Origin of the sequence: Micromonospora sp. WMMD961 (genome assembly GCF_029626145.1) — a bacterium.
Taxonomy (GTDB): Bacteria; Actinomycetota; Actinomycetes; order Mycobacteriales; family Micromonosporaceae; genus Micromonospora.
Map to the genome: position 1 here is coordinate 5,066,751 of NZ_JARUBJ010000002.1, position 461,373 is coordinate 5,528,123.

409 protein-coding genes, 1 tRNA gene and 4 pseudogenes (2 of these 414 running past the window's edge) are annotated in these 461,373 nt (G+C 71.7%); 159 read left to right on the plus strand and 255 right to left on the minus strand.

Features of this window, described 5'->3' with window-relative positions; translation table 11 throughout:
* On the minus strand, positions 1 to 743 hold the 5' end (the start) of the coding sequence (locus O7614_RS22840; RefSeq protein WP_278140521.1) for a nitrate- and nitrite sensing domain-containing protein. The gene continues 1,801 nt to the left of window position 1, outside the view; 743 of the gene's 2,544 nt are visible here — the first part of the coding sequence; its start codon is at positions 741 to 743; its stop codon lies off the left edge, out of view.
* A 99-nt stretch (positions 744 to 842) separates the two neighbouring features.
* Positions 843 to 2,255, minus strand: coding sequence for an FGGY family carbohydrate kinase (locus O7614_RS22845; RefSeq protein ID WP_278140522.1), 1,413 nt, complete (start codon positions 2,253 to 2,255; stop codon positions 843 to 845).
* Between the two features lie 205 nt (positions 2,256 to 2,460).
* On the opposite strand from O7614_RS22845, the gene O7614_RS22850 reads away from it, so the two are divergent.
* Entirely contained in the window at positions 2,461 to 4,383 is a 1,923-nt protein-coding gene (locus O7614_RS22850) for an anthranilate synthase family protein (protein ID WP_278140523.1), read from the plus strand.
* A gap of 85 nt (positions 4,384 to 4,468) precedes the next feature.
* On the opposite strand, the gene wrbA is transcribed toward O7614_RS22850, so the two are convergent.
* From wrbA to O7614_RS22875, 5 genes are all read right to left on the minus strand, one after another.
* Positions 4,469 to 5,086, minus strand: coding sequence for an NAD(P)H:quinone oxidoreductase (wrbA, locus tag O7614_RS22855; protein WP_278140524.1), 618 nt, complete (start codon positions 5,084 to 5,086; stop codon positions 4,469 to 4,471).
* Between the two features lie 288 nt (positions 5,087 to 5,374).
* Positions 5,375 to 5,743 carry a DUF3037 domain-containing protein gene (locus O7614_RS22860; protein WP_278140525.1) on the minus strand — a complete coding sequence of 123 codons (369 nt, stop codon included), beginning with the start codon at positions 5,741 to 5,743 and terminating at the stop codon, positions 5,375 to 5,377.
* The gene (locus tag O7614_RS22865) at positions 5,740 to 6,501 is read right to left on the minus strand and encodes a HipA family kinase (RefSeq protein ID WP_278140526.1); all 762 of its coding nucleotides are present in this window, start codon (positions 6,499 to 6,501) and stop codon (positions 5,740 to 5,742) included. Before O7614_RS22865 ends, O7614_RS22860 begins: the two co-directional genes overlap by 4 nt.
* 111 nt (positions 6,502 to 6,612) lie before the next feature.
* The gene (locus O7614_RS22870; RefSeq protein WP_278140527.1) at positions 6,613 to 6,984 is read right to left on the minus strand and encodes a DUF4190 domain-containing protein; all 372 of its coding nucleotides are present in this window, start codon (positions 6,982 to 6,984) and stop codon (positions 6,613 to 6,615) included.
* 158 nt (positions 6,985 to 7,142) lie between these two features.
* Positions 7,143 to 7,667, minus strand: coding sequence for a hypothetical protein (locus tag O7614_RS22875; protein ID WP_278140528.1), 525 nt, complete (start codon positions 7,665 to 7,667; stop codon positions 7,143 to 7,145).
* 189 nt (positions 7,668 to 7,856) lie between these two features.
* On the opposite strand from O7614_RS22875, the gene O7614_RS22880 reads away from it, so the two are divergent.
* Positions 7,857 to 8,966, plus strand: coding sequence for a winged helix DNA-binding domain-containing protein (locus tag O7614_RS22880; protein ID WP_278140529.1), 1,110 nt, complete (start codon positions 7,857 to 7,859; stop codon positions 8,964 to 8,966).
* Positions 8,967 to 8,976: 10 nt separating this feature from the next.
* Here the strand turns inward: O7614_RS22880 and malQ are convergent, their stop codons facing one another.
* From malQ to O7614_RS22905, 5 genes are all read right to left on the minus strand, one after another.
* Entirely contained in the window at positions 8,977 to 10,968 is a 1,992-nt protein-coding gene (gene malQ, locus O7614_RS22885) for a 4-alpha-glucanotransferase (protein WP_278140530.1), read from the minus strand.
* Positions 10,969 to 11,227: 259 nt separating this feature from the next.
* The gene (gene ugpC / locus O7614_RS22890; protein WP_278140531.1) at positions 11,228 to 12,436 is read right to left on the minus strand and encodes a sn-glycerol-3-phosphate ABC transporter ATP-binding protein UgpC; all 1,209 of its coding nucleotides are present in this window, start codon (positions 12,434 to 12,436) and stop codon (positions 11,228 to 11,230) included.
* Positions 12,437 to 12,446: 10 nt separating this feature from the next.
* On the minus strand, positions 12,447 to 13,283 hold the full coding sequence (locus O7614_RS22895; protein WP_278140532.1) for a carbohydrate ABC transporter permease: 837 nt from the start codon (positions 13,281 to 13,283) through the stop codon (positions 12,447 to 12,449).
* 1 nt (position 13,284) lies between these two features.
* Positions 13,285 to 14,202, minus strand: coding sequence for a sugar ABC transporter permease (locus tag O7614_RS22900; RefSeq protein WP_347404405.1), 918 nt, complete (start codon positions 14,200 to 14,202; stop codon positions 13,285 to 13,287).
* 53 nt (positions 14,203 to 14,255) lie between these two features.
* On the minus strand, positions 14,256 to 15,545 hold the full coding sequence (locus O7614_RS22905; protein ID WP_278140534.1) for an ABC transporter substrate-binding protein: 1,290 nt from the start codon (positions 15,543 to 15,545) through the stop codon (positions 14,256 to 14,258).
* Between the two features lie 519 nt (positions 15,546 to 16,064).
* On the opposite strand from O7614_RS22905, the gene O7614_RS22910 reads away from it, so the two are divergent.
* The 5 genes from O7614_RS22910 to O7614_RS22930 all read left to right on the plus strand — a co-directional run bounded on the left by O7614_RS22910 (position 16,065) and on the right by O7614_RS22930 (position 18,935).
* Positions 16,065 to 16,457: a hypothetical protein gene (locus O7614_RS22910; protein WP_278140535.1), complete on the plus strand. Its 393-nt coding sequence runs from the start codon at positions 16,065 to 16,067 to the stop codon at positions 16,455 to 16,457.
* 287 nt (positions 16,458 to 16,744) lie between these two features.
* Positions 16,745 to 17,140, plus strand: a complete 396-nt coding sequence (locus O7614_RS22915) for a hypothetical protein (protein ID WP_278140536.1) — start codon at positions 16,745 to 16,747, stop codon at positions 17,138 to 17,140.
* Positions 17,141 to 17,294: 154 nt separating this feature from the next.
* Positions 17,295 to 17,996 carry a VOC family protein gene (locus O7614_RS22920; protein WP_278140537.1) on the plus strand — a complete coding sequence of 234 codons (702 nt, stop codon included), beginning with the start codon at positions 17,295 to 17,297 and terminating at the stop codon, positions 17,994 to 17,996.
* A gap of 184 nt (positions 17,997 to 18,180) precedes the next feature.
* The gene (locus O7614_RS22925; RefSeq protein ID WP_278140538.1) at positions 18,181 to 18,612 is read left to right on the plus strand and encodes a hypothetical protein; all 432 of its coding nucleotides are present in this window, start codon (positions 18,181 to 18,183) and stop codon (positions 18,610 to 18,612) included.
* Between the two features lie 47 nt (positions 18,613 to 18,659).
* Complete coding sequence (locus O7614_RS22930) at positions 18,660 to 18,935, plus strand: hypothetical protein (protein ID WP_269683309.1); 276 nt, start codon at positions 18,660 to 18,662, stop codon at positions 18,933 to 18,935.
* Between the two features lie 292 nt (positions 18,936 to 19,227).
* On the opposite strand, the gene O7614_RS22935 is transcribed toward O7614_RS22930, so the two are convergent.
* Both O7614_RS22935 and O7614_RS22940 read right to left on the minus strand, forming a co-directional pair.
* On the minus strand, positions 19,228 to 19,938 hold the full coding sequence (locus O7614_RS22935; protein WP_278140539.1) for an HAD family hydrolase: 711 nt from the start codon (positions 19,936 to 19,938) through the stop codon (positions 19,228 to 19,230).
* Positions 19,939 to 20,048: 110 nt separating this feature from the next.
* Positions 20,049 to 20,627 carry a TetR/AcrR family transcriptional regulator gene (locus O7614_RS22940; protein WP_278140540.1) on the minus strand — a complete coding sequence of 193 codons (579 nt, stop codon included), beginning with the start codon at positions 20,625 to 20,627 and terminating at the stop codon, positions 20,049 to 20,051.
* A gap of 179 nt (positions 20,628 to 20,806) precedes the next feature.
* Here O7614_RS22940 and O7614_RS22945 point away from each other — a divergent pair, with 179 nt between their 5' ends.
* Positions 20,807 to 22,009 (plus strand): low temperature requirement protein A, encoded by a 1,203-nt coding sequence (locus O7614_RS22945; protein ID WP_278140541.1) that lies wholly within the window; start codon positions 20,807 to 20,809, stop codon positions 22,007 to 22,009.
* A gap of 143 nt (positions 22,010 to 22,152) precedes the next feature.
* Here the strand turns inward: O7614_RS22945 and O7614_RS22950 are convergent, their stop codons facing one another.
* Positions 22,153 to 23,046 (minus strand): RNA polymerase sigma-70 factor, encoded by an 894-nt coding sequence (locus tag O7614_RS22950; RefSeq protein ID WP_278140542.1) that lies wholly within the window; start codon positions 23,044 to 23,046, stop codon positions 22,153 to 22,155.
* A gap of 179 nt (positions 23,047 to 23,225) precedes the next feature.
* On the opposite strand from O7614_RS22950, the gene O7614_RS22955 reads away from it, so the two are divergent.
* The 4 genes from O7614_RS22955 to O7614_RS22970 all read left to right on the plus strand — a co-directional run bounded on the left by O7614_RS22955 (position 23,226) and on the right by O7614_RS22970 (position 25,727).
* Entirely contained in the window at positions 23,226 to 23,609 is a 384-nt protein-coding gene (locus O7614_RS22955; RefSeq protein WP_278140543.1) for a DoxX family protein, read from the plus strand.
* 54 nt (positions 23,610 to 23,663) lie between these two features.
* The gene (locus O7614_RS22960; protein ID WP_278140544.1) at positions 23,664 to 24,053 is read left to right on the plus strand and encodes a hypothetical protein; all 390 of its coding nucleotides are present in this window, start codon (positions 23,664 to 23,666) and stop codon (positions 24,051 to 24,053) included.
* Positions 24,054 to 24,251: 198 nt separating this feature from the next.
* Positions 24,252 to 24,656 (plus strand): MerR family transcriptional regulator, encoded by a 405-nt coding sequence (locus tag O7614_RS22965; RefSeq protein WP_278140545.1) that lies wholly within the window; start codon positions 24,252 to 24,254, stop codon positions 24,654 to 24,656.
* Positions 24,657 to 24,686: 30 nt separating this feature from the next.
* Positions 24,687 to 25,727: an NAD-dependent epimerase/dehydratase family protein gene (locus tag O7614_RS22970; RefSeq protein ID WP_278140546.1), complete on the plus strand. Its 1,041-nt coding sequence runs from the start codon at positions 24,687 to 24,689 to the stop codon at positions 25,725 to 25,727.
* Positions 25,728 to 25,960: 233 nt separating this feature from the next.
* Here O7614_RS22970 and O7614_RS22975 read toward each other — a convergent pair whose 3' ends face one another.
* The gene (locus tag O7614_RS22975; protein ID WP_278140547.1) at positions 25,961 to 28,669 is read right to left on the minus strand and encodes a glucosidase; all 2,709 of its coding nucleotides are present in this window, start codon (positions 28,667 to 28,669) and stop codon (positions 25,961 to 25,963) included.
* Positions 28,670 to 28,711: 42 nt separating this feature from the next.
* On the opposite strand from O7614_RS22975, the gene O7614_RS22980 reads away from it, so the two are divergent.
* The 14 genes from O7614_RS22980 to O7614_RS23045 all read left to right on the plus strand — a co-directional run bounded on the left by O7614_RS22980 (position 28,712) and on the right by O7614_RS23045 (position 47,552).
* Positions 28,712 to 30,655: an amylo-alpha-1,6-glucosidase gene (locus O7614_RS22980; protein WP_278140548.1), complete on the plus strand. Its 1,944-nt coding sequence runs from the start codon at positions 28,712 to 28,714 to the stop codon at positions 30,653 to 30,655.
* A 137-nt stretch (positions 30,656 to 30,792) separates the two neighbouring features.
* A complete protein-coding gene (locus O7614_RS22985) occupies positions 30,793 to 32,127 on the plus strand; it encodes a glycosyltransferase family 4 protein (RefSeq protein ID WP_278140549.1) in 1,335 nt (444 codons plus the stop codon).
* 83 nt (positions 32,128 to 32,210) lie between these two features.
* Positions 32,211 to 33,956 (plus strand): serine/threonine-protein kinase, encoded by a 1,746-nt coding sequence (locus O7614_RS22990; RefSeq protein ID WP_278140550.1) that lies wholly within the window; start codon positions 32,211 to 32,213, stop codon positions 33,954 to 33,956.
* A gap of 119 nt (positions 33,957 to 34,075) precedes the next feature.
* The gene (locus O7614_RS22995; RefSeq protein ID WP_278140551.1) at positions 34,076 to 35,716 is read left to right on the plus strand and encodes a serine/threonine-protein kinase; all 1,641 of its coding nucleotides are present in this window, start codon (positions 34,076 to 34,078) and stop codon (positions 35,714 to 35,716) included.
* Between the two features lie 103 nt (positions 35,717 to 35,819).
* Positions 35,820 to 36,629 (plus strand): metal-dependent hydrolase, encoded by an 810-nt coding sequence (locus O7614_RS23000; RefSeq protein ID WP_278140552.1) that lies wholly within the window; start codon positions 35,820 to 35,822, stop codon positions 36,627 to 36,629.
* A 536-nt stretch (positions 36,630 to 37,165) separates the two neighbouring features.
* Positions 37,166 to 38,224 carry a LacI family DNA-binding transcriptional regulator gene (locus O7614_RS23005; RefSeq protein ID WP_278142340.1) on the plus strand — a complete coding sequence of 353 codons (1,059 nt, stop codon included), beginning with the start codon at positions 37,166 to 37,168 and terminating at the stop codon, positions 38,222 to 38,224.
* Between the two features lie 76 nt (positions 38,225 to 38,300).
* Complete coding sequence (locus O7614_RS23010) at positions 38,301 to 39,605, plus strand: extracellular solute-binding protein (protein ID WP_278140553.1); 1,305 nt, start codon at positions 38,301 to 38,303, stop codon at positions 39,603 to 39,605.
* Positions 39,606 to 39,671: 66 nt separating this feature from the next.
* Positions 39,672 to 40,640 (plus strand): sugar ABC transporter permease, encoded by a 969-nt coding sequence (locus O7614_RS23015; protein WP_278140554.1) that lies wholly within the window; start codon positions 39,672 to 39,674, stop codon positions 40,638 to 40,640.
* A gap of 1 nt (position 40,641) precedes the next feature.
* Entirely contained in the window at positions 40,642 to 41,529 is an 888-nt protein-coding gene (locus O7614_RS23020) for a carbohydrate ABC transporter permease (protein ID WP_278140555.1), read from the plus strand.
* Positions 41,526 to 43,757 (plus strand): alpha-xylosidase, encoded by a 2,232-nt coding sequence (yicI, locus tag O7614_RS23025; protein WP_278140556.1) that lies wholly within the window; start codon positions 41,526 to 41,528, stop codon positions 43,755 to 43,757. Before O7614_RS23020 ends, yicI begins: the two co-directional genes overlap by 4 nt.
* A complete protein-coding gene (locus tag O7614_RS23030; RefSeq protein ID WP_278140557.1) occupies positions 43,754 to 45,163 on the plus strand; it encodes a GH1 family beta-glucosidase in 1,410 nt (469 codons plus the stop codon). Before yicI ends, O7614_RS23030 begins: the two co-directional genes overlap by 4 nt.
* 264 nt (positions 45,164 to 45,427) lie before the next feature.
* Entirely contained in the window at positions 45,428 to 46,384 is a 957-nt protein-coding gene (locus O7614_RS23035; protein WP_278140558.1) for a helix-turn-helix domain-containing protein, read from the plus strand.
* A 42-nt stretch (positions 46,385 to 46,426) separates the two neighbouring features.
* Positions 46,427 to 47,074, plus strand: coding sequence for a DJ-1/PfpI family protein (locus O7614_RS23040; protein WP_278140559.1), 648 nt, complete (start codon positions 46,427 to 46,429; stop codon positions 47,072 to 47,074).
* Positions 47,075 to 47,219: 145 nt separating this feature from the next.
* Entirely contained in the window at positions 47,220 to 47,552 is a 333-nt protein-coding gene (locus tag O7614_RS23045; RefSeq protein WP_278140560.1) for a helix-turn-helix domain-containing protein, read from the plus strand.
* Here the strand turns inward: O7614_RS23045 and O7614_RS23050 are convergent.
* Both O7614_RS23050 and O7614_RS23055 read right to left on the minus strand, forming a co-directional pair.
* Entirely contained in the window at positions 47,521 to 48,114 is a 594-nt protein-coding gene (locus O7614_RS23050; protein WP_145779949.1) for an NTP transferase domain-containing protein, read from the minus strand. The two genes, O7614_RS23045 and O7614_RS23050, sit on opposite strands and share 32 nt — an antisense overlap.
* A 170-nt stretch (positions 48,115 to 48,284) precedes the next feature.
* A complete protein-coding gene (locus O7614_RS23055) occupies positions 48,285 to 49,994 on the minus strand; it encodes a bifunctional 3'-5' exonuclease/DNA polymerase (protein WP_278142341.1) in 1,710 nt (569 codons plus the stop codon).
* 120 nt (positions 49,995 to 50,114) lie between these two features.
* Here O7614_RS23055 and O7614_RS23060 point away from each other — a divergent pair, with 120 nt between their 5' ends.
* Together O7614_RS23060 and O7614_RS23065 are read left to right on the plus strand one after the other, a co-directional pair.
* On the plus strand, positions 50,115 to 51,851 hold the full coding sequence (locus tag O7614_RS23060) for an ABC transporter ATP-binding protein (protein ID WP_278142342.1): 1,737 nt from the start codon (positions 50,115 to 50,117) through the stop codon (positions 51,849 to 51,851).
* 50 nt (positions 51,852 to 51,901) lie between these two features.
* Positions 51,902 to 53,599 (plus strand): ABC transporter ATP-binding protein, encoded by a 1,698-nt coding sequence (locus tag O7614_RS23065; RefSeq protein ID WP_278142343.1) that lies wholly within the window; start codon positions 51,902 to 51,904, stop codon positions 53,597 to 53,599.
* 45 nt (positions 53,600 to 53,644) lie between these two features.
* On the opposite strand, the gene O7614_RS23070 is transcribed toward O7614_RS23065, so the two are convergent.
* The 5 genes from O7614_RS23070 to O7614_RS23090 form a co-directional block, all read right to left on the minus strand.
* On the minus strand, positions 53,645 to 54,448 hold the full coding sequence (locus O7614_RS23070; protein WP_347404406.1) for a carbohydrate ABC transporter permease: 804 nt from the start codon (positions 54,446 to 54,448) through the stop codon (positions 53,645 to 53,647).
* Between the two features lie 165 nt (positions 54,449 to 54,613).
* Positions 54,614 to 55,555, minus strand: a complete 942-nt coding sequence (locus tag O7614_RS23075) for a sugar ABC transporter permease (protein ID WP_278140561.1) — start codon at positions 55,553 to 55,555, stop codon at positions 54,614 to 54,616.
* A 32-nt stretch (positions 55,556 to 55,587) separates the two neighbouring features.
* A complete protein-coding gene (gene ngcE / locus O7614_RS23080; protein ID WP_278140562.1) occupies positions 55,588 to 57,000 on the minus strand; it encodes an N-acetylglucosamine/diacetylchitobiose ABC transporter substrate-binding protein in 1,413 nt (470 codons plus the stop codon).
* A gap of 25 nt (positions 57,001 to 57,025) precedes the next feature.
* Entirely contained in the window at positions 57,026 to 57,775 is a 750-nt protein-coding gene (locus tag O7614_RS23085) for an SIS domain-containing protein (RefSeq protein ID WP_091403970.1), read from the minus strand.
* On the minus strand, positions 57,772 to 58,725 hold the full coding sequence (locus O7614_RS23090; RefSeq protein WP_278140563.1) for a MurR/RpiR family transcriptional regulator: 954 nt from the start codon (positions 58,723 to 58,725) through the stop codon (positions 57,772 to 57,774). Before O7614_RS23090 ends, O7614_RS23085 begins: the two co-directional genes overlap by 4 nt.
* Positions 58,726 to 58,931: 206 nt before the next feature.
* Here O7614_RS23090 and O7614_RS23095 point away from each other — a divergent pair, with 206 nt between their 5' ends.
* Positions 58,932 to 59,918 (plus strand): BadF/BadG/BcrA/BcrD ATPase family protein, encoded by a 987-nt coding sequence (locus O7614_RS23095; RefSeq protein ID WP_278140564.1) that lies wholly within the window; start codon positions 58,932 to 58,934, stop codon positions 59,916 to 59,918.
* A 134-nt stretch (positions 59,919 to 60,052) separates the two neighbouring features.
* Here the strand turns inward: O7614_RS23095 and O7614_RS23100 are convergent, their stop codons facing one another.
* The 3 genes from O7614_RS23100 to ngcE (O7614_RS23110) all read right to left on the minus strand — a co-directional run bounded on the left by O7614_RS23100 (position 60,053) and on the right by ngcE (O7614_RS23110) (position 63,347).
* Positions 60,053 to 60,958 (minus strand): carbohydrate ABC transporter permease, encoded by a 906-nt coding sequence (locus O7614_RS23100; protein ID WP_278140565.1) that lies wholly within the window; start codon positions 60,956 to 60,958, stop codon positions 60,053 to 60,055.
* Complete coding sequence (locus O7614_RS23105) at positions 60,955 to 61,863, minus strand: sugar ABC transporter permease (RefSeq protein WP_278140566.1); 909 nt, start codon at positions 61,861 to 61,863, stop codon at positions 60,955 to 60,957. Before O7614_RS23105 ends, O7614_RS23100 begins: the two co-directional genes overlap by 4 nt.
* Positions 61,864 to 61,931: 68 nt before the next feature.
* On the minus strand, positions 61,932 to 63,347 hold the full coding sequence (gene ngcE, locus O7614_RS23110) for an N-acetylglucosamine/diacetylchitobiose ABC transporter substrate-binding protein (RefSeq protein WP_278140567.1): 1,416 nt from the start codon (positions 63,345 to 63,347) through the stop codon (positions 61,932 to 61,934).
* Between the two features lie 193 nt (positions 63,348 to 63,540).
* On the opposite strand from ngcE (O7614_RS23110), the gene O7614_RS23115 reads away from it, so the two are divergent.
* The gene (locus O7614_RS23115) at positions 63,541 to 65,046 is read left to right on the plus strand and encodes an acyltransferase (RefSeq protein ID WP_278140568.1); all 1,506 of its coding nucleotides are present in this window, start codon (positions 63,541 to 63,543) and stop codon (positions 65,044 to 65,046) included.
* On the opposite strand, the gene O7614_RS23120 is transcribed toward O7614_RS23115, so the two are convergent.
* Together O7614_RS23120 and O7614_RS23125 are read right to left on the minus strand one after the other, a co-directional pair.
* The gene (locus tag O7614_RS23120; protein WP_278140569.1) at positions 64,972 to 65,814 is read right to left on the minus strand and encodes a hypothetical protein; all 843 of its coding nucleotides are present in this window, start codon (positions 65,812 to 65,814) and stop codon (positions 64,972 to 64,974) included. The genes O7614_RS23115 and O7614_RS23120 overlap by 75 nt on opposite strands.
* Positions 65,815 to 65,844: 30 nt before the next feature.
* Positions 65,845 to 66,714, minus strand: a complete 870-nt coding sequence (locus O7614_RS23125) for a hypothetical protein (protein WP_278140570.1) — start codon at positions 66,712 to 66,714, stop codon at positions 65,845 to 65,847.
* Between the two features lie 82 nt (positions 66,715 to 66,796).
* Here O7614_RS23125 and O7614_RS23130 point away from each other — a divergent pair, with 82 nt between their 5' ends.
* Entirely contained in the window at positions 66,797 to 67,765 is a 969-nt protein-coding gene (locus tag O7614_RS23130; RefSeq protein WP_278140571.1) for a hypothetical protein, read from the plus strand.
* Between the two features lie 36 nt (positions 67,766 to 67,801).
* Here O7614_RS23130 and murD read toward each other — a convergent pair whose 3' ends face one another.
* Positions 67,802 to 69,160: a UDP-N-acetylmuramoyl-L-alanine--D-glutamate ligase gene (murD, locus tag O7614_RS23135; RefSeq protein ID WP_278140572.1), complete on the minus strand. Its 1,359-nt coding sequence runs from the start codon at positions 69,158 to 69,160 to the stop codon at positions 67,802 to 67,804.
* Between the two features lie 82 nt (positions 69,161 to 69,242).
* On the opposite strand from murD, the gene O7614_RS23140 reads away from it, so the two are divergent.
* A complete protein-coding gene (locus O7614_RS23140; protein ID WP_278140573.1) occupies positions 69,243 to 70,592 on the plus strand; it encodes a hypothetical protein in 1,350 nt (449 codons plus the stop codon).
* Between the two features lie 525 nt (positions 70,593 to 71,117).
* On the opposite strand, the gene O7614_RS23145 is transcribed toward O7614_RS23140, so the two are convergent.
* Genes O7614_RS23145 through O7614_RS23155 form a run of 3 tightly spaced genes read right to left on the minus strand, consistent with a single transcriptional unit; the run spans position 71,118 to position 75,335 of the window.
* On the minus strand, positions 71,118 to 72,956 hold the full coding sequence (locus O7614_RS23145; protein WP_278140574.1) for a PucR family transcriptional regulator ligand-binding domain-containing protein: 1,839 nt from the start codon (positions 72,954 to 72,956) through the stop codon (positions 71,118 to 71,120).
* A gap of 56 nt (positions 72,957 to 73,012) precedes the next feature.
* Complete coding sequence (gene argG / locus O7614_RS23150; RefSeq protein WP_278140575.1) at positions 73,013 to 74,467, minus strand: argininosuccinate synthase; 1,455 nt, start codon at positions 74,465 to 74,467, stop codon at positions 73,013 to 73,015.
* 46 nt (positions 74,468 to 74,513) lie between these two features.
* Positions 74,514 to 75,335 carry an RNA methyltransferase gene (locus O7614_RS23155; protein ID WP_278140576.1) on the minus strand — a complete coding sequence of 274 codons (822 nt, stop codon included), beginning with the start codon at positions 75,333 to 75,335 and terminating at the stop codon, positions 74,514 to 74,516.
* Between the two features lie 118 nt (positions 75,336 to 75,453).
* Between O7614_RS23155 and O7614_RS23160 the strand changes: the two genes are divergently transcribed.
* Together O7614_RS23160 and O7614_RS23165 are read left to right on the plus strand one after the other, a co-directional pair.
* Entirely contained in the window at positions 75,454 to 77,301 is a 1,848-nt protein-coding gene (locus O7614_RS23160; RefSeq protein WP_278140577.1) for a thiamine pyrophosphate-requiring protein, read from the plus strand.
* A gap of 112 nt (positions 77,302 to 77,413) precedes the next feature.
* Positions 77,414 to 78,142, plus strand: a complete 729-nt coding sequence (locus O7614_RS23165) for a hypothetical protein (protein ID WP_278140578.1) — start codon at positions 77,414 to 77,416, stop codon at positions 78,140 to 78,142.
* Positions 78,143 to 78,207: 65 nt separating this feature from the next.
* Here O7614_RS23165 and O7614_RS23170 read toward each other — a convergent pair whose 3' ends face one another.
* The 9 genes from O7614_RS23170 to O7614_RS23210 form a co-directional block, all read right to left on the minus strand.
* Positions 78,208 to 80,406 (minus strand): transglycosylase domain-containing protein, encoded by a 2,199-nt coding sequence (locus tag O7614_RS23170; protein WP_278140579.1) that lies wholly within the window; start codon positions 80,404 to 80,406, stop codon positions 78,208 to 78,210.
* 93 nt (positions 80,407 to 80,499) lie between these two features.
* Positions 80,500 to 80,889 (minus strand): hypothetical protein, encoded by a 390-nt coding sequence (locus O7614_RS23175; protein ID WP_278140580.1) that lies wholly within the window; start codon positions 80,887 to 80,889, stop codon positions 80,500 to 80,502.
* Positions 80,886 to 83,615 carry a hypothetical protein gene (locus O7614_RS23180; RefSeq protein WP_278140581.1) on the minus strand — a complete coding sequence of 910 codons (2,730 nt, stop codon included), beginning with the start codon at positions 83,613 to 83,615 and terminating at the stop codon, positions 80,886 to 80,888. The genes O7614_RS23175 and O7614_RS23180 overlap by 4 nt, the downstream gene beginning before the upstream one ends.
* Before the next feature lie 56 nt (positions 83,616 to 83,671).
* The gene (locus tag O7614_RS23185; protein WP_278140582.1) at positions 83,672 to 85,174 is read right to left on the minus strand and encodes a class I SAM-dependent methyltransferase; all 1,503 of its coding nucleotides are present in this window, start codon (positions 85,172 to 85,174) and stop codon (positions 83,672 to 83,674) included.
* Positions 85,175 to 85,187: 13 nt separating this feature from the next.
* On the minus strand, positions 85,188 to 86,189 hold the full coding sequence (locus O7614_RS23190) for an L-histidine N(alpha)-methyltransferase (RefSeq protein WP_278140583.1): 1,002 nt from the start codon (positions 86,187 to 86,189) through the stop codon (positions 85,188 to 85,190).
* A gap of 223 nt (positions 86,190 to 86,412) precedes the next feature.
* Complete coding sequence (locus tag O7614_RS23195; RefSeq protein ID WP_278140584.1) at positions 86,413 to 87,408, minus strand: hypothetical protein; 996 nt, start codon at positions 87,406 to 87,408, stop codon at positions 86,413 to 86,415.
* Between the two features lie 504 nt (positions 87,409 to 87,912).
* A complete protein-coding gene (locus tag O7614_RS23200) occupies positions 87,913 to 88,710 on the minus strand; it encodes a hypothetical protein (RefSeq protein WP_278140585.1) in 798 nt (265 codons plus the stop codon).
* A 153-nt stretch (positions 88,711 to 88,863) separates the two neighbouring features.
* Positions 88,864 to 89,970, minus strand: coding sequence for an SPFH domain-containing protein (locus O7614_RS23205; protein ID WP_278140586.1), 1,107 nt, complete (start codon positions 89,968 to 89,970; stop codon positions 88,864 to 88,866).
* Positions 89,971 to 89,975: 5 nt separating this feature from the next.
* Positions 89,976 to 90,449 (minus strand): NfeD family protein, encoded by a 474-nt coding sequence (locus tag O7614_RS23210; RefSeq protein WP_278140587.1) that lies wholly within the window; start codon positions 90,447 to 90,449, stop codon positions 89,976 to 89,978.
* 120 nt (positions 90,450 to 90,569) lie between these two features.
* Here O7614_RS23210 and O7614_RS23215 point away from each other — a divergent pair, with 120 nt between their 5' ends.
* On the plus strand, positions 90,570 to 91,871 hold the full coding sequence (locus O7614_RS23215; RefSeq protein WP_278142344.1) for a serine hydrolase domain-containing protein: 1,302 nt from the start codon (positions 90,570 to 90,572) through the stop codon (positions 91,869 to 91,871).
* A 43-nt stretch (positions 91,872 to 91,914) separates the two neighbouring features.
* Here the strand turns inward: O7614_RS23215 and O7614_RS23220 are convergent, their stop codons facing one another.
* Positions 91,915 to 92,727: a DUF3097 domain-containing protein gene (locus O7614_RS23220; protein WP_278140588.1), complete on the minus strand. Its 813-nt coding sequence runs from the start codon at positions 92,725 to 92,727 to the stop codon at positions 91,915 to 91,917.
* A gap of 310 nt (positions 92,728 to 93,037) precedes the next feature.
* On the opposite strand from O7614_RS23220, the gene O7614_RS23225 reads away from it, so the two are divergent.
* Positions 93,038 to 93,832, plus strand: a complete 795-nt coding sequence (locus tag O7614_RS23225) for a hypothetical protein (protein ID WP_278140589.1) — start codon at positions 93,038 to 93,040, stop codon at positions 93,830 to 93,832.
* Between the two features lie 225 nt (positions 93,833 to 94,057).
* On the opposite strand, the gene O7614_RS23230 is transcribed toward O7614_RS23225, so the two are convergent.
* From O7614_RS23230 to fabG, 4 genes are all read right to left on the minus strand, one after another.
* Complete coding sequence (locus O7614_RS23230; RefSeq protein ID WP_238657188.1) at positions 94,058 to 94,837, minus strand: HAD-IIA family hydrolase; 780 nt, start codon at positions 94,835 to 94,837, stop codon at positions 94,058 to 94,060.
* Positions 94,830 to 95,882 carry a ferrochelatase gene (locus O7614_RS23235; protein WP_278140590.1) on the minus strand — a complete coding sequence of 351 codons (1,053 nt, stop codon included), beginning with the start codon at positions 95,880 to 95,882 and terminating at the stop codon, positions 94,830 to 94,832. The genes O7614_RS23230 and O7614_RS23235 overlap by 8 nt, the downstream gene beginning before the upstream one ends.
* 124 nt (positions 95,883 to 96,006) lie before the next feature.
* Positions 96,007 to 96,774, minus strand: a complete 768-nt coding sequence (gene fabI / locus O7614_RS23240) for an enoyl-ACP reductase FabI (RefSeq protein WP_278140591.1) — start codon at positions 96,772 to 96,774, stop codon at positions 96,007 to 96,009.
* Between the two features lie 30 nt (positions 96,775 to 96,804).
* Complete coding sequence (gene fabG, locus O7614_RS23245; RefSeq protein ID WP_278140592.1) at positions 96,805 to 97,509, minus strand: 3-oxoacyl-ACP reductase FabG; 705 nt, start codon at positions 97,507 to 97,509, stop codon at positions 96,805 to 96,807.
* 154 nt (positions 97,510 to 97,663) lie between these two features.
* Between fabG and O7614_RS23250 the strand changes: the two genes are divergently transcribed.
* From O7614_RS23250 to O7614_RS23270, 5 genes are all read left to right on the plus strand, one after another.
* Positions 97,664 to 98,893, plus strand: a complete 1,230-nt coding sequence (locus O7614_RS23250) for a histidine kinase (RefSeq protein WP_278140593.1) — start codon at positions 97,664 to 97,666, stop codon at positions 98,891 to 98,893.
* The gene (locus O7614_RS23255; protein WP_278140594.1) at positions 98,890 to 99,552 is read left to right on the plus strand and encodes a response regulator transcription factor; all 663 of its coding nucleotides are present in this window, start codon (positions 98,890 to 98,892) and stop codon (positions 99,550 to 99,552) included. The genes O7614_RS23250 and O7614_RS23255 overlap by 4 nt, the downstream gene beginning before the upstream one ends.
* 99 nt (positions 99,553 to 99,651) lie before the next feature.
* The gene (locus tag O7614_RS23260) at positions 99,652 to 100,605 is read left to right on the plus strand and encodes an alpha/beta hydrolase (protein ID WP_278140595.1); all 954 of its coding nucleotides are present in this window, start codon (positions 99,652 to 99,654) and stop codon (positions 100,603 to 100,605) included.
* On the plus strand, positions 100,602 to 101,834 hold the full coding sequence (locus O7614_RS23265) for an acyltransferase (RefSeq protein ID WP_278140596.1): 1,233 nt from the start codon (positions 100,602 to 100,604) through the stop codon (positions 101,832 to 101,834). Before O7614_RS23260 ends, O7614_RS23265 begins: the two co-directional genes overlap by 4 nt.
* 124 nt (positions 101,835 to 101,958) lie before the next feature.
* Positions 101,959 to 102,114 (plus strand): hypothetical protein, encoded by a 156-nt coding sequence (locus O7614_RS23270; protein WP_167524799.1) that lies wholly within the window; start codon positions 101,959 to 101,961, stop codon positions 102,112 to 102,114.
* 70 nt (positions 102,115 to 102,184) lie between these two features.
* On the opposite strand, the gene O7614_RS23275 is transcribed toward O7614_RS23270, so the two are convergent.
* From O7614_RS23275 to O7614_RS23285, 3 genes are read right to left on the minus strand one after another with little or no spacing between them, the layout of a single operon-like run.
* Positions 102,185 to 103,135 carry a VWA domain-containing protein gene (locus O7614_RS23275; RefSeq protein ID WP_278140597.1) on the minus strand — a complete coding sequence of 317 codons (951 nt, stop codon included), beginning with the start codon at positions 103,133 to 103,135 and terminating at the stop codon, positions 102,185 to 102,187.
* A complete protein-coding gene (locus tag O7614_RS23280; RefSeq protein ID WP_278142345.1) occupies positions 103,132 to 104,133 on the minus strand; it encodes a DUF58 domain-containing protein in 1,002 nt (333 codons plus the stop codon). The genes O7614_RS23275 and O7614_RS23280 overlap by 4 nt, the downstream gene beginning before the upstream one ends.
* Complete coding sequence (locus O7614_RS23285; protein WP_278140598.1) at positions 104,112 to 105,218, minus strand: MoxR family ATPase; 1,107 nt, start codon at positions 105,216 to 105,218, stop codon at positions 104,112 to 104,114. Before O7614_RS23285 ends, O7614_RS23280 begins: the two co-directional genes overlap by 22 nt.
* 242 nt (positions 105,219 to 105,460) lie before the next feature.
* Between O7614_RS23285 and O7614_RS23290 the strand changes: the two genes are divergently transcribed.
* The 3 genes from O7614_RS23290 (at position 105,461) to O7614_RS23300 (ending at position 107,836) form a co-directional block, all read left to right on the plus strand.
* Positions 105,461 to 105,694, plus strand: coding sequence for a hypothetical protein (locus O7614_RS23290; RefSeq protein ID WP_278140599.1), 234 nt, complete (start codon positions 105,461 to 105,463; stop codon positions 105,692 to 105,694).
* 95 nt (positions 105,695 to 105,789) lie between these two features.
* Positions 105,790 to 106,323 carry a PH domain-containing protein gene (locus O7614_RS23295; RefSeq protein ID WP_278142346.1) on the plus strand — a complete coding sequence of 178 codons (534 nt, stop codon included), beginning with the start codon at positions 105,790 to 105,792 and terminating at the stop codon, positions 106,321 to 106,323.
* 31 nt (positions 106,324 to 106,354) lie between these two features.
* Complete coding sequence (locus O7614_RS23300; protein ID WP_278140600.1) at positions 106,355 to 107,836, plus strand: PH domain-containing protein; 1,482 nt, start codon at positions 106,355 to 106,357, stop codon at positions 107,834 to 107,836.
* Positions 107,837 to 107,938: 102 nt separating this feature from the next.
* Here O7614_RS23300 and O7614_RS23305 read toward each other — a convergent pair whose 3' ends face one another.
* Positions 107,939 to 109,057 carry a phosphatase PAP2 family protein gene (locus O7614_RS23305; protein ID WP_278140601.1) on the minus strand — a complete coding sequence of 373 codons (1,119 nt, stop codon included), beginning with the start codon at positions 109,055 to 109,057 and terminating at the stop codon, positions 107,939 to 107,941.
* A 137-nt stretch (positions 109,058 to 109,194) separates the two neighbouring features.
* On the opposite strand from O7614_RS23305, the gene O7614_RS23310 reads away from it, so the two are divergent.
* On the plus strand, positions 109,195 to 109,599 hold the full coding sequence (locus O7614_RS23310; protein WP_278140602.1) for a hotdog domain-containing protein: 405 nt from the start codon (positions 109,195 to 109,197) through the stop codon (positions 109,597 to 109,599).
* On the plus strand, positions 109,596 to 110,426 hold the full coding sequence (locus O7614_RS23315) for an MBL fold metallo-hydrolase (protein WP_278140603.1): 831 nt from the start codon (positions 109,596 to 109,598) through the stop codon (positions 110,424 to 110,426). Before O7614_RS23310 ends, O7614_RS23315 begins: the two co-directional genes overlap by 4 nt.
* Here the strand turns inward: O7614_RS23315 and O7614_RS23320 are convergent.
* The gene (locus O7614_RS23320; protein ID WP_278140604.1) at positions 110,423 to 111,358 is read right to left on the minus strand and encodes a carbohydrate kinase; all 936 of its coding nucleotides are present in this window, start codon (positions 111,356 to 111,358) and stop codon (positions 110,423 to 110,425) included. The two genes, O7614_RS23315 and O7614_RS23320, sit on opposite strands and share 4 nt — an antisense overlap.
* A gap of 113 nt (positions 111,359 to 111,471) precedes the next feature.
* Entirely contained in the window at positions 111,472 to 112,623 is a 1,152-nt protein-coding gene (locus tag O7614_RS23325) for an XdhC/CoxI family protein (RefSeq protein WP_278140605.1), read from the minus strand.
* A 350-nt stretch (positions 112,624 to 112,973) separates the two neighbouring features.
* On the opposite strand from O7614_RS23325, the gene O7614_RS23330 reads away from it, so the two are divergent.
* Positions 112,974 to 114,092: a lytic polysaccharide monooxygenase gene (locus tag O7614_RS23330; protein WP_278140606.1), complete on the plus strand. Its 1,119-nt coding sequence runs from the start codon at positions 112,974 to 112,976 to the stop codon at positions 114,090 to 114,092.
* Positions 114,093 to 114,185: 93 nt separating this feature from the next.
* Here O7614_RS23330 and asnB read toward each other — a convergent pair whose 3' ends face one another.
* Complete coding sequence (asnB, locus tag O7614_RS23335) at positions 114,186 to 116,147, minus strand: asparagine synthase (glutamine-hydrolyzing) (RefSeq protein WP_278140607.1); 1,962 nt, start codon at positions 116,145 to 116,147, stop codon at positions 114,186 to 114,188.
* A gap of 132 nt (positions 116,148 to 116,279) precedes the next feature.
* On the opposite strand from asnB, the gene O7614_RS23340 reads away from it, so the two are divergent.
* From O7614_RS23340 to O7614_RS23350, 3 genes are all read left to right on the plus strand, one after another.
* Positions 116,280 to 117,761, plus strand: a complete 1,482-nt coding sequence (locus O7614_RS23340; protein ID WP_278140608.1) for an aminopeptidase P family protein — start codon at positions 116,280 to 116,282, stop codon at positions 117,759 to 117,761.
* A gap of 390 nt (positions 117,762 to 118,151) precedes the next feature.
* Positions 118,152 to 119,996, plus strand: coding sequence for a hypothetical protein (locus tag O7614_RS23345; RefSeq protein ID WP_278140609.1), 1,845 nt, complete (start codon positions 118,152 to 118,154; stop codon positions 119,994 to 119,996).
* A 290-nt stretch (positions 119,997 to 120,286) separates the two neighbouring features.
* Positions 120,287 to 121,945, plus strand: a complete 1,659-nt coding sequence (locus O7614_RS23350) for a hypothetical protein (RefSeq protein WP_278140610.1) — start codon at positions 120,287 to 120,289, stop codon at positions 121,943 to 121,945.
* A 104-nt stretch (positions 121,946 to 122,049) separates the two neighbouring features.
* On the opposite strand, the gene pulA is transcribed toward O7614_RS23350, so the two are convergent.
* The 5 genes from pulA to O7614_RS23380 form a co-directional block, all read right to left on the minus strand.
* Positions 122,050 to 127,545 carry a pullulanase-type alpha-1,6-glucosidase gene (gene pulA / locus O7614_RS23355; protein WP_278140611.1) on the minus strand — a complete coding sequence of 1,832 codons (5,496 nt, stop codon included), beginning with the start codon at positions 127,543 to 127,545 and terminating at the stop codon, positions 122,050 to 122,052.
* Between the two features lie 107 nt (positions 127,546 to 127,652).
* Positions 127,653 to 128,348, minus strand: a complete 696-nt coding sequence (locus O7614_RS32260) for a cellulose binding domain-containing protein (RefSeq protein WP_347404371.1) — start codon at positions 128,346 to 128,348, stop codon at positions 127,653 to 127,655.
* A gap of 80 nt (positions 128,349 to 128,428) precedes the next feature.
* Positions 128,429 to 129,109: a hypothetical protein gene (locus O7614_RS23370; RefSeq protein ID WP_278140613.1), complete on the minus strand. Its 681-nt coding sequence runs from the start codon at positions 129,107 to 129,109 to the stop codon at positions 128,429 to 128,431.
* A 135-nt stretch (positions 129,110 to 129,244) separates the two neighbouring features.
* Positions 129,245 to 129,634: a hypothetical protein gene (locus tag O7614_RS23375; protein ID WP_278140614.1), complete on the minus strand. Its 390-nt coding sequence runs from the start codon at positions 129,632 to 129,634 to the stop codon at positions 129,245 to 129,247.
* Positions 129,635 to 129,671: 37 nt separating this feature from the next.
* On the minus strand, positions 129,672 to 130,457 hold the full coding sequence (locus O7614_RS23380) for a hypothetical protein (RefSeq protein ID WP_278140615.1): 786 nt from the start codon (positions 130,455 to 130,457) through the stop codon (positions 129,672 to 129,674).
* A gap of 19 nt (positions 130,458 to 130,476) precedes the next feature.
* On the opposite strand from O7614_RS23380, the gene O7614_RS23385 reads away from it, so the two are divergent.
* The gene (locus O7614_RS23385; protein ID WP_278142458.1) at positions 130,477 to 130,665 is read left to right on the plus strand and encodes a hypothetical protein; all 189 of its coding nucleotides are present in this window, start codon (positions 130,477 to 130,479) and stop codon (positions 130,663 to 130,665) included.
* A 182-nt stretch (positions 130,666 to 130,847) separates the two neighbouring features.
* On the opposite strand, the pseudogene O7614_RS23390 reads toward O7614_RS23385, so the two are convergent.
* Both O7614_RS23390 and O7614_RS23395 read right to left on the minus strand, forming a co-directional pair.
* Positions 130,848 to 131,267, minus strand: a pseudogene (locus O7614_RS23390) (DedA family protein); the annotation flags it as partial.
* A 15-nt stretch (positions 131,268 to 131,282) separates the two neighbouring features.
* Entirely contained in the window at positions 131,283 to 131,498 is a 216-nt protein-coding gene (locus tag O7614_RS23395) for a hypothetical protein (protein ID WP_278140616.1), read from the minus strand.
* Positions 131,499 to 131,772: 274 nt separating this feature from the next.
* Between O7614_RS23395 and O7614_RS23400 the strand changes: the two genes are divergently transcribed.
* On the plus strand, positions 131,773 to 134,625 hold the full coding sequence (locus O7614_RS23400) for an aconitate hydratase (protein ID WP_278140617.1): 2,853 nt from the start codon (positions 131,773 to 131,775) through the stop codon (positions 134,623 to 134,625).
* Positions 134,626 to 134,702: 77 nt separating this feature from the next.
* Here O7614_RS23400 and O7614_RS23405 read toward each other — a convergent pair whose 3' ends face one another.
* The gene (locus tag O7614_RS23405) at positions 134,703 to 135,176 is read right to left on the minus strand and encodes a hypothetical protein (protein WP_278140618.1); all 474 of its coding nucleotides are present in this window, start codon (positions 135,174 to 135,176) and stop codon (positions 134,703 to 134,705) included.
* 132 nt (positions 135,177 to 135,308) lie between these two features.
* On the opposite strand from O7614_RS23405, the gene O7614_RS23410 reads away from it, so the two are divergent.
* Positions 135,309 to 135,563 (plus strand): type II toxin-antitoxin system prevent-host-death family antitoxin, encoded by a 255-nt coding sequence (locus O7614_RS23410; RefSeq protein ID WP_278140619.1) that lies wholly within the window; start codon positions 135,309 to 135,311, stop codon positions 135,561 to 135,563.
* Positions 135,560 to 135,934 carry a type II toxin-antitoxin system VapC family toxin gene (locus O7614_RS23415; protein ID WP_278140620.1) on the plus strand — a complete coding sequence of 125 codons (375 nt, stop codon included), beginning with the start codon at positions 135,560 to 135,562 and terminating at the stop codon, positions 135,932 to 135,934. Before O7614_RS23410 ends, O7614_RS23415 begins: the two co-directional genes overlap by 4 nt.
* A gap of 52 nt (positions 135,935 to 135,986) precedes the next feature.
* Here O7614_RS23415 and O7614_RS23420 read toward each other — a convergent pair whose 3' ends face one another.
* Positions 135,987 to 136,181, minus strand: a complete 195-nt coding sequence (locus O7614_RS23420) for a hypothetical protein (protein ID WP_278140621.1) — start codon at positions 136,179 to 136,181, stop codon at positions 135,987 to 135,989.
* 363 nt (positions 136,182 to 136,544) lie between these two features.
* Here O7614_RS23420 and O7614_RS23425 point away from each other — a divergent pair, with 363 nt between their 5' ends.
* Both O7614_RS23425 and O7614_RS23430 read left to right on the plus strand, forming a co-directional pair.
* Positions 136,545 to 137,312, plus strand: a complete 768-nt coding sequence (locus O7614_RS23425) for a DUF5753 domain-containing protein (protein WP_278140622.1) — start codon at positions 136,545 to 136,547, stop codon at positions 137,310 to 137,312.
* Entirely contained in the window at positions 137,303 to 137,491 is a 189-nt protein-coding gene (locus O7614_RS23430; protein WP_278140623.1) for a DUF397 domain-containing protein, read from the plus strand. Before O7614_RS23425 ends, O7614_RS23430 begins: the two co-directional genes overlap by 10 nt.
* Before the next feature lie 197 nt (positions 137,492 to 137,688).
* Here O7614_RS23430 and O7614_RS23435 read toward each other — a convergent pair whose 3' ends face one another.
* The 9 genes from O7614_RS23435 to O7614_RS23475 all read right to left on the minus strand — a co-directional run bounded on the left by O7614_RS23435 (position 137,689) and on the right by O7614_RS23475 (position 147,359).
* Entirely contained in the window at positions 137,689 to 138,942 is a 1,254-nt protein-coding gene (locus O7614_RS23435; RefSeq protein WP_278140624.1) for a sigma-70 family RNA polymerase sigma factor, read from the minus strand.
* Between the two features lie 9 nt (positions 138,943 to 138,951).
* Positions 138,952 to 139,287: a YciI family protein gene (locus O7614_RS23440; RefSeq protein ID WP_278140625.1), complete on the minus strand. Its 336-nt coding sequence runs from the start codon at positions 139,285 to 139,287 to the stop codon at positions 138,952 to 138,954.
* A gap of 85 nt (positions 139,288 to 139,372) precedes the next feature.
* The gene (locus O7614_RS23445) at positions 139,373 to 139,984 is read right to left on the minus strand and encodes an ATP/GTP-binding protein (protein WP_278140626.1); all 612 of its coding nucleotides are present in this window, start codon (positions 139,982 to 139,984) and stop codon (positions 139,373 to 139,375) included.
* Entirely contained in the window at positions 139,965 to 140,351 is a 387-nt protein-coding gene (locus O7614_RS23450; protein WP_145779890.1) for a DUF742 domain-containing protein, read from the minus strand. The genes O7614_RS23445 and O7614_RS23450 overlap by 20 nt, the downstream gene beginning before the upstream one ends.
* Before the next feature lie 5 nt (positions 140,352 to 140,356).
* Positions 140,357 to 140,779 (minus strand): roadblock/LC7 domain-containing protein, encoded by a 423-nt coding sequence (locus O7614_RS23455; protein ID WP_278140627.1) that lies wholly within the window; start codon positions 140,777 to 140,779, stop codon positions 140,357 to 140,359.
* 90 nt (positions 140,780 to 140,869) lie between these two features.
* Positions 140,870 to 143,449 carry a nitrate- and nitrite sensing domain-containing protein gene (locus O7614_RS23460; protein ID WP_278140628.1) on the minus strand — a complete coding sequence of 860 codons (2,580 nt, stop codon included), beginning with the start codon at positions 143,447 to 143,449 and terminating at the stop codon, positions 140,870 to 140,872.
* A 111-nt stretch (positions 143,450 to 143,560) separates the two neighbouring features.
* Positions 143,561 to 145,177 (minus strand): prenyltransferase/squalene oxidase repeat-containing protein, encoded by a 1,617-nt coding sequence (locus O7614_RS23465; protein ID WP_278140629.1) that lies wholly within the window; start codon positions 145,175 to 145,177, stop codon positions 143,561 to 143,563.
* The gene (locus O7614_RS23470) at positions 145,174 to 146,085 is read right to left on the minus strand and encodes a terpene synthase (RefSeq protein ID WP_278140630.1); all 912 of its coding nucleotides are present in this window, start codon (positions 146,083 to 146,085) and stop codon (positions 145,174 to 145,176) included. Before O7614_RS23470 ends, O7614_RS23465 begins: the two co-directional genes overlap by 4 nt.
* Positions 146,082 to 147,359, minus strand: coding sequence for a cytochrome P450 (locus tag O7614_RS23475; protein WP_278142349.1), 1,278 nt, complete (start codon positions 147,357 to 147,359; stop codon positions 146,082 to 146,084). The genes O7614_RS23470 and O7614_RS23475 overlap by 4 nt, the downstream gene beginning before the upstream one ends.
* Positions 147,360 to 147,852: 493 nt before the next feature.
* On the opposite strand from O7614_RS23475, the gene O7614_RS23480 reads away from it, so the two are divergent.
* Entirely contained in the window at positions 147,853 to 148,101 is a 249-nt protein-coding gene (locus O7614_RS23480; protein ID WP_278140631.1) for a DUF2630 family protein, read from the plus strand.
* A gap of 43 nt (positions 148,102 to 148,144) precedes the next feature.
* Here the strand turns inward: O7614_RS23480 and O7614_RS23485 are convergent, their stop codons facing one another.
* The 3 genes from O7614_RS23485 to O7614_RS23495 all read right to left on the minus strand — a co-directional run bounded on the left by O7614_RS23485 (position 148,145) and on the right by O7614_RS23495 (position 150,830).
* A complete protein-coding gene (locus O7614_RS23485) occupies positions 148,145 to 149,077 on the minus strand; it encodes an RIO1 family regulatory kinase/ATPase (protein WP_278140632.1) in 933 nt (310 codons plus the stop codon).
* A gap of 182 nt (positions 149,078 to 149,259) precedes the next feature.
* Complete coding sequence (locus O7614_RS23490; protein ID WP_278140633.1) at positions 149,260 to 149,904, minus strand: HAD family hydrolase; 645 nt, start codon at positions 149,902 to 149,904, stop codon at positions 149,260 to 149,262.
* A gap of 65 nt (positions 149,905 to 149,969) precedes the next feature.
* Positions 149,970 to 150,830, minus strand: a complete 861-nt coding sequence (locus O7614_RS23495; RefSeq protein ID WP_278140634.1) for a carbon-nitrogen hydrolase family protein — start codon at positions 150,828 to 150,830, stop codon at positions 149,970 to 149,972.
* A 77-nt stretch (positions 150,831 to 150,907) separates the two neighbouring features.
* Here O7614_RS23495 and O7614_RS23500 point away from each other — a divergent pair, with 77 nt between their 5' ends.
* The 8 genes from O7614_RS23500 (at position 150,908) to O7614_RS23535 (ending at position 156,325) form a co-directional block, all read left to right on the plus strand.
* Entirely contained in the window at positions 150,908 to 151,480 is a 573-nt protein-coding gene (locus tag O7614_RS23500; RefSeq protein WP_030337284.1) for a TetR/AcrR family transcriptional regulator, read from the plus strand.
* Between the two features lie 81 nt (positions 151,481 to 151,561).
* On the plus strand, positions 151,562 to 152,488 hold the full coding sequence (locus O7614_RS23505) for a TIGR04222 domain-containing membrane protein (protein ID WP_278140635.1): 927 nt from the start codon (positions 151,562 to 151,564) through the stop codon (positions 152,486 to 152,488).
* Complete coding sequence (locus O7614_RS23510; protein ID WP_278140636.1) at positions 152,485 to 153,303, plus strand: DUF692 domain-containing protein; 819 nt, start codon at positions 152,485 to 152,487, stop codon at positions 153,301 to 153,303. The genes O7614_RS23505 and O7614_RS23510 overlap by 4 nt, the downstream gene beginning before the upstream one ends.
* The gene (locus tag O7614_RS23515) at positions 153,300 to 153,824 is read left to right on the plus strand and encodes a hypothetical protein (RefSeq protein ID WP_278140637.1); all 525 of its coding nucleotides are present in this window, start codon (positions 153,300 to 153,302) and stop codon (positions 153,822 to 153,824) included. Before O7614_RS23510 ends, O7614_RS23515 begins: the two co-directional genes overlap by 4 nt.
* A complete protein-coding gene (locus tag O7614_RS23520; RefSeq protein WP_278140638.1) occupies positions 153,809 to 154,570 on the plus strand; it encodes an SDR family oxidoreductase in 762 nt (253 codons plus the stop codon). The genes O7614_RS23515 and O7614_RS23520 overlap by 16 nt, the downstream gene beginning before the upstream one ends.
* Positions 154,567 to 155,151, plus strand: coding sequence for a G/U mismatch-specific DNA glycosylase (gene mug / locus O7614_RS23525; protein ID WP_278140639.1), 585 nt, complete (start codon positions 154,567 to 154,569; stop codon positions 155,149 to 155,151). Before O7614_RS23520 ends, mug begins: the two co-directional genes overlap by 4 nt.
* Positions 155,152 to 155,221: 70 nt before the next feature.
* Complete coding sequence (locus tag O7614_RS23530) at positions 155,222 to 155,860, plus strand: SAM-dependent methyltransferase (protein ID WP_278140640.1); 639 nt, start codon at positions 155,222 to 155,224, stop codon at positions 155,858 to 155,860.
* A gap of 171 nt (positions 155,861 to 156,031) precedes the next feature.
* Positions 156,032 to 156,325 (plus strand): hypothetical protein, encoded by a 294-nt coding sequence (locus O7614_RS23535; RefSeq protein WP_278140641.1) that lies wholly within the window; start codon positions 156,032 to 156,034, stop codon positions 156,323 to 156,325.
* A 4-nt stretch (positions 156,326 to 156,329) separates the two neighbouring features.
* Here O7614_RS23535 and O7614_RS23540 read toward each other — a convergent pair whose 3' ends face one another.
* The 3 genes from O7614_RS23540 to O7614_RS23550 all read right to left on the minus strand — a co-directional run bounded on the left by O7614_RS23540 (position 156,330) and on the right by O7614_RS23550 (position 159,462).
* Entirely contained in the window at positions 156,330 to 158,306 is a 1,977-nt protein-coding gene (locus tag O7614_RS23540; RefSeq protein WP_278142350.1) for an ABC transporter ATP-binding protein, read from the minus strand.
* Positions 158,307 to 158,420: 114 nt separating this feature from the next.
* Complete coding sequence (locus tag O7614_RS23545; protein ID WP_278140642.1) at positions 158,421 to 159,188, minus strand: enoyl-CoA hydratase/isomerase family protein; 768 nt, start codon at positions 159,186 to 159,188, stop codon at positions 158,421 to 158,423.
* 46 nt (positions 159,189 to 159,234) lie between these two features.
* Positions 159,235 to 159,462 (minus strand): helix-turn-helix domain-containing protein, encoded by a 228-nt coding sequence (locus O7614_RS23550; protein ID WP_007462679.1) that lies wholly within the window; start codon positions 159,460 to 159,462, stop codon positions 159,235 to 159,237.
* A gap of 214 nt (positions 159,463 to 159,676) precedes the next feature.
* Here O7614_RS23550 and O7614_RS23555 point away from each other — a divergent pair, with 214 nt between their 5' ends.
* On the plus strand, positions 159,677 to 159,805 hold the full coding sequence (locus O7614_RS23555; RefSeq protein WP_278140643.1) for a hypothetical protein: 129 nt from the start codon (positions 159,677 to 159,679) through the stop codon (positions 159,803 to 159,805).
* An 84-nt stretch (positions 159,806 to 159,889) separates the two neighbouring features.
* On the opposite strand, the gene O7614_RS23560 is transcribed toward O7614_RS23555, so the two are convergent.
* Positions 159,890 to 161,494 (minus strand): ABC-F family ATP-binding cassette domain-containing protein, encoded by a 1,605-nt coding sequence (locus tag O7614_RS23560; protein WP_278140644.1) that lies wholly within the window; start codon positions 161,492 to 161,494, stop codon positions 159,890 to 159,892.
* A gap of 262 nt (positions 161,495 to 161,756) precedes the next feature.
* Here O7614_RS23560 and O7614_RS23565 point away from each other — a divergent pair, with 262 nt between their 5' ends.
* Together O7614_RS23565 and O7614_RS23570 are read left to right on the plus strand one after the other, a co-directional pair.
* On the plus strand, positions 161,757 to 162,680 hold the full coding sequence (locus O7614_RS23565; RefSeq protein ID WP_278140645.1) for a neutral zinc metallopeptidase: 924 nt from the start codon (positions 161,757 to 161,759) through the stop codon (positions 162,678 to 162,680).
* Positions 162,681 to 162,818: 138 nt separating this feature from the next.
* On the plus strand, positions 162,819 to 163,811 hold the full coding sequence (locus O7614_RS23570) for a DUF6454 family protein (RefSeq protein WP_278140646.1): 993 nt from the start codon (positions 162,819 to 162,821) through the stop codon (positions 163,809 to 163,811).
* A gap of 107 nt (positions 163,812 to 163,918) precedes the next feature.
* On the opposite strand, the gene O7614_RS23575 is transcribed toward O7614_RS23570, so the two are convergent.
* From O7614_RS23575 to O7614_RS23620, 10 genes are all read right to left on the minus strand, one after another.
* Entirely contained in the window at positions 163,919 to 164,566 is a 648-nt protein-coding gene (locus tag O7614_RS23575; RefSeq protein WP_278140647.1) for an acVLRF1 family peptidyl-tRNA hydrolase, read from the minus strand.
* A gap of 51 nt (positions 164,567 to 164,617) precedes the next feature.
* On the minus strand, positions 164,618 to 165,250 hold the full coding sequence (locus tag O7614_RS23580) for a LysE family transporter (protein WP_278140648.1): 633 nt from the start codon (positions 165,248 to 165,250) through the stop codon (positions 164,618 to 164,620).
* Positions 165,251 to 165,770: 520 nt separating this feature from the next.
* The gene (locus O7614_RS23585) at positions 165,771 to 166,238 is read right to left on the minus strand and encodes a metal-sulfur cluster assembly factor (RefSeq protein ID WP_278140649.1); all 468 of its coding nucleotides are present in this window, start codon (positions 166,236 to 166,238) and stop codon (positions 165,771 to 165,773) included.
* Positions 166,235 to 166,708 (minus strand): Fe-S cluster assembly sulfur transfer protein SufU, encoded by a 474-nt coding sequence (gene sufU / locus O7614_RS23590; protein WP_278142351.1) that lies wholly within the window; start codon positions 166,706 to 166,708, stop codon positions 166,235 to 166,237. Before sufU ends, O7614_RS23585 begins: the two co-directional genes overlap by 4 nt.
* 2 nt (positions 166,709 to 166,710) lie before the next feature.
* Complete coding sequence (locus O7614_RS23595) at positions 166,711 to 168,015, minus strand: cysteine desulfurase (RefSeq protein WP_278140650.1); 1,305 nt, start codon at positions 168,013 to 168,015, stop codon at positions 166,711 to 166,713.
* Positions 168,016 to 168,035: 20 nt separating this feature from the next.
* Positions 168,036 to 168,809 carry a Fe-S cluster assembly ATPase SufC gene (gene sufC / locus O7614_RS23600; protein WP_278140651.1) on the minus strand — a complete coding sequence of 258 codons (774 nt, stop codon included), beginning with the start codon at positions 168,807 to 168,809 and terminating at the stop codon, positions 168,036 to 168,038.
* Positions 168,809 to 169,135: a non-heme iron oxygenase ferredoxin subunit gene (locus O7614_RS23605; RefSeq protein WP_278140652.1), complete on the minus strand. Its 327-nt coding sequence runs from the start codon at positions 169,133 to 169,135 to the stop codon at positions 168,809 to 168,811. Before O7614_RS23605 ends, sufC begins: the two co-directional genes overlap by 1 nt.
* Complete coding sequence (sufD, locus tag O7614_RS23610) at positions 169,135 to 170,280, minus strand: Fe-S cluster assembly protein SufD (protein ID WP_278140653.1); 1,146 nt, start codon at positions 170,278 to 170,280, stop codon at positions 169,135 to 169,137. The genes O7614_RS23605 and sufD overlap by 1 nt, the downstream gene beginning before the upstream one ends.
* 97 nt (positions 170,281 to 170,377) lie before the next feature.
* Positions 170,378 to 171,808, minus strand: a complete 1,431-nt coding sequence (sufB, locus tag O7614_RS23615; RefSeq protein ID WP_278140654.1) for a Fe-S cluster assembly protein SufB — start codon at positions 171,806 to 171,808, stop codon at positions 170,378 to 170,380.
* Positions 171,805 to 172,515, minus strand: a complete 711-nt coding sequence (locus O7614_RS23620; RefSeq protein WP_278142352.1) for a transcriptional regulator — start codon at positions 172,513 to 172,515, stop codon at positions 171,805 to 171,807. The genes sufB and O7614_RS23620 overlap by 4 nt, the downstream gene beginning before the upstream one ends.
* Before the next feature lie 176 nt (positions 172,516 to 172,691).
* On the opposite strand from O7614_RS23620, the gene O7614_RS23625 reads away from it, so the two are divergent.
* Positions 172,692 to 173,657, plus strand: a complete 966-nt coding sequence (locus O7614_RS23625) for a COX15/CtaA family protein (RefSeq protein ID WP_278140655.1) — start codon at positions 172,692 to 172,694, stop codon at positions 173,655 to 173,657.
* Between the two features lie 237 nt (positions 173,658 to 173,894).
* Here O7614_RS23625 and O7614_RS23630 read toward each other — a convergent pair whose 3' ends face one another.
* The 3 genes from O7614_RS23630 to O7614_RS23640 all read right to left on the minus strand — a co-directional run bounded on the left by O7614_RS23630 (position 173,895) and on the right by O7614_RS23640 (position 176,446).
* Positions 173,895 to 174,815 carry a hypothetical protein gene (locus tag O7614_RS23630; RefSeq protein ID WP_278140656.1) on the minus strand — a complete coding sequence of 307 codons (921 nt, stop codon included), beginning with the start codon at positions 174,813 to 174,815 and terminating at the stop codon, positions 173,895 to 173,897.
* A 13-nt stretch (positions 174,816 to 174,828) separates the two neighbouring features.
* The gene (locus O7614_RS23635; RefSeq protein WP_088988554.1) at positions 174,829 to 175,164 is read right to left on the minus strand and encodes a hypothetical protein; all 336 of its coding nucleotides are present in this window, start codon (positions 175,162 to 175,164) and stop codon (positions 174,829 to 174,831) included.
* 328 nt (positions 175,165 to 175,492) lie between these two features.
* Positions 175,493 to 176,446, minus strand: a complete 954-nt coding sequence (locus tag O7614_RS23640; RefSeq protein ID WP_278140657.1) for a heme o synthase — start codon at positions 176,444 to 176,446, stop codon at positions 175,493 to 175,495.
* 179 nt (positions 176,447 to 176,625) lie between these two features.
* Here O7614_RS23640 and tkt point away from each other — a divergent pair, with 179 nt between their 5' ends.
* The 6 genes from tkt to pgl all read left to right on the plus strand — a co-directional run bounded on the left by tkt (position 176,626) and on the right by pgl (position 185,181).
* Complete coding sequence (gene tkt / locus O7614_RS23645; protein WP_278140658.1) at positions 176,626 to 178,851, plus strand: transketolase; 2,226 nt, start codon at positions 176,626 to 176,628, stop codon at positions 178,849 to 178,851.
* 15 nt (positions 178,852 to 178,866) lie between these two features.
* Positions 178,867 to 180,045 (plus strand): transaldolase, encoded by a 1,179-nt coding sequence (gene tal / locus O7614_RS23650; RefSeq protein ID WP_278140659.1) that lies wholly within the window; start codon positions 178,867 to 178,869, stop codon positions 180,043 to 180,045.
* The gene (locus tag O7614_RS23655; RefSeq protein WP_278140660.1) at positions 180,042 to 181,691 is read left to right on the plus strand and encodes a glucose-6-phosphate isomerase; all 1,650 of its coding nucleotides are present in this window, start codon (positions 180,042 to 180,044) and stop codon (positions 181,689 to 181,691) included. The genes tal and O7614_RS23655 overlap by 4 nt, the downstream gene beginning before the upstream one ends.
* Positions 181,692 to 181,693: 2 nt before the next feature.
* Positions 181,694 to 183,247 carry a glucose-6-phosphate dehydrogenase gene (gene zwf, locus O7614_RS23660; protein WP_278140661.1) on the plus strand — a complete coding sequence of 518 codons (1,554 nt, stop codon included), beginning with the start codon at positions 181,694 to 181,696 and terminating at the stop codon, positions 183,245 to 183,247.
* On the plus strand, positions 183,244 to 184,260 hold the full coding sequence (locus O7614_RS23665; RefSeq protein ID WP_278140662.1) for a glucose-6-phosphate dehydrogenase assembly protein OpcA: 1,017 nt from the start codon (positions 183,244 to 183,246) through the stop codon (positions 184,258 to 184,260). Before zwf ends, O7614_RS23665 begins: the two co-directional genes overlap by 4 nt.
* Before the next feature lie 150 nt (positions 184,261 to 184,410).
* On the plus strand, positions 184,411 to 185,181 hold the full coding sequence (pgl, locus tag O7614_RS23670; protein WP_278140663.1) for a 6-phosphogluconolactonase: 771 nt from the start codon (positions 184,411 to 184,413) through the stop codon (positions 185,179 to 185,181).
* A gap of 118 nt (positions 185,182 to 185,299) precedes the next feature.
* Here the strand turns inward: pgl and O7614_RS23675 are convergent, their stop codons facing one another.
* The 8 genes from O7614_RS23675 to rapZ all read right to left on the minus strand — a co-directional run bounded on the left by O7614_RS23675 (position 185,300) and on the right by rapZ (position 192,434).
* Entirely contained in the window at positions 185,300 to 185,641 is a 342-nt protein-coding gene (locus O7614_RS23675; RefSeq protein ID WP_088949250.1) for an RNA polymerase-binding protein RbpA, read from the minus strand.
* A gap of 140 nt (positions 185,642 to 185,781) precedes the next feature.
* Entirely contained in the window at positions 185,782 to 186,042 is a 261-nt protein-coding gene (gene secG, locus O7614_RS23680; protein ID WP_124816438.1) for a preprotein translocase subunit SecG, read from the minus strand.
* 96 nt (positions 186,043 to 186,138) lie between these two features.
* Positions 186,139 to 186,930 (minus strand): triose-phosphate isomerase, encoded by a 792-nt coding sequence (gene tpiA / locus O7614_RS23685; RefSeq protein WP_278140665.1) that lies wholly within the window; start codon positions 186,928 to 186,930, stop codon positions 186,139 to 186,141.
* A 2-nt stretch (positions 186,931 to 186,932) separates the two neighbouring features.
* The gene (locus tag O7614_RS23690; protein ID WP_278140666.1) at positions 186,933 to 188,132 is read right to left on the minus strand and encodes a phosphoglycerate kinase; all 1,200 of its coding nucleotides are present in this window, start codon (positions 188,130 to 188,132) and stop codon (positions 186,933 to 186,935) included.
* Positions 188,129 to 189,133, minus strand: coding sequence for a type I glyceraldehyde-3-phosphate dehydrogenase (gene gap / locus O7614_RS23695; protein ID WP_278140667.1), 1,005 nt, complete (start codon positions 189,131 to 189,133; stop codon positions 188,129 to 188,131). Before gap ends, O7614_RS23690 begins: the two co-directional genes overlap by 4 nt.
* A 263-nt stretch (positions 189,134 to 189,396) precedes the next feature.
* A complete protein-coding gene (whiA, locus tag O7614_RS23700) occupies positions 189,397 to 190,377 on the minus strand; it encodes a DNA-binding protein WhiA (protein ID WP_030337350.1) in 981 nt (326 codons plus the stop codon).
* Positions 190,378 to 190,431: 54 nt separating this feature from the next.
* The gene (locus O7614_RS23705; protein ID WP_278140668.1) at positions 190,432 to 191,535 is read right to left on the minus strand and encodes a 2-phospho-L-lactate transferase CofD family protein; all 1,104 of its coding nucleotides are present in this window, start codon (positions 191,533 to 191,535) and stop codon (positions 190,432 to 190,434) included.
* The gene (gene rapZ, locus O7614_RS23710; protein WP_278142353.1) at positions 191,532 to 192,434 is read right to left on the minus strand and encodes an RNase adapter RapZ; all 903 of its coding nucleotides are present in this window, start codon (positions 192,432 to 192,434) and stop codon (positions 191,532 to 191,534) included. Before rapZ ends, O7614_RS23705 begins: the two co-directional genes overlap by 4 nt.
* A 278-nt stretch (positions 192,435 to 192,712) precedes the next feature.
* Between rapZ and recQ the strand changes: the two genes are divergently transcribed.
* Entirely contained in the window at positions 192,713 to 194,554 is a 1,842-nt protein-coding gene (recQ, locus tag O7614_RS23715) for a DNA helicase RecQ (protein ID WP_278140669.1), read from the plus strand.
* A gap of 70 nt (positions 194,555 to 194,624) precedes the next feature.
* On the opposite strand, the gene O7614_RS23720 is transcribed toward recQ, so the two are convergent.
* From O7614_RS23720 to rsgA, 5 genes are all read right to left on the minus strand, one after another.
* A complete protein-coding gene (locus O7614_RS23720) occupies positions 194,625 to 195,281 on the minus strand; it encodes a C39 family peptidase (protein ID WP_278140670.1) in 657 nt (218 codons plus the stop codon).
* A gap of 758 nt (positions 195,282 to 196,039) precedes the next feature.
* Positions 196,040 to 198,028, minus strand: coding sequence for an excinuclease ABC subunit UvrC (gene uvrC / locus O7614_RS23725; protein ID WP_278140671.1), 1,989 nt, complete (start codon positions 198,026 to 198,028; stop codon positions 196,040 to 196,042).
* Positions 198,029 to 198,193: 165 nt separating this feature from the next.
* Entirely contained in the window at positions 198,194 to 198,676 is a 483-nt protein-coding gene (locus O7614_RS23730; protein WP_278140672.1) for a Rieske (2Fe-2S) protein, read from the minus strand.
* Positions 198,677 to 198,922: 246 nt separating this feature from the next.
* Positions 198,923 to 201,868 (minus strand): excinuclease ABC subunit UvrA, encoded by a 2,946-nt coding sequence (gene uvrA / locus O7614_RS23735; protein ID WP_278140673.1) that lies wholly within the window; start codon positions 201,866 to 201,868, stop codon positions 198,923 to 198,925.
* A 330-nt stretch (positions 201,869 to 202,198) separates the two neighbouring features.
* Entirely contained in the window at positions 202,199 to 203,269 is a 1,071-nt protein-coding gene (gene rsgA / locus O7614_RS23740) for a ribosome small subunit-dependent GTPase A (RefSeq protein ID WP_278140674.1), read from the minus strand.
* Between the two features lie 178 nt (positions 203,270 to 203,447).
* On the opposite strand from rsgA, the gene O7614_RS23745 reads away from it, so the two are divergent.
* Positions 203,448 to 204,164, plus strand: a complete 717-nt coding sequence (locus O7614_RS23745; protein WP_278140675.1) for a maleylpyruvate isomerase family mycothiol-dependent enzyme — start codon at positions 203,448 to 203,450, stop codon at positions 204,162 to 204,164.
* A 7-nt stretch (positions 204,165 to 204,171) separates the two neighbouring features.
* On the plus strand, positions 204,172 to 204,825 hold the full coding sequence (locus tag O7614_RS23750; RefSeq protein ID WP_278140676.1) for an MBL fold metallo-hydrolase: 654 nt from the start codon (positions 204,172 to 204,174) through the stop codon (positions 204,823 to 204,825).
* Positions 204,826 to 205,028: 203 nt separating this feature from the next.
* Here O7614_RS23750 and O7614_RS23755 read toward each other — a convergent pair whose 3' ends face one another.
* A complete protein-coding gene (locus O7614_RS23755) occupies positions 205,029 to 205,634 on the minus strand; it encodes a VTT domain-containing protein (RefSeq protein WP_278140677.1) in 606 nt (201 codons plus the stop codon).
* A 102-nt stretch (positions 205,635 to 205,736) separates the two neighbouring features.
* Positions 205,737 to 206,420, minus strand: a complete 684-nt coding sequence (locus O7614_RS23760; protein WP_347404372.1) for a 50S ribosomal protein L11 methyltransferase — start codon at positions 206,418 to 206,420, stop codon at positions 205,737 to 205,739.
* A gap of 183 nt (positions 206,421 to 206,603) precedes the next feature.
* Between O7614_RS23760 and O7614_RS23765 the strand changes: the two genes are divergently transcribed.
* Positions 206,604 to 206,807, plus strand: a complete 204-nt coding sequence (locus O7614_RS23765) for a cold-shock protein (protein ID WP_007072071.1) — start codon at positions 206,604 to 206,606, stop codon at positions 206,805 to 206,807.
* Positions 206,808 to 206,855: 48 nt separating this feature from the next.
* On the opposite strand, the gene O7614_RS23770 is transcribed toward O7614_RS23765, so the two are convergent.
* The 5 genes from O7614_RS23770 to O7614_RS23790 all read right to left on the minus strand — a co-directional run bounded on the left by O7614_RS23770 (position 206,856) and on the right by O7614_RS23790 (position 212,050).
* Positions 206,856 to 208,136 carry an MFS transporter gene (locus tag O7614_RS23770; RefSeq protein WP_278140678.1) on the minus strand — a complete coding sequence of 427 codons (1,281 nt, stop codon included), beginning with the start codon at positions 208,134 to 208,136 and terminating at the stop codon, positions 206,856 to 206,858.
* Positions 208,133 to 208,708, minus strand: coding sequence for a metalloregulator ArsR/SmtB family transcription factor (locus O7614_RS23775; protein WP_278140679.1), 576 nt, complete (start codon positions 208,706 to 208,708; stop codon positions 208,133 to 208,135). Before O7614_RS23775 ends, O7614_RS23770 begins: the two co-directional genes overlap by 4 nt.
* A 108-nt stretch (positions 208,709 to 208,816) precedes the next feature.
* Positions 208,817 to 209,689 carry a hypothetical protein gene (locus O7614_RS23780; RefSeq protein ID WP_278140680.1) on the minus strand — a complete coding sequence of 291 codons (873 nt, stop codon included), beginning with the start codon at positions 209,687 to 209,689 and terminating at the stop codon, positions 208,817 to 208,819.
* 159 nt (positions 209,690 to 209,848) lie between these two features.
* Positions 209,849 to 211,531, minus strand: coding sequence for a CocE/NonD family hydrolase (locus O7614_RS23785; RefSeq protein ID WP_278140681.1), 1,683 nt, complete (start codon positions 211,529 to 211,531; stop codon positions 209,849 to 209,851).
* Positions 211,532 to 211,534: 3 nt separating this feature from the next.
* On the minus strand, positions 211,535 to 212,050 hold the full coding sequence (locus O7614_RS23790; protein WP_278142355.1) for a MarR family transcriptional regulator: 516 nt from the start codon (positions 212,048 to 212,050) through the stop codon (positions 211,535 to 211,537).
* Positions 212,051 to 212,173: 123 nt separating this feature from the next.
* Between O7614_RS23790 and O7614_RS23795 the strand changes: the two genes are divergently transcribed.
* A complete protein-coding gene (locus tag O7614_RS23795; protein ID WP_278140682.1) occupies positions 212,174 to 214,300 on the plus strand; it encodes an efflux RND transporter permease subunit in 2,127 nt (708 codons plus the stop codon).
* Between the two features lie 51 nt (positions 214,301 to 214,351).
* Here O7614_RS23795 and O7614_RS23800 read toward each other — a convergent pair whose 3' ends face one another.
* A complete protein-coding gene (locus O7614_RS23800; protein WP_278140683.1) occupies positions 214,352 to 215,233 on the minus strand; it encodes a lytic transglycosylase domain-containing protein in 882 nt (293 codons plus the stop codon).
* Between the two features lie 34 nt (positions 215,234 to 215,267).
* Positions 215,268 to 216,674, minus strand: coding sequence for a DedA family protein (locus tag O7614_RS23805; protein ID WP_278140684.1), 1,407 nt, complete (start codon positions 216,672 to 216,674; stop codon positions 215,268 to 215,270).
* 133 nt (positions 216,675 to 216,807) lie between these two features.
* Between O7614_RS23805 and typA the strand changes: the two genes are divergently transcribed.
* Both typA and O7614_RS23815 read left to right on the plus strand, forming a co-directional pair.
* Complete coding sequence (gene typA / locus O7614_RS23810; protein WP_269683185.1) at positions 216,808 to 218,676, plus strand: translational GTPase TypA; 1,869 nt, start codon at positions 216,808 to 216,810, stop codon at positions 218,674 to 218,676.
* Positions 218,677 to 218,796: 120 nt separating this feature from the next.
* Positions 218,797 to 219,639 (plus strand): serine hydrolase, encoded by an 843-nt coding sequence (locus O7614_RS23815; protein WP_278140685.1) that lies wholly within the window; start codon positions 218,797 to 218,799, stop codon positions 219,637 to 219,639.
* A gap of 21 nt (positions 219,640 to 219,660) precedes the next feature.
* Here the strand turns inward: O7614_RS23815 and O7614_RS23820 are convergent, their stop codons facing one another.
* Entirely contained in the window at positions 219,661 to 220,458 is a 798-nt protein-coding gene (locus O7614_RS23820) for a tyrosine-protein phosphatase (protein WP_278140686.1), read from the minus strand.
* 44 nt (positions 220,459 to 220,502) lie between these two features.
* Between O7614_RS23820 and O7614_RS23825 the strand changes: the two genes are divergently transcribed.
* Entirely contained in the window at positions 220,503 to 221,600 is a 1,098-nt protein-coding gene (locus O7614_RS23825) for a dipeptide epimerase (protein WP_278140687.1), read from the plus strand.
* Positions 221,601 to 221,660: 60 nt separating this feature from the next.
* Positions 221,661 to 222,584 (plus strand): NlpC/P60 family protein, encoded by a 924-nt coding sequence (locus O7614_RS23830; RefSeq protein ID WP_278140688.1) that lies wholly within the window; start codon positions 221,661 to 221,663, stop codon positions 222,582 to 222,584.
* A gap of 58 nt (positions 222,585 to 222,642) precedes the next feature.
* On the opposite strand, the gene O7614_RS23835 is transcribed toward O7614_RS23830, so the two are convergent.
* On the minus strand, positions 222,643 to 223,641 hold the full coding sequence (locus O7614_RS23835) for a TerC family protein (protein WP_278140689.1): 999 nt from the start codon (positions 223,639 to 223,641) through the stop codon (positions 222,643 to 222,645).
* Positions 223,642 to 224,008: 367 nt separating this feature from the next.
* Here O7614_RS23835 and O7614_RS23840 point away from each other — a divergent pair, with 367 nt between their 5' ends.
* Positions 224,009 to 224,302, plus strand: coding sequence for an antibiotic biosynthesis monooxygenase family protein (locus O7614_RS23840; RefSeq protein WP_269683177.1), 294 nt, complete (start codon positions 224,009 to 224,011; stop codon positions 224,300 to 224,302).
* Between the two features lie 121 nt (positions 224,303 to 224,423).
* Here O7614_RS23840 and O7614_RS23845 read toward each other — a convergent pair whose 3' ends face one another.
* The 4 genes from O7614_RS23845 to uvrB form a co-directional block, all read right to left on the minus strand.
* Positions 224,424 to 225,281, minus strand: coding sequence for a helix-turn-helix transcriptional regulator (locus tag O7614_RS23845; protein WP_278140690.1), 858 nt, complete (start codon positions 225,279 to 225,281; stop codon positions 224,424 to 224,426).
* A gap of 750 nt (positions 225,282 to 226,031) precedes the next feature.
* Entirely contained in the window at positions 226,032 to 226,400 is a 369-nt protein-coding gene (locus O7614_RS23850) for a VOC family protein (protein WP_278140691.1), read from the minus strand.
* A gap of 73 nt (positions 226,401 to 226,473) precedes the next feature.
* Complete coding sequence (locus O7614_RS23855) at positions 226,474 to 227,382, minus strand: AraC family transcriptional regulator (RefSeq protein ID WP_278142356.1); 909 nt, start codon at positions 227,380 to 227,382, stop codon at positions 226,474 to 226,476.
* 120 nt (positions 227,383 to 227,502) lie between these two features.
* Entirely contained in the window at positions 227,503 to 229,611 is a 2,109-nt protein-coding gene (gene uvrB, locus O7614_RS23860; RefSeq protein WP_278140692.1) for an excinuclease ABC subunit UvrB, read from the minus strand.
* A gap of 206 nt (positions 229,612 to 229,817) precedes the next feature.
* On the opposite strand from uvrB, the gene O7614_RS23865 reads away from it, so the two are divergent.
* Entirely contained in the window at positions 229,818 to 231,506 is a 1,689-nt protein-coding gene (locus O7614_RS23865; protein WP_278140693.1) for a hypothetical protein, read from the plus strand.
* A gap of 10 nt (positions 231,507 to 231,516) precedes the next feature.
* Here the strand turns inward: O7614_RS23865 and coaE are convergent, their stop codons facing one another.
* Positions 231,517 to 232,698, minus strand: coding sequence for a dephospho-CoA kinase (gene coaE / locus O7614_RS23870; protein WP_278142357.1), 1,182 nt, complete (start codon positions 232,696 to 232,698; stop codon positions 231,517 to 231,519).
* A gap of 193 nt (positions 232,699 to 232,891) precedes the next feature.
* Complete coding sequence (rpsA, locus tag O7614_RS23875; protein WP_278140694.1) at positions 232,892 to 234,514, minus strand: 30S ribosomal protein S1; 1,623 nt, start codon at positions 234,512 to 234,514, stop codon at positions 232,892 to 232,894.
* A 363-nt stretch (positions 234,515 to 234,877) separates the two neighbouring features.
* On the opposite strand from rpsA, the gene O7614_RS23880 reads away from it, so the two are divergent.
* The 4 genes and pseudogenes from O7614_RS23880 to O7614_RS23895 all read left to right on the plus strand — a co-directional run.
* Positions 234,878 to 235,684 (plus strand): class I SAM-dependent methyltransferase, encoded by an 807-nt coding sequence (locus tag O7614_RS23880; RefSeq protein ID WP_278140695.1) that lies wholly within the window; start codon positions 234,878 to 234,880, stop codon positions 235,682 to 235,684.
* Between the two features lie 57 nt (positions 235,685 to 235,741).
* Positions 235,742 to 236,344, plus strand: coding sequence for a Uma2 family endonuclease (locus O7614_RS23885; protein WP_278140696.1), 603 nt, complete (start codon positions 235,742 to 235,744; stop codon positions 236,342 to 236,344).
* Between the two features lie 52 nt (positions 236,345 to 236,396).
* On the plus strand, positions 236,397 to 236,615 hold the full coding sequence (locus O7614_RS23890; RefSeq protein WP_278140697.1) for a DUF2945 domain-containing protein: 219 nt from the start codon (positions 236,397 to 236,399) through the stop codon (positions 236,613 to 236,615).
* Positions 236,602 to 236,949, plus strand: a pseudogene (locus tag O7614_RS23895) (DUF3140 domain-containing protein); the annotation flags it as partial. The gene O7614_RS23890 and the pseudogene O7614_RS23895, both read left to right, overlap by 14 nt.
* A gap of 314 nt (positions 236,950 to 237,263) precedes the next feature.
* Here O7614_RS23895 and polA read toward each other — a convergent pair.
* From polA to O7614_RS23935, 8 genes are all read right to left on the minus strand, one after another.
* The gene (polA, locus tag O7614_RS23900) at positions 237,264 to 239,963 is read right to left on the minus strand and encodes a DNA polymerase I (protein WP_278140698.1); all 2,700 of its coding nucleotides are present in this window, start codon (positions 239,961 to 239,963) and stop codon (positions 237,264 to 237,266) included.
* A gap of 132 nt (positions 239,964 to 240,095) precedes the next feature.
* Complete coding sequence (locus O7614_RS23905; protein ID WP_278140699.1) at positions 240,096 to 240,809, minus strand: ABC transporter ATP-binding protein; 714 nt, start codon at positions 240,807 to 240,809, stop codon at positions 240,096 to 240,098.
* Positions 240,796 to 241,737, minus strand: a complete 942-nt coding sequence (locus tag O7614_RS23910) for an ABC transporter ATP-binding protein (RefSeq protein WP_278140700.1) — start codon at positions 241,735 to 241,737, stop codon at positions 240,796 to 240,798. The genes O7614_RS23905 and O7614_RS23910 overlap by 14 nt, the downstream gene beginning before the upstream one ends.
* A complete protein-coding gene (locus tag O7614_RS23915; RefSeq protein ID WP_278140701.1) occupies positions 241,730 to 242,908 on the minus strand; it encodes a branched-chain amino acid ABC transporter permease in 1,179 nt (392 codons plus the stop codon). The genes O7614_RS23910 and O7614_RS23915 overlap by 8 nt, the downstream gene beginning before the upstream one ends.
* On the minus strand, positions 242,905 to 243,888 hold the full coding sequence (locus O7614_RS23920) for a branched-chain amino acid ABC transporter permease (protein ID WP_278140702.1): 984 nt from the start codon (positions 243,886 to 243,888) through the stop codon (positions 242,905 to 242,907). Before O7614_RS23920 ends, O7614_RS23915 begins: the two co-directional genes overlap by 4 nt.
* A 67-nt stretch (positions 243,889 to 243,955) precedes the next feature.
* Positions 243,956 to 245,107: a branched-chain amino acid ABC transporter substrate-binding protein gene (locus O7614_RS23925; protein WP_278140703.1), complete on the minus strand. Its 1,152-nt coding sequence runs from the start codon at positions 245,105 to 245,107 to the stop codon at positions 243,956 to 243,958.
* A 352-nt stretch (positions 245,108 to 245,459) separates the two neighbouring features.
* Positions 245,460 to 246,638 carry a hypothetical protein gene (locus tag O7614_RS23930; RefSeq protein WP_278140704.1) on the minus strand — a complete coding sequence of 393 codons (1,179 nt, stop codon included), beginning with the start codon at positions 246,636 to 246,638 and terminating at the stop codon, positions 245,460 to 245,462.
* A 60-nt stretch (positions 246,639 to 246,698) separates the two neighbouring features.
* Positions 246,699 to 247,322 carry a response regulator gene (locus tag O7614_RS23935; protein WP_088991522.1) on the minus strand — a complete coding sequence of 208 codons (624 nt, stop codon included), beginning with the start codon at positions 247,320 to 247,322 and terminating at the stop codon, positions 246,699 to 246,701.
* Positions 247,323 to 247,406: 84 nt separating this feature from the next.
* Here O7614_RS23935 and O7614_RS23940 point away from each other — a divergent pair.
* The 3 genes from O7614_RS23940 (at position 247,407) to O7614_RS23950 (ending at position 249,011) form a co-directional block, all read left to right on the plus strand.
* Positions 247,407 to 247,489: transfer RNA gene (locus tag O7614_RS23940), tRNA-Leu, on the plus strand.
* A 358-nt stretch (positions 247,490 to 247,847) separates the two neighbouring features.
* Complete coding sequence (locus tag O7614_RS23945) at positions 247,848 to 248,270, plus strand: hypothetical protein (RefSeq protein WP_278140705.1); 423 nt, start codon at positions 247,848 to 247,850, stop codon at positions 248,268 to 248,270.
* Positions 248,271 to 248,360: 90 nt separating this feature from the next.
* Entirely contained in the window at positions 248,361 to 249,011 is a 651-nt protein-coding gene (locus O7614_RS23950) for an epimerase (protein WP_278140706.1), read from the plus strand.
* Here the strand turns inward: O7614_RS23950 and O7614_RS23955 are convergent, their stop codons facing one another.
* Positions 249,012 to 250,190: an aminotransferase class I/II-fold pyridoxal phosphate-dependent enzyme gene (locus O7614_RS23955; protein ID WP_278140707.1), complete on the minus strand. Its 1,179-nt coding sequence runs from the start codon at positions 250,188 to 250,190 to the stop codon at positions 249,012 to 249,014.
* Between the two features lie 83 nt (positions 250,191 to 250,273).
* Here O7614_RS23955 and O7614_RS23960 point away from each other — a divergent pair, with 83 nt between their 5' ends.
* Both O7614_RS23960 and O7614_RS23965 read left to right on the plus strand, forming a co-directional pair.
* Positions 250,274 to 250,753 carry an Lrp/AsnC family transcriptional regulator gene (locus O7614_RS23960; RefSeq protein WP_278140708.1) on the plus strand — a complete coding sequence of 160 codons (480 nt, stop codon included), beginning with the start codon at positions 250,274 to 250,276 and terminating at the stop codon, positions 250,751 to 250,753.
* Between the two features lie 12 nt (positions 250,754 to 250,765).
* Positions 250,766 to 251,809 carry an LLM class flavin-dependent oxidoreductase gene (locus O7614_RS23965; protein ID WP_278140709.1) on the plus strand — a complete coding sequence of 348 codons (1,044 nt, stop codon included), beginning with the start codon at positions 250,766 to 250,768 and terminating at the stop codon, positions 251,807 to 251,809.
* Between the two features lie 200 nt (positions 251,810 to 252,009).
* Here the strand turns inward: O7614_RS23965 and O7614_RS23970 are convergent, their stop codons facing one another.
* Complete coding sequence (locus O7614_RS23970) at positions 252,010 to 254,271, minus strand: cellulose binding domain-containing protein (RefSeq protein ID WP_278140710.1); 2,262 nt, start codon at positions 254,269 to 254,271, stop codon at positions 252,010 to 252,012.
* A 242-nt stretch (positions 254,272 to 254,513) separates the two neighbouring features.
* Between O7614_RS23970 and O7614_RS23975 the strand changes: the two genes are divergently transcribed.
* A complete protein-coding gene (locus O7614_RS23975; protein WP_278140711.1) occupies positions 254,514 to 255,953 on the plus strand; it encodes a pyridoxal-dependent decarboxylase in 1,440 nt (479 codons plus the stop codon).
* Between the two features lie 228 nt (positions 255,954 to 256,181).
* Here O7614_RS23975 and O7614_RS23980 read toward each other — a convergent pair whose 3' ends face one another.
* Together O7614_RS23980 and O7614_RS23985 are read right to left on the minus strand one after the other, a co-directional pair.
* Positions 256,182 to 257,168 carry a sulfite exporter TauE/SafE family protein gene (locus O7614_RS23980; RefSeq protein WP_278140712.1) on the minus strand — a complete coding sequence of 329 codons (987 nt, stop codon included), beginning with the start codon at positions 257,166 to 257,168 and terminating at the stop codon, positions 256,182 to 256,184.
* A gap of 462 nt (positions 257,169 to 257,630) precedes the next feature.
* Positions 257,631 to 258,095: an Rrf2 family transcriptional regulator gene (locus O7614_RS23985; RefSeq protein ID WP_278140713.1), complete on the minus strand. Its 465-nt coding sequence runs from the start codon at positions 258,093 to 258,095 to the stop codon at positions 257,631 to 257,633.
* A gap of 256 nt (positions 258,096 to 258,351) precedes the next feature.
* Here O7614_RS23985 and O7614_RS23990 point away from each other — a divergent pair, with 256 nt between their 5' ends.
* Complete coding sequence (locus O7614_RS23990; protein ID WP_278140714.1) at positions 258,352 to 259,020, plus strand: YceI family protein; 669 nt, start codon at positions 258,352 to 258,354, stop codon at positions 259,018 to 259,020.
* 45 nt (positions 259,021 to 259,065) lie between these two features.
* On the opposite strand, the gene O7614_RS23995 is transcribed toward O7614_RS23990, so the two are convergent.
* From O7614_RS23995 to O7614_RS24010, 4 genes are all read right to left on the minus strand, one after another.
* Positions 259,066 to 259,950, minus strand: coding sequence for an acyl-CoA thioesterase II (locus tag O7614_RS23995; RefSeq protein WP_278140715.1), 885 nt, complete (start codon positions 259,948 to 259,950; stop codon positions 259,066 to 259,068).
* Positions 259,947 to 261,395, minus strand: a complete 1,449-nt coding sequence (pyk, locus tag O7614_RS24000; protein ID WP_278140716.1) for a pyruvate kinase — start codon at positions 261,393 to 261,395, stop codon at positions 259,947 to 259,949. Before pyk ends, O7614_RS23995 begins: the two co-directional genes overlap by 4 nt.
* Positions 261,396 to 261,600: 205 nt before the next feature.
* Positions 261,601 to 262,977 (minus strand): FAD-binding oxidoreductase, encoded by a 1,377-nt coding sequence (locus tag O7614_RS24005; protein WP_278140717.1) that lies wholly within the window; start codon positions 262,975 to 262,977, stop codon positions 261,601 to 261,603.
* 132 nt (positions 262,978 to 263,109) lie between these two features.
* The gene (locus tag O7614_RS24010) at positions 263,110 to 263,475 is read right to left on the minus strand and encodes a YciI family protein (RefSeq protein ID WP_278140718.1); all 366 of its coding nucleotides are present in this window, start codon (positions 263,473 to 263,475) and stop codon (positions 263,110 to 263,112) included.
* A gap of 171 nt (positions 263,476 to 263,646) precedes the next feature.
* On the opposite strand from O7614_RS24010, the gene O7614_RS24015 reads away from it, so the two are divergent.
* Positions 263,647 to 264,519, plus strand: coding sequence for an aldo/keto reductase (locus O7614_RS24015; protein WP_278140719.1), 873 nt, complete (start codon positions 263,647 to 263,649; stop codon positions 264,517 to 264,519).
* A gap of 96 nt (positions 264,520 to 264,615) precedes the next feature.
* On the opposite strand, the gene O7614_RS24020 is transcribed toward O7614_RS24015, so the two are convergent.
* Positions 264,616 to 265,407 carry an alpha/beta fold hydrolase gene (locus tag O7614_RS24020; RefSeq protein ID WP_278140720.1) on the minus strand — a complete coding sequence of 264 codons (792 nt, stop codon included), beginning with the start codon at positions 265,405 to 265,407 and terminating at the stop codon, positions 264,616 to 264,618.
* Positions 265,408 to 265,655: 248 nt separating this feature from the next.
* On the opposite strand from O7614_RS24020, the gene O7614_RS24025 reads away from it, so the two are divergent.
* A complete protein-coding gene (locus O7614_RS24025; protein WP_278140721.1) occupies positions 265,656 to 266,015 on the plus strand; it encodes a pentapeptide repeat-containing protein in 360 nt (119 codons plus the stop codon).
* Positions 266,016 to 266,027: 12 nt separating this feature from the next.
* On the opposite strand, the gene O7614_RS24030 is transcribed toward O7614_RS24025, so the two are convergent.
* Positions 266,028 to 266,609 (minus strand): TetR/AcrR family transcriptional regulator, encoded by a 582-nt coding sequence (locus tag O7614_RS24030; protein ID WP_278140722.1) that lies wholly within the window; start codon positions 266,607 to 266,609, stop codon positions 266,028 to 266,030.
* A 219-nt stretch (positions 266,610 to 266,828) separates the two neighbouring features.
* Between O7614_RS24030 and O7614_RS24035 the strand changes: the two genes are divergently transcribed.
* The 3 genes from O7614_RS24035 (at position 266,829) to O7614_RS24045 (ending at position 270,029) form a co-directional block, all read left to right on the plus strand.
* Entirely contained in the window at positions 266,829 to 268,295 is a 1,467-nt protein-coding gene (locus O7614_RS24035) for an MFS transporter (protein ID WP_278140723.1), read from the plus strand.
* Positions 268,296 to 268,399: 104 nt separating this feature from the next.
* Positions 268,400 to 269,377 carry an SEC-C domain-containing protein gene (locus O7614_RS24040; protein WP_278140724.1) on the plus strand — a complete coding sequence of 326 codons (978 nt, stop codon included), beginning with the start codon at positions 268,400 to 268,402 and terminating at the stop codon, positions 269,375 to 269,377.
* 247 nt (positions 269,378 to 269,624) lie between these two features.
* Complete coding sequence (locus tag O7614_RS24045) at positions 269,625 to 270,029, plus strand: hypothetical protein (protein WP_278140725.1); 405 nt, start codon at positions 269,625 to 269,627, stop codon at positions 270,027 to 270,029.
* A 34-nt stretch (positions 270,030 to 270,063) separates the two neighbouring features.
* Here O7614_RS24045 and O7614_RS24050 read toward each other — a convergent pair whose 3' ends face one another.
* From O7614_RS24050 to gltB, 11 genes are all read right to left on the minus strand, one after another.
* Positions 270,064 to 270,327, minus strand: coding sequence for a DUF6244 family protein (locus tag O7614_RS24050; RefSeq protein WP_088949318.1), 264 nt, complete (start codon positions 270,325 to 270,327; stop codon positions 270,064 to 270,066).
* A 508-nt stretch (positions 270,328 to 270,835) separates the two neighbouring features.
* A complete protein-coding gene (locus tag O7614_RS24055) occupies positions 270,836 to 271,750 on the minus strand; it encodes a hypothetical protein (RefSeq protein ID WP_278140726.1) in 915 nt (304 codons plus the stop codon).
* A complete protein-coding gene (locus O7614_RS24060) occupies positions 271,747 to 274,275 on the minus strand; it encodes an FtsK/SpoIIIE domain-containing protein (protein WP_278140727.1) in 2,529 nt (842 codons plus the stop codon). Before O7614_RS24060 ends, O7614_RS24055 begins: the two co-directional genes overlap by 4 nt.
* Positions 274,276 to 274,373: 98 nt before the next feature.
* Positions 274,374 to 277,070 (minus strand): hypothetical protein, encoded by a 2,697-nt coding sequence (locus tag O7614_RS24065; protein ID WP_278140728.1) that lies wholly within the window; start codon positions 277,068 to 277,070, stop codon positions 274,374 to 274,376.
* 162 nt (positions 277,071 to 277,232) lie between these two features.
* Complete coding sequence (locus tag O7614_RS24070; protein WP_278140729.1) at positions 277,233 to 278,510, minus strand: FAD-binding oxidoreductase; 1,278 nt, start codon at positions 278,508 to 278,510, stop codon at positions 277,233 to 277,235.
* Positions 278,511 to 278,520: 10 nt separating this feature from the next.
* On the minus strand, positions 278,521 to 279,279 hold the full coding sequence (locus O7614_RS24075) for an SDR family oxidoreductase (protein WP_278140730.1): 759 nt from the start codon (positions 279,277 to 279,279) through the stop codon (positions 278,521 to 278,523).
* A 4-nt stretch (positions 279,280 to 279,283) separates the two neighbouring features.
* Positions 279,284 to 279,766 (minus strand): MarR family transcriptional regulator, encoded by a 483-nt coding sequence (locus tag O7614_RS24080; protein ID WP_278140731.1) that lies wholly within the window; start codon positions 279,764 to 279,766, stop codon positions 279,284 to 279,286.
* 176 nt (positions 279,767 to 279,942) lie between these two features.
* Positions 279,943 to 280,458: a hypothetical protein gene (locus O7614_RS24085; RefSeq protein ID WP_278140732.1), complete on the minus strand. Its 516-nt coding sequence runs from the start codon at positions 280,456 to 280,458 to the stop codon at positions 279,943 to 279,945.
* Positions 280,459 to 280,527: 69 nt separating this feature from the next.
* Positions 280,528 to 281,919 (minus strand): MFS transporter, encoded by a 1,392-nt coding sequence (locus tag O7614_RS24090; protein ID WP_278140733.1) that lies wholly within the window; start codon positions 281,917 to 281,919, stop codon positions 280,528 to 280,530.
* A 197-nt stretch (positions 281,920 to 282,116) separates the two neighbouring features.
* Positions 282,117 to 283,652 (minus strand): glutamate synthase subunit beta, encoded by a 1,536-nt coding sequence (locus tag O7614_RS24095; protein ID WP_278140734.1) that lies wholly within the window; start codon positions 283,650 to 283,652, stop codon positions 282,117 to 282,119.
* A complete protein-coding gene (gene gltB, locus O7614_RS24100; RefSeq protein ID WP_278140735.1) occupies positions 283,645 to 288,357 on the minus strand; it encodes a glutamate synthase large subunit in 4,713 nt (1,570 codons plus the stop codon). The genes O7614_RS24095 and gltB overlap by 8 nt, the downstream gene beginning before the upstream one ends.
* A 144-nt stretch (positions 288,358 to 288,501) precedes the next feature.
* Here gltB and O7614_RS24105 point away from each other — a divergent pair, with 144 nt between their 5' ends.
* Positions 288,502 to 289,347 carry a GNAT family N-acetyltransferase gene (locus O7614_RS24105; protein WP_278140736.1) on the plus strand — a complete coding sequence of 282 codons (846 nt, stop codon included), beginning with the start codon at positions 288,502 to 288,504 and terminating at the stop codon, positions 289,345 to 289,347.
* Positions 289,348 to 289,509: 162 nt separating this feature from the next.
* Here O7614_RS24105 and O7614_RS24110 read toward each other — a convergent pair whose 3' ends face one another.
* Together O7614_RS24110 and lgt are read right to left on the minus strand one after the other, a co-directional pair.
* Positions 289,510 to 290,697, minus strand: coding sequence for an NAD(P)/FAD-dependent oxidoreductase (locus O7614_RS24110; RefSeq protein WP_278140737.1), 1,188 nt, complete (start codon positions 290,695 to 290,697; stop codon positions 289,510 to 289,512).
* A 15-nt stretch (positions 290,698 to 290,712) separates the two neighbouring features.
* Positions 290,713 to 291,924, minus strand: coding sequence for a prolipoprotein diacylglyceryl transferase (lgt, locus tag O7614_RS24115; RefSeq protein ID WP_278140738.1), 1,212 nt, complete (start codon positions 291,922 to 291,924; stop codon positions 290,713 to 290,715).
* 102 nt (positions 291,925 to 292,026) lie between these two features.
* Here lgt and O7614_RS24120 point away from each other — a divergent pair, with 102 nt between their 5' ends.
* Positions 292,027 to 292,566 (plus strand): NUDIX hydrolase, encoded by a 540-nt coding sequence (locus O7614_RS24120; protein ID WP_278140739.1) that lies wholly within the window; start codon positions 292,027 to 292,029, stop codon positions 292,564 to 292,566.
* A 154-nt stretch (positions 292,567 to 292,720) separates the two neighbouring features.
* Here the strand turns inward: O7614_RS24120 and trpA are convergent, their stop codons facing one another.
* The 3 genes from trpA to trpC are packed head-to-tail and all read right to left on the minus strand — an operon-like array spanning position 292,721 to position 295,606.
* Complete coding sequence (gene trpA / locus O7614_RS24125; protein ID WP_278140740.1) at positions 292,721 to 293,524, minus strand: tryptophan synthase subunit alpha; 804 nt, start codon at positions 293,522 to 293,524, stop codon at positions 292,721 to 292,723.
* A 1-nt stretch (position 293,525) separates the two neighbouring features.
* Positions 293,526 to 294,764, minus strand: a complete 1,239-nt coding sequence (gene trpB / locus O7614_RS24130; RefSeq protein WP_278140741.1) for a tryptophan synthase subunit beta — start codon at positions 294,762 to 294,764, stop codon at positions 293,526 to 293,528.
* Positions 294,765 to 294,802: 38 nt separating this feature from the next.
* Positions 294,803 to 295,606: an indole-3-glycerol phosphate synthase TrpC gene (trpC, locus tag O7614_RS24135; protein ID WP_172862221.1), complete on the minus strand. Its 804-nt coding sequence runs from the start codon at positions 295,604 to 295,606 to the stop codon at positions 294,803 to 294,805.
* A gap of 486 nt (positions 295,607 to 296,092) precedes the next feature.
* On the opposite strand from trpC, the gene O7614_RS24140 reads away from it, so the two are divergent.
* The gene (locus tag O7614_RS24140; RefSeq protein ID WP_278140742.1) at positions 296,093 to 296,362 is read left to right on the plus strand and encodes a hypothetical protein; all 270 of its coding nucleotides are present in this window, start codon (positions 296,093 to 296,095) and stop codon (positions 296,360 to 296,362) included.
* 28 nt (positions 296,363 to 296,390) lie between these two features.
* Here the strand turns inward: O7614_RS24140 and O7614_RS24145 are convergent, their stop codons facing one another.
* The 4 genes and pseudogenes from O7614_RS24145 to O7614_RS32265 form a co-directional block, all read right to left on the minus strand.
* Positions 296,391 to 296,981, minus strand: coding sequence for a Trp biosynthesis-associated membrane protein (locus tag O7614_RS24145; RefSeq protein WP_278140743.1), 591 nt, complete (start codon positions 296,979 to 296,981; stop codon positions 296,391 to 296,393).
* Positions 296,982 to 297,156: 175 nt separating this feature from the next.
* Positions 297,157 to 298,710, minus strand: a complete 1,554-nt coding sequence (locus O7614_RS24150) for an anthranilate synthase component I (protein WP_278140745.1) — start codon at positions 298,708 to 298,710, stop codon at positions 297,157 to 297,159.
* Entirely contained in the window at positions 298,707 to 299,138 is a 432-nt protein-coding gene (hisI, locus tag O7614_RS24155; protein WP_278142358.1) for a phosphoribosyl-AMP cyclohydrolase, read from the minus strand. The genes O7614_RS24150 and hisI overlap by 4 nt, the downstream gene beginning before the upstream one ends.
* Positions 299,139 to 299,318: 180 nt before the next feature.
* Positions 299,319 to 300,005: pseudogene (locus O7614_RS32265) on the minus strand (phosphoribosyl-AMP cyclohydrolase); the annotation flags it as partial.
* 186 nt (positions 300,006 to 300,191) lie between these two features.
* On the opposite strand from O7614_RS32265, the gene O7614_RS24165 reads away from it, so the two are divergent.
* The 3 genes from O7614_RS24165 to O7614_RS24175 all read left to right on the plus strand — a co-directional run bounded on the left by O7614_RS24165 (position 300,192) and on the right by O7614_RS24175 (position 302,385).
* Positions 300,192 to 300,947, plus strand: coding sequence for an ABC transporter ATP-binding protein (locus O7614_RS24165; protein WP_278140746.1), 756 nt, complete (start codon positions 300,192 to 300,194; stop codon positions 300,945 to 300,947).
* The gene (locus O7614_RS24170; RefSeq protein ID WP_278140747.1) at positions 300,944 to 301,699 is read left to right on the plus strand and encodes an ABC transporter permease; all 756 of its coding nucleotides are present in this window, start codon (positions 300,944 to 300,946) and stop codon (positions 301,697 to 301,699) included. The genes O7614_RS24165 and O7614_RS24170 overlap by 4 nt, the downstream gene beginning before the upstream one ends.
* Positions 301,700 to 301,761: 62 nt before the next feature.
* The gene (locus O7614_RS24175) at positions 301,762 to 302,385 is read left to right on the plus strand and encodes a TetR family transcriptional regulator (RefSeq protein ID WP_278140748.1); all 624 of its coding nucleotides are present in this window, start codon (positions 301,762 to 301,764) and stop codon (positions 302,383 to 302,385) included.
* Between the two features lie 126 nt (positions 302,386 to 302,511).
* On the opposite strand, the gene O7614_RS24180 is transcribed toward O7614_RS24175, so the two are convergent.
* The 3 genes from O7614_RS24180 to O7614_RS24190 form a co-directional block, all read right to left on the minus strand.
* Positions 302,512 to 303,261 carry a DUF2470 domain-containing protein gene (locus O7614_RS24180; RefSeq protein WP_278140749.1) on the minus strand — a complete coding sequence of 250 codons (750 nt, stop codon included), beginning with the start codon at positions 303,259 to 303,261 and terminating at the stop codon, positions 302,512 to 302,514.
* Between the two features lie 87 nt (positions 303,262 to 303,348).
* Positions 303,349 to 305,130 (minus strand): ABC transporter ATP-binding protein, encoded by a 1,782-nt coding sequence (locus O7614_RS24185; protein WP_278140750.1) that lies wholly within the window; start codon positions 305,128 to 305,130, stop codon positions 303,349 to 303,351.
* Between the two features lie 55 nt (positions 305,131 to 305,185).
* Positions 305,186 to 307,069: an ABC transporter ATP-binding protein gene (locus O7614_RS24190; RefSeq protein WP_278140751.1), complete on the minus strand. Its 1,884-nt coding sequence runs from the start codon at positions 307,067 to 307,069 to the stop codon at positions 305,186 to 305,188.
* A 172-nt stretch (positions 307,070 to 307,241) separates the two neighbouring features.
* On the opposite strand from O7614_RS24190, the gene O7614_RS24195 reads away from it, so the two are divergent.
* The 3 genes from O7614_RS24195 (at position 307,242) to O7614_RS24205 (ending at position 310,910) form a co-directional block, all read left to right on the plus strand.
* Entirely contained in the window at positions 307,242 to 307,871 is a 630-nt protein-coding gene (locus O7614_RS24195; RefSeq protein ID WP_278140752.1) for a TIGR03085 family metal-binding protein, read from the plus strand.
* Positions 307,872 to 308,070: 199 nt separating this feature from the next.
* Positions 308,071 to 308,946: a terpene synthase gene (locus tag O7614_RS24200; RefSeq protein WP_278140753.1), complete on the plus strand. Its 876-nt coding sequence runs from the start codon at positions 308,071 to 308,073 to the stop codon at positions 308,944 to 308,946.
* Positions 308,947 to 309,083: 137 nt separating this feature from the next.
* Complete coding sequence (locus O7614_RS24205) at positions 309,084 to 310,910, plus strand: long-chain fatty acid--CoA ligase (protein WP_278140754.1); 1,827 nt, start codon at positions 309,084 to 309,086, stop codon at positions 310,908 to 310,910.
* 124 nt (positions 310,911 to 311,034) lie between these two features.
* Here O7614_RS24205 and O7614_RS24210 read toward each other — a convergent pair whose 3' ends face one another.
* The gene (locus O7614_RS24210; protein WP_278140755.1) at positions 311,035 to 312,492 is read right to left on the minus strand and encodes a PLP-dependent aminotransferase family protein; all 1,458 of its coding nucleotides are present in this window, start codon (positions 312,490 to 312,492) and stop codon (positions 311,035 to 311,037) included.
* Between the two features lie 59 nt (positions 312,493 to 312,551).
* Between O7614_RS24210 and O7614_RS24215 the strand changes: the two genes are divergently transcribed.
* Both O7614_RS24215 and O7614_RS24220 read left to right on the plus strand, forming a co-directional pair.
* Entirely contained in the window at positions 312,552 to 313,223 is a 672-nt protein-coding gene (locus tag O7614_RS24215) for a hypothetical protein (protein WP_278140756.1), read from the plus strand.
* Between the two features lie 101 nt (positions 313,224 to 313,324).
* Positions 313,325 to 313,786 carry a hypothetical protein gene (locus O7614_RS24220; RefSeq protein ID WP_278140757.1) on the plus strand — a complete coding sequence of 154 codons (462 nt, stop codon included), beginning with the start codon at positions 313,325 to 313,327 and terminating at the stop codon, positions 313,784 to 313,786.
* Between the two features lie 5 nt (positions 313,787 to 313,791).
* Here O7614_RS24220 and hisF read toward each other — a convergent pair whose 3' ends face one another.
* The 12 genes from hisF to hisD form a co-directional block, all read right to left on the minus strand.
* A complete protein-coding gene (hisF, locus tag O7614_RS24225; protein ID WP_278140758.1) occupies positions 313,792 to 314,559 on the minus strand; it encodes an imidazole glycerol phosphate synthase subunit HisF in 768 nt (255 codons plus the stop codon).
* Positions 314,560 to 314,632: 73 nt separating this feature from the next.
* Entirely contained in the window at positions 314,633 to 315,631 is a 999-nt protein-coding gene (locus tag O7614_RS24230) for an NADP-dependent oxidoreductase (RefSeq protein WP_278140759.1), read from the minus strand.
* A gap of 41 nt (positions 315,632 to 315,672) precedes the next feature.
* On the minus strand, positions 315,673 to 316,104 hold the full coding sequence (locus tag O7614_RS24235; RefSeq protein WP_278142359.1) for an organic hydroperoxide resistance protein: 432 nt from the start codon (positions 316,102 to 316,104) through the stop codon (positions 315,673 to 315,675).
* Positions 316,105 to 316,106: 2 nt separating this feature from the next.
* Entirely contained in the window at positions 316,107 to 316,553 is a 447-nt protein-coding gene (locus tag O7614_RS24240) for a MarR family transcriptional regulator (RefSeq protein ID WP_278140760.1), read from the minus strand.
* Between the two features lie 92 nt (positions 316,554 to 316,645).
* Positions 316,646 to 317,035 (minus strand): RidA family protein, encoded by a 390-nt coding sequence (locus tag O7614_RS24245; RefSeq protein ID WP_278140761.1) that lies wholly within the window; start codon positions 317,033 to 317,035, stop codon positions 316,646 to 316,648.
* Positions 317,032 to 317,757, minus strand: a complete 726-nt coding sequence (gene priA / locus O7614_RS24250; protein WP_278140763.1) for a bifunctional 1-(5-phosphoribosyl)-5-((5-phosphoribosylamino)methylideneamino)imidazole-4-carboxamide isomerase/phosphoribosylanthranilate isomerase PriA — start codon at positions 317,755 to 317,757, stop codon at positions 317,032 to 317,034. Before priA ends, O7614_RS24245 begins: the two co-directional genes overlap by 4 nt.
* 14 nt (positions 317,758 to 317,771) lie before the next feature.
* On the minus strand, positions 317,772 to 318,095 hold the full coding sequence (locus O7614_RS24255) for a hypothetical protein (protein WP_278140764.1): 324 nt from the start codon (positions 318,093 to 318,095) through the stop codon (positions 317,772 to 317,774).
* A 36-nt stretch (positions 318,096 to 318,131) separates the two neighbouring features.
* Entirely contained in the window at positions 318,132 to 318,764 is a 633-nt protein-coding gene (gene hisH / locus O7614_RS24260; RefSeq protein WP_278140765.1) for an imidazole glycerol phosphate synthase subunit HisH, read from the minus strand.
* Entirely contained in the window at positions 318,761 to 318,934 is a 174-nt protein-coding gene (locus O7614_RS24265) for a hypothetical protein (RefSeq protein ID WP_278140766.1), read from the minus strand. Before O7614_RS24265 ends, hisH begins: the two co-directional genes overlap by 4 nt.
* Positions 318,934 to 319,545 carry an imidazoleglycerol-phosphate dehydratase HisB gene (gene hisB / locus O7614_RS24270; RefSeq protein ID WP_278140767.1) on the minus strand — a complete coding sequence of 204 codons (612 nt, stop codon included), beginning with the start codon at positions 319,543 to 319,545 and terminating at the stop codon, positions 318,934 to 318,936. Before hisB ends, O7614_RS24265 begins: the two co-directional genes overlap by 1 nt.
* On the minus strand, positions 319,542 to 320,615 hold the full coding sequence (locus O7614_RS24275; protein WP_278140768.1) for a histidinol-phosphate transaminase: 1,074 nt from the start codon (positions 320,613 to 320,615) through the stop codon (positions 319,542 to 319,544). Before O7614_RS24275 ends, hisB begins: the two co-directional genes overlap by 4 nt.
* Positions 320,616 to 320,691: 76 nt before the next feature.
* The gene (hisD, locus tag O7614_RS24280) at positions 320,692 to 322,014 is read right to left on the minus strand and encodes a histidinol dehydrogenase (RefSeq protein ID WP_278140769.1); all 1,323 of its coding nucleotides are present in this window, start codon (positions 322,012 to 322,014) and stop codon (positions 320,692 to 320,694) included.
* A gap of 106 nt (positions 322,015 to 322,120) precedes the next feature.
* Between hisD and O7614_RS24285 the strand changes: the two genes are divergently transcribed.
* Positions 322,121 to 322,825 (plus strand): LON peptidase substrate-binding domain-containing protein, encoded by a 705-nt coding sequence (locus tag O7614_RS24285; RefSeq protein ID WP_278140770.1) that lies wholly within the window; start codon positions 322,121 to 322,123, stop codon positions 322,823 to 322,825.
* Here O7614_RS24285 and O7614_RS24290 read toward each other — a convergent pair.
* From O7614_RS24290 to mraZ, 25 genes and pseudogenes are all read right to left on the minus strand, one after another.
* Positions 322,740 to 323,396: a DUF2567 domain-containing protein gene (locus tag O7614_RS24290; protein ID WP_278142360.1), complete on the minus strand. Its 657-nt coding sequence runs from the start codon at positions 323,394 to 323,396 to the stop codon at positions 322,740 to 322,742. The genes O7614_RS24285 and O7614_RS24290 overlap by 86 nt on opposite strands.
* Before the next feature lie 419 nt (positions 323,397 to 323,815).
* Entirely contained in the window at positions 323,816 to 325,540 is a 1,725-nt protein-coding gene (locus O7614_RS24295; RefSeq protein ID WP_278140771.1) for an ATPase, read from the minus strand.
* A gap of 74 nt (positions 325,541 to 325,614) precedes the next feature.
* Positions 325,615 to 326,643, minus strand: a complete 1,029-nt coding sequence (locus O7614_RS24300; protein WP_278140772.1) for a hypothetical protein — start codon at positions 326,641 to 326,643, stop codon at positions 325,615 to 325,617.
* A gap of 42 nt (positions 326,644 to 326,685) precedes the next feature.
* Positions 326,686 to 327,630, minus strand: a complete 945-nt coding sequence (locus tag O7614_RS24305) for an RluA family pseudouridine synthase (RefSeq protein ID WP_091407730.1) — start codon at positions 327,628 to 327,630, stop codon at positions 326,686 to 326,688.
* A complete protein-coding gene (lspA, locus tag O7614_RS24310; RefSeq protein WP_278140773.1) occupies positions 327,627 to 328,241 on the minus strand; it encodes a signal peptidase II in 615 nt (204 codons plus the stop codon). Before lspA ends, O7614_RS24305 begins: the two co-directional genes overlap by 4 nt.
* A gap of 64 nt (positions 328,242 to 328,305) precedes the next feature.
* A complete protein-coding gene (locus O7614_RS24315) occupies positions 328,306 to 328,725 on the minus strand; it encodes a TraR/DksA C4-type zinc finger protein (protein ID WP_278140774.1) in 420 nt (139 codons plus the stop codon).
* A gap of 227 nt (positions 328,726 to 328,952) precedes the next feature.
* A complete protein-coding gene (locus O7614_RS24320; RefSeq protein WP_278140775.1) occupies positions 328,953 to 330,452 on the minus strand; it encodes a potassium/proton antiporter in 1,500 nt (499 codons plus the stop codon).
* Positions 330,453 to 330,497: 45 nt separating this feature from the next.
* Positions 330,498 to 330,803 (minus strand): DUF167 domain-containing protein, encoded by a 306-nt coding sequence (locus O7614_RS24325; protein ID WP_278140776.1) that lies wholly within the window; start codon positions 330,801 to 330,803, stop codon positions 330,498 to 330,500.
* Between the two features lie 10 nt (positions 330,804 to 330,813).
* Entirely contained in the window at positions 330,814 to 331,575 is a 762-nt protein-coding gene (locus O7614_RS24330) for a hypothetical protein (RefSeq protein ID WP_278140777.1), read from the minus strand.
* An 80-nt stretch (positions 331,576 to 331,655) separates the two neighbouring features.
* Positions 331,656 to 332,462, minus strand: coding sequence for a DivIVA domain-containing protein (locus O7614_RS24335; RefSeq protein ID WP_088988417.1), 807 nt, complete (start codon positions 332,460 to 332,462; stop codon positions 331,656 to 331,658).
* A gap of 44 nt (positions 332,463 to 332,506) precedes the next feature.
* Complete coding sequence (locus O7614_RS24340) at positions 332,507 to 332,812, minus strand: YggT family protein (protein WP_278140778.1); 306 nt, start codon at positions 332,810 to 332,812, stop codon at positions 332,507 to 332,509.
* Between the two features lie 30 nt (positions 332,813 to 332,842).
* Entirely contained in the window at positions 332,843 to 333,535 is a 693-nt protein-coding gene (sepF, locus tag O7614_RS24345) for a cell division protein SepF (protein WP_278140779.1), read from the minus strand.
* Positions 333,536 to 333,725: 190 nt separating this feature from the next.
* Positions 333,726 to 334,469 (minus strand): YggS family pyridoxal phosphate-dependent enzyme, encoded by a 744-nt coding sequence (locus O7614_RS24350; RefSeq protein ID WP_278140780.1) that lies wholly within the window; start codon positions 334,467 to 334,469, stop codon positions 333,726 to 333,728.
* A gap of 9 nt (positions 334,470 to 334,478) precedes the next feature.
* Positions 334,479 to 335,594, minus strand: a complete 1,116-nt coding sequence (gene ftsZ, locus O7614_RS24355) for a cell division protein FtsZ (RefSeq protein ID WP_088988414.1) — start codon at positions 335,592 to 335,594, stop codon at positions 334,479 to 334,481.
* A 246-nt stretch (positions 335,595 to 335,840) separates the two neighbouring features.
* Positions 335,841 to 336,659: an FtsQ-type POTRA domain-containing protein gene (locus O7614_RS24360; RefSeq protein WP_278140781.1), complete on the minus strand. Its 819-nt coding sequence runs from the start codon at positions 336,657 to 336,659 to the stop codon at positions 335,841 to 335,843.
* Entirely contained in the window at positions 336,656 to 338,221 is a 1,566-nt protein-coding gene (murC, locus tag O7614_RS24365) for a UDP-N-acetylmuramate--L-alanine ligase (protein WP_278140782.1), read from the minus strand. Before murC ends, O7614_RS24360 begins: the two co-directional genes overlap by 4 nt.
* The gene (murG, locus tag O7614_RS24370) at positions 338,218 to 339,324 is read right to left on the minus strand and encodes an undecaprenyldiphospho-muramoylpentapeptide beta-N-acetylglucosaminyltransferase (RefSeq protein ID WP_278140783.1); all 1,107 of its coding nucleotides are present in this window, start codon (positions 339,322 to 339,324) and stop codon (positions 338,218 to 338,220) included. Before murG ends, murC begins: the two co-directional genes overlap by 4 nt.
* Positions 339,324 to 340,754: a putative peptidoglycan glycosyltransferase FtsW gene (locus O7614_RS24375; RefSeq protein WP_278142361.1), complete on the minus strand. Its 1,431-nt coding sequence runs from the start codon at positions 340,752 to 340,754 to the stop codon at positions 339,324 to 339,326. The genes murG and O7614_RS24375 overlap by 1 nt, the downstream gene beginning before the upstream one ends.
* 346 nt (positions 340,755 to 341,100) lie before the next feature.
* Positions 341,101 to 342,225: a phospho-N-acetylmuramoyl-pentapeptide-transferase gene (mraY, locus tag O7614_RS24380; protein ID WP_278140784.1), complete on the minus strand. Its 1,125-nt coding sequence runs from the start codon at positions 342,223 to 342,225 to the stop codon at positions 341,101 to 341,103.
* Complete coding sequence (gene murF, locus O7614_RS24385) at positions 342,222 to 343,619, minus strand: UDP-N-acetylmuramoyl-tripeptide--D-alanyl-D-alanine ligase (protein ID WP_278140785.1); 1,398 nt, start codon at positions 343,617 to 343,619, stop codon at positions 342,222 to 342,224. The genes mraY and murF overlap by 4 nt, the downstream gene beginning before the upstream one ends.
* Positions 343,616 to 345,178 carry a UDP-N-acetylmuramoyl-L-alanyl-D-glutamate--2,6-diaminopimelate ligase gene (locus O7614_RS24390; protein WP_278140786.1) on the minus strand — a complete coding sequence of 521 codons (1,563 nt, stop codon included), beginning with the start codon at positions 345,176 to 345,178 and terminating at the stop codon, positions 343,616 to 343,618. The genes murF and O7614_RS24390 overlap by 4 nt, the downstream gene beginning before the upstream one ends.
* A gap of 52 nt (positions 345,179 to 345,230) precedes the next feature.
* A complete protein-coding gene (locus O7614_RS24395) occupies positions 345,231 to 347,438 on the minus strand; it encodes a penicillin-binding transpeptidase domain-containing protein (protein WP_278140787.1) in 2,208 nt (735 codons plus the stop codon).
* 3 nt (positions 347,439 to 347,441) lie between these two features.
* A complete protein-coding gene (locus tag O7614_RS24400) occupies positions 347,442 to 348,047 on the minus strand; it encodes a hypothetical protein (protein WP_278140788.1) in 606 nt (201 codons plus the stop codon).
* A pseudogene (rsmH, locus tag O7614_RS24405) lies at positions 348,037 to 349,146 on the minus strand (16S rRNA (cytosine(1402)-N(4))-methyltransferase RsmH). The gene O7614_RS24400 and the pseudogene rsmH overlap by 11 nt, the downstream one beginning before the upstream one ends.
* A gap of 204 nt (positions 349,147 to 349,350) precedes the next feature.
* A complete protein-coding gene (mraZ, locus tag O7614_RS24410; RefSeq protein WP_030488958.1) occupies positions 349,351 to 349,782 on the minus strand; it encodes a division/cell wall cluster transcriptional repressor MraZ in 432 nt (143 codons plus the stop codon).
* A gap of 355 nt (positions 349,783 to 350,137) precedes the next feature.
* On the opposite strand from mraZ, the gene O7614_RS24415 reads away from it, so the two are divergent.
* From O7614_RS24415 to O7614_RS24425, 3 genes are read left to right on the plus strand one after another with little or no spacing between them, the layout of a single operon-like run.
* Entirely contained in the window at positions 350,138 to 351,385 is a 1,248-nt protein-coding gene (locus tag O7614_RS24415; protein ID WP_278142362.1) for a MurT ligase domain-containing protein, read from the plus strand.
* On the plus strand, positions 351,375 to 352,094 hold the full coding sequence (locus tag O7614_RS24420) for a glutamine amidotransferase (RefSeq protein WP_278140789.1): 720 nt from the start codon (positions 351,375 to 351,377) through the stop codon (positions 352,092 to 352,094). The genes O7614_RS24415 and O7614_RS24420 overlap by 11 nt, the downstream gene beginning before the upstream one ends.
* Positions 352,091 to 352,774, plus strand: coding sequence for a VTT domain-containing protein (locus O7614_RS24425; RefSeq protein ID WP_278140790.1), 684 nt, complete (start codon positions 352,091 to 352,093; stop codon positions 352,772 to 352,774). The genes O7614_RS24420 and O7614_RS24425 overlap by 4 nt, the downstream gene beginning before the upstream one ends.
* A 141-nt stretch (positions 352,775 to 352,915) precedes the next feature.
* On the opposite strand, the gene leuS is transcribed toward O7614_RS24425, so the two are convergent.
* Complete coding sequence (gene leuS / locus O7614_RS24430) at positions 352,916 to 355,756, minus strand: leucine--tRNA ligase (protein ID WP_278140791.1); 2,841 nt, start codon at positions 355,754 to 355,756, stop codon at positions 352,916 to 352,918.
* Between the two features lie 443 nt (positions 355,757 to 356,199).
* Here leuS and O7614_RS24435 point away from each other — a divergent pair, with 443 nt between their 5' ends.
* From O7614_RS24435 to O7614_RS24445, 3 genes are read left to right on the plus strand one after another with little or no spacing between them, the layout of a single operon-like run.
* The gene (locus O7614_RS24435) at positions 356,200 to 357,252 is read left to right on the plus strand and encodes a MoxR family ATPase (RefSeq protein WP_088988401.1); all 1,053 of its coding nucleotides are present in this window, start codon (positions 356,200 to 356,202) and stop codon (positions 357,250 to 357,252) included.
* 1 nt (position 357,253) lies between these two features.
* Positions 357,254 to 358,552 (plus strand): DUF58 domain-containing protein, encoded by a 1,299-nt coding sequence (locus O7614_RS24440; protein WP_278140792.1) that lies wholly within the window; start codon positions 357,254 to 357,256, stop codon positions 358,550 to 358,552.
* A 16-nt stretch (positions 358,553 to 358,568) separates the two neighbouring features.
* Entirely contained in the window at positions 358,569 to 361,040 is a 2,472-nt protein-coding gene (locus O7614_RS24445; protein ID WP_278140793.1) for a DUF3488 and transglutaminase-like domain-containing protein, read from the plus strand.
* A gap of 376 nt (positions 361,041 to 361,416) precedes the next feature.
* On the opposite strand, the gene O7614_RS24450 is transcribed toward O7614_RS24445, so the two are convergent.
* From O7614_RS24450 to O7614_RS24490, 9 genes are all read right to left on the minus strand, one after another.
* On the minus strand, positions 361,417 to 361,815 hold the full coding sequence (locus O7614_RS24450; protein WP_278140794.1) for a DUF3040 domain-containing protein: 399 nt from the start codon (positions 361,813 to 361,815) through the stop codon (positions 361,417 to 361,419).
* Between the two features lie 116 nt (positions 361,816 to 361,931).
* On the minus strand, positions 361,932 to 363,191 hold the full coding sequence (locus tag O7614_RS24455; RefSeq protein WP_278140795.1) for a DNA polymerase IV: 1,260 nt from the start codon (positions 363,189 to 363,191) through the stop codon (positions 361,932 to 361,934).
* Positions 363,192 to 363,253: 62 nt separating this feature from the next.
* Positions 363,254 to 364,420: a nucleotide pyrophosphatase/phosphodiesterase family protein gene (locus tag O7614_RS24460; RefSeq protein WP_278140796.1), complete on the minus strand. Its 1,167-nt coding sequence runs from the start codon at positions 364,418 to 364,420 to the stop codon at positions 363,254 to 363,256.
* Positions 364,417 to 365,193, minus strand: a complete 777-nt coding sequence (locus O7614_RS24465) for a methyltransferase domain-containing protein (protein ID WP_278140797.1) — start codon at positions 365,191 to 365,193, stop codon at positions 364,417 to 364,419. Before O7614_RS24465 ends, O7614_RS24460 begins: the two co-directional genes overlap by 4 nt.
* Positions 365,194 to 365,259: 66 nt before the next feature.
* Positions 365,260 to 365,433, minus strand: coding sequence for a hypothetical protein (locus O7614_RS24470; protein WP_167393588.1), 174 nt, complete (start codon positions 365,431 to 365,433; stop codon positions 365,260 to 365,262).
* Positions 365,434 to 365,530: 97 nt separating this feature from the next.
* Positions 365,531 to 368,917 (minus strand): error-prone DNA polymerase, encoded by a 3,387-nt coding sequence (locus O7614_RS24475; protein ID WP_278140798.1) that lies wholly within the window; start codon positions 368,915 to 368,917, stop codon positions 365,531 to 365,533.
* A gap of 108 nt (positions 368,918 to 369,025) precedes the next feature.
* The gene (locus tag O7614_RS24480) at positions 369,026 to 370,675 is read right to left on the minus strand and encodes a DNA polymerase Y family protein (RefSeq protein WP_278140799.1); all 1,650 of its coding nucleotides are present in this window, start codon (positions 370,673 to 370,675) and stop codon (positions 369,026 to 369,028) included.
* Entirely contained in the window at positions 370,672 to 371,397 is a 726-nt protein-coding gene (locus O7614_RS24485; RefSeq protein ID WP_278140800.1) for a hypothetical protein, read from the minus strand. Before O7614_RS24485 ends, O7614_RS24480 begins: the two co-directional genes overlap by 4 nt.
* 102 nt (positions 371,398 to 371,499) lie before the next feature.
* The gene (locus O7614_RS24490) at positions 371,500 to 371,949 is read right to left on the minus strand and encodes an SAV_6107 family HEPN domain-containing protein (RefSeq protein WP_007463070.1); all 450 of its coding nucleotides are present in this window, start codon (positions 371,947 to 371,949) and stop codon (positions 371,500 to 371,502) included.
* 521 nt (positions 371,950 to 372,470) lie between these two features.
* Between O7614_RS24490 and O7614_RS24495 the strand changes: the two genes are divergently transcribed.
* From O7614_RS24495 to crtI, 5 genes are read left to right on the plus strand one after another with little or no spacing between them, the layout of a single operon-like run.
* Entirely contained in the window at positions 372,471 to 373,208 is a 738-nt protein-coding gene (locus O7614_RS24495) for a monooxygenase (RefSeq protein WP_278140801.1), read from the plus strand.
* Complete coding sequence (locus O7614_RS24500; protein ID WP_145779709.1) at positions 373,205 to 373,756, plus strand: GNAT family N-acetyltransferase; 552 nt, start codon at positions 373,205 to 373,207, stop codon at positions 373,754 to 373,756. Before O7614_RS24495 ends, O7614_RS24500 begins: the two co-directional genes overlap by 4 nt.
* Complete coding sequence (locus O7614_RS24505; protein WP_278140802.1) at positions 373,753 to 374,628, plus strand: carotenoid biosynthesis protein; 876 nt, start codon at positions 373,753 to 373,755, stop codon at positions 374,626 to 374,628. Before O7614_RS24500 ends, O7614_RS24505 begins: the two co-directional genes overlap by 4 nt.
* Entirely contained in the window at positions 374,625 to 375,752 is a 1,128-nt protein-coding gene (locus tag O7614_RS24510) for a glycosyltransferase family 2 protein (RefSeq protein WP_278140803.1), read from the plus strand. Before O7614_RS24505 ends, O7614_RS24510 begins: the two co-directional genes overlap by 4 nt.
* Before the next feature lie 11 nt (positions 375,753 to 375,763).
* Entirely contained in the window at positions 375,764 to 377,251 is a 1,488-nt protein-coding gene (crtI, locus tag O7614_RS24515; protein WP_278140804.1) for a phytoene desaturase family protein, read from the plus strand.
* A 6-nt stretch (positions 377,252 to 377,257) separates the two neighbouring features.
* Here crtI and O7614_RS24520 read toward each other — a convergent pair whose 3' ends face one another.
* Both O7614_RS24520 and metF read right to left on the minus strand, forming a co-directional pair.
* Positions 377,258 to 377,947 (minus strand): CDP-alcohol phosphatidyltransferase family protein, encoded by a 690-nt coding sequence (locus tag O7614_RS24520; protein ID WP_278140805.1) that lies wholly within the window; start codon positions 377,945 to 377,947, stop codon positions 377,258 to 377,260.
* 44 nt (positions 377,948 to 377,991) lie between these two features.
* Complete coding sequence (gene metF, locus O7614_RS24525; RefSeq protein ID WP_145779705.1) at positions 377,992 to 378,909, minus strand: methylenetetrahydrofolate reductase [NAD(P)H]; 918 nt, start codon at positions 378,907 to 378,909, stop codon at positions 377,992 to 377,994.
* A 257-nt stretch (positions 378,910 to 379,166) separates the two neighbouring features.
* On the opposite strand from metF, the gene O7614_RS24530 reads away from it, so the two are divergent.
* Both O7614_RS24530 and O7614_RS24535 read left to right on the plus strand, forming a co-directional pair.
* Entirely contained in the window at positions 379,167 to 379,568 is a 402-nt protein-coding gene (locus tag O7614_RS24530; protein ID WP_278140806.1) for a helix-turn-helix transcriptional regulator, read from the plus strand.
* Between the two features lie 9 nt (positions 379,569 to 379,577).
* Positions 379,578 to 380,660, plus strand: a complete 1,083-nt coding sequence (locus O7614_RS24535; RefSeq protein ID WP_278140807.1) for a polyprenyl synthetase family protein — start codon at positions 379,578 to 379,580, stop codon at positions 380,658 to 380,660.
* A gap of 109 nt (positions 380,661 to 380,769) precedes the next feature.
* Here the strand turns inward: O7614_RS24535 and O7614_RS24540 are convergent, their stop codons facing one another.
* The gene (locus O7614_RS24540) at positions 380,770 to 381,159 is read right to left on the minus strand and encodes an Rv2175c family DNA-binding protein (protein ID WP_278142364.1); all 390 of its coding nucleotides are present in this window, start codon (positions 381,157 to 381,159) and stop codon (positions 380,770 to 380,772) included.
* Positions 381,160 to 381,346: 187 nt separating this feature from the next.
* Here O7614_RS24540 and pknB point away from each other — a divergent pair, with 187 nt between their 5' ends.
* Both pknB and O7614_RS24550 read left to right on the plus strand, forming a co-directional pair.
* Positions 381,347 to 383,332, plus strand: a complete 1,986-nt coding sequence (gene pknB / locus O7614_RS24545) for a Stk1 family PASTA domain-containing Ser/Thr kinase (RefSeq protein ID WP_278140808.1) — start codon at positions 381,347 to 381,349, stop codon at positions 383,330 to 383,332.
* A complete protein-coding gene (locus tag O7614_RS24550; RefSeq protein ID WP_278140809.1) occupies positions 383,332 to 384,198 on the plus strand; it encodes a deoxyribonuclease IV in 867 nt (288 codons plus the stop codon). The genes pknB and O7614_RS24550 overlap by 1 nt, the downstream gene beginning before the upstream one ends.
* A 112-nt stretch (positions 384,199 to 384,310) precedes the next feature.
* On the opposite strand, the gene O7614_RS24555 is transcribed toward O7614_RS24550, so the two are convergent.
* The 4 genes from O7614_RS24555 to O7614_RS24570 all read right to left on the minus strand — a co-directional run bounded on the left by O7614_RS24555 (position 384,311) and on the right by O7614_RS24570 (position 389,275).
* A complete protein-coding gene (locus O7614_RS24555) occupies positions 384,311 to 385,345 on the minus strand; it encodes a GntG family PLP-dependent aldolase (protein WP_278140810.1) in 1,035 nt (344 codons plus the stop codon).
* Between the two features lie 116 nt (positions 385,346 to 385,461).
* A complete protein-coding gene (locus O7614_RS24560) occupies positions 385,462 to 386,868 on the minus strand; it encodes a 3-deoxy-7-phosphoheptulonate synthase class II (RefSeq protein ID WP_278140811.1) in 1,407 nt (468 codons plus the stop codon).
* Positions 386,869 to 386,955: 87 nt separating this feature from the next.
* Positions 386,956 to 387,468: a hypothetical protein gene (locus O7614_RS24565; RefSeq protein ID WP_278140812.1), complete on the minus strand. Its 513-nt coding sequence runs from the start codon at positions 387,466 to 387,468 to the stop codon at positions 386,956 to 386,958.
* 181 nt (positions 387,469 to 387,649) lie between these two features.
* Positions 387,650 to 389,275 (minus strand): glycosyl hydrolase family 18 protein, encoded by a 1,626-nt coding sequence (locus O7614_RS24570; protein ID WP_278140813.1) that lies wholly within the window; start codon positions 389,273 to 389,275, stop codon positions 387,650 to 387,652.
* A gap of 170 nt (positions 389,276 to 389,445) precedes the next feature.
* On the opposite strand from O7614_RS24570, the gene O7614_RS24575 reads away from it, so the two are divergent.
* Complete coding sequence (locus O7614_RS24575; protein ID WP_278140814.1) at positions 389,446 to 389,937, plus strand: glutathione peroxidase; 492 nt, start codon at positions 389,446 to 389,448, stop codon at positions 389,935 to 389,937.
* A gap of 120 nt (positions 389,938 to 390,057) precedes the next feature.
* Here O7614_RS24575 and O7614_RS24580 read toward each other — a convergent pair whose 3' ends face one another.
* Positions 390,058 to 390,315, minus strand: a complete 258-nt coding sequence (locus tag O7614_RS24580) for a hypothetical protein (protein WP_278140815.1) — start codon at positions 390,313 to 390,315, stop codon at positions 390,058 to 390,060.
* 59 nt (positions 390,316 to 390,374) lie between these two features.
* Between O7614_RS24580 and O7614_RS24585 the strand changes: the two genes are divergently transcribed.
* A complete protein-coding gene (locus tag O7614_RS24585) occupies positions 390,375 to 391,049 on the plus strand; it encodes an NADPH-dependent F420 reductase (protein WP_278140816.1) in 675 nt (224 codons plus the stop codon).
* A 29-nt stretch (positions 391,050 to 391,078) separates the two neighbouring features.
* On the opposite strand, the gene O7614_RS24590 is transcribed toward O7614_RS24585, so the two are convergent.
* On the minus strand, positions 391,079 to 392,680 hold the full coding sequence (locus O7614_RS24590) for a glycosyltransferase 87 family protein (RefSeq protein ID WP_278140817.1): 1,602 nt from the start codon (positions 392,678 to 392,680) through the stop codon (positions 391,079 to 391,081).
* Between the two features lie 266 nt (positions 392,681 to 392,946).
* Here O7614_RS24590 and O7614_RS24595 point away from each other — a divergent pair, with 266 nt between their 5' ends.
* The 3 genes from O7614_RS24595 to O7614_RS24605 all read left to right on the plus strand — a co-directional run bounded on the left by O7614_RS24595 (position 392,947) and on the right by O7614_RS24605 (position 395,312).
* Entirely contained in the window at positions 392,947 to 393,612 is a 666-nt protein-coding gene (locus O7614_RS24595; RefSeq protein ID WP_278140818.1) for a methyltransferase domain-containing protein, read from the plus strand.
* Positions 393,613 to 393,795: 183 nt separating this feature from the next.
* Positions 393,796 to 394,671: a DUF4397 domain-containing protein gene (locus tag O7614_RS24600; RefSeq protein WP_278140819.1), complete on the plus strand. Its 876-nt coding sequence runs from the start codon at positions 393,796 to 393,798 to the stop codon at positions 394,669 to 394,671.
* On the plus strand, positions 394,668 to 395,312 hold the full coding sequence (locus O7614_RS24605; protein ID WP_278140820.1) for a class F sortase: 645 nt from the start codon (positions 394,668 to 394,670) through the stop codon (positions 395,310 to 395,312). Before O7614_RS24600 ends, O7614_RS24605 begins: the two co-directional genes overlap by 4 nt.
* Before the next feature lie 9 nt (positions 395,313 to 395,321).
* On the opposite strand, the gene O7614_RS24610 is transcribed toward O7614_RS24605, so the two are convergent.
* From O7614_RS24610 to O7614_RS24630, 5 genes are all read right to left on the minus strand, one after another.
* Positions 395,322 to 395,672 carry a DUF2203 domain-containing protein gene (locus O7614_RS24610; RefSeq protein ID WP_278140821.1) on the minus strand — a complete coding sequence of 117 codons (351 nt, stop codon included), beginning with the start codon at positions 395,670 to 395,672 and terminating at the stop codon, positions 395,322 to 395,324.
* A 56-nt stretch (positions 395,673 to 395,728) separates the two neighbouring features.
* On the minus strand, positions 395,729 to 396,547 hold the full coding sequence (proC, locus tag O7614_RS24615) for a pyrroline-5-carboxylate reductase (RefSeq protein ID WP_278140822.1): 819 nt from the start codon (positions 396,545 to 396,547) through the stop codon (positions 395,729 to 395,731).
* Positions 396,548 to 396,618: 71 nt separating this feature from the next.
* Positions 396,619 to 397,647 (minus strand): 6-phosphofructokinase, encoded by a 1,029-nt coding sequence (locus O7614_RS24620; protein WP_203151341.1) that lies wholly within the window; start codon positions 397,645 to 397,647, stop codon positions 396,619 to 396,621.
* Positions 397,648 to 397,805: 158 nt separating this feature from the next.
* On the minus strand, positions 397,806 to 398,309 hold the full coding sequence (locus O7614_RS24625; protein WP_278140823.1) for a pyridoxamine 5'-phosphate oxidase family protein: 504 nt from the start codon (positions 398,307 to 398,309) through the stop codon (positions 397,806 to 397,808).
* Between the two features lie 78 nt (positions 398,310 to 398,387).
* Positions 398,388 to 398,885 (minus strand): polyadenylate-specific 3'-exoribonuclease AS, encoded by a 498-nt coding sequence (locus O7614_RS24630; protein WP_278142366.1) that lies wholly within the window; start codon positions 398,883 to 398,885, stop codon positions 398,388 to 398,390.
* Between the two features lie 220 nt (positions 398,886 to 399,105).
* Here O7614_RS24630 and O7614_RS24635 point away from each other — a divergent pair, with 220 nt between their 5' ends.
* Positions 399,106 to 399,798: a Crp/Fnr family transcriptional regulator gene (locus tag O7614_RS24635; protein WP_007463121.1), complete on the plus strand. Its 693-nt coding sequence runs from the start codon at positions 399,106 to 399,108 to the stop codon at positions 399,796 to 399,798.
* A 76-nt stretch (positions 399,799 to 399,874) separates the two neighbouring features.
* On the opposite strand, the gene O7614_RS24640 is transcribed toward O7614_RS24635, so the two are convergent.
* Positions 399,875 to 400,072, minus strand: a complete 198-nt coding sequence (locus O7614_RS24640) for a hypothetical protein (protein ID WP_278140824.1) — start codon at positions 400,070 to 400,072, stop codon at positions 399,875 to 399,877.
* A gap of 176 nt (positions 400,073 to 400,248) precedes the next feature.
* Between O7614_RS24640 and O7614_RS24645 the strand changes: the two genes are divergently transcribed.
* Positions 400,249 to 403,761: an adenylate/guanylate cyclase domain-containing protein gene (locus O7614_RS24645; protein WP_347404407.1), complete on the plus strand. Its 3,513-nt coding sequence runs from the start codon at positions 400,249 to 400,251 to the stop codon at positions 403,759 to 403,761.
* A 32-nt stretch (positions 403,762 to 403,793) separates the two neighbouring features.
* On the opposite strand, the gene O7614_RS24650 is transcribed toward O7614_RS24645, so the two are convergent.
* The 9 genes from O7614_RS24650 to O7614_RS24690 form a co-directional block, all read right to left on the minus strand.
* Entirely contained in the window at positions 403,794 to 404,474 is a 681-nt protein-coding gene (locus tag O7614_RS24650; protein ID WP_278140825.1) for a lysophospholipid acyltransferase family protein, read from the minus strand.
* Positions 404,475 to 404,596: 122 nt separating this feature from the next.
* Entirely contained in the window at positions 404,597 to 404,875 is a 279-nt protein-coding gene (locus O7614_RS24655) for a hypothetical protein (RefSeq protein WP_278140826.1), read from the minus strand.
* A gap of 87 nt (positions 404,876 to 404,962) precedes the next feature.
* On the minus strand, positions 404,963 to 405,529 hold the full coding sequence (locus O7614_RS24660) for a hypothetical protein (RefSeq protein WP_278140827.1): 567 nt from the start codon (positions 405,527 to 405,529) through the stop codon (positions 404,963 to 404,965).
* Between the two features lie 275 nt (positions 405,530 to 405,804).
* On the minus strand, positions 405,805 to 406,215 hold the full coding sequence (locus O7614_RS24665; RefSeq protein WP_278140828.1) for a hypothetical protein: 411 nt from the start codon (positions 406,213 to 406,215) through the stop codon (positions 405,805 to 405,807).
* 6 nt (positions 406,216 to 406,221) lie between these two features.
* Entirely contained in the window at positions 406,222 to 406,380 is a 159-nt protein-coding gene (locus tag O7614_RS24670; RefSeq protein ID WP_278140829.1) for a hypothetical protein, read from the minus strand.
* 52 nt (positions 406,381 to 406,432) lie between these two features.
* A complete protein-coding gene (locus tag O7614_RS24675; protein ID WP_278140830.1) occupies positions 406,433 to 406,894 on the minus strand; it encodes a hypothetical protein in 462 nt (153 codons plus the stop codon).
* A gap of 44 nt (positions 406,895 to 406,938) precedes the next feature.
* Positions 406,939 to 414,495, minus strand: a complete 7,557-nt coding sequence (locus O7614_RS24680) for a LamG-like jellyroll fold domain-containing protein (RefSeq protein WP_278140831.1) — start codon at positions 414,493 to 414,495, stop codon at positions 406,939 to 406,941.
* Between the two features lie 384 nt (positions 414,496 to 414,879).
* Positions 414,880 to 415,266, minus strand: coding sequence for a hypothetical protein (locus O7614_RS24685; RefSeq protein WP_278140832.1), 387 nt, complete (start codon positions 415,264 to 415,266; stop codon positions 414,880 to 414,882).
* Positions 415,242 to 415,550, minus strand: coding sequence for a hypothetical protein (locus tag O7614_RS24690; protein WP_278140833.1), 309 nt, complete (start codon positions 415,548 to 415,550; stop codon positions 415,242 to 415,244). Before O7614_RS24690 ends, O7614_RS24685 begins: the two co-directional genes overlap by 25 nt.
* A 280-nt stretch (positions 415,551 to 415,830) precedes the next feature.
* Between O7614_RS24690 and O7614_RS24695 the strand changes: the two genes are divergently transcribed.
* The gene (locus O7614_RS24695; protein ID WP_278140834.1) at positions 415,831 to 416,673 is read left to right on the plus strand and encodes a DUF308 domain-containing protein; all 843 of its coding nucleotides are present in this window, start codon (positions 415,831 to 415,833) and stop codon (positions 416,671 to 416,673) included.
* Positions 416,674 to 416,831: 158 nt separating this feature from the next.
* Positions 416,832 to 418,328, plus strand: a complete 1,497-nt coding sequence (locus tag O7614_RS24700; protein ID WP_278140835.1) for a trehalose-6-phosphate synthase — start codon at positions 416,832 to 416,834, stop codon at positions 418,326 to 418,328.
* Positions 418,329 to 418,345: 17 nt separating this feature from the next.
* On the opposite strand, the gene O7614_RS24705 is transcribed toward O7614_RS24700, so the two are convergent.
* From O7614_RS24705 to O7614_RS24730, 6 genes are all read right to left on the minus strand, one after another.
* On the minus strand, positions 418,346 to 419,140 hold the full coding sequence (locus O7614_RS24705; RefSeq protein ID WP_278142368.1) for an alpha/beta fold hydrolase: 795 nt from the start codon (positions 419,138 to 419,140) through the stop codon (positions 418,346 to 418,348).
* Between the two features lie 55 nt (positions 419,141 to 419,195).
* Positions 419,196 to 420,602 (minus strand): NAD(P)-binding domain-containing protein, encoded by a 1,407-nt coding sequence (locus O7614_RS24710; protein ID WP_278140836.1) that lies wholly within the window; start codon positions 420,600 to 420,602, stop codon positions 419,196 to 419,198.
* A gap of 115 nt (positions 420,603 to 420,717) precedes the next feature.
* A complete protein-coding gene (locus O7614_RS24715) occupies positions 420,718 to 421,410 on the minus strand; it encodes an endonuclease/exonuclease/phosphatase family protein (protein ID WP_278140837.1) in 693 nt (230 codons plus the stop codon).
* A 12-nt stretch (positions 421,411 to 421,422) separates the two neighbouring features.
* Complete coding sequence (locus O7614_RS24720) at positions 421,423 to 422,370, minus strand: ROK family glucokinase (RefSeq protein WP_278140838.1); 948 nt, start codon at positions 422,368 to 422,370, stop codon at positions 421,423 to 421,425.
* 75 nt (positions 422,371 to 422,445) lie between these two features.
* A complete protein-coding gene (locus O7614_RS24725; RefSeq protein WP_278140839.1) occupies positions 422,446 to 423,150 on the minus strand; it encodes a hypothetical protein in 705 nt (234 codons plus the stop codon).
* Positions 423,151 to 423,181: 31 nt separating this feature from the next.
* The gene (locus O7614_RS24730; protein WP_088988357.1) at positions 423,182 to 423,637 is read right to left on the minus strand and encodes an SRPBCC family protein; all 456 of its coding nucleotides are present in this window, start codon (positions 423,635 to 423,637) and stop codon (positions 423,182 to 423,184) included.
* 172 nt (positions 423,638 to 423,809) lie between these two features.
* Here O7614_RS24730 and O7614_RS24735 point away from each other — a divergent pair, with 172 nt between their 5' ends.
* The 8 genes from O7614_RS24735 to O7614_RS24770 all read left to right on the plus strand — a co-directional run bounded on the left by O7614_RS24735 (position 423,810) and on the right by O7614_RS24770 (position 433,201).
* Positions 423,810 to 425,624 (plus strand): AMP-dependent synthetase/ligase, encoded by a 1,815-nt coding sequence (locus tag O7614_RS24735; protein ID WP_278140840.1) that lies wholly within the window; start codon positions 423,810 to 423,812, stop codon positions 425,622 to 425,624.
* A gap of 14 nt (positions 425,625 to 425,638) precedes the next feature.
* A complete protein-coding gene (locus tag O7614_RS24740) occupies positions 425,639 to 427,330 on the plus strand; it encodes a GAF domain-containing sensor histidine kinase (protein WP_278140841.1) in 1,692 nt (563 codons plus the stop codon).
* Between the two features lie 7 nt (positions 427,331 to 427,337).
* Positions 427,338 to 428,006 carry a response regulator transcription factor gene (locus O7614_RS24745; protein ID WP_007072219.1) on the plus strand — a complete coding sequence of 223 codons (669 nt, stop codon included), beginning with the start codon at positions 427,338 to 427,340 and terminating at the stop codon, positions 428,004 to 428,006.
* Positions 428,007 to 428,194: 188 nt separating this feature from the next.
* Positions 428,195 to 429,004: an SAM-dependent methyltransferase gene (locus O7614_RS24750; RefSeq protein WP_278140842.1), complete on the plus strand. Its 810-nt coding sequence runs from the start codon at positions 428,195 to 428,197 to the stop codon at positions 429,002 to 429,004.
* A 79-nt stretch (positions 429,005 to 429,083) separates the two neighbouring features.
* On the plus strand, positions 429,084 to 430,742 hold the full coding sequence (locus O7614_RS24755; protein WP_278142369.1) for a bifunctional diguanylate cyclase/phosphodiesterase: 1,659 nt from the start codon (positions 429,084 to 429,086) through the stop codon (positions 430,740 to 430,742).
* A 110-nt stretch (positions 430,743 to 430,852) separates the two neighbouring features.
* Positions 430,853 to 431,437 (plus strand): TetR/AcrR family transcriptional regulator, encoded by a 585-nt coding sequence (locus tag O7614_RS24760; RefSeq protein WP_278140843.1) that lies wholly within the window; start codon positions 430,853 to 430,855, stop codon positions 431,435 to 431,437.
* A gap of 19 nt (positions 431,438 to 431,456) precedes the next feature.
* Positions 431,457 to 432,128 (plus strand): lysophospholipid acyltransferase family protein, encoded by a 672-nt coding sequence (locus O7614_RS24765; RefSeq protein ID WP_278140844.1) that lies wholly within the window; start codon positions 431,457 to 431,459, stop codon positions 432,126 to 432,128.
* A 197-nt stretch (positions 432,129 to 432,325) separates the two neighbouring features.
* On the plus strand, positions 432,326 to 433,201 hold the full coding sequence (locus O7614_RS24770) for an endonuclease/exonuclease/phosphatase family protein (RefSeq protein ID WP_278142370.1): 876 nt from the start codon (positions 432,326 to 432,328) through the stop codon (positions 433,199 to 433,201).
* A gap of 98 nt (positions 433,202 to 433,299) precedes the next feature.
* Here the strand turns inward: O7614_RS24770 and O7614_RS24775 are convergent, their stop codons facing one another.
* From O7614_RS24775 to O7614_RS24795, 5 genes are all read right to left on the minus strand, one after another.
* A complete protein-coding gene (locus O7614_RS24775; RefSeq protein ID WP_278140845.1) occupies positions 433,300 to 434,424 on the minus strand; it encodes a glycosyltransferase family 4 protein in 1,125 nt (374 codons plus the stop codon).
* Positions 434,421 to 435,680 carry a M48 family metallopeptidase gene (locus tag O7614_RS24780; RefSeq protein ID WP_278140846.1) on the minus strand — a complete coding sequence of 420 codons (1,260 nt, stop codon included), beginning with the start codon at positions 435,678 to 435,680 and terminating at the stop codon, positions 434,421 to 434,423. The genes O7614_RS24775 and O7614_RS24780 overlap by 4 nt, the downstream gene beginning before the upstream one ends.
* Positions 435,681 to 435,782: 102 nt before the next feature.
* On the minus strand, positions 435,783 to 436,001 hold the full coding sequence (locus O7614_RS24785) for a hypothetical protein (protein WP_278140847.1): 219 nt from the start codon (positions 435,999 to 436,001) through the stop codon (positions 435,783 to 435,785).
* 456 nt (positions 436,002 to 436,457) lie between these two features.
* Entirely contained in the window at positions 436,458 to 437,174 is a 717-nt protein-coding gene (locus O7614_RS24790) for a DinB family protein (RefSeq protein ID WP_278140848.1), read from the minus strand.
* Positions 437,175 to 437,246: 72 nt separating this feature from the next.
* Positions 437,247 to 438,701 carry an NYN domain-containing protein gene (locus tag O7614_RS24795; protein ID WP_278140849.1) on the minus strand — a complete coding sequence of 485 codons (1,455 nt, stop codon included), beginning with the start codon at positions 438,699 to 438,701 and terminating at the stop codon, positions 437,247 to 437,249.
* Between the two features lie 127 nt (positions 438,702 to 438,828).
* Between O7614_RS24795 and O7614_RS24800 the strand changes: the two genes are divergently transcribed.
* The 5 genes from O7614_RS24800 to O7614_RS24820 all read left to right on the plus strand — a co-directional run bounded on the left by O7614_RS24800 (position 438,829) and on the right by O7614_RS24820 (position 444,369).
* A complete protein-coding gene (locus tag O7614_RS24800) occupies positions 438,829 to 440,583 on the plus strand; it encodes a DEDD exonuclease domain-containing protein (RefSeq protein WP_278140850.1) in 1,755 nt (584 codons plus the stop codon).
* Between the two features lie 127 nt (positions 440,584 to 440,710).
* Complete coding sequence (locus O7614_RS24805; protein ID WP_278142371.1) at positions 440,711 to 442,504, plus strand: HD domain-containing protein; 1,794 nt, start codon at positions 440,711 to 440,713, stop codon at positions 442,502 to 442,504.
* A 53-nt stretch (positions 442,505 to 442,557) separates the two neighbouring features.
* On the plus strand, positions 442,558 to 443,100 hold the full coding sequence (locus tag O7614_RS24810) for an NUDIX domain-containing protein (protein ID WP_278140852.1): 543 nt from the start codon (positions 442,558 to 442,560) through the stop codon (positions 443,098 to 443,100).
* Positions 443,097 to 443,966, plus strand: a complete 870-nt coding sequence (locus O7614_RS24815) for a sugar phosphate nucleotidyltransferase (protein ID WP_278140853.1) — start codon at positions 443,097 to 443,099, stop codon at positions 443,964 to 443,966. Before O7614_RS24810 ends, O7614_RS24815 begins: the two co-directional genes overlap by 4 nt.
* Positions 443,967 to 444,081: 115 nt before the next feature.
* The gene (locus O7614_RS24820; RefSeq protein ID WP_088988344.1) at positions 444,082 to 444,369 is read left to right on the plus strand and encodes an Lrp/AsnC ligand binding domain-containing protein; all 288 of its coding nucleotides are present in this window, start codon (positions 444,082 to 444,084) and stop codon (positions 444,367 to 444,369) included.
* 88 nt (positions 444,370 to 444,457) lie between these two features.
* Here the strand turns inward: O7614_RS24820 and O7614_RS24825 are convergent, their stop codons facing one another.
* The 5 genes from O7614_RS24825 to O7614_RS24845 all read right to left on the minus strand — a co-directional run bounded on the left by O7614_RS24825 (position 444,458) and on the right by O7614_RS24845 (position 449,629).
* Positions 444,458 to 445,147, minus strand: a complete 690-nt coding sequence (locus O7614_RS24825; RefSeq protein ID WP_278140854.1) for a DUF4142 domain-containing protein — start codon at positions 445,145 to 445,147, stop codon at positions 444,458 to 444,460.
* A gap of 194 nt (positions 445,148 to 445,341) precedes the next feature.
* Positions 445,342 to 446,973: a ubiquinol-cytochrome c reductase cytochrome b subunit gene (locus O7614_RS24830; RefSeq protein ID WP_278140855.1), complete on the minus strand. Its 1,632-nt coding sequence runs from the start codon at positions 446,971 to 446,973 to the stop codon at positions 445,342 to 445,344.
* Complete coding sequence (locus O7614_RS24835) at positions 446,970 to 448,058, minus strand: Rieske 2Fe-2S domain-containing protein (protein ID WP_278140856.1); 1,089 nt, start codon at positions 448,056 to 448,058, stop codon at positions 446,970 to 446,972. Before O7614_RS24835 ends, O7614_RS24830 begins: the two co-directional genes overlap by 4 nt.
* Before the next feature lie 64 nt (positions 448,059 to 448,122).
* The gene (locus tag O7614_RS24840) at positions 448,123 to 448,959 is read right to left on the minus strand and encodes a cytochrome c (protein ID WP_145779658.1); all 837 of its coding nucleotides are present in this window, start codon (positions 448,957 to 448,959) and stop codon (positions 448,123 to 448,125) included.
* 70 nt (positions 448,960 to 449,029) lie between these two features.
* A complete protein-coding gene (locus tag O7614_RS24845; RefSeq protein ID WP_238642380.1) occupies positions 449,030 to 449,629 on the minus strand; it encodes a heme-copper oxidase subunit III in 600 nt (199 codons plus the stop codon).
* Between the two features lie 99 nt (positions 449,630 to 449,728).
* On the opposite strand from O7614_RS24845, the gene O7614_RS24850 reads away from it, so the two are divergent.
* The 4 genes from O7614_RS24850 (at position 449,729) to O7614_RS24865 (ending at position 452,779) form a co-directional block, all read left to right on the plus strand.
* A complete protein-coding gene (locus O7614_RS24850; protein WP_278142372.1) occupies positions 449,729 to 450,658 on the plus strand; it encodes a cytochrome c oxidase assembly protein in 930 nt (309 codons plus the stop codon).
* Between the two features lie 108 nt (positions 450,659 to 450,766).
* Positions 450,767 to 451,162 carry a hypothetical protein gene (locus O7614_RS24855; protein WP_278140857.1) on the plus strand — a complete coding sequence of 132 codons (396 nt, stop codon included), beginning with the start codon at positions 450,767 to 450,769 and terminating at the stop codon, positions 451,160 to 451,162.
* Between the two features lie 90 nt (positions 451,163 to 451,252).
* Positions 451,253 to 452,299, plus strand: coding sequence for an anthranilate phosphoribosyltransferase (gene trpD, locus O7614_RS24860; protein ID WP_278140858.1), 1,047 nt, complete (start codon positions 451,253 to 451,255; stop codon positions 452,297 to 452,299).
* A 276-nt stretch (positions 452,300 to 452,575) separates the two neighbouring features.
* Positions 452,576 to 452,779, plus strand: coding sequence for a hypothetical protein (locus O7614_RS24865; RefSeq protein ID WP_278140859.1), 204 nt, complete (start codon positions 452,576 to 452,578; stop codon positions 452,777 to 452,779).
* Positions 452,780 to 452,985: 206 nt separating this feature from the next.
* Here O7614_RS24865 and O7614_RS24870 read toward each other — a convergent pair whose 3' ends face one another.
* Positions 452,986 to 453,411 (minus strand): cytochrome c oxidase subunit 4, encoded by a 426-nt coding sequence (locus O7614_RS24870; RefSeq protein WP_278140860.1) that lies wholly within the window; start codon positions 453,409 to 453,411, stop codon positions 452,986 to 452,988.
* A gap of 9 nt (positions 453,412 to 453,420) precedes the next feature.
* Positions 453,421 to 454,392 carry a cytochrome c oxidase subunit II gene (gene coxB, locus O7614_RS24875; protein ID WP_278140861.1) on the minus strand — a complete coding sequence of 324 codons (972 nt, stop codon included), beginning with the start codon at positions 454,390 to 454,392 and terminating at the stop codon, positions 453,421 to 453,423.
* Positions 454,393 to 454,622: 230 nt separating this feature from the next.
* Between coxB and O7614_RS24880 the strand changes: the two genes are divergently transcribed.
* Together O7614_RS24880 and O7614_RS24885 are read left to right on the plus strand one after the other, a co-directional pair.
* Positions 454,623 to 455,774: an aminotransferase class V-fold PLP-dependent enzyme gene (locus O7614_RS24880; protein ID WP_278140862.1), complete on the plus strand. Its 1,152-nt coding sequence runs from the start codon at positions 454,623 to 454,625 to the stop codon at positions 455,772 to 455,774.
* On the plus strand, positions 455,771 to 456,004 hold the full coding sequence (locus O7614_RS24885) for a sulfurtransferase TusA family protein (RefSeq protein WP_278140863.1): 234 nt from the start codon (positions 455,771 to 455,773) through the stop codon (positions 456,002 to 456,004). The genes O7614_RS24880 and O7614_RS24885 overlap by 4 nt, the downstream gene beginning before the upstream one ends.
* Positions 456,005 to 456,137: 133 nt before the next feature.
* Here the strand turns inward: O7614_RS24885 and O7614_RS24890 are convergent, their stop codons facing one another.
* From O7614_RS24890 to O7614_RS24900, 3 genes are all read right to left on the minus strand, one after another.
* Positions 456,138 to 457,118, minus strand: a complete 981-nt coding sequence (locus O7614_RS24890) for a carbohydrate kinase family protein (RefSeq protein ID WP_278140864.1) — start codon at positions 457,116 to 457,118, stop codon at positions 456,138 to 456,140.
* Between the two features lie 172 nt (positions 457,119 to 457,290).
* Complete coding sequence (gene erpA / locus O7614_RS24895) at positions 457,291 to 457,659, minus strand: iron-sulfur cluster insertion protein ErpA (protein WP_007463211.1); 369 nt, start codon at positions 457,657 to 457,659, stop codon at positions 457,291 to 457,293.
* A gap of 181 nt (positions 457,660 to 457,840) precedes the next feature.
* Positions 457,841 to 458,980: a glycerate kinase gene (locus O7614_RS24900; protein WP_278142373.1), complete on the minus strand. Its 1,140-nt coding sequence runs from the start codon at positions 458,978 to 458,980 to the stop codon at positions 457,841 to 457,843.
* A gap of 68 nt (positions 458,981 to 459,048) precedes the next feature.
* Between O7614_RS24900 and nadA the strand changes: the two genes are divergently transcribed.
* Complete coding sequence (gene nadA / locus O7614_RS24905) at positions 459,049 to 460,248, plus strand: quinolinate synthase NadA (protein ID WP_278140865.1); 1,200 nt, start codon at positions 459,049 to 459,051, stop codon at positions 460,246 to 460,248.
* A 212-nt stretch (positions 460,249 to 460,460) separates the two neighbouring features.
* Positions 460,461 to 461,373, plus strand: the 5' portion of a protein-coding gene (gene murA, locus O7614_RS24910) for a UDP-N-acetylglucosamine 1-carboxyvinyltransferase (RefSeq protein ID WP_145779648.1). It continues 443 nt past the right edge of the window; the window shows 913 of its 1,356 coding nt (coding positions 1-913); it begins with the start codon at positions 460,461 to 460,463; its stop codon lies off the right edge, out of view.

Below are 461,373 nucleotides of genomic sequence, written 5' to 3' on the forward strand. Positions count from 1 at the left end.
CTGAGGATCACCCGGTCCTCGGTGCCGTACCCACCGGCCCGGCCGGCGGCGTAGAGCTGGGCCCGCACCCGGGAGGAGAGTTCCTTGACCCGGGCCAGTTGAACGTAGCGCAGCACCGCGTCGTTCAACGCCGACTGGCCCTGACCAGGGCTCGGCTCGGCAAGCAGGTCGAGCAGCGCGCTGACGGCCCGGTGGTAGTTGCTCAGGATGGTCTCGCTGCCGAGCACCGCCGGCGGGATCGCCGGCCGGATGTCGATCACCTGGTCGTACGCCTCCAGTGCCTCGGAGAACGCGACCCGCCAGGACGCGTCGGCGTCGGCCAGCGGCTCGGCCGCCCGACTCAGGTCCGCGATGGCCCGGTCGGTGGCCGTCTGCAACGGCTTCAGGTTGGACGCCGCGGCCGCCCGATCGCCGCCCCTACGCAGCTCGCCCAACTCGCCCGCCGAGCGGTCGCGCTCCTGCTGGAGCTGGTGCACCGCCGCGGTGATCTGCCGGCCGATGCCGACCTGTCTGGAGAAGTCGTTGAGCGCGGTCGTCCGCCCCACCAGGGCGCTGGTCTGCACGCCGGCGAGCAGCAGGAACGCCATCGACGGCACCACCAGCACGGTGGCGAGCTTCGTGCTCATCCGCCAGTCGCGCAGCCGGAACGGAGACCGCCGCCGATGCGGCACCACTCGGACGTCGAAGCGGCGCCGGCGATGGTTCGACACCGCGCCGTTCGCCGGCTCGGGACCTGCCGCCACCCTGCCTCCTCCGTGCTACCGCGTCCGCCGCGGTCCGGGGAGCGCAGTCCATCCAACCAGGCTTGGTTGGACTGTCAACGGTTTGGGCTGAGCGGTGGTTCAGGAAGGATACTGCGGGTGGGATCGTCCTGCCGTGGTCGGTAGGACCAGCTCGTCCGTCCGGCCGATGTCGGCGAGGCCGATCGCGTCCCCGAACCGGCCGAGTGCCACCAGTGCCGCGCCGGTGGCGCCGATCTCCGGGTTGCGTTGGTGCGACACCGGTCGCGGTGCGAGCGCGGCGGCGAAGGCCTGCCGCCACCACACGGACGCCGCCACCGCACCCCCACCCAGCACCACACCGACCGGTTTGTCGATGGTGGACTCCAGCACCGCGAGATCCTCGGCGACCAGTTCGCACAGCCCCTGCATCAGCCCGGCCAGAATGTCCACCGAGGTGGTGCTGAAGCTGAGGCCGCGCAGCTCACCGGTGCCCGCCGGCGCCAGGCCGGGCGCCCGGTCTCCGCCGAAGCGGGGGTCGGCCGGTCGACCACCGCCGATCGGCACCAGCGCCAGCGCCGCGTCCAGCTCCGCGCCCCGGGGCAACCGCAGCTCCCGGCCCGCCCAGGCGAACAGGTTCCCGCCGCAGGCGTACGCCGCCCCGGTCACCACGTGGTCATGGTCGACCCGGTAACGCCAGAGCCGTTCGGGGAGCCGGGGCATCGGTTCGCCGGCCGGGATCCGCTGCATCAGCCGGACGGCCGCGGAGGTGCCCACGGTGACGGCGACCCGGCTCGGGTCGACGCAGCCCGAACCGACGTTCGACGCACCGCCGTCGCCGACCGGGGGTGACCAGCGGGCCTGGGCCAGCTGCGGCCACCGGGCGGCCAGGTCGGCCCGGAGCTGGCCGTGCCAGTCCAGCGCGCCGAGGGGCGGCAGATCCTGCGGTCGCGCCCCGGCCAGCGTCAGCGCCTCCTCGTCCCACCGCAGGGTGCGCAGGTCCAGCAGACCGGTCCCGGAGGCCTGGGAGATCGACATGGGCGCCGTGTCGAGCAGCTCGCCCAGCAGGTACTCCGGCAGACCGACGAACCGGGCGATCGGGCTGCCCGACTGCTCCCGCAACCAGGGCAGCCGCATCGACCAGTAGGAACGGTGCCACCAGCAGCCGGTGCGCTGGTGGAAGCCGTCCGGGTCGGCCGGGCCGGCCGTACCACCGACCGGCGCGGGTCGGGTGTCCAGCCAGGTGATCACCGGCCCCATCGGCGCGCCGTCGCGGTCCAGCGGGAGCACCGAGTGCCACTGCGCGGAGACCGCCACCAGGTCGACGTCGTGCAGGTGGCCCGCGTCGGCCAACTCGTCCACGCATTCGACGAGCGAGGCGAGATAGTCGGCAGCGGAGAGCGTGCCGGTCCCGTCGTCGCCGATGGCGAGTTCGACCTTGCGCCGGGCCAGCGCGCCGGGCCGCGGTCGGGTGTCCGCGTCCAGCACCAGCCCTCGTACCGAGGAGGTGCCCAGATCGAGCGCGAGAATGTTCATCGCCGGTCAAGTTACCCGGTGCGAACCGGGCAACGGGCGGGTAAGGTGGATCACATGCTCGCGCATCTGACTTGTTGGTGGCCCGCCGACCCGGCGGCCACCTCCCGCGCGTAGCTTCATCCACGCGGCCGCCCTCCAGGCGGCTGCCGGATCTCCCGGCCGGATGACCGCCACAACGGCGGCGCCGAGCCCGACGGAGACCCCGATGACCCACCTGACCGATCTGCTCACCGCCATCGTCAGCGGTGTCGACCCTGGCCCCTTCGCCCTGCTCCGCCGTGACGGCGCGGACGAGCTGGAGCTGTTCACCGGCACTGTCGACACTGTCGAACGGCTCGCGGACATCCCGCTGACGCCGGGTGTGTCCGGGGCGCAGACGCTGGCACTGGTGCCGTACCGGCAGATCTCCGAGCGCGGCTTCGCCTGCGTCGACGACGGTGCCCCACTGGAGTGCCTGCGGATCCGCGACCATCGACGGATCGCCCTGGCCGACGCCCTGGCCATGCTGCCCGACGAGCAGGTCCGCACCACCGACGCGGCGTTCGACATCACCGACGAGGACTACTCACGGACCGTGCACCGGGTGCTGGCCGAGGAGATCGGCCGTGGTGAGGGCGCGAACTTCGTCATCCACCGCACCATGCACGCCACCGTGCAGGGTCCACCGCTGGTGGCGGCGCTGGCCGCGCTGCGCCGGCTGCTGGTCGCCGAGCGCGGCGCGTACTGGACGTTCGTGGTGCACACCGGCACCCGGACGTTGGTCGGCGCGAGCCCGGAGCGGCACGTCAGCGTCGACGACGGGCTGGTGATGATGAACCCGATCAGCGGCACCTTCCGGCGCGCCGGTGACACCCCGGACCGGAAGGCGCTGCTGCGTTTCCTCGCCGACCCGAAGGAGGTCGAGGAGCTGTACATGGTGCTCGACGAGGAGCTGAAGATGATGGCCACGGTCGCCGAGCACGGCGGCCAGGTGATCGGCCCGTACCTGAAGGAGATGTCGCACCTGGCGCACACCGAGTACCTGCTCGCCGGGCAGAGCACCCGTGACGTGCGGGAGGTGCTACGCGAGACGATGTTCGCGCCGACCGTGACGGGCAGCCCGATGGAGAACGCCTGCCGGGTGATCGCCCGCCACGAGCGCCGCGGCCGGGGCTACTACTCCGGCGTGCTGGCGCTGGTCGGCCACGACGACGCCGGCCGGCAGACGCTCGACGCCCCGATCCTGATCCGTACCGCCGAGATCTCCCCCGCCGGCCGGCTGCGGGTGCCGGTGGGCGCCACCCTGGTCCGGCATTCGACGGCGGCCGGCGAGGTGGCCGAGACGCACGCCAAGGCGGCCGGTGTGTTGGCCGCGCTCGGCCTCGGGCCGGCGGCGCCCGACCGCGGGGGCGAGCCGGTCGCGCGGCTGGCCGACGACCCGGAGGTACGCGACGCGCTGGCCAAGCGCAACGCGCCGCTGGCCCGGTTCTGGCTGGACCAGCGGTCACCGGACGCGCCCAAGCTGCCCGGGTTGGTCGGTCGTCGCGCGTTGATCGTGGACGCCGAGGACACCTTCACCGGAATGCTGGCCCACCAGTTGGGCGCGTTGGGTCTTGAGGTGACCACCCGACCGTGGCACGCCGGCGGCTCTGTCGACGGGTACGACCTGGTGGTGGCCGGCCCCGGGCCCGGTGACCCGGGCAGCCCGGACGAGCCGAAGATGGTGGCGATGCGGAAGCTGCTGGGCGGGCTGTTGGCGACCGGCCGCCCCACCCTCGCGGTGTGCCTCGGCCACCAGGTGCTGGCCGGGCTGCTCGGGCTGCCGCCGCACCGCCGGGACGCGCCTTATCAGGGGTTGCAGCGGGAGGTGTCGCTGTTCGGCAGGACCCGGCGGGTCGGGTTCTACTCGACGTTCACCGCCCGTTCGGAGGCCGACCGGCTGGACACCGCGTACGGGCCGGTGGAGTTGGCCCGGGACTCCGGTGACGGCGCCGTGCACGCCCTTCGGGGGCGTGGCTTCGCCGGGGTGCAGTTCCACCCCGAGTCGGTGCTCAGCCCGGACGGGCTGGCTGTGCTGACCGAGCTGTTGAGTGACCTGCTGCCGGCGCCGCGCACGGACGAACTGTCCGCGACGGGCGGACGCGCATAGTCGTTCCGCCTCGGGGTAGGGCTGGATCGACCGGTGGCGTGGACGGGCCGAGAGCCCCCGCCCGCGCCACCGGTCGCTTCCGCCGTCAGCCGCCCATGCCCGCCTTCAGCGCGGTGCCGATCTGCACCGCCCGCCGGGCGGTGAGCGCGCAGGCTTCGAGCGCCACGGAGTCCGGGGCGATCTCCCCGTTGTTGCTCGTGTGCGAGGCGCCGTAGGGGTTGCCGGCGATGAACTGGCTGGTGTCGGTGTATCCGGGGGTCACCACGATGCCGCCCCAGTGGTAGAAGACGTTGAAGAGCGACGTCAGGGTGGTTTCCTGGCCCCCGTGCAGAGTGCCCGTGGAGGTGAAGCCCGAGTAGACCTTGTTGGCCAACGCGCCCTGCGCCCAGAGCGGGCCGGAGGTGTCGATGAACTGCTTCAGTTGGGCGGCGATGATGCCGTACCGGGTCGGCGCGCCGAAGATCACGACGTCGGCCCAGGCCAGGTCGTCGAGCATCGCCTCGGGCACGTCCTGGGTCTCCAGGCGGTGCGCCTCCCAGCCGGAGTTGGAGCGGATCGCCTCGTCCGGTGCCAGCTCGCGCACCTTGCGCAGCCGCACGTCGGCACCGGCGTCTCCGGCGGCCTCGCACACGGCCTGCGCCATCTGGTAGGTGGTGCCGGTGGCGCTGTAGTAGATCACCGCCACCTTCGTCTGGGCAGCCATCAGATGTTTCCCCTAACTCGTCTCGGGTCAGCTCCCGCGACTACCCGTGACGCGCGGTCTCTAACGACAGCGCGCGAGCGATCCCACCTGTCGGTCCGCCGGGCTCAATTTTTCCGCAACTTCCGGTCGGTTGCGGCCGTGCGCCCCACGCGGGCAGCGATCCTGATGCCATCGGTGCCGGCGGGTACGAGCCGCCGCCCCGCACCGAGCACCTGAACGGGGGATCGCGCTCCGCCACCGACGACGCTGGCGTAGCGCGATCAGGGGCCTACCCCGTGTCGTACGCGCTCAGTGGACCAGGGCCGCCGTCAGCCGCTCCAGCTCCGCCGCCGGGTCGGCGGTGAGCCCGGTGTGCACCGGCCCCGCCTGGATCATCGTGCTGCGCGGGGCCACCAGCCAGTGGAACCGCTCGCCGAGTCGCATCCGGGTCGCCGGCCCGTCACCGGAGCAGGTCCGGTCCCAGGAGCCGAGTGCCGCGGCGACCGCCGGAAGGTCGACGTCGGGTGCCAGTGCGCGGACGCGTTCGGCGTCCAGGTGGGTGCGGGCCGCCAGGAAGTCACGCTGCTGGCAGTAGAGCAGCACCCCGACGTTGATCTGCTCGCCGCGCTCGATGCGGGGCACCAGCCGGATCAGCGCGTACTCGAAGGGGTGCCTCATGCCGCACCTCCCTGCGGCAGCCAGTCGGCGGTGCGCGCGACGCGGGCGGACAGGTGGCTGCGGTAAGCAGCCCGCGCCTCGTCGGCCGTCTCGAAGTCGGCAGCCGTCAGCCACTCGTCGGGCACCAGGGCCAGCACCTCGCTGAGCAGGTCCGGGGTGACCCGTGGGGCCAGGTCGGCGTCGGCCTCGGCGAGCCCGTCGGCGTACGGGGCGAGCACGTGGTCCTCGACTCCCCGGTAGGCGCGGTGCACGGCGGCCTCGGCGCGCGGCCAGTTGTGGTGGAAGTACAGCGAGGCGCCGTGGTCGATGAGCCACAGCTCCCGATGCCACACCAGCAGGTTCGGGTTGCGCCAGCTCCGGTCGACGTTCTCCACGTACGCGTCGAACCAGAGCACCCGGGAGGCCAGCGCCGCGTCGACCGGGTGCGCCACCGGGTCGAAGCCCAGCGCCCCGGGCAGGAAGTCCATCCCCAGGTTGGCGCCGCCGCTGTTGCGCAGCAGCTCCTGCACCTCCTGGTCGGGTTCGGCGCGCCCGATCACCGGGTCGACGTCGAGCACCACCAGCGGCGGCACCCGCAGTTCCAGACGACGGGCCAGCTCACCGCAGATCACCTCGGCGATCAGCGCCTTGGGCCCCTGCCCGGCGCCCCGGAACTTCGCCACGTACGTGCCCAGGTCGTCGGCCTCCACCACGCCCGGCAATGAGCCACCCTCGCGCAGCGGGGTGACGTAGCGGATCGCGGTGACCTGGCGGAGCACGTCGCCCACCCTACTGTGACCGGGTGTGACCGGTGGCGGGCGTGCCCGTACCCGTGAGCGCGACGAGGCACCACGCTCACGGGTACGCGTCGACGATGCGGGGCGCGACGGTCAGTCGAGCTTGTCGCGTAGGTCGTCGACCTGCTGTTGGAGGCGGTTCACCGCGCTGTCGTTGTTGACGAAGGTGGTGATGCCCGCGGCGAGGCCCAGGCCGATCAGCACGGCCAGGATGCTCAACACCAGGCCGCCGATGGCCACGCCCCGGCCGGTCACCCCTGGCCGGCGGGCCATCTTCAGCCCGACGATGCCGAGGATGACGCCGATGATGCCGAGCACCAGGCCGATCCAGGCGAGGATGGCGGTCAGCACGCTGAGCAGACCGGCCACCCCGAAGACCAGGGCAAAGGTGGCGGCCGCGCTGGTCTTGGCGTTGGTGGACGCCCGATGGGTCCTCGACCCGGCCGATTCGCTTGCGGCAGTCATGGGGCTCCCTTCCGTACGCGCGGCGCGCGCACTTCCGGGTGACCGCCTTCCCACCGCGTGACTCGTTATGCCACCGACTTCGAGCCGGCGACGCTGCCGGGATACGCACGTGGGTGAGCGGGCCCTGAGGCCCGCCCACCCACTCGTTCGTCAGAGTCTCAGGAGGTGAAGGGGTAACGCAGTTCGAGGACGGTGGCCTCACCGCGGGCCTGCCCGACGCCGACCGGCTGCCACTCCTTCGGGATGACCTCTTCGACCTCGACCACCGTCGGGTCGTCCTTGACCTCGACCTTCGCCGCGACCGTGCGCGTGTCGTCACCTCGGACGAAATAGACCTTGGGGATCTCCATGGTGAGCAGACCCGAGGCCCCGGTCGCCTTGAAGCAGAAGTTGACGCCACCCGGCAGGGTGAAGTCGTTGCTCTGCACCAGGATCAGATCCGCAGCCGGATTGTTCGGGTTGGATCCGCAGTCGACCAGGGTGATGTGCCCGTCACCCTTGATCAGCTTGACTCCCCGCTCCGCCAGCACCTGCGCGGCGCCCGGGTAGGAGTAGTCCTCCACGAGCGAGGGCGGCGTCTCCTCCGCCAGCGATGGGAGTTGGCTGACGATCACGGCTGCGGCGCTGGCCAGCACGGCAGCGGCGCCACCGGCGATGGCCCTTTTCCAGGAAGAAGTCTGCACTGATCATTCACCCCGTGTGAAGTCACCCGAAACGGGCCGTCCGCACGATGGCGTGCGGATCGACGCGGCGGTGCCGCTGCGGCACCAGATGGTGACAGCCGAGATAGTGCCACATCTACGTCTCACCATGGGGGTATCGATGTCGGGCGGGTGTCCTACCCTGGCGCCACGGCCCGGGAAGGGAGCCCGATGAGCAGGGAACTCACGGCAGCGCAGGCGCTCGATCTGCGGATGACGAGCCTGCTGCTGCGCCCGCACCCGGGCATCCGACCGGGCGGTGTCGCCGACGTGGTGCAGTGGTTCGGCGCGATGCAGGCGCAGGATCTGGCGAGCGGTCTGTGGTCACTGGGCGCCCGGTTGCCCGGGCAGAGCGTCGCCGATGTGCAGGCGGCGTTGGAGCGGCGCGAGGCGCTGCGCACCTGGCCGATGCGGGGCACGGTGCATCTCGTCCCGCCCGCCGACGTCCGCTGGATGCTGGAGTTGACCGGCGTACGCTCGCTCTCCGCCTCGGCGACCCGACGGGCGCAGCTCGGTCTCACCGAGGCCGACGAGGGTCGCGCGTTGGACGTTCTCGGCGAGGCGCTGGCTGGCGGCGGCCGGCTCACCCGCGCCCAGTGCCTCGCCGCGCTGCGCGAGGCCGGCATCGGCACCGACGGGCAGCGCGGTTACCACCTGCTGTGGTACGCGAGCGTCCGCGGGGTGACCTGCGTGGCGCCGAACGTCGGCACCGAACAGACCTTCGCCCTGCTCGACGAGTGGGCGCCCGAGTCACGCTCGCTGGAACGGGACGAGGCGCTGGCTCTGCTCGCCCACCGTTACGTCCGTGGGCACGGGCCGGTCACCGCCCGGGAGTTCGCCGGCTGGAGCGGCCTTACGCTGACCGACGCGCGGCGCGGCCTCGCCGCTGCCGAGGGCGTGCTGGGCACGGTACGGGTCGACGGCGAGCCGATGCACGTCGACGCGGTGCTCGCCGACATGCCGCGTGTTCCGCTGGACGACATGCTCGTGCTGCCCGGCTTCGACGAGTACCTGCTCGGCTACCGGGACCGCCGGCTGATGCTCGACCCCGCTGACCAGCAGGCCGTCGTGCCGGGCAACAACGGCATCTTCCAGGCCACCGTGGTCCGCGCCGGGCGGGTCGTCGGGGTGTGGAAGCGCAAGGTCGGCCGCACCGCGGTCACCGTGACGATCCAACCGCTCACGACCCTCGACGCCGCGGCGCGGGCCCGGGTGGAGCAGGCGCTGGCACGCTACGCGGACTTCCTCGGGCTTCCGCCCCGCTTCGACTGGCTGACCTGACCGCGGGTCGTCACTCCTCGGTCGGCGCGGGGTTGGTCCGCCGTGGCCGGGCAGCGCCGAGCAGGTCGACGATCCGGGCCACCCGGGGGTCCGAGCGGATCTCCGCGACGGTCGCCGGCAGCGGCAGCCGCCAGTTCGGGTACTCGTCCACAGTGCCCGGCATGTTGGGTTGGCGCACCTCGCCCAGCACGTCGTAGAGGGACAGGCCGAGTAGCCGGGTGGGGCTGGCCGCGAGGGCGGCGTGCATCGCCACCACCACGTCGCCGTCGTCCGGTGTCGCAGCCGGGTCGGGTGTCGCGGTCGGCTCGGGCAGCAGACTCTCCGCGCGCAACATGTCCAACAGCCGCTTCCGGTCCGTGGCGGCCCGGGCCCGCTCGACCGCGACGTCCGTGCCGAGCAGCTTCAACTCGTCGCGCACCCGAACGTGCTCCCCGCTCAGGAAACCCGGCGCGGTCGGCAGGTCGTGCGTCGAGATCGTGGCCAGCGCGTTGCGCGGCCAACGGGCCGGCGGGACGAACGCGCCGTCGTCGTCGCGGGCGAACCACAACACGGTCGAGCCGAGCATGTTGCGCCCGCGCAGCCCCCGGGTCACCACCGGTTGCACGGTGCCGAGGTCCTCGCCGACCACCACCGCGCCGGCCCGGTGCGCCTCCAGCGCGAGGATGCCGAGCATCGCGTCGGCGTCGTACCGCACGTAGGTGCCCTCCGCCGCCCCGGCGCCCGGCGGCACCCACCACAGCCGCCACAGGCCGGCGACGTGGTCCACCCGCAGGCCACCCGCGTGCCGTAGGGTCCGGCGCAGCATGTCCCGGTAGGCGGCGTAACCGGTGGCGGCGAGCCGGTCCGGGCGCCACGCCGCGAGCCCCCAGTCCTGGCCGAGCTGGTTGAAATCGTCCGGCGGCGCGCCGACCCGCACACCCTGGGCCAGCACGTCGGCGAGCTGCCAACCGTCGGCACCGCCGGGGTCGATGCCGACGGCCAGGTCGTGCACCACCCCGACCGGCATTCCGGCGGCCCGGGCCGCCGCCGTCACGGCGTCGAGCTGCTCGTCGCACAGGTGCTGCAACCAGGCGTGGAAGGCGACCCGGTCGGCGAGCTGCCGACGCTGCTCGGCGACCGCCGGGGAGTCCGGATGGTGCAGTTCCTCCGGCCAGGCACGCCAGTCGTTGCCGTGCCGCTCGGCGAGCGCACACCAGGTGGCGAAGCTGGCCAGCGCCGGGTCGGCGGCGAGGTCCACCGACTGGGCGTACGGGTGCAGCAACTCCAGGGCGTGCCGCTTGGCCGCCCACACCTGGTCGTAGTCGATCAGCTCGCCGCGGTCGGGGCGCAGGGCGTCGACGACCGCACGGGTCGCCGGGTCGGCCGCACGGTACGCGGCGGTGTCGCCGACCCGCAGGTAGAGCGGGTTGACGAAGCGTCGACTCGCTGGCGAGTAGGGCGAGGTGGCGACCGGGTGCGCGGGCCCGACGGCGTGCAGCGGGTTGAGCAACACCAGCCCCGCCCCGGTGTCACCGGCCCAGCCGGTGAAGTCGGCGAGGTCGCCGAGGTCACCCATGCCCCAGGAGCGTTCCGAGGTGAGCGCGTAGAGCTGGAGCATCCAGCCCCAGGTGCGCGGCGGCACCGGCAGCCGACGGGGCACCACCACCAGCGTCGCCTCCCGGTCGGCGCAGGCCAGCCGGTGCCAGCCCAGCGGCAGGTCTCCCGGCAGCTCGCCGTCGACCACGCGACGGCCGCCGTCCTCCAGGGTCACCACACCTGCGCCGGGCAGCGCCCGGGTCGTGCCCTGGGTGAGCACCACCGTCGGGGGCAGCGCGGCCCGGTCCACCGCGCGGGCGGCGGCGAGTGCGTCCGCGACGGCCGCCGGGCTGGTGGCGTCCACGCCGAGCAGGCCGAGCACACCCACCACGGTCTCCGGTGCGACCTCGACGCGGCGGTGCTGCCAGTCCTCGTACCAGGTGGACACGCCGTGCGCCTTGGCCAGCGCGGCCAGTCGTCGGTTCATCCCGCCCCCCGCCTCACGACGCGATCTCCGACCACCTTGCCACGACCGGGCCCGCGGCGCAGGACACGGCGAGGGCCGGCAGGTGAACCCGCCGGCCCTCGCCAAGATCGCGCAACATCCTGGTTCAAGTGGCATCCCGCTCGCTCCGACACCACTACGACAACGATCGAGCACGATCTTCGCGCCGAGCGCCGAACGCTGAACGCTGAACGCTGAGCGCCGAACGCCGAGCGCCGAACGCCGAGCGCTGAGCGCGTGGTCAGTCGCCGAGCGCGCCGGCCGCCCGGCCCTCGTGCAGGGTCAGGTTCCGCCCGGTGGCCGGGTCGAACAGGTGGATCTTCTCCAGGTTGAACCAGACCCGCCGTGACTGTCCCTCGGCGACCGCGGACTCCGCGGACAGCCGGGTCACCAGGTTGCCACCGGCACCGGCGAAGTCGGCGGCACCGGCGTCGGCGGCCAACTCCTCCAACTCGGCGGCGCTGGCCTTCTCACCCTCGACGGTGAGGTAGACGTACTTGTCCGAGCCCATCGATTCGACGATGTCCACCGGTGCCTCGAACTCCATGCCCCGCCGCCGGGTGTCCTCGTCGACCAGTTCGGCGTCCTCGAAGTGCTCGGGCCGGATGCCGAGGATCAATTCGCGCGGGGCGTCGGCGGCCTCCAACTCCCGGCGGACCCGGTCACCGAGCGGCACGTCACCCAGTGCGGTGTGCAGGCTGCCATTCTGCACGGCGGCGTGCAGGAAGTTCATCGACGGTGAGCCGATGAAACCGGCCACGAAGAGGTTGCGCGGGTGGTCGTACAGCTCCTGTGGCGGCCCGACCTGCTGCACCGCGCCACCCCGCATGATCACCACGCGGTCGCCGAGGGTCATCGCCTCGGTCTGGTCGTGCGTGACGTAGACGGTGGTGGTGCCGAGCTGCTTCTGCAGCCGGGACACCACAGTGCGCATCTGCACGCGCAACTTGGCGTCGAGGTTGGACAGCGGCTCGTCCATGAGGAAGGCCTTGGGCTGACGGACGATCGCCCGGCCCATGGCGACCCGCTGGCGTTGGCCACCGGAGAGGTTTGCCGGCTTGCGGTCCAGCAGGGCGGTCAGCTCCAGCACCTTGGCCGCTTCGTCGACCTTCTGGTTGATGGTCTCCTTGTCCAGCTTGGCCAGCCGCAGCGGGAACGCCATGTTCTCCCGCACTGTCATGTTCGGGTACAGCGCGTACGACTGGAACACCATGGCGATGTCCCGGTCCCGGGGCGCCTTGTCGTTGACCCGCTGCCCGGCGATGCGCAGCTCACCGGAGCTGATGTCCTCCAACCCGGCGATCATGTTGAGGGTGGTGGACTTGCCGCAGCCCGAGGGGCCGACCAGGATCACGAACTCGCCGTCGGCGATCTCCAGGTCGACGTCCTGCACGGCGACGGTCCCGTCCGGGAAACTCTTGCTCACCTTGTCCAGCACGATGTCAGCCATGACTACTCACCTATCCCTTGACTGCGCCGGAGGTCAGACCGGACACGATGCGGCGCTGGAAGAAGAGGACGAACAGGATGATCGGTACGGTGATCACCACGGCGGCCGCGCAGATCGCCCCGGTGGGGTCCTCGAACTGCGACGCGCCGGTGAAGAACGACAGCGCGGCCGGCACCGTGCGGGACCGCTCGGTGGAGGTCAGCGAGATGGCGAACAGGAAGTCGTTCCAACAGAAGATGAACACCAGGATCGCCGTGGTGAAGACACCGGGCGCGGCCAGTGGCGCGATCACCCGCCGGAACGCCTGGGCCTGGGTGGCACCGTCCATCTTCGCGGCCTTCTCCAGGTCCCACGGAATCTGCTTGAAGAACGCCGACAGCGTGTAGATCGCCAGCGGCAGCGCGAAGGTGATGTACGGAAGGATCAGCCCGGGCCAGGTGTCGAAGATCTTGAGTTGACGCTCGATCTCGAACAGCGGCGACACCAGTGACACCTGCGGGAACATCGCGATCAGCAGGGAGATCCCGACCAGCAGCTTCTTGCCCGGGAAGTCCAGCCGGCTGATGGCGTACGCGGCCATCGCTCCGAGCACCACCGCGATCAGCGTGGCGATCAGCGCGATGCCGATGGAGTTGACCAGCGCCCGAACGAACTCGTCCGTGTCGAAGATCGTCCGGTAGTTGTCCAGCGTCCACTCCCGGGGGATGAAGTTCCCGTCGGTGAGGGTCGCCGGTGTCTTGAACGACAGCGACGCGATCCACAGCACCGGAATGAGCGCGAAGACGACCACGAGGACGTCGAGCAGACCCCAGCGCAGTTTTGCCCTGGTAGTGGTATCGACAGCCATGTCAGCGCCTCTCCCCGTCGTCGCTGCCGGGGGCAGCGGTGCCGAACAGCTTCACGAAGACGAACGCGATGATCGCCACAGTGACGAAGATCAGCACCGACATCGTCGAGCCGATACCGAGGTTGAGACCCCGGAGCAGGTTGTTGTAGGCGAGCATCGACACCGACGACGTCTCGTTGCCTCCGGCGGTGAGCACGTAGATGTTGTCGAAGACCCGGAACGCGTCCAGGGTGCGGAAGAGCAACGCGACCAGGATCGCCGGCTTCATCACCGGCAGCATCACCTTGGTGAACTTCTGCCAGGCGGTCGCGCCGTCGGTGGAGGCGGCCTTGAGCAGGTCCTCCGGCACCAGCGCCAGCCCGGCCATCAGCAGCAACGCCATGAACGGGGTGGTCTTCCAGATCTCCGCGAGCATGATGATCGCCAGGGAGCTGGCGCGCTCGGTGAGTGGTGCGCCGTCGCTGAACAGGTCGGCGAGGTAGCCGGTGCCGGGCGTCCAGGCGTACCGCCAGGAGAAGGCCGCGACGACGGTGACGATTCCGTACGGGATGAGCGCCGAGGTCCGGACCAGGCCGCGCCCGACCAGGGTGCGGTGCATGATGATCGCCAGACCCATGCCGAGCACCAGTTCGACGGCCACGGTGACCACCGTGATCAGCGTGGTCACCCCGAACGCGGTCCACCAGAACTCGTTGCTGAGCACTGTGACGTAGTTCTGCAGGCCGATGAACTCACGCTCGTCAGGGAAGCGCAGGTCGTAGCGCTGCAAGGACAGCCAGACCGAGTAGATGATCGGGTACGCGGTCACCAGGACCATGACCAGCGCGGCGGGCGCGCAGAGCAACCAGCCGAGCTTGCGTTCGGCCTTCTTGTTCGCGCTCAGCGGCGCCTTGCGGCGGCCTCCGCGTTGGGTCGGCACGGTGGCACGCTGGCCGTCGGTCTTTTCCGGCGTTTCCGTGGTGGCGGGCCGGGTCACGGGAGCACCCCCTTCGACTGGAGTGCGTCGGCGATGGCGCCACGCAGCTCGTCGGCAGTCTGTTGTGGACGGATTGCCGACGGCGGGGACAGGATCGCCGACATGACGGTGGAGATGCTCTGGTAGGCGGGGGTCAGCGGCCGGGTTGCCGGGTCCTTCAGCTCCTCCAGGATGGTGTCCTTCATCGGGTACGCCTCGGTCATCTCCGGGTCGTCGTAGACGGCCTCGATGGTGGGCGGCACCCCGTCGTTGATGGCGGAGAACTTCTGGTGCTCGGCGCTGCGGATGCACCGGGCCGCTTCGAAGGACAGCTCCGGATGCTCGGAGTAGGAGCTGACGGCCAGGTTGACACCGCCGATGGTGACCTTGCTCGGGGTGCCCTCGTCGATGCCGGGGATCCGCGCCCAGCCGACCTGCTTGGCAAGCTCCGGGTCCGCCTCCTGGAGGGCCGGGTAGACGAACGGCCAGTTCACCTGGAACGCGCCCGCGCCGGACTGGAACTCCAGCCGGACCGGGTCCTCGGTGGCGTTGCTGAACGACGGCGAGGTCACGCCCGACGTGGCGAAACGCTTCAACTGCTCCAACGCCCGGACCGCTCCCTCGTCCATCACGGCCTGGGTGCCGTCGTCGTTGAGGATCTTCCCGCCGGCGCTCTCGGCGAGGGTGTTGTAGAGGACGACCAGGCCTTCGTACTGGGCGCCCATGGTGAGCACCTGGTACGGCTTGCCCTGCTCCTTGAGCTGCTGGGCCGCGCTGATCATCTGGTCCCAGGTGGTCGGCGGCTGCGGCACCAGGTCTTTCCGGTACCAGAGCAGTTGGACGTTGGTGTTCTTCGGGGCCGCGTACAGCTTGCCCTCGTAGCGGGCTGTCTCCAGCGGGCCGGCGAGGGTGCCCTGCTCGGCCTCGGCCTTGTCCTGACCGGTCCACTCACGGATCCACTTGGCGCTGGCGAACTCCTGGGTCCAGGTCACGTCCAGGCCGAGCACGTCCATGCCGGTGTCCTCGGCGGCCAGCCGGCGCACCATCTGCACCCGCTGGTCGTCGGCCTGCCGAGGCAGCCCCCGGTAAACGATCGTGTACCGCCCCTGGGCCTGCGCGTTGCAGTCGTCGACGACCTTCTGCAGGTTCTGCTCGGGCGGGTAGTACAGGTTGATGGTCGGCGTGCCGCCACCACCGTCGTCGCTGCCGCACGCGGCCAGCGGTGCGACGAGCGCCAGCGCGGCGGCCGCCGCCGCGAGCCGCACCATCGGCCGGCGTCGGTGTCGAGCCGCTTCGGGGTCCGTCATCGCCCTCCCCCTCTCTTCGGCGAAACCGGGGAGGGGCATCCGTGCCCCGGCGCACGGCGAGCCATCCCAAGCCCCGTGAACTGCGGAAACACGACGGCTCAGATGCTCCGTGGGGCTACACTGCCCCGCTCACGAGTGCGCGAAACATGGCCGTCACACCGAGCGTGCGGGCGGTGACGAGCTGCCTGCGGGGCTGCGCGGACGCCACCAGCAAGATCGACTCAGCTTTCAACGAATTCCCGGCGCAGGACACTAGAACGCCGACGTAGAACGGCGACGTTTCAGCCGCTGGGCCGCGCATCGACGTGGCCCAGCGGCAAATCCGCAACTATGATGAAACATGCCATGCGTATACAAAGGTTCGTTCTAGTCGCGGCCAGTGTCCTGGCGGCGAGCGCAGGGTGCGCTGGACAAGCCGCCGACGATGCAGGGCAGCCGGCGTTTCCGGTCCCAACCGTCACCCAGTCCCGGGAGCTCGCCACTGGCCCTGCCGCCGCTCCTGGTGATTCACTGCGAGAGTTGCTGATCCGCGACGCCGAACGCGCCTATCCCGCCAACTCGTACGCCGGTCTGACAGCCGACGGCGCTACCTTTGTCGTCCACCGCGTACCCGTGTCGCAGGTGGACAAGCTCGGCGCCGCCCTGCGCGGCCGACACCCCGGACTCCAACTCGCCTTCGCCGACGCGCGGCACCCACGCATCGTCCTCAACCAGGTCACAGAGGACATTAAGAAGGACATCCCGTACTGGCGAGCCGAAGGAGTGGCCGTCGCGGCAGTGGCGCCACACGCTGACGGATCCGGGGTCACTGTCATGGTCCGTCAGGTCACCGCCGAGCTGGCCGCAGCCATGCGGGAACGATACGAATTCCCGAACCTGCAACTCAAGCAAGGCGAGATCACCCCGGCCTGACGCAACCCCCATGCTCCGCAGGTCAACTCACCTGCCCATGTTGCCGGCCCCCTGATGCGTGCCTACGCCACCAACTGAGCATGGGTGGTACCTGCGTACGCCGCCGCGGCCCCGAGTCCACGGCAGGCCGAAGATCCCTGTCCCGGCGCTTGCGCCACTATCGCAGAAAGCTGATGGTTTTCTGCGATGGATTGTCCCGGCTGGGCCTGCCACCACGGGGCCGCCACCCGGCCGGCGGGGACGACAGGGATAGCTTTTCTGCGATAGCTGGTGAGGGGGTGCCGCGGATGGGGACCGTGAGCCGGATCCGCCCGGCCGCTGGGGTGAGCGTCGCCGCGGCGGTCGACGCTTTCCTGTCCACACTGGACCATCCGGAGACCGTCGGCACCCGCCGCGTGTACGCCTCCACCCTGCGGCAACTGCGCGAGCACCTGGGCCCGGCCAGCACGCTGGCCGACCTCGAAGCGCCGAAGGCCGCGGCCGCGCTGTTTGCCTGGTTCACCGGCCGGTGGGGCACGCGGGCGCCGGCCACGTTCAACCGCAACCTGGACACTTTGCGCTCGGCGATCGGCTACTGGCGCGATCAGGACTGGCTGGCCGGCGACCCGAGCAGGGCGCTGCGCCGCCGCGGCAGCGGCAGCGGCAGCGGCAGCGGCAGCGGCAGCGGCCAAGATCGTCACTAGCGCCGTTTCGTGGATCTTGTTAGTTACGGGCCGGGTTGTGCGAGGAGTTTGTCACCCACCACAACTCCATGATCGACGAGGCGTCGAGCGGCACTGACTCCGCAACGCGCGTCGCTTGCCCCACGGTGCGCCCCGGACCAGGCATGCTGGGGTCATGATCGCGCGCTTCAAGGACCTCTGCTTGGACGCCGCCGAACCGCTCGCCCTGGGCGGCTTCTGGGCCCGCATGCTGGACGCCGACGTGGCCGACGCCGGTGACGGCGACACCCGGTTGGACCCCCGCTCGGCCCGCTCGGACGCCGAGTCGATCTGGGTGAACCGGGTGCCCGAGCCGAGGGTCGGCCGGACCCGCGTACACCTGGATCTGCGGTTGGCCGACGCGGACCCGGCGGCGCTGCTCGCGGACGGCGCCCGGCTGGTCAGCGAACCGGGCGGCGGCGCCGACCGGTGGGTGCTGGCCGACCCGGAGGGCAACGAGTTCTGCGCGTTCCCCGCCGGCGAGGGCACCAGGCCCGGCCCGGTCCGCCTGGTGGTGGACACGATCGACCCGACCGCACAGGCGACCTGGTGGGCCGGCGTGCTCGGCGGCACCGTCGAGTACGGGCCGGCCGAGGCGTCGCTGCTCGGGGCCGCCGGCCTCCCCTGGGAGAGCTGGGTCTTCGACGGGGTCACCGAGCCCAAGACGATGAAGAACCGCATGCACTGGGACGTCGAACTGGTCGACCCGCAACCCGACGCGCTGGTCCGCGCCGGTGCGACGGTGCTGGCCGAGCCGACCGAGCGCAGCCGCTGGTGGGTGCTGGCCGACCCGGAGGGCAACGAGTTCTGCGCATTCGCACCGCGACCAACCGGGTGAACGACCGACTACCCAGCGCGGGCGGCGTCGACTAGCGTTTTCCTAGCGCCGCAGCCAGCGCGTTCGCCGCCGCCGTCGACACGCCTCGGCCGACCCCAACCTGCCCGATCGGTTGGTAATCGCGGGAACGTCCCACCGCCGCTGCCCCGGTTCGGCAGGATCGTCCCAACGAGGAGGTGCCGTCGTGCAGGACACCCGCGCTCTCGCCCTGACATTCGAGGTGAGCGGCCTGCCACCGGTCAAGACCGAAGCGTTGTCCATCTTCGCCGCCGGGCATCGGCAGGCGACGAGGGTCCGCACCCTGCTTCAGGCCGCTCTCACGGCGGCCCAGCGCACCGGCTGGACGCCGTTGCCCGGGCCGGTCGAGGTCGACCTGGTCCTGCGCTGCCCGCCCGGGCACCGGACGGCCGACGCCAGCACCCTGCTCGGCGGCGTCTGCGCGGTGTTGCAGGACAAGAAGCGGGTGTCGTCCATCGGCCTCAGCCACCTTGGCGTGCTGGTGGACGTCGCCCTCTACGACGACGACCGGCAGATCCGCCGGCTGTCATACCACGAGGAACCGGCGGAGGAATTCTCATACCAGGTACGGGTCGCCGCCGTACCGAACGGGGTTTGACCGGCGTCCGCGGTGGGGTACCGCGGACGTCGACGAAGGGAGCACCGATGTCGGAGCCACATGTCACGCTCGACCCGCGTGGGCTCGACCCTGTGCAGCAGAAGCTGCGCGGCCCACTGGAGGAGCAGCTGACCTCGGCGCTTCAGGCCGCCACCGACCGGGTTCGTGCCGATTACGCCGGCGAGCCGGTCGAGCAGGTCTGCCAACGCCTGTTGGAGGAGACCCGCTCCGGGTTGCACCCCGACATCGCGGCCGGGTTCAACCCGGACATGGACGAGTTCTGTCGGGTGGCGGTGGCGATCGTCCGACGGGAGGCGTCCTGAGCCGGCGACAGTTCGTGGTGGTCAGGGCCGGGTCCGCAACTACCCGGCCCTGACCGTGGCGTCCGACTGCGGTCACTCAGCTCCACGGTGCCCACCCTCCGGACGCCTGGCGCGTCCCCGGCAAAACCCCAGAGCCGAGAGGCGCCGGCCCAGGCTAGGAGCTCGCGACGGGCCGGACAAGCCAGAGCGGGCCACCACCGGCATGACTGATCCCACGCTGAAAAAGCGGCATGTCACCGTAACGGGATCTTGATCGTCGACGCTGTTCGGGTCACCGCGCCGGGTGGGGTCGTCAGAAGTGCCGCAGCAGGTCACGGAACGCGGCGAGCCGCAGCACCCCGCCGTCGGTCGGGTCCAGGTCGTCGTCCTCCAGCACCCACGTGTTCGCGTTCGGAATGAACACCGCGTTCAGCCCGGCCGCCCGCGCCGGCAGGATGTCGGACTTCGGGGAGTTGCCGATCATCCACGCGCCGGCCGGCGCGAACCCGTGCTCCCGAGTGAGCCACCGGTACGTGTCGACGTTCTTCTCGGCGACGATGTGTGCGGCCCCGAAGTGGTGCAGCAGGCCGCAGGCGTCCAGCTTGCGCTGCTGCTCCTGCTGGTCGCCCTTGGTCAGCAGCAGCAGCTCGTGCCGGCCGGCCAGTTCGTCGAGCGCGTCGGCCACCCCGGGCATCAGCTCCACCTGATGCTCGACGAGGGCCACCGCCAGCCTGTCGATCTCCTGGCGTTCGGAGTCGGTGGCCGGCCGCTCGCGCAGCCGCTCCAGGCACTCTCCCAGGCTGCGCAGGAAAACCTTGCTGCCGTACCCGTGCGCCACCGCGTTGGCCCGCTCGATGTCGTCGAGGACAGCCCGCAGCTCGGCGCGATCCAGGGTGGGGTGGTCCAGCCAGCCCAGGAAGTCGTCGATCACCCGCTCGAAGACGACGTTGTTCTCCCACAGGGTGTCGTCCGCATCGAAGATCAACACCTGTGCCTGCCGCCGCGCCGCCACGCCGACCGTCATACCATCCCCTTCCCCGTGCCACCGCCCGAAAGACCGACGGACAGGATAGGCGGGAGGCGAGTTTCAGATCTTTCGGATTTCCGTGAACCGCTCCGCCTTGGCCGTCGTGGTCACGGCCACCGCAGCAACCGTTGCGCGATCAACGCCTCGCGCTCCTCCTGCCCCTCGGGTCGCAGTCGCCCACCGCGGGTGAGCATCACCACGCCGTGCAGCAGGCTCCAACCCACCTCGGCGAGAGTGTCCGGGTCCCGGCCCTCGGCCAGCGGGGTCAGAGCCGCCCGCAGCTCCGCGAACACCGCCCGCGGCGCGGCCGGCACACCATCCGCGCCGAGGGCCAGGTCGGGGGTCAGCGCGAGCATCGCGTCGTAGACCCCCGGATTCGTGTACGCGAAGTCGAGGTACGCGGACGCGACCGCCGGCCAGACCCCCTCGGGGCCGCCGACCGTCTCCGCGTGCGCCTCGGCGAGATCGGCGGCCAGATCGGCGAAGGCGCACACCGCGACGGCGGCGATCAACGCCTCCAGATCGGCGAAGTGCCGGTAGATGTCGCCCATATCGATCCCGGTCCGTTCGGCGAGCCGTCGGGTGGTCACACCCGCCCAGCCCTCCGTCTCGGCCAACTCTCGCGCGACCGTGACGATGAGGTCACGCCGGTCCTGTTCAGTGGCCTTCTCGGCAGGTCCGGGCACGCCCACGAGCGTAAGGGCGCACACCTGCCGTGGCGGCCGGGTGACGGATTGGTGACTGTAGTGGTAGGTCGGCCCCGGCTCGCCACGTGCCACCACCACCCCCTGGCTCGTTAGCCGAGGGGATCACCGCGACGGGAGGGCACCGTGGTCGTTTGGCGGCACCGGCGCGTGGTGGGCCGATGAGGAACCCCAGTGGCGGACGGCTGCTTCGCGACGAAGCCACCCGGCAGCGGGCGACCTTCCTGGAACTCTTCCTCGACCTGGTCTTCGTCTTCGCCCTCACCCGGATCTCCGCGCGGCTGATCGTCGACTTCACCGACGGCCAGCGCGGCGTGTACGCGGGCCTCGGCCAGGCACTGCTGCTGTTCCTGGCGCTGTGGGCGGTCTGGTCGCTGACGGTCTGGTCGACCAGTTGGCTGGACCCGGACGCCCCGATCGTGCAGACCGTCATCATCATGACGTTGGTCGGATCGATGACGATGGCGGTAGCCGTGCCGCACGGCTTCGACGCACGGGCCGCGCTCTTCGCCATCACCCTGGTGACCCTCGAGATCGGTCGGGTGGTCTTCTTCTACCTCGCCGGGCACGGCCGGCCGGACCCGCACCAGTCCATCCGAATCCTGTTCTGGTTCGGCTTGAGCGCACCACTGTGGGTCGTCGGCGGGTTGGTCGACGACGGCAGGGTTCGCGGGGCGCTCTGGACCCTCGCCGTGCTGATCGACTACACCGGGCTGTTCCTCGGCTGGCCGACCCCCCGACTCGGCGCGCAGCGGCTCGGCATCCAGATGATCGCGGCCGAGCATCTGGCCGAGAGGTACCAACAGTTCCTCCTCATCGCTCTCGGCGAGGCGATCTTCGTCATCGGGCTCGCCTTCAGCGGCAGCGAGTTCCACACCGACCAGACGGCCGGGTTCGTCCTGGCCCTGGCGAGCACCGTCGTGCTCTGGCGGATCTACTTCCACGTGGCGGGAGGCATGCTGGGCACGGCCGTCGACAGGTCCCGCGACGCGGCCCGGCTCGCGACCGACATGTCCTTCGCCCACCTCGTCATGATCGCCGGGATCGTGCTGACCGGCGTCGGCTTCGAACTGTTCATCACCGAGCCGCTCGGGCACCTTCCGGCTCACTGGCTCATCGCCATCTTCGGCGGCCCGGCACTCTTCCTCGCCGGACGGTCGGCCCTCGAATACCAGGTCTTCGGCCGGGTCTCCCGCTCCCGGCTGGCCGGCCTGCTGACCCTCGGCCTGCTGACCCCGGTGGCACTGCACCTCCGGCCGCTCACCGCCGGCGCCCTCGCCGCCGTGGTGCTGCTCGGCGTCGCCGCAGCGGACGCGCGACGCTCACGTCGACAAGCACCCGAGATACCCGCGCCCCCGTACTAGCTCGGATCGGGTTCTCCGACACCGCCCTATCCTGCCGGCCCTGACCGGTCCTCGGCCGTGATCCTCGGGGACGCCGCTCAGGCAGACGGCCCGCAGCCGCCGACGTGCGCGGAACAAACCAGCCTCAGCGGGCGGCGCGGGCGTCAACGGCGCAGGGTGGTCTCGCGCCGCATGTGTGACAGTTTCTCGGGGTTACGCACGGCGTAGACCCCGCTGATGAGACCGTCGTCGATACGCAGCGCGAGGACCGCGTCGACCGCGCCGTCGAGCCGCAGGACCAGCGCCGGGTGACCGTTGACCTGGGCGGGGTGCAGCGACATGGTCGCGGTCCTGGCGTGTGTGCTGCACAGCAGGCGGGCCACCTTGTCGGCCCCGGCGACCGGCCGCAGCAGGGCCTGCTTGATCCCGCCGCCATCGCCGAGGAGCACGACATCCGGCGCGAGGACGTCGAGCAGGCCCTGCACGTCGCCGGTCTCGACCGCCAGCCGGAACGCCGTGAGCGCACGTCGGGTTTCGGCCGGCGACACCATCCCACGCGGCCGCCGAGCGGCGACACGCGTCCGCGCCCGGTGGGCGATCTGACGGACCGCCGCCGAACTCTTGTCCACCGCCTCGGCGATCTCGTCGTATTCCAGGCCGAAGACCTCACGCAGGACGAACACCGCCCGCTCGGTCGGCGCGAGGGTCTCCAGCACCAGCAGCATCGCCATCGAGACGTTCTCGGCGAGTTCGACGTCCTCGGCAACGTCGGGTGTGGTCAGCAGAGGCTCCGGCAACCACGCGCCGACGTAGGACTCCCGGCGTCGGCCGACCGCCCGGAGCCGGTTGAGTGACAGCCGGGTGGTGATCCGGACCAGGTAGGCGCGCTGGTCCCGCACCGCCGCCAGCTCCGCGTCCGCCCACCGCAGCCAGGTCTCCTGGAGTACGTCCTCCGCGTCGGCGGCCGAGCCGAGCATCTCGTAGGCGACGGTGAAGAGCAGGTTCCGGTGGGTGACGAACGCGTCGACGGCGGGCTGCCCACGGCCGTCCGCACTCATGATTGCGCCCCAGCATCCATGCCTGCTCCATTCTCGTCGATCTCGGCCGCGTCGCCCACCAGACACCGGCCGCCCGCCTGCTGTGACACCGGGCGTCGGTGCTCCTCGTCACTCGACGAGCCGTCACAGCGCCCCCGGCCGACGGTGTCTCCTGTGCGACCCGATACGAAGGGAGTCTCATGAACCTGGCTCTGTGGATCGCCGCCGGACTGCTGGCCGCAGTCGCCCTGACCGGCGGCGTCACCAAGACGTTCGTACCCAAGGAGAAGTTGGCCGCGACCAACGGCGGGGGGTGGACCGACGATGCCAGCGTGGGCTTCGTCAGGGCCCTCGGGATCCTCGAGATCCTGGCCGCGATCGGCCTGATCCTGCCTGCCGTGCTGGACATCGCACCGGTGCTGGTGCCGGTGACCGCCGTCTGCTGGGTGCTGCTGATGGTCGGCGCGATGATCACCCACCTGCGCCACGGCGAGGCGAAGTTCATCGTGCTGAACCTGCTCTACCTCGCGGTGGCCGCCTTCGTGGCCTGGGGCCGCCTCGGACCCGAGCCCTTCACCGGCTGACCTGGGGCCACCGCTCCCCCCGACTGGTCGACAGTGCCCCGCTATCCTCGCGCGATGACGTCGCGGACCGCGCTGCGGAGACGCAGCAAGCGCACTCTCGTGGCCGTGTCCGTCACGCTGGGTCTGCTGTCGTGCCTGTGGGTCCTGTCGTTCCTGTGGTTGCAGGTGTTCAAGACCGAGGGATCGTTGCCGCCGAGGTCACGGATGCCGGCGGTGCCGTCCGGGGCGACGGTCGCCGACGAGGGCATGGAATGCGCCTCCGGTGGATGCTGGCGAACGATCACCCTGGTGCCGGCGGCGGGGCAGTCTCCGGAGGACCTGGCACGCGAGATGGGTCTCTCCGATGAGCTGCGCCTGCCGCCGACCCTGTTCGACCCTGCGACCGTCTACGTGGGGGCCCGGCCGAAGGAGGGCGAGTTGATCGTCCGCGTCGGTTATCTGTGAACCCCTTCCGCGCACCGATCACCCGCTGGATCCAAGGTCAGCCGCCGGGTTGGTGGGGCCGCTCGACCGGGCAAACCGCTGAACGATGCCCTGCGTCACATCGTTTGACTTGAAGCGCTTGAAGTTGGGGACGCTTCAGTCATGGCAGCGACGACGGCAGACCGGAAGCGGACAGAACCGCCCCTGACCATCCAGGAAATGGCCCAACGGTCGGGCTTCAGTGAGCCGACGCTGCGCTACTACGAGAAGGTCGGCCTGCTCGGCGCGGTGCCCCGCGACGACAGCAGCGGCCACCGCCGCTACGACACTCCGCTCGCCGAGCGGATCGACGCCCTGGCCTGCCTGCGGTCGTCCGGGATGAGCGTCGCGGAGATGCGTCGGTACCTGACGCTGCTCGACGACGGCGACCCGACGGCCGCCGCCCAACAGCGCGACCTCCTCGCCCGGCACGCCGACCGGCTGTCCGCCGAGATCGAGCGCCTACGGGTACGCCAGGCGTACATGCGCAGCAAGGCCGACATGTGGGACGCGCGGCACCGGGGTGACGTCGTTGCCGAGGCCCGCGCGGTCGAACGGGTCGAACGCGTTCTTCAGGAGTTCTGACACAAGATGGGACATATCGTGCAGAAAGACATGCAGCTTCGCAGCAGCGAGGACACCCTTGTGCTGGTGACCGGCGCCACCGGACATCTCGGCGGATACTCCGTCGCCCGGCTGCTCGACGAGGGCTACCGGGTGCGGGTCAGCGTCCGCGAGGCAGGCCAGCGCGACGAGGTGCTCGACCGGGTCCGCCAGGCGGGCACGAACCCGGACGGCCGGGTCGAGTTCCGCACCGCGGCCCTCTCCGCCGACGAGGGCTGGGCCGAGGCGGTCACCGGGGCGCGCTACGTGCTGCACCACGCGTCGCCGTTCCCGTTCACCCCGCCCGAGGACGACGACGAGGTGATCCGGCCGGCCCGCGACGGAGCGCTGCGCGTCCTGCGCGCCGCCCGCGAGGCCGGGGTACAGCGGGTGGTGCTGACCTCGTCGTACGCAGCGGTGGGCTACACCGTGAAGCCCGACGGCCGGTACACCGAGGCGGACTGGACGAACGTGGACGACGACATCCCGGCGTACCACCGGTCGAAGACCCTCGCCGAACGCGCGGCCTGGGACTACGTCCGGGACAACGCTGGGGTCGAGCTGAGCGTGGTCAACCCGACCGGCATCTTCGGGCCGCTGCTGGGGCCACGGGTCTCCGCGTCGACCGGCCTGGTGCAGGCGTTCCTTACCGGAGCGATGCCGGTCGTACCCCGGATGTACTTCGGAGTGGTCGACGTGCGGGACGTGGTCGACCTGCACCTGCGCGCGATGCTGCACCCGGACGCTGCCGGTGAGCGGTTCATCGGTGTCGGCGGCCCGTCGATCAGCTTCCTCGACCTGGCGAAGATGCTCGCGCGGCACCTGCCGAGCCTGGCCGATCGGGTGCCGGCCCGGGAGTTGAGCGACGACGAGGTCCGGGAGGCCGCGAAGACCGAGCCCGCGCTGCGTGAGGCCGCCGCCCTGCGGGGGCAGATCCCGGTGATCAGCAACGACAGGGCCCGCACTGTCCTCGGCTGGCGGCCCCGCCCGGTGGAGACGACCATCACCGACACCGCCGACAGCCTCATCAAGCTCGGCCTCGTCACCGCCTGACGCACCCACTCCCGCGCGGCCTGCCGCCCGCACGCCCGCAGGCCCGCACGCCGCAGGCCCGCACGCCGCACGCCGCACGCCGCACGCCGCACGCCGCACGCCGCACGATCGTGCTCGATCCAGGATCGAGTGGCCTCCGCACGGCAGCGACACCACTACAACATGGATCGAGTGCGATCATGCAGGGCGCGGGCGCGCAGCGGCGGCGCGCGGTCGCGCGGCGGCGCGGGGGTTCAGCGGCGGAGGGTGAGGATCAGGTCCGCCACCAGGGCCGTCCAGCCGGTCTGGTGCCAGGCGCCCAGGCCGGCCCCGTTGTCTCCGTGGAAGTACTCGGGGAAGGCGACCAGGTCCCGCCAGTCCGGGTGGGTCTGGAAGAGCTGGCACGCGCCGTAGATCGGCCGGCGACCCCAGTCGTCCTGGGTGAACAGCGAGATCAGCCGGGCGGAGAGGTCGTCAGCGATCTCGTCCAGGGTGCGCTTCACGCCGGAGCGGGTCGGGTACTCCACCTGCAGGTCGTCGCCGAAGAACGCGGCGTAGTCGCGCAGCGCGCTGATCAGCAGGAAGTTCGTCGGCATCCAGATCGGTCCGCGCCAGTTCGAGTTGCCGCCGAACAGGCCGCTGGTCGACTCGGCCGGCTCGTAGCCGACGGAGAACTCCTGCCCACCGAGGGTGACCGAGAACGGCTTGTCCAGGTGCGCGCGGGACAGCGTACGCAGGCCGAAGTCGGAGAGGAACTCGTCGGGGTCGAGCATCCGGGCGAGGAGCCGGACCACCTGCTCCGGGCCGACCATGGACAGCAGCCGCTGCTGCCGACCGTCCGGCCCCAGCCGCCGGGTGCCGATCACCTGGGAGTACTCCGGGCGGTTGGTCAGGAACCAGCGCAGGCGTGCGCCCAACTCCGGCAGATGGTGCAGGGTTCTCGCGGTGAGCCGGGTGGTGGCGGCCAACGGCAGCAGCCCGACGACGGAGCGGACCTTCAGCGGCACCTTCGTGCCGTCGGCGAGGCGCAGCACGTCGTAGAAGAACGCGTCCTCGTCGTCCCACAGACCCTGCTCGTACGCCGCGGCGGCGATGTACGCGAAGTGCTCGAAGAACTTGGTGGCCGTGTCCACCCAGGTCCGGTCGTGTTCGGCGAGCACGATCGCCATGTCCAGCAGGTTGAGCGCGTACATGCCCATCCAGCCGGTGCCGTCGGACTGCTCCAGCACACCGGCCACCGGCAGCGCCGCCGAACGGTCGAACGGCCCGACGTTGTCCAGCCCGAGGAAGCCGCCCTCGAAGACGTTGTTGCCGCCGGTGTCCTTGCGGTTGACCCACCAGGTGAAGTTGAGCAGCAGCTTGTGCATCACCCGAGCCAGGAACTCGTAGTCCCGCCCGCCGTCGATCTCGAACACCTTCAGGGCCGCCCACGCGTGCACCGGCGGGTTCACGTCTCCGAACGCCCACTCGTACGCCGGGATCTGCCCGTTGGGGTGCAGGTACCACTCGCGGAGCAGGAGCAGGATCTGCTCCTTGGCGAAGGTCGGGTCGACCCGGGCGATGCTCACGCAGTGGAAGGCCAGGTCCCAGGCCGCGTACCAGGGGTATTCCCAGGGGTCGGGCATGGAGATGACGTCGAAGCTGGTCATGTGCCACCAGGCGCTGTTGCGCCCGTGCCGGCGCCCGGCCGGCGGCGGCGTCGAGCCGGGGTCGCCTTCGAGCCAACGTTTGACATCGAAGTGGTAGAACTGCTTGCCCCACATCAGCCCGGCGATGGCCTGCCGTGCCACTAGCGCCTCGTCGGGGGTGGCGGCCGGCGGGATCACCCCGGCGAAGAACCTGTTCGCCTCGGCCCGCCGCGCCCACACCACCGCCTCGAAGCCGGCGCTGAGGTCGGCCGGGGGCGGCGGTACGGCGGCCGGGGGCGACGCGGTGCGGGTGAGCCGCAGCCGGATCTGACGCTGCCCACCGGCCGGTACGTCGAGCACGTAGTGCAGCGCGCCCTTGGTGCCCTCCCGGTCGGGGTTGACAGTGGCCGCGCCGTTGACGACGTGGTCGTTGATGCCGTCCTTCGGGTACGGGGAGCGGCCGGGCAGGCCCCAGAGCCGTTCGGCGTTGGTGTCGTTGTCGCAGAGCAGCGGCACCGGGCCGCCGTCGCCCTCCAGTAGCAGTTGGCCGAGCACCCGGTGTTCGCCGACGAGCCGGGTGCCGTGGCCGGTGATCCGGGGGATCCGGTCGCCGCCGGGCAGGCCCCAGGACCAGGTGTTACGGAACCACAGGGTCGGCAGGACGTGCAGGGTCGCCGCCTGGTCGCCCCGGTTGGCGACCGTCACCACCATGCAGAGGTCGGTCGGGGACGCCTTGGCGTAGTCGACGGTCACCGCCCAGTACCGGTCTTCGTCGAAGATCCCGGTGTCGACCAGCTCGTACTCGGTGTCGTCGCGGCCGCGCAACGCGTTCACCGCGACGAGTTCGTCGTACGGGAAGGCAGCCTGGGGGTAGTGGTAGCGCCAGCGCATCCAGGAGTGGGTGGGCGTGGAGTCCTCGTACCACCAGTACTCCTTGACGTCCTCGCCGTGGTTGCCGCCGTCGCCGCCGAGGCCGAACATCCGCTCCTTGAGGATCGGGTCCTTGCCGTTCCAGAGCGCGAGGGCGAAGGCGAAGGTCTGTCGTTCGTCACAGACGCCGGCCATTCCGTCTTCATTCCACCGGTAGGCTCTGGACCGCGCGTGGTCATGCGGGAAGTAGTCCCAGGCCGTACCGTGCTCGCTGTAGTCCTCCCGCACCGTCCCCCACGCCCGTTCGGACAGATAGGGACCCCATGCACGCCAGTCCTGCTCCCCCGAGTCGGCTTGGGCGAGCCGGAGCCGCTCAGCGTCGGGTGGCGAGGCGTCGGAGGACGATCGGTCAGTGATCACGTGCACATCTTTGACGTCGCCGCGGTACTTGACCACAGCAGCCATTGTCGTCGTGGCGTGTTACACCCCGTCGCAGGTGGAGGAAAGTTGATCGACATGCGCTTCGGCCCCCAGGTCTGTGGCGATCTGACCAGCGCCGCGAGCCGGGAGTGGCTGGTCCCCGACGGCCTCGGCGGATACGCGATGGGCACCGTCGGCGGGCTCCGGACGCGCCGTTACCACGGTCTGCTGGTGGTCCCCGGCGAAACTCCGGCTTCCCGTCAGGTGGGACTGGTCAGCCTGGACCCGGCGGTCACTGTGCCGTCCGGCGCGCGGGTGCGGCTCGGCGCGCACGAATGGTCCTCCGGTGACGTGGACCCGCGCGGCTTCGAGCTGCTGGAGCGCTTCGACCTGACCGATGGGCTGCCCCGGTGGCGGTGGCGGATCGGGTCGGTGGTGATCGAGCGGGAGGTGGCCATGCTGCCGGGCCGCTCGTGCGTGGCGGTGGTGCACCGGCTGGTCGCCGGCGGGCCGGTCCGGTTGGAGTTGTCGGCCGCCTGCACCTGGCGCGACGCGCACGGCGAACGGCGGGCCGACGGCCCGATCCCGCAGGTCGAGCCGGTGGCCGACGGCGCGGTGGTCGAGGGCGCGTACCGGCTGGCCGGGCCGGGCTGGGCGCCCGAGGGGCAGTGGTGGCTGGGCGTGCACCACCGCGAGGAGGCCAATCGGGGCCTGCACCCGGACGAGGATCTCTGGTACGCGGGGCGGTTCGCCGGCGAGCTGGAACGCCCCGGCGACACGGTGTCGGTGCGGGCCTGGGCCGGTCGACTGGACGAGGTGCCGCCGCCGGCCACCGAGATCGTGGAGACGGCCCGACGGCGCAACCGGCGGGTGGTGGCGGCGGCGAAGCCGGTGGACCCGGTCGAGGCGACGCTCACGCTGGCCGCGGACGCGTTCGTGGTGCGTGCCGGCGGGCGGGCCGTCGACGTGGTGGCCGGCTACCCGTGGTTCGGGGCCTGGTCGCGGGACACGATGATCTCCTATGAGGGGCTGTTCCTCTGCACGGGTCGCGCCGACGAGGGCCGGGAACTGCTGCGGGCGTACGCGGCGACGCTGTCCGAGGGGATGCTCGCCAACACGGCCGACACCGGTCGGGTGGAGTACAACACCGTCGACGGCACGCTGTGGTTCCTGCACGCGGTGAGTCGGCACGTCACCGTCACCGGTGACACCGACCTGGGTGACGAGTTGCTGCCCGCGTTGGGTGGGGTGGTCGACGCCCACGTGACCGGCACCCGGTACGGGATCGCCGTCGACCCGGCCGACGGGCTGCTCACCCAGGGTGCCGCCGGCACCGCGCTGACCTGGATGGACGCCCGGGTGTACGGGGTGCCGGTCACCCCGCGTACCGGCAAGCCGGTCGAGGTCAACGCGTTGTGGATCAACGGGCTGGCCGGGCTCGCGGAGCTGACCGAGCTGGCCGGGCGGGACGCGGACGAGCTGTGGCGACGGCACGGGCAGGCCACCGCCTCGTTCCGGGAGCGTTTTCCGTCGCCGACCGGCTGGCTGCACGACGTGCTGGACGCTCCCGCGCCGGCGTATCCGCTGGGCGGTGCGGCCCTGCACGACGACGACGCGTTGCGCCCCAACCAGCTGCTGGCCTGGTCGCTGCCGTACGCGCCGATGGACCCGGACGAGACCACGCTACGGCGCATCGGCGACGGGTTGCTCACTCCGCTCGGGCCACGAAGCCTCGCCGTCGATTCGGCGGAGTTCGTGGGCCGGCACCGGGGTGGTCCCGCCGAGCGCGACGGCGGCTACCACCAGGGCACGGTCTGGCCGTGGCTGCTCGGGCCGTACGTGGACGCCTGCCGCCGGGGCAAGATGTCGGTCGATGACGTGTTCGTTGGTATCGAGGCACATCTGACCGAATATGGGCTAGGCTCGGTGAGCGAGACGGCCGACGGCCTCGCGCCGCACGCCGCTACCGGTTGCCCGTTCCAGGCGTGGTCGGTGGCCGAGCTGCTGCGGGTGCGCCGAAAGAGCCAGTAGCGCTTTACACGACCGCAACGGTGGTGTCTCCGCTGGTTATCTCGATCCCGGCAGGATTGGCCCCGATCCAGACGCGACGGCGACACCGGCTCCGGTGTCGGTCGGCGCGCGCCCGGGGACAATTCAAAGGGGGCCGCATGTCACCCGACGCCCACGTGATCGACATCCACCCCGCCCGGCGACTGCGGGTGCTGATGCTGTCCTGGGAGTACCCGCCGGTGCTCGTCGGCGGCCTCGGCCGACACGTGCACGCCCTGTCGGTGGCCCTCGCCGCCGCCGGCCACGAGGTCACCGTCGTCACCCGACACAGCGACGGCGCACCCCTGGAGGAGTACGCCGACGGCGTACGCATCCTGCGCGCCCCCGAAGACCCGGTCACCTTCCCCCTCGCCACCAGCAGCCTCCTGGCCTGGACCATGGCCTTCAACCACACCCTCACCCGCACCGCCCTGCGCGCCACCGAAGCCGGCAGCTACGACGTCATCCACGCCCACGACTGGCTCGTCGCCCACACCGCCGTCACCCTGGCCGAGCACCTCGATCTGCCGCTGGTCACCACCATCCACGCCACCGAGGCCGGCCGGCACCAGGGCTGGCTGCCGGAGGAGATGAACCGCACCATCCACGGCGTCGAACACTGGCTCAGCGGCTCCTCCATCCGGGTCATCACCTGCTCGGGCTACATGCGCGACCAGGTGACCACGCTCTTCGACGTACCGGCGACGCAGGTCGACGTGGTGCCCAACGGGGTCGACGACCGGGCCTGGCGGGCCCGACCGCGGGCGGTCGCGTCGGCTCGCGCACGGTTCGCCGGGGACGGCCCCCTGGTCGGGTACGCCGGGCGACTGGTCTACGAGAAGGGTGTCCAGCACCTGGTGCACGCGGTGCCCCGGCTCCGCGAGCGGCACCCCGGGCTGCGCGTGGTGATCGCCGGGGACGGCCCGTACCGCGCCGAGTTGGAGGCCCAGGCCCGGCGGCTGGCGCTCAGCTCGACGGTACGGTTCACCGGTTTCCTCGACACCACCCAGCTACCAGCGATGCTCGGGGCCACCGACGCGACGGTGGTGCCCAGCCTCTACGAGCCGTTCGGCATGGTGGCGTTGGAGGCGGCCGCCGCCGGTGCACCCCTCGCGGTGGCCCGCACCGGCGGGCTCGCCGAGATCGTCGAGTCCGGCGTCACCGGTGTGACGTTCCCGCACAGCGACCCGGACGCGCTCGCCGGCGCGGTCGGTCAACTGCTCGGTGACGAGGTCTTCGCCCGCCGGGTGGCCCGCAAGGCCCGCACCATGGTCGGCCAGCGCTACGGCTGGGCCAGCATCGCCGCCCGAACGGCCGCGAGTTACACCGCCGCCCGACGCGAACACGGCCCGCTACAGGCCCGCCGGGCCGCCGCCCGACTGGCGGGCGGAAGCTCGCGGATCGCCATCCCGGACGGCAATCTGCTCGCCCGACTCGACCCCGCCGCGTGCTGAGATACGTCGAATGAGCTATAGGTGCCTTCCGATCCGCTGGTTAGGGTGTAGCCCGGACAGCGGCTGAGGAGGAGCGTGCGCAGGTGCTGATCGCTGGTCGGTACCGGCTGCTCGACCTGGTCGGTCGCGGGGGCATGGGTCGGGTGTGGCGCGCCCACGACGAGATGCTGCACCGTGAGGTCGCGGTCAAGGAGATCGTCCCCCCGAGTTGGCTGGCCGACCACGAACGGGACGAGCTGCGCTCGCGCACCCTGCGGGAGGCACGCGCCGCCGCCCGGCTCAACCACCCCGCCGTGGTCCGGCTCTACGACGTCGTCCCGGTCGAGGGCAGCCCGTGGATCGTGATGGAGTACGTCCCGTCCCGCACGTTGCAGGACGTACTCGACGCCGAGGGGCCGTTGGAGCCGGCCCGCGCGGCACGGATCGGCCTGGCGGTGCTCGACGCGCTGCACGCCGCGCACACCGCCGGGGTGCTGCACCGCGACATCAAACCGCAGAACGTGCTCGTGGCACACGACGGGCGGGTGATGCTCACCGACTTCGGGTTGGCCACGTTCGACGGCGGCGACGGCGTGCTGACCCGCCCCGGCATGGTCTTCGGCTCACCGCAGTACGTCGCCCCCGAGCGAGCCGCCGAGGGGGTGTCAACGGTCGCCACCGACCTGTGGTCACTCGGCGCGACCCTGCACGCCGCGGTGGAGGGCCGCTCCCCGTACGCGCGCAGCACGGCGATGGCGACCCTGAGCGCACTGGCCGCCGGGCCACCCGACCCGGCCCCGCACGCCGGGCAGCTCGCGCCGGTGCTCGACGGGTTGCTGCGCCGTGACCCGGGCGACCGCCTCGACCACCACGCGGTCCGCCGGCTGCTCACCGCCGCGGCGACCGGCCGACCCGAACCGCCGCCGGTGTCCGACCCACCGCCGGCGCCGGACCGGCCGACCCCCACACCGGGCCTGGTGGGGCTGCCCACCGTCGCCCAGGGCGACGACGACCAGAACCCCACCATTCCGCTGCCGGACCGGTCCGCCGATCCGAGCCATCACCCCGGCCACCTGGCAGTCGCCGGCACGACCACCACTGCTCTCACCACGGAGCGGGCGGGTGAAGGGCGTACCACCCGTCGGCTGGCGTTGGTCGCCGTAGCGCTGCTGGTGGCCGCCGCGGCCGGCGTCGGCACCACGCTGGCCCTCACCGACGACGAGCCCGGCGACCCCGCGGGCTGGTCCTCCCAGCAGCCGCAGAACGGTCCGCCCGCTGGTGGCGGCTCGGGCGGTCCCGGCCCCGACCGGCCCGGCCCGCCGCCCGGTGGCCGGAACGTCCCCCCTCCCCCGTTCGCGTGTGTCCGTCCGCATGTCGTCGGTGCCCCGGTGCAGGACGCCACGCCGACCTCGGGCGAACGGTTCCGGCCGCCGCCCGGCTGGGTCTGGCACGCCGACACCAGCGGCTTCCGGGTCTCCGTGCCGGCTACCTGGTACCACTCCCGCGACGGCGGGGCGACCTGCTTCCAGGACCCGGCGACCGGTCGGGCCTTCAGCGTCTCCGGGGGCAACAGCGCCGACCCGCTGGTCCGGTTGCGCGCGGCCCGCGACGCGGCGTTCTCGGCCGGGGCACTGCCGCAGTACGACGAGATCCGGCTCGTCGCGAAGGACGACGGGGCGGAGTGGGAGTGCCGCTGGCAGGCCCCCTTCGGCGGCCTGTGGCTGCACGCTCGGCAGCAGGTCGTCGGGGGTAGCCGCTGGACCCTCGGCTGGATCACCCACGACGAGGACTGGGCCGGGGCCGCAGCCGACTGGGAGCAGGTCCGAAATAGTTTCCGACCACCCCCCTGACCTGCGCCGTATGGTCATGATCCGGACTACCGTCCGGCGTGGATCGAGGCCGCTCAGCGGATGAGAAATGGCGCCACGGTGGCTATCGTGTAACTCGGGGTGACCGAGGGGGAGCGACCGTGCAGCAGTTGCTGATCGCGGGTCGGTACCGGCTGCTCGACCTGGTCGGCACCGGCGGAATGGGCCGGGTGTGGCTTGCTCGCGACGAGATGCTGCATCGCGACGTGGCGGTGAAGGAGGTCGTGCCACCGTCCTGGCTGGCCGAGTCCGAACGCGAGGAGTTACGGCTACGGACCCTGCGCGAGGCCCGTACCGCCGCTCGACTCAACCACCCCAACGTGGTCCGCATCTACGACGTCGTGCACGACCGGGAAAGCCCCTGGATCGTGATGGAGTACGTGTCGTCCCGGTCGGTGCAGCAGATCATCAGCGCCGAGGGTCCACTGAGTCCGCAGCGCACCGCGCGGATCGGGCTGGCGGTGCTCGCCGCCCTACGGGCCGCACACAGCGCCGGGGTGCTGCACCGCGACGTGAAACCACACAACGTGCTGGTGGCCGACGACGGTCGGGTGGTGCTCACCGACTTCGGGCTGGCCACCTTCGACGGCGGCGAGGGGGCGATGACCGGGCCGGGCACGGTTCTCGGCTCACCGCAGTTCGTCGCCCCCGAGCGGGCCCGTGAAGGGGTGTCGGACCAGCGCACCGACCTGTGGTCGCTGGGCGCGACGCTCTACGCGACGGTCGAGGGGCAGTCACCGTACGCCCGGTCGAGCGCGATGGCGACGCTCAGCGCGCTGGCCACCGAGCCGCCGGACCCGATGCGGCGGGCCGGGCCGCTGCGTCCCGTCATCATCGGCCTGTTGCAGCGCGACCCGTGGCGGCGGCTGACCGCCGCGGAAGCGGAGTCCCTGCTGGAGCGCGCGGCGGCGCAGCACGACGAGCCGTCGGCGCCGCCACCGCGGTCCTCGGCGGTGGCGGCGGTGCGCAGCGCGGGTCGTGCCCAGGCGTCCGCCCCGATGGATCCGGCCGGCTACCTCGACCCTCCGCTGACGTCGACGACCCGGCCGACGAGCCGCCCCCGCCGGTCGCGGCGGCGCCTGCTCGCCCTGGGCGGCGCGGCCACCGCGCTACTCGTCGCCGGCGGTGTCGCCGTGGTCCTGGTCAACCGCCACGACGAACAGACGTCCCTGTCCGGCTCCGGCGGGGGCGTGTCGACCCCTCGACCGGCCGCCTTCGCCTGCGCCACCCCACCGCCACCGCCGCCCACCTCGACTCCGGTGGCGTCGGTCGCGCCACCCGCGGGGGCGCGGTACCGGCTACGCGAAGGCTGGACCTGGCACGACGACCCGACCGGGTTCCGGATCGCCGCACCGGTCGGCTGGGCGCGCTGGACCGAGGGGCCGGTGACCTGCTTCCGGGAACCCGGCGGGGCTCGGGTGCTCAGTGTCGAGTCGGGGCCGGCGCGGACCGACCCGGTGGCGCACTGGGAGGCCGAGGAGACGCGACTCACCACCGGCGACGGGCTGCTGCCGGCCTACCGCAAGGTGGACATCTCCGCGATGGACATCTTCGAGGGTGGCGCCGTGTGGGAGTGCCGCTGGGAGAACGCCGCTGGCGAGCAGGTGCACAGCTTCCGGTTGCTGGCCAACACCTCGGCCGAACGTTCCTACACCGTCTCGTGGTTGACAAAAGAGTTCGACTGGCAGGTCAACGCGGCATACTTGCCGATGATCCGGCAGAGCTTCACCCCCGCCCTCTGACAACGTCCGATGTGGACCTTCCGGGTGATGCCCCTGCGACTCCGACGCTGACTACAGTGGCGTAGTTTTGGGCGCTCAAGATCCCTGGGGAGGGTGAGCCGAGATGATGGGTCCGCAGCACGCGCTGTCCGGCGCGGCGGCGTGGTTGGCCGGGTCCTGGGCACTGGACCAGTTCGCCGACTACCACCAGTCGCCGCTCGCGTTGGCGGTGGGCACCGCGGTGTGCGCCGGTGGTGCGCTCTTTCCCGACCTCGACATGTCGGGCAAGGTGACCAAGAACCAGGGTGGGGCCACCGTGGCCCGCACTTTCGGTGTTTTCTCGCTCTTCGCCGCCGAGGTGATGGAGAAGATCTCGCTCGGGGTCTACTACGCCACCAAGCTCAGCAAGGACCCACGCCGCAACAACGGGCACCGGACGCTCACCCACACGCTGCCGTTCACCGTGCTGGTCGGCTGGGGCACCACAGCGCTCTGCGCCGCGTACGGCAAGTGGGCGGTCATCACCATCCTGTTCTTCATGTTCGGCCTGGCGCTGCGCGGGCTGTTCGACGAGTGGGCGGAGCGCGCCGGCTGGGTCATCATCACCCTCGCGTCGGCCGGGGCGGCCTGGTTCACCTACGCCAACCTCCCGGGCGGACGCGGATATCCGTTGATCGGCACGGCCCTGGGCGTCGGCTGCTTCGTGCACATCCTGGGCGACATGATCACCAGGGCGGGCGTGCCGATCCTCTGGCCGATCCCGATCAAACGGCGGATGTGGATGATGATCGGCCTGCCGAACCGCATCGCGCTGCGGGTGGGCAGCAAGGCCGAGGTGGTCGGGATGCGCATCGCACTGACCGTCATCTCGGCACTCGCGACCCTCGGCCTGATCGCGCCGTCGGTGCTGAGCAGGTTCGACATCGACATCTGACCGCGTCCGACCGCTTCCGGGCCCCGCAACACGGACCCCGACCCGGCGCTGGAGCTGCCGCACCGGGTCCTCGACCTCACCCGGCCCCCGCCGAGGCCAAGATCGTGCTCGATCCATGAAGTAGTGGCCTCCCCGAAGCCCCGAGGGGACTACATCCAGGATCGAGCACGATCTTCAATGTGCAGCCCGACGGGGCGAGTGCGGAATGCGCGGAATGCACCCAGCGAGGAGCTCGGGGCTCGCGGGGCGCGGTGCGCGCGCCGGGCACGAGGCGCACGGGGCGCGGTGCGCGCGCCGGGCACGAGGCGCACGAGGCGCGCGGGGCGCACGGGGAGCACGGGGCACACGGGGCACACGGGGCGCGCACGGGGCGCGCCAGGCGGGGCCGCGCACCCTGCTGAATTCTTTTCGACATCGGCTATTGACGTCTCCGTAACAGGTGGCCTAGCGTCTGTCGAACCGCTTAGTCGAAACGCTTCGACGCTGCCGCGGGAGCGATCCCACGCCTGGCCAAAGGAGGTGCGCGGGTGGCCACCATGCACGACGTCGCCCGACTCGCCCAGGTCTCGGTCAGCACCGTCTCGTACGTGCTCACCGGCACCCGGCCGATCTCGCAGGCCACCCGCAACAAGGTGCTCGCCGCGATGGCGGAGCTCGACTACCAGCCCAACGCGATGGCCCGCGGCCTGGCCAGCCGGCGTAGCCGCATCCTGGGCCTGCTGATGCCGATGGACGAGCGCGGGCTCGGCGCCACCGAGACCGCGTTCGTCACCGGCGCCGCCGCTGCGGCCAGCTCTGCCGGCTACCACCTGGTGCTCTCGCCGGTCGGCGGCGGCGATCTCGACGACCTGCGACGGCTGGCCAGTCAGCGGATGCTCGACGGCGTCGTGCTGATGGAGGTCCAACTGGCCGACGAGCGGGTCACCGTGCTCCAGGAGACCGGTGTGCCGCTGGTGTTGATCGGCCGCACCGCCGACACCAGCACCCTCTCGTACGTCGACATCGACTTCGACCAGACCGTGCGGGAGGCAGTCGCACACCTGGTCGGCCTGGGGCACCGGCGGATCGTCTACGTCAACCACTCGGCAGCCACGCTGGCCAGTGGTTACGGGCCCGCACTGCGTACCCGGGATGCCTTCGTCGCGGCGATGACCGCGCACGGCCTCGACCCGGTGATGATCGCGGCCGAGGACAGCGCGGCGGGCGGGCGGGCCGCCCTGGCCGACGCGTTCGCGCAGGCACCGGAGCTGACCGCCGTGCTGGCCATGAACGAGACCGCGATCTTCGGCATCCTCGGTGAGCTGGCCAACCGTGGGTTGTCGGTGCCCGGCGACGTCTCGGTCGTGTCGATGGTCACCTCGCCGCAGGTCGCCGAACTGGCCACCCCGGCGCTGACGGCGATGACGTCGCCGGGGTCGACGCTCGGGCGGATCGCGATCGAGGCGCTGGTGCGCCACCTGGACGGGCCCGCCGTCGAGCGTCATCCGGACGGCTCCGCCGTCGAGCACCACCAGCAACTACTGCCGTGCGCCTTGGAGGTGCGGGGGTCGACCGCCGTGCCGCGAAGCCGCCGGCCAGTGGGGGCTGATCAGTAAATGGCCCGTCGCCGCGCTGCAACGCGACGACGGGCCCCGTGAAGTACCGGCTAGATACTCAACGAGGAGGATGGTAATGCAGCGATTCCATCGGCTCGTCGCCGCGATCGCCCTGGCGGCGACCGCGACGACCACCATCGCCGCCTGCGGTGGTGGTGACAACGCGGACGACAGTGACGCAAAGGTCCTCAAGCTCTGGCACTACGAGAGCGAGAACAGCGCGATGGGGATCGGCTGGGACCGGGCGATCGAGATCTTCAAGTCCGAGCATCCGGGTGTCGAGGTGCGCTTCGAGCGCAAGGCGTTCGAGCAGATCCAGCAGAACGCGGGCATGATCATCAACTCGTCCGAAGGCCCGGACATCATGGAGTACAACAAGGGCAACGCGACGGCTGGTCTGCTCTCCTCCCAGGGCCTGCTGGCCGATCTGAGCAGCGAGGCCGACAAGCGTGGCTGGGCCGGCAAGCTCAGCCCCAGCCTGCAGACCACCGCCCGCTACAGCGACAAGGGTGTGATGGGCTCCGGCAAGTGGTTCGGTGTGCCGAACTACGGCGAGTACGTCACGGTCTACTACAACAAGGACCTGTTCCAGCAGAACGGCGTGAAGGTCCCGACCAGCATGGCCGAGATGACCGCCGCGATGGACACGTTCGTCGGCAAGGGCGTCACCCCGCTGGGCATGGCCGGTGCCGAGTACCCGGCCGGGCAGCTCTTCTACCAGCTCGCCCTCTCCAAGGCTGACCGGCAGTTCGTCGACAACTACCAGCTCTACAAGAACCCGGTCGACTTCAAGGCCGACCCGCTCAAGTACGGCGCGGACACCTTCGCCGAGTGGGTGAAGAAGGGTTACGTCGCCAAGGACTCGGCCAGCCTCAAGGCCGAGGACATGGGCACCGCCTTCATCGCCGGCAAGGTTCCGATGATCGTCTCGGGCAGCTGGTGGTACGGCCGGTTCAAGACCGAGATGAAGGCCAACTGGGACACCTTCCTCTTCCCCGGCAACACCCTGCAGGCCGGCTCCTCCGGCAACCTCTGGGTCGTCCCGGAGAACAGCAAGGCCAAGAGCCTGGCGTACGACTTCATCGACATCACCCTGCGTCCGGAGATCCAGGACCTGATCGGCAACAACGGTGGTGTCCCGGTCGCCGCTGACGCGTCGAAGATCACCGACCCGAAGGACCGCAAGCTGATCGAGGACTTCAACACGGTCAGCAAGTCCGACGGGCTCGCCTTCTACCCGGACTGGCCGGTCCCCGGCTACTACGACGTGCTGGTCTCCGGCTTCCAGGGCCTGATCAACGGCTCGAAGTCACCCGACCAGGTTCTCGACGCGATCGCCAAGCCGTACGCCGATGGCGTCAAGGAGATCACCGGCAAGTGACACGGCGAGCGGCGGGCGTGCCGGCACGACCGGCACGTCCGCCCGCCCCGCCGGGAAGGATCTTCCATGGCAGTCTCCGAGACCGTCGCCGCCACACCACCGCCCGCGACGCCCACCCCGCCCGCGCCCAGCCGCAGACGACGCGGCCGCAACGCGGCGTACTGGCTCTACCTGCTCCCCGGAGCGGTCCTCTTCCTCCTGGTCATCGGTGCACCGCTGGTCGGCACCCTCTACCTGTCACTGACCAAGTGGTCCGGCGTCGGCGACCCCCGCTGGGTCGGCCTGGACAACTACCAGCGACTGCTGCAGGACGACGTGTTCTGGGCGTCGTTCCGCAACACCGTCTGGATGATCGTCGCGATGGTGGTGGTGCCCACGCTGCTCGGGCTGCTGCTCGCGGCGGTGCTCTTCGACGTCATCGGCCGCCGGTTCAAGCCCCGCACCGCCGCCGCGCTGCGGGCCGCGTTCTACCTGCCGCAGGTGCTGCCCGTCGTGGTGGCCGGCATCGTCTGGGGTTGGATCCTGCGCCCGGACGGCGCGTTCAACAGCCTGCTCGACGCGGTGGGTCTCGGCGCGTTACGCCACGACTGGCTGGGTGACCCCGGCACCGCCCTACCAGCCGTGATGGCGGTGATGATCTGGGTGCAGATCGGCTACCCGGTGGTCGTGTTCATGGCGGCGCTGCAACGGGTCGACCCCGAGTTGTACGAGGCGGCCGAGGTCGACGGCGCGAACTGGCTGCACCGGTTCCGGGCGATCACCCTCCCACAGATCCGGCCGGAAACCTTCGTGGTGGCACTGACCTGCACCATCGCCGCGTTGAAGGTGTTCGGGCCGATCTTCGCCCTGACCCGGGGTGGCCCGGAGAACGCCACGAACGTTCCGTCCTACTTCGCGTACTACACGTTCTTCAAGAAGCTCCAGGTCGGCTACGGCTCGGCGATCTCCACGGTCCTGACGCTGATCATCATCGTGGTGGCCGTGGTCTTCATCTGGATGCAGGCGCGCAGCGAGCGCCGGGACCGGGGGTTCTGACATGGCCGTCACGCTGACACCGATTCCCACGCGGGTGAAGCAGGCCCGGCCGGTACGCGACCGGCACCACCGCGGCGCGAGTCGCTGGGTGGTGCTCGCCCTGGTCACGCTCGGCGCGCTCGTCATGCTGGTGCCGTTCGCGTTCATGCTGCTCAACGCGTTCAAGTCGCCCGGTGACTACTCGTCGGGCGGGCCGCTGAGCTGGCCGAGCGAGTTCTACACCGAGGGTCTGCGGACGTACTGGACCGCTGTCAACTTCCCGCTCAAGCTCTGGAACTCGGCGCTCATCGCCAGCTCCGTGGCGGTGCTCGGCGTCGCCGTGTCACTGCTCAACGCGTACGCCCTGGGCATCGGCCGGGTCCGTGGCCGGCTCTGGATCGTCGGTCTCTTCCTGCTGGCCAACATGCTGCCGCAGGAGGCGCTGATCTACCCGCTGTACTACGTGGCCAAGGAGGTCGGGCTCTACAACACCCGACTCGCGGTGATCATCATCTTCACCGTGATCCAGAGCGCGTTCGGCACCTACCTGCTCGCCTCGGTCATGGGCACGTTCCCGCGCTCGCTGCTGGAGGCCGCCGCGCTGGACGGCGCCGGCAAGTGGACAGTGCTGTGGCGGGTGGTCTTCCCCAACCTGCGGCCCACCCTCGCGGTGCTGCTCATCTTCTTCTTCATCTGGACCTGGAACGAGTTCCTCATCCCACTGGTCATGCTCATCGACAACCAGACGCAGACCATTCCGGTCGCGCTCGCGTCACTACAGGGTGACCGGCTGATGGACGCTCCGACCACCAACGCCGGCGCGCTGATCAGCCTCGTGCCGGCCATCCTCTTCTTCCTCATCTTCCAGCGCACTCTGGCGCGCGGTATCACGGCAGGAGCCGAGAAGTGAAGTTCACCGACGGGTACTGGCAACTGCGCCCCGGTGTCAGTGTCCTGCGCCCCGGCACCGTGGAGTCGGTCGAGCCGGACGAGCGCGGTTTCACCGTCTTCGCACCGACCGGTCAGATCAATGGACGCGGCGACACCCTCAACCGGCCCCTGATCACCGTCCGGTTCTTCTCCCCCGCCCCTGGCGTCATCGGGGTGACCATCGCGCACCACACCGGCGGGCTGCCCCGGGAGCCGCACTTCGGGCTGAGCACCGGCGACACGCACCCGGTCAGCGTCGACGTCACCGGGCTCAGCGCGACGCTGACCACCGGTGAGCTGACCGCGCGGGTCGCGCTCGTCGACGGCTGGCGGGTCGACTTCCTGCACGGCGACCGGGTGATCACCGGGTCCACCGGGCGCAGCATCGGCGTCGTCACCGACGCCGAGGGCCGGCCGCACGTGCACGAGCGGCTCGCGTTGGGTGTCGGCGAGACGGTGTACGGGTTGGGCGAGCGCTTCGGCCCGTTCGTGAAGAACGGGCAGGCGGTCGACATCTGGAACGCCGACGGCGGCACCGCCAGCGAGCAGGCGTACAAGAACGTGCCGTTCTACCTCAGCAGCGCCGGCTACGGCGTGTTCGTGGACCACCCGGAGCACGTGTCGTTCGAGGTCGGCTCCGAGGTCGTCACGCAGACCCAGTTCAGCGTCGAGGGACAGTCGCTCACCTACTACGTCATCGACGGGCCCAATCCGAAGGACGTGCTGCGCAGATACACGTCGCTCACCGGCCGCCCGGCCCGCATCCCCGCCTGGTCGTACGGGTTGTGGCTGTCCACCTCGTTCACCACCTCGTACGACGAGAAGACGGTGACCGAGTTCGTCGACGGGATGGCCGAGCGCGGGCTGCCGTTGTCGGTGTTCCACTTCGACTGCTTCTGGATGCGCCAGTTCCACTGGGTCGACTTCGTGTGGGACCCGGCGACCTTCCCCGACCCCGAGGGGATGTTGCGCCGGCTGCGCGAACGCGACCTGAAGGTGTGCGTCTGGATCAACCCGTACATCGCCCAGCGCTCGTACCTCTTCGAAGAGGGCCGCGAAGCTGGCTACCTGGTGTGCAGGCCCGACGGTTCGGTCTGGCAGTGGGACAAGTGGCAGGCCGGCATGGCGCTGGTCGACTTCACCAACCCGGACGCGGTCCGCTGGTTCACCGGCAAGCTCAAGGTGCTGCTCGACATGGGCGTGGACTGCTTCAAGACCGACTTCGGCGAGCGCATCCCGACCGACGTGGTGTGGCACGACGGTTCGGACCCGCAGCGGATGCACAACTACTACTCCTACCTCTACAACAAGGCGGTCTTCGAGCTGCTGGAGGCGGAGCGCGGCAAGGGCGAGGCGGTGCTGTTCGCGCGCTCGGCCACGGCCGGCGGGCAGCAGTTCCCGGTGCACTGGGGCGGCGACTGCGAGTCGACGTTCTCCGCCATGGCCGAGTCGCTGCGCGGAGGGCTGTCCCTGGCATCGTCCGGCTTCGGCTACTGGAGCCACGACATCGGCGGTTTCGAGGGCACCCCCGACCCGGTGGTGTTCAAGCGGTGGGTCGCCTTCGGGTTGCTCTCGTCGCACTCGCGGCTGCACGGCTCGGGGTCGTACCGGGTCCCGTGGGCGTTCGACGACGAGGCCGTCGACGTGCTGCGGCACTTCACCCAGCTCAAACTCCGCCTGATGCCGTACCTCGCGGCCGCCGCCCAGGAGGCGCACCGCGACGGTACGCCGATGATGCGCCCGATGTTCGTGGAGTTCCCGGACGACCCGGCCACGGCGTACCTGGACCGGCAGTACATGCTCGGCCCGGACGTGCTGGTCGCCCCGGTGTTCAGCGCCGACGGCGACGTCACCTACTACGTACCCGCCGGCACCTGGACGCACCTGGTCAGCGGGGCGCAGGTCACCGGCCCGGCGTGGGTCACCGAGAAGCACGCGTTCGACAGCCTGCCGGTGCTGGCCCGGCCCGGCGCGGTCATCCCGTTCGGCGCGCGCGACGACCGACCGGACTACGAGTGGGCCGACGACGTGCGGCTGCGGCTGTACGCACCGGGCGAGGGGCAGCGGACCCGGGTACGGGTACCGTCACCCGGGGACGGGCCGGGCGCCGAGTTCGACGTGCGCTACGAGGACGGGACGGCCAGTGCCGCACTGGTCGCCGGTACCTCGAAGGGCTACATCTGCGAGATCCAGGGGACTGAACGATGACGCAACACCACTTCCCGGAGAGCTTCGTCTGGGGCTCGGCGACGGCGGCGTACCAGATCGAGGGCGCGGCAAACGAAGACGGGCGCGGGCCGTCGATCTGGGACACCTACAGCCACACACCGGGTCGGACGCTGAACGGCGACACCGGCGACGTCGCCGCCGACCACTACCACCGCTGGGCCGACGACCTCGGGCACATCGCCGACCTCGGGCTCGACGCGTACCGGTTCTCCATCGCCTGGCCGCGGGTGCAGCCCGGCGGCTCCGGCCGGTTCAACCAGGCCGGGATCGACTTCTACTCCCGGCTGGTGGACGGGCTGCTGGAGCGGGGCGTCCGCCCGGTGGCGACGATGTACCACTGGGACCTGCCGCAGGAGCTGGAGGACGCCGGCGGGTGGGCGGCTCGGGAGACCGCGCTGCGCTTCCAGGAGTACGCCGCGGGCATCGTCGGCGCGCTCGGCGACCGGGTGCACACCTGGACGACGCTCAACGAACCGTGGTGCTCGGCGTACCTGGGCTACGCCTCCGGCGTGCACGCGCCCGGTCGGACCGAGCCGGCCGCGGCGCTGGCCGCGGTGCACCACCTCAACCTCGCGCACGGCCTGGCCGGCCGGGTGGTCCGAGAGCTGGCCCCGGCCGCCGAGCTGTCGGTGACGCTGAACCTGCACGTCGTCCGGGGTGCCTCCGAGTCGGCCGCCGACCAGGACGCGGTCCGCCGGATCGACGCGTTGGCCAACCGGGCGTTCCTCGGCCCGATGCTCGACGGGGCGTACCCGGCCGACCTGCTGGCCGACACCGCCGCCGTGACCGACTGGTCGTTCGTCCGTGACGGTGACGAGAAGCTGATCGCGGTGCCGCTGGACGTGCTCGGTGTCAACTACTACTCCAGCACCCTGGTTCGCGCCTGGGACGGGGTGTCGGCCCGCTCCGACGCCGACGGTCACGGCGCCTCGACGTCGACGCCGTGGGTCGCCGCGGACAACGTCGACTTCCTGCCGCAGCCCGGCCCGTACACGGCGATGGGGTGGAACATCGATCCGGCGGCCCTGACCGAGCTGCTGCTGCGCCTGCACCGCGAGTACCCGAACCAGCCGATGATGATCACCGAGAACGGCGCGGCGTTCGACGACGTCGTGTCGGCCGACGGCCGCATCCACGACGACCGGCGGATCGACTACCTGCGCCGGCACATCGGCGCGATGGGTGACGCCCGCGCGCAGGGCGCGGACGTCCGCGGCTACTTCGTCTGGTCGCTGCTGGACAACTTCGAGTGGGGCTACGGCTACGACCGCCGGTTCGGCATCATCCGGGTCGACTACGACACCCAGGTCCGCACCTGGAAGGACAGCGCCCACTGGTACCAGCGCCTCGCCGCCACCGGGCAGTTGGACTCGGCGCAGGACTGAGGTATCCCGACCACGCCCGCTCCGATCCGCATCAAGCGGGCGGCCATGTCCTGACGAGCGTGATGCCGGTGAGTCATCCCTGATGACTCACCGGCATCAGGCATTCCGGGAAGTGCGACGCAGCGCCTCCCGGAGCCGCGCTGACATTTGCCCATTAGGGACGAAGGATGAGCACGGCGACCGCCCCACAGCGTCCAGCGCCGTGTCACTTTCCGTGGGTGCGGCGTCATTGCGCCATGTTGGCTCGGCCGGCAGGCTCAGGGCATGGTTGAGCGCGTCACCGTCGTCGCCTTTGCGGGCATGCAATCCCTCGACGTCACCGGGCCGTGGGAGGTCCTGGCAGGGGCGAACCGCTACCGGGCGGCACGTGGTGAGCGCCCCGCGTACGACCTGAGGCTGGCGGGCGCGGAGGTCGAGGTGGTTTCCGAGAGCGGCCTGGTCATGATGGCCACCGCGCTCGGAGAGCCGGTCAGGGCCGGCACCCTCGTCGTCCCCGGCGGCCGTGCGGCGGCGGCCATGGATGGGCACACCGACCTCGTCGACTGGCTGCGGGAGTGCCGTCCCACCCGGTTGTTGTCGGTCTGTTCCGGAGCGTTCCTCTGCGCACGCGCTGGGTTGCTCAGCGGTCGCCGGGTTGCCACCCACTGGTCCGTGTCCAAGGACCTCGGTCGGCGATTCTCCGATCTCACCGTCGACCACGACGCTCTCTACGTGCACGACGGCCCGGTCTGGACGTCGGGTGGTGTCACCGCAGGAATCGACCTGGCACTGGCCGTCGTGGCGGCCGACCACGGACCACGGGTCGCCCAGGAGATCGCCCGCTGGCTGGTGATGTTTCTGCATCGGCCCGGCCAGCAGGCCCAGTTCTCCGGCCCCGTGTGGTTGGAACGTGCCACCGAGAAGCGGGTAGCCGCCGTTCAGCGTGCCATCGAGGCCGACCCGACGGCGACACACCGCGTCGATGACCTCGCCGCGCAGTTCGCCATGTCGCCTCGACACTTCCAGCGCCTCTTCGCGCGTGAGACGGGACTCACCGTCGGGCGCTACCGCACCGAACTTCGCCTGGAGACCGCCAAACGCCTTCTGGTGCAGTCCGACCTCGCCCTCGATGTGGTGGCGACCAGGTCGGGATTCGGGTCCGCCGAGTCGCTTCGACGTGTCTTCAGTGAACGACTCGGCACGACCCCGGGCGCGTTCCGCGCACGCTTCTCGATGCTCTGACCGCCTTCGACGGCCCAGTGCTGTCAACCGAAAGGACCTCTGGTGACCCACGTCGTCATACCTCTGTACGACCGTTTCACCGCTCTGGACGTCATCGGCGTCTACCAGCCACTGGCCCTCACCCCGGGCATCGACGTGGTCCTCGTCGCCGAACGCACCGGTCCCGTTCGGGACGACTGTCAGATGGTCTCCCTGGTGGCGGAGATCGCGCTCCAAGACGTGGAAGCGACCGACGTTCTCGTCGTCCCGGGAGGACCAGGGACCATTCAGGCTCTCACCGGGCCGCTGCCGGGCTGGATCAGACGAATCCACGACACGACGACGTTCACGACCTCCGTGTGCTCCGGCTCGATCCTCCTGGGGGCCGCCGGACTGCTTCGGGGACGACGAGGCACCAGCCACTACCGCGCCGCGCAGGAGTTGGTCCGCTTCGGCGCCGAGCCGACGGACCAGCGAGTCGTCGAAGAGCCGGACGCCCGCATCATCACGGCGGCCGGTGTGTCGAGCGGCATCGACATGGGACTGAGACTCGTCGAACTCCTCACCGACCGGACGACCGCGGAGACCATCCAACTGTGGATGGAGTACGACCCACAACCGCCGTTTGACAGCGGCCACCCGTCCCGCGCGACCCCCGAGGTGCTCGCCCGAGCGGCGGCGTACGACAGCGCGGCCAGGGTGGCGCACTGACCTGACATTTGTCCAAGACGGAGGAGCGTCGGCCCAGCCACCATCGTGGGTATGAGCGAGTACGACATGGTGCGGTCGCAGGGAATGCACGTGATCCGGGTCGACCTTCCGGGCTGCGGAGTCTCCGGCCTCACCGTCCCACGACGTGCCCGACCAGGCGGACCGGGTGGCGAGGGTGCTCGACGGCCTCGGCTTCCGGTCCCAACTGGGCATCACACCCAAACGGGCCGCCCGACTGGTGCGGTTCGACCATGCCGTCCACCTTCTCGCCGCAGGTCATGCCGCCGCCGCGGTTGCCACCGAGAGCGGCTACGTCGACCAGTCACACCTGCACCGCGACGTGTTGGCGTTCGCCGGGCAGACGCCTACGGCCGTGGCCGCCGCGCCGTGGCTGGCGATCGACGAGATTGCGTGGCCCGCCTCGTCGCCCACCCGCCGCTGGTGCCTCAAACCCCCACCCGTTGCGGCGGGACGGTGAGCCCGTAGAGCTCCATCAGCTCCGGCGTGTCCACCCGGCTGCCGTCGGCCACCGAGTCGCAGGCGATGTCGACGATCTGGTCCTTGTGCGCCAGCAGGTAGGGCCGCGCGCCGACGTCGGCGCTGGCCAGCGTGGCGATGCCGGGCCAGTGCCGGCGGCCGAAGAGCATCGGGTACCCGCGCAACCCGTCGTAGGTGGCGCAGACCAACACGTCCGGGTACGGCAACGCGGCCACCCGGCTGACCGCCGTGGCGGTCAGACCCGGCATGTCGACCGGGACCACCACCACCGCCTCGATCCCCTCGTCACCCATGGCGGCCAGGCCGGCCCGGATGGACGAGCCGACCCCGGTGCCCCACGCCTTGTTGATCACAACGGTGGCCTTGTCCAGGTCGGCGGCCTCCTGGACCTGCTCCGCGGCGGCGCCCAGCACGACCACGATCTGCTCGCAGCCCGCCTCGGTCATCGTGTCGATCATCTGATTGACCAGGGGCTTGTCCCCCTGGCGCAGCAGCGCCTCGGGACCACCGATCCGCCGTCCCCCACCCGCTGCGATGATCATTCCTGCGATCCGGTTCAGCTGCGCCCCCTCTGGCACGGGACGACCGCTACCGATCCGCCCCTTCCTACGGACACTGCAACGAGGACGGCCAGTCGAGAGTGTCGGGGCGAATGGGAGAAATAGCGCAACCGTTACACGCCCGGCATTGCCCGGGACGGACACGCCGTCGGTCAGGCCGCGTCGGCGTAGCAGTCGACGACGGACAGATCGAGTGGAAACCGTACCGGCGTCGCACCGAAGAGCAGCGCGGACGCCCGCTCGCCGGACCGGGTGACCGCGTCGGCGACCGCATCCGCCTGATCGGCGGGAGCGTGCACGACCACCTCGTCGTGCTGGAAGAAGACCAGCTCGGCATCGGTGCCGGTCAACTCCGTCCGCAGCGTGGCCAGCAACGTGGAGGCCCACTCGGCGGCCGTGGCCTGGATGACGAAGTTGCGGGTGAAACGACCCCGGGATCGCGCCGCACGGGCCCGCGGACTCTGTGGATCGGCCGCCCCTTCCGGATCGGCTGACGCGTCGTCGAGATCGCCGAACCCGGCCGAGCCGGGCGGGCACGTCCGCCCCAGCCACGACCGCACCAGCCCACCCGTCTCACCGGTACGGGCCGCCGCCTCGACGTAACCGAACGCCGTCGGGTAACTGCGTTTCAGCACCGCCAACGCGGGCACCGCGGCACCGCCGGTCTGCCCGTACATCGCGCCCAGCAGCGCCACCTTGGCCTTGGCCCGGTCGCCGCCGAACGAGTCCCGGGCAAGGGCCGCGTAGAGATCGCCGGCGCCGCCCGCCGCCGCCAACCGGGCGTCGCCGGACACCGCGGCGAGCACCCGAGGCTCCAACTGGCCGGCGTCAGCGACCACCAACCGCCAGCCCGGATCGGCCACCACCGCCCGGCGGATCACCTTCGGGATCTGCAACGCGCCACCACCCCGGGTGGCCCACCGGCCGGAGACGACACCACCCGGCACGTACTCCGGTTGGAACCGGCCGCCCCGCACCCACTGCTCACGCCAGGCCCAGCCGTGCGCCGTCCAGATCCGGTAGAGCTCCTTGTATTCCAACACCAGAGGCACCGCCGGATGGTCCACCCCGCGCAACACCCAGGCCCGGGTGTTGGGCAGCTCCACCCCGACCCGGGCGAACGCCTTCAGCAGCTCCGCCGGGGAGTCGGCGTGCAGGTGGCGAACGCCGAGCGCCTCGGCGATCCGGGCGGCCAGCTCGGCGAGTCGGCGTGGCGGCCCACCGACCGGGGACGCCTCACCGAGCAGCTCGTGCAGGATCTCGTTGTGCACGTCGGCACGCCAGGGCAGCCCGGCGACGCCCATCTCCACCGCGATCAACGCGCCGGCCGACTCGGCGGCCACCAGCAACCGGAACCGGCCGGGGTGCTCGGTCCTCGTGATGCGGGCGAGCTGGTCGGCGTACACCTGGGTCAGTGCCTCGATGCCCGGGCCCGGCGGACCGGGCAGGGTGTCGAAGAGCGCACCCTGGCCGTGCCCGGGTGGCGCGGCGGCACGTGGCGGCGGGTCGGGTGGCACCGCCGCGCCGGTCAGCCGGGCCCACGCGGCGGCCAGGGAGCGGGGCTCGCCCCAGCGGCCCGCGTGCCCCAGCAGCAACGCCTCGGTCAACTCCACGTCGTGGCACCTGTCGACCCGGACGCCGGCGCGCAGCAAGGCCGGGTAGACCGAGGCGGAGCCGGACCAGACCCAGCGGGGGTGCCCGGCGGCCTCCCGCGCGGCGACGGCGGCGGCCAGATCAGTGACGACCTCGGTCGGGCCGGCCGGGCGACCGGCGGAGTCGAGCGGGCAGAGCACTCCCCCACCCCGCTCGTCGGAGACCACCGCCACCAGCACGAACATGATTCTGCCTCTCCCCTCCGACAGGAACGGAGGCGCACCTCACCCGTTTCGGGACGGTGGGGTGTCGGTGGCGCTCGGTAGCGTGAGCTGGTGCCTCCGCAGATCCCGCATCCCGATCCAGGCACTCCCGACACCCGCGGCCCGATGCGATACCTGTGGTGGCTCACCCGCCGCCAACCCGGGCGGGTGCTACGCGGCAGCCTGCTCGGCACGGCCTGGATGGTCGGTCTCGCGGCCCGGCCCTACCTGATCGCCCGCGCCGTCGACGACGGTCTACGCGCCCACGACACCCGGGCGCTGGCGTTCTGGGTCGCGGCGATCATCGTCGCGGGAATGGCTCTGTCGTTCCTCGGCACCATGCGGCACCGCACCATGACCTTCATCCGGGAGGACGCCAAGGCCCGCTCCGCCGAGGTCCTGCTGCGCCACCTGTCCCGGATCGGCGCGGTGCTCCCCCGCCGGGTCGCCTCCGGCGAGGTGTCCACCATCGGCGGCTCCGACATCGACTGGACGGCGCAGGTGCTGACGCTGACCGGGCCGGGCGTCGGAGCGGTGGTCGCCTACGGGGTGATCGCGGTCGTGCTCTGGTCGATCTCCCCGATGCTCGCGCTCTGCGTGCTGGTCGGGGTGCCGGCGGTCGGGCTGGTCGTCGGGCCGCTGCTGCGCCGCCTGGAGCGGGCCGAGTCGGTCTACCGCAAACAGCAGGGCGCGCTCACCGCCCGCTCCGGGGACATCGTGGCCGGGCTGCGGGTGCTCGCCGGGGTGGGCGGTCGGGGCCTGTTCGCCAGCCGGTACGCGGCCAGGTCACAGGAGCTACGCGTCGAGGGCTACCGGGTGGGCGCGGTCATCAGCTGGATCGACGCGGCGACGGTGGCCATCCCCGGGCTGTTCCTGGCGGCGGTGGTGTGGCTGACGGCCCGGATGGCGGTGACGGGTGACGTCTCGATCGGTGAGCTGGTCGCCGTCTACGGCTACGTGGCGACCCTGATCGTGCCGGTCTGGTTCCTGCTGGAGGGCAGTCACCAGCTGATCCGGGGGCGGGTCGCCGCCCGACGGATCACCGACCTGCTCACCGTGACCTCGGACGACGTCGGCGGCCCCGGCCGTCGGTGGTCTGGTCCGGTGCCCGAGGCACGGCAACCGGCTGCCTCGGCCGCGCCGGCCGGCCCGGCCGACCTGCACGACCCGGTGACCGGGCTGACCGTGCGAGCCGGCAGGCTGACCGGGGTGGCTGCCGACGACCCGGCGGCGGCGCTGGCTCTCGCCGACCGGCTCGGCCGGTACGTCGTCAGCGACACCACCTGGGGCGGGGCGCCGCTGGCCGGGGTCGCCCTGGACGAGGTCCGGGCCCGGATCCTCGTCGCCGACCACGACTCGTACCTCTTCGCCGGAACGCTGCGCGACGTCCTGCGAGCCGGGGCCGACGACGATGACGACCGGGTGGACGCGGCCCTGCGGACGGCCTCGGCCGAGGACGTCGTCGACGCCCTGCCGGCCGGGCTGGACACCCCGGTCGACTCCCGGGCCCGGACCCTCTCCGGCGGCCAGCGCCAACGGGTCCGCCTGGCGCGGGCGCTCCTCGCCGAGCCGGAGGTGCTGCTCCTGGTCGACCCGACGTCGGCGGTGGACGCGCACACCGAGGCGCGGATCGCCGAGCGGTTGCGGGTCGCGCGGGCCGGGCGGACGACGGTGCTGATCGCCACGTCACCGCTGCTGCTCGGCCGGGCCGACCTGGTGGCGCACCTCAGCGGGGGCCGGATCACCGCCACCGGCAGCCACGCCGACCTGCTCGAATCCGACGCCGACTACCGGCAACTGGTGGCCCGGGGCAGCGACGATCCGGACCAGGCACCCGCCGACACCGAGGAGGCGTACCGGTGAGCCGGCTGCCGGTGGCCGACCGTGGCACCGTACGCCGGGCGTTGCGCGACATGATCAGCCGGCACCGGCGCGCGGTCGGGGTCGTGCTGGGGCTGCACAGCGCCGCCGCGGTCGCCGGGCTCGCCCCACCGTGGCTGCTGGGCACCATCGTCGACCGGGTCACCGCGGGCGCCGGTGTGGCCACAGTGGACCGGCTGGCGCTGGCCATCGCCGGCTGCGTCGTGGTCAGCGCGCTGCTCTCCCGCTACGCGCAGTACGCCGGCCACCGTTTCGGTGAGCGCGCCGTCGCGGAGCTACGCGAGGAGTTCGTCTCCCGAACCCTCGGGCTGCCGGTCTCGGTGGTCGAGCGCGCCGGCTCCGGGGACCTGGCCACCCGCAGTTCGGTCGACGTGGCGACGGTCGGGACGACGGTCCGGGACGTGGTGCCCACCATCGTCATCGCCTCGGTGCAGTTGATGCTGCTGTTCGGCGCGGTCTTCCTGTTGCACCCGCTGCTCGGGCTGGCGGCGCTGGCCGGGCTCCCGTCGATCGTGGCGGTCACCCGCTGGTACCTACGCCGGGCCAGTTCCGCGTACCTCACCGAGGGCGCGGCGGCAGCCGAGTTGACCGAGACGCTCACCACCACCGCCGAGGGCGCCCGCACGGTCGAGGCGCTGCGGCTGACCGACGACCGCGTCCGGCACGGCACCGATCGGATCACCCGGGTATGGCGGGCCCGACGGGCGACCCTCGCGCTGCGTACGGTGTTCTTCTCGGTCGTCGAGGCCAGCTATCCGCTGCCGGTCGCCCTGGTGCTGCTCGTCGGGGGTTACCTGCTCTCCCGGGACATGGTCTCGCTCGGCGCGGTGGTCGCCGCCGCGCTCTACCTGCAGCAGGCGATCGAGCCGTTGGACCGGTTGTTGCAGTGGACGGAGCAGGCGCAGCGGGGCTTCGCGTCGTACGCCCGGGTGCTCGGCGTCGGCCTGGTCCCGGGGGAGCCGCCGGGCCGCACGGCCACGTCACGGGGAGAACGGCTCGTCGTCCGCGGCGCGCGGTTCTCCTACGCGGACGGGCCGGACGTGCTGCACGGCATCGACCTGGAGGTGCAGCCCGGTGAGCGGTTGGCAGTGGTGGGTCCGTCGGGGGCCGGCAAGTCCACCCTGGCCCGGCTGCTGGCCGGGATCGACGCGCCCCGGCAGGGCGTCGTCAGCATCGGTGGCTGCCCGGTGACCGACCTCGACCCGGCCGAACGTCGCCGCCGGATCGCCCTGGTCACCCAGGAGCACCACGTCTTCATCGGCTCGGTACGGGACAATTTGTCGTTCGCCGCACCGGACGCCTCCGACGAGCAGATGCGGGCCGCGCTCGGCACCGTGGGCGCCGACTGGTTCGCGCAGATGCCGGAAGGGCTGGACGCCACCCTCGGCGACGGCGCCCGGCAGCTCGGCGCGGCGGAGGCTCAGCAACTCGCCCTGGCTCGGCTGGTGCTCGCCGACCCGCACACGCTGATCCTCGACGAGGCGACCGCAGCGCTCGATCCGACCACGGCCCGTCGTACCGAACGGGCACTGGCCGCCGTGCTGGTCGGGCGGACCGTCATCGCGATCGCGCACCGGCTCAACACCGCGCACGACGCCGACCGGGTGGCAGTGCTGGCGGACGGCCGGATCACCGAGATCGGCAGCCACGACGACCTGGTCGCGGCCGGCGGGGCGTACGCCGACCTGTGGCGCTCCTGGCACACACCGTCCGACGAGCACCGGAGATGACGAAAGGGCCCCTCGCAGGCGAGGGGCCCTTTCTCGTCCGGGTGGCTACTTGCCGACCCCCGCGGCGAGGCCGGACTGCACCTGCCGCTGGAAGATGATGTAGACCACGAGCACCGGGAGCATCGCCATGGTCACCCCGGCGAACAGACCCGACCAGTCGGACTTGTAGCCCTGGTTGACCGAGAGTTCGATCAGGCCCTGGGCGATCACCTGGTTCTTCGGTTCCCCGGCGACCGACTGCATGAGCAGGGTCGGCAGGTACCACTGGTTCCACTGACCCAGCACGTTGAAGATGCCGATGCTGATCAGACCGGGCTTGGACATCGGCAGCATCACGCTGAAGAAGAGCCGGCTGTGCGACGCGCCGTCCACCATGGCCGCCTCGGCGATGGAGTTGGGCAGCGTCCGGAAGAACGAGTGCATGAAGAAGACGGTGAACGACAGCGACCAGGCCACGTACACCAGGATCAGCATGAGGTGCTTGTTCGGGCCCAGCAGCGGCAGGTGGACGCTCGTGTTGTAGACGCCCTTGAACAGCGGCACCGCGGCCAGGTAGATCGGCAGGGTCAGGCCAGAAAGGAACACGTAGTAGATCAGCCGGTTGCCCCGGAACTCGTAGCGGGCCAACGCGTACGCGGCCATCGAGCCCAGCAGCATGGTCAGGGTGACGCTGCCGGCCAACACCAGCACGGTGTTGAGGAAGAACGACCCGAGGTGCCCCGCGCCCCAGGCTCGGCCGAAGTTGTCCCAGTTGAGCTTGGCGGGAATCAGGGACAGGGGCTGGCGGATGACCTCCGAGTCGGTCTTCAGCGCCGACATCACCACCCACAGCAGCGGGTAGATCACCATCACGGCCCACACCAGCAGGAAGAGGTGGGAGAAGCCGTTGAAGAACTTGCCGCCGAGCCCGTCCGAGGCGGACTTGCCGCCCTTTCCACCCTCGGGTGCGGTGTCCGGGTTCTGGTTGGGCCGGGTCAGACCATCGTGAGTCGCCGTGCTCATCGTCCAGCCTCCTCAGTACTCGATACGGTCGCGACGGGTGATCCTGAGCTGCGCCGCGGCGAGCAGGATCGTGAAGATCGCCAGGGCGACACCCATCGCGCAGGCGTAACCGAACTGGCCCTTCTGGAACGCGGTGAAGTTGAGCACCGACGCGAAGATCTCACTGGCGTGGTTCGGGCCACCCGCGCTGGGCGTCATGACGAAGACCAAGGCGTACATGTCCAGTGCGATGAAGCCCAGGTAGACCCAGGCCACCGAGACGGTGTCACGCAGCAGGGGCAGCGTGATCTTGAAGAAGGTGTGGAACCGGCTGGCCCCGTCCAGGAGGGCCGCCTCGTAGATGTCCTTCGGGATAGACTGCATCGCCGCCGAGAAGAGCACCATGTAGAAGCCGGCCCCGCTCCAGACCGCGATCAGCAACAGCCACCAGAGCACCGCCGGCACGCCGAGGAAGGGCTCCGGGTCGGCGGTGAAGGCGATCGGGTTGTCCGCGTCGACCAGACCAATCTTGATCAACAGGCCGTTGATCAGGCCCTGGCCGTCGCTGCGGTAGATCTGCTGCCACATGACGGCGATGACCACCAGCGACAGCACCTGCGGGAAGAAGAAAATAATCTTGTAGATCCCGGAGCCGAACACCCCGCGGATGCCGGCCCTGTCCTCGCGTCCGCCCACGTTGAGCAGGAACGCGAGGAACAGGGCCAGCGCGATGGTGAACAGCGGCACGGTGATCAGGAAGAAGACGTTGTGCCAGAAGGCCTTCCTGATCAACTCATCCGACAGCAGCCGGACGTAGTTGTCCAGACCGACGAAGTTCTGGGTGTCCGAGTAACCACCCCAGTCGGTCAACGAGTATCCCGCCGCCTGCACGAAGGGCCACACCACGTAGAAGAGGTACAGCGCAAGCGGCAAGGCCAGGAAACCCGTGACGAAACGCGCAACACCGTGCCGCATGGTCACTCACTTCTCTAGCTGATCAGGGCCTGTCAGGCGGTACGGGTCTGCTTCTTGACGGAGGAGTCCTTCGCGACCTTGTCCGCGGCCGCCTGCATCTTGTCGACGAACTGCTGCGCGGTGAGGCGCCCCGCCATCAGCTCCTCCGACAGGTTCTGGCTCTCCTTGTCCAGGTCGGCGTAGAAGTCCGGGAACTTGACCGAGATCAGGTCCGTGCTGCCGCTCTTCATGAGCGTGTTGGCGGAAGCCAGCGCGGTGTCCTGGACGTTGTCGCCGGAGCCCTTGGTCGAGGCGAGCGACTTGGTCAGCTCCGCGAACTTCGCCGAACCGGCCTTGGAGAGGATGGCCCGCAGGAATTCCTTCGCGGCCGCCTTGTTGGGCGCCTTGCTCGGCACCACGAAGCCCTCGCCGGAAGAGGCGTAGACGTCCTTGGCGGCCTTGTCGCCCGGCTTGGTCCAGTAGTCCGACAGGGTCATCTCGAAGCCCGGCGGGATGGTCGCGGACATCTCGTTCTTCAGCCAGGTGCCGACCTGGATGAAGGCGGCCTTGCCGTCGAGCCAGGCCTGCTGCGACTGGGTGTGGTCGAGCTTGCCCGGCAGCAGCAGCTTGTCCTTGACCAGCTTCTCCCACGGCTCCAGCGCCGCGACGATGCCGTCGGCCTTCCAGGCGTTGTCCTTCAGGTTGTCGATGTCGATGATCGGCTGCTTGCCGACGGCCTTCCAAATGCTGGCGAAGAGCGCCCAGCGCGGGTAGTAGCCGTGCACGGCGTCGTGCACGTACGGCGCCATGCCCTTGGCCTTGATCTTCGGCGCGAGAGCGAAGAAGTCGTCCCAGGTGGTCGGCGCCTGCCAGCCCTCACGCTTGAACAGGGCCGCGTTGTACCAGTTGCCCCAGACCGTGTAGGCCACGTTCACGACGTAGAACTTGCCGTTCTGGGTGCCGTCGGTGACCGTGCCCGGCAGCAGCGAGTCGGCAACAGTGCCCTCGCTGTCCCACGCGGGGGCGGTGAGCAGGTCGTCCAGCGGCTCGATCGCACCCTCGTTGATCAGCGTGCTGCGGTCCATGATGTCCGCGCCCGAGTTCATCACCAGGTCGCTCGGCTGGGTCGCCATCTTCGGCTGTTCTTCGGTCTTGATCTTCTGGGTGGAGCTCATGTTGACGGTGATGTTCGGGTGCTTGGCGTTGAAGAGGACCTTGTCCTCCTTGGCCCACTGGTCGCCCAGACCGCCGTTGAAGACGACCACCTTGACGGCGCTGCCGTCCTTGACGCCGAACGGGTTGTCCTTGCTCTTCGCGGCACCGCTGTCCTCGGACTTGGACGGCTCGCTGCCGGCACAGGCACTCAACATGCCCGCCGCCGGAACGGCGAGCAGACCAGCCGCCGCGGCGCGCTGCAGCAGGGTCCGACGGCTCAGGTCACCGATGTTCTCGGGGGAATCCGACATCTTCGACTCTCCTTGTGGTGTCGGGTCAGGCGGTTCGCCGGAGGCGCCCGGCGTACCGCGACTCGAGGGCGAGGTTGTGCTCGTCCCCGCCGGGGACGTTGGCGGAGAGGTAGATAGGGGGTACCTCCCCGGCCTGGTGGAACCGTCGTACGACCTCCGCGGTCAACAGCTGCGCCAGCAGCGCCGTGGTGACCGAGGAGACCGCACAGACCGCGCCGCCGCCCTCGAGCGGCAGCAGTGCATCGCCGTACGGCGCGCCGTTGTCCAGCACGACGTCGGCGAGGTCGGCGAGCCGATGCCCGGACGGGTGCCGTGGGGCGACCCGCGCGGTGTGCTCGACCGAGGTGACCGCGATCAACGGGTGACCGCGCTCGGTGACCAGCGCCGCCAGCTCGACCACCGAGCCGTTGATGCCGGATTGGGACGCCACCACGAACACGTCCCGCGGTTGGGGCGCCGCGAGCGCGTAGATCTGGTGGGCGATGGAGGGGTCGCGTTCCAGCTTGGGATCGGCGAGCACGTCACGCGGGGCGTCACCGTGCATCACCAGGTCCCGTACCGACAGCCGGTTGGTGGGGACCAACCCACCGGCCCGGGCCACCAACTCGGCGGCGAACGCCTCGGAGTGCCCGGCCCCGAACGCCTGGAGCACGCCACCGTCGCGCAGGCTGTCGGCGATCAGGTCGGCGGCCCGGGTGATCCCGTCGGCCTCCGAGTCGAGCAGCCGGTCGAGCACCGGGCGGACGGCGTCCGCGTACCCCTGGGCGCTGATCATGACACGCTTCCCTTCGCTGCCTTGTGCCCGTCGACGGCCTGCGCGGTACGCCGGAAGGCCGCGTGCGCGCGGTCGTGCGTCCGCTGGGCGACGGCGATGTAGAGCAGGTCGAGCACGACGAGCTGCGGGTGCCGGGCGGAGAGCGCGTCCGGTCGGAACGTCGTCGCCTGGCTGGCGGTGAGCAGCACGATGTCGGCCAGCTCGGCCAGCGGTGAGCGGGGGAAGCCGGTGAGCGCGAGCGTGGTGGCGCCCCGGCTGCCCGCCTCGGCGAGCATCTCGATCGTCTCCCGGGTCTGCCCGGTGTGCGAGATGCCGAGCGCCACGTCGCCGGTCCGCAACAGGGCGGCGCTGGCCAACCCTTCGTGCACGTCGTTCCAGGCCCACGCGGCCACGCCGATGCGGTGCAGGCTGAACTGCATCTCCTCGCCGACCAACGCGCTGCCGCTGGCACCGAAGATGTTCACCCGGTTGGCGCCCGCGATGGCCACCGCGGCCCGCTCCACCTCGGCGAGGTCGAGCAGGGTGGCGGTGTCGTGCATGGCCCGGGTGTCGGCGGCCATGATCTGGTCGAGCACCCGGGCGAGCGGGTCGCTCGGCTGGATCTCACGTCCGATGTCGACGGTCCAGCCGGCCGAGCGGGCCCGACCGGTCTCGGAGGCGATGCCCAACCGCAGGTCGGCGTACCCTTCGAAGCCCATCGCCCGGCAGAATCGGGTGATGGTCGCCGGTGAGGTGCCGCTGCGCTCGGCCAGCTCCACGATGGTGGATCGGGCGGCGGCCTCCGGGTCGCTGAGCACGTGCTCGGCGACCCGGCGGAGCGCGCCGGTCAGCTCGCCGAGTCCGTTGCGGACGCGGGCCAGCACCCCGTCGGAGGCGGAACTCCTGCGGTCGACCACGTCAGCGTCGACCACCGCGGTCCCCGCGGCGGTGTCCACCTCGTGATCAACCATGGGTCGCCTCACCTTTCCGAAAAGACTGTTAACTGTTAGTGGTAAAAGTTCTTACTGAACGCCCCTCCGTGTCAAGACTGTGGGCGAAGTTTTCAAACTGTTACCTGGGGCACAGCCTGCGGCGCCCGCCAGATCTTGCCCTGCACGACGCTTCCGACCAGCATGAACAGTCCCGATCGCCGTCCAGCGCAAGGAGACCCGTGCCGATGTCCGACACCGTCGTGGTCGGCCTCGACATCGGCGGTACGTCCACCCGGGCGACCGCCCTGACCCTCACCGGACGACGCGTGGGCACCGGCCGCGCCGGCGGCGGCAACCCGACCAGTCACGGCGCACAACGCGCCGCCGTCGAACTGCTGACCGCGCTCCGCGCGGCGCTCGCCGACCTCGACCCGGCCCGGGTGGTCGCCGGCACCATCGGGCTGGCCGGCGCAGCCCGACTACTCGCCGATCCCGCCGGGCGGGCCGCCTTCGACCGGGCCTGGCACGACGCCGGCCTGCGCTGCCCGTACGCGGTGCACGGCGACGCCCTCGTCGCGTACGCCTCCGGCACCGCCGCGCTGGACGGAACCGTCCTCGTCGCCGGCACCGGAGCGATCACCGCGCAGGTCCACGAGCTACGACTCGACCGGATCGCCGACGGTCACGGCTGGCTCCTCGGCGACGCCGGCTCGGGCTTCTGGCTCGGCCGAGAGGCGGTCCGCCGACTCCTCGCTGATCTGGACGCCGGCCGTGCGCCTGGCGCGCTGGCCACGACCGTGCTCACCGAACTGCTGGGCAGCGCGGACATCGCCGCCCACCCCCGGGACACCGTCGACGCCACCATCCAGGTAGTCACCCGCCGACCCCCCATCGAGCTGGCCCGGCTCGCGCCGCTGGTCGTCGACGCCGCCACCGACGGCGACCCGGTCGCCACCGCGCTGATCAGCGAGGCCGCCGCACACCTGGCCGACAGCGTGAGCCGCATCCGCCCGGCCGACGCGGTGACACCCGTCGTACTCGGCGGCGGACTCCTCACCGCGAACACCCCACTCGCTGCCGCCGTCCGGGCCGAGATCGCCCGACAGTGGCCGGACACGCCCCTGTGCACCGCCGGTGACGGAGCGGTCGCCGCAGCCTGGCTGGCCGCCCGCGAACTCCCCGAGGTCACCGACCCGGCCGCCCTACACGCCCGCCTCTTCGCCACGACCTGAGGCACCCCGACCGCCGCCGGACGGCCAAGATCCGCGCACTATCGGTGAAACTGCTGCCTCGGCGGCGCCATCAGGCAGCAGTTTCGCCGAAGTTGCGCGGATCTTGGGAGCGGGAGCGCAGGGCGGGAGCGGGGTTACTTGAGCTGCCCTGCGGTGAGGCCCGCCTGCACCTGGCGCTGGAACGCCACGTAGACGGCCAGCACCGGCAGCACCGCGATGCTCAGCCCGGCGAAGAGCCGGGCGTAGTCGCCGGCGTAGCCCTGGCTCACCGACAGCGCGAAGAGCCCCTGCGCCAGCATCCACTTGGAGTCGTCACCCTGCATCAGCACCTGCGGCAGCAGGAACTGGTTCCAGTGACTGAGGAAGTTGAAGATCGCAACGCTGATCAATCCCGGACGCGCCATCGGCAGCATCACCCGGAAGAAGAGCCGGAAGTGCCCGCAGCCGTCGACCATGGCCGCCTCGGCCACGGCGGTCGGCAGGGTCCGGAAGAACGCGGTCAGGAAGAACACCGTGAACGGCAGCGAGTACGCCGCGTACACCAGGATGAGCCCTTTCCAGGTGCCGAAGAGGCCGACGTCGCGGACCACGAAGAAGAGCGGCACCAGGGCGAGGAACACCGGGAACATCAGGCCGCCGACGAACAGGTAGTAGACGACCTGACGGCCGCGGAACTCGTAGCGGGCGAAGACGTACGCGGCGGTCGCGCCCATCAGCATGGTCAGTGCGACCGAGCCGGTCACCACGACCAGGCTGTTGAGGAAGTACCGGCCGATGTGCGCGCCCGTCCAGGCCCGCGCCCAGTTGTCCCAGTGCAGCGCCCCGGGGAGCCCCCAGGGGTCGGCCAGGATCTCACCGTTCGTCTTGAACGAGCTGACGAACATCCACAGCAGCGGGAGTACGGTGAGCAGCCCCCAGATCAGCAGGAAGCCGTGCGAGAGGGTGTTTCCGAAGCCGAGTTCCCGGCGCACCGGGCGGTCCCGGCCGGTGGTCGGCGTCGGCGCGGGGGCGGGGGCGGTGGACTGATCCAGAGTGGTCACGAGTACTCGATCCGATCGCGCCGGCCGACCCGCAGCGACAGCACTGCCACAGTGAGGGTCAGGAAGAACATCACCACGCCGATCGCCGAGGCGTAGCCGAACTTGGTCTCGCTGCCGAAGGCGGTGTCGTACATCCGTACGCCGATCACGTCGGTGGAGAAGTTCGGGCCTCCGTTGGTCATCAGCTGCACGAGGATGAACCCGTCCAGGGCGAAGATCGCCAGGTAGACCCAGGCGACCTGGATGGTGTCCCAGAGCAGCGGCAGCGTGACCCGGCGCAGCGTGGTGAACCGGGACGCCCCGTCGAGCAGCACCGCCTCGTAGATCTCCTTCGGCACGGCCGACATGGCGGCACCGAACAGCACCACGTAGAAGCCAACGTTGCTCCAGACCATCACCGCCAGCACGCACCAGAACGCGGTCGCCGGGTCGCCGAGCCAGGTCGGCGCGGGTAGCCCGACAGCGCGTACGACTACGCTGAGCAGACCCTGGTTGGGGTGGTACACCTCTTTCCAGAGCAGCGCGATGATCACCACGGAGAGCACCTGCGGGAAGAAGTACACGGTGCGGTAGAGCGCGCCGCCGCGTACCCCGGTCACGCCGGCGCGGCCCCTGCGCCCACCGAGGGCGAGCATGCTGGCGAAGAAGAGCCCGAGCACGATGGTCAGGACCGGCACCAGGCCCAGCAGGATCGCGTTGTTCTTCAGCGCGTTCCACACGTACTCGTCGTGCCACAGCGTCTTGAAGTTCGCCAGACCGACCGGGTTGGCGTCGGCGGAGTAGCCGAGCCAGTCGGTGGTGGAGATCTGGAACGCCTGCAGGTACGGCGAGACGACGAAGAACACGTACAGCAGCACCGGCGGCACCAGGAACACGACGATCAGCGGCCACTTGCCATGTCTCACGAGGAGGACCTCTTCCGTTGGGGTACGGCCGGTGGGGTGGACCTCTCCCCCACCGGCCGGCCGGGCTGTCAGGCCGCTCGCTTGTACTTCTTGATCGAGCTGTCCTGGGCGATCGAGTCGGCGCCCTTCTGGCACTGGTCGAGGAATTCCGCAGGGCTCGTCCGGCCGCTGAAGAACTCGCCGCACGCGGCGTCGACGAGGTTGCGCTCCAACTTGCGGTAGTAGTTGTTGTAGACCCAGTTGAAGCCGTTGGCACCGGACGCGTCGAGGGCCTTGACCACGCTGCTCAGCCCGTACGGCAACTCGACGCCCTCGGTGGAGCCGGCGACCACGGTGAGGCTGGCGACCTTCTTCGTGAAGTCCTGCGCGCCCTTCTTGGAGAGCATGGTCCGGAAGTACTCCAGGCCGCCGGCGAGGTTGCGCGCCTTGGCGGGCACCATGAACGGCTCACCGGCGGTGCCCCGGATCGCCTCGAACGGCAGCTTGTCACCGCTGCCCAGGCTCGGCGTCGGCGCGATGGTCATGTTGAACCCGGCCGGCGTGACGTCCTTCTGCTCGCTCTCCAACCAGGAGCCGCAGGAGATGAAGGCGGCCTTGCCCTGGCACCAGGCGGTCTGCGACTGCTTGTGATCCAGACCGGACGAGCCGTCCAGGATGTACCGGTCCCTGACGATCTGGTACCAGGCGTCGGCGGCGGTCCGCATCGAGTCGGACTTCCAGGCGTTCGGCTCCAGGTTGTCGATGGCGGTCGCCACCGACGGGCCGCCGAGCTTGATCGCGGTGGCGATCACCGGCCAGCTCATGTAGCGCGGGTGCAGACCGGCGTACGTCCACGGGGCGATGCCGGCGGCCTTGATCTCCTTGCAGAGCGCGATGTGCTGGTCCCAGGTCTTCGCGTACTCCCAGGAGCGGTCGGTGAACAGCTTGCTGGAGTGCCAGATGCCGTAGGCGGTGTACGTGTAGTTGAGCACCAGGAACCTGCCGTCGTACGAGCCGACCTCGACCGCGCCGGGCAACAGGGTGTCCCGGACCGTCTTGCCGGGGACGTCGAGGCTCGGCGCGGCGAGCAGCTCACCGAGGTCGGCGACCGCGTTCTGGCTGACCAGGCCGTTGAAGTCGATCTGGCCCGCCCCGGAGTTGTTGACCACGTCCGGCGGCGTGCCGTCGACGAAGCGCGGCTGGAGGGTCTTGCTGATCTCCTGCGTGACGGAGTGCTTGACCGTCGCCTTCGGGTACTTCTCGGTGTACATGGCCTCGTGGGCCTTGGCGTAGTCCTCACCGAACCCGCCGCCGAAGATGACCACCTCGAGTGGGGCGTCCTCCTTCACGCCGAGCGGGTTCTCGGCACTCTTGGTGCCCTGGTAGGTGGCGGCGTCGTTCTTGTCACCGCCGCCGCCGGTGACGCAGCCGGCCAGCAGACCGGCGGCGGGGGTGGCCAGCACGCCGGCGGCAGCGGTACGCCGCAGGATGTCGCGCCTGTTCATCGGGTCTCCTCGGGTCGGGTCGGGCGGGCCGCCGATGTCAGGGGGTAGGCGACCGCCGCGCGAGGCTCGTTGATTCTCTTCAGTTCATGCTCTGTTGCTGAAGAATTTCTACGACAGCCGGGCCCGGACTTCAAGTCCTGACGGTCGAACCGTTATCGCCACCAGCGCCCGTCGGGTCGCCTAGCCTGGGGCGATGCGCCGTCTGCGCCAGCTAGCCGAGCGCACCCCGGCCGGGCGGGAGCGGTACGTCGACCTGCTCCGCGCGCTCGCCATCACGATGGTCATTATCGGACACTGGGTCGTCACGGTCATCGAGCGCGACCCCGACGGACGGGCCACCGGGCACTCCGCGCTCGGTGATCTGCGCTGGGCGTACCCGCTGACCTGGCTGGCGCAGGTGATGCCCGTCTTCTTCCTGGTCGGGGGCTATGCCAATGCGGCGTCGCTGACCCGGCTGCGGGCTCGCGGCGGCGACGCCGCCGCCTGGCTGCTCGACCGCAGCGCCCGACTGGTCCGGCCCACCAGCGTGCTGCTGCTGGTGCTCACCGCCGCAGCGGCGGTCGCCTGGCTGCGCGGCGCCGACCCGACCTCGATCCGCGAGGTGTTCTGGTTCGCCACCATCCCCCTGTGGTTCCTGGTCGCCTACCTGGCGGTGGTCGTGCTCACCCCGCCGATGTACGCGCTGCACCGTCGCTTCGGCCTGGCGATCCCACTGGTGCTGGTCGCCCTGGTCGGCCTCGGTGATCTCGGCCGGCTGACCGGGCCGGAGACGCTGAGCTACGGCAACTACCTCTTCGGCTGGCTGGCCGTCCACCAGCTCGGCTTCGCCTGGCACGACACCCGCACCGTGCCGCCGCCCACCGGTCCGACCACACCACCACCGGCGGCGACCAACGCCACCGGCCAGACCGCGCCACCGCGGGCGGCGACCGACGCCAGCGGGCCGTCGCCTCCCGACCGTGCGGGGGTACGCCGGCGGCGGCTGCCCATCTCCCGTCGGGCCGGCCTGGCCTTCCTGGGCGTCGGGCTGGGCGCGCTGGTGCTGCTCACCGTGCTCGGCCCATGGCCGGTGGCCATGCTCAAGGTGCCCGACGAACGACTCGACAACGCCGCGCCGCCCAGCCTCGCGCTGCTGGCCGTGGCCGTCGGTCAGCTCGGCCTGATCCTGCTGCTCCGCGGCCCGGCGGAACGGCTGCTGCGCCGCACCGGCCCCTGGCAGGTGGTGATCGGGGTCAACCTGGTGGTGCTGACCGTCTTCCTCTGGCACCTGACCGCCGCGATCCTGCTGATCGGATTGCTCGACGTGACCGGAACGCTGCCCACCCCGGCGGTCGACTCGGCCGGTTGGTGGGCGTGGCGGGTGCCGTGGCTGCTGCTGCTCACCGCCGTCCTGGCGGTACTGGTGGCCATCTTCGGGCCGGTCGAGGCCCGAAGTGGCCGACACCGCACCGCTCGTCGGGCAGGTCGGGGCACACCGACCCAGGCGGCGGCGACCGTCGCCGGCTACGCCGCCGTGGTGGCCGCGCTGCTGGTCAACAGCACGACACCGCAGCACGCCGCGGAGCCGCTCGGCACACCGGTCGGGGTGTTGCTGGCGTACGCGGCCGGAGCGGGTGCGCTGCGACTACTCAGGTCCGGGTGGGGAGTGGCCCGGGGTCGAGTAGCCGGTGGGCGGCCTGGCCGCTCTCCACTCCGGTGAGGGCCGGACGGTCGGGGCCGCCGCGGTGGGATCCGGCGTTGCCGGCCGGGGGCGCAACGGCAGGTGCAGCGCGGTGACGACCGCCGCGAAGGCCACCCAGCCGGCACCGAGCGCCGCCGCCGGGGAGACGTCCTGAAGGTAGTGGTAGGCGCTGAGGAAACCGACCAGCGCGAGGCTGTTGCGGGCGAAGTGCCGACTGAACTCGGACAACTGGCGGCGTGCCTCGACAGCGACCAGGACCCCCGAGTACGGGAAGGTCACCACCATGCCGCGCAACACGGCACCGAGCAGCGTGGTGAGGACCGCCCCCACGAAGATCACCACCAACTTGAGCAGCGCCGGCAGCCCGTTCTGGCGGTCGTCGGCGGCGGCCGGTGCGTCGGCGGGGGGAGTTCGCCTGCGGGCGCCACGGCGCAGCAGCAGCATCGCCGCCAGCCAGAGTACGAGCGTGCCGGCGAGGGCCGCCTCGAAGGGCATCTCGACGGCGAGTAGTCCCGCGCTGAGCGCCACGTAGACAGCGATCCCCGCGCCGTCGGCGAGCAGGATCGGCCAGCGCAGCCGCTGGTAGGTGACCGCCACGGTGACGAAGAAGAGGTTGAGCCCGAGTACGCCGAGCACCTGCGCGCCCTCCACCCGGTGGCCGCTGCTGACCAGGGCGAGCGTCATCGGCAGTGGAAGGCTGTAGACCAGCGCCCGGAGCCGGACCGAACGGATCAGGCTGACCGCCCAGACCAGGGCCGTCACCAGCAGGACCCCACTCCACGTCATGACGCGCCGCCTCCGCCCCCGCCGAGGCCGTCAGTCCTGGAAGGTCGCGGCGTTCGCGCAGAGGTCGAACACGCGGGTGAGGCGGGCGACATCCGTCCGGTTGACCGAGAACTGGTTCTCGCCGATCTCACCGTGCGCGGTCATGTGAGCCTCCCAACAACTCGATCCGTCCCAGAGCGTCAGATTGACGTGCAGCTGAGGGCTGACCACGCCGAGGGGCAAGAGCCCCACCCGGGCGCCGGCCGCGCGCTGCTGCTCCACCAGGGCGGACAGCTCGTCGGTCAGGTTGGCGTAGACGAAGACCCGGGTGACCCGGACACCCCGTCGCAGGGCCTCCACGTTGGCCTCCCAGTAGCGCCGGCCGATCTCACTGCGCCACCAGCTCAGCTCCCCGCTCACCCGGGGCATCACGTTGGTCAGGCCGTCCAGCCGGTGCAGGCAGGTGCGGGTCGCGCCGGCCAGGTCCTCGTCCTCGTCGCCCCGCCGGATGATCCGACCGTACGCGAGTTGCTCGGCCTCCAGCCGGAACTGCTCGTACCGCCGCTGTGCCTCCACCGCGACCCGGGTCCCCGCGTGCTGCTCGGTCGCGTCCCGAATGGCCCCGGCCAGCTCCGTCGTGGTGTGCGCGAGCCAGGGCGGACCGTCCAGCAGGGTCCGTAGGTGAAACCGGCGCTCCGCGCGGGCCAGCGAGTCGACCAACAGCGAGATGGTGATGCCCATCAGGCCGGCCAGCAGCGACTCCACGCCGGAGGCGGCGTTGCTGAGATCGAGCGCGATGCTGAGGGTGATCGACAGCGTGATGCCGACCAACGCCACCGGGTCGGTGTGCGCCACCAGTCGGAGAAAGCCGCCGGAAGAAGTGCTGCCCCGTTCGCGCGGACGGGCCACGTCACGGGCCATCGAAGCCCTCCAATCAGCCGCTGCCGCCAGCGTAAACACCGGTTACAACCGCCCGCACCGCCACACCGGTAGCATCCGGCTGGTGCAGAGAGCGGACGCGTTCCCGTCGACCGGCACGGTCGCCGAGCGGATCACGCAGGACGTCCGCGCCTGGATCTGCTCCACTCCGCTGCGCGGCCTGGTCCGCCACTTCGGCGGTGACTGGCCGGCCGGTGATCTCGACGCGGTGCTGCGATTCCTGGACGACTTCTCCGCCGACCACTGGGATTTCCGGGGCGGTCGGGAACGGCCCGACGCTCGGGAACCGGACCTCGATCCGGCCACCGCAGCGCTCGTCCTCGACACGGCTGCCGCGCTCGGGCTGATCCACCCGGCACCTCCGGTCCGCCCGGCGTACGCCCACCTGGTGGTGCTCGGCGGCCTGGCGCACGCCTGCGTCCGCCGCGTCGGGTACGCCGCGCACCTGCTCCGCGCCGGCCTGGCGGTGAGCGGCGAGGTTGCCGTGTTGGGCAGCTTCCGGCCGCTGTCGGACTGGGAACGCCGGACCCTGGCCGACGCGGGCCTGCCGGCCGACGACACCGAGGTGGACGTGTTGGACACCGCCGTCCGGCGGATGTTCGGGGTGTCCACGCCGGCAGAGCAAGCCGGCGTCGACGCCGGCCACCCGCACCACTCGTGGTCGTCACGGACCTACCGACCGGCGGGCCTCCCACCGGTACGGGTGCTGGCCGCGCCGTCCAGCGAACCGGACCGGCGGCGGGCGCACACCGCCGACACGCAACGGTTCTGGGCCGGGCACGTCCGGCTCGCTCCCGGCGACGAGGTGCTGACCGTCACCGCGCCGATCTACGTACCGTTCCAACACTGCGACGCGCTGCGCACCCTGGCCCTGCCCTACGGCTGCGACATCGACACGATCGGGGTGGACCCGGCGGTGGCAGACCTGGCGGTCTTACCCGAGCAGACGCTCACCCCGGGCCGTTACCTGCAGGAGATCCGCTCGGCGATCCGCTCGATGCGCGCCCTGCACGCCGGGCTGCGCCCCGGCTGACGGCGGCGCCATCCGCGCCTGCGGCGACGCCGGGCATCAGCCGGGCTGGCCGACGGCGGTGTCGGCGACGGCCTGGGCGAACACCTCGGAGCGGTGTTCGAAGTTGCGGAACCGGCCATAACTGGGCGCGGCCGGCGACAACAGCACCACCCCGCCGGCCGGGGTCACCTCCCGGGACAGCCGTACCGCGTCCACCAGGTCGTCGACCATCTCGGTCCGCACCTTCGGCAGGCCGGCGAGCGCCTCGACGATGCGCGGGCCGCTGTCCGGGATGCCGATCACGGTCAGTTCCCGCTCGGCCAGGTGCGCGGCCAGCGGCGTGTAGTCCAGCCCGCGGTCGTTGCCCCCGACGATCACCGTCAACGGCCGCCCTTCGTACGCGTCGATCGCGTGCATCGCCGCGTACGGGCTGGTGGCGAGGGTGTCGTCGACGAAGGTCAACCCGGACGGGTCGGTGATCTCGGTGAGCCGGTGGGCCAACCCCTGGAACTCGGCGACCGCGATGGCGAGGTGGTCCTTGTTGCCCACCACGTCGACGCCGAGCGCGTCGAGCACGGCGAGCGCGACGCACAGGTTGCCCTCGTTGTGCCGGCCCACCAGCGGCAGCACGGCACGCGGGAAGAGCGGCTGGTCACCGAGGTGGAACCACTGTGTGCCGTCGGGACCGGTGGCGACGTGGGTGGTGTCGGGGCGACCTGCCCGGACCGCCGGCAGCTCGCCCAACTCGGCGGCCAGCCTCGGGTCGGCACCGTTGACCACGATCGTCTGCGGGTCGTGGGCGAGCAGGTTGAGCTTGTCCCGGTAGTACTCCCGCTCCCCACCGTGCGCGTCCAGGTGTTCGGGGAAGAGCGCGGTGACCACCGCCACCCGGGGCGAGTCGGCGAGATCGCTGCACTGGTAGCTGGACAGCTCCAGCACGTACAGCTCGGCCTCCGGCAGGTCCAGGGTCGGCACCCCGATGTTGCCGCCGAAGACGTTCGGCCGGCCCGTAGCGGTGAGCAGGTGGCTGATCAGGCTGGAGGTGGTGCTCTTGCCCTTGCTGCCGGTGACCCCGACGGTGCGCGCGGCGTGGTCGGCCATCCACAGCGCGGTGCCCTGGGTCACCATGACCCCGCGTCGACGCAGTTCGACAAGCCACGGGTGGGTCTGGGGCACGCCCGGGGAGCGGACCACCACGTCCGCGGCGGCCAGCCGTTCGAAGCCCGCCTCGCCGGTCACCAGCGGCGCGGCCTCGGCCAGCGGGCCTTCCCACGGCAGCGACAGGAAGTTGGCGCTGTCGTCGACGGCGACCAGATCGGCCGGGCCGTGCGCGGCGATCGCGGTCACAGCGGCCCGACCCTCCCGACCGGTGCCCCAGACGGCGACGGTACGTCCGCGCAGGTCAGACAGGCGCACTGGGCTCTCCTCGGGGGTCACGGCGGCGGCAGGGCGGGCCCGGTCCGGACACGGCCGGACGAACCAGGGCCTAGTATGGCGTGTGCCCAACGAGCAGCTCCGGCGGATGGACGCCTTCACCTTCCCGTCCTACTCGATCGACTTCGCCACCGGCGAGGTGTTGTTCGACTACACCCTGACCGGTCCGGCCGGTGAGCAGCGGTTCACCGAGGTGATCACCCTTCCGCTGCCGGCGGAGCCGCCCTCGGACGAGACGGTGGCGACTCTCAACCGGGTGCTGGAGGTGCTGCACCTCGTCGCCGGCGTCAGCTACTACAAGGCGGCCGCGCCGCCCCGCCTCGTGCTGCCGGCGCCGTTGGGCGCGGCCACCGTCGACTACGTCACGGCCATCTACACCAAGGGCCTCGCGGAGTACGCGTACCGCAACCAGCTGCCGCACGTGCTCCAGCTGCGCCCGGAGGTGCCGGCCGGCTCGCCGGAGCCTCCCCGGGTGTACGACGACTCCGACCGTCGTCCCCTCTCCGCGGTGGGTGGCGGCAAAGACTCGATCGTCAGCCTGGAGGCGCTTCGTCGCGCCGAGCTGGACCCGGTGCCGTTCTCGGTCAACCCGAACCACGTGATCGTCGCGGTGAACGAGGCGTCCGGGCTGACTCCGCTGGCCGCCCGGCGGCGCATCGACCCGGTGTTGTTCGACTTGAACAGGGCTGGTGCCCTGAACGGGCACATTCCGGTCACGGCGATCAACTCGCTGATCGCGGTGGCCACCGCCGTGCTGCACGGGCTGGGCCCGGTGGTGATGTCCAACGAGCGCTCGGCGTCCGACCCGAACCTGGTCTGGGACGGCCACGAGATCAACCACCAGTGGTCCAAGGGTGTCGAGGCGGAAGGGCTGCTGCGGGGGGCGTTGGCCGAGCACGCCGGCCTGACCGAGCCGTACTTCTCGCTGCTGCGGTCATTGTCGGAGCTGCACATCGCACGACTGTTCGCCGAGATCACCCGGTACGACGACGTGGTGACCAGTTGCAACGCCGCTTTCAAGTTGCACGACGCGAGCGAGCGCTGGTGCCGCGACTGCCCGAAGTGCCGCTTCGTCTTCCTGGCCATGGCGCCGTTCATGCCGCGTGAGCGGGTCACCCACATCTTCGGCGGTGACCTGCTCGCCGACCCGGAGCAGATCCCCGGCTACCGCGAGCTGCTGGGTGTGGACGGGCACAAGCCGTTCGAGTGCGTCGGCGAGGTCGAGGAGTCGGTGGTGGCCCTCGGCCTGCTCGCCGAACAGGAGCAGTGGCGCGACGCCCCGGTGATCCAAGCCCTGGTGGAGGCGGTCCCCGCAACAGCCTGGTCCGCAGTAGCGACGTCGGATGTCTTCACCCCGGGCGGCCCCAACCACATCCCCCCGACCTACGCAAAAGCCCTGACCTCCCTCACCTAACTCGGAGGACCTACTTCCTCCCGGTTACGGCCTCTGCGCCGGTCAGGGCAACAAGGACGAGCTCTCGCCCGGCCCGCCCCGCCCCGCCCCGCCCCGCCCCGCCCCGCCCCGCCCCGCCCCGGGGAGTGTGTCGCTGCTCCTTTGGAGCTGATGTCGTAGACGAATCGGGGCTTGGTCGACCCCAACCCAACCCGAGCAGTCCCGACCCGAGCCGGCCTGGCCCGGCCCGGCCGAGCCGAGCCGAGCGGAGCCGAGCGGAGCCGAGCGGAGCCGAGCGATTCGTTCACGGCATCAACTCCATAGCGTGCCGGACGCACATGCCCCACCCCGCAAGGCTGGCCCCGCCCGCGTCGATCATCGCCTTACGGTGGGCGCAATAGGCGGTTTCGCGACTTTTGCACGCCACCACAACTCCATGATCGACGCGGGCACGGGCGAGGGCCGTCGTGGCGGCGCGGGCCTGGGCCAGGGTGGCGGCGCGGGCACGGGCGAAGGCCAGGGTGGCGGCGCGGGCGCGGGCGGGACTCAGGGGGCTCGGACTGCTTCCAGGGCTAGCAGGGCTACGTGTAGGGAGAGGCTGGCCTCTACCGAATCGAGGTCCACGTCCAGGATTCGGGCGATGCGGGCCAGGCGTTCGTAGAAGGCCGGTCGGGACAGGTGGGCGGCGGCGGCACCGGCCGACTTGTTGCGGCCCTGCTCCAAATACGCACGCAGCGTGTCGAGTAGCTGCTCCCGCGGGTGACGGGCGTCGTACTCCAGCAGGGCGCCGAGCTCGCGCTCCACGAAGGTCTGCAACCGGGGCTCGTCGCGCAGCAGGTGCAGCAGCCCGGCAAGGCCGACGTGCGGGAGCCGGAAGATCGGCAGGTCACGCCGGTCCCGGCGGGCCGCCTCGGCGATCTGCCGCGCCTCGACCAGCGACCGTCGTGCCTCCCGCAGGTTGCTCACCCCGGATCCGGCAGCCACGATCACCCCACCCGGAACACCGCCGGCACCCCGGAACGGTTCCGCACCCGATGCCACCCGAGCGGCCTCGACACCGAACCCGACCCTGGAGGGGTTCACACCGAACGCCGAACGGGACACGTCCGCGCCGGACGCCGGACGGGACGCCTCAGCGCCGGACGTGGCCCGGCCGGTGCCGGCGTCGAGGCGTACCCGACGTAGTGCGCTTGCGAACGCGGACAGCGCGCGGTCCTCGGCGGCCGGGTCGGTCAGCGCCAGCAGAACGCCCACCGAGTTGTCGTCGACCGCGCTGGTCAGCGCAGTCAGTTTCGCCTCCCGCAGCGCCTGGCCGACCGCCTCGGAAAGGTCACGCAACCGGGCCTGAGCTGCCTCCGGCCCGCTCTCGGAGACCAGGTCCTCGGCCCGGTGTCGGACCATCACGCCGACCAGGTGCCGGCGGTCGAGCACCACCCCGAGCGCCTTGGCCCGCAACGCGACCTCGTCCACCGGCCGGGAGTGGTCGAGCAGCGCGGTGAGCAGGGTGCGGTGGATCTGCCGCTCCAGCCCCTCGGCGTCGCGCCGGATCAGTCGGCCCAGCGCGAGGGTGGAGGCGGCCCGTTCGATGAGAATGGTCAGCCGGGTGGGCGGGCCGGCGGTCGGTTCGCCGGACCGGGCGGTGGGAACGTCGCCGCTGGCCGGCCAGCGCAGCAGCAGCCGCCCCCAGTCCTGACCTCGCGCCCCGACGGAGGTGACCAGCCAACCGCTGTCCGGGTCGTACGCGGTGCGCCCGGCCAGCCGGATCCGCCGGGAGTGTTGCTCCCAGCCGTCGAGCAGCAGTTCGGCGCTCTCGCCCGCAGGGTCGTACCCGAGCACCTGCCGGGACAGGTTCTCCAGCACCACCGGGCACCCGGACAGCTCGGCGGCCTGCCGGATGACCTCGGCGGTGTCGGCGCCCTCGACGGACAGGTCGTTGAAGCGCTGGTGGATCTCCTCGGTGGCGCGCAGCTCGGTGAGCTGCGCGTCGACGATCAGCGCGTGCACCGCCTCGGTGATCCGCACGAACGGGGTGGCCCGGCGCAGCTCCACCAGGGGAAGTCCGCGCCGGTCGGCGGCGGCGACCATCACCCGGGGCACCCCGCTGAGGTAGCGGCGACCCAGCTCGACGACGAGCCCGGAGACGCCGACGTCGGCCAGGTCGCCGATGAACGCGCGCAGCCCCGCGTCGTCCCCGGGCAGGCCGATGCCGGTGGTGAGTACCAGCTCGCCGCCGCCGAGCAGAGTGGCGATGTCCGGCACCTCGGCGATGTGTATCCACCGCACGGGTCGGTCCAGCCCCGCGTCTCCGGCGACCACACGCGGCGCACCGTGGCGGACGGGGTCCAGGGCGAGGACCTCACGGACGGTAGGGAACACGGCCGCCACGCTACCGTCCGTGACGCCGGATCTCGAACAGCGGGCGGCGACGTGGGTGCGCCGGCCTAGTCGACGCCGAACTCCATGGCGGCGCGGTCGAGCGCCTCGTCCTCGGCGGAGGCGACGCCCCGGGAGGCGATGGCTTCCGCGCCGCCCTCCGGCATGGCGCCGATCAGCCCGGTCGAAGCCGCTTGAGCGGCGCCGATCACCCGCTGCGGGGCCGCACCACCACCGACCATGCCCAGGGAGGCGTACTGCTCCAGCTTCGCCCGCGAGTCGGCGATGTCCAGGTTACGCATGGTGAGCTGGCCGATCCGGTCCGACGGGCCGAACGCCGAGTCCTCGGTGCGCTCCATCGACAGCTTGTCCGGGTGGTAGCTGAACGCGGGACCGGTGGTGTCCAGGATCGAGTAGTCCTCGCCCCGGCGCAGCCGCAACGTCACCTCTCCGGTGACGGCGGTGCCGACCCAGCGCTGCAACGACTCGCGCAGCATCAGCGCCTGCGGGTCCAGCCAGCGGCCCTCGTACATCAGCCGGCCGAGGCGGCGACCCTCGTTGTGGTAGTTGGCCAGGGTGTCCTCGTTGTGGATGGCGTTGACCAGCCGCTCGTACGCGGCGTGCAACAGCGCCATGCCGGGTGCCTCGTAGATGCCCCGGCTCTTGGCCTCGATGATCCGGTTCTCGATCTGGTCCGACATGCCCAGGCCGTGCCGGCCGCCGATGGCGTTGGCCTCCAGCACCAGGTCGACGGCGCTGCCGAACTCCTTGCCGTTGATCGTCACCGGGCGGCCCTGGTCGAAGCCGATGGTGACGTCCTCGGTCGGGATCTCCACCGACGGGTCCCAGAACCGGACTCCCATGATCGGGTTGACCGTCTCGATGCCGGTGTCGAGGTGCTCCAGGGTCTTCGCCTCGTGCGTGGCGCCCCAGATGTTGGCGTCGGTCGAGTAGGCCTTCTCGGTGCTGTCCCGGTAGGGCAGGCCGCGCTCCAGCAGCCACTCCGACATCTCCTTACGCCCACCCAGCTCGGTGACGAAGGCGGTGTCGAGCCACGGCTTGTAGATGCGCAGCATCGGGTTGGCCAGCAGGCCGTACCGGTAGAACCGCTCGATGTCGTTGCCCTTGAACGTCGAGCCGTCGCCCCAGATCTGGACGTCGTCGGAGATCATCGCCCGGACCAGCAGGGTCCCGGTGACGGCCCGGCCCAGCGGTGTGGTGTTGAAGTACGCCCGCCCGCCCGAGCGAATGTGGAAGGCGCCGCAGGTCAACGCCGCAAGGCCCTCCTCGACCAGGGCGGCGCGGCAGTCGACCAGGCGGCCCAACTCGGCACCGTAGCTGAGCGCACGACCGGGCACCGAGGCGATGTCGGGCTCGTCGTACTGGCCGATGTCGGCGGTGTAGGCGCAGGGGATCGCGCCCTTGTCGCGCATCCACGCGACAGCGACCGAGGTGTCGAGGCCGCCGGAGAAGGCGATGCCGACACGTTCGCCGGTGGGCAGGGAGGTGAGAACCTTGGACACGGGAAAATTATGCAATAGAACGTATGGGCATGCAAGTCGAAGCCGACTACTCGCTGTCGCCCGGCGGGTCGTCGCGACCCAGCTCCCAGAACGCCACCGCCGCCGCAGCGGCAACGTTCAGCGAGTCGACACCGCGCCGCATCGGGAGGACCACCCGCACGTCGCTGGCCGACTGGGCCGCCGCGGTGAGGCCGGGGCCCTCTGCTCCGAGCAGCAGCGCCGCCCGCTCGCGCTGCGCCGGGGTCAACCGCTGCATGGGTACGGCGTCCGGCGCGGGCGTCATGGCGAGCACCGTGAAGCCGGCCTCCCGCACCTGGTCCAGGCCCGCCGGCCAGCGATCGAGCTTGGCGTACGGCACCGCGAACACCTCCCCCATGCTGACCCGCACGCTGCGCCGGTACAGCGGGTCGGCACAGGTCGGCGACAGCAGCACCGCGTCGATGCCGAGCGCGGCGGCACCCCGGAAGATCGCCCCGAGGTTGGTGTGGTTGTTGACGTCCTCCAGGATCACGACCCGGCGCGCGGCGGCGAGCACCTCGGTCGCCGTCGGCAGCGACCGGCGGTGGAACGACGCCAGCACCCCCCGGTGTACGTGGAAACCGGTGGCCTGTTGCAGCACGTCCTGGGTCGCGGCGTAGACCGGCGCGTCGCCGGTGTCCAGGTCGGCGAGTTGGTCGATCCGTTTGGCGTCGACCAGATACGAGCGGGCCGGGTAGCCCGCGCGCAGCGCCCGGCGCAGCACCAGCTCCCCCTCGGCGATGAAAAGTCCGTGCGGCGGTTCCCAGCGGGTGCGCAGCTCGACGTCGGTGAGCGCTCGGTAGTCGGCGATCCGGTCGTCGTCAGGGTCGGTGATCTGGTGGACGGGCACCCGACGATTCTGCCGGACGGCGAGCCTCCCACTCCGACGCCCGCCAGTCGGGGTGTTTTGCCCCGGGAAGAAGGGGAATGACCGGCGTAACAGGGATCCGACGGGAAGGACCAGCCAGGTGAGCACGGACCACACGGCACCGCACCAAGCGGGCGCTCTGCCCCGGCACCCGACCGTCGCCGACCACATCGTGTCGCGACTGTTCAGCTGGGGCGTGCACCGCTACTTCGGCTTCCCCGGCGACGGCATCAACGGCATGACCTCCGCGTTGCAACGCACCAACGAGCGCGCCCAGTTCATCCAGGTACGCCACGAGGAGACCGCCGGTTTCGCCGCGTCCGCGCACGTCAAGTACGGCGGCGGCCCGCTGGGCTGCGCCCTCGTCACCAGCGGGCCGGGCGCCATCCACCTGCTCAACGGCCTGTACGACGCGAAGCTCGACCACCAGCCGGTGGTCGCCCTGGTCGGGCACACCGCGACCACCGCCGAAGGTGGCGGCTACTACCAGGAGGTCGACCTGCTCGCCCTCTACAAGGACGTGGCGGCGGCCTTCCTGGCCCAGCTCGACCACCCCGCGCAGGTCCGGCACCTGGTCGACCGCGCGTGCCGCACCGCGCTGGCCCGACGTACCGTCACCGCCCTCGTCCTGCCCCTCGACATCCAGGACGAGCCGGCAGTCGTGGACCCGCCGCACGCCCACGGCTACTACCAGACCAGCAACGCGCCGAGCAGCACGCCGACAGTGCCGCCGGAGGCGGACGTACGCCGGGCCGCCGAGGTGCTGCGCGGCGGGCAGCGGGTGGCGATGCTGGTCGGGCAGGGCGCGCTCGGCGCGCGTGACGAGGTCCGTGAGATCGCCGACCGGCTCGGTGCCGGGGTGGCCACCGCCCTGCTCGGGTTCACCGCCGTCGACCATCGCGAGCCGTGGGTGACCGGCGCGATCGGGTTGCTCGGCACCCGTCCGAGTTGGCAGCTCATGACCGGGTGCGACCGGCTACTGATCGTGGGCAGCAACATGCCGTACTCGGAGTTCTACCCGGAACCCGGACAGGCCCGCGCGGTACAGATCGACCTGGACGGCACCCAACTCGGGCTGCGGTACCCGACCGAGGTGAACCTGACCGGCGACGCCCGCCCCACCCTGCGGGCGCTGCTGGACGAGCTGGGCCCCGGCCCCGCGCCGACCGCCTGGCGGGCGGAGATCGCCGAGGCGACCTCGGCCTGGCGTCGGGTGCAACGCGACCTGGCCGAGCAGACCGCCGACCCGGTCAACCCGCAGTTGCTCTTCCACACCCTCAACGAACGGCTGCCCGACGACGTGCTGCTCGCCGTCGACTGCGGCACCACCACCGCCTGGTACGCCCGACATATCCAGGTCCGCCCCGGGATGCTGGCCAGCCTGTCCGGCACGCTGCTGTCCATGGGCGGCGCCATGCCATACGCGCTGAGTGCCAAGTTCGCCCACCCGGACCGGCCGCTCGTCGCGCTGATCGGCGACGGCGCCATGCAGATGAACGGGGTCAACGAGCTGATCACCGTGGCCAAGTACTGGCATAGCTGGGCCGACCCCCGGTTCGTGGTGCTCGTGCTCAACAACCGGGACCTGGCGTTCGTCAGCTGGGAACAGCGCTCCACCGAGGGGACGCCGATGTTCCCGGACAGCCAGCAGCTGCCAGACATCGCCTACCACCAGTGGGCGGAGGTGCTCGGGCTCCGCGGTGAGCTGGTCGACTCACCAGAGCAGGTGCCCGACGTGTGGGAGCGGGCGCTGACCGCCGACCGACCGGTGGTGATCAACGCCCTGGTCGACCCGGCCGAGTTGATGCTTCCGCCGCACTTCACCGCCGAGCAGGCCCGCAAGACCGCCGCGGCGGTACTGCGCGGCGACACCGACTGGGCCGGGATCGTCCGCCGCGGCCTACCGGCGACGCTCGCCAGCTACCGTCCCCGCCGCCGCAAGGGCTGAGCGGGGCGCCGCACCGATCCGGGATCTCCGACACATCGAAGGATTGCCCGTGATCGATCATGGGTACCTGGCTGTCTGCTCACCCACGGGGGGTGGCATAAGGGAGCCGACGATGAGATCGACGACAATCAGACGAGGCCTGGTCGCTGTGGTGGCGATGGCGTTGCTGACCGGTTGCGGCGACGGAAACGGGGACGGCGGACAGCCGGCGTCGAATGCCCCGGCGGACAACGGTGTCGCCGCGCTCGCACCGGACGAGGCGCTGCAACGCGCCACCACGGCGGTGAAGAACGCGAAGTCCTACCGCCTGGCCGGTGACATCGACAACGACGGCCAGAAGATGACCCTCGACTTCAAGATGACCGGCAGTGACCTGGCTGGTCAGGTGTCCACGACCGAGGGCACCGTGGAACTGCTCTCGGTGGCCGGCCAACAGTACATCCGGCCGGACGAGAAGTTCTGGGCGAAGAACGCCGGCGCCCAGGCGTCGGGCGAGATCGTGAAACTGATGGGCGACAAGTGGGCCAAGGTCTCCGAGAAGGACGATTTCACCCAACTGTTCGACGTCGCCAACGTCGAACAGCTGCTCAAGCCCGACGGCACCATGACCAAGGGTGAGGCCAAGGAGATCGACGGCGTGAAAACCGTCGGCCTCGTGGACGGCGACAAGAACGGCACGCTCTACATCGCCACCACCGGTGAGCCGTACCCGGTCCGGATGGAGGGCGGTCAGGACGCGGCCGGCCAGATCACGTTCAGCGATTTCGGCGCGACCTTCGACGAGCTGAAAGCGCCGGCGGCGGACCAGGTTGTCGACTTCGACCAGTTGAAGCGCGCGTAACCCACCCGCACCGTTCGGCCGGCGCCTCCGCATCGTTGGTGCGGAGGCGCCGGCACGCTGCGAGGTCAGCCGCGACGGTCCAGCCAGCGTTGCAGGGCCGAGCGGGGGTCCTGGGTGGGCTGCTCCTGACGGTCCGGGACCGCAGGGCGTTCCGCGGGGCGGTGCGGGTCGCCGGCCAGCTCGCGGCTGGGCGCGGCGAACGCCTTCTCCGGTTGACCCTTGACGGCGGTGGCGATGACCCGGGCGACCGCGTCGATCACCCTGGTCTGCACCGCGGAACCCACCGAGTCGGCCGGGTCGTCCGGGTTGGCGGCGATGCCGGCCACCGCGACCTGCGGGGTGAAACCGACGAACGTCTCGGTGGAGTTCTGCTCCGAGCTGCCCGTCTTGCCCGCGACCGGCCGGCCGTCGAGGATGTCGTTCACGCCGGTCGCGGTACCACCGTTGCACTGTCCGAACGCGGACTGCTGGCCGACCGGGCAGCGAGCGGCATCCGTCGCGGCACGGGCGACGTCGGGGTCGAGGACCCGCTTGCAGGACGGCTGGCCGACCGGCACCTTCGCACCGCTCGCGTCGGTCACCGAGACCACCGGCACCGGGGTGCAGTAGGTGCCCTCGGCGGCCACCGTGGCGTACGCGTTGGCCAGGTCCAGCGGGGTGGTGGCAGCGACGCCGAGGGTGAACGAACCCCAGTTAGCGGCGTTGTCCTCGGCGAAGGCGGCATCCGAGTCGGCTCGGAAGGTGATACCGAGCCGCTTCGCCATCTCGACGACCTTGTCCTGGCCGACCTGCTCGGCCAACCAGACGAAGTAGGTGTTCACCGAGCGGCCGAAGCCGTCCCACATCATCCGGTACCCGTCCATCCAGTCCGGGTTGGCGTTCGCCGGGCACCAGTGGCCGTCGCAGCTGCCCGGCCCTTCGGCGGGGTACCGGGTGGGTAGCTTGGCCGGCGCGTCGAAGCCGGTGGAGAGGGTACGACCAGACTCCAGCGCGGCGAGCATGGTGAACAGCTTGAACGTCGAACCCGCCTGGTAACCGTCGACGCTGGCACCGCCGGAGATCAACGGGTTGACGGTGTTCGGGTGGTTCGCCTGCCCGGCCGGGTTGTCGGCCAGGCTGTAGTGCCGGTTGACCGCCATCGCCAGGACCTGCCCGGTGCCCGGCTGGACCGCCGCGATCGGCAGAGCGCGCTTGTTGTCGTACCCGTAGACCTTGGTGGCCTGCTGCTGCGCGGTGGCCTGGATCTTCGGGTCCAGCGAGGTGACCACGGTGTAGCCACCCGTGCGCAGGGCCTGCTCGCGCTCCGCGACCGTGGCACCGAACGCCGGCTGGCCCCGCCACCACTGACGCAGGTAGTCGCAGAAGAAGCCCCAGTCGTCGTGGCCCTGCGAGACCGCGGTGCAGCCGTTGGGCTGGGCGGTCGGGTGCAGGGCCAGCGGCTCCGCCTTGGCCTGGGCGGCCTGCGCGGCGGTGATCGCGTTGGTGGCGACCATCGAGTCCAGCACGTACGACCGGCGAGCCAGCGCGTCGTCCTTGTCCCCGTCGATCGGGCTGTACGCGTCCGGGGACTGCACCAGGCCGGCGAGCAGGGCCGACTCGGCGAGGGTCAGCTGTGCCGGCGTCTTGCCGAAGTAGCGCTGACTGGCCGCCGCGACCCCGTACGCGCCGGAGCCGAAGTAGGCGATGTTCAGGTACCGGCCGAGGATCTCGTCCTTGCCGAGGCTCTTCTCCAGCGCGCTCGCGTACCGGATCTCCTGGATCTTGCGTCCGATGGTCGGGTCGGTCGCGGCGGCGCGCTCCTCGGCGGTGCGGGTGGGGTCGGTCTTGAGCACGTTGCGGACGTACTGCATGGTCAGCGTCGAGCCGCCCTGCTCGGTGCCGCCGCCCTTGATATTGGCCACCAGCGCCCGGGTGAGTCCGCGCAGGTCGGCGCCACCATGGTCGTAGAAGCGCCGGTCCTCTGCGGCCACGATCGCCTGCCGCATCACCGGGGCGATGTCCGCCAACGGGACGTCGGTGCGGTTCACGTCGTAGAACGTCGTGATCAGCGTCTTGCCGTCGTTGGCGTAGAGGTACGAGCGCTGCGGCGTCGCCGGGGTCTTCAGCGAGGCCGGCAACGCGGCGTACGACCCGAGGGCGGCACGGGCGCTGAGCCCGAGCAGCAGGTTGCCCGGAAGCGCGGCGACTGCCAGGACGAGCCCGGCCAGCACGCCGGCGAGCAGCACGGTGAACAGCCGCGACAGCGGCGAGCGGGAGGCGGCCATGTTCCCCAGGATTGCCACGAGGTGCGGCAGTCGGCCAAGCCTGGGCCACAATTGTCAGGCAATTCACCGATAACCGTGGCGCGGGCCACCCGGTCAACCACCCAGCACGCTGCTCCAGCGGATGAAACCGGGCAACAGGAGCACCGCGCACACCAGCGCCAGAACCGTCATCATCAGCGGCAGCCGCGCCCGACGCAACGCGCGACGGAGGTACTCCTGCCGGATCTCCTGCTTCTCGGGCTCGCTGAAGTCGCGATCGATGTAGAGGTCGGCGTCCCGCTCGGCCGCCTGGAACAGGTGCGCCGCCCAGGTCAGGAAAGCGGCGGCGACCACCCAGAGTGCCGAGTCCAGCGCCACCTTGCCGGTGGAGACCCCCGGATCGGCGGGGCCGGTGGAGACGGAGGTGAGCATGTTGATCCCGGCCCCGGCGAAGAGCCCAGCCAGGAAGTTCAGCGTTGACGGCGCTGGTACCGCGATGCTCACGAGGGTGCTTCCGATCTCGTGTCGGGCCAGGGCAGATCCGGCCAGGCGACGCCGCAGACCCGGTTGCCGAGGGCGTCGATCTGCTCCAGCACCTCCAGGTCGGACTGCTCGTCGAGTTGGATGGTCAGCCTCATCAGCTGAGCCCGGTAGGCCAACTGCTCATTGATCACCTTCTCCACCGTCGGCGTCCGCATCGGCCCGTCGCGCTTGCTGATCCGGTCCCGGATGGTCCCCTCGATCTGCTCGCACCCCTTCTGCCACTCCCGGAGCTGACGCCTGGTCAGGGTGGGGCCGACGGCGGACGTCGCGACGGTCTCGGCCACCACTGCCACCTCCGAGGGCTCGGACGGCTCCGGCCGCCCCTGGTTGATGACGTCGCCGAACAGCTTCAGGCTCTCCAACTGCACGATCCGCCACACGATGTCGGCGAGCTGGGCTGCCACGAAGGGAATGCGCAGCCGCTCCTCGGGGGCGGTGGCCAGCAACGTCGGGCTTCTCCGCTCGGTGGCGATCCGCTGGAACAGCGTCATCAGGTGTTCCCGAGTGCCGTTGACGGCCTCGGTGCAGAGCAGCGTCGCCTCCAGCACCTGCGACATGTCGATCTCCCGCCCCGGGGTGGCCCACTCCCCTTCGCGTCCCATCAGCCAGGCGTGCGCGGTCGCCATCTCCGGCCGCATCGGCACCCCGGCACGAACCAGGGCGCTGAGACACATGGCGGTGGTCGCCTCCTCGCGGTTCCACGAGCCGGTGCCGCTACGCCACCAGTTGTCGAACGGCCCACCCTCGGCGACCTGCCGCAGGAGCCAGTTACAGGCGTCTCGAACCACCGGATGGTCGACCCGCAGATTCGCCTGGCACAGACCGAGGACCACCCGGGCCGTCACCCACGGCACCCGCGCCGGGTAGAAGTTGCCGTCCTCCTCCTGGGCCTCGCGAGCCACCTCGATCAGCTGGTCGATTCGTTCCTGGTCCTGGTGGACGACCGGTGCGGCGCCCTCGAACCCGAGCAGGAGACCGAGGACCCAGTTGCGGTACATGCGTCCGGTGTCTAGTTGGTCGGCGGTCATGCCGGCGAGGTGCGGCGCGGGCCCGAAGATCGAGTCTTCCTGCGCCATCGACTGTTGGATCTCCACGAAGTCCTCGTGGTCGGCGGTCACACCACCGACCGGCTCGGGCAGCGTGTGGCCGGGCGCGTCGTAGCTCCAGCGCTGGCGCACCCCCTTGGCGATCTCATGCCAGGAGTCGATGTGGTTGAGCTGGCTGAGCGCGCTCGCGGCGAAGACGGCAGCCCCGAGGTTGTCCCCCCAGGACGAGTCCTCGGCACTCCGTCGCCGCATCGAGCGACCGAGCCGGATCAGGGTTTCCCAGGTGCTCAACAGGTGCAGAGTGTCGGTACGCGCCGTGTCCGGCGAGACCAGTTGGTCGAGCCGCCCGAGCGTCGCCTGCATCAGGCGTTCCCCGCCACGCTGCAGGTGCAGCCACACGTTGCGCTCCGGGCTCTTCCAGCGGCGATCGGCGTCCCAGTGCCGGCGGGCGTGGTTCATCACCAGCTGGGCCCGACGGCGGGAGCCGATCAGGTACGCGCCGTCGATCTGGTACACCAGACTGTCGTCGCGCAGCTGACGCAGCGCCGGCTCCAACGAGCCCGCCTCCCGGGTGGCCATCTGTAGCTCCAGCACCCCCAGGCAGGCCAGGCGGTAGAGCACCTCGCGCTGGTCGTCGCTGGTCACCTGTCCGGTGTAGTGCTCCTCCAGATCCGCTTCGGTGGGCACCGTGCCGCGACTTTCGTACAGCTCGATCGCGGTCAACGCGATGTGTGCGTCGTTCTGTGCCAACTGCCGGATCGTCGGCCAGCTCGCCTCGTCGACACCGCTGTCGACCAGCAACTGCCGGACCAACTCGCGCCCCTCGGCGAGAACCTGCCGGAGATCGCGAGTCGGTTCACCGCGGGCGAGGATGGCGGCGGCCGACTTCCAGCTCGACGCGAGCACCTGCACGTTGAGCTTGAAGTCCGTGCGCAGCCGGGTCAGGCAGGCGAACATCTCGTTGAGCCGCGGCAGGTTCGCGTGCAGGTTCTCCAGGACGACCAGGTAACGCCCACTGCGGCCGGCCTCCTGCTCCAACAGGGCCAGCACGATCGACTCCGGACCGTCGGCCGGGTCGGTGAGGTTGAGCCAGACGACCGCGTCGCCCTGGTCGAGCCGCTTCTCGGCGGCGTTGGCCACCAGCGCGGACTTACCGCACCCGTGCTCACCGATGACCACCACGTCCCGGCCCGCCTCGAGATGCTGTTCCACCTGGGTGGAACAGGCAGTCGACCGGTGCAGCCGGGCGTAGTACTTCAGCACCTTCTCGGAGGGCAGCTGGGCGTTGCCGACCCGCTTGGGTCGCCAGCCGGGACCGAACGGGTCCTTCTGCAGGGCGTACGAGAGCAGCGCCAACGGTGTGACACCGTGCGTCCGGTCCCCGTTCACGGTGGCTCGGACGACCTTCTCGGAGAGGCCCACCTGGGTGCGCTGCCCCATCGTCTCGACCCGGATGAGTAGCTGGTCCCCCTTGCCCTCGCGGAACTCCGGGGTGGCGCTCACGACCCGCAGCGCGACGGGCCGCTCGTTGAGCATGGCGGCCTGGGCGAGGAGGTCGGTGTGGGCTGCGGTGAGCAACTCGTACGTGCCGGCGTTCGGGCTGAGCGCGTTGACGGCCGTCCAGGGCGAATAGTCGGGCACCGACCCCCCCTTCGGCGATCACCGTGGGTCAAACACGTCACCACGACACGTTGATGCTAACCGCCGGTCCTCCCGCTGTCGCAGGGCAGGTCCACGCGCAGGCGGAGGTACTGGGTCCGCACCAGTTCACCGTCGACGGCCTTGACGTCCGAATCGGACACTCGGAATCCGCCCCGGTTGAACGCCGCCCGCACCTCGTCGGCGTCACCGAGGTCGTGGCTGGCCATCCGGGTCGCGTAGCGGCGGGCCGCGTCGGCGAGTTCGTCGAGCTCCACCGAGAGCAGTCCGCGCCAACCGGCGGCCCGCTCGCGGAACCTCAGCTCGAAGTCGTCCACGAGATCCAACACCCGATGGCGGTCGTCCTGCTCCTCGTCGTCCCTGGGCCACTCGTTGCCCGGGTGCAGCCGGACAGTGGTGATCACCGAGCCGCCCGGATTCAACAGGGCGGACCAGCTACCGATCACCGTGTCCGCCGAGGCGCGGTTGAACCGGGTCAGGAACGCGTCGGCCAACACCAGGTCGAAGCGACCGTCCTCGACGAGCCGGGCAACCGCCTCGGGGCAGGTCACGTCGGCATGGTGCACCTGGACCCGACTGCCGACCTGCTTGGCGTACCAGTCACAGGCCAGGAGCGGCGTCCGGCACTTGTCGAGCACGTGCACGTCCAGGTCCGCGGGGATGCGGCCGACCGACGAGCGCACCGCCTCCAGGAGGAAGGCGAGGATGGTGTAGTCGGCGGTACCACTGATCAGCACCCGGCGTGCTCCCCGGCGGACCGCCTCGGCCACCTGGGCGGCGTAGAACTCGGCGTGCCACTGCGGGCTGCTGACCATGTCGAAGAGGCGGAGATACTGCCACGCCTGGTGGTACCAGGAGCACCCGGCGTTGTCCAGATGCGACGGTCCGCAGGACATCGGGGCCATCGCGTACAACATGTTGGCCGACTGAAGCAGCCAGCGGGTCAGCTCCGGGCCGGGCCGGCGCGGCCGGCCGCGGTCGGGGAGGCAGGACCGGGTCATCAGGCGATCCCAGAGCAACCGGGCCCGACTCACCTCCTCGGAGTGGCCACTGACCACCCAGGACGCGAGGCCGTCCCCGCCCACCTCCTGCCGGACCACCACCTGACCGTCGATCAGCCACATGTCCGTCATCGGCACCATGGGACGTTCGCCGGCGATGAACACCGGCACCATGACCGCGTCCAGGTCGTGCCGACGGTCCTCCGCCAACTGCTTGTCGATCTCCCCGGTGCCTACGTCCTCCCCCGGCACCAGGTACATCCGGCGCACGGTCACGCGTTGCGCCAGTTGGCGGAACACCGCCCGGGAGAACGGGTCGGCGGGCCGGCCGACAGTGGTGTACGGGACTATCTGGCACAGCTCGTCACGCACGCCGGCGACGAGCCCCTGCACCAGTTCGTCCATCGCCGCACCGGGTAGCCGTACGCAGTTGGGGTCGGTGCCCTCGTAGGAGGCCCGATAGAAGAGGCTGGCCCTGCGCGCCCGGTCGATCAGGTCGGCGGGCGAGACCCTCCCAGGCGCCCCCTTTCGCTCGGTCATGTCCGCCACTCCCTCACCCTCGCGAAGCCGTGATCACCAAATGATGGCTTCCGGGCGCCAACACGGCGTTGCGGATGAGCCACCCTGCTTCCCGGACGGCGGCGATGACGTCGGGATAGTTGAACCTGCGGGACTGGAAGCAGCGGATGCGATGACCCGCCGGCACCTCCGTGCCGTCCAGGACCCCGGGGCGTCGGAGCACCGCTTCGCCGGTCACCACCCCGTCCCGCCAGCGCAGCACGAAATCCAGGTCGACCTCGGGCAGGCCGGCGGCGCGCAACGGCTCCAGGGCCGCGTCACGGAACTCCGGGCACCGGTACGGCGACAGCACCGTCGCCTCCGGCTCGTCCGGTCGGCCCACCACCACGCTCAGCACCAGCACGTCGTGTGGGCGCAGTGAGGCCCGGATGTTGGCCAGGGCGGCGGACGGGCACTCCAGGTTGCCGAGGGTGTGCCCGAGCAGGCAGACGACCACCGGTTCAGGACCGGGCCGCCACCGCTCGACACTCTCGGATGCGCCAGACTCGATGTCCCACACGTGAGAGTCAACGCTCATCTGCCCATTGGCGAAGTGGGCCAACCGGTGGCAGGCGATGGCGAGCAGGGTGGCACTGAAGTCCAACGCGAGGTAGCGCCGGCAGGGATGGCCGAGGCTGGTCAGTCGGCTGAGGAAGGCGCTGCTGCGCTTGCCGTTGCCCGGGCCGATCTCCGCGACCGCAAGCGCACCGGCGGTCAACGCCCGTGCGGCCAGGAGGGCTTCGGCTTCGTGTCGGGCGGAGGCGAGCATGCTCAGGTAGTCGTCCGTGGCGGCGTACGCGTCGTGCGTGTGTGCCGCACTCCCGGCGTACGCGAACTTGAGGGGCAGCCGACCGGCGTGGATGGCCGCCAGCGCGGCCCGACGGTGCCGTTCGCACTCGAAGTGCGGAGACTGGCACCAGCTCGCCTCACCGGTGGCACCCGGTGGCACCGGCAGGTCGACGGCACCCGTGCCCCCCGCGCCGATCGTCTCCGCCACAACGCCCTCCGACGAAGTCAGAGCTGCCGTCGACCTGATAGTAGGGCAATGACGCCGGACAATGGCTGTTTCGCACCTGGGTTGTTTCACGATCTGCGAGCACGACACCTCACTTGCCAGGACTAGCAGACCGAAAAGCTCACCGCCATCGACCATCAGCCGCATTGTCTGACCCGAACGGCTCACCCCCGGGGACGAAGAGCGAATACCGTCTCGGGCCGACTCAGTCCGACCGCCCACTACGGTTGCGCAACTGTTGCACGGCGGCCCGGGCCGCGGTGGTGAACGTGGGAGCGGTGAACTGGTGTCGTTGCCAGTCACCGTGGAGTCCTCCGATGTCGTCCACCCCCTCCTCCACCAGCAGCACCATGTACTTGCTGAAGGCGAGGGCGGCGCCTTTCTCTTCGATCAGCCAGGCGCTCGTCGCGAACTTCTCCCCCGGCTCGGCGAACTGCCGTGCCCGGGTCATCAAAGAAACGAAGAACTCGCACTCCCGAATACGGTTGAGCACCGCCATTCCGACGTATCCGTCTGCGGCCCGACCGGTGATCACCGTGAAACCGTGGTCCTCCAACAATCCACTGAGGCCCCGGACAAACCCGTCCTCCTCCTTGAACCGGTACGACAGGAAGACGCTGTTACTGGCGATCTTCGGCCGCACCAGGCCCGGGTCAGGCCGGACGTGCTCCAGAATCCGCACCTGGTCCACGTCCTCGACCAGCCGCCCCAGCTCGTTGTCACCACTGCTGGTCGCCCGGTCGCGCACCTCGCCGATGAGCCGATCCGCTCGCGACCTGCCCGTCGCGAGCAGTCGAAACGCCTGGCAGTTGGTCAGGACCACGTCGGCCTCCGCCGCCAGCATGCCGGGCGGGGTGCGTTTGTCCAGAGTGAAGGCTTCCCGGAGGCGGTTGCGGTCTCCGTGGTAGAAGGTCACCGCCTGCTCCTCCACCCGGGCCAGGTCGACGTAGAGCACCGCGGCGGTCCCCTCACCCGTCTGGGAAAGAACGAATCGGCCTGCCTGGGCCAGATCGGTGCTGAGCGGATCGACGATGACGACGTCGAATTGCCCCTCGCCCGACTCGCGAACGGCGTCGGCGAGACTTTCGACCGCCACCACCCGTTCGACCAGTGGGCTGGAGGCAAGTTCCTGGTAGAGCCGTCCGGCAGCGGCGTTGTCACTATCGCAGAGCAGCACGGTCAATCGGGGAAGGGCAGCCACGATATTGCTCCATCAATGTCGGCATAGCCGGGAATGGAGCACCAATGGTGGCACGGTCCACCGGCGGGTCACCTCCACGTTGCGTCCCCCGACAATGACCAAACGGATTCGTTCCGCGCCATTGGGACGGGTCGGCATGGGCTGTGTGCTTCCGTGGCCACACGCCCGGGTCCCTGGTCGATACCGGCGTGACGGTGTCGACGGGCAGCCGGTCGCCGTGACAGCCGGCCGACACGGCGTCCCGCCCCGGCCGACGACCCGCACCACTGCCAGCGACAACGCGCTGTCGAGTGCCCTGAAGGACCAACCCGAACGCGGTCAGCCCATTCGCCGTCCGCTGCTCGTCAGCGTGCGGCTCCCCGCTATTGACGGCCGGCCACCACCGTTACGAAGGTCAGGGATCCGACAGATCACCGGAGCACCAATCCACCGGTCATCGCCAATGCCGTCCGCCGTGAGAGCGGACCTCTGCGGAGGCCCTGGCCGGGTTCCCATTCGAACGAATCAGGCTGTGGAAATGGGACCACCCGAAGCGGTGGGTGGCGGCGTGGAGAGGCTGGCGTTGGCCGCGTCGTGGACCGTTTCGCGGGGCATCAGGCGGCCGGAGCGGTACCCGATGCCGATGCCGGCGATCAGTACGAAGATCGCGCCGAACGTCTGTAGCGAACCGATCAGGGCGCCGCCGAGGCCGAGAAGCGGCGCAGCGATGATCAACATGACCCCGTCGCCGAGGCTGAAGGTGCCCGAACGGGCCACCGCCCATCCGGTGAGGAACCAGCCCACGCTGTAGAACGTCGCCCCGAGCAGGACCAGCGAGCGTGCGGTGGTGCCGAAGACCGGCGTCTGTTCGGCGAGCCCGGCGAAGGGCAGCATCAGCACCGTGCCGGCGATGCTGACCAGCAGCCCGGCGGCGGCCACCCGGCGGCTGCGGGTCGCGGCCAGCAGCCCGGCGAGGGCCAGCAGAGCGAGCAGGCCGAGCCAGACCGCGGCCACCCAACCGATCAGGTAGACCGCCCGCCCGTCGGCCGGATAGGGGTCGTTGCCCACCCCTCCGTCGCTCGCCATCGCCACCGCGCCGTAGAGGATCGCGTACGCGGGCAGCAGCCACACGGCGGCCCGCGCGAACTTCCGCACCGACCAGGCCCAACTGGCGTTCGTGGCCGGTGCGCCCGGGGTCGGCTCACCGACGAAGGGCAGTACGCCGAAACCCCCACCGGTACGGCGGGAGCCCAGCGGGGCCACCGGGTCGTGCGCGCCGGGCACCGGGGCCGAGGACCACATCCGCTTCGCCGGATCCTTCATGCGTTCACCTCGCTCGTCCACGAGCGGTGCGAGACGCGCCGGGGCGCCCCGTTGCCTGGTCACCACCCGTCCTAGGACCGATCGTGGCAGGCACCGGAGCGCCCCATGAGCATTTCTCGTATTAACGCCGGATCCGTCCGACGACGTTTCGGGTCAGCCGCGCTCGCGCTGGTCGCCCGGATCCTCGACCAGACTCAGCGGAGACACCGGCTCCGGCGCCGGCAGCCCCTGCGGCTTGTTCCCGCCGGTGGCCTGCGCCTCGGCGACGCGTACCTCGTCGTGGATCTGCTGGGCCGCAGCGGCTGCGGCCTCCGCGGCCTCCGCGGCCTCGCGCTCCACCTGGCTCGCGTGGTCCGCCGCCTCCGGCGCGGGAAGGTCCCCCACCATCTGGCTCAGCCCACCGAGAGCGCCACCCATCCCCTCCAACGCCTTGGTCAGCTCGGCCGGGACGATCCAGACCTTGTTGGCGCTGCCCTGAGCGATCTGCGGAAGCGCCTGCAGGTACTGGTAGGCGAGCACCTTCTGGCTCGGGTTCGCCTGGTGGATCGCGTCGAAGACCGTCCGGATCGCCTTCGCCTGACCCTCGGCCTGCAGGATGCGGGCCTGCCGGTCACCATCGGCCCGCAGCACCGCCGACTGCTTCTCACCCTCAGCGGTGAGGATCTGCGACTGCTTGTGCCCCTCGGCGGTCAGGATCGCCGCGCGGCGGTCCCGCTCGGCGCGCATCTGCTTCTCCATCGAGTCGCGGATGCTGGCCGGCGGTTCGATCGCCTTGATCTCCACCCGGGTCACCTTGATGCCCCAGCGACCGGTCGTCTCGTCCAGCACACCCGACAGGTGACGGTTGATCTCGTCCCGGCTGGTCAGCGCCCGCTCCAGGTCCAGCGAACCGATCACGTTACGCAGCGTCGTCACGGTGAGCTGCTCGATGGCCTGCAGGAAGCTGGAGATCTCGTAGGTCGCCCGGACCGAGTCGACCACCTTGAAGTAGAGAACCGTGTCGATCGAGACCACCAGGTTGTCCGAGGTGATCACCGGCTGCGGCGGGAAGCTGACCACCTGCTCCCGCATGTCGACCTTGGTCCGAACCGCGTCGATGAACGGCACCAGCAGGTTGAGGCCGGGGCTGAGGGTGCGCTTGTACTTACCGAGCCGTTCCACCACGTCCTGGCGCTGCTGCGGCACGATCCGCACCGCCTTGGCCAGTGTTATCACGGCGATCAACGCCACCGCGATGATCAGCACCCCAATGACCGTCATGCCGTTCACCCTCTCGCTTCCGGCAACTCGCCGGCGGAAGAAACGTCGTCCTGCCAGACCAGGGCGGTCGCGCCCCGGACCTTTATCACCCGAACCCGTTGACCGGGGTCGTGAACCTGCGTCGTGTCGTACGACCGGGCGGTCCACAGCTCACCGTCGATCTTGACGAGACCGTGGTCGGCGTCCACCCGTTCCAGCACCAGCGCCGTGGAGCCCTCGATCGCCTCCACGCCGAACGACTCGTCGCCGCTTTCCAGCGCGGAACGTTGGTGCCGCCGGATGACCGGCCGCGCCACCACCAGGCTCAACGCCGACACCACAGCGAAGACCAGCGCCTGCACCGCCACCGGCGCGCCCAGAGCGGCGGCCCCGGCGGCGGCGAACGCACCGACCCCGAACATGATCAGAAACAGCGTCGTCGTGAAGATCTCGGCGACCGCCAGCACCACACCCAATACGATCCACACCACCGCGTCCACCCCCCGATCGTGACACGCAAATGCACGCGCGGCCTCCCCACGAAGATCAGTAGGCTCGGCGAGGCCGTGTCCAGCCTGGCAAAGCACCACAAAACAGCCACTCGACCCGAGGAGACCCCGTTGCCCCTGCTGCCCGAGACCGCCCGACAGATCGACAACCAGGTCGCCCAGGCACAGCGCGACGGACACGCCCCGTCACTGGTGGCGGGCGTCGTCCGGGACGGCACGCTGACGCACCTGGCCACCGCCGGCGAACACCCCCGCCCAAACGTCGACCTGCAGTACCGGCTGGGCTCGATCAGCAAGACGATGACCGCAACCCTGATCATGCAGCTGCGCGACGCCGGCCGGCTCACCATCGACGACCCGCTGGAGAAGCACCTGCCGGGCACCGGCCTCGGGGCGCTCACCCTGCGCCAACTTCTCGGCCACGCCAGCGGCCTGCAACGCGAACCCGAGGGCGACTGGTGGGAGCGGGCGGCGGGCGTCGATCTGACAACCCTGCTCGCCAACGTCGACGCACACAAGATCGCCTACCCGCCGCACCACACGTACCACTACTCCAACCTGGCGTACGGGCTGCTCGGAGGCGTCCTCGAACGGCTCACCGGGACACCGTGGATCGACCTGCTCGGCCAGCGGATCCTCGGCCCGCTGGGCATGGGTCGCACCACGTACGCGGCCACCGAGCCGTACGCCCGTGGCTACGTCGTCCACCCCTGGCACCACACGTTGCGCGAGGAGCCCCGTACCGACACCGGCGCCATGGCCCCCGCTGGGCAGCTCTGGTCGACGGTCGAGGACCTAGGCCGCTGGGCTGCGTTCCTGGCCGACCCCGACCCGTCGGTGCTCACCGCCGAGACACTGACCGAGATGTGCTCCCCCGTGGTGATCGGCGACCTCGACTCCTGGACCGGCGGGCACGGCCTGGGGCTGGAGCTCTACCGGGACGGCGAACGCGTGTACGTCGGGCACGGCGGATCGATGCCCGGGTACGTGGCCACCCTCGTCGTGCACCGGCCCACCCGGACCGCCGTGATCGGCTTCGCCAACTCGTACGGCTTCCCGATCACCCGACTCGGCCGCCGACTGCTGACCAGCGTGCTGGACGCCGAGCCAGCGTTCCCGCAGCCGTGGCGGCCGGCCACCGCCACGCCCGATGGCGAGGTGGGCGGGCTGACCGGCCGCTGGTGGTGGATGGGCACTCCGCTGGACCTGCACTGGGACGCCGGTGACCTGGTCGCCCACGTACGCGGTGAGCGGGTGAGCCGGTTCACCCGCGAGGGGACGGACCGCTGGCGGGGACGCTCCGGCCCGGAGAGCGGCGAGATCCTCTCGGTGCTGCGCGACGACAGCGGACGGGCGACGGCGGTCGACATCGCCACGTTCGTTTTCACGCGCAGCCCGGACGAGGCTCCCTGACCCGCAGGCCGGGCGGATCCGGCGCACCAGGCGAACCAGTCGGTCAGGCCGGCTCGGTGACGAAGTCGATGAGGCGTTCCATGGCGTTGATCAGGGGCGTCTCCACGTCGGCGAAGCTGTTCACCCGGGACAGGATGTGCCGCCACATGTCGGCCGGCTCGGCCACCCCGAGGGCCGCGCAGACCCCCTCCTTCCACGGTCGCCCCGGTGGCACCACCGGCCACGCCGCGATGCCCAACGCCGCCGGCTTGACCGCCTGCCAGACGTCCACGTAGGGATGACCGGTCACCAGCACGTACGGCGAGGTAACCCGGGCCACGATGCGGCTCTCCTTGCTACCCGGCACCAGGTGGTCGACGAGTACGCCGAGTCGCCGGGTCGGGGCGGGGCCGAAGTCGCGTACGTCGGCGTCGAGCGCGTCGATGCCGTCCAACGGCTCCACGACCACGCCCTCGATCCGCAGGTCGTCGCCCCAGATCCGCTCGACCAGAGCAGCGTCGTGGATGCCCTCCACCCAGATCCGGCTCGCCTTGGCGACCTGGGCCCGGACGTTGTCCACCGCCACCGAACCGGACGCCGTCCGTCGGCGGGCCGCCGGCACCGGCGCGCGGGCGGGGCGGCGCAGGGTGACCGGGCGACCGTCGAGCAGGAACGCGGCGGGTAGCAGCGGGAAGTTGCGCCGTTTGCCGTGCCGGTCCTCCAACACCACCGCGCCGGCTTCGAAGCCGACCACCGCGCCGCAGAACCCGGAGTCGGCGTCCTCCACCACGAGATCCGGTTCGGCGTCCACCTCGGGGGTGACCTTCCGCCTCCGCCAGTTTCCCGCCAACACGTCCTCGCCGTATCGCCCCGCCATGTCGATCACGCTAACTCCCCGACCGCCACCCCACCTCCCGACACACCGCGCCCCAGCCTCCCCACCCCCGCCCCGGGTTGCCGGGCCCGCACAGCCCTGCCCCGTCGATCATGGAGTTGAGGTGCTCTACAAACGGTCGCAATAGCCGAGTATCGCCCACCACAACTCCATGATCGACGCAAATGAGGGCGGACTGGATGTGGGGCCGGGGTGGGGGTAGAACATCGGGCGAAGGGGGCAGTTCGGGGCAGGGCGGGCGGCCGGAGCGGCAGTCGAGACACGGCCGGTGGTGACCACGTACCCTTTCGGCATGTCCACCCCCGCAACGGGCGCGGCCACACTCGCGCCGCGCCGGTCGAGCCGGTTCGTTGCCTGGGTGCGCGCGTGGCGCGCCGGGTTGGTGCCGTACGACGAAGTCGCCGACGCCATCGCCGGCGACGAGGAGCATCTCGTTGCGGACGCCCCCGGCACCTGGACCGACGTCCCGCTGGGTTCCGCGCTGCCCACCCTGGCCAAGCTCTCCCCCGACGAGATCCGCCTGGTGCTGCCCGCGCCGGGCGACCCTCGGGGGTTGCCCGGCCCTGGCGACTTCGCCGGTGCGGCGCTGGTCGCCGGCGAGGCGGTGGTGGCCGGCGGGCTCGGGTTGATTCCGGAGGTACGCTCGCACACCTCCGGCTCCGGGGACTGTTTCGAGACGGTTTTGTGGCGGGTGTACCCGCTGCCCGCCAACGCCCCCGCCGCGTCACTCTCGTTGCCCGGCGCCGCCGAGGCAGAGGCGGAACTGGCCGCCGCGCTCGCCGAGACGACGGCCGCATTGACCCGCCTCGACGTGGCCCAGTGGCGGCCCGAGCTGGCCGGCGCGCTGGCCGCGCTGCGCCGGCCGGACGGCGCCACCGACCTGCCGCCGGGCTTCGACCCGCGGGCCCGTCGGCTCTTCGCCCGGGCCGCGGTGCTCGACCGGGTGCTCGCGCTCGCCGGGCACGCCGCCCCCGGGGGCGCGATCAACAACTACGAGGCGCAACAGCGCGACGCCGCGCTCCGCCCGCTCACCGCCGCCTGCCGGCAGGCACTGGTGGCCGCCTGCAACGCCCCACTGCGTCCCTGACCGGTCCCCTGCACCACCCCGCCGCCAGCCCTACGCGCCCGCCGCCGGCCCTACGCGCCCGCCGCCAGCCCGACGCGCCCGCCGCCGGTCCGATACGCCCCATGCCGGGCATGACCGCGCTCGAACAAGGATGTAGTGGCCTCCGGCGCAGTTGGTGACCACTACATCCTGGATAGAGCGCGATCATCCCGCGCGAGCGCGGGCAGCGCCAGCAGCGCCGTGGGGTCAGACCTCGTCGAGCAGGTCGGCGACGGAGTTGACGATCCGGGACGGGCGGTACGGGTATCGCTCCGCCTCGGTACGGCTGCTGATCCCGGTCAGCACCAGGATGGTCTCCAGCCCGGCCTCCAGGCCACACAGGATGTCGGTGTCCATCCGGTCACCGATCATCGCGGTGCTCTCCGAGTGCGCGTTGATCGTGTTGAGCGCCGAGCGCATCATCATCGGGTTGGGCTTGCCGACGAAGTACGGCTCCACCCCGGTGGCCTTGGAGATCATGGCGGCGACGGAGCCGGCGGCGGGCAGGGCGCCCTCTACGGACGGGCCGGTCACGTCGGGGTTCGTGCAGATGAACCGGGCACCGTCGTTGATCAGGCGGACGGCCTTGGTGATCGCCTCGAAGCTGTAGGTGCGGGTCTCGCCGAGCACCACGTAGTCCGGGGCGAAGTCGGTGAGGACGTAGCCGACGGCGTGCAGCGCCGTGGTCAACCCCGCCTCGCCGATGACGTACGCGGTGCCGCCCGGCCGCTGGTCGGCGAGGAACTGACCGGTCGCCAGCGCGGACGACCAGATCGACTCCTCCGGCACGTCCAGCCCCATCCGGCTCAGCCGGGCCGTCAGGTCGCGCGGGGTGTAGATCGAGTTGTTCGTCAGCACCAGGAACGGCTTGCCGGAGGCGCGCATCCGGTTGATGAACTCCGGCGCGCCGGGCACCGGCTGGCCCTCGTGCACCAGCACGCCGTCCATGTCGGTCAGCCAACTCTGCACGGGCTTACGGTCATGCATCGGTTCCCCCAGCAGGCGTCGGGCGACGGGTCGGCACACAGCAGACGGTCGGGCAGGTGTCCCACATCGGCAGGTCGCCGAGGCGGCGGCGCAGTTGTGCGCCGTCCGGGTCGGTCCGCTCGGTGACCAGCTCCCGCACCATGGTCACGAAGCGCCTGTCGGTGCCGGGGGTGGCGGCCCGGACGAAGTCGAGGCCGAGCTGCTTGGCCGTCTCCAGTGCCTCGGTGTCCAGGTCCCACACGACCTCGAGGTGGTCGGAGACGAAGCCGATCGGGCTGACCACCACCCCGGTGGTGCCGCCCTGGGCGAGGGCGGCCAGGTGGTCGTTGACGTCCGGTTCCAGCCACGGCACCTGGGGTGGGCCGGAGCGGCTCTGCCAGACCAGGTCGTACTCCAGGTCCGGTGCGGCGGCTTCGGCCACGAGCCGGGCGGTCTCGCGTAGCTGTGCCTCGTACCGGCCACCGTGCGGGCCCGCGTTTGCCGCCATCGAGGTGGGGATGGAGTGGGCGGTGAAGACCAGCCGGGTGGTGCCTCGCTTCGCGGGGTCGAGTTGGGCGAGGGCCGCCCGGACCGCGTCGACGTGTGGCTCGACGAAGCCGGGGTGGTCCCAGAACTGGCGCAGCTTCTCGATCACCGGGGCGTCCGAGCCGACAGCGGCCCGGGCGGCGGCGATGTCCTCCTGGTACTGCCGGCAGGACGAGTAGCCGCCGTACGCGCTGGTGACGAAGGCCAGCGCCCGGGTGACCCCGTCGTCGCGCATCCGGGTCACCGTGTCGGCGAGCATCGGGTCCCAGTTGCGGTTGCCCCAGTAGACCGGCAGGTCGACACCGTTCGCGGCGAAGTCGGCGCGGACGGCCGCCAACAGCTCGCGGTTCTGCTGGTTGATCGGGGACACCCCGCCGAAGTGCTGGTAGTGCTCGGCGACCTCGGCCAGCCGCTCGGGCGGCACGCCTCGGCCGCGGGTCACGTTCTGCAGGAACGGCATCACGTCCTCGGGCCGTTCGGGCCCGCCGAAGGACACCAGCACCACCGCGTCGTACGACATGGGGTCATTCTCGCCCCTCGGCCGGACGGCTCGGCGACGCCCCCTGCCCCCGAGTGCGGCCGACGTGTTAGGAAGGGCCCCTTGCTCTACACGAGGCGTTAACAGGGGGCCCTTCCTTACCGCGTCAGGCGCCGATGGCGTGGTAGCCGCCGTCGACGTGCACGATCTCGCCGGTGGTGGCCGGGAACCAGTCGGAGAGCAGCGCCAGGCACGCCTTCGCGGCGGGCTCCTGGTCGGTGAGGTTCCAGCCCAGCGGGGCCCGTTCGGTCCAGGCGTCCTCGAACTGGTCGAAGCCGGGGATCGACTTCGCGGCGATGGTGCGCAGCGGCCCGGCGGCGACCAGGTTGCTGCGGATGCCCTGCTTGCCCAGGTGCAGCGCCAGGTAGCGGGACGCCGACTCCAGGCCGGCCTTGGCCACGCCCATCCAGTCGTAGACCGGCCAGGCCTTCGTCGCGTCGAAGGTCAGGCCGACCACCGCACCGCCGGGCGACATCAGCGGCAGCGCCGCCATCGCGAGGGACTTGTACGAGAAGGTGGAGACGTGCAGGGCGGTCGCCACGTCCTCCCACGGCGCGTCGAGGAAGCCGCCGCCGAGGCAGCTCTGCGGGGCGAACCCGATCGAGTGCACGACGCCGTCGAGGCCGTCGACGTGCTCGCGTACCCGGTCGGCGAGGCTGGCCAGGTGCTCGGTGTTGGTGACGTCCACCTCGATGACCGGCGCCGGCTCGGGCAGCCGCTTGGCGATCCGCTCGACCAGGGAGAGCCGGCCGTAGCCGGTGAGCACGACCTGCGCGCCATTCTCCTGGGCGAGCTTCGCCACCGAGAAGGCGATCGAGGCGTCGGTGATGACACCGGTGACGAGCAGCCGCTTACCGGCGAGCAGTCCGGACATCCGGGGGTTCCTCCGTACGTAGATGAGGGGTCAGTGGCCCATGCCGAGGCCGCCGTCGACCGGGATCACGGCGCCGGAGACGTACCCGGCGCTGTCGGAAGCCAGCCAGGTGACCACCCCGGCGACCTCGTCCGGGCTGGCCATCCGCCCGGCCGGGATCGACTTGCGGATCTCCGCCTTGCGGTCGTCGGACAGGCCGGCGGTCATGTCCGTGTCGATGAAGCCGGGCGCCACCACGTTCGCGGTGATGTTGCGGCTGCCCAGTTCCCGGGTGATCGAGCGGGCCACGCCGACCAGACCGGCCTTGCTGGCGGCGTAGTTGACCTGCCCCGCGCCACCGGCGAGACCGACGACCGACGAGATGAAGATCATACGGCCCCACTTGGCGCGGAGCATCTTGCCGGAGGCGCGCTTGGCGACCCGGAACGCGCCGGTGAGGTTGGTGTCCAGCACACCGGTGAACTGCTCCTCGGTCATCCGCAGCAGCAGCGTGTCGGCGGTCATGCCGGCGTTGGCGACCAGCACCTCGACCGGGCCCAGCTCGGCCTCGACGGCGTCGAACGCGGCGTCGACAGAGGCGGCGTCGGTGACGTCGGCGCGTACGCCGAACAGCCCCTCGGGAGCGTCGCCGCTGCGGTGGGTGACCGCCACCCGGTCGCCCTGCTTGGCGAAGGCCTGCGCGATGGCGAGGCCGATCCCCCGGTTGCCCCCGGTCACCAGCACGGTACGGGCCACTGTTCCCCCTTGCTCAGCTGATCTCAGTCGCAGGCGAGCCTAGGCGTTACCCGCAGGTAAGCGCTAACGGGAGCCGTGTCACACCGGGGTACGGCACGGCAATCAACCCCTGGTGGCACGCCTCGTGACGAGGTCGGCCCGTAGCCTCCGGGTGGTGAACTGGCGACCGATCACCGTGGCCCTCGGTGGCCTCGGGCAGACCCTGTGGGGCCGGGACGCGCCGCCCGGTCGGCCGCTGCTGGCTCGTTGGCCCGGGCCGGCCCGCTACGCCGCGCCGGTCGGGCTGCTGGCCGCGCTCGGCCTCTTCCTGATCACGCTGACCCTGGAGACCGAGTGGGGCCTGCCAGTCCCGGTCGCGGTGCTGTTCGCGGCGATGACGGTGGCGCCGCTGCTGGCGCTGCCCCGGCGTCCGCTGCTGGCCTGGCGGCTGACGGTGCTGGCCCTGCTGATCTGCACGTTCAACGCGCCGGCCGACCAGTCCTGGCCGTGGACCCCACCGCTGGCGCTCGGGTCGGTCGCGGTGCTGGCGGTGGTCGTGGCGCGGGTCGACCGGCCGGTGCTGGTCTGGGTGGTGGCGATCAGCACGGTGCCGGTGTTCACCCTGGTCCATCCCGACAACCGGGTGCCTGTCCTGCTGCTGCTCGGCGCGTTGGCGATCGTCGGCGACCTGATCCGACGCAACCGGCTGTCCCGGCGCGAGCTGGCCGCGCAGACCGAGCGCAACGAGCGGGAGCAGGAACGCCGGGCGGTGCTGGAGGAACGCACCAGGATCGCCCGGGAGCTGCACGACGTGGTGGCCCACCACATGTCGCTGATCGCGGTGCAGGCGGAGACGGCCCCGTACCGGCTGACGGACGTGCCGGCCCCGACGGCTGCCGAGTTCGTCGCCATCGCCGCCTCGGCCCGCGACGCGCTGACCGACATGCGGCGACTGTTGGGGGTGCTGCGCAGCGAGACGACCGGGCCGCAGACCGCGCCGCAACCGGACCTGGCCGACCTGGGCGCGATGGTCGACGCGGCACGCCGGGCCGGGCTGCCGGTCACCCTGGACGCCGGGCCGGCGGACGACGGGCGGGTGCCCGCGCCGGTCGGGCTGGCCGCGTACCGCATCGTGCAGGAGGGCCTGGCCAACGCGGCCCGCCACGCGGCCGGCGCCGCGGTGCGCGTCACCGTCCGCGCCGGTCCTTCCGGCCTGGGGGTACGCGTCGAGAACTCCCCGGCCGACGCCCGGCCGACCGGCGACGGCGACCCCGGCCACGGCCTGACCGGTATGCGGGAGCGGGCCACCTCACTGGGCGGTACGTTCAGCGCCGGGCCGCTGCCCGACGGGGGTTACGCGGTGGTGGCCGAACTGCCGTACGACGCGGAGGGCGGGGACCGATGATCCGGGTGCTGATCGCCGACGACCAGGCGATGGTCCGGCAGGGCTTCGGTGCGCTGCTCGCCGCCCAACCGGACCTGCTGGTGGTGGGCGACGCCGCCGACGGCGCGCAGGCCGTCACCGCGGCCCGCCAACTCGACCCGGACGTGGTGTTGATGGACGTCCGGATGCCGGTGATGGACGGGCTGGCCGCCACCCGCAAGCTGCTCGGTGACCGCTCGGCGCAGCGACCGCGGGTGCTCATCCTCACCACCTTCGACCTGGACGACTACGTGTACGAGGCGCTGCGCGCCGGGGCCAGTGGGTTCCTGCTCAAGGACGCCCCGGCAGCGGATCTGGTGCAGGCGGTGCGGGTGGTGGCCGCCGGGGACGCGCTGCTCGCCCCGGCGGTCACCCGCCGGCTGATCGCCGAGTTCGCGGCCCGCCCGGAGCGCCGCCGTCCGCGCCCCACCGACCTGGCCGGGCTCACCCCCCGCGAGACCGAGGTGCTGCGGTTGATCGCCCGGGGCCGCAACAACGCGGAGATCGCCGCCGACCTGGTGGTGGCCGAGCAGACCGTGAAGACCCACGTCGGGCGGATCCTGGCGAAGCTGGGTCTGCGCGACCGGGCCCAGGCGGTGGTGCTGGCGTACGAGACGGGTCTGGTGGCCGCCGGGGAGTAGCCCCGGGGAGCCAGTCCACAGACGGCTCCCCGGGATGACGACCGGATGCCGGCCGCCCGCGCACTCTCCCTCCGGACGACATTCCGGAGGGAGAACGTGATGCGACGACGAGGTGCCGGTCGGGCGGCGGTGGCCGCGTTGCTCGGCGTGAACCTGGTGCTGCCGGCCCGACCCGAGCCGGTCGCGGCGGCGGGTTTCGTCGAGGCGTACCCGGTCACGGCGGCGGCGATGCGCGCGGCCGGCCCCCCGTACGCGGACTGGGCGGCCGACGGGCGCAGGTTCCTGACGTTCGACACGCGTGGCGACGGGCGTGCGGTCGAGGTGTTCGGCGACCTGGCCGACGCGGACCGGATCGCGGTGCTGGTGCCGGGGGTGGGGAGCACCCTGGCCGACTTCGACCGGGGGTTGGGCGGGGTGGCTTACCGGGCGCCGGCGGTGCAGGCGGGGCAGCTCTACCGGGAGCTACGGGCGACCGAGCCGGCGGCGCGGGTGGCGGTGCTGGCCTGGCTGGGTTACGACCCGCCGGACGGGGTGCTGACCGCGGCCGGTGGCGTCAGCGCCCGGCGTGGCGCGGCCGGGCTGACCCCGCTGCTGCGGGAGCTGGCCGCTCGACGTCCGGGGGCGACGATCACGTTGGTCGGGCACAGCTACGGGGCGTTGGTGGTGTCGCTGGCGGCGGCCGACGCCCCCGCCCAGGTCACCGACGTGGTCAGTCTCGGTGGTGTGGGCGCCGGGGTGCAGCACGCCGACGATCTGCCCGGCCGGCGGCGGTTCTGGGCGGCGGAGGCGCCGAGCGACTGGATCCGCCGGGTGCCGCCGATCCGCCTGCTCGGCCTGGGTTTCGGCCGTCGTCCCGGCGACGAGGGGTTCGGCGCGCGCCCCCTCCCGGTCGCCGGGGTGGCCGGGCACGACGGTTACCTCGCGCCCGGCAGCGCCACGCTGGTCGCGACGGCGACGGTGGTGCTCGGCGGCTCCGACGCGGTGCTGCTCGGCGGCTCCGACGCGGTGCTGCGCGCCAACGTCGACGCCGGCCGGGTCGGGGACGCCCGGTGAGCCGGGACCGGGCCGTCGACGCGTTGCGGGCGTACGCGATCGGCGGGGTGGTGCTGGGGCACTGGCTGGTCACCGGGCTGGTGCTGACCGGCGACGGTGGGCTGCACCAGGCCAGTCCACTGACCGCCCTGCCTGGTCTGGCCCCGGTGACCTGGGTGTTGCAGACGCTCGGGCTGTTCTTCTTCACGGCCGGTTTCGGGTCGACCCGATCGTTGGCCGGGCACCGGGCAGGCTCGGGCGGTTGGCTGGCCCGTCGGCTGCGACGGCTGCTGCTGCCGACGGTGGCGCTGCTCGGGGTGGGCGCGGCGGTGTTGCTCGCCGCCACCGTCGCCGGAACGTCGGACGACACGCTTTCCGTCGCGCTCCGACTCGCGGTCAGTCCACTGTGGTTTCTGGTGCCGCTGGCGTTCCTGGTCGCGGTGACCAGCCCGCTGCTCGCCGCCGTACGCCGCTGGGGGGTGGCCCGGAGCGTCGCCCCGGCGGTGGCGGTGGTCGCGGCGGTCGACCTGACCGTACGCCTGCTACCGGCCGGCACCCACCTGCCACCGGTCACCGTGCTGGCGGCCTGGTCGGTGCCGTATCTGCTGGGCGTGGCGCACGCCGACGGGCGGTTGCGCGGCCGGCGGGTGGCCGGCACGCTGGCGGCCGGCGGGGTTGCCGCGCTCGGGGCGTTGCTGGCGCTGGGCTATCCGGTGAGCGCGGTCGGGGTGCCCGGGGCCGGGGTGTCCAACCTGAACCCGCCGTCACTGCTGGCGGTGGCGCTGGCGGTCACCCAGGTCGGGTTGGGTCTGCTGGCTCGGCCGACGCTGGAACGGCTGCTGACCCGGCCGCTACCGGGCCGGGCGGTGACCGAGGTGAACCGGCACGCGGTCCGGATCTACCTGTGGCACCAGCCGATCCTGGTGACGGTGACCGCGCTCACCGCCCGCAGCGGGCTGACCCTGCCGGGGCTGCACACCGCGCCGGACGGCCCGGGCTGGGTGTTGGCGCGTTTCGGCTGGCTGCCGCTGCTGGCCGCGGCGCTGGTCACGGTGGTGCGGACGGGCCGGACGCGGTCGGCGCGACAACCGGGTGGTGGAGGAGTTGCCAGCCGGTCGGCCGAGTACGCCGCAACGGCGCCGCCGGTGTACGCTCATCGACGTTCCGGCCCGCCCGACTTGCAGGAGGTGATCGCTGTGCGAGATAGCGATCCTCCCAGTCGTGGCCGGGCCGATGGTCAGCCCCGCTGAGCCACGACTCAGTCTGGTGAGCTGACCCCGCTTCGCTCCCCACCACTTCGGTCCACGCCGAGGTGCCTGTGCCGCACCGCCCGATTCCGGGCGGTCGCCGGGAGCTGCCCGGTCACGACTTCGTGTGCGCGTCCCCACCCCCTGCGGTCCGCCCCCGCATCGCGGACCGTCCAGCCGCCACCCGGAGCCGTCCATGAGCCGCTACGTCGCCCCGCTGGGCTTCACCCTTGCCGCCGTCTGGGTGGCCGTCGTCTTCGTCCTGGCCGGCGGCGGTCACTGAACCGTGCCGGCCGGCGGTCGCCGTCTCGTGGCCGGCCGGCGGCGGTCGCTGACCACCGCCGGCCCACCGTTCAGAGCATCCGGGACGACCAGAGCAGGCTGAGCGCGCCGGCGCAGAGCGCCAACAACAGGGCGATCCCCGCGTACCACTGGGTCACCTCGCGCGGCTCGGTACGGAACCCGATCGAACTGCCCATGTCCTGGTACACCTGCTTCAGCTCGCTCACCGACGCCGCCTCGTAGAAGTAGCCCTCGGTGGTCTCGGCAAGATCGGCGAGCGCCGACCGGTCCACCGGCACCCGCTGCAACTGCCCGCCGATGTCCACCTGACCGGTGTCGGTGCCGAAGGCGATGGTGGAAACCGGGACGTTGGCCGCCTGCGCGGCCGCCGCCGCCTCCTCCACCGCCCGCCCGGAGGTGCGGAAACCGTCGGAGAGCAGCACGATCCGGGCTGGCGGGATGCCCGCCGCCCCGTCGGCCGGCACCGAACGGATCGCCTCCAGACAGGTGAACACCGCCTCGCCGGTCGCGGTCGCCTCGGCCAGCACCAGCCCGTCGATGGCACTGGTCACCGCGTCCCGGTCCTTGCCCGGCGGCACCAGCACGTTGGCCGCCTTGGCGAACGACACCAGGCCCAGGTTGTAGCTCTCCGGCAGTTCGCCGACGAACTGCTTGGCCGCCTCCTGGGCCGCCTCCAACCGGTTCGGCGCCACGTCGTCGGCCTGCATGGACAGCGACACGTCGATGGCGAGCATCACGGTGGCCCGCTCCAGCGGCTCCTTGGTGTCCACCGCGGGCCGGGCCAGCGCGCTGGCCAGCACCAGCAGGCAGAGCAGGAACGCGGTCGCCGGGACGTGCCGACGCCAACCGAGCCCTTTCGGCGCCAGCGTACGCAGCAGGTCCACGTTCGTGAACCGCATCGCGTACGCCCGGCGGTGCAGCTGCCGCCAGATGTAGAACGCGGCAAGGGCGAGCACCGGCAGCACGGCCAGCAGCCACCACGGTTGCATGAAACGGATCATCGTGTCGTCCCCCGGGTGCGGGCGTGCCGCTGCGCGGCCACGAATCGCACCATGTCCAGCAGCCAGTCTCGGTCGGTACGCAGACGCAGGTGGGCCGCGCCGGCGCCGCGCAGGGCGGCGGCGATGGCGGCGCGTTGGGCGGTGGCGGCATCGGCGTAGCGCTGCCGTAGTCGAGGGTCGGCGGTCTGCACCTCGTGCAACTCGCCGCTCTCCGGGTCGACCACCGGCAGCACGCCCACGTCGGGCAGCTCCAGCTCCCGCGGGTCGACCACCTCGATCGCCAACACGTCGTGGCGGACCCGGAGCTTGCGCAACGGCCGGGCCCACTGCTCCGGCGGCGCGAGGAAGTCCGAGACCACCACGGCCACCCCGCGCCGGCGGGGCGGGCGGTTGAGCATCTCGATCAGGGCGCCCAGGTCACCACGGCCGGGCTGGATGGTGGTGCCGGCGACGGTACGCAGCAGGCCCTGCGCCTCCTTGCGACCGGAGCGGGCCGGCAGACGGGTGAGCACACCGGGCCCGGCCGGCGGCCGTGCACCCCGCCAGCGTCGGGCTGGCACGGGAGCGCCGCCGCCGGTGCCGATCACGGCGCCGATCCGGTTGCCACCGCGTACGGTCAGGTGGGTGATGGCAGCCGCGGCGGCGACCACCACCTCTCGCTTGAGCCACTGCCCGGTGCCGAAGTCCAGACTGGCGGAGAGATCCAGCGCCAGCCAGGTCTCCAGCTCCCGGTCGGCCACCGTACGCCGCACGTGCAGGGTGGTGGTCCGTGCGGTGACCGGCCAGTCCATCCGGCGCACGTCGTCGCCGGGGCGGTACTCCCGGGACTCTCCCGCCTCGCTGCCCGGCCCGGGGAGCAGGCCGGCGTAGTCGCCCTGGAGCAGACCGTCGAGCTTGCGGGTGACCAGCAGTTGAAGCCGGGACAGCACGGCCTCGCTGCGGTCGGCGAGAGGGGCGGGACGAGGGGTGGGTGAGGTCACGGGCGCTGCCCGGGCCAGTTGGCGCCCGGCGGCGGCACGGTCGGCGACGGCGTGGCCTGCTGCCGGGGTGCGACCGCCGGCAGGGGAATCGTCGACATCACCCGGTGCACGATGTGGTCGGCGGGCACGTCGTCGGCGAGCGCGTCGTAGCTGAGCACCAACCGGTGCCGCAGGATGTCCGGCGCGATGTCCTGCACGTCCTGCGGCAGCGCGTAGTCACGCCCCCGCAGCAGCGCCAGTGCACGGGTCGCCCGGACCAGACCCAGAGAGGCGCGCGGGCTGGCACCGTACTGGATCAGTTGTGCGACGTCGGGCATACCGTGCTCGGCCGGGGCGCGGGTGGCCAACACCAACCGCACCGCATAGTCGACCAGGGCGTTGTGCACGAAGACCTGGTCCGCCTTGCGTTGCAGGGCGATCAGCTCCGGGGTGTCGAAGACGGCGGTCGGCTCCGGCGGGGCCACGCCCATCCGGTAGACGATCTCCCGTTCCTCCGCGTCGGTCGGGTAACCCACCACGATCTTCATGAGGAACCGGTCGCGCTGTGCCTCCGGCAGCGGGTAGACGCCCTCCTGCTCGATCGGGTTCTGGGTGGCCATGACCAGGAACGGGTCGGGTACCCGGTGGCTTTCCCCGCCGATGGACACCTGCCGCTCGCTCATCACCTCCAGCAGCGCGGACTGCACCTTCGCCGGAGCTCGGTTGATCTCGTCGGCGAGCAGGAAGTTGACGAAGACCGGGCCCAACTCGACGTCGAACTTCTCGCTCGACTGCCGGTAGATCCGGGTACCCATGATGTCGGCCGGCACCAGGTCCGGAGTGAACTGCACCCGGGCGAAGGACCCGCCGACGACCTTGGCGAGGGTCTCCACGGCGAGGGTCTTGGCGACCCCGGGCACCCCTTCGAGCAGGCAGTGACCGCGGGCGAGCAGCGCGACGAACATCCGCTCCACCATCCGGTCCTGCCCGACGATCACGCGTTTGATCTCGAACAGTGCTTTCTCCAGCAGGGTGGCGTCCTGCGCGGGTGTGGTCACCGGCGCGGGCGTCTGTGGTGCCGCCCCGTTCGGCGTCGGGGCGTCGGGCATGGTCGGCTGGGCCACCGGTCCTCCACAGCATCAAATGGTCGTCGCGGCTGGTGCGGTATCAAGACTCGCATGCCTTGCTGAGTGTCGAGGTGGGGAGAAGCCGATTTTCGCCGCGCCGTCCCCGGCGGCCGAACCGCGCAACATGGGTGTGCACGGATCGGCCTGCCGCGTGTACGATTCATCCCGTCGCCGGGCGGCTCCCCCCGTGGTCGCCCGGCGCTCAAACTTCCCGACGCGCCGCCCCTAGACTGGCCGGGATGAGCATCCCCTCCCCCGCCGACGAGGCCGCCCTGGTCTGCTCAGCCCGGGGCTGCCGGGCCGGCGCCGTCTGGGCCCTCGAGTGGAACAATCCCCGGCTGCACGACGCCGATCGGCGCAAGACCTGGTTGGCCTGCGCCGAGCACCGGGGCAGCCTCGGTGACTTCCTGGACGCTCGCGGCTTCCTGCGTGCCGTCACTCCGGTGCCCGGATCGCCTACGCTCGACACGTGAGCGGCGACCCACCGGCTTCCACCGGCCCTACCTCCCCGTCCTGGCCGCCCACCCCGGCCCCGGCACCACCCGGCGTCGAGCCGCCGCCCGGCCTCCTGCCACCCGGCCCCGGCGCGCTGTCGACGGCCGCGCCCGGTGGCCGAGGTCCGCTGGAGCCCTGGCCGGACACGGTCAACTGGCAGCCGATCTCCGCCGACCTGATCTGGGTGGAGCTGATCCGGCTGGCGGTCGTGGTCGCCGTCGGCCTGGCGGTGACCGGGGTCGGCTGGGCGCTCAGCGGCCACTGGCTGTTCGGGCTCGCCGTCGCCGTCGTCGTGCTGCTCGGCGTGTGGCGAGCCATCGCGATCGTTCGCGCCGTGCGGGCCTGGGGATACGCCGAGCGGGAGGACGACCTGCTGGTCCGGCACGGGCTCCTGGTCCGGCGGCTCTCCATCGTTCCGTATTCGCGGATGCAGTTCGTCGACGTCAGCGCCGGGCCGTTGGAGCGCGCCTTCGACCTGGCCACCGTGCAGTTGCACACGGCTGCGGCGGCGAGCGACGCCCGGGTGCCCGGGCTGCGGCCGACGGAGGCGTCCCGGCTGCGCGACCGGCTCACCGCGCTCGGCGAGGACCGGGCGGAGGGGCTGTGAACGCCCGATCGGGCGCGCGAGGGCCGCTCCGATGAGCGACGGGCCCGCCGAGCCGCGCACCGTGCCACCCACCGGCCCGACGCCGCCGAGGCCGGTGCTGCCCGCCGGCGCGGCACCGTCCGGGCCGGTGCCGACCGGCGCGGTGCCGCCGGGGGCGCCCGCGCCGTGGCCGGCACCGGCGGGCGGTGGCGAGGTCGAGCCCCGGCAGCGACTGCATCCGCTGAGCCCGGTCCTGCACGGTGCCAAGTCGCTGGTCGTGGTGATCGCCGGGTTGTCCTGGTCGACGCTGTCCCGGGTGGGCTTCGGCTGGTTCGCCGCCATGGTGGCAGTGCTGGCGCTCGGCGCGACAGTGCTCTCGGTGGTGAGTTGGTACAACACCGGCTATCACGTGGTGGGCCGCGAGCTACGGGTGTACGAAGGGCTGCTCTGGCGGCGTACCAGGGCCATCCCGTTGGAGCGCTTGCAGGCCGTGGAGGTGGTCCGGCCACTGCTCGCCCAACTCAGCGGCCTGGCCGAGCTGCGGCTGGAGGTGGTCGGTGGCGGCAAGACCGAGGCGCCCCTGGCGTACCTCGGGGTGGCCGACGCGGCCCGGCTGCGCGACCGGCTGCTGGCACTGGCCGGGCGGGTGGCGCAGGTCCCCGCACCGGAGCACGCGGCCGCCGCGGTGGTCCCGGGAGCGCCCGCGCCGGCGGTGGCCGCGCCGGGCCGGCCACTGCACGCGGTACGCAACCAGAGCCTGCTGATCAGTCAACTGCTCACGCCGCAGGCGTTCCTGCTCCCGTTCGGCGTGGCGTTCGTGGTGATCCAGTTCCTCACCGCGGGGTCGTGGTCCTTCGTCGCGGTGGCGAGCACACTGACCGCGATGGCCGGCGTGCTGCTGCAGCCGGTGCGCCGGGTGCTCGACGACTGGAACTTCCGACTGGCCCGCGACGGCGGCACGTTGCGGGTGCACAACGGCCTGTTGGAGACGCGGTCGCAGACCGTGCCGCTGGCCCGGGTGCAGACCGTGCGGGCCACCTGGCCGCTGCTGTGGCGGGTCAACGGCTGGCTACGGCTGCGCCTGGAGGTGGCCGGGTTCTCCGTCGCGGAGGCAGACGACCGCAACCGACCCGACCGGCTGCTGCCGGTCGGTGACCTGCCGACCGCGACGATGATCGTCGCCGAGGTGCTTCCGGGGGTACGCCTCGACACCCTGACGCTGAGCCCTCCGCCGGCCCGGACCCGGTGGCTGCACCCGCTGGGCCGTCGCGCGCTCGGTGCGGGGCTGTTCGACGAGGTGTTCGCCAGCCGCTCCGGGCGGCTCACCCGCCAGTTGGTGATCGTGCCGTACGCCCGGATCCAGAGCGTGCGGGTGGTCCAGGGACCGATCCAGCGCCGCCTCGGGTTGGCCTCCGTGCACGCGGACACCGCAGGCGGTTCCGGCGCCACCGCCCAGGACCGCGACCTGGCCGAAGCCTGGGCCCTGGCCGCCGACCTGAACCTCCGAGCCCACCACGCCCGCCGCCCCACCTGACCCACCCCCACCTGCGACAGGCGTCGCGCCGCCACGTCACGGACGCGTGTTGATCAAGGGGTCTCGGTCAGGAATCGGGGCACGGTGACGCGAACCTCTTGGTCAACGGGGGCGGGAAGCCGGGATCGGGGGGTGGTCGCTGGGGGTGGTCGGCGCGCGGGGCGACGAGGGCTCGTCGGCCGGTGTCTCGGGGTCGGCGAGGTGCTCGTCAGCCGGTTTCTCGGTGTCGGCGAGGTGCTCGGGGGCCTGGCGCGTCCCGGCCTTCGGGTGGCGCGCCCGCCACCCGGCCCAGCCGCGCTCGGCCAGGCCGACCACCAGGAAGGTCAAGCCCACGTACGCCCACCCGACCAGCACGTCGATCACGTAGTGCTCACCCGAGTAGACCAGGGTGAAGGTCATCGCCAGCGGGTACGCGAGCAGCAGCGGCCACCAGCGACGGCGGGTGCTGGTCAGGAAGAACAGCACGACGAACAGCGCCCACGCGGTGTGCAGCGACGGCATCGCGGCGACCGGGTTGGAGGCGATCTGACCAGCGTTGAGGACGTTGCCGGCACCGTGCATGCCGAACGCCTTCCAACCCCGGGTGGAGATCCGGGCGACCTCGGTGAGCAGCCCGTTCTGCGCGGCCCACCAGGGCGGGGCGGCCGGGTAGACGAAGTAGGTGACCAGACCGGCGGCGCAGAGAAAACCCCACCGCCGCATGTACGCGGCCCAGCGGTGCCGGTCGCGTAGCCAGAGCACCGCGGCGGCGGCCAGTGCCACCACGAAGTGGGAGAAGTACACCCAGCTCGCCGCGACGTCCCACCAGTGCACCTGCGGGCGGTAGAGGTGCTGCTGCAACCAGACCGTGGGCACCTCCCCGCCGGTGGCCCACCCGAACATGAACCGGTCGGCGACGATCAACTCCATCGCGTGCGGGGTGGCCCCGTTGTCGGCGAACCCCCGCGAGAGGTTGTAGACGACGAACAACAGCACCACCGGCACCCAGTCCCGGGCGAAGCGCAGGTGACTGCGCCACGGCCGGGCGCTGTTCCAGGCGATGGTCGCCGCCCAGATCCAGACGAAGGCGTACGCGGGGTCGGTGGGCAGCCCGATGGCCAGCCACGCGGCGACGAAGGCGACCGCCCAGACGGTCATGGCGACGACGCGTCGACGACCGCCGTCCGGGGACGCGGGCGGGTCGGTCCGGGCGGGGGGCTGGGGGTCAGTCACGACGGCCATCGCGTCAAGGTTAACGACGGGGACGGCATCGACCGACGGGGACCACCCGAGGGCACCGCGCACAGGTGGGAAACGGTGGGTCTCGGAATCCCCGGGCGCGTGCTCGGCTGGCGCGGCGAGCACCTAGGCTGACGAGCATGCAGGAGCAGCCCGAGCCGGCCTTCGCGCCGGGTCTGACGGCCCAGGTCGAGTTGACCGTCACCGACGCGGACACCGCCCAGGCGGTGGGTTCGGGGGACGTGCCGGTGCTGGGCACTCCCCGGGTGCTCGCCCTCGCCGAGGCGGCCACCGTCGCGGCGACGGCGACCGGGATGCCGCCCGGGTCGACGACCGTGGGCACCCGGGTCGAGTTGGAGCACCTGGCGCCGACCGTGGTCGGCCGGACGGTTCGGGCGCAGGCACTGCTGGCGGCCGTCGACGGTCGTCGGCTTTCGTTCGAGGTCACGGTCAGCGACGGTGACCAGACGGTGGCCCGGGGCCGGGTCGACCGGATCATGGTGGACCGGCAACGCTTCGTCGACCGCGCCGGGCGCACGCCGTGAACGCCGGTTTCGTCGAGGTCGCCGACCGGGTGCACGTCAGACGCGAACCGCTGCTGCGGGTCAACGTCACCCTGGTCGTGGGCGACGACGAGGCCCTGCTGGTGGACACGCTCTCGTCGGCGGCGCAGGCCGCCGACCTGGCCGCCGCCGTCCGCGCGGTCACCGACCGGCCGTTGACGCTGGTCAACACCCACCACCACTACGACCACTGTTTCGGCAACGCCGTCCTGGCCGGCGAACCACCCCGCCCGGTGTACGCGCACGAGTTGGCCGCCGCGGCCCTGCGCGACGACCCGGAGCGGCTGCGCCGGGAGGCGTACGAGGAGGTGCGGGCGGAGCACCCGGCGCTCGCCGCCGAGCTGGCCGACACTGCGCTGCTGGCCCCGACGCACACCGTGCAGACGGAGACGACGTTGGACCTGGGCGGCCGGCGGGTGCTGCTGCGGCACCCGGGCCGGGGGCACACCGACGCCGACCTGGTGGTGCACGTGCCGGACGCCGACGTGCTGGTGGCCGGGGACCTGGTGGAGCAGAGTGGCCCGCCCGCCTTCGAGGACTCGTACCCGCTGCGGTGGCCGGACGCGGTCGCGGACCTGTTGCGGCTGACCACCGCGCGCACGGTGGTGGTGCCGGGTCACGGTGACCCGGTGGACGTCGACTTCGTCCGGGCCCAGCACGCCGAGCTGGCCAGGTTGGCCTGGCTGATCCGGGCGGCGCACACCGGCAGCGCGCCGCCGGAGCGGGTGGCCGCCGAGGGGCCCTTCGGTGCGCGCGCCGCCCTGGTCGCCGCCCGGCGCGGCTACCACGAGCTCGACGGCGAGGGTTAGGCCGGGAAACGGCGTTCGACGTCGGCGCGCGTCGGCATGGCGGTGGCACCACCCGGGGACTCGCAGACCAGGCCGGCGACCCGCAGCGCGAACGCGACCCGCTCGACCCACCCGTCCGGGGTGACCGGCTCGCCCGCGACGAGCAGATCGGCGATCAGCGCGGCCATCACCGAGTCACCGGCGCCGGTGGCGTCGATCGCGTCGACCTTGGGGGCGGGCACCCGGACCGGGTCGGCGTCGGCGGCAGCCAGCACCGCACCGGCTGCGCCGAGGGTCACCACCACCGTGGCGGCGCCCAACTCGCGCAGGTACACCGCGACCCCCTCGACCGGTTCACCCGGGTACAGCAGGCTGGCGTCGGCGGCGCTCAGCTTGACCAGGTGCGCGCCGGGGGCGAACTCGGCCACCACCTCGCGCAGCGCCTCCAGCGCGGTCGGCCCGTCGAGCAGCCGGGGACGCACGTTCGGGTCGAAGACCCGCAGACCGGTGGCGAGCGACCAGGCGCGTCGGGCGGCGGCGAGCGTGCCGGGTCGCAGCAGCACGATCGAGCCGCAGTAGAGCACGTCCGCGCCCTCGATCAGCGCGAGATCCAGGTCGTCGGGGCCGAGCAGCCCGTAGGAGGCCGGTTCGCCGTAGAAGCGGAAGTCCGGTTCCGGGCCGGCGTACGTGACCACCGCGAGCGTGGTCGGTGCCGGCACCGTGACCGCACCGGCCACCCCGACGTCGACCGCGCTCAGGAAGGCGCGGATCCGGCCGCCCAGCACGTCGTCGCCGAGTGAGCCGACGAACTGCGCCGCGCCACCGAGTCGGGCCACGCCGACGGCGACGTTGAGCGGCCCACCGCCGATCGCCTGCCGGTAGACCCGCTCACCGTCGCGCTCGGTGTCGAGCAGGTCGACGAGCGCCTCGCCGAGCACCACCGCGTATCCCATGCCGGTCCTCTCGTCCTCGCCAACCACCACCGACCGTCGTACGCCGAACCGGTCGCCGTGGCACCAGGCTGGCACAGTGGGCCGCTCGGCGGGCGGCGAAGACGCCGCAACCGCTACCCCGGCTGGTGGATCGGCCCGTCCAGCGCCGCCAGTGGACGGCCGGTGCCGCCCCAGCGGGCCGCCACGATCTGCGCGGCCACACTCACCGCCGTCTCCTCCGGGGTACGCCCACCGAGATCCAGCCCGATCGGGGAGGCGAGCCGGGCGAGCTGCGCCGCGCTGAGCCCCGCCTCACGCAGCAGCTTGAGCCGTTCGTCGTGGGTGCGTCGCGAACCCATCGCGCCGACGTACGCCAGCCGGTGGCGCAGCGCCAACTCCAGCAACGGCACGTCGAACTTCGGGTCGTGGGTGAGCACGCACACCACCGTCCGCTCGTCGACCCGGTCGGCGTCCACCTCCGCACGTAGGTAGCGGTGCGGCCACCGCACCACCACCTCGTCCGCCTCGGGGAAGCGGCGCGCGGTGGCGAAGACCGGCCGGGCGTCGCAGACGGTGACCCGGTAGCCGAGGAACGCGCCGATCCGGGCCACGGCGGCGGCGAAGTCGATGGCCCCGAAGACGATCATCCGGGGCGGGGTGGCGTACGCGGTCACGAAGAGGCTGACGCCGCAGCCGCGGCGCTGCCCGTGGTATCCGTACCGGAGCATTCCACTGTGTCCGGCGGCGAGCAGCCCGAGGGCGTCGGCGGTGGCGGCGTCGTCGAGTCGGTCGTCGCCGAGGGAGCCGGTCACCCGCTGGCCGGTCACCACGAGCCGCCGACCCAGCCGCCCGGCCGGGTCCGCCGGCACCGGGCCCGGCGGGTCACCGGCATCCGCCGCCACGCAGGTGACCACCGCCGCCGGTTGGCCGCCCCGGCGGGCCGCGGCGACCGCGTCCAGCCCGGGCAGGGCGTGGGCGTCGACGCGCTCCACGAACACGTGGAGGATGCCGCCACAGGTCAGGCCCACGGAGTACGCGTCGTCGTCGCTGATCCCGTACCGGGTCAGCTCGGGTGCGCCGGTGTCGAGCACGTGGCGGGCCCGTTCGTAGAGGTCCGCCTCGACGCAGCCGCCGGAGACACTGCCGGTGACGGTGCCGTCGGCCGCCACCAGCATGGTCGCGCCGGGCGGTTGCGGCGCGGAGTGCCAGGTGGCCACGACGGTGGCGAGGGCGACGGGCTCGCCGGCGCGACAACGGCGGTGCGCCTCGTCGAACACGTCCGGCACCGACCGCCACCTCTCGACTTGCCTGCCCTAGGCAGGATATGGCGTTCGCCGGCGGCCGACGCGTCATTTGACGCATCGAGGAACGACTATTGCGCTGGGGACGCGCGGCATGGTGAGATGACGCGTACCGGGCGGTGCGAGGGCTGCCGTGCCGCCGGTTGCCGGGTTCGTTTGGCGCGAGGGCACCGGTCCAGGACTGGACCGACGATGGCGCGTGTCCACCGGCTGTTTCTCCGCCGGGCACGTCGCCGTGATCGTCGCACCGCTCACCGAGGCGGGCGATCAAGCCACATCCCACCCGATGTCAGCGGGGCGGCGCGGGCGGCGCGCCTCGCGAGTCAGGAGAACCCGTGAACCGTTCCCGTACGGCCGCGTTGCTCATCGCGTCCGTGACACTCGCGCTGGGCGCTGTCGCCCTGGCGTCCAGTCCGCAGCCTGCCGAGGCGCATGGCGCGGCGATGACGCCTGGCAGCCGCACCTACCTGTGTTGGCAGGACGGCCTCAGCCAGACCGGTGAGATCCGGCCGACCAACCCCGCGTGCTCCGCCGCCGTCGCGACGAGTGGCGCGAACTCGCTCTACAACTGGTTCAGCGTGCTCCGCTCCGACGCGGGGGGCCGGACCACTGGCTTCATCCCGGACGGCCAGCTGTGCAGCGGTGGTGCCACCGGCTTCCGCGGCTACGACCTGCCGCGTACCGACTGGCCGCTGACCCACCTGACCGCCGGCGCCCGGTTGGACTTCAAGTACAGCAACTGGGCGCACCACCCGGGCACCTTCTACTTCTACATCACCAAGAACAGCTGGAGCCCGACCCGGGCGCTGGCCTGGGGTGACCTGGAGGAGCAGCCGTTCCTCACGGTGACCAACCCGCCGCAGCGCGGCGGCGTCGGCACCAACGACGGCCACTACTACTTCAGTGGCAACCTGCCGTCGGGCAAGAGCGGCCAGCACATCATCTACTCGCGCTGGGTGCGGTCGGACTCGCAGGAGAACTTCTTCGGCTGCTCCGACGTGGTCTTCGACGGTGGCAACGGTCAGGTGACCGGCATCAGGGGCGGCACGACGTCGCCGACCCCCACGCCGACCACCCCGACGCCCACGCCGACCACCCCGACGCCCGGGCCGACCGACCCGCCGCCGACGACGACCCCGCCGCCGGCCGGTGGTACCTGCGTGGCCAGCTACAAGGTGAGCAGTTCCTGGCAGGGTGGCTTCCAGGGCGAGGTCACGATCACGAACAACGGCAGTACGCCGTTCTCCGGTTGGACGGCGAGCTGGACCTGGCCCAACGGGCAGTCGATCAGCCAGATCTGGGGTGCCACCCAGACGTCGTCCGGCTCGTCGGTGACAGCGACGAACGTCGCCTACAACGGCACTGTCGCACCGTCGGGCACCGCGACGTTCGGCTTCCTGGGCAGCTCCACAGGAACCAACAGCGCCCCCACGGTGACCTGCGCCGCCCGCTGAGCCCCTCGCCGTGAATAGTTGATCAAGAGGTTTGCGTCACCGGAATGACTCCGGATGACGCAAACCTCTTGATCAACGAGGTGAGGCGGTGGGTCAGCGGACCATGGAGCCCACGACCGGCTTGGTCAGCAGGGCGGACTGGTTGCGCTGGATGCCCGGGTCGAGGGTCTTCGACACGAAGATGGCGTGCCAGATGCAGAAGATCAACACCGTCCACACCTTGCGGGAGTGGTCGGCCTCCTCCCGCTTGTGCTCGTCGAGCAGCCGCAGCGCGTACGACAGGTCGAGCAGGTCACCCGCGCCCGAGGTGCTCAGCACGTGCCGGGCCCACTCGTACATCTCGCCACGCAGCCAGACCCGGGTGGGGGTCGGGAAACCCAGCTTCTTGCGGTTGACGATGGCCGGCGGCACGACGCCCTGCAACGCCTGACGCATCGCGTACTTGGTGGCGTCCGAGCGCGGCGGCAGCTTCAGGTCCACCGGGATCTTCGCCGCCACGTCGAACACCTCACGGTCGAGGAACGGCACCCGCACCTCCAGCGAGTGCGACATCGAGATCCGGTCGGCCTTGACCAGGATGTCGCCGCGGAGCCAGGTGTAGAGATCGACGTACTGCATCTTGGTGACGTCGTCCAGCTCCGTGCACTCGGCGTAGATCGGGGCGGTGACGTCGGTGTAGCGCACCGAGGGGTCGTAGCGGCGCATCAGGTGCTGCTTCTCCTCCTCGGTGAACATCCGCGCGTTGCCGTAGTAACGCTCCTCGATCGGAGTGGTGCCGCGCTCCAGGAAGCTCTTGCCCTTGACCCCCTGCGGGATCGCCTTGGAGACCGCGCGCAGGCCCTTCTGCACCCCGCCGGGCAGGCCGTTGACGGTGCCCAACGACAGCGGCTCCCGGTAGATCGTGTAGCCGCCGAAGAACTCGTCCGCGCCCTCGCCGGAGAGCACCACCGTGACGTGCTCGGCAGCCTTCTTCGCCACGAAGTAGAGCGGCACCAACGCCGGGTCGGCCACCGGGTCGTCCAGATGCCAGACGATCTTCGGCAGCGCGTCGATCATGTCCTGCGGACCGATCTTGGTGGGGATGGTGGTGACGTCCAGGTGCCGCGCCGACTCCTGGGCGACGTCGATCTCCGAATAGCCCGGCACGTCGTAGCCGACGGTGAAGGTGAGGATGTTCGGGTTGAACTCGCGGGCGAGCGCGACCACCGCCGTGGAGTCGATGCCGCTGGACAGGAACGAGCCGACCGGCACGTCCGAGCGCATGTGCATGCGCACGCTCTCCCGCAGCGTCTCCCGGATCTCGTGGTAGAGCTTCTGCTCGTCGTCGACCGGCGCGGGCCGGAACACCGGCCGGTACCACCGGCGTACGTCGATCCGCCCGCCCGGGGTCCAGTTCAGGTACTCCCCCGAACCGATCCGGCTGATGCCCTTGTGCAGGGTGCCCGGCTCGGGGACGTACTGAAGGGTCAGGTAGTGGCTCAGATTCGCCGCGTCGACACCCGCGTCGCCCTGGTAGTTGCTGTGCGCGAACGGCAGCAACGCCTTCTTCTCCGACGCCAGGTAGAGACCGTCGGCGGTCTCCAGGTAGTGCATCGGCTTGATACCGAAGTAGTCGCGGGCACCGAAAGCGCGCCGCTCCTGTCGGTCCCAGATGACGAAGGCGAACATGCCCCGCAGCCGGGTGAGCACCTGCTCGCCCCAGAAGTGGTAACCCGCCACGATCACCTCGCCGTCACCGGCGGTGGCGAACTGCGCGCCGAAGTTCCTGATCAACTCCTCGCGCAACTCGATGTAGTTGTAGATCTCACCGTTGAAGGTGAGCAGGTAACGACCGTTCGCGTAGGGCAGCGGCTCGTGGCTCGACGCGACGTCGATGATGGCCAGCCGCTTGTGGGCGAACACGCCGTCCGCGTACCGGCCGGAAGCGTCGCCGACCACCTCGACCCCGGTCTCGTCGGGGCCGCGGTGGTGCAGGCATTCCAACGCTCCGGCGATGTGGTCGCGATGCGCGGCGGCGTTGCCGTTCGCGCTGAAGAAGGCCAGAAGTCCGCACATGGTGGCCATCTTTCCACGCGCGTTGTCGGCCCGTCGCAGCCGTCCGTCGATCCGCCCGACTCCCGGGGGCGTTACCGCCAACCGGGCGCGCGGTACCGTCGGGACCAGCAACGAAGCGGAGGGAGCGGCGCAATGACCGAGGGACAGACCGACGGTACGCCGACGGACGGCACGGAATCGCACGATCCGGACTTCCCGGAGGCCTTCCTGTCCTTCATGCGGCAGGGCTGGCGCGACACCGCGCTCCCCGTGACGCCCCGGCCGGAGACGCCCAACTACGCCAAGCGGCGGGCCGCGCTCTCGGCCGCCTTCCCTGGCGAGACGCTGGTGATCCCCACCGGCACCGAGAAGGTCCGGGCCAACGACACCGACTACCCGTTCCGGCCCGGCAGCGACTTCGCCTACCTGACCGGCGACCACGACGCCGACAGCGTGCTCGTGCTGCGCCCGAACGGCTCAGGACACGACGCGACGCTGTACATGCGGCCCCGGTCCTCTCGCGAGACCGACGAGTTCTTCCGCAGCCGCAACGGCGAGCTGTGGGTGGGCCGGCGGCACACGCTCGGCGAGAAGTCGACCGAGCTGGGCCTGCCCACCGCCGACCTGACCGGCCTGGAGGCGACGCTCGCCGACCTGGCGCCGGGGCGTACCCGGGTGCTGCGCGGTTTCGACGCCCAGGTGGACGCGGCCGTCCGCCAGTACGACGGCCCGCGCGCCGAGGGCCAGCCCGCCCGGGACCGGGAGCTGGCCATCGCCATCTCGGAGATGAAGCTGGTCAAGGACGAGTGGGAGATCGGCCAACTCCAGGACGCGATCGACGCCACCGTCCGCGGTTTCGAGGACGTGGCCCGGATCCTTCCGGCGGACCGGGCGGTCTCCGAGCGACTCCTGGAAGGTGTCTTCGCGCTGCGGGCCCGCCACGACGGCAACGACGTCGGGTACGGCTCGATCGTCGGCGCGGGCGAGCACGCCACGATCCTGCACTGGGTGCACAACCACGGCGCCACCCGACCGGGTGACCTGCTGCTGATGGACATGGGCGTCGAGGGCCGCAACCTCTACACCGCCGACGTGACCCGGGTGCTGCCGGTGAACGGCCGGTTCACCGCCCTGCAACGCCAGGTCTACGACATCGTGTACGCCTCGCAGCAGGCCGGCATCGAGGCCATCCGCCCCGGCGTGAAGTTCAAGGACGTCCACCTGACCTGCATGCGGGTCCTCGCCGAGGGCCTGTCCGACCTGGGTCTGCTGCCGGTGAGCGTGGACGAGGCGATGGACGAGAAGTCGACCGTCTACCGGCGGTGGACGCTGCACGGGTTCGGTCACATGCTCGGCATCGACGTGCACGACTGCTCGAACGCCCGCAAGGAGACGTACCGCGACGGAGCGCTGGGCGAGGGCTACGTGCTCACCGTCGAGCCCGGTCTGTACTTCCAACCGGAGGACGAGCTGGTCCCCGCCGAGCTGCGCGGTGTCGGCATCCGGATCGAGGACGACGTGCTGGTCACCGCGACCGGCGCGGCGAACCTCTCGGCCGGGTTGCCGCGCACCTCCGACGAGGTCGAGACCTGGCTGGCCGAGCAGCGCGAGGCCGGCCCCCGCCTGCCCGGCTGACACCGGGCCACCAGCACCTCACCCCGGGCCGCGACGGACTCACCGTCGCGGCCCGACCCGTCTCTCCAGCCGCCCGGCTGCCTCCAGCCCGGCCCCGCCGCGGCCCGCCGTCATCACCGGGCCAGGCCCGCCGCCTGGCCCGGCGCGCCGCGTGGGTCACGCTGCGGTTTCCGTCGGTGTTTGCGCTGCCCACACCCTTACCGCCCTCGCGGACCGGTTCGCTGATCCCCGCGCCCGACTGCGCCGTATGTGGAGTTATCTCGGATACGTCCGCATCGCGAAGATGGTTCTCATACGGTGGGGATCAGAGGCTACAACCCATTTGTAGCTGGTCGTGGCGCCCCAGGCGGTGCGACCCCGTCTGGTAGCAGGAAAGGGCGGAAGGCTCTGATGTCCAACGACGTAACGAGTACCGACGGCGGGGCCTCGACAGCTCCGCCGACACGACGACGGCGAGCGCTGTGGGTCGCTGGCGTTGCCGGGCTGACCGGCGTGGTCGGGCTGGCGGCCCTCGGCGGCGTGGCCGCCCGGGACGACAAGCCCAAATCCGACCAGGTCTCGGACGCGCAGCCGTCGACCAACCGGCAGAACGTCAGCGACGCCGGCGGTGCGGACGAGGGTGGCGCGAAGACCGATGGTCGGGACGACGAGTGGAGCGGCGACGACTGGAGCGGCTTCGACGACCGGTCCGGCAAGGACGACAAGCGCAACGAGAAGGACCGCACCAAGCAGGTCCCGTGCGACACCGACAAGCTGATCCAGGCCATCACGTTCGCGAACAACGACAACGGCGGCGTGCTGGAGCTGGCGAAGGGCTGCACCTACACCCTGACCCGCAACCAGGACGGCAACGGCCTGCCGGTGATCACCCAGCCCATCACCCTCAAGGGCGAGCACACCACCATCGGCCGTGAGGCCACCGCGGACTACTTCCGCATCCTCAATGTCGGCCCCGGCGGGCACCTCACCCTCAAGGGCCTGAGCATCAAGGGTGGGCAGACCCTTCAGGCCGCGATGACCGCCGACCCGGCGACGGTCTGGGCGCCGTACTCCGCCCTCATCCGGTCGACGGTGGCCGGCCCGGCAGCCAAGCCGGCAGCCGCAGCCAAGCCGGCAGCAGCGGCAGCGGCAGCCAAGCCGGCAGCGGCAGCGGCAGCGGCCAAGCCGGCGACGGCAGCGGCAGCGGCCAAGCCGGCGGCGACCGCCAAGCCGACGGCGCCGGCCAAGGCCGCAACCGCCAAGCCAGCGGCGACCGCCAAGGCCGCGGGCACAGCGGCCCAGGCAGCGGCAACCAAGCCAGCCCCGGCAGCTGCGGCGGCCAAGCCGGCAGCGGCCGAGCCGGTGGTGACGCCGCTGGTCGAGCAGCCCGGGTTCACCGACGGCGCCGGGGTGCTGGTGCAGCCCGGTGGTCGGGCGGAGATCCTGGACAGCGAGTTGCTCTACAACCAGTCCGGCGGCAACGGCGGCGGGCTGGCCAACTTCGGCAGTACCAGGCTGAGCAAGACGACGGTGGCGCACAACACCGCCTTCTTCTTCGGCGGCGGCATCTTCAATGCCGGCGTGCTCCAGGTGGACGAGTCGAAGGTGAAGGACAACACCGGGATCATCGGCGGCGGTGGCATCTCCAACGGCGCCCCGGAGATCTTCACCGAGGACGTCGACGGCGGCTCGGTCTGGGTCTACAAGAGCGAGGTCACCGACAACGAGACGCTCGGCTTCGGCGGCGGCGTCCTGGATGTCGAGGGCACCACGACCCTGCACGAGACGAAGGTCAGTGACAACACCGCGGTCCTCGCCGGTGGCGGCGTCGCGGTGGCCGACAGCCAGCTCACGCTCAAGCACGCGACGGTGGTCAAGAACAGCACCGCCGGCGTGGGTGGCGGTGTGGCGGTGGCCTTCGACAGCGTCGCGACGATCGAGAACAGCAAGATCAACGACAACACCGCCGGATTCTTCGGTGCCGGCCTCTACAACGACGACAGCGTCACCACGCTGCGCGACAGCGAGGTGGCCGGCAACCGGGCGGTCGGCCCGTTCGCCCGCGGCGGCGGCATCTTCAACACCGAGGGGAGCGAGGTCACGCTGCACCGGACGAAGGTGGCGCACAACTTCTCCACCCTCCCGCCCGGGGGCATCTTCAACAGCCTGGGCGGCACGGTGACCCTGGACGACGAGTCCGCTGTCACTGCCAACCGCCCGACCAACTGCTTCAACGTTCCGGACTGCTTCGCCTGATCGGGTGGGGCTGATCCACATAGAGGGCGCGCCCCTCCGAGCCGTGACCGGCTCGGAGGGGCGTACCCATTTGGGCAGGTCACGGGCTTCCCGGCCGGCTTGGGTGGTGGTGTGTCCGTCCGACCCCGCTGGGGGCAACATGAACCTAATGTGGGCTTCTCTCGGATAAGCCCACGAGGCGAGGAACCTTCTCATACGGTGGTTTTGGGAGCTACAACCGATTTGTAGCAGGGGACGCCCGTCTGACGGCGGCGACCCTGTCTGGTACGAGGAGAGGGCAGAGAGCTCCGATGTCCAACTACCTAACGAACAACGAAGCCTCCGGGCGGGCGACGGCCAAGCGCCGCCGCAAGCTCTGGCTCGCCAGTGGCGTGGCCGGTTTGACGGGCGTGATCAGTCTCGCGGCGGTGGGCGTCGCGGGCAGCGCCGGAGCGGTCGGCCTGAACTGGAACACCGCGCAGGTCAGCAAGGATGGCGACCAGCGGGGTGACGAGGCGCGCGACTGGGACAAGGACGAGGACCGGGACAAGGACAAGGACCGGGACAAGGACAAGGACAAGGACCACGAGCGCGGAAAGGAGGTGCCCTGCGACACCGACAAGCTGATCCAGGCGATCGTCTTCGCGAACAGCAAGCACGGCGGTGTGCTGGAGCTGGCCAAGGGCTGCACCTACAACCTGACCCGCAACGACTACCAGGGCAACGGCCTGCCGGTGATCACCGAGCGGATCACGCTCAAGGGCGAGCACACCACGATCGCCCGGGACGCCACGGCGGACTACTTCCGCATCCTCAACGTCGGCAGCGGTGGGCACCTCACCATCAAGGGCCTGACCATCAAGGGTGGCCAGACCCTCGAACTGTTCAACGGTGTCGAGCCGGCGGCTGTCTGGGCGTCCTACTCGGACTCCGAGGCGATCGCGGCGCAGGTGAAGGCGGGCGTCCCGTTGGACCAGGCGCTCACCGCCCGGCAGGCCAACCCGAAGGCGGGCCTGACGGCCGCGCCGAAGGTCACGGCCAAGGCCGCGCCGACCGCGAAGGCGGGTACCGTCACGCCGCTGGTGGAGTACCCGGAGTCCACCGACGGTGCCGGCATCCTGGTGCAGCCGGGTGGCACCGCCGAGATCCTGGAGTCCGAGGTCGTCCTCAACCAGTCGGGCGGCAACGGTGGCGGCGTGGCCAACTTCGGCACCACGAAGATCTGGCACAGCACCGTGACCCGTAACACCGCCTTCTTCTTCGGCGGTGGTGTCTTCAACGCCGGACTGCTCAAGGTCGAGGAGTCGAAGATCAAGGACAACACCGCCATCATCGGTGGTGGCGGTATCTCCAACGGTGCCGCGGAGATCTTCCGGGACGACGTCGACGGTGGGACGGTCGAGCTCAAGAAGGCCGAGATCACCGACAACGAGACGCTGGGCTTCGGCGGCGGCTACCTCGACATCGAGGGCAACACCACGGCGTACGAGACGAAGTTCGTCTCGAACACCGCGGTTCTCGCCGGCGGTGGCCTGGCGGCGGCGGACAGCCAGTTGAACCTGCACCACGTCTCGGTGGAGCGCAACAGCACCGCCGGTGTCGGTGGCGGTGTGGCCATCGCCTTCGACAGCGTGGCCACGTTCGAGAAGAGCAGCATCAAGGACAACACCGCCGGCTTCTTCGGCGGCGGGCTCTTCAACGCCTTCAGCGTCACCACGCTGCGTGACAGCGAGGTCGTCGGCAACCGGGCCATCGGCCCGATCGGAGTCGGCGGCGGCATCTTCAACATCTTCGGCGAGGTCAACCTGTCGAAGACGAAGGTCGCCCACAACTTCTCTACCTTCGAGCCGGGCGGTGTCTTCAGCTTCTTCGGAGACGTGAACGTGGACGACAAGTCCGCCATCACCGCGAACCGTCCGACCAACTGCCTGGCCATCCCGGGCGGCACCATCGAGAACTGCTTCGCCTGATCACCCTCGGGTGACGAGGGCACAGCATCAGAGGTGGCAGCGCAACACCAGCACAACGGACCGGCCCCCTTCCGCACCACGCGGAAGGGGGCCGGTTCACGTCACTACCTCTGGACGAACACCGCCACACTGCGTGCCGGCACGGTGAACGTCCCGGCGGCCCGGTCGAACGAGGCGGTACGCAGCACCGGGTCGGCCGAGTCGACCAGCACCGGGTGCAGTGCGACGTCCGCCCCGCGCAGCCCGGTCAGCGTCTGCGTGGCCGTCTTCGGGGTGGCGTTGAAGACGACGGTCACCGACGTCCACCGCCCGCCCAGCCCGCGGGCGTCCAGCGTCATGGTCAGCACGCCCGGCGTCTCCTGCTCCCCGGACAGCGGGAACGCCACCCGCCGCTGCACCTGCTCGGCGGTGTCCAGCCCGAACACCGGCGACGACGCCCGGATACGCAGCAGCTCGGCGTACCGGGCGTCGGTGGTGTTGATCGCCGCGCAGTCGGGCACCAGCGTCGGGTCCGCCAGCAGCGGCTTCGCGTACGGCCACTTGTCCTCGTTGTCAGGCGCGGGCGGCAGGCCGACGCCGAACCCGTTGCCCCGTTCGCAGCCCCACCGGATCTGGTTGAACCAGTCACCGGAGTTGTACGAGTTGCGGTCCAACGACTTCGACCGCAGCCGTTCGGTGCCGGCGGTGACGAACCCGGTGCCCTGGCCCAGCACCACAGTGCCGAGCGCCAACACCTGCATCCGGGAACGGTCGGTCGGCGAGGTGGCCTGCGGCAGTTTGTACGCCAGCGCGTCGTACAGGATCTCGTTGTCGTGGGCGTCGACGTAGGTGACGGCCTCCCCCGGCGCGGAGGTGTAGCCGGCCGGGGAGCCGTTGTAGTCCACCTGGTCCCCGGTGACCTGCCGTCCGGTGGTGTCGGTGAAGCGGTACCCGCGCAGGTTGCCGACCAGCCCCACCTTGATCAGGTCGTGGGCGCGCAGCAGGCGCGCCTTCTGCTCGGCCGGCGACCCGTTGACCTCGTCGCCGTTCGGGTCGGTGTAGAGGCCGGACGCGAAGCCCTGCGCCCCGGGGTTGCTGTCGAACGGTCCGCCGCCGCGCACCGCGTCGCGCAGCCGGTCGTTGAAGGTGCCGACTCCGGTGCCGGCCATGTTGGCCTGGGTGGCCTGGACGAAACGGGCATCGCCCGCCACCTCGCCGAAGTTCCAGCCCTCGCCGTAGAGCATGATCGCCTTGCCGTCGACACCGTCACGGGCGACGGTCAGTCGGTCCAGGGCTCGGCGTACGGCCAGGATGTTCGCCTTGGGGTGGTGACCCATCAGGTCGAACCGGAAACCGTCCACCTTGTACTGCCGGGCCCAGGTGACCAGCGAGTCGACGACAAGTTTGCCCATCATGGCGTGCTCGGGGGCGGTGTTGGCGCAGCAGGTGGAGTTGGCCACCGAGCCGTCGTCCAACAGCCGGTGGTAGTAGCCGGGCACCACCTGGTCGAGCACCGACCTGGCGTCGGTGCCGGCCGCCGACGTGTGGTTGTAGACCACGTCCATGACCACCCGCAGCCCGGCGTCGTTCACCCCGGCGACCATCCGCCGGAACTCGGTGGTCCGCGCCGCGCCGGCCGGGTCGACGGCGTAGCCGCCCTCGGGCACCGTGTAGTGCAGCGGGTCGTACCCCCAGTTGTAGCCGTCGGTGTCGGCGACCGCCGCCACGCACTTCTGCTGCTCCGCGGAGTCCGGCGGGAGCGCCGCCAGGTCGCAGGCCGGCTGACGCTGATCGGCCCGTTTCTCCGGGATCGTCGCGAAGTCGAACGCCGGCAGCAGGTGCAGGTGGGTGACGCCGGCGTCGCCGAGCGCCGTCAGGTGGGTCATCCCGGCGGTCTTCGGGTCGGTGAAGGCGAGGTACGTCCCCCGCCGCTGCGCCGGCACGGTCTCGTCGGCGATGGAGAAGTCCCGCACCGACAGTTCGGAGATCTGCGCCTTCGCCGGGGGCACCGGCGCCGGTTTGCGCAGCGTCCGCCAGCCCGCGGGGGCCAGCGCCGCGTCGTCCAGGTCGACCAGCAGGCTGTGCGTGGAGTCCGCGGCGAGGGCCACCGAGTACGGATCGGTCACCGACGCGGTGACCATCTTCTGTGCCGCCGGCTGCCACGCCCGCACCTGGTAGCGGTAGTACTTCCCGGTCCAGCTGCGGTCGCCGCGCGCCGACCAGACGCCGGTGCGGTCGTCACGGCGCATCGACACGGCCTTCGGTGTGGCGGTCGGCGAGTCGAACAGCTGCAACGTCACCGTCCGGGCGGTCGGCGCCCACACCGCGAGGCTCGGCGTCCGACCGGCGAACGTCGGCCCGAGGGTGGCGTCGGTGGCGCGGGAGTACACGTCGTCGAGCACGCCGGGGAGCTGCACACCGGTCGCCGCGAGCAGAGCGCCCGACGCGTCGCGTTCGGTGACCAGCACCTGCCCGCGCAGCGCCGCCGGGACCGCGGCCAGGTCGCCCCGGTCCAGCGCGAAGCTACGGTACGACCACAGGTGCGGGAACCGCTCGCGTTGGGCCTCGGTGAGCCCGTTGCGTTGCGCCCGCAACGGCAACGTGGTGTACGCCCCGGTCAGCTCCCCGTCGGCCACACCGACCCCGCCCTCCGGGGCGACGACCAGCGCGTACGTCTTGCCGTCGGTCGGGGGTGTCTGCCACGCCACGGTGGACCTGTCGATCCAGTGCGCCTTCTGTCGGGTGATGTCGGTGTCCCCGCTGGCGCTGGTCGCCGTCGACGGCAGCAACCGGCCCGGCGTGGCGGCGAGCAGCCACACCTCACGGCCGACGCTTCCGAAGTCGAGCCGCTGGTCGTCGGGCAGGTCCTTGGTGTCGCCCTGGTGGATGATGTAGTTCAGTCCGGTCGCGCCGGCCGCCAGCGGCACCCGGAACACCGCCCCGAACGCGTCAGTCCTGCTGGGCTTCAGCGGCGCGGCCCACTCGGTCGGGTTGGCCGCGCCGTCCCACACATGCAGGCCCCAGCCGTCGTAGTTGCCGTCGGCCCGCCGGTAGTGGATCATCGCGGTGTTCTCTTCGACCGGCGGGTCCGGTTCACCGGTGGCCGCCTGCCGACTCGGGTAGACCACCGGGTCACCCTGCTTGAGCCAGACCTCCCCGGTAGCGGTGACGTCGATGCTGCGGTCCTGGGCGACGTCCTTGCCACCGTTCTTGTCGACCACCACGAAACCCACGGACTTCGCGCCCGGCTTCAGCTTCACCCAGGCGAACCGGCCGTAGGAGTCCTCCCCGGCGAACGGCTGCCCCTTGGGCCACTCGGTGACGTACGCCGGGTCGATGTCCCCCCAGGCGTACAACCCCCAGTCGTCGTAACCGCCGGCCGGGCGCTGGTAGTGCACCACCGCCCACTCCCGGGACTTGCCCTGCTCCGGGGTGCCCACGATGGCCGTGGACCGGGCGGTGGCGGTGCGACCCCGACCGTCGCGGACCACCGCCTTGTACTCGACCCGCGTGCCGCCGGCCAGGCCGGTCAGGTCGTGCTGCACCGTGTACGGCGCGTGGTCGGCGCTGCCCAGCAACGTCCACCGGCCGCCCGCGATCCGGGCGGCGACGGTGACGGTGGCGAGCGGGTCACCGGTCACCTGGGCGGTGACCGCGGCCCGGGTGGCGACCAGCGCGTCCGGGGCCGGAGTGGTGATGGTGATGCGCGGCGCGGCGGTCGGGCGCGCGACGGGCGTGCCGGCCCGGTGCACCACCGCCGACAGAGCCGGCACGGTGAGGGTCAGCCGGCCGTCGGCGTTCGCCGTGGCGCGCCCGGTGTCGCCGTAGATGCCGGTGAAGGTGGCGCCGGCCGACCAGGTGTCCACGGTGACAGTCTGCGCGGTGTCGGCGTTGTTCACCGCCACCACGTACTCGGTCCGTTCGGCGGGGGCGATCCGGGAGGCGGCGAAGACACCCGGGCCGTCGGCGGCGTACCGGGTGACCTGCACACCGTCGCGCAGCGCCGGGTGCGCCTGGCGCAACCGACCCAGCTCGGCGATGGTCCGGTACAGCGGGTGACCGGTGTCGAACTGGTCGCTGGCATGGGTGCGGTCGGTGCCGAGCAGGTCGTCGTCGAGATAGTCGGGCACCTTCGAGGCGAACATGTCCTGCCGGGCGTCCTTGTCCCCGCCGGGCCCGGTGAAGCCCTGCTCGTCACCGGAGTAGATCACCGGCTGGCCCCGGGTCAGGAACATCAACTGATGCGCGAGTTGGTCACGGCGCAGGTGACTGGCCGGGTCGGTGCCACCACCGGCCACGAACGACCCGATCCGGCCCATGTCGTGGTTGCCGAGGAAGGTGGGCAGTCGACCCGCGTCGGTGTCCCGGGCGGCGTAGAGGTCGTCACGGGCGTACACGTCGGCGAGGGACTTCGCCGAACCCGCACCGGCGGTGTAACCGCGCGCGGCCTCCTGGAAGGCGAAGTCGAGAGTCGCCGGCAGACCACCCTGCCGGACGTAGCTGGAGCTGATCTCCGGGTCGGCGCTGTACACCTCGCCGAACATGAAGAAGTCCTTCTTGCCGGCCTTCTCGGCGGCCCGCTCGATGCCCTGGCTGAACTGCGGCCAGAAGTCCATGTTGACGTGCTTCACGGTGTCCAACCGGAACCCGTCGACGCCGGTGGCGCCGATCCAGTCGCCGTACGCCTTGGTCATCCCCTGGACCACCTCGGGCCGCTCGGTCCACAGGTCGTCGAGACCGAAGAAGTCGCCGTACTCGCTGTTCTCGCCCGCGAAGGTGGAGTCACCCCGGTTGTGGTACATCGTGACGTCGTTCAGCCAGGCCGGGACCTTGACGGTCGCGTCCGTCGGATCCAGGAACTTCGGGGTGTACGGGAACGACTCCTTGTCGACCGGCGGGAACGCCCGGGTGCCGTCGGCGTAGTTACGGTCCTCGAACGCCCGCCCCTGCGCGTCGGTGTACGGCGAGGCCGCCTTGTCCACGTACGCGTAGGAGCCCTCGGCGTACTTGATGACGTCGGCGGTGTGATTGACGATCACGTCGAGGTAGACCTTGATGCCGCGCTGGTGGGCGAGCTTCACCAGCCGCTTCATGTCCTCCTTGGTGCCGAAGTGCGGGTCCACCTCGGTGAAGTCGGTGATCCAGTAACCGTGGTAACCGGCGGAGATGTCGCTGCCGGAAACCTGCACCGGCCGGTTCTTGAAGATCGGGGCGAGCCAGATGGCGGTGGTGCCCAACCCTTGGATGTAGGCCAACTTGTCGATGACACCCTTGAGGTCACCGCCGTGGTAGAAGCCCTTGTCGGTCGGGTCGAGCCCGGTCCGCAGCCGGTCACCGGCGAGGCCACCGGAGTCGTTGCGGGGATCACCGTTGGCGAACCGGTCCGGCAGGACGAAGTAGAACTGTTCGGCCCGCGCGACGTCGCCGCCGGCCTTCAGCAGCGCCTCGGCGGTGGGTTCGTTGCTCCACTGGGCAGCGCCGCCGACGGTGACCGGGGCAGTACCGGACGGGCGAGGGGCGGCAGCGGCAGTTGGCGGCACGGCCACCGACGTGCCGACGAGCGTCAGGGTGAGCAGGGAGACGAGGGCCAGGGTGGTGCGCGGTATCGGCGAGGGTTTCATCGACGCCTTCCTCTGGTCGCGGATGGCCGCACGCTAACCCTCGCCGAAACATTCTGCAATGACTTGCAAACATGGTCGCAACAGAGCATGTCTTTGCGGAAGCGCCGTCAGAAGCCGCCGCAGCGCACCTCGTCCACCGTGCACACCCTCGGCGTACTGGACGCCCGCTCCATGTGGAACCGCAACGACACCGACCCGCCGGGACGCACGTCCACCCCACTGACGTACGTGAAACCGCTGCCGGACTGCCGGATCGTTCCCTGTGGAACGCCCTCCACCCAGGCGGTCACGAGCCGCCCACCGGAGAACTCCAACCGCACCGTCCAACCACGGCCCTGGGCCGACGCGTTGACCATCGACACCTCGCCGATGAAACCGCCGTCGAAACTCTGCACCACCCGGTACCGCCCGGTGACCGCCGGCTGCCCCTGCGGAGCACGGCTCGGCGACCGCGACGCCACCGGCCCACCGGTCGGGCTGACCGGCGGGGCGACCGACGGCGACCGCGAACCGGCCACGGCACTCGGCGGCAACCCGCTGGCGCGCCCGGACAACCCCGGCAACACCGGCGCCGGCGACGCCACCGGCGTGGATCGACTCGGCGGCGCCTCCGCCGACGGCAACGGCAACGCCGGCGGTGCCGACGCCCCGTCCGGTGCCGGACTACGCCCTCGGTACGTGCCCAGGACCATGAAGAGCAGGACCACCATCACGACGACACCTGCACCCACCACGACCCAGGGCGACGACACGATCGCGGCCGGACCGGGCGACAGTCGCCGGGCGCGACGCATGGCGGACATGAACCTCCCTCAGCGGATCGTCCGGGCAGCGTAGCGATCAGCGGCCGGCCCGGAAAGCGCCGACACCGCCCCACTCCCGCTCAGCCAAGCCGACAGTCGACCCCGTTGATGGTGCAGCGAAGCGGCCGTTCCGCCGACTCCCCCCACCCGACGCGCAACCGCACCGTCCGCGACGCACCCGGCTCCAGCGAACGCGTCCCCCGCAACACGAACTCGCCGTTCCCGCGCCCGCGCATCGAGATCCCCGAATCGTCGCTGAGGCGCAACGCCCAGAGGTCGTCGTCGAACGTCAACTCCACCGACCAGTCCACCGACCGGCTCGTCTCGTTGGCGATCGACAACACCGCCGCGTCACCGTCCCAGCCGTTCGTGCCGACCTGGTAGCGGGCGGTGACCGTGGCAACCGCCGACGGCGTCGACACCAGTGGAGCGCCCGTCCGCGCCGGCGTCGGAGAGCCGGTCACGGTGGCCCGTGGCGACGGCGCCCGACTGCTGCGCGACGGCCGAGGCGACACCGAACGCCGCTCCACGCCGGCCGGAGTCGGCCCACCCGTCGCGGACGCGGCAGCCGGCACCGTCGGCAGGTACACCGGAGGGGCCCCTTGCGGTACGGACTCCCGCTCCCTCGTCCGGAACGACAACAGAGCGACCACCAGCAGCACCACCAGCGCGCACACACCGAGCAGCACCACGATCCACGGCACCGATGCCAACATTCGAGCCGCCCGCGCCCCTGCCGCACCATCCGGCCGCACCGCCATCAGGTCTCCCCTCGTCCCCACCGACGCGACAGCGTAGCCAGCACGGTCCCGCTCGGAAATCGGGCGGGTACCGATCGAGCCGACCAGCCGACGCACCACGGAAAACGGCCCGACCTGGCGGACGGTCCCGCTCGATCAGCCCGTCCGGACGACGGTACAGATGACCGGCCCCTCGTCCGACATCCGCAGCAGGTAACGATACCGCTCCCCCGGCACCACCTGCCCCTGGCTGTCCAGGAACTCCCACTTCACCGCGACCATCGTCAACAGCGCGGACACCGGCTGCACATCCTCGATCCGGGCGTGCGCCGCGATCAACTCACGGTCCTGGTAGTCCGGTGCGGCACCCACGAAGGACAACGCCACCGCCGCCGGTGACGTGAACGAGAAGCTGTACGTGTCGGCCACCACCAAACCCGGGAGCGCGTAACAGCCCGCGATGGCCGGCAGGTCACCGCAGGTCAGCGCCACGCCGTACCGGTCGAAGAAGTCGGCCAGCGTGTCGAGATCCGTGGAGGCGTTCACGGCCACAGCAATTGCCGGTCACCACCCAGGTCAAACCTCAACGCGGCGGCACCCGTACCTCGATCTCCGAGCCCAGCCGGGCATCGGCGGCCAGACCCAGGTCGTCCCCGCTCCAGAACCGCCCCGGGTCGTACCAGTTAGGACGCCGGCCCGCCGGCAGCAACCCCATCGCCTCGTAGGTCACCGCCACCACCTCGGCGCAGTACGCCGTCTCCAGCGCCCGGTCCCGCTCCCCCGCCGATCCGGCCGGGCTCGCGGGCCTGGTGGAGTCCGCGGTGCCGTTCGCGTCGGGGGAGCTGGTGGGGATCGGCCGCGGTGCCAGCGCCGGCCAGCCGGGGCGCGGCAGCGCGGGCAGCCTGATCGGGCGCGCCAGGGCGGACAGCCGGCCGGGGCGCGGCAGCGCCGGCACCCGACCACGCACCCACCGCCACGCCAACTGAGCGGTGGACGGGAACGGGGTGCCGTCCAACCGGGCGATGGTCCGCAGCACCGCCCGCTCCATCTCACCGTCGGCCGGCGGATCGAGCTGCCGCAGCCAGGCCCGCTGCCCGTACCTGTTGGCCCAGACGCACACCGCGTCCCGCAGGTCGTGCAACTGGACGCCCCGCTGGTGGGTGCCCGACCACAGATCCGGCAACGACCTGCCCAACTCCGCATGCCACATCAACGGCGGCATGTCGTCCAGCACCACCGCCATGCCAACGTGGTTGACCGGGCTGTTGGTGGTGAACTGGATCGCCCGGTCCGGCACGCTGCGACCCCGGAACACCCACACGTCGCCGGTGCGGGTCAACTCGACGGCCTCATCCAGGCTGATGCTCATGAGGGTCTAGCCTAGGCCGATGGCGCAACGAATGCGGTGGTGGAAGGTTCTCGGGTTGGCCGGCCTCGCCGGCGTCGCAGCCTCCGGTGTGGTCATCGCGCGGGCAGAGCGGCGCCGGCGCGCGTACACCCCGGAGGAGATCCGGCAGCGGCTGCTGGAGCGGCACGCCCAGGCCGGCGACACCGCGAAGCCGACCGATCCCGCCTGACCATCCGCCACGACGCTCCCGGGTGGACAGTTGCCCGGTGCCGCCCACCTATGATCGCGCTCGAACATTGTTGTAGTGGCCTCGTTCCCCGATGAGACCCCTACTTCCTTGTTCGAGCACGATCTTGGTTGCCGGCCCGCCCGGGCCGGCCTGTCCCGGCCGGGACAGGCCGGACGGGAGGATCAGGTGTCCGCGCGGACCATCTCGGGGTCGGGCGTCGGCTCGACGGCCTCGATCCGGTGGGCTCGTCGGCGTAGCCACCACGTGCTGGCGAGGCCGGCCACCACCGCGAGGGCCAACCCGGCCCAGGAGATGTCCTTGAGCCAATGCTCGGCCGCCCGGCCCACCGTGAACAGCAGGTACGTGGTGCCGAACGCCCAGACCAGCCCGCCGGCCGCGTTCGCCAGCAGGAAGCGGCGGTACGGGACGTGCAGCGCTCCGGCGAGCGGCCCGGCCAGGATCCGCAGGAGTGCCACGAACCTACCGAAGAACACGGCCCAGACGCCGTACCGGGCGAAGCTCTGCTCGGCGCGGGCGAGTTGGGCGGGGCCGAGATGGCGGGGGAAGCGCCGGCCCAGTCGGGCGAGCAGTGGACGCCCACCCCGGCGGCCGACCGCTTACCCGATGGAGTCGCCCAGTATCGCGCCGGTGGCGGCGGCGGTGGCCACCCACTCGGGTTCCACCACTCCGGTGGCGGCGAGCAGGGCGGAGCTGACCAGGACGATCTCGCCCGGCAGTGGGACGCCCATGCTCTCCACGCCGATCACCCCGCCGACCAGCAGGTAAACGGCGATCGGCGGCAACGCCACGAGCCAGTGCTGGACATCGAACACTGTTGACCCCTTCTTCGGCCGGCCTCGAACCCTACCCGGGCGGCTTGTCTGGCCGGCGTCACCGCGGCAGGGGACATCGAGGCCCCACGCACGCCCCGTACCCGTCCTAGGAGGCTAGGGATGGTGGTGGGCGGCGGCGGACGGGCCGGGTTGCGCAACTAGCAAGACGGACGTACGGTTTTGTTGAGCGCGGAATCGGCGGTAAGTGTCACCTAACCTCGGCGGCACCCCGACCGGTGCGACAGACTGCTCAGGACTACTCACGGTCGCTGGTGTGAAGGAGTACGACGTGGCGAGCCTCGACACCTTCGGTGCGAAGACCCAGCTACGCGTCGGAGACGCGAGCTACGAGATTTTCAAGATCGACAAGGTGGACGGCCACGCTCGGCTGCCGTACAGCCTGAAGATCCTGCTGGAGAACCTGCTGCGGACCGAGGACGGCGCGAACATCACCGCCGACCACATCCGCCAGCTCGGCGAGTGGGACTCCACCGCCGCCCCGAGCGTGGAGATCCAGTTCACCCCGGCGCGGGTCCTGATGCAGGACTTCACCGGCGTGCCCTGCGTGGTGGACCTGGCCACCATGCGCGAGGCCGTACGCGACCTGGGCGGCGACGCCACCAAGGTCAACCCCCTCGCCCCGGCCGAGCTGGTCATCGACCACTCGGTCATCGCCGATCTGTTCGGCCGCGAGGACGCGTTCGCCCGCAACGTCGAGCTGGAGTACGAGCGCAACAAGGAGCGCTACCAGTTCCTGCGCTGGGGTCAGACCGCGTTCAACGAGTTCAAGGTCGTCCCGCCGGGTACCGGCATCGTGCACCAGGTCAACATCGAGTACCTGGCCCGCACCATCATGGAACGCAACGGGCAGGCGTACCCGGACACCGTCGTCGGCACCGACTCGCACACCACGATGGTCAACGGCCTCGGCGTGCTGGGCTGGGGCGTCGGCGGCATCGAGGCCGAGGCCGCGATGCTCGGCCAGCCGGTCAGCATGCTGATCCCCCGCGTGGTGGGCTTCAAGCTCTCCGGCGAGATGCCGGCCGGCACCACCGCCACCGACCTGGTGCTGACCATCACCGAGATGCTGCGCAAGCACGGTGTGGTCGGCAAGTTCGTCGAGTTCTACGGCCCCGGCGTCAGCGCCGTGCCGCTGGCCAACCGGGCCACCATCGGCAACATGTCCCCGGAGTACGGCTCCACCGTGGCGATCTTCCCGATCGACGCGGAGACGATCCGCTACCTGGAGCTGACCGGCCGCGACGCCGCGCAGGTCGCGCTCGTCGAGGCGTACGCCAAGGAGCAGGGCCTCTGGCACGACCCGGCGGCCGAGCCGGAGTACTCGGAGCGCCTGGAGCTGGACCTCAGCACCATCGAGCCGTCGCTCGCCGGCCCGAAGCGCCCGCAGGACCGGGTGCCGCTGGGCAGCGCGAAGACGCTGTTCCGCTCCGCGTTGACCGACTACGTCGCCGACGACTCCGCCGGTGAGCGTGACCTCAAGCCGAGCGTGGCGCGTGAGGAGCTGCCCCGCGGCGCCAACGGCCCGGCCGACGAGGCCAGCGCCGAGTCCTTCCCGGCCAGCGACCCGCCGGCCAACGAGTTCAGCGACCCGGCCGACGAGCCGCGCGACCTGGAGACGGCCGCCGCCGGAGCGGGTGGCCGGGCCACCAACCCGGTCCGGGTCACCGGCGCCGACGGTGTCGAGTACGAGCTGGACCACGGCGCCGTGGTGATCGCCGCGATCACCTCCTGCACCAACACCTCGAACCCGCAGGTGATGATCGGTGCGGCGCTGCTGGCCCGGAACGCCGTCGACAAGGGACTGAGCCGCAAGCCCTGGGTGAAGACCACCCTGGCGCCCGGCTCGAAGGTCGTCATGGACTACTACGAGCGGGCCGGTCTCACGCCGTACCTGGACAAGCTCGGCTTCAACCTGGTCGGCTACGGCTGCACCACCTGCATCGGCAACTCGGGCCCGCTGCCCGAGGAGGTGTCCGCCGCGGTCAACGAGCACGACCTGTCGGTCGTCTCGGTGCTCTCCGGCAACCGCAACTTCGAAGGCCGGATCAACCCGGACGTCAAGATGAACTACCTGGCGTCCCCGCCGCTGGTGGTCGCCTACGCCCTGGCCGGCACGATGGACATCGACCTGGCCAACGAGCCGATCGGCGAGGACACCGAGGGCAACCCGGTCTACCTGCGCGAGATCTGGCCGAGCAGCGCCGAGATCCAGGACGTCATCGCGCAGGCGATCGGCGCGACCGGGTTCAGCGCCGCGTACGCCGACGTCTTCGCCGGCGACGAGCGGTGGCAGTCGCTGCCCACCCCGACCGGCGACACCTTCGCCTGGGAGAACGACTCCACCTACGTGCGCAAGCCCCCGTACTTCGAGGGCATGCAGCAGGAGCCGAGCCCGGTCGTCGACATCGCCGGTGCCCGGGTGCTGGCCAAGCTGGGTGACTCGGTGACCACCGACCACATCTCGCCGGCCGGCGCCATCAAGGCCGACTCCCCGGCCGGCACGTACCTCGCCGAGCACGGGGTGCCCCGCCACGAGTTCAACTCGTACGGCTCCCGCCGGGGCAACCACGAGGTGATGATCCGGGGCACCTTCGCCAACATCCGGCTGCGCAACCAGCTGGTGCCCGGGGTGGAGGGCGGCTTCACCGTCAACCACCTCACCGGCGAGCAGACCTCGATCTACGACGCCTCGGTGGCCTACCAGGAGGCCGACATCCCGCTGGTCGTGCTGGCCGGCAAGGAGTACGGCTCGGGCTCGTCGCGGGACTGGGCGGCCAAGGGCACGATGCTGCTGGGCGTCCGGGCGGTCATCGCCGAGTCGTACGAGCGGATCCACCGCTCCAACCTGATCGGCATGGGTGTGCTGCCGCTGCAGTTCCCGGTGGACGTCACCGCCGAGTCGCTCGGCCTCACCGGCACCGAGACGTTCACCATCACCGGGGTGACCGCGCTCAACGACGGCGAGACCCCGCGCACCGTGCAGGTCAGCACCGACACCGGCGTGGAGTTCGACGCCGTGGTGCGGATCGACACTCCCGGTGAGGCGGACTACTACCGGCACGGCGGCATCCTGCAGTTCGTGCTGCGCCGCATGATCGCCAACTGATCGCGTACGACTGGTCGAGGGCCGCTTCCGCTTCGGCGGGAGCGGCCTTCGCCGTGCACGCCGAGGAAGGCTCGCGGTCAGAGAGCCTGGAGCCGCTCGTCTATCGCCGCATCCACCTGCTGGACCTCGTAGCCACGTAACCGCCGCCGCAGACTGGCCGTCCGCAGCACGTCTCGCGCGGCAGCCCGTGACACAGCGCTGTCGGCGGCCAGAGCCCCATCGACCTCGGCGAAGAGACTCTCGACCTGACGCATGTCATAACCGCGCAGAGTTACCACGAACGGCAACGGTGTGGTGGCAACTGGTCGCGCCGGTTCGCTCCAGGTGCCCGGGAGCGCGAGCGCAGCCAGCCGCTGGGCTATCGCCGCATCCACGTCCCGGGGGGCGTAACCCCGTATCCGCCGCCGCAGGGTGGTCGTCCAAAGCGCGTCCCGCGCGCCGGCCCGCAACACAGCGCTGTCAGCGGCCAGAGCCCCATCAACCTCGGCGAAGAGACTCTCGACCTGACGCATGTCGTAACCGCGCAGGGTAACGACGAACGGCAACGCCACGCGGCCACCATATCGGTCGCCAGTCGCTTCGACGGGCTAGGCGACAGGCGGGAGGGTGCCTGCGTCGTTCCCGGGTCGTTCCTCGTGCCGCGCCCCGCCACGGGCTAACCTCTTAGCTACGGAGGTGTCACGGTGGCCGGTGAAGCTGCGGCGCAGTTCAACATCCACGATGCGAAGACGAACCTGTCACGCATCATCGAACGGGTCGAGCACGGCGAGGAAATCGTGATCAGCCGGGCTGGCAACCCGGTCGCCAAGGTCATTCCTCTTCGTCGTACCACACGCACCGGTCGCGGGTCTCTGCGCGGTGCGCTGGATCTGACCGGTGACTGGGATTCCGACGAGATCAACGACGAGATCACCCGCGACTTCGGGCTGCCCGGATGAGGCTCTTGCTCGACACGCACGTGGTGCTCTGGTGGCTGACCGACGACCCGGTCCTCGCCACGGACATCAAGGACCGCATCGACACCGAACCCGACGTGTACCTGAGCCCGGTCACGCTGTGGGAGGTCGCGATCAAACAGTCGCTCGGCAAGCTGCCCGGCCCGGCCGATCTGACCGAACGGATCCGTGATGCCGAACTGCGGGAACTCCCGATCCGCCACGATCACGCCATCGCGGCAGGTCGACTGCCGCTGATCCACCGGGATCCCTTCGACCGGATGCTTGTCGCGCAGGCCCGGCATGAAGGGCTGACCCTTGTCACCAGGGACGACCGCATCCAGAAGTACGACGTACCGATCCTGGTGGCGTGACTTCCATCCGCCAGCGGATGGGGTCGTCGGCCGGCGCTCACCGCGTGGACGCTCAGCGCAGCCGTAGCGCGACAGCGCGGGCCTCCTCGTCGGTCAGCGGCAGGAACCAGAGGAAACGGCGGACGATGGCGACCGGGTCGGGGCCGCCCGGCTGGCCGCGCAGGTCGCGGATCGCCCGGCGGGTGATCCGGGTGAACTCGGGGATCAGCGTGGCCCGGCGGGCGGCGTCCGTCGGGGTCGCTCGCAACGCCGGGCAGGGCCAGTCCTGACCGCAGGCGTCGCATGTCCAGAGTGGGCCGTGGGCGGTGTGCGCGACCGGCGGGCCGCACCGGGACCGCCAACGCGATTCGGGTACGGCGTTCGCCGGGCGACCCGGGCCACGGTACGGAGGGTGCCGTGGCCCGGTCGGTCCGGCGCTGATCGCACGGGGCGAGGCTGGCCGGGCCGGTCGAGTGCCTGGCCGATGGGGGTCGTTGCAGGGCTTGTCGTCGGGCATCGTGTGCTCCCTCCTCGATGCTGTCTACACAGCACCCTGCCGAGGGTTGCCAATCGATCACACCGCGTATAACTATTACCCTCCAACGTCTGGAACGTTCTGAGGGGTCCGGGGATGAATCGAGCCGTACAGGCGGCGATGGTCGAGAGGGGCCACACAGCTGAGAGTCTCGCTGCTCAGATCGGTGTCGATCCGAAGACGGCAGCGAAGTGGGCGAGCACGGGACGTATTCCTCAGACGCGCCATCGTGCGCGGGTTGCCGAGTTGCTCGGCCGGAACGTTGACGAGTTGTGGCCCGACGCGCTGAAGCGCCGGACGCCCGCCTGGTTCCGCCCCTGGGCAGAGATCGAGCGCGAGGCGCTGTCGCTGCGATCGTTCCAGCTCGCGTGGATTCCGGGGCTTCTGCAGACCAAGGCGTACGCCTTGGCAACGCTGGTCGGTGAGGCGCTGACACCGGCCGAGGCCGACGATCTCGCCGAGGCGCGACTGAGTCGACAGGCCGTCCTGCGGCGGGAACGCCCGCCGCTACTCGTCGCGGTCCTCGACGAGGCAATCCTCCGGCGCACCGTCGACGGCGACCGGGCCATGATGCGGGAGCAGTGCGAGCGGCTGGCCGAGCAGGCCGCCCTGCCGAACGTGTCGCTCTTCATCGTGCCCGCCGACGTGGGCATGTATCCGGGCCTCGGCGGGCCGTTCACCATCGCCGAGATGCCGGACGGCGCGCGGGTCGCCCACGTCGACAGCCAGGCGCAGGCGCAGCTCATCGACAAGGTTGCCGACGTTGCTACGCTCGATCGACGGTGGGAACGCATTCGTGACGGAGCCCTGTCGCGGGCGCAGTCCCTCAATCTCATCAGGGAAGCGGCAGCCTCATGGACCTGACCGGCGCTCGGTGGCGCAAGAGCAGCAAGAGTGGCAACAACGGCGGTGACTGCGTCGAGGTGGCCGACAACCTCCCGGGCGTCATCGGCGTACGCGACTCCAAGGACCCGGCCGGTCCGGCGCTCGCCTTCGACCCGGCGGCCTGGTCCCGATTCCTCGAGTTGGCCAAGCGCGGCTGAACCCTCCCCACGGTCGAGCGTGTGTCGCGCGAGAAGATCGCGGAGCGAGGACAGACCGGGCCCGTCGATCATGGAGTTGTGGTGCCTGGTTTGGCAGTCCATGGGGTGCTTTGTTGCCCACCACAACTCCATGATCGGCAAGGCGGTGCCGGTCCGGATGACCGACGTACCGGTCCTGGTGGCGTGCGGCCGCTCCGCTAGCTGTCGGCGAGGTCGTCGGCACGCTCGAGCAGCGCACGGCGCTCGGCGGTCGAGCCCACCATCGCCGCGGCCTGCCGGAACAGTCCGGCGGCGCGACGTCGGTCGCCCTGCCGGGCCACCAGGTCGGCCTGCACCGCCACGGCGAGCGGATAGCCGTCCAGCCCTCCCCCGGCACGCGCCGCGTCGAGCAGCACCAACCCGACGGCCGGCCCGTACGCGTACCCGTGCGCGACAGCGCGGTTGAGCGCGATCACCGGGGAGGGACGGAGGTCGGCCAACGCGTCGTAGGCCCGCGCGATCGTCGGCCAGTCGGTGTCATCGGCCGAGGCCGAGGTGGCGTGGCAGGCGGCGATCCGGGCCTGCCACGCGTACGGCCCGTCGTGGCGTACCCGATGGAGGGCTTCCACGCCCTCGGCGATGGCCGCACGGTCCCACCGCGCGCGATCCTGTCGTTCCAGGGTGAGCAGGTTGCCGGCGACGTCGCGGCGGGCGTCCCGGCGGGAGTGCTGGAACAGCAGCAGCGCCAGCAGCGCGGCCACCTCCGACTGCGACGGCATCAACCGGTCGAGCAGCCGGGCCAGCCGCACCGCCTCGTCGGCGAAGGCCGGCTCGCCGTCGGCGACGTAGCCCCGGGTGAACAGCAGGTACAGCACCGCGAGGACGCCGGGCAGCCGCTCGGTCAACGCCGGCCCGTGCGGCACCCGGTAGGGGATGCCGGCCTGCGCGATGCGGGTCCGGGCCCGGGTCAGCCGCCGGGTCATCGTCGACTCGCTGACCAGCAGCAGCCGGGCGATGGCGGCGGTCGGCACGCCACAGACGGTGCGCAGCGTCAACGCCACCCGGGCCTCGAGCGCGAGCGCCGGATGGCAGCAGGTGAAGATAAGCCGTAGCCGGTCGTCCACCACGTCCTCCCTCACCTCGGGCTCGGGCTGCGCGTCGGACGGCGTGAGCAACGCCAGGTCGTGCAGCTTGCGGCGCTCCACTGTGGCCCGGCGCAGCACGTCGAGCGCCCGGTTGCGGGCCACTGTCATGAGCCAGCCGCCCGGGTTGGCCGGCACGCCGTCGACGGGCCAACGCTCCAGCGCGACGGCCAGGGCCTCCTGGGCGCAGTCCTCGGCCAACGCCCAGTCCCCGGTCACCCTGATCAGGGTCGCGACGATCCGGGGGTACGCCTCGACGCCGGCCGCCGCGACGGCTTCCGCCGCCGCGCCGGCCGGTGCCTCCGGGCGCATCGCCCGGCGCTGCGACATGGGCACCCGTCAGTCGGGCAGGTCCGCGAACGGTCGCAGTTCCAGTCGCCCCTCGCGGGCCATCGGGTGGGTGCGGGCCACCTCGATCGCCTCGTCCAGGTCAGCGCACTCGATCAGGTCGAAGCCCACGATCACCTCGGCGGTCTCCGCGAACGGCCCCTCGGAGACGAGCAGCTCACCGTCGCGCACCCGGACGGTGGTGGCCGCGCTGGTCGGCGCCAGCGCGTCGCCGGTCAGGCGGCGGCCACGAGAGTCGTTCTCCGCCACCCACTTGTGGATGTCGGGTAGTTCGGTGGGGTCGGTGTCCGGCTCGCTGTCACTGCACACGAACATCATGTACTTCATCTGGTCGCTCCCTGGTCTCTCGGGGTGTCGCCAGCATGACGATCGTCCGACGGCGTTCCGGACACCCTCCCCCGAAAAACTTCGGTCAGTCTCCGCTGGCGGCGCGGCGACGGGCCTCGCGGGTCTTCATGGCGTGCTCCATCAGCGTGACGAGCACCTCCTTGCTGGACTCGCGCTGCCGGGCGTCGCAGAGCAGCACCGGCACCCCCGGGTCCAGGTTCAGCGCGGCCTGCACCTCGTCGAGCCGGTACCGCCGGGCGTCGGCGAAGCAGTTCACCGCGACCACGAACGGGGTGCCCCGGCCCTCGAAGTAGTCGATCGACGGGAAGCAGTCGGCGAGCCGACGGGTGTCGGCCAGCACCACCGCACCGATGGCGCCCAACGCCAACTCGTCCCAGACGAACCAGAACCGGTCCTGGCCGGGCGTGCCGAACAGGTACAGCACCAGGTCGTCGCTGATGGTGATCCGGCCGAAGTCCATGGCCACTGTGGTAGTGGACTTGCCCTCCACACCGGACAGGTCGTCGATGCCGACGCCGGACTCGGTCAGCACCTCCTCGGTGCGCAGGGGCCGGGTCTCGCTGACCGCACCGACCATGGTCGTCTTGCCCACGCCGAAGCCGCCGGCGACCAGGATCTTGATCGCGGTGGGCAGAGGCGTCGCTCCCGCCGGCCGGTCAGAGTGCCCGTAGTCCATTGATTACCGCCTCGAAGATGCTGTTGTCGGGAAGACCGGCCGTGGTCTGCGGCTCGCGGACCCGCACCAGGCTGCGGGCCGCCAGATCACCGAGGAGCACCCGGATGGTGCCCACCGGCAGGTCGAGATGGGCGGCGATCTCGGCGACGGACTGTATGCGCTGGCACAGTCCGACGATCGCCACGTGCTCCGGACCGAGACCGATCTCCGGCGTGACCTCGGCTTGGGTCGCGGTGACCAGGGAGATCAGGTCGAAGGTGCCGGTGACCGGGCGGGCCCGCCCGCGCGTCACCGCGTACGGGCGCACGACCGGACCCGCGTGGTCATCCACCCACTGATGGTCTGCGGACTCCCCCTGCACCGTCATCGCCGCTACCTCTCGTCGACCGACTGCTCAGTTGCACGGGACGGAGACGCGACGTACTTGCCGACGCGGGTGACCAGCATCGCCATCTCGTAGGCGATCAGGCCCACATCGGCGTCCTCGCTGGCCAGGACTGCCAGGCAGGCGTTGCGTCCGGCCGCGGTGACGAACAGGAACGACGACTGCATCTCGATGATGGTCTGCTGCACCTGCCCGCCACCGAAGCGCTTCCCCGCACCTCGGGCCAGGCTCTGGATGCCGGCCGCCATCGCCGCCAGGTGCTCGCCGTCGTCCCGGCTCAGACCCTGGGAGGCGGCCATCAACAGCCCGTCGCTGGAGAGCGCGACCGCATGCTCGGCCTGCTTCACCCGGCCCACCAGATCATCCAGCAACCACGTCAGGTCGGCACTCGAAGCCGTCTTCTGCGCCACTTCGTCGTCCTCTTCTCGCCCGGCTGTTGCGCCGTGTTCGTCTAGGGCTGACCGTCACGCCATGCGGGGATCCCGCACTCCGACGGTCGGTCAGGGGGCTTGGGGGTCCTCGTCGCTCGGCTCGGGCGTCGCCGCCGGCGAGGCGCCGGACGCACCGCCGAGCAGCCGTGCCGCGTCGGTTCGGCCGCGGCGGGTGCCGGTCTGGTAGGAGCTCATCATCCGGCGCACCTGCTCCGGTGGACGCACCACATCCTCGTCGTCACTCTCCGACTCGGCAGGGTCGTCCCGTAGCTCGGGAACGATGTTCGCCTGCCGAACCCGGACGGGCAGACCCGAGTCGGTGTGCGCCGCCTCGGCCTGGCCGGGCCTCGGGCCACTGTCGGCGCTCGCGACCGTGGGGCCGTCATCGGCCGCGATCGGCGCGTCGACCCGGTCCGCACCTCGGGTGCGGTCGACCGCGGGCAGGCCGGTGGGCACCGTGGGGGCTTCCAGCGCCGGCTGGCTCGGGCCACGCCGGGCCCGGGTGGGCAGCTCCGGCGCGCCGCTGGCCGGCGTCGTCCGCTGCCGGGTGGGCAGGGCGGTGTCGGCCTCGTCGGCCGGCGTCGTCGGGTCGGCACCGTCCGGCGTGGGCGCTGCCGGGACAACCGTTTCCGGTACGTCCGAAGCGGTGGCTGTCGTGGCGGCCAGCGCGACCGGTGCGAGGGCGGTCGAACGGCCGGTGTCGCCGGAACCCACCGACGGCGTCGGGGTGGCCGAGCCGGTTCGTATCGCGCCGGAGTCCTCCGGGCCGGGACCATCCTCGGTGACCAGGTCGAGCGGGATCAGCACGACCGCGGTGGTGCCGCCGTACGCCGACTCCTTCAACCGCACCCGCACGCCGTGCCGCTCGGTCAGCCGGCTCACCACGTAGAGGCCGAGGCGGGCGGCGTTGGCGAGGTTCAGCTCGGACTGGTCGACGATCCGGTGGTTCGCCGCGGCCAGGTCCTCCTCGCTCATACCGAGGCCCCGGTCCTCGATCTCGATGGCGAACCCGTTGGCCACCGACTGCCCGCGTACCTCGACCGTGGTGTGCGGCGGGGAGAAGGACAGGCCGTTCTCGATGAGCTCGGCGAGCAGGTGGATCACGTCGCCGACCGCGCGGCCGGCGAGGGAGACCTGACCGAGCGGCAGCACGTTGACGCGGGTGTAGTCCTCCACCTCGGCCACGGCGCCGCGCACCACGTCGACCATCGGGACGTTGCGCCGCCAGGCCCGACCGGGGGTGGAGCCGGAGAGGACGATCAGGTTCTCCGCGTTGCGCCGCATCCGGGTGGCCAGGTGGTCGACCCGGAACAGGTCCTCCAGCTCCTCCGCGTCGTGTTCACGGCGCTCCATCGCATCCAGCAGGGTGAGTTGGCGGTGCACGAGGGCCTGGGTGCGGCGGGCCAGGCTGAGGAAGACCTCGCGGACGTTGCGCCGCAGGTCGGCCTGCTCCACGGCCGTCCGCAGGGCGGTTTCCTGGACGGCGTTGAACGCCTTGCCGACCTGGCCGATCTCGTCGTTGCCGAAGTCGAGGGGTGGCGCCTCGGTGGCCACGTCGACCTCCTCACCGCGACCGAGCCGCTCGACCACACTGGGCAGCCGCTCGTTGGCCAGGCGGAAGGCCGCATCACGCATCCGTTCCAGTTGCCGCACCAGGGCTCGGGCGGTGGTGATGGACACGATGATCGAGGCGATGACGGCGAGCAGGCCGAGGCCGGTGGCCAGCGCGAGTCGGACGACGACGCCGATGGCGACCGGGGTCGCCCGGTCGACCACGTCGTCGCCGCCGGCCAGCACGACCGCGGTGATCTCGGTCAGCGCCGGGGCGGTGGTGTCGCTCCACTCCGTCGCGGTGACCGGCGGCCGGCCGGCACCGGAGCCCTGCATGAGCTGGGTCTCAAGGGCGGTCAGTCGGCCAAAGGTGGCACCGGTCGACATCGCTTGGTAGCGACGCTGGTCGGCGGCGGGGAGTCGGAGCAGTGCCGAGGTGGCGACGAACTGTCGGGCGCCGACGAACCGGGTGAACTCCGCCCGCTCGGCCGGGGTGATCCGCCCGGCGGCCAGCACGCCAGCCAGCAGCGCGTCCTCCTGGGACAGCAGCTCACGGGACCGGTTGAGGCCGATCAGCGCGGCGGTGTCCTCCGCGACCTGCTCGTCGTCGAGGTTGCCGAGCGCGTCGTACACCCGGTAGATCGACTCGATCACTCCGGTGAAGGTCGCGGCGGCCCCGGCCCGGTCGATGCTCCGGTCGTCGACCGCCGAACGGGTCCTGCTCAGCTCGTTCAGCCCTGTCGTGAGATCCTTGATCCGCTGGTCGAGCGTGTCACTGCCCAGCGTGCTGACCTGCCAGTTCTCGGTGGACTTCGTGAACCTCGCGGCCAGCTCGTCGGTGCGCTGCCGTATCTGCGCCAGCGTGGCGCGCTGCGCGTCATCCGGTCGGCCGAGGTAGACCACCGACGTCCGACGCTCCATCTGCAACTGCAACAGCAGAGGCTCGGTGGGATCGAAAACCTTGCTGTCCAGCGCCTGCACACCGAGCAGATTGATCCCGTCTCGGACGGTGACCCAGGCCGTGAAGCCCCACAGCGCGACGAGCGAGACGAGGAGAGCAACGACCTTGGTACGCAGATTCGTACTGCGGGAACCCATTCCACCGTCCCTGGCGCGGCCTGTGTGATCGTTCAGTCAGGAATGCGTCATTCACGCATCGACCCCGGCGCACGCTAGCAGCGTCCGGGGGCTGCACTCAAGCGATGCTGATCATGAGACCACCCCGCGGGGCCGGAGCGGGGCCCGTTCCAGGTCGCTGACCAGGTCGGATCTGGTCATTGCCAACTGCCGGGCCGCGAGTACGGCCGCACGGACGATCAGCACCGGCGTATAGAGATCTTTGTCATGCCACAGTGGAGGATATTCGCCCTGACCGTCCAGTTCGGTCAGAGCGCGTAGCCCACGACCGATCGCCTCCGCCGCGCCCGGTCGCGCCGGTCGGCGCACCCCCAGCAGCACGTGCAGGGCGTACGCCGTCTCCTCCGCAGTGCCCGCCCAGCGTCCCCAGGCCCCGTCCGCCCGCTGGGTGGCGACCAACCAGTCGACGGCACGGTCCACCGCCGCTCCACCGGCGCCGGCCGGTGCGTACCGGTCGAGGGCTATCACGACGCACGAGGTGGCGTAGTACGGCGACGCGTGCCAACGGTCCGCCCAGGAGCCGTCGGGCTGCTGCTCGTCACTCAGCCATCCGGCGAGCGCCGCCAGACGGCCGCCGTAGCGGCTCGCAGCCGCCGACGTGTGCCGGGCATGCCAGCCGAGCGCCTCCAGCACGTGCGCGTTCGTGGTGACCGACCGCCCGTCCTCACCCTGCCAGGTGCAGAAGTGGCTGCCGACGTCGAAGTGGAGCAGGCTCGCCGGGTCCGCCGGGTGACCGAGGCGGGCGAGAGCGTAGAGCGTGACCGAGGTGGTGTCCGCGTCGGCCGGTAACCCTGGCCCGGTCGACGTGCCCTGCGGCCCGAGTGCGGCGGTCAACTCGGCGACGAGCTTCGGCGCAGGCCGGACCGACACACCCGCTCGGGCCAGACTGCTCAGCGCCCAGGCCCGCTCGAACGCCGTGATCGGCGTACAACAGGGAACCGGCCCGCGGAGAGGGCCGACGGCCGCCCGCAGGTAGGCCAGGGCCTCCGGGTCGGCGCCGGGTGTCGCCGGGTCGCCGATCCAGGCGGCCGTGGCCGCGGGCGAGGCACCGACCGCCCCGGCGACCGGGGAGACGCCGGCGTGCCCGCGCGCGACCGGCCCGAGCACCTCGAAGGCGTGCAGCAGCTTCTGCGGCACCGGACGTCCGCTGCCCACCAGCGCGTGTACCGCGTTCAGCCGCCGTCGGTCCACGCCGGGCAGGGCACGGACCCCGTCGGCGAACCTCCGATCGTCGCGTACGGCGAAGGCGGTGAGATGGTCGTTGATCCGTTCCACCAGGGCCGGCACGATGAGGTCGGCCGCCGGTGTGTCCGGGAGCGGCACGCCCCCGGAGAGCCAGCCGACGAGCACACCCAACCCGCGGCTGGCGGCGACGGCCAGGCCGGACGGGGCGGGGGCATGGGTGCCGCGCAGAGTGCCGAGCAGTGCTTCCACGGCGCTCAGGGTCGGCACCACGGCGTAACCGCCCGCGCCACCCCAACCGCCGTCGGGGCGCTGGGCGTCCAGCAGATACCGCAGCCGCCGGTCGTGCCCGGCGAGCCACGGCACGTCGGCGACGACCCTGCCGGTCTCGTACACCGACGGCGTGACCCGGCCCGCCGGCTCGAACACCATCGCGGCGAGCAACTCCCGGGCCGATGCCGCGACCTCCGACTCGTCCCGGGTGTCGGCCGCTGGTGCGGTGGTCACAGCACCCCCCAGAAGTCGGTCGACCGGTAGAAGCCCGTGCTGAAGCCGACCTGGCGGGCGAGGTAGTCGGCCTGCACCGGGCAGGTCGGTCGCAGCCGGTCGAGCAGCTCGCGGGCGTACGCCACCAGCTCGCTGATCCGGCGTTCGACGTCGGCCCGCTCCGACACCAACATCAACGCGTTGAGGTCACCCCACCGCTTGTCGCGTTCGTAGCTGGCCAGGTCGTTGACGAGTCGGAGGATCCGCTGCACCTGGTCGCTGGCCGCGACGAGCGCGTCGAGGTGGGCCAGCGTCGCGGGATCGTCGGAGTGGATCCAGTGCACGACGTTGACCACCGTGCAGGCCAGGTTCGGCGCATTGGCCAGGTACTCGTCAAGGGTGGGCAGCACCCCGGTATCGGCGGTCTGCTTCCAGTCCCACTCCCGCGCCATCGCGTCGAGCATCGTTCGCAACTCGTTGCGCCACACCACCCCGTGGGTCGCGTACGCCGGCACGGCGGCCAGCTCGTCGTGCAACTCGGCGAGAAAGCGGCCGAGAGAGTCGTCCGCCGCCGGTCGCCCGCCGCCGGCCACCGCGAGACAGCTCTCCGTCAACCGGTCGATCTCCCCACGGGTACGCGCCTCGTGGTCGACGAGCCAGTCGACCGCGAAGCCCCAGAGCACGGCCCGGTTCATGACCCGCAACTGGTCGAGGTCCGCCCAGGGCGCCCCGAACGCGATCGCCATCGCCACGTTGCCGAACAGCGCCGGGTCGAACGGTCGCGGCGGAAAGAGATCGGGGTACGCCGCAGCACGTTCGGCCAGGTCACGTTGGCCCTTCGCGGCGAGGGCACAGATCCGCCCCTGCTCGGCGGCCAGCGCCATCTGGTCGCCACTGCGCGCCGGCAGCGACGCGAGCCCGGAGCTCATGCGGAGACACTCCGTACCGGCCGCAGGGTCACCTCGACACGCTCAAGGGGCCGTAGCGCGGCTGCCACCTTGATACCGGGCAGAGCTTGCCGCTCCAGGCGGAACCGGAAGCGGCTCAGCACGGTGGCCACGATCAGCATCGCCTCCAGATAGAACAGGTGCATGCCGATGCACTGGTGCGGGCCGCCGCCGAACGGGAAGTGCGCGTACCGGTGCCGGTCGCGGACCTGCTCGGGGTCGAAGCGGTCCGGGTCGAAGACCTCGGGCCGGTCCCAGAACGCGGACATCCGGTGGGTGATCAGCGGGCTGACCACGAGGGTTGCGCCGGCCTCGATGCGGACGCCGCCGATCACGTCGGCTTCCACCGCGCGGCGTGGGAAGAGCCAGCCGATCGGATAGAGCCGCAGCAGTTCGTCGAGCACCTGCCGGGTGTAGCGCAGCTCGCGTAGGTGCTCGCGTCGTACCGGCGCGTCGCCGACCACCCGGTCGATCTCCTCGTACAGTCGCTCGGCGATCTGCTCATCCTGGGCGATGTGCGGCCAGAGCCAGGTCAGTACGCTGATCGTGGTCTCGGTGGTGGTGGCGACCATGGAGACGGTGTCGTCACGGACCTGCCGCTCGCCGAGCTGGCCACCTGACTCCGTGCGGCCCCGCCACAGCGTGGCGATGATGTCGTCGCCGTCGGTCTCGGCCGTCTTCCGGGCGGCTCGGACGATCGGGAGCAGGGTGTCGTCGATGAGTCGTACGGCCTGACGAAACGCCCGGTCGCCCGGCATCGGCATGGCCAACGGCGCCCACGGCACCATCAGCCGGGGCATCACCGACCAGGCGATCGCGTCCTGCGCCTTCATGATGCGCATCGCTTGCGGCACCGAGATCTTGTCGGCGAAGAAGACCCGCATGATCGCCGAGCAGACGACCTGTGCCTGCACGGTGCCCATGTCGACGGGCCGGCCGGCGCGGGCCGGCTCGTCCAGGTCGTCGACCGCTTCCTCGATCGCCTCGGCCAGCTGGTCCACCAGCGAGTCGACGCGTCGAGCGGTGAACAGCGGCTGGAGTACGTGACGGCTGTTCCTCCAGTAGTCGCCGTCACTGAGGATGCCGTCACCGAACAGTCGCTTCAGCGGACGCCACTGGAGGCCGTCGCCGGCGCGGACGTAGTTGTCGGCCTTCTCGCGCAGAACCCGCTGCAGGTGCTCCGGCCGGGTGACCAGGTAGGGCCGGAACGCACCCAGACTGAGCTTCACCACCTCGCCCTGCGACCGCTCGCCCATCTCCACCAGGGTGCGGGCCGGATCGCGGAACAGGTTGGGAACCACGTGGCGCAGCGGAATGGAGCGCGCTCGTCGTGGCTGAACCGGCACTGTGTGAGGTGCTACCACGGGAACCGACTCTCCCTTGTGGATACTTGGCGTTGCCGAACGACTCCGCGGAGTTGGGTGTTCGTGGAGCATGCCACCGATTCGTCGCCTGCCTCTAGACGAGTTACGTGAAATTTTCACGCGCAAGGATTACGTCTCCGCAGGATCGGCACGACACGAGGTTCGACTACCACAGATCCCGCAGGTGGCAGTGCCCCGCGACCACCAGTTGGCATCCTTGAACCTCGATAGTGATGAACATCACTATCGGCCAGCCGGGGCGGGCCCGTCGCGGGAGTCGCGATTCTCCCGGGGGCCGCGTCCCGCGTCACCCGCGCTCTGCACGCCGACCCGGCGGAACGACAGAATCCGGGCGACACCCGGCACCCTGTGCCAGGCTCTTGTCATGGACGACAAGACCATCCTGAACCGGATCTCCGAACTGGTAGACGAGGAACACAAGCTACGTGCCCAGGCCCAGGCCCACGAGTCGGGCACCGAGGGCGAGGCCAGCGAGCGACTGCGCGCTCTGGAGGAGTCCCTCGACCAGTGCTGGGACCTGCTGCGCCGCCGCCGGGCCGCCCGGGACACCCACGGCGACCCGGACGCCCAGGGCGAACGCCCCAAGCCCGAGGTGGAGCGCTACCTGCAGTGACGGTGGGGTGGGTCGGGCGGTCCTACCGCCCGACCCGCTCCGATCAGCGGACCCCGGCCTCGCGCAGCAACTCCCCGGTCAGGGTGGCGGGATCGGCCTGCTCGGTGGGCAGACCCCGGGCCGCGAACCAGGCGCCGACCACCCGCACGTCCCGGGCCAGGAACTCCGGACCCTGCGGGTTGGCCACCACGTCGACCACCTGCGGCAGGTCGATCACGACCAGCCGCCCCCGATGCACGAGCAGGTTGTACGGCGACAGGTCGCCGTGCGCGTAGCCGGCCCGGGCCAGCACCCGCAGCGCCTCCACCAGCTGTGCCCACAGGTCACGCAGCTCGGCCGGGGCGGGTCGCAGCTGGGCCAGCCGGGGAGCGGCCTGCCCCGACTCGGCGTCGCCGACGAACTCCAGCATCAGCTCGGTGCCCCGTAGCTGCACCGGGTACGGCACGGCGATCCGGTCGTGCCCGGCACCGATCTCCCAGAGCCGGGCCAGCGCGGCGAACTCCGCCGCCGCCCACTGCCCGGCGATCATCTGCCGGCCGAACGCCGTGCGGCCGGCCATCGCCCGGTTCTCCCGGGATCGGCGTACGCGACGTCCCTCCAGGTAACCGGCGTCGCGGTGGAACAACCGGTGCTCGGGGTCGCGGTAGCGTTTGACCGCCAGCAGGCAGGACCGGTCGGTGTCGGGCACCGCCCGACGGACCAGGTGGACGTCCGCTTCCTTGCCGGTCTTCAGCACACCCAGTTCGGTGTCGCGGGCGGCCAACTCGGTGACCAGCCAGGCTGGGTGGGGCTCCGGACCGTGCACGGCGTCGTCCCAGGACGACCAGCGGTCGCCGGTGTCCGGGTCAGGTTCGCCGTCCGGGTCCGCGGGCGGCTCGGTGGGCCGCCCACGCTTCAGGAATTGTGGTTCGTCGTCGTCGAAGCGGCTCTTGCCGCGGCTCCTGCGCTCAAGCGCCGGAAGGTCGTGATCGCGCACTGTGGTGAGGTTCCCTTGGTCGAGGCTGAGTAGGCGGCTGGAAGCGACCTGCGAAGACGGCCATGACCGACCCCCTCTCCTCGACCGGGCCAACGCCCGGGATGCACGATGCGCCGACAATGCTCGCGACCACGCGGCAGCCGGTCAACCGAATTACCCCGCCGCCCGGCGGGGAGGACTCCTCAGCGGGCGAGCACGGTGGCGACCGCGGCGATCAGCCCGTCCACTGTGCGGCTCGGCGCGAACCGGACGTCCGACCAGGTGCGCCCCCGGTGCAGCCAGACACTGGGCAGCCCGACCGCGGCGGCGCCACCGATGTCCGCCTCCGGGCTGTCGCCGACCACCCAGGCGCCGCGCAGCGGCATCCGGACCCGCTGGGCGGCGAGCGCGAAGATCCGCGGGTTGGGCTTGCTGACACCGGCCTCCTCGGAGATCACCCAGTCCGCGACGTACCGGTCCAGGCCGGTCTGACGGATCTTGGCGTCCTCCACGCGTACCGTGCCGTTGCAGACCACCACCGGCACCCAACCGGCGTCGTCGGCGATCCGCAGCGCGCAGGCGGTCAGCGGGTCGAGCCGGGTCTGCGCCACCACCCCGTCGTGCAGCTCCTCCACCAGGTCGATCGAGGGAATGCGCAGCTCGTAGCGGTCCCGAATGGCGTCGGCGAGATCCCAACGGTCGGTCAGACCGTCGGCGTCGATCGAGACCAGCCAGTCGATGTCGGTGTGGGGCGCGCCGATGCCATCCAGGAAGCGCTCACCCCAGCGGCGGAACGGCCCGGCCCGATCCAGCAGGGTGTTGTCCAGGTCCAGCAGGAGCAGTGGCACTCGGGCACCCTACGGGACCGACGTGTCCGCCAACAGAGCCTGCGGGTTTCGACCTCACGACGTGCTCAGCCGGACATCGACACCCGGGCGCCGCCCTGGTCCGGCAGTCGATCGGCGAGCATCGAATGAGCCGCCCGGGTGGCCGCGAGCACTGTGGGATCCAGCGTCGCCACGAGCACCGCCGTGCCCCCGTCGGCGGCCCGGGCCAGCACCCGTCCCTGCGGGTCGTAGATCGCGGCGCCACCGTTGAACCGCCACGGGTCGACGCCGCCGACCGCGTTGGCGAAGACCACGAACATCGTGTTGTCCAGGGCCCGCGCCGCGTAGTAGAGGTCCCGGCGGTGCTCGGAGCCGGCCAGGTATCCACTGGGGCACAGGTAGGCGTGCGCGCCGTCCAACGCGGCGGCCCGCCCGTGCTCGGGGAAACAGCCGTCGTAGCAGATGCCGAGCCCGAGCCGCCAGCCGTCGACGAGCAGCGTGGCACCCCGACCGCCGGCGCTGAACAACTCGCGTTCGTCGCCCCACAGTTGCTGCTTGTCGTACCCGACCCGCACCTCGCCGGCCCGGTCCACCACGAGCGCGGCGATGGTCCGCCGGCCGTCCGGGTGCCGGGCGGCGGCGCCGACCAGCGCGGTGACACCGGCCTCGCGCGTCGCGGCCCGCAGCGGGTCGAGCCGGGCATCCGCGACCAGCCCGGCCGGATCGGCCGCGACGTCCGTGCCGGCCGGGTCGGCGGCAAGGGTCGGCGGGTGGTACGCGCAGAGGAACAGCTCGGGCAGCACGGCCACCCGGGCACCCCGCTCCCCGGCCCGGCGGACCAGGTCGGCAGCGGCGATCGCGTTGCCGGCGACGTCACCCGGCATCGGCGTGGCCTGGACGGTGGCCACGGTCAGCGGGGCGGTGGGGACGGTGGGCGGCGAGGTCACCGGGCGATGGTAGTCGACAAGCTCCCAAGCCGTACGTACGGTTTGCGTGACCGGGGGTGACCTGCAACGATCGACGCGTGCCCAGAGTAAGTCAGGACCAGCTCGACGCGCGCCGGCAGGAGATCCTTGCCGCCGCCCGGGCGTGTTTCGCCCGGCTCGGCTACGAGGGGGCGACCGTCCGCCGCCTCGAGGAGGCCACCGGCCTGTCCCGTGGCGCCATCTTCCACCACTTCCGCGACAAGGACTCGCTCTTCCTGGCCGTCGCCGAGGACGACGCCGCGGCCATGGTCGAGACGGTGGCCCGCAACGGTCTGGTGCAGGTGATGCGTGACCTGCTCGCCCGCGCCGTCTCCCCGGACACCACCGGCTGGCTGGGCAGCCAACTGGAGGTCTCCCGCCGCCTGCGCACCGACCCGGCGTTCGCCAAGCGGTGGGCGGAGCGGTCCGCCGCTATCGCCGAGGCGACCCGCGACCGGCTGGCCCGCCAACGCGACGCCGGGGTGCTGCGCGAGGACGTCCCGATCGACGTGCTGGCCCAGTTCCTGGAGCTGGCCTACGACGGCCTCGTGCTGCACCTGGCCATGGGGCGGCCGGCCGGTGACCTGGGCCCGGTGCTCGACCTGGTCGAGGAGGCGGTCCGCCGCCACTGACCGCGCGGGCACCGGTCGGTCGACCGTGGCGTGGCTGCTCCACAATGGGGCCGCCGATCCCTCCGGTGACAGGAGCAGCCGATGATCGTCCACGCCGCGTCCCGCGACACCTGGGGCATCCCCGGCCCGACCTTCCTCCGGTTCTACCTGCTGGCGACGGCCGTGGTGGTGGCCGTCGCGGTGTACCACCGGGTCCGTCTGGCGGCCGGGTCGAACGCGGCCATGACCGTCGGTCCCCTCGGGCCACAGCAGGTCGCGTACCTCAACGGTGGACCCCGACTCGCCGTACACGCCGCACTCGGCGGACTGCGCGGCAGCGGCGCGATCGGTGTACGGCCGGACCGCCGACTGACCACCATCGGGGCCGCACCGACCGGGCTGACCCCACTCGACCAGGCCATCCACTGGGCCGCGCACCAGCACGCCCGGGTCGGGGACCTGCCGCAGGACGAGCGCGTACGCGTCGCGCTGCACCAGATCCGCGACGGCCTGGAGCAGCGGGGCCTGCTGACCGACGACACGCAACGCGCGCGTGCCCGCTTCTGGACCACACTCCTGATCGCCCTGCTGGGCCTCGGCGTGCTCCGGCTGGTCTCCGGCCTGTTCAGCGGTCACCCGGTCGGCTACCTGTTGCTCATTCTGGCCACGCTTCTGATCGTCACGCTGGTGCTGCGCCGGCCGCCGGTGCTCACCCGGGCCGGTCGGTCCGCGTTGCGCGGGGTACGCCGCGAGCACACGCACCTCGCCCCGGCCTCCGCCCCGGCCTACGCGACCTACGGAGCGGCCGGCGCGGCGATGGGCGTGGCGCTGTACGGCACCGCCTCGCTCTGGGCGCTCGACCCCGGCTTCGCCGAGCAGGCCGAGATCCAGCGCCAGGCCGCCTCGGGCAGCGGCTGGACGGGAGGCTCCGACGGATCCTCGGGTGGGGGCGACAGCTCCGGTTCGGACGGCGGCAGCTCCTGCGGCGGCGGAGGCGGCTGCGGCGGAGGCGGAGGGTGCGGCGGATGACCGGGCCGTCCGGGATCGGCATCGGTTGGCGTCCGGAGATCGCCGGCTTCGTGGCCGACCTGCCCGGCCTTCGGTTCGTCGAGGTGGTGGCCGAGGCGGTGCCCGCATCCGGGCCGCTCCCGCCGGGCTTGGCACAGCTACGCGAACGCGCGGTGACCGTCGTACCCCACGGGGTGCGGCTGTCCCTCGGCGGCGCCGAGCCGGTCGACCCGGCCCGGGTCGCCCACCTGGCCGCGGTGGCGCAAGCCCTGGACGCCCCGCTGGTCAGCGAGCACATCGCGTTCGTCCGGGCCGGCGGCCTGGAGGCCGGGCACCTGCTCCCGCTGCCGCGCAACCGGGAGGCGGTCGACGCGGTCTGCGCCAACGTGGCCCGGGCCCAGGCCGAGCTGCCGGTGCCGATCGCGCTGGAACCGATCGCCGCGTTGCTCGAGTGGCCCGACGACGAGTTGGACGAGGCGGACTTCCTCACCGAGATCCTGGACCGGACCGGGGCCCTGCTGCTGCTCGACGTCGCCAACGTGCACGCCAACGCCCACAACCGGGGCGGCGACCCGCTCGCGTTGCTGGACCGTCTGCCGCTGGAGCGGATCGCGTACGTCCACGTGGCCGGCGGCGCCGAACACGGCGGCTTCTACCACGACACCCACACCGATCCGGTGCCGGCGGCGGTGCTGGAACTGGTCGGAGCGCTCTGCGCCCGGCAGCGACCGCCAGCGCTGCTGCTGGAACGGGACGGCCACTACCCGCCGGCGGCCGTACTCCGCTCCGAACTGGACGCCCTGGCCAGCACCGCCGGCTTTCCGGCCGTCACATGACGGGCACCGCGCCTCGTGCGGGGCTCGCCGAGCGGCAGGCCGAGCTGGTCGCGGCGCTGGTCGCCGGAGGTCCGCCGCCGGCGGGGTTCGCCCCGGGCCCGCTGGCCGCCACCCGCACCGCCCTGCTGCGCAAACGGGCCGGCGACGTGGCCCGGCACTGGCCGCTCCTCGCCGCCGGCCTCGGCCCGGGATGGTCGGCGACGTTCGCCGGCTGGGCCGCCCGGCGGCCCACCGCCGGGTCGGTGCGCGACGGTTGGGACCTGGCCCGCGCGCTACACGACAAGGGGGCGCTGCCCCCGGCCGCCGCCGAGGAACTGGCCGTTCGGGAGGCGCGCCTGCGCTACGACGGCCGGCGAGCGCCACGTCCACGCCGGATGCCGGCGGTGGGCCGCGCCGGCGGGGCCGTGGCGGTGCAGGTCGCCGGCCGGGTACGTCTGCTGCGCCCCGCCCCGCGGGTGTCCACCCGTGCTGGCGACGCCGTACCGGATGCGGCAGGATCGGAGTTATGGATCTCGGACTGACCGACCGCGTGTACGTCCTCACCGGCGCCTCCCGCGGTCTGGGTTACGCGACCGCGCAGAGCCTGGTCGCAGACGGTGCACGGGTGGTGCTCTCGGCACGGGACCCGGACGCGGTGGCCGCCGCCGCAGAGCAGCTGGGTGGCCCGGAGCACGCCGTCGGGCTGACCGCCGACCTGACCGACCCGGAGACCCCGGAGCAACTCGTCGAGGCAGCCCGGGAGCACTTCGGTCGGCTCGACGGCGCGTTGATCTCGGTCGGCGGCCCGCCGGCGGGCAACGCCGCGGCGATCACCGACGAGCAGTGGCGACTCTCCTTCGAGACCGTCTTCCTGGGCACCATCCGCGCGGTGCGCACGGTCGCCAACGCGCTGCCCGAGGGCGGCGCGATCGGGCTGGTGCTCTCCACCTCGGCGCGTGGCCCGGTGCCCGGTCTCGGCATCTCCAACGGGCTGCGGCCCGGCCTGGTCGGGGCAGCCAAGGACATCGCCGACGACTACGGCCCACGCGGGGTACGCGTGGTCGGCCTGCTACCCGGCCGGATCATGACCGACCGCAATCGGCAACTCTTCGCCGCGACCGGCGACCCGGATCGCGCCCGCGCCGAGGCGGAGGCCAACATCCCGCTGCGCCGGCTCGGCGACCCGGCCGAGTTCGGTCGGGTGGCCGCGTTCGTGCTCTCCCCCGCCGCGAGCTACCTCACCGGAATCACCCTCCCGGTCGACGGCGGCGCGCTACGCGGGCTGTGACCCCCGACCCGGCCACGCACCCCCGACCGACCAGGGCGGACCTGGCCGCCGCCACCGACCGGACCATCGAGGACGTGCTCGCGCCACGGTTGTCGGTGCTCTTCGTCGGGATCAACCCCGGTCTCTGGTCGGCCGCCACCGGCTGGCACTTCGCCCGCCCGGGCAACCGGTTCTGGCCGGCGCTGCACCTGGGCGGGTTCACCCCTCGGCTGCTGCACCCCAGCGAGCAGGGCGAGCTGCCCGCCCTCGGCCTCGGCATCACCAACATGGCCGCCCGGGCCAGCGCCCGCGCGGACGAGCTGAGCAGCGACGAACTGCTCGACGGGGCGGCGATCCTGACCGACAAGGTGAGCCGGTACCGGCCGCACTGGGTGGCGGTGGTGGGGGTGACCGCGTACCGGATCGGTTTTCAGCGGCCGAAGGCCGCCTTCGGCCCGCAACCGGAGTTGCTGGCCGGCGCTCGGCTGTGGGTGCTGCCCAACCCGAGCGGCCTGAACGCGCACTTCACCCCGGTCACCCTGGGCGCCGCGTTCGCCGAGCTGCGGATGTCCACGGGTCTGCCGGACCGCCGCCCGGCCTGAGGCTGTCGTCACCGCTCCGGGCAGGGAAGTTCCGCTCAACAGCGGTGGATTCGCTGGCAAGGTGATCCGGATGACCGCCCAAACTCACTGGCAGGCGTGGCACGAACCCTACGCCGATGCAACGTCCCCCTTGTCGCGTCGACTGCGGCTGGTGCAACAGCACATCGCCTGGTGGCTTGATCAGCGTTCAGGCGAACGGCTGACTGTGGTGAGCGCGTGCGCGGGGCAGGGCCATGACCTCATCGGGGTCCTTGCCGCACGGCCTGACGCTCATCGAATACACGGCACCCTGCTTGAGTACGACACGGGCAACGTCTCCGCCGCACAAGCCGCCGCCGATCAGGCCGGGCTCCCCAATCTCGTCATCAAACAGTCCGACGCGGGTCAGCTCTCTTCATACATCGGGGCAGTTCCGGCCGATCTGGTGCTTATGGTCGGAGTCTTCGGCAATACCTCGGACGCCGACATACGGCGAACGATCGCTGCCCTACCCCAGCTGTGCGCGGCGGGTGCCATGGTGATCTGGACCAGGACGCGACGGGCACCGGACCTGACGCCAGCCGTGCGGGGATGGCTTTCGAACATTGGCTTCGTGGAGGCGGCGTTCCACGCTCCGGACGACACGCGATTTTCCGTCGGCGTCCACCTGTTTGGAGGCACGCCGCAGCCCCTGAGTGCCAGGGGAAAGATCTTTACTTTCCTGAAGTGACGAGAATGCGCTGGGTTAGTCGATGCCGCTCCGCGATCCGACGTCGAGGGTGGCGCCCGAGCGCTGGCCTGCTGCCGTGCCTGAGGCGGACCGGCGAGAGGTCGGGGTGCGCCTGCCAGGACGCAGGGAGCCGACCACGTGGGAGGGGTTATCGGGCGGCGTGGGTGTGCGATGAGCACCCACAGCCCGGTCCTGCTGATCTGGAGCTGCGGCGGCTGCGACCTGCCCTGGCCCTGCCCGACCCGCAGGCGGGAGCTACGTGCGGAGTACGCCGACACGCCGGTGTCGCTGGCCCTCTACCTCGGCTCCTACCTCGTCCAGCCCGCCGAGGAGATGCCCTGGGCGCCAGTCGGCGCGCTGCACCCCCGGTTCATCGGTTGGACCAGACAGCCGCCGGAAGCCCCAGCAGGCCGATCGACCTCGGACGACACTCGATCCGACCGGCTTGCCGACAGCCCGAACTAACGGGTCAATTCGCCGCAGCGGGCGGCAGCACCTCGTCGGCGCGGTACGTGCCCAACGGCATGACGACCGGCTCGGGGCCGGTCGCGTCGACGAACGGGGTGGGCGAGTCGGCGACCGCGAACTGGGTCCGGTACAGCTCGGCGTAGAGCCCGCCGACCGCCACCAGCTCGTCGTGCCGCCCCCGCTCGACGATCCGCCCATCGTCCAGGACCAGGATCTGGTCGGCGTCGCGCACGGTGGAGAGCCGGTGCGCGATCACCAGGGCGGTCCGGCCGGTCAGCGCCACCGCCAACGCCCGCTGCACCGCCGCCTCGCTCTCCGAATCCAGGTGGGCGGTCGCCTCGTCGAGGATCACGATCGACGGCGCCTTGAGCAGCAGCCGGGCGATCGCGATGCGCTGCTTCTCGCCGCCGGAGAACCGGTAGCCGCGCTCCCCGACGGTGGTGTCCAGACCGTCGGGCAGCGCCCGGACCAGATCGGCCACCTGCGCCCCGGCCAGCGCCGCCCAGATCTCGTCGTCGGTGGCGTCCGGCTTGGCGTAGCGCAGGTTCTCGGCGATCGTCTCGTGGAACAGGTGCGAATCCTGGGTGACCACACCGATCTCGTCGCGCAGGGACGCCAGCGTCGCGTCGCGTACGTCCACCCCACCGACCAGCACCTGCCCGTCGCTGACGTCGTAGATCCGGGAGATGAGCATCGACAGGGTCGACTTGCCGGCCCCGGACGGGCCGACCAGCGCGACCATCTGGCCCGGCTGCACGCTGAACGAGACACCCTTGAGCACCGGCTCGTTGACGGTGCGGTCGAGCGTGGCGACCTCTTCCAGCGAGGCGAGGGAGACCTCGGAAGCGCTCGGGTAGCGGAATCGCACGTCGCGGAAGTCGACCCGGCCGGCGCCCCGGGGCACCGGCACCGCGTCGGGCTTCTCCACGATGCCCGGCTTGAGGTCGAGCACCTCGAAGACCCGGTCGAACGAGACCAGGGCACTCATCACGTCCACCCGGACGTTGGAGAGCGCGGTGAGCGGACCGTACAGGCGGGTGAGCAGCAACGCGAGCGTCACGACGGTGCCCGCGCTGACGCCGCCGGTGACCGCGAGCCAGCCGCCGAGGCCGTAGGTGAGCGCCTGCGCCAGCGAGGCCACCAGCAGCATCGCCACGAAGAACGTGCGGGAGTACATCGCGGACTGGATGCCGATGTCGCGGACCCGTTCGGCCCGGTCTCCGAACCGGCGGGCCTCGATCTCGGGCTGACCGAAGAGTTTGACCAGCAACGCGCCGGCCACCCCGAACCGCTCGGTCATGGTCGCGTTCATCTTGGCGTCGAGGTTGTACGCCTCCCGGGTGATGTCCGCCAGCCGTCGACCGACCCGGCGCGCCGGAATGATGAAGATCGGCAGCAGCACCAGCGAGAGCGCGGTGATCTGCCAGGAGAGGGTGAACATCACCGCCGCGGTGAGCACCAGTTGGATGACGTTGCTGACCACACCGGACAGGGTGGAGGTGAACGCCCGCTGGGCGCCGAGCACGTCGTTGTTGAGCCGGCTGACCAGGGCGCCGGTCTGGGTACGGGTGAAGAACTGCAACGGCATCCGCTGCACGTGGTCGTAGACCCGGGTGCGCAGGTTGAAGATGATGCCCTCGCCGATCCGGGCGGAATACCACCGTTGGGCCAGCGACAGCAGCGCGTCGGCGACCGCCAGCCCGGCGATGAACAGGGCCAGGCGGACCACCTGCCGGCCCGCCTCGGTGCCGCCCCGGTTGATCTCGTTGATCACGTCGCCAGCGAGCACCGGGGTGGCCACACCGATGATCGCGGCCAGCACCACGGTGGCCAGGAAGACGACGATGTCACGCCGGTAGGGCCGGGCGAAGGCCACGATGCGCCGGGCCACCCCCCGCTTGAGCCGGTGGGCGGAGACGTCGTCGCGGTTGCGCATCGACCGGAGCATGCTCCACCCGGCCATGCCACCGCCGGACATCGGGTTGGACATCGCTCACCTCCGGGTCGTCGGGCAGACCGCGTCGTCAGGTCAATTCTCCCGACGAGTGTGACAACCTCGGCAGTAACCCGGATCTTCCCGTGCGGTCCTTACCTATTCTCCCTTGCCGGCGAGGTCACGAAGCCGACGGGTCTGCGCCTCCCGCTCGGCGCGCTGCTGGTCGGCGTGCGACCGCCCGGCGGCACCGGCGAGCAACGCCTTGATCTCCACCACCGCGTCCCGGGCCCCGGAGAGCAGGCCAGCGGTCAGGTCCCGCACCGCGCCGTCCAGCTCGGCTGGCGGCACGACGAGGGTGGCCAGCCCGATCCGGTCCGCCTCGGCGGCGTCCAACCGGCGGCCGGTCGCACAGATCTCCAACGCCCGCGAATACCCGACCAGCTCGACGAGGCGCTTGGTGCCGGCCAGGTCGGGCACCAGGCCGAGCGCCACCTCGGCCATCGACAGCTTCGCGTCCGCGGACAGCACTCGCAGGTCACAGGCGAGGGCGAGCTGGAAGCCCGCACCGATCGCGTGACCCTGCACGGCCGCGACGGAGATGACATCCGGCCGGTGCAGCCAGGTGAAGCCGGCCTGGAACTCCGCGATGCGCTCGGCACACTCCTGCTCGGGCAGCGTGGCCAGCTCCGCGAACGAACCCGGGCCGGAGGCACCGGCCGCCGCGAGGTCGAGGCCGGCGGAGAACGCGCGACCCTCACCGCGGACCACCACCACCCGCACGTCGCCGGGCAGGTCGCGGGAGAAGTCGCTCATCGCCCGCCACATGGCGGGCGTCTGGGCATTGAGCACGTCGGGCCGGCACAACGTCACCGTGGCAACCGGCCCGTCGCAGGTCAGCCGAACCCCGGTCGCCTCGGCGGTCACCGGGCGGCCCGGGGCGCGGCGCTGGTGAACGACGCTGAGGGGCGGGTCACGCCTTCTTGCGGCGCCGGGCTCCACCGCGCTGACGCAGCTGCACCCCGGACTCGGTGAGCACTCGGTGGATGAACCCGTAGGAACGGCCGGTCGAGGCCGCCAACGCGCGGATACTTTCCCCCGAGGTGTACCGCTTTACCAGGTCCTTGGCGAGCGTCTGACGCTCGGCTCCGACGATCCGGCGACCCTTCTCAGTGCTGGTGGCTGTGCCAGTGGCTGCCATGCTGTGTCCTCACGTCCCAGACTGTGCGGTTCGGATACGGTCCCACCTATTAGACCGCCTCGAACGATCATGCGCCAGATATCAACTCTTCGCCAACCGACACGCTATGCAATGTCAGCTTCCCGATAGAGTGATCCTGGCAATCGGCCCCGCCTGGCCTCCGGGCGTACCTCCGAAGGCGATGGCTGCTGCCGACGAGCCGTAACCTGCCGTCGTGATCGACCTGCTCAGCACGGCGGCCGGAGCCGGAACCGACGCGAACGCGCTGGCGAGCGCGATCGTCGCGGCCGGGCTGCTGGTGGTGCCCGACCCGCGGACGGGACGCTCGGTGTCGCGGGGATGACGATCGCGAACGGCGTCGACAACGTGGCCGTCTACGCACCCGTCCTCCGGGCCTCGGCGCACGGCTGGGGCCCGGTTCCAGCGATCAGGCCAGCTCGACCAGTTCGAGCAGGTCGTCGCTCCAGGCATCCTCGTCGCCGTCGGGCAGCAGGATGGCCCGGTCCGGCTTGAGCGCCAGCACCGCACCCGGGTCGTGGGTGACCAGGACGATCGCGCCGGGATAGTTGGCGATGGCGTCGAGCACCTGCTCCCGGCTGACCGGGTCGAGGTTGTTCGTCGGCTCGTCGAGCAACAGCACGTTGGCGCCGGAGCAGACCAGAGTGGACAGGGCCAGCCGGGTCTTCTCGCCACCGGAGAGCACCCCGGCCGGCTTGTTCACGTCGTCGCCGGAGAAGAGGAACGCGCCGAGGATCTTGCGCAGGTCGGTGTCGGACTGCTCGACGGCGGCGGCGCGCATGTTCTCCAGCACCGTCCGCTCCACGTCCAGCGTCTCGTGCTCCTGGGCGTAGTAGCCCAGCCGCAGGCCGTGCCCCGCGTGCACCTCGCCGGTGTCCGGGCTGAGCAGCCCGCCGAGCATCCGCAGCAGGGTCGTCTTGCCGGCGCCGTTGAGCCCGAGGATGGCCACCCGGGAGCCCCGGTCCACCGCCACGTTGACGTCGGTGAAGATCTCCAGCGATCCGTACGACTTGGAGAGGCCGGTGGCCGTGAGCGGGGTCTTGCCGCACGGCGCGGGGCTGGGGAAACGCACCTTGGCCACCCGGTCGGCGACCCGCACCTCCTCCAGGCCGGAGATCAGCTTCTCGGCGCGGCGGGCCATGTTCTGCGCGGCCACCGTCTTGGTGGCCTTGGCCCGCATCTTGTCGGCCTGCGCCATCAGCGCGCCGGCCTTCTTCTCCGCGTTGGCCCGCTCCCGCCGGCGGCGTCGCTCGTCGGTCTCGCGCGCCTCCAGGTACGCCTTCCAGCCCAGGTTGTAGACGTCGATGACCGACCGGGTGGCGTCGAGGAACCAGACCTTGTTGACCACCGACTCCAGCAGCGCGCCGTCGTGGGAGATCACGATCAGGCCGCCCTTGTGGTTGGCGAGGAAGCCGCGCAACCAGGTGATCGAGTCGGCGTCGAGGTGGTTGGTCGGCTCGTCGAGCAGCAGGATGCCGCCGCCGTTCTCACCGGCGTCCCGGAACAGGATCCGGGCCAGCTCGATGCGCCGCCGCTGACCACCGGAGAGGGTGCCGATCGTCTGCGCGAGCGCCCGGTCCGGCAGGCCGAGGTTGGCGCAGATCCGGGCGGCCTCGGCCTCGGCGGCGTACCCGCCCAGGGCGGCGAACTGGTCCTCCAGCGCGCCGTAGCGACGGACCAACTTCTCGTCGGCGTCCTCGGCGAGGCGTGCCTCGATCTCCTGCATCTGCGACATGAGGACGTCCAGGCCGCGCGCCGACAGCACCCGGTCGCGGCCGGTCACCTCCAGGTCGCCGGTGCGCGGGTCCTGCGGGAGGTAGCCGATGACGCTGCGCTGGTCGATCTGGCCGCCGTACGGCTGCCCCTCGCCGGCGAGCACCTTCAGCGTGGTGGTCTTGCCGGCGCCGTTGCGACCGACCAGGCCGATCCGGTCCCCGGGCTGCACCCGCAGCGTGGTGTCGGACAGCAGGATCCGGGAACCGGCACGCAGTTCCAGGCCGGTGGCAGTGATCATGTTTGCGGGCTCGCTCTCGGGGTTTGGAAGGCTGTCTCGGGGCACGCGAAACGGCCGGCGGGCTCAAGAGGCCCGACGGCGCGGGGCGGTTCAGCCTTCGCAGCGCAGCACCCGACAAGTGTACCGGGCGCTCACCGGCGACCCGCTCGGATTACCGATCAAGATCGTCGGGTACCGGAACGCCTGTCCGGGCCGCGTCCGGCACTCTCGCAACGAAACGACACACAGACGACATTCACGGCATACGGCGATCGGGGTCAGCATGGAACTCAACGAGCGGGCCGAGCTCGACACCTCCCAGGCCAACGACCTGGGGCGTGGATCCGGTGGTGGGGGCGGCGGCATGGGCATCCCCATCCCGGGTGGTGGCGGCCGCGGCGGCATCATCGGCATCGTGGTGGCCGTCCTCATCGCCCTGCTCGGCGGTGGGTTCGGCCTCAACGCCATGACCAACGGCGACGAGGGCGGCCAGGCCGGGAGCGGCGACCTGGACCAGGCGTGCTCCACCGCCAACCCCGACCGACTCGACGACGCGCGCTGCCGCAACCTGCTCTACGTCAACAGCATCCAGGCCTACTGGCAGAAGGCGTACCCGGAGCTGGGCGACGGAAAGTACGAGCCGACCGACACCAACTTCTTCCAGGCGGCCGTGAACACCGGCTGCGGGCAGGCCGACTCGGGCGTCGGCCCGTTCTACTGCCCCGCCGACAAGCAGGTGTACATCGACCTGAGCTTCTACGACGAGTTGGCCGCCCGGTTCGGCGCCAAGGGCGAGTTCGCCCAGCCCTACGTGCTCGCCCACGAGTACGGACACCACATCCAGAACCTGCTCGGCACGAACGCCAAGGCCGGCCAGGGCGACCAGAGCGGCCCCCGCTCCGCCTCGGTGCGGTTGGAGTTGCAGGCCGACTGCTACGCCGGTGCCTGGGCCAAGCACGCCACCGAGAGCAAGGACAAGACCGGCCAGGAACCGCTGTTCACGTCCATCACCCAGACCGACATCAGCGAGGCCGTGCAGGCCGCCGAGGCGATCGGCGACGACAGCATCCAGGAACGCTCCGGTGGGCAGGTCAACCCGGACCAGTTCACCCACGGCACGTCCGAACAGCGCAAGCGCTGGTTCACCCAGGGCTACGACCAGGGCGACCCGAAGACCTGCGACACGTTCGGCACCGACCAGCTCTGACCTCGTGGCGAGATCGTGGCGGGCCCCTCGGCGGGCCTGCCACGATCGTTTCGGGCCATGACACCGCAGCATCAGAGAGCGTTCACGACGGCTACCTACGTTCACCGGGTCCCTGCAACCCGCTGTGAAGAGGTAACGATGAAGACGACCACCAGGTGGACCCTGGCCGTCGGCATGGCCCTGACCGCCGTCCTCGGTGGCGCCGCCACCGCCCAGGCCACCGGCCCGGCCACCGGGCACTCCGGTGTGGGCCACCCCCGCGACACCGCGCTCGCCACCGCATTCGGCGCCGTGGACCGCAACACCTCCTGGCAGCAGACCGGCAGGCTGAAGCTGAACTTCCCCACGTTCCACACCGAGGGCATCGCCTTCGCCGGCGACCGGATCTTCCTCTCCTCGGTCGAGATCATCGAACCGACCGTCAAGTACCCCACCCCGCAGAACGGGTACGACCGCAGCCCCGGCAAGGGCGTGGGCCACCTTTTCGTCATGGACCGCCACGGCAACCTGCAACGGGACATCGTCCTCGGCGAGGGCGACATGTACCACCCGGGCGGCATCGACTTCGACGGGACGAACATCTGGGTGCCGGTCGCGCAGTACCGCCCCAACAGCAGCACGATCGTCTACCGCGTCGACGCCTCCAGCCTGCGGGTGCACAAGCAGTTCGAGGTCACCGACCACTTCGGCGGCGTGGTCCTCGACAAGACCACCGGCCGCCTCGTCGGCAACACCTGGGGATCGCGACGCTTCGCGGAGTGGAACCTCCAGGGCAGGCAACTGCGGACCTGGGACAACGAGAACTTCTTCGTCGACTACCAGGACTGCCAGTACGTGCCGAACGGCAAGATGATCTGCGGTGGTGTCACCAACCTGCCGCAGACCCCTGCCGCCGGCGGCAGCCAGGCCACCTACGAGCTCGGCGGGCTGGCCCTGATCGACCTGCACAGCCACGACGTACTCCGTGAGGTGCCCTTCCAGCAGTGGTCCACTGCCGGACACGTGGCCACCCGCAACCCGGTGAAGCTCGCCGCCGACGGCAACCGGCTCACCATGTGGGCCGCGCCGGACAACGGCGAGGAGGGCAACGGCACCGAGATCCTGACCTACCAGGCCACTGTCGCCCGGTAGACCGTCCCGCTCTCGGCCATCCACTGCCGTGATCGGGAGTGGATGGCCGACGGCGTGGTCACCACGGGTGGCGGTCGTCGCCCCTCGCACGTCGGGCACCGCCGAGTTCAGTCGGGGTCGCGCACCAGGATCCGGACCGCACGAGCCGCGCCAACCGCCGCGAGTAGCACAGCGTGCCGGGGCTCCGGCACGTCGAGCAGGCGCTCGGCCCGAAGCGGCACGAGCGGGGCCAACCGCCGATCCGCCAAAACAGTGTCCACCGCCCGCCGGTCCCCGCCGCAGACCAGCGCGGCGAGCGTCGCCGCCTCCGGCAACAGCAGGCGTACGGCCAGGTCCGCCGCGTCACCCAGCGCGGCCTTCGCCTGGTTGTCGCGCCGGCGGGCGAACCGGTGCTGCGACCATCCCCCGGCAGCGGTGCGCCCCTGCACGTACCGGGTGTCCACCTTGGAGACAACGAGGTCGGCGCCCTCGGCCACTCCCAGCGCGACCGCGCCCTTGCGGGCCAGCAGCAGGCCGATCCGGCGGGGCGTGACGGCGGAGGCCACGAACCCGGCCATATCCGTGCCGGCCGGCGCACCCGGTGGGGCGTACAGCTCGGCGGTGGCCCCGTCCGGGGCGGAGAGCAGCAGCCCGTATTCCCGTGCGCTGGTGGTGGGCGGGCCGTGCCGGTCGGCGAAGCCCTCGACCCAGCGGCCGACGCGGGCCGGGTCGACCTCGACCCACCGACCGCCGCCGGCTGCGGGTCGACTGGTCACCGTCCGACCGTACGGCACGGCGCACCCGCCCGGGTCGTCGGGCGGCGACGGTCAGTCCGGCAGCAGCGCGGCCACCGCCAGCGCGGCGATGAGCGCGCTGGAGGCCAGGCCGGTGACCAGCCGGCCACGCGGTCCGGTCAGCGCCCGGCCGACCATCGTCCCGCCGCCGGCGATGAGCAGCTGCCAAGTCGCCGACGCCAGGAAGACGCCCGCCACGAAGAGCGCGGCGGTGGCCGCGCCCGCGTCGACGGTCGCCCGGCGGCCGAGCACCAGCGCGGCGAAGTAGAGCACCGTCGCCGGGTTCAGCAGGGTCAGCCCGAGCAGCGCCGCGTAGGCCCGTCCCGGAGTGCTCAGCCCCTGCCCGGTGCGTGCCGCCGGGGCCCGGCGCGAGCGGTGGGCGGCCCAGGTCCGCCAGAGGCCGTGCGCGGCCAGCCCCAGCAGGACCACGGCGGCCACCACTCGCAGCGGACCGGCGGCCGGCGCGATGATCCCGGCCAGACCCGCGCCGCCGAAGGCGGCGACCGCCGCGTAGAGCCCGTCGGCCGTCGCCACCGCGAGCGCGGCGGCCGCGCCGACCCGAAACGAGGTACGGGCACTGAGCCCCAGGATGAGGATCGCGATCGCGCCGACGGGCACGGCGACGCCGTAGCCGGCCACCAGGCCGGCGAGGAACGCCGCGCTCACGACGCCGGGCGGCGCATCGAGGCGGCGTCCGGCGCGGTGCGCTGTCGACGCACGGCGGTGGCCGCACGGACCGAAGCCTGCATCGGGTACGCCTCAATCACCAGCGCATCCTGCGCGCCGAAGCCGCGCCCTCGCCACCGCTTTTCCGCGCGCCCCGCGCCGTCTCACCTCAAAATGCCCGCGCTATCCCCGTGCGCCCCGCGCCCCGCGCCCTCGGCCCTGCGCCCTCGGTCCTGCGCCCGCGCCCTGCGCTCCGCGCCCGCGCCCCGCGCCCCGCGCCTGTCAAGATCGCGCTCGATCCAGGAAGTAGTGGCATCCTCGACGCACCGACACCACTACATCCACGATGTTGCGCGACCTTTGGCGGGTGTTGCCTTCGTTGAAGCGAAGCAAGGGCTGCGGCGTGGGACGCAACAGCTGAAATGGGATGGGGCGCACGGCTGCTGACAGGTGCGAACGCGTCGAGCGCGACGCCCCGGTGGGGCATCGCGCTCGACGGGTGAAGCCGGCCGGGGTCGGCTCAGACGTTGAAGCCGAGGGAACGGAGCTGGTCCCGACCCTCGTCAGTGATCTTGTCCGGACCCCACGGCGGGAGCCAGACCCAGTTGATCCGGATGTCGTTGACCAGGCCGCCACCGGGGCCGGTGGTCAGCGCCTGCCGGGCCTGGTCCTCGATCACGTCGGTCAGCGGGCAGGCCGCCGACGTGAGCGTCATGTCCAGGGTGGCGACGTTCTCGTCGTCGACGTGCACGCCGTACACCAGACCCAGGTCGACCACGTTGATGCCCAGCTCGGGGTCGACGACGTCCTTCATCGCCTCCTCGATGTCGGCGATCATGGCCTTGCTGACGCCGACGCCGTCCGCCGGAGCGGCGGCAGCGCCGGTGGTCGGCGTCGCCGCGGCGTCGCTGGTCACCGCGTCGGTCTGCGCCGCCACGGCGTCACCAGCCTCCGGCGTCGCTGCGGTAGCGGTGTTCTCGCTGCTCATGCCTTCACCTCCGGGCTCACGCCCACGCCGGCGCGTGCCGCGGCGTCCTTGAACGCCATCCACGGCAGCAGCGCACACTTGACCCGGGCGGGGTAGCGGGCGACACCCGCGAAAGCAACCCCGTCACCGAGTACGTCCTCGTCCGGCGTGACCTGGCCACGACCGGACATCAACTCCACGAACGCCTCGTGCACCTCGAATGCTTCCCCGGTGCCCCGACCGCGCAGCAACTCGTGCAGCACGCTCGCCGACGCCTGGCTGATCGAGCAGCCCATCCCGTCGTACGAGATGTCGTGCAGGACCGTGCCGTCGGTGGCCACCCGGACGGTGACCTCGTCACCACAGGTCGGGTTGACGTGGTGCGCCTCCGCGACCCGGTCGCCCGAGTCTTCGGCGTCGCGCAGACCGCGCCCGTGCGGGTGCTTGTAGTGATCCAGGATGATCTCCTGGTATAGCTGGTCGAGCTGCACCATCAGTCGAACACCTTCCGTACCTGCTCCAGACCGCCCACCAGTGCGTCGATCTCCTCGGTGGTGGTGTAGAGGTAGAACGAGGCCCGGGTCATGGCCGGGACACCGAACCGGCTGCACACCGGCTTGGCACAGTGGTGACCCACCCGCACCTGCACGCCGAGCGAGTCGAGCACCTGACCCACGTCGTGCGGGTGTACGTCACCGAGCGCGAACGAGATGGTGCCGCCCCGGCCCACCGGCACGGTCGGGCCGAAGATCCGTAGGTCCGGCACCGTGCCGAAGGCGTCCAGCGCGTACGCCGTCAGCTCCTTCTCGTGCCACTGGATGGCCCGCATCCCGACGGCGGTCAGGTAGTCCACCGCCGCGCCCAGCGCGACCGCCTCGGCGATCGGCGGGGTGCCGGCCTCGAACCGGGCCGGCGGGGCCGCGAACGTCGAGCGACCCATGGTGACCGTCTCGATCATCGAGCCGCCACCGAAGACGGGTGGCATGGCCGCGAGCAGCTCGGCCCGGCCCCAGAGCACGCCGATGCCGGTCGGGCCGCACATCTTGTGGCCGGTGAACACGATGTAGTCGGCGTCCAGGTCGACCACGTCGATGGGCAGGTGCGGGGCCGACTGCGAGCAGTCCAGCATCAGCAACGCACCCACCTCGCGGACCCGGGCGGTGATGCGGGAGGTCGCGTTGACAGTGCCCAGGATGTTCGACACGTGCACCAACGAGACGATCTTCGTCCGCTCGGTGACCAGGTCCTCCAGGCCCGACTCGTCCAGCCGGCCCTGGTCGGTGACCGGGAACCAGCGCAGGGTAGCGCCGGTCCGTTCGCAGAGCAGCTGCCACGGGACGATGTTCGAGTGGTGCTCCATCTCGGAGATCACCACCTCGTCGCCGGGGCCGAGCCGGAACCGGGGGTCGCCGTCCGGGCGCAGCGAGGCGTTCGAGAAGGCGTACGCCACGATGTTGATCGCCTCGGTGGAGTTCTTGGTGAACACCACCTCGTCGGTGCTCGGCGCGTTGATGAACGCGGCGACCTTCGCCCGTGCCCCCTCGAACGCCTCGGTGGCCTCGGTGCCCAGGGTGTGCACCGACCGCGAGACGTTCGCGTTGTGCCGCGCGTAGTGCTCGTCGAGCACGTCGAGCACCTGGCGGGGTTTGTGCGAGGTGTTGGCGCTGTCGAGGTAGACCAGTGGATGCCCGTTGATCTCCCGATCGAGGATCGGGAAGTCGGCGCGCACGCGAGCCACGTCGAAACGCGGCACGTCGTCGTACTGCGGCATCCCCTCAGGGATCGCGATGCTGGTCATCTCGGCAGCGCCTCTCCCGCTCAGGCCTTGGCCGTGCCGGCCCCGGCGGCGTACCGCTCGTAGCCCTCGGCCTCGAGCTTGTCGGCCAGCTCCGGGCCACCCTGCTCGACGATCCGGCCGGCCACGAAGACGTGCACGAAGTCCGGCTTGATGTAGCGCAGGATCCGCGTGTAGTGGGTGATCAGCAGCACGCCGGTGTCGCCGGTGTCGCGCACCCGGTTGACGCCCTCGCTGACCACGCGCAGCGCGTCCACGTCGAGGCCCGAGTCGGTCTCGTCGAGGATCGCGATCTTCGGCTTGAGCAGCTCCAACTGGACGATCTCGTGCCGCTTCTTCTCACCACCGGAGAAGCCCTCGTTGACGTTGCGCTGGGCGAACGCCGGGTCCATCTGCAGGCGCTCCATCGCGCCGCGCAGTTCGCCGCCCCAGGTGCGCAGCTTCGGCGCCTCGCCGTCGATGGCGGTCTTCGCGGTACGCAGGAAGTTCGCCACCGAGACGCCGGGCACCTCGACCGGGTACTGCATGGCCAGGAAGAGGCCGGCGCGCGCACGCTCGTCGACCGTCATGGCGAGCACGTCCTCGCCGTCGAGGGTCACCGTGCCACCGGTGATCTCGTACTTGGGGTGACCGGCGATCGAGTACGCCAGGGTGGACTTGCCGGAGCCGTTCGGCCCCATGATCGCGTGGGTCTCACCGGAGCGGACGGTCAGGTCGACGCCGGCCAGGATCGGCTTGAGCTCACCCTCGGGCAGCTTGACCGACACCTTCAGGTCGCGGATCTCCAGGGTGCTCATTATCGGGTCACTCCATTACTCGGCGTCAGGCTGAGGTAGATGTCGCCGTCGCGGACGTCGACGGGGTAGACGGGGACGGGTTCGGTGGCGGGCAGCCCGGTCGGCTCGCCGGTGCGCAGGTCGAAGCGCGAGCCGTGCAGCCAGCACTCCAGCGTGCAACCGTCGACCTCGCCCTCGGAGAGGGCGACCGCGGCGTGCGAGCACTCGTCGTACGCCGCGTAGAAGTTGCCGTCCTCGCCGTGCACCAGGGCGATCGGAGTGCCGTCGACGTCCGCGCTGATCGCGGTGCCCTTCGGCACGTCCTCGGTGGAGCAGATCCGGATCATCAGGCGCCGGCCTTGGTCAGCCGGGCCTCGATCGCGTCGCCGAGACGCTCGCGCAGCGACTCCACCGGGATCTTGTTGATCAGCTCCGCGAAGAAGCCACGAACCACCAGGCGGCGGGCTTCGCCCTCCGGAATCCCCCGGGCCATCAGGTAGAACAACTGCTCGTCGTCGAAGCGGCCGGTCGCGCTGGCGTGGCCGGCGCCGGCGATCTCGCCGGTCTCGATCTCCAGATTGGGTACGGAGTCCGCGCGGGCGCCGTCGGTGAGCAGCAGGTTCCGGTTGATCTCGTACGTGTCGGTGCCGGTCGCCTCGGCCTGGATCAGCACGTCGCCCACCCAGACGGTGTGCGCGTCCGCGCCCTGCAGGGCACCCCGGTAACCGACGTAGCTGCGGCAGTCCGGCACGTTGTGGTCGACCAGCTGCCGGTGCTCCAGGTGCTGACCGGAGTCGGCGAAGTAGACGCCGTACAGCTCGGCCTCGCCACCCCGACCCGTGTATTCCACGCTGGTGAACTGCCGGACCAGGTCACCACCGAGGGAGACCTGGATGTGGACGACCTTGGCGTCCCGACCCAGCTTGATCTTCAGGTGCTGGGCCTGGACCGCGTCGTCGGCCCAGTCGGCGATGGTGACCAGGGTCAGCTTCGCGCCGTCGGCGACCAGCACCTCGACGTTGTCGGCCAGGGTGGCCGACCCGACGTGTTCCACCACCACTGTCGTCTCGGCGAAGCGGCCCACCTCGACGAAGGTGTGCCCGAACGCCGGCTGCTCGGCGCCCGTGCCGACCACCCGCAGACGCACCGGCTCGCCGAGCACCGCGTCGGGGGCCACCCGCACCAGCAGGGTGTCGGCCGCGGCACCGTAGGCCAGTGCGCTGACCCGGTCCACCGGGGTCAGCACGCTCCCGACCCGCGCGTCGTCGCGGCCGACGCGGGTGACGGCCACGCCCTCGGGCAGGTCGCCGTACTCGTGCCGGACCGCGCCGGTCACGGCCGGCGCCTCGGCGGTCAGGCCGCGGAGGCGCTTGAGCGGGGTGAAACGCCACTCCTCCTCCAGGCCGGTGAGGGCCGGGAAGTCGGCGACGTCGTACGAGCGCAGCGCCTGCGACTTGGTGCTGGGCGGCGGCGCGGAAGCCTGGGTAGTCATCTCTTCCTTGGTCTGTCATGAATCGGAGGGTCGAAGCGGGCTGGACCGAACCCGGCGTACCGGGTCCGGGTCCGGCCGTGGCCGGGCGGAGGCGGCGTCAGCCGACCGCGCCCTCCATCTGAAGCTCGATCAGGCGGTTGAGCTCCAGCGCGTACTCCATCGGGAGTTCCTTGGCGATCGGCTCGATGAAGCCGCGCACGATCATGGCCATCGCCTCGTCCTCGCTCAGGCCCCGGCTCATCAGGTAGAAGAGCTGGTCATCGCTGATCTTGGAGACGGTCGCCTCGTGCCCCATCGACACGTCGTCCTCGCGGATGTCGACGTACGGGTAGGTGTCCGAGCGGGAGATCGTGTCGACCAGCAGCGCGTCGCACTTGACCGTGCTCCGGCTGTGGTGCGACCCCTCCAACACCTGGACCAGGCCGCGGTACGAGGTGCGGCCGCCGCCCCGGGCGATCGACTTCGACACGATGGTCGAGGAGGTGTGCGGCGCGGCGTGCACCATCTTGGCGCCGGCGTCCTGGTGCTGGCCCTCGCCGGCCATCGCCACCGAGAGCACCTCGCCCTTGGCGTGCTCACCGGTCATGTAGACCGCCGGGTACTTCATGGTCACCTTCGAGCCGATGTTGCCGTCGACCCACTCCATGGTCGCGCCCTCGTGGCAGACGGCGCGCTTGGTGACCAGGTTGTAGACGTTGTTCGACCAGTTCTGGATGGTCGTGTACCGGCAGCGCGCGTTCTTCTTCACGACGATCTCCACGACCGCGCTGTGCAGCGAGTCGGAGGAGTACAGCGGCGCGGTGCAGCCCTCGACGTAGTGCACGTACGCACCCTCGTCGACGATGATCAGCGTCCGCTCGAACTGGCCCATGTTCTCCGTGTTGATCCGGAAGTAGGCCTGCAGCGGGATCTCCACGTGCACACCCTTCGGCACGTAGATGAACGAGCCGCCGGACCACACGGAGGTGTTCAGGGCGGCGAACTTGTTGTCGCCGACCGGGATCACCGTGCCGAAGTACTCCTTGAAGACGTCCTCGTGCTCGCGCAGGGCCGTGTCGGTGTCCAGGAAGAGGACGCCCTGCTCCTCAAGGTCCTCACGGATCTTGTGGTAGACGACCTCGGACTCGTACTGCGCCGCGACACCCGCGACCAGCCGCTGCTTCTCCGCCTCCGGGATGCCCAGCCGGTCGTAGGTGTTCTTGATGTCCTCGGGCAGGTCCTCCCAGCTGGTGGCCTGCTTCTCGGTGGACCGCACGAAGTACTTGATGTTGTCGAAGTCGATCCCGCTGAGGTCCGCGCCCCAGGCCGGCATCGGCTTGCGGCCGAACAGCCGCAGGCCCTTCAGCCGCAGGTCGAGCATCCACTCCGGCTCGTTCTTCTTGGCCGAGATGTCCCGCACCACCGCCTCGTTGATGCCGCGCTGGGCAGTTGCCCCAGCGGCGTCCGGGTCGGACCAGCCGTACTCGTACCGACCCAGGGCGGCGAGCTGCTCTTCCTGGGTCAGGGGCTGGACGATCTGCTCGGTCATTTATCTGTCCTCACAGTGGTGACGGGATTACCGGATTGAGCACGGCCCGGCTGGGTCGGGATGTGCGTGGTGCACACCCCGTCGCCGTGCGCGATGGTGGCCAGGCGCTGCACGTGGGTGCCGACCAGACGGGAGATCACCGCGGTCTCGGCCTCGCACAGCTGGGGAAACTCGGCGGCCACGTGCGCCACCGGGCAGTGGTGCTGGCAGAGCTGACCGCCGGAGGCGATCGTGGTCGCGTTGGCAGCGTAACCCTCGGCGGTGAGCGCCGCGGCTAGTGCCTCCGCTCGGGCGAGAGGGTCGTCGCCGGCGTCCTCCATGGCCGCCCGACAACGGGACTCGAGAGCCGAAACCTGCTCGGTGGCGAACGCCTCGACCGCGTCCGAACCGCCGCTGCGGGCGATCCAACGCAACGCGGCGGTGGCCATGTTGTCGTAGTGGTGTGTGCCACAGCGGACCCGGGCGGCCTCGGTCAACAGGAACACCTTGGCCGGACGCCCCCGCCCACGGCTGCCCTGCACGGTCTGCTCGCGGGCGTACACGTCACCGTCGGCGAGCATCGCGTCCAGGTGTCGGCGGATCGCCGCCGGGCTGAGCCCGAGGGCCACACCGAGCTGCGCGGCGGTGGTGGCTCCCCGTTCCAGCAGCAAATGGGTGACCCGGTCGCGGGTGGAGATCTCGGCCGCAACGGCCCCTGACGTGCTCACGACGGGCGCGGACGCGGACGCACCGACAGCCGGACCGGCCGTCGGCTGCTGCTCGGAGAGCGCCGCCGCGTTTTTCACAACGCCAACGTTACGTAATTACGCGGAGGGTCGCAAACCCGGGCTCCGGTGATCCGAACCACCGCGTCGCCGGAGTCGGACGAACCTCGATCACTACGGTGCGTAGGATTTGCGCCGTGAACCGAATCGTCCGTCCGGTCTCCGGCACCCTGCTGCGCCGCCTCGCGCTCGCCTCGATCATCGCGAACGTGGGCATCGTCGTCACCGGCGGGGCCGTCCGGTTGACCGCCTCGGGCCTCGGCTGCCCCACCTGGCCCCGGTGCACCGACGATTCCTACGTCACCACGCCCGAGATGGGCGTGTACGGGGTGATCGAGTTCGGCAACCGGATGTTGACCTTCGCGGTGGGTCTCATCGCGCTGGCCACCCTGCTGGCCGTGTTGGCATACCGACCCCGCCGACCCGGGCTCCTCGCGCTGGCCGTCGCGGTCTTCCTGGGCATCCCCGCCCAGGCCGTGATCGGTGGCATCACGGTGCTCACCAACCTCAACCCGTGGGTGGTCGGGCTGCACTTCCTGGCCTCGATGGCGGTGATCGCCGCCGCGTACGCCCTCTGGCGGCGGATCGGCGACCCGGACGGCCCGACCGTGGCAGTGCTGCCCACGCCGCTGCGCACGCTGGCCCGGATCACCACCGGCGTCACCGTGGCCGTGCTGGTCATCGGCACCTGGGTCACCGGCAGCGGCCCGCACGCCGGCGACCATGGCGCCGCCCGCAACGGGCTCGACCCGGAAACGATCTCGCAGGTGCACGCGGACGGCGTCTTCCTGCTGATCGGCCTCTCAGTGGCGCTGATCTTCGCGTTCCGCGCCGTCGGTGCGCAGCGCGCCACCCGCGCCGCGATCATCCTGGTCGCCGTGGAGCTGGGCCAGGGCCTGATCGGCTTCGTGCAGTACTTCACCCACGTGCCAGCCCTGCTGGTCGGGGCGCACATGCTCGGCTCCTGCCTGGTGCTGCTGGCCGCCCTGTCGGTGCAGTGGTCCACCCGGGAACGCCGTCGGGTCACCCCGGCATCCCAGGCCGTCCCGGCCGACGCCGCCACCCCGGTCCCCGTCACCGCCTGACAACGCCCCGCGCCCCGCGCCCCGCGCCCCGCGCCCCGCGCCCCGCGCCCCGCGCCCAAGATCCTCACAACATCGGGGATGGTGCTGCCTCCGGCACGCGGGAGACAGCACCATCACCGCTCTTGCGCGGATCTTGACGCCGAACACCGCCACCGGACGCCCGGAAGCGATCTTGGGACGGAGTCCAGCGTCCTTGGGACGGAGTCCAGCGTCCGGGAAGAGCTGCCGCAGGGTGGGTCAGCCGTGACGGACCAGATGGGTGGTGATCGCGTCGGCGAGCCGGTCGGGGGCCCCGTCGGCGTACCCGATGAAGAGTGACGGCTCGGTCAGCTCCAGCTCGACCAGGACCGGCTCGCCGTCTGGGCCGGGGATGAGGTCGACCCGGGCGTAGAGGAGCTGCCGCGTGCCCCCGGGGATCGCGGCGAGGGTCTTCTCGGCCGCCGCGAGCTGTTCGGGTCGGGCGGTACGCGAGGTGATCTCCTCGGCCTTGTAGAGCCCGTCCGGGCCGAGGTCCGGGCCGATCAGCATCGGGCCCTTACGGATCGCGTGGCTGAACGCGAGCCCGTCCGGGCCGGCCAGGAAGAGCAGCGCTGTCTCGCCCTCGGTGTCGACGGCAGGCAGGTACGGCTGGACCATGGTGACCCGGCCGGCCTCGGAGAGCCGGCGGACGTGCGCGGCGGCGAGAGTCCGGTGCTCCGGATCGGCCAGGTCGTACCGGCCGGTGTCCTGGCTGCCGGCGCTGACGGCGGGCTTGAGGACGTACTCGCCGGTCCCGGCGGGCGGCTGCCAGCCCTCCCCCGGCTCGACCCACGACGTCGGTACGGTCGGCACCCCGGCGGCGCTCAGCTCGGCGAGGTAGCGCTTGTCGGTGTTCCAGCGAACCACCTCGGCCGGGTTGACCAGCACCGGAACGGTGGCCGCCCAGGCGACGAACTCGTCGCGGCGCAACGCGTAGTCCCATGGTGAGCGGAGCACGACCAGGTCGTAGGACGACCAGTCGACGTCGGGGTCGTCCCACACCGCGGTCTCGACGGTGATGCCACGGGCGGTGAGCGGGGCGAGGACCAGCCGGTCGTCCGGGTCGAGGTCGGCCAGGTCGGCGCAGGTGACGAGAGCGACCCGGGGTTCCCCCCGGGTCGACTGGTGATGGGTGGTCAATTGAGGTGTCTGTTCAGCGGGCCATCGTGCGCCGAGCCATCGACCGCCAGAGGTCGTTGCTCGGACGCATCTGGTCCATCAGTTCACGCTCCCAGGCGTTCTCGACGGCAACTCCCGCCTTGGCGCACGCCTCCCGGGCGGTGACGGTGTCGTCGGCGAACTGGTCGCCCCACTCACCGTCCGCGCCGACCAGGACGATTCTCGCGCCACGCTTGCCGACGTACTCGATGACCGCCTTCGCGCCGCCGTGTCCGGCGGCGAACGCCTTGAGGCCCGCAACCAGGCCCTGGGGCGTCTGCTCGCCGGCGGTCTGCTCGGCCGTCAGCGTCGTATCGGAACCATCTGCCATGACGCGAAGCCTAAGCAGAGTCGCACCCTCCCGGGCGAGAACCATGAACCTTTTGTGATGCCAATTACCTACAGGTTTAAGGCTGACCACAGACTTGCTGTCCGTTTATATGCCGACTTTTGCCCCCAAAGCACGTCGACAATTGAGCACCCAACCGCCGCAGGTTGAGCCCATCCGACTCATGCCGAAAGTTACTCTGATGTGACGTTAAACCGGGACAACCCATCCACGGACCTGATTAATCAGGCGATCACCGACGTCGATCACCGACAGCCCCAGCCGCAACGCGGCAATCGGGCTAGACCAGCGCGGGCCAGATCAGCGCGGGTCAGATCAGCGCGTCGAGCGCGACGGCCACGAACACGATCGTCAGGTACGTCGTCGACCAGTGGAACAGCCGCATCGGCTTGACCGCCTCGCCGCGTGTCGCGCGCCGGCAGAGCTTGTGCGCCTCGACCACGAAGATGGCACCCACCACCAGGGTCGGCACCCCGTAGATCGCGCTGAGCCCCAGCGGCCAGACAGCCAGGGACGTGAGCACGGTGAGCCACGCGAAGATCAGGATCTCGGCGTTCACCCGTCGGGTCGAGGCGACCACCGGCAGCATCGGGATGCCGGCGCGCGCGTAGTCGTCCTTGTACTTCATGGCGAGGGGGTAGAAGTGCGGCATCTGCCAGAAGAAGACCACCGCGAAGAGCCCCCAGGCGGCGGGTGCCAGCGAGCCGGTCACCGCCGCCCACCCGATCAGCACCGGGGCCGCTCCGCACGCGCCGCCCCAGAAGGTGTTCGTCGGGGTGGACCGCTTGAGCCACAGGGTGTAGACGAGGTCGTAGTAGGCGATGGCCGCGAGAGTCAGCCCGGCGGCCAGCAGGTTGGTGAACGCCGCCATCATGGCGACCGACACGGCCGCCAGCACCAGACCGAAGATCAGCGCGTTACGCGGCGACACCGTGTGCGCCGGCAGCGGCCGACGCTTGGTACGCCGCATCAACTGGTCGATGTCCCGGTCGATGTAGCAGTTGAGGACGCTGGCCGCGCCGGCGGCGAGCGAGCCGCCGATCAGCACGACGGCCATCAGCCACAGCGACGGGAGACCACCCTCGGCGAGCATCATCGCCGGGATGGTGGTGACCAGCAGCAGTTCGACGATCCGCGGCTTGGTCAGCGTCACGTACGCGGAGAGGACCGCGCGTACGTCCCGCCGGGCCACCGGGCCCTCGGCCGCCCGCGCCGGGTGTTGCCCGGCCGGGTTGCTCGCGGGGCGCTCGGTGATCATGCTCACGGATTGCCACCTTCCGGCATCGGGCACGGGGAGATCGGATCGGCCGGGACCGCGCGGGTCCGCATACCGACCCACACACTACGCGTCGTCGTTTTGGCTGCCCGGCCGACCCGACAACGGTGCGGGCCGTCACACCACCGGGTTGAACCGAGCATCGGGATGGTCACGTAGCGCACACCATGCACAGATCCCTGGGCGCACGTTTAGGGACGCTCGATAAGGTCATCGGTGAGGGTTCCGCCCATCTGCCGAGGAGCACAACCATCGTGGCTGTTAAACGACCCGCGCACTCCGCACTGAACTGGTCCGACCTCGATCGCCGGGCCGTAGACACCGTCCGCGTGCTGGCCATGGACGCCGTAGAGAAATCCGGCAACGGCCACCCGGGCACCGCGATGAGCCTCGCGCCCGCGGCGTACCTCCTGTTCAACCGCGTCATGCGGCACAACCCGGCCGACCCGAACTGGCCCGGCCGTGACCGGTTCGTTCTCTCCGCCGGGCACTCCAGCCTGACGCTCTACATCCAGCTGTTCCTCTCCGGTTACCCGCTGAGCCTGGACGACCTGAAGTCGCTGCGGCAGTGGGGCTCGCAGACTCCGGGGCACCCCGAGCACGGGCACACGCCGGGCGTGGAGACCACCACCGGCCCGCTCGGGCAGGGCCTGGGCAACGCGGTCGGCATGGCCATGGCGGCCCGCCGCGAGCGCGGCCTGTTCGACCCCGAGGCCGAGCTCGGCGCGTCCGTCTTCGACCACGACATCTGGTGCATCGTCTCCGACGGTGACATCGAGGAGGGCATCAGCCACGAGGCCAGCGCCCTCGCCGGGCACCAGCAGCTGGGCAACCTCACGGTGATCTACGACGACAACGAGATCTCCATCGAGGACGACACCCGGATCGCCAAGAGCGAGGACGTGGCGGCCCGCTACGAGGCGTACGGCTGGCACGTGCAGACCGTCGACTGGCGCAGCGGCGACGCCGACCAGGGCGACTACCACGAGGACGCGGAGGCGCTGTACGCGGCGCTGGTGGCGGCCAAGGCGGAGACCGGCCGCCCCTCGTTCATCGCGCTGCGCACCATCATCGGCTGGCCCGCCCCCAACAAGCAGAACACCGGCAAGATCCACGGTTCGGCGCTCGGCGCCGACGAGGTGAAGGCCACCAAGCGGATCCTCGACTTCGACCCGGAGCAGACGTTCCAGGTCGACGAGGAGGTGCTCAGCCACGCCCGCACGGTGATGGGCCGCGGCTCCGACGCGCAGCAGGAGTGGACCACCTCGTTCGACGCCTGGAAGAAGGCCAACCCGGAGCGCTCCGCGCTCTACGAGCGGATCGCGGGCCGGGTCCTCCCCGACGGCTGGACCGACGCGCTGCCGGTCTTCCCGGCCGACGCCAAGGGCGTGGCCACCCGGGCCGCCTCCGGCAAGGTGCTGGAGGCCCTCGCGCCGGTGCTTCCGGAGCTGTGGGGCGGCTCGGCCGACCTGGCCGAGAGCAACAACACCACCATGAAGGGCGAGCCGTCGTTCATCCCGGCCGCGCACGCCACCAAGGACTTCCCCGGTCACGAGTACGGCCGCACGCTGCACTTCGGCATCCGTGAGCACGCCATGGGCGCGATCCTCAACGGCATCGCCCTGCACGGCGGCACCCGCCCGTACGGCGGCACGTTCCTGGTGTTCAGCGACTACATGCGCCCGTCGGTCCGGCTGGCCGCGCTGATGAAGCTGCCGGTGACCTACGTCTGGACGCACGACTCGATCGGCCTCGGCGAGGACGGCCCGACCCACCAGCCGGTGGAGCACCTGACCGCGCTGCGCGCCATCCCGGGCCTGGACGTGGTCCGCCCGGCGGACGCCAACGAGACGGCCTGGGCCTGGCGGCAGGCGCTGGAGCACACCGACCGGCCGACCGCGTTGGCGTTGAGCCGTCAGCCGCTGCCGACCCTGGACCGGGAGGTCCTCGGTGCCGTGGAGGGCGTGGCCAAGGGCGGTTACGTGCTGGCCGAGGCGTCCAACGGCAAGCCTCAGGTGATCATCATCGGCACCGGCTCCGAGGTGCAGCTCGCCCTGACCGCCCGGGAGCGGTTGGAGGCCGACGGCACGCCGACCCGGGTCGTCTCGATGCCCTGCCAGGAGTGGTTCTACGAGCAGGATGAGGCGTACCGGGAGTCGGTGCTGCCCCGCGGGGTAAAGGCACGGGTGAGCGTGGAGGCGGGCATCGCGATGTCCTGGCGCGGCATCGTCGGCGACCTCGGCGAGAGCGTCAGCCTGGAGCACTACGGGGCGAGCGCCCCGCACACCGTGCTCTTCGAGCAGTTCGGGTTCACCCCGGACCGGATCGTGGCGGCGGCGCACGCCTCGCTGGCCCGGGTGGGCGACATCACCGGTTTCACGACCGGCAACTGAGGGAGCGTGGACGGCATGACGGACAAGCTGAATGAGCTCACCGCCGCGGGTGTGGCGGTCTGGCTCGACGACCTTTCCCGGGTACGACTGAGCTCCGGCGGGCTGGACCAGCTCCGCCGCGAGAAGCACGTGGCCGGTGTCACCACCAACCCGACGATCTTCGCGAAGGCGCTCAGCGACGCCGACGAGTACAACTGGCAGCTGCACGACCTCGCCACCCGTGGCGTGGAGGTCGAGGAGTCGGTGCGCATGCTCACCACGTACGACGTGCGGTGGGCCTGCGACGTGATGCGCCCGTCGTACGACGGCAGCGACGGCGTCGACGGCCGGGTCTCCATCGAGGTGGACCCCCGGCTGGCCCACGACAGCGACAAGACGGTGGCCGAGGCCAAGGCGCTGTGGTGGCTGGTCGACCGCCCCAACCTCTTCATCAAGATCCCGGCCACCGAGGCCGGCCTGCCGGCGATCACCGCCACCCTGGCCGAGGGGATCAGCGTCAACGTGACGCTGATCTTCGGCCTGGACCGCTACTCGGCGGTGATGGAGGCGTTCCTCGCTGGTCTGGAGCAGGCCAAGGCCAACGGCCACGACCTGTCGAAGATCGGTTCGGTGGCGTCGTTCTTCGTCTCCCGGGTCGACTCCGAGGTCGACAAGCGATTGGAGAAGGTCGGCTCCGACCAGGCCAAGTCGCTGAAGGGCAAGGCCGCCATCGCCAACGCCCAGCTGGCGTACGAGCGCTACACCGAGGTGTTCTCCTCCGATCGCTGGAAGGCGCTCGCCGCCGCCGGGGCGCACCCGCAGCGGCCGCTGTGGGCGTCCACGTCGACGAAGAACCCGGACTACCGCGACGTGATCTACGTCGAGGAGCTGATCGCCCCCGGCACCGTCAACACCATGCCGGAGTCGGTCATCCACGCGTACGCCGATCACGGCGAGACCCGCGGCGACACCATCACCGGCGCCTACGACGCGGCCCGGAAGGTCTTCGCGGACCTGGAGTCGGTCGGGGTGGACATGGACGACGTGATCGCCACCCTGGAACGCGAGGGCGTGGAGAAGTTCGAGGCCAGCTGGCAGGAGCTGCTCGACGGCGTGCGCAAGTCGCTGGAGGCGGCGGCCAAGGGCAAGGGTGCGCCGAACAAGGCCGCCAAGGGCAACGCGAAGGCCGCCGAGAAGGCCGGTGGGAACGCATGAGTGACCTTCTTGCGGGGCCGGTGGAGGCAGCCGCCGGGCTCGCCGTGTACGGCGCGGACGCGGTCGACAAGGCCGCGCCCGCCTCGACCCGGGACGCGCTGGTCAAGGCCGGCGTCCCGGGCAAGCTTGCGGGCAAGGACGCGAGCCTGTGGGGCCCGGACGCCGAGGCCGAGGCGAAGATCCGGCTGGGTTGGGTGGACACCCATCGGCGCAGCCGGGAGCTGCTGGTGCAGTTGGCCGAGCTGACCGCGGAGCTGGCCGACCTGGACCACGTGGTGCTCGCCGGCATGGGTGGCTCCTCGCTCGCGCCCGAGGTGATCACCCGGACGCTGGGCCGCCCGCTGACCGTGCTGGACACCACCGACCCGGGCCAGGTCCGGGCGGCGCTCGGTGACCGGCTGGAGCGCACCGTCGTCGTGGTGGCGAGCAAGTCCGGGTCGACGGTGGAGACCGACAGCCACCGGCGCGCCTACTGGCAGGCGTTCCTGGACGCCGGCATGACCGAGGCGGAGGCCGGCCGGCATTTCGTCATCGTCACCGACCCGGGTTCGCCGCTGGAGGCCACCGCGGCCGAGATGGGCGCGTTCACCGTGCTCGCCGACCCGAACGTGGGCGGCCGGTACTCGGCGCTGACCGCGTTCGGTCTGGTGCCCTCGGCGCTGGCCGGGGTCGAGGTCGCGGAACTGCTCGACCAGGCCGACGCGTTGGCCGCGTCGCTCGGCGCCGACCAGAACAACCCGGCTCTCGCGCTGGGCGCCGCCCTGGGCGCGGCGGCGACGCTGGCCCGGGACAAGGTCGCCCTGGTCTCCGACGGCACCGGCATCGACGGGCTCGGCGACTGGGCCGAGCAGCTGATCGCCGAGTCGACCGGCAAGGCCGGGGTGGGCATCCTCCCGGTGGTCGTGGAGTCCCCGCAGAGCCCCGGCGCCACCGGGCCGGACGTGCTGACCGTCAGCTACGGCGGCGCGCTGGCGCCGGGCGACGTGCCGGGCGGCGGCGCCAACCCGGACGTGGCCGTCAACGGCCCGCTGGGCGCGCAGTTCCTGGCCTGGGAGTACGCGACCGCGGTGGCCGGTGTGGTGCTCGGCATCGACCCGTTCAACCAGCCGAACGTCACCGAGTCCAAGGAGAACACCAACAAGATCCTGGCCTCGGGCCCGCCGGCGGAGACGCCGTCGTTCACCGAGGGCGCGATCGAGGTGTACGCCCCGCAGGGCGCTCCCGGAGACCTGGCCGGCGTGCTGCGCTGGCTGCTCGACGGGCTCGGCGACGACGGTTACCTCGCGGTGATGGCGTACCTCGACCGGTTCGCCGACGCCGACGCGGCCCGGCTGCGGCCGATGCTGGCCCAGGCGGGCGGGCGCCCGGTCACCTTCGGTTGGGGTCCGCGGTTCCTGCACTCGACCGGCCAGTACCACAAGGGCGGCCCGCAGGTGGGCAGCTACCTGCAGGTGACCGGTGCGGTCGCCGAGGACCTGGCGGTGCCGGGCAAGCCGTACACCTTCGGTGAGTTGCAGGCGGCCCAGGCCGCCGGGGACCGGCAGGCCCTCGCCGGTCGGGAGCGGCCGGTGCTGCGGTTGCACCTGACCGACCGTGCCGCCGGTGTCGCCCAACTGCTCGACGCCTCCGGTGCTCTGCGGGCGTGAGGATGGACGACGTGACTGAGGCGGAGCGAGGAGGTGGCCCGGTGAACCCGCTGCGCGACCCGCAGGACCGCCGGTTGCCCCGGATCCCGGAGCCCTGCGCTCTGGTGATCTTCGGGGTGACCGGCGACCTGGCCCGCAAGAAGCTGCTCCCCGCGGTCTACGACCTGGCCAACCGGGGGCTGCTGCCGCCCGGTTTCGTGGTGCTCGGCTTCGCGCGCCGCGACTGGGGGGACGGCGACTTCGAGACCCTCGCGTGCGAGGCGGCCCGCAAGCACGCACGTACCCCGTGGCGGGACGAGGTGTGGGCACGTCTGGCCGGCAACATCAAGTTCGTCGGCGGCTCGTTCGACGACGACGCGGCCTTCGACACCCTGGCCTCGACGCTTGACGACCTGCGGCAGACCCACGGCATCACCGGCAACGCCGCGTTCTACTTCTCCATCCCGCCGGCCGCGTTCCCCGTCGTGCTCAAGCAGTTGGCCCGCACCGGAATGGCCGACAACGCGAAGTCCGGTGGTTGGCGTCGGGTCGTGGTGGAGAAGCCGTTCGGCAACGACCTGCCGTCGGCGAAGGCGCTCAACGACCTCGTCGACGACGTGTTCACCCGGGAGGACGTCTTCCGGATCGACCACTACCTGGGCAAGGAGACGGTTCAGAACATCCTTGCCCTGCGGTTCGCCAACAACCTGTTCGAGCCGCTGTGGAACTCCAAGTACGTCGACTCGGTGCAGATCACCATGGCCGAGGACGTCGGCATCGGCAGCCGCGCCGGCTTCTACGACACCGTCGGCACCGCCCGCGACGTGCTCCAGAACCACCTGCTCCAGTTACTCGCACTGGTGGCGATGGAGGAGCCGACCAGCTTCGACGCCGACGAGATCCGGACCGAGAAGCTGAAGGTGCTCAAGGCGATCACCCTGCCCAAGGACGTCGCCCGGGACACCGTCCGCGGTCAGTACCTGCCCGGCTGGGTCGGCGGCGAACGCGCCGTCGGTTACCTGGATGAGCAGGACGTCCCCGCCGACTCCACCACGGAGACGTACGTGGCGGTGCGGCTGGGCATCCAGAACCGCCGCTGGGCGGAGGTGCCGTTCTACATCCGGGCCGGCAAGCGGCTGCCCCGGCGGGTCACCGAGGTCGCCATCATGTTCAAGAAGGCGCCACACCTGCCGTTCAACGACGCCGACATGGAGTCGCTGGGCAACAACCAGCTGGTCATCCGGGTGCAGCCGGACGAGGGCGTGGTGCTCAAGTTCGGCTCGAAGGTGCCGGGCACGACGATGGAGGTCCGCGACATCGCGATGGACTTCCAGTACGGCGAGGCGTTCACCGAGTCCAGCCCGGAGGCGTACGAACGTCTCGTCCTGGACGTGCTGATCGGCGACCGCACCCTGTTCCCGGACGCCGCCGAGGTCGAGCAGAGCTGGCAGGTGATCGACCCCCTGGAGCACGCCTGGGAGGGCACCACCCCGGAGCCGTACCGGGCCGGTGAGTGGGGGCCGCGGGCCTCCGACGAGATGCTGGCCCGTGAGGGTCGCGCTTGGAGACGAGCATGATCGGGCTGTGGGACACCACCGGCAACGAGGTGGTCAAGGCGCTCGCCGCCGAGCGGCGCAGCGCCGGCGGGGTCGCCAGCGGTATGGCGCTCACCCTCATCGTGGTCGTGGACGAGAAGCGGGTTCGGGAGGCGGAAGCGGCGGCGACGATCGCCGCCGCCGCCCACCCGTGTCGGCTGGTGGTGGTGGTCCGCTCGGAGATCGAACGGGACCGCAACCGGCTCGACGCGGAGATCGTCGTCGGCGGTCGGCTCGGCCCGTGCGAGGCGGTGGTCACCCGCATGTACGGTCGGCTGGCCCTGCACGCGGAGTCGGTCGTGATGCCGCTGCTCGTTCCCGACGTGCCGGTGGTCACCTGGTGGCACGGGGAACCACCGGCGGAGATCGCCACCGACTTCCTCGGGGTGGTCGCCGACCGGAGGATCACCGACGCGGCGCAGGCGGCCGACCCGGTGGAGGCGTTGCGGCAGCGTGCCCGGGACTACGCCCCTGGCGACACCGACCTGGCGTGGACCCGGATCACCCCGTGGCGCACCCTGGTGGCCGGGGCGTTCGACACCACGAGCGCCCAGGTCACCGAGGCGACCATCGTCGCGCCGTCCACCGACCCGACGGCGGCCCTGATGGCCGGTTGGCTGTCCAGCCGGCTCGGCATCACCCCGCGTCGGGTGGACAGCAACGAGTCCCCCCGGATGCGGGAGGTGCAGCTCAGCTGCGCCAACGGCGACCAGCTCACGCTGACCCGCGAGGACAGCATGGCCGTGTTCCGGCGGACGGGCCAGGACGACCGGGCCCTGCCGCTGGTCCGCCGCCCGCTCGGTGACGAGCTGGCCGAGGAGCTGCGCCGCCTGGACGCCGACCAGGTGTACGCGGAGGCGCTGGGTGCGACCGTCGGGTTGCGGGGGTTGGAGCAGCGTCCCGCGCAGCGGGTGCACGTCTGGAAGGATCCGGCTACCGCACGGCGGGCCGAGGCCGGGGTCACCGCGCACTCCGGCACGAGCGGCGAGGGCTGATCCCCACCCGCACGACGTCGGGGCAGGGCCGGGTTGCGACCGGGCCCTGCCCCGAAACCTCCGGGGCTTTCGCCCCACCACCTCGGGCCCACCAGCCCGGGTACGACGCGACAGCGACCGCCCTGCGGTCGGGAAACGAAGGCGCATCCCATGAGTGAGGCGAGTGTCGCCGTCCACGCCGACGCCGACCTGCTGGCGCAGGCCGTGGCGGCCCGGTTGCTGGTGAAGCTGCTCGACGCCCAGGCCGACCGGGGCGAAGCGTCGGTGGTGCTCACCGGAGGTCGGGTCGCCGCGGCTGTGTACCGGGCGGTGGCGACACTGCCGGCCCGCGACGCGGTGGACTGGTCCCGGGTCGACGTGTGGTGGGGCGACGAACGGTTCCTGCCGGCCGGCGACCCGGACCGCAACGAGACGCAGGCTCGGGCCGCCCTGCTGGACGGGGTGCCGCTCGACCCGGCCCGGGTGCACCCGATGCCGGCATCCGACGGCCCGGCCGGCAACGACCCCGAGGCGGCGGCTGCGGCGTACGCCGACGAGTTGGCGCGCGCCGCCCGGCCCGGCCACGCCACGCTGCCGCACTTCGACGTGCTGATGCTGGGCGTCGGCGAGGACGGGCACGTGGCCTCGGTCTTCCCCGAGCACCCGGTGCACTACGACACCCGGCCGTGCAGCGCGGTGCGGGGCAGCCCCAAGCCGCCGCCGGTGCGGACCACCCTCACCCTGCCGACGATCAACACCGCCGACGAGGTCTGGCTGGTCGCCGGCGGCGCCGACAAGGCCCGTGCGGTGGGCATGGCGTTGGCCGGCGCCGGGCCGGTGCAGTTGCCGGCCGCCGGGGTGCACGGCGTGAGCCGTACCCGTTGGCTGCTGGACCGGGCTGCGGCAGCCGACGTACCCGCCCGCTTCCGCAGCCTGCGCTGAGGCCGCCCACAGCGGGGCCTTGCCGCCGGCCTAGCGGTGCGTCGGCTTCGGGCCGCGCCCTGCTCGCCGGTCGGCCTTGCCGCCGCCTCCACGGTGCGTCGGCCTTTGCGGCCGTGCCCTACTCGCCGCGGCGGCGGCGGAGCGCGGCGAGCGCCTCGGCCAGCAGCGCCTCGCCCTCCTCGGCGGTGCGCCGCTCCTTCACGTACGCCAGGTGGCTCTTGTACGGTTCGGCGCGGACCCGGCCGGGCGGGTTCTGCGCGTCCCGGCCGGCGGGTAGGCCACAGCGGGGGCAGTCCCACAGCGCCGGCGCCTCGGCGTCCGCGGCGATCCGGATGTCGATCCGGTGGTCGTTGCGGCACCAGTAGGTGACGTCCTGTCGGGGGGCGGGTTGGTGCCGCTCGTCGGGGCGCATCGGTGCGGACCCGACCCGGGCGCCACGGATGACGTTGCCACTAGGCACGGCTGCTCGCTCCTGTCGTCGGAGGGGACCCGCCGTCGTCGAGGGGTGGGCGGCGGGCGACGCGGTGCAGCGGAGAAAAGCCTGCGCGCGGCCCGTCGAGTGACGGACCGCGCGCAGATTGTACGACTTGACGCGCTCGCTCAGGCGCCGCTGTTCATTTGCAGGCGGAGCCAGAGCCCGAGGCCGACGATGGCGGCGAACCAGACGACGCTCACCAGAACGGTGTAACGGTCCAGGTTCTTCTCCGCCACCGACGAGCCGGCGAGGCTGGAGCTGACGCCACCGCCGAACATGCTCGACAGACCGCCGCCCTTGCCGCGGTGCAGCAGGATCAGCATGGTGAGCAGAATGCTCGTGATGACCAGCAACACGATCAACGTGTATGCGAACCAGATCGGCATGGCTGGGGTCAGTTCCTCTCGTAGCGATCCTCGCCCGGTCTGATCGGGCACGGCGGCACCGACCGGCGGACGGGCGGTGTCAAGGATACCGAGCGATCAGCGGGCGAGGTGCTCCGGGAAGCGGCAGATCTGAGCGAATTCCTCCGCGTCCAGGCTGGCGCCCCCCACCAGGCCCCCGTCCACGTCCGGCTGGGCCATGATCGAGGCGACGTTGGACGCCTTGACCGAGCCACCGTACAGGACCCGGACCTGGTCGGCGGTCTCCTGGTCGAAACGCTCCGCCAGTCGCTTCCGGATCGCCCCGCAGACCTCCTGGGCGTCCTCCGGGGTCGCGGTCTTGCCCGTGCCGATCGCCCAGACCGGCTCGTACGCGATCACGACCTGCCGCACCTGCTCGGCGGTGAGCCCGGCGAGGCCCCCGTCGAGCTGGTCGGCGCAGTGCGCCACGTGGGTGCCCTGCTCGCGGACGTCCAGCCCCTCCCCCACGCAGAGGATCGGGGTCAGGCCGTGCGTGAGCGCCGCCTTGACCTTGGCGTTGACGACAGTGTCGTCCTCGTGGTGGTAGGCCCGCCGCTCGGAGTGCCCGACCACCACGTACGTGCAGCCGAGCTTGGCCAGCATCGGCCCGGAGATGTCGCCGGTGTACGCGCCGGAGGCGTGCGGGGAGAGGTCCTGCCCGCCGTAGCCGATCAGCAGCTTGTCGCCGTCCACCGCCGTCTGCACGGTGCGCAGGTCGGTGAAGGGCGGCAGCACGACCGTCTCGACCTCGGTGAGCTGCTTCTCGGTGAGGCTCGCCGCCAGCTTCTGCACCAGCAGGTTGGCCTCGAGGTGGTTGAGGTTCATCTTCCAGTTGCCGGCCATCAGCGGCCGACGGGTGGTGCTCGCCATGTTCAGTTCTCCAGGGCCGCGATGCCGGGGAGGGTCTTGCCCTCGAGGTATTCCAGGGAGGCGCCGCCGCCCGTGGAGATGTGCCCGAAGGACGACTCGTCCAGCCCGAGGGCACGGACCGCCGCCGCCGAGTCACCGCCACCGACGACGCTGAACGCGTCGGCCTTGGTGATCGCCTCGGCGATCCCCCGGGTGCCCGCCGCGAACGCCGGCATCTCGAACACGCCCATCGGGCCGTTCCAGAAGATCGTCTTCGCCTGGGACAGCGCGGCGCTGAAGCCGGCAACCGTCTCCGGGCCGACGTCCAGCCCGAGCCGGTGGCTCGGGATGCCGTCCACGCGGACCGTGTCGTGCGCGGCATCCGGGGCGAACGCGTCCGCCACCACCACGTCGACCGGGAGCAGGATCTTGCCGTTGGCCCGCTCCAGCAGGTTGCGGCAGGTGTCGACCATGTCCTTCTCCAGCAGCGAGGTGCCCACCTCCAGGCCCTGGGCCTTCAGGAAGGTGAAGCACATCCCGCCGCCGATGAGCAGCCGGTCGACAGTGGGCAGCAGGGCCTCGATCACGGCGAGCTTGTCGGACACCTTCGACCCACCGAGCACCACCACGTACGGGCGCTCGGGGTCACCGGTGAGCTTGGAGAGCACCTCGACCTCACGCAGCACCAGTCGACCCGCGACGTGCGGCAACCGGGCCGGCACGTCGAAGACGCTCGCGTGCTTGCGGTGCACCGCGCCGAACGCGTCGTCCACGTACGCGTCGCCGAACGCGGCGAGCTGGTCGGCGAACGCGCCCCGCTCGGCTTCGTCCTTGCTGGTCTCGCCCGCGTTGAAACGCAGGTTCTCCAGGAGGGCGACCTGGCCGTCGGCCAGGCCCGCGACGGTGGAACGGGCCGACTCACCGACGGTGTCGGTGGCGAAGTGCACCGGAGCGCCGAGCAGCTCACCGAGCCGCCCGGCGACCGGGCTCAGGCTGAACTGCGGGTCCGGCGCGCCCTTCGGGCGGCCCAGGTGCGAGCAGACGACCACCTTCGCGCCGGCCTCGACCAGCGCGCCGAGGGTCGGCAGCACCGCGCGGATCCGGCCGTCGTCCGTGATGGCACCGGTCTGCTTGTCGAGCGGGACGTTCAGGTCGGCGCGCACCAGCACGCGCCGACCCGACACCCCCTCGGCGAGCAGGTCGTCGAGGGTCCGGATGCTCACAGCGACGAACCGACCAGCTTGACGAGGTCGACGAGGCGGTTGGAGTAGCCCCACTCGTTGTCGTACCAGCCGACGACCTTCACCTGGTTGCCGACGACCTTGGTCAGCGGCGCGTCGAAGATGCACGACGCCGGGTCGGTGACGATGTCGGTGGAGACGATCGGGTCCTCGTTGTAGACCAGGATGCCCTTGAGCGGGCCGTCCGCGGCGGCCTTCAGCGCGGCGTTGACCTCGTCCACGGTGGTCTCGCGACCCACGTTGACGGTGAGGTCGGTGACCGAGCCGGTCGGGATCGGCACCCGCAGGGCGTACCCGTCGAGCTTGCCCTTGAGGTCCGGCAGGACCAGGCCGATCGCCTTGGCGGCGCCGGTGGAGGTCGGCACGATGTTCAGCGCGGCGGCGCGGGCCCGACGCAGGTCCGAGTGCGGCGCGTCCTGCAGGTTCTGGTCCTGGGTGTACGCGTGGATCGTCGTCATCAGACCGTGCTGGATGCCGAACGTGTCGTGCAGGACCTTCGCCATCGGGGCGAGGCAGTTGGTGGTGCACGAAGCGTTGGAGATGATGGTGTGCTTCGCCGGGTCGTAGGTGTCGTGGTTGACACCCATGACGACGGTGACGTCCTCGTTCTTCGCCGGTGCGGAGATGATGACCTTCTTGGCCCCACCGTCGACGTGCGCCTTCGCCTTGGTGGCGTCGGTGAAGAAGCCGGTCGACTCGATGACGACGTCGGCGCCGACCTCGCCCCACGGCAGCGTCGACGGGTCCTTCGCGGCGAACGCCTTGATGGTCTTGCCGCCTACGGTGATCTCGTCGGCGGTGGCCTTGACCTCGTACGGCAGGCGGCCCAGGATGCTGTCGTACTTGAGCAGGTGGGCAAGCGTGCCGTTGTCGGTCAGGTCGTTCACCGCCACGACCTCGATGTCGGCGTCAGACGCCAGCACTGCCCGGAAGAAGTTACGGCCGATTCGGCCGAAGCCGTTGATGCCAACCCGGATGGTCACAGGTCCCATCTCCTCGCGTTCTGGTCGCCGGCCTCAGACAACGGGCCGGCGGAGTGGTGTGCGCCGACCGTTGGAGCCGGCCGTTGACGGTTCGTCTCGGCCACCCCGCCGCGGTCTGAGGACCTTGACCGCCCGAGGCGGTGTGCACGACGAGGAGTGCCTGTGTCGGCCCCCTTGCCGTACGCAGCGACCTTATCCGAGCGTGCGAGACCACGCTGCGCCGGGTCGTGCTCCCGGGCGCACCGTGCGGCCTTACCGTCCTATCAGACCACGAGCATGTCGGGCGTGACTGCCGCTTCGGTATCCGGGATGCCGAGGTCCCGGGCCCGCTTGTCGGCCAGCGCCAGAAGTCGGCGGATCCGCCCGGCGATGGCGTCCTTGGTCAGCGGCGGGTCGGCCAGCGCGCCCAGTTCCTCCAGCGACGCCTGCCGGTGCTCCAGGCGCAGCCGCCCGGCGTCGGTCAGATGGTTGGGCGCCTCGTCGGCGAGGATCTCCAGGGCACGGGTGACCCGGGCGGCGGCGGCGACCGCCGCGCGCGCCGAGCGGCGCAGGTTGGCGTCGTCGAAGTTGGCGAGCCGGTTGGCGGTGGCCCGCACCTCGCGGCGTACCCGACGCTCCTCCCAGGCGAGCACGCTGGAGTGCGCGCCGATCCGGGTGAGCAGCGCGGCGATCGCGTCGCCGTCCTTGACGACCACCCGGTCCACCCCGCGTACCTCACGGTTCTTCGCGGTGATGCCGATGCGGCGGGCCGCGCCGACCAACGCCAGCGCCGACTCCGGCCCCGGACAGGTGATCTCCAGCGCACTGGAGCGGCCGGGCTCGGTGAGCGAGCCGTGCGCCATGAACGCCCCCCGCCACGCGGAGACCGCGCAGCAGACGTTCGCCGCGACCACGTGCGGGGGCAGCCCGCGCACCGGGCGGCCCCGCACGTCGAGCAGGCCGGTCTGCCGCGCGAGGGCCTCGCCGTCCTTGACCACCCGCACGATGAAGTGGCTGCCCTTGCGCAGCCCGCCGGAGGCCAGCACGTGGATCTCGCTGGGATAGCCGTAGACCTCGGCGATCTCCCGGCGCAGCCGTCGGGCCACCGCCCCGGTGTCCAGTTCCGCCTCCACCACCACCCGGCCGGAGACGATGTGCAGCCCGCCGGCGAAGCGCAGCAGTGCGGCCATCTCCGCCCGCCGACAGCAGGGCTTGGGCACGTCGACCCGACTCAGCTCGTCCTTGACCGCGGCCGTCATCGCCATTGTGCGTCCCCTCACGGACCGGTTCCGGCGTGTCGCCGGAGATTACGTACGTGTCTAACGATCGGCGCCCAGGACAGGCACCAGTGCGGCGCCCAGGGCAGCCGGATCATGGCGGGGAGTGCCACCGGTGACGGCGACGGGGGCGAGGACCAGGCGGGCACCCAGCGATTCTGCCGCACGTTCGACCGGTTCGGGGTCACCCACCGCCTTGGCGTCGGCGAGCACGAGATCGACCTTGAGCTCGGGCAGGTACCAGTGCAGAGCCGCGAGGTGGTCGGCGACGGAGAGGCCGAGGGTCTCCTTCTCCGCGGCGAGGTTCAGCGTGACCAACCGCCGGGCCGAGGTGGACACGATCGCGTCGGCCAGCTGCGGCACCAGCAGGTGCGGGAGCACGCTCGTGTACCAGCTGCCCGGTCCGAAGATCAACCAGTCCGCCGCCCTGATCGCCTCGATCACCTCGGTGCAGGCCGGCGGGGCGGCGGGCGTGAGGCGCAGCGACTCGACCCGCCCGGTGGTGACCGCCACCTGGTGTTGGCCGCGTACGGTGCGCACCTCGTCGGGAGCGGCGGGGTCGACCCCGCGCACCTGCGCCTCGATGCCGACCGGCTGCCGGGACATCGGCAGCACCCGGCCGACCGCGCCGAGCATCGCACCGGCGTGCTCCAGCGCGGCCACCGGGTCGCCGAGCAACTCCATGAGACCGCAGAGCACGAGGTTGCCGACCGCGTGCCCGGTCAGCCCGTCGACGCGGGCCGCCGCCCGGTCCGCGCCCGGGCCCTGGCCATCCGCGCCGGAGTCGCGACCGCCGGCCCCCTGGTCCGCACCGGAGTCGCGACCATCGGTCGCCGCCCGGCCCGGGTCGGCTTCGCCGAGCTGCGGTACGCCGGCCGGCACGGCAGCGAAACGGTGCTGGAACAGCCCGGCGCTGCGCCGGGTCGCCGGGTGGTCTCCGGCCAGTGCCACCAGCGCCTGACGCAGATCACCCGGGGGCAGACCACCCCGCTCGGCGCGCAGCCGGCCACTGGAGCCGCCGTCGTCCCCGACGGTGACCACCGCGGTGATGTCGAGATCGAGCTCGGGGGCGCAGTGACGCAACGCGCGCAACGAGGCGGACAGCCCGTGTCCGCCGCCGAACGCCACCACCCGCCGGGCCGTCATTCCCGCCCCAGGTCGCGGTGCTGGGCGTTGGCCGCCAGCCCGGAGTGGCGCAGCCGCCCGGCCAACTCCTCGGCGATGGCGACGCTGCGGTGCTTGCCGCCGGTGCAGCCCACGGCGACGGTGAGGTACCGCTTGCCCTCCCGCTCGAAGCCGGTGGTGGTGGCGTTGACCAGGTCGGCGTACGAGGCGACGAAGGCGTCCGCGCCCTCCTGACCGAGCACGTACGCGCTGACCGCCTCCTCCCGCCCGGTGTGCTCGCGCAGCTCCGGCACCCAGTACGGGTTGGGCAGGAACCGGGCGTCCAGCACGAAGTCGGCGTCCGGCGGCAGGCCGTACTTGAAGCCGAAGGACAGCACGGTGACCCGCAGCCGACGCGCGTCCTCGCCGCCGAACAGCTCCTCGATGCGTCGGCGGAGCTGGTTGACGTTGAGGTGGCTGGTGTCGATGATCACGTCGGCCTGGTCGCGCGCCTCCTCCAGCAGGCCACGCTCCACGGCGATGCCGTCGGCCAACCGCCCGTCCCCCTGCAGAGGGTGCGAACGGCGGACGCTCTCGAACCGTCGGATCAACACCTCGTCGTCGGCGTCGACGAAGACCACCCGGGGCGAGAACCCGCGCTCCTTGAGCGCGCGGATCGCCCCGGCCAGATCGGTGGAGAAGGCCCGCGACCGCACGTCCAGCACCATCGCGGTACGCCGAGCCGCGCCGCCCGCCTTGAACGCCAGCTCGGCCATGTCCAGCATCAGCGCCTGCGGCAGATTGTCGACCACGTAGTAGCCGACGTTCTCCAACGCCCTGGCGACCGTGCTGCGGCCACCGCCGGAGAGCCCGGTGACCACCACGAGTGTGGTTTCCGACTCCGCCGCCGACTGCCCCTCGACCGCCTCCGGGTCGTCGATCCGGTCACCGACTGTGCGCGCCTCGCTCACCCGTACCCCCAAGCCGTGGCGCCGCGGCCGCCTCTGGCCGCGAGTGGTCAATCAGCGACTCTATCCCGCTGCCGGGTCCAGTCCGCGCACCCGCCACGGCCTGCCACCTCCGCCCTTGGTGACGATCAGTGATCACAGGTGCGCTTTTCGCGATCTTCGCAGGTCAGGCCGGACGGTTGGCGAGGGCGACGACCACCGCCCGGGTGCGCCGGGCGGGTGCTGTCGGGCTCGGCTCGTAGACTCCGCGGATGGCTTCTCCCACCGACCTGCGGACCGAGGGCGCGTTGCCGGTGCTGCGCCGGGTGTTCGGCTACGACGCCTTCCGCGGCTTCCAGCAGGACGTGATCGACCACGTGGTCGACGGCGGCGACGCGCTGGTGTTGATGCCCACCGGTGGCGGCAAGTCCCTGTGCTACCAGATCCCGGCCCTGGTTCGCGACGGCGTCGCGGTCGTCGTGTCCCCGCTGATCGCCCTCATGCAGGACCAGGTCGACGCGCTCACCGCGGTCGGCGTCCGCGCCGGCTTCCTCAACTCGACCCAGAGCCTCGACGCCCGGCGCCGGGTCGAGACCGCCTTCGTCGCCGGCGAACTGGACCTGCTCTACCTCGCCCCGGAGGCGCTCGGCGTCCGGTCCACGCTCGCCCTCCTGGACCGGGGCCGCATCTCCCTGTTCGCGATCGACGAGGCGCACTGCGTGTCCCAGTGGGGGCACGACTTCCGCCCCGACTACCTGGCGCTGTCGATGCTGCACGAACGGTGGCCGCAGGTGCCACGCATCGCGCTGACCGCCACCGCGACCAGCGCCACCCGCACCGAGATCGCGACTCGGCTCAAGCTCGACGACGCCCGGCACTTCGTGGCCAGCTTCGACCGGCCCAACATCCAGTACCGGATCGTGCCCAAACGGGAGCCGCGCAAGCAACTCCTGGCGCTGCTGCGCGACGAACATCCGGGCGACGCCGGGATCGTCTACTGCCTGTCCCGGGCCTCGGTCGACAAGACGGCGGAGTTCCTGGTCGCCAACGGAATTGCCGCACTGCCGTACCACGCGGGTCTCGACGCGGCCACCCGCGCCGCCAACCAGCAGCGCTTCCTGCGGGAGGACGGCCTGGTGATGGTGGCCACGATCGCCTTCGGCATGGGCATCGACAAACCCGACGTACGTTTCGTCGCCCACCTCGACCTGCCCAAGTCCGTCGAGGGCTACTACCAGGAGACCGGCCGCGCCGGACGGGACGGCCTGCCGTCCACCGCGTGGCTCGCGTACGGACTGCAGGACGTGGTCCAGCAACGCAAGATGATCGAGACGTCGGACGGCGACCTCGCCCACCGCCGGAACCTCGCCGCCCACCTGGACGCGATGCTCGCCCTCTGCGAGACGGTGCGCTGCCGACGCGTCCAACTGCTCGAATACTTCGGCGAGACGTCCACGCCCGCCTGCGGCAACTGCGACACCTGCCTCAGCCCGCCGGAGTCCTGGGACGGCACTGTCGCCGCCCAGAAGTTGCTCTCCACGGTCTTCCGCCTCGACCGTGAGCGCAACCAACGCTTCGGCGCCGGGCACTGCATCGACATCCTGCTCGGCAAACACAATGACAAGATCAGCCAGTACGGCCACGACTCGCTGACCGTCTTCGGCATCGGCTCCGAGCTGAGCGAGGCGGAGTGGCGGGGTGTGGTCCGGCAACTGCTCGCCGAGGGGCTGCTCGCCGTGGAGGGCGACTACGGCACACTCGCGTTGACCGCCGCCAGCGCCGACGTGCTGGGCCGCCGCCGAACGGTCACGATGCGACGCGAGCCGGAGAAGCCGGCATCGAGCCGCTCGTCGAAGCCGCGCGGCTCGGCCACCGTCGTCGCCGAGCTGACCCCGGCCGCCGCGCCGGTCTTCGAGCGCCTGCGCGGCTGGCGGGCGACCACCGCCAAGGAGCAGGGCGTTCCGGCGTACGTGGTCTTCCACGATGCCACGCTTCGACAGATCGCCACCGACGCGCCGGGCACGCTCGCCGAGCTGTCCCGGGTCAGCGGGGTCGGCGAGAACAAGCTCGCCAAGTACGGCGAGCAGATCCTGGCCGTACTGGCCAGCGACTGAGACACGGCGAAGGGCCGGGCCCCGTGGTGGGGTCCGGCCCTTCGTCGTTCGGGTGGTGCTGTGGTGTGGGTCAGCTGGTGGCGTAGCCGCGGGTGGCGATCCAGTCCGCGAGGTGCTCGACGGTCACCTGGTAGGAGGCGGTGTTCGGGTCGGCGGAGTCGGCGATCGTGACGATGGTGCCGTTGTCGCGGTAGCCGACGACGCTGATGTAGTGCCCACCCTCGAAGGAGTGGATACCACCGTCGGTGTCAGTCGTGGTGCCGGCGATGTTGGCGACCACGGCCCGGCCGTCGTCGACGGTGCGGACGATGTCGGCGCGCAGCTTGTCGGTCTGCTTGTCGTCAGCCGCCGGGGTGCTGATCTCGACGGAGCGGTAGGCGTCGTTCTTACCGGTCTCCTTGTTCAGCACCGGGGTGATGTCGTTGATCGAGTTCGTGCCGGCCTCGGTGGTGCCCATCTCCTTGGCCATGGCGTCCACGCTGATGTCCTTGCCCTGCACGGACAGGGCGTTGCGGGCGGCGGCGGGGCCGCAGTAGTAGAAGTTCGGCTGCGCCTCGTAGCGCACACCCAACTCCCGCTCACCGCTCTTACGGTCGGTCTGGGTCTGCGAGGTGGGCTTGGCGTCGGACATGGCGTACGCGGCGGTCACCGGACCGGCGATGGCACCACCGGTGAACGCGAGGCCAGCGGCGGTCAGCGCGGTCTTACGAATCAGATCGGTACGCATGATGGCGTGCTCCTCTGCTTCATCGGGGGATACGCACGACTCACGGGGAACGGCCGTGCGGGGAAAGCTCCGTTGCCCGGCGGCCCTGGGGGGCCGGCATCGGGACGAGGTGTAACCGTGCCGGGCGGCGACTCATTCCGCCGGGCTCCCGGCCCGTGGGGCTCGGGGGTGCAACGAGGGCGGCCTGGCCGGTGTTCCCGGCGGCTGCCGCTCACCACGACCCAGGGTCGCGGCCGTGCCAGGTATAACGACCCCGAGCCGGCCCGGATTCCGCTGGCCGGGTGACAGCGACCAGCGGACCAACCTCACGAACCGGGCAATCCTTCCCCGACGACCGCCACTCTGCTTGATCCACTCGGGTTTCTCGACCTCGGGGCGTCCGAGTGCCGGGGATACTCCAACATCAGCGAAACCGAGTGGATCAAACCGCCGGCGCGATGATGCGCGGCCTGCGCGCCCCTGGGTGCGTCGGGCGTCCGTGAACCCCCTGCGCCGCCTGCGCGGTTTGCCGGAATTCGCCCCAAGGTCGCACTCAAACCAGGAAAGAGTGCCTTCCGCGCGCCGACGAGACCACTGCAACCTGGATCGAGCAGGATCATGCAGGAAGGCGACCTGCCACCGCGACCGGCGCGACCTGCCGACAACAGCCGTGTCCGTCATCCGCACACTCTCCGGGAAACTGACACCTCACACCGGGCCGAGACAGCACTTCCCCGAGATTGCGCAGTCTTGGACCGCCGAGCGGTGCGAGTGCGACGTCAGACTGTCGGGGGCGACTCCACACCCTCGTCGGCTTTCGTGTCCGTGTCGAGAGCCGCGAGGATCGCCTCGGCGGTCCGCCGGCCCACCCCCGGCACTTCGGTGATCTCCTCGACTGTTGCGGCGGACAGCCTCTTGAGTGAGCCGAAGTGTCGCAGCAGCGCCTTGCGCCGTACCTCACCGAGGCCGGGCACATGATCGAGTGCCGACTCGGTCATCCGCTTCGACCGGCGTTGCCGGTGGAAGGTGATGGCGAACCGGTGGGCCTCGTCCCGGACCCGTTGCAGCAGGTAGAGACCTTCCGAGGTGCGGGGCAGGATGACCGGGAACTCGTCGTCGGGAAGCCAGACCTCTTCCAGCCGCTTGGCCAGCCCGCACAGCGCCACGTCGTCGATGCCCAGGTCGGCGAGGGCCTGCGCGGCGGCAGCGACCTGCGGGGCACCACCGTCGACGACCACCAACTGCGGCGGGTACGCGAACTTCCGCGGTCGGCCGGTGGTCGGGTCGATCAGGACGCCGACCTGCGGCTCGACCGTGTCTTCGGGAGTGGTCGGGTCGTCGGCCGACTCGACTCCGACCTCGCCCGTCTCGGCCCGCGCGTCCAGGTAGCGGGCGAAGCGGCGGCGCAGCACCTCGGACATCGCGGAGAGGTCGTCGGTGGCGCCGCGGACGATGAACCGCCGGTATTCGCTCTTGCGGGGCAGCCCGTCTTCGAAGACCACCATGCTGGCCACCACGTCGGTGCCCTGGATCTGGGAGATGTCGAAGCACTCGATGCGCAGCGGCGAGGTGCGCATGCCCAGCGCCTCGCTGATCTCGTCCAATGCCTTGCCCCGGGTGGTGAGGTCCCCGGATCGCTTCAGTTTGTGCCGGGCCAGCGCGTCCTTGGCGTTGCGCTCGACGGTCTCCATCAGTTGGCGTTTGTCACCGCGCTGCGGCACCCGCAGCGACACCCGGCTGCCCCGGTGGTTGGAGAGCCATTCCGCCAGCGCCTCGGCGTCGGCGGGCAGCTCGGGCACCAGCAACTCCCGGGGCACGTCGGCCTCGCCGTGCTCGCCCCCGTACACCTGGGTGCAGAAGTGGTGCACCAGGTCGCCGGTGGTCAGGTCCTCGGTCTTCTCCACCACCCAGCCGCGCTGGCCGCGAACCCGGCCGTCGCGGACGTGGAAGACCTGCACTGCCGCTTCGAGGGGGTCGTCGGCGAACGCGACCACGTCGGCGTCGGTGCCGTCGCCCAGCACCACGGTCTGCTTCTCCATGGCCCGGCGCAGGGCGGCGACGTCGTCGCGCAGCCGGGCGGCCCGCTCGAACTCGAGCTGCTCGCTCGCCTCGGTCATCTCACGTTCGATCTTGCGGACCATGGTGTCGGTGCGCCCCGCCATGAAGTCGCAGAACCCGTCGACGATGGCGCGGTGTTCGTCGGCGGAGACGGTGCCGACGCATGGTGCCGAGCACTTGCCGATGTAGCCGAGCAGGCAGGGGCGGCCGACCTGGCCGGCCCGCTTGAAGACACCCGCGGAGCACGTGCGGGCGGGGAAAACCCGCAGCAGCAGGTCGAGGGTCTCGCGGATCGCCCAGGCGTGCGAGTACGGACCGAAGTAGCGCACCCCCTTGCGCTTGGCGCCACGCATCACCTGGAGCCGTGGGTATTCCTCGTTGAGGGTGACAGCCAGATAGGGGTACGACTTGTCGTCGCGGTAACGGACATTGAACCGGGGGTCGTACTGCTTGATCCAGGTGAACTCCTGCTGGAGCGCCTCGACCTCGGTGGCGACGGTGATCCAGTCCACCGATTCGGCAGTGGTGACCATCTGGCGCGTGCGCTCGTGCAGGTTCCACACGTCGCCGAAGTAGGAGTTGAGCCGGCTGCGCAGGTTCCTCGCCTTGCCGACGTAGATCACCCGGCCGGTGCCGTCACGGAAGCGGTAGACCCCCGGTAGCTCCGGGATGGTGCCGGGTGCGGGGCGGTAGGTCGAGGGGTCAGCCACGCCAGCAAGCCTAGTCCGCAGCACCGACAGCCCAGCGCAAGCTCTAGATCCACTCGGTTTCCGGGAGATCGGGGTGCCGCACTGTCACGAACACCCCGATCTCCCGGAACGGGAGTCGACCATCCGGCGGGGCCAGCGGCCAGCCCCACCGCGTCAGCGTCAGCGTCAGGCCAGCGAGATCTGGTCGCCGGTGACCTTGATGTCCTTGGGCGGCAGCGGCTTGGTGGCCGGACCGGCCTTCACCGAGCCGTCCTCGATCGAGAACTTGCTGCCGTGGCAGGTGCAGTTGATGGTGCCGCCGTCGACGTTCGACACCGGGCAGTTCTGGTGCGTACAGATCGGGCTGAAGCCCTTGAACTGGCCGGCCGTGGGCTGGGTGATGACCACGCCCTCGGCGGCGAGGATCTTGCCGCCACCGACCGGGATGTCGGCGGTGGTGGCCAGCGACTGGGCGCCCTGCCGGTCGCCGCCACCGGCGTCGCCGGTGCTGGGGACGGCCGGGCCGCCACTGGCGGGGGCACCGCTGCCGCTACCGTCGTCGCTGCCGCAGGCAGCCAGGACGACGGCCGCGCCGACCGCCCCGACTCCGGTGAGCAGGGTGCGACGCGTCTGCGTACCCGGACCGGTCAGCGCCTGATCGTCACTCATGCCTCGCCTCTCTCTAGCCCGCTGCGGCGGCGAAAGCCGGCCACACTTCTCCACACGGGCAACTGTGCCGGATGGTTCATCCGGGCATCTCTCCGACCCAGGAAACCGGGTATCTGTCCGAACCCAGGAAACAGGACGGGGCGGGCTCCGGACCGCCCCGTCCGCGCCACGATCGACACGCACGAACCTGACCGGACCCGCCCCGCGAAGCCCGCCGCAGGCGGACCCGTCCTCGCGGATGCCAGGTCAGCGCGCGCCGGCGGGCACCTTTCGGCTGGCCCGCGCCTTGGTCGTGCCGTTGGCCTTGGCGGCACGGGTGGTGGCGGCGGCCGCGCCCTTGGCCTTGCCGTCGAGCTTGAGCACCTGGCGCAGGAACTCGCCGGTGTGGCTCTCGGCCACCTCGGCGACTTCCTCGGGGGTGCCGGTGGCGAGCACGGTGCCGCCGCGGTGGCCGCCCTCCGGGCCCATGTCGATCAACCAGTCGGCCGTCTTGATCACGTCGAGGTTGTGCTCGATGGTGATCACCGTGTTGCCCTTGTCGACCAGCCCTTCCAGCACCATCAGCAGCTTGCGGATGTCCTCGAAGTGCAGACCGGTGGTCGGCTCGTCGAGCACGTAGACCGTCCGACCGGTGGAGCGCTTCTGCAGCTCGGACGCGAGCTTGACCCGCTGTGCCTCACCGCCGGAGAGGGTGGGCGCGGGCTGACCGAGGCGTACGTAGCCCAGGCCGACGTCGACCAGGGTCTTGAGGTGCCGGTGGATGGCCGGGATGGCGGAGAAGAACTCGGCGGCCTCCTCGATCGGCATCTCCAACACGTCCGAGACGGTCTTGCCCTTGTAGTGCACCTCCAGGGTCTCCCTGTTGTACCGGGCGCCCTTGCAGACCTCGCAGGGGACGTACACGTCGGGCAGGAAGTTCATCTCGATCTTGATGGTGCCGTCGCCGGAGCACGCCTCGCAGCGCCCGCCCTTGACGTTGAAGGAGAACCGTCCCGGGCCGTAGCCGCGTACCTTCGCCTCGGTGGTCTCGGCGAACAGCTTGCGGACGTGGTCCCAGACCCCGGTGTAGGTGGCCGGGTTGGAGCGCGGTGTCCGGCCGATGGGCGACTGGTCCACGCCGACGACCTTGTCGACGTGCTCCAGACCGGAGACCCGGGTGTGCCGGCCGGGCACCAGCCGGGCGCCGTTGATCTGGTTGGCCAGCACCGCGTACAGGATGTCGTTGACCAGCGTCGACTTCCCCGACCCGCTGACCCCGGTGACCGCGATCAGCTGCCCGAGCGGGAACCCGACGGTCAGGTTGCGCAGGTTGTGCTCCCGCGCGCCGTGCACCACCAACTCCCGTGCCGGGTCCTGCGGGCGGCGCGTCGACGGTGTCGGGATCGACCGACGCCCGGACAGGTACGCCCCGGTGATCGACTCCTTGTTCTTCAGCAGCGCGGGCACCGAGCCGCTGTGCACGATCTTGCCGCCGTGCTCACCGGCGCCGGGCCCGATGTCGACGATCCAGTCGGCGACGCGGATGGTGTCCTCGTCGTGCTCGACCACGATCAGCGTGTTGCCCAGCCCGCGGAGCCGGATCAGCGTCTCGATCAGCCGGTGGTTGTCACGCTGGTGCAGCCCGATCGACGGTTCGTCCAGCACGTAGAGAACGCCCACCAGACCCGAGCCGATCTGGGTCGCGAGCCGGATGCGCTGCGCCTCCCCGCCGGACAGGGTGCCGGCCGGCCGGTCCAGGGAGAGGTAGTCCAGACCGACGTCGAGCAGGAACCGCAGCCGGGCGTTGATCTCCTTGAGGACCCGCTCGGCGATCAGCTTCTGCCGGTCGCTCAGCTCGATGCCGGCGAGCAGGTCGGCGCACTCCCCCACGGACAGGTTGCAGACCTCGGCGATGCTCTTGCCCGCGAGGGTGACCGCGAGCACCTCGGGCTTGAGTCGGGCGCCCCCGCACGCCGCGCACGGCACGTCGCGCATGTAGCCCTCGTACTTGTCGCGGGACCACTCGGACTCGGTGTCGGAGTGCCGGCGCTCGATCCACTGCACCACGCCCTCGAAGCCGGTGTAGTAGGAGCGCTCACGGCCGTACTTGTTGCGGTAGCGCACGTGCACCTGGTCGTCGGAGCCGTGCAGGATCGTCTTCTGTGCCCGAGCCGGCAACGCCCGCCACGGGGTGTCGACGTCGAAGTGTTGCGCCTCGCCGAGCGCCTCCAGCAGGCGCAGGAAGTATTCCAGGTTGTGCCCGGTGGACCAGGGCTGGATGGCACCCTCGCGGAGGCTGCGCTCCGGGTCGGGGATCAGCAGCTCCGGGTCGACCTCCTTCTTGGTGCCCAGGCCGGTGCACTCCGGGCAGGCGCCGTACGGCGCGTTGAAGGAGAAGACCCGGGGTTCGAGATCCTCGATGGCGAGCGGATGGTCGTTGGGGCAGGCCAGGTGCTCGGAGTAGCGGCGTTCCCGGTCCGGGTCGTCCTCCGGAAGGTCGACGAAGTCGAGCAGCACCAGGCCGCTGGAGAGACCCAGGGCGGCCTCGACCGAGTCGGTCAGCCGCTGCTTGGCGCTGGGCTTGACGGTGAGCCGGTCGATCACCACCTCGATGGTGTGCTTCTCCTGCTTCTTGAGCTTCGGCGGCTCGGTCAGCGGGTGCACCACGCCGTCGACGCGGGCCCGGGCGTAGCCCTTGGCCTGCAACTCGGCGAAGAGGTCGACGTACTCCCCCTTGCGGCCCCGGATGACCGGCGCGAGCACCATGAACTTGGTGCCCTCGGCCATGGCGAGGACCCGGTCGACGATCTGCTGTGGGCTCTGCCGGGAGATCCGCTCGCCGCAGACCGGGCAGTGTGGCTCGCCGATGCGGGCGAAGAGCAGACGCAGGTAGTCGTAGACCTCGGTGATCGTGCCGACGGTCGAACGCGGGTTGCGCGAGGTGGACTTCTGGTCGATCGAGACGGCGGGGCTCAGGCCCTCGATGAAGTCGACGTCTGGCTTGTCCATCTGGCCGAGGAACTGCCGGGCGTACGACGAGAGCGACTCGACGTAGCGGCGCTGGCCCTCGGCGAAGATCGTGTCGAAGGCCAGGCTCGACTTGCCCGACCCGGACAGCCCGGTGAACACGATGAGTGCGTCCCGGGGCAGGTCGAGACTGACGTCACGCAGATTGTGCTCGCGCGCGCCACGGATGATCAGTCGGTCGGCCACAGTGCGTGTACTCCCGGGAGAAGACGAAGCGAAGAATGTGTCCCGCTCTGGGTGATTTGAGCGGTCGTACGGGCGCGGGAACCACGCCTCGGCAACTCTAGCCCCGAGGTACGACACTTTCCCTCGCCCGCACATTCCCCCAGCTCAGCCCGGTCGGCCGCACCAGACCACAGCCCGCAGCCGCCGCCGGACCACAGCCCGCAGCCGCCGCCGGGCGGCAGCCCGCCGACCGCGCGGAGCAGAACGCTCAACGCGACCGGCGGGACCCGGCGAGCCCGTACCCAGCCGTTGCCCCGGCCACCACCGGAGGCGAACGACCGGAGAGCCCGGTCAGTAGCCGCCGGGCGTCGGCGGACGGGCCGTCCGGCGTCGGGCCGAGCGCCAGCCGCCGCGCCGTTCCGCCGCCACCCGCGCCTCCCGCCGTCGGCTCTCGTGGGCCACCTCGCCCTGCAGGCGCCGCCAACTCTCCCAGCGTCGGGTGGACAGTTCGCCGGTGTGCAGCGCCTCACGTACCGCGCAGGCGGGCTCGCCGTCGTGCCCGCAGTCGGCGTACCGGCAGCCCTCGGCCAGCCCGGCGATGTCGGCGAACGCCCGGTCGAGCCCGGCCGCGCCGTCGAGTAGGCCGACCGCCCGCACACCGGGCGTGTCGATCACCGCACCCCCGCCGGGGATCGGTACGAGTGCCCGCCACGTGGTGGTGTGCCGACCCTTGCCGTCGACCCGGCGGATCGCCTGCGTCGGCATCGTCACGGCGCCGGCCAGGGCGTTGACCAGGCTCGACTTGCCGGCGCCGGAGGGCCCGAGCAGGCCGAGCGTGCGGCCCGGGGTGACCTCGGCGCGCAACGGGTCGAGCCCGATGCCCCGCTCGGCGCTGACCGGCAGCACCGGCACTCCGGGGGCGACCGCGGCGAGTTGGCGGGCCAGCGCGGCCGGGTCGGCCGCGAGGTCGACCTTGGTCAGTACGACCAGCGGCCGGGCGCCGGACTCGTGGGCCAGGGACAGCAGCCGTTCGATCCGGCCCACGTCCGGCTCGGGGTGCACCGGCTCCACTACGGCAGCGGCGTCGAGGTTGGCGGCCAGCACCTGCCCGCTGGCGTCCTTGCCGGCGGTACGCCGGACCAGCGCGCCCCGGCGCGGCAGCACCCCCTCGACGGTGACGCGACGGTCCGGCCAGTTGGTGAGCAGAACCCAGTCCCCGGCGCAGGGCAGGGCGGAGGGATCCCGGGTGGCGGCGGCCAACACCGCCCCGCCCAGGCTGGCCCGGACCGGGCCGGACGCGGTGAGTACGGTGCAGACCCCCCGATCCACCCGGGCCACCCGACCCGGGTGCTGCTCGGGGCGTCGCTCGGCGTACGCCGCTCGCTCGGCGTCCCAGCCGAGGGCGGTCAGGTCGATCGTCATGGCATCCTCATCGGTGTCGAAGCTGGTGATGGCGGAACACGCGTGCCACGTCCGGCATGATCACCACCTCCGTCCGATGTCCCGGTGCCGCGTCTGCCGCTGACGGTAGGTCGCGCGTCGACGCGCCGAAAGCGATTTCCCCGGCGACGCCGCGACGGCGGACCGCTAGGGTCGACGGGTGACCACGGATCCGCTGTTGCTGATGGGCGAGGTGGACGCGGCCACCAGCCGTCTGCTGCGTACCGCCGCTTCCTTCGACGACGCGGACCTGGCCGCCGCGTCGCTGCTGCCGGGCTGGACGCGCGGCCACGTGCTGGCGCATCTGGCGCGCAACGCCGACGGCTTCGTCAACCTGCTCACCGCGGCGCGCACCGGCCAGGCCCTGCCGATGTACGCCTCGCTGAAGGTCCGCGCGACGGACATCGAGACCGGTTCGGGCCGTCCGCCCGCCGAGCACCTGGACGATCTGCGGCGCAGCGCGGACCTGTTCGCCGAGGCGGTCGCGGCGATGCCGGCCGAGGCGTGGGCGGCGACGGTGCAGGCGCGCATGGGCCCCTGGCCGGCCGCGCTGCTCGTCTGGGGTCGCCTGCGGGAGATCGAGGTGCACCACCTCGACCTGGCTGCGGACTACCGGGCCGCGGACTGGTCGGACACGTTCGCCCACCGGCTGCTGCGCGAGGCGGCCAGCCACCATGCCACGCGGCCGACAGCGCCGGCTATGGTGCTCCGCCTCGACGGCAGTGAGCACGAGGTGGTGATCGGCGACCGGGACGGCGCCCCGATCGTCGCCGGTCCGGCCCCCGACCTCGCCGCCTGGCTGATCGGCCGTGCCGACGGCGTAACGCTCTCCGTCACCCCTGACGGTCCCCTGCCTACTCCACCGGAATGGATCTGAAAACGTCATGACATACAGCGGAGACGTCACGCACGGCGGAGCGCCGGCGGTACGCGAGCTGGACGGGCTCACCATCAGCAAGCTGTCGGTGGGCCCGATGGACAACAACGCCTACCTGCTGCGCTGCACGAGCACCGGTGACCAGGTGCTGATCGACGCCGCGAACGAGGCGCCCCGGCTGCTGGAGCTGGTCGGCGACGGCGGGCTCACCGCCGTGGTGACGACCCACCAGCACATGGACCACTGGGTGGCGCTGGAGGAGGTGGTCGCCAAGACCGGCGCCCGGGCACTGGTGCACGCCGACGACGCTGCCGGGCTGCCGATCGAGGCGGAGCATCTGTCCGACGGCGACACGGTGTCGGTGGGTGACTGCGTGCTGGAGGTCATCCACGTCAAGGGCCACACCCCGGGCTCGATCGCGCTGCTCTACCGCGACCCGGCCGGCACCCCGCACCTCTTCACGGGCGACAGTCTCTTCCCCGGTGGCGTGGGAAACACGGACAAGGACCCGGACCGTTTCGCGGCGCTGATCGACGACGTCGAGCACAAGCTGTTCGACCAACTGCCGGACGACACCTGGTTCTACCCGGGCCACGGCAAGGACAGCACCCTGGGTGCCGAACGCCCCGCCCTCCCCCAGTGGAAAGCAAGAGGCTGGTAACACCCCAACAAAAGAACCAAACGCCGACAGAGAACCACCGAAGATCAAACCCCACCGGCGGGGCGCCACGAACAGACGCAGGCCAACCACAACGGGGGCGGGGCCCGCCGTGCCCGGCGCAGGGATCAAGCCTGACCGCCCGGAGCCGGGCACGGCGGGCCCCCGCCCCACCACCGCAACCACCGACAACCACCGACAAAGCACTAACCAAGAGCAAACAGCCGCCGCCGCGCCCCCAGCAACACGACGGAAGCCAGCACCAACCCGACCGCCATCGTGATCAGCAGCGGGCTGGGCGCACCGGGCAGCAACCCGGCGAGGGACCGCGACGCGGTGCCCAGCGCGAGGTAGAGACCGGCCCAGGCGGCCGCGCCGAGCGTGGCGCAACCGAGGAATCGACGGTACGACATCCGCAGCCCACCGGCGGCCAGCGGAAGCAGCGCGTTGAACACGGGCAGGAACGGGGCGACGACCATCATCCGGCCGCCGCCGCGACGCAGGATCCCCTCCGCCGCCGCCCAGCGCGTCTCGCCGATCCAGCCGCCGACCCGGCTGCGTCGTAGCTGCTCGGCGTAGCGGCGGCCGACCAGGAAACTCAGCGACCAGCCGGCCAGGCAGCCGACCAGGACGGCGGCGAAGGTGGCCAGCCCGGTGGCCGGGCGACCCACCCCGACGGCGGCGAGGATCGCCACGTCACCGGGGACCAGGACACCCAGCAGGGGTACGGCATCGAAGAGCATGACGAGCCCGAGCGTGCCCATCAGCAGCAGAACGGGCAGTTCACCGATCTGGGCCAGCCATTGCGTCATGCCTCGTACGCTATGGCCGCCGCGCCACTTCGGACATCCGGTTGCAGCCCCCAGCCACCCCTGGGTTCCGTCTCGGGGTCATCCCTGAGGCGGCGCCGGCACTCAGACGGGTCGCAGCACCTGCACCCGGCGTAGTGACGAGTCGACCGACGGTTCGGTGGTGGGCACCGGATAGTCGGCGAGCACCGTCAGTCGGTCCGCCGGCAGGTGCTCCCGGCCGGGGTCACCGACCAGCACCTCGGCGCCGGCGGCGGCGATCCGTTCCAGGAACGGCAGCATCCGGTCGGCCATCGCCCGGTCGTAGAAGACGTCCCCGGCGACGACGAGGTCGGCCTCCGCGTCACCGCTGTCGAGCAGGTCGTCCCCGACGGCGTCGACGGCGACCTGGTTGGCGCGGGCGTTGAGCGTGACGGCGGCGACGGCGTACGGGTCGATGTCGTTGGCGATCACCTGGGTGGCGCCGGCAAGTGCGGCCGCGATGGCGACCAGTCCCGACCCGGCGGCGAGGTCGAGCACCCGGCGACCGGCGGCCAGCTCCGGGTGGTCCAGGAGGTGTCGGGCCAGAGCCTGGCCTCCCGCCCAGGCGGAGGCCCAGTACGGCGCCGGCAGGGCGTGTCCGGCGCTGGCCTCCATCCGAGCCCACCAGACGATGGCGTCCTCGGCCAGGTGCAGCCGCACCTCGGGGACGAACGGGGTGGGGACCAGCCGGAGCCGGTCCAGGCCGGCCCCGGGAGCGTCGATCTCGCGCTCCAGCTCGGTCAGCGCGTTGGCTGCGGCACCCGTCATCGGCGCAAGCATGCCCCAGCGACGGGGGGTCGGGGCGGCTTTCACGTGCCGCCGCGCAGAGTTCACCCGAAGACCTACGGCACTTCGGCCAGCAGATTGGGGTTTTGCCCGTTACTGTCGAACAGGTACGGGCGATCATCGGCCAGAGGCCGAGGGTCAGCCGCTTTGAACAGGGAGAGATGCATGGCAACCGGCACGGTTAAGTGGTTCAACTCGGAAAAGGGCTTCGGCTTCATCGAGCAGGACGGTGGAGGGCCGGACGTGTTCGTCCACTACTCCGCCATCGCGACGAGCGGCTACCGGGAGCTCAACGAGGGCCAGAAGGTCGAGTTCGAGGTGACCCAGGGGCAGAAGGGTCCGCAGGCGGACAACGTCCGCCCGATGTAGCTCCGTGCCGGTGGCGGCGGCCGGTCTCCGGCCGCCGTCGCAGCGCACTCAAGACGCCGCCGGGGCGGCGGGCAGGTCCCGCCGCCTTCGGAGTGGCCCGATCAACAGGATCAACGGGGTGACCGCCTGCCAGGCGGTCATCACGACTATCGCTGTCCCGACGCCGTAGCGCGCCCCGATCGCACCGGCCAGCACGGCCGCCAGCGGGATGGTGCCGTAGTTGAGCAGCTGCATGCTCACCGTCACCCGGCCCAGCACGTGGTGCGGCGTGTAGGTCTGCCGGAAGGCCCCCTTGACCACGTTGCCGATCGCCACGCCGAGGCCGATCAGCAGACCGCCGACCGCCGGCCAGGTCAGTCCGATGCCGGGCGCGGCGAGCGGGATGAGCAGTGCCGGCGGGCCGGCGAGAGCACCCCCGATCAGCAGGGCTCGTGCGCTGCCGCAGCGCCGGGCCACCCTGGTGGCCACCAGGGCCCCGATGATCCCTCCGGCACTCATCACCCCGACCAGCGCACCGATCAGACCGGGTTCGAGGCGCAGTTCGCGGACCAGGAAGACCACCAGGACCGCCTGGTAGCCGCTCAGCCCGAAGTTGCTGGCCGCGCCGAAGGCCGTCAGCACCCGCAGGTACGGGTCCCGGACGACGAAGCGCAGCCCCTCGGCGATGTCCTGACGCAGTGACCGGGACCGGTCCGCCCGGCGTACGCGCGGTTCTGGCGTGCGGATCCGCAGCAGCAGGGCCGCCGAGGCGAGGAACGTGAGCGCGTCCAACACGAGGGCGGCGACGGCACCGGTGAGCTGGGCGATCAAGCCGGCGAGGCCGGGCCCGACGACGTAGCTGGCGGTCTGCGTCGCCTGGAGCTTCGCGTTGCCCTCGGGTAGTTGCTCGGGCCGCAGCAGCACCGGCAGGTACACCTGGTCGGCGGTCTCGAAGAAGACTCGCGCGGCACCGGCGCTGAGAGCGACCACCAGCAGTTGCGTCACGGTGAGCCGACCCAGCACGGCGGCCAGCGGCACACTGAGGAACGCCACCGCGCAGAACAGGTCGCACACCACCATCACCGAGCGACGGGGCAGCCGGTCCACCCACGCGCCGGCGGGCAGGCCGATCAGCAGCCAGGGCACCCAGGCGGCGGCGGTGAGCACCGCGACCTGGAAGGTGGCGGCGTCGAGGACGGCGACCGCGACCAGTGGCAGCGCGACCGTGGTGACGTTGCTGCCGACGCTGCTGACGGCCTGGCCGGCCCAGAGCAGCCGGAAGTCGCGGTGCCGCAGCAGCCCGCCGGCCGTGCGGACGGGCGTCGGGCCACTGCGGGTGGCGGTGGTCACGGTCGGGCCGGTACACCGTGGACGAACACGAAGACGGGCTGGCGGTCGGCGTCGTCGTCGGGCAGGTCCCGGTTGGCCCAGCGGGCGAGGAGGTCGATCACCTCGCGGCTCAGCTCGGCCAGTTCGCCGGGCGTGAGGTGCAGCCAGTGGTCGGTGGAGAACGGCGCGTCCTCCCAGGCGGCCTGGGTGGCCTCGTCGGTGGCGTGCCACGCGCGGGCCAGGGCGACGTGCCGGTCGAGGTTGAGCGAGGTGGCGGCGTCGGCGACCACCCGGGCGGCCGGGTCGTTGTCGAAGTCGGTGTTGGACCAGCGCAGTCCTCGGGTGACCAGCCGCCACCACCGCTCGCGCCGGTCGCGGGCCAGCTCGGGCGCCTCGGTGACCAGGTCCGCGGCGGCGAGGACCTTGAGGTGGTGGCTCACGTTCGCCGGCGCCTGGTCGGTGCGCTCGGCGAGCAGACCGACGGTGGAGGGGCCGTGCACCTTGAGCACGTCCATCAGGCGGCGGCGCAGCGGGTGGGCCATGGCGGCCAGCGCCCGCGAGTCGGTGATCTGGCGTACGTCGGGACTCTCCATGGGGGCCACGATGCCACTCGCAACAACTGTTGCGCAATAAGTATTGCCCAACAGTTGTTGCGGAAATGGGAGGAGGGGCGGCTCGGCGGCTACGGGCCGCCCCTCCGCTCAGGCGACCAGCCGGCGGGCCAGCTCGTCGGCGACCTGTTTGGCGATGGTGGGCGGAATGGCCGCGGCGATCTTCTCCGGCGTCAGCGAGGCCAGCACACCCTGGACGATCGCCGCCTCGTCGGTGAAGTCCTTCCCGGCCAGTGCGTTGAGCGTGGTCTGCAGGGCGGTGAGCTGCTTCGTCATCGCCTGCAGGTTCCAGTTGCCGGTCACCGGGGCACCGGTGTCGTCCCGACCCTCCGCCAAACGGGTGTAGATCTGCCCGATCGGGTTTCGGCCGTCCAGCACGGTGAGGTTCGTGTAGACGGTCGCCAGCCAGTTGTGTTCTTCGGGGGTCATGTCGTCGTCCTCCAGGAGTCCGATGGAGCTGAGATAGCGGCGGAACAACGGCCGCTGGTCGCGGCCCGCCTTGATGGCGTCACGGAAGAAGCTGAAATGGGTGTGCCAACGGTGCGAACTGTCGCCGGTGCTGCGCTTGCCGAGGCGGTCCCACCGCCGCACCGTGCTGCCGTCGGGGCTGTAGATGATCTCGCGGATGTCCCGGGTGTCGGCCGCGTTCGCCGCGCACTGGGCCACGCACCAGACCGAGAAACTGGCCATGGTGTGCGTACGACCCCCGGAGCGGACCTCGAACTGGCCGACATCCAGCGCCGCCGCGTCGAGGGTCAGTCCAGCGCGGTCCCGGGGTGACTCGACCACCGAGTAGTCGTTGGGGACGACCCGGTCTGATCCGCAGTGGTAGCCGCCCCGGTGGGCCGAGTCGCCGACGATGCCGACCTCCGCCGGCTCCAGGTCGTCCGGGCCGGGGGCGTTGTCGAGGTGGGTGAGAAGCAGACTTCGAAGGGCCAACAGGTTTGCCGGGGCCCGGGTCATGGGGTCCCCCCTCTCAATCGGGCGGGGACCGGGCACGACGTCACACCGCGTACGCGGTGTTGGGCTTTGGGCGAGCCCGGTCTGCTGGTGCACGGCGCCGGGCGTTGACTCAACCATAGCCCGCGTTTCCGGTGAATGCCCAGCTCAGACCGGCTCTGTTCAGATTGGAGGTTCGGCCGGGGCAGAGTGGACAATCGGCAACAGCAGTGCCGAGGGATGCGGGGGGTCATGCAGAACCTGCCGCCAGCCGGCACGCAGCGTCACCGCCGTGCCGAGGGGTTCGCCGGTGCCGGGGTTGCGCGCCCAGCGCGGGTGGGCGCCGCCGGCGACCTGCACCCGCAGTCGGTGTCCGGCGGCGAACCGGTACGCGGTCGGCCAGAGCGGCACCGGCACCCGCCGCACGCCGTCAGGGTCGGTCGGAAAGTGCTCGGGGGTGACTCGCACCAGCCCGTCGCACACGTTCCACGAGCGCCCCCGACGGTCCACGTCGCACAGTCGAACGAAGACGTCCAGGTGCGGCAGCTCGGCGCGGACGTGGATCTCGGCGCGGACCGGGCCGATCACCTCGACCGGGCCGGTCAGTGGGGCGCTGGTGTAGGTCAGCACGTCGGGGCGGGCCTCGACGTGCCGGTTGTCCACCGGGCCGGCCCGCTGGGCGACGAGCAGCGGGCCACCCGCCGACGGGGTCGGGTCGGCCGGGTCGTACCGGAACTCGTCCGGCGCCGACTCGACCGGCGGGCGCGCCGCCAGCTCACCACCCGGATGCAGGTGCCACGCGGTCTGCACCGCCGGGGGCGGCCAGTCCGGCAGGTTCCGCCACCCGCCGCCGGGACCGCCCACGTACAGCCGTACCGGGGCGCAGACGTGGCGTTGCGGGCGTCGGCCCGCCGGTTGCGCGGCCGCGAGGTGCTCGTCCAGCCAGGCCAACCCCTCCCGCAGGGCGGCCACGAACAGTCCGGGGCTGCCGTGCGTCCACGGGCCGATCACCAGGCGCGGCTGCGCTCCGGCGGCGCGCAGGGTGGCGTAGTCGTCGAGCTGGGCGGGCAGGAAGATGTCGTGCCAGCCGGTGACCATGGCCACCGGTGCCCGCACCCGGGCCACCCGGTCGGCGAAGACACGGGTCCGCCAGTAGACGGCGTCCGGGTCGTGGTGGCGCAGCCACTCCTGGAAGAACGGAATGGTCACGCCGGTGGCCACCCGGTCGGCGTCCACCAACGGCAGGTGCCGCAGCGCGGCGGCGAGCCGGGGTTGCCCACGCTTGAGCTCCCACTGCCGGGCCAGCCACGGCACGGTCTGCGCGTGCAGCAGCTCCGCCCAGGTCAGCACCGTGTCCAGCGCGAAGGACTCCCCCGCGTACGTCGAATCCCGGGTGGCCGATGCGGTCACCACGGCGACCATCGCGCGGAGGTCGGCGTCGGCGTCGGCGGCCAGCGCCCACTGCGCGAAGCCCTGGTAGCTGACCCCGAACATGCCCAGCTGGCCGGCCCACCAGGGTTGCCGGCGCAGCCAGTCCAGGGTGTCCACTCCGTCGTCGCGCTCGTGGACGAGCGGGGCGAAGGTGCCCCCGGAGCCGTCGGTGCCCCGGCAGGACTGGATCACCGCATGCAGGCCCCGGGCGGCGAGCAGCCGGCCGAGCAGCCGCAGCGGTCCACCCCGCCCGTACGGGGTGCGGATCAGGACGGTCGGCGCGCCCCGGGCCGCCGGGGCGTAGTGGTCGGTGCGCAGCACCACACCGTCGCGGGCCCGGACCGGGATGGCGCGGGTTAGCCGCACCGGACCGGGACGGGTCGGTGGCAGCCGGAGCGCGGCGGCAGCGAGGCGGGCGACGAGCCGGTCCGGCACTTCTCAGCCCGTCGGGCGGCGGGGCGGCTCGGGACGGGCGGCGCGTACCGCGTCGCGGTGCTCGCGCAGCGACTCGCCCATCTCCGCCATGAACCGGTGCACGATCTCCAGCTCGTCGTCGCCGAAGCGGTCCATCACCGTGTCGGTACGCGCGCCCAGGGGCTGGAAGAACGCCATGGCCAGGGCGGCGCCCTGGTCGGCGTAGTGCAGCAGCACCTTGCGCCGGTCGGCGGTGTCCCGGTCCCGCCGGATGTGACCGGCCCGTTCGAGCCGGTCGATCAGGGCGGTGACCGAGCCGGAGGAGAGGTTGAGGTGCTCGCCGAGGCGGCCGGGGGTGATCGGCTCACCGAGCAGCTCGGCGTCCATCACGGCGATCAACGCCTGCAGGTCGGTCGGGTTGAGCCCGTGCAGGTTGGCGAAGGCGTGACCGACCTGCTGGGCGTCCGCCGCGTACCGCCGGAGGTTGTTGGTGATCTCCGCGACCAGCTGCTCGCGGCGCGTGTCGCGCCGCCGGTACATGCCGTGAGTCGCCACCTCGCGTCGCTTCCCCCGTCGTCGGTCCTCGGGTTGCAGCATAGAACAGCCGCCGATAATCTCGCCTATCAAGATACTCGACTTCCGAAGGACCCCGAGGTCACCCTGATGTCTGTGTTCACCAGAGTCGCCCGAGGCCGGTTGGCCGCCTGGCTCACCGTGGCCGCGGCGATCGTCGTCGCCGCGATCGTGTTCGGGACACCCCAGCCGGACAACCCGGCACCGGTCTCGGCCACCGGCCTGTCCGCGCAGTGGCAGTCGACCCAGGTGCAGCGCCTCCAGGACCAGCTGCCCACAAGCGACGTGCAGCCGGCCATCGTGGTGGTCAGCCGCAGCGACGGCGGCGCGCTGAGCGAGGCCGACCGGGCCGGTGTCGACGCCCGCGCCGGCGACCTGCGCCGCTTCGCGGCGGGCGGGCAGGTCAGCCCCGCCCAGGTCTCCCCGGACGGCACTGTCGCCCTGGTCGCCGTGCCGGTCGACACCGCAGGCGGGCAGGAGGCCGTCACCGCGACGGTGAGCGAGCTGCGCACCGCGCTGGCGGACCTGCCCGCCGGCCTGACCGCTGACGTGACCGGTTCCCCCGCCTTCACGGCCGACCTCTCCTCGGTGTTCGACGGCGCCGACGTCACCCTGCTCGCGGTGACCGCCGCCGTCGTGGCGGTGCTGCTGCTGATCACCTACCGCAGCCCGTTCCTGTGGATCGTGCCGCTGGCCGTGGTCGCGGCGACCGAACAGATCACCCTGCGCGCGGTGGACACCCTCGTGCCGGCCGTCGGCATCAACCTCCAGCAGGGCCAGGTCACCGGCATCGCCAGCGTGCTGGTCTTCGGCGCCGCCACCGACTACGCCCTGCTGCTCATCGCCCGCTACCGGGAGGAGTTGCGGCGTGCGGAGGATCGCTTCGCGGCGATGCGCGCCGCGCTGCGCCGAACCGCCGAGCCCATCCTGGCCAGCGGCGGCACCGTGGTGCTCGGCGTCCTCACCCTGCTGCTCAGCGAGCAGGAGACCAACCGGGCACTGGCGGTGGCCTGCGCCACCGGTGTGGTCTTCGCCATGCTCTCGGCCCTGTTCGTGCTCCCCGCCGTCCTGGTGCTGTTCGGCAGGGGCCTGTTCTGGCCGTTCGTCCCCCGCGTCGGTGGCCCGGCCCGGGAGGGTCGGCTCTGGGGGCGGCTCGGCGCCGCCGTGGAACGCCGCCCGGTGGTGGTCGCCGTGCTGGCCACAGTGCTGCTCGGCGGTCTGGCCCTGGGTGGTCTCGGGATCCGCACCGGCCTGTCCGAGACCGAGCAGTTCCGGGCCCAACCCGAGGCGGTGACCGGCGCGCAGACGCTGGCCCGGTCGTTCCCCGCCGGCAGCACGCAACCCGTGGCCGTGCTCACCACCCCCGCGGCGGTGCGGGCGGTCACCGCCGCCGCCGCCGCCGTGCCCGGCGTCGCCTCGGCGCGCCCCGGCGACGTCGGCGAGGCCGTTGCCCAGGTCGACGTGGTCCTGGACGCCGAGCCCGGCACCACCGCCTCGGACCGCGCGATCGAGGCGCTGCGCGAGGCGGTGGCCGCCGTTCCCGGCTCCGCTCCCCCGGCCGCCGCCGGCGCGGACGCGCCCTCCGGGGCGATCGTCGGTGGCTCCGTGGCCGCCACCTACGACTCCGACGAGGCCAACGACCGCGACCTACGACTGATCCTGCCGATCATCCTGCTGTTGGTCGGCGCGGTGCTCGTGCTCCTGCTACGCGGGCTGCTCGCACCGTTGCTGCTGGTGCTCACCGTGATCGCGTCGTTCTTCGCCAGCCTCGGCGCGGCGTGGCTGCTCTTCGACCACGTGTTGGACTTCCCGGCGCTCGACAGCGGCGTCCTGCTGCTCGCCTTCGTGTTCCTGGTGGCGCTCGGCGTGGACTACAACATCTTCCTGGTCACCCGGGCTCGGGAGGACGCGCGCAGCGTGGGCACCCGCGAAGGAATGCTCTCCGCCCTTCGGGTCACCGGTGGAGTGATCACCAGCGCCGGGGTGCTGCTCGCCGCGGTCTTCGCAGTGCTCGGCGTGCTGCCGCTGATCACACTGACCCAGATCGGCATCATCGTCTGCATCGGCGTCCTGCTGGACACCCTGCTGGTCCGCACGGTCGTGGTGCCGGCCCTGGCGTTCCTGCTCGGTGAGCGCTTCTGGTGGCCCGGCCGGATCACCCGCGACCCCGTGCCGGCCACCCCGAGGTCACCGGAGCCACTCGCCACTCACGACTGAGCGACAGGTGCGACGGGGGCCGTGGCGGTGCCGTCACGGCCCCCGTCGACGTCAGTAGTCCAGGCAGACGCACTCGGACATCAGCGCACGCACGTTGCGCACGTACGACGGGTTGGGGATGGCCAGCGGCTCACCCTCCTGCGCCACCGCCCCGTGCCCGAAGTTGTACGCGGCGATCACCGCGTTGAGCAGGCAGGAATTCAGCTCCGAGGTGCACAGGGCCGGGTCGAGACGGAAATCCGACTCGAAGTACATGTCGCCGATGTACTTCGTCGTCCAGGCCAGGTACGTGGCGCCCAGGTAGGCGTTGTCCCGGTAGGCGTCGATCTCGTAGCTCTTCTCGAACCGCTGGTTCATCCAGGTCGCGGTGCCCGGCATCACCTGCATCAGCCCGACGCCGCCGTCGCAGGCGTAGATGTTGGACTGCCAGCCGCTCTCCTGCCAGGCGGTGGCCTTGAGCAGGGCGAGCGGGATCTTGATGTCCGGCGCGGAGGACGGCCAGTAGGTGCGGGCGGCCGCGTCGGTCAGCGCCGCCTTCACCTCGGCCCGGGTCGCCTGGGTGCCCTTGTACGTCGGCTTGCAGGAGGTCGGCGCCGGCTTCGGTGGGGGCGGCGGGACCTGCGTCTCGGTGGGCGGCTTCGCCACGGCGAGGGGCTTCGGCGCAGTGCGGGTCGGCTTCTTCGTGGGCTTCTTCGTCGGCGTCGGGGTGGCACTGGGGCTCGGTGCGGCACCCATCGACTCCACCGCGCTCACCGACGGGCTCGGCTCCCCGGTGGCCTCGTCGGCGGGGGCGTCGTTCGGCGCGTCGGTGAGCGCCACCGGAGCCGCCTGGTCCTGCGGGGTCTCCCCCTTGGCGGCGCAGCCGACCAGCACGTTCGCCAACAGGAAGCCGGCGAGCACCGCGGCGCCCAGCCGGCTGGTCCGTCGAACCATGCCCTTGCCTCCCCCGTGTGATGGTCGCCGCACCCTAGCAAGGTTCGACCGGGCGGCGGTGCCCCTGCGCCGGCGGCACGGCCTGCTCCGCGGGCTGCTCCAGCTCCCCCACCGCCCGGTCCCGGGTGGCCCACGCCACCATGAACACCACTGTCCACAGCACGCCGAGCAGCACCGCGGCGGCGGTCCCGCTCGCCGTGTCCAGGCCCAGGTAGAGCCGCGCGCCACCGATCCCCAGCACCCCCGCCGCGGCGGTCGTCCAGGCGGCCACCGCCACCGGCCAGCGGGCGGAACGGGACACCAACCAGGCCAGGGTGCAGAGGCTCGCCGCGACGACGGCGTTCTGGGTCGGCAGCGGGGCCGACCCACCGCCGCCGTGCGGCCCGGTCAGTTCGGCCACCACGGCCAGCACCACCAGCGGCACGAACGCGCCCACCGTGCCGACCACGCTGAGCAGGTCGGTCCGCCAGGGCCGACTACGCCACGCCAACACCGCCGCCACCAGCGCCACCAACAGGATCAACACCGACCCTCGTACCACCGACACCAGGACCGTCGTGACGTCGGCGGCATCCGGGGTACGCCGGGCGGCGAACCAGCCAGCGATGGCGCCGTCCAGCGCGGCCAGGCCGCTGTTGCGCACCGCCACGGCGAGTAGGCCGGCGATGGCGAGCCCGGCGACGAAGAGCAGCAGGAGCCCGGCGGCCAGATTGAGCAGCAGCGTCCACGCCGGCCCGATCCGCATGGCCACCAGGAAGAACAGCACCCCGTAGCGCGCCGTGAGCCAGCGCACCGGGGGTAACGCACCAGCCCGGGACAGCAACGCGCGAACCGGGTCGGGGTTGCGACCCAGCCACCGACCGGCGAGCACCACTGCCAACAGGCCGGCCAGCAGCACCAGCGCCGCGCCGGTGGCCCGACCGAGCAGCCGGGAGACCGTGTCGTACGACTCACCGGCGAGGTGACCGAGCAGGACCGAACCGCCCACCCAGGTCACCACCCCGGCCAGGTTCCACAGCACGAACCGCCGGTACGGCATGCCGGCCGCACCGGCCAGCCGGGGCACCAGGGTGCGGGCGAAGGCCACCCAGCGGGCCGCGAACACCCCCCGCCCTCCGAGCCGGGCGAGCATGGCATCGGCCCGGCCCCACCGCTCGGGCCCGACCCGGTGACCCAGCCCGGCACGCAGCCGGGGGCCGTACCGCCGTCCGGCGCGGAAGGCCAGCCCGTCCCCGACGACCGCCGCGACGATCATCGCGAGCAACGCCGGCCCGAGCCGCAAGGTACCGTTGTAGGTGAGGAAACCGACCAGCAGCAGGGTAGCCTCACCCGGCACGAGCAGGCCGAAGATCACCGCGGTCTCGCCCGCCACGATCAGCGCGGCGACCAGGTAGATCCACAGGGTGGGCAGACTCTGCACCCAGGTCAGCAGGTCGTGCACTCAGGCCCCCGGGACACGGGAGCCAGCATGCCAGCCGGGAGAACCACCGGCACAGCAGTTTCACCATAGATCAGGGGCACCTGGGGGTGACCCCGACGCGGCCTGCGCGAGCGCAGGCGGAAGGATAGAGGGTATGCAGCTTCGCACCGACCTCCGCAACGTCGCCATCATCGCTCACGTCGACCACGGCAAGACCACCCTGGTCGACGCCATGTTGCGGCAGGCCGGGGCGTACGGCGCCCGGGGCGAGAACACCGAGCGGGTGATGGACTCGGGTGACTTGGAGCGGGAAAAGGGCATCACGATCCTCGCCAAGAACACCGGCGTGCGCTACCTGCCGGCGGACGGCTCCGACCCGGTCACCATCAACATCATCGACACCCCCGGCCACGCCGACTTCGGCGGCGAGGTGGAGCGCGGCCTCACCATGGTCGACGGCGTCGTGCTGCTCGTCGACGCGAGCGAGGGCCCGCTGCCGCAGACCCGCTTCGTGCTCCGCAAGGCGCTGCGGGCCCGGATGCCGATCATCCTGGTGATCAACAAGGTGGACCGGCCCGACGCCCGGATCAAGGAGGTCGTGGACGACACCTACGAGCTCTTCCTCGACCTGGACGCCGACGAGGAGCAGATCGACTTCCCGATCGTCTACGCCTGCGCGCGCGACGGCATCGCCTCGCTGACCCAGCCGGCCGACGGCTCGGTGCCCGACGACAGCACCTCCCTGGAGCCGCTGTTCCGCACCCTGCTGGACACCATCCCGGCACCCGCGTACGAGGACGGCGCTCCGCTGCAGGCGCACGTCACCAACCTCGACGCCTCGCCGTTCCTCGGCCGGCTGGCGCTGTGCCGGGTCCGCCAGGGCACCATCAGCAAGGGTCAGACGGTGGCCTGGTGCCGCACCGACGGCAGCACCCAGCGGGTCCGCATCTCCGAGATGCTGATGACCGAGGGCCTGGAGCGCAAGCCGGCCGAGACCGCCGGGCCGGGCGACATCATCGCGGTCGCCGGCATCTCCGACATCATGATCGGCGAGACCCTCGCGGACCCGGAGAACCCGGAGCCGCTGCCGCTGATCACCGTCGACGAGCCGGCCATCTCGATGACCATCGGCACCAACACCTCGCCGCTGGTCGGCCGGGTCAAGGGCTCCAAGGTCACCGCGCGGATGGTCAAGGACCGGCTCGACAAGGAGCTGATCGGCAACGTGTCGCTGCGGGTGCTGCCCACCGAGCGACCGGACGCCTGGGAGGTGCAGGGCCGTGGCGAGTTGGCGCTGGCCATCCTGGTCGAGCAGATGCGCCGGGAGAGCTACGAGCTGACCGTCGGCAAGCCGCAGGTGGTCACCAAGGAGATCGACGGCAAGACCTGCGAGCCGGTCGAGCGGCTGACCATCGACGCCCCGGAGGAATACCTGGGCGCGATCACCCAGCTCCTCGCCACCCGCAAGGGCCGGATGGAGCAGCTGGTCAACCACGGCACCGGCTGGATCCGGATGGAGTGGCTGGTCCCGGCCCGCGGCCTGATCGGCTTCCGCACCGAGTTCCTCACCGACACCCGGGGCACCGGCATCCTGCACCACGTCTTCGAGTCCTACGAGCCGTGGTTCGGCGAGCTGCGTACCCGCAACAACGGGTCGTTGGTCGCCGACCGGGCCGGCGCGGTCACCGCCTTCGCGATGATCAACCTGCAGGAGCGCGGCCAGCTCTTCGTCGAGCCGACCACCGAGGTGTACGAGGGCATGATCGTCGGGGAGAACTCCCGCTCCGACGACATGGACGTCAACATCACCAAGGAGAAGAAGCTCACCAACATGCGGGCGTCGACCTCCGACGAGACGGAGAAGCTGATCCCGCCGCGCAAGCTCTCGCTGGAGCAGGCGCTGGAGTTCTGCCGCGAGGACGAGTGCGTCGAGGTCACCCCGACCGCGGTGCGCATCCGCAAGGTGGTGCTCGACCAGCAGCAGCGGGGCCGCGCCGCCGCCCGCCGCAAGCACGCCGGCTGACCCCACCAGCACCCGGCACCGGGCGCGTCGGCCGCTTGCGGCCGGCGCGCCCGTCCGTTTCCCACCGGGGGTACGCGGGCCCGCCCGACCCGCCGCCGCTGATCCGCTACGGTCACCGGCATGACCTGGGATGATCTCGACGCCCACCTGGACCGGGTGCCCGGCACCGTCTCGGCGTACGTGGGCCGACTCGACGCGCCACCGACCTGGACCCGCCACCCGGACGCCGCCCACTACGCCGCGAGCACCATGAAGGTGGCGGTGCTCGCCGCGCTGCACCGGGCCGCCGAAGCCGGCGACCTGGACCTGGACGCCCCGGTCCCGGTGGTCAACGAGTTCGACTCCGCCCAACCCGGTGCGCCCCGCTTCGCCTGCGCACAGCCCTACGACAACGACGACGCGGTCTGGGACCGCCTCGGCGGGACGGCACCGCTGCGGTGGCTGGCCGACCGGATGATCGTGCGCTCCAGCAACCTGGCCACCAACCTGGTGATCGGGCACGTCGGGCTGCCCGCGCTGGCCGAGGTGTGGGCGTCGACCGGTGCCCGCAACAGCGTGACGGGTCGTGGCATCGAGGACTTCGCCGCCCGCGAGGCCGGCATCACCAACACGGTCACCGCCGCCGACCTGGCCACCCTGCTCGGCGCGCTCGCCTCCGGCGCCAGCACCCCCGGCCCACTCGCCTCGCCCGCCGCGTGCACCGCCATGCTGGACGTCCTGTTCGCCCAGGAGCACCGTGAGGACCTGGCCGCCGGTCTGCCCGAGGGCACCCGCATCGCGCACAAGAGCGGCTGGGTACGCGGAATCCGGCACGGCGCCGGAGTCGTGCTGCCCGACGACGCCCCGCCGTACCTGATCGCGGTCTGCACCACCACGGACCCGGACGACGGGGTCGAGGACGACGCCTGCCTGCTGGTCGCGGACATCTCCGCGCGGGTCTGGGCCGCCCGCCACGACCTCTGACCCGATCTCAGGACGAGCCGGTCACTCCAGCAGTTGCGCCCGCAGCGCCCTGACGTCGCCGTCGGTCAACCCCAGCCCGTCCCGCAGGTACGCGTCGAACGAGCCGTGCACCCGACGTACCTCGTCGTAGCCGGCGTCGAGGTACTCGGCGCGTACCTCCAACACCGGCAGCACCGCGTCGACGTCCAGGTCGGACTGTCGCCGTCGCATCGCCTCGACGATCACCGCGCGCAGGCTGTCGGTCAGCTCGTTGTTGCGCAGGTAGTCGGCGCGGATCGCCGCCTCGTCCACCCCGAGCGCCGTCAACAGGATCACCGTGAGCCAACCGGTGCGGTCCTTGCCGGCGGAGCAGTGGTAGACCATCGGCAGGTTCTCCGGCTGCCCAGCCAGCCGGACCGCCTCGGCGAAGCCGATCCGGGCCGACTCCCCGGTGACGAACCACCGGTAGATGGCCGCCATCGCCCCCGCCGTCCCCTGCCGGGCCAGCTCCGCGTACGCGTCCAGGTCGTGGCCGAGCAGCACCGCCGAGACGTACGTGAACACCGGGTGCTCCGGGTCGTGCACCGGCAGGCACACCAGCCGTGGCTCACCGGCGAGCCGGTCCGCCGGGGCGACCGCGATCTCCGAGTTGTCCCGGAGGTCGACCACGCACGCCGGCGCCAGCTTCGCGAGCACCGGCAGGTCCTCGTCGGTGAGCCGACCCAACGCGGGAGTACGGATCAACTGCCCCACCCGGACCCGCCGTCCGTCCGCGCCGACGAGCCCGCCCAGCTCTCGCGCGTTCGGTGCGCCCACCAGCTCCCAGCCCTGCCCGGTCATCCGGTCTCCCCTCCCGCCGTGTGCCTGCGTATAGGGTGCCGCACATGACGATCTCGGAGGTACGCACCCACCGGGTTTCCGCCCCCCTACACACCCCGTTCGTCACCGCGCTGCGTCGGACCACCACAGTGGACACCCTGGTGGTGGAACTGGTCGACTCCGACGGCCGGTCCGGCTTCGGCGAGGCGCCGCAGGTCTGGCAGGTCACCGGCGCGTCGGTCGCCGGCGCGGGAGCCTGCGTCCGCGAGGTGCTCGGCCCGCAGCTGATCGGTCGTGACCCGGACGACCTGGTGACCCGCTGCGTCGAGGTGCAGCGCGCGGTGGCCGGCAACGAGTCGGCGAAGGCGGCGGTGGACGTCGCGCTGCACGACCTCGCCGCCCGGCGACTGGGCGTACCCCTGGTGCGGTTGCTCGGGGGCACCACGCTGCGGGTGCCCACGGACGTCACGTTGGCGGCTGGCGACGCGGTGGACCTGGCGGCGGCGGCCCGGCAGCGGCAGGCCGACGGGTTCGGCGTACTCAAGCTGAAGGTCGGCACCGACGCGAGCGGCGACCTGGACCGGGTGCGGGCCGTGCGCGCGGCGGTCGGCCCGGGGGTCCGGATCCGGCTGGACGCCAACCAGGGTTGGACGCCCCGGGAGGCGGTGCGGGTGATTCGGGGCATCGAGGACTCCGGGCTCGACGTGGAGCTGGTCGAGCAGCCGGTGGCCCGCTGGGACCTGGACGGGCTGGCCTGGGTCAGCGACCGGGTGTCCGTGCCGATCCTGGCCGACGAGGCGGTCTTCGGCGTCCGTGACCTGGTGGAGGTGATCCGCCGTCGGGCCGCCGACCTGGTCAACGTCAAGTTGGCCAAGTGTGGCGGGCTGCACCCGGCACGGACCATCCTCGACCTGGCCAGCGCCCACGGTCTCGGCACGGTGGTCGGCTCGATGATGGAGAGTCAGGTCGGCATCGGGGCGGCGGCGAGCCTGGTCGGCGCGTACGGCACCACAGCGGTCCCCGACCTGGACGCCGCCTGGTGGCTGGCCTGGTCTCCAGTGCGGGGTGGCATCCGGTACGAAGGGGCGACCGTGGTGCTGCCGAACACCCCTGGCCTGGGAATCTCCGGCCTCACTGAAGCAAAGGTGCAGGCGCATGGTTGATGATCGTTGGTTTCTTTCATAGGGTTTCCCCTTGACGGCCGACACGATCTGGGGGTTGACGTGGAGCTGCAACCGGGCCGCGAGGCGGTCATCCGGGTCGCGGTGGCAACGCTGTGGACCTCCCCCGAGGCGGTCCGCCCGGTCGACCGCCCGGCACTGACCGCCCGCGCCGACATCCTGGCCTGGGTCGCCGGGATGACCACCGACCAGCAGGTCGGCGACTGCGTGCTGAGCCAACTCCTGCTCGGCGAGCGGGTCCTCGTCAGCGAGCTACGGCCGGACGGCTGGGCCCGGGTCGTCGCGGTCGAGCAGCCCGCCGCCAAGCTCGACCCGCGCGGCTACCCGGGATGGCTCCCCGTCGAGCAACTGACCCCCGTCGACCCGAGCGCCACCGGCACCGAACCGCCGCTGGTCGTGGACACCACGGTCACCGGGCTGCACGCCGCTCCGGGTGGTCCGGTGGTGCTGCCCGGCATCGTCGTCGGCACCCGCCTCGTCCCGGCCGGCCCCGCACGCGACGACTGGCGGCCGGTACACGTCCCCGGCCGGGCCACGCCGCTCTGGCTGCCCGCCGACCACCTCGTCGCGCCCCCTGCCGCCGCGCCGAACCCCGAGGAGGCGCTCGCGGTGGCGCAGCGACTGCTGGACGTGATCTACATCTGGGGTGGCCTCTCCGCGCACGGCATCGACTGCTCCGGGCTGGTGCACCTCGCCTGGCGGCGGCTCGGGGTGCTGCTACCCCGCGATGCGGACGACCAGGCCGCCGCCACCACCCCACTGACGTTGGGCGCGGAACGCCCCGGCGACCTCTACTTCTTCGCCCGCCCCGGCCGCAAGATCCACCACATCGGCATCGTCACCGCCCGGCCCGGCAACGGCGGAGAGCGTCGGATGCTGCACGCCTGCTACCGACGCCGGCGGGTCATCGAGGAGCCACTGCCGGCCGACCGGACCGCCACGCTGGTGGGCGCACACCGGGTCTAGGCGTGTGTCGGAGGTGTCGGCCGGGCCGGGCGCGTCCCGCACCCGACCGACACCCTGCTCAGCGTCGGGCGTCGACCAACTCACGGCGTCGGTCCCGCGAGGACTTGATCAGGCTTGCGGCGGTGGCGATGCCCAGGGTGCCGAGGATGACCAGCAGCGACAGCCAGATCGGGATGTGCGGCGCCCAACCGACGTGCTCGCCGCCGTTGATGAACGGCAGGTTGTTGTCGGCCAGCGCCTCCAGCACCAGCTTGACGCCGATGAAGCCGAGCACGACAGCCAGGCCGTAGCTCAGGTAGATCAACCGGTCGAGCAGGCCGCCGAGCAGGAAGTAGAGCTGACGAAGGCCCATCAACGCGAAGACGTTCGCGGTGAAGACCAGGTACGGCTCCTGGGTGATGCCGAAGATCGCCGGGATCGAGTCCAGGGCGAAGATCAGGTCGGTGGTGCCGATCGCGATCATCACGATCAGCATCGGGGTGAACAGCCGCTTGCCGGTCGCGTGGGTGGTGAGCTTCGCGCCGTCGTAGTCCTTGGAAATCGGCAGCGCCTTGCGGCTCCACCGGATCAGCACGTTCTCGGAGAACTCGTCCTCGTCCGGCTCGCCCTGCCGGGCCAGGTTGACCGCGGTGTAGATCAGGAACGCGCCGAAGATGTAGAAGACCCAGGAGAACTGCGAGATCAGCGCGGCACCGGCGGCGATGAACCCGCCGCGCATCACCAGCGCCAGCACTATGCCGACGAGCAGGACCTTCTGCTGGTACTGCCGGGGCACCCCGAAGCGGGCCATGATGATCACGAAGACGAAGAGGTTGTCCACCGAGAGGCTGTACTCGGTGAGCCAACCGGTGTAGAACTGCCCGGCCGGACTGGCCCCGGAGGTCAACCAGACCCCGGCGCCGAAGAGCAGGGCGAGACCGACGTAGAAGGCGACCCAGAGGCTCGACTCCCGCACACTCGGCTCGTGCGGGCGCCGACCAATGATCAACAGGTCGACGAGCAGGACCGCACTCAGTGCGACAAGCGTCCCCGCCCACACCAATCCGGACACGTCCAACGTTCATTCCTCCGGCAGACACGCGGCGTCGGGCACACCGTACGCCCCCGGAGGGGCCGGTGTGCCGCTGTCGCTCACTCTGGTGGCTGTCGGAGGTCTCTTCCGCCGCCACCCGTGACCGGGAGGCGACCTACGGGGCCGGGTCGGGTCGCCGTGGTTCCGGCGATCGACCGTGCTGACGACTCCGTCGCGGGGGAATACTCCCCTCCTCGGTGACCATTGTTGCCTACCACAGGCCGTGATCACACCCCGGGCGGTCGGTGGTGCCGGACACGGGTCACGCCCCCTAGGTGTCCTAGGAGGCTAGTGCAGCGGGAACAGGCCCCGGGACACCATCTGCCCCGCCCGCCGTGGGAGGCTTTCCGACATGGTGCTCGAAGTCGCGCTGATCGACGTACTACCCGGACACGAGGACGCGTTCGCCGCCGCGTACGCCGAGGGTCACCCGGTGCTCGCCGGGGCCACCGGTTGCCGCTCCGTGCGGATGACGCGGGGCATCGAGTCCCCGACCCGCTTCGTGCTCCTCGTCGAATGGGATTCGGTCGAGGCCCACGAGGACAACTTCCGGGCCACCGAACGCTTCGAGCGGTGGCGTGCGTTGATCGGGCCGCACTTCGCCGGGCCGCCCGTGGTCGAGCACTTCCTCGACGTACCCGCCTGAGCGTCGCTGGCGTGGCCCAGGGTCGCTGTCGTACCCCGCGGTTATCGTGCCCGCGCACGCGCCGGCCGCCGGTCCCGACGGGCTCGGGGGCGCCGGGCCCGGTGGCCGCGCGGCACGACCCCTACTCGCCGACGCGGCGGGCCAGCACGGTGATCGTCTCCTCCGGTGACAACGCCGCCGCCAGCAGCGCCTCGGTCATCCGCTGGTAACGGTCCACGTCGAGCACGGTGGCCAGCCGGACGTCGGTGGTCAACGCCTCGAGCATCACCGTCCGCGGGTCCGCCGGGTCTGGAAAGGCATAGCAGGAGTACGGCGTGAGTGGGTGCAGCCCGCCGCCGGCCGCCCCGCGGGGCAGCAGCCGCACCGTGACGTGGGACAGCCCGGTCACGGCCACCAGGTGCCGCAACTGTTCCCGCCAGACCGCCTCCGGCAGGTCGCCCGGGTCGCAGACCGCCTCGGCGAGCACCGCGGTGTAGCGCGGCGGATACGCCCGCCGTAACACCTCCTGCCGCAGCGCCCGGGCGCGCACCTCGGCCTCCACGTCCACCTCGGGCGTGAGCTGCACGCCGGCCGTGACCAGCACCCGGGCGTACGCGGGCGTCTGCAGCAGCCCCGGCACGACTGACGGCTGGTACTCGACGATGTCGGCCGCACCCGCCTCCAACTCGGCGTAGGTGCGTTGCCGCTCACTCATCTCGCCCAGGGTCTTCCACCAGCCGCGGCTGGTCGCCGCGTCCCGGGCGATCACGATCAGTGCCTCGCGGGCGGGCGAGGGCACCTTGTAGATATCCAGCAGATCCAACACGTCGGCGAGGTCAGGACGGCTCTGACCCAACTCGATGCGGGACAACTTCGACGTCGAGGCCCAGCCCAGCCGGTCGCAGACCTGCTCCAGGGTCAGCGCCTCGCGCCGGCGTAGTTGGCGCAACTCTGCGCCCAGACGTGCACGTCGAATGACAGGACTTGTTGGCAGCGGCATCCCGGCCTCCCCACCGAGGGAGAGTACGCAGGACGATCACCCAGTGCAATAGGTCGCTCGCACACCGCAATCAGGGCATTCGGTGCCGCCGCCGATTGGGACCGCAGGCACCGGTTGTACTCGCTGGTCGGCAGGGGTTTTCGCGGGCGGTGGAGGCCCGTGCTGGAGCACACGGCCCGGTGGGCAGGCAAACGCTGTTCGGTGCGAGCCCTGCTCGGTGCGAGCCCTGCTCGGTGCGAGCCCTGCTCGGTGCGGACCCGATGCCGTTCTGGACCTGAGCCGCACGTGATGCATTCGACCGCGCCGAGGAGGGCATCACCACCCGCTGGCGCTGTCGAGCTGATGTCGCAAACGATTCAGCCGGCACCACGGCCCAAGCCGAGGAAGACCGCGGCCCAGCAGAGGCGCGGCCCAGCAGAGGGAGACCGCGGCCCAGCCAGGGACAAGCGCGGCCCAGCAGAGGGAGACCGCGGCCCAGCCAGGGACAAGCGCGGCCCAGCCGAGGGACAACCGGTTGCCGTCACCGATACGTGGCCGTGATGCCACAAACGATTCAGCTCCAAAGCCTCCCAACCAGCACGCCTGCAGGTGGCGGGAGTGGGCGAGTGGGCGAGTGGGCGAGTGGCCGAGAGTGGGCGAGTGGCCGAGGGTGGGCGAGTGGCCGAGGGTGGGCGAGTGGCCGAGGGTGGGCGAGTGGCCGAGGGTGGGCGAGTGGCCGAGGGTGGCGGCTGGCGGGCGGGCGCGACTGGCTCAGGGGCGGTAGGTGCCGAAGGCCCACAGGTTGCCGGCCAGGTCGCGGGCGGCGTAGTCGCGTGAGCCGTAGTCGGTGTCGAACGGTTCCCGGGTGATCTCGGCGCCGGCCGCGCGAGCCTGGGCACAGTGGGCATCGACGTCCGGCACCGCCACGTAGACCGACCAGTCTTCGGTGACCGACCGAGGTGCGGTGTCGGCTTGACCACCCAACATGATCATGCCGGTGTCGAGGACGAGCTCGGCGTGCGCGACGGAGCCGTCCGGCGTCTCGTGGACGGCGTGCTCCTGGAAACCGAAGGCGGAGCAGAGCCACTCGATCGCGGCACGGGGATCGGGGTAACGAAGAATCGGATAGACGGTTCGCATGAGCTCATTCTGTGGCCCACTGACCGGGTTCGGATTGGACGAACGTGACCTCGGCACGTCGACCGGGCGAGTTTCAGCCGACCGTCGACCGGGAGGCGAGCAGCGCGGTCGGGGTGCCCCCGGTGAACTCACGGAAGTCCCGGATCAGGTGCGACTGGTCGTAGTAGCCGCAGCACGCCGCGACCGCGGCCCAGTCGACCGACCTCCCCGCGCCGGACTCGGCCGCAGCCGGCCCGCCCGGCCCGCCGTCGACCGGCGGCCCGTGGCCCGGTCCGCCCAGGGCGCTCGGCCCGACCGGCGGGCCTACGTCGCTCAACGCCGCGCACGCCTGTTGGAACCGCAGCAACCGGGCGGCCGTCTTGGGCGGCAGACCCACCTCCTGCCGGAACCGGGACGCGAGATGGCGTCGGCTCCAGCCCACCTCGTCGGCCAACGCACCGACGCTGCCCCGCCCACCGCTGGCGACAAGCCACCGCCACGCCCAGTCGAGGCGGGCGTCCACCGGCGGGGACGCCGCCAGCCGGGCACCGAGCACCCTGTCGAGCAGGATGAAGCGCTCCGGCCAGCCGGGCGTCGCGGCGAGCCGGTCACGCAGTCGCGTCAGCCAACGGTCCGGAAGCTGCCCGACGGCGACCGCCCGATTGGTCAACTCGCTCAGCGGCAGGCCGAGGAGCCGGCGGGCGGCCAGCGGGGCGAGCAGTAGCTCGACGCCCTCCCCCACACCCAGCGTGCGGGTCGTGCACCAGCCGTCGAAGGTGCCGGCCACGAACGAGTCGACCTGCGTCACGCCGCGCTCCGCGCTGCGCGGGTCGGTCACGTCCAGCGGAGCGCCCCAACCGAGGATCAGCACCACGAAGACGCCCGCCGGCTCGCGGCGGACCAAGGGGAGGTCGGCCCGCTCGCGGTAACCCACGTACCGGTCCACGAACGGACGCAGACGTACATCGGGCCGCCCGACGACCATCTCGTCGGCCGCTGCCACCTCCGTCAACCGCGTCCACCCTTCGCGTGAGGCCGCCCGCGCCCGGCGAGCCGCCCCGACCAGCCGTCGGAGGCCCGGGCCGCCAGCGCCCGAGCGGGGCGGCGGCGGAGCGGCCGTCCGTCATTTCACCCCGGCGGCGTCCATGCCGCGTAGCTCCTTCTTCAGGTCGGAGACCTCGTCGCGGATCCGAGCCGCCAGCTCGAACTGCAACTCCCGGGCGGCGGCCAGCATCTGGTCGTTGAGTTCCTGGATCAGCTGGGCGAGGTCGGCGCGGGCCATCCCCTCCCGCGAGGTGGTGGCAGCAGCGGACCGGCTCCGGCTGCGGGTCTCCTTGACCGGCGCCTTGCCCCGGGAGAGCTGACGCACCGCACCCCCGACCCGAGAGTTCTCGGTGTCCTCCGCTTCGCGGTAGATGTCGTCCAGGATGTCGTGGATCTTCTTCCGCAACGGCTCCGGGCTGATCCCGTGCGCCTCGTTGTGCGCGATCTGCTTGGCCCGCCGCCGGTCGGTCTCGTCGATCGCCGCCGCCATCGACGGGGTGATCTTGTCGGCGTACATGTGCACCTGACCGGAGACGTTACGAGCGGCCCGGCCGATGGTCTGGATCAACGATCGGCCGCTGCGCAGGAAGCCCTCCTTGTCGGCGTCGAGGATCGCCACCAGCGACACCTCGGGAAGATCGAGACCTTCCCGGAGCAGGTTGATGCCGACCAGCACGTCGTAGTCGCCCTTGCGCAGCTCGCGCAGCAGCTCCACCCGACGCAGCGTGTCGACCTCCGAGTGCAGGTAACGCACCCGGATGCCGTTCTCCAGGAGGTAGTCGGACAGGTCCTCGGCCATCTTCTTGGTCAACGTGGTGACCAGCACCCGCTCGTCGCGGTCGGTCCGCAGCTTGATCTCGTGCATCAGGTCGTCGATCTGACCCTTGGTCGGCTTGATCACGACCTGCGGGTCGACCAGACCGGTGGGCCGGATGACCTGCTCGACGAACTCGCCCTGGGCCTGCTCCATCTCCCAGGTGCCGGGAGTCGCGGAGAGGAAGACCATCTGGCCGACCCGCTCCAGGAACTCGTCGAAGCGCAGCGGCCGGTTGTCGGCCGCGCTGGGCAGCCGGAAGCCGTGGTCGATGAGCATCCGCTTGCGGGACGCGTCGCCCTCGTACATGCCGCCGATCTGCGGGATGGTCACGTGCGACTCGTCGACGACGGTGAGGAAGTCGTCGGGGAAGTAGTCGAGCAGGCAGTGCGGCGGGCTGCCGGGCAGCCGCCCGTCCATGTGCATCGAGTAGTTCTCGATGCCGGAGCAGAAGCCCACCTGCCGCATCATCTCGATGTCGTAGGTGGTGCGCATCCGCAACCGCTGCGCCTCCAGCAGCTTGCCCTGCCGCTCCAACTCGGCGAGGCGTTCGGTCAGCTCCACCTCGATGTCACGGATCGCCCGCTCCATCCGCTCCGGACCGGCCGCGTAGTGCGTGGCCGGGAAGATCACCAACTGGTCGACCTCGCGGACCACGTCACCGGTCAACGGGTTGAGGTAGTAGAGCTTCTCCACCTCGTCACCGAACAGCTCGACGCGGACGGCCAACTCCTCGTACGCCGGGATGATCTCCAGCGTGTCGCCGCGGACCCGGAAGGTGCCCCGCTGGAAGGCCATGTCGTTGCGGGTGTACTGGATGTCGACCAGCCGGCGCAGCAACTGGTCGCGGTCGAGCTCCTGGCCGACCTGCACCTTCACCGCCCGGTCGAGGTATTCCTCCGGGGTGCCCAGGCCGTAGATCGCCGAGACGGTCGCCACCACGATCACGTCGCGGCGGGTGAGCAGCGACATCGTCGCCGAGTGCCGCAGTCGCTCGACCTCCTCGTTGATCGAGGAGTCCTTCTCGATGTAGGTGTCGGTCTGCGGGATGTACGCCTCGGGCTGGTAGTAGTCGTAGTACGAGACGAAGTATTCGACCGCGTTGTGCGGCAGCAGCTCGCTGAACTCCTTGGCCAGCTGCGCGGCGAGCGTCTTGTTCGGGGCGAGCACCAGGGTCGGGCGCTGCAGCCGCTCGACCAGCCATGCCGTGGTGGCGCTCTTGCCGGTGCCGGTGGCGCCGAGCAGCACGGTGTTACGGTCGCCTTGCCGGACCCGACGCGCAAGCTCGTCGATGGCGGCCGGTTGGTCGCCGGCCGGCTGGAACTCACTGACGACCTGGAAGCGGCTGTCGAGCCGGGGAATGTCGAGCGCCATGCCGTCAACGGTACGCCGGAGGTCCGACAGGAACGGCCGTCACGCCAGGTACGTGATCGGCTTCAATATTCCCATTGTGTGGCCCATGTCACCGGGACTACCCTCTTCATGTAGGCCGCTCGCGGCGGCCGACCGGGCCGGTGGCCAGGCCGTCATCACGGCCGGCCGCCCCCGGCACTGCGGTCGCAGCACCCGGCTCGTCCGGCGTGCGCACCCGTGTGGTCGCGCTCGAGGCGCAGACCGGCCGCCGCGAGCGCCCCTGCTCGTCACCCCGGTGCCTCCCCGCCCGTTTCACCTCCGTGGACACCTCTCCGACGCCGGCTCCCGACACCACCCCCCGCGCCGGCCGCAACGCCGACGCCGAACGGCGACGTTCCACCGCACGCACCACCGAAGGGCCCGCGAGCACCCGCCGCAACGACACCTCCGCCCCTGCCGTCGACCTGGCGGACGCGGCCGGCCGACCCCCGGCCAGCCGCCGTCGACGTCGTGCGCTGCTGTTGCTCGCACTGACCGCGGTGACGTCCGCGGCGGCGCTGGTGTTCGGGCTGTTGAGCTGGGCGCCCGATCCGCCCGAGCCGACCCGGCCGCTGACCGTCGCCGAGGGCGAGCGGTTGGCCGCCGTGCGGGTCACCAACCTGCGGGACCTGCGCGCCGGGGTCCGGGTCACCGCTGGCGTCGACGCCGCCCGGATCGAGCTGGTGGGGTGGGTCGACTGGTCTCGGTCCCTGCTCTACCTCGATGTGGGTGGGCCGGGCGCGGGCGCCGAACGAGGGCTGGTGCAGAAGGTCGGCGCGGTCCTGGTGGTCCGACCCGACCCTGCGGCCGTACCCACTCCCGCCGCACCACCGCTGGTGCCTCCTGCGGACCGTTGGCGGTTGCACCGCCTGGCACCTGGGACGAACCTGGCACCGGTGCTGGACCTACTTCTCGGCCTCGCCGCCGACCGCCCGGACGCGACGCAGACGGTGCCCGGCAGCGGCGCGCGCTGGATCGCCCGGGACACCGTGGCCGCCGGCCCGGTGGACGTCCTGCAGGCGTCGCTGCCCGGGACAGCACCCCCCGCCCGAGCACCCGGCAGCACCACCCCGGACGCGGGTTCGGCGAACACCGACCCGGACGGGCAGACCCGATTCTGGCTCGACCAGGACGCCCGCCTCCACAAACTGGTGACCCGGCTGCCCGGCGTCGGCGCGGTCACGGTGGTCCTCAACCGGACGGATCGACCGACACTGCACCCGGTGGACGCCCTCGGTGGTCGGCCCGGCCTGCCCCGCGCGCTGACCGACGCCGAGCGGCGTCGACTGGACCAGCTACCGGCCCGGTTACGCGCACAGAACGGCGCCACGCTGACGCTGACCGCTCCCGTGGGCACGGACACGAACCTGCGGGGCGCCGGCTGGTTGAGCTGGACCACGCGTACCGCGTACCTCGCGGTTGCCGACCTGGGCGTGCCGGACCGCCGGACCCTGCTGCGGCGCGACACCACCGGTATGGCCCGGGCGGACCTGCCCGCGGGCACCGCCGGTGGCGGCACCGCGGAGGAGCCCGACCGGCCGCCGCTACCGCCGCCGGCCGGACCGTGGCGCGTCTCGCGATCCGGTAGCGACGCAGTGAGCGTGCTCGTCGACGCGGCGGTGGCCGCCGGGTCGGTCGGGCCACGCGGTGCGGCCGTCCGGGTACGCGAGGACGTCGCCGGCGGACAGACGGTGGACGTCGTCGAGGTGGGCCCGGCCGGGGCGCGGCTCCGCTACTGGATAGACCACGACGGGTCGTTACGCCGACTGGAGCTGCACACCGACGCCAACGCGTGGGCCCAGCTGGATTTCCGGCCCACCGTGGTGCCCCGGCTGGCCCCGATACCCCGGTCGGCTGCCACCCCTCGACCCCGCTGACCCGTACCGCTCAGGGCCGCCAGCCGGTCTGCTCGGCCCACTGCTCAGCGCGGAGGTACTCCTCGTCGAACCACGGATCGTTGGCCGTGCCCGAGTCGCCGGCCTCCGGTGCCGCGTCGACGAGGTCCCGCTTGAGCAGCAGATAGGTGGCGCGCTGATCCGGGTCGGCACGAAGGTGGTCGCGCATCATCAGGGCGTACCGCCAGCCCGGCGAGTCGGCGACCCGCACGTGCAGGCGAACCGGGCGGGCCGGGTCCGCACTGCCGTGCAGCCTCTTCTTCCACCGGGCGCTGCCGGCCGGACGCGGGTCGTCCCACCACTGCCCCGGCACCCGGGGGAACCCGGCGTTCGCCAGTCGGTCGGCCAGCGCGCCATCGGCGTCGGCGAGGCTGGTCACGGCCACCTGCACGTCGATGACGTCCTGGGCGGCGAGGCCGGGCACCGCGGTCGAGCCGATGTGGTCGATCCGTAGGGCGTCCGAACCGAGCGCGTGTCGGATCCGGGCGGCCAGCCGCGCGTACTGCTCAGGCCACGTCGTGTCGGGGCCGGCCCGGTCGATCCGACCGGGCGGGACCACCCGCCGCTCGCGCAGATTGTCCTCGAAGGGCAGCAACCGCCGTTGCCAGAGCGCGTCGACGGCGTCGTGCAGGGCCGCCAGGCTGCCGTCGTTGGTCAGCACCACGTCCGCAGCGGCCCGCCGACGGCCGTCGTCGGCCTGGGCGGCCATCCGCCGCTCAGCCTCCGCGCGGCCCATCCCCCGGTCACGCGCCAGCCGTTCCAGTCGGGTCGTCACGGCCGTCTGCACCACGATCACCAGGTGGTACGTGGGCGCGAGACCCACCTCGACCAGCAGCGGTACGTCGTTGACGACGATCGCGTCCGGCGCCGCGGCGGCGGTCAACTCCGCGGTACGGGCCCGCACCCGAGGGTGGATGATCGACTCAAGCCGACGGCGCGCCGCCTCGTCGTCGAACACCAGCGCGCCCAACGCGGCACGGTCCAACGCGCCATCGGCGTCCAGCACCGAGTCGGAGAAGGCGGCAACGATCTCGGCCAGCCCGTCCGTGCCCGGTGCCACGACCTCCCGTGCCATCTGGTCGGCGTCGATGAGCACCGCGCCCCGCTCGGCCAGCCGTGCGGCCACCGCGCTCTTGCCCGACCCGATCCCGCCGGTCAACCCCACTCTCAACACCCGACCAGTCAACCGGATCCCCAAGGCCACCAGCAAACCCGCCCACCCCGACCCGGCCTAGCCCAGCCAGCCGGCGCGGCCCAGCAGGCACGACACGGCCCCCTACACCCGGCCGGGCACCCTGCTCATGACGAAGGCCCCGCCCCCGGCGATCCGAAGATCGCGGGGACGGGGCCCGTCGTCGTTCAGCGGGTCACTTACCGCCGGCGAGCTTCTCCCGCAGTGCGGCGAGCGCCTCGTCGGTGGCCAGCGTGCCAGCCGGCTCCTCGGCCTGCCGGCTCGGGGCCGGGCTGGACGAGGAGGAGGTGCTGCCACCGCCACCACCGGCAGCGGCCGGGACGGCCGGAGTCGGGTTGGCAGCGGCCTCGGCGTCGGCGGCCCGAGAGGTCTGCACCTGCTTGGTGTGGGCCTCCCAGCGCTGACGAGCCTCGGCGTACTGGTTCTCCCAGGTCTCGCGCTGCTTGTCGTACCCCTCGAGCCACTCGCCCGTCTCCGGGTCGAAGCCCTCCGGGTAGATGTAGTTGCCCTCGGTGTCGTACGTCGCGGCCATGCCGTAGAGGGTCGGGTCGAAGTGCTCCTCGCCCTCGACGAAGCCCTCGTTGGCCTGCTTGAGCGACAGGGAGATCCGGCGACGCTCCAGGTCGATGTCGATGACCTTGACCATGACCTCGGAGCCGACCTGGACGACCTGCTCCGGGATCTCCACGTGGCGCTCGGCCAGCTCGGAGATGTGGACCAGGCCCTCGATGCCGTCGTCGACGCGGACGAACGCACCGAACGGGACCAGCTTGGTGACCTTACCCGGCACGATCTGCTGGATCGCGTGGGTGCGGGCGAACTGCCGCCACGGGTCCTCCTGGGTCGCCTTCAGCGACAGCGAGACCCGCTCGCGGTCCAGGTCGACGTCCAGGACCTCGACCTCGACCTCCTGGCCCACCTCGACGACCTCGGACGGGTGGTCGATGTGCTTCCAGGACAGCTCGGAGACGTGCACCAGACCGTCGACGCCGCCGAGGTCCACGAACGCGCCGAAGTTGACGATCGAGGACACGACGCCCTTGCGGACCTGGCCCTTCTGCAGCTTGTTGAGGAACTCGGTGCGCACCTCGGACTGCGTCTGCTCGAGCCAGGCCCGGCGGGACAGGACCACGTTGTTGCGGTTCTTGTCCAGCTCGATGATCTTGGCTTCGAGCTCGCGCCCGACGTACGGCTGCAGGTCACGCACACGACGCATCTCGACCAGCGACGCGGGCAGGAAGCCGCGCAGCCCGATGTCGAGGATGAGGCCGCCCTTGACCACCTCGATGACCGAACCGCGGACGACGCCGTCCTCGTCCTTGATCTTCTCGATCGTGCCCCAGGCCCGCTCGTACTGCGCCCGCTTCTTGGAGAGGATCAGACGACCCTCCTTGTCCTCCTTCTGGAGGACCAGGGCCTCGATGTGGTCACCAACCGTCACAACCTCGGCGGGGTCCACGTCGTGCTTGATCGACAACTCCCGAGAGGGGATGACGCCCTCGGTCTTGTAGCCGATGTCGAGCAGGACCTCGTCCCGATCGACCTTGACGACGGTGCCTTCGACAATGTCGCCGTCGTTGAAGTACTTGATGGTCTCGTCGATCGCGGCGAGGAAAGCCTCCTCGGAACCGAGATCGTCGTGGGTGACCCGGGTGGCGCTCGAGGGGGCCTCGATGCTGCTCGTCATGTGGGCGGTTGCTCCGGTCGGTGGGTTGTCACAGCAGGCTGGTGTCGCGGTGACCTGTTCGCGCCAGCGGATCCGTCGCCGGGCACACCGAACGATCGCTAGTGAGATCATGATGTGGCTCCGTCGACCGCGCACCTGCTCCCTGCCGAGGCAACGCGATCCGCGAGCGCATCGTCTAGCCTACCGTGCGCATTACCACAGCGTGCAAGCCCTCCCGGCTTCTCTACGTGCGGTGACCTGCGAAAGACGAACAATCGCCCGGAAACGACCCCTGCTGTCTCGTGCGTCACAGCGGCCCCAAGCGCCCCGCCCGACGGGCGCCGACCGGTCGGCGCCGCTCGATCAACCGACCCACCGCCCGGACCGCGCCACCCTACGGAAACCGGTCGCGGCCGACGACGCCCGGTGAGAAGTCCGCCGGATCCGGCCGCGCCGCCGCAACCGACCCGGCGCGCAGGGCCTAGCGTGGGCGCCGTGGATGACGACAGCCGGGTCACCCGGCGCCGGGTGGGTGACGCCGAGGTCCGGCGGGCCAACCGCGGCTGGTGGGACACCGACGCCGACGACTACCAGGCCGAGCACGGCGCGTTCCTCGGCGACGTGGACTTCGTCTGGTGTCCGGAAGGACTCCGCGAGGCCGACGCCCACCTGCTCGGCGAGGTGTCCGGGCGGCGTGTGCTGGAGGTCGGCTGCGGGGCGGCGGCCGCCGCCCGCTGGCTCGCCACCCAGGGCGCCCGGCCGGTCGCCTTCGACCTGTCCGCCGGCATGTTGCGGCACGCCGCCAAGGCCGCCGACGACACCGGGGTACGCGTACCGCTGGTGCAGGCCGACGCCCTCGCCCTGCCGTTCGCCGATCGGTCGTTCGACAGCGCCTGCACCGCGTTCGGCGCGATCCCGTTCGTGGACGACTCGGCGGCCCTGCACGCCGAGGTGCACCGGGTGCTGCGCCCCGGCGGACGATGGGTGTTCTCGGTGACCCACCCGATGCGCTGGATCTTCCTCGACGATCCCGGCCAGGGCGGGCTGACGGCCGTGCACTCGTACTTCGACCGCTCTCCCTACGTGGAGCAGGACGAATCCGGCGTGGCCACCTACGTCGAGCAGCACCGCACCCTCGGCGACCGGATCCGGGAGCTGGTTGCGGCCGGGTTCCGGCTGGTGGACCTCGTGGAGCCGGAGTGGCCGGAGGGGCACGAGGGCATCTGGGGGCAGTGGAGCCCGCTGCGCGGACGACTCTTCCCCGGTACCGCCATCTTCGTCACCGAGAAGCCCGCCGACTGAGCGCTTCGCACCCGCGGTCCGACCTGCGACCCATCGATCGCCGGTAGGCTCGGCCCCATGAGCGCCGAGCCCATCCCGACATCACCTGGCCCCTGGTGTCCGGATCCGATGCGGCAGCAGCGTGCCGACTACACGCTGGGGGACCTGCTCGCCCTGCCGGACGACGCCCCCCGCGTCGAACTCGTCGACGGAGTCATCCAGGTGACACCCTCCCCCACCCTGGGCCATCAAGACATCTCGTTCCTGCTACGTCTGTGGCTCCACAGGCATGCGCCGGCTCACCTGCGGGTGAGCCAGGCCATCGGTGTTGGGCTCAGCCCCAACACCAGCCGTCAGCCGGACGTGCTGGTCTGTCGCGCCGAGGTGCCGTCCCACCGGTCCACGTTACGGCCGGCGGACGTCGTGCTCGCCGTGGAGATCGTCTCGCCCGGCACGCGACGGATCGACCGGTTCGCGAAGCCCGGTGAGTACGCTGCCGCCGGCATCCCGTTCTACTGGCGGATCGAGCAGGACCCGGTGCACGTCTACGCGTACCGGATCGGCGACCACGTGGGGCCGGGCGGTGAGCGGCAGTACGAGCTGGTCGTCGACGGCGCCGACGTGATCGAACTGGCCGAGCCGTTCGACATCAAACTGCCGATCGCCGAGCTCACCCCGTAGTCGTTTCTCCCCACAGTCGTTTCTCCCCGGCCGGGTCGGGTAGCCGAGGACCATGGCCGAACAGAGATTCCACAAGGGCGACCATGTCTCCTGGTCGGCCCACGGCAGCCGCGCGCACGGCGTGGTGCAGGAGACCATCACCGAGCGGACCCGAATCCGGGGACGGGCCGTGAACGCGGCGCCCGACGACCCGCAGTACCGGGTACGCAGTGACGGAACGGGCCGCGACGTGGCCCACCGCCCCGAGGCGCTGCGCCATGAGCAAGGCTGACGACAAGGGCCGGGACACCTATCGGGAGTTCACCGAGGCGGTGAACATGAAGCCCGGCGAGCTGTCGTCCTGGCTGGAGACCGACGAGTCGAAGCAGGTCGGCTGGCACAAGGGCGGCCGCTCCGGTGGCGGCGAGTCCGTCGGGCACGAGTCCGGCCGGAAGATCATCAACCTGCTGCGTCGTAAGCGCGGTGATCTGTCCGAGGGCGACTACAAGCACATGCGCAAGGTGGTCGGCTACGTACGCCGGCACATGGCGCAGCGCCCCTCCGGCAACGTCCGCGACACGAAGTGGCGCTGGTCCCTGATGAACTGGGGCCACGACCCGATGAAGTAACGAACCGGCCCGATACGTCGCGGGCCCCCGCAGCAAGATCCGCACAACTTCGCTGAAGTTGCTGCCTCAGAACGCCACGACCCAGCACTTTCCCCGAAGTTGCGCAGATCATGAGGCGGGGGACGGGCCCATGACACCTACGGCCGCGACAAGGACGACCAGGTCAGGGTTGCGGGGCAGCCCGACCCGCGCAGGGATCAAGCCTGACCGCCCGGAGCGGGGCGGGCTGCCCCGCAACCCCCACCCGCAACCGGCCCGGACCGCCCGCAACCGGCCCAGACTGCGCCGTCCGCAGCCGGACAGGCCGAGGCTCAGTGGTCGGCGCTGTTCCAGTCGCGGCCCTCGCCGACCGAGACCTCCAACGGCACCGACAGCGGGTACGCCCCGCCCATCTCGTGGCGGACGAGTGCCTCCAACGCCTCCCGCTCACCCGGGGCGACCTCGAAGACCAGCTCGTCGTGCACCTGCAGCAGCATCCGCGAGCGCAGCCCGGCCGCGCCGAGTGCGGTGTCGACGTGCAGCATCGCGACCTTGATGATGTCGGCCGCGGAGCCCTGGATGGGGGCGTTGAGCGCCATCCGCTCGGCGATGTCGCGGCGCTGCCGGTTGTCGCTGACCAGGTCGGGCAGGTAGCGGCGGCGACCCAGGATGGTGGAGGTGTAGCCGTCCTGGCGGGCTCGGGCGACGACCTGCTGGAGGTAGTCGCGCACCCCACCGAAGCCGGCGAAGTAGTTCTCCATCAGCCCGCGTGCCTCTTCGGTGCTGATCGAGAGCTGCTGGGACAGGCCGAACGCGCTGAGCCCGTACGCCAGGCCGTAGTTCATGGCCTTGATCTTGCGGCGCTGGTCCGGGGTGACCTCGTCGAGCGGCACCCCGAAGACCGACGAGGCGGTGGCGGCGTGGAAGTCGGCGCCGGAGTTGAAGGCCTCGATGAGTGCGTCGTCCGACGACAGGTGCGCCATGATGCGCATCTCGATCTGGCTGTAGTCGGCGGTGAGTAGGCATTCGTAGCCCTCCCCCACCACGAAGGCCCGGCGGATGCGCCGGCCCTCCTCCGTGCGGATCGGGATGTTCTGCAGGTTGGGTTCGGTGGAGGAGAGCCGACCGGTGGCCGCCACCGTCTGGTTGAAGGTGGTGTGGATCCGACCGTCGTCGGAGACCGACTTGAGCAGGCCGTCCACTGTCGACTTGAGCTTGGCCACGTCCCGGTGGCGCAGCAGGTGGGCCAGCACCGGGTGCGGCTGCTGGGCGTAGAGCCACTGCAGCGCGTCGGCGTCGGTGGTGTAACCCGTCTTGATCTTCTTGGTCTTCGGCAGGCCCAGCTCGGTGAAGAGGATCTCCTGCAACTGCTTGGGTGAGCCGAGGTTGAACTCCCGACCCACCGCCTCGTACGCGCCCTGCGCGGCGGCCTTCACCTCGGCGGCGAAGTGCGCCTCCAACTCGGACAGGTAGTGGGTGTCGGCGGCGATGCCGGTGCTCTCCATGCCGGCCAGCACCCGCATCAGCGGCAACTCCACCCCGGCCATCAGGCGGGCGGACTGCTCACCGTCGCGGGACAGCTCGGCGTCGATCGCGTCGGCCAGGTCGAGGGTGGCCCGGGCCTGGAGCATCAGGTTCTGCTCGGCGACGCCCTCGTCGCCGAGGCCGTCGAGGGTGAGCTGGCCCGACTCCGGGACGTCGACCCGCAGCTCCCGGTGCAGGTAGCGCAGCGCGAGGTCGGTGAGGTCGTAGGAGCGCTGGTCGGGGCGGGCCAGGTACGCGGCGATCTGGGTGTCGCGGACGATGCCGGCGAGCTGCCAGCCGTGCGCGGCGCAGGCCAGCACGGCCGGCTTGCTGTCGTGCAGCACCTTGGGTCGCTCGGCGTCGGCCAGCCAGCCGGCCAGCGCGCCCTCGTCGGTCGGGTCGAGCCGGGCCGGGTCCACCCAGGCCGCCGCGCCGCCGGCGGTGGCCAGCGCCAGGCCGGTGATGGAGGCGGTGTGCCGACGGTTGACGCCGGTGTCGAGCTTGACCGCCAGCCCGACCGGTGTGCCGGTCGGCGCGTGCGTGCTCAGCCAACCGGCCAGCGCGCCGGGCTCGCTGAGCACCTCGCCGGCCAGGTCGAACCCGGACTCGGCCTCCGGCTCGACCGCCTCCAGGTACTGGTAGAGGCGGTCGCGCAGGATGCGGAACTCGAGGGTGTCGAAGACCTGGTGCACGGCCTCCCGGTCCCACCCGGTCCAGCGGGTCTCCTCCGGGCGCAGCGGCAGCTCCAGGTCGGAGACGAGCCGGTTGATCTCGTAGTTGCGGATCACGTCGGCGAGTCGCTCCCGCAGGCTGTCGCCGGCCTTGCCCTTGATCTCGTCGGCGCGGGCGATCACGCCCTCCACCCCGCCGTACGTGGTGATCCATTTGGCGGCCGTCTTCGGGCCGACGCCCGGGATGCCGGGCAGGTTGTCACTGGTCTCGCCGACGAGCGCGGCCAGGTCCCGGTACTGCTGCGGGCCGACGCCGTACTTCGCCTCGATCGCCGCCGGATCCATCCGGGCCAGGTCGGAGACGCCCTTGCGCGGGTAGAGGACGGTGATCTGGTCGTCGACCAGCTGGAACGCGTCCCGGTCGCCACTGCTGATCAGCACCGACATGCCCTGGTCACGGGCCTGACAGGCGAGCGTGGCGATGACGTCGTCGGCCTCGAAGCCCTCCTTCTCCACGACCGGGATCTGAAGGGCGGCCAGCACCTCCTTGACCAGGCTGACCTGGCCCTTGAAGTCGTTGGGAGTCTCGCTGCGGCCGGCCTTGTACTCCGCGTACTGCTCGGTGCGGAAGGAGCGGCGGGAGACGTCGAAGGCCACGACGATGTGGGTGGGCTGCTCGTCACGCAAGACGTTGATCAGCATCGACGTGAAGCCGTACACCGCGTTGGTCGGCTGACCCGTCGTGGTGGAGAAGTTTTCCACGGGAAGGGCGAAGAAGGCCCGGTATGCCATGGAATGTCCGTCGACGAGGAGCAGGCGCGGCGTCGTAGCTGTCACGGCAGCGACTCTAGTCCGTCGCACCGACATCCCTGGCCGGCGGCACGGGTGACGCGACACCGAAAGGACAGCCGGCCCTAACGCCGACGGCCGGCCACCCCGCGAGGGGTGACCGGCCGCCGCTCGGATGGCTCAGGCCACGCCGAGGTACGCCTCCTTGACCGACGGATCGTGCAGCAGGTCCTGACCGGACCCCTCCTTCACGATCCGGCCGGTCTCCAGCACGTAGCCGCGGTGTGCCCGCGACAGCGCCTGCTGGGCGTTCTGCTCCACCAGCAGGATGGTGGTGCCCTGCTGGTTGATCTCCGTGATGATGTCGAAGATCTGCCGGATCACCAGCGGGGCCAGACCCATCGACGGCTCGTCGAGCAGCAGCAGCTTCGGACGGCTCATCAGCGCCCGACCGACGGCGAGCATCTGCTGCTCACCGCCGGAGAGCGTGCCACCGGCCTGCTTGCGGCGCTCGGCCAGCCGCGGGAAGAGACCCAGCACCCGGTCCAGGTCGGCGGCGATGCCGGCGGAGTCCCGCCGGGTGTACGCCCCCATGTCCAGGTTCTCCATCACCGTCATGCCCGGGAAGATCTGGCGTCCTTCCGGCGACTGACACAGCCCCCGGACCACCCGCAGGTCGGCCCGGAGCTTGCTGATGTCCTCACCGTTGAAGGTGATCTTCCCCTCGGACAGCGACCGGGTCCCGGAGATGGCCCGCATCGTGGTGGTCTTGCCGGCGCCGTTCGCGCCGATCAGGGCCACCACCTCACCCTCGTCGACGGTGAGGCTGATGCCGTGCAGCGCCTCGATCCGACCGTAGGCGACGGCGACGTTCTCCAGCTCAAGCAGCGTCATCGGCGGGCTCCCCCAGGTACGCGGCGATCACCTTCGGATCGCGGCTGACCTCCGCGGGCGCACCCTCGGCGATCTTGCGGCCGAACTCCAGCACCACGATCCGATCGGTGACGCCCATGACCAGACGCATGTCGTGCTCGATGAGCAGCACGGTCAGGCCCATGTCCCGGATCTTGCGGATCAGGGTGAGGAGTTCCTCCTTCTCCGCCGGGTTGAAGCCGGCGGCCGGCTCGTCCAGGCAGATCAGCTTCGGCTCGGTGGCCAGCGCCCGGGCGATCTCCAACCGGCGCTGGTAGCCGTACGGCAGGTTGCGCGCCTCGTCGTTGGCCCGGTCGGCGATGCCGACGAAGCGCAGCAACTCCAACGCCTTGGCCTCGGCCGCCCGCTCCTCCAGGACGTGCCGGGACAACCCGAACGTCTTGGCGAACGTCCGGCGCGTCTCCTGCCACGACCGCTGGATGCCCGCCTCGGCGGTCACCTGCGGCAGCTCGTGCGGCTTCGGCTTGCGCCGGGGCACCCGGAAGATCGCCCCGGGCACACTGGTCTTGTGCCGGGAGTCCGTGCCGACCATGACGTTCTCCAACGCCGTCATCTCCGGGAAGAGACGGATGTTCTGGAACGTCCGGGAGATACCCAACTGGCTGATCTGGTGCGGCTTGCGGCCGGTCACCTTCTGGCCGCGGAACCGGACCGCACCGGAGGTCGGCTTGTAGACCCCGGTCATCACGTTGAAGCTGGTGGTCTTGCCGGCACCGTTCGGCCCGATGAGGCCGAGGATCTCGCCCTCGTAGATCTGGAAATTGATCTTGTCGAGGGCGACCACGCCACCGAAGCGCAGTGTGACGTCGTCGACTTCGAGCAGTACCGACCGCGGTCCGGGCTGAGCCGGGATCTTCGGCGCGGACGTGCTGGTGGTCTGGTCAGACATGAGCGGGCGCCTCCTCTGCCTCCGCCGCGCGGTCCTTCAACTCGCGGGCTCGCCGCCGGCTCGGGATCAGACCCTGCGGACGCAGGATCATCACCAGCACCATGGCCAGACCGAAGACCAGCCAACGGTAGTCGGCGAAGTCGCGGAACCGCTCCGGCAGGTACGCCAGCAGCACCGCGCCGAGCGAGACACCGAGCATGTTGCCGGAACCGCCGACCACGACCATCGCGACGAAGAGAATCGAGAGGTTCGCGTTGAACTGGGTCGGGTCGATGAACGCGTTACGGCTGCCGAAGAGGAAGCCGGACAGGCCGCCGAGCGCCGCGCCCATGGCGAACGCCCACAGCTTGAACTTGAACGGGTACACGCCCATCACGGCGGCGGCGTCCTCGTCCTCGCGGACCGCGAGCCAGGCGCGACCGACCCGGCTGTGCTCCAACTGGCGGACCACGATCACCATCAGCAGCACGAAGGTGATCGCCAACCAGTACCAGGGCTTCGCGTCGATCAGGCCGAAGACCTTGTTGTCCGCCGAGGGCGGACCCTCCGGGCCGGGAATCGCCGAGATACCGACCGGACCGTTGGTGACGCCGGTGGCGTTGCGGGCCACGATCCGGATGATCTCACCGAAGCCGAGCGTCACGATCGCGAGGTAGTCACCACGCAGTCGAAGTGTCGGCCAACCCAGCAACACACCGGAGATCATCGTCAGCACGATCGCGATCAGCAGACAGATGCCCCAGGTCACCGCCCACGTCGGCGGCAGGTCGAACTCCTGCTGGATCCACTTGACCACCGGCGAGTTCACCGAACCGAACAGCGCCACGCTGTACGCGCCGATGGCGAAGAAGCCGATGTAGCCGAGGTCGAGCAGACCGGCGAGGCCGACCACCACGTTCAGACCGATCGCGACCAGCACGTAGATGGCGCAGACGAACAGCACGCCCGCCCAGTTGTTGCCGCCCTCGATCGAGTCGGTGCGCAGGTCGTTCAGACCGGGGATCATGAGACCACCGGGCAGCTTACCCAGGTACGGCAGGGAGTAGACGAAGACGAGCAGGGCGAGCACGCCGATGGCCTTCTGCCACTTCGGCAGCGCCTGCCAGCGCTCGCTGACCGAGGTCAGGAAACCGACCCGGCGGCGATCTGCGGAGCGAATCTTGTCGATCATGCGCGGGCCCTCCCGAGCGACTCACCCAACAGGCCGGTGGGCCGGAACATCAGCACCACGATCAGCACCACGAAGGCGATGACGTCCTCCCAGTTGGACGCGAAGAGCGTCGCGCCGTAGACCTCCACGATGCCGAGGAAGAGGCCACCCAGCAGCGCGCCGCGCAGGTTGCCGATGCCACCGAGCACCGCGGCGGTGAAGGCCTTGAGACCGAGCACGAAGCCGATGCTGTTCTGGGTGAAGCCGAACCGCATGCTCCACAACAGAGCGGCGGCGCCGGCCATGATGCCACCGAGCACGAAGATCAGCATGATGACGCGCTCCTGGTTGACGCCCATCAGCGCGGCGGTCTCCGGGTTCTGGGCCACCGCCCGCACGCCCCGGCCGTACCGGGTGCGGTTGATGAACCAGTCCAGCAGCGCCATCATCGCCACGGCCGCGACGAAGACGATCAGCTGGATGTTCGTGATCGCCGTGTTGCCGATGGTGAACAGGGTCTCCTGCTGGATGATCGTCGGCATACCGACGATCTGCCGGGGCCGACCGAACACGTCCGGCAACGCGCCACCGAGCAACTTCGGCAACACCTGCCCGAACAGCTCGACGAAGACCAGGGACAGACCGATCGCGGTGATCAGGAAGATCAGCGGCGGCGCGTTCTTGCGCCGCAACGGCCGGTACGCGACCCGTTCCAGCGCGAGAGCCGTACCACCCGAGGCCACCGCCGCGACGACCAGACCGAGCACCAGGAACAGGATCGCCTGACCGACAGGCGGGTTATTTTCGACTCCGATTTGGTTCCACAGGATCAGCACCGCGAAGGTACCGACCATGAACACCTCGGAGTGCGCGAAGTTGATCAGGCGAAGGACGCCGTAGACGAGGGTGTAACCAAGGGCGATCAGGGCGTAGATGGCGCCCTTGGACAGGCCGTCGACCGTGTGCTGGCCGAGATGGCCGATCAGTTCATCGAAATGCACCGGGGGTCTCCTTGAATCGAATGCGGCCGGGGTGAAACACCCCGGCCGCATTCCATCGCGTGGGGCGTCAGTTGAGCTTGAGCTCCTGCAGCGGCTCGATGGCCTCGCCCTTGATCTGGTAGGCCCAGATGACGACCTTCGTCGGGTCGACGTCGCCCTTGGCGTCGAACTTGATGTACTTCGACACGCCCTGCTTGTCGTACGACTTCACGAACGCCAGGATGTCCGCCCGGCTCTTCTTGCCAGCCTTGAAGGCGTCCAGGAAGATCGTCGCGCCGTCGAAGCCCTCAGCGCCGTAGGAGCCCGGCGGGATGCCGAACTTCTTCTGGTAGTCGGCGGAGAAGGTGCCGCCGGCCTTGTCGGCCGGGAGGCACGGGCAGGTGATGATCGCGCCCTCGGCGCCGCCGGAGGCACCCTTCGGGAACGCGGTGTCGTAGAGACCGTCCGGGCCGACGAACTTGGCGTTGACGCCGGCGGCACGCATCTGCTTCACCAGCGGAGCGGCCTCACGGGTGTAGCCGCCGTAGAAGACGAAGTCCGCCTGCGCGGCCTTGATCTTGGAGACGGTGGCGTCGAACTGCGTCTGCCGCTCCTGGATCTTGTCCTTGTTCACGACCAGCGGGCCGAGCTGCTTGCCCAGCTCGTCGGTGATGCCGGCGCCGTAGGCGCTGGCGTCGTCGACCATGAAGACCTTCTGCGCGTTCTGGGACTTCAGGTAGCTGGCCACCGCACCGGCCTGCGTGCCGTCGTTGCCGACCACCCGGTAGAAGGACGTGTTGCCCTTCTGGGTCAGGTCCGTCCGGGTCGCCGAAGGGCTGACCATCGCCAGGCCGGCGGCCTGGTAGATCGGCATGGTCGCGTCCGACTCACCGGAGAAGTGACCACCGATGACACCGAGGAACGAGTTGTCGCCCGCGATCTGGTTCGCGAACGGGGTCGCCACCGCGGGGTCACCCTGGGTGTCGAACTCCTGCATGGTGACCTTGCAGTCCGTGTTCGCCGCGTTGAACTGCTCCACGGCGAGCTTCGCGCCGTTCAGCGACGGGATCACCAGACCCGCGTTGTCACCCGTGAACGCGCCGAAGATCGCGATCTTGCCACCGCAGTCACCGGACGCGGTCCCACCTTCGCCGCTGCCGGAATCCTGGCAACCAGCCGCGACCACCAGGGTCGCGGCGAGCGCAACGGTGCCCAGCGCCCGTACATAGCTTCGCCTCACGGCTTTGACCTCCTCCAGATGCGGACCCGGCTGACCCGAAGCGACGGCGACAGCAGCAGACCGCAATTCCACCCACCCCGCAGGGACTCCCCCTGCGTTACGGCTCGTGATGGCGGAGCGTACCGACACCGCATACCGTCCCGGAAGGCCTGAACGCGGGGTCTGCGAAACCGTTACGAAGACGTGGGCAATCTTGTCGATGTCCGTAACAGGTGAACCGGCCACACGGTCCTTAAGCCCGCGCCCGGTCGGAATACCACCCACGCTCACAGGGGCGGTCGCGGCCTGAGAAAAGGCGTCCTGAACAGCGAAAACAGCGTGATCGGGCGGACATCCCCGGCACAGTCGGGTTTCAGACCCCTGCGCCGTCCGCCCACCAGAGCCCGGCTCGGGCGCCGTCGTCAACTGCCAACCACCACCGGCCACCCACCGCCACCAGCGTCACGTCCCGGTCGACGCCCGCCGGCACATCGATCGGCATCGCGGCCTCCCGCCACGACCCACCACGATCCGCCGACACCCACACCGAATGCCGCGCCCCGTCGACCACCGCGGCGAACAGCCGATCCCCCGACGACACCAGCGACGCCACCGCCGGCACCCCCGCGCCGGCCCGCCGCCCGAACGTCCCGGCCGCCACCCAGCCCGCCGCCTCCTGCCGCCACGCGCCGAACGTCCCGCCACGCAGGCCGACCGCCACCGGCACCCCGCCGACCAGCGCCACCCGCTGCAGCTCCTCGTACTCCGGACCGCCCGGCAGCACCGTGCGCCGCCACGACCGCCCGTCCGGCGACGACCAGACCGCCGGATCCCGGTCGATCCGACCGGCCGGCAGGAGACCACCCACCGCCAGCCAACCCGACGACGTCGCCACCGAGTCGAACGCCCAGGTCACCCCCGCCGCGTCACTGGCCAGCTCCGGAGCACCCTCGACCAGCGCGAACTCCGCCGCGTCCGGCGACCCCACCCAGGAGGCCGCCCCCGCCGAACGGTTGCCGACGATCAGCCAACCCTGGGGACCGGCCGCCAGACGGGACACGTTCACCGCCGTCGGCCCGCCGTACGTCTCGAACGACGCCTGCACCTCGACCAGCGCGCCGTCGGCCACCTGCCGCCACGTGCTCACCCGCGGATAACCGTGCGCCCCACCGACCTTCGCGCCGACCAGCCCCGCCTTCCCGTCCCGGCAGGCCACCGACAGGAACACGTTCTGCCGACCGTAGAACGATTCCGGACGCACCGGCAGCACCGTCCAGGTCGTACCGTCCACACTGGTCCAGGCCGCCGGACGCGTGCCGCCCTCGGCGTCGACGACGCCACCGACCACGAACCACCGGCCCGCGCACGCCGCCGCGTCGCGTACCACCGGACGTCCCGCACCGCCCGGCGGCGCCGGCAGCGTCAGCGGTTGCCAGGCCGGTCGCGACGCCGGCGCGGCGGCCGTCGTCGGCGCGCCGCCGCCCGGCCCGTCGCACCCGGCGAGAGCCAGCGCGAAGAGGCCGAACCCCGCGATCACCCGTCGGACGGACACGCGTCGATGCTAACCACCGGAGGTCACGCCTGGCGGCCCCGCCCGGGCCGGATCAGGCGCTCAGACGGTGGGCTGCTGCGACACCTCGCCGCCGGCGGTCTCCGCGAGGATCCGCTCGGCGACCTCCTTCATGGTCATCCGGTGGTCCATCGCCGTGCGCTGGATCCACTTGAACGCCTGCGGCTCGGTCATCCCGTAGGTCGTCATCAGCGCGCCCTTGGCGCGTTCCACCGCCTTGCGGATCTCCAGCCGGTCGGTCAGGCTCGCGACCTCCGCCTCCAGGGCCGCGACCTCCGAGTAGCGCGACAGCGCGATCTCCACCGCCGGGACCAGGTCACTCTTCTGGAAGGGCTTCACGAGGTACGCCATCGCGCCCGCCGCCCGCGCCCGCTCCACCAGGTCACGCTGGCTGAACGCGGTCAGGATGATCACCGGGGCGATCCGCGCGCCGGCGATGCGCTCGGCGGCGGCCAGCCCATCCATGATCGGCATCTTGATGTCGAGGATGACCAGATCGGGCTTCAGCTCCTCGGCGAGGCGGACGGCTGTCTCGCCGTCACCGGCCTCCCCCACCACCTCGTAACCCTCTTCGACAAGCATCTCGGCGAGGTCCAGCCGGATCAGCGCCTCGTCCTCGGCGATCAGTACGCGCCTGCGCTCGGCATCCGTCGGCATCTCAGCCACCAGCCCTACCCCCACCATCGATCACTGCACGGCTACCCACCCATGCTCCCGCATGAGAGTAGTCGGGTACAGTAGGCGCCACCCGCCGGGATGGTGGAACGGCATACACGGAAGTCTCAAACACTTCTGCCCGAAAGGGCTTGCGGGTTCGAATCCCGCTCCCGGCACCTTGTCATACACCTGTTCGATGATATGCGGATGCACCCACCGCAGCTACGGGCACGAGCCCGCGCTCTCCACGCACGCGGACACGCCGTCCGCTCCGTAGCTCGCACGCTCTCGTTGCCGTATGCCACGGTCTGGCACTGGTGCGTCGATCGACCCGATCCGGTGAAGCGCGGCACGGAGCTACGGTGCTTCCGGTGCCGGCCGGATGTCCAGAATCCGACCGACCCCGCTGCTTACGCCTACCTGCTCGGTCTCTACCTGGGCGACGGCCACCTGGTGACAGCGGCACGCGTCCCGGTGTTGCGCATCTACTGTTCCCATGCGTGGCCCGGGTTGATTGAGGCGTGCGACACGGCCATGCGAGCCGTGCTGGCGTCGAAGGTGCAACGGGTCCAGAAACAGGGTTGCGTCGGCGTACAGAGTTACGGCACCCACTGGCCGTGCCTGCTGCCACAGCACGGTCCGGGCAAGAAGCACGAGCGACCGATCGTCCTGACCGACTGGCAACGGCGGATTCTCGAAGTCCATCCCGGCGACTTCCTGCGCGGGCTCTTCCACTCCGACGGCTGCCGAACGGCCAACCGGGTCACGACGCGAGGTCGGCACTACGTCTACCCGCGTTACATGTTCGTCAACGAGTCGGCCGACATCATGGGGCTCTGCCAGTGGGGCCTCGACCTGCTCGGCGTCGCCTGGCGGATGAACCGGCGCAACTCGCTGTCGGTGGCGCGACGCGACGCGGTCGCCACACTGGACCGGCACGTCGGCCCGAAGTCCTGACTGCACTAGGGCGGATCACGCCGACCGTGGGAGCCTGGTCGACGCGCGGGCGGATGGCCGGTGACAGCGGCGGCGACAGGAGTGGAACTGATGCGGGTGGCGATCTTCGGTGCGACCGGCATGGTCGGCCAGGGCGTGTTGCGCGAGTGTCTGCTCGCCGAGGACGTGCGGGAGGTGCTCACCGTCGGCCGCAGGCCGACCGGTCAGCGGGATCCGAAGCTGCGGGAGCTGACGGTCGCGGACGTGGGCGAGTTGGCGTCGGTGCGCGCCGAGCTGACCGGCGTGGATGCATGCTTCTACTGCCTGGGGGTGTCCTCGCTGGGTCTGGACGAGGCCGCGTACACCCGGGTCAGCTACGACTACCCGCTCGCGGCGGCGCGGTTGCTGGCCGAGGTGAGTCCGCAGGTCACGTTCGTCTACGTCTCGGGGGTCGGGACGGACTCGTCGGGTCGGGGTCGGGTGATGTGGGCGCGGGTCAAGGGCCGTACCGAGAACGCGATCATGGATCTGCTGCCCAACGGCTACGCGGCGCGTCCGGGTTTCATCCAGCCGACCCACGGGGCGGTGTCGCGGACCCGTGCGTACCGGATCGGGTACGCGGTGACGCGTCCGCTGTTCCCGGTGCTGCGTCGGTTGCTGCCGAACCAGGTCACCACGACGGACGGGATCGGTCGAGCGATGCTGCGGGTGGCGCGGGAGGGTTCGCCGACGCGCGTGTTGGGCAACCGCGAGCTGCGCTGATCAGGCGATCGTGTCGAGGGCCTGGGCGAGGTCGGCGCGCAGGTCCTCGGGGTCTTCGAGACCGACCGAGAGCCGTAGCAGGGCGGCGGCGGGTTTCGCGTCGCCCTCGACGGGTCGGTGGGTGAGCGAGGCCGGGTGCTGGATGAGGGTGTCGACGCCGCCGAGCGAGACCGCGTGGGTGATGAGGTGGCAGGCGCCGGCGACGGCGGCTGCGGCGGGTGCGCCGCCGCGTACCTCGAAGGCGAGCAGGCTGCCGGGTCCGGCCATCTGGCGGCCGACCAGCGCCGCCGGGTCGTGCACCGAGGGGTGGTGCACGCGGTGTACGGCGGGGTGGTCGGCGAGCCAGCCGGCGAGTTTCTCGGCGGTGGCCTGTTGGGCGCGGACCCGCAGCGGCAGGGTTTGCAGGCCGCGGTGCAGCAGGTAGCCGCCGAGCGGGTGCAGGATCGCGCCGGTGACCGCGCGGACCTGCCGGAGGCGCGCGGCCCAGTCGGCGTCGCAGGCGACGACGCCGGCGAGCACGTCGCCGTGCCCGCCGATGCTCTTGGTGGCGCTGTGCAGGACGAGGGTGGCGCCGTGCCGGGCGGGTTGTTGCAGCACGGGGGTGGCGACGGTGTTGTCGACGAGCAGCGGGATGTCGCCGGCCGCGGCGGCGAGGGCGGCGATGTCGACCAGGTCGAGGGTGGGGTTGGCGGGTGTCTCGACGATGACCAGTGCGGTGTCGGGTCGGATGGCGGCGGCGACCTCGTCGGGGTGTGCCCAGGTGACGGTGGTGCCGAGCAGACCGGTGGCGAGGACGTGGTCGGTGCCGCCGTAGAGGGGCCGGACGGCGACGACGTGCCGCCGGTCGTCGCGGGCGGCGGCGAGCACTGTGGCGGTGAGGGCCGCCATGCCGCTGGCGAAGGCGACGGCCTGCGCGGTGCCCTCCAGTTCGGCGAGGGCGGTTTCGAAGCGGGCGACGGTGGGGTTCCAGAGCCGCTGGTAGACGGCGCTGCCGTCGGCGGGAAGGGTGCCGCCGGTGGCGAGCTGCTCGTACGCGGCGCCGCCGTCGTCGACCGAGGGCAGCGGGTTGGTGGTGGACAGGTCGATGGGTGGCACGTGCACGCCGAGGGCGCGTAGGTCGTCGCGGCCGGCGTGTACGGCCCGGGTGTCCACCGTCGTCATGCGGGTAGGGTCGAACATCTACCGACGGGCAGGCAACAGTTCGGCAGATCATTCTGTCGATCAGCTTGGTTTCGATGGTGGATTCGGGCGAGGATGGCGCAATGCCTGCTGAGCCGAATGATGTGCGGCCGTATCCGGCCCTGGACGAGGTGGACCGCGCAATCCTCGGCGAACTGGCCGCGGATGGCCGCCTGCCGAACAACGCTCTCGCCGAGCGGGTGGGGGTCGCGCCGTCGACGTGCCTGACCCGTACGCGGGCGCTGCGCGAGCGGGGCGCGATCCGTGGATTCCACGCCGAGGTGGACCCGGCCGCGCTCGGTCTGCCGTTGCAGGCGTTGGTGTCGGTGCGGCTGACCGCCCACGAGCGGGCGGCGGTGGACGCGTTCCGGGCCCGGTCGGTGCGACTGCCGGGGGTGGTGTCGGTGTTCCACGTGGCCGGTGCGGACGACTACGTGCTGCACGTGCGGGCAGCATCCGGTGACGCGTTGCGGGATTTCGTGCTGGACCATCTGGCGGTCGACCCGGTGGTGCAGCACACCCAGACCAGCCTGATCTTCGAGCAGGCGCGCGGGATGGGCTGAGCGGCGGTCGGAATGAACGGGCAGGCCGGGGAGTTGGCACCACGTGTGATCACCGTACCGTTGTCTGTTCTTGATCTTGCCCCGGTCGCCAAGGGCACCACTGTCGGCGCGGCCCTGGAGGCCACCACCGAGCTGGCACGCCGCACCGAGGAGCTGGGCTACCGCCGGTTCTGGGTGGCCGAGCACCACAACATGCCGGCGATCGCCAGCTCGGCTCCGGCAGTGCTGCTGGCACACCTGGCCGCGAACACCTCGACGATCCGCCTCGGTTCGGGCGGGGTGATGCTGCCCAACCACGCCCCGCTGGTGGTGGCCGAGCAGTTCGGCACCCTGGAAGCGCTGCACCCCGGTCGGATCGACCTGGGCATCGGCCGGGCGCCGGGCACCGACCAGGTGACCGCGCTGGCGTTGCGGCGCACCATGGAGGGCCTGTCCGCGGAGCACTTCCCCCGCGAGTTGACGGACCTGATGAACTACTTCAGCGGCGAGAAGCCGGGGCAGATCATCGCCATGCCGGGTCAGGGCGCGAAGCCGGCCGTGTGGCTGCTCGGCTCCAGCGGGTTCAGCGCCCAACTCGCCGGGCTGCTCGGTCTGCCGTTCTCCTTCGCGCACCACTTCAGCTCGCAGAACACCCTGCCGGCGTTGGCCCTGTACCGGCAGCACTTCCGGCCGTCGCAGTGGTTGGACAAGCCGTACGCGATGGTGGCGGTCAACGCGGTGTGCGCGGAGACCGACGAGCGGGCCGAGTGGCTGGCCGGGCCGAGCGCGCTGTCGTTTTTGAAGCTGCGCTCCGGGAAGCCCGAGCCGCTGTCGACGCCCGACGAGGCGGCGGCGTACCCGTACTCCGAGTTCGAGAGGGAGTTCGTCCTGCAACGCCGTGACGGTCAGGCGATGGGCTCGCCGGAGACGGTGGGCCGGCAGCTGACCGAGCTGGTGGGGCGCACCGGCGCGGACGAGTTGATGCTGACCACGCTGGTGTACGACGTCGCCGACCGGGTGCGGTCCTACGAGCTGATCGCCGAGCAGGTGGCGGGCGGTCTGCACCGGAAGGCATGAAACACGATCTTCACGTCAGCGTCACCCCGCCGACCCGGACGGTGCCTAATGTTGGTTCCGGTGGTGGTACGGCACTCTCGGTCGGGACGGGTCGAGGGTGCCGCGGTGTGGCGCACCGGGCCGGAGCTGAGCGGATTCCGCGGCTGCGGCCCGGTGCCTGCCACCCTAGGCGACCCCGTCCGAGACCGCCAGGGGTTGACTCAACGTAGGTAGATGTCCGGGGTGGGTGGGTTGGCCATCCCGTTGCCGATGAAGAACCCCGGATGCGGCGGTTGGTTGTAGGCGGTGTTCTGCCACGCGATCGCCACCCGATACTGCGGGTCGTGCATCAGGGTGTAGATGCGGCTGCTGGTCGGGGTGGGCGTGCTGTAGATGCGCAGCGCCCGACTGTCGCTGGTTCGCCAGACCACCTCCTCACGCCAGTCACCCAGGATGTCGCCGGACAATGCCGGGGTGGACTTGGTGCCGTTGTTGGACGCCACCCCGCTGCCGTCGAGCAGCCGGGTCTCGCCGCCGGTGCCGTACTTGTCGATCTTCGTGCCGTCCAGCAGTTCCCGCACCGGGTCGCCGTCCCACCAGGCGAGGAAGTTCGCCGACGACGGCTTACGGCCGACGTTCTGCCCCCTGGTGTTGGCCAGCCCGGCAACCGCCGACGACCACGACTCCGCGCCCGGGCTGCCCGCCCAGATGTCCGCCGAGACACCCCGGCCGTTGTCGCCGGAGGCCGGCGTGGACCAGAGCACCTGACCGGTACGGGCGTCGGCGAAGTAGGAACTGGGCTTGCTGCCGTCCTCGTCGACCTTGAACACCTCCAGGCCGGAGCGGCCCGGGTCGAGATCCCCGACGTGCAGGGCGTCCCCGTGCCCGTTGCCGGTGGAGTGCAGCAGCCGACCGTTGTCGTCGACGGTGGCCGCGCCGTACACGATCTCCTGCCGGCCGTCGCCGTCGACGTCGGCCACCGAGAGCTGGTGGTTACCCTGCCCCGCGGCGGCACCGTTGCCGGAGGAGTTCGAGTCGAACGTCCAGCGCTTGGTCAGCGTGCCGTTGCGGAAGTCCCAGGCCGCGATCACCGCGCGGGTGTAGTAGCCCCGGGCCATGATCAGCGAGGGGCGCTGCCCGTCCAGGTACGCGGTGCCGGCGAGGAACCGGTCCACCCGGTTGCCGTACGAGTCACCCCACGAGGACACCGTGCCGCGCGGCGGGTCGTAGGTGACGGTGGAGAGCACCGCGCCGGTACGCCCGTCGAACATGGTCAGGTACTCCGGTCCGCTGAGCACGTAGCCGCTGGAGTTGCGGTGGTCCGCCGACGACGATCCGATGACCTGACCGGTGCCGGAGCGGGTGCCGTCGGCGGTCTTCATGGCCACCTCCGCGCGGCCGTCACCGTCGTAGTCGTACACCTGAAACTGGGTGTAGTGGGCACCGGCGCGGATGTTGCGGCCCAGGTCGACCCGCCACAACCTGGTGCCGGTGAGGGTGTACGCGTCGACGTAGACGTTGCCGGTGTAGCCGGACTGGGAGTTGTCCTTGGCGTTCGACGGATCCCACTTGAGCACGATCTCGTAGCTGCCGTCGCCGTTCAGGTCACCCACCGAGGCGTCGTTGGCGCTGTAGGTGTAGCTCTCGCCGCTGGGCGTGCTGCCGCCGGCCGGGACCTGCAACGGCACGTCCAGGTAACCCGCGCCGAACTGCAACGCCGGTGCCGACGCCGCCTGCTCGACGCCGCCGACCACGGCCCGCACGGTGTACGCCGAGCCGGCCGCCGCGCCGCTGTCGAGGTAGTTGGTGGCACCGGTGATCGGACTGGCGTTGACCCTGGTCGATCCCCGGTAGACGTTGAAGGCCACCCCGGAGGTCTCGGTGCCGAGCAGCCGCCAGGAGACCAGGTTGCCGCTGCCGGAGCGGACACTGACCAGGCCGCGGTCCAGGTTCTCCATCTGCAGCACCCCGCTGGTCGGAGGTGGCGTGGTCGGAGGTGGCGTGGTCGGAGGTGGCGTGGTCGGAGGTGGCGTGGTCGGAGGTGGCGTGGTCGGTTCGTCGGTGGGTGGGGCGCCGGTGCAGGTCGCGCCGTTGAGCGCGAAGCTGCCCGGCACCGGGTTGCTGCCGGTCCACGAACCGTTGAAGCCGAACGAGACGGAGCCGTTCGTGGCGAGGTTCGCGTTGTAGTCGACGTTGCGGGCGGTGACCTGGGCACCGGACTGGCTGACGCCGGCGTTCCACGCCTGGGTGACCTGCTGGCCCGCGGCGTACGACCAGGTGAGGGCCCACCCGTTGACCGGGTCGCCGAGATTGGTGACGGTGACGTTGGTGCCGAAGCCGCCCTGCCACTGGTTCGTGATCTGGTAGTCGACGCGACAGCCGACGGCGGCGGCCGAGGCGACCACCGTACCGAGGGTGCCGGCCACGACGGCGGCGGCCGTCGTACCGGCGAGCAGGATCAGCCGATGTCTGGACGGGTGCATGGACTGCCTCCGGGGATCCGGTGATGATCGCTGAGGACCACTGGCCGCGCCCGGGAAGCACAGTGGACCGGCTCGGCCGCGGCGGTGGCGGACGGCGATCTGATCGGGGTGAACGCCCTGGAACTCACGGATCCGACTCAAGCCGCATAGTAGGGCAAGCGCTTTCCGCTCCGCAATATCGATATTCGTCGAATGACCGTCGGGTCTTGCGTCGACGATCGATGCCTGATCAACTCGTTGAGGTGACCGCTCCGCACATGGACCCCGACGAGTTCCGCCGCGCCGGCCACGCCGTCGTCGACTGGATCGCCGACTACTGGGCGACAGTCGGGCAACGGCCGGTCGCCCCGTCCGACCCGCCCGGCACGGTCGCCGCCGCGCTGCCCACCACGCCACCCACCACCGGCGGCGAACCGGTCGAGGCGGTCCTCGCCGACCTGGACGCGATCGTCGTACCGGGGCTGACCCACTGGCAGCACCCGAGCTTCTTCGGCTACTTCCCGGCCAACACCTCCGGCCCGAGCGTGCTCGGCGACCTGGTCAGCTCCGGGCTCGGCGTGCAGGGCATGCTCTGGGCCACCAGCCCGGCCAGCACGGAGCTGGAGACGGTGCTGATGGACTGGCTGGCCCAGTTACTGGACCTGCCGCAGCGGTTCCACTCCGCCAGCAGCGGTGGCGGCGTCATCCAGGACTCCGCCTCCTCGGCGACCCTGGTGGCCACCCTGGCCGCACTGCACCGGGCCAGCGGGGGTCGCTGGCGCGACACCGGCGTCGACCGGCGCTACCGCGCCTACACCTCCGCACACGGGCACTCCTCCATCGAGAAGGCCGTCCGTATCGCCGGGCTGGGCAGCGACGGGCTCCGCGCGATCGACGTCGACCCGGACACCCAGGCGCTGCTGCCCGCCGCGCTACGCGCGGCGATCGAAGCCGACCTGGCAGCCGGGGACGTACCGGCCATCGTGGTGGCCACCATCGGCACCACCTCCACCACCGCCGTCGACCCGATACCGGAAATCGGGGCCATCTGCGCGCAGTACGGCATCTGGCTGCACGTCGACGCCGCGTACGCGGGCTCCGCCGCCGTCTGCCCCGAACTACGGTGGTCGCACGCCGGCCTGGACTACGCCGATTCCTACTGCTTCGACCCGCACAAGTGGCTGCTCACCGGCTTCGACTGCGACGCGTTCTGGGTAGCCGACCGGGCCGAGTTGATCGAGGCGCTGACCGTACTGCCGGAGTTCCTGCGCAACGCGGCCTCCGACTCCGGCGCGGTGATCGACTACCGCGACTGGCAGGTGCCGCTGGGTCGACGCTTCCGGGCCCTGAAGCTGTGGTTCGTGCTGCGCTGGTACGGCGTCGAAGGGTTGCGGGCACACATCCGCTCCGGTGTACGGCTCGCCGAGCGGTTCGCCGAGCAGGTTCGCGCCGACGACCGGTTCGAGTTGGCGGCGGCGCACCCGTTCGCGCTGGTCTGCTTCCGGCTACGCGCCGACGACGACGTCAACGCCGCACTGCTGGCCTCGGTGAACGCCACCGGACGCGTGTACCTGACGCACACCCGGGTCGCCGGCCGCTACACGCTGCGGATGGCCGTCGGCTCCCCACAGACCACCGAAACGCACATCGACACCGCCTGGACACTGCTCTCCACCACGGCCAAAGACCTACTCGCCCCCTGACCGCGCCCCGCGCCCCGCGCCGAACCACCCGACCCAACAACCACCCCACATCAGGCGAAGCACCGGCACGACGCGCGCCGAGGCCGCAGGTTCAAAGACGTTGCACGGATCTTGGGGCGTGCGCCTTGCGCGGACGGCGCCATGCTGTTGTCACCGCCCTCGACCTAGAGGGCGTCCGCGGTCGAGCGGGGGTCGGCTAGCGGGCGGGGTGGCGGTTGGGAACGGGGTTCAGCGTGGGTTGGGCGTACCCGTTGGGGCCAGCTCGGCCGGGGCATCTGCGGCGGCACCAACGCCGGCGAGGGCGGCCGGGCCGGGAGCGGGAGAAGCGTTTGCGGCCGTGGCGGCCTCGATACGCGCCCGCCGAGTTCGGCGCAGGGCCCGCACCGCCAGCACCAGGGCAGCCAACCAGCCGGCGGCCAACAGGGCGTACGTGATGGGGCGGACCGGGCCGTCCAGTTCGGCGGAGCGGATCAGGGTGCGGGCGTTGGTCAGCACGATCACGCCGCCGACCGCTGCGCCGAGCAGTTGGGCGGGCACGATTCGCACCAGCCAGGCGGCCAGCGGGGCGGCGATAAGCCCGCCGACCAGCAGTGCGGCGACCGTGGGGAGCAGGAACCCCTCGGTGCCCAGCCCGATCAGGAAGCCGACGCTGGCCGCGCCGGCCACGACGAACTCGGCGGTGTCCACCGAGCCGATCACCTTGCGGGGTTCCATCCGGCCGGAGACCAGTAGTGCCGGGGTGGCAACCGGGCCCCATCCGCCGCCGCCGGTCGCGTCGACGAAGCCGGCGACCAGGCCCAGGGGGCCGAGAAAGCGACCGCGGAGCCGCCCGCCGACCCGATCGGTGCGCAACGGGCGGGCGAAGCGAACCAGTAGGTACGCGCCGAGCGTGAAGAGGATGCCGGCCATCCACGGCGCGGCGGCCTCGGTGGAGATCGAACTGAGCACTGTGGCGCCGGCGAAGGCACCGATCGCGCCGGGCAGCGCGATGCGGGTCACCACTCGCCAGTCGACGTTGCCGAACCGCCAGTGCGCGACCCCGGCGGCGAGCGTGGTGCCGATCTCGGCCAGGTGCACCGATGCCGAGGCGGCGGCCGGGGCGACTCCGGCGACCAGCAGCAGCGTCGACGAGGTCAACCCGTACGCCATGCCGAGCGACCCATCGATCAACTGCGCGACGAGCCCGACCAGAGCGAGGACCAGTAGCTTGCGCACGAGCGCGCCCCCTGACTTTTCGGCATCTCCTATCGACTTGGTCGACAATGCGGCACACGGCAGTCAGGGTCAAGCCCCCGATCGGTGGATGGGACGCCACCGCGTGGCGCGCCCCCCTCAGGCCAACCGCGCAGGCACTTCAGCAGGACCGCCGGTCGACGGACCCGCAGGCACGGCGTTTCCAGCTTCACCACTGGGAGATCTTGGACAGTTTCCGTTAGCCGCGAACGGAAACTGTCCAAGATCTCCCGACCGTCGGCGCCGATCTGTGCGCCGGGCCCACGCGTAGCTGGCGGAACCACCCAAAGTAGACGGGCCTGCGGGGGCGTCGAGGATGTGCCAGCTCAATAAGATGGGCGCGTTCGAGCACGACGCGACACGGCAAAACCGGACATGACGCAGCGGAGCCCACCACGACGCGCTCCCGCAGACGCACGGCGTGAGGCCCGGATGGGCCGGCGCTCAGGTCCAGGCGCGCGGGTCGGCGACCAACTCGGTGACCCGTGCGGGCAGGGTGCCTGCTGCCACGTCGGCGACGCTGACCAGTTCCAGGATTTCGCGCTCGCTGGCCCGCAGCGCGATCCAGACCTCCTGGAGCGCGCGGGCCGGGCCGTGGTAACCGAGTTGTTCGGGGCGCTGTCCGCGTACGTGGGCGAGCGGCCCGTCGATCACCCGAATGACCTCGGCGAGGGAGATCTTCTCGGCGGGGCGGGCCAGCCAGTAGCCGCCCTCCGGGCCGCGCTGGGCGTGCACGATGCCGCCACGGCGCAGTTGGAGCAGGATGCTCTCCAGGAACTTCGGCGGGATCTCCTGGGCTCGGGCGATCTGGTCGGCCGTGACGGGCCGGCCGCGCCCCGGGCCACTGGCCGTCGCGGCGAGTTCGGCAGCCGCGCGGAGGGCGTAGTCGACCCGGGCGGAGAGGCGCATGTCGGCAAGGTTAGTCGCTGGTCAACCGGGCGGGCGGGCGACCCTCGGCCAATCGGACACGCATCGACGGAGATCCGCGCATTCGCTTCCTCGCGGAGGACCGGCGAAGTCCGTCATGATCCACGACAAGGTGGGGGCCGAAAAGTCGTTCCGGAGCGTCCCTATGCTGGGCGGGAGTACGACTGTCTGGCCGTTTACCCGACCGCCGGCAAGATATTGACAAACGCCCGGGCACCCTCGGGGGGAAGGCAATACGATGACCGATACCGCGACACGCACCTGGGATGGCATGACCATCCCGGCGGCCGGCACCTATCTTCTCGATCAGGCGCACAAGCGGATCGGTTTCCTGTCCCGGCACATGATGGTGAGCCCGGTACGCGGCGAGTTCGCCGAGGCCAGCGCGCAGGTCTTCGTGGCGGAGGATCCGCTGCTCTCCTCGGTGACGGCGACCATCATGTCGGCCAGCATCAGCACCGGGAGCGTCGACCGGGACACGCATCTCAAGAGCGCCGACTTCCTCGACGTGGAGCGCTATCCCACACTCGAATATCGAAGCACCGGCATTAAATGGCAGGGCAACGACAACCCCATATTCCAGTGGGCCCGTCTGCGCAACCATCGGCTGGCTGGACGAGGCCGGAGTCACATTGTTCCGCCGCAGTCGGACGGCGTTCCCGGACGATTCGTCCTCACCGGCGAGTTGACGGTGAAGGGGATCACCCGGCCGGTCGACCTGGAGGTGAATTTCGGCGGCGCACGGCAGGATCCGTACGGGCAGAACATCTTCGGGTTCAGCGCGACGGCCGAGATCAACCGCGAGGACTACGGCCTGCTCTGGAACGTCGTCCTGGAGAGCGGCGGGGTGCTGGTCGGTAAGACGGTGCAGATCGAGATCGCCGGCGAGGCCATCTACCAGGGCTGAGTCTCGTCGTCCCCGCCAGAGGCCTGGCGGGGACGGTCGAGAACGTCAGGCGCCGACGCGGCGCAGCAGACCCTCCTGGACAGCGCTGGCGATCTGCCGGCCGTCGGTGGTGAACATCCGGCCGGTCGCCAGCCCACGGGCCCCGGACGCCGACGGACTCAGGCAGTCGTAGAGGAACCACTCGTCGGCACGGAACGGCCGGTGGAACCACAGGGCGTGGTCGAGGCTCGCGCCGACCAACCCGCCCGGCCCCCACACCTCGCCGTGCGCGGAGAGCACCGAGTCGAGCAGGGTGAGGTCCGAGGCGTAGGTGAGCGCGCAGGCGTGCAGCAGCGGATCGTCCGGTAGTTTGCCGTCGATGCGCATCCAGACCCGTTGGTGCGGGTCGGCGGGCCGGTCGCCGGGGCGAACCCAGCCGGGCTCCCCCACGTAGCGCACGTCGATCGGTCGCGGGATCTGACCCCACATGCCCAGCCGCTCCGGGTAGCGGGAGAGCCGGTCGGCCATCGTCGGCACGTCCTGCGGCAGGGGTACGTCCAGCGGGGCGGTTACCTGGTGGTCCAGGCCCTCCTCGGCCCGCTGGAAGGACGCCGACATGAAGAAGATCGGCTTGCCGTGCTGGAGGGCGACCGAGCGGCGGACCGAGAAGGACCGTCCGTCGCGGATGTTCTCCACCTGGTACTCGATCGGCTCGACCGGGTCGCCGGGGCGGACGAAGTAGCCGTGCAGCGAGTGCACGAACCGTTCCGGGTCGACGGTGCGGCCGGCGGCGACCAGGGCCTGACCCGCGACCTGGCCGCCGTACACCCGTTGTGGACCGACCGGGGGGCTCATCCCCCGGAAGGTCATCTCACCGGTCGGGTCGAGGTCCAGCACTTCCAGGAGCTGGTCCACGGCGGCTTGGCCGACTGCGACCCGACCGTCGCTCACTGCAGCGCCCGCGCCGACGCCGCGTCGACCAGCGAACCGAGCTGGTGGACGCGCAGCGTGTTGGTCGAGCCGGGGGTGCCGGGCGGGCTACCCGCGACGATCACCACGTAGTCGCCGGGGTTGGCCCGGTTGAGGCCGAGCAGCGCCTGGTCGACCTGACGGAACATGTCGTCGGTGTGCTGCACGAACGGCATCAGGAAGGTCTCCACGCCCCAGGTGAGGGCGAGCTGGTCGCGCACCTCGGGGACGGGCGTGAAGGCCAACAGCGGCAGGTCGCAGTGCAGGCGGGACAGCCGTCGGACGGTGTCGCCGGTCTGCGAGAAGGCGACGAGCGCCTTGGCGTTGATGGCCCGGGCGATCGACGAGGCGGCGACGGTGAGCGCGCCACCGTGGGTACGCGGGTCGTGCTGCAACCGGGGAACGCCGATCGAGCCGGACTCGGTGGTCGTGATGATCTTCGCCATGGTGCTGACGGTCAGCACCGGGTACTTGCCGACGCTGGTCTCGCCGGAGAGCATCACCGCGTCCGCGCCGTCGAGCACCGCGTTGGCGACGTCGGAGGCCTCCGCCCGGGTGGGGCGGGAGTTCTCGATCATCGAGTCGAGCATCTGGGTGGCGACGATGACCGGCTTGGCGTTTTCCCGGCACAGCTGCACGGCGCGCTTCTGCACCAGGGGGACCTGGTCCAGCGGCATCTCGACACCGAGGTCACCGCGGGCGACCATGACGCCGTCGAAGGCCAGCACGATGGCCTCGAGCTCGTCCACCGCCTCCGGCTTCTCGACCTTGGCCAGCACCGGGCGGAACACGCCCTCCTCGGCCATGATGCCGTGCACGAGCTTGATGTCCTCCGCCGAGCGGACGAAGGAGAGCGCGACCAGGTCGACACCGAGCCCGAGGGAGAAACGCAGGTCCTCGGCGTCCTTGTCCGACATGGCGGGCACGCTGACCGCCACGTTGGGCAGCGAGACGCCCTTGTTGTTGGAGACCGGGCCGCCCTCGGTGACGAGGCAGCGGATGTCGTTGCCGGTGACGTCGGTGACCTCGACGGCGACCCGACCGTCGTCGATCAGCAGCCGGTCACCGGGCTTCACCTCGTGCGGCAACTTCTGGTAGGTGCAGGAGACCCGCTCCTTCGTGCCGACGATGTCGTCGCCGGTGATCACGACCGAGTCGCCGGTGCGCCACTCGTGCGGGCCGTCGGCGAACCGACCGAGCCGGATCTTGGGGCCTTGCAGGTCGGCGAGGACGGCCACCGGCTTACCTGCCGCCTCGGACGCCTCCCGGACCAGTCGATAGACCGCCTCGTGGTCGGCGTGGCTGCCGTGGCTGAAGTTGAGCCTCGCCACGTTCATGCCGGCCTCGACGAGACCCCGGATGCGCTCCGGGGACGAGGTGGCGGGACCAAGAGTGCAGACGATCTTCGCGCGGCGTGTCACGCCCATCAGGCTAGTCTCTCCTTCAGGTCGGACTCGGGACCGACCCATTGCAGGCAGCGGAACATGTGTCCAACGACGCGCGGCGCGCGTCGGGCCGGCGGGCGGAACCGCACCGGGAACGTTGTGGCGACGGGCAACAGCGACCGCGCGCCGGGAATCGTACGCCTCCGGTGACGTGCGCTGTCGGGGTGCTCCCGGGCGCGGCCCGCCATCAGTGCCTCGACGGCGGCAGGGTGGGCACCGCGGTGAGCAGCTCACGCGGATCGTAGCGGCGCTTGGCGCGGCGCAGCCGCGGCCAGTTCGCGCCGTAGGCGAGCTCGACCCGATCGGTCTCCTCCGGGGCGAGCAGATTGGGGTAACCGCCGGGCTGGGCGTGCGGGGCGAGCCCCGTCGAGGTGCGCTCGGCCCACACCCGGTGCGGCTCGGCCCGCTCGCCGGGCGCCCAGACCGCGATGATCTCGGTGAGCAGGTGATCGGCGCGCAGCCCGAACGCCGTGTCGGCGAGCCGGACCCGGGTGGCCGCACCGTGGAAGTGGTGCACGGCCAGCGCGGAGAACGGCGAGCTGACCTGCCGGGCGGCGTCGACGATCACGTCCACCGCGTTGTCCGTGAGCGCGGGCAGCCAGCGGGTACGCAGCAGGTAGTGGTTGCCGTCGACCATCCCGCCGTCGAACATCCGCAACGCGTCCGCGTACGGCATCGGGGCGATCTGGTCGACCAGCGGGGTGCCCAGGGCGCGCAGTCGGTCCATCCACGGCAGCCCGGCGTCCAGGTCCGGGCCGCTGTAGAACGGGCAGACGAAGATCACCGGCTCGCCGGCCGGGCCGGGCAGGAAACCGGTCATCACGGTCAGCTCGTCCGGGGCCTCGGCGACCAGCGCTCCGTAGCCGCGCAGCACGTCCGGCGCCTCGGCCAACGCGAACATGATCATGCCGGCCAGCACGCCGGGCAGCCGGTGTGCCCGGAAGCGCAGCTCGGTCACGATGCCGAGGTTTCCGCCGCCGCCGCGCAGCGCCCAGTACAGCTCGGCGTCGTGCCGGGGGTCGGCGGTGACCCGGCGGCCGTCGGCGAGGACCACCTCCGCGCCGAGCAGGCTGTCCAGGGTCAGCCCGAACCGGCCGCACAGCGGGCCGTACCCGCCGGCCAGGGTGAGCCCGGCCATGCCCACGTCGCCGACCGTGCCGGTGGGCACCACCAGGTCGTGCGGGCGGGCGGCGGCGAGCAGTTCCGCGGCCGTGGTGCCGCCGCCGACGGTCACCGTGGCCGTGTCCGGGTCGACCCGGACGGCACGCAGTCCGGTCAGGTCGAGCACCAGGCCGCCGTCGCGTAGCGCCCGGCCCGCCCAGTCATGCCCTCCGGAGCGGACCGACAGGGGCAGGTGGCACCGGGCGGCGATGTCGACTGCGGCGGCCACCTCGTCGGTGTCCAGGCAGCGCGCGACCAGGGCGGGCGTGCGCTGGACCGCGCCGTTCCAGAGCCGGGTGGTGGTGGCGTACGCGGGCTCGCCCGGCTCGTGCAGCCGGTCACCGAGCAGGGCGCGCAGCCGGGCGGTCGCGGACGCGACATCACCGGTGGCGGCGGAGAGCATGGCGACTCCTCGACCGGGGCCGACCGATGGCGCCGGGTACGCCCCGGCGGCGGCCCTCGCTGGGCGCGACCGTAGCACCGGCGGGGGGCCCGGCGCCGTCACCATCACGACAGCCGCCGATTGACCGACCAATCAGCTCTCGGTCTTGACCAGCGGAAACTCCAGCGACCCGGCCGGACAGAGGAAGGTCAGCACGTCCACCCGGTAGAGCCCGGCCTGCACCGCCGGGTCGGCCTCCAGCACGCTGCGTACGTCCTCGACGCTGCCGGTGCGGGCGAGCCCGAAGCCGATCGGGGGCTCCGGGTTGCTGGTCGTCCCGTCGATCGAGCCGGAGACCAGGATGATGCCGCGTCGCTGCAACGCCTGCATGTGTTCGGCGTGCTCGGCCTGCAACCGTTGCACGGTCTCGGCGGGCAGCACCCGCCCGGCCGCGCCGGGATAGAGCACTATGCACTCGTACGTGTCGAGCGCGAAGTTGACCTGCGGCACTCCCGCCATGGGTGCTCCCTCCGCCGTCGCGCCGGAACGCACCGGCCCCGGCCAGCGTCGCACGTACGCCCCGGTCGCACCTGTCGCTTCGCCGTAACCGTCGGCGGCCGGGGAGCCTGTCCAGCCGCACAGCGCGCGGACCGGCGGTGTCACTGCCGGGCTTCGGGGGATGATTCACCCATGGCGACAAACATCAGTGAGCAGCCAGCGAAGGCGTCCGGCACGTACCGCATCGGTGGTGACGTCACGGTCAACCGGCTCGGCTACGGGGCGATGCAGATCACCGGCCCGGGTGTCTGGGGAGACCCGAAGGACCCGGCCGAGGCGGTCCGGGTGCTGCGCCGCGCGATCGAGCTGGGCGTGACGTTCATCGACACCGCCGACTCGTACGGGCCGTTCGTCTCGGAGTTGCTGATCCGTGAGGCCCTGCACCCGTACGCCGATGACCTGGTCATCGCGACCAAGGGTGGCTTCACGCGGGCCGGGCCCGGCGACTGGCGCGTCGTCGGTCGCCCGGAGTACCTGCGCCAGCAGTGCGAGCTGAGCCTGCGTCACCTGGGCCTGGACAGCATTCCGCTGTACCAGCTGCACCGGATCGACCCGAAGGTGCCGCTGGCCGACCAGCTCGGTGAGCTGGCGTTGCTGCGGCAGGAGGGAAAGATCCAGCACATCGGCCTGTCCGAGGTGAGCGTCGCGCAGATCGAGGAGTCCCGGGCGATCACCACGATCGCGTCGGTGCAGAACCTGTACAACCTCGCCAACCGCAGCGCCGAGGACGTGCTGGAGTACTGCGAGCGCAACGACCTCGCGTTCATCCCGTGGTTCCCGATCGCCACCGGTGAGCTGGCCCGCCCGGGCGGGCCGCTGGACGCCATCTCCACCGCGCACGGCGCGTCGCCCGCGCAGCTCGCGCTGGCCTGGCTGCTGCGCCGTTCGCCGGTGATGCTGCCGATCCCCGGTACGTCCTCGGTGGCGCACCTGGAGGAGAACGTCCGCGCGGCCGACGTGCGACTCACCGACGACGAGTTCGAGGCGCTCGCCAAGGCGAGCTGACCCACCGGTATCCGCTTTCCCAGGAACGTCCGGCAACCGGCATTCACCCGCTCGCGACCGTGGAGGTGGTCCCGTCGGACCACCTCCACGGACCGGTCAGAGCGCGAGGCAGTTGGGTCGCACCGGGCCGTCGACCAGGGCGCCGCGCACGATGGTGTACGCCGTGCCGTCGAGCACCAGGCCGAGGTGCCCCACCACCCGCAGCGGGCAGTACGACTGGATCAGCACGTTCGTCGCACCGTCGTTGACGACGGCGTTGCCGGTCGGCCGGACCAGCTCGTCCTGGAGGGTGCGGATGGTGGTGTAGCGCACCGCCCCCGGGGTGTCGTCACCGGCGTTGAGGTCGGCGAGGAACGCCGAGCCGATGGTCATCTGTTGGCAGGCCACGATGCCGGCGCAGTTGCCCAGGCCCAGGAACGCCACGATGTTGGCGACGTAGGTGCCGTACTGCGGTGTGCCCAGGCTGACGTAACGACCGACGGTGGCCGTGCCGCCGAGCCGCTTGAGGTAGTAGCGGCTGACCAGGCCACCTTCGGAGTGGGCAACCACGTCCACCGTCGTCGCGCCGGTGCTGGCGCGTACCTGGTCGACGTACGTGGCGAACGCGCGGGCAGAGGCGGGGATGTCGCCGAGGCCCAGCCCGGGCAGTTGGTAGATGAAGGCGCGGTAGCCGTCGGCGCGCAGCCGGGCGGCGATCGGCTCGTACGCGACGGCGACGCCGCTGAGGCCGCCGACCACGATCACCGGGTTGGCGGCGGCGGTCGGGGCGACGGCAGCGGGGGCGGCGGGATCGGCGACGGCAGCGGGGGCGGCGGTCGCCGTGCCGGCGGAGGCGATCAGGGCGGCGACGGCGAGGGACACGACGAGGGAGGTCTTTCGGAGCAGCATGGCTGCACCTCCGGGGGGAGGCACCCGGCGAACCGGGCAGGTGGGTGGGGGTGTCCGGTCGACCGTGCGACGATCATCCCCGCAACAATTCAGAAACGTCAATGACTTGTTACGCGCCGGTAACCCGTTGTTCCACCGAAGGTGCAAACCGGCATTTCGCCGGCCTTCCATATCGGACAGCCGCGCTGTCGGCACGGGCGGTCACCACCCGGTCCGGCCCGGCGCGTACCCCCGGGTCCTGCCGGCGAATGGCATGCCGTGGCCGTGGCCGCGGACGAACCCCCGACGGCCCGACCTCGTTTCGCCGGGTGACCTTCGGCCAGCCGACCAGCTTCGACGCGACCCGCTTCGAGGAGGCCGTCACGTTCCGGGAGGCCGTCTTCGACGGCGCCCTGTCGATGGAGCACACCGAGTTCGGCCGGTCGGCCGGCTTCCACTCCGTCCGCTTCACGAAGATGGCGCTGTTCCGCTGGACGGTGTTCGGCGCCGAGGCGCTGTTCGACGGGGCTCGCTTCATCGACGCCGCGAACTTCGGCCGGGCCCGGTTCCACAACCGAACGCCTCGACGACGAGTGGCTACTGCTGGTCGACCACTGACCGGTCGATGAGCTAGGCGCGGGTCAGTGTGGGACGGCCGGCGCGCGCAGCCCGTCCAGGGCTACGCCGAGCACCCGGTCGCGCTGCTCGGGTGACGGGAACTGGGCCATGGTGAGGCCACTGATCAGCCGCACCACGTCGTCGAAGCCGATGTCGTCACGGACCGCGTGGGCGGCCTGGGCCCGCCGCATCAGCGGCTCACCGGCGGCGTAGATCTCCGTCCGGCAGCTCTGGAAGATCTCGGAGTCGTGCAGCAGTTGCTCGGCGAGCGCCCGCTTGGTGGCGACGTACGCGACGAACCGGTGCAGCCAGGCGACCAGCGCGTCCCACGGTGGCAACTCGGCCAGGTCCTCGGCGGTACGACTCAACGCCCGGACCTCCTCGACGTAGACGGCCTCGAACAGGTGCCGCCGGCTCGGGAAGTTGCGGTAGAGCGTGCCGATGCCCACCCCGGCCCTCCGGGCCACGTCCTCCAGCGAGGCGGCGGCGCCGTTCTCGGCGAACGCCTCGCGGGCCGCACCGACCAGGGAGTCGTAGTTGCGCCGCGCATCGGCCCGCTTGGGCCGCCGGGCGAAGACCTCGGGCGCCTGCCCCGCGCTGCTCATGACGTGCGTCACCTCACCCTGGTTGCATCCGGAGGGAACCCTCCGCTAGCTTAGTGGAGGCACCCCTCCGGAATCGCCGGAGGCCTGCCTCCGGTTAGCTTACCTCGGGACCCGCTCGATCGCTGCCTGGCCACCCCGATCCCCGGACCCGACAAGCCCGCCCGCCAGAGACGACGGGTGACACACCTCCCTCCGTACCGTTATCAGGAGTCTTCTCTCGTGGCAGTGACCTCCCGACGCAGCTCGCGTCGGCTCACCTTCACCGTGCTCGCGGCCGGTGCCGGGTTCTTCGCGATGCTCCAGTCGCTGATCACCCCGGTGCTGCCGACCATCCAGCAGGACCTGCACACCTCCCAGAACACCGTGACCTGGGTGCTCACCGCCTACCTGCTCTCGGCGTCGATCTTCACGCCGATCCTCGGTCGGGTCGGCGACATGGTCGGCAAGGAGCGCATGCTCGTCGCCTCGCTCGCGGCGCTCGCCCTCGGCTGCCTGGTGGCCGCCATCGCCCCGAACATCGGCGTGCTCATCGTCGCCCGGGTCGTGCAGGGCATCGGCGGGGCCGTCTTCCCACTCTCGTTCGGCATCATCCGGGACGAGTTCCCGGCCGCGCGGGTCTCCTCCGCCGTCGCCGCCATCTCGGCGATCGTCGCGGCCGGCGGCGGCCTGGGCATCGTGCTGGCCGGCCCGATCGTCACCGCGCTGGACTACCGGTGGCTGTTCTGGATCCCGATGGTCGTGGTGGGGTTGACCGCCGCCGCCGCCCACCTGTTCATCCCCGAGTCGCCGGTTCGCACCCCCGGGCGCATCGACTGGCGCGCCACAGTGCTGCTCTCCGGCTGGCTGGTGGCGCTGCTGCTGCCGATCAGCCAGGGCGCGGCCTGGGGCTGGACCTCCACCCGGGTGCTCAGCCTGCTCGCGCTCGCCGTGGTGCTGCTGGCCGGTTGGCTGGTCGCCGAGGTGCGCTCGGCCAACCCGCTGATCGACATGCGGATGATGCGCCTGCCCGGCGTGTGGACGACCAACCTGGTCGCCCTGCTCTACGGCGCGTCGATGTTCTCCGTGTACGCGTTCCTCCCGCAGTTCGTGCAGACCCCGACCGTCGCCGGCTACGGCTTCGGCGCCAGCATCAGCCAGGCCGGTCTGCTCATGCTGCCGATGCTCGTCGCGATGTTCGTCGCCGGCCTCGTCGCCGGCCGCCTCCAGGCCGTCTTCAGCGCCAAGGCGCAGCTCGCCACCGGTGCCGCGTTCAACGTGGTCGCGGCCGCGATGCTCGCCGCCGCGCACGACACCCGCTGGGAGGTCGCCCTCGCCGGGGGCCTGGTCGGGCTCGGCATCGGTCTGGCCTTCGCGTCGATGGCCAACCTGATCGTCGCCAGCGTGCCCGCCAGCCAGACGGGCGTGGCGACCGGCATGAACGCCAACATCCGGACCATCGGCGGCGCGATCGGCGCCGCCGTGGTCAGCGGTGTGATCACCGCGCACCCGCAGGCCAACGGCCTGCCCCGGGAGGCCGGCTTCACGATGGGCTTTCTCGTCCTCACGGCGATCGCCCTGGCCGCCGCGCTCGCGGCCCTCGCCGTCCCGTCCGCCCGGCGGGCGTCGGCCGGTCGGCGGCCGTCCACCGCGACGATCGTCGAGTCGGAGCTAGCCGGCGAGTTCGCCACCATGCCCGCGACCCGCTGAGGATCGCTGTCGCAGCCCGGGCGGTTCGCCGCCCGGGCTGCGGCGTCCTCGGGAGTACGCTGGCCGCCTCCCCGTCCACCACTCACCGCCTTCAGGATGAGCCGATGCCCGAGTTGCTGACCGCCGACCGTATCGAGGAGATCGGCTCCCTGGGGCTCGATAGCCCGGATCCGGCCGCACTCGTCGCCGAGCTGGTGGGCGCGGTAGACGAGGGGCGGGTCGCGGACCCGGCCGACACCGGGTACGCCCTGCTGGTCGCCGTGGACATCCTGGAGCAGGCGGGCGACCTGCCCGACGCACTCGCCCTGGCCACTCGCGCCATCGCCGAACAGCCCGACGAGGACGCGTACGCCCGGGCGGTGCGCGGTGGCCTGCTGCTGCGCCTCGGTCGCACCGACGAGGGCCTGGCGGAGCTGACCGCGCTGCGCCCACTGCTGGAGACCAACCCCGACGCCACGTACCTGGTCGACGAGCTGGTCGAATCCGACCACACCGAGACGGCGCTGGAGTGGCTGACCGGGGCGCTCGACGCGATCCTGGAACGGACCCGCGCCCAGCAGCACGAGTCCGAGGACGCCCAGGACGAGGCCGCAGCCATGATCTTCGGCCTGACCCAGCAGCGGCACGACCTGCGCGAGGAGCTGGGCCTGCCGCACGACGAGTACGACAACCTCGCCGACCGGCTGCGCGCCGCCAGCGACCACGCGCTCGACGCCCTGGACGACGGCCCGGCCACGCTGCTCTTCTGGCCGAAGGCGGAGTTCGACGCGTTGCTGGTGCGCTGGCCGGCGCTCGCCGAGACCTACCCGCCCACCTGGGACGAGCACCGCGCCAACCTCGAACGCGCCTTCGTCGATGCCTCCGGGCTGGGCGGCGCCGACCTGGGCGTGGTCACCGGCACGGTCGCCGGCCTGGCGGCCTTCGCCGGTGTCGACCCCGTCGACGAGGAAACCCTCGACGAGTACGCCGACAGCCTCGACGAGGCCGGCGTGACCGCCTGGCCACCCGGCCGCAACGACGCCTGCTGGTGCGGCTCCGGCAGCAAGTACAAGAAGTGCTGCCTGCCCCGCTCGCGCGGCTGACCGTCTCGCCGGCCTGTGACCCGGAACCGCCCGCCGGACCATCGAGACAGCCCGGTCGCCAGCCGCAACCGACGCTAGGTGCTGACCGACGGCGCCGGCACCTTCCACGGCGTACCCTCGCTGCTGCGCACCAACCCGCGGACGCCGCACCGGCACACCGCGCCGCAGCAATCAATTGATATCGGTATGTGTCGGAGAGGGCTATGGTGACCGCAGGTAAGCACCCACTCCGGCAAGGGGGACCGCCGTGCGCCGCATCACCACCACCCTCGCACTGTTCGGGCTGTCGCTGGCCGCGCTGCTGAACCCGACCGCGGCGAGCGCGGCGAGTGACGTCGAGGTCACCTCCGCGACCCTGGTCGCCCGAGGCATCGCCGTGGACGTCACCATCACCGTGACCTGCCCGGCCGGCGCGTCCGGCGGCGCGGAGTTCATCCTTCGGCAACGCAACGGCGACCGAGTCGCGTACGGCAGCGGCTGGTCACCCGTCGACTGCAACGGCACGCCGCAGGCCGTGACCGGACGGGTCTACGCGGAGAACGGCGGGCTCGTCTTCCACAAGGGAATCGCGCTGGCCAGCGGAGGCTTCGAGCTCTGTCAGGACGGCTGCGACTACCCGCGCTTCGAGGGGACCGTCCGTATCACCCGCTGACCGGCCTCTCGGGATCGCGTGCCACCACCCGTGGTCAGTTTCCCAGCGCTCGGACCTTGGCGATCGTCTCCTGCACGTGTTGCTTCGCCGGATCGCCACCCTGAGACGCCTGGGCCAACGCCTGGCGGTACGCGTCGATCATGCCGACCAGTGGACCGGCCGCCACACCTTCCAGGGCACCGGCGACGAGTGCCCGCGCCTCGGCTGCGTCCTGTGCCGCCGCCGCGGTCTTGGCCTTAGCCTCGTCCAGCTTCTGCGACGCCGCCGCCAACCTCGCGATGATCTGTGCTGCGCTCACGCGCGCCTCCCCCTTGTCGGCCACCGCCTCCACCGCAGCGGAGACCACCTGGGAGCGTACGAGATCCGCACACCCCCCGCGACCACGCGATCGCAGCCCCTGAGCGGTAGATCTTGGAAGATTTCGGCCCCTCCAGGGGCGCTTTCCTTCCAAGATCTTCAGACTTGCGGACAACGCCAAGACGTGGAGGTCAGTGCGAGGCCGGGCGGTGGACGGAAGCTTGCGCCCCGGGGGCGAGTTCACCGGACGCGATCTGATCTCGGATATGGCCCGCGGCGGGAAGCGGAAAGGCCGGCGCCGATCGCAGCGGACGGAGCATGGCGACGTGACACCCACCGACACGCCCGCCAGACCCCCTGGTCGACGGCGGCTGGGGGGTCGCCCTCGGGTTGGGCGTCGGCCTCGCGCTGCTGCTGACACTCTTGCTCGCGATCCCGCCGGCGACCAGGGCCGGTTGGGGCTTCCGCGACGAACCAACGCCGAAACCGGCGTTGCCGGATTGCGCCGATCAGCGCAGGCCGCGCACCAGCAGCAGGTAGGCGCAGTAGGCCATCGGCACCACCAGGAAACAGATCAGGAACCCGAGCGGCAGGTAACGCGGCGGGGTGCCGGCGACCATCGCGGGCCGCCCCCACCGGCCCAGCACCAGGTACCCGCCGAAGAACGCCACCGCCGGCAACCCCGCGCAGATCCACGCGCCGAGGGTGAACCCGTCGACCAGGCCCACCCCGGAGGCGAGCACCAGGGCCAGCACGAGCACCCCGGCCGCGACGCCGCACCCGGCGTAGACCGCGACCGCCCGAGCCAGCGGCGACCATGTCGGCAGGAGCGCCGGCCGCTGGGCCAGCAGCTCTGCCTGCTGCCCGTGCCGGTCGGCCTCGTCGGCCATCCGCCGGGCCAACTCCAGCTCGACCGTCGGGTCGACCGCCGCCGCGCGCTGCGCCGGCACCCCGGCGCCCGCCGGGCTCACCGCCGTCGGCAACGCCAGCCGCGCCTCCCCCGCCGGCAACTCGGGGTACGCCCCGACCCCCGCCCGCCCCGGCGCGCCGGCTGCGCCGTCGGATCCCCCGTCCCCCGTTCCGGGTGCGGTGGAAGGGCCGGACCCGGCAGCGGAGGAAAGGCCCGGCCCGGCAGCGGTGACCGGACCAGCACCGGCCCCGGAGCCGGACGGTGGGCCCGACCAGTCGGGGGTCTCGGCCGGACGCCCCGGGGGTGGGCCGGGTGGCGGTTGGTCGATGCCGATCGCGCGGCCGAGCTGGTCGAGGCGGTGCCCCTGGGCGGTCAGCCGCTGCTCCAGGTAGTCGACGGCGGCGTGCAGGTCACGGCGACGCGCCGCCTCGGTGGCAGCGTGCTGTTCACCGGCGCGGCGCTGCTCGGACAGTTGTCGGGCGAGCGCCGCGTACTCCTCGAAGGACACTGTCACCGCTCCCCGTCCGGTTCGTGCCCGTCGCCGGCGAACGGGACGATCAGCCGGGTGCGCTGGTCGTGCCGGTCGATCAGCAGCGCCCGGTCGGGGCGGGGCGTGTAGGCCAGGTCGTGCGTCCCGAGGTGCAGGGCCAACTCGGTCCCGGGCACGTTGAGGGCGACCAGGCACGCGACGTCGTCGCGGTTCTGGGTGCCGCCCAGGTCGTCGGCGAGCCGGCGCAACCCGCGCCACCAGCCCAGCAGGTGTACCCCCTGCGCGGGGCCCTGTCGCAGCAGCGCGCGCAGATCGTCCAGGCCGGAGCGGAACGTGCCCGGGTCGGTGGCACCGAGAACCGACGCGGCGGCGTCCATGCCGAACACCACCAGGTACTCGCGACCGTCGGGCTCGGCCGCCAGGGCGGCGATCCGGTCGCGCAGTCCGGCCGCGTCGAGGCGGTGCACCGGGTGACCGGCCGCGCGCAGGACCGCCTCGGTGTCGTCGGCGACCGGCTCGGCGGCGGTGACCAGGGAGGCCACCTGGAACCGGGCGTCGCCGGGAGCGTGTTGGCGGGCCAGGCTCACCGTCGCGGCGCGCAGCACATCCGCGCCGGTCGGTGCGGTGCCCACCACGGCGAGGTGCCGGCCGGGCGTGGAGTCCATCAGGAACAGTGCGGTGGTGCCGTGCACGTCGACGGTCCGGCCGACCAGGGCCATCGGACGGCGGCCACCGGGACGCAGCCCGGCGAAGGTCGGGTCGTTCTCGACCCGCGCGGCCTCGTACCCCTTGAAGACCGCCGGTGCCCGCGAGCCCGGCGGGCGGGCCTGCCACAGCTCGTGGCGCAACGCGGCGAGGTCCGCCGCGGCGGCGTGCGCGTCGGGGAAGCGCAGCACGGTGTCGGCGCCGACCGCGCCGGCGGCGGTGTTGACCACCGCGGAGCCGATCGGCAGCGCCGCGGCGGAGTCGTTGAGCGGGTCGAGCACCCCGCCGCCACCGGGCAACGCCACCCGCAACGCGAACTGTCCGAAGATCGCCTCGGCCCGACCGTAGAGGGCCTCGATGCCGGTCATGCTCTGGCTGGCCAGCACCAGGTGGATGCCGTACGAGCGGCCCTTGCGGGCCAGCTCCTCCAGCAGGTCCACGGATTCGCGGGCCAACGCGTCGTTGCCGGCCAGCAGCACGTGGAACTCGTCGACGACCGCCACGATGCGGGGCAGCGGATTGTCCCGGGGCAGGTCGGCGAGCTTGGTGACACCGTGCCGCTTGAGCGCGCCGGCCCGGCGTTGCGCCTCCCGGCGCAGCTCGCGCAGCACGGCGAGGCCGTACTCGCGGTCGGACTCGATGCCGACGGCTCGGGCGTGCGGCAGCCAGGACGGGTCTCGGCCGGTGGGCACGAACTCGGTGAAGCTCACGCCCTCCTTGAAGTCGAGCAGGTAGAGCTGCAACTCGGCCGGCGAGTAGCGGGCGGCCAGCCCGTAGAGGACGTCGAGGAGGAAGACGGTCTTGCCCGCGCCGGTGCGCCCGCCGACCAGCCAGTGTGGGGTGGCGTCGTCGAAGGCGAGCGTCAGCGGGGAGGTGCCGACCCGGCCGATCACCGTCCGCAGACCGTTGCCGGCGGACTCGGCCCAGCGCCGCTCGGGCAGCAGGTCGGTGAACGGCAGCGCGTCGGCGCGTCGGGTGGCGGCGCCGAGGTGTTCGGCGAGCGCGCGTACCGAGGCGGGCGGCGGGTCGCCGTCGAGCAACACGGGTGCGGCGAGCCCGCTGCCGTCGGCGCTGAACGGGACGCCGGGCGGGTCGCCGACGTGCGCGTACCCCTGGTCGAGCCGGATCGCCGTGGTGCCGCCCAGCGGCGGCGCGGTCTCGCCGGGCAGCCGGGACGGGTGGCCGGTGAGCAGGACGCAGACGGCGGCGGCCGGGCCGGCGTGAGTGAGAGCGGCGAGCCGGGCCAGCTCGCGCGGCGGTGGCGCGGCGGTGGCGACCACCACCAGGAGGTGCCGGGCGGTGGGCTGACCGTGCTGCGCGGCCCGGGCGTGCTGCTCGGCGGCATCGAGCAGCGCGGTCACCTCCGCCTCACCGGTGGCCGGCGGGTCGAGCACCCCGGCGTCGAGCAGGGGGCGCAACGGGCCGAAGGTGGCGCCCAGCGCGGCCGTGTCGATGCCGGCGACCCGGACCTGACCGGGCGGCGCGGTGGCGACCAGCCGCAGCACCAACGCCCGCAGCAGCCCGGCGACCAGCGGGTCCCGGGCGTCGGTGTCGACGGCCAGGTGGTGACCGCCGCCGAGTGGTACCAGCACCGGGAACTCACCGTCCGGGGTGGACGCCGCGCCGATCCGCACCGCTGTCGGCTCCTTGGTCAGCGGCGTGACGCCCGGATCGGGAGTGGCGAGGGCACCGCCGAGACGGGCGAGTCGGGTCACCAGGTCGTCGCCCCCGGCCGGGGCGGCGGCGGTCGCCGTGCCGAGCGCGTTGCGGGCGTTGTCCAGGTGTGCCCGGGCCGCCCGGTGGGAGTTGACCGCCTGCCCGTACGCCGACGCGAGCCTGCCCACCCTCTGCCCCCAACGCCGACGGCCGCCTGGTCCCAGGAACCCTAACGGACACCGGTGGCACCCGGACAGTCCTGCCACGACGTGTCACGCCGGGTCTGTCAGGTGGGCCCGCACGGCACCGGGTCGGCGGTGTCGGCCAACCCGCAGCGGAACACCTCCACCGGCGCCGTCACCACGTCCGGCACCTGCTCCACCCGCAGCAGGGCCAGCCGCTTGTCGACCGGCTCCCCCGAGTCGGGGGTGAACCGGATCAGCCCGGCCACCCCCGGGTACCCCTGGCCGGCGTTCTGCCGGAGCACCTCCGCGTGCACGGCGACCGGGTTGACCGACGTCGGCTCCCACCGTTGGCGCGGGTCGGCGTGGTGCAGCCGGGCGGCGAGGCTCTCCACCGCGCGGATCATCATCATCGCCGCGTCGTAGGCGAGGCTGACCCGCTCGCCGACCTGGTGCTCGGAGCCCGGTCGGCAGCGTGGCGGGTCGAGCAGGTCGTCGGCCTGGATCCAGGCCAGGAAACTGGCCCGCGCGTCGTCCCGTCGGTCCTGGGCGGCCTTCAACGCGGCGCAGGTGGCCAGGGCCGCCTTGGAGACGTACGTGACGGGCAGGTTGCTGGGGGCTGCGACGCGCAGCCCGGGATTGGCCATGTAGCGGTTGACCGAGTCGTCGGCGACGAGGTGCCGGGGCGGGTTGCCGCCGCACTCGCGCAACGCCCGCAGGAAACCGTGGAACTCCGTCCAGCGGCCCGCGTAGAAGAGCAGGCCGGGGTAGCCGCACTCGTCGATCAGCCGGGCACCGGTGCTCCACTTTTCGAGGCGCGTCATCCGGGGACCGAACCGTTGCCGGAGCCCGTCGACGAGCGTACCCACGTACAGGTCCTCGGTGAGCGTGCTGCCCTCCAGCGTCGTGTAGTAGACGTGCGCCTCGTCGACCTTCAGCACCTGTTGGGCGTACGCGTCGACCATCTCCACCTGGTCGGCGTTGGGCGCGGAGATCTGCAGGTAGAGGCGGGAGTTCGCGTCCATCCGATCGGCGGAGAGCGTGGGCGCCAGCACCGGCAGCCCGACCCGGTTCAACTCGCGCAGCGCTCGGGCGGTGCTCGTCCGACTCTCCACCAGACCGACCACCCCGACCACGGTGGGGTCGTCAGCGGCCAGCTCGGCGAGCATCGCCACGGCCCGGTCCGCGTAGATCATCTGCCGGCCGCCGTTGGCCACCACGATCCGCAGCAGCGCCGCGCCGTTGGCGCCGGCCGACTCCTTCAGCAACGCGTACTGGGCGGTGGCCATGCCTTCGAGCTCCTCGCGCTCGGAGACGTAGGACTCCTCGTCGGCGCGGGTCAGGTTGCCGGTCAGCGTGCCCAGGTAGACCAGGGTCAGGAAGGGTCGGCGTCGGTCGCTGCGCTGCCAGACCTCCTCGGCGGCGCGGTTCTGCGCGAAGATCCGCCGCTGGATGGTCCGCAGCCCGTCCTGGCCGGGGTCGTTGTTGAACACCTGCGCGGCGCTGTCGCTGTAGCCGACACATTCGCCGCGGGCGACCAATTCGACCGACACCCGGCCGCCGGTCAGCGACGGGTGGCAACCCGGCCCCCACCGGCTGCCCGCCCACACACCCAGCGCCGCCACCAGCACCAGGCAGAGCGCCGCCGGCAGGAAACGCCGCGACCACCAGGGCGGATCGGGCGCGGAGAACGGCCGGACGCCGCCCCGCGACGGCGGGCCGGTGTCGGTGTCGTCGGGGCGCAACGCCACGAGCCAGGCGGCCTGGCGGCGCAGCCGCCGCATCTCCGGCAGCGCCTCGGCCCACTCGTCGTACGCCTCGTCGGCCTCGGTCAGCGGGTGCGGCTCGGGCAGCTCCGGCGGCGGTTGCCCGCCGGAGACGACGATGAGCAGCGGGTCGTTGCGGCCGGTCTCGGTACGGACGTCCCCGACCAGGCGCACCAGTTCGCCGCCGACGTTGCCGGGCGCGACGTGGTCGATCAGCAGCACCGGGTACGCGGTGCGCCGCCAGTCCGACGGGCGCCACGGCCGACGCCGGTACGCCTGCCGCAGGTCCTCCAGGAACGCGTGCAGCAGCAGCTTGTTGACCTGGTCGGGTTGCTCGCCGTCCCGCCACCCGGCGGTGAGGCGCTCGGCGAAGCCGAGGAACGTGACCGACTGCCGGGGCGCGAGGTACTGCTGGCGCATGAACCAGGTGTAGTGCCGCCCGAGCACCGGCACCCGGCCGGAGACGGCGGCCCGGAAGACCACCCCCGGCACCGCGCGGCGGACCAGCCAGAGCAGCACCTGCGAGACGATGCTGACCGCGTCACCGCCGCTGGGCAGCGCCTCGGGAGCACGCGGACCTCGACGGTCACGCAGTCGGCGTACCAGGGCCGCGCGGCTGTCGTCGGCGTCCACGCCGAAGGTGAGGCTCTGGTGCATCAGCCAGTCGGCGAGCGGGTAGTGCCGGAAGCGCAGCCGGGCGGCGCCGAACGCCTCCAGGGAGAGCTGCCGGTGCAGCTCGCGCAGCAACGCCGACAGGTCCCCGGCACCCGGGGGTGCGTCGGCGTCCACCACGGCGTGCGGCACCCGTCGCCGGGGGCCCTGACCGAGGAATCGGCGTAGCGGCACCATCAGGTCCGACGTGTCCGAGCGGACCAGCCAGAGCAGCGGCAGCCGGCGGTCGCCACGACGGGGTCGCCGCAGCACGCGAGCGAGCAGCGCGAAGAACTCCGGCCCGCCGGCCGGCAACCGGTCCCGACCGCCCGCGGCCTGCCGCTGGCCGATCAACTCTCGCTTGGGTACCTCGGACCGCCGCACGCGTCACCTCCGATCCACACAGTGTGACCTTGCGGGGCAAGCGGCACCAGCCATCGATGCCGATCGGCGGCGTTGCGGGCCGGCGGCGTCACCGTCGGCTGAGCGGAACCGACCCCGGTTGCCCCGGCCAGGTTTCCGGCATCCTTTCCGGTGCTTCGGCGGCTACCTCGCCGTGAGGGGGTCGCACAGCGGAAAGTTCTGGTGGAAAACGTTGCCGGGGTCGACGCGCTGCTTGATCTCGCGCAGGCGGCGCAGCGTCGGCTCGGGGAAGGCATCGACGAGCAGCTCGGGCGAGAACGTCGACTCGAAGCTCAGGTAGAGACCGTCGAGCGCGGGGCGTACGCGGTCCCACGCCTCGTCGAAGGCGCCCTGGCGGCCGTCGGCGACCGCGGTGATCGAGAAGTTCTGGTGGCGGTGGGCGTAGGCGGTCGCGTCCCCGGCCACGTCGTTGATCGCGCCGCCGGCCGATCGGATCTGGAGCAACTGCCCGAAGCCCGAACGGATGAGGCCGCCGAGAGCAGTGGTGACGTCGTCGTCGAGGTGCACGGCCAGGCCGCTGTGCGTACGCGCCGACTGTTGCCCGCGGTGGGGCGCGTGGCTCGCACCCACGACGGCGGCGTACGGCACGACCGTCGCGTGCTGGCCGAGGCGCGGCGCGAGGCGGAGGAACGGTTCGATCGCCGCGGTTGCCGCGGCCACCTCGTCGCGGGCGTACACGATGGTGGCCAGCGCCACGTCGCTGCTCATCAGATAGAGAAACGCGGAGATGTCCCTCGGCGCGGCCTCGACCGTCTCGCCCCACGCGCGCAGGAACGCCTCCGGCCTGCCGATCCGGTACTGCAGCGTGGCGTGGACGACGGCCGGGACACGGTGGGCACGGAACACGAACGATGTCGCGATGCCCACGTTGGCGCCTGCTCCACGCAGCGCCCAGAACAGGTCCGGCTCCCGTTCGGCGTCAACGGTACGGATCCGGCCGTCGGCCGTGACGATGTCGGCGGCGACCAGGTTGTCGATGGTGAGCCCGTGTGCCCGCCCGAACAGGCCGATGCCGCCGGTGGTGGCGAGGCCGCCGACGCCCACGTCGCCGGAGTCGCCCGAGCCGATCACCAGGCCGTGCGGGCGCAGCGTCGCGGCGACGTCACCCCACCGGGCGCCGGGGCCCACCCGGACCAGTCCGTCCGAATCTTCGATCGGCTCGACGCTCGCCAGCCGACCGAGGTCTATGACGCTGCCGCCGACGTTGGTGGCGATGCTGCTGATGCCGTGCCCGCCGCTGCGCACCGCCAGGTCACCACCTGCGGCAACCGCCTGCGCGAGCGCCTCGGCCACCTCGTCGGCGTCGCCGGGGCGCAGCACCTGGGCGGGGGCGCCGGCGGCCGTGTAGACGTCCCGGAGATCCCGGTAGCCCGGGTCGCCGGGGCGAACGATCTCGATCATTGGGTGCTCCTCACGCGGCTCGGGGGCCCTCGGTGCGCTCGACGAGGTAGTGCAGAACGGAGTCGGCGAGTGGGCTGGTGCCCGCGACCAGTTCGGCTACGTGCACGCCGACGTCGGTGGCGGGGATCCACCTCGGGTCGTCGATGCCGGCGAGCTGCCGGGCCCGGGTGCGGATGACGCCCAGGACGACCTCGTAGACGCGCGGGCCGTCGCCGCGCAGTTCCTCGGCGATGGTGCGGGTCATCGACTTCGTGGCCGCCGCGGTCAGGGCCACCCCACCCGCGCCGGGGAAGGGCAGATCGGCACTGAGCCCGTTGAGCTGGACGATGGCGCCGTCCGGCGCGAGGGCGGGGATCAGCGACCGGTACGCCCGGAAGATCGTCGTCTGGTTCTGCGCTATCAGCGCCTCCCACTCCTCGTCGGTGAGGTCGATGAGCCGCTTGCGGCCCTGCTCACCCCAGTCCGCGACGCTCACGATCGCGCCGGTGAGCGGGCCGCGCTCGCGGACCAGCGCCGCGACCGACTCGGGCAGGCCCGGGTCGAGCAGGTCGAGGGTGGTGGTGACCAGGCGCGGCGAGGCCACGCGGGACGCCAGGTCATCGAGCTTGGGCCGGCCGCGACCGGTGGCGATGACGGTGGCGCCGGTGTCGAGCAGGGCCCGCGTGACGCCCTCGCCGACACCACCGGCGCCGCCGACGACGAGCACCGTCGAGCCGGTCAGGTCGGTTTCCGGGCGAGCCCAGGCGGGCGCGTTGCCGTTGCTGGTCATATCGCTACTCCTTTGCCGTACCGCGCTGCCCGGCTCGCTGTTGCGCGTGCTTCAGCAGGGCGGTGAGAGTCGTGTCGAATTCGTCGAGGCGTTCCGGGGTGATGCCGTCGAGGAACCAGTGCTGCGCCGAGCGCAGGTGTGGTCCCAGCGCGCTGCGGTAGGCGTGGCGCCCGGCGTCGGTCAGGGTGATCACCGCGGAGCGACCGTCCCCAGCGTCGCCGCGGGAGCGCTCGATCAGACCGCGCTGTTCGAGCCGGCGGAGTTGGTGCGACAGGCGGCCGGTTTCCCAGTCGAGGGCACGGGCGCACCGAGTGGAGCGCATGCTGCCCTCGGGCGCGTGCGCCAGCTCGGCCAGGACGGTGAAATCGGCCTCAGACAGCCCGGAGCTGTCGGCCAGGTCGCGGCCGACCTCGCGACGCACCACCTCGCTGAGCAGGACGAAGGTCTGCCACACCCGACGCTGCTGCGCTGACGACTTTGCTGACATGTCAGGAACATTAGCGCGTTGCTGACGCGTCAGCAAAGTCGGCCTCATGACAGCCGGGCTATGCCCCTTCTGGGGTGAATTACCCCGTACCGTATCGGGTGGGCGAGGATGCGGAGACGGGTTCAGCAGCAGCCGAGGTACCGCCCACCCGCCCGACGGTCACCGCGAGTGACCGATCACCCGACTGCCGGAGCGCCCGTCGCCTCGACACGGCTCGCCTCGACCGCGCGGATGTGCCGGTAGGCGAACCAGAGCGGCGGGAACGCCCCGACCGCGAAGGACAGGTCGATGAGCGTCCAGAACCAGGGGATGTCGCGGATCGGCCCGCAGATCAGCGCCAGCGGGACGATGCCCGCGCAGGCGATCATGCCGACCTGCACCACCCAGACGTTGCGTACCGGGTCGCGCAGCGGCCCCCAGAACGCGACCGCCAGCACCAGGTGGGCGAAAGCCAGCCAGTCGGTGCCGTAGAGCAGGAACGGGTAGTCCTCGCCGGCCGTGACGAGCCCGGTGTGCACCCGCTCGATCCAGGAGACAAGGGCGGGCAGTTGGCCGGCGAGCGGGTCCAGCGCGCGCAGCAGCCAGCGCACCTCGATCTCCAGCGGAAACGCGGTGGCACCGCTCAGGAAGAGCCCGATCAGCACGATCCACAGCCACCGACGGGTCCGTCGTAGCCGCTCCTCGATGTCCATGACCGCAGCGTAACGATGATCTTCGTGCCATCAGGTCCCGCGCGGGGGCCGCCCGGGGTGACCGCTGTCTCAGCGGCGCGTCACCGAGCCGGCCGTGGCCAACTCCGGGAGCCGGATCGAGCCCGATCGAACGCCGTCGGCGGGCGCGATCACACAGACCGCGCCGGCGGGGCGGACGATGCGGGCGGCTCGGAACGCCACCCGTCGTACCGGATGGCGCGGCTGCGGGACGACCAGCGCGACGGTCACCGCGCGGGCGTGCTGGCGGTCCAGGGCGACCGCCGCCGCGACCGTGGCGATCGTCGCTGCGGTTCCGGCGAGGACGAGCGTCTGTCGCGGCCCGGCGTACTCGGCGAGCCAGCCGAGCAGCGGTGCGCCGACGGCGGCGGAGACAGAGCCGGTGACCGCCAGCGCGGCGAGCACCCGGCCCCGCATCGCGGCGTCGGTGTCGAGTTGGGCGCGGGTGCCGACGGTGGTGTCGATGACCACCGCGGCGGCGGCGATCGGGAGGATCACCGCCGCGAAGCTGACGGTGCCCGGGGCGAGGCCGGCGACGATCTGCAGGCCGCTGGCGAGCAGGCCGGCGACGACGAGCGTCCGGTAACCCAGGGAACGTCGGCGGGCCGCCACGAGGGCACCGAGCACCGTTCCGATCGCGAAGACGGTCGACAGGACGCCGTAGCCGGAGGCGCCGGCGTCCAGCGGGCCGTCGCTCATCGCCGCCATCGTCACCTGGTAGTTGCGGCCCAAACTGCCGAGCACGAACGACAGGGCGAGCGCGAGGAGCAGCACCGGCTGCCCGCGCAGGTAGGCGAACCCGGCCCGGACCCCACTGCGGGTCGCGCCGGCGGCCGTCACCGCCAGACCGGCCACGGCCCCCGGACGGACGGCGAACAGTGCCACCACCACGGCGGCGAAGCTCGCCGCGTTGATGCCGAACAGCAGGGCGGGGCCGACGGCGGCCACCACGATGGCACCGAGGCTCATACCGAGGATGCGGCCGGCGGAATTGGAGAGCGAACCGAGTGCCAGGGCGTTGCCGAGGGTCTCCCGGTCGACGAGGGTGGAGGCCCAGCGCCCCATCACCGGGCCCTCGACGGCCGAGACGGCACCGGTGGCCAGGGAGATCGCGAAGATCAGCGGTAGGCCGCCGAAGCCGGTCAGGGCGACCGCGCCCAGCCCGGCGGCGAGCGCCGCGTGGGCCACCTGGGCGGTGATCAGCAACGGGCGGGCCGGCAGACGGTCGGCCAGCACGCCTCCCCAGACGCTGAGCAGCAGGGTGGGTGCCGCCTGGAGCAGCACGGCGAAGCCCATGGACGTCGCCGAGCCGGTCTGCTTCAGGACGTACCAGTTGACCCCGAGAACCTGCATCCAGGTGCCGATGACGGAGACGAACCCGGCGAGCGCCCAGATCCGGTAGTTGCGATGGCGCAGCGCGGCGAAGGTGGCACCCGTGGCCACGACGAACCTCCAGCGATCGGCGGCGTGATCTTCAGGCCGGATCGCGGCGCGGTTCGGCAGCCGACAAGTCTTGCCGGCTTAAACCTCTTCGCCCACGTTTGTGAGCGGCTTCACCAGCGGGAAGGTCCCGGCGGGTGGGCAGGAAACCGCCCACCCGCCGGACCTCCATCGACCAGCCTGATGAAGCGCCCCGAGCCTCAGCGAGCGGCGAGAGCCTGCGCCGCCGGGCCGACCGGGGCCGGCAACGTGCCGGCGCCGCCGAGGTACGCGTGGATGGCGGCGGCCGCCGCACGCCCCTCGGCGATGGCCCAGACGATCAACGAGGCGCCCCGGTGCATGTCGCCGGCGACGAACACCCCGTCGACGTCGGTCTGCCAGTCGTCGCGGGCGTCCACCGCGCCCCGAGGGTTGCGGGCCACGCCGAACTGGGCCAGCAACGGCTGCTGCTCGGTGCCCTCGAACCCGATCGCCAGCAGCACCAGATCGGCCGGCAGCTCCCGCTCCGAGCCCGGCACCACCGTGACGACCCGCCGGCCGTCGCGCTTCTCCACTGTCACCTCGGCGATGCGCACCGCCCGCACCTGGCCGGTGCCGTCGTCCACGAACTCCTGCACCGCCACCGCGAAGACCCGCTCGCCGCCCTCCTCGTGCGCCGGGTAGCTGCGCAGCACCCACGGCCAGGTCGGCCACGGGTCCCGTGCCTCGTCGCGCTCCTGCGGCGGCTGCGGGTACAGGTCGAGCTGGTGCACGCCCGCGGCGCCCTGCCGGTGTGCGACGCCGAGACAGTCCGCCGCGGTGTCACCGCCGCCGATGATCACCACGTGCTTGCCGGCCGCGTCGATCGGAGTGCCGTCCGGCAACACCGCCCGCGCCAACCGGCGCTCGCCGGTGGGCACGACGCCGGCCTGGTCGGTGGTCGCGGTGGCGACCGCGCGATTCGCCGCGACCAGGTGCGCCATCGCCTGGTGTACGCCCCGAAGCGCCCGTCCCGGGGTCTCCGGAGTGTCCCGGCCCTGCAACGCGCCGCAGGCCAACAGCACCGCGTCGTGTTCGGCGCGCAACTGCTCGGCGGTGACGTCCACCCCGACGTTGACACCGGTGCGGAAGCGCACCCCCTCGGCGACGAGCTGGGCCAACCTAGCGTCGATGTGCCGCTTCTCCAGCTTGAAGTCGGGGATGCCGTACCGGAGCAGACCGCCGATCGCGTCGTCCCGCTCGTACACCGTCACCGCGTGACCGGCGCGGGCCAACTGCTGGGCGGCGGCGAGGCCGGCGGGGCCGGAGCCGACGACGGCGACCGACCGGCCGGACGGCGCCGGCACCGGACGGGGGGTGAACCCGCGCGCTGCGGCGGCGTCGGCGATCTCCACCTCGACCTGCTTGATGGTCACCGGCTGACCACCGGAGATGCCGAGCACGCAGGCGGCCTCGCAGGGCGCCGGACAGAGCCGGCCGGTGAACTCCGGGAAGTTGTTGGTGGCGTGCAGCGATTCCACCGCGGCGTCCCAGTTGCCGGTACGCACCAGGTCGTTCCAGTCCGGGATGCGGTTGCCCAGCGGGCAGCCGTCGTGACAGAACGGGATGCCGCAGTCCATGCATCGGGTGGCCTGCTCACGGACCAGCTCCTCGCCGGCCGGCGGGTAGACCTCACGCCAGTCGCTGATCCGCACCGACACCGGACGGCGGGCCGGCAGTCGCCGGTCGTAGCGCAGGAAACCGTTCGGGTCAGGCACGTGCCACCTCCTGGGCGGCCACCCGCGGGGCGGGCGGCACCGGCATCGCCGGCACAGCGGGTGCGGTCAGTTCTTCCATGACCGCGTCGTCGACGTCGCGGCCGGCGGCTTCGGCGGCCCGCATGATCTCCAGCACCCGGCGGTAGTCGCGGGGCACCACTGCGGTGAACTCGGCCACCGCCTCCGGCCAGCGCTTGAGCAGCTCCTCGGCCACCGCCGACCCGGTCTCGGCCACATGCCGCTGGACCAGTTCGTGCAGCAGCGCCTGCTCCTGCTCGCCCAGCGGCGCCAGGTCCACCAGCTCGGTGTTGACCCGCGCAACGTCCAGGTGGTGCACGTACGCCGTGCCGCCGGACATGCCCGCCGCGAAGTTACGGCCGGTCGCACCGAGCACCACGACGGTGCCGCCGGTCATGTACTCGCAACCGTGGTCGCCGACGCCCTCGACCACGGCGACCGCGCCGGAGTTGCGGACCGCGAACCGCTCCCCCACCCGGCCGCGCAGGAAGACCTCGCCCGCCGTGGCCCCGTACAGGATGGTGTTGCCGGCGATGATCTGGTCCTCGGCCCGCTGCCCCGGCCCGGCGTCGGGGTCGAGGAACGGCGCGGCGGCGTCCGGACGGACGACGACCCGCCCACCGGAGAGGCCCTTGCCCACGTAGTCGTTGGCGTCGCCGTGCAGCCGCAGGGTCACCCCGCGCGGCAGGAACGCACCGAACGACTGCCCGGCCGTGCCGTGCAGCACGAACTCGATGGTGTCGTCCGGAAGGCCGGCACCGCCGAAGCGACGGGTGACCTCCCCGCCGAGCATCGCGCCGACGCTGCGGTGCTCGTTGCGCACCGCCACCTCGACGCGCACCGGGGCCCCGTCGGACAGCGCCGGACGGGCCAGCGCGATCAGCTCGTTGTCCAGGGCCTGGTCCAGACCGTGGTCCTGGGCGCGCACCCCGCGTCGGGCCGCCCCGGCGGGCAGCTCCGGCAGGTGCAGGACGGGCGCCAGGTCCAACCCGTGCGCCTTCCAGTGCGTCAGGGCCGGGGCCACGTCGAGCAGCTCGGACTGCCCGATCGCCTCCTCGATCGACCGCAGACCCAGCTCGGCCAGGTATCCCCGGACCTCCTCGGCGAGGAAGAGGAAGAAGTTCTCCACGAACTCCGGGGTGCCGGTGAACCGCTCCCGCAGGACCGGATTCTGGGTGGCGATGCCGACCGGGCAGGTGTCCAGATGGCAGACCCGCATCATCACGCAGCCGGCGACGATCAGCGGCGCGGTCGCGAAGCCGAACTCCTCCGCGCCGAGCAGCGCCGCGACCAGTACGTCCCGGCCGGTCTTGAGTTGACCGTCGACCTGCACGGTGACCCGGTCGCGCAGCTTGTTGAGCAACAGCGTCTGCTGCGCCTCGGCCAGCCCCAGCTCCCACGGCGTGCCGGCGTGCTTGAGCGAGTTCATCGGGGACGCGCCGGTGCCGCCGTCGTGGCCGGAGATCAGGATGACGTCCGCCTTGAGCTTCGCCACCCCGGCGGCGACGGTGCCGACGCCGACCTCGCTGACCAGCTTGACGTGCACCCGGGCCGCCGGGTTGACGCACTTCAGGTCGTGGACCAACTGGGCGAGGTCCTCGATGGAGTAGATGTCGTGGTGCGGCGGCGGGGAGATCAGACCCACCCCGGGGGTGGCGTGCCGGGTGCGGGCGATCCACGGCCAGACCTTGTTGCCGGGCAGTTGACCACCCTCGCCCGGCTTCGCGCCCTGGGCCATCTTGATCTGGAGGTCGTCGGCGTTGACCAGGTATTCGCTGGTCACACCGAAGCGCCCGCTGGCGATCTGCTTGACCGCCGAGCGGCGGGCCGGGTCGTGCAGGCGCTCGACGTCCTCGCCGCCCTCACCGGTGTTGGACTTTCCGCCGAGACGGTTCATCGCGATGGCCAGCGTCTCGTGTGCCTCGGCCGAGATCGACCCGTACGACATGGCGCCGGTGGCGAACCGCTTGACGATCTCGGTGGCCGGCTCGACCTCCTCGATCGGCACCGCCGGACGGAGCCCGGTGCGCAGGGTGAACAACCCGCGCAGCGAACCCGCCTGCGTGGCGAGCGCGTCGACCTTCGCGGTGTACTCGCGGAAGACGTCGTACTGCCGGCTCCGGGTGGCGTGCTGCAACAGGAAGACCGTCTCCGGGTTGAACAGGTGCAGCTCACCCTCGCGACGCCACTGGTATTCGCCACCGACCTCCAAGCGGTCGGAGTCGGCGGTGCCGGCCGGGGGCCAGGCCAGCGCGTGCCGGGCGGCCACCTCGGCGTGTACGCCAGCGAGACCCACCCCACCGATGCGGCTGGGGGTGCCCCGGAAGTAACGCTCGACCAGCCGGCTGTCCAGGCCGACCGCCTCGAAGACCTGCGCCCCGCAGTACGACGAGACCGTCGAGATGCCCATCTTCGACATGATCTTCAGGACGCCCTTGCCGAGCGCCTTCGCGTAGTTGCGCACCGCGGCGGCGGGTTCCACCCCGACGAGCGAGCCCGTGGAGATCATGTCCTCCACCGACTCGAACGCCAGGTACGGGTTGATCGCCGCCGCGCCGTACCCGATCAGGACGGCCGCGTGGTGCACCTCCCGGCAGTCGCCGGACTCGACGATCAACGCCGCCTGGGTGCGGGTCTGCTCGCGCACCAGGTGCTGGTGCACCGCGGCGGTGAGCAGCAGCGACGGGATCGGTGCCAGGTCGGCGTTGGAGTCCCGGTCGGAGAGCACCAGGATCCGGACGCCGTCCTCGATCGCCTCGGAGACGTGCCGGCAGATCTCGGTCAGCCGCGCCTTGATCCCGGCGGCGCCCTCCCGGATGCGGTACAGCCCGGACACCCGGACCGCCTTGAAGCCGGGCAGGTCACCGTCCTCGTCGATGGAGAGGATCTTCGCCAGCTCGTCGTTGTCGAGGATCGGGTGCGGCAGCACGATCTGCCGGCAGCTCGCCGCACTCGGGTCGAGCAGGTTGCCCTCCGGCCCGATGGTCGACGCCAGGCTGGTCACCAGCTCCTCGCGGATGGCGTCCAGCGGCGGGTTGGTGACCTGGGCGAAGAGCTGGTGGAAGTAGTCGTAGAGCAGGCGCGGCCGGGTGGACAGCGGCGAGATCGGGGTGTCCGTACCCATCGAACCGAGCGGCTCGACGCCGGTACGCGCCATCGGCGCGAGCAGGATCTTCAGCTCCTCCTCGGTGTAGCCGAAGGTCTGCTGCCGGCGGCGCACCGAGTCGTGGGTGTAGACGGTGTGCTCGCGGGCCGGGAGGTCGCCCAACTCGATCAGCCCGGCGTGCAGCCACTCGCCGTACGGCTGGGCGGCGGCCAGCTCGGACTTGATCTCCTCGTCGTGCACGATCCGACCGGCGACGGTGTCGACCAGGAACATCTTGCCCGGCTGGAGTCGCCCCTTCGCGACCACGTGGGCCGGGTCGAGGTCGAGCACGCCCGCCTCGGAACCGAGCACGACGAGCCCGTCGTCGGTCTGCCACCAGCGCCCGGGACGCAGCCCGTTGCGGTCCAGCACCGCGCCGACGATCTCGCCGTCGGTGAACGCCACCGACGCGGGGCCGTCCCACGGCTCCATGAGGCTGGCGTGGAAGCGGTAGAAGGCGCGCTTGGCCGGCTCCATGCCCGGGTCGTTCTCCCACGCCTCCGGGATCATCATGAGCACCGCGTGCGGCAGGCTCCGCCCCGCCAGGTGCAGCAGCTCCAGGACCTCGTCGAAGTTCGCCGAGTCGGAGGCGCCGGGCGTGCAGACCGGGAAGACCCGACGGATGTTGCCCGGCACGTTCGGCGAGCGCAGCAACGCCTCCCGGGCCTGCATCCAGTTGCGGTTGCCGCGGATCGTGTTGATCTCGCCGTTGTGGGCGATGAACCGGTACGGGTGCGCCAGCGGCCAGGAGGGGAACGTGTTGGTGGAGAAGCGCGAGTGCACCAACGCGATCGCGCTGTCGATCCGCTCGTCACGCAGGTCCGGGTAGAACGCCGGCAACTGGTCGGGGGTGAGCATTCCCTTGTAGACCATGGTGCGGCTGGACAACGACGGGAAGTACGCCGGCACGCCCCGCTCGGCGGTCTCCCGTTCGGCCTGCTTGCGCAGGCTGAACGCCACCCGGTCCAGTTCGATGCCGTGCAGCGGGGAACCGGCCGGCCCCTCGGGGGCGTCGGTGAGGCGGCGGGCAGCCAGGAAGACCTGTCGGATCCGGGGCATCGCCGCCAGGGCAGTCTCGCCAAGCTCGCTGGGGTCGATCGGCACGTCCCGCCAGCCGAGCAGGTCAGCGCCCTCGACCAGCGCGTACTTCTCGACCACCCGCCGGGCACGGGCCTCGGCGGTGTCGTCGTCGGGGAGGAAGACCAGCCCCGTCGCGTACTCGCCGGCCGGGGGAAGCGCGACGTCGGCCACCGCGCGCAGGAACGCGTCGGGCACCTGGATCATGATGCCCGCGCCGTCGCCGGTGTTCGGCTCCGCGCCCCGGGCGCCGCGATGGTCCAGTCGACACAGGGCACCGAGCCCGTTCGCGACGACCGCGTGCGAACGCCGGCCGTGCAGGTCCGCTACGAAGGCCACTCCGCAGGCGTCGTGCTCCTGCGCCGGGTCGTAGAGGCCCTGGGCGGGCGGGCGGGGGTCGGGCGTCGGGGACGCCTGCGGGCTGTGCGGGTACGGCTGTGCTGTGTCCGCGTACGGCTGAGCCACCGGGCCTCCTGTCGTCACTCAGGTTGGATCATGGTGGGGACGACGTCGGCCCGTGGGTCTATTGAGTCTACGTTAGGGCGACGGCCGCACGGCCACCTGAGATTGATCACACCGTCCACTGGCTGGGACGTGTAGTCTCGCGCGGTGGATCCGCTCAACAAGCACGTCTTCGACCGGTTGGAACGTTTCTACGACGCGGTGCCCCGCGACGTCGCCGGTGCGGAGGAACATGGCGGGCTGGTGTTGTTCGTCCGCGACGGCAACGGTTGGCCGTTCTACGCCCGTCCCCGGCTCGACGCCGCCGAACCGCCGTCGCTGGCCGACGTGGCCTCGGTGCGCGAGCGGCAACGGAAGCTGGGCCTGCCGGAAGCCTTCGAGTGGGTGCACGAGACGAGCCCCGAACTGCTGGCGGTCGCCCGCTCGGCAGGTCTGCACGTGCTGGAGGCACCGCTGATGGTGCTCGACCCGACGGCGCTGCCCGACCCGGCGACGCTGTCCGACGTGGCGGTACGCGTGCTGGCCGCCGACTCCCCCGGCTTCGCCGCCGACGTCGCCGCCCGGCGCGCCGTGGCAGCCGTGTCGTTCGCCGCCGCCGGCACCGCGCCCGGGGAGGCCGGCCCGGCCGAGCGGGACGCCGCCGTCACCGAACTCGAACTCGCCGCGCTCGACGAGGAGCGCACCCGGATCGCCGACGGCCGACGGATTTCCGCGCTGGCCGGTACGCCCGCCGACGGTGCGCTGGCCAGCGGCATGGCCATGCGGGTCGGCGACGTCGCCGAGATCGCCGGAGTGGCCACCCTCCCGGCCGCCCGCCGACGTGGGCTGGGCGCCGCGCTCACCGCCACCCTGGCCCGGGAACTGCTCGCGGCCGGCACCGACCTGGTCTTCCTCTCCGCAGGCAGCGAGGAGATCGCCCGGGTCTACCTGCGGGTCGGCTTCCGCCGCATCGGCACCGCCTGCATCGCCGAACCCGCAGCCCTGATCCCCTAACCCCCCTCCCCACCCCGCCCCTCCCCGCCCCGCCCCGCCCCCATCGCGTCGATCATGGAGTCGTGGTGCCGGGTTAGGGCGGTTTTGTCACGCTTCGACCACCACCACAAGTCCATGATCGACGCGGTGGGGGTGGGGGGTGTGGGGGGTATGGGGGGTGGGTTAGGTGGGGGGACGCCACTGGGCGGCGGAGGTGGCGGCGCTGGAGAGCAGTCGGGAGTTGATCGTGCCGAGTGCGGCGTCGCGGGCGCGCAGCGCCAACCGGCCGCGGGCCTGGAGCACCGCGGACATCCGCCGGGTCTGCCGCACCACAGTGGCGGCGCGTGGCCGGCGCACCCGGTCGTACGCCTGAACGGCGTCGGGCAGCCGAGCCTCGCGGAGCAGGGAGGCGAGCGTGGCGGCGTCCTCGAACGCGAGGCAGGCGCCCTGCCCGAGGTGCGGTGGCATGGCGTGCGCCGCATCGCCGAGCAGCACCACCCCGCCCGGCCCGGCCGGAAAGCCGTACGCGCGGGGCAGCGGTCGCAGCTCGCGGACCTCCTGCTGGACCAGGTCGGAGGGGTCGGTGGCGTCGAGCAGCGCGCCGATCGGGTCGGGCCAGCCCGCGTACCAGCGGCGCAGCAGGGCGAGTTGCGTCTCCGGCGGTTCGGGGCGCGGTGCGCCGGCAGCGGTTGCCACCCAGTAGATGCCGCCCCGGGTGGAGCCACCCGACGAGCCGCGCTCGCCCAACGACGCGGCCACGAACCGGTAGCCCGCGCCAAGGATCTCACCGGCCAGCGGCTGGTCGTCGGGTAGCCGAGGCGCCTTGTACCAGGGGATGACGGCCCGCCAGGCGGCACATCCGGAGCTGACCACCCGGGACTCGGGGGCGAGTTGGCGGCGGATGCCGCTGTCGGTGCCGTCGGCGGCGACCACCAGGTCGACCTCGATGGTCTGTCGCCCGTCGCTGACCGCAGGCCGCTCGCCCGGCTCGACCCGGACGTGGCGCACGGTGACACCGGTCCGCAGGTCGACCCGCTCACCGAGACCGGCGATCAACGCGTCGTGTAGGTCCTCGCGGTGCACCACCACCGGCATCCGGTCGGCGGGGACGGGCCGGGGCTGCACGAGCCAGTGCCCGTCCGGGCGGCGGACCCCACCGTCGGGCAGCGGGGTGGCGATGGCAGCCAGGCCCGCGCCGAGGCCGAGGGCTTGCAGCGCGCGTACGCCGTTGGGCCAGAGCACCACGGCGGTCGGCTCGGGGCGGACCCGTTCGGCGCGCTCCATCAGGGTGACCGTCCAGCCGGAGCGCGCCAGCGCGCCGGCCACCGCGAGGCCGCCGACCCCGGCGCCGACCACCACCGCGCTTCGCATCGGTGTCGCCCCCGCTCAGCTGTCCCGGTCGGCGGGGCGTGCGCCCGCAGCGTCAGCCCGGTCAGCGGAGCGGGTGCCCATGACGTCGGCCCGGTCGGCTGACGGCTCGTCCGCCTGGTCGTCGTCGCTGGACGGGCTGTCGGCGGCCGACTCGTCGGTGCGAGGCTCGCCGGCGTCCGGGCCGGCCGCCTCGTCGCTGGCGGGCTCCGGCGGCACGACGCCGGTCTCCTGCCAGGCGGCGTACTGCTCCTCGCTGACCACTCGGTAGCCCTCCGGCGCGGCGGCCCGCGTGGGGGTCTCCCGCTCGGAGAGGTCCACCTGGGACAGGTCGGACGCGGGGGGCGGGGTCGGCGTCGCCGTAGCGCCGAGCGGGATCAGGAACTCCTGCGGGCCGCGCACCCGGACGAAGTAGATCAACCCGCCGAGGAAGACCAGGGCGGCCGTCCAGACGTTGAGCCGGACACCGAGGATCTGGTTGGCCTCGTCGGTGCGCATCAGCTCGATCCAGAACCGGCCGGCGGTGTAGCCCATCACGTAGAGCGCGAAGGCCCGGCCCCGGCCCAGCTTGAGCCGGCGGTCGAGGAGGAGGACCAGGGCCACGACGCCGAGGTTCCACAGCAGCTCGTAGAGGAAGGTCGGCTGGTACAGGCCCGGTTCGAGGATCGGCTGCCCGGCGTCGTCGCGCAGCGCGTGCCCCGGATTGTCCGGATCCATCCGGTGGATCTCCAGGCCCCAGGGCAGCGTGGTCCGGGCGCCGAACAGCTCGTTGTTGAACCAGTTGCCGAGCCGGCCGACCGCCTGGGCCAGCGGCAGCCCGGGCGCCAGCGCGTCGGCCACCACCCCGAACGGGATACCCAGCTGCCGGGCCGCGATCCAGGCCCCGACCGCGCCACCGGCGACGGCGCCCCAGATGCCGAGACCACCCTCCCAGATGGCGAACGCCTTCATCGGCTCACCACCGGCACCGAAGTATTTCTCCGGCGAGGTGATCACGTGGTAGATCCGAGCGCCGATGATGCCCGCGGGCACCGCCCAGACCGCGATGTCGAGCACCGCGCCGGGCGCGACGCCGCGCTGCCGCAGCCGGCGCTCCGTCACCCAGCAGGCCAGCACGATGCCGGCGATGATGCAGAGCGCGTAGGCCCGGATCGGCACCGGCCCGAGCTGCCAGACCGCGGTGCTGGGGCTGGGCAGGGCCGCCTGGGGGGACAGCGAGGCGAGGGTCACGGGTGCACACGCTACCGCTGCACACCCCCACAGCGGCACCCCGGGCCGCCAGAGTGGGCAACTCGGTGACTTCTGGTTTGCGCCCCCGTACGCTCTTTGTCCATGAGCGCGCTCACCTGGGCGGTCGCCGCGGTCGTCAACGACGACACCGGCCGGGTGCTGCTCTGTCAGCAGGGTCGGGGTGAGCGCCGCTACGCGCTGCCAGGTGGGCGACTACGTCCGGCGGAGAGCCCGGTGCGGGCGGCGCTGCGGGACATCCGGGCGGAGACCGGCTGGGAGATCGAGCTGGTCGACCTGGTGGGCGTCTACCACCTCACCCGCTCTCCAGGCGAGGCTGCGGCCGGCCGCGTCGGGCCGCAGCCGGACGTCCTCGTGCACGTGTTCCGGGCCCGCGCGGCCGGGGTCCGACCCGCCGCCGACCCACCGCCGGGCTGCCGGTTGTCCTGGCACTCCCCCGACGCGCTGCCCGGGACGGTCACGCCTCTCACCCGGGCCGCCGTCACCGACGCTCGCGCCGGCCGCTCCGGCGTACTCCAGGATGTTCCCTGCCCGCCCGGCACCGTCGCCCCCGCGCCACTGCCGGCAGCAGGGCAGCCACCGGAGCAACGCGGCGAGGTCGCGAACCCCTCCCTGCGCCCCTGACACGCCGCAACCGTCCCGAGATCCGCCGCGTGGCCGCGGACACCCTCGCCGCCGCCAGGCCACATTCGGTGGGGCGATGTACATACCCCGCGCGCTGCGCGGCCCGGCCGGCCACCGCGCCGGCACGAGCGCCGGGAGCTAGCGGACCCCGGGCTCAGCGGGTGGGGTTGCGGACGCCCTCGGCGAGCTCGGCGCTGAGGGTACGCAGCGCGGCCAACCCGTCGGCCTCGGTGGGCGCGTCGAGCAGGCACCGGACCAGGGCGCTGCCGACGATCACGCCGTCGGCGTAACCGGCGACCGTGCCGGCCTGCGCACCGGTGCCCACGCCCAGACCGACCCCGACCGGCAGGTCGGTGACCGCCCGGACCCGGGAGACCAACGTCGGAGCCGCGTCCGACGTGCTGGCCCGGGCACCGGTCACACCCATGACGGCGGTCGCGTAGACGAAGCCACGGCAGTGCTCCACGGTCATCGCCAGCCGAGCGTCGGTGGACGACGGCGAGACCAGGAACGTGCGGTCCAGCCCGTGCGCGTCCGAGGCCGCGAGCCACTCGTCGGCCTCGTCGGGGATCAGGTCGGGGGTGATCAGACCGGTGCCGCCGGCGGAGGCGAGGTCACGGGCGAACACGTCCACGCCGTACCGCTCGACCGGGTTCCAGTAGGTCATGGTGACCACCGGGGCGCCGGTGGCCGCCACCGCCTCGACGACGCGCATGGTGTCGGCGGTGCGTACGCCACCGGCCAGGGCGATGTCACTGGCCTTCTGGATCACCGGCCCGTCCATCACCGGGTCGGAGTAGGGGATCTCCACCTCGATGACGTCGACGCCGGCCTCGACCATGGCGATCATCGCGGCGATGCTGCCCTCGACGCTCGGGAAACCAGCCGGCATGCAGCCGACCAGCAGTGCCCGACCGTCAGCGCGGGCCTTGTCGAAGGCCAGCCCGATCCGGCTCATCTCACCGCTCCTTGTCGAGGATGCCGAAGTAGTCGCCGGCGGTGTGCACGTCCTTGTCGCCCCGCCCGGAGAGGTTGACCACGATGGTGGGCTCCCGACCAAGTTCGGCGGCGAGCTTCGGGGCCAGCGCGACGGTGCCGGCGAGCGCGTGGGAGCTCTCGATCGCCGGGATGATCCCCTCGGTGCGGCAGAGCAGCTCGAACGCGGCCATCGCCTCGTCGTCGGTGACCGGCAGGTAGTTCGCCCGGCCGGTGTCGTGCAGCCAGGCGTGCTCCGGGCCGACGCCCGGGTAGTCCAGACCTGCGGAGATCGAGTGCGACTCCAGCGTCTGGCCGTCGGCGTCCTGGAGCACGTACGTGCGCGTGCCGTGCAGCACGCCCGCGGACCCACCGGTGATGCTGGCCGCGTGCCGACCGGTGGCCACCCCGTCGCCGCCGGCCTCGAAGCCGTACAGCCGCACGTCGTCGTCGCCGACGAAGGCGTGGAAGATGCCCAACGCGTTGGACCCGCCACCGACGCAGGCGGTCACCGCGTCGGGCAGCGCCCCGGTGAGGTCGAGGCACTGCTGGCGGGCCTCGTCACCGATGCCCCGGACAAAGTCGCGGACCATCGCCGGGAACGGGTGCGGGCCGGCGGCGGTGCCGATCAGGTAGTGCGTCTCGTCGACGTTGGCCACCCAGTCGCGCATCGCCTCGTTCATCGCGTCCTTGAGGGTGCGCGAGCCGTTGGTCACCGGCACGACGGTGGCGCCGAGCATCCGCATCCGGGCCACGTTCAGCGCCTGCCGCTCGGTGTCGACCTGGCCCATGTAGACCACGCACTCCAGGTCGAACAGGGCGGCGGCGGTCGCGGTGGCCACACCGTGCTGACCGGCACCGGTCTCCGCGATCACCCGGGTCTTGCCCATCCGCTTGGTGAGCAGCGCCTGGCCGAGCACGTTGCGCACCTTGTGCGCCCCGGTGTGGTTGAGGTCCTCGCGCTTGAGCAGCACCCGCGCGCCGACCTTCGCGGAGAACCGTCGGGCCTCGTAGAGCAGCGAGGGGGTGCCGGCATAGTCGCGCAGCAGCGCCCCGAACTCGGCCCGGAAGGACTCGTCCGCCATCGCGGCGCGCCACGCCCCGTCCAGCTCGTCCAACGCGGCCACCAGGGCCTCGGGAACGAACCGACCGCCGAAGCGGCCGAAGTGGCCGGCGGAGTCGGGCTGCGGGCCGGCCACCGGGGCCAGCGCGTCGGCGCTCATCGGAAATCCTCTCGGTGGGGCGTCACGCCGGTGCGGGGTCAGCGCACCGGCCGGGGCGTTGCCGGGTGGTTGCCCGCGTTGACCAGCTCGGCGACCGCCTCGCGGGGGCTCTTCTGGGTGACCAGGCCCTCGCCGACGAGCACCGCGTCGGCGCCCGCGGACGCGTACCGGATCAGGTCGTGCGGGCCCCGAACGCCGGATTCGGCGATCTTGACGACGCTGCTGGGCAGGCCGGGCGCGATCCGCTCGAACACCGACCGGTCGACCTCCAGGGTACGCAGGTCACGGGCGTTGACCCCGATCACCTGCGCGCCGGCCTCCAGAGCCCGGTCGGCCTCTTCCTCGTCGTGCACCTCGACCAGCGCGGTCATGCCCAGCGACTCGATCCGCTCCAGCAGGCCCATCAGCACGTTCTGCTCGAGCGCCGCGACGATCAGCAGGACCAGGTCCGCGCCGTGCGCACGCGCCTCGTGCACCTGATAGCTGGAGACCACGAAGTCCTTACGCAGCACCGGCACGGTCACCGCGGCCCGAACGGCCGCCAGGTCGTCCAGCGAGCCGCCGAACCAGCGCCCCTCGGTCAACACACTGATCGCCCGCGCCCCGCCAGCCGCGTAGTCGACGGCGAGATCGGCCGGATCGGCGATCTCGGCCAGCCGGCCCTTGGACGGCGACGAACGCTTCACCTCGGCGATCACCGCCACGCCGGGCTTGCGCAGCGCCGCGTACGCGTCCAGCGGCGGCGGCGCAGCCGCCGCCAGTTCACGGATCCGCTCCAGCGGAACCTGCTCCTGGCGTCGGGCGACGTCCTCACGTACGCCAGCCAGAATCTCGTCGAGCACGCTAACGGACGCTGCCTGACCGGCCTCGTCCCCCTCCGCGTGCGCATGCTCAGCAGTCACCAACGGACTCCCCTCTCCGGGCGTCATGGGCCGATGCTAGGGGCAGCCGACCGACGCAGAATGCCGGGGGTATGGCGCTGCTCACGAAAAGGGCTGCGGCATAATGGCCGACTTGCCGTGAACGGTATGTCACGCAGCGCCACCTCCGATATCGACCGCCGCCACACGGCACGAGGCCTGACGGCCGCGATCAGACCGGGCCGATCCATCGATCATGCCACCAGTCGCCGGTAGACGCGCGGCGACAACAACGTCGATCGATGTTGTGAGCAAGCTCAAGGTCGAACGGACAGCACTGGTCACGGCCGAGGCGTGACAGTTGACCGGGCGGTCACGGCGGCGAAACCTCGGCCGACGAGCATCGTCCTCGGGCAGACTCAACGGCGCGCCTGCCCCGACCGTCGCAACTCCTCGTGCGAGGTGACCATGAGCATGTCCGAGCCGCAGCCGACCAACGGGTTGACCACCATCTCACGGACAGTGGCGTCGCTCGCCGTCGGCGTGGTGCACACCGTCGAACGCGCGGTGGTCGGCGAAGGGCGGATGCGGACCGCACGCGGCAACGCCTGGGAGGCGGTCTGCGCCGACCGGGCCCGAGCCGACCAACGCGCCGAGCTGAACCGCCTGGTGGCCGAACTGACCGCGGCCCGCGCCGCCACCCGCCGAGCACAGCGCGAGCGCCAGCCAGTCGGCTGACACCCCGCCAGCCGCACCTGACGACACGTCAGTCGGCGGTCGGGTCCTCGCCCCGGTCCAGGGCGTCCCATGCCTGCGTGGTCCGCCGTCCGGCCAGCGGAGCCGACGAACCCTCCGGACCGGCCGGCCCCGACGCGGTCTCCGGGCCCGAGCGCACCGGCCGTTCGTACCGAGCGCCCATCGCCGGCCAATCGCCGCCCCGCAACGCCGTCCACCAACCACCGGCGGCGGCCGCCAACCCACCGAGCAGGCAGAGCGCCGGCCACTGTCGGCTCACCGAGCCACCCACGTCGGCGACCACCCCGTAACCGCCGCCGGCCGCCACCGCCAGTCCCAGCACGCCGAGCAGCCCGCCGAGGACCCGCCGCACCCGGCCCCGGGTGGCCAGCACCGCACCACCACCCGCCAACGCCACCACCGCCAACGCCGGCAGCCACGGCAGCAGGCCCGCACCGCTGCGGGTGTCCCGCAGCGGCGGCAGCGGCGCCGGGCGCACCGTCAACTCGACCGACCAACTCCGCGTCGCCGCCCACAGCGCCAGGCCCGCGCCAGCCAGGCAGAGCAGGACGGCGTACGTCAACTCGCGCCGCCCCACAGCGGACCGCTCCCCGCCACTCACCGAGCCGGCCCTTCGCTCGCGACTGCGGGGCTCCGCTTCGCCGCACTCCTCGCGCTCACCGAGCCGGCGCTTTCGCTCGCGACTGCGGGGCTCCGCTTCGCCGCACTCCTCGCGCTCACCGAGCCGGCCCTTTCGCTCGCGACTGCGGGGCTCCGCTTCGCTGCACTCCTCGCGCTCACCGAGCCGGCCTCAGCGTTTCGGCTGCCGCGATCGCCGCCAGCACCGCGGCGGCCTTGTTCCGCGTCTCCTGGTCCTCGGCGGCCGGGTCCGAGTCGGCGACCACCCCCGCCCCGGCCTGCACGTACGCGCGGCCGTCGCGGATGAGCGCGGTCCGGATGGCGATCGCCATGTCCAGGTCACCGCCGAAGCCGAAGTAGCCGACCGTGCCCCCGTAGAGGCCCCGGCGTACCGGCTCCAGTTCCTCGATGATCTCCATGGCCCGCACCTTCGGCGCCCCGGAGAGGGTGCCTGCCGGGAAGGTCGCGGCGAGCGCGTCGAAGGCCGACTGATCGTCACGCAGCGTGCCGGTCACGGTGGAGACGATGTGCATGACGTGGCTGTACCGCTCGATGGTGGCGAACTCGGGCACCTCCACGCTGCCCGGCTGACAGACCCGCCCCAGGTCGTTGCGGCCCAGGTCGACAAGCATCACATGCTCGGCCCGTTCCTTCGGGTCGGCGAGCAGGTCCGCGGCGAGCGCGGCGTCGGCGGCGGGGGTGCCACCGCGCGGTCGGGTGCCGGCGATCGGGTGCAGCAGCGCCCGCCGTCGCCCGTCCGCGGTGGCGGTGACCTTCAGGTGCGCCTCCGGTGACGAGCCGACGATGTCGAACCCGTCGAAGCGCAGCAGGTACATGTACGGGCTCGGGTTGCTGGTGCGCAGCACCCGGTACACGTCCAACGGGTCGGCCTCGATCGGCCGCTCGAACCGCTGGGAGAGCACGATCTGGAAGCACTCACCGGCCCGGATCGCCTCCTTGGCCGCCTCCACCGCCTTCGGGTACCCGTCGGCGGGCGTCCGGCAGAGCACCTCCCCCACCGGCGGACGTTCGACCGTGGAGATCATCGGTGGGATGGGCCGGGACAGCGCGGTCGTCATCGCGTCCAGTCGGCCCACCGCGTGGTGGTACGCGGCGGCGACCTGCGGGGCGCGGTCCGGCGCGTCCGACGGTGGCAGCACCGCGTTGGCGACCAGGATCGCCGAACCGTCGTAGTGGTCGAGCACCACCAGGTCGGTGGCGAGCATCATGCCCAGCTCCGGCACACCCAGGTCGTTCTCGGTCAGCTCGGGCAACCGCTCGAAACGGCGGATCAGGTCGTAGCCCAGGTAGCCGACCATGCCCCCGGTCAGCGGCGGCAGCCCGTCGGAGGCATCCCCGACCGGGCCGGCCAGCGCCGCCACCGTCTCCCGTAGCACCCGCACCGGGTCACCCTCGGTGGACAGCCCGGCCGGTGGCTGACCGAGCCAGGTCGCCACGCCGTCCCGCTCGACGAGGGTCGCGCTGCTGCGTACGCCGATGAAGGAATACCGCGACCAGGCCATGCCGGCCGACCCGACGCCCTGCTCGGCCGATTCCAACAGGAACGTGCCCGGTCCCCCGGCCAGCTTCCGGTAGACACCCACCGGGGTCTCCGCGTCGGCCAACAACCGCCGGGTGACCGGCACGACCCGCCAGCGGGCCGCCAACTCGGTGAAGCCGGCCAGGTCCGGGCTGACCGCGCCGTCGGTCACGGCTGGGCCTGGGTGGTGACGGGCAGCTCGGTGAAGAAGCAGGTCCGGTGCCCGGTGTGGCAGGCGGCGCCGACCTGGTCCACGCTCACCAGCAGCGCGTCCCCGTCGCAGTCGAGGGCGACCGAGCGGACGTACTGGTGGTGCCCGGAGGTGGCGCCCTTGACCCAGTACTCGCGGCGGCTGCGCGACCAGTAGGTCGCGCGACCGGTGGTGAGGGTGCGGTGCAGCGCCTCGTCGTCCATCCAGGCGACCATCAGCACCTCGCCGGAGTCGTGCGCACGGACCACGGCGGCGACCAGGCCGTCGGCGCTGCGGCGCAGCCGGGCCGCGATGGCCGGGTCGAGCCGGGACGGGCGAGCCGGCTCGGGCGTCACCGGGCCGCTGGGATCGCTGGGGACGCCGGTCACCGGCGCGTCAGGTACGGGCACAGTGACCAATTGTCCCGCACGCGGCGCGGGTACCGGCGACCGCTCCCGCCCGGGCTGCGGCGGAGGCCCGACGGGTCGGGCCAGCTGGGCCACGTAGCGGTCCAGCCGGCCGTCGACCAGGGCGGCGGCCAGGTCCGCACCGGCGGTGTCGGCGATCCCTTCGGCGTACGGCCGGATCAACGGCAACGTGCCGGCGACCAGCCGTACGGCGGCGGCCCACAGCGCGCTGGTGGCGCCCGGGCGCAGCCCGAGGCAGAGCAGCATGTCGGCCCGGTAGCCGGGTGGGGCCACCGGCAGTTCCAGGGCCGCCGCGAAGGCCGCCCGGCGGGAGTGGACCCGCACCGACGGGTTGGCCGGCCGCAGCACCGATGGGCAGAGCCGGGCCAGGTCGGCGACGGCGAGCCGGACGCCGAGGCGGTCGTTGACGGCCCGGGCGGCGGCGGCCTTACCCAGCGTGGCGATCAGTTCCTCGAGTCGGGGTGGCTCGGCGGGCTGACAGAGCACCGGTAGGTCGATCCGGGGCCGCCAGTGCGGATCCGCCCAGAGCAGTCGGGCCGGCGCGGTGACCGGCAGGCCGAACGCCCAGTCGGCCGGTTCCCCGAGTCGGTGCACCCAGGAGCGGACGTCCCGGGCGGCCACCGAGACGTGGGTGACCCGGCCTGCGGTTTCGGCCAGGTACGCCCGCCGGGCGGCGTACGGGGCGCCGCCGACCAGCACGTCGAGGTCGACGTCGCTGTGTGCGGTGGCGGCGCGGCGGGCGTGACTGCCGCGCAGCAGGATGCCGACGACCGGCCGCTCGGCGGCCTGCCGCAACCGCGCGGCCCAGTCCTCAAGAAAACCGCTGTCCGGTAACGGAGCGTGACCCACCGCGCCATCGTGCCGTACGCCCGATCGGCGCGCAATGCCCGTTGGCGGACTCAGTGTCCGGTCCGGACCCTACTGCCCGTTCTCATGCTGCGTGCGACGACCGGGCGGCGCACACGCGTTGCGTCGGGGTCAGTAATTCATCTAGCGTTGAGTTCAACAGATGATGAGTTTCCTTGGAGGTGCGGGATGGACGACGCGATAGCCGTCCGGGACCTGGTCGTCGACCGGGGCGGGCGGCGGGTGCTGGACGGCATCAGTTGCCACGTCCCGCGCGGCGCCGTCACGGGTCTGCTCGGCCCCAGCGGCAGCGGCAAGACCACGTTCATGCGCGCGGTGGTCGGGGTGCAGGTGGTCGGCGGCGGGACGATCACCGTGCTGGGCCGACCGGCGGGCACCCCGGCGCTGCGGCACCGGGTGGGCTACCTGACCCAGGCACCGAGCGTCTACGCCGACCTGACCGTGCGGGAGAACGCCCGGTACTTCGCGGCCCTGTACGGCCGGGGTCGGGTCGAGGCCGACCGGGCGATCAGCGATGTCGGGCTGGCCGAGGCGGCCGGCCAACTGGTCGCCACGCTCTCCGGCGGCCAACGAAGCCGTGCCTCCCTGGCCTGTGCGCTGGTCGGCGAGCCGGAGCTGGTCATCCTCGACGAGCCGACCGTCGGCCAGGACCCGGTGCTGCGAGCCGATCTGTGGGCCCGGTTCCACGCGATGGCCGCCGCCGGCACCACCCTGTTGGTGTCGAGCCACGTCATGGACGAGGCGGCCCGTTGCGACCAGCTTCTGCTGATCCGGCAGGGGCGGTTGATCGCCGACGACAGCCCGGCCGCCATCCGTGCCGCCGCCGGTGTGGACGACCTCGACGAGGCGTTCCTGCGCCTGATCCGGGCCGGCGAGGCAGGCCCGGCCACCATGGACGTGACAAACGGACAGGAGCGGTCGTGACCCCGCGGATCCTGGCGGCCACCACCGGCCGCATCCTGCGCCAGCTCCGGCACGACCGCCGGACCATCGCGCTGCTCGTGGTGGTGCCGGCGGCCCTGCTCACCCTGGTCTACTTCATGTACGCCGACCAGCCCACCCCGCCCGGCCAACCGACGACGTTCGACCGGATCGCGCTGGTGATGCTGGGCATCTTCCCCTTCGTGATCATGTTTTTGGTGACCAGCATCGCCATGCTCCGGGAACGCACCTCCGGCACGCTGGAGCGGCTGCTCACCACCCCGCTGGGCAAGCTCGACCTGCTCTTCGGGTACGGCATCGCGTTCGGGCTGGCCGCCGCCGTACAGGCCGTCGTCGCCGCCGGCGTGGCGTACTGGATCTTCGGGCTGGAGACCGCCGGCAGCATCGGGTTGGTGATCGGGATCGCCGTCGTCGACGCCGTGCTCGGCGTCGCGCTCGGGCTGCTGTGCAGCGCCTTCGCGCGCACCGAGTTCCAGGCAGTACAGTTCCTGCCAGTCGTGGTGATCCCCCAACTGCTGCTCTGCGGGCTGTTCGTGGCCCGCGACCAGATGGCCGGCTGGCTCCAGGCGCTCAGTGACGCCTTCCCCCTGTCGTACGCCGTCGAGGCGTTGCAGGAGGTCGGTGCCCACGCCGAGCCGACCGGCCGGATGTGGCGGGACGTGGCGGTGGTGCTCGGGGCGGTGGTGCTGGCGCTGGTGCTCGCGGCGGCCACCCTGCGTCGGCGCAGCGGCTGAGGCTGCGGCAGCCGTGGGTCGACCGGCCCACGGCTGCCCAGGTGGACGAACGAGGGGCGGCGATGACGCGGCGGACCGGCCGGCGACCCGGCAACCCGGACACGCGCGAGGCGATCCTCGACGCGGCGCGTACGGCGTTCGCCGAGCGTGGCTTCGACTCCGCCTCGATTCGCGCCATCGCCGGCACGGCAGGTGTCGACCCGGCGCTGGTGCACCACTACTTCGGCAACAAGGACCAGCTCTTCCTCACCGCGATGAACATCCCGGTCGACCCCGCCAAACTGGTGCCGACGGTGCTCGCCGGTGACCCCGACGGCGCCGGTGAGCGCCTGGTGCGCACCTTCCTCGGCGTCTGGGACTCGCCCGCCGGCACCGCCGCGCAGGCGCTGCTGCGCAGCGCGGTGAGCAACGAGTGGACCGCCCGGCTGCTGCGCGAGTTCGTCACCACCCAGATCCTGCGCCGGGTGCTCGAACAGCTCGACGTCGACCCCGCCCAACTACCGCTGCGCGGTTCGCTGGTGGCCACCCAGATGATCGGCCTGGCGATGATGCGGTACGTGGTGCGCCTGGAACCGGTCGCGTCGGCGGCCCCGGAGACCCTGGTCGCGGCGATCGGCCCCACGATCCAGCGGTACCTCACCGGACCGCTGCCGGCCGAGGTCGGCAGCGGACCACAGCCGGCCTAGGTTGCCACCGGGCCACCGCCCGCCCAGGTTGCCACCGGGCCACCGCCCGCCCAGGTTGCCACCGGGCCACCGCCCGCCCAGGTTGCCACCGGGCCACCGCCGGCCCGGGACGGCGCCGTCGAGCGGTCAGCGCGGCGGACGGGCACCGGCCGGGAGCCGCAGCGACGGCAGCAACCTCGGCAGGTCGGCCGGGTCGGCCACCGGGCCCGGGAAGACCAACCGGACCCGACGCCGGGAGCCGGGGCGGCCGAGAGCGACCACCAGCCCGTAGCGGTCGATGCGCACCACCCGCGGCGCGCCGTCCGGGGCCTGCTCGGTCAACCCGAGCTGCCGGCGCAGATACTCGGTGACCTGCGCGCCGTCGCCCTCGGCGAGGTCGGCCAGCAGCCGCGCCTCGACCGGGTGCACCGGGTCCGGCTCGGCCTCGGCGTACTCCACCGGGTCGACCCGGTGCACGACGCCGGCCCGCTCCCAGCGGACCTCGACCACCTCGAAGCGGAACAGCCGGAAGCGGGTGCCCAGGTCGAGCAGGTCACCGGTCGGCTCCACGGTGGCGAAGTCGACCGCCGCGTGGCGGGCCTCGTCGCCGTGCAGCTCGGCCGCCCAACCGGACACCCACGCCCGACCGAGACCGGGCGCGCCGGCGGCGGGCGGCAGGTCGAGCACGTCGAGCACGACCGCCACGTCGTCGCCCCCGGCGACCGGTTGCAGGGCGGCGGCCAGGTGGCTGGCCACCGGCACCAGCAGCAGCACCCGACCGTCGGCGTCGGTCACGTGTCGGGCGTGGTGCGGGCCGGGCCGGTGGGCCAGGTGAACGAGACCGGGCAGGCGGCCGGCGACGAGGGTACGGACGATCTCGGCGGGATTGGGCCGCATGGGCGCGACCTCCTTCGAAGGTTAGGCTTACCTAAGCCGGAGCCTAGAGCACCCGACCCCCGGCGTCCACCACACCGGCGTACCGCCTCACCTGGTCTGCTCCAACCACGAGGCGTAGAGCAGGCCGTAGACCGAATCGGCGTCACGGACCAGTTCGTCGTGCGGGCCCCGCTGCACCACCCGCCCCCGATCCACCACGATCACCTCGTCGGCCGCCTGGGCCGTGGAGAGCCGGTGCGCGATGGCGAGGGTCGTCCGGCCCCGGGTGACCGCGTCCAGGGTGCGTTGCAACCGCACCTCGGTCGCCGGGTCCACCGCGCTGGTCGCCTCGTCCAGCACCAACAGGTCCGGATCGGCCACGTACGCGCGGGCCAACGCGACCAACTGCCGCTCACCGACGCTGAGCGCCTCGCCGCGCTCGCCGACCGGCGTGTCCAGACCCGCCGGCAGACCCTCCAACCAGTCCGACAGGCCCAACTCCGTGAAGGCCGCACCCAGCTGCTCGTCGGTCAGCTCCGGGCGGGCGAACCGGACGTTGTCCCCCACCGTCGCGTCGAACAGGAACCCGTCCTGCGGCACCATCACCACCCGGGAACGCAGCGAGTCGAACCGCACCTCCGCCAGCGGCACCCCGGACAGCAGCACCGCCCCGGCAGACGGGTCCATCAGGCGGGTCAACAACTTCGCGAAGGTGGTCTTGCCGCTGCCCGTCTCACCGACCACCGCAACCCGGCTCTTCGCCGGGATATCCAGGTCGATGCCGTGCAGCACCGGCGGGCCACCCGGATAGGCGAACCGCACACCCGAGAAGCGGATGTCCAACGGCCCACCCGGCAACTCCCGCCCCTGCTCCCCCGGATCCGCCACGTCCGGGGCGACGTCCAACACGTCCAACACCCGACGCCAGCCGGCGATCGCGTTCTGCGCCTCGTTGAGCACCTCGGTGGCGATCTGCACCGGCTGGATGAAGAGCGTCACCAGGAAGAGGAACGCGGTCAACTGGCCGATCGACAACGTGCCGCCGACCCCCAGCAGCACGCCGAGCACCACCACGCCGGCCAGCGCCACCCCCGCCGCCAGCTCGCCCACCGAACTGCCCACGATGCTGATCCGGATCGCCCGCTGCTGCGCCAACCGCTGCCCGTCGATCGCCTCGTCCAACCGCCGCTCGGTACGCCCCGCGATGCCGTACGCCCGGATGACCGGCGCGCCCACCACGCTCTCGCCGATCGCGCCGAGCAGCGTGCCGGTGCGCTGACGCACCGTCGCGTACGCGGTCGCGAGCCGGCGTTGCAACTGCCGGATGACGAACACCGCCGGCAGGAACGCGGCCAACACCACAAGTGTCAACTGCCAGGAGTACGCCAGCATCACGGCCGTGGTGACCACCAGCTGACCGAGGTTGACCAGCAGGATCACCCCACCCCACTGGAGGAACTGGGTGATCTGGTCGACGTCGCTGGTCACCCGCGACACCAGCGACCCGCGCCGCTCCGACTGCTGGTGCAACATCGACAGGTCGTGCACGTGCCGGAACGCCCGCGTCCGCACGTTCGCCAGCGCCGTCTCGCTGACCGTGAACAAGCGCCGCATCATCAGATAGCCGCAGATCGTCGTGATCGCCAGGATGGCCGCGGTGATCGCCACGACCGACCACACCACGCCGAGATCCAGACCCCCGACGATGCCTCGGTCGATGCCCTGCTGGACGGCGACCGGCACGGCCACCCGACCGACCATGTAGACCAACGCAAGAGCCAGCGTGCCGGCCAGACCGGTCCGTAGCTCCGGCGACAACGCCAGGCCCCGACGCAGGGTCTGCCAGGTCGTCTCGGTCCTCTCGTCCCGCTCATCGGTCTTGGCGCTCACCGAACCGGCCTTTCGTTCGCGACTGCGGGGCTCCGCTTCGCTGCACTCCTCGCGCTCACCGGTCCACCTCGATTCCCAGGCCCGAGGGCAGCGGTGCGACGTCGTCGCCGTACGAACTCTCCTGCGCCCGTTCGACCTCGGCCTGCTCGTACGCCGTGACCAGGTCGACGTAGCCCGGCACGGTGGCCAGCAACTCGCTGTGGGTGCCCCGGGCGACCACCCGCCCCTGCTCCACGTAGATGACCTCGTCGGCCAGCGCGATGGTGGCCCGCCGGTACGCCACCACCAGGATCGACGCTACCGGCACACCCGGCTCGGCCGTCGACGACCGCAGCCCGGCCAGGATGGCCGCCTCCACCCGGGGGTCCACCGCGCTCGTCGCGTCGTCGAGCACCAGCAGGCGCGGGCGCCCGGCCAACGCGCGGGCCAGGGTGAGACGTTGCCGCTGTCCACCGGAGAGCGAGGTGCCCCGCTCGCCGACCATGGTGTCCAGACCATCGGGCAGCGCGGCGACGAACCCGTCCGCCTCGGCGAGCCGCAGCGCCGCCCAGACGGCCTCGTCGTCGATGCCCGGCCGGTCGAGCGCGATGTTGGCGCGAACCGTGTCGTCGAAGACGAACGGCACCTGGGCGACCAGAGCCACCGTGCCGGCGAGCGACGCGGCGGTCAGCTCGCGTACGTCGACCCCGTCCAGGCAGACGACGCCGGTGTCCGGGTCGACGAGGCGCACCGCCAACGAGGCGATGGTGGACTTACCGGCGCCGGTCGGGCCGACCAGGGCCACCGTCCGACCGGCCGGCACGGTGAAGCCGACCTCGCCGAGGACCTGCGCGCCGGGCTGGTGTGCCTCGGCCGGCGGGTAGGAGAAGTGCACGTCGTTGAAGGTGAGGGTGGCGGGCCCGGAGCCGGCCGGGTCGAGCACGCGTCGGCCGTACGGCATCTCGCCGGTGGCGTCGAGCACCCGGCGGACCCGGTCCCAGCCGGCGACGCTTCGCGGCAGCTCGGCCAGGACCCACCCAATGGCCCGCACCGGGAAGGCCAGCACGGTGAAGAGGAAGGCCACGCTGACCAACTCGGTCACGCTGACCGCGCCCTGACGCAGCCGGAACGCGCCGACCACCAGGACGGCGAGGGTGCCGAGGCTGGGCAGGGTCTCCAACAGCGGGTCGAAGACGCCCCGTAGCCGACCGACCGCGATCAACGAGTCGCGCAGCTCGCCGGCGCGACCGGCGAACCGGGCGGTCTCCTGCGCCTCGCGGCCCATCGTCTTGACCACCAGAGCGCCGTCGAAGCTCTCGTGGGCGATGCCGCTGACCTCTGCGCGCAGCCGCTGGGCCCGGGCCTGCCGGGGCGCCATCCGGCGGGAGTAGACGACGTTGAGGGCGAACAGCGCGGGGAAGACCGCGAGGCCGACCAGGGCGAGCGCCCAGTCGGTGGCGAACAGCGACACGATCGCGCCGACCAGCATCACGAGCGTGCCGACGGCGAAGGGCAGCGGCGCGATCGGGTACCAGGCCGCCTCCACGTCGGAGTTGGCGTTGGACAGCAACGTGCCGGTGGAGTTGCGGTGGTGCCAGGACAGCGGCAGCTCCAGGTACCGCCGGGTGACCCGGCGGCGGTAGGAGGCCTGGAGACGGTACTGCATGTAGCCGGCGCCGAGTCGGCGGCCGACGATGCCGGCCACCCGCAGCACGCTGATCCCGAACAACGCCGCCGCGGCCAACGCGAGGGTACCCGTGCCCACCTCGCCGCGTTCGATCGCCGGAAGCGCCACCTCGCCGATGACCGTCCCGACGACCCGGGCACTGACGATGATCATCCCGCCGAAGACCACGCTGCCGACCACCGCCACCGCGAAGATCCGCGGCTGCTCGCGAATGGCCTGCCGCAGGACCCCCAGCCCTCGACTGAGCACGTCCCGACTTGTCCTGCTCGCCACGCTCTCCCCCGCCGTAAGCGTCAATTATCTCCCTCATCCTTACCGGTCCGGGCCAGCACCGCCGACCCCGACCGGATATGTCGACCGTCACGTACCGGACGGCGGCGGGCGGCAGTGTCGCCCCGGCGTCCGCCGTCGAGCGCCGGCGCTTCGCTGGGCCTACGATCGGGCCATGCCGCGGTACGCCCGAGCCGAGCGCGAGGCGCTGGCCGATCTCCTCCTGGCCCTCGGGCCGGACGCCCCGACGATCAACGAGGGCTGGGCGACCCGTGACCTCGCCGCGCACCTGGTGCTGCGGGAGCGTCGCCCGGACGCGGCCGGGGGGATCGTGCTGCCGCCGCTGCGCGGCTACGCGGAGCGGGTCCGTCGGCGACTCGCCGCGCGGCCTTATCCCGACCTGGTCGCACAGGTGCGCCGTCCGCCGCTCTGGAGCCCGATCAGCAACCCGGTCACCGACGAGGCGGCGAACACGATCGAGTTCTTCATCCATCACGAGGACGTACGCCGGGCCAGCTCCGGATGGCAGCCGCGGGACCTGCCCGCCGGCCTGCAGAGTGCGCTCTGGAAGCGCACCGCCCAGATGGCGCGGCTGACCCTGCGCCGCTTCCCCGCTGACGTCTACGTGCAGGCGCCCGGCCACGGCGAGTTGTCCGCCGGTCGTGGGGGCGAGCCGCTCCGGGTGGTCGGCCCCCCGGCGGAGCTGGTCCTGTTTCTCTCCGGCCGCCAGCGGGTGGCCCGGGTCCAGTTGGACGGCCCTGCGGAGGCGGCACAACGACTCCGCACCGCCAGGCTGGGCATGTAACCGACTGCACCTGAACAGACACGAGGCGGGTGTGGGTTTTCCCACACCCAGCGAAACATGCAGATACCTCCTCCCGTACGCTTCACCGCGCCGCTCCGCGCCGGGCGGCACGAAGTGGGGGCGCACTGTGCGAAGTTTCGCGATTTCGGCGCTGCGGGAGCCCCCGTTCTCCACGGGGCGCCATGGTGCCACGGAGCAGGTGGCGGGCGAGAGCGTGGAGTGGGCGCGCGCGTTCGGGCTGGTCGATTCCAGCCAACGTGTGCACCGGCTGCGACTTGCCGACGCCGCCGGCCTGGCCGGGCGCGCCTGCCCGGACGGCTCGACCGACGGGCTGCGGCTGCTCACCGACCTGATCAGCTGGCTCTTCGTGATGGACGACGCGTGCGACGAGGACGGTCTCGGTGCCGACCCGGCCCGGCTCGGCCCGGCGATCAGCACCCTGCTCGACGTGCTGGACCGGTACGGCGACCCGGACGTCCCACCGCCCGCCGTCGGGCCGCTCGGTGACGCGCTGCACGACCTGTGCCGCCGCACCCGGCTGCACGACCACGCGGCCCTCCTGTTGCGGTTCGTGAGCCAGATGCGGGAGTACCTGCTGGCGTTGCTCTGGGAGGCGACCAACCGGGAGCGCCGGCGCGTGCCCGACGTGGCGGAGTACGTCCAACTACGCCGGCACATCGGTGGCGTGCATCCCTGCCTCACGCTGACCGACCTGGCGTCGGCACGGCCCCCCGGGCCGGTCCAGCGCGCCAACCCGACGCTGCTCGCCCTGGATCTGCTGGCGGTGGACCTGGTCTGCTGGTGCAACGACCTCTTCTCCTACGGCAAGGAGAGCCGGACCGACCCGGACGCGCACAACCTGGTGACGGTCATCGCCCAGGGCAGCGACGCGGACGAGCAGGCCGCGCTGCGTGCCGCGGCCGACCGGTTCAACCAGGGCCTGGCGGAGTACCTGGACGCCGAGGAGGCGCTGCTGTCCGGCGGGAACGACGAGATCCGCCTCGTGGTGGCCGCCCGACGCAACTGGGTACGGGCTACCTACGACTGGTCAGTCGTGGCTGCCCGGTACGCCTGATTCCGCGTACCGGTCGGTGGGATGGGACGGCCGGACGATCACCAGGGCTAGCCGATGCACGGTGGCAGGCAATACTCTTCGGTAACCATCATGACGTGACGCCCGTCACGCCACCACCCCCGAAGGCGGCTACAGCGATGGCTCTCGATGTACCGTACCGCTCCATCCCGGACATGTTCCTCAAGCGCGTGGCGGCCACCCCCGACCGGAACGCGTTTGCGTCCCCGACCCCCGACGACGCGGGGCCTGCATGGCTGACCTGGGAGCAGGTCGGCCAGCGCGCCAAGGCGGTCGCCGCCGGCCTGCACGGCCTGGGCGTCGGCCAGGAGGACCCGGTCGCGATCCTCGCCAACACCCGGCTGGACTGGGTGATCGCCGACCTCGGCATCATGTGTGCCGGCGGCGCGACCACGACCGTCTACCCGACCACCGAGCCGGCCGACGCGACGTACATCATCGCCGACTCCGGGTCGAAGGTGCTCTTCGCGGAGAACCCGGCCCAGGCGGCGAAGATCGCCGGCGCCAACCTGCCCGCCCTGACCCACGTGGTGCTCCTCGACGGTGCCGGTGACCCGACCGCCACGATTCCGCAGTTGACGCTCGCCGAGTTGGAGGAACGGGGCACCCGCGCGCTGGCCGCCGAGCCGGATCTGATCGACATGCTCGTGGCCGGCATCGGTCCGGAGCACCTGGCCACCCTGATCTACACCTCCGGGACCACGGGTCAACCCAAGGGCGTCGAGCTGCTGCACGGCGGCTGGTGCTGGGAGGCTGTGGCGCAGGCCGAGGTCGGGCTGCTGCGCGACGACGACCTGCAGTACCTGTGGCTGCCGCTGGCCCACTCGTTCGGCAAGACGCTGCTCTGCGGCGCCATCCACGTCGGCCTGCCCACCTACGTCGACGGGCGGGTGGAGAAGCTTGTCGACCTGCTGTCGGTGATCCGCCCGACGCTGATGTGCGGCGCGCCGCGGGTGTTCGAGAAGGTCTACAACCGGGCGGTGACCACCGCCCAGGGCGCCGGCGGCGCGAAGGCGAAGATCTTCGCCTGGGGTGTCCAGGTCGGCAAGGAGAAGGTCGCCCTGGAACAGGCCGGCAAGCCGGTGCCGGGCGGGCTGCGGCTGCGCTACGGGCTGGCCGAGAAGCTGGTGTTCAGCAAGCTCCAGGCCCGGCTGGGCGGCCGGATGCGGGTGCTGGTGTCCGGCGCCGCACCACTCAGCCCGGAGATCGCCACCTTCTTCGCCGCGGCGAACCTGCCGATCTCCGAGGGCTACGGCCTGACCGAGACCAGCGCCGGCAACTTCGTCAACCCGCCGTCGGGGCTACGGATCGGCACCGTGGGCCGGGCGATGGGTGACCTGGAGTGCCGGATCGACACCGACGGGGAGATCCTGGTGCGTGGTCGGCCGGTGATGCGCGGCTACCACAACCTGCCGGAGGAGACCGCCGCCGCGTTCACCGAGGACGGTTTCTTCCGCACCGGTGACATCGGCACCCTCGACGAGCAGGGCTACCTGCGGATCACGGACCGCAAGAAGGATCTGGTCAAGACCTCGGGCGGCAAGTACATCGCACCCTCGCACATCGAGGGGATGTTCAAGGCCATCTGTCCGTACACCTCGCAGGCGGTCGTCGTCGGCCAGGCCCGCAACTTCTGCACGATGCTGGTCACGCTGGACCCGGACGCGATCCAGGGCTGGGCCGCCGGTGGCCCGCTGGAGGGGCGCAGCTACACCGAGATCGTCGCCTCACCGGAGGCCCGGACGATGGTCGAGGAGTACGTCGCCCAGCTCAACGAGAAGCTCAACCGCTGGGAGACGATCAAGAAGGTGGCCATCCTGCCGCGTGATCTGACGATCGAGGACGGCGAGATCACGCCGTCGTTGAAGATCAAGCGACGCGGCGTGGAGAGCAACTTCGCCTCCCAGATCGACGAGATGTACGCCGGCACCCTCGCCGAGCTCTGACAAGTCGCCGATGGCCCCGCACCCGCTCGGGTGCGGGGCCATCGGCATCGTCGCCGCTCTGCCGCAGGGGCCGTCGCCTCTCGTCGCCACTCTGCCGCAGGGGCCGACGGCAGTCGTGGGCGGGTCAGGCGATGACCGCCGGCTCCCGCCACCGCTGACGGCCGGTGCGGTCCAGGTCGTAACGGACCGCCGCGATCCGCCCCACCGCCTCCACCAGGTCCGCCGCGGGCAGGGTGAACGGCAGCCGCAGGAACCGCTCCAGGGTGCCGTCCAGGCCGAACCGTGGGCCGGGCGCCAGTCGTACGCCGACCTCCTCGGCGGCCCGGGCCAGCGCGCTGGAGACCGGGCCGTCCAGCTCGGCCCAGAGCGTCACGCCACCCCGGGGCACGGTGACCCGCCAGTCCGGCAGCCGGTGCGCCAGCGCGTCGAGCAGCGCGTCGCGTTGGGCGGCCAACGTGACGCGGCGCTCGGTGACGATGGCGTCGGCGTCGGCGAGCAGGTGCACCGCCACCAGTTGGTCCAGCACCGGGCTGGCCATGTCCACCCCGACCCGGACGGCGGCGAGCCGCTGCACCTGCGGTGCCGAGGCGCGCACCCAGCCGATCCGTAGACCACCCCAGTAGGGCTTGCTCATCCCGCCGATGCTGATCACGCGGCTGTGTCGGTCGTAGACGCCGACCGGGGGTGGCACCTCGGTGCCGTCCAGTGGCAGGTCCACGAAGGACTCGTCGACGACCAGGTCGGTGCCGACCGCGTGGGCGGCGGCCACCACCCGCTCCCGGAGCGCGGCGGGCATCAGGTGCCCGGTCGGGTTCTGGAACTCCGGAATCAGGTAGGCCAGCTTGGGCCGGGTCTGCCGGAGGCTGCCCAGCAGCAGGTCGGAATCCCAGCCGTCGGCGTCGGCGGCCAGGCCGTGGGTGGTGATCCGGGCCCGTCGCCCGGCCAACGCGGCGAGCGCGTTGGGGTAGGTAGGGGACTCGACCAGCACACTGCCGCCCGGGGCCAGGGCGAGCCGCAGCACCAGGTCCAGTGCGTGCTGGGTGCCGCTGGTGACCATGATCTGGTCGGCCGACGTGGGCAGCCCTCGCATGGTGTACGCGTCGGCCACCGCCTCGCGCAGCTCGATGATGCCGGTCGGGTGGTAACCGGCGCCGCCCAGGTAGCGGCGCAGGTCCTCGGCGGCGGACCGGGCCGCCGTCTGCAGTTGCGGTGGGGCGGCCGGTGCGGCGGCACCGAGGTCGATCATGTCCCGGTCGTCCAACGGGGTCCACAGGCCGGTGCTGGCGACCCGGTGGTTGCCGGGCAGCATCGTCCAGCTGCCCGCGCCCCTCCTGCTGGCCAGGTGCCCGGTCTCGCGCAGGTGCCGGTACGCGGCGGTGACGGTGGTCCGGCTGATCCGCAGCGCCTCGGCCAGCTCCCGTTCGGCGGGAAGGCGGACACCCAACGGCAGACGACCGTCGGCGAGCAGGCCGCGCACCGCGCCGGCCAGAGCGGCGTAGTCGGGGCTGCGTCGGCGGCCCGGAAGGGCATGCCACTGCCCGAGCAGGCGAGCCAATTGGACCCCGCGCACCTGACCACTCATGGCCACTCCCCCGATATTGGCTTCTTCTTCGACGAGGATTGGCATCTAGGGTGGCATGCATGGCATTGCTTGGCAATCTGCGGCACCGGCCGGTTCGACGGCTGGTCCAGCTCTACCTCGGGCTCGGCCTGTACGGCGTCAGCATGGCCCTGATGGTCCGCTCCGACCTTGGCCTCGACCCGTGGGACGTGTTCCACCAGGGCCTCTCCAAGCTGACCGGGCTCTCGTTCGGCACCGTCACCATCGGCGTCGGCGCGCTGGTGCTGTTGCTCTGGATCCCGCTGCGGCAGCGACCCGGCCTCGGCACGGTCAGCAACGTCGTGGTGATCGGCCTGGTCGTGGATGCCACACTGGCCCTGCTGCCCACCGGTGGCCCGCTCGGCGTCCGGATCGCGCTGCTGATCACCGGGATCGTCGCCAACGGCGCCGCCACCGGCCTCTACCTCGGTGCCCGACTGGGTCCCGGCCCCCGGGACGGGCTGATGACCGGCTTCGTGGCCCGCCGACCCGGCCGGTCGGTGCGGCTCGTGCGCACCGTCATCGAGGTCACCGTCCTGGCGCTGGGCTGGCTGCTCGGCGGCACTGTCGGCGTGGGCACCGTCGCGTACGCGCTGGCCATCGGTCCGTTGGCCCAGCTCTTCATCCCGCTGTTCGCCGTGCCCGAAGCCGCCGCACCCGACGAGCCCACGTCCACGCCTGGCAGAGCCGCACCGGTCACGCCCGCCGGCTGAACCCTCACCGACCGTCCACGAACCGGTACGCGGTGGTGCTCCACGGTGCCGGATGGAGGGTGGGTGTTCCCTTCCGGGACGCGCGCCGTCATCATCTCTGCATGGGGGAGAACGGTTGGCGCTGGACGGACGCCTGGATCTTCGTGTCGCTGGTCATCGCGAGCGGTGCCGGTCGGCATCGTCGGTCGGCGACAAGTCGACGGCCGGAGGGTGTCCGGCTGACCGACGTGCTGTCCACCGCCGACCACCTCAACCACACGATCCCGCAGCGGCACGAGGTGGAGGCCGCGATCCAGCGGCTGGTCGGTGCCGGGCTGGTCAGCGTCGTCGACGGTTGGTTCCGGATCACCCCCGAGGGTGAGCAGCTCTGGCGTACCCGCCCACGGGCGGGTGTGGCGACCATGGTGGACACCGTGCAGGGCGTGCTGACCCGCCGACACGCGCCCGGCAGCGCCGAGTGGAACCTGGACGAGGCCGACCATGCGGCAGCCGTGCAGGAATACGCGGTTCGGTCGATCCCGACGCCCCGCCGGTCCCCGGAGGGCCACTCCGGGGGGCACTGAACGGCTCAGCGCACCGGGTGACCGCTGTCGCGCAGCGCGTCCTTGACCTGGGCCACCGTCAGCTCGCCGAAGTGGAAGACGCTGGCGGCGAGCACCGCGTCCGCCCCGGCGCCGATCGCCGGCGGAAAGTGGGCCACCTCGCCGGCACCGCCACTGGCGACCACCGGCACGTCCACGACCGCTCGCACCGCGGCGATCAACTCCAGGTCGAAGCCGGCCTTGGTGCCGTCGGCGTCCATCGAGTTGAGCAGGATCTCCCCCGCGCCCAGCTCGGCGCTTCGGGCCGCCCAGCGCACGGCGTCCATCCCGGTGCCGCGCCGGCCGCCGTGGGTGGTGACCTCGAAGCCGCTCGGGGTCGCGCCGTTCGGAGACCGGCGCACGTCGAGCGAGAGCACGAGCACCTGCCGGCCGAACCGGTCGGCGATCTCGGCGATCAGCTCCGGACGGGCGATCGCGGCGGTGTTCACGCCCACCTTGTCCGCTCCGGCACGCAGCAGCGTGTCCACGTCGGCGACCTGCCGGACCCCACCGCCGACTGTCAGCGGGATGAAGACCGACTCGGCGGTGCGGCGCACCACGTCGAGCATGGTGCCCCGATCGCTCGACGACGCGGTGACGTCGAGGAAGGTCAGCTCGTCCGCGCCCGCCCGGTCGTAGGCGGCGGCCAACTCGACCGGGTCGCCGGCGTCACGCAGGTCGAGGAAGTTGACTCCCTTGACCACCCGTCCGGCGTCCACGTCCAGACAGGGGATCACCCGTACCGCCACCGTCATGCCGCGAGCCTATCTCCCGCGCACGGCACGGCGGTCGACCCGATCGGGTCGACCGCCGTGGGAGAGGTGGGCGTCACACGCGCACGAGCATCTTGCCCAGGTTGTCGCCGCGCAGGACGCCGAGGAACGCCGCTGGAGCGTTCTCGATGCCGTCCACGATCGTCTCGTCGTAGGACAGGGTGCCCTCGCGCAGCCAGCCGGCGACGTCGCGGACGAACGCCGGGCGCACGTCGTTGTGGTCGTTGACCAGGAAGCCACGCAGGGTGAGCCGCTTGCCGATGACCAGCGCCAGGTTGCGCGGGGCGGCCGGCGGTTCGGTGGCGTTGTACTGCGCGATCATGCCGCAGATGGCGGCCCGGCCGTGCAGGTTCATGGCCGAGATCGCCGCTTCCAGGTGGTCACCGCCGACGTTGTCGAAGTAGACGTCGACGCCGTCCGGGGCGGCCGCCCGCAGCGAGTCACGGAGCGACCCGTCGTGGTAGTCGAAGGCCGCGTCGAAGCCCAACGACCGCAGACGCTCGACCTTGGCCGGTGAGCCGGCGCTCCCGATGACCCGACCGGCACCCTTGAGCTTGGCGATCTGGCCGACCAGGCTGCCGACCGCGCCGGCCGCGGCGGAGACGAACACCGTCTCGCCGGGCTTCATCGCGGCCACTTCCAGCAGCCCGGCGTACGCGGTCAGCCCGGTCATGCCCAGCACGCTCAGGTACGCGCTGGCCGGGGCGACGGTCGGGTCGACCGCCCGGGCGGCGGTGGCGTCGAGCAGCGCGTACTCCCGCCAGCCCAGCCCGTGCAGGACGGTGGCCCCGACGGCGATGTCCGCCGCCTCACTGGCCACCACCTCGCCGATCGCGGCACCGTCGAGCGGCGTGTCGAGTGCGAACGGCGCCACGTACGACTTGACGTCGTTCATCCGTCCCCGCATGTACGGGTCGACGGACATGTACTGGTTGCGGACCACGATCTGGCCCGGGCCCGGCGTCGGAACGTCGGTCTTGACGAGCCGGAAATTGTCGTCGGTGGGCCAGCCCACGGGGCGGCTGGCCAGGTGGATCTCACGGTTGCTGGTCATGGTCGTCCTCTCGTCCGCGGTGGGTGCCTGGAGCCGCGTGGTCAGGCGGCCAGGGTCTCGCGGACGTTCAGCGTGACGTCGATGTTGCCGCGGGTGGCGTTCGAGTAGGGGCAGACCTGGTGGGCCTTCTCGACCAGCTGCTCGGCGATGTCACGGGGCACGGCGGGCAGGTCGACGACGAGCTGCACGGTGAGCCCGAAGCTGCCGCTGCCGTTCGGGCCGATGCCCACCTCGGCGCCGACGACGGAGCCGGTCACGTCGGCCTTGGCCCGGCGGGCCACCACGCGCAGCGCGCCGTGGAAGCAGGCCGCGTAGCCGGCGGCGAAGAGCTGCTCCGGGTTCGCCGCGCCCCCGGTGCCACCCATTTCCTTCGGCGCGGCCAGGTCGAGCGCGAGGGTGCCGTCGGAGGTCTCGACGTGGCCGTCCCGGCCGTCGCCGCTGGCGGTCGCGGAAGCGGTGTAGAGCACCTGCATGGTCACTGCTCCTTCTGTCGGTGGATGGTGTCGGTGACCTGGGTGAGGGTGTCGCGCAGCGCCACCAGCTCGCTGAGGCCCAGCCCGGTGGCCTGGGCGATGCACATCGGGACGTGCTCGACCTGTTGGCGCAGGGCCCGGCCCTGCTCGGTGAGGCCCACCTCGACCCGCCGCTCGTCGTGGATCGACCGTCGGCGGGCCACCAGCCCTGCCCCCTCCAGCCGCTTGAGCAGCGGGGAGAGGGTGCCGGAGTCCAGCCGCAGCTCGGTGCCCAACTCGGACACCGTGCGGGCGTCGTCGGGACGCTCCCAGAGCACCAAGAGGACCAGATACTGCGGGTAGGTCAGCCCGAACTCGTCGAGGATCGGTCGGTAGACGTCGGTCAGCGCGCGCGACGCGGTGTAGAGCGCGAAGCACACCTGCCGGCGCAGCACCAGGTCATCGGTCACCGTCGAACCATAGCCCACAATTGAGTTGTGCACAATCTATTGGGCCGGGGTCGGCCGGCCACGGCCCACGACGTGGACCGGCCAGGCGTGCCTCAGCGATCGCCGAGGTACGCCTCCAACTCCACCTCGACCAGGTGCTCCGGGTCCAGCAGACCGGCCACCACGACCAGGGTCGCCGCCGGCCGGACCGCTCCGAAGACCGCGTTGTGCGCCCGACCCACCTCGTCGGCGTGCAGCCGGTCGGTCACGTACATCCTGGTCCGGACCACGTCACCCGGCTCCGCACCGACCTCGGCCAACGCGTCCAACCCGATCCGCAACGCCTGCGCGGTCTGCGCGGCGGCGTCGCCGACGTGCACCACCTGACCGTCCACCGTCGCCGTGCAGCCGGCCGTCCAGGCCCGGTCACCGGCCCGGACCACCCGGGAGTAGCCGTAGCGCTGCTCCCACGGGCCACCGGAGCCCAGCCGGGTGGCCGTCACGCCTCGGCCAGGGTCCGCAGCGCCTCGGCCACCGTGAAGGCGCCCGCGTAGAGCGCCTTACCGGCGATCACGCCCTCCACCCCGACCGGCTCCAGGGTCGCCAACGCCCGCAGGTCGTCCAGCGTGGACACGCCACCGGAGGCGATCACCGGCCGGTCGGTACGAGCACACACCTCACGCAGCAGATCCAGGTTCGGCCCGCGCATCGTGCCGTCCTTGGTGATGTCGGTGACCACGTACCGACTCGCGCCCGCCTTGTCCAACCGCTCCAGCACCTCGTACAGATCGCCGCCGTCCCGGGTCCAACCACGCGCGGACAGGGTCTGGCCCCGCACGTCCAACCCGATGGCCACCCGGTCGCCGTACTCCCCGACCACCCGGTCACACCAGACCGGATCCTCCAGGGCGGCGGTGCCGATGTTCACCCGGGCCGCCCCGGTGCCCAACGCCGCGCGCAGCGACTCGTCGTCGCGGATGCCACCGGACAACTCCACCTTCACGTCCAACTGGCGCACCACCTCGGCGAGCAGGTGCGCGTTGGTGCCCCGCCCGAAAGCCGCGTCCAGGTCGACCAGGTGGATCCACTCCGCGCCGTCCTGCTGCCAGGCCAACGCCGCGTCCAACGGGTCACCGTAGATGCTCTCGCTTCCGAGGGCACCCTGCACGAGCCGGACGGCCCGGCCGTCGGCGACATCCACGGCGGGTAACAGGGTCAGGCTCAACGTCTTCTCCTCGATCAGGTACGACGGTCCAGGGCGATCACCACGATCGCCGGCAGTACGAGCAGCAAGAGCACGATCAACGCGATACGCAACGCCAGATTGTCGACGAAGGTCCAGATCAGAATCAGCGCCGCGCCGGTGAGCAGCACGATCGCGGCCCGCTCACCCCGGCTGTGCCGGGCCAGCCGGCCAGAACGGCCCCGCCGCAACTGCGGCGTCAACCGGCGGACCATCGCGCGACGACGCTGCCGGCGAGCCACCTGCCGCTGCCGTACCGCCCGCTCCCGGGCCTGCTCCGCCTCCCGCTCCGCCCGCCGACGGGCCCGCTCCCGGCTCACCGCGACGCCCCCGCGCCGGGCACCGGGCGACGACGCTCAACCACCGCTGGGCAGCGTGGCGAGCCAGTTGCGCAGCAGCGCGGCACCGGTGTCGGCGGACTTCTCCGGATGGAACTGGGCCGCCGAGAGCGGACCGCGCTCCACGGCGGCGACGAAATCGACGTCGTGGTGGGCGGTGGTCACCGTGGCACCGGCAGCAGCCAGCGCCGCCGGATTCCCCACGGCGTACGAGTGGACGAAGTAGAACCGGCTCTGCTCCGACAACCCGGCGAAGAGCACCGACTCCGCCGGCGCCCGGACCGTGTTCCAGCCCATGTGCGGCAACCGGGTGGCCGCCAACCGGGTCACCCCACCGGGCAGCAGACCGAGCCCCTTGGTCACCACACCGTGCTCCTCGCCGTACTCGAAGAGCACCTGCATGCCCACGCAGATCCCCAGCACCGGTCGACCCGCCGCCACCCGCTCGGCGATCACCGGGCCGGCGCCCAACGCCTCGATCCCGGCCATGCACGCCGCGTACGCGCCCACCCCCGGCACCACCAGACCGTCGGCGGCGGCCGCAGCCGACAGGTCGTCGGTCACCCGCACCTGCGCGCCCGCGGCCGCCAGCGCCCGCTCCGCCGAACGCAGGTTGCCCGACCCGTAGTCGAGCACCACCACGGCGCTCATGCGTCCTGCCCCGGCAAGAGCCACAGCACCCCGCCGACCGTGGCGAGCACCGCGAGCAACGCGGTGATGCCCACCACGCCCTTCGACGCGCCCTGGCGGTACAGCGACCAGGCACCGCCCACCAGGACCCCGGCCAGGATCAGCAACAACGTCGGCAACGCGGCACTCATCAGAGCTGGCCCTTCGTGCTCGGGATCGCACCGGCCGCGCGCGGATCGATCGCGGTGGCCTCGCGCAACGCCCGGGAGACCGCCTTGAACTGCGCCTCCACCACGTGGTGCGCGTCCGGGTGACCGCCCGGCCGGGCCGCCCGCAGCACGTCGACGTGCAGCGTGACCCGGGCCGCCTGCCCGAAGGACTCCCAGATGTGCCGGGTCATGCTCGTCGCGTACACCGGACCGATGTACGGGGCCAGCACCGGCTCGTCGTGCACCACGTACGGCCGACCGGACAGGTCTACAGCGGCCCGGACCAGCACCTCGTCCATCGGCACGGTCGCCGAACCGTACCGTCGGATGCCGGCCTTGTCGCCCAGCGCCTGGTCGAACGCGGCACCCAGGGCGAGCGCGGTGTCCTCGATGGTGTGGTGCGCGTCGATCTCCAGGTCACCGACGGTGCGCACGGTCAGGTCGAAGCCGCCGTGCCGGGCGATCTGGTGCAGCATGTGGTCGTAGAAGCCCACGCCGGTGCTGATCTCGGCGGCTCCGGTGCCGTCGAGGTCGATCTCGACGAGGACCTTGGTCTCCTTGGTGATCCGCTCCACCCGGGCGGTCCGGCTCATTGTGAAGTCTCCATCGCAGAAAGGAAGGCGTCGGTCTCGGCGGCGGTGCCGGCGGTCACCCGCAGCCAGCCCGGCAGACCGACGTCCCGGACCAGCACGCCCTGGGCCAGCAGGGCCTTCCAGACGGTGGTCTGGTCGCCACCCACCTCGAAGAGCACGAAGTTGGCGTCGCTGTCGGCGACCCGCAACCCGCGTTCGCGCAGCGTCGCCACGATCCGGTCCCGTTGCGCCATGATCGCGCTCACCGTACCGAGAAGGGCCTCGCGGTGGGTCACCGCCGCACGTGCGGCGGCCTGGGTGAGCGTGGAGAGGTGGTACGGCAGCCGGACGAGCTGCACGGCCTGCACCACCGCCGGGTCGGCGGCCAGGTAACCCAGTCGCCCGCCGGCGAAGCCGAACGCCTTGCTCATCGTGCGGCTGACCACCAGCCGCGGGTGGCCGGGCAGCACCGCGAGGGCGCTGACCGTCCCGGGACGGGCGAACTCGGCGTACGCCTCGTCGACCACCACCATGCCCGGCGCGACGTCGAGCACCGCGGCGATCACCGCCGGGTCCAGTGCCGTACCGGTCGGGTTGTTCGGCGAGCAGAGGAAGACCACGTCCGGTTGGTGCTCGCGGACCTGGGCGACCGCCTCCTCGACGGTCAACCCGAAGTCGACGCCACGCTCGGCGGGCACCCACCGGGTGCCGGTGCCGAGCGCCAGTAGCGGGTGCATCGAGTACGCCGGAACGAAGCCGAGAGCGCTACGCCCCGGCCCACCGAACGCCTGGAGCAACTGCTGCTGGATCTCGTTGGAGCCGTTCGCCGCCCACACCTGCTCGACGGTGAGCCCGTGCCCGAGATATTCGGCCAGGTCGGCGCGGAGCGCCACCGCGTCCCGGTCCGGATAGCGGTTCAACTCGCGCAACTCGGCCGCGAGCGCCTTGCCGATCGCCTCGACCACTGGCTCCGGCACCGGGTGGGAGTTCTCGTTGGTGTTGAGCCGCACCGGCACGTCCAGCTGCGGCGCCCCGTACGGCGACAGCCCGCGCAGGTCGTCGCGGATCGGCAGATCCGCAAGGCTGCTCATGCCGCCTCCCCCCTTCGCGAGGAGGTGACATGAGGCACCAGGCGACTGAGCCAGCCGGTTCGCTCGCTGCGCTCGCTCACGCCGACGCTCCCGGGAGGCGAACCTGCACCGCCTGGCCGTGCGCGGGCAGATCCTCCACGTTCGCCAGGGTGACCACGTGCGGGGCCACGTCGCGCAACGCCGCCTCGGTGTACTCGATCAGGTGCACGCCGCGCAGGAACGACTGCACCGACAGCCCCGAGGAGTGCCGGGCGCAGCCGCCGGTGGGCAGCACGTGGTTGGACCCGGCGCAGTAGTCGCCGAGCGACACCGGCGACCAGGCGCCCACGAAGATCGCCCCGGCGTTGCGAACCCGAAGCGCCCACTCCCGGGCGTCGACCGTCTGGATCTCCAGGTGCTCGGCCGCGTACGCGTCGACCACCCGCAGCCCCGCCTCCAGGTCGTCGACCAGCACCACACCGCTCTGCTCGCCGGTCAGCGCCGTGGTCACCCGCTCGGTGTGCTTGGTCGCCGGCACCTGCCGGGCCAACTCCCGCTCGACCGACTCGACCAGCGCCGGCGACGGGGTGACCAGCACGCTCGCGGCCAGCGGGTCGTGCTCGGCCTGACTGATCAGGTCGGCGGCCACGTGCGCCGGGTCGGCCGTGTCGTCGGCCAGGATGGCGATCTCGGTCGGCCCGGCCTCGGCGTCGATGCCGACCACGCCCCGCAGCAGCCGCTTGGCGGCGGTCACCCAGATGTTGCCCGGGCCGGTGATCAGGTCGACCGGGTCGCACCGCAGGTCTCCCGACGGGTCGACCGCCGCGCCGTACGCCAGCATCGCCACCGCCTGGGCCCCGCCGACGGCGTACACCTCGTCGACACCGAGCAGCGCGCACGCGGCGAGCACCCGGGCGTCGGGCAGGCCGCCGTTGTCCTTCTGCGGCGGACTGACCACCACCAGCGAACGCACGCCGGCCACCTGTGCGGGAACGACGTTCATCACCACCGTCGACGGGTACATCGCCAGGCCGCCGGGCACGTAGAGGCCGACCCGGTCGACCGGCAGCCACCGCTCGGTGACCGTGCCGCCGGGCACCACCTGCGTGGTGTGGTCGGTGCGCCGCTGGTCGGCGTGCACCCGACGGGCCCGGCTGATCGACTCCAGCAGCGCGGCGCGCACGCTCGGGTCGAGCACCCCCTCGGCCTCGGTGATCGCCTCGACCGGCACCCGCAGCACCTCCGGGGAGATGCCGTCGAACCGCTCGCTGGCCTCCCGGATCGCGGGGTAACCATGCTCGCGGACCGCCTCGACCAGCGGTCGGATCCGCTCGACGGCGATCGACACGTCGAGCTGGGCACGGGGCAGCAGGCGGCGCGGGTCTCCGAGACCGTTGCGCAGGTCGATCCGGTTCAGCACCCTTGCGAGTCTAGGCTGCCGCCCCGCGGTGCACCCGAGCCGCCCGTACGCCGGGACGGTGAGCCGGGCCACGCTCACCGGCGCGAGATTGGTTAGGCTCGACCATGTGACCGCACGGCTGCCGGTGTTTCCGCTCGCAACGGTGCTCTTTCCCGGGTTGGTGCTGCCGCTGCACATCTTCGAGGAGCGCTACCGGGCGCTGGTCCGACACCTCGTCGACCTGCCCGAGGGTGCTCCGCGCGAGTTCGGCGTGGTGGCCATCCAGGCTGGTTGGGAGGTCGCGCCCGCCGGGCCCGGCAGCCGCGCGACGGCGGGCGTCGGCGAGGTCACCCTGCACGAGGTCGGCTGCACCGCTGAGCTGCGCCAGGTGACCGAGCTGGCCGACGGTGGCTTCGACATCGTCACGGTCGGTCGACGCCGGTTCCGGATCGCCGAGGTCGACGACAACGCGGCTCCCTACCTGACCGCGGACGTCGAGTGGCTGCCCGATCCGGCCGGGGCGGACGAGGTGGCCGATCTGCTGGCCGCCCGGGTGATCGCGGTGTTCCGGCAGTACCTGGGGTTGATCCGCTCCGACCCGGAGGAGATCTCCGAGCAACTGCCGGAGGATCCGACAGTCCTGTCCCATCTGGTGGCGGCGACCGCGGCGCTCACGGTCGACGACCGACAGCGGCTGCTGGCCATCGACGACACCGCCGCGCGGCTCCGCGCCGAGCTGCGGCTACTCACCCGCGAGGCGGCTCTGCTGCGTCAGGTGCGGGCGGTTCCGGTGCCGTTGGCGGAACTGGCGTCCCCGCCGACACCCAACTGAGCCCGGCCGGCTCGGGCTCCGGGCGCAGGCCGGGCCACCGCGACCAGCCGGCCAGCAGGGTGTACGTGATCGCGGCGCCGAACGCCGGCAACAGCAGGTTGCCGTGCGGCACGGGCAGGACACCGAGCAGCCAGTCGACCCCGCCGGCCCGCAGGTCGGCGGGTTTGGTGAAGGCCTGCCCGGCCGGGGCGGTGGCCAGCAACCGGTCGAAGGTGCCCAGGCCGACCCGCCGCCCCACCTGCCAGGCCACCGGCGCCGCGGCCAACGCGCCGAGGACCGCGGCGAGCAGACCGACCGGGCCGCGCCGACGTCGCAGCACGAACCACAGGGCGAGCGCCACCAGCAACCCGAAGGCCAGCCCGAGGAGACTGAACCATCCGTCGGCGGCGATCGGCTGCTCCGGTTGCGGGTCGGCGTAGATCGCCCCCTCGGCGGTCTTGAGCACCGGCGTGTCCGGCGCGAGCGTGGCCCAGAGCAGCCCGAACGGCACTCCCAGGACGGCCAGCGCGAGCACGCTGGCCAGCACCGTCGCCACGGTGCGCAGCGGGCGGCGCGGCTCGTCGAAGCTCAGCTCCAACGAGCTCTGGTACGCCGCCGAGGCAGGAGCGTCGCCCGGACCGAACCCAGGCTGCGGTGTCGCTGGGTGGGCCTCCGGCGGCGAACCGCCCGCCAGCGGCGAACCGGCCTCCGGGGACAACCCGGCCTCCGTCGGCGAACCGGTCCCCGGCGACGACGCGGCGTCCGGTGACGGCCCGACCTGCGGCGGCGAACCGGGCGACCGCTCAGCCGCCGGCGGCGCACCGGTGCGCCGCTCAGCCTCCGGCGGTGCACCGGTGCGCCGCTCAGCCTCCGGCGAGGTCGCGCCTGGTGTGCCGGGTGGCGCGGGTCGGACGGGCTCGTCGACGGGCCGCGTAGGGTCGGGGTTGTCCGGGCTCACCCGATGATCCTCTCAGGCCCGGTGCGAGCCGGGGGCTTCGGTGCCAGACCAGCTCACCGGGCGAACGGCTCCACCATCATCGCCGCCGCCCGCAACCACGCCTGCCGGGTCTCCGGCTGGAGCTGGTGGTACTCGATCGACGCCCCGGTCTCCAGCGCCGGGTCGTAGGGCACCACGGCCACCGCACGGGTACGGGTGGCGAAGTGCCGCTCCAGGTCGTCCTGCAGCGGCGAGCGACCCGGGGTCGGGCAGGAGATGAGGGTGATGGCATTGTCCGCCAACTCGCCCATGCCCTCCTCGTGCAGCAGGTCGAGCATCCAGTCCGCGCTGAATGCCGCGTCCTCCCGGGGAACCGTGGTCACCACCAGCTGGTCGGCGGCCTGCATCACGGTGCGCCAGTTGGGGCTCTCCACGTTGTTGCCGGTGTCGACGCAGACCACGTCGTGGGTGCGCCGCAACAACTCCAGCACACGCCGGACGGTGAACTGGTCCAGCCGCTGGGCGAAGCGCGGGCTCTCCTCGCCGGCCAGCACGTCGTACGAGCCGTCGGAGGCGTGCCGCAGGTAGTCGTCCAACCGACCCAGCAGCGTCTCGCCCTCGAGGATCTCGATCTGGGCCAGGTCGCTGACCAGGTGTCGGATCGTCCGGGCGTGCCGGGCGCTGCCGGCGCGCAGCCCGAGGGTGCCGCGCAGTTCGTTGTCGTCCCAGGCCAGCACGCCCTGCCCACGCACGCTGCCGACGGTGGCCGCGGCGAGCACGGTGGCGGTGGTCTTGTGCACTCCACCCTTGGGGTTGGCGAAGGCGAACACCCGGGGCGTGCCCAGATCCCGCCGGAGCACCCCGTTGGCCCGTTCCTGCTCCTGGTCGACGCCCTGCGGGCGCCACTCGATCCGGGCCGGGTAGGCGCGTTCGACGACCGCCGAGCCGACCGGCGGGGCCGGCGGAGCGACCGGCGGGGGTGCCATCGGTGGTGGTGTGACCGGCGCGACGGGTGGCGCTACGACCGGCGAGGGCGGCGGCGCGGCGACCGGGTAACCGGTCTCCGGCTGGTAGCCGGTCTCCAGTAGGGCGTATCGCGACTCCACCGGCGGGTCGCCCGGCCGGTAGCCGTTGTCCAGCAACGCGTACCGCGAACGACCTGGGTCGGGGACAGCCGGCGGCGGCTCGGGTTCGGTCCGGTACGTCGGCTCGACCCGACGGTCGGGCTCCGCGCGATAGCCCGGCTCGGCGCGGTACGCCGGCTCCGCGCGATAGTCCGGCTCGGCCCGGTAACCGGGCTCGGTCCGGTAGCCGGGCTCAGCCCGATAGCCCGGGTCCGGGCGATAGTTCGGCTCCGACCGGTACGCCGGCTCGGCCCGATAGTCCGGCTCGGCCCGGTAACCCGGCTCGGCCCGGTAACCCGGATCCGACCGGTACGCCGGGTCCGACCGGTAGTCCGGCTCCGACCGGTACGCCGGGTCGGCCCGGTAATCCGGCTCGGCCCGGTAGGCGGGGTCGACGCGGTAGGTCGCCTCGGCCCGGTAGTCGGGCTCCGCGCCGTACGACAAATCTGCTGGATACCCGATGGCGGGTGCCCGCCCGGCGTAGCCGTTCGGGGCCGCTCGCCGGGGCAGCGGGTCCGGCGGCGCGTCGTCGGCACGCCGGTCCGGCTCGGTCTGCTCCGCGCCGCGACCGCCCAGCCGGGCGCGGTCCAACAACGCACGCCATCGCGGCGCTGGTTCGGCCGGCCGGCCCCAGCCGGTCTCGCTGCCCTCCACGGCCCGCCCTCCCAGCGCCATCGATCTCCGTCTGACAGGCTACGAACCAAACCCTATTCGGACCACACCTCAGAGCGCACACCAGCCGACGCAGATCACGACGACGCGGGTGCCGGCGACTCGGCACCGGTGCTGTCCGGGGAGGTGGCGATGCTCGGCGGCGGCGGCTCGGTCGACCCGGCCGGCGACGCTGCGGGTGACGGAATCGTGACGACTGGTGCGGGTTCCGACGATTCGCCCATCGACGCCAGCGGCGCGGGCGCGGGTGGAGTGGACGGCACCGGACCGTCCGGGGTCGACGCCGGGCTCGGCCCGGTGTCGGTCGGCGGCCGCACCACGTCGCGCTGCTCGGGCAGCGGTGGTGTGAAGACCGTGCGGTCCAGCCGGTACACCTCGGGGGCGGGGTCCACCGCCCGGACGTCCGGCCGGGCCGCCACACCGCGCAGAGCCCCCGGCGCCGCCCGCACCACGGCGGCGTAGACGCAGGCGCAGCCGGTCCGGTACGCCGCCGCCTCGGCGGTCGCCACCTCGGCCCCGCTGACGTAGCGTTCCCGCAACTCGCGCTCCCCCGCACCGTCACCGTCGACCGCTGCGGCCCGGGCCCGGTAGTCGGCGGCTTCGGCGTCCTTGCGGGTCGCCACCTCGTCCATCCCGGCGACCACGTCGCCCGGCACCCGCAGCGCGGGAATCCGGACGATCTCGGTCTGTCGCCCGGGCAGCGGCACCCGCCCGAAGACGGTGGAGACTCCGACGTCGCCGAGCACCGCCGTCAGGCGCTGCGGCGGCAGGTACTCGGTGAGCGTGACCAGCGCGTAGGTGCCGTTCCCGGTGGACGGGTCGGACGCGGAGAGCGCGGCCAGGTCGGCAGCGGCGGAGCGCAGGTAGCCGGGGACGGAGTCACCGTCGGTCACGCCGACCCGGGTCACCTCACCCACCGTCCGGTCGCCCACCGGATCGTCGTCGGCAGCCCAGACCGCGGTGCCCAGCACCGCCGCCGCGGAGAGCACGGCGGCCCAGGTGAGCACCCCGGACCGCGCCGACCGGTCGCCCAGCCGGGACACGGCCCGGGTCAGCGGCGGCAGCAGCCGTTGGTCCAGCTGCCGCAGCAGGTTGCCGGCGCGCACGGGCGGGATCCCCTCGTCGGATCGGTGTCAGGCGGTCGCCGCTCAGTCACGCAGGATCTGGAGCGCACGGTCCAGGTCGTCAGGGTAGTCGCTGACGAACCGGACCTCGTCCCCCGTTCGGGGGTGCAAAAAGCTCAGTTCGCGGGCGTGCAACCACTGTCGGGCCAGGCCGAGACGGGCCGAGAGGGTGGGGTCGGCGCCATAGGTGAGATCACCCACGCAGGGGTGCCGCAGCGTGGAGAAGTGCACCCGGATCTGGTGGGTCCGACCGGTCTCCAGCCGGACGTCGACCAGACTCGCCGCCGGGAACGCCTCGAGGGTGTCGTAGTGGGTGATGCTCGGCTTGCCGCCGGACACCACCGCCCAGCGGTAGTCGTGGGTGGGGTGCCTGTCGATCGGGGCGTCCACGGTCCCGCGCAGCGGGTCCAGGTGACCCTGCACCACCGCGTGGTAACCCTTGTCCACCTCGCGGTACTTGAAGGCCCGCTTCAACGCCGTGTACGCCTGTTCGCTCTTGGCGACCACCATGATCCCGGTGGTCCCCACGTCGAGCCGGTGCACCACGCCCTGACGCTCGGCGGCGCCGCTGGTGGAGATGCGGTGCCCGATCGCGGCGAGGGCGCCGATCACCGTCGGGCCGGTCCATCCGGGGCTGGGATGCGCCGCCACTCCCACCGGCTTGTCGACCACCACGATGTCGTCGTCGGCGTAGACCACCCGCAGCCCGGGCACCGCCTGCGGCACCACGGTGGGAGGTGCGACCGGGGCGGGCAACGTGACGTCCAGCCAGGAGCCGGCCTTGACCTTGTGCGAGTTCGGCCGTGCGCTGCCGTCGACCAGCGCGTCCCCGGCATCCACCAGGGCCGCGGCGGCGGTGCGGGAGAGCCCGAACAGACGGGACACGGCCTGGTCCAGTCGCATGCCGTCGAGGCCGTCCGGCACCGGCAGGGAACGGTGATCGCCGCCAGCGGCGAATGCGGAGGTCATGCCCGCTCCTGCTGCTCGGCACCCTGGGGGGCGTCGGTCTCGGTCGGGTCGCCGTCGCGGCCGGCCCGCCGGCCGTCACGCTGGCGGCCGGTCAGCTCCAACAGCACCGCCAGCAGCACGCCGCAGACCAGCGAGCTGTCCGCCAGGTTGAACACCGGCCACACCTGGCCGTACGCGTCGAAGAGGCTGATCATGTCGACCACGTGCCCGTGGAAGGGCCCGGGTGCCCGGAAGATCCGGTCGACGAGGTTGCCCAGCGCGCCACCCAGCACCAGGCCGAGGGAGATCGCCCAGGGCAGTGAGCGCAGTCGCAGTGCCATCCAGACGATCCAGCCGACCACACCGATGGTGATCAGCGGGAAGACCCAGGTGTGGTCCGCGCCGATGCTCCAGGCGGCACCGCTGTTGCGGGTCAGACTCAGGTAGACGAACCCGCCGAGCAGGCGGACCGGCTCCCGGTCGGTCAACGCGGCCAGCGCGAGGTGTTTGGTGACCAGATCGGCCAGCAGGGCCACCAGGGCGACTCCGGCGAGGATCGCGACGGCCCGAGGTCGGCGTGTGCCGCCACCCGGATCGGTGCGGCCGGGTTCGGCGGACGGTGCTGCGGTCATGCGCTCCCCATCGACAGTCTCGGCGGTGATCGCTCACCGTCTCATCGCCGCCGGGGAACGGACCTCAGCGCCGCTCCTCCAGCTGCTTGCACGTCACACACTGGGTGGCCGACGGGAATGCGGCGAGGCGCTCGACCGGGATCGGGTTGCCGCACCGCTCGCACCAGCCGTAACCACCCTCGTCGAGGCGCTCCAGAGCGCGCTCCACCTGCGTGATCCGTTCCAGAATGCTGTTGGCGAGAGAGATCTCCTGCTCCCGCTCGAGCGTCTTGGTGCCCGTGTCGGCCTGGTCGTCCCCGGCCGAGTCGGTCAGCCGATCGCGCTGCAGCTCGGTGATCTCGCTCAGCGTCTGATCGTACTCGGCGCGGAGCTCGTCCCGCCGCGCCGCCAACGCCGCCCGGATCTTCTCGGTCTCCGCCGTGCTCCGGGTGGCCTTGGCCACCGGCTTGCGCCTGGCGGTCCTGGTGTCGGCTGGCTTAGCCATGGGTCGCTCCCTCGGCCGGGGAGCCGCGTGGTTCGCGGCATCCTGGTCAGGGGGCGCCGACCAAGGCGTCCCCTAATGGACGAAAAGGGGCACACGGCGACGTGGGCCGTGCACTCCGGAGGTTGGCAAGAATACGGAACGTACAGGCGTCCGACAACGTGCCGTGCCGTCCCACTGCTCAACAGCCCCTAGCCCTGCCAAACTGGGGCAAAGGGAACGCTAGCAGATCAACCAGGCACCTCATCCCCGTACTCGCCAAACCAACGGGCCAGCCGACCCCGCCGGCTGACCGCCCGCAACCTCCGCTCGGCGGCGTCCCGTACCCCGGCGGTCGCCACGATCAACAGGCTGTCGCCGGCCCTCAGGCGGGTGTCCGCTGCCGGCACGAAACCCACCCCGTCGCGCAGCACCAGCGTCACCGACGCGCCCAGCGGAAGCCGCAGCTCGTCGACGTGCACACCGGCCAACCGCGAGCCCGCCGGCACCTCCACCTGGAGCAGGTCCGCGCGCATCCGCTCCAGCGGCGCGGTCTCCACATGGATCTCGGCTGCCTCGCTCGGGGCGGTCACCCGCAACCAACGGGCGATCGGCCCGAGCGTCCCGGCCTGCACCAGTGTGAAGATCACTACCAGCACGAAGACCACGTCGAAGAGACGTTCCGCACCGGGCACCCGCTCGGAGAGCGGAATGGTGGCCAGCACGATCGGCACCGCCCCGCGCAGCCCCGCCCAGGACAGGAACGCCTGTTCGCGGGGGCCGACCCGGAACGGCAACGCCGCGACGGCCACCGACAACGGCCGGGCCAGCAGCACCAGGGCCAGTCCCGCGACCACCGCGGGCAGCACCGCCGCGTCCAGCCGGCCCGGTGCGGCCAGCAACCCGAGCAGCACGAACAGCCCGATCTGGGCGAGCCACGCCAGCCCGTCGGCGAAACCGAGGATCGCCTGCCGGTGCGACAACCGGGCGTTGCCCAGCAGCACCCCGGCCACGTAGACGGCGAGGAACCCCGAGGCGTGCAGCACCGCCCCGGCGGCGTACGCCAGCACGGTGATCCCCACTGCGGCGATCGGGTAGAGGCCGGCCGAGGGCAGCGCCGCCCGCCGTAGCGCCCAGGCGCCGGCGACACCCGCACCCACTCCTACCGCCGCGCCCATGCCCAGCTCGTAGCAGACCAGCCCGACCTCGTACCACCACGGATGCGCCCAGCCCTCATGGGACAGCAGCACCACCAGCAGCACCACCGGGGCGTCGTTCATGCCCGACTCGGCCTCCAGCGTGGCCACCAGCCGGGGCGGCAGCCGCAGCCGGCGAAGGGTGGCGAAGACGGCCGCCGCGTCGGTGGACGAGAGCACCGCGCCGTAGAGCAGCGCCAACCGCCAGTCCAACCCCAACAGCAGGTGTACGGCGACACCGACCACCAGGATGCTCACGATCACGCCGACCGTGGAGAGTGCCGAGGCCAGCCCGAGCACCGGTCGTAGCGTGGTCCACCGGGCGGTGAGACCACCCTCCGCGATGATCACGATCAGCGCGCAGAAGCCGAGCGCCCGGGTCAGCTCGACGTCGTCGAAGCGGATACCCAGCCCACCCTCGCCGATCGCCACTCCCAGCGCCAGGTAGACGAGGAGGCTGGGGACGCCGAGTCGGGTGGAGAGCCGCACCGCACCGACGGCGACCAGCAGCACGGCCGCACCGAGCAGCAGCGCGAGTTCCAACCCGGGCGTCATGGTTGCTCCAAACCGGGCGTCACGGCTGCCTGGCCTGGGCGTTCCTCACTCGGCGGATCCGTCGCGCAGTCGGCGCAGCAGCCCGGACAGCTCCGGCGCGGGTCGGTCGATGAGGAAGAGCTTGTCCCGGCTCGCCGCGCCGGCTCGCAGGGACACCGCGGCAGGCCGGAGGCCCAGGGCGGCGGCCAACGCCCGTCGGGCCGCCTCGGTCGCCCGCCCGTCGACGGCAGGGTCGTGCACCGCGATCACCAGGGCGGGCCCGTGTGGACCGTCGAAGCGCCCGCCCACCCGGTCCCGGGAGGCGCCGGGCTTCACCCGTACCGCCACGGTGAGCGTCTCCTGCGCGGGCACCGGCGCGGCTTCAGATCGGCCGGGCGTCGGCGAGCAGGGCGGTGGCTGGCGCGCAGTGCGCGCAGGGAGTGAAACCGAGCTCGACGGCCTCGGCGACCGGCAGCTCCTCGGGCACCCGGCCAACGAGGTGCGGACAACTGGCGAGGTGGTAGCGGGGATGGCCGTCGACCACCTGGACGGCATCGGGAAGGCGTGCCACCCGGGCCGCCTCGGCGGGGGTGACCGACTGCTCGGCCGGCTCGTCGGACACCGCCGCGTCGGCGCGGGAAGCGTCGTCGGTCGACGCCGCCAACGGCGACGCCGGGCTGACGGGCCGGGCGGGAGCGGACGCGCCGGCGGCCGGCGTCACGACCGGCGCCGCGTCGTCGAACGGTCCGGCACTGTCGAACGTCGGCACGGTCTCGGCCCGGGGGCCGAACGGCGACTCACGGTCGACCGGCGGCTCGGGTGGTTGCCGCCACCCGGTGCCGCTGGTACCGACCGTCGTGGGCACGTGCTGGACCGGCACCTCCGGCTCGGCCAGCGGCGGCCCGTACGCGGAATCCGTGGCCTGGCTGGCCATGCGGGGTGCGTCGGGGTGTCGCCGGCTGGTCCGACCGGGATCTGCCGTAGCGCGGTTGGCGGCTGCCTGGCGGGCGCCCACCACCAACGCCACGGCGGCCAGCAGACTGGCCGCGATAGAGATGATCAACAGGAGGCTGGATCCACCGGCCAGGCCGAGCACCAGGAGAACCACCGCGACGAGGATGAGCAGGAGACTTGCGACTATCACGGCTCACCCCCGCCGCGTCGTACCGCCCAGGCTGGGCCGGCGACCGTCACCATTGTCGGAGAGCGATCGCCGGCCGGTGCTCAGCGTCCGGCTTCGAGGGCGCCGGAGCGCCCGCCGCCGCCGTAAGAACCGGCGAGGCCCGCAGCGGCCAGCCCGTTGCCGCCGGCGACCCGGCCCGCCTCGGAGCGGGTCATCTCGGCCTCGAGGCCCTGGCCGCGACCGTCGAGGTCCCGCAGCTGGCTCTCCAGGTACGCCTTGAGCCGGGTGCGGTACTCACGCTCGAACTGCTTGAGCTCCTCGATGTGCTTCTGCAGGGCCGTGCGCTTCGCGTCCAGGCCGCCCATGGCCTCCTGGTGCCGCTGACGGGCGTCCCGCTCGAGTGCGTCAGCCTTCGCGCGCGCCTCCCGGGTCACCTCCTCGGCCTTGCTACGAGCCTCGGACAGCAGGCTGTCGGCCTCGCGGCGAGCGTCGGACACGTGGTCGTCGGCGGTGCGCTGAGCCATCATCAGCACGCGCAGGGCCTGCTGCTCGCCGTCACCGGTGACCCCCGCGGGGCCGCCGGTCGTGCGGACCTGCTCCAGCTCGGCCTGCATCGCGCGGGCAGCCTGCTCGGCCGCCGACTTGTCGCGCTGCACCCGGTCCAGTTGGGCCTTGACGTCGTTGAGCTCCGCCGCCAGTCGGGCGTCGCCGCCGGGGCCTGCGGGGGCGCCGCCACGGCCGCCGCGCTCCACCTGGGCGCGCAGCTCGTTGTTCTCCTCGATGAGACGGGCGAGCTCGCGCTCGACCTCGTCAAGGAAGGCGTCGACCTCCTCCTCGTCATACCCCCGCTTGCCGATCGGCGGCTTTTTGAAGGCGACGTTGTGGACGTCGGCCGGGGTCAGCGGCATCGAAACTCCTCGGGTCAGTTGCGGCCGCGAAAGCGCGTCGGTCATCAGGCAGATGCCCTGATCGACGGCCCTAACACGAACTCCATCAGCACGAACAGGATAACCAGGAGCACAAGGGAGGCCAGGTCGATGCTCACGGTACCAATTCGCAGCGGAGGGATCACACGCCTCAACGCGTTGAGAGGGGGATCAGTGACGCTCCACACGGATTCCAATCCTGCCGATGCGCCGCGGCCCGGTTGCCAGCGCCGGCCGTACTGCAGGACGGCGCTCAACACGAACCGGGCCAAGAGAAGGAGCAGGAAGACATAAAGGATCAGGTACAGCACTTGCAGTAAGATCGACAACACGGTCAGCGACGTCCCTCGGGTCGGGCGGGGTCAACTCAGGCTGAAAAAACCGCCCTCAGCGATCTTGGCCTTGTCCTCAGCGGTGACCTGGACATTGGCCGGTGAGAGCAGGAACACCCGATTGGTCACGCGCTCGATCGTACCGCGCAGGCCGAACGCCAGCCCGGCGGCGAAGTCCACCAGACGGCGGGCATCGGCCTCATCCATCTCGGTGAGATTGATGATCACCGGAACACCGTCACGGAAGTGCTCACCGATCGTGCGCGCCTCGCGGTAGGTGGTCGGATGCAGCGTCGTGATCTGGTAACGCTGCTCCTCCTCGGGCAACGCCCGCTCACGGGCCGTGACCTGCGGCGCGAGCGCCAGGTTGTCACGCGTGTGGTAGGTCAGCGCGCCGGAGGTCTCACCAGCCGACGACCGGGTGATCGACCGGACGCTGGACCGCTCGATCCGCTCCGGACGCTCAGCGTCGCCACGCTCGGACTCGCTCAACCGCCCACTCGTGCGCTCGGAGAGCCGCCCTCGCTCACCGGCCCGTGACCGGGGAACAGGTGGCTCCTCGGTGTCGTCCTCGTCCTCGTCGGCGAACTCCTCGGCGTACCGGCTCTGCCGGTACCGCGACTCGCGGTAGCCACCCTTGTCGTAGCCACCGTCGTCGTAGGCCCGCTCGTCGTCTTCTTCGACCAGACCGAGCCAGACCCCCGCCTTGCGCAGTGCACCCATCCCGCGCCCTTCCGTCCGCCGTGCGGCACGCGCCCCCGTGCCATGTCGCCCGTCGCGAGTGGACAACCATGCCCATCGGACCGAGACGGCAATCCCCCGGCGCGCGATTCGCGTCGCGCGCCAAGACCCCCGACCAGGAGACGCCGTCCCTGAAACAACACTGATGTAATTTGCATGTCTCGCGGTCAGGCTACCGCAGCGTGGAACGCATTCCGAGCAACGCGCTACCGACTCGGACAAGTGTCGCGCCATATCGGATCGCGATGTCGAAATCTCCGCTCATTCCCGCCGACAGCTCGGTCGCTCCCGGATGGACCCCCCGAAACACGTCGGTGACCTCGGCGAGACGGGCGAAGGCCCGCTCCGGTTCCCAACCCAGCGGAGCGACCGCCATCAGACCGACCAGACGCAGCCCGGGCGCGTCGGCCACCGCCTCGGCCACCGGTTCCAGCCCGGCACCCGGATCGGCCGACCCGGGCAGCGCCCCGCCCCGGGCCGCGTCGCCGTCGATGCTCACCTGGACCAGGACGTCGAGCGGCAACTCCCGGTCGGCCGCCGCGGTGGCCAGCGCCCGGGCCAGCCGGACACTGTCGACGGACTGCACCACGTCGGCGTAGCGGACCACCGAGCGGGCCTTGTTGCGCTGCAACTGGCCGATGAAGTGCCAACGGGGACGCACCCCGGCCGCCGCCACCTCGGCGGCCTTACCGGCCGCCTCCTGGTCGCGGTTCTCCCCCATGTCGGTCACCCCGAGCCCGGCCAGCGCCAACACGTCGCTGGCCGGGTAGGTCTTCGTCACCGCGATCATCGTGACCTCGGCCCGGTCCCGGCCGGCCTGCGCGCAGGCGTCGGCGATCCGGGACCGCACCCGAGTCAGGCCGGCGGCGATCTCGGCGTGCCGTTCCGGCCGCGCCGTGGCTGAACTGTCGGTCATCGGCGGCGTTCAGGACCCGTTCTTGAGGAAGTCGGGAACGTCCACGTCGTCGAAGAGCACTCGGCGCGGCGACTGGGCCGGAGCCGGATTGGTCGCCGGCGCCGGCACCGGAGTGCTCTGCGGCGCCGGCTGGTTGGTGTTGGTCTTGCGGGTCGGCTCGGCCGCCTTGTACGCGGGCGTGCCGCCGTCGAAGCCCGCCGCGATGACCGTCACCCGCACCTCGTCACCGAGCGCGTCGTCGATGACCGCACCGAAGATGATGTTGGCGTCCGGGTGGGCCGCGTCGGTGACCAACTGGGCGGCGTCGTTGATCTCGAACAGGCCGAGGTCGGAGCCACCGGCGATGGAGAGCAGAACGCCGCGCGCGCCGTCCATGCTCTGCTCCAGCAGAGGGCTGGAGATGGCCGCCTCGGCCGCCTCGACGGCGCGATTCTCACCGCGGGCGCTGCCGATGCCCATCAACGCGCTGCCGGCGCCGCTCATCACGCTCTTGACGTCGGCGAAGTCCAGGTTGATCAGACCCGGGGTGGTGATCAGGTCGGTGATGCCCTGCACACCGGAGAGCAGCACCTGGTCGGCGGTGCGGAACGCATCCATCATGCTGATGTTGCGGTCGCCCAGCGCCAGCAGCCGGTCGTTCGGGATCACGATCAGCGTGTCGCACTGGTTGCGGAGTTCGTCTATCCCCGACTCGGCCTGCACCTGACGCCGCTTACCCTCGAAGGAGAACGGGCGGGTCACCACACCGATGGTCAGCGCGCCGAGCTTGCGGGCGATGTTCGCCACCACGGGCGCACCGCCGGTGCCGGTGCCGCCACCCTCGCCGCAGGTCACGAAGACCATGTCGGCGCCCTTGAGCACCTCCTCGATCTCGTCGCGGTGGTCCTCGGCGGCGTTCTTGCCGACGTCCGGGTTGGCCCCGGCCCCCAGGCCACGGGTCAACTCCCGGCCGACGTCGAGCTTCACGTCGGCGTCGCTCATCAGCAGCGCCTGCGCATCGGTGTTGATCGCGATGAACTCGACGCCCTTGAGCCCAACCTCGATCATCCGGTTGACGGCGTTGACGCCGCCGCCCCCGATGCCGACGACCTTGATGACCGCCAGGTAGTTGTGCGGAGGTGTCATCTCCGGTCCTTTCCTTCGAGATTGGCTTCGGCCGACCGGGTACGGCGTGGCCAGACCAGCGGCCGACGACAGCTGTCACCAGCGAGGATCAGGGGTGAACCCTCACCCTCTACTAGAGGCTTACAGTTATGTCAACCACTGAACCTCTTCGGGGCAACGTAAGCGCCACCACGCCATGAGCCAAGGACCCGCTCGGCGTGTCGCCGAGCGGAGCGCAACGGGTCACGACGCCACACGCTCCCCAGCTCAACGGAAGGTCACCACGTCCGGCGCGCTCACGTCGATCCGGTCGGTGTCCTCGTCGAGCAACGCGGTGGCCACCCGGGCCTTGTCCGTACCCCGCGTCGTGTCGCCCCAGACCACTGTCCGGTCCCCCCGCAGTCGCAGGGTGATGCGGGCCAGTCCCTCCACGTTCACGTCCACCACCTCGGCACGCAGCTGCGGGGTCAGCGCGACGAGCACCTCCAGCCCGGCCCGGGTGCCCGGGTCGTCGGCGGCCGGTCGGGCCACCGTCACCTGGGGCAACTCGGCAGGTCGTCGGTCCACCGTCCGGAACGCCACCCCGTGGCGGTCGATCAGGGCGAACCCCGGCCCCTGCGGCACCGCCGCCACCGGAGTCCGCTCGGTCACCCGCACCACGAGCGTGCCGGGCCAGTCCCGGGACACGGTGGCCCGCTCCACCGGGGCCAGTCCGCCGACGCGACGAGCAGCGGCGGACAGATCCACCCGGGCCAGCGGCACCCCGTCCGGCACCGCGACCGCATCGTGCACCTGCACCGGGGTCACCAGGTCGGCACCCTCCACCCGTACCTCCCGGACACCGAACAGGCCGGTGCCGAGCACCGTCCACGCGACCAGCCCGGCCAGCGCGAGCACGCCGGCGGCCACCGCCCAGGGCAGCGCGGCACGCATGCGACGCTGCCGGGCCCGGGCCATGAACCGGCGGGTCGAGGGCGGAACCGCGTCCCGACTGGCCCGGACCAGCTGCCAACGCCGGGCCGGACCGCGACGCGGAACGCCGCCGTCGCCGGCGCTGGTCCGCCCTCGGGCCGGGCCGGGACTCATCCGGCCGTGGAAGCCGTGCCGCCAGGTGCGGTGGTGCCACCGAGGGCCGCACCGTCACCGCCGGCCGTGGCCCCACCCGGCACCGGTTCACCGAGCACCGGCGCGGTGGCCACCGGGTCGACCTTCGCGGTCGGCGCGGAGCCGGCTGCCCGCTCCCCCAGGGCGGCCAGCAGTTCGTCGCCCATCAGCGAGATCGGCGGGGCGCCCATGGTCACCACCACGTCCCCCGGGCGGGCCCGGCGGGCCACCTCGACCGGCGCCGCCTCCCACGAGTCGACGAAGACCTTGCGGTCGGCGGGCAGGTCCACCGCCGAGATCAGTGCCGCCGAGCCCTCGCCGGGCTGGCGCAACTCGCCCGGCCCGAAGACCTCCAACAGCACCACCTCGTCGGCGATGGCCAGTGCCTGCGCGATCTCCGCCTGGTTGTCGCGGGTGCGGTACAGCCGGTACGGCTGGAAGACGACGATCAACCGCCCGTCCCCGGCCACCTCGCGCAGCGTCTGCAACGCCAACGTCATCGACGTCGGGTGGTAGGCGTACTCGTCGTAGACCAGCACGCCGTCCGCGACACCCTTGCGCTCGAAGCGCCGCCGTACCCCGGGAAAGACCGCCAGTGCGGCCTCCGCCGCCTCCAGCGGCAACTCCAGCAGGTACGTGGCCAGCACCGCGGAGGCGCTGTTCAGCCCCATGTGCCGCCCCGGCACCGGCAGCCGGAACTCGCCCAGCGACCGGCCGTCGATGGCGGCCAGGTAGCGCACCCCGCGTGCCGACGACGAGATCTCGGTCAACCGCAGGTCGGCGTCGGCCGCCTCGCCGTAGGTGAAGACCCGCCGTCCCTCGGCGCGCAGGCTGTCGGCCAGCCGCCGACCGCCCGGGTCGTCGGCGCAGGTGATGATGAACCCGTCCGGGTCGGTGAGGCGGGCGAACTCCACGAACGCCGCCTCCAGCGTCGCGTAGTCGCCGTAGGTGTTCAGGTGGTCCGGCTCGACGTTGGTGATGATCGAGACGTACGGGCGGTAGATGAGGAACGAGCGGTCGCTCTCGTCCGCCTCGACCACGAAGTGCTCGCCGGTGCCGTGGTGGGCGCCCGAGCCGACCTCGGAGATCTCACCGCCGATCACGAAGGACGGGTCGACCCCGGCCTGCTGCAACACCATGGTCACCATCGACGTGGTGGTGGTCTTGCCGTGCGTACCGGCCACCGCGATCGCCCGGCGGCCGGTCATCGCCGCGGCGAGGGCCTCGGAGCGGTGCAGCACCCGCAGGCCGCGCCGACGCGCCTCGACCAGTTCCAGGTGGTCCTGTGGGATGGCCGAGGAGTAGACGACGGTGTCGACCCCGTCGAGGTTGGTCGCCTCGTGGCTGAGGTAGATGGTGCCGCCGAGCGCCCGCAGACCCGCGAGCGAGGGCCACTCCCGCAGGTCGCTGCCGGAGACCCGGATGCCTCGGGTGAGCAGCAGCCGGGCCACTCCGAGCATGCCCACCCCGCCGACACCGATCAGGTGGACGGCGCCCAGGTCCTCGGCGGTGAGCGTGCCGGCCGGGGTGAACTGCGCGGTCATCGGGCCACCGCCTGGAGCACGAAGGACCGCAGCGCCTCGTCGCCGTCACGTCGCCCGTACGCCGCCGCGGCAGCGCCCATCGCGGACAACCGCTGCGGGTCGCGGATGAGGGGGATGACGGTGCGCTCCAGCCAGTCCGGGGTGAGTTCCGCGTCGTCGACCAGGAGCCCGCCGCCGGCCTCCACCACGGGCAGGGCGTTGCGCCGCTGCTCCTGGTTGCTGTGCGGGTACGGCACGTAGATCGTCGGCAGCCCGATCGCGGCGACCTCGGCGACGGTCATCGCGCCGCCGCGGGCCAGCATCAGGTCGGCGGCGGCGTAGCCCAGCTCCATCTCGGACAGGTACGGCAGGGTCACGTACGGCACCGGCAGGTCGGTGGGGATCGGCACCGGCTCGTTGCGGGCGCCCATCACGTGCAGCACCTGCACCCCGTTGCGGGCCAACTCCTTGGCCGCCCCGGACACCGCCAGGTTGATCGAACGGGCGCCCGACGAACCACCGGAGACGAAGAGCACCGGCAGGTCCGGGCGGAGCCCGAAGTGGGCGCGGGCGGCGTTGCGCAGCGCGAACCGGTCCAGCGCGGCGATGCTGCGGCGCAGCGGCACCCCGACGACGGTGGCGTCGCGCAGTGACTCGGCCTGGCTCGGCTGGTGCGGGAAACCGACCGCGACGTTCTTGGTGAACTTCATGCCGAGTCGGTTGGCCACGCCCGGCGGCACGTTCACCTCGTGGATCACCATGGGCATCTCCCGGCGCCAGGCGGCCAGGTAGGCCGGCACCGAGACGTACCCGCCGAAGCCGACGACGACGTCGGCGCGTACCTCGTCGATCACCTTGCCCGCGGCGCGGGCCGCGGTCCACATCCGGCCCGGGGTACGGACCAGGTTCATGTTGACCGACCGGGGCAGTTGGTACGCCGGGATCGGCCGCAGGTCGTAGCCCTGCGGCGGGATCAGGTCGTTCTCCATGCCGCGTGGTGTGCCGAGGCAGGTGATCCGGACGCCCGGGTCGTGTCGGCGCAGGCAGTCGGCGAAGGCGAGCAGCGGGTAGACGTGCCCCCCGGTGCCACCTCCCGCGAGCACCACCGAACGCAGCGGACCCATCAGCGTCTCCTCTCGCTCGCCGTACCCTGACGGCTCCGGCCCTGCCGGACACCGCGCGGTGCGGCCTGGTCGTCTTTCCGCCGCTCCCGCGACCGGGGCACTTGCCCTCGGGCCGCCGGTGGCGTCGCCGGTCGGCGGCGCCGGCCGGGAAGCGGCGGCAACGGGGCCCAGAGTAGTCGGACCCACCGGGCCGGCGGACGGGCATGCAGTGCTCTGGCCGCATCGGGTTCGGCGCGGGCGAAGGACGCCAGCATGCCGATGCCCGCCAACGTCACGACCAGGGCGCTTCCGCCGTCGGAGATGAACGGCAGCGGCAGGCCGGTGATCGGCAGCAGCCCGACCACCCCACCGATGTTGATCACGGCCTGGCTGACCAGCCAGGTGGTCACGGCGGCGGCGGCGAGCCGGCGGAACGGGTCGTCGACCCGGCGGGCGATCCGCAACCCGGTGTACGCGAGGACCGCGAACAGGCTGAGCACCACCGCGCAGCCGATCACACCCAACTCCTCCGCGATGATCGCGAAGATGAAGTCGTTGTGCGCCTCGGGCAGCCAGTCCCACTTCAGGCTGCCCTTGCCCAGCCCGACGCCGAACCAGCCGCCGTGCTCGATGGCCAGTCGGCCCTGGTAGAACTGGAGGCAGTCGCCGAGCTTGCAGGTCTCCGGGTCCGGCGGATCGAAGAACATGGCCAGCCGGGCGAAGCGGTAGTTGTCCGCGCCCTGCTCGCCGGAGCCGGCGCCCAGCGAGGCCACCGCGATGAGCAGGCCGACGCCGAGCAGACCGACCACGGTCAGCACGCCGAAGACCCGCATCCGTACGCCGGCGGCCCAGAGCAGGCCGACCACCAGGGCCAGCAGGCAGAGCATCGTGCCCACGTCGTTGTAGCCGACCAGGACGAAGAGCAGGCCCATCACCGGAAAGAGCGGGGTGGCCAACTCCCGCCACCAGCCCAGCGCAGCGCCCTTGCGGGCGATCAGGTGGGCGCCCCACAACACCAGCGCGAATTTGGCCAGCTCGGAGGGCTGTACCTGGATGCCGCCGATGAACAGCCAGAGCAGCCGCGCCTCGATCGGGCCGATCCGGGCGGATTCCTGGTCGGTCAGCCGGGCGTAGGCGAGCAGCAGATTGAGCAGCAGCAGTAGCCCGATCGAGGTGAACAGCAGCGGTCGGCCCAGCGACCGGTAGGTGCTGGCGGGCAGGCGCTGGCAGACCCAGAACGCGCCGATGCCGATCACCGCGAAGATCGCCTGCTTGGTCACCGAGGCCGAGGCGTTGCCGTCCTCGGCGTAGTCCTTCACGCTGGTCGCCGAGAAGACCATGGTCAGCCCGATCAGCAGCAGCAGGCCGGCGCAGGACAGCAGCAGGTAGTAGGAGGCCAGCGGCCGGTCCAGCAGGCCGCGCAGCGCGGCGAGCCCGGCGGCCCCGTCCAGCCCTCGCAGCGGTACGGGCGGTGGTGGTTCCGCCGCCCGTGCGGCCCCGCCCGGTTCCGGGCCACGGGCGTCGTCCGGCGGCGCGCCGGCCTCCACGGTGCGCGCCGCGCCCGGTGACCGTCGCGGCCGGCCGGCTGTCCTGTCGTCGGTGCCTGGTTCCTCCCCCACCCCGACATCATCACCGCTAGCCACGCCCGGCGAGCCCACAACGAGACCCCCGGCGTGTCGGACCGCGAAGATCCGCACAACATCGGGGAGATTGCTGCCTCGAAGCACGCCGAGACAGCAACGTCGCCGATGTTGCGCGGATCTTGGGCGAGGCGCCGGACAGCGGGGACCGGGCCGGTCAGGTCATGTTGGCGAGGAACTCGCTGTAGAACAGGCCCAGGGCGATCGCCACACCGATCCCGGCGATGATCCAGAAGCGCACCACGATGTTGACCTCGCTCCAACCGGCCAACTCGAAGTGGTGTTGCAGGGGCGACATCCGGAACACCCGTTTACCGGTGGTCTTGAAGGAGATGATCTGGATCACCACGGACATCGTGATGATCACGAAGAGCCCGCCGATGATCGGCAGCAGCAGGATGGTGCGGGTGGACATCGCCATGCCGGCGATCAGGCCGCCCAGCCCCAACGCCCCGGTGTCGCCCATGAAGATCCGCGCCGGGGACGTGTTCCACCAGAGGAAGCCCACGCAGGCCCCGGCCGCCGCCCCGGCTATCAGCGCGATCTCCAACGGGTCGCGGACCTCGTAGCAGTACGGCTGGCTGTAGCTCGGATCGGCGCACCAGTGCCGGTACTGCCAGAACGCGATCAACGCGTACGCGGCGAGCACCATCACCGACGCGCCGGTGGCCAGACCGTCCAGGCCGTCGGTGAGGTTGACGCCGTTCGTCGCGGCCATCACCACGAAGATGAAGATGATCACCGCACCGACCTTGCTGACCTCCAGGAAGTCGATGTCCCGGATGAAACTCAGCGTGGTGCTGCCCACCGTCTCGGTGTTGGTCGCCTTGCCCGTCGCGTCGGTCATCGTGCTCGGGAACCACAGGGCGATCACCCCGAACACCGCGCCGACCAGGATCTGGCCGAGCAACTTGCCGCGCTTGTTCAGCCCGGCGCTGTTGCGCTTGCGCACCTTGAGGAAGTCGTCGAGGAAACCCACCGCGCCGGAGAAGACCATCAGGCCCAGCAGCACCAACGCCGTGATGGTCGGCTCCACCTGGGCGATCTGCTGGTCCGGCAGGGTGGTCAGAGCGAGGTGCCCGGCCACGTACGCGATCACCGTGGCCAGGATGAAGACGACGCCACCCATGGTGGGCGTGCCCTTCTTGCCCTGGTGCATGGCCGGGCCGTCGGTGCGGATCGGCTGACCGGCCTTGAGCCGGGTGAACACCTTGATCGCGATCGGCGTACAGAACAGCGACACGAGGAAGGCCACCCCGATGGCGACGATGACCGCCCTCATCGGGTGGACTCCCCACCGGCGCCGGCGCGCAGGGCGTCGGCCACCTCCCAGGTCCGGTACCGGGAGCCCTTGACCAGGACGACGTCACCCGGTCGTAGCTCGCCCCGCAGCACCTCGACGGCCGCTGCCTGATCGGTGAGCAGCACCGACTCTCCTCCCCAGTTCGCTACCGCTGTCGCGCCTTCGTGGATCGGCGCGGCCGGCTCGCCCACCACGAGCAGCCGGTCGACACCCAGCTCGGCCGCGAGTTGGCCGACCTCGGCGTGGCCCTCCCGCTCGAACGGGCCAAGCTCGGCCATGTATCCGAGCACCGCGACGGTACGCCGCCCCTGGCCGATGCTGGCCAGCGCCCGCACCGCCACCGCCATCGAGGCCGGGTTGGCGTTGTACGAGTCGTCGATGACGGTCACCCCGTCGGGGCGGTCGAACACGTCCATCCGCCGGGTCGAGACCAGCCCCAGCTCACCGAGCGCCCCGGCCAGCTCGGCGAGCGGCATGCCCAGTTCGCGGGCGACAGCCGCCGCGGCGAGTGTGTTACCGACCTGGTGACGGCCGGTCAGCCCGAGCCGCACCGACGCGCGCCCCTCCGGGGTGACCAGGGTGTACGACGGGTGCCCCCGCTCGTCCAGCGTCACGTCCTCGGCGCGTACGTCGGCCTCCGGCGCCTCGCCGTAGCGGACCACCCGGGCCCCGGTGCGGCTCGCCATCGCGGCCACCCGGGGGTCGTCGGCGTTCAGCACGGCCAGCCCGTCCACCGGTAGGGCCTCGACCAGCTCACCCTTGGCCAGGGCGATGTTGTCCTGCGAGCCGAACTCGCCGATGTGCGAGGTGCCGACGTTGAGCACCACGGAGATCCGGGGTGGCACCAGCTCGCACAGGTACCGCACGTGCCCGATCCCGCGCGCGCCCTTCTCCATCACCAGGTAGCGCGTGTCCGGACCGGCCTGCAGGGCGGTGTACGGGTGCCCCAACTCGTTGTTGAACGAGCCGGGCGGCGCCACGGTGGCCCCGAGCCGGGCGGTGAGCTGACCGATCAGGTCCTTCGTGGTGGTCTTGCCGGAGGAGCCGGTCACACCGATCACGGTCAGGTCGGGGAGCCGGTCCACCGCGGCGCGGGCCAACCGGCCCATCGCGGTGAGAGCGTCGTCGACGAGCACCATCGGCACCCCGGGCACCTCGCGGCTGCCCAGCACCGCCACCGCGCCGGCCTGGATCGCCGTCGCCGCGTAGTCGTGCCCGTCCACCTTCTCGCCGGGGAAGGCCACGAAGAGCGACCCGGGCCCCACCTTGCGCGAGTCGAACTCGACGCTGCCGGTGACGGTGACGACCGGGTCGGCGGCGACGAGCCGCCCGTCGACCGCGGCGGCCACCTCGGCCAGGCTCAGCGCGATCATCGCTGACCCGCCAGGTCCCCGAAGCGGGCCCGCAGCGCGGCGGCCAGTTCGACGCTGTCGTCGAACGGGAACACCTCCCCGGCCACCTCCTGGCCCCGCTCGTGGCCCTTGCCGAGCAGCGCGATGACGTCGCCCGGCTCGGCCAGCCGTACCGCCTCGTCGATCGCGGCGCGGCGGCCCGCCACCTCCACGATCCGGGCGGCCGTGGCGGCCCGGTACGCCCCGGCGAGCACCTCGGCGCGGATCTCCGCCGGGTCCTCGGTACGCGGGTTGTCGTCGGTCACCAGGACCACGTCGGCTCCCTCCGCCGCGGCGGCGCCCATCACCGGCCGCTTGCCCCGGTCCCGGTCCCCGCCGGCGCCGATCACGCAGATCAGCCGACCGGCGCTCAGCTCACGCAGCGCGGCCAGCGCGGCCACGATCGCGTCCGACTTGTGCGCGTAGTCGACCACCCCGCGCACCGGCGCGGCGACGTCGACCAACTCCAGCCGACCTGGCACACCACCGCAGGCGGCCACGCCCGCCGCCGCGGTCGTCGGGTCCACCCCTGCGGCAACCAGCGCGGCGATGGCCAGCAGCGCGTTGGCCACGTTGTGTCGCCCGGGCAACGCCACCCCGGCGGACACGACCACGCCGTCCGGGCCGTGCGCGGTGAACCGCTGGGCGTACCCCTCGCCGCTCACGCCGTCGGCCCACCAGGTCGCGCCCTGGTCACCGGCTGCCGAGTAGGTGACGGTGGCCGGCTTGTACAGCGGCTTGAGGGCCGGGTCGTCGAGGTTGAGCACCTCGACCGCGCAGCGGCCGTCGAAGAGCTGGGCCTTCGCGGCGAAGTAGTCGTCGCTGTCGGCGTGGAAGTCCAGGTGGTCGGAGCCGAAGTTGGTGTAGCCGCCGACGGTGAACCGGACACCGCCCACCCGGCCCATGGCCAGCGCGTGGCTGGAGACCTCCATGACGACCGCGGTGACCCCCCGCTCGCGGGCGGTGGCCAGCATGGCGTGCAGGTCGGTCGCCTCCGGGGTGGTGCGCACGCTGTCGATCACCAGGTCACCGAGCCGGGTCTCCACCGTGCCGATCAGCCCGGTGGTGTGGCCGGCGGCCCGCAGCCCCGACTCGACCAGGTACGCGGTGGAGGTCTTTCCGGCGGTGCCGGTGATCCCGATGACGGTGAGGTCGGCGGTCGGGTCGCCGTACACGGCGGAGGACAACTCGCCGAGCACGGCGCGCGGGTCGGGCACCACCAGGACCGGCAGGCCGCCCGCGGCGGCCAACTGCGCACCAGCCGGGTCGGTCAGCACTGCCACCGCACCCGCCTGGACCGCGTTGGCGACGAACTCAGCGCCGTGCCGGCGGGCACCGGGCAGCGCCGCGTACAGGTCGCCGGGGCGGACCTCCCCGCTGGCGTGGGTAGCCCCGGTGACGACCACCGCGGCGGCGTCCGCCGGAAGGTCGACGGCGAGTCGGACGGCAAGATCACCGAGCCGGACTCCGGTCACGGTACGTGGACGTGGATTGCCGGGCACGGCGTCAGACCCTACCCGGTCGTCCGGTTCCGGCCGCACAGCCGCCCCGGTGGTTCGTCGGCACTCACCGATGATGTCCCGCCGTCGCTGCTCAGCGCGGATAGACAGTGAACTTGGGTGCGGAACCGCCCGTGGACGGCGGCACGCGATAGTGACGCAGAGTGAACTGCATCATGTCGCGGAACGCCGGATTGGCGATCGCCGCGCCCCCGCCGTTGGGCGCGTAGACGAAGACGGCGATCACGTAGCGGGGGTTGTCGGCGGGAGCCATGCCGATGAACGAGGACACCTCACCGGGCTGCTTCTTGCCGTTCACCAGCCGCCACCCGGTGCCGGTCTTGCCGGCCACCCGGTAGCCGGGGACCGCGGCGGTCAGGCCGGTGGCGTGGTCGACAGTGGTGACCGCCTCCAGCATGGTGCGCAGGGCCGCCGCGTTCTGCGGACTGAGCACCGACCGGGTCGCCGGGGCCGGCGCGGGGGTGCGCTTGCCGTCCGGGCCGATCACCTCCTTGACCAGATGCGGCTGCACGTAGGTGCCGTTGTTCGCGATGGCGGCGTACGCGGCGGCCATCTGCAACGGGGTGGCGTCGACGCTGTGCCCGATCGGCACCGACCCACGCGACGACCCGCTCCACTCGTCGGCCGGCAGCAGTCGCCCGCTGGCCTCGCCGGGCATCCCCTCGCCGGTCGGCTTGCCCAGCCCGAACCGCTTCTGGTAGTCGATCAACCGGTCCCGGCCGAGCTTCTCGGCGATCGTGATGGTGCCGACGTTCGACGAGTAGGCGAGCATCCCCGGCACGCTCATCCGCTTGCCGTCGGCCGGGTGCGTGTCGGAGAACCAGGTGTCGCCCATCTTGATGCTGTTGGCGATGGGGAGCACGGTGTCCGGCGTGATCACCCCCTCCTGCAGGGCCGCGCCGTAGGTGATGGCCTTGTGCACCGAGCCGGGGTCGACCACGAAGCTGGTCGCCGCGTCCTCACGGGCGACCGGGTCGCTGGGCATCGGCTTCGCCGCGTCGTAGGTGGGGTTGCTGGCCTGGGCCAGCACCGCGCCTGAGGGGATCTCGATGATCACGGCAGCGCCGGTGCCGCCCCGCGCCTGGGCCATGCCCGCGCTGAGGATCTGCTGGGTGCGGAACTGAAGGTCACGGTCGATGGTGAGGGTCAGCGAGCTGCCCGGCTTGGCCGGCGTGGTCCGGCTGTAGCCGCCCGGGATCGGTGCGGCCAGGTCGCCGAGGCCGGCCTCGTACACCCGCTTGCCGTCCTGCCCGGCGAGCACGTCGTCGTAGCGGGCCTCCAACCCTTCCAGGCCGGCCATGTCCTGACTGGTGAAGCCGATCAGATTGGCCGCCAGGTCGCCGCCGGGCACGTCACGACTCTCGTCGCGGTGCACCCCGATGCCGGGAAGCTCCAGCGCCTGCACCCGTTTGGCCGTCGGGATCTCCACCCCTCGGGCCAGGTAGGCGAACGTGGACGACTTGCCGTTCTCCAGCCTGCGGGGCTTCATCAGCTCGACCAGCTTCGACGTCGGGATGCCGAGCAGCGGGGAGAGTGCCTTCGCGGTGGCGGACGGATCCTTCACCTCGGTCGGGTCGGCGAAGACGTAGCGCGCCTCGACACTGCGGGCCAGCGGCGCGCCGGTGCTGTCGTAGATCGCGCCCCGCGGCGCCGGCAGCTCGACCGTGCGGAGGCGGTCGGAGATGCCGCCCCCGGCATACGCCGGAGCGTCGACCGCCTGGAGGAAGACCAACCGGATGCCGATGCTGGCGAACAGCGTCAGGGCGAGGACGGTGCCCAACCGCAGACGCAGCCGCGAGTCGGCCAGCTTCGGCGGGCGCGGAGGCTTGCGGGACGGACGGCGCGCCACCGGCCGGTCGGGGCGGCGCGGCGCGCGCGGCGTGCTCCGGCGGCGCGGCGCGGGCTCGTCCACACCCGGAGCACGAGGGGTGCGCGGGGAGACGGTGCGCACGACGCCGCCGCGCCCGGCGGCCGGGGCGTCGCGCCGGCCGGAACGGGCGGCGGCCCGGCCGCCGTCGAGCACCTGCAACGCCGGCCGGAACGGGTCGCCGGAACGGGTGCTGCGCGGCGTACGTCGCTGCTCGGCGCCCCCGGCGCGCGCCGACGTGCCGCGCTCGTCGCGGACGGTCCGACCCCTCGGGGTGTACGCGCGGGCACCGGAGATGCCCCCGATGCCGGGCTCGCCGGTGCGCGACTCGTTGTCGGCGGGGCTGGCATCACGCGAAGAACCGCGCCGGGCCCCCTTCGGGTCCCGGCGCGGCTCGTCCGATCTCGGTGGCACCGGTCAGCCTCCCGCACCCTGGCTGGTCACCGACGGCTGGCCGGTCGCGGGCTGCGGCACGCCGATGGTCTTGCCGTCCGGCAGCCGGATGTAGCCCGGCTCGCCGGCGTCGACCAGACCCAGCCGCCGTGCCTCGGCGGTCAGGTTGCCCGGCGCCTCGAACTCGGCGATCTGCTTGTCCAGTTGCTGCTTCTCCAGGTCCAGTCGAGCCTGCTGCTGCTGCAACCGCTCCAACCGGAACGCGTTCTCATTGATCTTGGTGTTGACCGCCAGGATGCCCAGCACCCCACCGACCACCAGCACCACGATCAGCGCCGCGAACGGCGCACGCGGCACCGACACCGGCGGTGGTGGTGCCACCCGCAGCCGGGGCGGGCGCGCGCTGGTGGCGGCGCCGGCCTTCTCGACCGGCCGCAGCGCGGCGGTGCCCTGAGTGGGGAACTCGCGCGCCCCCCGGGCGCGAGCCTCCCCCTGCCGGTTCACTCGATCGATGCGTGGCGTACCGTTTCCGAGGCGCGGAGCTCGCTCCGCCGCGATCCGGCCCCCCGACCGCGGTGCGCGCTGCTCGCCGCCGGTGACGCCCCGGCGGTCGCGCTTGTCAATGCTCATGTCCCTCCCCCTCAACGTCCGTCCCTCTGCCGTCCCGGCGCCCCTGACCCCCCACGGATCAGGCGGACCCCGTGCCCGGTTGGTGCATTCCCTTCACCCGTCGGCGAGACCGTTCGCGGTCGGTCCGCCCAAGCTCTGTCGCGTTCGGGTCGAGTCGTTCCGCGGCCCGCAACCGCACCGAAGCGGCGCGCGGGTTGGCGGCGACCTCCGCCTCCCCGGGCAGTTCGGCGCCCCGGCTGAGTAGCCGGAACGTCGGACCGGACCCGGGAAGTTCGACCGGGAGGTCGACCGGGCCCTTACTGCGGACCCGGTCCGTGAGCGCCGCCTTGGTGAGCCGGTCCTCCAACGAGTGGTAGGACAGGACCACCATGCGACCCCCCACGGTCAGTGCGTCGAGCGCGGATGGCAACGCTGTCTCCAGCGCTGCCAGCTCTCTGTTTACCTCGATCCTTAAAGCCTGAAACGTTCTCTTTGCCGGGTGCCCACCCGTTCGTCGGGCTGGCGCCGGAATGGAGTCCCGAACCAGCTCCGCCAGGAACGCGGACGAGGTGATCCGGGCACGCTCCCGCTGCCGGATGATCGCCGAGGCGATCCGGCCGGCGAACTTCTCCTCGCCGTAGACCCGCAGCACGCGAGCCAGGTCCGGATGTGCGTAGGTGTTGACCACCTCCTCGGCGGTCACCCCCCGGGTCTGGTCCATCCGCATGTCCAGGGGCGCGTCCTGGGCGTACGCGAACCCGCGGTCGGGCGCGTCCAACTGCAACGACGAGACACCCAGATCGAACAGGATCCCGTCGATGCCCGGATAACCCAGCCGGTCCAGCACATCCGGCAACTCGTCGTAGACGGCGTGCTCCAGGTGCACCCGATCGGCGAACCGAGCCAGTCGGACCCGCGCGTGGGCGAGCGCCTCGGTGTCCCGGTCGAGCCCGATCAGGACCGTCTCCGGGTGCGCCTCCAGCACCGCCTCCGCGTGCCCGGCCAGGCCGAGCGTCGCGTCGACGTGGACCGTCCGGCCGCCTCGACCCAGCGCGGGGGCCAGCAGCTCGAGACACCGCTCGAGCAGCACCGGCACGTGCGTGCCGCGCAACTCCCCCATGTCGACCCCCACTGGTTGAAACGTCCGTTCTTCTCGTGCGCCTGTCGTCGGACGGCGCTGCCGTCGTACCGCCAGATCCCCATCCGCTCCCGCCTGACACCGGACTCGCACCGATGACTGGATCGTGCGCCTGGCACCGGGGAAGGGATGCCAGGAACTCGAAAGCGGCTGGAGATCTCGCAGTACGTCGGGCGCCGTTCCGCCCTACAGACCGCCTGGCAGCACCCCCTCCTCGATGTCGGCGAAGTCGTCTTCGCTCTCGGCGAGGTAGGTCTCCCAGGCGACCTTGTCCCAGATCTCCACCCGCGTGCTCGCGCCGATCACCACCAACTCACGGTCCAGTGCGGCATATGCCCGGAGGTGAGCGGGGATGGTCACCCGACCCTGCTTGTCCGGAACCTCGTCGTGCGCGCTGGCGAAGAAGACCCGGCTGTAGGCCCGGGCCGCCTTGTGTGTCATCGGCTGCGCGCGCAACTGCTCCGCGATGCGCTGGAACTCAGGGGTGGGGAAGACGTAGAGGCAGCGCTCCTGCCCTTTGGTGACCACAACACCCCCCGCCAGCTCATCTCGAAACTTGGCCGGAAGGATCAGCCGGCCCTTTTCGTCCAGGCGTGGAGTGTGGGTGCCGAGAAACACGGCCCTACCCCCCTTGCCCCTGAGCGGCGTTCGCGGCGCCGCTGACCCCCCGGGCCGGTGAGCCCTCCCGGCCTCACCATTGGTCCCCACTCTACTCCACTTCCCTCCACCCGCAACCAGATTCGCCCGCGTGGCGCGCCCGAACCAATGGCAAAACCGCACGTCAACAGGGGTGGAGCGGAGTGGAGGGCCGCCGCGCCCCTCCGGCGTGGTCCGCTTTCCGACATAGATCGACTCCGTCCGGCGGAGGCGCCACCGGCCGCCCGCCCAGCCGCCACGGCCGAACGGTTCACCGTCGGCGGCGATCTGGAGGGGCGGGCGGTCCGGTAACCTCGCTCGCGTGACGGACGCGAAAATGCCCCTACGGGCCAAGGTGGCCAGCTCCGTGTCACGGACCGCCGCGGCGCTCTCCCGGGCGGCCGGCCGTGGCGACGGTTCGGTGATCGGTGGCTGGATCGGCCTGAAGATCGACCCGGACCTGCTGGCCCACCTGTCGGCCGGGCGTGCGATCGCGCTCGTCTCCGGCACCAACGGCAAGACCACCACCACCCGGTTGACCTCCGCCGCGGTCGGCGTGCTCGGCCGGGTCGCCACCAACTCGTTCGGCGCCAACATGCCCAGCGGGCACACGTCGGCACTGGCCAAGGCCGGCAGCACCCCGTACGCGGTGCTGGAGGTCGACGAGCACTACCTCGCCCAGGTGCTGGAGGCGACCGAGCCGCACGTGGTGGCGCTGCTCAACCTCTCCCGCGACCAACTGGACCGCGCCAAGGAGGTCGCCATGATGGCGCAGCTCTGGCGCGCGGCCCTGGTCCGGCACACCGATGTCCGGGTGGTGGCCAACGCCGACGACCCGATGGTGGTCTGGGCCGCCACGCCGCCGGGGGACCCCGCCCGCGGCATCCACCCGCCGCACGTGACCTGGTTCAGTGCCGGTCAGCGCTGGCACGACGACTCCTGGGTCTGCCCGGAGTGCGGCTCCACCATCGAGCGCTCCGGCGAGCAGTGGTGGTGCACGGGCTGTGCGCTGCGCCGGCCGGAGCCGCAGTGGGTCGTCGAGGACGAGGGTGTGCTCGACCCCACCGGCGCCTGGCACAAGGTCTCGCTCCAACTGCCCGGCAAGGTCAATGTCGGCAACGCGGCGACCGCGCTGGCCGTGGCCGCCGAGTTCGGTGTCCGTCCGGTCGACGCGGTGTCCCGCCTCGGCATCGTCACCTCGGTCGCCGGTCGTTACGCGCAGGTCGACAAGGACGGGCGCAACATCCGGCTGCTGCTGGCCAAGAACCCGGCCAGCTGGCTGGAGGCGTTCGACATGGCCGACAACGCGCCGACCCTGCTCTCCATCAACGCGCGCGACCCCGACGGCCTCGACACGTCCTGGCTCTTCGACGTCGACTTCGCCCCGCTCCGCGGCCGGCAGGTGTTGATCACCGGCGACCGGGCATACGACCTGGCGGTTCGGTTGGACGTCAACGACGTGCCCTTCCAGCACGTCCGCACGTTCGACGACGCCATCCGGTCGGTCCCGCCCGGGCGGCTGGAGGTCATCGCGAACTACACCGCGTTCCAGGACATCCGAGCGGAGTTGGACCGTGTCATCTGAGAGCCTACGAATCGTCTGGATCTACCCCGACCTGCTGTCCACCTACGGCGACCGGGGCAACGCCCTGATCCTCGCCCGCCGGGCCCGCCAACGGGGGATGCCGGTCGAGGTGCTGGAGGTCCGCTCCGACCAGAAACTGCCCGCGACGGCCGACATCTACCTGGTCGGCGGCGGCGAGGACGGCCCACAGGCGCTGGGCGCACAGCGGCTGCTCGCCGACGGCGGGCTGCACCGGGCGGTGGCCCAGGGGTCGGTGGTGTTCGGCGTCTGCGCCGGCTACCAACTGCTCGGCACGTCCTTCTTCGCCAAGGGTGTGCAGTGCCGTGGCCTGGAGCTGCTCGACCTGCGGTCCGACCGGGGCGAGAGCCGGGCCGTCGGCGAGCTGGCCGGTGAGATCGACCCCCGGCTGGGTCTGCCCCCGCTGACCGGTTTCGAGAACCACGGTGGCCGCACCCACCTCGGCCCCGAGGTCTCCCCGCTGGCCCGGATCAGCGCCGGGGTCGGCAACGACGGCACCACCGAGGGCGCGTGGCGCGGCAAGTTGCTCGGTACCTACTCGCACGGCCCGGCGCTGGCCCGCAACCCGGCCCTGGCCGACCTGCTGCTGCGCTGGGCGACCGGGGCGCACCAGCTCCCGCCGCTCGACGACACCTGGTCGGACCGGCTCCGCAACGAGCGCCGCTCCGCAGTGGCCGCCGCCCGGGCATGATCCGCGCCGTCCGACGGCTGCTCCGGCAGCCGTCGGCCGCCCGGTTCGCCCTGCTCGTGCTGCTGATCGGCGGATGCGGGCTACTGCTGCTCCTGGTGCCCCGGCCGGATCCGGAGCACCTTCCGCTGCTGGCCGACCGGCTGGGCGACCTCGCCCCGGTCGCCGCGATCCTCGGCGGCGCGCTGCTGCTGGTCGCGCTGGTCCCCCGGACCTTCATCACGCTCGCCGCCGGCGCGATCTTCGGCCCGCTGGAAGGCGCCGCGTACGCCCTGGGCGCCGCGTTGGTGGCCGCGGCGATCGGGTTCACGGTCGGCCGGCTGCTCGGCCGGGAGTTCGTAGCCGAACGGGTCCGTGGTCGCCTGGCCCGCCTCGACGGATGGTTCGCCCGGCAGAGCGTGTTCGGTGTGGTCACCGTCCGCCTGCTGCCGATCGCCGGCTTCGGTCTGGTCAGCTACGGCTACGGCACGACCGGTGCCCGCGTGCTGCCGTTCCTGGCCGGCAGCGTCATCGCCTCCGCGCCGACCGCGTTCGGCTACGCGGCGATCGGCGCCGCAGTCAGTTCCCCCGGCCAGGTCAACTGGTACGCCGCCGCCCCGGCCAGCCTCGGCCTGATCGCCAGCGTGGTGCTCGTCCACCAGTGGTGGCGCGCCGAGCGCCGCCGCCGCACCATGCCCGTCTGACCCACCCCGTCCCACCCGACCGCTGGGTCGATCATGGAGTTGTGGTGGGGATCAATCACCCCCTATGGGGATGAGTCAGCCACCACCACTCCATGATCGGCGCGGGCCGGCGCGGGGCGGGGCGGGGCGGGCCGGGGCGGGTTAGGCGACTACCGAGACCATCCGGCCCTTGACCACGATGACCTTGCGGGGCTCCTTGCCGGCCAGGGTCGCGGCCACCGCGTCCAGGGCCGCCGCGCGGACGGTCTCCTCGGCGGCGTCGGCGGGGACCTCGATGCGGCCCCGGACCTTGCCGTTGACCTGCACCGGATAGGTCACCGTGTCGGCCACCAGCAGCGCCTCATCGGCGGTCGGGAAGTCCGCATACGTCAGCGAGGTGTCGTGGCCCAGCTTGCGCCACAGTTCCTCGGCCAGGTGCGGAGCGAACGGCGCCACCATCAGCACCAGCGGCTCGGCCACCTCGCGGGGCGTCGCCGACAGGCCGGTCAGCCCGTTGGTCAGCTGGATCAGCTTGGCGATCGCGGTGTTGAACCGGATGCCGTCCATGTCGCCACGGACACCGTCGATCACCGTGTGCAGCAGCCGACGGGTCGCCTCGTCGGCCGGGTCCTCGGTGACCCGCAGCGCGCCGGTCTGCTCGTCGACCACGGCCCGCCACACCCGCTGCAGGAACCGGTACGACCCGACCACCGCCCGGGTCTCCCAGGGTCGGGACACCTCCAGCGGCCCCATCGACATCTCGTACACCCGGAAGGTGTCCGCGCCGTACGCGGCGCACATGTCGTCGGGGGTCACCACGTTCTTCAGCGACTTGCCCATCTTGCCGTACTCGCGGTTGACCACCAGGTCTTCCAGGTAGTACGCGCCGTCGCGCTCGACCACGTCCTCGGCCTGCACGTAGCTGCCGCGCGAGTCGGTGTACGCGTACGCCTGGATCATGCCCTGGTTGAACAGCTTGCGGAACGGCTCGAACGACGACACGTGACCCAGGTCGAACAGCACCTTGTGCCAGAAGCGCGCGTACAGCAGGTGCAGCACGGCGTGCTCGGCGCCGCCGACGTACAGGTCGGTGCCGCCGCAGTCACCGTCGGCGCGCGGGCCCATCCAGTAGCGCTCGTTCTCGGCGTCGACGAACCGATCGCTGTTGGTCGGGTCCAGGTAGCGCAGCTCGTACCAGCAGGAGCCGGCCCACTGCGGCATCACGTTGGTCTCGCGGGTGTAGCGCTTCGGCCCGTCACCCAGATCCAGCTCGACCTCGACCCAGTCACGCCGCCGCGACAACGGGGTCTCCGGGTTGCTGTCGGCGTCGTCGGCGGCGAACGTCTTCGGCGAGAAGTCGTCCACCTCCGGCAGCTCGACCGGCAGCATCTCCTCCGGCAGGGCGATGGCGGCGCCGGTCTCGTCGTAGACGATGGGGAACGGCTCGCCCCAGTAGCGCTGCCGGGAGAACAGCCAGTCGCGCAGCCGGTAGGTGACCGCGCCGGTGCCGTGCCCGTTCGCCTCCAGCCAGGCGATGATCGCCGCCTTGGCGTCGGCGACCCCCAGGCCGTTCAGGTCCAGGCCGCGCTCGGGCGCGGCGCTGTTGATCGCCGGACCGTCCCCGGTGTACGCCTTGCCGTCGAAGCCCTCCGCGGGCTGCACGGTACGCACGATGGGCAGCTCGAAGACCTCGGCGAACGCCCAGTCCCGCTCGTCCTGGGCCGGCACCGCCATGATCGCGCCGGTGCCGTAACCGGCCAGCACGTAGTCGGCGGCGAAGATCGGGATCTGCCCGCCGGTAACCGGGTTGGTGGCGTACGCGCCGATGAAGACGCCGGTCTTCTCCTTGCTGTCGGCCTGCCGCTCGACGTCGGTCTTGGCCGCCGCCGCCTTGCGGTACGCCTCGACGGCCGCCCGGGGGCTGGTGTGCCCGCCGGTCCAGGCGTCCCTCGTCCCGTCCGGCCAGGCGTCCGGCACCAGCGCGTCGACCAGCTCGTGCTCGGGCGCCAGCACCATGTAGGTCGCGCCGAAGACGGTGTCCGGACGGGTCGTGAACACCTGCACCGGCGCCGCGCTGGTCGGGAAGTCGATGTGCGCGCCCTGGGAGCGGCCGATCCAGTTGCGCTGCATCAGCTTGATCGGCTCGGGCCAGTCCAGGCTGTCCAGGTCGTCCAGCAGCCGGTCGCCGTACGCGGTGATCCGCATCATCCACTGCTTCAGGTTGCGCTTGAAGACCGGGAAGTTGCCCCGCTCGGACCGACCGTCGGCGGTGACCTCCTCGTTGGCCAGCACGGTGCCCAGCCCCGGGCACCAGTTCACCGGGGCCTGCGAGACGTACGCCAGGCGGTGGTCGTCGACGACTCCGCGGCGCTCGGCGACGCTCAGCTCGGCCCAGGCCCGGCCGTCCGGGGTGGGTCGGTTGCCGCCCTCGAACTCGGCGATCAGCTCGGCGATCGGGCGGGCCCGGCCGGCGTCACGGTCGTACCAGGAGTTGAAGATCTGCAGGAAGATCCACTGGGTCCAGCGGTAGAAGTCGGTGTCGATGGTCGCCACCGAGCGGCGCTCGTCGTGCGCCAGGCCCAGCCGGCGCAGCTGCGCCTTGTACCGCTCGATGTTCGCCACCGTCGTGGTACGCGGGTGGGTGCCGGTCTGCACCGCGTACTGCTCGGCGGGCAGGCCGAACGCGTCGAAGCCCATCGCGTGCAGCACGTTACGGCCGGCCATCCGCTGGTAGCGGGCGTAACAGTCGGTGCCGATGTAGCCCAGCGGGTGACCGACGTGCAGGCCCGCTCCGGAGGGGTACGGGAACATGTCCAGCACGTACAGCTTCTCCGCGCCGGCGCGGGGGTGGGTCGGGTCGGCCAGCGGGCCGGTCGGGTTCGGTGCGTGGAAGGTGCCCTCGCGCGACCAGGTGTCCTGCCAACGAATCTCGATCTCGCCGGCCAGGGCCGCGGTGTACCGGAACGGGGGGATGTCGCCCGCCGGTGCGGCTGCCTCACTCATCGTCTCTCCTCGCTTCGCTTCGCTTCGTCTCGGCGCCACCGGGCCGGGCCGGCGACGGGCACAAAAAAGCCCCTCGCGCAGGAGGGGCCGCCGTGCTGTCGCTGCGTTCAGCGCATCAGCACGGCCCGGTAAGAAGCAGGAAGACTCCGGCCATGTCCCGCAGTGTACCTCGCCGCCGGGAGCGCCCGCGTACCGCCGACCGGTCCGTCCAGGCGAACGGGACACCGGGTACCGATAGGCAGAACAGACACGCATCCCCCGGCTGGCGAATATTCGGTGCGTAACCGACGGACTACCTGCGGGGGTCGGCGATAACGACAAACATGGTTAGCCTGAGAGACCAGTGAGATTCCTGCGGCAAACGAGGCTCGACGTCGCGAACCCAACGGCGGGTCCAGGTGCTCTATTTCAGAGCTGCCGTGACGGCGACGAGGAGGAGGCCCGTGACACAACAGACCTGGGACGAGGTGGGCGGCCTACTGCCGCACGACGAGTTCCGCGCCGCCAGCGAGGCCATCGTGGCCAACATCGAGCAGGTCATCGAGGGTAAGACCGCCACCGTGCGGCTCGCCCTGGCCGTCCTGCTCGCCGAGGGTCACCTCCTGATCGAAGACGTCCCGGGTGTCGGCAAGACCAAGCTGGCCAAGGCCCTCGCGCGGTCCATCGACTGCACCGTGCGGCGGATCCAGTTCACCCCCGACCTGCTGCCCAGCGACGTCACCGGCGTCAGCGTCTACAACCAGGAGACGCACGACTTCGAGTTCCGCCCGGGTGCGGTGTTCGCCAACCTGGTGGTCGGTGACGAGATCAACCGCGCCTCGCCGAAGACCCAGTCGGCGTTGCTGGAGTGCATGGAGGAGCGGCAGGTCACGGTCGACGGCGTGACCTACCAGCTGCAGACCCCGTTCATGGTGATCGCCACCCAGAACCCGATCGAGATGGAGGGGACGTACCCCCTCCCCGAGGCGCAGCGCGACCGCTTCACCGCCCGGATCGCGATGGGTTACCCGGATGTCAACGCCGAACTGGCCATGCTCGACGGGCACGGTGCCACCGACCCGCTGCACGAGCTGCGCCCGGTGTCCGACGCGAACATCGTCCGGCAGCTCATCTCCACCGTCCGACAGGTGCACGTCGCGGACGCGGTCAAGCAGTACGCGATCGACCTGGTCACCGCCACCCGCGAGGCCCCCGACCTGCGGCTCGGCGCCTCCCCCCGGGCGACCCTGCAACTGCTGCGCACCGCCCGGGCGGTCGCCGCCCTGGAGGGCCGCGACTACGTACTCCCCGACGACCTGCAGGCCCTGGCGGTGCCCGTGCTCGCGCACCGGATCATCCCGACCGCCGACGCGCAGCTTGCCCGGCGCACCACCGACGCGATCGTCTCCGAGCTGGTGCACCGCCTTCCGCTGCCGCACGACCGGCAGCGCAACCCGTACGACACCCGGCCCGCCACCGGCAACGGCCGCGCACCCTACGAGCCGCGGAGGCCGTGACGTGCGTGCCGGGCTGCGCGGGCTGACCACCCGCGGGCGCTCCTTCCTCGCCGCCGCGCTCGCGGCGGCGATCTCGGCAGGCATCCTCGGCGAGAAGGACCTGCTGCGGGTTGCGGTGCTGTTGGCCATCCTGCCGTTGCTGGCGGCGGCCTACGTCGGACGCAGCCGATACAAGCTGGCCTGCAACCGTTCACTGGACCCGCACCGGGTTCCGGTCGGCGCCAACTCGCGGGTCGTGCTGCGCCTGCAGAACCTCTCCCGACTGCCGACCGGCACCCTCCTCCTCGAGGACCGGCTGCCCTACGCGCTGGGCAGCCGGCCCCGGGTGGTGTTGGAGCGCCTCGGCGCGCACCAGGCCACCTCCGTGGCGTACACCGTGCGGGCCGACGTGCGGGGTCGCTACGACGTGGGCCCACTGGTGGTCCGGATGACCGACCCGTTCGGCCTGTGTGAACTCACCCGGTCCTTCCCGAGCACCGACCACCTGACGGTCATCCCGCAGGTCACCTCACTGCCGTCGGTGCGGCTCCCCGGGGAGTACGCGGGCAGCGGCGACAGCCGGGCCCGGTCCGTGGCGGTGCACGGCGAGGACGACGCGGCGACCCGGGAGTACCGGCGCGGCGACGACCTGCGTCGGGTGCACTGGAAGTCCACCGCTCGCACCGGTGAGCTGATGGTGCGCCGTGAGGAGCAGCCGTGGGAGAGCCGGGCCACGGTCGTCCTGGACACCCGTGCGTACGGCCACCGCGGTGAGGGGCCGACGGCCAGTTTCGAGTGGTCGGTCTCCGCCGCCGCGAGCATCGCCGTGCACCTGCGCCAGGCCGGTTACAAGTTGCGTCTGGTCACCGGCTCCGGGGCGGACGTGGACGCCTCGGAGGCCGGCGGTGACGGGGCGCTGCTCGACCACCTCGCGGAGGTCCGGCTGGATCAACGCGCCGAGGTGACCGACCTCGTGCAACGGGTCCGCCAACGCGCCGACGGCGGTCTGATCATCGGGTTGTTCGGCACGGTGAGCGTGGCCGAGGCCGAGCTGCTGGCCGGGCTGCGCGGCAACGGCGCCACCTGTGTCGGGTTCCTGCTCAACAGCTCGACCTGGCTCAGCCTGCCGGAGAAGGCCCGCGCCGAGGCGGAGCACGCGCACGGCACCGCCGTCCTCGCCATGGTGCGGAGCGGCTGGCGGGTGGTCGGAGTCGACCACGGCAGCCGACTGCCCGCGCTGTGGCCGCAGGCCGGTCGGGGCTCCCAGGGCTTCGCCCTGCGCGCCGCACTGGCCGAGACGGTGGCCGGCGGCGTGCGATGAACGGAAGGTTCCCCTCATGAACGCCAGTCGCAACATCGGCGTGGTGGCGGCCGCGGCGACACTGCTGGCGGCCGCGCCGCTGTCGGCCATCTTCCAGAGTTGGACGTGGCTGATCGAGTCCATCATCGCGGTCGCGGTGGTGGCCGGGGTGGCCGCGCTGACCAGGCTCGCCCGAGCACCCCTGTGGGGTCAGGTGTTGGGCATGCTCGCCGGTCTGGTCCTCGCTCTGACCTGGTTGTTCCCCAGCGGCACGGAGCTGCTCGCCTTCCTGCCGACGCCGGGCACGTTGGCGCACTTCAGCGACCTGATCGCCGGATCCGGACAGGACATGCGCTCGTACGGCGTCGAGGTTCCCGACACCGACCCGCTGCTGTTCATCACCGTGCTCGGCGTCGGTGGGGTCGCCGTACTCGTCGACGTCCTGGCCGTCGGGCTGCGCCGACCCGCGCTGGCGGGGCTGCCGATGCTCGCCATCTACTCGGTGCCGGTCGCCGTCTACGTGGACAGCGTCCCCGCCGTGCCGTTCGTGGTGGGCGCCGCCGGCTACCTCTGGCTGCTGGTCACCGACAACGTCGACCGCGTACGCCGCTTCGGGCGACGGTTCACCGGTGACGGCCGCGACGTCGACGTGTGGGAGGCCTCACCCCTGGCGTCCGCCGGTCGCCGGCTCGCGGTGATCGGGGTGGCCCTGGCGGTGGTCCTGCCCCTGGCAGTGCCGGGCATGACCGGTGGGTTGCTCGACAGCATCAGCCGGGGGCCGGGCAACGGCACCGGAAACGGGACCGGCTCGGGCGGCACTTCCGGTCGGATCGACCTGTTCGCGTCGCTCGCCGGCCAGCTCAACCAGTCCCAGGTGTTCGACATGGTCAAGGTCACCACGACCGAGGAGAACCCGTTCTACCTGCGCTACGCGGTCGCCGACGAGTTGCGCCCGGCTGGTTTCCTGGCGCGTAGCCCGAGCGGCCGGCCGGCCAACCGGGACCTGCCGGACCCGGCCGATCGGGCCGGCCGAGGTGTGCAGCGCACCACCTACCGGGCGACCGTCGAGGTCACCAAGAGCCTGAGCATGGCGCTGATGCCGGTGTACGCCGAGCCGGTGCGCACCGAGGACCTCAGCAGCAACTGGCTGTACGACCCCAACCAGCAGATCGTCTTCTCCAACCGGGAGAACTCCCGGGGCCGTAAGTACTCCTTCGACTACGTCCGCTCGACGTACACTCCGGCGGTGCTGCGGGCCGCGCCGCCGCTCCCGGCGGACCACCCGGTACGCCGACAGATGACCGCCACCCCCGAGCGGGTGCCCGAGGTGGACGAGCTGGTCAAGGGGCTGGTCCAGGGCAAGCGCACCGACTACGACCGGGTGCTGGCGATCTACCAGCACTTCTCCGCGGACAACGGGTTCAAGTACCGACTGAGCACCGAGAGCGGCAGCAGCGGGCAGGACATCGTCAACTTCCTGACCAACAAGGTCGGCTACTGCCAGCAGTACGCGGCGGGGATGGCCTGGTTGGTCCGCGCGTCCGGCATCCCGGCCCGGGTGGCGTTCGGGTTCACCAACGGCAGCAATCGCGACGGTGACACGTTCACGCTGACCAACCTCAACCTGCACGCCTGGACCGAGGTCTTCTTCGACGGCGTCGGTTGGGTGCCCTTCGACGCCACCCCGGCGTACGGGGTGCCCGGCTCCACCCGATCGGCCTGGGCACCGGATACCGACGCGCCGGAGCCGTCCACGCCGGGTGCCGGTGTCACGGGCACCCCGACCGACCCCGGGGCGTCGGCCGGGCCGGCCGGGCCGGACAACGCGGACCGGGAAATCGACGAGGGGTTCTCCGCCGGCGGCACGACCCCCGGCGACCAGCCACCGGTCTGGCCCTGGTGGGCGGCGGGCCTGTTGGCCCTGCTGGCCCTACTCGCGGTGCCTGCTCTGCGCCGGCTCGCGCTGCGACGTCGGCGCGGCGGCCGGACGACGAACGCCACCGTGGCCGCCACCGTCGTCGAAGACGGCGCCGAGCCGGGCTTCCGCGCGGTGGTGGTCGGCGCGGACGCCAACCGTGCCCGCGCCGACGCACACGCCGCCTGGGCGGAGCTGCTCGACACCCTGGTGGACTTCCGGGTGCCGGTCGACCGGACCGAAACGCCCAGGGCGACCGCGGACCGGCTTGTCCGGGACACGCTCGACGACGACGCGGCGGTGGAGTCGGCGCGGCTGCTCGGTAGGGCGGAGGAGCGGGCCCGGTACGCGCGGGATCCGCTGACCGGTGAGAGGTTGTCGTCGGCGCTCCGCGTGGTCCGTGGGGCACTCGCCGCACGGGCGGACCGGCGGACCCGTCTCGTCGCCGCGGTGTTGCCACCGTCGGTGCTGCTGCGCTGGAGGACCGCCCTGGCGGACGCCTCCAGCCGAATGGTGGCGCTGACCGGGAGGACCCGGTACCACCTGCTGCGCTGGAACCCCCGCCGGCTGTTGGCCGACCGGGCGGCCCGCTGACCCACCGCAGGTTTAGGTCAGGGGCGGCGGCCCACCGCCGCCGCCCCGACCACGAGCCCGCCTGCCAGCTCCCCTGGGGCACACGAGAGACCGGCCGCCCAAGATCGTGCTCGATCCAGGAAAGAGGCCCCTCCCGAAGCGCACGATGCCCCTACACCCAGGATCGAGCACGATCTCGCGCGGGAAAGAATGGGCAGGCTCGGTCGGGCGGCCAGGCAGGCGGGCACGGGCGGCCAGGCACGGGCGGTCGGGCCGGTCGGTCGGGCAGGCAGACGGCGGGCACGACAAGGGTCGCCGGGAGTGGTGCCCGGCGACCTGCTCGTCGCGACGTACGGCCGCCTCAGCGGCGTACGGCCGCCTCAGCGGCGGGGTCGGCTCACCGGTGCCCCTCCGGGCGCTGCCGCCACCTGTCCTCCATGCGGTCCAGGATCGACGACCGGCGACCGGATCGGCCACCGCGCGGGCGACGACGACTCGTCGTGCCGCCCACCACGTGCAGGTCGGGTGACTGCGCCCGCCGGTGCGACTGCACCGCGAACGCGGCCGACGCCAGCATGACGACGAAGCCCGCCACCGCCAGTGGTGGAGTCTTGATCACCGCGCCATAGACCAGTAGAGCCAAGCCAGCGATGATGACGCCGGCGGCGACGAGCAGGCGACGCCGCGCATGGAAGCGCGGATCGCTGGCGCGCACGGCCGAGGCGAATTTGGGGTCCTCGGCAAGCGACCGCTCGATCTGATCGAACAGCCGCTGCTCGTGCTCCGAGAGCGGCACGGCACTCCTCCCCGGTCACGTTGAGTCGGCCCACTCGGGCCGACAGACCGTGGCAGCCAACCGGCTGCTTACCCGCAAGTCTACGAGGGGGGTCGCGCGTCGGAAAGCGGGACGACCTATGGGTGCGGTGGATTTTCCTTTCGGCGGGTGTCAGGGTCGCCCATCAGACTGGCCGGACCTATGACGGACCGCCCGAAACGGGCAGCGGCGGCGTCCGCGGCAGCTTCCGCTTCACGCCAACCCCGCTCGGGCGCGCCGAGCGTCAGCTGCCGGGCAGCGCCCCGCGCCGGGGCGAGCCCTTCGACCCGGACCCCGACGAGTCGAACCCGCTCGCCCGGGTCCAATGCGGTGTAGAGCGCCCAGACGGTGTCGAACATCTCCCGAGCGGTGTCGGTGGGCACGTCCAGGGTGCGGGAGCGGCTGACCGTGCGGAAGTCCGCCAACCGGACCTTGAGCGCCACGGTGCGCCCGACCTGCCCGGAACCCCGCAACCGGACGCCTACCTTCGCGCTGAGCGCGAGCAGCGCGCGGCGGATCTCCAGCGGGTCGGCCACGTCGACGTCGAAGGTCACCTCGGCGCCGATCGACTTGTCGACGTGCTCCGGGCTGACGCCGCGCGGGTCTCGCCCCCAGGCCAGCTCATGCAGGTGCGCCGCCGAGGCCGCACCGACCGCCCGGCGGAGCATGCCCACCGGTGCCTCGGCGAGGTCACCGACCGTGGCCAGGCCGAGACGGCGCAGCGCCTCGGCGGCCCGCTCCCCCACCCCCCACAGCGCGTCCACCGGCAGCGGGTGCAGAAAGTCGAGGACCTGCCCCGGCGGTACGACCAGCAGGCCGTCCGGTTTGGCCCGGGTGGAACCCAGCTTGGCCACGAACTTGCTCGGCGCCACCCCGACCGAGCAGGTCAGCGCCTGCTCGTCGGCGACCCGGCGGCGGATCAGCCGGGCGATGGTGGCCGGGGAGCCGAAGAGTCGGCGGGCGCCGGTGACGTCGAGGAACGCCTCGTCGAGAGAGAGTGGCTCGACCAGCGGGGTGACGTCCCGGAAGATCTGCATGACCGCCCGGGAGGCGGCGCTGTAGGCGGTGAAGTCCGGTGGCAGGTAGACCGCGTGCGGGCAGCGGGCGCGGGCCTGACTGGTCGGCATCGCGCTGCGTACCCCGTACCGGCGGGCCTCGTAGCTGGCCGAGCTGACCACCCCACGAGGCCCGACGCCGCCGACGACCACCGGTCGGCCGCGCAGCTCGGGTCGGCGGCGTACCTCGACGGCGGCGAAGAACGCGTCCATGTCGACGTGCAGGATCGGGCTGCCGGAGTCGTCGGCGTCCGGCCCGAAGCGCGGATCGTCGCCCCGGGGCAACGACTGACTGCGGCCCATCCCGGCAGGTTAACCCGGGGGTACGACACCACCACCCACCAGTGCGCCGGACCGTACGCCGGTCAGCCGCGGACGACCAGCAGCGGCACGGTCAGCTCGGCGGCGGTGTCCGACCCGTGGTACGCGACCAGCTTCGACGCCATCGGCCGCTCGGTGCGGCTGGCCATGACCGCGTACGTGTCGTTGCAGGTCACCACCACGTCGCCGATCCGGCCCAGGTGCTCCTCGGGCACCGGCCCGAACCAGCCGGTGGCCACCGCCTCGTCGCGGGTACGGACCCGGGCCGCGTCGCCCAGCACCTCCGACCAGGCGGCCAGCACGTCGTCGATCGCGCCCGGCTCGACGTGCAGATAGCGGACCCGAGCCTCACCGGCCACCAGCCGCACCCCGGCGCGCAGCCGTGGGTCGGTGTCGAGGTCGAAGCGGTGTGCGGCGGGTACGTCGAGCTGGCCGTGGTCGGCGGTCACCAGCAGTGCCGCGTCCGGCGGCAGCCCGTCGACCAGCCGGGCGAGCAGAGTGTCCACCTCGGCGGCGGCGACCCGCCAGGGCTCCGAGTCGACTCCGTAGACGTGGCCGTACCGGTCCAGGTCGGCGTGGTAACCGGAAACCAGTGTCGGCCCGGGGCCGGTGGCCAGCGCGGCCAGCATGGCGGCGGCCACCGCCTCCCCGCCGGCGGCACCCCGGAAGTCGCCGCCGCGGTTGGCGGCCACCGTCAACCCGCTGCCGCCGAACTCCGGCCGGCTCACCACTGTCACCGCCACACCGGCGGCCCGGGCACGTTCCCACTGGGTGGTGACCGGCTGCCAGGTCAACGGCGACGGGTCGGCAGCCCAGTCGGTGTGGGTGAGCACCCGGTCGGTGCCGGGCACGCGCACGGTGAAGCCGAGCACCCCGTGCTCGCCAGGTGCCACGCCGGTGCCCAGCGACACCAGACTGGTCGGGGTGGTGGACGGGAAACCGGCGACGAGCGGCCGGGCGACCGTCGCCGCGAGCCCGGCGAGGGTCGGCGCGTACGGCGCGGCGGTCGGCAGCTGGTACCACCCGAGCCCGTCGACCAGCAGCACGGCGATCCGGCGTACCCCCGCCAGGGCGGGGACGAGCCCGAGCGGGTCGGCCGCGCCGGGGACGCCCAGCACGGCGAGCGCGCTGGGCAGCACGTCGGCGAGACGGCCGCCGCCGTGGTCGGGCCCGAGGACCGCCAGCGGCGCCACGACCGGCGAGTCGCTCATGCCGGCCGGCGGGCGAACAGGTGCAGTTGGGCGGCCAGGTCCCGGTACGGCGGCTGGGCGGCCAACGCCCGTTCCAACTCGACCAGGGCGGCGGGCTGCCCGTCGGCGACCGCGGCCGGCAGCAGGTCGGCCAGCACGCGTACCCCGTGGATCTCCTCGACCACGAGCCCGACGGCACCGAGCAGCGCGGCGGCGCCGGGGGCGTCGTAGCGTCGTCGCAGAGTGTCCCGCGGCCCGGCGGTGCCGGCCGGGTCGGTGGCCAGCGCGGTCGCGACGTCGAGGTGGCCGTTCATCGCGCGGCCCAGCACGGCGGCGGCCCGCCCGGCCACCAGCACACTGGCCGCGCCGCCGGGACGCAACGCGGTGGCCAGTGCCGCCACCACGGGCGCCGGGTCGTCGACCACCTCCAGCACGGAGTGGCAGAGCACCAGGTCGACGCCGGCCGGCTCGACCAGCCCGGCGAGGGCGTCGCCGTCGCCCTGCACGGCGGCGATCCGGTCGGCCACACCGGCCTCGGCGGCCCGGCGGGTGAGCGCGGCGAGCGCGTCGGGGCTGGCGTCGACCACTGTGACCCGGTGCCCGGCGCGGGCCAGCGGGACGGCGAAACCGCCGGTGCCGCCGCCCACGTCCAGCACGGTGAGTTCGGCGTCGCCGCGCCGGTCCAGTTCGGCGCGGAGCACCGACCAGATCACGGCGGTACGGGGGGTCAGCGGCGGCCCGGCGAACCGGCCTCGGGTCTGCTCCACCCGGTCGAGCCTAGTCACCCGGTCCATCCCCGGTGCGGGCGTGTGGCGGGCGCACCCGCCACCCGCCCGGGCGGTGTTGCGGTACCGGGTCGGTCAGGACTCGGTGCCCTCGACCTCGTCCTCCGCCCGGGACCGGCGCTCGTTGGCCACCGGGCCGTTGGTCACCTCGTACTCGCGGGGGTCGGCGAGGTGCGACGGCACCCAGGTCGCACCCAGCCGGGTCCGCCGGGCGTTCGCGATTCCACCGGTGTAGGTGTGATTCCCCATCACTGTCATTCCCCCTCACGGATCACGGGCCACTCTGCCCGCTCGGGGACGAGTCTCCCGCCCACCGCCGCAGGAAACCGTAATGTGGATCACTAGATCAGCGGAAGTCACGGGAGGCGGGGCTGACCGGTGGCTCGATGGCGTCCAGCCGGTCGGCCACCAGGTTGGTCACGCCCTCGTGCCGCTGCAACTGCCCCCTGACCACCAGCGCGGCGCTGGTCCGGGCCACCCGCCGGTAGCGCTGCCACAGCCCCGGCGAACAGGTGACGTTGAGCATCCCCGTCTCGTCCTCCAGGTTGAGGAAGGTGACGCCGCCCGCGGTCGCCGGGCGTTGCCGGTGGGTGACGATGCCACCGACCCGGATCCGTTGGCCGGGCTCCACCCGGCCGAGCCGGGCGATCGGCACCGCGCCGAGCACGTCGAGCTGACCTCGAATGAACCGGGCCGGGTGGCTCTCCGGCGACAGCCCGGTGGCCCACACGTCGGCGACCAGCCGGTCTACCGCCTCCATCCCGGGCAGCGTCGGCGCCGCCGCGCCGGTCACCGTGCCGGGCAGCCGGCCCGGCCGGTCCTGGGCCGCCGCGCCGGCGGCCCACAGCGCCTGCCGCCGGGTCAGCCCGAAACAGGCGAAGGCGTCCGCGGTGGCCAGGGCCTCCAACTGCGCGGCGGTGAGACCGACCCGCCGGGCCAGATCGGGCATGTCCCGGTACGGCCCACCGGTGACCCGTTCGGCCTCGATCCGCTCGGCCACCTCGGCGCCGAGGGTCCGCACGCTGGACAGGCCGAGCCGGACGGCGGGGCCACCCAGCCCCCAGGCGTGCGGCGGCTCCCCCGGCCCGCTGCCCCACCGGGTGTCCGGGGTGGACTCCAGCACCGCCGACGCCGCACTGGCGTTGATGTCCGGACGACGGACCTCCACCCCGTGCCGGCGGGCGTCGTCGACCAGGGTCTGCGGCGAGTAGAACCCCATCGGCTGGGCGTTGAGCAGCGCCGCCAGGAACGGCGCCGGGTGGTAGCGCTTGAGCCAGGAACTGGCGTAGACCAGGTAGGCGAAGCTCATCGCGTGGCTCTCCGGAAACCCGTAGCTGGCGAACGCGGTGAGCTTGCGGTAGACGTCGTCGGCCAGCTCACCGGTGATGCCCCGCTCGGCCATCCCGGCGAAGAGCCGGTCGGCGATCCGGGTCATCCGCTCGACCGACCGTTTGGCGCCCATCGCCCGGCGCAACTGGTCGGCCTCGGCCGCGTCGAAGCCGGCCAGGTCGATGGCGAGCTGCATCAACTGCTCCTGGAACAGCGGCACGCCCAGGGTCTTCTCCAGCGCGTTGCGCATCAGCGGGTGCGCGAAGGTCACCGGCTCCTGGCCGTTCTTGCGCCGGATGAACGGGTGCACCGAGCCGCCCTGGATCGGGCCGGGCCGGATCAGCGCCACCTCCACCACCAGGTCGTAGAACTCGCGGGGCTTGAGCCGGGGCAGGGTGGCCATCTGGGCGCGGCTCTCCACCTGGAACACCCCGACCGAGTCGGCCCGGCAGAGCATGTCGTAGACCTCCGGGTCGTCCAGCGTCATGTCACCCAGGTCGAGGCTCTCGCCGATCATGTCGTAGCCGTAGTGCAGCGCGGAGAGCATGCCCAGGCCGAGCAGGTCGAACTTGACCAGACCGACCGCCGCGCAGTCGTCCTTGTCCCACTGGAGCACGCTGCGCCCGGGCATCCGCCCCCACTCCACCGGGCAGACCTCGATCACCGGACGGTCGCAGATCACCATGCCACCGGAGTGGATGCCCAGGTGCCGCGGGAACGTCTGCAACTCGTTGGCGTACTCCACCACCTGCTCGGGGATGTTCTCGGCGTCGACAGTGGCGACCGAGCCCCACCGGTCGATCTGCTTGCTCCAGGCGTCCTGCTGCCCGGGCGAGTACCCGAACGCCTTGGCCACGTCCCGCACCGCCGACCGGGGCCGGTAGGAGATGACGTTGGCGACCTGGGCGGCGTGCTCCCGGCCGTAGCGGGTGTAGACGTGCTGGATCACCTCCTCCCGACGGTCGGACTCGATGTCCACGTCGATGTCGGGTGGGCCGTCCCGCTCCGGGGCGAGGAACCGCTCGAAGAGCAGCCGGTGCCGGACCGCGTCCACATTGGTGATCCGTAACGCGTAGCAGACCGCCGAGTTGGCCGCCGAACCCCGGCCCTGGCAGTAGATGTCCTGCTCGCGGCAGAACGTGACGATGTCGTAGACCACCAGGAAGTAGCCGGGGAAGCCCAGCTCCTCGATCATGTTCAGCTCGTGGTCGAGTTGCGCGTACGCCGTCGGGTGCGCCTGCGGAGGGCCGTAACGCTCGCGTGCCCCGTCGGCGGTCAGCTTCCGCAGCCAGCTCATCTCCGTGTGCCCGGGTGGCACCGGGTACGCCGGTAACTGCGGCGCGACGAGCTGGAGGTCGAAGGCCAACTCGGCGCCGAACTCGGCGGCCCGCGCCACCGCACCCGGGTACGCGGCGAACCGGGCCGCCATCTCCGCGCCGCTGCGCAGGTGGGCGGTCGCCGCCGCGGGCAGCCAACCGTCGACCTCGTCCAGGCTGCGCCGGGCCCGGACGGCGGCGACGGTGGTGGCCAGCCGCCGCCGGCCGGGGCTGGTGTAGTGCACGTTGTTGCTGGCCACCGTCGGCAACCCGGCCGCGGCGGCCAGGTCGGCGAGCGCGTCGTTGCGGTCGGCGTCGACCGGGTGGCCGTGGTCGGTCAGCTCCACCGCCACCGTCTCCGCGCCGAAGAGCGATGTCAGCCGGTCCAACTCACGGGCCGCCGCGTCCACCCCCTCGGTGAGCAGCGCCCCCGGCACGTGCCCCTTGCGGCAGCCGGTCAGCACCAGCACGTGGTCGCGCAGCTCGGCGGCGATCTCCTCCAGCTCCCCGTAGACCGGGCGGCCCTTCTCCCCGCCGCGCAACTGGGCGCGGGCGATGGTGGTGGCCAGCCGGGCGTACCCCTCATGGCCGTGCGCGAGCACCAGCAGGTGCGAGCCGTGCGGGTCGGGCTCGCCGTTCTGCGGACCGGGCAGCCCGAGGGAGAGCTCCGCGCCGAAGATGGTCGGCAGGCCCAGCGTACGAGCCGCCTCGGCGAAGCGGACCACCCCGTAGAAGCCGTCGTGGTCGGTGACGGCGAGCGCGGAGAGCCCCAGCCGGGCCGCCTCCTCGGCCAGCTCCTCGGGGTGGCTGGCACCGTCGAGGAAGCTGAAGTTGGTGTGCGCGTGCAACTCCGCGTAGGGCACCACGCCGTCGGGGCGGGTCAGCTCCGGCGGCTGGTACTGCTCACGGCGGCGGCTCCAGGCCGGGGAGTCACCACCATCGGCGTCCACGGCGAGCGGGTCCACCACGTGCAGGTGCCGCTCCTCGCGCGACCGCCCGCCGCCTGACCGGCCGGAGCCGCCGCCGGCCCGCCCGGAGAGCACCCGTTCCAACTCCGACCAGGGCATCTTCGGGTTGTTGAAACTCATTCCCGCACCCTCGGCCTGACCGACTCGACCTCCGGGAAGTCGGGCTGTCCGAGTCGGCGGGACACCCCGACTTCGGGAATACCGAGTCGATCAAGCTCGGCTGGACGCTCAGTCATAGATCGCCTCCACCAACCACTGCCCGGCCTCGACGGCCAACAGCAGGGCGGTGCCGTCGGCCAGGCTGACCTGGAACCGTGCCCGCCGCCGAGCCTCGGCTGGAGCCCACCACCGCTCGTCCACCGGCCACGGGCCGACCCAGCCGACGATCTCCGCCGGTCGACCGGTGCCGACCACCAGCCGGGCGGGCGGAGCGCTCACCGCCAGCCGCGCGCTGATCACCACCGCCTCGCCGGTGGCGTCGTGCACGGTCGCGGCGAGCGGGCTGGGCAGCACCACCGCCGGCGCGGGCGGCGGCAGCCGGCCGGGCCACGGTGGAATCCCACCGGCACTGCGGTCAGCGGGCCGACCGGCACTGCCGGCCCGACCGCCGCCACCGGCGATCGGCTCGCCGGGCAGCGGCGCCAGGCCGGGGCGGGCAGGGAGGCGTTCGTCGCCCCACGGCACCAGTCGCACCTGGTCGGCTGGGGAGCGCCCACCGCCGAGCACGGCGGTGACCACCGCCTCCGGGCCGAGGATGCCCTGCACCCGACTCAACGCCCGGTGCGCCCGTTCCCGCTCCTCGCCGGTCTCCCCCCACAGGCCGGCCTGCAGGCCGGCCTGGGCGATCACCCCGTCCGGGATCAGTCGCAGCCGGATGATGCCGGCCGTCGGTCGGGCCGGCCGGGCGCCGGTGCGGCCACTGCTGCCGGAGAGCCAGCCGTCGAGCTGCCAACGCACCCGGTCGGCGATGGCCGCGGCGGTGAGTAGGCCGTCGTGCCGCCACACCCGGTGCAACTCCTGCCCGTGCTCGGTGACCGCCTCGATGCCGAGCCGGGTGCAGGCCAGCCCGTGCCCGGCCAGCCGCTCATGCAGTTGCTCGGCCAGCGCCCGGGCCACGAACGCCGCCACGTCGACCCGGTCGATCGGCTCGTCGTGCTCGGCGGTCACCGTCAGGTCGGCCGGCGGTTGCCGGACGGCGAGCGGGCGGTGGTCCCGCCCGGCGGCCAGCCGATGGGCCAGCGCACCGTCGAACCCGAACCGGGCCAGCACGTCACCGGCCGGCAGCGCGGCGAAGTCACCGAGGGTACGCACACCGAGCCGACGCAGCAGGTCGGCCAACGCCGAGCGGCCGAGCGCCTCGACCGGCAACCCGGCCAGGAACTCCGGTGTGCCACCCGGTGCCACCACCCGACCAGAACGAGCGGCCAACCCGGCCGCGAACACCCCGTCGGCGATGCCGACCTGGCTCTCCACCAGGCACGACTGGGCGACGTGCTCGATGATCCGCTCGGCGGCCGCCTCCTCGCCACCGAGATAACGACTCGGCCCCCGGGCGGCCACCGCGCAGGCGCCCGGACGGACCACCTCGACCCCGGCGACCAACTCCTCCACCGCGGCGACCACCGGCTCGAACGCCCGGGTGTCCCGACCCGGGTCGTAGTCCACGACGGTGAGCTGCGGGCAACGGCCCTGCGCCTCCCGTTTGCGCAGGCCCCGGCGCACCCCCTCGGCACGGGCCCGCTCGGAGCAGGCGACCACCCGGTTGGCGTGCAGCACGGCGACCGGGCCGGTCGCCGGCACCCCGTCGACGATCTCGGCGGCGAGCACCGGCCAGTCCGGGCACCACAGCAGCAGAGTCCGTGCCGGCGAGCCGGTCACTCCCGACCGACCAGGGCGAGCGACGCGGTCGGACGGCCCACAGCCGACGGCTTCGGACGGGGGATCACCCGGGTCAGCCCGTCACCCGGTAGCCAGACCTTGATCTCCTTCGGTCGCGCGGCTGCCCCACGCCCGCGCGCCGAGACGGTGACCTCCCGGCGGCGCAGCCGCCCCCGACCGGCCCCGAGCCCTTCCCACACACCACGGACCACCTGCAACGTCACGTCCGCGCCGTCCCACCGGCCGTACGGGACGAGCACGCTGCCGCGCTGCCGCGCCCGGGCGGCCAACCGGGTGGCGACCGAGGCGGAGACGGTGGCCGGCACGGCGGTGACCACGACGTCCACCCCGTCGATCAGCGCGGCGACCACTGTGGCCCACTCCGGGCCGGGATTCGGCACCAGGGCCAGCCGGTCCAGGGCGATGCCCAGCTCGGCGGCCGCACCCGCACCGAACGTCGGCACACCGACCACAGCGCACCACGAGCCGGACCGGGACGCCTCGGCGAGCAGGGCCAGCATCAGCGAGGTGCCACCGCTGCGCTGGGGCTGGCCGGCGGCGACCGCGATGGTGCTGCCCCGGCGTAGGCCCCGGTTGGGCAGCAGACCGGTCAGCTCGGGCACCACCGGCAGCACCCGGTGGCCGCCGAACTGGTCAGGCATGCTCGCCGGACGCACCAGATCGGCCAGTGCGGCGGAACCGACCACCGTGCGGCCCGCCATTGGACCAACTCCCCCGTCGTTGCTGTGGATCAGATCAGGATCGGCACGCCGCGCCACCGGCCGCCCGGCTCCCCCCGCAGGGCGGTCGGTGGCACGGCGGGATCATGCGGCGAGGCCGTCCAGGGCCGGCTGGTGGGCCACCCCGAGCGCGGTCTCCACCACCGTGACGAACTGTTCGGCAGCACGGAGCAGATCGTCTGCCTCCCGGGCGCTGACCACCCGGGGGATGCCGGCCTCGGCGGCGGCGCGCTTGCTGGCGCCCGCGGCGAAGAACCGGGACCACTCGTCGAGCTCTGGAGCGACCGCGCACAGGAGGACCCAGACGCTGGTGATCCGGTTGCGTCGACTCGGCGCGGGCCGGGCACGGGCGGCGAGCAGGGCGGCGGCCGCACGCAGCGCCGCCAGGTGGGCAGCCGCGTAGCGCAGACCGTCAGGTCGGGTCTGGCCGGCCTCGACCAGCCCACGCCGGGCCAACGTGAGGAGTTGGGCGGGGGTGCGGTGCGGCAGCACGTGCGCCGGCACCGTCGGTGCCTGAGCCGGGTTGGTCGGCATGGGTGTCTCCTCCACATGGCCGGGGCGTCGCCTCGGCGCTGGTGCCGCCGACGAGACGCCGAGGTCGGGTGGTGCGGAGGAAGACGCACCGGGTGTGGCCGGCCGGGTGTGGATGCTTCCCCACACCACACCCGGCCGGCGTACCGGCGGGTTCGTCGCCCGCCGCCCGGGGGTCGTGGGCGGCGGGCGACGATCCTGCCTGTCGGGACCAGGCTCGCGACTGCCTGGAAACCCAGGTGCGGCCCGCGGAGCCGCACCGCCGGGGCTGGCGCCGCGAAACGCCGCGCTCCGGCCGGTTGGAACGAACGTTCGAGGCAATCGAACACTCGTTCTAACTGCTGCTGACAGTACACCTCCCCTCCGACGAAAATGCAACGTGTGGCGCGCTGGGCGTGCCGACCGAGCGCACCAGGGTGAGCCGACACCTGCCGAACCGGGAAGAATGGCACCATGCAGCCGCACCCGAACGTACGAGCCGCCCAGGACGCGCGCACCTCCGCCGGCAGCCCGGCCGACGTGGCGTGAGCACCGCACCGGAGCTGGTCACGCTGCACGTGTGGAGGACTTCCCGCGGCGCGCTGCCCCGGGCACTGACCCGGATGGCGGTGGACCCCCGCCGGCTGCGTCGCCTCCCCGGCGCCCGGTTCGGCAAGCTGCTGGGCACCGGGACCGGCACCGGATTCGGGCCGGGGGACGCCGACCTGACCCGGTGGGCGGCGCTGACCGTCTGGGACTCCCCCGCAGCCGCGGCCGACTTCGACGACTCGACGGTCGGGCGCGCGTGGGCCCGCGTCGCCCGCGCCTCCGCCCGGGTCGACCTGCGCCCGCTGACCAGCCGGGGCGAGTGGTCCGGTCAGCGGCCGTTCGGCGACCCGCCGGGCGGCCGGGTCACCGGCCCGGTGCTGGCGCTGACCCGGGCTCGACTGCGGGCCCGCCGGGCGGCCACCTTCTGGCGGGCGATCCCCCCGGTGGCCGCCGCCCTGCGCGACGCGCCCGGGCTGCTGGCCCGGTTCGGGGTCGGGGAGGCACCGCTGGGTTGGCAGGGCACGGTGAGCGTGTGGCGCGACCCGACGGACCTGGTGGCGTTCGCGTACCGTCACCCGGAGCACCGGGCGGCGATCATGCGAACCCCCACCGAGGGCTGGTACGCCGAGGAGCTGTTCGCCCGGTTCGAGGTGCTCGACGTGTTCGGCGACCGGTCGGTGCTCGGATGGGTCGCCGACGACGGCCCGGCAACGGTGAAGGGTGGACGGGCATGAGGTTGGTGCGCTGGACGCCGGACGATCTCGTCCGGCGGCTGGACGACGTGGTGGCCGTCTACGGCGAGGCGATGGGATACCGCACCGACCTGCTGGAGGCCCGGCGCGGCTACATCGCCACCCACGTCCGCCGGCCGGGTTTCCGGGCGGTCGCCAGCCTGACCAGCGAGGGTCACCTCGCCGGCTTCGGCTACGGCTACCTGGGCGCCTCCGGTCAGTGGTGGCACGACCAGGTGCACCGAGCACTGGACGCTCCGACCCGTCAACGCTGGCTCACCCACTGCTTCGAGGTGGTCGAGCTGCACGTCCGGCCGCCGGCGCAGGGGCACGGTCTGGGCACCGGGCAGCTGCGCGCGCTGCTCGGCATGGCCGAGGGTGACACCACACTGCTGTCCACCCCGGAGGCCGACGAGCAGACCTCACGGGCCTGGCGGTTGTACCGGCGCTTCGGTTTCGTCGACGTGCTGCGCAACTTCCACTTTCCCGGCGACGAGCGCCCGTTCGGCGTACTCGGTCGGGATCTGCCACTCGAGCCACCGGCGTCATGACCCGGCGGATCTCCTGGGCGCTACTCGCGATCCTGGTGCTCGCCCAGATCTGCTACCCGCTCACCACCGGCGCCACCCGGGCCGGGCTCACCGTTGCCACCGTCGTGCTCGGTTGGCTGCTCTCGGTCGGCCACGCGCTGCTCAGCCGGGGCCCGCGGGTCGCGGCGGCGCTGGTCGCGGTGGCCACCGGCGGCGGATTCGCGATCGAGGCGATCGGGGTGGCCACCGGCGTGCCGTTCGGCAGCTACGACTACTCCGGCGAGCTGGGCCCCAAACTGGCCGGGGTGCCGCTGATCATCCCGCTGGCCTGGACCTGGATGGCCTGGCCGGCCTGGCTGGCCGCGGTCCGGCTCACCAGCGGCGCGTCGCCCGCCGGCACCGGCAGCGCGTCGGCAACCAGCACCGGGGCGACGGCCGGTCGATGGGTGGGTCGGATCGCGCTGGCCACCGTCGGGCTGGCCGCCTGGGACCTCTTCCTCGATCCGCAGATGGTGGCCGAGGGCTACTGGGTCTGGCGCGACGCCACCCCGGCGTTGCCCGGCCTGCCCGGCATCCCGGTCAGCAACTACCTGGGTTGGCTGCTCTTCGCGGTGCTGATGATGAGTGCGCTCCGCCCGCTGGCCGGGCCTGCCGCCGAGCGCACCGACCGGCGGGACCACCCGATGACCGCGCTCTACCTGTGGACGTACTTCTCCAGCATCCTGGCCCACGCCGTCTTCCTCGACCTGCCCGCCTCGGCGCTCTGGGGCGCCGCCGGCATGTCGGTGACCGCGATACCGCTGGCGGTGACCCTGCGGCGGGCCCGCCGGGCTCGGGCGACCCGCCAGGAGGACCACCAGCCGCACCGGCCCGGCGTCGACGCGACCCGATGACCGCCCTGCTCGCCCTGCTCGTCGCCGTCGCCGCGTTGACCGGGCACACCTGGCTCAACGCCGCCCGCTGGCTGCGCCGGCCCGCCGACCGGCCCACCCAGGTCGACGAGCCGGTCGCCGTGCTGCTGCCGCTGCGCGACGAGGCCACCCGGGTCACCGGATGCCTGCGCGCCCTGCTCGCCCAGCGCGGCGTGCCCGGGCTGCGCGTCGTGGTCCTCGACGACGGTTCCACCGACGGCACCGCCGAGGTGGTCCGCGCGGTGGCCGGCGACGACCCCCGGGTCACCGTGCTCACCGGTGTCGCCCCGCCGCCGGGCTGGCTGGGCAAGCCACACGCCTGCTGGCAGTTGGCGACCCGGGCCGACCCGACGGCCACCGCGCTGGTCTTCGTCGACGCCGACGTGGTGCTCGCCCCGCACGCCGTGGCCGCGGCCGTCACCGAGCTGCGCGCCGCCCGCGTGACGCTGCTGTCGCCGTACCCCCGGATCGTGGTGGCGACGACGGCCGACCGGCTGGTGCAGCCGCTGTTGCAGTGGCTCTGGCTGACCTTCCTGCCGCTGCGGGCGATGGAGCGCTCGTCGCGGCCGTCGCTGGCCGCGGCGGGCGGCCAGTTCCTGGTGCTGGACCGGGCCGGCTACACCACCGCCGGCGGGCATGCCGCGGTCGCCGACAAGATCCTGGAGGACGTCGAGCTGGCCCGGGCGGTCAAGCGGGCCGGTGGGCGGATCGCCCTGGCCGACGGCTCCCGGCTGGCCAGCTGCCGGATGTACGACGACTGGCCGCAACTGCGCGACGGGTACTCGAAGTCGCTCTGGGCGTCGTTCGGGCACCCGGGAGCGGCGGCGGCCGTGGTGGCGTCGCTGCTGCTGCTCTACACCGCCCCGCCACTGATCGCGCTGGCGGGCGTGGCGGCCGGCGTGCCGGGGGTGGCCGCCGTGGGCCTGGTCGGCTACCTGCTCGGGGTGGCCGGGCGGGTGCTCACCGCCCGGGCCACCGGGGGCCGGTGGTGGCCCGACGCGCTCGCACACCCCGTGTCGGTCGTGGTCCTCGGTTGGCTGACCCTGCGGTCGTACCATCTGCGAAAGCGACGCCGCCTGACCTGGCGGGGTCGCCCGGTCAGCTAGGAGGACGCGGCATGGCGCGGATCGTGGTCGTCGGCGCCGGGGTGGGTGGCCTCGCCACCGCCGCCCGGCTGGCCGCCACCGGGCACCAGGTGACCGTCTTCGAGCGGGCCGACACGGTCGGCGGCAAGCTCGGCCGGTACGCGCACGACACCCCGGCCGGCTCGTTCCACTTCGACACCGGGCCGAGTCTGCTCACCCTGCCCGAGGTCTTCCACGACCTGTTCGAGGCGACCGGGGCCAAGCTCGACGAATACCTGGACCTGGTCCCGCTGGACCCGATCGTCCGGCACGTCTTCCCCGGCGGCGGCCCGGCACTCGACTCCTGCGCCGACCCGGTGGAGTTCGCCACGAGGATCGGCGCCGCCTTCGGTGACCGGGCGGCGGCCGACTGGCAGCGACTGTGGCGTCGGGCCGCGCGGGTGTGGAACGCCTCCTCGCGGGACATCCTGCGCCGTACCGTCGACTCCCCGCGCGATCTCGCGTCGCTGGCCTGGCGGGTCGGTGACCTGGCCGCCATCGCCCCGGGCCGCACCCTGCGCGGCCTGGGCCGCCGACACCTGTCCGACCCACGGCTGCGGATGCTGCTGGACCGGTACGCCACCTACACCGGGGCCGACCCACGCCGGGCGCCGGCGGCGCTGGTCGCGGTGCCGTACGCCGAACTGACCTTCGGTGGCTGGTACCTGCGCGGCGGGCTGGGCACTCTCGCCGACGCGCTGCTCACCCGCTGCCTGGACCTGGGCGTGGTCGTGCAGACCGACGCCACTGTCACAGGGATCGACGCCACCGGCGGCCGGGTGCACGGGGTACGCCTCGCCGGCGTCGGCGCGCCGGTGCCCGCCGACGTGGTGGTGGCCAACGTGGACGCCCTCACCGTCTACCGTGACCTGCTGCCGCACCCGGGTCGGCTGGCCGGGCTGACCGACCGCAGCCTGGCCGGTTTCGTGCTGCTGCTCGGCGTCTCCGGCAGCACCGGGCTGGCCCACCACAATGTCTTCTTCCCGGGTGACTACGACGCGGAGTTCGACGCGGTCTTCGGCGACCCCGGGCGCGGCGTGCGGGCCCGGCCGGCGGCCGACCCGACGGTGTTCGTCACAGTGGCCGACGACCCGATGGTCCGCCCGGCCGGGCACGAGGCGTGGTTCGTGCTGGTCAACGCCCCACGGCAGGGCACCGCAGCGGGCGCGGTCGACTGGCGACGCCCGGGGCTGGCCGACGCGTACGCCGATCGGATCCTGGACGTGCTGGCGCGGCGCGGCGTGGACGTGCGCGACCGGGTGCTGTTCCGCGAGGTCCGTACCCCGGCCGACCTGGACGTGACGACCGGCGCGCCGGGTGGCTCGATCTACGGCACCGCCGGCGGGCTGCTCCGCCCCGCCAACCGGGGCCCGGCGAACGGGTTGTGGCTGGTGGGCGGCTCCACCCATCCGGGCGGCGGACTGCCGATGGTGACGCTCTCCGCGCAGATCGTCGCCGACGAGATCGGCCCCGCCTGGTAGGGCTGCTCAGCCGGCGTCGAGCAGGGCGCGACGGATGGTGGAGAGCAGTTGCCCCAGACCGAAGCCGGCCAGCAGCACCCACACCGCTGTCGCCATGGTGATGGTGCCGGCGGCCAGGTCCGGCTCGATCAGCCCGGCCAACCCGGCGACCAGCAGCCCGGCCAACGCCACCGAGACCCGGGTGGGGCGCTCGCCCACGGTCACCGCGCCGATGTCACGCATGCCGGCGGCGACCGCCCGGGCCCGGACGTACTCGTGCAGCCAGGACAGCGCGCCGCCCGCCACGACCAGCGCGCCCGGCGCGCCGACCAGCCAGAACGCCAGCAACCACGCCACCTCACCGAGCCGGTCGGCGACCGAGTCGTAGACGTAGCCGAGCCGGGTGGTGCGACCGGTGGCGACCGCCACCGCGCCGTCCACGCTGTCCGCCACGGCGGCGAGCAGCACGAACAACGCGCCGAGGAAGAGGCCGTTCCCCGGCCGGGTCACCAGCAACGGTACGCAGAAGCAGAGCAGCACCCCGGCCACGGTGACCGCGGTGGGGCTGACCCGCAGCCGGCCCAGCACATACCCCACGTGGTACGCGAATCGCAGCCAGGCGCGCACCACCGGCGCCGCGACCCGGGGGTCGAACCCGCCGTGCAACCGCGCCCAGGCCGTGGCGTACTGATCCCAGTTCAGCTGTGTGCCCACCATGGATCAACCGTCGTGCCGGGCATCAGGTGTCGCAGGACCAGCATTCACACCCGCGCGCCGGCCTTCAGGTTCTGCCAGACCTCACGGGTCGCGGTGGACCGGTTGAGGGTGATGAAGTGGATCCCCGGTACACCCTCGTCGAGCAGTCGACGGCACATCTCGCTGGCCTGCTCGACGCCGAGCCGGCGGACGGCCTCCGGGTCGTCGGCGACGCGTTCGAAGCGGGCCGCCAGCGCCGGTGGGAAGGGCGCGCCGGACAGCTGCACGGACCGCTCGATGGTGCCGATCTGGGTCACCGGCATCACCCCGGCCAGGATCGGGGTGTCGCAGCCGGCCGCGGCCACCCGGTCACGAAGTCGCAGGTAGTCGTCGGCGTCGAAGAACATCTGCGTGATCGCGAACGCCGCGCCGGCCCGGCACTTGCGGACGAACTGCGCGGTGTCGCTGGCCACGTCGGGCGAGCGGGGATGCTTGTACGGGAAGGCCGCCACGCCGACGCTGAAGTCGCCGGAATCGCGCACCAGGCGGACCAGGTCCTCGGCGTAGTCCACTCCCTCGGGGTGGCGGATCCACTCGCCGCCCGGGTTGCCCGGCGGGTCGCCGCGCACGGCCAGCACGTTGCGCACCCCCACCCCGGCGAGCCGGCCGATCACGTGCCGCAGCTCGGCGACGGAGTGGTCGACAGCGGTCAGGTGGGCCATCGGCAGCAGGGTCGTGTCGGTGGCGATCCGTTCGGTCACCGCCACCGTGGTGTCCCGCGTCGACCCGCCCGCGCCGTACGTGATCGACACGAACGACGGACGCAGCGACTCCAACTCGCGGATGGCCTGCCAGAGCAGCCGCTCCCCGGCGTCGGTCTTGGGCGGGAAGAACTCGAACGAGAAGGTCGGCTGACGCTCACGGATGAGCTCCCCGATCGCCGGCTGCGGATTGGGGAGTACCGAGGGAAGACCGAGCGCCACGCCCCGACTCTAGCGGGCGAGGCGACCGTGACCCAGGCGCTTCCCACCCGATGACCGGCGTCGTCCCGCGCGCCCCGCCCGGTGGGTGCGAGGGCGTCGTACCCCCGGGGTAGGAATGGGTGGCGTGGGAGGGGCGGTGGGGGCGGTCCTGGTGCCCGTGCGGGGGTCAGCAACTCGAGCGGTGACGTCCGTCCCGCCCGACCGGTCGGGCGGGGTGGGGTGGGTCGTCACCGCGCCGACGCCCGCCAGGAGGACCCGTGACCCCACCCGCACCGCCGCGCCCCGCGCAGCTCGGGCCGCTGTTGGCCCGCTGCCGGCTGGCCCGTGGCTGGAGCCAGCAGCGCACCGCCGCCGAGTTGTGTGCCGCCGCCGGGGTGCCGACGCTGAGCCGGCACGAGGTGTCCCGGTGGGAACGACAGCGCCGGGTGCCCGGCGGGTTCTGGCTCGGCTGGCTCGCCGTCGTCCTGGACGTGCCGCTGGTGACGCTGGCCGAGGCCGCGGCAGCCACCCGCCGGGCCACTCGCCGGGCCGTCCCGACCCGAGCCACCGGACCGGGCCGCGCCGCTCGGGCCGGCACGTCACCGGCAGGGCGCACCGGTCCCGGTCGCACCGCTGGGACTACGCGTGGCGGTGGAGCGCCGGCCATCGGGACCGGCTAGCGTCGGGACGTGACCCACGCTGCTCCCGTGTCTCCCGTCGACCGCGCCGACCTTCGCCAGCGGGTCGACAAGGCCCTCACCGAGTTCCTGGCCGGTCAACGGGCCCGGCTCACCGCCGTGGACGACGCGCTGATCCCGGTGGCGGAGGCGATCGAGGCCTTCGTGCTCGGTGGCGGCAAGCGGCTGCGTCCAGCGTTCGCGTACTGGGGGTTCCGGGGCGCCGGCGGGGCCGACGCCGAGCCGGTGCTCGGCGCCCTGGCCGCGCTGGAGTTCGTCCAGGCCAGTGCCCTGATGCACGACGACCTGATGGACCGCTCCGACACCCGACGCGGTGAGCCGGCTGTGCACCGGCGGTTCGCCGCCCGGCACCGGCAGGCCGGCTGGGGTGGTGACCCGGACAGCTTCGGCGACGCCGCAGCTCTCCTGCTGGGCGACCTCTGTCTGGTCTGGTCCGACGAGCTGCTGCACTCCGCGGGGCTGGACCCGTGGGTGCTGGCCCGGGCGCGGCCGGTCTTCGACGAGATGCGCACCGAGGTCACCGTCGGTCAGTACCTCGACGTGCTGACGCAGGCCACCGGGGACACCTCGGTGGAACGGGCCAGCAAGGTCGCCCGGTACAAGTCGGCGAAGTACACCGTCGAACGTCCACTGCTGCTCGGTGCCGCGCTGGCCGACGCGACGGCCGACGTGCGGACGGCCTACTCGGCGTACGGGCTGCCGCTGGGCGAGGCGTTCCAGCTTCGCGACGACGTGCTGGGGGTCTTCGGTGACCCGGCGCTGACCGGCAAGCCGGCCGGGGACGACCTGCGGGAGGGCAAGCGCACCTACCTGGTGGCGGCTGCCGTGGAGACCACCGACGACGCGGGCCGCGAGCTGCTGCTCGGCCGGCTCGGCGATCCGGAGCTGGACGAGCAGGGGGTGGCCCGGCTGCGCGAACTGATCTCCGCGAGCGGGGCGCTCGCCCGTACCGAACAGCGGATCGTCACGCTCACCGACGCCGCGCTGGCCGCCCTGACCGCCGTCGACCTCGACACCGAGGCCCGCCAGGCCCTGGTAGACCTGGCCATAGCCGCAACCCGCCGAGCCGACTGACCCCGGCCCTTCCGCTTTCCCGCGTTGATCATGAAGTTATTGCCACTCGCGTCGGCGTGTCGTGGCAATAACTTCATGATCGACGGCGAGAGAGCGCGGGTGGGGTGCGTTAGAAGCCTTCGGCCTGGGCTCTGCGTTTCACTTCGCGGGCCTGGTCACCGGAGAGCGCGGCGGCGGGGGTGTTCCCGGGGAGGGTGTCGTCCTGTTCGTAGAGCCAGCGCAGGGCGGCCTCGTCGTCGTAGCCGTTGTCGGCGAGCAGGTTGAGCACGCCGGGTAGGTGCTTGAGCACCGTCTGGTTGGCAACCAGGTCCGCCGGGATGCGGCGGACGCCGTCGCGGCGGACCGCCAGCAACTCCCGGTCACGGATCATCTGGTGCACCTTGCTGATCGACACGTCGAGACGCTCGGCGACGTCGGGCAGGGTCAGCCAGCCAGCCGGGTCGGTGGGGCCGGCGAGCTCCGGGCCGGGCACGGCCTGGTCGGGTACGGATTCGGTCACCCGACCACCCTGCCACGCCGTCACCGCGACGAGCCACGGCACCCCGGACAACCGATCGACGCCCCGGCTCGTACGCATCGCTGACCAGCGGACGAGGGGCGGCGAGCGCGGCGGGACGAACCAGTTCAGCGATCGGCTGTAGCATCCTGTTCAACCTTCACCCCCTGGACACATAGACTCCCTGCCGATGGACACTCAGGTCGCCGACACGTTGCTGGGCTCGCTGATCGACGGGCGCTACCGCATTCGCGGTCGCGTGGCCCGTGGTGGCATGGCGACCGTGTACACCGCCACCGACGAGCGCCTTGAGCGCACCGTCGCCGTGAAGATCATTCACCCGACCCAGGCGCCCGAGGCCCGGGCCCGGATCGCCAACTTCGTGGCCCGGTTCACCGACGAGGCGAAGACCATCGCCCGGCTGACCCACCCGAACGTGGTGGCCGTCTACGACCAGGGCACCCACGCCGGCCTGCCGTACCTGGTGATGGAGTACGTCCGTGGCCGCACGCTGCGCGACGTGCTGGCCGAGCGCCGCCGGCTCAACCCGGACGAGGCGCTGGCCATCGCCGAGCAGATGCTCGCCGCGATCGCCGCCGCGCACCGGTCAGGTCTGGTGCACCGCGACGTCAAACCGGAGAACGTGCTGGTCGCCGAGGCACCCACCGGCGGTGTCGCCAACCTGGTCGACAGCGTCGTCAAGGTGGCCGACTTCGGTCTGGCCCGGGCGGTCGAGGCGAGCGCCGACGACGAGCAGGGCACCCAGCTGATGGCCACCGTGGCGTACGTCGCCCCGGAGCTGGTCACCGAGGGCCGCGCCGATCCACGTACCGACGTCTACTCGGCCGGCATCGTGCTGTTCGAGATGCTCACCGGCCGCGTGCCGTACGACGGGGACCGCCCGGTCGACGTCGCCTGGCAGCACGTGGACCGGGACGTACCGGCACCCTCGATGCTGGTTCCCGGCCTGCCGCCGGTCCTCGACGACCTGGTGCAGCGCGCCACCCGACGTGATCCCGGTGCGCGGCCCGCCGATGCCGGCGCGCTGCTGACCGAGGTCCAGGCAGCCCGGGAGCGCCTGGGTGGCGGCAACGCGCACACTGCGGTGCTCCGCCCGGTGAGCGGCGATGCGCCACTGTCGCAGCCGACCATGGTGGTCGCGACGGTCCGGCCTCCCGACCGCCCGGCCTGGGCGCGGCTGCCCGAGGGTGGCAACCAGGGTGCGGGGCGACGTCGGGCCGCCCCGGAACCTGCCGAGGGCCTGGGGTCCCGGCTCGCCGCGCTGCGCAGCACACTGATGGCGAGTCCGCGTGGCCGGTTGGCCGTCGCGGCCGCGGTGGTGACGCTGGGCCTGGTGGCCGCTCTCGGCGGCTGGTGGTTCGGTGTCGGCCGTTACACGACCGCTCCCCAGCTGGTGAGTTTGAGCAAGGCCGAGGCGCAGGCGCAGGCCGACCGGGCCGGGCTCACCCTGGAGTACGGCGAGCCGCGCTTCGACGAGAAGGCCCCGAAGGACAGCGTGCTGGGGCAGACCCCGGCCTCGACCACCAAGATCGTCAAGGGTGGCACGATCACCCTGACCCTCTCCCTCGGTCCGGAACGCTTCCCCGTGCCGGACGTGATCGGCAAGGAGTTCGAACTCGCCGAGGCGGATCTGGTCAACGTGAAGCTGGTGGTGGCCAAGGGCGCCGCACGCTACGACGACACCCTGCCCGCCGGGGTCGTGCTGGACAGTTCCCCCAAGGTGGGCACCGAGGTCAAACCCGGTGCGAAGATCACCCTCATTCTGAGCCGGGGCCGGGCGCCGGTGTCGGTGCCGAACCTGGTCGGCAAGAGCCTGACCGAGGCCCGAGACGCCCTGGGTAAGCTCGGCCTGGTCCTGGTGGAGACCTACAAGGAGTCCGACAAGCCCAAGGACGAGATCCTCGGCCAGAGCCCGGCGGACGGTGCCGGCGTGGAGAAGGGCACCCAGGTCAAGCTGGACGTGAGCAAGGGCCCACCGGCGATCGTCATGCCCCGGGTGGTCGACCTGCCGTGCCAGCAGGCCAAGCAGGCGTTGGAGAGCCAGGGCTTCCCGGTGACCATCGTGCTCAACCCGAACGCGGTGGTCCGGCTCCAGGCTCCGGGCGAGAATTCGCAGGTGCCGCCGGGCACTCCGGTCACCCTCACGTGCTTCTGATGCCGACGGTCACCTCGCGTCCGGTGGGCGCGCACACTCCGACCTCCGGTGGGCTGGCCAAGGCCGCCCTGCCGTACGTCGACGCGACCGGCGCCCGGGTGGTCCAGGTCTACGTCTCCAACTCGCGGGGCTGGGCGTTGCCCAACGGCGACCCGGTGCAGGACGCCCTGTTCCGCGACGGCTGCGCCGAGCGGGGCATTCCGGCGTTCATCCACGCGTCGCTGCTGGTCAACCTCGGCTCACCCACCCCCGCGACGGTCGAGAAGTCGGCCCAGACGCTGGCCCACGCGCTGCGCCGGGGCGTGGCGATCGGTGCTCAGGCGGTGGTGTTCCACGCGGGCAGTTCGGTGGACGAGGGGCACGCCGAGGCGGCGATGCGTCAGGTCCGCCAGGAGTTGCTGCCGCTGCTCGACTGGGCCGCCGCAGCCGGTGGCCCGATGCTGCTGGTCGAGCCGAGCGCGGGCGGCGGCCGGTCGCTCGCCTCGCGGGTGGAGCACCTCGGTCCGTACCTGGACGCGGTGGACCGCCACCCCATGCTCGGGGTCTGCTTCGACACCTGCCACGCCTGGGCTGCCGGGCACGACCTGGCGGTCGAGGGTGGCATGACGGCGACCCTGGACACGCTGGTGGCCACCGTCGGCGCGGACCGGCTACGGCTGGTCCACGCCAACGACTCGAAGGACCTGTGCGGTTCCACCCGGGACCGGCACGAGAACATCGGCAAGGGCACCATCGGCGAGCCCGCCTTCGCCGAGCTGATGGCGCACCCCGCCACCGCCGGCGTCCCCCTGGTCGTGGAGACCCCGAGTGAAAAGCAGATCGGCCACACCGCCGACATCCAAACCCTCACCCGCCTCCACCCCTGAACCTCGCCCCCACCCGCCGATCTTCGTTGATCAAGAGGTTTGCGTCATCCGGACCCGGAATCTGACGCAAACCTCTTGATCAACACCAGGAGGCGGGCCGGGCCCCGCGGGGTCAGGACGCGGCGAGGATGCGGGGCAGGGCTGCGGCGGCGCGGTCGATGTCCGCGTCGCTGACGCCCAGGTGGGTGACCAGACGGGCGGTACGGGGGCCGAGCACCGAGATGAGTACGCGCTCGGCCCGCGCGACGGCGGCCAGAGCGCGCGCGTCCAGGGCGTGCTTGGTCAGGTCCAGCGCGACCAGGTTGGTGCGGGCTGGGGTGGCCAGCACGCCGAACGGCGCGACCGCCTCGGCGAGCCGGGCAGCCTTGGCGTGGTCGTCGGCCAGCCGGTCGACGTGGTGCGCGAGCGCGTACCGGCCGGCGGCGGCGAGGATGCCGGCCTGACGCATGCCGCCGCCCATCCGTTTACGGATCAGCCGGGCTCGTTCGATCCTGTCGGCGCTGCCGACCACCAGGGAGCCGACCGGCGCGCCGAGCCCCTTGGAGAGGCACACCGACAGCGTGTCGAACAGCTGGCCGTACTCGATCAGGGGCACGCCGTCCGCGACGTGCGCGTGCCAGATCCGGGCACCGTCGCAGTGCAGCGCCACACCCGCGTCGTCGGCGACCCGACGCAGATCCCGCAGGGTGGCCAGCGGAATCACCCCGCCACCACCCCGGTTGTGGGTCTGCTCGACGGCGATCGCGCGGGTGGGAACAGCGAAGAAGCCGTCCGGCCGGATCATCCCGGCCACCACCTCCGGGTCGATGTCCGCGCCGACCGCAGGCCAGGTCCGCGAGGAGATCCCGCCGTACGCGGCAGCCGCCCCGATCTCGTACGTGACCACGTGCGCGTCCGCGTCGCAGAGCAGCTCGTCACCCGGCGACACCAGCAGTTGCAGGGCGATCTGGTTGGCCATCGACCCGCTCGGGGCGAACAGCGCCGCCTCGTGCCCGAACAGGGCGGCCACCTCGGCTTCGAGGGCGTTGACGGTCGGGTCCTCGCCGTAGACGTCGTCGCCCACCTCGGCGGTGGCCATCGCCTCCCGCATCCCGGCGGTGGGCCGGGTCACCGTGTCGGACCGCAGGTCCACGAACAGATCAGCCACTGTCATCCCTTCGACCGCCGGTTGCGGGTCTCGCACACCTGGCCACGGTCATCTTCTCGGCTGCCGGCATAGTGGTCCACCGACAGAGTGGTCCACCGACAGGGCGGTCCGCGGCCTCAGCCGCGGAGCATCTCCGCCACCAGGAAGGCCAGCTCCAACGACTGCTGGGTGTTCAGACGCGGGTCGCAGGCGGTCTCGTAGCGGTCGGGCAGGTCGAGGTCCTCGATGCCCTGGGCGCCGCCGAGGCACTCGGTGACGTCCTCACCGGTCAACTCGACGTGCAGCCCGCCGGGGTGGGTGTCCAGGCCGCGGTGCACCTCGAAGTAGCCGAGCACCTCGTCGACGATCCGGTCGAAGTGCCGGGTCTTGTAGCCGTTGGACGACTCGTGCGTGTTGCCGTGCATCGGGTCGCACTGCCAGACCACCTTCGCGCCGGCGGCGGTGACCTTGGCGACGATCGGCGGCAGGGCGTCGCGCACCCGGTGGTTGCCCATCCGGCTGATCAGGGTGAGCCGGCCGGGGATGTTGTCCGGGTTGAGCTTTTCGCACAGCTCGATCGCCTCGTCCGGGGAGGTGGTCGGGCCGAGCTTGACGCCGATCGGGTTGGCGATCCGGGAGATGAAGTCGATGTGCGCGCCGCTGATCTGCCGGGTACGCTCGCCGATCCAGAGGAAGTGCCCGGAGAGCCCGTACGCCCGACGGTCGGAGACCCGGGTGAGCGCCCGGTCGTACTCCAGGGCGAGAGCCTCGTGGGAGCAGTAGAGCGTGACCGTACGCAGCGCCTCGTCGTCGGTCATCCCGCAGGCCCGGATGAACGCCAGCGCCCGGTCGATCTCCCGGGCGATCGCCTCGTAGCGCTCCCCCGCCGGGGAGTTCTTCACGAATCCCTTGTTCCAGTCGTGCACCGCGTGCAGGTCGGCGAGGCCACCGGCGAGGTACGCCCGGAGCATGTTCATCGCCGCCGCCGAGTTGGCGTACGCCCGGATCATGCGCTGCGGGTCGGCGACCCGGGCGGCCGGGTCGGCCTCCAGCGAGTTGATCATGTCGCCCCGGTACGCGGGCAGACCGCGCGCGTCGGTGGGCAGCGAGCGGGGCTTGGTGTACTGCCCGGCCACCCGGGCGACCTTGACGACCGGCAGGGACGCGCCGTAGGTGAGCACGATCGCCATCTGCAGCAGGGTGCGGGCGTTGGCCAGGAGGTGACTCTCGGTGTTGTCGGCGAACGTCTCGGCGCAGTCACCGCCCTGCAGCAGGAACGCCTTGCCCTCGCAGACCAGGGCGAGCTTCTGCCGGAGCTGGTCCACCTCGTAGGGCGCGACGACCGAGGGCACGGTGTCGAGGACCTTGCACACCTCGGCGACGGCGGCCGGATCGGACCACGGCGGGACCTGCTCGCGGGGCAACTCCCGCCATCGGTCCAGGCCGAGCGCGGCGTCCTCGGCGGAGTCGACGGTCGGTCGGCTGGTCTGCAGGCCCGGGCTACCCACCCCGGGATGGCTCAGCTGATGCCACTCATGGCGCATGACAGAAAGCGTACGGCGACGGTCGAGGCGACCGGGCGGCGAGGGGGACGGTTCCGGCAGGTGGGAGATCAATCCGCCGGGTGCTGGTCAGGACGCGGGGGTAGGGGGGGCCTTCGGCGGCGTCGGGCTGGCGGCCGGAGCCTCGCCCGGAGCCTCGCCGGCGATGCACCAGTCGCCTCCGTCCCGGGTGACGGTGAACACCAGCGGCCGGGTGACGGTGCGCTTGCCGGAGGCGACCGAGACCGAGACGCTGACCTCCTGCCCGAACGGACCGGGCCGGATGTCGGTGATGGCCGCCTCGGGCACCTTGAAGTGGTCGGCGAAGTCACCGTTGGGTCCGGTGGCACCCAGGTCGAAACCGTCGTGCAGGAGAGCGCAGAGCTGGCTCCGACCGGCGGCGACGTCCTTCGCGGTCATCGCGTCGAGGTACGCCTGCACGCGCTCACGGGAGCGGGTGGCCGCCTCCTCGGCGGGGGCTCGCGCGGGCTTGGCCGCGGGCTCCTTCTCGGCGTCGCCGCCGATGCCGCAGCCGCCCAGGACGACGGGCAGCAGCACCAACCCGGCGGCGGTCGCCGCCAGCCTGCGGTGGGTCGAGCGCATGACCACCTCCGTCGACCGCGCCATCGAGACCTGCCGAGCCGCGAGTCTGCCACATCGAGCTGGGACAGCCCAACGACGGCGGCCCGGCCGACGCTGGGCGTCGACCGGGCCGCCGGGTCACGGGCGGGGAGGGACGGTGCGGGCCCCTCCCCGCCGTGTGGGTGGAGCGTCGGCCCTCGGCTCAGCCGAGACCGCCCTTGATGGCGCCGATGAGCTCGCCGTTGCTGGTGTCACCGGAGAGCTCCCAGAAGAACGCGCCACCGAGGCCCTGGTTCTTCGCGTACGTCATCTTGCCGTTGATGGTCGACGGGGTGTCGTAGCTCCACCAGTTGCTGCCGCACTTGGCGTACGCGGTGCCGGCGACCGTGCCGGTGGCCGGGCAGGTGTTCTTGAGGACCTTGTAGTCCTCGATGCCCGCCTCGTAGGTGCCCGGTGCCGCGCCGGTGGCGCTGCCACCCGGTGCGGCCTGGGTGACACCGGTCCAGCCACGGCCGTAGAAGCCGATGCCGAGCAGCAGCTTGTTGGCCGGGACGCCCTTGCTCTTGAGCTTCTGGATCGCGGCGTCGGAGTTGAAGCCCTGCTGCGGGATGCCCGTGTACGACGTCAGCGGGGAGTGCGGCGCCGTCGGACCCTGCGCGGCGAAGGCCCCGAAGTAGTCGTAGGTCATCGGCATCAGCCAGTTGAGGTTGCCGATCGCGCCGGCGTAGTCGGTGGCGTCGATCTTGCCGCCGTTGCTGCCGTCCGCCGTGATGGCGGCGGTGACCAGGGCGCTGGACCCGAACCTCGACCGCAGTGCGCTGATCACGTTCTTGAACGCGTTCGGGCCGCTGGTGTCACAGGTCAGACCGCAGGCGTTGGGGTACTCCCAGTCGACGTCGATGCCGTCGAAGACGTCCGCCCAGCGCGGGTCCTCGACCAGGTTGTAGCAGCTCTCGGCGAAGGCGGCCGGGTTCTGTGCGGCCTGGGTGAAGCCGCCGGACCAGGTCCAACCGCCGAACGACCAGATCACCTTGAGGTGCGGGTTCATCTGCTTGAGCTTGCGCAGCTGGTTGAAGCTGCCCCGCAGCGGCTGGTCCCAGGTGTCGGCGACGCCGTCGACGCTGTCCGCCGCCGTGTACGCCTTCTCGTAGTCGGCGTAGCTGTCACCGATGGAGCAACGACCGCCGGTGGTGTTGCCGAAGGCGTACAGGATGTGGGTCAGCTTGGCGGCCGAGCCGCTGGTCTGGATGTTCTTGACGTGGTAGTTGCGCCCGTAGACGCCCCACTCGGCGAAGTAGCCGACGACCTTCTTGCCGCCGGTGTTCGGCGGCGGCGTGGTCGGTGGGGTCGTGGTGGGCGGCGTCGTGGTGGGCGGCGTCGTGGTCGGTGGGGTGGTGGTCGGCGGCGTCGTGGTGGGCGGGGTGGTGCCGCCGCCGCACGCCGCGCCGTTGATGGTGCAGTTCAGCGGCGCCTTGTAGGCACCGGTGCCGTTGTAGCCCCAACTGAACGAGGCGCCCGGGGCGAGGCCGCCGGCCCAGCTCTTCTTGACCGCGACGTAGTGGTTGCCGCTGCTGGTGACATCGGCGTCCCAGGCGCTGCTGATGGTGGTGCCCGACGGTAGGTCGAACTCGATGCGCCAGGTGCTGATGGCGGCACTCGATCCGTTGGTGACGGTCACCCTCGTCTCGTGACCGGTCCCCCAGTCCTGTGCCCTGGTGAACGTGGCGGTGACCGTGCCGGCGCCGAACGCGGTCGTCACCGGCACCGCTGCCACGGTCACGGCGACCACGGCACCGGCCCAGAGGGCCCGGCGGAGCGATCTTTTCATGAGGCGTCTCCCGAACTGTTAGGAAACTTTCCAAAAGAGATGGGTGAGACGGTACTCACGGCGTCATCAGTTCGTCAAGATGTCCATGTTTCGATTTCTCCTGGTGCACGGAGTGCACCAGTCGGGCCCGCACCTCGGCCCCCTCGACCGCCGGTGCGTAGCCTCAGCCCATGACCGTGTTCGATATCCCGATCAATGCCCTCTCCGGCGACCCCGCCGACCTGGCCCGCCACCGCGGCAAGGCGTTGCTGGTCGTGAACGTGGCCTCCCGTTGCGGCCTCACCCCGCAGTACGCCGGCCTGCAGAAACTCGCCGACATCTACGCCGACCGCGGCCTGGTGGTGCTCGGCGTGCCGTGCAACCAGTTCGCCGGGCAGGAGCCGGGCAGCGCCGCCGAGATCGCCGACTTCTGCCAGGTCAACTACGGCGTCACCTTCCCGCTCACGGAGAAGGTCGACGTCAACGGCGCCGACCGACACCCGCTCTACGCCGCGCTTGTGGACACTCCGGACGCCGACGGGCACACCGGAGACGTCCGGTGGAACTTCGAGAAGTTCCTGGTCGCCCCGGACGGCACGGTGGCCGCCCGGTTCGCCCCGGCGGTCCAACCCACCGCCGACGAGTTGCGCATCGCCATCGAAAAGACCCTCCCCACCTCCTGAAACCCCGGGGGCACTCGGGGCGCTCGGGGGCTCGGGGCGCTCGGGGGCTCGGGGGCTCGGGGGCACCGCCTCGATCACGCTCGAACATGGATGTAGTGGCCTCCCGAGTTTCGGATGCCACTACATCCCGGATCGAGCACGATCTTGGGCGGGACGGGGCGGGGCGGGACGGGGCGGGGCGGAACGGGGCGGGACGGGGCGGGACCGCACGGCAGCCGGCACGATCCGCTCGTCACCGGAGAGTGGCACCTCCCCGGAGAGCCGGTCGGCGACCAGCGTGAGCAGTACGTTGTGCAGGACGGGCTCGCGGCGCCACCAGGCACCCGCCGGGACGGCGAGGTCGCCAGCAGCCGGGAGCAGCCGCCCGACGGCGGACAACGAATAACCCACCAGGCTGGTCGGGAATGCGTCGCGGGTGGACGGAGTTGGGAACGAGCATGACAACTGTGGGACTGATCGGCAGTGGCAACATCGGCGGCGCAGTGGCCCGGCTGGCCGTCGACGCCGGCTACGACGTGGTGCTGAGCAACTCGCGGGGCCCGGAGACCCTCACCGACCTGGTGGAGACCCTGGGCGCGCACGCCAGCGCCGGCACCGCGCAGGACGCGGCGCAGGTCGGTGACCTGGTGGTCGTCAGCGTGCCGCTGAAGGCGTACCGCGCGGTGCCCGTGGAACCGCTGGCCGGCAAGGTCGTCATCGACACCAACAACTACTACCCGCAGCGCGATGGCACCTTCCCGGAGTTGGACTCCGGCGAGACCACCAGCAGCGAGCTGCTCCAGCGCCACCTGCCGGACTCGCGGGTGGTCAAGGTCTTCAACAACATCTACTTCACGGGCCTGGCCGCGCTCCCCCGCCCGGCCGGCGCCGCCGACCGCAGCGCCCTCGCGATCGCCGGTGACGACGCCGCCGCGAAGGCCGAGGTGACCGCCTTCCTGGACCGGATCGGCTACGACGCGGTGGACGTGGGCCCGCTGGCCGAGGGGTGGCGCTACCAGCCGGACACCCCGGCGTACGGCACGCTCTACTCCGCGAGCCCGACCGACTGGGAACACCCGGCCCCGAGCGACGCCACGACGCTGCGCGCCGCCCTCGCCGCCGCCACCCGCTGAGCAAGGCCAGCCGCCCTCCCCGGGATCGTCTACCGGGTAGTCGTGCGGAGGGCGGCGGCGAGTTCGTCGTCGTAGCTGGCGATCGGCTGCCCGTCCGAGGCGTACGCAACGAGCCGACCATGGGCCATCGTCGCGGACCGGAACGAGAAGGTACGCGAACCCGGGTACGCGGCGAGCAGCGGGATGGCCCTGGGTGCGCCACCCGGGGCGGAGTAGTACTCCAGTCGGGTCACCTGCGGGGAGACCACGCCGTTGACCCGGACCTTGGTCTTCTCGGCGCGGGTGCCGAAGGTGACCGGCACGTCGGTGGCGAAGGCGGCGCATTCGGCCGGACCACGGCAGACGAAGAAGTATCGCGGGTTGACCACGTCGTCGAGGCTGTACGCCTTGAAGGTGGGGTCGGCCCCGGCCGGCAGCGGTTGCACGGCGAAGAACGCGACCGCCACCGTGGCGGTGACGCCCACCCGCAGCCAGGCACGGCCGGCGGCCGGTCGTCTGCTCGCGCGCTCGGCGGCGACGGCGACACCGCCGAAGCCGACGAGGCACAGCAGGCCCACCCCGACGGCGCGGGCGTTCTCGAAGAGGAACTGCACTCCCGGCCGCGTCGAGATCGGGCTGAGCGCCGCGCCCAACGAGACGACCATGGCGGCGAGCAGCGCCGCGCCGGCGCCCCGCTGGGTGACGCCGGACGCGCCGATCAGCAGCATCGCGGCGAGCACCGGCCACACCTGGTGGTGGGTCCAGGACACCGGGGACGCGGCGACGGTGGCGCAGCCGACGAGCACCGCCGCGTGCCCGGAGCGGCCCTGTCGCGTCAACTGTCGCGCCCGCAGCAACGCCGCCACACAGACGAGCGCGACCAGACCAGCCCAGAGCAGCGGCAACGCCGCCTCGTCCACGCCGAGGCGCAGCAGTATCCCGTGCACGGACTGGTTACCCAGCGAGGCCAGGTTGCCGATCCGCGAGGTCTGCCGCACGGCCTCGGTCCAGTACGTCCAGCTCTCTCCGGGCAGCACGATTCCGGCGAGCCCCGCACACGCCAGGAAAGTCGCCACCGCGCGGCCCGCGTCCCGATAACGGCCGGTGGCGACGAAGTAGACCACGAACAGCAGCGGGGTCAGCTTGATCGCCGCAGCCACCCCGACCAGCGCCCCGCGCAGTCGAGGTGGAAGGACGCCCATCCCGTCGAGCAGGGCCATCAGCACGATGAAGATGCTGACCTGACCGAAGCGCAGGTTGCTCTGCACCGGCGCGGAGAGCATCAGCACCGTGGCCGCCACCGCCACCACGAGCGGCCGCCGGGAGCGTCGGGTGGTCAGCGCGACGCCGACGGCCCCGGCGATGGCGACGACCGCCGCGCACGTCGCCACCAGCCAGATCCCCTGCAGTACGCCCTCACTGACGGCGGTGATCGGCCCCAGCACGAGTGCGGCGAACGGCGGATAGGTGAACGGGCCCCCGTTCGCCGCGACATAGTCGTACAGCGGCTCACCGGCGTGCAGGTCGGACAGTGCGCCGTAGTAGATGTGCAGGTCGGAGAGGCGATCCGGACGGCGCAGCACGAGCACACAGGACACCAGCGCCACGACGGCGAAGGCCGCCCACGCAAGCGCAACCCGGCGATCCCGCATCGACCGAGGATAGGCGAACACGAGGTCCCGCGGCGGCCCCGTCAGCGCCCGGGACCGGGTGCCGGGTCGTCCGCGGCGAGGGCCAGCCGGTGCACCAACTCCGCGGGCCAGCAACCGGCGACGGGACCGCCGGAAACAGACCTCCTCTGCATCGACCCTCGCCACCATGGACTCACCGGCAACCGCCAACCGACGAACACAAACGCCACGTCTGCCCTCGGAAGAACAGGCCCGGCCGGACCGGCGCGGGTCCCTACCATCGGCGGATGGGAGCGACGAGCACACCGGCGTACGACGCCCACGCGGACTGGTACGAGGACTTCATCTCCGGCGGTGGCGACTATCTCCGCCGGGTGCACGCGACAGTGGCGGCCCTGCTCGGCGCGGGCGACGGTCCGTGCCTCGACATCTGTTGCGGCACCGGCGCCCACGCGTCGGTGCCGGCGGGTCTCGGTTGGACGCCGGTGGGCCTGGACCTGTCCGGCGGACAACTGCGGCACGCGAGCGGGCGGCTTCCGGTCATCCGTGCCGATGCGACCGTGCTGCCGATCGCCGACGCGTCACTGCCGGCCGCGATGTGTGTGCTGGCCAGCACCGACCTGCCCGACTATCCCGCCCTATTGGGCGAGGTCGCGCGGGTGCTGCGCCCCGGTGGGCGGTTCGTGCACGTGGGCGTGCACCCCTGCTTCGTGGGTGCCTTCGCCGACTGGGGCCGGCACCCGAACGTCGTCATCGACGAGCGGTACGCGGATCGGGGGCACAGCTTCGACAGCTGGAACACGTGGGGCGTCCGGGTCCGGGTCGGCGCCTGGCACGTTCCGCTCGCCGACCTGCTCAACGCGACCATGGCCGCTGGCCTCGGGTTGGTCCGGGTCGTCGAGGCAGGGCCGGGCGGAGTGCCCAACCTGTTCGGCTTCCTCGCGGTGCGGTAGCGGCACGGCCCGGTCCAGTCAGGCTGGACTCTCGCCGCGGCACGGCTCGCGCGGCACGGCACGCGGCGAGAAAAACATCGACGCGGCAACTTGCGCTCCAGTCCTACTCACGGGACTCTGATCGTGGGTTGCCGCCCGCTCACCGAACGTGCCCCCGGAGGCGACATGCATACGCTTCGTTTCGTGCCCCGCCGGCTGTTGGCCAGCGTTGGCGCGCTCCTGCTCGGCACCGCCCTCGCCGCTGGCACGCCGACTCCGGTCAGCGCCGCCGGCACGCCCGTGCCGGCCCGTGCGGCGACCGGCGCGGACACCGTCGGATACGTCCGGCTCGCCCACCTCTCCCCCGACACGCCGGCGGTGGACGTCTACCTGGCCGCGCCGGACGCCGCGAAGCCTCAGGTGTTCCCCGGCGTCGGGTACGGGGTGGTCTCCGACTACCTGTCGTTGCCTCCCGGCCGGTACGCGGTGGCGATGCGCGAGGCCGGCGCTCCCGCCACCGATCCTCCGGTGCTCACCACCGAGGTGGCGGTGGCCAGCGGCGAGGCCTACACGGTGGCCGGTGTCGGCCGGCACGCCGACCTGGGCCTGCGGGTGCTCAACGACGACCTCAGCACCCCCACCGACGGCCGCGCCAAGGTGCGTGTCGTGCAGGCTTCGGTGCGGGCCCCGGTGCTGGACGTGGCAGCCGCCGACGGCCCGCTGATCGCCAACGGGGTCCAGTTCGCCACGACGACCGAGTACCAACAGGTCGAGCCGGGCAGTTGGCGGCTACGGCTGACCGGCGCGGGCGGCCCGAGCACCGACGCCGAGGTGCAGCTCACCGGCGGCGCGGTCTACTCGTTGCTGGTGCTCGACGCCAAGCAGGGCGGGCTCACCGCCGAGCTGCGCCGCGACGCCGAGGGCGGCACGGTCGTCCCGGCCGGCGGGGTGGACACCGGCGCCGGTGGCACCGCCGGAGCCGGGCTGGGCGCGTACCCCCTGGTGGCCGGCGGGTTGGCTGCGGCGGCCGCCGCGGCGGCCCTGCTGCTCTGGCGTCGGCGGCGGCGCACCACCTGGTGAGCGGCGGGCCGGACCTGTCGATCCGGCGGCACCGCGACCGCCGGGTACCGCTGGCCGAGCTCGTCGCGGCCGGCGCGGCGGTCTTCCTGGCCGCCGGCACCGGGGTCGGGCTGGCCGGCAGCGAGCCGCCGGCGATGGCGGCGAGCTGGCACCCCGGCTGCACCGACGACTGCCCGTCGGTGGCCGCCACGCCCGCGCCGCAGGGTCCACCCACCCGGGTACGCGTGCCGCGCATCGGCGTCGACTCGACGCTCACCGTGCTGGGCCTGGACGGTGCGGGGGCGCTGGTCCCGCCGGACGACTTCGGCACCGCGGGCTGGTACGGCGGCGGCCCGGCCCCGGGCGACACCGGCCCGGCGGTGCTCGCCGGGCACCTCGATTCGCGGCGCGGCCCGGCGGTGTTCGCCCGGCTCGGTGAGCTGCGCCCCGGTGACCGGGTGGAGGTGTGGCGCGGCGGTCAGCGGCTGTCGTTCCGGGTGACCGGGTCGCTGCGCACCCGCAAGGACCGCTTTCCCACGGCGGCGGTCTACGGGCCGACGCCCGGTGCGGAGCTGCGCCTGGTCACCTGCGGGGGTGACTTCGACCGCCGACGCGGGCACTACACCGACAACGTGGTGGTGTTCGCGGTGGCCGAGGGGTGACGACCCGGGTCAGACCGGGCGGCGGCCGGCGAAGCCGCACTCGGCGCGGTGGTACCAGCGCACGTCGGAGTCGCCCTCCAGCCAGCACCAGAGCACGGCACGGCCGTCGCGCTCACCCGGGAAGTCGAGCAGCACCGGAGCGATGCCCTTGACCTGGATGTCGTGCTGGTGCAGCTCGTCGACGACGGCGTGCAGCCGTGCCTCCAGCCCCTTCACCTCGGCCAGCCCGCCGAGGGCGCTGACGCCGTGGTCGGCCAGGTCGGCGCGCAGCTCGGCCAGGTCGGCGCGGACCCGGACCAGCTCGGCGACGCGTGGTTGCAGGGTGGCCACCAGGTGTCGGGCCTGGGCGAGTGTGAACACCGGGCCAGTATGCGGCACGCGCCGGGACGCGCACGGCCCCGCGACGCGGGGCGGGCTCAGTCGGCCTGGGCGGCCAGCTCGCGGGCCCGGTCGCGGGCGGCCTCCAGCGCGGCGAGCAGCGCGGCGCGTACCCCGTGCTTCTCCAGCTCGCGGATCGCGGAGATGGTGGTGCCGGCCGGCGAGGTGACCGCCTCGCGCAGCTTCACGGGGTGTTCGCCGGAGTCGCGCAGCATCACCGCGGAGCCGATGGCGGTCTGCACGATCAGCTCGTGCGCCACCTGCCGGGGCAGCCCGAGCAGGATCCCCGCATCGATCATGGCTTCGACCAGCAGGTAGAAGTAGGCCGGGCCGGAGCCGGAGAGGGCGGTGACCGCGTCCTGCTGCGACTCGGGCACCCGGATCGTCTGGCCGAGCGGCTTGAACATCTCCTCCGCGAGGGCCAGGTGGGCGCCGGTGGCGTACGCGCCCGCCGAGATCGCGGTCATCGCCTCGTCGACCAGGGCCGGGGTGTTGGTCATCACCCGGACCACCGGGGTGCCGTCGGGCAGCCGGCGGCTGAAGAAGCTGGTGGGCAGGCCGGCGCAGAGCGAGATGACGAGCTTGTCGGCCGGCACCTTGGGGCCGATCTCGTCGAGCAGCGCGGCGGCGTCCTGCGGTTTCACCGAGATCGCGAGCACCGCCGCCTCGTCCACCGCCGTCAGGTTGTCGACCACGCGTACGCCGTAGCGGGCGGTCAACTCCTCGGCGCGGGTCGGCCGGCGGGCGGTTGCCAGCAGTTTGTCCACGGGCCATCCCGAGCGCAGCAGCCCGGAGAGCATCAGCTCACCGATCTTGCCCGCGCCGATCACCGCTACCGTGTGCACCCCGGCTGACATCTCGGTCGTACCCCCTCGCGTCGGGTCGCGGCGCGGCGGACCCGCAGGCCCGCCGCGCCGCCGACCGTCGATCAGCTGCCGAAGAACACCTCGGCCTCGGCGTACCGCTCCAGCGGCACGGTCTTCAGCTCGCGGGTGGCCTCGGCCAGCGGCACCCGGACGATGTCGGTGCTCTGCATCGCGACCATCTTGCCCCAGTCGCCGTCGTTGACCGCGTCGATGGCCTGCAGGCCCAGGCGGGTGGCGAGCACCCGGTCGAAGGCGGTCGGGGTGCCACCGCGCTGGATGTGGCCGAGCACCACGGTGCGGGCCTCCTTGCCGGTCTTGGCCTCCAGCTGCTCGGCGAGCCACTGACCGATGCCGCCGAGGCGGACGTGGCCGAACGAGTCCAGCTCCTGGTTGGCGAGGACCATCTGGCCGTCCAGCGGCTGGGCGCCCTCGGCGACGACCACGATCGGGGCGTACTGGTGCTGGAAGCGCTTCTCGACGTAGCCGGCCACCTGGTCGACGTCGAACTGCCGCTCGGGCAGCAGGATCACGTTGGCGCCGCCGGCCAGGCCGGCGTGCAGGGCGATCCAGCCGGCGTGCCGGCCCATCACCTCGACGACCAGGGTGCGGTGGTGGCTCTCCGCCGTGGTGTGCAGGCGGTCGATGGCCTCCATCGCGATGTTGACAGCGGTGTCGAAGCCGAAGGTGTAGTCGGTGGCGCCGAGGTCGTTGTCGATCGTCTTCGGGACGCCGACCACCTGCACGCCGAGCTCGTAGAGCTTGGTGGCCACGCCGAGGGTGTCCTCGCCGCCGATCGCGATGAGCGCGTCCACGCCCTGCTCGGCGAGGTTGTCCTTGATCCGCTCGACGCCGTTCTCGATCTTGAACGGGTTGGTCCGGGACGAACCGAGGATGGTGCCACCGCGGGGCAGGATCCCACGGACGTCGGCGATGCCCAGCGGACGGGACAGACCCTCCAGCGGGCCCTTCCAGCCGTCCCGGAAGCCGACGAATTCGTGACCGTAGGTGGCGACGCCCTTGCGGACCACCGCCCGGATGACCGCATTGAGACCTGGGCAGTCGCCGCCGCCGGTGAGCACGCCGATACGCATGATCCGTCATCCTCCTGGAGCATCAGGTAAAGCCCGATATGCCCCAGGATATGTGTCAGGTCAGACCATCGGCGCCGTTGCCGGCCCGGGGCGGGCCGTCACAGCGCACTGTAGTCGGCCCGCAGGTACGGCGACAGCGCGCCCCGGGGCGATCCCGGTCAGAAGGTCACCTCGTGGTTCTCGCCGGCCTTCGGTGGCCGGCCGGTGACCGCGGCCTTCGCGTAGCCGAGGAGGTTGACGACGGTGCTGCTCGGCGAGTCCCAGTACTCGGCGGAGGTGGCGTGCACCTTGATCAGCGTGAGACCCGGCGTGTCCAGCCCGTCCGGGAACCAGGCCTTGAGCAGCGGGCTCCACAACTGCTCGGCCCGGGCCCGGTCGAACCCCTCGGTGGCGGTCCCGGAGATCGACACCCAGGCGTGGTGCTTCTGGTCGGAAAAGGCGACGTTGACCTCTGGGTTCACCCGGAGCTGACGGACCTTTGCCGAGTCGGTGTAGGCGAAGAACCACAGGTCGCCGTCGAACTCGATCTCCTGGAGCCCCATCGGCCGGCTCACCTGCCGCCCGTCCAGAGCGATCGTGGTGAGCATGCAGATCCGTGCGGCCCGGGCCAGCTCGGTGATCCGGGCGCGGGACTCCGCGGCGCTGGTCGACTCGTTGCTCATGGCAGTCTCCTCCGCTTCGGTTCGCCGAACCGATGCCCGGGACAGAACCGGTCAAACCTACGGCGGTACGACCGACGGTCAGCGGCTCGTCATCGCCCGCCAGCGGGCCAGATTGTGCCGGGCGTCGACCAGAGCGTCGTGCCGGGCCGCGTCCGCCTCCGGCAGGGTCGGCCGACCACTGTCGTCCCAGAGCTGTCGCAGCTCCTTGGTGTAGCGGGGGATCTCCCGGGGCAGCGCCGGCATCGCACCCCAGAGTTGGGCGAGCACCACGTGGTCGTACGCGGCGTACCAGGCCCACAGCTCCAACTGCTCCCCCGGCCGGTCCCGGATCGGCTCGACCAGGAAGTCGTACAGGTCGTCGCGGATGCGCTCCCGCGACCGCCAGGCCCGGTCCGCCGGGGAGGGCAACTTGTCCAGCACGTTGCGTCGAACCCAGGGCACGGCGCGGGAGTCGTCGAACTCGGTGGAGACCGCGTAGAACTCGCGGCCGTTTTCGTCGACGACACCGATCGAGACGAGGTCGACGGTGGTGCCGTCCTCGATGAACTCGCAGTCGTAGAAGTAGCGGTAGACCATTCCGGCCATCCTCGCCCACCGCCGCGCGACCGTAGCCGGCGGGGGTCCAGCTCGCGACGGTCACGGAAGTGCTTCGAGGGGTGTACAGCAAGCGACCGGACCGTCATGATCTGATGTGTACCGCTACCGGACGCCGAATCGGTGTCAGTTCACCTTGTCAGGGCCATCAGGTTCACCCGGTGAGCGAGTTTGTGGTCCATGACCGGGGAGGGGTTGGGCCGTGGAGATGCGCCTGCCGGAGCCGGGTGACGCGCTCACGGGTGTCGAGATGTTCGCCGGGTTGGAGCCTGAGGTACGCCAGCGTGTCATCGCCGCCGCCGTTCCGCGCACCTACCGCAAGGGCCAGTTGCTCTTCGTGGAGAACGACCCGGGTGAGTCGCTGATCGTGCTGCGCCGCGGCGCGGTGGCCGTCTTTCGCACCGCACCGACCGGTGAGCGGGCCGTGTTGTCGGTGATCCGACCACCGGACGTGCTCGGCGAGGTCTCCCTGCTCGACGCGTCCACCCGGTCCGCATCGGCGGAGGCCATCGAGGACTGCGCGGCGCTCGCACTCTCCCGGGGCGCGTTCATGGAGCTGGTGCACTCCAACCCCCGCATCCTGGACGCGGTGATGCGCTCGTTGGGCGGGCTGATCCGCCGGCTCACCGAACAGAACGCCGACCATGTCTTCCTCGACCTGCCCGGCCGGGTGGCCAAGACGCTGGTCCGGTTGGCCGGCGAGAGCCAGGCGCCGATGATCACGATCGAGCTCAACCAGAGTCAGTTGGCCGAGATGGCCGGCGGCTCCCGGCAGAGCGTCAACCAGGCGATCGGCTCGTTCGCCAGTCGCGGCTGGCTGCGCACCGAGGGGCGTCGGATCGTGGTGACCGACGTCGCCGCGCTGCGCCGCCGCGCCGGCATGAACGACCGCTGACCCGCCCGACACACGCACGACGCGGCCGGGTCACCCGTGGGCGACCCGGCCGCGTCGACGACTCACCGGCGGCGCGTCACACCCCGGAGCTGCCCGGCCCGGCCCACTTGTCCGGGCCTGCGCTGTCACCGCCCTTGCCGTGGGACTGCTCGCTGACGATGCCCTCGGCCTGGAGCGTGGCGAGCGTGGCGGCGTCGACGTCCACCGAATCGCCGGCGGAGTGGCTGACCCCGTTGCCGTCGGTCCAGTCGCTCTCCAACTTGACGTACACCATTGACCTGTCCCCCTCTGGTCGCTGATCGACATGTGGCGGACTGAATGTAGTCCGCTTCCGCCCCGATGGACTGTCCACAAGCCAACAGGCCGGTTCCTGACAGCGGCGGGCGCGGGCGATAATTCCCGGCAGGGGACGCCACCGGCGTCGACCTGTTCGCCTCTGGGGGGGGTGTCATCGCCGCGCAGTGTGGACGCTGTGGACGTACGGCCGCCGACGGCGACCGCTTCTGCGGTGGCTGCGGGGCCGAGCTGGGCGCTGTCTGCCCGCACTGCCTGCGCCCACTCGCCTCGGACGTCACGTTCTGCACCTCGTGCGGGTCGCCCCGACCGGGCGCGGACCGGCCCGCGGCAGCCACCCCGCAGGAGGACCGCCGCCGGGTGAGCGTGCTCTTCGTGGACCTGATCGACTTCACGCCGTACGTCGAGCGGGCCGACCCGGAGCAGGTCCGCGGCATGCAGACCGGGTTCTTCTCCGCCGCCCGGCGGGTGGTCGGCCAGTACGGCGGGGTGGTCGAAAAGTACATCGGCGACGCGGTGATGGCGCTCTTCGGCGCCCCGATCGCCACCGAGACCGACGCGCTGCGCTGCGTACGGGCCGGTCTCGAACTGCAACGGGTGCTCACCCGGTTCGCGCCGACCGGCAGCACCGAGCTGCGGTTCCGGGTCGGGGTGGCCACCGGCGAGGCGCTGGTGGACGTGGCCGCCGCCCGCGACGGTGGGCAGGCGATCGTGGCCGGCGACGTGGTGAACACCGCGTCGCGGATGCAGTCCGTCGCGCCACCCGGCGGGGTGCTGGTCTGTGGCACCACCCACGCGCTCACCAAGGACGCGATCCGCTACGAGGAGCAGCCCCCGGTCACCCTGCGCGGACGGTCGTCGCCGACCGAGGTGTGGCTGGCCCTGTCCCCGCTGCGTCGCCAGCCCACCGACCGGGAGCCGGACACCACCCCGTTGGTCGACCGGGAACACGAGTTGGGCATGCTCGTCAACGCGTTGCACCGGTCGCTGCGTGACCGTCGACCACAGGTGGTGACGATCTTCGGCCGGGCCGGCATCGGCAAGAGCCGGCTGTTGCGGGAGCTCTACCGGCACACCGGCCGGCTGGTCGACGAGCCGCTGACCTGGCGGACCGGGCGGTGCCCACCGTTCGGTGAGAACGTCACCTTCGCCGCCCTCGCCGACATCGTCAAGTCCGAGGCGGGCATCCTGGACACCGACCCGGCGGGCAGCGCCGCGCAGCGACTGGCCGCCGCCGTGGGCGAGCTGATCGGCCCCGGCGAGCGGGACCGGGTGGTGGACGCGCTGCGCCCGCTGGTCGGGCTGCCCGGCACGCCACTGCCGGCCGAGGAGGCGGAGTCGGCGTGGCGTCGTTTCCTGCTGGCGCTGGCCACCCGACGTCCCACCGTGCTGGTCTTCGAGGACCTGCACTGGGCCGACGACGCGATGCTGCGCTTCGTGGAGCTGCTCGGGGCGGCGGCCCGCGACGTGCCGCTGCTGCTGCTCTGTACCGCCCGCCCGGAGCTGGTCGACCGGGACCCGAGCTGGGCCGGGACGATCACCGGCTCGGTGACCATCACCCTGCCACCCCTGCGCGACACCGGCATCGCCGCCCTGTACGCGCACCTGTTCGGCCAGGCGGCGTTCTCCGCCGACATGCTGAGCCCGCTGATCGAGGTGGCCGGCGGCAACCCGCTCTACGCGCACGAGTACGTGCGGATGCTGATCGAGCAGGGGGCGTTGCGCCAGTCCGGGCGGGGGTGGTCGCTGGACAAGCACCTTGAGCTGACCATGCCGGAGAGCGTGCATGCGGTGATCGCCAACCGGGTGGACCTGCTCGACGCCAAGGACCGCGCGGTGCTGCTGGCCGCGTCGGTGGTCGGGGTGCAGTTCTGGCCCGGCGCGGTCGCCGCCGCGCTCGGGCAGCCGGTCGAGTCGGTCGAGCGCTCGCTGCGCCGACTGGAACAGCGCGACTTCGTGCACGAGCAGTCCGCGTCGACGATGGCCGGGCAGGCGGAGTTCCGGTTCCGCCATGTCCTGGTGCGTGACGTCTGCTACCAGCGGTTGCCGCGTACCGAGCGGGTGGCCCGGCACGAGCGGGCCGCGGACTGGCTCGACGCGCTGTCGCACTCCCGCGACACCGACCTGGCCGAGGTGCTCGCCCACCACCGCTGGGCGGCCCACGAGATCGCCCGCTCGCTCGGCATGGAGGTGCGGCGCTATGCCGGGCCGGCGCGGCAGGCGCTGCACCGGGCGGCCCGCCGGGCGTACGCGCTGCACGGGCTGGACGCGGCGGCCAGCCACGCGGGTCGGGCTCTCGGCCTGGCCGACGACGACGACCCAACGGGTCGGCTCCAGTTGGAGTTGTTGAGCACCGAGATCTCGTTCTACCGCGACGGCAACGCGTTCCTGTCCGGGGGCGGGGCGGAGCAGGTGCACACGCTCGCCGACCGGTTGCTGTCGCACGGCGACAAGGCCTGCGCCGCCCGGGCGTGGACGCTGCTCGGCCAGGCCGCCTGGCTTCGGGCCGACCGTGGTGACGCGTTGGCCTGCCTGGACCGCGCGGTGCAGCTGTTCGAGCCGCTGCCGGACAGTCCGCAGAAGGCGGACGCGTACGCGGAGATGGGCCGGCTGCACATGCTCAACTACGAGCGGGACCCGGCCGTGGCGGCGGCGGACACCGCGGCGGAGATCGCCGAGCGGTTGGGCCTGACCGAGACCCGCACCAACGCGCGGATCACCGCGGCCACGGCCCGTTACCAGTCCGGCGACCGGGTGGGCCTGGACGAGCTGCACGCGATCGTCGAGTTCGCCCGGGCCGGTCAACTGCTGGCGTTGCCCCGGGCCACCCAGAACCTCGCCTACGCGATCCGCGAGGAGGGCGACTGGCTGCGGTCCAACGCCCTGCTGTCGGCCGCGCCGGCGCGGACCGCCAGCGGTCAGACATTGACCACCAGCTACTCGGCGGAGGCGATGCGCGCCTGGTTCGACGGTGACTTCGGTCGGCTCCTCACGGCGGCCGAGGCGTTCGTGGACACGCCCACCGGCAGTTGGGACATGCAGGTGCGCGGGTTGCGCTGCTGTCTGCTCGTGCTGCGTGACGACGACGATCCGGACGACCTGGCCGACGCGCTGGACACCGCACGGCGCAGCGGGTTCCACCGGCTGCACTGGACGATGCTGAGCATGGCGGCGTTGTGCCGTGCCTTGCAGGGGCGCGAGGCCGAGGCGGCGGAGCTGATCGAGGAACTGGACCGGTGCTGGTCGGCGGTGCCGGCGTTGGCCAGCGGGGAGTGGATCGCCGCGGCCGCGTACGCCGCAGCTCTGAGCGGTCGGGACGCGGCGGTGCGGGTGCGCACGATGCTCGGCCGGGTCGGGCATCGCACGCCCTGGTCGGAGGCGGCGTTGCGGACCGTGACGGCGGCCCTGGCGTCGGCGGACGGCGACCACCGGCGCTCCGCCGAGCTGCACCTGGCCGCCGCCGAGACCTACGGGCGGATTCCGGACGTGAGCGACCGGGTGCTGGCGTTGGCGTTCGCGGCGGCGGAGCTGACCCGGGCCGGCGATCCGGCGGGCGCCCGGGAGACCCGCGCCGAGGTACGCACCTTCGCGTTGCGCAACGACGCCCCCGGCCTGCTCGCGCTGGCCGGTCGGCCGATCAGCCCGACCGGGCCGGCGGTCGCGTGTTGAGCCGCCTCAGGCAGCTCGGTCGCTGAGCCGCCTCAGGCGGCGACCGGCGTCTTGAGTTTCTGGGCGTAGATGTCGACGTACTCCCGGCCGGAGAGTTCCATCAACTCGTACATGACCTCGTCGGTGACCGCGCGCTCGACGAACCGGTCGCCGGCCAGGCCGGCGTAGCGGGAGAAGTCCAGGGGCGCGCCGAAGCGGACCCGCACCTGGCCGACCCGCGGGAGGAGCCGGCCGGGCGGCTGGAGTTCGTCGGCGTTGAGCATCGCCACCGGCACCACCACCGCGCCGCTCTCCAGGGCCAGCCGGGCCACTCCGGTCTTGCCCCGGTAGAGCCGCCCGTCCGGGGATCGGGTGCCCTCGGGGTAGATGCCGGCCACTCCCTGAGCGCGCAGCACCCGCAACTGGGTGTCCAGCGCCGCGCGGGCGGCCTGACCGCCGGAGCGGTCCACCGGGATCGTGCCGGTGCCGACGAAGAACATCTTCATCAACCGGCCCTTGATCCCCTTGCCGGTGAAGTACTCCGCCTTGGCCACGAAGGTGACCCTCCGCGAAACGATCAACGGGATGAAGATCGAGTCGAAGAAGGAGAGGTGGTTGCTGGCCAGGATCACCGGGCCGGTCGCCGGCACGTGCTGCAGCCCCTCCACCTGCGGGCGGAAGATCAGCTTGAGCAGCGGACCGAGGAGCACGTACTTCAACAGCCAGTAGAGCACCGGCGTCCTTTCCCGTGGTGTGCCCGCGACAGCGTCAGGGCCGGGACGCCACCGTCGCCGACGAGCCTACGAAGCGAGCGCTCCCACCACAACGGACGAAGCCCCGGGCTGACGGTCCGCCGTCAGGCGTCCGGCCGCTCCGGCTGAGGAGGACGCCGTCGTCGTTGGATCACAGCGGCGAGTTCACGCAAAAGGACAACGACAAGTCCGATGCTGGCGGGCACCGCGATCCAGGCACGCCAACCTCCCTCGCCCACGATGCCGGGCAACAGGATCACGGTGAAAAGGAGCATGAGCCCCAACACCGACAGCCTTCGCCCCGAGTCGCCCGAGTTCACCATTGCCAGCTCCGCCTGTAGGACTTCTGCCGGCATGAGGTTCGCGACATGCTTCTGGTCCACTTGCCCAGCCGGTCGTACCGGTAGACCATGCTTCCTCTGGTTCACCCGCTGCCGGCACTGTGCTCGACTACGGACTCTGCCCTGTCCTCACCCGGCCGCGCCAGCCAGGCCGAAGGGCGTGGCGAGAACCGCCGCGAACAGCAGGTCCCAGGATGACGGCCAACAGAGCCAGCGTAGGACCCGCACCCGCAGTCGATGGACAGTCGTCTTCTGGCCGGGCAGGCGGGCCAATCGCAGCCGGACCGGCTTCTCCGCCGCGTCACCCGGAAACACGATCCAGCCCCAACGATCGGCGACCGCAGCCCGCAACCCGCTCAGGCCAGCGCAGAGCATGGCGAAGGCTACTCCGAACAGGACCACGCCGAACGCCATGTCGGCCGTCGCCTCCCCGACCATCGGTTCAATCAGGAGTACGACCGCCACGCCCGCTGCACCCCAGGCCACGGCAAGCGTCATCCAGGCGTACGCCCGCTCCTGACTCCGCAGATTCGCCTCGACGGAGTGCGTGGGCGCCTGGACAGACTCCCGACGCAGGGTGGGCACGTCGTCAGCCAGCGCCGTCAACCAGGCCACCGGAGCGGCCATCAGGCGCACCACGAAGCTGCCCGGATCAGCCAGCGTCCTCCCGTGCGCCCACTCGTCTGTCAGATCCACCCGCCTCGCCACCTACTCACCCTAAATTCGAAGGCTAAGCCACGCGGGTGCGCCTTCGGCATCAGCACCGCGAGCCGTGGCGCCTAGCGAGCGAAGGCCCCGCCCGTCAGCGCGACGACCATGCCGGCGCCCCGGCCTCGCTGGGAGCGTGGTGCCATGGGCGGGCAGGTGAGAGCCGGAAAAATCACCGGGGACGCCGCCGCCAGGCCTACGAAGCGAATCTGCCAGCGGGGCCAGCTCGAATGAACGGGTCGACATTCATCTAGGTGATCCTCTTAGAGACGAGCCACTTCCCACTCGTCGAGTGGGTCTCGGTTCAGTCGGACGGTCGCGACGTACTCAATGCCGGAAACGTGCAAGCGGAGCACCCGCCAGCGGGAGAGCGGACGCTCCTCGATCGCCAACGTTCTCTCACCCTGGAACGCCTGGTAGACGAACTCCGGGACATGCTGGCCCTCGACCTCCTCAAAGGTGAAGTCCTGCACGCTGATCCGGCAGTGGGGATCACTCGCCACGTGGGAAACCAGGACCTCCGGCCCCACCTCCGCGTGCAGGTCCAGCCAGATGTCCGTCACATCCGACTGACCGTCAACCTCACGCACTTCGACGGAGATCACCAGATCATGGTCGAGCCCGTACCTCTGGATCTCGGCGACCAGGACCTCAGCCTCATGGTTCATCTCCACCGAACCTCACCACCACATCGCGCTGGCCGCGGTCGCCAGGAGAGCGAGCACGTACTCCGGCGTCTGGGCCAGCAGCACCGCACGCCACAGCCGGCTCCGCGGATTCCACCAGCGCTCCGGCAGATACCAGACCACCACCACCTTCACCGAGTGCACGGCCGCCATTCAGAAGGGGAAGAAGATCAACCTTGCACCGATGTCGAACCGGGACCAAAGCTCACCACCACAGCGCGTTGGCAGCTGTCAGCAGGGCTGCGAGCAGGTAGTCAGGCGTCTGCGCCAGCAACGCCGCCCGCCACAGCCGGCTCCGCGGATTCCACCGGCGCTCGGGCAGGTACCGGATCACCACCATCTTCACAGCGTGCACGGCCGCCATCCAGAAGGGAAAGAAGATCACCCACTCGGCGATGTCAAACGCCAGATCCTTCATCCGCTCGTTCGCGAATACGGAGATTGGAATCACCACCACCGCGGCGACGGCGACCGCCACACCACACAGGATGAACCAGGCCACCGCCCGGGTCGCGTGCCGCAGGCCAAGGTCGTCCAGATATTCCCCCGGCAGGCCGGCGTGCTCGATCACCTCGGCACGCCGCTCCCCCGCAGTCTCGCCGTCGGCGTCGACAAACCTGGCGATGGGACCCGCCAGCCATTTCGTGAGCCCCATCGCCAGATCCATCTCGCTACCCTCCGTCGTTCAAACAGTGCCGTCGAACCGCGCCGCTAGTAGAGGCGTGACCACCGGGAGACACGGGAGTTGCGGCACGGGTTGTAGCTGCCGCACCGGTTGTAGGCCCAGGATGCCGTCAGCGCGTACTTGCGGTCGATGTTGCCCCACCGGTTCATCTTGCGGTAGCTGCGCTTGGAGATCGATCGCTTGGCGTGCATCCTGCTGACGTACGGCCGCTTGTCCGCACGGGCGCCTCGGTATCCCTTGTACTTGGGAACCTTCCTGGCCATCCGGCTGGCCTTGTAGGCGGTCATCCCCCAGCGAATGCCCCGAGCCCCGCCGCCGATGCCGGGGATCGCTGTGACGAGGTCAGCACCCGCCGCGCCCCACCTGCCCTTCCGAGCGTTGCTCGCGGCCGAGCGGAGTGAGAAGGCGACAGCGACGCCACCCGCGATCAGATTGACCGGAGGCGGGGTGAAGGCGGCTACCGTCGCGGCCACCAACCCGGGATTCTTCTTGGCGAAGTTCCACGCGCCTCGCGCCGCCCGCTTCGCCCGGCCCCAGAACTTCCCGTCCAGGTCGACGCAGTTCACTGGGTCGCCGGAGCAGTAGTCGTACGCCGTCGCGTTACCGCCGTCGACGGGATCGACCTGAAGGAACCGACCGAGCGACGGGCTGTAGAGCCGTACCCCCATCAGCAGGAGGCCGCCCAACGCGTCGCCCGAACGTTGCTTGCCACCCAGCCACCCGTACCGGGTGGTGGCCTGCCCCTCGACAGACACGCCGAACTCGTCGTAGTCGAACACCTCCAGCTCGGTGAGCCCCGGGTCGACGGTGACGGCCACATCGCCGTGCAGGTTGGCCAGGTGGAGCTGCACCTGACCGCCTGAGGTGGTGGCTACGAGGTCACCGTCCGGCCCGGACACGTTGCGGGTGATCTGACCTTGAGCGGTGTCCTCGACGATCCAGCTCGGCTTGTCCGAGTCGTCACCGTAGTGATTGAGCTTGCTCGAGGAGGAGGCCCATGACCCGTCGACGAGCGTCTCGGTGGTGTACCCGCGGAACCGATGCGCCGGGTCCAGCGTCCAGGTCCGTCGCGCGTCACCGACGGTCTGCCGCTCTACCAGGTCGTTGACGTGGTACTCGTTGGTGAGCCCGCCCGGCATACCGGTCGTACGGCCGAAGGCGTCGTAGGTGTAGCCGGCGTCCGTCAACCGGTCCGCGGTGTCGTAGGTGTGCAGTTCCTCGGTGTCCAGGGTGCTTTCTTCGCACGCGCCGTCAGGGGCGGGCGTGAAGGTCGACAGCCGATTCCGGTTGGTGCGGTTGTCGTGGCCGTACGTCCGGGTCACACACCCAGCCATGATGGCGCTGTCGTGCTGGGTACGGGTCAAGCGCCCGAGCCGGTCGTAGGAATAGTGCTTACTGCCGCCGGTGAAGGTGTGCTCGACCCGCTGACCGGCCACGTTCTCTACTACCGACTCCGAATAGACGACCGCCCCGTCGGAGTCGCGGGTGTAGACCCGCTCGACCGGTTCCTGGTTGGCGTTGAGCCGGTCGGTCCGGGTCAGGCCGCCCGGGTAGCTCACGTGCACCGGCTGCTCGTCCGGCGAGTACCGAGCGTTGAACGTCCCGGCGACACTGTCGGCGACACTGGTCACCAGACCGCGGGGCTCCACCGCCCGGTCGTAGGTGAAGGTGACCGATCCGGTCGGGTCGCTCACCTTCACCCGCTTGTCGAACCGGTCGTACTCGGTGTCCGTCACGCCGCCGTCGGCGTCCGTGTAGCGGACCAACCGGCCGAGCAGATCCTGCTCCCGACGAATCGTGTCGGTGCCCGACGTGGTCACGGCCGGCTCACCGGTCACCGCGTCATACGTCGTGGTGACCGCCGGCGTCGCGACTCCCTCGTCACCGGTGATCGAGGTGGTCACCTCCCGGTCGGCGGCATCGTGGGTGGTGACAGTGGTCCGCGTCTTACCGCCGGCGGTCTCCACCACCTCCTCGGCGCTGCCGAAGCGGTTGTACCTGGTCACACGCCGGACCGGCAGCTCAGTCGTCATCCGGGAGGGGTCATGACCGACCACTGCCCCGATCGCACGACTGACACATGCTTGACCAGCCCACTCTGGCCGGTTGCCGCACGCGGCGTCCTGCGCGTTCGCACCCACCGTGTAGTAGATGTGCTCCCGTGCTCGCGCGTCCGAGCCGGACGAGTCGATCCCCCAGGACTTGAGTGCCTTGCCGGTCGCGTCGTACGCGCCGCGCGCGGTCAGATTGGCACCACCCGCGTCCGCGACCATCGTGGTGAACTTGCCGATCGCCCAGCCGGACACCCCACCGCTGTGGCCGTCGTACGAGAAGGTGGTGGTCCGCACATCCGAGTCCGGGTACCCGACCACCTGCACACCGGTGCGTTCCTTGGTGATGAGGTGGTACGCGGCGCCGTCCGGCTTGCCCTCGTCGTACGTGTTCAGCGTTCGGGCCCGGCCGATCACGGTGGTGCCCGCCGGCACGGCCTCCAGGGGGCCGGCCCCGTCCGGGTCGGGCACCGGGTTCTCCAGGACGACGCTCATCGTCGGGCTGAGCGTTTCGAGCAGGTCGACACCATCGGAGCCGTACGTGCTGATGGTGGACAGCGCTAGTGCACGCGTCGCCGTATCGGAGCCGGCAAGACCCAACTCCGCCAGATAGGTCGCGGCGGCAGGCAGGGTACCCAGGGCCAGTGCTCGGTCGGTGGCCTCGAGCGTCCGGATCACGTTGCCGAAACGGTCGTACTCCTTGGTTTCGATATACCCGCCCGGGCTGGCGGTATTGACCTCCTTACCCCCGGCGGAGAGGTAGTGGACTGTGGCGTACTGAAAGCCGTTGGTGCCTGGCGCGGCAGGGGTGGCACTGCTGCGGCCGGGGTTGTCCTCCGGTCCGAACATCGCCGTCGCGTCGGTGGGCAGGTCGACCTGGCCCCAGGTGGAGATGGCGGCCGAGTCGAGGTTGTACGGGCCACCAGCGGCCTGGGTGAGTGGGACGTTGTAGACGACAGTGGTGGCGGTCTCCCCGTCGGTGGCCGTCTTCGAGCCCTGTTGGAGGGCGGCCCGGCGCACCTTGAGCAGCTTGCCGGCGTTTTCGTCGCCGGCCAGGTCGGCGACCTGGGCGTCGGTGAGCGCCTTGCCGTAGACGCGGACGTCGTCGATGCCGCCGTGCCAGATGTTCGAGGCGGCGCCGGCCCACTTGGCCCGGCCGACGACGTAGCCGCCGGTGGCGTTCCAGCCGCCGACGGCGGCGGTGGTGGTCTGCCGGACGCCGTCGATGTAGAGCTTCATCTGGCCGCTGGCGGTGTCGTAGACGCCGGTGAGGTGGGTCCACTTGCCGAGCACCGGGGCGGTGTTGGAGGTGGCCCGGAAGGGCGTGGCGCTGTCGCTGTCGGCGCTCACCCGGGAGAACGCCCACCGGTCGTCGGCGGCGACGTAGTTGAGGAAGAAGCCGCTGGTCCGCGAGCCGTCCTTGGACACGGCGGTGCGGTTGACGGACTTGTCGGTCAACCGCACCCAGGCGGAAACGGTGTACGAGGCGGTGTTGGACAGGGCGGTGCCGGCGACGCTGATCTGCTGACCGGTGCCGCCGGTCAACATGACGGCCCGGTCGTCCGGGTTTTCCGGGTCGTTGCCCTGCGTCCAGAACACGCCGGAGGCCATGGTGCCGGTGCGGCCGCCTCCGGAGGAGTCGGCGACGCTCGTGCCGGAGCCCGCGTCGAGGTCCCACCGCAGCGCGGCGGAGTCGACGTCAGGGTTGCCGTAGTCGACGTTCCAGGGCAACTCCCCGGCCGGAGTGACCTTGGTGACCCGGCCGCCCGCGTACTCGTAGACGGTCTTCAGCGCCGGGGTGACCCGCGGGTCCCACACCTCGCGGAGCTGGCCCAGGTTGTCGTACGCGTACCGGGTGATCTGGGTGGCGGTCATCGCGGAGGTGTCCGGGTCCCAGGCCCACAGCTTCACGCCGGAGACGCGGTCGGTGTAGTCACCGAAGACGGTTTGGCTCAACCCGGAGGTCGTCGCGTTGGCGTACTCGTACTCCAGCACCTCGCAGCCGCGGGCCGGGGTGGCGGTGGTGCAGTCACCGACGCCCGGCTCGGTCGGATTGATCACCTTTTTCAGCAGCAGGCGGCTGCCAGCGGTGTCATACACGTAGCGGGAGGTGGTGTCCGACTCGGGTGTCCAGGAGGAGGTGGCCGCCCACGCGCCACCCTGCTGGGTGAACTCGGTGACCGTGCCGTCCAGTTCGCTCAGCCGGTACGAGGTGCTGCCGACCTTGCTCAGCACCAGACCCTCGGCACCCGGCTCGGGGGCGAAGGTCGTGCCGTCGGAGTTCTTGGCGAAGGTGATCCAGCCTCCGCCGATAGTGTTCACCCGGGCCAGCGACGGCTCGGGCAGGGTGACGGTGGTGTAATCGACGTCCGCCGCGCCGCCGGTGGCACCGCCGGTCCAGGACGGCCCGAACGGAGCGACGACTTCGGTGACGGAGAGGTTGTCCCAGTAGACCTTGCGGCCGGAGCCGCCCTGCATGCCGTTGTAGAGCCGGAAGAACGCTTCGGTGGCCCCGGCGGGCACGGTCATGTCGACCGAGATTTCCTGCCAGCCGTCGGTGTAGCCGGCCATCGCGGAGGTGACCTCGGTGTAGGTGCTGCCGACCTTGTGGAAGCCGACTATCCGCAGACCTCGCGCCGTGTACGCGGGCACCAGCCCGGTGGCGGCTGGCACGTAGATCCAGCCGGTCATCCGGTACGTCTTGCCGGGGCTCATGCTCAGCCGCATCCCGCCACCGTCGCCGCCGACCGCCACATAGGTGTCGTTGCTGGTCGTGGTGACCGGGGTGATCTCCAGCGAGTCGGCCGGCGTGGTTTCACCCTGACCGCGGGCGGTGGAGCGCAGCGCGGACGACGTGGAGGGAACGGTGAAGCCGGTCAGGTCGGTGGAGACCTGCTGCTGGTTGGGGGTGAGGCGCTGCGCCATCGGCTGGTAACCGTCGGCCGGGTTGCGCGAGGAGGCCGCGCGGGTGACCGAGAGGCCCAGTTCCTCGGCGTCGGTGGAGGAGAGCGAGTAGTCGCCGGTGAGCAGGTTGACCGAGCCGGGGCCGACCTCGTCGTCGGCGGCGCCGTCACCGCTGGAGTCGACGCTGACCCGGACCCACGGGATGGTGTAGGCGGGCGTGGTGCCGCTGGCCGTGTAGAGGTGCGCCCGGACCTCGACGACGCCGCCGATCAGGCCGAGGGTGTCGGTGGCGTTCCAGATCGCGTACCCGCCGAGTGTCGACAGGGCGACCGGGCTGGCGGCGGTGGCGGTGATCGGCGCACCGGTGGCGGAGGTGAGGTTGGCCGACGGCACCGGCAGGGTTGCCCCGCCGGGTCCGCGCCGGTACTCGAAGTACGTGCGGGTGTAGCCGCTGACCGGGGTGGTGATCCGCAACTTGGTGCGCTTGACGATCGTCGCGCCGGGCAGCGGCTCGGCGAGCGCGGCGTTACCGGCGTCGAAGACGTACTGGTTGGGGTTGGACAGGTTGCCGGCGGAGTCCTTGGCCTGCACGGTCAGGGTGCGGTGCCCGTCGCGGGGGGTGAGGGTCACCGATTTCGCGCCGGTCGCCGCGACGGTGGTCGCTGCGCTGTCGTAGTCGAACTTGTAGACGAACGCGGCGAGGTCGGTGCTGCCGCCAGCGGGGGTGAAGGTGAACGTGTCGGGTTGGGCGGCGCCGCCGTGCGGCTGCCCGTCGTTGAGGTAGATCGTTGCCGAGACGAACGGCACGCCAGGCTTCTCGGTGTCGACGGTCAACGGCGTCCACGCCGTCCAACCGCCGTAGTTCCACGGGTCCTTGGCGCGGACCTGCCACTCGTACTGGGTGCCGTTGACCAGGTCGACCGGCACCTGCCAGGAGGCGGTCGAGCCATTCGTCCAGGCCGGGCTGCCGGAGCGCAGACCGGACGAACTGACCACCGCCTGGGTGGCCTTGTTGCGCACCACGAACTCGGCCTGAACGGTCTGGCCGGCGTTGGCGTCGGCGAGTTTCGCCGACAGCGTCGGACGCAGCGACGAGGTCCGCGCACCCGAGCCGCACGCGGTGTAGCAGGGGGCGACAGCGAGCGCGGTCGGCGCGGACGGGGCGCTGTTGTAGGTGATGGTCACCAGCGGCGGATGGGTGCCCTCGGCGGAGTCGAACCGCTTCCAGCCGGCCGTGGAGCTCTCCGAGGTGGCCCGCAGCATCACGCTGGCGCTGCTCAGGTTGTTGTCCGCGCTGTGCTGCAACGCGCCGCCGACCTCGACGTAGACGTAGCCGTCGCCGCAGGAGGAGTTGTAACCGCGGGTCTCGGTCGAGGTGCCGACCTTCGCCCGAGCGGTCGGCTGGTTCGTCCAGCGCACCGACGAGTCGACAGTGTCGGTCCGCCAGGCCTCCCAGGAGGCAGCCGTGCACGACCAGGAGTGGTAGTTCCACAGCCGCAACTTCGCGCTGACGACGCGGCTGCCGGCAAAACCGCTGGTGTTAAACCGCAGGTAGGAGCGGGCGTAGAAGGTGCCGCCGTCGTTGGAGTAACCGAGTTTCAGGTCACCGGCCCCGGACTGGTCGCTGGAGTAGGTGTTTTGCACGAACGCGTCGAACGACGGCGACAGCGACGTCGGCGGGTCGATGGTCACCGGGAAGGTCAGGTCGGTCCGGGCGAGGAAGCTCTTGTCCGGAGTCAGCTCCATGACGGTGCGGCCACCAGCCGCCGTCGTCCGCAGGGCGACCGGAGCGTGATTGACGCGCTCACCGGAGAGCGGGGACACCTTCGCGTCCCACATCAACGGTGTCTGCGCCCGCCCGACCTGACCGCCACGAGAGTTCTTGAAGACCAGGCCGCCCATGCCGTCGCCGGCAGCGGTGAGCTTCCCGGTGTTCAGCGGCAGCTTCAGCGTGCGAACGTGTGCCAGGCCGGCCCGGTCCTTGACCACGACGTGCTGCTCGTACCCGGTCGCATGAGCGTGGAAGACCAGGTCGACGCCCGGGCGTACGTCCGGATAGGTGATCGTGCGTCCGTTCAGCACCGGCTCGGGCAGCGCGCCTTGCCAGGCGAGCCCGGCACGCTCTGCGCCGGTGCCAAGCGAGGCGACCTCATGCTCCCCGCCGCCCGAGGCCGCACCGGCGAAGGTCAGGCCACGCGAGTGGGCCTTCGGCGCGATCGTGCCGTCGACCCGACGCTGCAGGGTGAGGTCGACCGGCACCCAGGTGTTGTCGCCCAGGCGTACCCGGACCGGGGCCAGCGCCTGCTCCTCCGTGAGCGTGCCGTCCGGGTTGGCGAACACCTGCGTGGTCTCCGAGCGGCGTTTCGCCACCTCCACCCGCCCGACACACAACTTCGCCGCGACGCCAGCCGACACCTCGTCCGGGCGGTCGGCCGGACACGCGGGCTTCGGCGCTGGCTGCGCTGCCGGCTTCGGCGCCGCCACGGCGGGTTGCCCGACCCGGGCCGGCACGTTCGACATGGTCGCCACGAGGACCACCGCCATCAGCACCGCGACCCGTCGCGCCCAGCGGGCGAAGGCCCCACCCGTCAGCGCCACGAACATGCCGGTGCCCAACTGTTCGTCCACCGCAGCCCCCGTATCAAGTCCGAATGTCGGCGCAGCATAGGAACACCCGGATGCGTCGATCAATGCATTGACAAGGCGATGCGCGCGGCCTAAAACCGGTGATCGTTTGTGGACACACATCCGCGAAGGGCACCGATGCGCCGGAACGGATCGGTCGGATTCGTCGGACAGGTTCTCGTCACCGGGAGTGTGGTGCGATCAGCGGGCGGGCGGACCATCGAGTCGGCCAATGGGGCTCCCGCCTGCTGCTCGGGCTGACCCGATCGACTCAGGTGGATCGAGTTCGTAACGTTAGGTGACCGAGGCGGGCCGAAGGGCCCACCTGCACCTGACGCACGTCAGAGACGATGCGTGGCTCAGATCACATCACTTACGGGTTTGGGCTCACCACCAGACCGCGCTGGCCGCGGTCGCCAGGAGAGCGAGCACGTACTCCGGCGTCTGGGTCAGCAGCACCGCACGCCACAGCCGGTTCCGTGGATTCCACCAGCGCTCCGGCAGGTACCAGACCACCACCACCTTCACCGAGTGCACGGAAGCCATCCAGAAGGGGAAGAAGATCAACCAGTCACCGACGTCGAACGCCAGGTCCTTCACCCGCTCGCTGGCCAGGACGGACACCGGGATCAGGACCAGCGCGCCGACGGCGAACGCCACACCGAACAGGATGAACCAGGCCGCAGCCCGGGTGACGTGCCGTAGCCCGAGGTCGTCCAGATCGTCCCACCCCTTCGATGTGCAGCCGTCTATTCGCTCTGCCCCTTCCTCCACCGTAGGTACGCGCGGTACAGCTCCTCTTCCTGCCTCCGCTTGCGCCGGTGCAGCACCCGGGACACGACCAGGAGTACGGCGCCGCCGCCCAGCATCAGGTGACCGACGATCCGGTCGCCGGGCTGCACAGGGCCCACGCTGAGCAGGAACCCCAGGAAGGTCGAGCCCAGGCCCAGATAGAGCGCGATCCCGGGTGGCGTCTGCCGGTATTCGAGGTGGTGACGGTCCGCGAAGGTCTGGAACCGCTGTGGGACGTCAAGTTCCTCGTACTCACCATCAGCCACGCGTGTCTCTCCGTTCCGATGGCCAACAGTCCAGCAGGACGGCGCTCGGCGTGTCGAGCGCCGCCCGGGCACCGACGAGCACCGAGATCGCACTCGTCGCGCAAGAACGGACAAAGGACCCCCACCGCGACCTGCGGCAGCAGCCGTGACTTTGGAAGACGCGACACAACGCACTCCCGGAACCATGCCCTGACGTGTCACGATTCAGAGCACGGCGTGCCGTCGGGCGTCGAGGGGCAGGGGTGGCCGCGCCGGAAGGCGCGTTAAGGGGGATGTCCGGGTGTCAGCGGGTGGGGCCCGCCGGGGACGGCGGGACAACGGGCTCGACGCGAACGAGTACGCCGTCGTCGGCGACGTCGATCCGCGCGTCGGTGAGCACCTGCTCGACGTGCTGGCCGCCGGCGGGATCGCCGCCTACCTGCAGCCCTCCGCCGATCTCAACCCGGTCACCCGCACCACCACCGTTCCGGCCCGGCCGGTCGACCGGCTCTACGTCGACCGTTCGCATCTGACCACCGCACGGGACTATCTGACCCAGCTCGCCGACGAGACCACTCCGGAAAAGCCGCCGGCCCGCGACGAACCGGACATCGACGCCGAGTGGGCGCGGATCGTGGCCGGCTTCCACACCACCTCGTCGACCGACGAGCACCCGTGGCCGGCTTCGGAGAACGTCGACGAGCGGGACGAACCGACGGCTGGCCCGCTGGCCCGCTCCGGGGCAGACGAGCCTGGCCCGACCGCCACCGACGTCCGCCGGCTGCCCTCCGCGACCGACATCTCGGGGATCTCGGTCGGTCGCGGCGCTCGACCGGACGAGCCGTCGCTGCTGGATGGGCTGGACACGTTCGGCGCGGACCTGCCCGACGACGAGGACGACGAGGGTTACCACCCGCCCCCGCCGCCACCGTTGCCCCGGGTCAGCAAGTACGCGGTGGTCGGTGTGCTCGGCGTGGTCATCGGGTTCGTGCTCTTCCTCTTTCCGTGGCTGCTCCCGGTGGACAGGTCGGCGGTCACCCTGTTCGGGTTCACCGGCATCCTGGCCGGTTTCGTCACGCTGGTCTGGCGGCTGCGCCCCGGCGACGAGGACGAGGACGACCCGGACAACGGCGCCGTCGTCTGAGTTCGGCCCGCATCCCGGGACGGCAGCGCCCCGCCGGGGGCGTAACAGTGGTGTAACTTACTGTCAGTAGGAATACCGCTGTACGTCACTTCCCCCGCTGACTGACCGGTTTTCCCTTGCTCGTGGCGGTCAGTCCTCTGCTGATCGGAATGCCCGAGATGCGACAGAGTTCCCTCGTGGTGGTGGCCAACCGCCTTCCCATCGATGACAGTCAGGCCCCCGACGGGGCCTGCGAGTGGCGGCGCAGCCCGGGTGGGCTGGTCAGCGCGCTGCACCCGCTCCTGCGGCACACCCCGGCGACCTGGGTCGGCTGGGCCGGCGGCACCGGGCCCGCCCCCACGCTGCCGGACGTGGACGGCGTCCGGATGCACACCGTCGCGCTCAGCGCGGAAGACCTGCGCGACCACTACGAAGGGTTCGCCAACGCCACCCTGTGGCCGCTCTACCACGACTCGGTGGAGCAGCCGGAGCACCACCGCCGGTGGTGGGAGGCGTACCAGCGGGTCAACCAGCGTTTCGCCGAGGCGACCGCCCAGGTGGCCGAGCCGGGCGCGGTGGTCTGGGTGCAGGATTACCACCTGCAACTGGTCCCCGGCCAGCTCCGCGCGCTCCGCCCCGACCTGCGCATCGGGTTCTTCCTGCACGTGCCGTTCCCGCCACCGGAGCTGTTCATGCAGCTCCCCCGCCGGGCCGAACTGCTGCGCGGCATGCTCGGCGCCGACCTGGTCGGTTTCCAGCGCGCCCAGGCCGCGCACAACTTCGCCCAACTCGTGACCCGGGTGCTGGAGCTGCCGGCCACCGACCGGCGGATCGGCATCGACGACCGGGTCGTCCGCATCGGCGCGTTCCCGGTCTCGATCGACACCGCCGAGATGGGCGCGCTCGCCGCCCGCCCGGACGTGGCCGCCCGCGCCCGCCGGCTCCGGCAGGACCTCGGCGATCCCCGGCAGGTCATCCTCAGCGTGGACCGGATGGACTACACCAAGGGCATCGAGCAGCGCCTCAAGGCGTACAGCGAACTACTCGCCACCGGTGACGTCAAGGTCCGCGACACCGTGCTGGTGCAGGTCGCCATGCCGAGCCGGGAACGCGTCGGCCAGTACCAGATCCTGCGTGAGCGCATCGAGCGCGAGGTGGGCCGGATCAACGGCGAGTTCGGCCGGGTCGGCGAGCCGGCGATCCACTACCTCACCCAGCCCTTCGACCGGGCCGAGCTGGCAGCCCTCTACCGGGTCGCCGACGTGATGGCGGTGACCCCGCTGCGCGACGGCATGAACCTGGTCGCCAAGGAGTACGTCGCCGCCCGCGTGGACGACAACGGCGCGCTGCTGCTCAGCGAGTTCGCCGGCACCGCCGCCGAGTTGTCCCAGGCGTACCTGGTCAACCCGCACGACCTGGAAGGGCTCAAGCAGGGCCTGCGCGCGGCGCTGCGGGCCAGCCCGGAGGACGTCACCCAGCGGATGCGGGCCATGCGCGCCCACCTGCACCAGCACGACATCCGGGCCTGGGCCCGCTCGTACCTGCGCGCGCTGGACGAGGGCGGCGCTCTGGTCAGCCGCCTGTCCAGCACCGACGGCAACCCGGAGGGTGGCGCGCGGGTGCCGCTACCCGCCAGCCCCGCCGGCAGCCCGGTGGACCACCGGGCCAGCGGCTGACCGCCGGCCCGATGGCCTCAGTGCGCCGCGGGCTCCTTCTCCAACCAGTCCAGGATCGCGTCGATCGGCTCCGCCCACCGCGCGTCCAGCATCAGATCGTGGCCCATGCCGGGGAAGAGCAGCGGGGCCGAACCGTACCGGCGGGCCACCCGGGTCAACGTCGACGCCGGCACCACCCGGTCGTCGGGGCTGCCCAACACCAGCACCGGCGGCGCGCCCACGGCCGGCTCCGCCTCCGGCTGCCCCAGCAGCGCCCACTGCGCTCGACGGCTGGCCCGACCGAGCCGCCCGACGTGCCGGCGGGCCTCCTCGTCGGGCAGCTCGCGGCTGAACAGCTGCCCACGGTTGAGCCGCAACGGCCCGCCGAACACCGCCGGCACCGTGCCCGCAGGGTTACGACGCAGCGCCGCACCCAGCACTCCCCAACCGCCGAAGACGGGCGCCACCAGCACCGCGCCCCGCGCCGGGTAGCGGGCCAACGCGTGCGCCACCACCAACGCCCCGGCGCCGTGCCCCACCAGCACCGTCTGCCGTGGCAGGCTCGCGGCCACCTGGACCACATCATGGGTGTACGCCCGCAGCGTCGCCTCCGGCGCCGGCTCGCTGGCCCCGTGCCCCCGCAGGCTCACCGCGTACGCCGGGAAGCCCCGCGACGCGGCGTGACCCAGCCAGTGCTCGGCGAACGCCCACGCACCGTGCCCGAACCCGGGTACGAAGAGCAGCGGTGGACGCCCCTCCTCGTGCTCGGGAAGGGCGCTGAGCACCTCCCGCCGAACCGGCCGGACCGGACGTGACCACTCCCGGCCCCGCATGATCCGCAGCTCGGTCACTGCTCCGCCTCTCGCTCGCGACTGCGCGGCCGGCCGCTCACTTGCCCTCCAGGTCGACTAGGGCGCGCTGGACGGCGCGCAGGTAGTCGGCGTGACCGACCTCGAACCAGTGCCGGCTGCTCTCCTTGACCTGCCCGGAGTAGCGCTCCCCGGCCCGTTCCCGCACCCGCTGGGCGAACGCCGCGGCCCGCTGCGGCCGGTCCCGGCGGGCCTGGAGCACCCGGGCGAAGAGCACCGTCTGCCAGTGCGACAGGGTGAACAACCCGGAATCCGGCTGCACCAGGCCGGCGACCGCGAGCGTCGGGTGGCCCGGCGTGAACGCGTTGAGCCACAGGGTGGGGCGACCCGCCCCCGCGCTGTCGGAGAACACCGAGGCGTCGAGGAACTCGAAGCGCGGCAGGTAGCCGGTGGCGAAGATGACCACCTCCGGGTCGATCTCGCGGCCGTCGGCCAACTCCACGGCGTACGGGTGGAAGCGGGCGATGTCCGGCACCGGACCGATCCCGCCGTGGCCCACGTAGTAGACGAGCTGGCTGTTGGCGATCGGGTGCGTCTCGTACACCCGGTGGTCCGGTTTGGGCAGGCCGAAGCGGGTCAGGTCGCCGACGGTCAGCCGCATCGTCCAGTGGTAGAGCCACTGCCGAACCCGCAGTGGCACCCGCAGTGCCAGCAGGCTGTCGTTCACCTGGTCGGCGGGTCGACCCAGCACGAACTTCGGCGCGTACCAGTAGCCGCGCCGGGTGGAGTGCCAGCAGCGTGAGGCCTGCTGGGCGGCCTCGACGGCGATGTCGCACCCGGTGTTGCCGGCACCGACCACCAGCACCCGCTTGCCGCGCAGCTGCGCCGGGTCCTTGTAGGACGACGCGTGCATGATCTCGCCCCGGAACTCCTCCAGCCCTTCGTAGCGGGGCAGCTTCGGCGACCAGTTGTGCCCGTTGGCGATCACCACGGCGGCGTACCGGGAGGTGCGCTCCGGGCCGTACCCGCCGGTGGAGCGGGTGGTCACGTCCCACCGCTCCCCCGGGGCGGGTTCGACCCGGACCACCTCGGTGCCGAACCAGATGTGCGAGCGCAGGTCGAAGTGGTCGGCGTACCGCTCGAAGTAGGACAGCAGCTGACTGTGGTGCGGGTAGTCCGGCCAGGAGTCCGGCATCGGGAAGTCCGGGAACTGGGTGAACGGCTTCGACGAGATCAGGTGGGTGCTGGCGTACACCGGACTGCGGTCGTGCCGCCAGTTCCAGGCGCCGCCGACGCCTGTCTCCCGCTCGTAACAGTCGACGCCGAAGCCGTGTTCGCGCAGGTTCTTGATGGCCGTCAGACCGCTGGCGCCGGCCCCGATGACGCAGACCGTGTCGCCCCGGTCGGAGAGCGGGCGACCGTCGCTGTTCAGCGCGGACGGGGTCGCCTCCGGATCGGGCCGGCCGCGGTCGGTGGAGGTGGACACCGAAACATCTCCTTTTGGTACGGCAGGCGTGCCGGTCGCCGCGAAATCCTCTCCACAACGAAGCCGGATGTCCAGTCCTACCGCGCGGAGATCGACGGTCGAGCCGACGCCGGGGTCAGTCGGTGCCGGGCAGCAGCAGGTCGACCAGGACCGGGAAGTGGTCGCTGGCGCGCCGGGTCTGCGGGGTGTCCACCACGTCGTAGTCGACCACGGTGATCCGCGGGTCGACGAAGAGCGCGTCGATGCGCCGGCGCGGTTCGTGACAGGAGTAGGTGAGCCGGTCCTCCCGGTCGGCCGCCACCGCGGCGTCGGTCAACCCGCGTGACACGGTCGCCCAGGCCGACCCGTCCGGACCCTCGTTGAGGTCCGCCCCGGCCAGCACCGGGCTGGTCGCCGCGTCCAAGCCCCGCTTGAACTCGGCGGCCTGGGCCGGTCGCTCGGCGGGATCGGTGGACAGGTGCGAGCCGGCGAGGGTGAACCGGGCGCCGGCCACCCGGCAGTCGGCGTACGCGGCGCCGCGCAGGTGCCGGCCGGGGGTGAGCGGGAAGCGCTGACACCGGGTGTTCCCCACCTGGACCCGCAGGTTGGTCAACAGCAGGTTGCCCAGCGCCGGTAGCCCGCCGGCGGCCACCACCAGGCCGAACGACTCGGCCAACGTGGCGGACTTCTGCCGCCACCGGAACCGGCGCGGCCCCTCCTGCACGATCACCACGTCCGGCCTCGCCGCGCGGACCACCGCTGCCAGCGCGGCGGTGTCGTCGCGCTGGCTGTGGATGTTGTACGACACCACCCGCAGCGGTACGCCCATCGGTGGACCGCCTCAGATCCGGCGGGCCAGGTCGGCGGCGCCGATGACGCCCGCGCTGTTGCCCAGCTCCGCCGGGAGCACCTCGGCCACCGGCAGGCGACCACGCTGGGCGAGCGCGTCGACGTACGAGCGGCGCGTCGGGCCGAGCAGCAGGTCACCGGCGTCGATCACACCGCCGCCGACCACCAGGGTCTGCGGGTCGAGGATCTGCGCCATGTCGGCGAGGCTGGTGCCCAGCCACCGGCCGATCTGCGCGAACGCCTCGGCGGAGATCGGGTCGCCGCCCTGCGCGGCGGCGGTCACCATCGGACCGGTGATCGCCTCGGCCTCACCGCCGGCCAGCTCCAGCAGCGCGGTGGCCCGGTTGGGCTCCTGCCGGGCACCGGCACGGGCGAAGCGGACGAGGGCGCTGCCGCTGGCGTACTGCTCGATGCAACCCAGCCGGCCGCAGCCGCACTGGTGTCCGTCGGGAACGGCCAGCATGTGGCCCAGTTCGGCGGCGATGCCGTGCGCGCCCCGCATCAGCTCACCGCCGAGGACGATCCCGCCGCCCACACCGGTGCCGATGGTGAACATGATCATGGAGTCGTCGGCGGCGCGGGCCGCGCCGTACCGGAACTCGGCCCAGGCGGCCACGTTCCCGTCGTTCTCCACGATCACGGGAAGCCCGATGGCCTTGCCGACGTACTCGCGCAGCGGTTCGTCGCGCCAGGCCAGGTTGGGGGCGAAGAGCACGGTCGACCGACTGGCGTCGATCCAGCCGGCCGCGCCGATGCCGACGGCCTCGATCGTCCGGCCGGCGGCCAGCTCTCCGACCAGCTCGATGATGACGTCGCGGGTCTTGCCGACGTCATCGGCGGGAGTGTCCCGTCGGGTCTGCACGAGGACCGTGCCGGTCTCGTCCACGACACCGCCGGCCACCTTCGTGCCACCGACGTCGACTCCGATGGTCAGCGTCACCGCTGCCGCCCCCCTCTGCTGCTGTCCGGCCCGCGCCCCGGCGGCGTGCCGGTCCGGGTCGGGATGTCCCGCGCCTCAGGCGCCGTCGCCCGATGCTTCCGCGTCGGAGTGGTCGGGCGCCCGCGAGGCGGGCACCACGGGACGGTTGGTCGGTGCCGGTACGGTCGCCGACCCGGCCTCGTCGACGGGTGGTGCGGCGGCCGGGGCGAGAGGATCCGCCGTCCGGGTGGCGACCGACCAGACATCCCGTTCCGGCGCCGGCTGAGAATCATGCCCGGTGCGGGTGGCATCGCGCCACACGTGCTCGTCGGCGGCTGCGGTGGACGGCTCGTGCCCGGCTGGCTCCGGCAGCACGTCGTCGGTGCTCACGGCGGGTTCCGGCGCTGTCCGGCTACGTGGTTCGGCGGCCGGCCCGGAGGGGCTCGTCGTGGGCGAATCCGCTGGGGAGAACGCGCGGAGCAGGCTGGCGACACCCGCCGCGAGGTCACCGGCGCCGGTCGCGAGACGTTCGGCGAATTCCGGACTCGGGTCTCGCAACGCGGCGATGCCCCGACAGACCGGGCAGACGCAGCATTCGGGCGATCCGGTGGCGAAAGCACCACCGGGGCCGGGACGCCCGTCCGGACCGGCGCTGTGACCGAGGACACCGGCCAGCACCCCGCCCAGCGAGCCGAACCCGCCGCCCGCCGAGCCTGCGGACGCCAGTCGCACCCCCGCGAGCAGGGTGGCGACCAACCGTTCCGCCTCTTCCCGGGCCGAACCCGGATCCGTTCCGCCCACCCTCGGCTCCTCTACCGTGCCACCGGACACGTCACTGCGCCGCACCGGTTGCTTCTACCCGGCGCTTGAGCTGCTTCAACGCGGTATCCATGATCATCTTCTCGGCTTTGCGCCGAAACATCCCGAGCATCCCCACCGACAGGTCGACCTCCAACGTGTAGGTCACCGTGGTGCTGCCGTCCGGGTTGCCCACCAGGTCGTACGAACCGCGCTGGCTCTTCTGCATCTTCGAGGGGGCGACCAGGTGCCACTCGATCCGGGACAGGTCCTCGGCGTACTCGTAGGCGAGCACGTACTCGTCGGCCATCACCCCGGCGTCGATGGTGAAGCGCACCTGGCTGGCGTAGCCGTCCTCGTACTCCTCGACGACCTCGGCGCGGCGCACCGCGTCGGTCCACTCGGGGTAGCGCGCGAAGTCGCAGATGACCGCCGTCACCCGTTCCGGTGCGGCGCCGATGATGATCGACTGGGTGGAGGAGTCCGCCATGGGGGGGAGGCTACCCGGCGCGTACCGCCAGCACGCCGCGCCGCCCCCGGCGACCAGCGGGCCCGGACACGCTGGCCGTTAACAGGGTGCCCTAGCTCACCGGGTAGGTTTCGACACAGCCGACGCCCACCGTGGCGTCCGGCCCGGCCAGTGCGAGCACGAAGGAGTGCAGGTGCGCGAGTTCTCCGTCCCGCCGATCGTCACCGTTGGCGACTCGGCCAACCTCACCGATCCGGTCTGGGACAACGCCGAGGTCGCGCCCGACGCCGTCCAGTTCGCCCGCCCCGTCCCGGGCGCCGACGGCTCCGTCACCACCTGGACCGAGGTGACCTGCCTCCAGTTCCGCGACGAGGTGGCCGCCGTGGCCCGCGGGCTGGTCGCCGCCGGCATCGAGCCGGGCGTCCGGGTCGGCCTGATGAGCCGCACCCGCTACGAGTGGACGCTGCTGGACTACGCCATCTGGGCCGTCGGCGCGGTCACCGTGCCGATCTACGAGACGTCCAGCGCCGAACAGGCCGCCTGGATCCTCGAGGATTCCAACGCGGTAGGCGTCCTCGTGGAGACGGAGGCGCACGCCGCCCTGGTCGCCGGTGTCCGGCACCGACTGCCCGAGCTCGACCACGTCTGGCAGATCGACGGCGGCGCGGTCGACGAGCTGGTCGCGACCGGCGCCGAGGTCGAGCTGGCCGAGGTGGAGCGGCGACGCAGGGCCGTCCGCGCCGGCGACCTGGCCACGATCATCTACACCAGCGGCACCACCGGCCGACCCAAGGGCTGTGTGCTCACCCACCGCAACATGTACGCCGACATCGCCAACGCGGTGCCGGTGCTGCCGAACCTCTTCAACGCCGGCGCGACCACCCTGCTGTTCCTCCCCCTGGCGCATGCCTTCGCCCGGCTGATCCAGATCGGCGTCGTGCAGGCGCGCGCCACCATGGCCCACTGCGCCGACACCAAGAACCTGGTCGCCGAGCTGCAGGCGTTCCGGCCGACCTTCGTGCTCTCCGTACCCCGGGTGTTCGAGAAGGTCTACAACGCGGCCAAGCAGAAGGCCGAGGCGGACGGCAAGGGCGGCATCTTCGCCCGCGCGGAGCAGGTCGCCATCGCGTACAGCGAGGCCCTGGAGACCCCGGGCGGACCTGGCCTGGCGCTGCGCGCCCAGCACGTGGTCTTCGACCGGTTGGTCTACCGCAAGCTGCGCGCCGCGCTCGGCGGGCGGTGCCGGGACGCGATCTCCGGCGGCGCGCCGCTCGGCGCGCGGCTCGGGCACTTCTTCCGCGGTATCGGCGTGACGGTCCTGGAGGGCTACGGCCTCACCGAGACCTCGCCCGCCGCCGCGGCGAACCTCCCCACCGGCACCCGGATCGGCACCGTCGGTCGCCCGCTGCCCGGAGTGACCGTCCGCATCGAGGACGACGGCGAGATCCTGATCTCCGGCGAGCTGGTCTTCCAGGGTTACTGGCGCAACGAGACGGCGACCGCCGAGACGATCAGCGCCGACGGCTGGTTCCGCACCGGTGACCTGGGCAACCTCGACTCGGACGGCTACCTGAGCATCACCGGCCGCAAGAAGGAGCTGATCGTCACCGCCGGCGGCAAGAACGTCGCCCCGGCGGTGCTGGAGGACCTGGTCCGGGCGCACCCGTTGATCAGCCAGTGTGTCGTGGTCGGTGACGGCAAACCGTTCATCGCGGCACTCGTCACGGTCGACGAGGAGGCGCTGCCGACCTGGCTGGAGGGCACCGGCCTGCCCGCCGACACCTCCGTCGAGCAACTGCGTGAGCACGAGGGCCTGCGCAGCGAGATCCAGGCCGCGATCGACACCGCGAACCAGGCCGTCTCCAAGGCCGAGGCGATCAAGGTGTTCCGGGTCCTGCCCCACGACTTCACCGAGGCGACCGGCGAGTTGACCCCGTCGCTCAAGGTCAAGCGCCAGGTTGTCCACAAGACGTACGCGGCGGAGATCGCCGATATCTACCGAGGCTGACTACCATCCGTCACGTGCCCGCATCCACAGCCACCGCACCACACCCGCATCCCCTCGCCGCGGCCGCTCGCCTGGTGATGCTGGCGCTGATCGCCGTCCTGACCCTGTTCGCCACCCGCGACGTCGCCCAGCTGTGGTGGATCGCCTTGCTGGCGGTGGCCGGGCTGCCGTCCCTGCTGGCCCCCCAGCACCGGCTGATCGCGCCGCTGAGCAGGGTGGCGGAGGTGGTGGTGCTGGGTCTGGCCGCGAGCCACGTGGCGGCGGTCGCGTCGATCGGCGGCACGGTCGGCGGGCTCGGCGCCTCGGCGATACTGCCCTACCTGGCGGTCCCGGTGACCGTCACCGCGCTGCGCCGACGCTTTCGTGAGGGCACCGCCCTGCTCGCGGTCACCGCCGCCACTCTGCTGGCCAGCGGCGCCCTGACCCGGGTCGGCGGAGGAATCCAGCTCGGCCAGCCGGGTTACCTCGCGGTCTGCGCGCAGTGGCTGATCCTGGCGGCGCTCGGGCTCTACGCCGCCGGCACCCTGCACCGGGTGATGGCGGTCCGCGGCGAGGGCAAACCCCAGCCGTACGCCGAGGCCACCCGACTGCTGACCCAGCTGCGGACGGTGGCCCGGCAGTTGCCCGGCGCCACCCTCGACCCGGGAGGCATCTCCGAGCACCTGCTGGAGGAGTTGCGCACGGTGGCCCAGGCCGACCGGGGCGCGGTGCTGTCGGCCAGTGGCGGCGGCCGGCTCGTGGTGCTCGCCCAGGCCGGCGTCGACCGGGTGGACTGGGAGACGACGTTGGACGCGGACTCGGCGATCGCCGACGCCTGGGCCAGCCAGCAGGCCACGACGGCCGCGCGGTCACAGTCGCGCTCGCACCGTGGCGGTGACGTGTCCGCGCTGATCGTCCCGCTGGTCGCCGGGGTACGCACGGTGGGACTGGTGGTGCTGGAGGCGGACGCCGCGCAGGCGTACCCGCCGCCGGTGGTGTCCCGGGTGACCGCGCTGACCCGCCCGGCCGCGCTGCGGCTGGAGGCGGCGCTGCTGTTCGACGAGGTCCGTTCGCTGGCCACCAACGAGGAGCGGCAGCGGCTGGCCCGGGAGATCCACGACGGGGTGGCACAGGAGTTGGTGATGGTCGGCTACGGCATCGACAACGCCATGGCCACCGTCTTCGACGACGCGGACGAGACCGCCGAGGCCCTGCGTACGCTGCGCGCCGAGGTGACCCGGGTGATCCAGGAGCTGCGGTTGAGCCTCTTCGAGCTGCGCAGCGAGGTGGACCGGCAGGGTGGGCTGGCCGCGGCGATCGCCGAGTACGCCCGCACCGTGGGCGCGTCCGGCGGGTTGCGGGTGCACCTCTCGTTGGACGAGTCCACCGCTCGGCTGCCGGCGGCCACCGAGGCCGAGTTGCTGCGCATCGCGCAGGAGGCGGTGACCAACGCGCGCAAGCACGCCGGAGCCTCGAATTTGTGGGTCACGTGTGAGGTCGACCCCCCGTATGCACAAATAGAAGTGTCGGATGACGGTCAGGGGATGGCTGACCAGCGCCCCGACGGACGGTACGGTCTTGCGATCATGGCCGAGAGGGCGGAACGTATCCGGGGCCGGTTGGAGATCAGGCCGCGGCAACCGAGCGGCACGACCGTGGCGGTGGTTCTCGGTTCCTCGTCCCGGCGCGACAACGTGCGCGACAGCGCAGCACCAGAAGGGGAGTAACCCGAGGATGACCACAAGTCCGACACCGGCCACCCGCACCAAGGTCCTCCTTGTCGACGATCACGACCTGATTCGCAAGGGCCTGCGGCACGCCTTCGAGCGCGACCGCCAGTTCGAGGTCGTCGGTGAGGCGGCCACGGCGGCCGAGGGTGTACGCCAGGCCGGCGCCCTGCAGCCGGACGTGGTGATCATGGATCTGCGGCTGCCCGACGGCAGCGGCCTGGAGGCCACCCGCGCGCTGCGCAAGTCCAGCGCGTCGATGGGCATCGTGGTGCTGACCATGTACGCCGGCGACGACCAGCTCTTCGGCGCCCTGGAGGCCGGTGCGAGCGCCTTCGTGCCGAAGACCGCCCCGGCCGACGAGGTGGTGGCCGCCGCGCGGCACGCCGCCTCGTCCCCCAGCGCGTTCACCGCCGCCGACCTGGCCGAGGCGATGAAGCGTCGGCTCGCCCCGTCCGGCCCGCAGTTGTCGCCCCGGGAGGGGCAGGTGCTGCGGTTGCTCGCTGACGGGATGAGCGTGGCGGGCATCGCCAAGCAGCTGTTCGTCAGCGAGTCCACGGCCAAGACGCACATCTCGAAGCTCTACGAGAAGCTCGGCGCGGCCAACCGGGCTCAGGCCCTGATGACCGCGCTCCGACTCGGCCTGCTCGAGGCACCGGACGCGCCCAAGTTCTGACCTGTCCCCGCTCGTCGAGCGGGACGTCGCGGCCGATGGTCCGCGCCAGCTTCGGCCCGGCGCGGACCGTCGCGCATCGACCGACGTCGGCGGGCAACCTCCGGCGCGCTATGGTCTGGCGTGCCTGGCGGGTGCACAATACCCGCGCGGGCGACGACGCCCACGTCGAGGACTCGAGGGGTTGACGCATGCAGCGGCCGGACTGGGCACCCGACACCATCGACATCGAGCGCCCGAGCGTCGCGCGGATGTACGACTACTACCTCGGTGGTTCGCACAACTTCGCCGCCGACCGGGCCGCGGCGCAGGCGATGGTCGCGGCGGTGCCCGAGGCACCGCTGATGGCACAGGCCAACCGGGCGTTCCTGCGCCGGGCCGTGCACCACCTCGCCGAGGCCGGGATCCGGCAGTTCCTGGACATCGGTTCGGGCATCCCGACCGTCGGCAACGTGCACGAGATCGCCCAGCGGCTCGACCCGCAGTCGCGGGTGGTCTACGTGGACGTCGACCCGGTGGCGGTGGCGCACAGCCGCGAGATCCTCGCCGGCAACGAACGGGCGGTGGTCGTGCAGGAGGACCTGCGGCGCCCGGAGGCGATCCTGGCCCACCCGGACGTCCGCAAGCTGCTCGACCTGAGCCAACCGGTGGCCGTGATGGTCGTGGCCGTCCTGCACTTCGTCTCCGACGACGACCGGCCGGCGGAGCTGCTGCGGACGCTACGGGACGCGTTGGCGCCCGGCAGCTACCTGGTGCTGTCGCAGGCCAGCGACGACGGGCGCAGCGACGACGAACGCGCCGAGGCCGAGCGGGTCTACCGGCGCACCGACAGCCCGCTGTGGGTGCGCAGCCGCGCCGAGCTGACCGCGCTCTTCGACGGGTTCGAGCTGCTCGATCCCGGCGTGGTCTGGGTGCCCGAGTGGCGACCGGACACCCCGGAGAGCGCGGAGGACGCCGAGCGCGCGGTCTTCATGGGCGGCGTCGGGCGGCTCGGTGGCTGAGCCGCCCGCGGTGACCTCCCACCCGGGCACGTTCGCTCGTGCCTGGGCGAAGGCGGTCTCCGGGACCAGCTACCTGCCGATGACGCAGGCCCAGCTGGAAACCCTCCTGGACCGGCTCACCGGGCAACTGGCCGGCGCGTTGCTGACCGAGCCGTTCGACCTGCGTGCCGGGCACCGGGTCGGTGCCGAGTTGGTCGCCGCGCACATCGCCTCGGCGGAGGGTCTCGGCCGTACCGTCGAGGTCATCCAGCTCCGCCTGGTGCGCGACCTGGGTCTGGTGGCCGAGGACGTCGAGGACCGGATGGCCCGGCTGCTCGCCGCCGTGGCGACCGGCTACGCCCGCGCGCTGCGCGACCGGACGCTCGACGAGCAGGAGTCCATCCGCCGGGCCGCGATGAGGGCCCGTACGCAGGCCGAGAGGGCGCTGCGGGCAAGCGAGGCCCGGTTCCGCCACCAGGCCACCCACGACCCGCTCACCGGCCTGCCCAACCGGACGCTGTTCACCGAGCGGCTCGCCGCCGCGCTGAACGAGCCGGGTCGGGGAGCGCAACGCGTCGGGGTGTGCTTCCTGGACCTGGACCGCTTCAAGGTCGTGAACGACACCCTGGGGCACCAGGTGGGCGACCAACTGCTGGTCACGGTGGCCGAACGGTTGTCCAAGGCCATGGGTGAGGACCTGGTGGCCCGCCTCGGCGGGGACGAGTTCGTGATCCTGGTGGAGCGCAGCGGCGGCACCGACGCGATGGTGACGGTGGCCGAGACCGCGCTGGCCGCGATCCGGACACCGGCCCTGGTCGACGGGCACGACCTGCAGATCTCGGCGAGCATCGGCATCGTCGAGCGTCAGGTCGCCGGGGCCAACCCCAGTGACCTGATGCGGGCCGCCGACAGCACCCTGCACTGGGCGAAGGCCGCCGGTGGGGCACGTTGGGCGCTCTACGACGCCGAGCGCAACCAACGTGAACTGGCCCGCTACGCGCTCTCCGCCGCCATCCCGGCCGCCCTGGAGCGGGGCGAGTTCTACCTCGACTACCAGCCGCTGACCTCACTGCGCGACGGCAGCCTGATCGGCGTCGAGGCGCTGGTCCGCTGGCGTCACCCGGAGCTGGGGGTGCTGCGGCCGGACAGCTTCATCGGGTTGGCCGAGGAGACCGGCCTGATCGTGCAGCTCGGCGGGTGGGTGCTGGCCGAGGCGTGCCGCGAGGCGGAGGCCTGGTCGGCCGGTGGCGCGACGGCACCGTTCGTCAGCGTCAACCTGGCGGTGCGCCAGGTGCACCGGCCCGGCCTGGTGCAGGAGGTCCGCGCTCTGCTGCGGCAGACCGGCCTGCCACCGGAGCGGCTGCAACTGGAGATCACCGAGAGCACGATGATGAGCACCGCGAAGGAGCCGGTGCGCGCCCTGCGGGTGCTGGCCGACCTCGGGGTACGGATCGCCATCGACGACTTCGGCACCGGCTACAGCAACCTGGCGTACCTGCGGGACCTGCCGGTGACCGAACTGAAGGTGGCCGGGGAGTTCGTGGCCGGACTGCGGTCGCCGTCGGTCGGGCGTACCGACGAGCGGATCCTCGCCTCCCTGGTCTCGCTGGCGCACGCGCTGGACCTGACGGTCACCGCCGAGGGGGTGGAGACCGCCGGGCAGGCCGAACGGTTGCGAGCCATCGGCTGCGACGCCGCCCAGGGCTGGCACTTCGGCCGCCCGGCCCCTGCCGACCGCATCCTCGCCCGCATCCGCTGACCCGTCCGGGCCCGCGCTGGGCTGGCCGCCCGCGCTGGCCGGCCACCGCTCCGGGTTGGTCATCACGGGCGGCGTAGACAGCGTCTACGGCCAACTGGTAGACAGTGTCTATGGACGTGGACGAGACCGGGTTGCGGGCGCGACTGGTGGCCGTCGGAGTGGACCTGGTGCTGCGCGAGGGCCAGTCGGCGGTGTCGCTGCGGGAGATCGCCCGCCGGGCCGGCGTCTCGCACGGCGCGCCGCGCCGCTACTTCCCGACCCACGTCGACCTGCTCTCCGCCATCGCCCGCGAGGGCTTCGCGGATCTCACCGCCCGCGTCGAGAAGACGATGCGCGACGTCGACCCGGACCCGCGTACCCGCCTGACCGCGCTGGCCCGGACGTACCTGGACTTCGCGGCGGCCCATCGCGGCATGTTCGAGTTGATGTTCCGCCACGACCTGCTGGACAGTGGCCGGCTACGGCTGCGGGAGACGAGCCTCCCGCTGTTCGCCGTGCTGGCCGACCTGGTGGCCCAGGTACGCCGACCGACCGACGCGCCCGCGCCGGTGCTCGCCGGCGCGCTCTGGGCCAACCTGCACGGCATCGCCCAGCTCTGGGCCTGGGGCAGCCTGCCGCTGGCCACCGGCGCCACCGACGACGACGCCCTGGTACGCGCCACGCTCGACGCCCACCTCGGCCCGACCCCCGCCTGACCCCGACCCCGGAGGACACGTGCCCCTGCTGTACGACCTCACCAAGCTGACCGTCGGCACCGCGCTGCGGCTCGGCTGGCGGCCCCACGTGGAAGGGCTGGAGCACCTGCCCCGGCACGGAGGCGCGATCCTCGCCAGCAATCACCTCTCCGTTGCCGACGAGCTGTTCCTCGTCACCGCGACACCCCGCCACGTGACCTTCTGGGCCAAGGCCGAGTACTTCACCGGTCGCGGTCCGGGCGGCTGGCTCAACCGGCAGATTGTCGCCGGCATGGGCGCCATCCGGGTCGACCGCGCCGACGGGCGGGCCGCCCTGCGCGCCCTCGACGCCGCCGTACCGGTGCTGCGCTCCGGCGGCCTGGTCGCCGTCTACCCGGAGGGCACCCGCTCCCCCGACGGGCGGCTCTACCGGGGCCGGGTCGGGATGACCCGACTGGCCCGCGACGCCGAGGTGCCCATCATCCCGGTCGGCGTGCTCGGCACCGCCGAGGTGCTGCCGGTCGACGCGCGACTGCCCCGCCGCCACCCGGTCACGCTGCGGTTCGGCCCGCCCATCCCGGTCGCCGATCGGATCACCGGGCCCCGCGACATCAGGACGATCACCGACGAGGTGATGGCCGCGATCCAGAAGCTGACCGGCCAGGAGTACGTGCCGAGCTACGCCCTCAGGCGGGAGGACCCGGCCGCCTGAGCCGGGCTCGGTTGACGCATCTGATCGTGTCCGGCGGAACACGGATTGGGACCCGATACGCAAGTTTCCCGGTTCCGAGTGGACGGGTCCATGCAGGACTCGGGAAGACGTTAACATTCGTCCAACGCCAATCAACGGGGGTGAATGTGCGTATCTTGAAGAGCGCCCTGGTGGCCGCGACCGTCCTCACTGTCCTCTTGGCGAGTGCCGGTGTCAGCTCGGCAGCCGCCAACGTCAGCTACAACGTCTGGACCTGGAACGTGGCGGGTTGGACGATGCACCGCGGTTCCACCAGCAACGGTTTGATCAACGTGATCTCCAATTCCATCCGGAACCGCTCGACGCATCTCGCCGCGCTCAATGAGCTGTGCTGGGGGCAGTACAAGGCGATCCAGGCGAATCTCCGCGCGTCCGGCTGGGGCGACGACGAGGAGAACTACTCGCGATTCGAGAGCACCAACGACACCGGCTGCGGTGGAGAGGAGTCCGGCATCGCCCTCTTCAGCAAGGCACCGATGGGCACGGCCAACCGCATCGCCCTGCCGGACGACGGCCGCGTCGAGAAGCGGAAGCTGTTGTGCGCCCCGCTTGAGGCCCGACCACACCTCCGGTTCTGCACGACCCATATCACCACGTCGAGCGAGACCATCGGGGGCAGCCCGATCAATCAGCAGCAACTAGACGCCGTCCGCGCTCACGTGGATGCGTTCAATGCTGCCGGCGACACCGTGATCATCGCCGGCGACTTCAATGCCCAGCCCAGCTACAACCGTCTGGACAAGTGGTATTCGTCATCCGTCAATACGGCGAACAACCCCAACAACAGCGGCAGCCACCGCGAGCTTGACGATCGCGATTCGCGTTGCGTGGGCTACGGCGAGAACACCCAGGACGACGGGACCCCGGCCGGTCCGTGCGGGCCCGGCAAGAAGATCGATTTGATCTTCGTACGGGAGGACAAGATTGTGGGCGCCTACGACGGCGACTCGCTGAGCATTTCCACCAGCTGCGGCGGCGCATGTTCCGATCATCGGATCGTCATCGGAACGGTAACCGTGACCGTCGCCGGCTGATCCATCCGATCGCGGGCGAGCCCGAGATGTAGGGGCCAGTCAACAGCGAGTGGTCCCTACATCCATCCGAGGCTCCGGCTGGCGCCCCGGGGCAGCCGTCAGCCGGCGAGCAGCGCCGCCATCCGGTCCGCCTGCGCCTCCCAGCGCCACTCGCGCTCCACCCACGCCCGGCCGGCGGCGCCCAACTGGCGGGCCAGGTCCCGGTCCGCGAGTAGCCGGGCGACCCGGTCGGCGAGCTGGGCGACGTCCCGGCCACGGACGACATAGCCGGTCTCGCCCTCACGGACCGCGTCCGGTGCGCCGCCGGAGTCACCGGCCACCACCGGCAGGCCGGTCGCGGAGGCCTCCAGGTAGACGATGCCCAGCCCCTCGACGTCGAGCCCACGGTTGCGGGTGCGGCACGGCATCGCGTAGACGTCGCCGGCCGCGTAGTGCGCCGGCAACTCGACCGACGGCACCGAGCCGGTGAACACCACGTCCCGTTCCACGCCGGCCTGCCGGGCCAGCTTCTCCAGGGTCGCCCGGTACGGGCCGCCACCGACGATCAGCAGCGCCGCGTCCGGCACCCGACGACGGATCTCCGGCAGTGCCCGGATCAGCATGTCCTGACCCTTGCGCGGCACCAGCCGGGACACACAGACCACCACCGGCCGGTCGGTCAACCCGAGCCGAGCCCGGACCGGCTCGCCATCCACTGTCGGGTGGTAGGTGTCCACGTCGACGCCGGGCGCCAACTGACGCAGCTCGGTCACGCCGTCCAGCACCCGGGCCAGCCGGCTGCGGGTGTACTCACCGAGGTAGGTCGTGACGTCCACCCCCCGACCGATGCGCCGCAGCGCCGGCCGGGCGGCCGGCAACGCCGCCCAACCGACCTCGTGGCCGTGGGTCTGCGCCACCACCCGGCGTACGCCCGCCCGCCGGCGCAGACCGGCCGCGAGCAGCCCCAACGGGGCCGCCGCCCCGAACCACACCGTGTCGCAGTCGTACGCGCGAGCCAGCCGCGCCGCCCGGCGGGCGATCAACGGGGTCGGCAACAGCACCCGGGTGCGCTCCCGGATCACCTCGAACGGCTGGTCGGCGTCGAACTTCGCAGACCCCCGCCAGTTCGACGCGTACACCACCACCGAGCCGGCCGGTTGGCGCACCGCGAGGTTGTGCACGAAGGACTGGATGCCGCCCGGACGGGGTGGAAAGTCGTTGGTGATCAGCAGGGTGCGGCTCATCGGCCGGCCTCCCGGGCGTACGCGCGGGCGGCGGCCATCCGCTCCACGGTGGACGGATGCGAGGCCGAGTAGAGGTATTCCCATCGCGGCGGGTCGGGGTCGCCCAGGTTGACCGAGCCGAGCCGCCGCTGCATCGACTCGAAGGCCGCCGGGTCGCCGGTGAGCGCGAGGGCGTGCGCGTCGGCCCGCGCCTCCACCCGCCGCGACATCAACGCCTGCACCGGCGCGGCGACGAACCCGGCGACCGTGACGAGGGCCAACAGCAACGGGAACGCTCTCGGCTGGGCGACCGAGTCGACGCCGGCCAGCCGCAGCAGCGGCCCCCACGAGCCGAGCAGGTAGAGCGCCACCACCGCGGCGGCGGCGCCCAGCGCCCCGGTCAGCGTGCCGACCGCCACGTCGGAGTCCTTGGCGTGCCCCAACTCGTGCGCCACCACGGCGGTCACCTCGGCCGGGGTCGCCTCGGTCAGCAAGGTGTCGTAGACGACCACCCGCCGGGTCGGACCCAGACCGGAGACGTACGCGTTGACCGCCTTGGTGCGGCGGGAGGCGTCGGCGACCAGCACGTCCCGCACCGGCACCCCGTCCCGGGCGGCCATGCTGATCAGCTCGGTGCGCAACGGCCCCTGCTCCATCGGCGTGAACCGGTTGAACACCGGCTCCACGAGCACCGGCAGCACGAACGACAGCAGCACCACCAGCACTGCCGCGCCGCCCGCGCCGAACGCCCACCACCAGCGCGGCGCGAGCCGGATGACCGCGTAGAAGCCGAACAGCGCCACCGCGCCGATCACCGCGCTGACCGCGTACGACTTCAGCAGGTCCACCGCCCAGCCGCTCCACCCGTTGGTGCTCAGGCCGTAGCGGGTGAGCACGCTGTGCCGCCACGCGGCGAACGGAAGTGTCACCAGGTCGGCGACGAGCACCACGGCCAGCCCACCGAGCACGGCCTGCGCGGCCCAATGCCCCCCGAAGGGGCGGCCCACCAGCTCGACCAGGCGGCTGCCCAGCGGGGTGAGCCCGAGCGCGAGGGCGACGAGCAGCCCGACGGCGAGCGCGGTGTAGCTGCCGGGACGCAGTGCGGCCCGGAACTCCCGCCCCTTGGCCACCTGCTCGGCCGGCAGGTCCCGCAACGCTGCGAGCTGGTCGGCCCGGGGCGCCGGGGGCCGGTGCCAGGGAATGAGCAGCGCGGCGACCACGACCAGCGCGACGGTCAACCCGGCCAGGGCCACCAGCGCCCACCCGCGCGGGGTCACCGCGTCACCGCCCGTCGTACCCCGCTCATCGCGCTACTCCTCCCGCCGTGACCGCTCATCCTATGGCCCGCGAGAAGCGTGCTTCCGAGTGCGGTGTCGCGCTCAGGCGACCCGGCGGGTGGAACGGCGACGAGCCGCGTCGGGGCGCGCGGGCGCAGCCAGCACCTGCACGTCGAAGCCGGCCCGGGCGAACACCTCGATGGCCTCGACCTCGGCGGCGACCAGACCGGCCGCCGGGGACGTCTCGTCGAACAGGGCGGTCAGCGGGCAGCCGGAACAGCCGTCGGCCCGCTTCGCGCACCGATCGCAGTCGATGATCATCACACCTCCTGATCGGCACTCGGCACAGGGGCGACTCCGGTCGTCGCCGGCCGAGCACCGTCGGTGACATCGACATTAAACAGCGGGTACGACAGGAACCCCGTCCGACCGCCCGTTTCAGGGCTAGATCCACTCCAGATCAGCGATATCGGGGTATCCCACCCTCGCGGAACGGCCCGACATCACGGAACTCGTGCCGACCGAGCGAGAAGGGGCATCGTTTGGTCGATCGGTCACCCGGGCACTGAGCGACGGTGGCCGACCTCGATGCTTCGTCCGTCGTGGACTTCCGGTACTCCCCACGCCGCCATCGCCGCGCCAAGGTGCTTGCGGTACTGGGCGCCGCGGCTCTCGTCGCCTTCTACCGGGCCCCGCCACACTGCGTCGTGAGCTGGCCCGGCGGCTACCGACCGGTTGACTGGCGGCCGAGCGCCCGCCCGGTCCAGGAGCGAGCCCTCATCCCTGCGCGTCGAGGTCACGCAGTGCGTAGCGGAGGTGCTGCCACTCCTCCTGGAAGATCACGTGGAGGCAGTGCAGGACGGACACATTGTGCTCGGGCCACCAGGCGCTCGGCCGAGACTCGGCGAGCAACTCCGGTGTGACGGTCGCCAGGAATTCGCGCACCATGGCCTGCCGCTCGGCCCGCACCTGGAGGACCGCGTCGAAGGTCGGCTGCTGCGTGGCGAAGACCGACATGTCGAAGCCGTCCGTCTCGTACTCGGCGTGCGGCTGACCGAGTGGGTGGAACGGCTGCGGCAGGCGTAGGACCGCCTTGCCCAGCCACGCGTCCGCCGCGAACGCCAGGTGGCGCAACGTCTGCGCGAACGACCACTCCCCGTCGACCGAGACGTCGACCGCACCCTGGGGCATGGATAGAGCCCGGTCGACCGCCGCCGCCCAGGCCCGTTCGACCGCCGCCCACCCCGCGCGTAGGTCGGCCGGGTCCTTGGCCTGCCTGAGCTCCCGCCCGGGGAACCGCCGGTTGAGCTCGGCCTCCACGAGCGGCACGACATCGACGCCGTTGACCACGAGCGTGCCCTCGGCCAGCCACGGCGCGTCGATGTCCAGACCGTCCACATCGACGCCGCGCATCACCCCACCGGCAATTGTCGAGCGGTTGAACCGCGCCCCCCGCAGATCCTTGTCGACGAAGACCCTGAAATCGTCCTGCACCACTGCGACTCCCATCCCCGGCGGTCGCGGCGATGCTAACGCCGCGGTCCGACACGCTCCGGGAGCCTGCGGTCAGGAGCGGGCTAGTCGCCGCAGCAGGGAGTCCGCGCCCAGCGGGTAGGCGCCGTGCCGGCGTACCCCGTCGGCGACCTCGCGGTCCGAGGAGACCACCACCAGCGGGCGCCCCGCCGGCTCGGCACGGACCAGCCGCCGGATCAGCTCGTCGGCGGTCTCGCCCTTGCGGGAGAAGAGCACCCGCACGCCGCGCGGCGCGGGTGGCAGCCCGTGCATCCGCTCGGCGCCGTCGAAGACCACGGTGACCTCGTCGCCGGTCTGCGCGGCGATGCCGCCGAGGCCGGTGATCAGGCGTTTGCGCTGCTGCTCCAGGGACATCTCGCCGAAGCCGCGCTTGGTGACGTTGTAGCCGTCGACCACCAGGTGTGCCCGGGGCAGGGCGAGCAACTGGTCGAGCCGGGCCGGGTCGTCGGTGTCGCGGGCCCGTGCGGCCGGGCCGGCCGGGGCGGTGCCCGGCTGCTCGGCGAACGCGTCGGCCACGAAATCGGCGGGGAGTTTGTCCACCGGGTCGAGCGCCAGCTCCCGGCGTAGGCCGACAGCGGCCTGGCCGATGGTCTCCAGCAACAGCCAGAGCCGGGCGTCGTCGACCGAACGCGCCTCCTTGGCGCTCGCCCGCGCCACCCCGGCGGCGGCTTCCGCCTCGGCCAACCGGGCCCGGGCCCGACGTAGTTCGGCGTCCACGTCCGCGCTGGCCCGCGCGGCGCGGCCGCGCTCGGTGGCCAGCAACTCGGTGGCCTTGCGCTCACGGGCCTGGGTCTCCCGCAGGGTACGGGCCACCTGCCGGGACTCCTCGCGGAGCTGACCCAGCTCCTCACGGACGCGGGCCAACTCGTCGCGCAGCTTCTCCGCCTCGACCCGCGCCACCGCCCGGTCGTGCTCGGCACGGGTGGCGCGCTGTTCGGCCTCACGGACCAGTTCGGCGACGACCGCGCTGTCCGCCTCGGCGCGAACGGCGGCGCCGCTGGCGTCGATCAGCTCCCGCCAGCCACGCGGTCGGGCCAGGTAGGCCAGGGCGGCGACCTCGACCGGGTCGGCGGCGGCGGGGGCGGTGCCCTCGACGACAGCGGCCCCGAGGTCGCCGGCGTCGGCGAGGACGCGAGCGGTGACCCGCTGCCGGAACAGCGGGTCGGCGGTGAGCTGGGCGGCGATGACCGGCGCGCCGAGCCGGGCCCGCCGGTTGGGGGCGAACTTGGCCACCCGGCGCAACGGCACCGGCACCTCGTCGGCGGGCAGGGTGGGCAGCACCGCGGCGGTCAGCGTCACGATCCGCTGCCGGACCGGCTCGGGCAGCGTCGGTTCCGGCTCGACGGCCGGGCCGTCGCCGGTGGCCGTCGGGTCGGATGCGTCGGATGTCTCGTTGACTACGTTGTCGTCCGGGTTGCCCTGGCCCCCGTCGAGCGCGACCAGATCCTCCTCGGGGAGGTGGTCGTCGTGCGGCTCGGCGAGGGGCATGTGGCAAGTCTCCCACCGCGACCGGGCCCACCGCCCGGTGAGTGAGCCGATCTCTCATCCTAGCCCCATGGTGACTGGTGGGACGCATGCGACCGGAGTGTCGGACCCGGGCGTTAGCGTGCCGCCGATGGCACAGGCGGAGTACGTCCAGGAGTCCCTCGCTGGTCTCGACCCGGCGGTGGGTGGGGTGGACCCGGCGCTGCCGCTCTACGCGACCACCTTCGTGGTGGTCGACCTGGAGACCACCGGCGGCGCGCCGGACGGCGGCGGCATCACCGAGATCGGCGCGGTGAAGGTGCGCGGCGGTGAGCAACTGGGTGTGCTCGCCACGCTGGTCAATCCGGGGCAACCGATCCCGCCCTTCATCACCGTGCTGACCGGGATCACCCAGGCGATGCTGCTGCCGGCGCCGCCGATCGAGCAGGTGCTGCCGAGCTTCCTGGAGTTCATCGCCGACGCGGTGCTGGTGGCCCACAACGCCCCGTACGACGTGGGTTTCCTGAAGGCCGCCTGCGCCAAGCACGGCTACCGTTGGCCCAACCCGCGTGTGCTGGACACGGCCGCGCTGGCCCGCCGGGTGCTGACCCGCGACGAGGTGCCCAACCGCAAGCTCGGCACCCTGGCCGCCTACTTCCGCACCGCCACCCAGCCCACCCACCGCGCCCTGGACGACGCGAAGGCCACCGTCGACGTGCTGCACGGCCTGATCGGCCGGCTCGGCGGCCACCGGGTGGACACGGTCGGCGACGCCATCGAGTTCGCCCGGGCGGTCAGCCCGACGCAGCGCCGCAAACGGCACCTGGCCGAGGGGCTGCCCAAGGTCCCCGGTGTCTACATCTTCCGGGCCGCCGACGACCGCCCGCTCTACGTGGGCACCTCCGTGGACATCGCCACCCGGGTGCGCAGCTACTTCACCGCCGGGGAGAAGCGGGCGCGGATCTCCGAGATGCTCGCCGCGGCCGAGCGGGTCGAGGCGGTGGAGTGCGCGCACTCGTTGGAGGCGGAGGTCCGCGAGCTGCGGTTGATCGCCGCGCACGCCCCGCCGTACAACCGGCGGTCGAAATACCCGGAGCGGATGGTCTGGCTCAAGCTGACCGACGGTCCGTACCCTCGGCTGTCGATCGTCCGCGACCTCTCCCCCACCGACACCGCGTACCTCGGGCCGTTCACCTCCCGGCGCGCCGCGGAGCTGGCCGCCGCCGGCTTCCACGACGCGGTGCCGCTTCGCCAGTGCACGCACCGGCTCTCGCTGCGCACCGTCACGCCGGCCTGCGCGCTGGCCGAGCTGGGTCGCTGCCCGGCACCCTGCGAACACAAGATCACCCCGCAGGAGTACGACGACAGCGCCGCCGCGCCCTTCCGCACCGCCACCGCCAACGACCCCCAGCCGGTGGTGGACGCGCTGCTCGCCCGGATCGACGTGCTCTCCCGCGACCAACGCTACGAGGACGCGGCCGTGGTGCGGTCGCGGCTGGCCGCGGTGCTGCGGGCCACCGTCCGGATGCAGCGGTTGGCCGCGCTGACCGGGATCGTCGAGCTGGCCGCCGCACGGCCGGCCGCTCGGGGTGGCTGGGAGTTGGCGCTGGTGCGGCACGGCCGACTGGCTGGTGCGGGGGTCTCGCCGCCGGGTGTCCACCCGCGGCCCACGTTGACCGCCATCCGGGCCACCGCGGAGACGGTGCCGGGCGGGCACGGCCCGGTGCCGGCCGCCACCGCCGAGGAGTCCGAGCGGATCCTGTCCTGGTTGGAACGACCGGAGACCCGGCTGGTGGAGATGTCCTCCGGTTGGTCCTCCCCGGCGAGTGGCGCGGGCCGGTTCCGTGACCTGCTGGCGAAGGCCGAGGGCGGCGCGTCCCACCAACTCTCGACCGAACGCTCATGACCAACTGACCGATCGGACTACGTCGACTCGCTTAGGCTGTTAGAGAAGTGCAGTCCTGCCCGATTCGTGGGCCTGCTCCCGCCGCCGGGTGTCGGCGATGTGGAGCCGGGGTGAGGAGGTGTCCCTCGTGGACGTCGACGCCGGACACGGCGCCGCCCTGGGGGGCGCCCTTCCGACACAGCCGGGTGAGCTGCCGCTCGCCCGCCGGCTGCGGTCGTTGCTCAGCTGGCCGACCACCGACTCCGACCCGGTCACCCACCTGGTGCGCACCCACCGGAGCATCCACGCCGGCACCGACCCCGCGGTGCTGCGCCGGGCCTACACGATCGCGGAGAACATGCACCGCGGGCAGTTCCGCAAGAGCGGGGAACCGTACATCACCCACCCCCTCGCGGTGGCGCAGATCTGCGCCGAGCTGGGCATGGACTCCACCACCCTGGTCGCGGCGCTGCTGCACGACACCGTGGAGGACACCCGCTACACCCTCCAGGCGCTCTCCGAGGACTTCGGCGGCGAGGTGGCCCACCTGGTCGACGGGGTGACCAAGTTCGACAAGGCGTTCTACGGCAAGGCCGCCGAGGCGGAGACGATCCGCAAGATGATCGTGGCGGCCGCGAAGGACGTCCGGGTGCTGATCATCAAGCTGGCCGACCGGCTGCACAACATGCGCACCCTCGGGGTGCGCTCGGCGTCCTCCCGGGAACGCATCGCCCGCAAGACCCAGGAGGTGTTGGTCCCGCTCTGTGACCGGCTCGGCATCCAGACCCTCAAGCGCGAGCTGGACGACGTGGTGCTGCTGCACCTCGAGCCCGACGAGCACGCCCGGCTGGCCCGGCACGTGCACGACCGGCCGGGATGGGACGCGTACCTCGACTCGGTGGTCACCCGGGCCCGGGTGTCGCTGAAACGCAGCCGGGTCGACGCCGAGGTGAGCCCTCGTCCCCGGCACCTCTACTCGATCTGGAAGGACACCATCGCCGGCAACCACACCGCTCCGTACGACCTGCCCCGCATCGTGGTGGTGGTCGACGGCCCGGCGACCGACTGTTACGCCGCGTTGGGCGCGATCCACGGCACGTGGCGACCGATCCCCGGCCGCTTCAAGGACTTCATCGCCTCACCGAAGAACAACCTCTACCGGTCGCTGCACACGAGCGTCTGCGGCCCGCAGGACCGCACGGTCGAGGTGCTGATCCGCACCGAGGAGATGCACCGCTCGGCCGAGTACGGCATCGCCGCCGACTTCCGCTTCCCGCGCTCGGGCAGCGGCAGCGCGGCGGCCCGCGCCGAGCAGTTGGACTGGCTGCGCCGGGTGCTCGACTGGGAGCCGGACGCCGCCGACCCGGCACAGTTCTACGAGTCGCTGCGCTGCGACCTCGCCGAGGGCCAGATCCAGGTCTTCGCCGACGGGCAGCAGGTCGTGCTGCCGGCCGGCGCGACCCCCGTCGACCTGGCCTACGAGCTGGGCAACGAGCGGGGCGACCACTGCCTCGCCGCCCGGATCAACGGTCGGCTGGCCCCGCTGAGCTCGGAGCTGGACGAGGGCGACGTGGTGGAGATCTTCACCGAGAGCGACGGCGACAACGGGTTCGAGGCCGGGGTGGCGCCGCGCGGCCCCCGCCGGGAGTGGCTGAGTTTCGTCAAGTCGCCGCACGCGCAGATGCAGATCAACAGGTGGTTCGCCGAGCACACCGAGCCGGGCATCACGATCAGCGACAAGGTCCGCCTCGGGCGGGCCACCATCGGGCTCGCCCTGCGTCAGCACAACCGTGGCCTCGCCAGTGACCTGCCACTGTTGCGCCTCTCCGAGGAGCTGGGCTACCCCGACCTGGAGACCCTGCTGGTCGCGGTCTTCGACCGGGTGATCGAACCGGACACCGTGGTACGCCAGCTCATCGACCTGGTCGACCATCGACAGTGACCGGGCCAGCCCCGGCGCGTCCGAGCGACATTCGTGACCACTAGCCTGGAGTCATGATCCCCCGCTCCCGCGCCACCGGTCGGGCCATCTTCTACCAGGCCTTCTACCGAATGCCGCTGCCGGTGCGTCGGCGCCTGGTCCGGCTGGCCGTGCCCAAGTACATCGTCGGCGCGGTCACCCTGGTCCGCGACGCCGAGGCGACCGGCGCGGGCCGGCTGCTGATGCTGCGCCAGCCGCCGGGCAAGGGTTGGTCACTCCCCGCCGGCCTGCTCAATCGCGGCGAGCCCCCGGTGGTGGGAGCGGCCCGCGAGCTGTTCGAGGAATCCGGCATCCGGCTTCCCCCGTCGCGGCTGCGCCCGGCGGCACCGAACGCGATCGTGCACGCCAAGGGCTGGGTGGACATGGTCTTCGAGACCGAGGTGCCCGCGTCCACCACCGAGTTGGCGGTCGACGGCGCGGAGGTCTTCGAGGCCGCCTGGCACCCGCTGGACGACCTGCCCAAGCTGACCTGGCCGACCGCCCGGCTGCTCGCCTACTACGACATCGGGCCGCTGGCCGGGCAGTTCCCGCCACCGGTCCCGGACGATCTGCCGTGACCGGCGGGGCCGGCGTTCCAGCGGAGCTGTGCGCGGTCGTGCTCGCCGCCGGCGAGGGCACCCGACTGCGCCCGCTCACCGAACGGGTCCCCAAGGCGCTCTGCCCGGTGGGCAACGTGCCACTGCTCGACCGCGTGTTGGCCCGGCTGGCCGGGCTCGGTCTGAGCAGTCCCGACCGGGTCGCGGTGAACGCCTGCTACCTCGGCGACCAGGTGGTCGCGCACGTCGGTCACCGCACGCACCTGTCCGTCGAGCCGGGCGACCCGCTGGGCACTGCGGGCGGGGTGGCCAACCTGCGGGACTGGATCGACGGGCGGCCGGTGCTGGTCGGCAACGCCGACGCGTACCTCGCCGATCCGGTGGCCGCGCCCGGCCCGGACGTGGCCGCCCTGCTCGACGGCTGGGACGGGCGCACCGTTCGCCTGCTGGGGCAGCCCGCGGCGAACCCGACGGCGCCGGGCACCTTCGACGGGCACTGCTTCACCGGCTTCTCGCTGTTGCCCTGGCGACTGGTCCGTGACCTGCCGGTGGTCGTGTCCGACCTGGTCCGTGCCGTCTGGCGTCCGGCGGAGGCGGCGGACGCCCTGGAGGTGGTGCCCTACCCGGGCGCCTTCTTCGACACCGGCACGCCGGCCGACTACCTGGCGGCCAACCTGCACGCCGCGGCCGGCGGCAGCCTCGTCGACCCCTCGGCGACGGTCACCGGCCGCTGCGTGGAGTCGGTGATCGGCGCGGACGCGCGGGTCGACGGCGACGTGCTGCGCACAGTGGTGTGGCCGGGCGCGACGGTACGTGCCGGGGAACGGCTGGTCGACGTCATCCGGTTCGGCAACGACCGCACCCTGCCCGCCACGGCACACGGGTGACCGCGCCACGGCACACGGGTGACTGCGCTCCCCGAACCGGACCGGCGGCCCTCGCTCGGCAGGGCCGGAAAACATCTAGCATGAGCGACGACGCCGACGAACGGAGAGATGTCCCGTGATCACCGCGATCGTGCTGATCGACTGCGCCACCGACGCGATCCCCGAGGTGGCCGAGACCCTGGCCAACCTCCCCGGCGTGAGCGAGGTCTACTCGGTGGCCGGGCACGTCGACCTCATCGCCATCGTCCGGGTCCGCGAGTTCGACCAGATCGCCCAGGTCATCGCGGGCAGCATCTCCAAGGTGCCGGGCGTGCTCAACACCGAGTCGCACATCGCGTTCCGCGCGTACTCCCAGCACGACCTGGAGGAGGCGTTCGCGATCGGCCTGGCCAGCGCCGACTGACCCGCCCCTACCGTTCCAGGCCGGGGTTCACCGCACGCACGGCGGCCGGTCCACCGCTCGGGTGGACCGGCCGTCTGCTGTCGCTACGTCAGCTCTCGCTGGGAGCCGGCGTTTCGGTGGTGCCGCCGCCCGGTGCCGGGGACTCGGTGTTGCCACCCGGAGCCGGCGACTCGGTGCCGGTGCCGCCCGGAGCCGGCGACTCAGTGCCGGTGCCACCCGGGCTGGGCGTACCGCTGGCGCTGGTCTGCGGAACCGGGATGCCCAACTGGTTGGCGAGCTGCACCAGCTCGTCGTAGTGCGCCTGCAGCGTCGGCAGGGCGGTCTGGGCCAACTGGACCACCGACTGCTCGGAGCCCTGCGAGATCTCCGTCTGGGTGGCCTGGATGGCCTGGACATGACCAGCCAGCTCACTGGTCACCCAGAGCCGGTCGAACTCCGCACCACTGGCGTTGTTCAGCTGGTCGATGACCGCCTGCTGATCGGCGGTGGGCTCGTTCGGCAGCTCCACGTTGAGCTGGGACGCGGTCTGCTGCACGGTCTGGTCCAGCTGGGTGTGGTCGGTCTTGAACATCGCACCCAGGTCCTTGACCCCCTGGTTCTGGCCCTTCTGCTGGGCCAGGTCACCGGCGGTGATCTCGAACAGGTTGACCTGGTGAACCGCCTGCAGGTACTGGGTGTCCTGCGTCGACGGCTGTGCCGCAGCCTGCGCGGCCGCGGCCGGCGCGACACCGACCAGTACCAGCGCGGCCAACAGGCCGAGGCGTTTGATACCCAACATGCTTCCCCCCCTTGAGACGTTGGACCGCACGCATACCCGGCTCACCGGGGTTATTCCTGCGATCACCCGTCGCGCGGGCTCGACCGGTCTGAGCGTGGCCGCCCGACTCCGCCTCGGAAGGGCCGTGGGATGCGGAAACGACGTGACGCCCGCCGGAAATCCGGCGGGCGTCACGTAACGGTGCGATCGGGTGATCAGCGGCGGCTCTCGCCGCTGCCGATCTCCTCGCGCTCGGGCCGGGCCTCGACCGGCGGGTGCCCCGGCGAGACCGGCGCCTCGACCGGCTTCTCGATCGGGTAGAAGAAGCCCCGGATGGCCGGCCCGAGGGCACCCAACCGGTTCATCTTCTTCGGTACGACCCAGCCGACGTACTCCAGCTCGCCGTGACCGTCCGCGTGCCCGTTCGACGCGCTGAGCGGCTGGTGCACCTCGACGAACCGGCCGTCCGGCAGACGCCGGATGATGCCGGTCTCCACGCCGTGCGCGAGCACCTCCCGGTCGTGCTGCTGCAGACCCAGGCAGAGCCGGTAGGTGACGTAGTACGCCAGCGGTGGGAGCACCAGCAGACCGATCCGGCCGGCCCAGGTCATCGCGTTCAAACTGATCTGGAACTTGTCGGCGATCACGTCGTTGGCGCCGGAGAGCGTCAACACGACGTAGAACGCGACGGCCATCGCGCCGACGGCGGTACGGGCCGGAGCGTCCCGGGGCCGCTCGAGCAGGTTGTGGCTCTTGCGGTCCTTGAGCTGCCGGGCCTCCAGGAACGGGTACATCGTCGACAGGCCGACCAGGATGCCGGGCAGCACAACCGTGGGCCAGAACAGCGGCGGAATCACGTACCCGTCGCCGAGCGGGATATTGATCTCCCAGGCCGGCATGAGTCGGGTCGACCCGTCGAGGAACATGACGTACCAGTCAGGCTGGCTGGCGGCCGAGACCACCCACGCCTCGTACGGGCCGAACAGCCAGATCGGGTTGATCTGGAACAGACCGCCCATCAGCGCGATGACGCCGAAGACGACCATGAAGAAGCCGCCCTGCTTCAGCGCGTACCGCGGGAACATCCGCTCGCCGACCACGTTGTTGTTGGTCCGGCCGGGGCCGGGCCACTGGGTGTGCTTCTGCTTGAAGACCAGCCCCAGGTGGACGCTGATCAGCGCGACCAGCAGACCCGGGATGAGCAGCACGTGGGCGATGAAGAACCGGCTGATGATGATCGTGCCCGGGAACTCGCCGCCGAAGACCGACGAGGTGACCCAGGAGCCGATCACCGGGATGGACAGCATGATCGCCGAGGCGATCCGCAGGCCGGTGCCGGAGAGGCCGTCGTCCGGCAGCGAGTAGCCGGTGAAGCCGGCCAGGAAGCCGACCCAGAACAGCAGCGAGCCGATGATCCAGTTGGTCTCACGCGGCTTGCGGAAGGCGCCGGTGAAGAAGACCCGCAGCATGTGCACGACGATCGCGGCCATGAACAGCAGCGCCGCCCAGTGGTGCATCTGCCGCATCACCAGACCACCGCGGACGTCGAACGAGATGTCCAGGCTGGAGGCGTACGCGGCGGACATCGGGGTGCCCTGCAACGGCGCGTAGCTGCCGTCGTAGACCACCTCGGTCATCGCCGGCTCGAAGAAGAAGGTGAGGAACACACCGGTCAGCAGCAGCACGACGAACGAGAACAACGCGATCTCGCCGAGCAGGAAGGACCAGTGGTCCGGGAAGACCTTGTTCAGCAGCTTGCGCAGCGGGGTGGCCACCGCGAAGCGGTCGTCCACTCCCACCGCGGCCTTGCCCGGCGTCGCCGCCAGGTCGAACTTACGACGCTTCACGGCCGCTCCCAGAAGTCAGGCCCGACAGTCTCGGTGTAGTCGGACTTCGCCACGAAGAAGCCCTCGGAGTCCACCTCGATCGGCAACTGCGGCAGCCGCCGGCTGGCAGGGCCGAAGACGGGCTTGGCGTTGTTGGTGATGAGGAACTGGGACTGGTGGCACGGGCAGAGCAGCCGGTTGGTCTGCTGCTCGTACAGGCTGGCCGGGCAGCCGGCGTGCGTGCAGATCTTGGAGAAGGCCGCGTAGTTGCCCCACATGTAGTCGCCGTGGCCGATGCTCTCGTTGGCCCGGCGCGACTCCTGCGCGTCCGAGTCGCGGAGGTGGATCAGCAGCGTCGGCGAGTCGGCGTGCTTGTTGCTCACGCCGTGATCGATGCCGGGGAAGACGGTCAGCTGACCACCGGCGCTGACGTCCGCCGGACGGACCGGACGACCGTCCTCGCGGACCAGGCGGATGCGCTCGCCGCCCTCGGCCGGGGCGAACCCGGTGGTGAACATCTGGTTGTTCTTGTGCGGGTTGGAGATCAGCCCACCGACCAGTGGCGCGGCGGCGACCGCGGCCACCGGCGCGAGACCGGCCAGCAGCGAGATGCCGAGCAGCGGGCGACGCTTCACACCCAGCTCGTCCGCCATGTAGAGCATGGTCTGGCCGGTGATGGTGCGGCCTTCCTCGTCCACCTGGCCCTCGTGCCGGTCCTGGATCGAGACCTCCTTGGGCAGCAACTTCTTGCCCCAGGTCAGGATGCCGAAGCCGACGGCGAGCAACGCCACGCCGAGGGTGAACCCGAGCAGCGGGGTGTAGAACTTGTCGCCGCCCCGGCCCGCCTCGTACTGCCACGGCCACCAGATGTAGATGGCCAGGAAGGCGGTCGCGGCCAGACCGGTGATCAGGAAGAACCCGGCGACCACCCGGGTCAGCCGACGCTCCGCCTTGGTGCCGGGCAGCACCTGCGGCTCGTAGTGGACGATCTCGATGTCGTCCCGACGCGCACCCTCACGAACAATGTCGAACCGGGTGAGCTTGGGGTCGTTCACGTCGAGCGGCTCCCGGCCCTGCGGGGCCTGGTGCTCGGTGTGGGTGCTCATGCCGTCACCTCGCTACGGGTGGTGCCGAGCGGCACCACGGCGCTGAAACTGAGTATCCGCTCGGTCACGACTTGCCTGCAATCCACAGGCTGGCGAAGACGAGCGCCACGATGCCGACCAGGAAGATCGCCAGGCCCTCGGTGGAGGGGCCGTACCGCCCGAGGTTGAACCCACCCGGGTCCTGGTCGTGCTTCAACGTCTCCTGGATGTAGGCGATGATGTCGGCCTTCTGCTCCGGCCGGAGCTGGTTGTCGCCGAACACCGGCATGTTCTGCGGGCCGCTCAGCATCGCCGCGTAGATCTGACGGTCGGTCGCGGGGTGCAGGCTCGGGGCGAACTTGCCCGAGGAGAGCGCGCCGCCGCCACCACCGAAGGCGTGGCACTGCGAGCAGTTGATCCGGAACAGCTCACCGCCGGCCGCGATGTTGCCGTCCTCGCGGAGGTCGTCGCCGTCCGGCACGACCGGGCCGCCACCCAGCTCCTGGATGTACTGGGCCAGCTGACGGGTCTGCTCGTCGGTGAAGACCGGCGGCTTGCGGTGCGCCTGGGCCTCCTGGCGGGCCAGCGGCATGCGCCCGGAGCTGACCTGGAACTCGACCGATGCCGCGCCGACGCCGATCAGGCTCGGCCCGCGGCCCTCGACACCCTGGGCGTTGCGACCGTGACAGGTCACGCAGCTCACGTCGAACAGCGCCTTGCCCTCGGCTGCGGCGCCGGTCAGCTGCGGGTTGTCCTGCGCCTGGGCACCGGGGGCGAAGACGGTGTAGGCGCCGCCGGCGAGCATCAGCGCGGCGATCAGCCGGACCGCGGCACCCAGCCGGCGGCGGCCCCTGCTGCGCGCGGCGGGCCGCTCGCGCAACCGCGCGAGCAGACCGCGTCGGCGGTCGTTGTCAGAAGTCATGAGCGGTGTCCTTAACCGGTTGGACCTGTCTCAGGGGACGGAGCAGCAGCGCGGAACGTGACGCGCAAGATCACTGAAGCCAGTAGATCATGGCGTACAGCCCGATCCACACGACGTCGACGAAGTGCCAGTAGTACGACACGACGATCGCCGAGGTCGCCTGCGCCGGGGTGAACCGGCCCATGGTCGTGCGGACCATGAAGATGATGAAGGCGATCAGACCGCCGGTCACGTGCAGGCCGTGGAAGCCGGTGGTCAGGTAGAACACCGACCCGTAACCGTCTTCGTTGATCTTGACGCCGTCGGCGACCAGGTGCCGGTACTCGTTCAGCTGGCCGAGCACGAAGATCAGGCCCATCACGAAGGTGACGGTGAACCAGCGCCGGAGCGCGTGCACGTCACCCTTCTCCGCCGCGAAGACGCCGAGCTGGCACGTCACCGAGGACAGCACCAGGATCACCGTGAAGGTGGTCGCGTACGGGATGTTCAGCGCCTCGGTGTGCTTCTCCCACTGCTCCGGCGCAGCCGCGCGGATGGAGAAGTACATCGCGAACAGCGCCGCGAAGAACATGAGTTCGCTGGAGAGCCACACGATCGTCCCGACGCTGACCATGTTCGGTCGGGTCAGAGAGTGGATCCGGCTCTTGTCAATGGCTGGGGCCGCAGTCACGCCGTCATTATTGCCCCTGACCGGGGCCGGCGATCAGCGGGGTGGCAAACCTGCGCCTTCCGTGGCCCGGGCGTCAGGGTCCGCTTCGCCTGGCCTAGCCTGAAAAGCGTGCTGCACGTCGATCCGATCTTCGCCGCCACCTCGGCACCGCCGCCGTTCACCGTCGGCGCGGTGCTGACCGAGACCCGGCTGGACAGCTGGCTGGCCCTCGGTCTGGTGGTCGCCGCCGGCCTGTACCTCTACGGGGTGTACCGGCTGCGCCTGCGCGGCGACCGCTGGCCGATCGTCCGTACGGTGTTCTTCCTCGGCCCCGGGCTGGGCGGCATCGCGCTGGTCACGGTCAGCGGGTTGCACGCGTACGACACCGCGCTGCTGTCCGTGCACATGATCCAGCACATGGTGCTGTCCATGGTGGCGCCGATCTTCCTGGCGCTGGGCGCGCCGATGACCCTGGCCCTGCGTACCCTGCCGGTCGGGCCGCGCAGGCGCCTGCTGGCGATCGTGCACAGCCGTGTCGCCCGGGTCTACAGCTTCCCGCTGGTGGCGTTCGCCATCTTCGTGTTCAACCCGTTCGTGCTGTACTTCAGCGACCTGTACCGCTACACCCTCGAACACGCCTGGGCGCACGAGCTGGTGCACGCCCACTTCATCATGACCGGCTGCGTGTTCTTCTGGCCGTTGCTCGGGCTCGACCCGCTGCCCGGCCGCTGGCCGTACCCGGCCCGCGCGCTGCTGATGCTGCTCTCGGTGCCGTTCCACACGGTGCTCGGCCTGACCATCATGCAGAGCAGCACGCTCTTCGGCGGCGACTGGTACCCCTCGCTCAACCTCGGCTGGTCCGACCCCTGGCAGGACCAGGTGGTCGCCGGCGGCATCCTCTGGGCCGGTGGCGAGTTCGTCAGTGTGACGATGCTCGCGGTGCTGGTCGTCCAGTGGGTCAAGCAGTCCGAGCGGGAGGCCCGCCGGGTCGACCGCGAGCTGGACCGCCAGGAGGCCCGCGAGCGCGCCGCCGACGCCGCAGCCGCCTGAGCTGCCCGGACGGTACGCCCCGACGAGCGGCGGCGGGCGGGATGTCGGCTACGTCACCCCGACCGGTACGATCGGCGGGCAGCCACCAGGTGAAAGCGGAGTGCCGGCATGAGTGATCGTCTTTGCACCGTTCTGCTCTACAGCGACGACCCGCAGGTCCGTGACCGGATGCGGATGGCCGTCGGCACCCGTCCCGCTCCCGGGCTGCAGATCGAGTTCGTCGACGCGTCGACCTATGCGGAGACCATCCGGCTGGTCGACGACTACGAGATCGACCTGCTGCTGCTCGATGGCGAGGCCAGCCCGGGTGGCGGCATCGGCATCGCCCGGCAGATCAAGGACGACCGGGAAGACGCTCCCCCGACCTGCCTCGTGATCGCCCGCGCCGCCGACCGATGGCTCGCCGCGTACGCCGAGGTCGACGCCACGCTGGTGCACCCGCTCGACCCGGTTACCACCGGCGGCACGGTGGCCGAGCTGCTGCGGACGCACGCACCCGCCTGACGTCCCCCCGCTCACCGGCACCGTCACGGCGCCGGACCAGTCGGCGCCGGTTCCAGCCCACCCGCACTTCGTACGCTCGGGAGGCCCGCCATGGGCGATCGGACCTGGCCCAACCTGCTCAACTCGCTGCTGCGCGGCGAAGAGCTGTCCACCGCCGACACCGCCTGGGCGATGGACGAGATCATGACCGGCTCGGCGACCGCCGCCCAGATCGCCGGCTTCGCCGTGGCGTTGCGGGCCAAGGGTGAGACCCCGGCCGAGCTGGGTGGCCTGGTGCAGGCGATGCTGGGTCGCTCGGTCCCGGTGGTGCTCTCCGACGACCTGCGCGACACCGCGCTCGACGTGGTCGGCACCGGCGGTGACCTCGCCCACACGGTGAACATCTCCACGATGACCGCGCTGGTGGTCGCCGGCGCGGGCGTACGCGTCGTCAAGCACGGCAACCGGGCCGCCTCCTCCCTGTGCGGCACCGCCGACCTGCTGGAGTTCCTCGGCATCCCGCTGGACCTCGGCCCGGAACAGGTCGCCCGCTGCGTCGAGGAGGCCGGCATCGGGTTCTGCTTCGCTGCCCGGTTCCACCCCGGGATGCGACACGCCGGTCCGGTCCGCCGCGAGGTGGGCGTGCCCACCTTCTTCAACTTCCTCGGCCCACTGACCAACCCGGCCCGCCCCCGGGCCGGCGCGGTCGGCTGTTTCGACTCCCGGATGGCCCCGGTGATGGCCAGCGTCTTCGCCGCCCGGGGCGACTCGGCGATCGTGATGCGCGGTGAGGACGGCTTGGACGAGTTCACCACCGCCGCGCCGACCCGGGTCTGGGCAGCTCAGGGCGGCACCGTACGCGAGGCCGTGCTGGACGCGACGGACCTGGGGGTGCCCCGCGCCACTCTCGGCGACCTGCGCGGCGGTGACGCCGCCTACAACGCCGGCGTGGCCCGTCGCCTGCTTGCCGGCGAGACCGGCCCGGTCCGGGACGCGGTGCTGGTCAACGCGGCGGCGGCGCTGGCGACCCAGGGCCCGCTGGACGGCGACCTGACCGAGGCGCTGCGCGCCGGCCTGGACCGCGCCGCCGAGTCGATCGACTCCGGCGCTGCCGCCGCGACCCTCGACCGCTGGATCAAGGCCGCCACCGCCGCCTGACGAGCGGCGACAACGCGCACCCACCGCCGACGGGCCGGCGTTCCCCAGCCGTCCGGCGGGCATCGGCGCACGGCGGGCGAGCCGCAGACGTGGCAGCGGGCTCGGCGCACGTTCCACGGCTGACCTGCGGTGCACGCCCGACGAGCAGTCGGCACGACCTCCGGACGGAGATTTGTCGGACCCGGGTGGAAAACTACAGGCGAGTAGTTCTCCGCTCCTGTCCGTGCGTCGCTGTCGCATCCGGGGGCGGTTCGCCTGGACTGAGAGGAGACGCCCGTGTCGCACCGCGAGCTGCACTGCGATGTCTGCGAGGGCGTGGCACCGTTCGAGACGCCGCCCTGCGTCGACGGTCACGGCACCGACTGTCCCGAGCTGATCTGCACCGGTTGCGGCGCCGCCGTGGTGATCGCCACCTACGCCTCCCCGGTCACCCGGCTGGCCGACCGTCGACGCCGCCAGCCCGCCCGCCGCGCCGCCTGACCACACCGGGCCCGACCCACCGCGCTCCCGTACCCGTGCTTGCGCGGCACCACATCGCCCACCGTGCGGTGTCGGGCCGCGCTTGCACCCCCACCTCGCCGAGGTGAAGGTGATCATCGCGTGACGTGGAGCGCGAGCACGACGAAGGCCCGCTCCCCCACCTGGGGAACGGGCCTTCGCGATGTACGGGTACGACCGGGCGCCGGTCAGTGCTCGGCGGTGCGCCGGGTGCCGCTGTAGTACTCGAACAGCAACCCGCAGGCGGCGAACACGACCGCCACCAGGCCGGCGCCGATCAGCCAGTACTGCCAGAACACCATGCCGAGCGCGGCGATCGCGGCGGCCAGCGCCAGACCGAACGGCCAGTAGCTGCCCGGGCTGAAGAAGCCGACCTCGCCGGCACCGTCGGCGATCTCGGCGTCCGGGCGGTCCTCCGGGCGCAGGTCGATCCGGCGGGAGACGAACCAGAAGAAGCCACCGCACATCGAGCAGAGCAGGAACGACAGCAGCAGGGCGACGGTGCCGACCCACTCGATGCCGCCCGCGGCACCGTGCGTCCAGGCGCCGTAGAGGATGGTGGCCCCGAAGAGGAACACGGCGATGATCAGGAAGATACGCCACTCGGTCTTCATGCCGCTGCCTCAGCTTCCCGTGCGGGCCGGAACGTCGTCCGGGTTGAAGTTGTCCTGCGTCCGCCGGGTGTCGAACGGCTGGGTGGTCTTCGCGTACGGATCCTCGCCGATCTCGGTCAGCGCTTCCTGGGTGGACTTGCCGGCCTGCTTGGCCGCCAGGAACTGGTCGTACTTCTCCGGTGAGACCACCCGCAGCTCGAAGTTCATGAACGCGTGGTAGCTGCCGCACAGTTCGGCGCAGCGCCCGACGTAGGCGCCTTCGGCGTCCAGGCTGGAGACCTCGAACACGTTGCGGATCTTGCCCGGCATGACGTCGCGCTTGAACAGCAGCTCCGGCACCCAGAACGAGTGGATGACGTCGCGGCTGGTCTCCTCGAACCGGATGGACCGGTTGGTCGGGAGCACCAGCACCGGGATGACCTCACTGGTGCCGAGCGTCGACGCGGTGGTGCGGGCGTCCGGGCCCTGACCGTCGCGGTAGTTGAACTGCCAGTTCCACTTGAAGGCGACAACCTCGACCGTGACGTCCGGGTTCTTCGACAGCTTGTCGACGTCGGTCTGCACGATCGCCGTGTAGTAGAAGAGCACGGAGACGATCAGGATCGGCGCGATGGTGTAGAGGAACTCCATCGGCAGGTTGTACCGGGTCTGCACCGGCAGCGCGTTGCCACGCTTGCGGTAGCGCACGACACACCAGAAGATCAGGCCCCACACGAAGACGCCGACCGCGAGCGCGGCGATGCAGGAGGCGATCCACAGGTCGTACATCCGCTTGGACTCCGGCGAGATGCCGCCCTGCGGCCAGCCGAAGCCGTGGAATGCCTGCCCCACGTCACAGCCCGTGAGCAGAACCAGCAGCGCCACGCCACCGAGACCGAGCCCGGCCAACCGACCAGCACCACGCCCCCGGCGTCCACCAACCCCCGGGGAAGCGCTGTGCCGTACGGCCGACGGCCGTACCTCCGAACTCCTTGCGACCACCTGGTCCTGCCTCCCTAGCGCGCCGCGGTGCGTCTTTCCTCAGCACCGACGGCAAAGGCGTCACCGACGGTCGCAGATTACTCGACCATGACGGACTCGACCGTGGTGGGGTGGCTGTCCGCCCCCATCGGGGGGATCCCGGGCATACCGCCGCGATAGCGTTGCGACCTGTGAGCGCGAGGAGCGAGCCGGGGTTGCGAGCCCCGCAGTCGCGAAACGAAGGCGGGCCTGTGAGCGCTTCCCCGGTCTACCTGGACGCGGCGACCGCCGCGCCGATGCATCCGGTGGCGCGGCAGGCGTTGCTGGCCGCGTTCGACGACGGCTGGGCCGACCCGGGCAAGCTCTACACGCAGGCCCGCCGGGCGCGGCAGTTGCTCGACGCCGCCCGCGAGGCCACCGCGTCGACGCTCGGTGTCCGCGCCGACGAGGTGTCCTTCACCCCCAGCGGTACGACGGCAGCTCACGGCGCGGTGCTCGGGGGCCTGGCGGGGCGGCGTCGGGTCGGGGCGACGCTGGTGCACTCGGCGATCGAGCACTCGGCGGTGCTGCACGCGGCGGAGCGCCATGTCGCGGCGGGTGGTACGGCGGTGGGTGTGCCGGTCGACCGCTCGGGCCGGTTGGATCTGAGCGCCTGGTCGGCGGCTGTGCGCGGACCCGGGGTCGCGCTGGCCTCCCTGATCACTGCCAGTCACGAGGTGGGGACGGTGCAACCGGTCGCCGAAGCGGCGGCCACCTGTGCGGAGGTGGGGGTGCCGCTGTACGTGGACGCCGCGCAGTCGGTGGCCCGGGTGCCCCTTCCGGCCGGTTGGTCGGTGCTCAGCGCGAGCGCCCACAAGTGGGGCGGTCCGCCCGGGGTGGGGGTGCTGGTGGTCCGTAAGGGCACCCGTTGGGAGTCGCCCTGGCCGGCCGACGAGCGGGAGGGTGGGCGTACCCCCGGGGTGGTGAACCTGCCCGCGGTGGTGGCGGCGGCGGCGAGCCTGCGGGCGGCGGCGGCGGACGCGGCGGGCGAGGAGGCCCGGCTGGCGCCGCTGGTGGACCGGATCCGGGCGCGGGTCGCGGCGGAGGTGCCCGACGTGGAGGTGGTCGGCGATCCGGTGCTCCGGCTCCCGCACCTGGTTACCTTCTCGTGCCTGTACGTTGACGGTGAGGCGTTGCTGCACGCGCTGGACCGGCGGGGCTTCGCCGTGTCGTCCGGTTCGTCCTGCACCTCGTCCACGCTGCGGCCGTCGCACGTGCTGGAGGCGATGGGGGTGCTCTCGCACGGGAACGTGCGGGTCAGCCTGCACCGGGAGACGACCGAGGCGGACGTCGAGCGGTTCCTCGGCGAGTTGCCGACGATCGTCGCCGAGTTGCGTGCCGACGCCGGGGTGGTGGGGTTGTGACGATGCCGGACCAGGTCATCGACTGCCGGGGGCAGCGCTGCCCGCTGCCCGTGATCGCGGCGGCCCGGCGGTTGCCGCAGGTGCCGGTGGGCACTGTGGTCCGGGTGCTGGCCGACGACCCGGCGGCGGCTGTCGACATTCCCGCGTGGTGCCGGATGCGCGGCCAGGAGTTCCTCGGCTCGGTGAACGGCCCCGACGGCCCCGCCTACGACGTCCGCCGCTCCCACTGAGACCACGCGTCCGTCCGGGCGCGTCGATCATGGAGTTCTGGTGGGGACAGAATGGCGCATAAAGCACCATCCGGTCACCACTACTCCATGATCGACGCTCTGGTTGACGCCGATCGCCGGTCGGGGGCGGGAGCTACGGCAGGAGGAGGTGGGGGCGGATCTCGTCGGCGGCGGGGTCGCCGTAGGACTCGGCCAGCCGCTTGACGAACAGGTCGGGGCGGACGTCGTACTCCTGGGTTCCGACGGTCTCCAGGACCAGCGTGGCCAGCAGCGAGCCGACCTGGGCGGCCCGTTCCAGGCCGACGCCCCAGGAGAGCGCGGTGAAGAAGCCGGCCCGGAAGGCGTCGCCGACACCCGTCGGGTCGACCGCCCGGATCTCCCGCGCGATGGGTACGTGGATCGGGTCCATACCCCGGCCGACGATCTCCACACCGTGCTTGCCCAGCGTGGTGACCCGCACCTTGACCAGGTCCAGCAGTTGGTCGTCGGTCAGCTGCGCCTTGCTCTGCAGCAGCGACTTCTCGTAGTCGTTGGTCATCAGGTACTCGGCGCCCTCGATCAGCGCCACCACGTCCTCGCCGCCCATCCGGGCGAGCTGCTGCGACGGGTCGGCGGCGAACGCGTACCCGCGGCTGCGGCACTCGGCCGAGTGCCGCAGCATCGCCTCGGGGTCGTTGGCGCTGACCAACACCAGGTCCAGTCCGCCCAGCCGGTCGGCGACCGGGGCCAACTCGATGTTGCGCGCCTCGCTCATCGCACCGGCGTAGAACGACGCGATCTGGCACATGTCCGTGTCGGTGGTGCAGACGAACCGGGCCGTGTGCGCCACCTCGCTGATGTGCACCGAGTCGCAGTCCACGCCGTGGCGCTCCAGCCAGGAGCGGTAGTCGGCGAAGTCCGCGCCGACCGCGCCGAGCAGCACCGGGTGCAACCCGAGCTGGCCCATGCCGAAGCAGATGTTCGCCGCCACGCCACCGCGGCGGAGCACCAGGTCGTCCACCAGGAAGGAGAGGGACACCTTGTGCAGCTGATCGGCGATGAGCTGGTCGGCGAAGCGACCGGGAAAGCTCATCAGATGATCGGTGGCGATCGAGCCGGTGACGGCGATCTTCATGTCAACCCTCAGGGTCGGGAGCAGGGCGCGGTCAGCCTACCGGCCCGGCAACCCGACGGTGACCGGTCGGTCGGACAACGGCAACCAGGTCGTCACGAGCGCGTCGCGGGGCCGGTACGACGAAGGGCCGCCCCGAAGGACGGCCCGTCATCGCTGGTGCGTGGTGCGTGACTCAGTTGAACGAGTCACCGCAGGCGCAGGAGTTGCCCGCGTTGGGGTTGTCGATGGTGAAGCCCTGGGCGTCGATCCGGTCGGCGAAGTCGATCGTCGCGCCGGAAAGGTACGGAGCGCTCATCCGGTCGACGACGACCTCGACACCACCGAAATCGGTGACGACATCACCGTCGAGCGAACGCTCGTCGAAGAAGAGCTGGTACCGCAGGCCGGAGCAGCCGCCCGGCTGCACGGCGACGCGGAGCCGCAGGTCGTCGCGGCCCTCCTGCTCGATCAGGGCCTTGACCTTCTGCGCCGCGACGTCGGTGAGGACGACGGAAGTAGGGGCCTGGGCCTCGGTCGACTCGGTCTGCGCTGGCGTGGTCACGTGGAAGTCTCCCTGCGCGGTTTGGGTCCGGACGCGCTGGCCAACGCCGCGCGCCGTCCAGTGATTCCCGGTTGTGGTCCTCAGCCGATCGTACGCCGCCTCGGCCGGGTGCACCCGGGTGGCGTGCTGCCCGCCGCAGGTCGGCCCGGTCGCCAGGCGGGCGGCGGGGCGGCCGGAACGCTCAGCGGCTCCACTGCCGGGCCAGCCGGGCGCCCAGCTCGCGTAGGCCCTCGGCGGGTCGGCTCAGCGCGGCGTCGAGCCCGCCGCCCTCCTCGCCGCCGAAGTGCTCGACCAGGCTGTACGCGTCGGTGACCCCGGCCGACGCGGCCTCCCGCCGGCCGGTGCTCACCTGCCCGGCCACCACGACGCAGGGGACCCCTCGGTCGCGAGCTGACCCGGCCACCCCGGCGACCACCTTGCCGCGCAGCGACTGGTGGTCGAACGACCCCTCACCGGTGATCACCAGGTCCGCGGCGTCCAACGCGGCGTCCAGTCGGGTGGCCCTGGTGACCAGGCCGATGCCCGACTCGCAGCCGCCGCCCAGGGCGAGCAGCGCCGCACCGATGCCGCCGGCGGCACCGCCCCCGGGCAGGTTGGCGAGCCCGGCCGGGCAGCCAGCCAGATCCCGCTGCAGCACCGTCGCGAAACGCTCCAGTGCGGCGTCGAGCAGCAGCACGTCAGCGCGGTCGGCACCCTTCTGCGGGCCGAACACGTTGCTCGCGCCGTGCAGGCCGAGCAGGGGGTTGTCCACGTCGGTGGCCGCGACGAGCCGGACGCCCCGCAGCCGGGGTACGCCGTCGAGGGCGTCGACCAGGGCCAACGCCGCCCCGCCGTAGGGCAGCGCCGCACCGGTGGGGTCGAGCGGTGTGACGCCCAACGCGGCGAGCATCCCGGCCCCGGCGTCGTTGGTGCCCGAGCCACCCAGCCCGATCACCACCGTCCGGGCGCCGCTCTCCACCGCCGCGGTCACCAACAGCCCCAGCCCGTACGAGGTGGTGGTCTTCGGGTCGCGCTCGGTCGCGGCGAGCAGGTGCAGGCCGCACGCCTGGGCGCTCTCCAGGTAGGCGGTCGCGCCGTCGGCGGTGAGCAGGATCTCACCGGCCACCGGCCGCCCCAGCGGATCGACTGTCGCGACCGGCACCCGCCGGCCACCGAGGGCTTCGGCGAGCACCTCCACGAAGCCCGGCCCACCGTCGGCGAGCGGCCGGATCAGCAGATCGTCGCCCTGAGCGACGGACCGCCAACCGTCGGCCACCGCGGCGGCCACCTCCGGTGCGGACAGGGTGCCGGCGAACTTGTCCGGGCAGAGCAGCACGCGCATGCCGAGCAGTGTGGCAGCCCACACCGAGGGAGGCTGCGTCGCGCTCGCGCTGTGGGACCATGGGCTACGTGACTTCGACCTGGGTGGAACCCTCCAACACGGCGACGGCTCTGCTGCTGCTCGGCCGGGGCAGTGACCCCGACACCGAGCGTGGCGTCGAGTGTCCGGGCGACCTGCCGGCGCCCAGCGACCCCGACCTGGTGGCCCGCGCCACGGCCGCGAAGGCGAAGCTGGGCAGCAAGGTCTTCGTGCTGGGGCACCACTACCAGCGCGACGAGGTGATCCAGTTCGCCGACGTGACCGGCGACTCGTTCAAGTTGGCCCGGGAGGCCGCCGCCCGTCCGGACGCTGAGTACATCGTCTTCTGCGGCGTGCACTTCATGGCCGAGAGCGCCGACATCCTCACCACCGACGCGCAGCGGGTGATCCTGCCGGATCTGGCCGCCGGCTGTTCGATGGCGGACATGGCGGTCCTCGGTCAGGTCGAGGCCGCCTGGGACACGCTGACCGAGCTGGGCATCGCCGCCGAGACCGTGCCGGTGACGTACATGAACTCGTCGGCCGACATCAAGGGCTTCGTCGGCCGCAACGGTGGCGTGGTCTGCACCTCCTCCAACGCCAGGCGCGCCCTGGACTGGGCGTTCGAGCAGGGGTCGAAGGTGCTCTTCCTGCCCGACCAGCACCTGGGCCGCAACACGGCGGTGCTGGAGATGGGCCTGTCGCTGGACGACTGCGTGCTCTACGACCCGCACAAGCCGGGGGGCGGCCTCACCCCGGAGCAGCTGCGCGACGCCAAGATGATCCTGTGGCGGGGGCACTGCTCGGTGCACGGCCGGTTCACGCTGGACAGCGTCAACGACGTACGGGAGCGGGTGCCCGGGGTCAACGTCCTGGTCCACCCGGAGTGCCGGCACGAGGTCGTCACGGCCTCCGACTACGTGGGCTCGACCGAATACATCATCAAGACCATCGAGGCGGCTCCGGCCGGCTCGGCGTGGGCGCTCGGCACCGAGCTGAATCTGGTCCGCCGGCTCGCGCTGGCGCACCCGGACAAGCAGATCATGTTCCTGGACAAGGCGGTCTGCTACTGCTCGACGATGAACCGGATCGACCTGCCGCACCTGGTCTGGGCCCTGGAGGAGCTGGTCGCGGGCCGGGTCGTCAACCAGATCACGGTGGACGCCGACACCGCGCACCACGCCCGGGTCGCGCTGGACCAGATGCTCGCCCTGCCCGGTTCGGACACCCCGCCGCCGACGGCGTCCTGATCACGATCCGTAGCGTCCTTGGTACGCAAAAGTGCCGGATCACCGATTAATGCCACACACGCCGATCTGACCGAGTCCTTTTTCGTCACCGAGGGCTATGCTGCCGGAGCGACGACACAAGCGGGCCGTTTCGACATGGCCGCATCCGGGGTAGCGACAACGTTCAGGCGCCCCACCATCAACACGGCAGCACCGACGCGCTGGAGGTTGCGTTGACCGACGACGTCCTGGTTGTGCACGGAGGCACTCCGCTCGAAGGGCGGATCCGCGTGCGCGGCGCGAAGAACCTGGTTTCGAAGGCGATGGTCGCCGCGCTGCTCGGCGACAGCCCGAGCCGACTGTTCGACGTGCCGAAGATCCGTGACGTCGAGGTGGTCCGGGGTCTGCTCGGTCTGCACGGCGTCAAGGTCACCGACGGCACCGAGGACGGCGAGCTCGTCTTCGACCCGGCGAACGTGGAGAGCGCCAGCACCGACCAGATCAACGTGCACGCCGGTTCCAGCCGGATTCCGATCCTGTTCTGCGGCCCCCTGCTGCACCGGCTCGGGCACGCGTTCATCCCGGACCTGGGCGGCTGCCACATCGGCCCGCGCCCGATCGACTTCCACCTCCAGGCGCTGCGCGAGTTCGGCGCCACTGTCGACAAGCGGCCGGAGGGTCTGCACCTGTCCGCGCCGAACGGGCTGCACGGCACCAAGTTCGCCCTGCCGTACCCGAGCGTCGGCGCCACCGAGCAGGTGCTGCTGACCGCGGTGATGGCCGAGGGTGTCACCGAGCTGCGTAACGCCGCGGTGGAGCCGGAGATCATCGACCTGATCTGCATCCTGCAGAAGATGGGCGCGATCATCAAGGTCCACACCGACCGGGTGATCGAGATCCAGGGCGTGCCGAAGTTGCACGGCTACACCCACCGGCCCATCCCGGACCGGATCGAGGCGGCGAGCTGGGCGGCTGCCGCCCTGGCCACCCGTGGTCACGTCGAGGTGCTCGGCGCGCAGCAGGCCGACATGATGACCTTCCTGAACATCTTCCGGTCGGTCGGCGGCGAGTACGAGGTCACCGACGCGCGCGCGCCGAAGCTGGGCGACCCGGGCCAGGAGGGCGGCATCCGCTTCTGGCACCCCG

Excerpts from the sequence above, each read along its gene's own strand:
- O7614_RS22870 (WP_278140527.1), bottom strand. The coding sequence starts at position 6,984 with ATGACTGCCGCAAGCGAATCGGCCGGGTCGAGGACCCATCGGGCGTCC.
- lspA (WP_278140773.1), bottom strand. The coding sequence starts at position 328,241 with ATGACCGCAGCACCGTCCGCCGAACCCGGCCGCACCGATCCGGGTGGC.
- O7614_RS22915 (WP_278140536.1), top strand. The coding sequence starts at position 16,745 with ATGGGGACCGTGAGCCGGATCCGCCCGGCCGCTGGGGTGAGCGTCGCC.
- uvrB (WP_278140692.1), bottom strand. The coding sequence starts at position 229,611 with ATGGCGCTCGACATTCCCCGGCTCGACAGCCGCTTCCAGGTCGTCAGT.
- pknB (WP_278140808.1), top strand. The coding sequence starts at position 381,347 with ATGGACACTCAGGTCGCCGACACGTTGCTGGGCTCGCTGATCGACGGG.
- O7614_RS22895 (WP_278140532.1), bottom strand. The coding sequence starts at position 13,283 with ATGGCTGTCGATACCACTACCAGGGCAAAACTGCGCTGGGGTCTGCTC.
- O7614_RS23750 (WP_278140676.1), top strand. The coding sequence starts at position 204,172 with ATGACATACAGCGGAGACGTCACGCACGGCGGAGCGCCGGCGGTACGC.
- O7614_RS24585 (WP_278140816.1), top strand. The coding sequence starts at position 390,375 with ATGACAACTGTGGGACTGATCGGCAGTGGCAACATCGGCGGCGCAGTG.
- ugpC (WP_278140531.1), bottom strand. The coding sequence starts at position 12,436 with ATGGCTGACATCGTGCTGGACAAGGTGAGCAAGAGTTTCCCGGACGGG.
- sufC (WP_278140651.1), bottom strand. The coding sequence starts at position 168,809 with ATGAGCACCCTGGAGATCCGCGACCTGAAGGTGTCGGTCAAGCTGCCC.
- O7614_RS23985 (WP_278140713.1), bottom strand. The coding sequence starts at position 258,095 with ATGCGCCTCTCCGCCCGGGTCGACTACGCCCTCCGCGCGGCTGCCGAA.
- O7614_RS24320 (WP_278140775.1), bottom strand. The coding sequence starts at position 330,452 with ATGACGCCCGGGTTGGAACTCGCGCTGCTGCTCGGTGCGGCCGTGCTG.
- O7614_RS24595 (WP_278140818.1), top strand. The coding sequence starts at position 392,947 with ATGGGAGCGACGAGCACACCGGCGTACGACGCCCACGCGGACTGGTAC.
- O7614_RS23505 (WP_278140635.1), top strand. The coding sequence starts at position 151,562 with ATGATCGTCCACGCCGCGTCCCGCGACACCTGGGGCATCCCCGGCCCG.
- O7614_RS23800 (WP_278140683.1), bottom strand. The coding sequence starts at position 215,233 with ATGGTTCGACGGACCAGCCGGCTGGGCGCCGCGGTGCTCGCCGGCTTC.
- O7614_RS23705 (WP_278140668.1), bottom strand. The coding sequence starts at position 191,535 with ATGACGGCCCGGCGGGTGGTGGCGTTCGGCGGCGGACACGGGCTGTCC.
- trpB (WP_278140741.1), bottom strand. The coding sequence starts at position 294,764 with ATGAGCGCCGACGCGCTGGCCCCGGTGGCCGGCCCGCAGCCCGACTCC.
- O7614_RS24460 (WP_278140796.1), bottom strand. The coding sequence starts at position 364,420 with ATGAGCGACTCGCCGGTCGTGGCGCCGCTGGCGGTCCTCGGGCCCGAC.
- O7614_RS24075 (WP_278140730.1), bottom strand. The coding sequence starts at position 279,279 with ATGACCAGCAACGGCAACGCGCCCGCCTGGGCTCGCCCGGAAACCGAC.
- O7614_RS23200 (WP_278140585.1), bottom strand. The coding sequence starts at position 88,710 with ATGAAGGATCCGGCGAAGCGGATGTGGTCCTCGGCCCCGGTGCCCGGC.
- O7614_RS23815 (WP_278140685.1), top strand. The coding sequence starts at position 218,797 with ATGACCTGGGATGATCTCGACGCCCACCTGGACCGGGTGCCCGGCACC.
- O7614_RS24295 (WP_278140771.1), bottom strand. The coding sequence starts at position 325,540 with ATGGCGCTGGGAGGGCGGGCCGTGGAGGGCAGCGAGACCGGCTGGGGC.
- O7614_RS23960 (WP_278140708.1), top strand. The coding sequence starts at position 250,274 with ATGCCTGCTGAGCCGAATGATGTGCGGCCGTATCCGGCCCTGGACGAG.
- O7614_RS22930 (WP_269683309.1), top strand. The coding sequence starts at position 18,660 with ATGTCGGAGCCACATGTCACGCTCGACCCGCGTGGGCTCGACCCTGTG.
- O7614_RS23635 (WP_088988554.1), bottom strand. The coding sequence starts at position 175,164 with ATGGCAGATGGTTCCGATACGACGCTGACGGCCGAGCAGACCGCCGGC.
- O7614_RS24800 (WP_278140850.1), top strand. The coding sequence starts at position 438,829 with ATGGCACAGGCGGAGTACGTCCAGGAGTCCCTCGCTGGTCTCGACCCG.
- O7614_RS23010 (WP_278140553.1), top strand. The coding sequence starts at position 38,301 with ATGCAGCGATTCCATCGGCTCGTCGCCGCGATCGCCCTGGCGGCGACC.
- murC (WP_278140782.1), bottom strand. The coding sequence starts at position 338,221 with ATGACCGCGCAGTTCACCCCGGCCGGCACGCTCACCGCCGAGGACCTG.
- O7614_RS23510 (WP_278140636.1), top strand. The coding sequence starts at position 152,485 with ATGACCGGGCCGTCCGGGATCGGCATCGGTTGGCGTCCGGAGATCGCC.
- O7614_RS24810 (WP_278140852.1), top strand. The coding sequence starts at position 442,558 with ATGATCCCCCGCTCCCGCGCCACCGGTCGGGCCATCTTCTACCAGGCC.
- O7614_RS23185 (WP_278140582.1), bottom strand. The coding sequence starts at position 85,174 with ATGACCGAGCGAAAGGGGGCGCCTGGGAGGGTCTCGCCCGCCGACCTG.
- trpD (WP_278140858.1), top strand. The coding sequence starts at position 451,253 with ATGGGCGATCGGACCTGGCCCAACCTGCTCAACTCGCTGCTGCGCGGC.
- O7614_RS23015 (WP_278140554.1), top strand. The coding sequence starts at position 39,672 with ATGGCAGTCTCCGAGACCGTCGCCGCCACACCACCGCCCGCGACGCCC.
- O7614_RS23000 (WP_278140552.1), top strand. The coding sequence starts at position 35,820 with ATGATGGGTCCGCAGCACGCGCTGTCCGGCGCGGCGGCGTGGTTGGCC.
- O7614_RS24005 (WP_278140717.1), bottom strand. The coding sequence starts at position 262,977 with ATGCTCTCCGCCGCCACCGGTGATGTCGCGTCCGCGACCGCCCGGCTG.
- O7614_RS23235 (WP_278140590.1), bottom strand. The coding sequence starts at position 95,882 with ATGTCGTACGACGCGGTGGTGCTGGTGTCCTTCGGCGGGCCCGAACGG.
- O7614_RS24305 (WP_091407730.1), bottom strand. The coding sequence starts at position 327,630 with ATGACCTCCGCATTCGCCGCTGGCGGCGATCACCGTTCCCTGCCGGTG.
- O7614_RS24670 (WP_278140829.1), bottom strand. The coding sequence starts at position 406,380 with ATGGCGGCCGTGCACTCGGTGAAGGTGGTGGTGGTCTGGTATCTGCCG.
- O7614_RS24275 (WP_278140768.1), bottom strand. The coding sequence starts at position 320,615 with ATGAGCAGCCTTGCGGATCTGCCGATCCGCGACGACCTGCGCGGGCTG.
- O7614_RS23540 (WP_278142350.1), bottom strand. The coding sequence starts at position 158,306 with ATGTCCGGCGGTGGCATGGCCGGGTGGAGCATGCTCCGGTCGATGCGC.
- O7614_RS23605 (WP_278140652.1), bottom strand. The coding sequence starts at position 169,135 with ATGATCCGGATCTGCTCCACCGAGGACGTGCCGAAGGGCACCGCGATC.
- O7614_RS24575 (WP_278140814.1), top strand. The coding sequence starts at position 389,446 with ATGACCGTGTTCGATATCCCGATCAATGCCCTCTCCGGCGACCCCGCC.
- O7614_RS23380 (WP_278140615.1), bottom strand. The coding sequence starts at position 130,457 with ATGAGCATCAGCCTGGATGAGGCCGTCGAGTTGACCCGCACCGGCGAC.
- recQ (WP_278140669.1), top strand. The coding sequence starts at position 192,713 with ATGGCTTCTCCCACCGACCTGCGGACCGAGGGCGCGTTGCCGGTGCTG.
- O7614_RS23415 (WP_278140620.1), top strand. The coding sequence starts at position 135,560 with ATGAGGCTCTTGCTCGACACGCACGTGGTGCTCTGGTGGCTGACCGAC.
- O7614_RS22970 (WP_278140546.1), top strand. The coding sequence starts at position 24,687 with ATGCAGCTTCGCAGCAGCGAGGACACCCTTGTGCTGGTGACCGGCGCC.
- O7614_RS23425 (WP_278140622.1), top strand. The coding sequence starts at position 136,545 with ATGAATCGAGCCGTACAGGCGGCGATGGTCGAGAGGGGCCACACAGCT.
- typA (WP_269683185.1), top strand. The coding sequence starts at position 216,808 with ATGCAGCTTCGCACCGACCTCCGCAACGTCGCCATCATCGCTCACGTC.
- O7614_RS23065 (WP_278142343.1), top strand. The coding sequence starts at position 51,902 with ATGATCAGCCGGCACCGGCGCGCGGTCGGGGTCGTGCTGGGGCTGCAC.
- O7614_RS24700 (WP_278140835.1), top strand. The coding sequence starts at position 416,832 with ATGCGACAGAGTTCCCTCGTGGTGGTGGCCAACCGCCTTCCCATCGAT.
- O7614_RS22985 (WP_278140549.1), top strand. The coding sequence starts at position 30,793 with ATGTCACCCGACGCCCACGTGATCGACATCCACCCCGCCCGGCGACTG.
- rpsA (WP_278140694.1), bottom strand. The coding sequence starts at position 234,514 with ATGATCTCACTAGCGATCGTTCGGTGTGCCCGGCGACGGATCCGCTGG.
- O7614_RS22860 (WP_278140525.1), bottom strand. The coding sequence starts at position 5,743 with ATGAGGCACCCCTTCGAGTACGCGCTGATCCGGCTGGTGCCCCGCATC.
- O7614_RS23320 (WP_278140604.1), bottom strand. The coding sequence starts at position 111,358 with ATGGGATACGCGGTGGTGCTCGGCGAGGCGCTCGTCGACCTGCTCGAC.
- O7614_RS23905 (WP_278140699.1), bottom strand. The coding sequence starts at position 240,809 with ATGACGCTGCTTGAGCTGGAGAACGTCGCCGTCGCCTACGGTCGGATC.
- O7614_RS24165 (WP_278140746.1), top strand. The coding sequence starts at position 300,192 with ATGGACGACGCGATAGCCGTCCGGGACCTGGTCGTCGACCGGGGCGGG.
- O7614_RS22880 (WP_278140529.1), top strand. The coding sequence starts at position 7,857 with ATGAGCAGGGAACTCACGGCAGCGCAGGCGCTCGATCTGCGGATGACG.
- ngcE (WP_278140567.1), bottom strand. The coding sequence starts at position 63,347 with ATGAACAGGCGCGACATCCTGCGGCGTACCGCTGCCGCCGGCGTGCTG.
- secG (WP_124816438.1), bottom strand. The coding sequence starts at position 186,042 with ATGCCGATCTGGTTCGCATACACGTTGATCGTGTTGCTGGTCATCACG.
- O7614_RS24490 (WP_007463070.1), bottom strand. The coding sequence starts at position 371,949 with ATGCCGACCAACCCGGCTCAGGCACCGACGGTGCCGGCGCACGTGCTG.
- O7614_RS23885 (WP_278140696.1), top strand. The coding sequence starts at position 235,742 with ATGAGCGCCGAGCCCATCCCGACATCACCTGGCCCCTGGTGTCCGGAT.
- O7614_RS23005 (WP_278142340.1), top strand. The coding sequence starts at position 37,166 with ATGCACGACGTCGCCCGACTCGCCCAGGTCTCGGTCAGCACCGTCTCG.
- O7614_RS22975 (WP_278140547.1), bottom strand. The coding sequence starts at position 28,669 with ATGGCTGCTGTGGTCAAGTACCGCGGCGACGTCAAAGATGTGCACGTG.
- O7614_RS24705 (WP_278142368.1), bottom strand. The coding sequence starts at position 419,140 with ATGCGGGGCCGGGAGTGGTCACGTCCGGTCCGGCCGGTTCGGCGGGAG.
- O7614_RS24755 (WP_278142369.1), top strand. The coding sequence starts at position 429,084 with ATGACGCAGGCCCAGCTGGAAACCCTCCTGGACCGGCTCACCGGGCAA.
- O7614_RS24485 (WP_278140800.1), bottom strand. The coding sequence starts at position 371,397 with ATGGCGGGCCGCACGGTGGTCGGTTCCGCCGCACTGGCCGATCTGGTG.
- O7614_RS23165 (WP_278140578.1), top strand. The coding sequence starts at position 77,414 with ATGAGATCGACGACAATCAGACGAGGCCTGGTCGCTGTGGTGGCGATG.
- O7614_RS23775 (WP_278140679.1), bottom strand. The coding sequence starts at position 208,708 with ATGGAGAGTCCCGACGTACGCCAGATCACCGACTCGCGGGCGCTGGCC.
- ngcE (WP_278140562.1), bottom strand. The coding sequence starts at position 57,000 with ATGTCGGATTCCCCCGAGAACATCGGTGACCTGAGCCGTCGGACCCTG.
- O7614_RS23075 (WP_278140561.1), bottom strand. The coding sequence starts at position 55,555 with ATGCGGCACGGTGTTGCGCGTTTCGTCACGGGTTTCCTGGCCTTGCCG.
- O7614_RS24230 (WP_278140759.1), bottom strand. The coding sequence starts at position 315,631 with ATGACCAGCAACCGTGAGATCCACCTGGCCAGCCGCCCCGTGGGCTGG.
- O7614_RS22850 (WP_278140523.1), top strand. The coding sequence starts at position 2,461 with ATGACCCACCTGACCGATCTGCTCACCGCCATCGTCAGCGGTGTCGAC.
- O7614_RS23520 (WP_278140638.1), top strand. The coding sequence starts at position 153,809 with ATGGATCTCGGACTGACCGACCGCGTGTACGTCCTCACCGGCGCCTCC.
- leuS (WP_278140791.1), bottom strand. The coding sequence starts at position 355,756 with ATGAGTGAGGCAGCCGCACCGGCGGGCGACATCCCCCCGTTCCGGTAC.
- trpA (WP_278140740.1), bottom strand. The coding sequence starts at position 293,524 with ATGAGCCGGATCGGGCTGGCCTTCGACAAGGCCCGCGCTGACGGTCGG.
- O7614_RS23115 (WP_278140568.1), top strand. The coding sequence starts at position 63,541 with ATGCGCCGTCTGCGCCAGCTAGCCGAGCGCACCCCGGCCGGGCGGGAG.
- O7614_RS24835 (WP_278140856.1), bottom strand. The coding sequence starts at position 448,058 with ATGAGCACCCACACCGAGCACCAGGCCCCGCAGGGCCGGGAGCCGCTC.
- hisF (WP_278140758.1), bottom strand. The coding sequence starts at position 314,559 with ATGACGGTGGCGGTACGGGTGATCCCCTGTCTGGACGTGGACGCCGGA.
- O7614_RS23990 (WP_278140714.1), top strand. The coding sequence starts at position 258,352 with ATGACCGATACCGCGACACGCACCTGGGATGGCATGACCATCCCGGCG.
- O7614_RS24400 (WP_278140788.1), bottom strand. The coding sequence starts at position 348,047 with ATGAGCATTGACAAGCGCGACCGCCGGGGCGTCACCGGCGGCGAGCAG.
- O7614_RS24510 (WP_278140803.1), top strand. The coding sequence starts at position 374,625 with ATGACCGCCCTGCTCGCCCTGCTCGTCGCCGTCGCCGCGTTGACCGGG.
- O7614_RS23840 (WP_269683177.1), top strand. The coding sequence starts at position 224,009 with ATGGTGCTCGAAGTCGCGCTGATCGACGTACTACCCGGACACGAGGAC.
- O7614_RS23820 (WP_278140686.1), bottom strand. The coding sequence starts at position 220,458 with ATGACCGGGCAGGGCTGGGAGCTGGTGGGCGCACCGAACGCGCGAGAG.
- murF (WP_278140785.1), bottom strand. The coding sequence starts at position 343,619 with ATGATCGCGCTGAGCCTGGCCGAGGTGGCCGCCGCGGTCGACGGGCGG.
- O7614_RS23915 (WP_278140701.1), bottom strand. The coding sequence starts at position 242,908 with ATGATCGACAAGATTCGCTCCGCAGATCGCCGCCGGGTCGGTTTCCTG.
- O7614_RS23795 (WP_278140682.1), top strand. The coding sequence starts at position 212,174 with ATGTCTGTGTTCACCAGAGTCGCCCGAGGCCGGTTGGCCGCCTGGCTC.
- O7614_RS24265 (WP_278140766.1), bottom strand. The coding sequence starts at position 318,934 with ATGAGTGCCGCGTTGCCGACGTTGTTGCTGATCCTGGCCGGGGTCCTG.
- O7614_RS23125 (WP_278140570.1), bottom strand. The coding sequence starts at position 66,714 with ATGGCCCGTGACGTGGCCCGTCCGCGCGAACGGGGCAGCACTTCTTCC.
- hisB (WP_278140767.1), bottom strand. The coding sequence starts at position 319,545 with ATGAGCCGGACCGCCCGGGTGGAGCGGATCACCAAGGAGACCAAGGTC.
- O7614_RS24030 (WP_278140722.1), bottom strand. The coding sequence starts at position 266,609 with ATGAGCAGCGCGGGGCAGGCGCCCGAGGTCTTCGCCCGGCGGCCCAAG.
- O7614_RS23655 (WP_278140660.1), top strand. The coding sequence starts at position 180,042 with ATGAGTGACCTTCTTGCGGGGCCGGTGGAGGCAGCCGCCGGGCTCGCC.
- O7614_RS23035 (WP_278140558.1), top strand. The coding sequence starts at position 45,428 with ATGGTTGAGCGCGTCACCGTCGTCGCCTTTGCGGGCATGCAATCCCTC.
- O7614_RS24750 (WP_278140842.1), top strand. The coding sequence starts at position 428,195 with ATGCAGCGGCCGGACTGGGCACCCGACACCATCGACATCGAGCGCCCG.
- O7614_RS24825 (WP_278140854.1), bottom strand. The coding sequence starts at position 445,147 with ATGTTGGGTATCAAACGCCTCGGCCTGTTGGCCGCGCTGGTACTGGTC.
- O7614_RS24015 (WP_278140719.1), top strand. The coding sequence starts at position 263,647 with ATGGCGACAAACATCAGTGAGCAGCCAGCGAAGGCGTCCGGCACGTAC.
- O7614_RS23350 (WP_278140610.1), top strand. The coding sequence starts at position 120,287 with ATGTCCAACTACCTAACGAACAACGAAGCCTCCGGGCGGGCGACGGCC.
- pyk (WP_278140716.1), bottom strand. The coding sequence starts at position 261,395 with ATGGGCGTGACACGCCGCGCGAAGATCGTCTGCACTCTTGGTCCCGCC.
- O7614_RS23085 (WP_091403970.1), bottom strand. The coding sequence starts at position 57,775 with ATGATCAGCGCCCAGGGGTACGCGGACGCCGTCCGCCCGGTGCTCGAC.
- whiA (WP_030337350.1), bottom strand. The coding sequence starts at position 190,377 with ATGGCGATGACGGCCGCGGTCAAGGACGAGCTGAGTCGGGTCGACGTG.
- O7614_RS23730 (WP_278140672.1), bottom strand. The coding sequence starts at position 198,676 with ATGAGTGACGATCAGGCGCTGACCGGTCCGGGTACGCAGACGCGTCGC.
- O7614_RS24520 (WP_278140805.1), bottom strand. The coding sequence starts at position 377,947 with ATGGTGGGCACACAGCTGAACTGGGATCAGTACGCCACGGCCTGGGCG.
- O7614_RS23955 (WP_278140707.1), bottom strand. The coding sequence starts at position 250,190 with ATGTTCGACCCTACCCGCATGACGACGGTGGACACCCGGGCCGTACAC.
- O7614_RS23275 (WP_278140597.1), bottom strand. The coding sequence starts at position 103,135 with ATGATCCGTTTCATGCAACCGTGGTGGCTGCTGGCCGTGCTGCCGGTG.
- O7614_RS23370 (WP_278140613.1), bottom strand. The coding sequence starts at position 129,109 with ATGGCGGTGCGGCCGGATGGTGCGGCAGGGGCGCGGGCGGCTCGAATG.
- O7614_RS23070 (WP_347404406.1), bottom strand. The coding sequence starts at position 54,448 with ATGGTGATCTACCCGCTGCTGTGGGTGGTGATGTCGGCGCTGAAGACC.
- O7614_RS24795 (WP_278140849.1), bottom strand. The coding sequence starts at position 438,701 with ATGCCCCTCGCCGAGCCGCACGACGACCACCTCCCCGAGGAGGATCTG.
- O7614_RS24070 (WP_278140729.1), bottom strand. The coding sequence starts at position 278,510 with ATGATCGAGATCGTTCGCCCCGGCGACCCGGGCTACCGGGATCTCCGG.
- O7614_RS24350 (WP_278140780.1), bottom strand. The coding sequence starts at position 334,469 with ATGACCGACAGTTCAGCCACGGCGCGGCCGGAACGGCACGCCGAGATC.
- O7614_RS23205 (WP_278140586.1), bottom strand. The coding sequence starts at position 89,970 with ATGACGGTCATTGGGGTGCTGATCATCGCGGTGGCGTTGATCGCCGTG.
- O7614_RS24335 (WP_088988417.1), bottom strand. The coding sequence starts at position 332,462 with ATGCCGCTGACCCCGGCCGACGTCCACAACGTCGCCTTCAAAAAGCCG.
- O7614_RS23345 (WP_278140609.1), top strand. The coding sequence starts at position 118,152 with ATGTCCAACGACGTAACGAGTACCGACGGCGGGGCCTCGACAGCTCCG.
- O7614_RS24630 (WP_278142366.1), bottom strand. The coding sequence starts at position 398,885 with ATGGTCTACCGCTACTTCTACGACTGCGAGTTCATCGAGGACGGCACC.
- asnB (WP_278140607.1), bottom strand. The coding sequence starts at position 116,147 with ATGTGCGGACTTCTGGCCTTCTTCAGCGCGAACGGCAACGCCGCCGCG.
- O7614_RS22920 (WP_278140537.1), top strand. The coding sequence starts at position 17,295 with ATGATCGCGCGCTTCAAGGACCTCTGCTTGGACGCCGCCGAACCGCTC.
- sufD (WP_278140653.1), bottom strand. The coding sequence starts at position 170,280 with ATGACTACCCAGGCTTCCGCGCCGCCGCCCAGCACCAAGTCGCAGGCG.
- murG (WP_278140783.1), bottom strand. The coding sequence starts at position 339,324 with ATGGGTCCGCTGCGTTCGGTGGTGCTCGCGGGAGGTGGCACCGGGGGG.
- O7614_RS24505 (WP_278140802.1), top strand. The coding sequence starts at position 373,753 with ATGACCCGGCGGATCTCCTGGGCGCTACTCGCGATCCTGGTGCTCGCC.
- O7614_RS23340 (WP_278140608.1), top strand. The coding sequence starts at position 116,280 with ATGACCGAGGGACAGACCGACGGTACGCCGACGGACGGCACGGAATCG.
- O7614_RS23910 (WP_278140700.1), bottom strand. The coding sequence starts at position 241,737 with ATGTCTGACCAGACCACCAGCACGTCCGCGCCGAAGATCCCGGCTCAG.
- O7614_RS23260 (WP_278140595.1), top strand. The coding sequence starts at position 99,652 with ATGCGACGACGAGGTGCCGGTCGGGCGGCGGTGGCCGCGTTGCTCGGC.
- O7614_RS24675 (WP_278140830.1), bottom strand. The coding sequence starts at position 406,894 with ATGGATCTGGCGATGGGGCTCACGAAATGGCTGGCGGGTCCCATCGCC.
- O7614_RS24080 (WP_278140731.1), bottom strand. The coding sequence starts at position 279,766 with ATGTCAGCAAAGTCGTCAGCGCAGCAGCGTCGGGTGTGGCAGACCTTC.
- O7614_RS22965 (WP_278140545.1), top strand. The coding sequence starts at position 24,252 with ATGGCCCAACGGTCGGGCTTCAGTGAGCCGACGCTGCGCTACTACGAG.
- O7614_RS23945 (WP_278140705.1), top strand. The coding sequence starts at position 247,848 with ATGCGAGCCGTGCTGGCGTCGAAGGTGCAACGGGTCCAGAAACAGGGT.
- sufB (WP_278140654.1), bottom strand. The coding sequence starts at position 171,808 with ATGACCGAGCAGATCGTCCAGCCCCTGACCCAGGAAGAGCAGCTCGCC.
- O7614_RS23470 (WP_278140630.1), bottom strand. The coding sequence starts at position 146,085 with ATGAGCTCCGGGCTCGCGTCGCTGCCGGCGCGCAGTGGCGACCAGATG.
- O7614_RS24205 (WP_278140754.1), top strand. The coding sequence starts at position 309,084 with ATGGCTCTCGATGTACCGTACCGCTCCATCCCGGACATGTTCCTCAAG.
- O7614_RS24175 (WP_278140748.1), top strand. The coding sequence starts at position 301,762 with ATGACGCGGCGGACCGGCCGGCGACCCGGCAACCCGGACACGCGCGAG.
- O7614_RS23090 (WP_278140563.1), bottom strand. The coding sequence starts at position 58,725 with ATGGTTGATCACGAGGTGGACACCGCCGCGGGGACCGCGGTGGTCGAC.
- O7614_RS23665 (WP_278140662.1), top strand. The coding sequence starts at position 183,244 with ATGATCGGGCTGTGGGACACCACCGGCAACGAGGTGGTCAAGGCGCTC.
- O7614_RS24715 (WP_278140837.1), bottom strand. The coding sequence starts at position 421,410 with ATGGGCGTACCGCTGCGGGTGGTGTCGTACAACATCCACAGCCAGCGC.
- tpiA (WP_278140665.1), bottom strand. The coding sequence starts at position 186,930 with ATGGCGAGCACCACCCGTCGGCCGCTGATGGCCGGCAACTGGAAGATG.
- O7614_RS23450 (WP_145779890.1), bottom strand. The coding sequence starts at position 140,351 with ATGACGGTGCAGGGGGAGTCCGCAGACCATCAGTGGGTGGATGACCAC.
- O7614_RS23850 (WP_278140691.1), bottom strand. The coding sequence starts at position 226,400 with ATGCGAACCGTCTATCCGATTCTTCGTTACCCCGATCCCCGTGCCGCG.
- O7614_RS24110 (WP_278140737.1), bottom strand. The coding sequence starts at position 290,697 with ATGCGAAGCGCGGTGGTGGTCGGCGCCGGGGTCGGCGGCCTCGCGGTG.
- O7614_RS22945 (WP_278140541.1), top strand. The coding sequence starts at position 20,807 with ATGAGGAACCCCAGTGGCGGACGGCTGCTTCGCGACGAAGCCACCCGG.
- O7614_RS23305 (WP_278140601.1), bottom strand. The coding sequence starts at position 109,057 with ATGGCCGTCGTGACTGACCCCCAGCCCCCCGCCCGGACCGACCCGCCC.
- rsgA (WP_278140674.1), bottom strand. The coding sequence starts at position 203,269 with ATGACGATCGACCTGACCGCCCTCGGCTGGGACGCCGAGCGAGCGGCG.
- O7614_RS24890 (WP_278140864.1), bottom strand. The coding sequence starts at position 457,118 with ATGAAGATCGCCGTCACCGGCTCGATCGCCACCGATCATCTGATGAGC.
- O7614_RS23060 (WP_278142342.1), top strand. The coding sequence starts at position 50,115 with ATGCGATACCTGTGGTGGCTCACCCGCCGCCAACCCGGGCGGGTGCTA.
- sepF (WP_278140779.1), bottom strand. The coding sequence starts at position 333,535 with ATGGGTGCACTGCGCAAGGCGGGGGTCTGGCTCGGTCTGGTCGAAGAA.
- O7614_RS24785 (WP_278140847.1), bottom strand. The coding sequence starts at position 436,001 with ATGATCATCGACTGCGATCGGTGCGCGAAGCGGGCCGACGGCTGTTCC.
- O7614_RS24900 (WP_278142373.1), bottom strand. The coding sequence starts at position 458,980 with ATGCGCGTGCTGCTCTGCCCGGACAAGTTCGCCGGCACCCTGTCCGCA.
- O7614_RS24500 (WP_145779709.1), top strand. The coding sequence starts at position 373,205 with ATGAGGTTGGTGCGCTGGACGCCGGACGATCTCGTCCGGCGGCTGGAC.
- hisH (WP_278140765.1), bottom strand. The coding sequence starts at position 318,764 with ATGAGCGCCGTGGTGGTGCTCGACTACGGGTCGGGCAACCTGCGTTCG.
- O7614_RS22845 (WP_278140522.1), bottom strand. The coding sequence starts at position 2,255 with ATGAACATTCTCGCGCTCGATCTGGGCACCTCCTCGGTACGAGGGCTG.
- O7614_RS24415 (WP_278142362.1), top strand. The coding sequence starts at position 350,138 with ATGCCCCTACGGGCCAAGGTGGCCAGCTCCGTGTCACGGACCGCCGCG.
- tkt (WP_278140658.1), top strand. The coding sequence starts at position 176,626 with ATGCACAGATCCCTGGGCGCACGTTTAGGGACGCTCGATAAGGTCATC.
- O7614_RS22955 (WP_278140543.1), top strand. The coding sequence starts at position 23,226 with ATGAACCTGGCTCTGTGGATCGCCGCCGGACTGCTGGCCGCAGTCGCC.
- O7614_RS24470 (WP_167393588.1), bottom strand. The coding sequence starts at position 365,433 with ATGGGGAATCACACCTACACCGGTGGAATCGCGAACGCCCGGCGGACC.
- O7614_RS23965 (WP_278140709.1), top strand. The coding sequence starts at position 250,766 with ATGAACGGGCAGGCCGGGGAGTTGGCACCACGTGTGATCACCGTACCG.
- O7614_RS23225 (WP_278140589.1), top strand. The coding sequence starts at position 93,038 with ATGTCCACCCCCGCAACGGGCGCGGCCACACTCGCGCCGCGCCGGTCG.
- O7614_RS24210 (WP_278140755.1), bottom strand. The coding sequence starts at position 312,492 with ATGAGTGGTCAGGTGCGCGGGGTCCAATTGGCTCGCCTGCTCGGGCAG.
- O7614_RS24775 (WP_278140845.1), bottom strand. The coding sequence starts at position 434,424 with ATGAGCCGCACCCTGCTGATCACCAACGACTTTCCACCCCGTCCGGGC.
- O7614_RS23300 (WP_278140600.1), top strand. The coding sequence starts at position 106,355 with ATGAGCGACGGGCCCGCCGAGCCGCGCACCGTGCCACCCACCGGCCCG.
- O7614_RS23310 (WP_278140602.1), top strand. The coding sequence starts at position 109,195 with ATGCAGGAGCAGCCCGAGCCGGCCTTCGCGCCGGGTCTGACGGCCCAG.
- O7614_RS23560 (WP_278140644.1), bottom strand. The coding sequence starts at position 161,494 with ATGATCACTGCCACCGGCCTGGAACTGCGTGCCGGTTCCCGGATCCTG.
- O7614_RS23515 (WP_278140637.1), top strand. The coding sequence starts at position 153,300 with ATGACGGGCACCGCGCCTCGTGCGGGGCTCGCCGAGCGGCAGGCCGAG.
- O7614_RS24025 (WP_278140721.1), top strand. The coding sequence starts at position 265,656 with ATGGCATGCCGTGGCCGTGGCCGCGGACGAACCCCCGACGGCCCGACC.
- O7614_RS24315 (WP_278140774.1), bottom strand. The coding sequence starts at position 328,725 with ATGGCTAAGCCAGCCGACACCAGGACCGCCAGGCGCAAGCCGGTGGCC.
- O7614_RS23950 (WP_278140706.1), top strand. The coding sequence starts at position 248,361 with ATGCGGGTGGCGATCTTCGGTGCGACCGGCATGGTCGGCCAGGGCGTG.
- O7614_RS24180 (WP_278140749.1), bottom strand. The coding sequence starts at position 303,261 with ATGCGGCCCAATCCCGCCGAGATCGTCCGTACCCTCGTCGCCGGCCGC.
- O7614_RS22950 (WP_278140542.1), bottom strand. The coding sequence starts at position 23,046 with ATGAGTGCGGACGGCCGTGGGCAGCCCGCCGTCGACGCGTTCGTCACC.
- O7614_RS24625 (WP_278140823.1), bottom strand. The coding sequence starts at position 398,309 with ATGAGCAACGAGTCGACCAGCGCCGCGGAGTCCCGCGCCCGGATCACC.
- ftsZ (WP_088988414.1), bottom strand. The coding sequence starts at position 335,594 with ATGACACCTCCGCACAACTACCTGGCGGTCATCAAGGTCGTCGGCATC.
- O7614_RS22905 (WP_278140534.1), bottom strand. The coding sequence starts at position 15,545 with ATGACGGACCCCGAAGCGGCTCGACACCGACGCCGGCCGATGGTGCGG.
- tal (WP_278140659.1), top strand. The coding sequence starts at position 178,867 with ATGACGGACAAGCTGAATGAGCTCACCGCCGCGGGTGTGGCGGTCTGG.
- proC (WP_278140822.1), bottom strand. The coding sequence starts at position 396,547 with ATGTCAGCCGGGGTGCACACGGTAGCGGTGATCGGCGCGGGCAAGATC.
- O7614_RS23825 (WP_278140687.1), top strand. The coding sequence starts at position 220,503 with ATGACGATCTCGGAGGTACGCACCCACCGGGTTTCCGCCCCCCTACAC.
- O7614_RS24570 (WP_278140813.1), bottom strand. The coding sequence starts at position 389,275 with ATGAAAAGATCGCTCCGCCGGGCCCTCTGGGCCGGTGCCGTGGTCGCC.
- O7614_RS23535 (WP_278140641.1), top strand. The coding sequence starts at position 156,032 with ATGAGCACCCACAGCCCGGTCCTGCTGATCTGGAGCTGCGGCGGCTGC.
- O7614_RS22960 (WP_278140544.1), top strand. The coding sequence starts at position 23,664 with ATGACGTCGCGGACCGCGCTGCGGAGACGCAGCAAGCGCACTCTCGTG.
- O7614_RS23890 (WP_278140697.1), top strand. The coding sequence starts at position 236,397 with ATGGCCGAACAGAGATTCCACAAGGGCGACCATGTCTCCTGGTCGGCC.
- O7614_RS23430 (WP_278140623.1), top strand. The coding sequence starts at position 137,303 with ATGGACCTGACCGGCGCTCGGTGGCGCAAGAGCAGCAAGAGTGGCAAC.
- O7614_RS24560 (WP_278140811.1), bottom strand. The coding sequence starts at position 386,868 with ATGCGCCATGAGTGGCATCAGCTGAGCCATCCCGGGGTGGGTAGCCCG.
- O7614_RS23475 (WP_278142349.1), bottom strand. The coding sequence starts at position 147,359 with ATGGGCGAGCGGTCGCAGGGCGAGGTGGTGAAGCTCAGTCTGGGTGCG.
- O7614_RS24140 (WP_278140742.1), top strand. The coding sequence starts at position 296,093 with ATGAGCATGTCCGAGCCGCAGCCGACCAACGGGTTGACCACCATCTCA.
- O7614_RS24870 (WP_278140860.1), bottom strand. The coding sequence starts at position 453,411 with ATGAAGACCGAGTGGCGTATCTTCCTGATCATCGCCGTGTTCCTCTTC.
- O7614_RS24195 (WP_278140752.1), top strand. The coding sequence starts at position 307,242 with ATGCCGCGGTACGCCCGAGCCGAGCGCGAGGCGCTGGCCGATCTCCTC.
- O7614_RS23550 (WP_007462679.1), bottom strand. The coding sequence starts at position 159,462 with ATGGCAGCCACTGGCACAGCCACCAGCACTGAGAAGGGTCGCCGGATC.
- O7614_RS23460 (WP_278140628.1), bottom strand. The coding sequence starts at position 143,449 with ATGGGTTCCCGCAGTACGAATCTGCGTACCAAGGTCGTTGCTCTCCTC.
- O7614_RS24745 (WP_007072219.1), top strand. The coding sequence starts at position 427,338 with ATGACCACAAGTCCGACACCGGCCACCCGCACCAAGGTCCTCCTTGTC.
- O7614_RS24760 (WP_278140843.1), top strand. The coding sequence starts at position 430,853 with ATGGACGTGGACGAGACCGGGTTGCGGGCGCGACTGGTGGCCGTCGGA.
- O7614_RS23290 (WP_278140599.1), top strand. The coding sequence starts at position 105,461 with ATGAGCATCCCCTCCCCCGCCGACGAGGCCGCCCTGGTCTGCTCAGCC.
- O7614_RS23585 (WP_278140649.1), bottom strand. The coding sequence starts at position 166,238 with ATGAGCAGCGAGAACACCGCTACCGCAGCGACGCCGGAGGCTGGTGAC.
- O7614_RS24235 (WP_278142359.1), bottom strand. The coding sequence starts at position 316,104 with ATGCAGGTGCTCTACACCGCTTCCGCGACCGCCAGCGGCGACGGCCGG.
- O7614_RS23480 (WP_278140631.1), top strand. The coding sequence starts at position 147,853 with ATGGACGACAAGACCATCCTGAACCGGATCTCCGAACTGGTAGACGAG.
- crtI (WP_278140804.1), top strand. The coding sequence starts at position 375,764 with ATGGCGCGGATCGTGGTCGTCGGCGCCGGGGTGGGTGGCCTCGCCACC.
- O7614_RS24620 (WP_203151341.1), bottom strand. The coding sequence starts at position 397,647 with ATGCGTATCGGCGTGCTCACCGGCGGCGGCGACTGCCCAGGTCTCAAT.
- O7614_RS24590 (WP_278140817.1), bottom strand. The coding sequence starts at position 392,680 with ATGCGGGATCGCCGGGTTGCGCTTGCGTGGGCGGCCTTCGCCGTCGTG.
- O7614_RS23445 (WP_278140626.1), bottom strand. The coding sequence starts at position 139,984 with ATGGACTACGGGCACTCTGACCGGCCGGCGGGAGCGACGCCTCTGCCC.
- O7614_RS23530 (WP_278140640.1), top strand. The coding sequence starts at position 155,222 with ATGACCGCCCAAACTCACTGGCAGGCGTGGCACGAACCCTACGCCGAT.
- zwf (WP_278140661.1), top strand. The coding sequence starts at position 181,694 with ATGGACGACGTGACTGAGGCGGAGCGAGGAGGTGGCCCGGTGAACCCG.
- O7614_RS23050 (WP_145779949.1), bottom strand. The coding sequence starts at position 48,114 with ATGATCATCGCAGCGGGTGGGGGACGGCGGATCGGTGGTCCCGAGGCG.
- O7614_RS23020 (WP_278140555.1), top strand. The coding sequence starts at position 40,642 with ATGGCCGTCACGCTGACACCGATTCCCACGCGGGTGAAGCAGGCCCGG.
- O7614_RS23220 (WP_278140588.1), bottom strand. The coding sequence starts at position 92,727 with ATGGCGGGGCGATACGGCGAGGACGTGTTGGCGGGAAACTGGCGGAGG.
- pulA (WP_278140611.1), bottom strand. The coding sequence starts at position 127,545 with ATGAAACCCTCGCCGATACCGCGCACCACCCTGGCCCTCGTCTCCCTG.
- O7614_RS23780 (WP_278140680.1), bottom strand. The coding sequence starts at position 209,689 with ATGACCCGGGCCCCGGCAAACCTGTTGGCCCTTCGAAGTCTGCTTCTC.
- O7614_RS23570 (WP_278140646.1), top strand. The coding sequence starts at position 162,819 with ATGAAGACGACCACCAGGTGGACCCTGGCCGTCGGCATGGCCCTGACC.
- O7614_RS23970 (WP_278140710.1), bottom strand. The coding sequence starts at position 254,271 with ATGCACCCGTCCAGACATCGGCTGATCCTGCTCGCCGGTACGACGGCC.
- O7614_RS24565 (WP_278140812.1), bottom strand. The coding sequence starts at position 387,468 with ATGCGCTCGACCCACCGCAGGCTGGCGGCGACCGCCGCCGGGTTGGTG.
- O7614_RS23230 (WP_238657188.1), bottom strand. The coding sequence starts at position 94,837 with ATGCATGACCGTAAGCCCGTGCAGAGTTGGCTGACCGACATGGACGGC.
- O7614_RS23095 (WP_278140564.1), top strand. The coding sequence starts at position 58,932 with ATGTCCGACACCGTCGTGGTCGGCCTCGACATCGGCGGTACGTCCACC.
- mraY (WP_278140784.1), bottom strand. The coding sequence starts at position 342,225 with ATGAGGGCGGTCATCGTCGCCATCGGGGTGGCCTTCCTCGTGTCGCTG.
- O7614_RS24425 (WP_278140790.1), top strand. The coding sequence starts at position 352,091 with ATGATCCGCGCCGTCCGACGGCTGCTCCGGCAGCCGTCGGCCGCCCGG.
- O7614_RS23385 (WP_278142458.1), top strand. The coding sequence starts at position 130,477 with ATGGCGCAACGAATGCGGTGGTGGAAGGTTCTCGGGTTGGCCGGCCTC.
- O7614_RS24465 (WP_278140797.1), bottom strand. The coding sequence starts at position 365,193 with ATGGACCGGGTGACTAGGCTCGACCGGGTGGAGCAGACCCGAGGCCGG.
- O7614_RS23120 (WP_278140569.1), bottom strand. The coding sequence starts at position 65,814 with ATGACGTGGAGTGGGGTCCTGCTGGTGACGGCCCTGGTCTGGGCGGTC.
- O7614_RS24020 (WP_278140720.1), bottom strand. The coding sequence starts at position 265,407 with ATGCTGCTCCGAAAGACCTCCCTCGTCGTGTCCCTCGCCGTCGCCGCC.
- O7614_RS23440 (WP_278140625.1), bottom strand. The coding sequence starts at position 139,287 with ATGAAGTACATGATGTTCGTGTGCAGTGACAGCGAGCCGGACACCGAC.
- O7614_RS24840 (WP_145779658.1), bottom strand. The coding sequence starts at position 448,959 with ATGACTTCTGACAACGACCGCCGACGCGGTCTGCTCGCGCGGTTGCGC.
- wrbA (WP_278140524.1), bottom strand. The coding sequence starts at position 5,086 with ATGGCTGCCCAGACGAAGGTGGCGGTGATCTACTACAGCGCCACCGGC.
- O7614_RS24085 (WP_278140732.1), bottom strand. The coding sequence starts at position 280,458 with ATGGACATCGAGGAGCGGCTACGACGGACCCGTCGGTGGCTGTGGATC.
- O7614_RS24120 (WP_278140739.1), top strand. The coding sequence starts at position 292,027 with ATGAGCGCGCTCACCTGGGCGGTCGCCGCGGTCGTCAACGACGACACC.
- O7614_RS24730 (WP_088988357.1), bottom strand. The coding sequence starts at position 423,637 with ATGGCGGACTCCTCCACCCAGTCGATCATCATCGGCGCCGCACCGGAA.
- O7614_RS23845 (WP_278140690.1), bottom strand. The coding sequence starts at position 225,281 with ATGCCGCTGCCAACAAGTCCTGTCATTCGACGTGCACGTCTGGGCGCA.
- malQ (WP_278140530.1), bottom strand. The coding sequence starts at position 10,968 with ATGAACCGACGACTGGCCGCGCTGGCCAAGGCGCACGGCGTGTCCACC.
- O7614_RS23170 (WP_278140579.1), bottom strand. The coding sequence starts at position 80,406 with ATGGCCGCCTCCCGCTCGCCGCTGTCGCGGCTGTTCACCGTGCTGCTC.
- O7614_RS24215 (WP_278140756.1), top strand. The coding sequence starts at position 312,552 with ATGGCATTGCTTGGCAATCTGCGGCACCGGCCGGTTCGACGGCTGGTC.
- O7614_RS24455 (WP_278140795.1), bottom strand. The coding sequence starts at position 363,191 with ATGGGCCGCAGTCAGTCGTTGCCCCGGGGCGACGATCCGCGCTTCGGG.
- O7614_RS23595 (WP_278140650.1), bottom strand. The coding sequence starts at position 168,015 with ATGACCAGCATCGCGATCCCTGAGGGGATGCCGCAGTACGACGACGTG.
- O7614_RS24040 (WP_278140724.1), top strand. The coding sequence starts at position 268,400 with ATGCCCGAGTTGCTGACCGCCGACCGTATCGAGGAGATCGGCTCCCTG.
- O7614_RS24010 (WP_278140718.1), bottom strand. The coding sequence starts at position 263,475 with ATGGCGGGAGTGCCGCAGGTCAACTTCGCGCTCGACACGTACGAGTGC.
- O7614_RS23790 (WP_278142355.1), bottom strand. The coding sequence starts at position 212,050 with ATGTACCGGCGGCGCGACACGCGCCGCGAGCAGCTGGTCGCGGAGATC.
- O7614_RS23760 (WP_347404372.1), bottom strand. The coding sequence starts at position 206,420 with ATGACGGGTGCCGCAGCCAACGCGCTGACCGAGCTGGAGCGCGAGATC.
- O7614_RS24550 (WP_278140809.1), top strand. The coding sequence starts at position 383,332 with ATGCCGACGGTCACCTCGCGTCCGGTGGGCGCGCACACTCCGACCTCC.
- O7614_RS24360 (WP_278140781.1), bottom strand. The coding sequence starts at position 336,659 with ATGAGTCCCGGCCCGGCCCGAGGGCGGACCAGCGCCGGCGACGGCGGC.
- O7614_RS24220 (WP_278140757.1), top strand. The coding sequence starts at position 313,325 with ATGGGGGAGAACGGTTGGCGCTGGACGGACGCCTGGATCTTCGTGTCG.
- O7614_RS23755 (WP_278140677.1), bottom strand. The coding sequence starts at position 205,634 with ATGACGCAATGGCTGGCCCAGATCGGTGAACTGCCCGTTCTGCTGCTG.
- pgl (WP_278140663.1), top strand. The coding sequence starts at position 184,411 with ATGAGTGAGGCGAGTGTCGCCGTCCACGCCGACGCCGACCTGCTGGCG.
- O7614_RS23030 (WP_278140557.1), top strand. The coding sequence starts at position 43,754 with ATGACGCAACACCACTTCCCGGAGAGCTTCGTCTGGGGCTCGGCGACG.
- O7614_RS23565 (WP_278140645.1), top strand. The coding sequence starts at position 161,757 with ATGGAACTCAACGAGCGGGCCGAGCTCGACACCTCCCAGGCCAACGAC.
- O7614_RS23720 (WP_278140670.1), bottom strand. The coding sequence starts at position 195,281 with ATGCGTACCGATCTGATTCGTAAGACCGCGCTGACCGCCGCTGGCCTC.
- fabI (WP_278140591.1), bottom strand. The coding sequence starts at position 96,774 with ATGTCCGGACTGCTCGCCGGTAAGCGGCTGCTCGTCACCGGTGTCATC.
- O7614_RS23765 (WP_007072071.1), top strand. The coding sequence starts at position 206,604 with ATGGCAACCGGCACGGTTAAGTGGTTCAACTCGGAAAAGGGCTTCGGC.
- O7614_RS24640 (WP_278140824.1), bottom strand. The coding sequence starts at position 400,072 with ATGGTGTACGTCAAGTTGGAGAGCGACTGGACCGACGGCAACGGGGTC.
- O7614_RS23255 (WP_278140594.1), top strand. The coding sequence starts at position 98,890 with ATGATCCGGGTGCTGATCGCCGACGACCAGGCGATGGTCCGGCAGGGC.
- O7614_RS24475 (WP_278140798.1), bottom strand. The coding sequence starts at position 368,917 with ATGAGTTTCAACAACCCGAAGATGCCCTGGTCGGAGTTGGAACGGGTG.
- O7614_RS24445 (WP_278140793.1), top strand. The coding sequence starts at position 358,569 with ATGAACGCCAGTCGCAACATCGGCGTGGTGGCGGCCGCGGCGACACTG.
- O7614_RS32260 (WP_347404371.1), bottom strand. The coding sequence starts at position 128,348 with ATGTCCGCCATGCGTCGCGCCCGGCGACTGTCGCCCGGTCCGGCCGCG.
- O7614_RS22935 (WP_278140539.1), bottom strand. The coding sequence starts at position 19,938 with ATGACGGTCGGCGTGGCGGCGCGGCGGCAGGCACAGGTGTTGATCTTC.
- O7614_RS23435 (WP_278140624.1), bottom strand. The coding sequence starts at position 138,942 with ATGTCGCAGCGCCGGGCGATGCGCCCGGAGGCACCGGCCGGCGCGGCG.
- O7614_RS24855 (WP_278140857.1), top strand. The coding sequence starts at position 450,767 with ATGAGTGATCGTCTTTGCACCGTTCTGCTCTACAGCGACGACCCGCAG.